This window comes from Gilliamella sp. W8145, assembly GCF_016101145.1.
Classification (GTDB): Bacteria; Pseudomonadota; Gammaproteobacteria; order Enterobacterales; family Orbaceae; genus Gilliamella; species Gilliamella apis_A.
Genome location: NZ_JACFRC010000001.1, coordinates 173,015 through 634,387, shown reverse-complemented (window position 1 = coordinate 634,387; position 461,373 = coordinate 173,015). Strand labels below are relative to the sequence as shown.

412 protein-coding genes, 6 tRNA genes, 7 pseudogenes, 3 CRISPR repeat arrays and 3 riboswitches (2 of these 431 only partly in view) are annotated in these 461,373 nt (G+C 33.6%); of the genes and pseudogenes, 164 read left to right on the top strand and 261 right to left on the bottom strand.

What is annotated here, in order from left to right; genetic code table 11:
- From H3T80_RS02875 to H3T80_RS02855, 5 genes are all read right to left on the bottom strand, one after another.
- On the bottom strand, positions 1–730 hold the 5' portion of the coding sequence (locus tag H3T80_RS02875; RefSeq protein WP_198199881.1) for a carbohydrate kinase. It extends 158 nt beyond the left edge of the window; only the first 730 of its 888 coding nucleotides appear in the window; its start codon is at positions 728–730; its stop codon lies off the left edge, out of view.
- The gene (locus H3T80_RS02870) at positions 723–2,129 is read right to left on the bottom strand and encodes a hypothetical protein (RefSeq protein ID WP_198199879.1); all 1,407 of its coding nucleotides are present in this window, start codon (positions 2,127–2,129) and stop codon (positions 723–725) included. The genes H3T80_RS02875 and H3T80_RS02870 overlap by 8 nt, the downstream gene beginning before the upstream one ends.
- A gap of 61 nt (positions 2,130–2,190) precedes the next feature.
- The gene (locus H3T80_RS02865; protein WP_370548254.1) at positions 2,191–3,174 is read right to left on the bottom strand and encodes an ABC transporter permease; all 984 of its coding nucleotides are present in this window, start codon (positions 3,172–3,174) and stop codon (positions 2,191–2,193) included.
- Positions 3,175–3,208: 34 nt separating this feature from the next.
- Complete coding sequence (locus H3T80_RS02860) at positions 3,209–4,699, bottom strand: sugar ABC transporter ATP-binding protein (protein ID WP_198199875.1); 1,491 nt, start codon at positions 4,697–4,699, stop codon at positions 3,209–3,211.
- A 52-nt stretch (positions 4,700–4,751) separates the two neighbouring features.
- Positions 4,752–5,696, bottom strand: coding sequence for a sugar ABC transporter substrate-binding protein (locus H3T80_RS02855; protein WP_198199869.1), 945 nt, complete (start codon positions 5,694–5,696; stop codon positions 4,752–4,754).
- A gap of 252 nt (positions 5,697–5,948) precedes the next feature.
- Here H3T80_RS02855 and H3T80_RS02850 point away from each other — a divergent pair, with 252 nt between their 5' ends.
- On the top strand, positions 5,949–7,043 hold the full coding sequence (locus H3T80_RS02850; RefSeq protein ID WP_181414663.1) for a GntR family transcriptional regulator: 1,095 nt from the start codon (positions 5,949–5,951) through the stop codon (positions 7,041–7,043).
- 119 nt (positions 7,044–7,162) lie between these two features.
- Positions 7,163–7,888 (top strand): hypothetical protein, encoded by a 726-nt coding sequence (locus H3T80_RS02845; RefSeq protein WP_198199868.1) that lies wholly within the window; start codon positions 7,163–7,165, stop codon positions 7,886–7,888.
- A gap of 72 nt (positions 7,889–7,960) precedes the next feature.
- On the opposite strand, the gene recO is transcribed toward H3T80_RS02845, so the two are convergent.
- Positions 7,961–8,653 carry a DNA repair protein RecO gene (recO, locus tag H3T80_RS02840; RefSeq protein ID WP_198199867.1) on the bottom strand — a complete coding sequence of 231 codons (693 nt, stop codon included), beginning with the start codon at positions 8,651–8,653 and terminating at the stop codon, positions 7,961–7,963.
- Positions 8,654–8,803: 150 nt separating this feature from the next.
- Here recO and H3T80_RS02835 point away from each other — a divergent pair, with 150 nt between their 5' ends.
- From H3T80_RS02835 to H3T80_RS02825, 3 genes are all read left to right on the top strand, one after another.
- A complete protein-coding gene (locus tag H3T80_RS02835; RefSeq protein WP_198192049.1) occupies positions 8,804–10,432 on the top strand; it encodes a Na+/H+ antiporter in 1,629 nt (542 codons plus the stop codon).
- On the top strand, positions 10,433–10,939 hold the full coding sequence (locus H3T80_RS02830; protein WP_110447872.1) for an SCP2 domain-containing protein: 507 nt from the start codon (positions 10,433–10,435) through the stop codon (positions 10,937–10,939).
- Between the two features lie 229 nt (positions 10,940–11,168).
- The gene (locus H3T80_RS02825; RefSeq protein ID WP_198199865.1) at positions 11,169–12,230 is read left to right on the top strand and encodes an alpha/beta fold hydrolase; all 1,062 of its coding nucleotides are present in this window, start codon (positions 11,169–11,171) and stop codon (positions 12,228–12,230) included.
- Between the two features lie 308 nt (positions 12,231–12,538).
- Here the strand turns inward: H3T80_RS02825 and H3T80_RS02820 are convergent, their stop codons facing one another.
- From H3T80_RS02820 to H3T80_RS02810, 3 genes are all read right to left on the bottom strand, one after another.
- A complete protein-coding gene (locus H3T80_RS02820; protein ID WP_198199863.1) occupies positions 12,539–12,925 on the bottom strand; it encodes a hypothetical protein in 387 nt (128 codons plus the stop codon).
- Positions 12,925–13,785: an endonuclease gene (locus H3T80_RS02815; RefSeq protein WP_198199861.1), complete on the bottom strand. Its 861-nt coding sequence runs from the start codon at positions 13,783–13,785 to the stop codon at positions 12,925–12,927. The genes H3T80_RS02820 and H3T80_RS02815 overlap by 1 nt, the downstream gene beginning before the upstream one ends.
- Before the next feature lie 548 nt (positions 13,786–14,333).
- On the bottom strand, positions 14,334–14,726 hold the full coding sequence (locus H3T80_RS02810) for a hypothetical protein (protein ID WP_110447876.1): 393 nt from the start codon (positions 14,724–14,726) through the stop codon (positions 14,334–14,336).
- Between the two features lie 420 nt (positions 14,727–15,146).
- Between H3T80_RS02810 and sbcB the strand changes: the two genes are divergently transcribed.
- From sbcB to H3T80_RS02750, 12 genes are all read left to right on the top strand, one after another.
- Positions 15,147–16,580: an exodeoxyribonuclease I gene (sbcB, locus tag H3T80_RS02805; protein ID WP_198199859.1), complete on the top strand. Its 1,434-nt coding sequence runs from the start codon at positions 15,147–15,149 to the stop codon at positions 16,578–16,580.
- Positions 16,581–16,686: 106 nt separating this feature from the next.
- Positions 16,687–17,130 (top strand): CidA/LrgA family protein, encoded by a 444-nt coding sequence (locus H3T80_RS02800; protein WP_110447878.1) that lies wholly within the window; start codon positions 16,687–16,689, stop codon positions 17,128–17,130.
- Positions 17,127–17,816, top strand: coding sequence for a CidB/LrgB family autolysis modulator (locus H3T80_RS02795; protein ID WP_110447879.1), 690 nt, complete (start codon positions 17,127–17,129; stop codon positions 17,814–17,816). Before H3T80_RS02800 ends, H3T80_RS02795 begins: the two co-directional genes overlap by 4 nt.
- Before the next feature lies 1 nt (position 17,817).
- Positions 17,818–18,465, top strand: a complete 648-nt coding sequence (locus H3T80_RS02790; RefSeq protein ID WP_110447880.1) for a vancomycin high temperature exclusion protein — start codon at positions 17,818–17,820, stop codon at positions 18,463–18,465.
- 296 nt (positions 18,466–18,761) lie between these two features.
- Complete coding sequence (gene artP / locus H3T80_RS02785) at positions 18,762–19,490, top strand: arginine ABC transporter ATP-binding protein ArtP (protein ID WP_086360008.1); 729 nt, start codon at positions 18,762–18,764, stop codon at positions 19,488–19,490.
- Positions 19,491–19,519: 29 nt separating this feature from the next.
- Positions 19,520–20,254, top strand: coding sequence for a transporter substrate-binding domain-containing protein (locus H3T80_RS02780; protein ID WP_086360009.1), 735 nt, complete (start codon positions 19,520–19,522; stop codon positions 20,252–20,254).
- 83 nt (positions 20,255–20,337) lie between these two features.
- Complete coding sequence (gene artQ, locus H3T80_RS02775) at positions 20,338–21,114, top strand: arginine ABC transporter permease ArtQ (protein ID WP_232350081.1); 777 nt, start codon at positions 20,338–20,340, stop codon at positions 21,112–21,114.
- 9 nt (positions 21,115–21,123) lie between these two features.
- Positions 21,124–21,801, top strand: coding sequence for an arginine ABC transporter permease ArtM (artM, locus tag H3T80_RS02770; RefSeq protein ID WP_086354161.1), 678 nt, complete (start codon positions 21,124–21,126; stop codon positions 21,799–21,801).
- Between the two features lies 1 nt (position 21,802).
- Positions 21,803–23,638 (top strand): excinuclease ABC subunit UvrC, encoded by a 1,836-nt coding sequence (gene uvrC / locus H3T80_RS02765; protein WP_198199858.1) that lies wholly within the window; start codon positions 21,803–21,805, stop codon positions 23,636–23,638.
- A 107-nt stretch (positions 23,639–23,745) separates the two neighbouring features.
- On the top strand, positions 23,746–24,300 hold the full coding sequence (pgsA, locus tag H3T80_RS02760) for a CDP-diacylglycerol--glycerol-3-phosphate 3-phosphatidyltransferase (protein WP_110447883.1): 555 nt from the start codon (positions 23,746–23,748) through the stop codon (positions 24,298–24,300).
- Between the two features lie 213 nt (positions 24,301–24,513).
- Positions 24,514–24,601: transfer RNA gene (locus H3T80_RS02755), tRNA-Leu, on the top strand.
- Between the two features lie 17 nt (positions 24,602–24,618).
- Positions 24,619–24,694 (top strand) — tRNA-Gly (locus H3T80_RS02750).
- Positions 24,695–24,930: 236 nt separating this feature from the next.
- On the opposite strand, the gene H3T80_RS02745 is transcribed toward H3T80_RS02750, so the two are convergent.
- The 3 genes and pseudogenes from H3T80_RS02745 to H3T80_RS12325 all read right to left on the bottom strand — a co-directional run.
- Positions 24,931–25,161, bottom strand: coding sequence for a LysR substrate-binding domain-containing protein (locus H3T80_RS02745; protein WP_110447884.1), 231 nt, complete (start codon positions 25,159–25,161; stop codon positions 24,931–24,933).
- Between the two features lie 207 nt (positions 25,162–25,368).
- Positions 25,369–26,460, bottom strand: a complete 1,092-nt coding sequence (locus H3T80_RS02740) for a hypothetical protein (protein ID WP_198199857.1) — start codon at positions 26,458–26,460, stop codon at positions 25,369–25,371.
- Between the two features lie 269 nt (positions 26,461–26,729).
- Positions 26,730–27,051, bottom strand: a pseudogene (locus tag H3T80_RS12325) (carboxymuconolactone decarboxylase family protein); the annotation flags it as partial.
- A gap of 824 nt (positions 27,052–27,875) precedes the next feature.
- Between H3T80_RS12325 and H3T80_RS02730 the strand changes: the two are divergent.
- Positions 27,876–30,092: a TonB-dependent receptor gene (locus H3T80_RS02730; RefSeq protein ID WP_198199856.1), complete on the top strand. Its 2,217-nt coding sequence runs from the start codon at positions 27,876–27,878 to the stop codon at positions 30,090–30,092.
- Between the two features lie 63 nt (positions 30,093–30,155).
- Here H3T80_RS02730 and H3T80_RS02725 read toward each other — a convergent pair whose 3' ends face one another.
- On the bottom strand, positions 30,156–31,067 hold the full coding sequence (locus H3T80_RS02725; RefSeq protein ID WP_110447887.1) for a helix-turn-helix transcriptional regulator: 912 nt from the start codon (positions 31,065–31,067) through the stop codon (positions 30,156–30,158).
- Between the two features lie 138 nt (positions 31,068–31,205).
- Here H3T80_RS02725 and H3T80_RS02720 point away from each other — a divergent pair, with 138 nt between their 5' ends.
- Positions 31,206–32,414: an MFS transporter gene (locus H3T80_RS02720; RefSeq protein WP_198199855.1), complete on the top strand. Its 1,209-nt coding sequence runs from the start codon at positions 31,206–31,208 to the stop codon at positions 32,412–32,414.
- Between the two features lie 212 nt (positions 32,415–32,626).
- Here the strand turns inward: H3T80_RS02720 and H3T80_RS02715 are convergent, their stop codons facing one another.
- Positions 32,627–33,052, bottom strand: a complete 426-nt coding sequence (locus H3T80_RS02715) for a hypothetical protein (protein ID WP_198199854.1) — start codon at positions 33,050–33,052, stop codon at positions 32,627–32,629.
- 309 nt (positions 33,053–33,361) lie between these two features.
- Between H3T80_RS02715 and H3T80_RS02710 the strand changes: the two genes are divergently transcribed.
- On the top strand, positions 33,362–34,183 hold the full coding sequence (locus tag H3T80_RS02710; protein ID WP_110447890.1) for a DeoR/GlpR family DNA-binding transcription regulator: 822 nt from the start codon (positions 33,362–33,364) through the stop codon (positions 34,181–34,183).
- Between the two features lie 354 nt (positions 34,184–34,537).
- Here H3T80_RS02710 and H3T80_RS02705 read toward each other — a convergent pair whose 3' ends face one another.
- From H3T80_RS02705 to H3T80_RS02690, 4 genes are read right to left on the bottom strand one after another with little or no spacing between them, the layout of a single operon-like run.
- Positions 34,538–35,470, bottom strand: coding sequence for a sugar kinase (locus H3T80_RS02705; protein ID WP_198199853.1), 933 nt, complete (start codon positions 35,468–35,470; stop codon positions 34,538–34,540).
- 16 nt (positions 35,471–35,486) lie between these two features.
- Positions 35,487–36,470, bottom strand: coding sequence for an ABC transporter permease (locus H3T80_RS02700; protein ID WP_198199851.1), 984 nt, complete (start codon positions 36,468–36,470; stop codon positions 35,487–35,489).
- Positions 36,467–37,960, bottom strand: coding sequence for a sugar ABC transporter ATP-binding protein (locus H3T80_RS02695; protein WP_198199849.1), 1,494 nt, complete (start codon positions 37,958–37,960; stop codon positions 36,467–36,469). The genes H3T80_RS02700 and H3T80_RS02695 overlap by 4 nt, the downstream gene beginning before the upstream one ends.
- Before the next feature lie 51 nt (positions 37,961–38,011).
- Positions 38,012–38,899: a substrate-binding domain-containing protein gene (locus H3T80_RS02690; protein ID WP_198199847.1), complete on the bottom strand. Its 888-nt coding sequence runs from the start codon at positions 38,897–38,899 to the stop codon at positions 38,012–38,014.
- Between the two features lie 504 nt (positions 38,900–39,403).
- Here H3T80_RS02690 and H3T80_RS02685 point away from each other — a divergent pair.
- Together H3T80_RS02685 and H3T80_RS02680 are read left to right on the top strand one after the other, a co-directional pair.
- Entirely contained in the window at positions 39,404–40,144 is a 741-nt protein-coding gene (locus tag H3T80_RS02685; protein WP_198199845.1) for an Imm52 family immunity protein, read from the top strand.
- A gap of 34 nt (positions 40,145–40,178) precedes the next feature.
- Entirely contained in the window at positions 40,179–40,757 is a 579-nt protein-coding gene (locus tag H3T80_RS02680; RefSeq protein ID WP_198199843.1) for a hypothetical protein, read from the top strand.
- Positions 40,758–40,853: 96 nt separating this feature from the next.
- On the opposite strand, the gene H3T80_RS02675 is transcribed toward H3T80_RS02680, so the two are convergent.
- The 6 genes from H3T80_RS02675 to H3T80_RS02650 all read right to left on the bottom strand — a co-directional run bounded on the left by H3T80_RS02675 (position 40,854) and on the right by H3T80_RS02650 (position 47,988).
- Complete coding sequence (locus tag H3T80_RS02675; protein WP_198199841.1) at positions 40,854–43,187, bottom strand: TonB-dependent hemoglobin/transferrin/lactoferrin family receptor; 2,334 nt, start codon at positions 43,185–43,187, stop codon at positions 40,854–40,856.
- 210 nt (positions 43,188–43,397) lie between these two features.
- Positions 43,398–44,258: a class II fructose-1,6-bisphosphate aldolase gene (gene fba, locus H3T80_RS02670; RefSeq protein WP_232350080.1), complete on the bottom strand. Its 861-nt coding sequence runs from the start codon at positions 44,256–44,258 to the stop codon at positions 43,398–43,400.
- Positions 44,259–44,291: 33 nt separating this feature from the next.
- Entirely contained in the window at positions 44,292–45,251 is a 960-nt protein-coding gene (locus H3T80_RS02665) for a carbohydrate kinase family protein (protein WP_086358911.1), read from the bottom strand.
- A 116-nt stretch (positions 45,252–45,367) separates the two neighbouring features.
- Positions 45,368–46,738, bottom strand: coding sequence for a PTS ascorbate transporter subunit IIC (locus H3T80_RS02660; protein WP_198199839.1), 1,371 nt, complete (start codon positions 46,736–46,738; stop codon positions 45,368–45,370).
- Between the two features lie 24 nt (positions 46,739–46,762).
- Positions 46,763–47,044: a PTS sugar transporter subunit IIB gene (locus H3T80_RS02655; RefSeq protein WP_086358909.1), complete on the bottom strand. Its 282-nt coding sequence runs from the start codon at positions 47,042–47,044 to the stop codon at positions 46,763–46,765.
- Positions 47,045–47,556: 512 nt separating this feature from the next.
- Complete coding sequence (locus H3T80_RS02650) at positions 47,557–47,988, bottom strand: ester cyclase (RefSeq protein ID WP_198199836.1); 432 nt, start codon at positions 47,986–47,988, stop codon at positions 47,557–47,559.
- A gap of 223 nt (positions 47,989–48,211) precedes the next feature.
- Between H3T80_RS02650 and H3T80_RS02645 the strand changes: the two genes are divergently transcribed.
- Positions 48,212–48,577, top strand: a complete 366-nt coding sequence (locus H3T80_RS02645) for a helix-turn-helix domain-containing protein (protein ID WP_086364509.1) — start codon at positions 48,212–48,214, stop codon at positions 48,575–48,577.
- Between the two features lie 71 nt (positions 48,578–48,648).
- Here the strand turns inward: H3T80_RS02645 and H3T80_RS02640 are convergent, their stop codons facing one another.
- From H3T80_RS02640 to H3T80_RS02630, 3 genes are all read right to left on the bottom strand, one after another.
- Positions 48,649–50,178, bottom strand: a complete 1,530-nt coding sequence (locus tag H3T80_RS02640; RefSeq protein ID WP_198199832.1) for a tannase/feruloyl esterase family alpha/beta hydrolase — start codon at positions 50,176–50,178, stop codon at positions 48,649–48,651.
- A gap of 222 nt (positions 50,179–50,400) precedes the next feature.
- On the bottom strand, positions 50,401–51,021 hold the full coding sequence (prfH, locus tag H3T80_RS02635) for a peptide chain release factor H (protein ID WP_198199830.1): 621 nt from the start codon (positions 51,019–51,021) through the stop codon (positions 50,401–50,403).
- Positions 51,021–52,109: an RNA ligase RtcB family protein gene (locus tag H3T80_RS02630; RefSeq protein ID WP_144187716.1), complete on the bottom strand. Its 1,089-nt coding sequence runs from the start codon at positions 52,107–52,109 to the stop codon at positions 51,021–51,023. The genes prfH and H3T80_RS02630 overlap by 1 nt, the downstream gene beginning before the upstream one ends.
- A 541-nt stretch (positions 52,110–52,650) precedes the next feature.
- Here H3T80_RS02630 and H3T80_RS02625 point away from each other — a divergent pair.
- Complete coding sequence (locus H3T80_RS02625; protein WP_198199827.1) at positions 52,651–53,097, top strand: LexA family transcriptional regulator; 447 nt, start codon at positions 52,651–52,653, stop codon at positions 53,095–53,097.
- On the top strand, positions 53,094–54,359 hold the full coding sequence (locus H3T80_RS02620; protein ID WP_198199825.1) for a Y-family DNA polymerase: 1,266 nt from the start codon (positions 53,094–53,096) through the stop codon (positions 54,357–54,359). The genes H3T80_RS02625 and H3T80_RS02620 overlap by 4 nt, the downstream gene beginning before the upstream one ends.
- Positions 54,360–54,387: 28 nt before the next feature.
- On the opposite strand, the gene H3T80_RS02615 is transcribed toward H3T80_RS02620, so the two are convergent.
- The 5 genes from H3T80_RS02615 to H3T80_RS02595 all read right to left on the bottom strand — a co-directional run bounded on the left by H3T80_RS02615 (position 54,388) and on the right by H3T80_RS02595 (position 60,902).
- Positions 54,388–54,813 carry a hypothetical protein gene (locus H3T80_RS02615; RefSeq protein WP_110447902.1) on the bottom strand — a complete coding sequence of 142 codons (426 nt, stop codon included), beginning with the start codon at positions 54,811–54,813 and terminating at the stop codon, positions 54,388–54,390.
- A 70-nt stretch (positions 54,814–54,883) separates the two neighbouring features.
- Entirely contained in the window at positions 54,884–56,014 is a 1,131-nt protein-coding gene (locus tag H3T80_RS02610) for an ABC transporter permease (protein ID WP_110447903.1), read from the bottom strand.
- 5 nt (positions 56,015–56,019) lie between these two features.
- Positions 56,020–58,821, bottom strand: coding sequence for a ribosome-associated ATPase/putative transporter RbbA (gene rbbA, locus H3T80_RS02605; RefSeq protein ID WP_198199823.1), 2,802 nt, complete (start codon positions 58,819–58,821; stop codon positions 56,020–56,022).
- A 13-nt stretch (positions 58,822–58,834) separates the two neighbouring features.
- Positions 58,835–59,908: an HlyD family secretion protein gene (locus H3T80_RS02600; protein ID WP_198199821.1), complete on the bottom strand. Its 1,074-nt coding sequence runs from the start codon at positions 59,906–59,908 to the stop codon at positions 58,835–58,837.
- A gap of 370 nt (positions 59,909–60,278) precedes the next feature.
- On the bottom strand, positions 60,279–60,902 hold the full coding sequence (locus H3T80_RS02595) for a hypothetical protein (protein WP_198199819.1): 624 nt from the start codon (positions 60,900–60,902) through the stop codon (positions 60,279–60,281).
- 258 nt (positions 60,903–61,160) lie between these two features.
- Here H3T80_RS02595 and argE point away from each other — a divergent pair, with 258 nt between their 5' ends.
- Positions 61,161–62,318 (top strand): acetylornithine deacetylase, encoded by a 1,158-nt coding sequence (gene argE, locus H3T80_RS02590; protein ID WP_198199817.1) that lies wholly within the window; start codon positions 61,161–61,163, stop codon positions 62,316–62,318.
- Positions 62,319–62,605: 287 nt separating this feature from the next.
- On the opposite strand, the gene H3T80_RS02585 is transcribed toward argE, so the two are convergent.
- Positions 62,606–62,953: a helix-turn-helix domain-containing protein gene (locus H3T80_RS02585; protein ID WP_110447908.1), complete on the bottom strand. Its 348-nt coding sequence runs from the start codon at positions 62,951–62,953 to the stop codon at positions 62,606–62,608.
- A 112-nt stretch (positions 62,954–63,065) separates the two neighbouring features.
- On the opposite strand from H3T80_RS02585, the gene H3T80_RS02580 reads away from it, so the two are divergent.
- Positions 63,066–63,626 (top strand): NAD(P)H-dependent oxidoreductase, encoded by a 561-nt coding sequence (locus H3T80_RS02580; protein WP_198199816.1) that lies wholly within the window; start codon positions 63,066–63,068, stop codon positions 63,624–63,626.
- Positions 63,627–63,873: 247 nt separating this feature from the next.
- On the opposite strand, the gene rnz is transcribed toward H3T80_RS02580, so the two are convergent.
- The 3 genes from rnz to H3T80_RS02565 form a co-directional block, all read right to left on the bottom strand.
- Positions 63,874–64,791 carry a ribonuclease Z gene (gene rnz, locus H3T80_RS02575; protein ID WP_198199813.1) on the bottom strand — a complete coding sequence of 306 codons (918 nt, stop codon included), beginning with the start codon at positions 64,789–64,791 and terminating at the stop codon, positions 63,874–63,876.
- Between the two features lie 198 nt (positions 64,792–64,989).
- Positions 64,990–65,418, bottom strand: a complete 429-nt coding sequence (locus H3T80_RS02570; RefSeq protein WP_198199811.1) for a lysozyme inhibitor LprI family protein — start codon at positions 65,416–65,418, stop codon at positions 64,990–64,992.
- A gap of 61 nt (positions 65,419–65,479) precedes the next feature.
- Positions 65,480–65,707 carry a YccJ family protein gene (locus H3T80_RS02565; RefSeq protein WP_086364319.1) on the bottom strand — a complete coding sequence of 76 codons (228 nt, stop codon included), beginning with the start codon at positions 65,705–65,707 and terminating at the stop codon, positions 65,480–65,482.
- 76 nt (positions 65,708–65,783) lie between these two features.
- Between H3T80_RS02565 and yaaA the strand changes: the two genes are divergently transcribed.
- Both yaaA and H3T80_RS02555 read left to right on the top strand, forming a co-directional pair.
- On the top strand, positions 65,784–66,557 hold the full coding sequence (gene yaaA / locus H3T80_RS02560; protein WP_198199809.1) for a peroxide stress protein YaaA: 774 nt from the start codon (positions 65,784–65,786) through the stop codon (positions 66,555–66,557).
- A 14-nt stretch (positions 66,558–66,571) separates the two neighbouring features.
- Positions 66,572–67,531 (top strand): AEC family transporter, encoded by a 960-nt coding sequence (locus H3T80_RS02555; protein ID WP_198199807.1) that lies wholly within the window; start codon positions 66,572–66,574, stop codon positions 67,529–67,531.
- A 7-nt stretch (positions 67,532–67,538) separates the two neighbouring features.
- On the opposite strand, the gene H3T80_RS02550 is transcribed toward H3T80_RS02555, so the two are convergent.
- Positions 67,539–68,396, bottom strand: coding sequence for a carboxylate/amino acid/amine transporter (locus H3T80_RS02550; RefSeq protein ID WP_198199804.1), 858 nt, complete (start codon positions 68,394–68,396; stop codon positions 67,539–67,541).
- A gap of 115 nt (positions 68,397–68,511) precedes the next feature.
- Positions 68,512–69,198, bottom strand: coding sequence for a hypothetical protein (locus H3T80_RS02545; RefSeq protein WP_198199802.1), 687 nt, complete (start codon positions 69,196–69,198; stop codon positions 68,512–68,514).
- A gap of 799 nt (positions 69,199–69,997) precedes the next feature.
- Between H3T80_RS02545 and H3T80_RS02540 the strand changes: the two genes are divergently transcribed.
- Positions 69,998–71,590 carry an ABC-F family ATPase gene (locus tag H3T80_RS02540; RefSeq protein ID WP_065651174.1) on the top strand — a complete coding sequence of 531 codons (1,593 nt, stop codon included), beginning with the start codon at positions 69,998–70,000 and terminating at the stop codon, positions 71,588–71,590.
- Between the two features lie 66 nt (positions 71,591–71,656).
- Here the strand turns inward: H3T80_RS02540 and H3T80_RS02535 are convergent, their stop codons facing one another.
- Both H3T80_RS02535 and H3T80_RS02530 read right to left on the bottom strand, forming a co-directional pair.
- On the bottom strand, positions 71,657–71,998 hold the full coding sequence (locus H3T80_RS02535; RefSeq protein WP_065651175.1) for a YggL family protein: 342 nt from the start codon (positions 71,996–71,998) through the stop codon (positions 71,657–71,659).
- 26 nt (positions 71,999–72,024) lie between these two features.
- Positions 72,025–73,329, bottom strand: a complete 1,305-nt coding sequence (locus H3T80_RS02530; protein WP_198199800.1) for a DEAD/DEAH box helicase — start codon at positions 73,327–73,329, stop codon at positions 72,025–72,027.
- Between the two features lie 278 nt (positions 73,330–73,607).
- Here H3T80_RS02530 and nikA point away from each other — a divergent pair, with 278 nt between their 5' ends.
- The 7 genes from nikA to clcA all read left to right on the top strand — a co-directional run bounded on the left by nikA (position 73,608) and on the right by clcA (position 81,464).
- Positions 73,608–75,173: a nickel ABC transporter substrate-binding protein gene (gene nikA / locus H3T80_RS02525; protein ID WP_198199797.1), complete on the top strand. Its 1,566-nt coding sequence runs from the start codon at positions 73,608–73,610 to the stop codon at positions 75,171–75,173.
- 23 nt (positions 75,174–75,196) lie between these two features.
- Entirely contained in the window at positions 75,197–76,141 is a 945-nt protein-coding gene (gene opp1B, locus H3T80_RS02520; protein WP_110447919.1) for a nickel/cobalt ABC transporter permease, read from the top strand.
- Positions 76,138–76,971: a nickel/cobalt ABC transporter permease gene (gene opp1C / locus H3T80_RS02515; RefSeq protein ID WP_198199795.1), complete on the top strand. Its 834-nt coding sequence runs from the start codon at positions 76,138–76,140 to the stop codon at positions 76,969–76,971. The genes opp1B and opp1C overlap by 4 nt, the downstream gene beginning before the upstream one ends.
- Complete coding sequence (locus tag H3T80_RS02510) at positions 76,964–77,830, top strand: ABC transporter ATP-binding protein (RefSeq protein ID WP_198199793.1); 867 nt, start codon at positions 76,964–76,966, stop codon at positions 77,828–77,830. Before opp1C ends, H3T80_RS02510 begins: the two co-directional genes overlap by 8 nt.
- A complete protein-coding gene (locus tag H3T80_RS02505; RefSeq protein ID WP_198199791.1) occupies positions 77,830–78,609 on the top strand; it encodes an ABC transporter ATP-binding protein in 780 nt (259 codons plus the stop codon). The genes H3T80_RS02510 and H3T80_RS02505 overlap by 1 nt, the downstream gene beginning before the upstream one ends.
- 3 nt (positions 78,610–78,612) lie before the next feature.
- Positions 78,613–79,938 carry an MATE family efflux transporter gene (locus H3T80_RS02500; protein ID WP_110447922.1) on the top strand — a complete coding sequence of 442 codons (1,326 nt, stop codon included), beginning with the start codon at positions 78,613–78,615 and terminating at the stop codon, positions 79,936–79,938.
- 149 nt (positions 79,939–80,087) lie between these two features.
- On the top strand, positions 80,088–81,464 hold the full coding sequence (gene clcA, locus H3T80_RS02495; RefSeq protein WP_370548251.1) for a H(+)/Cl(-) exchange transporter ClcA: 1,377 nt from the start codon (positions 80,088–80,090) through the stop codon (positions 81,462–81,464).
- Between the two features lie 156 nt (positions 81,465–81,620).
- Here the strand turns inward: clcA and H3T80_RS02490 are convergent, their stop codons facing one another.
- The 6 genes from H3T80_RS02490 to H3T80_RS02465 form a co-directional block, all read right to left on the bottom strand.
- Positions 81,621–82,055, bottom strand: a complete 435-nt coding sequence (locus H3T80_RS02490) for a hypothetical protein (protein WP_110447924.1) — start codon at positions 82,053–82,055, stop codon at positions 81,621–81,623.
- A gap of 498 nt (positions 82,056–82,553) precedes the next feature.
- Positions 82,554–84,467 (bottom strand): hypothetical protein, encoded by a 1,914-nt coding sequence (locus H3T80_RS02485; protein ID WP_198199786.1) that lies wholly within the window; start codon positions 84,465–84,467, stop codon positions 82,554–82,556.
- A 418-nt stretch (positions 84,468–84,885) separates the two neighbouring features.
- Complete coding sequence (locus tag H3T80_RS02480) at positions 84,886–85,092, bottom strand: hypothetical protein (protein ID WP_065578823.1); 207 nt, start codon at positions 85,090–85,092, stop codon at positions 84,886–84,888.
- Positions 85,093–85,428: 336 nt separating this feature from the next.
- The gene (locus tag H3T80_RS02475) at positions 85,429–85,899 is read right to left on the bottom strand and encodes a hypothetical protein (protein WP_198199784.1); all 471 of its coding nucleotides are present in this window, start codon (positions 85,897–85,899) and stop codon (positions 85,429–85,431) included.
- A 184-nt stretch (positions 85,900–86,083) separates the two neighbouring features.
- Complete coding sequence (locus tag H3T80_RS02470) at positions 86,084–86,533, bottom strand: hypothetical protein (RefSeq protein WP_086365413.1); 450 nt, start codon at positions 86,531–86,533, stop codon at positions 86,084–86,086.
- A 277-nt stretch (positions 86,534–86,810) separates the two neighbouring features.
- Positions 86,811–87,854: a type II asparaginase gene (locus H3T80_RS02465; RefSeq protein WP_198199783.1), complete on the bottom strand. Its 1,044-nt coding sequence runs from the start codon at positions 87,852–87,854 to the stop codon at positions 86,811–86,813.
- A 1,091-nt stretch (positions 87,855–88,945) separates the two neighbouring features.
- Between H3T80_RS02465 and H3T80_RS02460 the strand changes: the two genes are divergently transcribed.
- The 3 genes from H3T80_RS02460 to H3T80_RS02450 all read left to right on the top strand — a co-directional run bounded on the left by H3T80_RS02460 (position 88,946) and on the right by H3T80_RS02450 (position 95,700).
- Positions 88,946–92,095 carry a glycoside hydrolase family 38 C-terminal domain-containing protein gene (locus H3T80_RS02460; RefSeq protein WP_198199782.1) on the top strand — a complete coding sequence of 1,050 codons (3,150 nt, stop codon included), beginning with the start codon at positions 88,946–88,948 and terminating at the stop codon, positions 92,093–92,095.
- Positions 92,096–92,124: 29 nt separating this feature from the next.
- Positions 92,125–93,618, top strand: a complete 1,494-nt coding sequence (locus H3T80_RS02455; protein WP_198199781.1) for an MFS transporter — start codon at positions 92,125–92,127, stop codon at positions 93,616–93,618.
- 927 nt (positions 93,619–94,545) lie between these two features.
- Positions 94,546–95,700: an MFS transporter gene (locus H3T80_RS02450; RefSeq protein ID WP_198199780.1), complete on the top strand. Its 1,155-nt coding sequence runs from the start codon at positions 94,546–94,548 to the stop codon at positions 95,698–95,700.
- 511 nt (positions 95,701–96,211) lie between these two features.
- On the opposite strand, the gene H3T80_RS02445 is transcribed toward H3T80_RS02450, so the two are convergent.
- Positions 96,212–96,754 carry a hypothetical protein gene (locus tag H3T80_RS02445; protein ID WP_198199779.1) on the bottom strand — a complete coding sequence of 181 codons (543 nt, stop codon included), beginning with the start codon at positions 96,752–96,754 and terminating at the stop codon, positions 96,212–96,214.
- Positions 96,755–96,909: 155 nt separating this feature from the next.
- Between H3T80_RS02445 and H3T80_RS02440 the strand changes: the two genes are divergently transcribed.
- Positions 96,910–97,134: a hypothetical protein gene (locus H3T80_RS02440; RefSeq protein WP_198199778.1), complete on the top strand. Its 225-nt coding sequence runs from the start codon at positions 96,910–96,912 to the stop codon at positions 97,132–97,134.
- Positions 97,135–97,163: 29 nt separating this feature from the next.
- Positions 97,164–98,045 (top strand): tyrosine-type recombinase/integrase, encoded by an 882-nt coding sequence (locus H3T80_RS02435; protein WP_198199777.1) that lies wholly within the window; start codon positions 97,164–97,166, stop codon positions 98,043–98,045.
- Between the two features lie 23 nt (positions 98,046–98,068).
- Here the strand turns inward: H3T80_RS02435 and H3T80_RS02430 are convergent, their stop codons facing one another.
- Complete coding sequence (locus H3T80_RS02430) at positions 98,069–98,599, bottom strand: tail fiber assembly protein (RefSeq protein ID WP_198199775.1); 531 nt, start codon at positions 98,597–98,599, stop codon at positions 98,069–98,071.
- A 57-nt stretch (positions 98,600–98,656) separates the two neighbouring features.
- Here H3T80_RS02430 and H3T80_RS02425 point away from each other — a divergent pair, with 57 nt between their 5' ends.
- Positions 98,657–98,887, top strand: a complete 231-nt coding sequence (locus H3T80_RS02425; RefSeq protein ID WP_198199773.1) for a hypothetical protein — start codon at positions 98,657–98,659, stop codon at positions 98,885–98,887.
- On the opposite strand, the gene H3T80_RS02420 is transcribed toward H3T80_RS02425, so the two are convergent.
- The 20 genes and pseudogenes from H3T80_RS02420 to H3T80_RS02325 form a co-directional block, all read right to left on the bottom strand.
- Positions 98,884–100,791, bottom strand: coding sequence for a prophage tail fiber N-terminal domain-containing protein (locus H3T80_RS02420; RefSeq protein WP_198199772.1), 1,908 nt, complete (start codon positions 100,789–100,791; stop codon positions 98,884–98,886). The genes H3T80_RS02425 and H3T80_RS02420 overlap by 4 nt on opposite strands.
- Positions 100,792–100,814: 23 nt before the next feature.
- Positions 100,815–104,060, bottom strand: a complete 3,246-nt coding sequence (locus H3T80_RS02415; RefSeq protein ID WP_198199771.1) for a phage tail protein — start codon at positions 104,058–104,060, stop codon at positions 100,815–100,817.
- Positions 104,053–104,556, bottom strand: coding sequence for a hypothetical protein (locus H3T80_RS02410; protein WP_232350079.1), 504 nt, complete (start codon positions 104,554–104,556; stop codon positions 104,053–104,055). The genes H3T80_RS02415 and H3T80_RS02410 overlap by 8 nt, the downstream gene beginning before the upstream one ends.
- Positions 104,553–105,272 carry a C40 family peptidase gene (locus H3T80_RS02405; protein WP_232350078.1) on the bottom strand — a complete coding sequence of 240 codons (720 nt, stop codon included), beginning with the start codon at positions 105,270–105,272 and terminating at the stop codon, positions 104,553–104,555. Before H3T80_RS02405 ends, H3T80_RS02410 begins: the two co-directional genes overlap by 4 nt.
- A gap of 6 nt (positions 105,273–105,278) precedes the next feature.
- Positions 105,279–105,983: a phage minor tail protein L gene (locus H3T80_RS02400; RefSeq protein WP_198199769.1), complete on the bottom strand. Its 705-nt coding sequence runs from the start codon at positions 105,981–105,983 to the stop codon at positions 105,279–105,281.
- Positions 105,980–106,324, bottom strand: coding sequence for a phage tail protein (locus tag H3T80_RS02395; protein WP_198199768.1), 345 nt, complete (start codon positions 106,322–106,324; stop codon positions 105,980–105,982). The genes H3T80_RS02400 and H3T80_RS02395 overlap by 4 nt, the downstream gene beginning before the upstream one ends.
- A 193-nt stretch (positions 106,325–106,517) precedes the next feature.
- On the bottom strand, positions 106,518–106,763 hold the full coding sequence (locus H3T80_RS02390) for a hypothetical protein (RefSeq protein WP_198199766.1): 246 nt from the start codon (positions 106,761–106,763) through the stop codon (positions 106,518–106,520).
- A gap of 137 nt (positions 106,764–106,900) precedes the next feature.
- Positions 106,901–110,212 carry a tape measure protein gene (locus H3T80_RS02385; RefSeq protein ID WP_198199764.1) on the bottom strand — a complete coding sequence of 1,104 codons (3,312 nt, stop codon included), beginning with the start codon at positions 110,210–110,212 and terminating at the stop codon, positions 106,901–106,903.
- 1 nt (position 110,213) lies between these two features.
- Positions 110,214–110,387, bottom strand: a pseudogene (locus H3T80_RS12320) (DUF4035 domain-containing protein); the annotation flags it as partial.
- 119 nt (positions 110,388–110,506) lie between these two features.
- On the bottom strand, positions 110,507–110,890 hold the full coding sequence (locus H3T80_RS02375) for a phage tail assembly chaperone (RefSeq protein WP_198199762.1): 384 nt from the start codon (positions 110,888–110,890) through the stop codon (positions 110,507–110,509).
- A 17-nt stretch (positions 110,891–110,907) separates the two neighbouring features.
- Positions 110,908–111,378, bottom strand: coding sequence for a phage tail tube protein (locus H3T80_RS02370; protein ID WP_198199761.1), 471 nt, complete (start codon positions 111,376–111,378; stop codon positions 110,908–110,910).
- 421 nt (positions 111,379–111,799) lie between these two features.
- On the bottom strand, positions 111,800–112,168 hold the full coding sequence (locus H3T80_RS02365) for a hypothetical protein (protein WP_198199758.1): 369 nt from the start codon (positions 112,166–112,168) through the stop codon (positions 111,800–111,802).
- Positions 112,168–112,608: a D-Ala-D-Ala carboxypeptidase family metallohydrolase gene (locus tag H3T80_RS02360; RefSeq protein WP_198199756.1), complete on the bottom strand. Its 441-nt coding sequence runs from the start codon at positions 112,606–112,608 to the stop codon at positions 112,168–112,170. Before H3T80_RS02360 ends, H3T80_RS02365 begins: the two co-directional genes overlap by 1 nt.
- Complete coding sequence (locus H3T80_RS02355) at positions 112,605–112,919, bottom strand: phage holin family protein (RefSeq protein WP_086364658.1); 315 nt, start codon at positions 112,917–112,919, stop codon at positions 112,605–112,607. Before H3T80_RS02355 ends, H3T80_RS02360 begins: the two co-directional genes overlap by 4 nt.
- A gap of 700 nt (positions 112,920–113,619) precedes the next feature.
- Entirely contained in the window at positions 113,620–113,973 is a 354-nt protein-coding gene (locus H3T80_RS02350; RefSeq protein ID WP_086364630.1) for an antiterminator Q family protein, read from the bottom strand.
- Between the two features lie 294 nt (positions 113,974–114,267).
- Complete coding sequence (locus H3T80_RS02345; RefSeq protein WP_181414666.1) at positions 114,268–114,420, bottom strand: hypothetical protein; 153 nt, start codon at positions 114,418–114,420, stop codon at positions 114,268–114,270.
- Between the two features lie 279 nt (positions 114,421–114,699).
- Positions 114,700–115,347 (bottom strand): hypothetical protein, encoded by a 648-nt coding sequence (locus H3T80_RS02340; protein WP_110447940.1) that lies wholly within the window; start codon positions 115,345–115,347, stop codon positions 114,700–114,702.
- Between the two features lie 2 nt (positions 115,348–115,349).
- Positions 115,350–116,108, bottom strand: coding sequence for a hypothetical protein (locus tag H3T80_RS02335; RefSeq protein ID WP_198199754.1), 759 nt, complete (start codon positions 116,106–116,108; stop codon positions 115,350–115,352).
- On the bottom strand, positions 116,105–116,326 hold the full coding sequence (locus tag H3T80_RS02330; protein ID WP_198199752.1) for a helix-turn-helix domain-containing protein: 222 nt from the start codon (positions 116,324–116,326) through the stop codon (positions 116,105–116,107). Before H3T80_RS02330 ends, H3T80_RS02335 begins: the two co-directional genes overlap by 4 nt.
- Before the next feature lie 13 nt (positions 116,327–116,339).
- On the bottom strand, positions 116,340–116,543 hold the full coding sequence (locus H3T80_RS02325) for a helix-turn-helix domain-containing protein (protein ID WP_086364626.1): 204 nt from the start codon (positions 116,541–116,543) through the stop codon (positions 116,340–116,342).
- Positions 116,544–116,655: 112 nt separating this feature from the next.
- On the opposite strand from H3T80_RS02325, the gene H3T80_RS02320 reads away from it, so the two are divergent.
- The 4 genes from H3T80_RS02320 (at position 116,656) to H3T80_RS02305 (ending at position 119,385) form a co-directional block, all read left to right on the top strand.
- Positions 116,656–117,300, top strand: a complete 645-nt coding sequence (locus tag H3T80_RS02320; protein ID WP_198199750.1) for a LexA family transcriptional regulator — start codon at positions 116,656–116,658, stop codon at positions 117,298–117,300.
- Positions 117,301–117,543: 243 nt separating this feature from the next.
- Entirely contained in the window at positions 117,544–118,353 is an 810-nt protein-coding gene (locus H3T80_RS02315) for an NYN domain-containing protein (protein WP_198199748.1), read from the top strand.
- Positions 118,354–118,713: 360 nt separating this feature from the next.
- On the top strand, positions 118,714–118,917 hold the full coding sequence (locus H3T80_RS02310) for a hypothetical protein (RefSeq protein WP_198199746.1): 204 nt from the start codon (positions 118,714–118,716) through the stop codon (positions 118,915–118,917).
- Between the two features lie 195 nt (positions 118,918–119,112).
- Entirely contained in the window at positions 119,113–119,385 is a 273-nt protein-coding gene (locus H3T80_RS02305; protein ID WP_110447945.1) for a hypothetical protein, read from the top strand.
- A gap of 200 nt (positions 119,386–119,585) precedes the next feature.
- Here H3T80_RS02305 and H3T80_RS02300 read toward each other — a convergent pair.
- Positions 119,586–119,662: transfer RNA gene (locus H3T80_RS02300), tRNA-Ile, on the bottom strand.
- A gap of 220 nt (positions 119,663–119,882) precedes the next feature.
- Here H3T80_RS02300 and H3T80_RS02295 point away from each other — a divergent pair.
- Entirely contained in the window at positions 119,883–120,242 is a 360-nt protein-coding gene (locus H3T80_RS02295; RefSeq protein ID WP_110447946.1) for a DUF4156 domain-containing protein, read from the top strand.
- Between the two features lie 63 nt (positions 120,243–120,305).
- On the opposite strand, the gene serC is transcribed toward H3T80_RS02295, so the two are convergent.
- The 6 genes and pseudogenes from serC to H3T80_RS02265 form a co-directional block, all read right to left on the bottom strand.
- Positions 120,306–121,391 (bottom strand): 3-phosphoserine/phosphohydroxythreonine transaminase, encoded by a 1,086-nt coding sequence (gene serC, locus H3T80_RS02290; protein ID WP_198199744.1) that lies wholly within the window; start codon positions 121,389–121,391, stop codon positions 120,306–120,308.
- A 157-nt stretch (positions 121,392–121,548) separates the two neighbouring features.
- Positions 121,549–122,925 carry an argininosuccinate lyase gene (gene argH / locus H3T80_RS02285; RefSeq protein WP_198199742.1) on the bottom strand — a complete coding sequence of 459 codons (1,377 nt, stop codon included), beginning with the start codon at positions 122,923–122,925 and terminating at the stop codon, positions 121,549–121,551.
- 251 nt (positions 122,926–123,176) lie between these two features.
- Positions 123,177–124,388, bottom strand: a pseudogene (locus H3T80_RS02280) (argininosuccinate synthase); the annotation flags it as partial.
- 107 nt (positions 124,389–124,495) lie between these two features.
- A complete protein-coding gene (gene argB, locus H3T80_RS02275; RefSeq protein ID WP_198199740.1) occupies positions 124,496–125,275 on the bottom strand; it encodes an acetylglutamate kinase in 780 nt (259 codons plus the stop codon).
- 73 nt (positions 125,276–125,348) lie between these two features.
- Positions 125,349–126,359: an N-acetyl-gamma-glutamyl-phosphate reductase gene (gene argC / locus H3T80_RS02270; RefSeq protein WP_198199738.1), complete on the bottom strand. Its 1,011-nt coding sequence runs from the start codon at positions 126,357–126,359 to the stop codon at positions 125,349–125,351.
- 201 nt (positions 126,360–126,560) lie between these two features.
- Complete coding sequence (locus tag H3T80_RS02265; protein WP_198199736.1) at positions 126,561–128,024, bottom strand: aminoacyl-histidine dipeptidase; 1,464 nt, start codon at positions 128,022–128,024, stop codon at positions 126,561–126,563.
- A 150-nt stretch (positions 128,025–128,174) separates the two neighbouring features.
- On the opposite strand from H3T80_RS02265, the gene gpt reads away from it, so the two are divergent.
- The 5 genes from gpt (at position 128,175) to proA (ending at position 132,896) form a co-directional block, all read left to right on the top strand.
- Entirely contained in the window at positions 128,175–128,708 is a 534-nt protein-coding gene (gene gpt, locus H3T80_RS02260) for a xanthine phosphoribosyltransferase (protein WP_086364273.1), read from the top strand.
- Between the two features lie 27 nt (positions 128,709–128,735).
- A complete protein-coding gene (locus H3T80_RS02255; RefSeq protein WP_198199734.1) occupies positions 128,736–129,992 on the top strand; it encodes an alpha/beta hydrolase in 1,257 nt (418 codons plus the stop codon).
- A 26-nt stretch (positions 129,993–130,018) separates the two neighbouring features.
- Positions 130,019–131,128 carry a glutamate 5-kinase gene (proB, locus tag H3T80_RS02250; RefSeq protein WP_198199732.1) on the top strand — a complete coding sequence of 370 codons (1,110 nt, stop codon included), beginning with the start codon at positions 130,019–130,021 and terminating at the stop codon, positions 131,126–131,128.
- 25 nt (positions 131,129–131,153) lie between these two features.
- A complete protein-coding gene (locus tag H3T80_RS02245) occupies positions 131,154–131,567 on the top strand; it encodes a hypothetical protein (RefSeq protein ID WP_086364275.1) in 414 nt (137 codons plus the stop codon).
- Positions 131,568–131,642: 75 nt separating this feature from the next.
- Positions 131,643–132,896 (top strand): glutamate-5-semialdehyde dehydrogenase, encoded by a 1,254-nt coding sequence (proA, locus tag H3T80_RS02240; RefSeq protein ID WP_198201099.1) that lies wholly within the window; start codon positions 131,643–131,645, stop codon positions 132,894–132,896.
- 78 nt (positions 132,897–132,974) lie between these two features.
- Here proA and yegQ read toward each other — a convergent pair whose 3' ends face one another.
- A complete protein-coding gene (yegQ, locus tag H3T80_RS02235) occupies positions 132,975–134,312 on the bottom strand; it encodes a tRNA 5-hydroxyuridine modification protein YegQ (RefSeq protein ID WP_198201096.1) in 1,338 nt (445 codons plus the stop codon).
- Between the two features lie 430 nt (positions 134,313–134,742).
- Between yegQ and H3T80_RS02230 the strand changes: the two genes are divergently transcribed.
- From H3T80_RS02230 to H3T80_RS02220, 3 genes are all read left to right on the top strand, one after another.
- Complete coding sequence (locus tag H3T80_RS02230) at positions 134,743–136,047, top strand: GntP family permease (protein WP_110447956.1); 1,305 nt, start codon at positions 134,743–134,745, stop codon at positions 136,045–136,047.
- A gap of 17 nt (positions 136,048–136,064) precedes the next feature.
- Complete coding sequence (locus tag H3T80_RS02225) at positions 136,065–137,210, top strand: glycerate kinase (protein WP_198199730.1); 1,146 nt, start codon at positions 136,065–136,067, stop codon at positions 137,208–137,210.
- A 199-nt stretch (positions 137,211–137,409) separates the two neighbouring features.
- Positions 137,410–138,558: a sugar diacid recognition domain-containing protein gene (locus H3T80_RS02220; RefSeq protein WP_110447958.1), complete on the top strand. Its 1,149-nt coding sequence runs from the start codon at positions 137,410–137,412 to the stop codon at positions 138,556–138,558.
- A 23-nt stretch (positions 138,559–138,581) separates the two neighbouring features.
- Here the strand turns inward: H3T80_RS02220 and H3T80_RS02215 are convergent, their stop codons facing one another.
- From H3T80_RS02215 to H3T80_RS02205, 3 genes are all read right to left on the bottom strand, one after another.
- A complete protein-coding gene (locus tag H3T80_RS02215; protein WP_110447959.1) occupies positions 138,582–138,782 on the bottom strand; it encodes a thermostable hemolysin delta-VPH in 201 nt (66 codons plus the stop codon).
- Between the two features lie 375 nt (positions 138,783–139,157).
- Positions 139,158–139,436 carry a hypothetical protein gene (locus tag H3T80_RS02210; RefSeq protein WP_198199729.1) on the bottom strand — a complete coding sequence of 93 codons (279 nt, stop codon included), beginning with the start codon at positions 139,434–139,436 and terminating at the stop codon, positions 139,158–139,160.
- A 113-nt stretch (positions 139,437–139,549) separates the two neighbouring features.
- Positions 139,550–139,623 (bottom strand) — tRNA-Cys (locus tag H3T80_RS02205).
- Positions 139,624–140,019: 396 nt separating this feature from the next.
- Here H3T80_RS02205 and H3T80_RS02200 point away from each other — a divergent pair.
- From H3T80_RS02200 to H3T80_RS02170, 7 genes are all read left to right on the top strand, one after another.
- Positions 140,020–140,316, top strand: a complete 297-nt coding sequence (locus H3T80_RS02200) for a DUF6694 family lipoprotein (protein ID WP_110447961.1) — start codon at positions 140,020–140,022, stop codon at positions 140,314–140,316.
- Positions 140,317–140,560: 244 nt separating this feature from the next.
- Complete coding sequence (locus H3T80_RS02195; protein ID WP_198199728.1) at positions 140,561–141,412, top strand: MurR/RpiR family transcriptional regulator; 852 nt, start codon at positions 140,561–140,563, stop codon at positions 141,410–141,412.
- Positions 141,413–141,610: 198 nt separating this feature from the next.
- On the top strand, positions 141,611–142,042 hold the full coding sequence (locus H3T80_RS02190; RefSeq protein WP_198199727.1) for a PTS sugar transporter subunit IIA: 432 nt from the start codon (positions 141,611–141,613) through the stop codon (positions 142,040–142,042).
- 11 nt (positions 142,043–142,053) lie between these two features.
- Positions 142,054–142,527 (top strand): PTS sugar transporter subunit IIB, encoded by a 474-nt coding sequence (locus tag H3T80_RS02185; protein ID WP_198199726.1) that lies wholly within the window; start codon positions 142,054–142,056, stop codon positions 142,525–142,527.
- A gap of 42 nt (positions 142,528–142,569) precedes the next feature.
- Complete coding sequence (locus H3T80_RS02180; RefSeq protein ID WP_198199725.1) at positions 142,570–143,367, top strand: PTS sugar transporter subunit IIC; 798 nt, start codon at positions 142,570–142,572, stop codon at positions 143,365–143,367.
- A complete protein-coding gene (locus tag H3T80_RS02175; RefSeq protein WP_198199724.1) occupies positions 143,364–144,179 on the top strand; it encodes a PTS system mannose/fructose/sorbose family transporter subunit IID in 816 nt (271 codons plus the stop codon). Before H3T80_RS02180 ends, H3T80_RS02175 begins: the two co-directional genes overlap by 4 nt.
- A gap of 9 nt (positions 144,180–144,188) precedes the next feature.
- Positions 144,189–145,253: a tyrosine-protein phosphatase gene (locus tag H3T80_RS02170; protein WP_198199723.1), complete on the top strand. Its 1,065-nt coding sequence runs from the start codon at positions 144,189–144,191 to the stop codon at positions 145,251–145,253.
- A gap of 155 nt (positions 145,254–145,408) precedes the next feature.
- On the opposite strand, the gene H3T80_RS02165 is transcribed toward H3T80_RS02170, so the two are convergent.
- From H3T80_RS02165 to uvrA, 8 genes are all read right to left on the bottom strand, one after another.
- Positions 145,409–146,017 carry a YiiX/YebB-like N1pC/P60 family cysteine hydrolase gene (locus H3T80_RS02165; RefSeq protein WP_198199721.1) on the bottom strand — a complete coding sequence of 203 codons (609 nt, stop codon included), beginning with the start codon at positions 146,015–146,017 and terminating at the stop codon, positions 145,409–145,411.
- Positions 146,018–146,098: 81 nt separating this feature from the next.
- Positions 146,099–146,545: a DUF4878 domain-containing protein gene (locus tag H3T80_RS02160; RefSeq protein ID WP_198199719.1), complete on the bottom strand. Its 447-nt coding sequence runs from the start codon at positions 146,543–146,545 to the stop codon at positions 146,099–146,101.
- 119 nt (positions 146,546–146,664) lie between these two features.
- Positions 146,665–147,078 (bottom strand): DUF4878 domain-containing protein, encoded by a 414-nt coding sequence (locus H3T80_RS02155; RefSeq protein WP_110447970.1) that lies wholly within the window; start codon positions 147,076–147,078, stop codon positions 146,665–146,667.
- Positions 147,079–147,304: 226 nt separating this feature from the next.
- A complete protein-coding gene (gene truC, locus H3T80_RS02150; RefSeq protein ID WP_198199718.1) occupies positions 147,305–148,015 on the bottom strand; it encodes a tRNA pseudouridine(65) synthase TruC in 711 nt (236 codons plus the stop codon).
- Between the two features lie 19 nt (positions 148,016–148,034).
- Entirely contained in the window at positions 148,035–148,853 is an 819-nt protein-coding gene (locus tag H3T80_RS02145; protein WP_110447972.1) for a pyridoxal phosphatase, read from the bottom strand.
- Between the two features lie 86 nt (positions 148,854–148,939).
- Positions 148,940–149,545 (bottom strand): recombination mediator RecR, encoded by a 606-nt coding sequence (gene recR, locus H3T80_RS02140; RefSeq protein WP_110447973.1) that lies wholly within the window; start codon positions 149,543–149,545, stop codon positions 148,940–148,942.
- Between the two features lie 200 nt (positions 149,546–149,745).
- Positions 149,746–150,345 (bottom strand): glycerol-3-phosphate 1-O-acyltransferase PlsY, encoded by a 600-nt coding sequence (gene plsY, locus H3T80_RS02135; protein WP_146208327.1) that lies wholly within the window; start codon positions 150,343–150,345, stop codon positions 149,746–149,748.
- 37 nt (positions 150,346–150,382) lie between these two features.
- Positions 150,383–153,223, bottom strand: coding sequence for an excinuclease ABC subunit UvrA (gene uvrA / locus H3T80_RS02130; RefSeq protein WP_198201095.1), 2,841 nt, complete (start codon positions 153,221–153,223; stop codon positions 150,383–150,385).
- A gap of 322 nt (positions 153,224–153,545) precedes the next feature.
- Between uvrA and H3T80_RS02125 the strand changes: the two genes are divergently transcribed.
- Positions 153,546–154,283 carry a cyclase family protein gene (locus H3T80_RS02125; RefSeq protein WP_232350074.1) on the top strand — a complete coding sequence of 246 codons (738 nt, stop codon included), beginning with the start codon at positions 153,546–153,548 and terminating at the stop codon, positions 154,281–154,283.
- A 105-nt stretch (positions 154,284–154,388) separates the two neighbouring features.
- On the opposite strand, the gene H3T80_RS02120 is transcribed toward H3T80_RS02125, so the two are convergent.
- The 4 genes from H3T80_RS02120 to H3T80_RS02105 all read right to left on the bottom strand — a co-directional run bounded on the left by H3T80_RS02120 (position 154,389) and on the right by H3T80_RS02105 (position 157,291).
- A complete protein-coding gene (locus tag H3T80_RS02120; RefSeq protein WP_086356949.1) occupies positions 154,389–155,327 on the bottom strand; it encodes a sugar kinase in 939 nt (312 codons plus the stop codon).
- 26 nt (positions 155,328–155,353) lie between these two features.
- Complete coding sequence (locus H3T80_RS02115; protein ID WP_198199717.1) at positions 155,354–155,824, bottom strand: YhcH/YjgK/YiaL family protein; 471 nt, start codon at positions 155,822–155,824, stop codon at positions 155,354–155,356.
- Between the two features lie 237 nt (positions 155,825–156,061).
- Positions 156,062–156,586 carry a low molecular weight protein arginine phosphatase gene (locus H3T80_RS02110; protein WP_110447976.1) on the bottom strand — a complete coding sequence of 175 codons (525 nt, stop codon included), beginning with the start codon at positions 156,584–156,586 and terminating at the stop codon, positions 156,062–156,064.
- Positions 156,587–156,934: 348 nt separating this feature from the next.
- Positions 156,935–157,291: a MerR family transcriptional regulator gene (locus H3T80_RS02105; protein ID WP_198199716.1), complete on the bottom strand. Its 357-nt coding sequence runs from the start codon at positions 157,289–157,291 to the stop codon at positions 156,935–156,937.
- A 72-nt stretch (positions 157,292–157,363) separates the two neighbouring features.
- Here H3T80_RS02105 and H3T80_RS02100 point away from each other — a divergent pair, with 72 nt between their 5' ends.
- Positions 157,364–157,735 carry an EthD domain-containing protein gene (locus tag H3T80_RS02100; protein ID WP_198199715.1) on the top strand — a complete coding sequence of 124 codons (372 nt, stop codon included), beginning with the start codon at positions 157,364–157,366 and terminating at the stop codon, positions 157,733–157,735.
- A gap of 127 nt (positions 157,736–157,862) precedes the next feature.
- Here H3T80_RS02100 and guaA read toward each other — a convergent pair whose 3' ends face one another.
- The 3 genes from guaA to H3T80_RS02085 form a co-directional block, all read right to left on the bottom strand.
- The gene (gene guaA, locus H3T80_RS02095) at positions 157,863–159,446 is read right to left on the bottom strand and encodes a glutamine-hydrolyzing GMP synthase (RefSeq protein WP_198199714.1); all 1,584 of its coding nucleotides are present in this window, start codon (positions 159,444–159,446) and stop codon (positions 157,863–157,865) included.
- A gap of 540 nt (positions 159,447–159,986) precedes the next feature.
- A complete protein-coding gene (gene pta / locus H3T80_RS02090) occupies positions 159,987–162,137 on the bottom strand; it encodes a phosphate acetyltransferase (RefSeq protein ID WP_198199713.1) in 2,151 nt (716 codons plus the stop codon).
- A gap of 69 nt (positions 162,138–162,206) precedes the next feature.
- Positions 162,207–163,412, bottom strand: coding sequence for an acetate kinase (locus H3T80_RS02085; RefSeq protein WP_110447983.1), 1,206 nt, complete (start codon positions 163,410–163,412; stop codon positions 162,207–162,209).
- Between the two features lie 193 nt (positions 163,413–163,605).
- Here H3T80_RS02085 and yfbV point away from each other — a divergent pair, with 193 nt between their 5' ends.
- On the top strand, positions 163,606–164,061 hold the full coding sequence (gene yfbV, locus H3T80_RS02080) for a terminus macrodomain insulation protein YfbV (RefSeq protein ID WP_198199711.1): 456 nt from the start codon (positions 163,606–163,608) through the stop codon (positions 164,059–164,061).
- A 10-nt stretch (positions 164,062–164,071) separates the two neighbouring features.
- Positions 164,072–164,578: a primosomal replication protein PriC gene (gene priC, locus H3T80_RS02075; protein WP_198199708.1), complete on the top strand. Its 507-nt coding sequence runs from the start codon at positions 164,072–164,074 to the stop codon at positions 164,576–164,578.
- A 532-nt stretch (positions 164,579–165,110) separates the two neighbouring features.
- Here the strand turns inward: priC and H3T80_RS02070 are convergent.
- The 15 genes and pseudogenes from H3T80_RS02070 to H3T80_RS02000 all read right to left on the bottom strand — a co-directional run bounded on the left by H3T80_RS02070 (position 165,111) and on the right by H3T80_RS02000 (position 174,676).
- Positions 165,111–165,461 (bottom strand): hypothetical protein, encoded by a 351-nt coding sequence (locus H3T80_RS02070; protein WP_198199706.1) that lies wholly within the window; start codon positions 165,459–165,461, stop codon positions 165,111–165,113.
- Positions 165,462–165,573: 112 nt separating this feature from the next.
- Positions 165,574–166,209 carry a hypothetical protein gene (locus H3T80_RS02065; protein WP_198199703.1) on the bottom strand — a complete coding sequence of 212 codons (636 nt, stop codon included), beginning with the start codon at positions 166,207–166,209 and terminating at the stop codon, positions 165,574–165,576.
- Positions 166,210–166,680: 471 nt separating this feature from the next.
- A complete protein-coding gene (locus H3T80_RS02060) occupies positions 166,681–167,040 on the bottom strand; it encodes a hypothetical protein (protein WP_198199701.1) in 360 nt (119 codons plus the stop codon).
- 506 nt (positions 167,041–167,546) lie between these two features.
- Positions 167,547–168,083, bottom strand: coding sequence for a hypothetical protein (locus H3T80_RS02055; RefSeq protein ID WP_198199699.1), 537 nt, complete (start codon positions 168,081–168,083; stop codon positions 167,547–167,549).
- A 66-nt stretch (positions 168,084–168,149) separates the two neighbouring features.
- Positions 168,150–168,287 carry a DUF2750 domain-containing protein gene (locus H3T80_RS12315; protein ID WP_198199696.1) on the bottom strand — a complete coding sequence of 46 codons (138 nt, stop codon included), beginning with the start codon at positions 168,285–168,287 and terminating at the stop codon, positions 168,150–168,152.
- A gap of 12 nt (positions 168,288–168,299) precedes the next feature.
- Positions 168,300–168,548 carry a DUF2750 domain-containing protein gene (locus tag H3T80_RS12310; RefSeq protein ID WP_198199695.1) on the bottom strand — a complete coding sequence of 83 codons (249 nt, stop codon included), beginning with the start codon at positions 168,546–168,548 and terminating at the stop codon, positions 168,300–168,302.
- A gap of 275 nt (positions 168,549–168,823) precedes the next feature.
- Positions 168,824–169,663 (bottom strand): immunity 22 family protein, encoded by an 840-nt coding sequence (locus H3T80_RS02040; RefSeq protein ID WP_198199693.1) that lies wholly within the window; start codon positions 169,661–169,663, stop codon positions 168,824–168,826.
- A gap of 199 nt (positions 169,664–169,862) precedes the next feature.
- The gene (locus tag H3T80_RS02035; protein WP_198199690.1) at positions 169,863–170,183 is read right to left on the bottom strand and encodes a hypothetical protein; all 321 of its coding nucleotides are present in this window, start codon (positions 170,181–170,183) and stop codon (positions 169,863–169,865) included.
- A gap of 83 nt (positions 170,184–170,266) precedes the next feature.
- Positions 170,267–170,395 (bottom strand): annotated as a pseudogene (locus H3T80_RS12305) (hypothetical protein); the annotation flags it as partial.
- A 446-nt stretch (positions 170,396–170,841) separates the two neighbouring features.
- Positions 170,842–171,030 (bottom strand): hypothetical protein, encoded by a 189-nt coding sequence (locus H3T80_RS02025; protein WP_198199689.1) that lies wholly within the window; start codon positions 171,028–171,030, stop codon positions 170,842–170,844.
- Between the two features lie 4 nt (positions 171,031–171,034).
- Positions 171,035–171,304, bottom strand: coding sequence for a hypothetical protein (locus tag H3T80_RS02020; RefSeq protein ID WP_110447991.1), 270 nt, complete (start codon positions 171,302–171,304; stop codon positions 171,035–171,037).
- 434 nt (positions 171,305–171,738) lie between these two features.
- Positions 171,739–172,221 (bottom strand): competence protein ComJ, encoded by a 483-nt coding sequence (comJ, locus tag H3T80_RS02015; protein WP_086364676.1) that lies wholly within the window; start codon positions 172,219–172,221, stop codon positions 171,739–171,741.
- Between the two features lie 668 nt (positions 172,222–172,889).
- Positions 172,890–173,483, bottom strand: a complete 594-nt coding sequence (locus H3T80_RS02010; RefSeq protein ID WP_110447993.1) for a hypothetical protein — start codon at positions 173,481–173,483, stop codon at positions 172,890–172,892.
- Between the two features lie 207 nt (positions 173,484–173,690).
- Entirely contained in the window at positions 173,691–173,996 is a 306-nt protein-coding gene (locus tag H3T80_RS02005) for a hypothetical protein (RefSeq protein WP_110447995.1), read from the bottom strand.
- Positions 173,997–174,025: 29 nt separating this feature from the next.
- The gene (locus H3T80_RS02000) at positions 174,026–174,676 is read right to left on the bottom strand and encodes an RHS repeat domain-containing protein (RefSeq protein WP_198199686.1); all 651 of its coding nucleotides are present in this window, start codon (positions 174,674–174,676) and stop codon (positions 174,026–174,028) included.
- 650 nt (positions 174,677–175,326) lie between these two features.
- On the opposite strand from H3T80_RS02000, the gene H3T80_RS01990 reads away from it, so the two are divergent.
- Entirely contained in the window at positions 175,327–175,488 is a 162-nt protein-coding gene (locus H3T80_RS01990; protein ID WP_181414670.1) for a hypothetical protein, read from the top strand.
- 7 nt (positions 175,489–175,495) lie between these two features.
- Here the strand turns inward: H3T80_RS01990 and H3T80_RS01985 are convergent, their stop codons facing one another.
- Positions 175,496–175,918, bottom strand: coding sequence for a hypothetical protein (locus tag H3T80_RS01985; protein WP_110447999.1), 423 nt, complete (start codon positions 175,916–175,918; stop codon positions 175,496–175,498).
- A gap of 135 nt (positions 175,919–176,053) precedes the next feature.
- Complete coding sequence (locus H3T80_RS01980) at positions 176,054–176,698, bottom strand: SMI1/KNR4 family protein (protein WP_181414671.1); 645 nt, start codon at positions 176,696–176,698, stop codon at positions 176,054–176,056.
- Positions 176,699–177,030: 332 nt separating this feature from the next.
- Here H3T80_RS01980 and cysK point away from each other — a divergent pair, with 332 nt between their 5' ends.
- Positions 177,031–177,996 carry a cysteine synthase A gene (cysK, locus tag H3T80_RS01975; RefSeq protein ID WP_086364358.1) on the top strand — a complete coding sequence of 322 codons (966 nt, stop codon included), beginning with the start codon at positions 177,031–177,033 and terminating at the stop codon, positions 177,994–177,996.
- A 94-nt stretch (positions 177,997–178,090) separates the two neighbouring features.
- Here cysK and ruvB read toward each other — a convergent pair whose 3' ends face one another.
- The 7 genes from ruvB to recQ form a co-directional block, all read right to left on the bottom strand.
- Positions 178,091–179,095 (bottom strand): Holliday junction branch migration DNA helicase RuvB, encoded by a 1,005-nt coding sequence (gene ruvB, locus H3T80_RS01970; RefSeq protein WP_065578930.1) that lies wholly within the window; start codon positions 179,093–179,095, stop codon positions 178,091–178,093.
- 14 nt (positions 179,096–179,109) lie between these two features.
- Complete coding sequence (gene ruvA / locus H3T80_RS01965) at positions 179,110–179,718, bottom strand: Holliday junction branch migration protein RuvA (protein ID WP_110448001.1); 609 nt, start codon at positions 179,716–179,718, stop codon at positions 179,110–179,112.
- 255 nt (positions 179,719–179,973) lie between these two features.
- On the bottom strand, positions 179,974–180,312 hold the full coding sequence (locus H3T80_RS01960; protein ID WP_086364356.1) for a YbaB/EbfC family nucleoid-associated protein: 339 nt from the start codon (positions 180,310–180,312) through the stop codon (positions 179,974–179,976).
- Positions 180,313–180,345: 33 nt separating this feature from the next.
- The gene (gene dnaX, locus H3T80_RS01955) at positions 180,346–182,406 is read right to left on the bottom strand and encodes a DNA polymerase III subunit gamma/tau (RefSeq protein WP_198199682.1); all 2,061 of its coding nucleotides are present in this window, start codon (positions 182,404–182,406) and stop codon (positions 180,346–180,348) included.
- Between the two features lie 251 nt (positions 182,407–182,657).
- Complete coding sequence (locus H3T80_RS01950) at positions 182,658–183,836, bottom strand: M20 family metallopeptidase (protein ID WP_198201086.1); 1,179 nt, start codon at positions 183,834–183,836, stop codon at positions 182,658–182,660.
- Positions 183,837–183,928: 92 nt separating this feature from the next.
- A complete protein-coding gene (locus H3T80_RS01945) occupies positions 183,929–185,155 on the bottom strand; it encodes a hypothetical protein (RefSeq protein WP_367274801.1) in 1,227 nt (408 codons plus the stop codon).
- Between the two features lie 104 nt (positions 185,156–185,259).
- Positions 185,260–187,089 carry a DNA helicase RecQ gene (recQ, locus tag H3T80_RS01940; protein WP_198199679.1) on the bottom strand — a complete coding sequence of 610 codons (1,830 nt, stop codon included), beginning with the start codon at positions 187,087–187,089 and terminating at the stop codon, positions 185,260–185,262.
- 291 nt (positions 187,090–187,380) lie between these two features.
- Here recQ and H3T80_RS01935 point away from each other — a divergent pair.
- Positions 187,381–187,457, top strand: a tRNA-Val gene (locus H3T80_RS01935).
- Between the two features lie 768 nt (positions 187,458–188,225).
- Here the strand turns inward: H3T80_RS01935 and H3T80_RS01930 are convergent.
- Positions 188,226–189,047, bottom strand: coding sequence for a hypothetical protein (locus H3T80_RS01930; protein ID WP_198199678.1), 822 nt, complete (start codon positions 189,045–189,047; stop codon positions 188,226–188,228).
- A 183-nt stretch (positions 189,048–189,230) separates the two neighbouring features.
- Positions 189,231–189,302: transfer RNA gene (locus H3T80_RS01925), tRNA-Arg, on the bottom strand.
- 127 nt (positions 189,303–189,429) lie between these two features.
- On the opposite strand from H3T80_RS01925, the gene H3T80_RS01920 reads away from it, so the two are divergent.
- Entirely contained in the window at positions 189,430–190,188 is a 759-nt protein-coding gene (locus tag H3T80_RS01920) for an MlaA family lipoprotein (protein WP_198199677.1), read from the top strand.
- Positions 190,189–190,233: 45 nt separating this feature from the next.
- Here the strand turns inward: H3T80_RS01920 and H3T80_RS01915 are convergent, their stop codons facing one another.
- Positions 190,234–191,031 (bottom strand): TIGR03915 family putative DNA repair protein, encoded by a 798-nt coding sequence (locus H3T80_RS01915; RefSeq protein WP_110448007.1) that lies wholly within the window; start codon positions 191,029–191,031, stop codon positions 190,234–190,236.
- Positions 191,032–191,034: 3 nt separating this feature from the next.
- Positions 191,035–192,300, bottom strand: a complete 1,266-nt coding sequence (locus H3T80_RS01910; RefSeq protein ID WP_367274802.1) for a putative DNA modification/repair radical SAM protein — start codon at positions 192,298–192,300, stop codon at positions 191,035–191,037.
- A gap of 310 nt (positions 192,301–192,610) precedes the next feature.
- Here H3T80_RS01910 and fabB point away from each other — a divergent pair, with 310 nt between their 5' ends.
- Positions 192,611–193,822, top strand: coding sequence for a beta-ketoacyl-ACP synthase I (fabB, locus tag H3T80_RS01905; protein WP_110448008.1), 1,212 nt, complete (start codon positions 192,611–192,613; stop codon positions 193,820–193,822).
- Between the two features lie 131 nt (positions 193,823–193,953).
- Positions 193,954–194,461: a CRISPR direct-repeat array (repeat unit 28 nt; unit sequence TTTCTAAACTACCTATACGGCAGTGAAC).
- A gap of 1,504 nt (positions 194,462–195,965) precedes the next feature.
- On the opposite strand, the gene H3T80_RS01900 is transcribed toward fabB, so the two are convergent.
- The 10 genes from H3T80_RS01900 to fdrA all read right to left on the bottom strand — a co-directional run bounded on the left by H3T80_RS01900 (position 195,966) and on the right by fdrA (position 207,300).
- Complete coding sequence (locus tag H3T80_RS01900; RefSeq protein ID WP_198199675.1) at positions 195,966–197,792, bottom strand: hypothetical protein; 1,827 nt, start codon at positions 197,790–197,792, stop codon at positions 195,966–195,968.
- 342 nt (positions 197,793–198,134) lie between these two features.
- On the bottom strand, positions 198,135–198,263 hold the full coding sequence (locus H3T80_RS12205; RefSeq protein WP_255547753.1) for a hypothetical protein: 129 nt from the start codon (positions 198,261–198,263) through the stop codon (positions 198,135–198,137).
- A 659-nt stretch (positions 198,264–198,922) separates the two neighbouring features.
- On the bottom strand, positions 198,923–199,048 hold the full coding sequence (locus H3T80_RS12200) for a hypothetical protein (RefSeq protein ID WP_255547754.1): 126 nt from the start codon (positions 199,046–199,048) through the stop codon (positions 198,923–198,925).
- Between the two features lie 264 nt (positions 199,049–199,312).
- On the bottom strand, positions 199,313–199,441 hold the full coding sequence (locus H3T80_RS12195; RefSeq protein ID WP_255547753.1) for a hypothetical protein: 129 nt from the start codon (positions 199,439–199,441) through the stop codon (positions 199,313–199,315).
- A gap of 264 nt (positions 199,442–199,705) precedes the next feature.
- Positions 199,706–200,989, bottom strand: a complete 1,284-nt coding sequence (locus tag H3T80_RS01895; RefSeq protein ID WP_198199673.1) for an MFS transporter — start codon at positions 200,987–200,989, stop codon at positions 199,706–199,708.
- A 201-nt stretch (positions 200,990–201,190) separates the two neighbouring features.
- Positions 201,191–202,423, bottom strand: coding sequence for an alanine--glyoxylate aminotransferase family protein (locus H3T80_RS01890; protein WP_086363307.1), 1,233 nt, complete (start codon positions 202,421–202,423; stop codon positions 201,191–201,193).
- Between the two features lie 57 nt (positions 202,424–202,480).
- The gene (gene allS, locus H3T80_RS01885) at positions 202,481–203,404 is read right to left on the bottom strand and encodes an HTH-type transcriptional activator AllS (protein WP_110448073.1); all 924 of its coding nucleotides are present in this window, start codon (positions 203,402–203,404) and stop codon (positions 202,481–202,483) included.
- Between the two features lie 3 nt (positions 203,405–203,407).
- Positions 203,408–204,358 carry a DUF2877 domain-containing protein gene (locus H3T80_RS01880; RefSeq protein WP_198199671.1) on the bottom strand — a complete coding sequence of 317 codons (951 nt, stop codon included), beginning with the start codon at positions 204,356–204,358 and terminating at the stop codon, positions 203,408–203,410.
- A 3-nt stretch (positions 204,359–204,361) separates the two neighbouring features.
- Positions 204,362–205,621 (bottom strand): DUF1116 domain-containing protein, encoded by a 1,260-nt coding sequence (locus tag H3T80_RS01875; protein WP_198199669.1) that lies wholly within the window; start codon positions 205,619–205,621, stop codon positions 204,362–204,364.
- Between the two features lie 11 nt (positions 205,622–205,632).
- Positions 205,633–207,300: an acyl-CoA synthetase FdrA gene (gene fdrA / locus H3T80_RS01870; RefSeq protein WP_198199668.1), complete on the bottom strand. Its 1,668-nt coding sequence runs from the start codon at positions 207,298–207,300 to the stop codon at positions 205,633–205,635.
- Between the two features lie 413 nt (positions 207,301–207,713).
- Here fdrA and allC point away from each other — a divergent pair, with 413 nt between their 5' ends.
- The 6 genes from allC to asnA all read left to right on the top strand — a co-directional run bounded on the left by allC (position 207,714) and on the right by asnA (position 214,735).
- Positions 207,714–208,940, top strand: coding sequence for an allantoate deiminase (allC, locus tag H3T80_RS01865; protein ID WP_198199667.1), 1,227 nt, complete (start codon positions 207,714–207,716; stop codon positions 208,938–208,940).
- 12 nt (positions 208,941–208,952) lie between these two features.
- A complete protein-coding gene (locus tag H3T80_RS01860; protein ID WP_198199666.1) occupies positions 208,953–210,197 on the top strand; it encodes an MFS transporter in 1,245 nt (414 codons plus the stop codon).
- A 151-nt stretch (positions 210,198–210,348) separates the two neighbouring features.
- Entirely contained in the window at positions 210,349–211,128 is a 780-nt protein-coding gene (gene allE, locus H3T80_RS01855) for a (S)-ureidoglycine aminohydrolase (RefSeq protein ID WP_198199665.1), read from the top strand.
- Positions 211,129–211,168: 40 nt separating this feature from the next.
- Positions 211,169–212,071: a carbamate kinase gene (locus H3T80_RS01850; RefSeq protein WP_198199664.1), complete on the top strand. Its 903-nt coding sequence runs from the start codon at positions 211,169–211,171 to the stop codon at positions 212,069–212,071.
- A 52-nt stretch (positions 212,072–212,123) separates the two neighbouring features.
- Positions 212,124–213,173 (top strand): ureidoglycolate dehydrogenase, encoded by a 1,050-nt coding sequence (gene allD, locus H3T80_RS01845; protein ID WP_198199663.1) that lies wholly within the window; start codon positions 212,124–212,126, stop codon positions 213,171–213,173.
- Between the two features lie 569 nt (positions 213,174–213,742).
- Positions 213,743–214,735 carry an aspartate--ammonia ligase gene (gene asnA / locus H3T80_RS01840; protein ID WP_198199662.1) on the top strand — a complete coding sequence of 331 codons (993 nt, stop codon included), beginning with the start codon at positions 213,743–213,745 and terminating at the stop codon, positions 214,733–214,735.
- A 69-nt stretch (positions 214,736–214,804) separates the two neighbouring features.
- Here the strand turns inward: asnA and H3T80_RS01835 are convergent.
- The 8 genes and pseudogenes from H3T80_RS01835 to H3T80_RS01795 all read right to left on the bottom strand — a co-directional run bounded on the left by H3T80_RS01835 (position 214,805) and on the right by H3T80_RS01795 (position 221,030).
- Positions 214,805–215,398 (bottom strand): annotated as a pseudogene (locus H3T80_RS01835) (TenA family protein).
- Positions 215,399–215,518: 120 nt separating this feature from the next.
- Positions 215,519–215,608: riboswitch (TPP riboswitch) on the bottom strand.
- Positions 215,609–215,739: 131 nt separating this feature from the next.
- Entirely contained in the window at positions 215,740–216,120 is a 381-nt protein-coding gene (locus tag H3T80_RS01825; protein ID WP_198199658.1) for a DUF1161 domain-containing protein, read from the bottom strand.
- A gap of 137 nt (positions 216,121–216,257) precedes the next feature.
- Positions 216,258–216,488 (bottom strand): hypothetical protein, encoded by a 231-nt coding sequence (locus tag H3T80_RS01820; protein WP_110448084.1) that lies wholly within the window; start codon positions 216,486–216,488, stop codon positions 216,258–216,260.
- Between the two features lie 460 nt (positions 216,489–216,948).
- The gene (locus H3T80_RS01815; RefSeq protein WP_034903376.1) at positions 216,949–217,212 is read right to left on the bottom strand and encodes a SemiSWEET family transporter; all 264 of its coding nucleotides are present in this window, start codon (positions 217,210–217,212) and stop codon (positions 216,949–216,951) included.
- 495 nt (positions 217,213–217,707) lie between these two features.
- On the bottom strand, positions 217,708–218,190 hold the full coding sequence (locus tag H3T80_RS01810) for a GNAT family N-acetyltransferase (RefSeq protein WP_198199656.1): 483 nt from the start codon (positions 218,188–218,190) through the stop codon (positions 217,708–217,710).
- Positions 218,183–218,326 (bottom strand): hypothetical protein, encoded by a 144-nt coding sequence (locus tag H3T80_RS01805; protein ID WP_181414678.1) that lies wholly within the window; start codon positions 218,324–218,326, stop codon positions 218,183–218,185. The genes H3T80_RS01810 and H3T80_RS01805 overlap by 8 nt, the downstream gene beginning before the upstream one ends.
- Before the next feature lie 47 nt (positions 218,327–218,373).
- The gene (locus H3T80_RS01800; RefSeq protein ID WP_198199654.1) at positions 218,374–219,594 is read right to left on the bottom strand and encodes an MFS transporter; all 1,221 of its coding nucleotides are present in this window, start codon (positions 219,592–219,594) and stop codon (positions 218,374–218,376) included.
- A gap of 35 nt (positions 219,595–219,629) precedes the next feature.
- Positions 219,630–221,030 (bottom strand): PLP-dependent aminotransferase family protein, encoded by a 1,401-nt coding sequence (locus H3T80_RS01795; RefSeq protein ID WP_198199652.1) that lies wholly within the window; start codon positions 221,028–221,030, stop codon positions 219,630–219,632.
- A 150-nt stretch (positions 221,031–221,180) separates the two neighbouring features.
- On the opposite strand from H3T80_RS01795, the gene pdxS reads away from it, so the two are divergent.
- From pdxS to H3T80_RS01780, 3 genes are all read left to right on the top strand, one after another.
- Positions 221,181–222,068: a pyridoxal 5'-phosphate synthase lyase subunit PdxS gene (gene pdxS, locus H3T80_RS01790; RefSeq protein ID WP_086363324.1), complete on the top strand. Its 888-nt coding sequence runs from the start codon at positions 221,181–221,183 to the stop codon at positions 222,066–222,068.
- Complete coding sequence (pdxT, locus tag H3T80_RS01785; protein WP_198199650.1) at positions 222,068–222,661, top strand: pyridoxal 5'-phosphate synthase glutaminase subunit PdxT; 594 nt, start codon at positions 222,068–222,070, stop codon at positions 222,659–222,661. The genes pdxS and pdxT overlap by 1 nt, the downstream gene beginning before the upstream one ends.
- 1,395 nt (positions 222,662–224,056) lie before the next feature.
- Positions 224,057–224,461, top strand: coding sequence for a GFA family protein (locus tag H3T80_RS01780; RefSeq protein WP_198199647.1), 405 nt, complete (start codon positions 224,057–224,059; stop codon positions 224,459–224,461).
- Between the two features lie 87 nt (positions 224,462–224,548).
- On the opposite strand, the gene H3T80_RS01775 is transcribed toward H3T80_RS01780, so the two are convergent.
- From H3T80_RS01775 to nlpD, 6 genes are all read right to left on the bottom strand, one after another.
- Positions 224,549–224,998, bottom strand: a complete 450-nt coding sequence (locus tag H3T80_RS01775; RefSeq protein WP_198199645.1) for a pyridoxamine 5'-phosphate oxidase family protein — start codon at positions 224,996–224,998, stop codon at positions 224,549–224,551.
- Positions 224,999–225,009: 11 nt separating this feature from the next.
- Positions 225,010–225,603 (bottom strand): UbiX family flavin prenyltransferase, encoded by a 594-nt coding sequence (locus H3T80_RS01770; protein WP_198199643.1) that lies wholly within the window; start codon positions 225,601–225,603, stop codon positions 225,010–225,012.
- A 162-nt stretch (positions 225,604–225,765) separates the two neighbouring features.
- Positions 225,766–226,974: an aldose 1-epimerase family protein gene (locus tag H3T80_RS01765; RefSeq protein ID WP_198199641.1), complete on the bottom strand. Its 1,209-nt coding sequence runs from the start codon at positions 226,972–226,974 to the stop codon at positions 225,766–225,768.
- Between the two features lie 96 nt (positions 226,975–227,070).
- Positions 227,071–227,649, bottom strand: coding sequence for a thymidine kinase (locus H3T80_RS01760; protein ID WP_198199639.1), 579 nt, complete (start codon positions 227,647–227,649; stop codon positions 227,071–227,073).
- A gap of 88 nt (positions 227,650–227,737) precedes the next feature.
- Complete coding sequence (gene gpmA / locus H3T80_RS01755) at positions 227,738–228,490, bottom strand: 2,3-diphosphoglycerate-dependent phosphoglycerate mutase (RefSeq protein WP_034902210.1); 753 nt, start codon at positions 228,488–228,490, stop codon at positions 227,738–227,740.
- Positions 228,491–228,596: 106 nt separating this feature from the next.
- Positions 228,597–229,685 carry a murein hydrolase activator NlpD gene (gene nlpD / locus H3T80_RS01750; protein WP_255547751.1) on the bottom strand — a complete coding sequence of 363 codons (1,089 nt, stop codon included), beginning with the start codon at positions 229,683–229,685 and terminating at the stop codon, positions 228,597–228,599.
- 328 nt (positions 229,686–230,013) lie between these two features.
- Here nlpD and rsmI point away from each other — a divergent pair, with 328 nt between their 5' ends.
- The 3 genes from rsmI to moeA all read left to right on the top strand — a co-directional run bounded on the left by rsmI (position 230,014) and on the right by moeA (position 233,494).
- Positions 230,014–230,877: a 16S rRNA (cytidine(1402)-2'-O)-methyltransferase gene (rsmI, locus tag H3T80_RS01745; RefSeq protein WP_198199635.1), complete on the top strand. Its 864-nt coding sequence runs from the start codon at positions 230,014–230,016 to the stop codon at positions 230,875–230,877.
- A gap of 179 nt (positions 230,878–231,056) precedes the next feature.
- Positions 231,057–232,148, top strand: coding sequence for a redox-regulated ATPase YchF (gene ychF / locus H3T80_RS01740; protein WP_034902214.1), 1,092 nt, complete (start codon positions 231,057–231,059; stop codon positions 232,146–232,148).
- Positions 232,149–232,270: 122 nt separating this feature from the next.
- Positions 232,271–233,494 carry a molybdopterin molybdotransferase MoeA gene (gene moeA, locus H3T80_RS01735; protein WP_198199632.1) on the top strand — a complete coding sequence of 408 codons (1,224 nt, stop codon included), beginning with the start codon at positions 232,271–232,273 and terminating at the stop codon, positions 233,492–233,494.
- On the opposite strand, the gene H3T80_RS01730 is transcribed toward moeA, so the two are convergent.
- Genes H3T80_RS01730 through folB form a run of 4 tightly spaced genes read right to left on the bottom strand, consistent with a single transcriptional unit; the run spans position 233,486 to position 235,562 of the window.
- Positions 233,486–233,914 carry an EamA family transporter gene (locus tag H3T80_RS01730; RefSeq protein WP_086359021.1) on the bottom strand — a complete coding sequence of 143 codons (429 nt, stop codon included), beginning with the start codon at positions 233,912–233,914 and terminating at the stop codon, positions 233,486–233,488. The two genes, moeA and H3T80_RS01730, sit on opposite strands and share 9 nt — an antisense overlap.
- A gap of 4 nt (positions 233,915–233,918) precedes the next feature.
- The gene (locus H3T80_RS01725) at positions 233,919–234,125 is read right to left on the bottom strand and encodes a hypothetical protein (RefSeq protein WP_110448097.1); all 207 of its coding nucleotides are present in this window, start codon (positions 234,123–234,125) and stop codon (positions 233,919–233,921) included.
- A 49-nt stretch (positions 234,126–234,174) separates the two neighbouring features.
- On the bottom strand, positions 234,175–235,173 hold the full coding sequence (locus H3T80_RS01720; protein ID WP_198199630.1) for an MBL fold metallo-hydrolase: 999 nt from the start codon (positions 235,171–235,173) through the stop codon (positions 234,175–234,177).
- 20 nt (positions 235,174–235,193) lie between these two features.
- Positions 235,194–235,562: a dihydroneopterin aldolase gene (gene folB / locus H3T80_RS01715; RefSeq protein ID WP_198199628.1), complete on the bottom strand. Its 369-nt coding sequence runs from the start codon at positions 235,560–235,562 to the stop codon at positions 235,194–235,196.
- Positions 235,563–235,660: 98 nt separating this feature from the next.
- Between folB and rsmE the strand changes: the two genes are divergently transcribed.
- From rsmE to H3T80_RS01675, 8 genes are all read left to right on the top strand, one after another.
- Entirely contained in the window at positions 235,661–236,386 is a 726-nt protein-coding gene (rsmE, locus tag H3T80_RS01710) for a 16S rRNA (uracil(1498)-N(3))-methyltransferase (protein WP_198199626.1), read from the top strand.
- Between the two features lie 196 nt (positions 236,387–236,582).
- Complete coding sequence (gshB, locus tag H3T80_RS01705; RefSeq protein ID WP_198199624.1) at positions 236,583–237,539, top strand: glutathione synthase; 957 nt, start codon at positions 236,583–236,585, stop codon at positions 237,537–237,539.
- A gap of 2 nt (positions 237,540–237,541) precedes the next feature.
- Positions 237,542–237,997 (top strand): GNAT family N-acetyltransferase, encoded by a 456-nt coding sequence (locus H3T80_RS01700; protein ID WP_198199622.1) that lies wholly within the window; start codon positions 237,542–237,544, stop codon positions 237,995–237,997.
- Between the two features lie 21 nt (positions 237,998–238,018).
- Complete coding sequence (locus tag H3T80_RS01695; protein ID WP_198199615.1) at positions 238,019–238,576, top strand: YqgE/AlgH family protein; 558 nt, start codon at positions 238,019–238,021, stop codon at positions 238,574–238,576.
- 3 nt (positions 238,577–238,579) lie between these two features.
- Positions 238,580–238,996: a Holliday junction resolvase RuvX gene (gene ruvX / locus H3T80_RS01690; protein ID WP_232350072.1), complete on the top strand. Its 417-nt coding sequence runs from the start codon at positions 238,580–238,582 to the stop codon at positions 238,994–238,996.
- A gap of 95 nt (positions 238,997–239,091) precedes the next feature.
- Positions 239,092–240,129, top strand: a complete 1,038-nt coding sequence (purM, locus tag H3T80_RS01685) for a phosphoribosylformylglycinamidine cyclo-ligase (RefSeq protein ID WP_198199613.1) — start codon at positions 239,092–239,094, stop codon at positions 240,127–240,129.
- A gap of 289 nt (positions 240,130–240,418) precedes the next feature.
- Positions 240,419–243,961 (top strand): pyruvate:ferredoxin (flavodoxin) oxidoreductase, encoded by a 3,543-nt coding sequence (gene nifJ, locus H3T80_RS01680; protein ID WP_198199611.1) that lies wholly within the window; start codon positions 240,419–240,421, stop codon positions 243,959–243,961.
- A gap of 286 nt (positions 243,962–244,247) precedes the next feature.
- Complete coding sequence (locus H3T80_RS01675; RefSeq protein WP_198199609.1) at positions 244,248–245,435, top strand: histidinol-phosphate transaminase; 1,188 nt, start codon at positions 244,248–244,250, stop codon at positions 245,433–245,435.
- A gap of 67 nt (positions 245,436–245,502) precedes the next feature.
- On the opposite strand, the gene H3T80_RS01670 is transcribed toward H3T80_RS01675, so the two are convergent.
- The 4 genes from H3T80_RS01670 to zapB form a co-directional block, all read right to left on the bottom strand.
- The gene (locus H3T80_RS01670; RefSeq protein WP_110448108.1) at positions 245,503–246,039 is read right to left on the bottom strand and encodes a C40 family peptidase; all 537 of its coding nucleotides are present in this window, start codon (positions 246,037–246,039) and stop codon (positions 245,503–245,505) included.
- On the bottom strand, positions 245,981–247,345 hold the full coding sequence (locus tag H3T80_RS01665) for a DUF3482 domain-containing protein (protein WP_198199607.1): 1,365 nt from the start codon (positions 247,343–247,345) through the stop codon (positions 245,981–245,983). The genes H3T80_RS01670 and H3T80_RS01665 overlap by 59 nt, the downstream gene beginning before the upstream one ends.
- A 1-nt stretch (position 247,346) precedes the next feature.
- Entirely contained in the window at positions 247,347–248,651 is a 1,305-nt protein-coding gene (locus tag H3T80_RS01660) for a DUF2868 domain-containing protein (RefSeq protein ID WP_198199605.1), read from the bottom strand.
- Between the two features lie 76 nt (positions 248,652–248,727).
- Positions 248,728–248,973 (bottom strand): cell division protein ZapB, encoded by a 246-nt coding sequence (gene zapB, locus H3T80_RS01655; RefSeq protein WP_110448111.1) that lies wholly within the window; start codon positions 248,971–248,973, stop codon positions 248,728–248,730.
- Between the two features lie 100 nt (positions 248,974–249,073).
- On the opposite strand from zapB, the gene tpiA reads away from it, so the two are divergent.
- Positions 249,074–249,838, top strand: coding sequence for a triose-phosphate isomerase (gene tpiA, locus H3T80_RS01650; protein WP_110448112.1), 765 nt, complete (start codon positions 249,074–249,076; stop codon positions 249,836–249,838).
- Positions 249,839–249,892: 54 nt separating this feature from the next.
- Here the strand turns inward: tpiA and H3T80_RS01645 are convergent, their stop codons facing one another.
- Positions 249,893–250,120: a helix-turn-helix domain-containing protein gene (locus H3T80_RS01645; protein WP_110448113.1), complete on the bottom strand. Its 228-nt coding sequence runs from the start codon at positions 250,118–250,120 to the stop codon at positions 249,893–249,895.
- A gap of 155 nt (positions 250,121–250,275) precedes the next feature.
- Here H3T80_RS01645 and H3T80_RS01640 point away from each other — a divergent pair, with 155 nt between their 5' ends.
- The 8 genes from H3T80_RS01640 (at position 250,276) to H3T80_RS01605 (ending at position 258,468) form a co-directional block, all read left to right on the top strand.
- Entirely contained in the window at positions 250,276–250,962 is a 687-nt protein-coding gene (locus H3T80_RS01640) for a LexA family transcriptional regulator (RefSeq protein ID WP_198199603.1), read from the top strand.
- A gap of 216 nt (positions 250,963–251,178) precedes the next feature.
- Positions 251,179–252,297 (top strand): tRNA 2-thiouridine(34) synthase MnmA, encoded by a 1,119-nt coding sequence (gene mnmA / locus H3T80_RS01635; RefSeq protein ID WP_198199601.1) that lies wholly within the window; start codon positions 251,179–251,181, stop codon positions 252,295–252,297.
- Between the two features lies 1 nt (position 252,298).
- Positions 252,299–252,949, top strand: a complete 651-nt coding sequence (gene hflD, locus H3T80_RS01630) for a high frequency lysogenization protein HflD (protein ID WP_198199599.1) — start codon at positions 252,299–252,301, stop codon at positions 252,947–252,949.
- A 30-nt stretch (positions 252,950–252,979) separates the two neighbouring features.
- The gene (gene purB, locus H3T80_RS01625; RefSeq protein WP_198199597.1) at positions 252,980–254,347 is read left to right on the top strand and encodes an adenylosuccinate lyase; all 1,368 of its coding nucleotides are present in this window, start codon (positions 252,980–252,982) and stop codon (positions 254,345–254,347) included.
- A gap of 118 nt (positions 254,348–254,465) precedes the next feature.
- Positions 254,466–255,383 carry a hydroxymethylbilane synthase gene (gene hemC, locus H3T80_RS01620; protein WP_198199595.1) on the top strand — a complete coding sequence of 306 codons (918 nt, stop codon included), beginning with the start codon at positions 254,466–254,468 and terminating at the stop codon, positions 255,381–255,383.
- On the top strand, positions 255,383–256,117 hold the full coding sequence (locus H3T80_RS01615) for a uroporphyrinogen-III synthase (RefSeq protein ID WP_198199593.1): 735 nt from the start codon (positions 255,383–255,385) through the stop codon (positions 256,115–256,117). Before hemC ends, H3T80_RS01615 begins: the two co-directional genes overlap by 1 nt.
- Before the next feature lie 22 nt (positions 256,118–256,139).
- Positions 256,140–257,558 (top strand): uroporphyrinogen-III C-methyltransferase, encoded by a 1,419-nt coding sequence (locus H3T80_RS01610; RefSeq protein ID WP_198199591.1) that lies wholly within the window; start codon positions 256,140–256,142, stop codon positions 257,556–257,558.
- A 10-nt stretch (positions 257,559–257,568) separates the two neighbouring features.
- Positions 257,569–258,468, top strand: coding sequence for a heme biosynthesis HemY N-terminal domain-containing protein (locus H3T80_RS01605; RefSeq protein ID WP_110448121.1), 900 nt, complete (start codon positions 257,569–257,571; stop codon positions 258,466–258,468).
- A gap of 59 nt (positions 258,469–258,527) precedes the next feature.
- Here H3T80_RS01605 and H3T80_RS01600 read toward each other — a convergent pair whose 3' ends face one another.
- Together H3T80_RS01600 and H3T80_RS01595 are read right to left on the bottom strand one after the other, a co-directional pair.
- On the bottom strand, positions 258,528–258,851 hold the full coding sequence (locus tag H3T80_RS01600) for an AzlD domain-containing protein (protein ID WP_198199589.1): 324 nt from the start codon (positions 258,849–258,851) through the stop codon (positions 258,528–258,530).
- Positions 258,848–259,543 carry an AzlC family ABC transporter permease gene (locus H3T80_RS01595; protein ID WP_198199587.1) on the bottom strand — a complete coding sequence of 232 codons (696 nt, stop codon included), beginning with the start codon at positions 259,541–259,543 and terminating at the stop codon, positions 258,848–258,850. The genes H3T80_RS01600 and H3T80_RS01595 overlap by 4 nt, the downstream gene beginning before the upstream one ends.
- A gap of 229 nt (positions 259,544–259,772) precedes the next feature.
- Here H3T80_RS01595 and gmk point away from each other — a divergent pair, with 229 nt between their 5' ends.
- Entirely contained in the window at positions 259,773–260,402 is a 630-nt protein-coding gene (gene gmk, locus H3T80_RS01590; RefSeq protein WP_198199585.1) for a guanylate kinase, read from the top strand.
- A gap of 61 nt (positions 260,403–260,463) precedes the next feature.
- Here the strand turns inward: gmk and gloA are convergent, their stop codons facing one another.
- A complete protein-coding gene (gene gloA / locus H3T80_RS01585) occupies positions 260,464–260,871 on the bottom strand; it encodes a lactoylglutathione lyase (RefSeq protein ID WP_086320316.1) in 408 nt (135 codons plus the stop codon).
- Between the two features lie 228 nt (positions 260,872–261,099).
- Entirely contained in the window at positions 261,100–261,591 is a 492-nt protein-coding gene (locus H3T80_RS01580; RefSeq protein WP_110448126.1) for a glycine zipper 2TM domain-containing protein, read from the bottom strand.
- Positions 261,592–261,756: 165 nt separating this feature from the next.
- Here H3T80_RS01580 and H3T80_RS01575 point away from each other — a divergent pair, with 165 nt between their 5' ends.
- The 3 genes from H3T80_RS01575 to pgm all read left to right on the top strand — a co-directional run bounded on the left by H3T80_RS01575 (position 261,757) and on the right by pgm (position 264,179).
- A complete protein-coding gene (locus tag H3T80_RS01575; protein WP_146208331.1) occupies positions 261,757–261,942 on the top strand; it encodes a hypothetical protein in 186 nt (61 codons plus the stop codon).
- A 21-nt stretch (positions 261,943–261,963) separates the two neighbouring features.
- Positions 261,964–262,467: a replication initiation regulator SeqA gene (locus tag H3T80_RS01570; RefSeq protein ID WP_198201080.1), complete on the top strand. Its 504-nt coding sequence runs from the start codon at positions 261,964–261,966 to the stop codon at positions 262,465–262,467.
- A gap of 74 nt (positions 262,468–262,541) precedes the next feature.
- Positions 262,542–264,179, top strand: coding sequence for a phosphoglucomutase (alpha-D-glucose-1,6-bisphosphate-dependent) (gene pgm / locus H3T80_RS01565; protein ID WP_198199582.1), 1,638 nt, complete (start codon positions 262,542–262,544; stop codon positions 264,177–264,179).
- A gap of 61 nt (positions 264,180–264,240) precedes the next feature.
- Here pgm and H3T80_RS01560 read toward each other — a convergent pair whose 3' ends face one another.
- Positions 264,241–266,127, bottom strand: coding sequence for a hypothetical protein (locus tag H3T80_RS01560; protein ID WP_198199580.1), 1,887 nt, complete (start codon positions 266,125–266,127; stop codon positions 264,241–264,243).
- A 114-nt stretch (positions 266,128–266,241) separates the two neighbouring features.
- A CRISPR array of direct repeats spans positions 266,242–268,072; the repeat unit is 28 nt; unit sequence TTTCTAAACTACCTACACGGTAGTGAAC.
- Between the two features lie 271 nt (positions 268,073–268,343).
- Complete coding sequence (locus H3T80_RS12190; protein ID WP_255547744.1) at positions 268,344–268,472, bottom strand: hypothetical protein; 129 nt, start codon at positions 268,470–268,472, stop codon at positions 268,344–268,346.
- 1,200 nt (positions 268,473–269,672) lie between these two features.
- Between H3T80_RS12190 and H3T80_RS01555 the strand changes: the two genes are divergently transcribed.
- Positions 269,673–270,602, top strand: a complete 930-nt coding sequence (locus H3T80_RS01555; protein WP_198199578.1) for a hypothetical protein — start codon at positions 269,673–269,675, stop codon at positions 270,600–270,602.
- Positions 270,603–270,862: 260 nt separating this feature from the next.
- On the opposite strand, the gene H3T80_RS01550 is transcribed toward H3T80_RS01555, so the two are convergent.
- The 3 genes from H3T80_RS01550 to ubiG all read right to left on the bottom strand — a co-directional run bounded on the left by H3T80_RS01550 (position 270,863) and on the right by ubiG (position 274,876).
- Positions 270,863–272,197: a hypothetical protein gene (locus H3T80_RS01550; protein ID WP_198199576.1), complete on the bottom strand. Its 1,335-nt coding sequence runs from the start codon at positions 272,195–272,197 to the stop codon at positions 270,863–270,865.
- A 373-nt stretch (positions 272,198–272,570) separates the two neighbouring features.
- Positions 272,571–274,034, bottom strand: coding sequence for an IMP dehydrogenase (guaB, locus tag H3T80_RS01545; protein ID WP_110448132.1), 1,464 nt, complete (start codon positions 274,032–274,034; stop codon positions 272,571–272,573).
- Positions 274,035–274,165: 131 nt separating this feature from the next.
- Positions 274,166–274,876 (bottom strand): bifunctional 2-polyprenyl-6-hydroxyphenol methylase/3-demethylubiquinol 3-O-methyltransferase UbiG, encoded by a 711-nt coding sequence (gene ubiG, locus H3T80_RS01540; protein ID WP_198199574.1) that lies wholly within the window; start codon positions 274,874–274,876, stop codon positions 274,166–274,168.
- Positions 274,877–275,247: 371 nt separating this feature from the next.
- A CRISPR array of direct repeats spans positions 275,248–275,455; the repeat unit is 28 nt; unit sequence TTTCTAAACTACCTACACGGCAGTGAAC.
- 396 nt (positions 275,456–275,851) lie between these two features.
- On the opposite strand from ubiG, the gene H3T80_RS01535 reads away from it, so the two are divergent.
- The 9 genes from H3T80_RS01535 to H3T80_RS01495 all read left to right on the top strand — a co-directional run bounded on the left by H3T80_RS01535 (position 275,852) and on the right by H3T80_RS01495 (position 287,953).
- On the top strand, positions 275,852–277,225 hold the full coding sequence (locus tag H3T80_RS01535) for a sodium-dependent transporter (RefSeq protein ID WP_198199572.1): 1,374 nt from the start codon (positions 275,852–275,854) through the stop codon (positions 277,223–277,225).
- 274 nt (positions 277,226–277,499) lie between these two features.
- On the top strand, positions 277,500–279,374 hold the full coding sequence (gene htpG / locus H3T80_RS01530) for a molecular chaperone HtpG (RefSeq protein ID WP_198199570.1): 1,875 nt from the start codon (positions 277,500–277,502) through the stop codon (positions 279,372–279,374).
- Between the two features lie 186 nt (positions 279,375–279,560).
- On the top strand, positions 279,561–280,424 hold the full coding sequence (gene licT / locus H3T80_RS01525; protein ID WP_198199568.1) for a BglG family transcription antiterminator LicT: 864 nt from the start codon (positions 279,561–279,563) through the stop codon (positions 280,422–280,424).
- Between the two features lie 157 nt (positions 280,425–280,581).
- Positions 280,582–282,483 carry a beta-glucoside-specific PTS transporter subunit IIABC gene (locus tag H3T80_RS01520; protein WP_198199558.1) on the top strand — a complete coding sequence of 634 codons (1,902 nt, stop codon included), beginning with the start codon at positions 280,582–280,584 and terminating at the stop codon, positions 282,481–282,483.
- 3 nt (positions 282,484–282,486) lie between these two features.
- Positions 282,487–283,878 carry a glycoside hydrolase family 1 protein gene (locus H3T80_RS01515; protein ID WP_198199557.1) on the top strand — a complete coding sequence of 464 codons (1,392 nt, stop codon included), beginning with the start codon at positions 282,487–282,489 and terminating at the stop codon, positions 283,876–283,878.
- Between the two features lie 80 nt (positions 283,879–283,958).
- Positions 283,959–284,777, top strand: a complete 819-nt coding sequence (locus tag H3T80_RS01510) for a histidine phosphatase family protein (protein WP_198199555.1) — start codon at positions 283,959–283,961, stop codon at positions 284,775–284,777.
- Between the two features lie 175 nt (positions 284,778–284,952).
- Complete coding sequence (locus H3T80_RS01505) at positions 284,953–286,281, top strand: OprD family outer membrane porin (RefSeq protein WP_198199553.1); 1,329 nt, start codon at positions 284,953–284,955, stop codon at positions 286,279–286,281.
- A gap of 12 nt (positions 286,282–286,293) precedes the next feature.
- Positions 286,294–287,058, top strand: a complete 765-nt coding sequence (locus H3T80_RS01500) for a histidine phosphatase family protein (protein WP_198199551.1) — start codon at positions 286,294–286,296, stop codon at positions 287,056–287,058.
- A 355-nt stretch (positions 287,059–287,413) separates the two neighbouring features.
- Positions 287,414–287,953, top strand: coding sequence for a methylated-DNA--[protein]-cysteine S-methyltransferase (locus H3T80_RS01495; RefSeq protein ID WP_198199549.1), 540 nt, complete (start codon positions 287,414–287,416; stop codon positions 287,951–287,953).
- A gap of 103 nt (positions 287,954–288,056) precedes the next feature.
- Here the strand turns inward: H3T80_RS01495 and H3T80_RS01490 are convergent, their stop codons facing one another.
- The 14 genes from H3T80_RS01490 to ilvI all read right to left on the bottom strand — a co-directional run bounded on the left by H3T80_RS01490 (position 288,057) and on the right by ilvI (position 310,293).
- On the bottom strand, positions 288,057–288,623 hold the full coding sequence (locus tag H3T80_RS01490) for a hypothetical protein (RefSeq protein ID WP_198199547.1): 567 nt from the start codon (positions 288,621–288,623) through the stop codon (positions 288,057–288,059).
- Between the two features lie 122 nt (positions 288,624–288,745).
- On the bottom strand, positions 288,746–289,870 hold the full coding sequence (locus H3T80_RS01485; protein ID WP_198199545.1) for a hypothetical protein: 1,125 nt from the start codon (positions 289,868–289,870) through the stop codon (positions 288,746–288,748).
- 754 nt (positions 289,871–290,624) lie between these two features.
- The gene (locus tag H3T80_RS01480) at positions 290,625–290,930 is read right to left on the bottom strand and encodes a hypothetical protein (protein ID WP_198199543.1); all 306 of its coding nucleotides are present in this window, start codon (positions 290,928–290,930) and stop codon (positions 290,625–290,627) included.
- Between the two features lie 247 nt (positions 290,931–291,177).
- Entirely contained in the window at positions 291,178–292,989 is a 1,812-nt protein-coding gene (locus tag H3T80_RS01475) for a hypothetical protein (RefSeq protein WP_198199541.1), read from the bottom strand.
- Between the two features lie 370 nt (positions 292,990–293,359).
- Positions 293,360–294,907: a hypothetical protein gene (locus tag H3T80_RS01470; protein ID WP_198199539.1), complete on the bottom strand. Its 1,548-nt coding sequence runs from the start codon at positions 294,905–294,907 to the stop codon at positions 293,360–293,362.
- Between the two features lie 781 nt (positions 294,908–295,688).
- Complete coding sequence (locus H3T80_RS01465) at positions 295,689–296,597, bottom strand: lysine exporter LysO family protein (RefSeq protein ID WP_198199537.1); 909 nt, start codon at positions 296,595–296,597, stop codon at positions 295,689–295,691.
- A 100-nt stretch (positions 296,598–296,697) separates the two neighbouring features.
- Positions 296,698–297,642 carry a VirK/YbjX family protein gene (locus H3T80_RS01460; protein WP_198199535.1) on the bottom strand — a complete coding sequence of 315 codons (945 nt, stop codon included), beginning with the start codon at positions 297,640–297,642 and terminating at the stop codon, positions 296,698–296,700.
- A 239-nt stretch (positions 297,643–297,881) separates the two neighbouring features.
- Positions 297,882–299,183: a phosphopyruvate hydratase gene (gene eno / locus H3T80_RS01455; RefSeq protein ID WP_110448150.1), complete on the bottom strand. Its 1,302-nt coding sequence runs from the start codon at positions 299,181–299,183 to the stop codon at positions 297,882–297,884.
- A gap of 48 nt (positions 299,184–299,231) precedes the next feature.
- A complete protein-coding gene (pyrG, locus tag H3T80_RS01450; protein ID WP_086364110.1) occupies positions 299,232–300,869 on the bottom strand; it encodes a glutamine hydrolyzing CTP synthase in 1,638 nt (545 codons plus the stop codon).
- Between the two features lie 202 nt (positions 300,870–301,071).
- Complete coding sequence (locus H3T80_RS01445) at positions 301,072–303,351, bottom strand: hypothetical protein (RefSeq protein ID WP_198199533.1); 2,280 nt, start codon at positions 303,349–303,351, stop codon at positions 301,072–301,074.
- A 47-nt stretch (positions 303,352–303,398) separates the two neighbouring features.
- Complete coding sequence (locus H3T80_RS01440) at positions 303,399–305,678, bottom strand: IgaA/UmoB family intracellular growth attenuator (protein WP_198199531.1); 2,280 nt, start codon at positions 305,676–305,678, stop codon at positions 303,399–303,401.
- 76 nt (positions 305,679–305,754) lie between these two features.
- The gene (locus H3T80_RS01435) at positions 305,755–307,926 is read right to left on the bottom strand and encodes an IgaA/UmoB family intracellular growth attenuator (RefSeq protein ID WP_198199515.1); all 2,172 of its coding nucleotides are present in this window, start codon (positions 307,924–307,926) and stop codon (positions 305,755–305,757) included.
- Positions 307,927–308,080: 154 nt separating this feature from the next.
- Positions 308,081–308,575, bottom strand: coding sequence for an acetolactate synthase small subunit (gene ilvN, locus H3T80_RS01430; protein WP_110448155.1), 495 nt, complete (start codon positions 308,573–308,575; stop codon positions 308,081–308,083).
- Positions 308,575–310,293, bottom strand: coding sequence for an acetolactate synthase 3 large subunit (gene ilvI / locus H3T80_RS01425; protein ID WP_198199512.1), 1,719 nt, complete (start codon positions 310,291–310,293; stop codon positions 308,575–308,577). The genes ilvN and ilvI overlap by 1 nt, the downstream gene beginning before the upstream one ends.
- A 316-nt stretch (positions 310,294–310,609) precedes the next feature.
- Between ilvI and ygfZ the strand changes: the two genes are divergently transcribed.
- Complete coding sequence (gene ygfZ, locus H3T80_RS01420) at positions 310,610–311,485, top strand: tRNA-modifying protein YgfZ (protein WP_198199510.1); 876 nt, start codon at positions 310,610–310,612, stop codon at positions 311,483–311,485.
- A gap of 59 nt (positions 311,486–311,544) precedes the next feature.
- Here ygfZ and H3T80_RS01415 read toward each other — a convergent pair whose 3' ends face one another.
- The 5 genes from H3T80_RS01415 to ppdD form a co-directional block, all read right to left on the bottom strand.
- Positions 311,545–312,711, bottom strand: a complete 1,167-nt coding sequence (locus tag H3T80_RS01415) for a M20 aminoacylase family protein (protein WP_110448158.1) — start codon at positions 312,709–312,711, stop codon at positions 311,545–311,547.
- A gap of 197 nt (positions 312,712–312,908) precedes the next feature.
- The gene (locus tag H3T80_RS01410) at positions 312,909–313,652 is read right to left on the bottom strand and encodes an A24 family peptidase (protein WP_198199508.1); all 744 of its coding nucleotides are present in this window, start codon (positions 313,650–313,652) and stop codon (positions 312,909–312,911) included.
- Positions 313,652–314,827 carry a type II secretion system F family protein gene (locus H3T80_RS01405; protein ID WP_198199506.1) on the bottom strand — a complete coding sequence of 392 codons (1,176 nt, stop codon included), beginning with the start codon at positions 314,825–314,827 and terminating at the stop codon, positions 313,652–313,654. Before H3T80_RS01405 ends, H3T80_RS01410 begins: the two co-directional genes overlap by 1 nt.
- 21 nt (positions 314,828–314,848) lie before the next feature.
- Positions 314,849–315,955 carry an ATPase, T2SS/T4P/T4SS family gene (locus H3T80_RS01400; protein WP_198199497.1) on the bottom strand — a complete coding sequence of 369 codons (1,107 nt, stop codon included), beginning with the start codon at positions 315,953–315,955 and terminating at the stop codon, positions 314,849–314,851.
- A gap of 32 nt (positions 315,956–315,987) precedes the next feature.
- Positions 315,988–316,419 (bottom strand): prepilin peptidase-dependent pilin, encoded by a 432-nt coding sequence (ppdD, locus tag H3T80_RS01395; RefSeq protein WP_198199490.1) that lies wholly within the window; start codon positions 316,417–316,419, stop codon positions 315,988–315,990.
- Positions 316,420–316,605: 186 nt separating this feature from the next.
- Between ppdD and ampD the strand changes: the two are divergent.
- Both ampD and H3T80_RS12295 read left to right on the top strand, forming a co-directional pair.
- Positions 316,606–317,151 (top strand): annotated as a pseudogene (ampD, locus tag H3T80_RS12300) (1,6-anhydro-N-acetylmuramyl-L-alanine amidase AmpD); the annotation flags it as partial.
- Between the two features lie 12 nt (positions 317,152–317,163).
- On the top strand, positions 317,164–317,478 hold the full coding sequence (locus H3T80_RS12295) for a YqcC family protein (protein ID WP_367274805.1): 315 nt from the start codon (positions 317,164–317,166) through the stop codon (positions 317,476–317,478).
- Between the two features lie 54 nt (positions 317,479–317,532).
- On the opposite strand, the gene mltG is transcribed toward H3T80_RS12295, so the two are convergent.
- From mltG to H3T80_RS01370, 4 genes are all read right to left on the bottom strand, one after another.
- A complete protein-coding gene (gene mltG, locus H3T80_RS01385) occupies positions 317,533–318,552 on the bottom strand; it encodes an endolytic transglycosylase MltG (RefSeq protein WP_198199486.1) in 1,020 nt (339 codons plus the stop codon).
- Positions 318,553–318,555: 3 nt separating this feature from the next.
- Positions 318,556–319,641, bottom strand: a complete 1,086-nt coding sequence (gene alr / locus H3T80_RS01380) for an alanine racemase (protein ID WP_198199484.1) — start codon at positions 319,639–319,641, stop codon at positions 318,556–318,558.
- Positions 319,642–319,854: 213 nt separating this feature from the next.
- Complete coding sequence (locus H3T80_RS01375) at positions 319,855–320,424, bottom strand: hypothetical protein (RefSeq protein WP_198199482.1); 570 nt, start codon at positions 320,422–320,424, stop codon at positions 319,855–319,857.
- 361 nt (positions 320,425–320,785) lie between these two features.
- On the bottom strand, positions 320,786–321,997 hold the full coding sequence (locus H3T80_RS01370; protein ID WP_198199480.1) for a hypothetical protein: 1,212 nt from the start codon (positions 321,995–321,997) through the stop codon (positions 320,786–320,788).
- 240 nt (positions 321,998–322,237) lie between these two features.
- Here H3T80_RS01370 and H3T80_RS01365 point away from each other — a divergent pair, with 240 nt between their 5' ends.
- The 4 genes from H3T80_RS01365 (at position 322,238) to H3T80_RS01350 (ending at position 324,523) form a co-directional block, all read left to right on the top strand.
- Positions 322,238–322,429, top strand: coding sequence for a hypothetical protein (locus H3T80_RS01365; protein ID WP_198199478.1), 192 nt, complete (start codon positions 322,238–322,240; stop codon positions 322,427–322,429).
- A 295-nt stretch (positions 322,430–322,724) separates the two neighbouring features.
- On the top strand, positions 322,725–323,081 hold the full coding sequence (locus H3T80_RS01360) for an ArsC family reductase (RefSeq protein ID WP_198199476.1): 357 nt from the start codon (positions 322,725–322,727) through the stop codon (positions 323,079–323,081).
- A gap of 13 nt (positions 323,082–323,094) precedes the next feature.
- Positions 323,095–324,234, top strand: a complete 1,140-nt coding sequence (dapE, locus tag H3T80_RS01355; protein ID WP_198199474.1) for a succinyl-diaminopimelate desuccinylase — start codon at positions 323,095–323,097, stop codon at positions 324,232–324,234.
- A 103-nt stretch (positions 324,235–324,337) separates the two neighbouring features.
- Positions 324,338–324,523, top strand: a complete 186-nt coding sequence (locus tag H3T80_RS01350) for a YpfN family protein (protein WP_198199464.1) — start codon at positions 324,338–324,340, stop codon at positions 324,521–324,523.
- 5 nt (positions 324,524–324,528) lie between these two features.
- Here H3T80_RS01350 and cysZ read toward each other — a convergent pair whose 3' ends face one another.
- The 7 genes from cysZ to H3T80_RS01315 all read right to left on the bottom strand — a co-directional run bounded on the left by cysZ (position 324,529) and on the right by H3T80_RS01315 (position 331,294).
- A complete protein-coding gene (cysZ, locus tag H3T80_RS01345) occupies positions 324,529–325,341 on the bottom strand; it encodes a sulfate transporter CysZ (protein ID WP_198201078.1) in 813 nt (270 codons plus the stop codon).
- 107 nt (positions 325,342–325,448) lie between these two features.
- Positions 325,449–327,383: a tRNA(Met) cytidine acetyltransferase TmcA gene (locus tag H3T80_RS01340; protein ID WP_198199462.1), complete on the bottom strand. Its 1,935-nt coding sequence runs from the start codon at positions 327,381–327,383 to the stop codon at positions 325,449–325,451.
- A gap of 3 nt (positions 327,384–327,386) precedes the next feature.
- Positions 327,387–327,842, bottom strand: coding sequence for a DUF441 domain-containing protein (locus H3T80_RS01335; protein WP_198199460.1), 456 nt, complete (start codon positions 327,840–327,842; stop codon positions 327,387–327,389).
- Positions 327,842–328,552 carry a phosphoribosylaminoimidazolesuccinocarboxamide synthase gene (gene purC / locus H3T80_RS01330; RefSeq protein WP_198199458.1) on the bottom strand — a complete coding sequence of 237 codons (711 nt, stop codon included), beginning with the start codon at positions 328,550–328,552 and terminating at the stop codon, positions 327,842–327,844. The genes H3T80_RS01335 and purC overlap by 1 nt, the downstream gene beginning before the upstream one ends.
- A 200-nt stretch (positions 328,553–328,752) precedes the next feature.
- Positions 328,753–329,523: an outer membrane protein assembly factor BamC gene (gene bamC / locus H3T80_RS01325; RefSeq protein WP_198199456.1), complete on the bottom strand. Its 771-nt coding sequence runs from the start codon at positions 329,521–329,523 to the stop codon at positions 328,753–328,755.
- A gap of 36 nt (positions 329,524–329,559) precedes the next feature.
- Positions 329,560–330,438 carry a 4-hydroxy-tetrahydrodipicolinate synthase gene (gene dapA, locus H3T80_RS01320; RefSeq protein ID WP_198199455.1) on the bottom strand — a complete coding sequence of 293 codons (879 nt, stop codon included), beginning with the start codon at positions 330,436–330,438 and terminating at the stop codon, positions 329,560–329,562.
- Between the two features lie 97 nt (positions 330,439–330,535).
- Complete coding sequence (locus H3T80_RS01315; protein ID WP_198199453.1) at positions 330,536–331,294, bottom strand: Nif3-like dinuclear metal center hexameric protein; 759 nt, start codon at positions 331,292–331,294, stop codon at positions 330,536–330,538.
- A gap of 224 nt (positions 331,295–331,518) precedes the next feature.
- On the opposite strand from H3T80_RS01315, the gene fbp reads away from it, so the two are divergent.
- Positions 331,519–332,520 (top strand): class 1 fructose-bisphosphatase, encoded by a 1,002-nt coding sequence (gene fbp, locus H3T80_RS01310; protein ID WP_198199446.1) that lies wholly within the window; start codon positions 331,519–331,521, stop codon positions 332,518–332,520.
- A 510-nt stretch (positions 332,521–333,030) separates the two neighbouring features.
- Positions 333,031–333,696, top strand: coding sequence for a ribonuclease T (gene rnt, locus H3T80_RS01305; RefSeq protein ID WP_294912969.1), 666 nt, complete (start codon positions 333,031–333,033; stop codon positions 333,694–333,696).
- An 82-nt stretch (positions 333,697–333,778) separates the two neighbouring features.
- Here the strand turns inward: rnt and H3T80_RS01300 are convergent, their stop codons facing one another.
- Entirely contained in the window at positions 333,779–334,117 is a 339-nt protein-coding gene (locus H3T80_RS01300) for a Grx4 family monothiol glutaredoxin (RefSeq protein WP_198199444.1), read from the bottom strand.
- Positions 334,118–334,545: 428 nt separating this feature from the next.
- Positions 334,546–336,387, bottom strand: coding sequence for a hypothetical protein (locus H3T80_RS01295; RefSeq protein ID WP_198199442.1), 1,842 nt, complete (start codon positions 336,385–336,387; stop codon positions 334,546–334,548).
- Positions 336,388–336,776: 389 nt separating this feature from the next.
- Here H3T80_RS01295 and H3T80_RS01290 point away from each other — a divergent pair, with 389 nt between their 5' ends.
- The 5 genes from H3T80_RS01290 to H3T80_RS01270 are packed head-to-tail and all read left to right on the top strand — an operon-like array spanning position 336,777 to position 341,820.
- Positions 336,777–337,952, top strand: coding sequence for a pyridoxal phosphate-dependent aminotransferase (locus H3T80_RS01290; protein WP_198199440.1), 1,176 nt, complete (start codon positions 336,777–336,779; stop codon positions 337,950–337,952).
- A complete protein-coding gene (locus tag H3T80_RS01285) occupies positions 337,937–338,755 on the top strand; it encodes a MetQ/NlpA family ABC transporter substrate-binding protein (RefSeq protein ID WP_198198955.1) in 819 nt (272 codons plus the stop codon). Before H3T80_RS01290 ends, H3T80_RS01285 begins: the two co-directional genes overlap by 16 nt.
- Before the next feature lie 2 nt (positions 338,756–338,757).
- Positions 338,758–339,777: a methionine ABC transporter ATP-binding protein gene (locus H3T80_RS01280; RefSeq protein WP_198199438.1), complete on the top strand. Its 1,020-nt coding sequence runs from the start codon at positions 338,758–338,760 to the stop codon at positions 339,775–339,777.
- Positions 339,777–340,448, top strand: coding sequence for a methionine ABC transporter permease (locus H3T80_RS01275; RefSeq protein WP_367274791.1), 672 nt, complete (start codon positions 339,777–339,779; stop codon positions 340,446–340,448). The genes H3T80_RS01280 and H3T80_RS01275 overlap by 1 nt, the downstream gene beginning before the upstream one ends.
- Before the next feature lie 13 nt (positions 340,449–340,461).
- Positions 340,462–341,820, top strand: coding sequence for an FAD-binding oxidoreductase (locus H3T80_RS01270; RefSeq protein WP_198199421.1), 1,359 nt, complete (start codon positions 340,462–340,464; stop codon positions 341,818–341,820).
- Between the two features lie 478 nt (positions 341,821–342,298).
- Here the strand turns inward: H3T80_RS01270 and H3T80_RS01265 are convergent, their stop codons facing one another.
- A complete protein-coding gene (locus H3T80_RS01265) occupies positions 342,299–343,933 on the bottom strand; it encodes a hypothetical protein (protein WP_198199419.1) in 1,635 nt (544 codons plus the stop codon).
- A gap of 1,276 nt (positions 343,934–345,209) precedes the next feature.
- A complete protein-coding gene (locus H3T80_RS01260; protein ID WP_198199417.1) occupies positions 345,210–346,997 on the bottom strand; it encodes a hypothetical protein in 1,788 nt (595 codons plus the stop codon).
- 387 nt (positions 346,998–347,384) lie between these two features.
- Here H3T80_RS01260 and H3T80_RS01255 point away from each other — a divergent pair, with 387 nt between their 5' ends.
- Positions 347,385–348,473: a hypothetical protein gene (locus tag H3T80_RS01255; protein ID WP_198199415.1), complete on the top strand. Its 1,089-nt coding sequence runs from the start codon at positions 347,385–347,387 to the stop codon at positions 348,471–348,473.
- A gap of 289 nt (positions 348,474–348,762) precedes the next feature.
- Here H3T80_RS01255 and clpB read toward each other — a convergent pair whose 3' ends face one another.
- Entirely contained in the window at positions 348,763–351,333 is a 2,571-nt protein-coding gene (gene clpB, locus H3T80_RS01250) for an ATP-dependent chaperone ClpB (protein ID WP_086363919.1), read from the bottom strand.
- 274 nt (positions 351,334–351,607) lie between these two features.
- A riboswitch (PreQ1 riboswitch) is annotated at positions 351,608–351,653 on the top strand.
- A 3-nt stretch (positions 351,654–351,656) separates the two neighbouring features.
- On the opposite strand from clpB, the gene queD reads away from it, so the two are divergent.
- Both queD and H3T80_RS01240 read left to right on the top strand, forming a co-directional pair.
- Complete coding sequence (gene queD / locus H3T80_RS01245; RefSeq protein WP_198199413.1) at positions 351,657–352,085, top strand: 6-carboxytetrahydropterin synthase QueD; 429 nt, start codon at positions 351,657–351,659, stop codon at positions 352,083–352,085.
- Entirely contained in the window at positions 352,082–352,696 is a 615-nt protein-coding gene (locus tag H3T80_RS01240; protein WP_110448185.1) for a 7-carboxy-7-deazaguanine synthase QueE, read from the top strand. Before queD ends, H3T80_RS01240 begins: the two co-directional genes overlap by 4 nt.
- 320 nt (positions 352,697–353,016) lie before the next feature.
- Here the strand turns inward: H3T80_RS01240 and pgeF are convergent, their stop codons facing one another.
- Complete coding sequence (gene pgeF, locus H3T80_RS01235) at positions 353,017–353,790, bottom strand: peptidoglycan editing factor PgeF (protein ID WP_370548246.1); 774 nt, start codon at positions 353,788–353,790, stop codon at positions 353,017–353,019.
- 8 nt (positions 353,791–353,798) lie between these two features.
- Positions 353,799–354,773, bottom strand: a complete 975-nt coding sequence (rluD, locus tag H3T80_RS01230) for a 23S rRNA pseudouridine(1911/1915/1917) synthase RluD (RefSeq protein WP_198199402.1) — start codon at positions 354,771–354,773, stop codon at positions 353,799–353,801.
- Between the two features lie 93 nt (positions 354,774–354,866).
- On the opposite strand from rluD, the pseudogene bamD reads away from it, so the two are divergent.
- The 6 genes and pseudogenes from bamD to infA all read left to right on the top strand — a co-directional run.
- Positions 354,867–355,589: pseudogene (bamD, locus tag H3T80_RS01225) on the top strand (outer membrane protein assembly factor BamD); the annotation flags it as partial.
- A 259-nt stretch (positions 355,590–355,848) separates the two neighbouring features.
- Positions 355,849–358,431, top strand: a complete 2,583-nt coding sequence (gene leuS, locus H3T80_RS01220; protein WP_198199388.1) for a leucine--tRNA ligase — start codon at positions 355,849–355,851, stop codon at positions 358,429–358,431.
- Between the two features lie 36 nt (positions 358,432–358,467).
- Positions 358,468–358,959 (top strand): LPS assembly lipoprotein LptE, encoded by a 492-nt coding sequence (gene lptE, locus H3T80_RS01215; RefSeq protein WP_198199379.1) that lies wholly within the window; start codon positions 358,468–358,470, stop codon positions 358,957–358,959.
- Positions 358,960–358,968: 9 nt separating this feature from the next.
- Entirely contained in the window at positions 358,969–359,973 is a 1,005-nt protein-coding gene (gene holA, locus H3T80_RS01210; RefSeq protein ID WP_198199377.1) for a DNA polymerase III subunit delta, read from the top strand.
- Entirely contained in the window at positions 359,967–360,623 is a 657-nt protein-coding gene (nadD, locus tag H3T80_RS01205; RefSeq protein WP_198199370.1) for a nicotinate-nucleotide adenylyltransferase, read from the top strand. Before holA ends, nadD begins: the two co-directional genes overlap by 7 nt.
- 235 nt (positions 360,624–360,858) lie before the next feature.
- The gene (gene infA / locus H3T80_RS01200) at positions 360,859–361,077 is read left to right on the top strand and encodes a translation initiation factor IF-1 (protein WP_025315083.1); all 219 of its coding nucleotides are present in this window, start codon (positions 360,859–360,861) and stop codon (positions 361,075–361,077) included.
- A 127-nt stretch (positions 361,078–361,204) separates the two neighbouring features.
- On the opposite strand, the gene H3T80_RS01195 is transcribed toward infA, so the two are convergent.
- Together H3T80_RS01195 and H3T80_RS01190 are read right to left on the bottom strand one after the other, a co-directional pair.
- A complete protein-coding gene (locus H3T80_RS01195; protein WP_255520635.1) occupies positions 361,205–362,671 on the bottom strand; it encodes an amino acid permease in 1,467 nt (488 codons plus the stop codon).
- A 177-nt stretch (positions 362,672–362,848) separates the two neighbouring features.
- Complete coding sequence (locus tag H3T80_RS01190; protein WP_198199366.1) at positions 362,849–363,115, bottom strand: YkgJ family cysteine cluster protein; 267 nt, start codon at positions 363,113–363,115, stop codon at positions 362,849–362,851.
- Positions 363,116–363,225: 110 nt separating this feature from the next.
- Between H3T80_RS01190 and yeiP the strand changes: the two genes are divergently transcribed.
- The 4 genes from yeiP to H3T80_RS01170 all read left to right on the top strand — a co-directional run bounded on the left by yeiP (position 363,226) and on the right by H3T80_RS01170 (position 367,020).
- A complete protein-coding gene (gene yeiP / locus H3T80_RS01185; RefSeq protein WP_086359766.1) occupies positions 363,226–363,798 on the top strand; it encodes an elongation factor P-like protein YeiP in 573 nt (190 codons plus the stop codon).
- Positions 363,799–363,812: 14 nt separating this feature from the next.
- Positions 363,813–364,709: a tRNA 2-thiocytidine(32) synthetase TtcA gene (gene ttcA / locus H3T80_RS01180; RefSeq protein ID WP_086359765.1), complete on the top strand. Its 897-nt coding sequence runs from the start codon at positions 363,813–363,815 to the stop codon at positions 364,707–364,709.
- A 243-nt stretch (positions 364,710–364,952) separates the two neighbouring features.
- Entirely contained in the window at positions 364,953–365,780 is an 828-nt protein-coding gene (locus H3T80_RS01175) for an MBL fold metallo-hydrolase (RefSeq protein WP_198199358.1), read from the top strand.
- Between the two features lie 13 nt (positions 365,781–365,793).
- Complete coding sequence (locus tag H3T80_RS01170) at positions 365,794–367,020, top strand: MFS transporter (protein ID WP_086359763.1); 1,227 nt, start codon at positions 365,794–365,796, stop codon at positions 367,018–367,020.
- 47 nt (positions 367,021–367,067) lie between these two features.
- Here H3T80_RS01170 and H3T80_RS01165 read toward each other — a convergent pair whose 3' ends face one another.
- The 11 genes from H3T80_RS01165 to rplM all read right to left on the bottom strand — a co-directional run bounded on the left by H3T80_RS01165 (position 367,068) and on the right by rplM (position 383,288).
- A complete protein-coding gene (locus H3T80_RS01165) occupies positions 367,068–369,236 on the bottom strand; it encodes an extracellular solute-binding protein (protein WP_198199356.1) in 2,169 nt (722 codons plus the stop codon).
- Between the two features lie 86 nt (positions 369,237–369,322).
- Positions 369,323–372,166, bottom strand: coding sequence for a bifunctional [glutamate--ammonia ligase]-adenylyl-L-tyrosine phosphorylase/[glutamate--ammonia-ligase] adenylyltransferase (gene glnE / locus H3T80_RS01160; RefSeq protein WP_198199349.1), 2,844 nt, complete (start codon positions 372,164–372,166; stop codon positions 369,323–369,325).
- Between the two features lie 309 nt (positions 372,167–372,475).
- The gene (locus H3T80_RS12290) at positions 372,476–374,962 is read right to left on the bottom strand and encodes an autotransporter outer membrane beta-barrel domain-containing protein (RefSeq protein ID WP_198199347.1); all 2,487 of its coding nucleotides are present in this window, start codon (positions 374,960–374,962) and stop codon (positions 372,476–372,478) included.
- A gap of 299 nt (positions 374,963–375,261) precedes the next feature.
- The gene (locus tag H3T80_RS01150) at positions 375,262–376,239 is read right to left on the bottom strand and encodes a hypothetical protein (RefSeq protein ID WP_198199345.1); all 978 of its coding nucleotides are present in this window, start codon (positions 376,237–376,239) and stop codon (positions 375,262–375,264) included.
- A gap of 8 nt (positions 376,240–376,247) precedes the next feature.
- Positions 376,248–377,198: an inorganic triphosphatase gene (locus H3T80_RS01145; RefSeq protein WP_198199343.1), complete on the bottom strand. Its 951-nt coding sequence runs from the start codon at positions 377,196–377,198 to the stop codon at positions 376,248–376,250.
- A 67-nt stretch (positions 377,199–377,265) separates the two neighbouring features.
- The gene (locus tag H3T80_RS01140) at positions 377,266–378,996 is read right to left on the bottom strand and encodes an ABC transporter ATP-binding protein (RefSeq protein ID WP_198199341.1); all 1,731 of its coding nucleotides are present in this window, start codon (positions 378,994–378,996) and stop codon (positions 377,266–377,268) included.
- On the bottom strand, positions 378,989–380,854 hold the full coding sequence (locus H3T80_RS01135) for an ABC transporter ATP-binding protein (protein ID WP_198199339.1): 1,866 nt from the start codon (positions 380,852–380,854) through the stop codon (positions 378,989–378,991). Before H3T80_RS01135 ends, H3T80_RS01140 begins: the two co-directional genes overlap by 8 nt.
- Before the next feature lie 203 nt (positions 380,855–381,057).
- On the bottom strand, positions 381,058–381,468 hold the full coding sequence (locus H3T80_RS01130) for a ClpXP protease specificity-enhancing factor (RefSeq protein ID WP_086364480.1): 411 nt from the start codon (positions 381,466–381,468) through the stop codon (positions 381,058–381,060).
- Between the two features lie 51 nt (positions 381,469–381,519).
- Positions 381,520–382,152, bottom strand: coding sequence for a stringent starvation protein SspA (gene sspA, locus H3T80_RS01125; protein ID WP_086359756.1), 633 nt, complete (start codon positions 382,150–382,152; stop codon positions 381,520–381,522).
- A 303-nt stretch (positions 382,153–382,455) separates the two neighbouring features.
- Entirely contained in the window at positions 382,456–382,848 is a 393-nt protein-coding gene (gene rpsI, locus H3T80_RS01120; protein WP_034901366.1) for a 30S ribosomal protein S9, read from the bottom strand.
- Positions 382,849–382,859: 11 nt separating this feature from the next.
- The gene (rplM, locus tag H3T80_RS01115; protein WP_034901369.1) at positions 382,860–383,288 is read right to left on the bottom strand and encodes a 50S ribosomal protein L13; all 429 of its coding nucleotides are present in this window, start codon (positions 383,286–383,288) and stop codon (positions 382,860–382,862) included.
- 274 nt (positions 383,289–383,562) lie between these two features.
- On the opposite strand from rplM, the gene H3T80_RS01110 reads away from it, so the two are divergent.
- Positions 383,563–384,183 (top strand): YrbL family protein, encoded by a 621-nt coding sequence (locus tag H3T80_RS01110; RefSeq protein ID WP_198199337.1) that lies wholly within the window; start codon positions 383,563–383,565, stop codon positions 384,181–384,183.
- On the opposite strand, the gene pmrB is transcribed toward H3T80_RS01110, so the two are convergent.
- From pmrB to H3T80_RS01055, 11 genes are all read right to left on the bottom strand, one after another.
- On the bottom strand, positions 384,155–385,252 hold the full coding sequence (pmrB, locus tag H3T80_RS01105) for a two-component system sensor histidine kinase PmrB (protein ID WP_198199335.1): 1,098 nt from the start codon (positions 385,250–385,252) through the stop codon (positions 384,155–384,157). The two genes, H3T80_RS01110 and pmrB, sit on opposite strands and share 29 nt — an antisense overlap.
- 32 nt (positions 385,253–385,284) lie before the next feature.
- The gene (gene pmrA / locus H3T80_RS01100; RefSeq protein WP_110448208.1) at positions 385,285–385,947 is read right to left on the bottom strand and encodes a two-component system response regulator PmrA; all 663 of its coding nucleotides are present in this window, start codon (positions 385,945–385,947) and stop codon (positions 385,285–385,287) included.
- Between the two features lie 89 nt (positions 385,948–386,036).
- A complete protein-coding gene (locus H3T80_RS01095) occupies positions 386,037–386,561 on the bottom strand; it encodes a phosphatase PAP2 family protein (RefSeq protein ID WP_198199333.1) in 525 nt (174 codons plus the stop codon).
- A gap of 133 nt (positions 386,562–386,694) precedes the next feature.
- Positions 386,695–387,381 carry an amino acid ABC transporter permease gene (locus tag H3T80_RS01090; protein WP_198199324.1) on the bottom strand — a complete coding sequence of 229 codons (687 nt, stop codon included), beginning with the start codon at positions 387,379–387,381 and terminating at the stop codon, positions 386,695–386,697.
- Between the two features lie 6 nt (positions 387,382–387,387).
- Positions 387,388–388,113: an amino acid ABC transporter permease gene (locus H3T80_RS01085; protein ID WP_110448210.1), complete on the bottom strand. Its 726-nt coding sequence runs from the start codon at positions 388,111–388,113 to the stop codon at positions 387,388–387,390.
- 5 nt (positions 388,114–388,118) lie between these two features.
- Positions 388,119–388,946: an ABC transporter substrate-binding protein gene (locus H3T80_RS01080; RefSeq protein ID WP_198199322.1), complete on the bottom strand. Its 828-nt coding sequence runs from the start codon at positions 388,944–388,946 to the stop codon at positions 388,119–388,121.
- 255 nt (positions 388,947–389,201) lie between these two features.
- The gene (locus H3T80_RS01075) at positions 389,202–389,666 is read right to left on the bottom strand and encodes a YhcH/YjgK/YiaL family protein (protein WP_110448212.1); all 465 of its coding nucleotides are present in this window, start codon (positions 389,664–389,666) and stop codon (positions 389,202–389,204) included.
- A 75-nt stretch (positions 389,667–389,741) separates the two neighbouring features.
- Entirely contained in the window at positions 389,742–390,926 is a 1,185-nt protein-coding gene (locus H3T80_RS01070) for an exo-alpha-sialidase (protein WP_110448213.1), read from the bottom strand.
- Positions 390,927–390,938: 12 nt separating this feature from the next.
- Complete coding sequence (locus H3T80_RS01065; protein ID WP_198199318.1) at positions 390,939–392,342, bottom strand: sodium:solute symporter family protein; 1,404 nt, start codon at positions 392,340–392,342, stop codon at positions 390,939–390,941.
- A 40-nt stretch (positions 392,343–392,382) separates the two neighbouring features.
- Complete coding sequence (locus H3T80_RS01060; RefSeq protein ID WP_110448215.1) at positions 392,383–393,261, bottom strand: dihydrodipicolinate synthase family protein; 879 nt, start codon at positions 393,259–393,261, stop codon at positions 392,383–392,385.
- 26 nt (positions 393,262–393,287) lie between these two features.
- A complete protein-coding gene (locus H3T80_RS01055) occupies positions 393,288–394,424 on the bottom strand; it encodes an iron-containing alcohol dehydrogenase (RefSeq protein WP_110448216.1) in 1,137 nt (378 codons plus the stop codon).
- 227 nt (positions 394,425–394,651) lie between these two features.
- Here H3T80_RS01055 and H3T80_RS01050 point away from each other — a divergent pair, with 227 nt between their 5' ends.
- From H3T80_RS01050 to H3T80_RS01040, 3 genes are read left to right on the top strand one after another with little or no spacing between them, the layout of a single operon-like run.
- Entirely contained in the window at positions 394,652–395,914 is a 1,263-nt protein-coding gene (locus H3T80_RS01050; RefSeq protein ID WP_198199316.1) for a four-carbon acid sugar kinase family protein, read from the top strand.
- 12 nt (positions 395,915–395,926) lie between these two features.
- Positions 395,927–396,907 (top strand): 4-hydroxythreonine-4-phosphate dehydrogenase PdxA, encoded by a 981-nt coding sequence (pdxA, locus tag H3T80_RS01045; RefSeq protein WP_198199314.1) that lies wholly within the window; start codon positions 395,927–395,929, stop codon positions 396,905–396,907.
- Positions 396,908–396,952: 45 nt separating this feature from the next.
- Complete coding sequence (locus H3T80_RS01040) at positions 396,953–397,714, top strand: DeoR/GlpR family DNA-binding transcription regulator (RefSeq protein ID WP_110448219.1); 762 nt, start codon at positions 396,953–396,955, stop codon at positions 397,712–397,714.
- 68 nt (positions 397,715–397,782) lie between these two features.
- On the opposite strand, the gene ndk is transcribed toward H3T80_RS01040, so the two are convergent.
- The 8 genes from ndk to coaA form a co-directional block, all read right to left on the bottom strand.
- On the bottom strand, positions 397,783–398,205 hold the full coding sequence (ndk, locus tag H3T80_RS01035) for a nucleoside-diphosphate kinase (protein WP_198199312.1): 423 nt from the start codon (positions 398,203–398,205) through the stop codon (positions 397,783–397,785).
- Between the two features lie 15 nt (positions 398,206–398,220).
- Entirely contained in the window at positions 398,221–400,518 is a 2,298-nt protein-coding gene (gene pbpC, locus H3T80_RS01030; RefSeq protein WP_198199311.1) for a penicillin-binding protein 1C, read from the bottom strand.
- Between the two features lie 98 nt (positions 400,519–400,616).
- Complete coding sequence (locus H3T80_RS01025; RefSeq protein ID WP_198199309.1) at positions 400,617–405,749, bottom strand: alpha-2-macroglobulin; 5,133 nt, start codon at positions 405,747–405,749, stop codon at positions 400,617–400,619.
- Positions 405,750–406,006: 257 nt separating this feature from the next.
- Positions 406,007–406,678: a 7-cyano-7-deazaguanine/7-aminomethyl-7-deazaguanine transporter gene (locus H3T80_RS01020; RefSeq protein WP_110448223.1), complete on the bottom strand. Its 672-nt coding sequence runs from the start codon at positions 406,676–406,678 to the stop codon at positions 406,007–406,009.
- A 43-nt stretch (positions 406,679–406,721) separates the two neighbouring features.
- On the bottom strand, positions 406,722–407,378 hold the full coding sequence (gene queC / locus H3T80_RS01015; protein WP_110448224.1) for a 7-cyano-7-deazaguanine synthase QueC: 657 nt from the start codon (positions 407,376–407,378) through the stop codon (positions 406,722–406,724).
- 23 nt (positions 407,379–407,401) lie between these two features.
- The gene (queF, locus tag H3T80_RS01010; RefSeq protein ID WP_086363504.1) at positions 407,402–407,875 is read right to left on the bottom strand and encodes a preQ(1) synthase; all 474 of its coding nucleotides are present in this window, start codon (positions 407,873–407,875) and stop codon (positions 407,402–407,404) included.
- Positions 407,876–407,877: 2 nt separating this feature from the next.
- A riboswitch (PreQ1 riboswitch) is annotated at positions 407,878–407,922 on the bottom strand.
- A gap of 155 nt (positions 407,923–408,077) precedes the next feature.
- Positions 408,078–408,533 carry a DUF1090 domain-containing protein gene (locus H3T80_RS01005; RefSeq protein WP_110448225.1) on the bottom strand — a complete coding sequence of 152 codons (456 nt, stop codon included), beginning with the start codon at positions 408,531–408,533 and terminating at the stop codon, positions 408,078–408,080.
- Between the two features lie 17 nt (positions 408,534–408,550).
- Positions 408,551–409,486, bottom strand: coding sequence for a type I pantothenate kinase (gene coaA, locus H3T80_RS01000; protein WP_086357041.1), 936 nt, complete (start codon positions 409,484–409,486; stop codon positions 408,551–408,553).
- 166 nt (positions 409,487–409,652) lie between these two features.
- On the opposite strand from coaA, the gene yihI reads away from it, so the two are divergent.
- Positions 409,653–410,153, top strand: a complete 501-nt coding sequence (gene yihI / locus H3T80_RS00995; RefSeq protein ID WP_198199307.1) for a Der GTPase-activating protein YihI — start codon at positions 409,653–409,655, stop codon at positions 410,151–410,153.
- 219 nt (positions 410,154–410,372) lie between these two features.
- Positions 410,373–411,770, top strand: coding sequence for an oxygen-independent coproporphyrinogen III oxidase (gene hemN, locus H3T80_RS00990; protein WP_198199305.1), 1,398 nt, complete (start codon positions 410,373–410,375; stop codon positions 411,768–411,770).
- 47 nt (positions 411,771–411,817) lie between these two features.
- On the opposite strand, the gene rsmC is transcribed toward hemN, so the two are convergent.
- Positions 411,818–412,858, bottom strand: coding sequence for a 16S rRNA (guanine(1207)-N(2))-methyltransferase RsmC (rsmC, locus tag H3T80_RS00985; protein WP_198199298.1), 1,041 nt, complete (start codon positions 412,856–412,858; stop codon positions 411,818–411,820).
- A gap of 86 nt (positions 412,859–412,944) precedes the next feature.
- Here rsmC and H3T80_RS00980 point away from each other — a divergent pair, with 86 nt between their 5' ends.
- The 6 genes from H3T80_RS00980 to cyaY all read left to right on the top strand — a co-directional run bounded on the left by H3T80_RS00980 (position 412,945) and on the right by cyaY (position 416,237).
- Entirely contained in the window at positions 412,945–413,346 is a 402-nt protein-coding gene (locus H3T80_RS00980) for a DNA polymerase III subunit psi (protein ID WP_110448229.1), read from the top strand.
- Positions 413,321–413,782, top strand: a complete 462-nt coding sequence (gene rimI / locus H3T80_RS00975; protein ID WP_198199289.1) for a ribosomal protein S18-alanine N-acetyltransferase — start codon at positions 413,321–413,323, stop codon at positions 413,780–413,782. Before H3T80_RS00980 ends, rimI begins: the two co-directional genes overlap by 26 nt.
- A gap of 21 nt (positions 413,783–413,803) precedes the next feature.
- Positions 413,804–414,433, top strand: coding sequence for a thiamine diphosphokinase (locus tag H3T80_RS00970; RefSeq protein ID WP_198199281.1), 630 nt, complete (start codon positions 413,804–413,806; stop codon positions 414,431–414,433).
- Between the two features lie 76 nt (positions 414,434–414,509).
- The gene (locus H3T80_RS00965) at positions 414,510–415,307 is read left to right on the top strand and encodes a hypothetical protein (protein WP_198199273.1); all 798 of its coding nucleotides are present in this window, start codon (positions 414,510–414,512) and stop codon (positions 415,305–415,307) included.
- Positions 415,308–415,823 carry a surface-adhesin E family protein gene (locus H3T80_RS00960; protein WP_110448233.1) on the top strand — a complete coding sequence of 172 codons (516 nt, stop codon included), beginning with the start codon at positions 415,308–415,310 and terminating at the stop codon, positions 415,821–415,823.
- A 102-nt stretch (positions 415,824–415,925) separates the two neighbouring features.
- Complete coding sequence (gene cyaY, locus H3T80_RS00955; RefSeq protein ID WP_198199271.1) at positions 415,926–416,237, top strand: iron donor protein CyaY; 312 nt, start codon at positions 415,926–415,928, stop codon at positions 416,235–416,237.
- Positions 416,238–416,304: 67 nt separating this feature from the next.
- Here cyaY and uvrD read toward each other — a convergent pair whose 3' ends face one another.
- From uvrD to H3T80_RS00895, 12 genes are all read right to left on the bottom strand, one after another.
- Positions 416,305–418,536, bottom strand: a complete 2,232-nt coding sequence (gene uvrD, locus H3T80_RS00950; RefSeq protein WP_110448234.1) for a DNA helicase II — start codon at positions 418,534–418,536, stop codon at positions 416,305–416,307.
- Between the two features lie 176 nt (positions 418,537–418,712).
- On the bottom strand, positions 418,713–419,426 hold the full coding sequence (yigB, locus tag H3T80_RS00945) for a 5-amino-6-(5-phospho-D-ribitylamino)uracil phosphatase YigB (RefSeq protein ID WP_110448235.1): 714 nt from the start codon (positions 419,424–419,426) through the stop codon (positions 418,713–418,715).
- On the bottom strand, positions 419,426–420,340 hold the full coding sequence (gene xerC, locus H3T80_RS00940) for a tyrosine recombinase XerC (RefSeq protein WP_198201072.1): 915 nt from the start codon (positions 420,338–420,340) through the stop codon (positions 419,426–419,428). The genes yigB and xerC overlap by 1 nt, the downstream gene beginning before the upstream one ends.
- A gap of 18 nt (positions 420,341–420,358) precedes the next feature.
- Positions 420,359–421,069 (bottom strand): DUF484 family protein, encoded by a 711-nt coding sequence (locus H3T80_RS00935; protein WP_370527365.1) that lies wholly within the window; start codon positions 421,067–421,069, stop codon positions 420,359–420,361.
- 81 nt (positions 421,070–421,150) lie between these two features.
- Positions 421,151–421,975, bottom strand: coding sequence for a diaminopimelate epimerase (gene dapF, locus H3T80_RS00930; RefSeq protein WP_198199268.1), 825 nt, complete (start codon positions 421,973–421,975; stop codon positions 421,151–421,153).
- A 116-nt stretch (positions 421,976–422,091) separates the two neighbouring features.
- Positions 422,092–423,345, bottom strand: coding sequence for a diaminopimelate decarboxylase (lysA, locus tag H3T80_RS00925; RefSeq protein ID WP_198201070.1), 1,254 nt, complete (start codon positions 423,343–423,345; stop codon positions 422,092–422,094).
- 12 nt (positions 423,346–423,357) lie between these two features.
- On the bottom strand, positions 423,358–423,498 hold the full coding sequence (locus H3T80_RS00920; RefSeq protein WP_110448238.1) for a lipoprotein: 141 nt from the start codon (positions 423,496–423,498) through the stop codon (positions 423,358–423,360).
- A 390-nt stretch (positions 423,499–423,888) separates the two neighbouring features.
- Positions 423,889–424,779: an L-ribulose-5-phosphate 3-epimerase gene (locus H3T80_RS00915; RefSeq protein ID WP_110448239.1), complete on the bottom strand. Its 891-nt coding sequence runs from the start codon at positions 424,777–424,779 to the stop codon at positions 423,889–423,891.
- 67 nt (positions 424,780–424,846) lie between these two features.
- Positions 424,847–425,491: a 3-keto-L-gulonate-6-phosphate decarboxylase UlaD gene (locus H3T80_RS00910; RefSeq protein ID WP_086363488.1), complete on the bottom strand. Its 645-nt coding sequence runs from the start codon at positions 425,489–425,491 to the stop codon at positions 424,847–424,849.
- A gap of 9 nt (positions 425,492–425,500) precedes the next feature.
- Complete coding sequence (locus H3T80_RS00905; RefSeq protein WP_198199266.1) at positions 425,501–426,202, bottom strand: L-ribulose-5-phosphate 4-epimerase; 702 nt, start codon at positions 426,200–426,202, stop codon at positions 425,501–425,503.
- A gap of 2 nt (positions 426,203–426,204) precedes the next feature.
- Positions 426,205–426,678, bottom strand: a complete 474-nt coding sequence (locus tag H3T80_RS00900) for a PTS sugar transporter subunit IIA (protein ID WP_110448241.1) — start codon at positions 426,676–426,678, stop codon at positions 426,205–426,207.
- 27 nt (positions 426,679–426,705) lie between these two features.
- Positions 426,706–428,427 (bottom strand): PTS ascorbate-specific subunit IIBC, encoded by a 1,722-nt coding sequence (locus H3T80_RS00895; RefSeq protein WP_232350069.1) that lies wholly within the window; start codon positions 428,425–428,427, stop codon positions 426,706–426,708.
- 469 nt (positions 428,428–428,896) lie between these two features.
- Here H3T80_RS00895 and ulaR point away from each other — a divergent pair, with 469 nt between their 5' ends.
- Together ulaR and ulaG are read left to right on the top strand one after the other, a co-directional pair.
- Entirely contained in the window at positions 428,897–429,658 is a 762-nt protein-coding gene (gene ulaR, locus H3T80_RS00890; protein ID WP_086363484.1) for an HTH-type transcriptional regulator UlaR, read from the top strand.
- A 26-nt stretch (positions 429,659–429,684) separates the two neighbouring features.
- Positions 429,685–430,752, top strand: coding sequence for an L-ascorbate 6-phosphate lactonase (ulaG, locus tag H3T80_RS00885; protein ID WP_198199264.1), 1,068 nt, complete (start codon positions 429,685–429,687; stop codon positions 430,750–430,752).
- Positions 430,753–430,907: 155 nt separating this feature from the next.
- On the opposite strand, the gene recG is transcribed toward ulaG, so the two are convergent.
- From recG to pmbA, 6 genes are all read right to left on the bottom strand, one after another.
- Positions 430,908–433,001 carry an ATP-dependent DNA helicase RecG gene (gene recG / locus H3T80_RS00880; protein WP_198199262.1) on the bottom strand — a complete coding sequence of 698 codons (2,094 nt, stop codon included), beginning with the start codon at positions 432,999–433,001 and terminating at the stop codon, positions 430,908–430,910.
- A 5-nt stretch (positions 433,002–433,006) separates the two neighbouring features.
- A complete protein-coding gene (gene spoT, locus H3T80_RS00875) occupies positions 433,007–435,115 on the bottom strand; it encodes a bifunctional GTP diphosphokinase/guanosine-3',5'-bis pyrophosphate 3'-pyrophosphohydrolase (protein ID WP_198199259.1) in 2,109 nt (702 codons plus the stop codon).
- Positions 435,116–435,134: 19 nt separating this feature from the next.
- A complete protein-coding gene (rpoZ, locus tag H3T80_RS00870) occupies positions 435,135–435,425 on the bottom strand; it encodes a DNA-directed RNA polymerase subunit omega (RefSeq protein ID WP_034903119.1) in 291 nt (96 codons plus the stop codon).
- Positions 435,426–435,564: 139 nt separating this feature from the next.
- Complete coding sequence (locus H3T80_RS00865; RefSeq protein WP_198199257.1) at positions 435,565–436,785, bottom strand: CinA family nicotinamide mononucleotide deamidase-related protein; 1,221 nt, start codon at positions 436,783–436,785, stop codon at positions 435,565–435,567.
- Between the two features lie 37 nt (positions 436,786–436,822).
- Complete coding sequence (locus H3T80_RS00860) at positions 436,823–438,559, bottom strand: SulP family inorganic anion transporter (RefSeq protein WP_198199255.1); 1,737 nt, start codon at positions 438,557–438,559, stop codon at positions 436,823–436,825.
- A 6-nt stretch (positions 438,560–438,565) separates the two neighbouring features.
- Positions 438,566–439,918 (bottom strand): metalloprotease PmbA, encoded by a 1,353-nt coding sequence (pmbA, locus tag H3T80_RS00855; RefSeq protein WP_198199253.1) that lies wholly within the window; start codon positions 439,916–439,918, stop codon positions 438,566–438,568.
- 77 nt (positions 439,919–439,995) lie between these two features.
- Between pmbA and yjgA the strand changes: the two genes are divergently transcribed.
- The 3 genes from yjgA (at position 439,996) to H3T80_RS00840 (ending at position 441,739) form a co-directional block, all read left to right on the top strand.
- A complete protein-coding gene (gene yjgA, locus H3T80_RS00850) occupies positions 439,996–440,532 on the top strand; it encodes a ribosome biogenesis factor YjgA (RefSeq protein ID WP_198199251.1) in 537 nt (178 codons plus the stop codon).
- A 69-nt stretch (positions 440,533–440,601) separates the two neighbouring features.
- Entirely contained in the window at positions 440,602–441,132 is a 531-nt protein-coding gene (gene ppa / locus H3T80_RS00845; RefSeq protein WP_065578025.1) for an inorganic diphosphatase, read from the top strand.
- 397 nt (positions 441,133–441,529) lie between these two features.
- A complete protein-coding gene (locus tag H3T80_RS00840; RefSeq protein WP_025315032.1) occupies positions 441,530–441,739 on the top strand; it encodes a cold shock domain-containing protein in 210 nt (69 codons plus the stop codon).
- Positions 441,740–441,880: 141 nt separating this feature from the next.
- Here the strand turns inward: H3T80_RS00840 and gapA are convergent, their stop codons facing one another.
- On the bottom strand, positions 441,881–442,876 hold the full coding sequence (gene gapA / locus H3T80_RS00835; protein ID WP_086363477.1) for a glyceraldehyde-3-phosphate dehydrogenase: 996 nt from the start codon (positions 442,874–442,876) through the stop codon (positions 441,881–441,883).
- Between the two features lie 469 nt (positions 442,877–443,345).
- On the opposite strand from gapA, the gene mutS reads away from it, so the two are divergent.
- Positions 443,346–445,904: a DNA mismatch repair protein MutS gene (gene mutS / locus H3T80_RS00830; RefSeq protein WP_198199249.1), complete on the top strand. Its 2,559-nt coding sequence runs from the start codon at positions 443,346–443,348 to the stop codon at positions 445,902–445,904.
- A gap of 84 nt (positions 445,905–445,988) precedes the next feature.
- On the opposite strand, the gene dld is transcribed toward mutS, so the two are convergent.
- Positions 445,989–447,704, bottom strand: a complete 1,716-nt coding sequence (gene dld, locus H3T80_RS00825; RefSeq protein WP_198199242.1) for a D-lactate dehydrogenase — start codon at positions 447,702–447,704, stop codon at positions 445,989–445,991.
- 244 nt (positions 447,705–447,948) lie between these two features.
- Positions 447,949–448,320, bottom strand: coding sequence for a hypothetical protein (locus tag H3T80_RS00820; protein WP_198199234.1), 372 nt, complete (start codon positions 448,318–448,320; stop codon positions 447,949–447,951).
- Positions 448,321–448,964: 644 nt separating this feature from the next.
- Between H3T80_RS00820 and H3T80_RS00815 the strand changes: the two genes are divergently transcribed.
- Positions 448,965–449,396: a hypothetical protein gene (locus H3T80_RS00815; protein ID WP_198199226.1), complete on the top strand. Its 432-nt coding sequence runs from the start codon at positions 448,965–448,967 to the stop codon at positions 449,394–449,396.
- A 214-nt stretch (positions 449,397–449,610) separates the two neighbouring features.
- Here H3T80_RS00815 and H3T80_RS00810 read toward each other — a convergent pair whose 3' ends face one another.
- Both H3T80_RS00810 and proP read right to left on the bottom strand, forming a co-directional pair.
- A complete protein-coding gene (locus tag H3T80_RS00810; protein ID WP_086363472.1) occupies positions 449,611–450,021 on the bottom strand; it encodes a hypothetical protein in 411 nt (136 codons plus the stop codon).
- Between the two features lie 249 nt (positions 450,022–450,270).
- On the bottom strand, positions 450,271–451,770 hold the full coding sequence (gene proP / locus H3T80_RS00805) for a glycine betaine/L-proline transporter ProP (RefSeq protein WP_198199224.1): 1,500 nt from the start codon (positions 451,768–451,770) through the stop codon (positions 450,271–450,273).
- A 482-nt stretch (positions 451,771–452,252) separates the two neighbouring features.
- Between proP and H3T80_RS00800 the strand changes: the two genes are divergently transcribed.
- Positions 452,253–453,122 (top strand): neutral zinc metallopeptidase, encoded by an 870-nt coding sequence (locus H3T80_RS00800; RefSeq protein WP_198199222.1) that lies wholly within the window; start codon positions 452,253–452,255, stop codon positions 453,120–453,122.
- A 22-nt stretch (positions 453,123–453,144) separates the two neighbouring features.
- Entirely contained in the window at positions 453,145–453,924 is a 780-nt protein-coding gene (surE, locus tag H3T80_RS00795; RefSeq protein WP_181414685.1) for a 5'/3'-nucleotidase SurE, read from the top strand.
- An 85-nt stretch (positions 453,925–454,009) separates the two neighbouring features.
- On the opposite strand, the gene H3T80_RS00790 is transcribed toward surE, so the two are convergent.
- Complete coding sequence (locus tag H3T80_RS00790; RefSeq protein ID WP_110448257.1) at positions 454,010–455,191, bottom strand: sugar efflux transporter; 1,182 nt, start codon at positions 455,189–455,191, stop codon at positions 454,010–454,012.
- A gap of 1,271 nt (positions 455,192–456,462) precedes the next feature.
- On the opposite strand from H3T80_RS00790, the gene H3T80_RS00785 reads away from it, so the two are divergent.
- Positions 456,463–458,790, top strand: coding sequence for a zinc/cadmium/mercury/lead-transporting ATPase (locus H3T80_RS00785; RefSeq protein WP_198199221.1), 2,328 nt, complete (start codon positions 456,463–456,465; stop codon positions 458,788–458,790).
- Between the two features lie 53 nt (positions 458,791–458,843).
- Here the strand turns inward: H3T80_RS00785 and birA are convergent, their stop codons facing one another.
- The 3 genes in view from birA to murB are tightly spaced (at most 49 nt apart) and all read right to left on the bottom strand, a layout consistent with a single transcriptional unit that may run on beyond the window.
- On the bottom strand, positions 458,844–459,797 hold the full coding sequence (gene birA, locus H3T80_RS00780) for a bifunctional biotin--[acetyl-CoA-carboxylase] ligase/biotin operon repressor BirA (RefSeq protein WP_198199219.1): 954 nt from the start codon (positions 459,795–459,797) through the stop codon (positions 458,844–458,846).
- An 8-nt stretch (positions 459,798–459,805) separates the two neighbouring features.
- Positions 459,806–460,918 (bottom strand): MFS transporter, encoded by a 1,113-nt coding sequence (locus tag H3T80_RS00775; RefSeq protein ID WP_198199217.1) that lies wholly within the window; start codon positions 460,916–460,918, stop codon positions 459,806–459,808.
- Positions 460,919–460,967: 49 nt separating this feature from the next.
- Positions 460,968–461,373: the end of a UDP-N-acetylmuramate dehydrogenase gene (gene murB / locus H3T80_RS00770; protein ID WP_198199215.1), read on the bottom strand. The gene runs 605 nt beyond the window's last position; only the last 406 of its 1,011 coding nucleotides appear in the window; its start codon lies off the right edge, out of view; the stop codon is at positions 460,968–460,970.

The window sequence follows — 461,373 nt, the reverse complement described above, 5'->3', positions numbered from 1 at the left end:
CAACAGTATCAATTGGGGTGATTTTTTCAGCAGGACAATGATTCTGTTCATTTTGGGTAATAAGATGACTACCTTCACTACCACAGGTATAAATTAATAATTCAAGTTGATAATGTTGATTTAGATAATTGAAAAGTGCTTGTGGTTCAGCCTTTATCTTCAATAAATCAGCAACAATTGGTAATTCTTCATCATTTAACTTCAAAATATTGGCATGTTCCATGCAAAGAAGTAAAGTTGCGTGGTTATAATGATTTTGACGTAAATTAATATCAACAATAATTTTGCTTTTTTGAGACCTATGGTTAATAATCTTTTGCAATAATTCATGATTATGTATATTACGTTGAATTAAACTGCCGAAATAGATTGCATCTAAATCATCTTGCTGGATAAGTTCTAATAGTTGATCTGTTAATTGAATATCATCCCAAGCTACAGGATTAACAATATCATAAGTGGGTTTACCAGCTGAATCTAATTTAACTAATACTGTTCCAGTTGGATAATTTGCTGATATTTGAATTTGTTGTGGGATTTGCAGTTTTTCAATCTGTTCACGTAATTCTCTACCATTGTCGTCATCGCCAATTGCAGAAACTAATATTGCATTTGCACCAGCTGATTTAGCATGATAACAAAAGTTGGCGGCAGCTCCGCCAATCTTTTTCCCATTAGGTAAACAATCCCATAAAAACTCACCTATTGCAACAATCTTTATGTCATTCATCTTCGATTAACCCTTGTTTGACATCAATATTTTTTTCCATACTATCGGCTTGCTTCTGCCAATCATCAAATTGACCATATGCAGTATAAATCGTTGAACCGGTAGGTAATTCTGGATACTCATTTTCACCATTAGTACCCCAATTAACCCAACCTGAATCTTTACGTTGAACAATTTGATAACGTCCGACAATATTACTCGTATACCAAACCATAGCATAACCTGATTCGGGATTTATTTCAGCCGTTTTATTTGCAGCAAGTGGAAAAATCGTTTGTTCTGGGACACTATTAACATCCACATCTTTAGCAAATAATACTTCTTTGTTTCGAGAGCTATTATGCACAACATGATGAGCTTTACGCAGAATGGTTTTGACATGTGATTTTATTTCTTCATCACTTAAAATACCTTCTTTAACACAAAATAGTCTCCAGAAAAAATCCCAAGAAACTGCATTAATATTATCACCAATAGACTCTCGATAAAGTCTTGCATTCAGAGGAAGTTGATCTAGAGGTTGCGATAAAATTCGATTAACTTCATCAGCTAGAATATTGGCATAAAGATCGCCTTGTCGATAATAAGTACCACCATAACTAGCAAAACGTGAAAATACCACATTATTTTGACCACTTTCATACTCATCACCAACGGTGATCTTATTTATGACCGGCATACCATCAACAGAAGTTTCAAAATCATCAACATAATAAGTACGTCTAAACCATGGTGATTGATAGAAAAATTCCCACACAATTGAGAATGATTTATCATGCAAAGCTGGATCTAAGCCATTGGGAATTTTTCCATTGAAACGATATCGACAATAGATTGGCCCTTCGACCTCTGTTTGGCAATCTACGATGGTATGCTCAGGTGGATTAATTAAACCATTAGCAGGAGTAAAAAAGGGGCCATAAAAACCACCTATAGCATTAGAGCAATCCTTAATCAAATTCCGACCTTCAGCTTTAGCAGAAAAGTAACGAATACCCCATTTCCCATATGATGTTCCGTCAGCAGTACCACGACATAATTCTAAAATATAGTGACCTGTATCAAGTCGTTTCACGCCATCATTTAAAGTAGGTGCTAGTTGCTTTATGCCATTTACATTATCTATTGGCGTCTTCTCATTAAGATACAAAGTATAATTTTCAACTAACTGATCTAAATTAGTTACTATAAAGGCGATTGAACAAGCAGAAATTAATGTATTGGTATCATCATAAACGATATCAAACAATTGATGTGGTATAACTTTTCCTTGCTCATTAACTAGTTTTAATTTAGACGGATCTATTGGCTGTTCTTTGAAAAAAAGACGCGCGATTACCGGTTCATTATATCGAGTAATACCATCTGGGTTATTTAACATCAAAGTACATTTTTTCATTCTATTATCCTATTAATTAAATTGGTTATTATTCATATATTAAAAAACAAATTAGTCTAAATTAGTTTGCTTTCTTGCGTTTCAGCATATCGACATAGACGGCTAAAAAGATGATTACGCCTTTTGCAACTAATTGCCAAAATGAATTAACACCTAATAAATTCAAACCATTATTAATAATGCCGATAACAATCACGCCTAAAATAGTGCCACTAATGCGACCTATTCCACCTGACATCGAAATACCTCCAAGCACACAAGCAGCTATGGCATCCATTTCATAACCTTGTGCAACTGATGGTTGTCCTGAATACATTCTTGCTGCAAGCACTATTCCTGCGAAAGCAGCTAAAAAACCAGCAATGGTATATACAATGATTTCAACACGTTTAATGGCTATACCTGATAACCTTGCAGCCTCACGGTTACCTCCGAGAGCATAAATATAGGTACCTAAACGAGTTCGATTAACAACTACCAACATAACAACAATAAATACCAACATATAGATAACTGGATATGGAATCATGCCTAAGTAACCAGTACCTATGCTGGTAAAACTCTCATCAAAAATACGAATTGATTGGCCGCCACTATAAATATAACCTACGCCACGGGCAATCATCATCATAGCTAATGTAACGATGAATGGTGGAATACCGGTATAAGCAATAGCAACACCATTTGCCGCACCGCATAAAGTACCGATAAACAAACCTAACAGAATAGCTGGAACAATACCCATTTCACCAATTGAAATAAATCCAACTGTGAGTGTACCCGCCATAGCGACTATCGATCCAACAGATAGATCAATTCCTCCCAATATGATAATTAATGTCATACCTAAGGCTAAACACATATTAGTGGATACTTGTCTTAACACTGAGAGCATATTTTCTTGGGAAAGAAATACCGGACTGGCAAAACTTAAAATGATACTAATTAATAGAAGCGCAATTAAAATCCCTATATTATTAGTAATAAAATTTTTGAAACTTCTAATAATGATATTATTGGTTATTGTAGAGTGATGATAGCTCATATCATCTGATTGTTTCATAGATTGGCTAGCCATTTTAAGCTCTCCCTGTTGCTAATTTCATAATTTTTTCCTGTGTTAATTCTGATTGCGATAATTCACCTTGAATTTGTCCATTCGCAACAACACAAACACGATCACACATATTGATAATTTCTGGTAATTCTGAGGAAATCATAATAATAGCCATGCCACTTGCGCAAAGTTCATCAATAATTTGATAAATTTCGGCTTTAGCACCAATATCAATTCCTCGAGTAGGTTCGTCTAAAATGATGATTTTCGGTTTAGTTGCTAGCCACTTAGCTATTACAACTTTTTGTTGATTTCCACCACTAAGCTGACCAACAATTTTGTCAGCATCTGGCGTTTTTATATTGAGCTTATTAATATAGTATTGAATGATATCTTTTTGTTTTTGTTGATTAACCAAACAACCATGCATAAATTGTTTCAATACTGTTAATGTTAAATTGAACGCAATACTATTACCTAAAATAAGACCTTGTTTTTTCCTATCTTCTGGAACTAAGGCTATTCCTATATCAATAGCATCTTGTGGCGATTTGAGCTTAACAAGCTGATTGTCAAAATAAATTTCACCACTATCATATTGGTCTGCTCCAAAAACTGCTTGCATGATTTCACTCCTACCTGCCCCCATAAGACCGGCAAAACCTAAAATCTCTCCTTTCTTTAAATGAAAATTAACGTTATTAAATACTCCTTTTTTCGAAAGATTTTTAACTTCTAATAAACGTTCTCCATTTTCTTGATAGTGACGTTGATAATAATTATTTAAGTTACGCCCAACCATCAATTTGACTAATTCATCAATATTGGTTTGTTTAGTATTGACGGTATCTATATAACTACCATCTCTAATTACAGTTATTCTGTCAGTGATAGTAAATAACTCATCCATGCGATGAGAAATATAAATAATACTAACGTTATGTTCGGTTAGTTTTTTAATCATAATAAAAAGCTGTTCAACTTCTTTATCAGTTAAAGAAGATGTTGGCTCATCCATGATCAAGATTCGAACGTTAAATGAAATAGCTTTGACGATTTCGATAAGTTGTTGTTGTGCAATGGTTAACTCATGTACGGGCCGTAACACATCGATCGTTAACCCCATACTTTCCATCATTATTTTGGCTTTGGCGATCATTTGACGATGATCTTTAAAGCCTAAGCGTGTTCTCGGTTCACGACCTAAGAAAATATTTTCATATACACTAATATAAGGAACTAAGACAATTTCCTGATGAATAACATTAATTCCTCTTGCTTGAGCATCTTTAATACCATTAATTATCTCAGTTTTACCATTAATCTTAATTTCACCGGCATCTGGTTTATAGATGCCGCCAATAATTTTGATTAAGGTTGATTTGCCAGCGCCATTTTCGCCCAACAATCCATGAACTTCACATTGTTTAAGATTAAAGTGCATATCTTTTAACGCATGGACACCTGCAAATTTTTTTTCTATATGAGATAGTTGTAATGCAACTTGTTCCATATAAATATCACCTTATTGATTTCAATAGATATAACTTGACTAAAGTCAATGATTACTGCCAGACTTTTACTCCATATTGATCAATCATTTCTTTGGTAATTGGAAAAGTTGGTACTAATATTTCTTTAGCAACGCTTTCTCCAGCTAGAACCTGTTTACCGACTTTATAGGTTTCTTTAGCTAATTGAATTGGAGCTTGAGCTACAGTTAACGTTATATCACCATCGCTAAATGCTTTTTTACCATCAGGTGAACCATCAACAGTATAGACCTTAACATTTTTAAGTTTATTTGATGCTTTCAAAGCAACAACAACACCTAAAGCAGAGGGATCATTTACAGCAAAAAATGCTTGTAAATCAGGATGAGCTTGAATAATATCTTCGGCAATTGGCATTGTGACTTCTAAAGCACATTTGCCATTTTGTTGAGATACTACATCAAACTTGCTTCTGTTTTCACCTAATCCGGCATAAAAACCATCAGCTCTTAGAACACTAGCACGATTAAAAGGACAATCAATAACAGCAATTTTGGCACCATTAGGATAATCTTTAGCCATTTGTTCGCCATTAATTTTACCGGCTAAGAAATTATCTGAAGCCACAGTGCTAACCACTAAATCATCATCACTAATAGGATTATCAATCACTACCACTGGAATCTGTTTTTGTTTTGCTGCCAATAATCCTTGGCGAATACCTTCTGAATCAACAGCGATTAAGTAAATAATGTCAACTTTTTGATTAATGACATCTTCCATCATTGAAATTTGTTTAGCTTGATCATATTGAGGATCGACAAGAATGTATTGATCACCATTTTGTTTGGCAATTTCAGAAAATGTATCGGATATTGCAGTAAAAAATGAATTGTTTAAAGTTGAAGTAATAAAAGCAAATTTAATAGGCTTTTTTTCATCAGCATTTACAAGTTGAAAGCAACTTGTAAAGATAATAAATGTAATTGTTAAAAACGATGTTATGAATTTTTTCATAAACCCACCTCAGATAATCAAATGATTTGTAATAATAATTTTCTTAAAAACTAAAACCCAAAAATATTTTGTAATATATTTTGAGTAAATTCAGTCTAATTATCTGCACCAAACTTAACAATATTAATCTATTTCTTTTTATTATTTATGATATCAAAGTCACTTTTTTTGAAAACTTGTAAAATTTAATTTATCAAGTTTGATGGTTATGTCATACTAGGAATATTCAATTAATGTTCTATAGGTAATATGATGGCAAATAAATGTGAGCAGATTTATCAGGAAATATTATTGCAGATCAAAAGTGGAATTTTAGATTGTAATAGTGCCCTTCCCTCTTCATCTAATTTAAGCACAATATATAAGACTTCCCGACCAACAATAAGTAAAGTATTTTCAAGATTAAAAACGGAAGGTTACATTGAAGGTAAACAAGGTGGTAAGTTTTATGTTAGACAACCTAAAGATCAACAAGTAAGCAAATATATTTTTGGAATATTGGCTCCTCGTTTAGAACAAGATGAAAGTAGAATGATTCTTGATAGTTTATATTCTGAGATAGCAAGTTTAGCCAATAATTATCAGTTTTCTCTTTTATGGGCTGGGATGCTGACCAAAAGTCAGGATATACAATCTATTTTAAATGACGTAGAAAGAGTCATCATTAATTATACAAAAAATAATATTAACGGAATATTTTTCACGCCTTTAGAGTTTCACCCTTACGCGAATATCATAAATAAAAGAATAATGGATTATCTGACACTCTACAATATTCCTTGTATATTGTTAGAGAGAGACTATTGTGTTTTCCCTTCACGAGGTAAAGCTGACTTAGTCAGTATTGATAACATTGCCGCAGGTTACGTTGTCACAAATCATTTCATTGAACAGAAAAATACTCGAATAGCATTTGTATCAAAAAGTGATTCAGCTAATACCGTTGCCCTAAGAACAATTGGTTATAAACAAGCATTATATGATGCAGGAATTACAAAAATTAACGATTGGATAATTCAAGTACCACAAATTGATGAGAAAGTAATTAATCAATTAGCAAAATTGAACATTAAACATGTAGTTTGTGGTAATGACTTTACAGCAATGCAATTAATCTCATTGAATCAAAGAATAAATCCAAAACAAAAATTATTTACCATTAGCTTTGATGATGCTGATTATGCCGGTCATCTATCTACCCCACTGTCTACTTATAAACAACCGTTAGCAAGTATAGCTTTGACTGCAGTAGAAACTTTAATCCAAAGGATAAATAATTCAACCTTACCAATTCGTACTATATACGTAAATGGCGAATTAGTTATCCGTGCATCAAGTGGAGCATAATAAAGAACTCAATAATCAATCGATAAAATACAGCCTACAAAATTATTATATATTTATATAATATTCAAATATATAATAATATATATAATTACTGAACATAATTAGAAAAGGAAATCTTAATGAATAAATTTTATAACATATATAATGTATTAGTGATTGGCTTAATCAGTTTATTTTTAAATGGATGTCAACAGGCAATCAATACAAATAATACTTCAAATGATAGAGGTATTGGAACGCAATGGGGCGATGGGGTCGAATCTCATGTTCGAGAAGTTAAATTAGCACGTATTAATAACACACCAATAGACGTTGCAGTAATTCATTATTCTAAGAAAGCATTTGTGCATGGAAAAAAAGTTCAAGAACTTATGCTTAATGGCGATGTTGGTATGTCAATAATTGATGATAACAATAATAAATGGTCGCTTTTTAAACAGGATGATGAAATCAATATGTCTGGTGAAGCGGGCAAAAATTATCAACTTTATTATGTCAATTATTCAAGAAATACTTATGAAATTGTAGCAACTGTTGATGGACTAGATGTTATCAACGGAAAAGCAGGTTCATTGAACAATAATGGTTATATTTTAAGACCGTATAGTACGCTATCAATTAAAGGTTTTCGAAAAAATGACCGTGAAGTTGCCTCATTTACATTTTCGCAAGCATCTAAAGCTTATGCGAATCATACTGATGAAGGTTCAGCGAACAATATTGGGGTGATTGGTACAGCCATTTTCCAATTGGAAAATGGTAATCAATATAAGAAATCACCGAATTCTAACGCTTTCCCTGCCGATAGTTATAATAGCAAATATGCTAAACCACCAAGATACTAAGTTTAATCGAGTAAATTAAAATTAATAAACTATTCCACCAATAATCATTGGTGGAATAGTTAAATAAAAAATCTAAATTTTCAAGAATAACTCTCTACTCTTAAAAGGTTTTGTACCTACATAAGGTTTTAAAGCCATTCGAGTAAAACGTTTAGCAGCTTTAAGTGTATCAATAGTTAGAAACTCTCTTTTACCCAAAGCTAAGACTTGTTCGCCTGTGAAACTGGTACTATTTTGTAGCAAACTACTAATAAAACCTTTTTCTGATTGATATTGATAATACATGGTTTCAACAATATCATCGCCCGTTGCACTGCAATGAAAAAAGTCAACGTGATAGCCTAAATTCTCAAGTAATGCCAATTCAAAAGCACGCAACACATTTTCAGCCGGTACTTGTTGTGCTAATTGTTGTAGGCTTATCAAATAATCATCAAATAGCGTATTAGTTTCGGTTTCAGCCAATAAGACTCTATGTAAAAGCTCATTTAAATAAAAAGCGCTGTATAGAAAAACTGATACAAGTGGTAATGTCAGAGATATTGCTTCAACCTGACGTAAATTCTTAATTTCCCCTTGACCTGAATACTGAACAATCAATGGTGTAAAAGGTTGTAAAATTCCCTTCAATACTGATTTTTTACGTCTAGCCCCTTTAGCTAGGATAGTTACTTTTCCTACATTCTCAACAAATAAGTCAACTAATAAGCTACTTTCGCTATAGGTACGTGTATGAAGAACAAATGCTCTTTGCCAGTTTTCCATCAATAATTTCCGTCAATTAAAACGCTTGTTTTTTATTCAAAAAACGAGAGTGATTAAAAATTGTTTGATTTAAGCAATTTTAATCTGAAATTTTGTTAAAAATCCGATATAATCAATAGTTAATTATAGGATAATAACAAAAGAGTAACTATGGAACTATTTTCAACAATATTACTTCTGGTCTTAATTGTATCACTTTCTGGTGTTGTTATAAAAATGTTGCCGATCCAAATTCCTTTGCCGTTAATGCAAATACTATTGGGTTGTCTTTTAGCTGCTTTGGGTGTGTATTTGAAATTCGATCCAGAACTCTTTCTCGTATTATTCATACCTCCCTTACTATTTGCTGATGGTCGAAAAACTTCGGTGAAAGATTTTGTCTACAATTTTAGAGAAATTGTCGGACTAGCGCTGGTGTTAGTCGTAATTTCTATTATTGCATTAGGATATCTGCTTTATTGGATGCTTCCAAATGTTGAATTACCAGCAGCTTTAGCATTAGCAGCAGTACTATCTCCTACTGATGCCGTTGCTCTTAGTGGAATTGTTGGTAAAGGAAGAATTGAAAAAGAAAAAATGGAAATCATTGAAGGAGAAGCATTAATGAACGATGCTTCTGGCCTTGTTTCATTAAAATTTGCCATCGCAATAGCAGCAGGCGCTTTGCAATTTAACCTATTACAAATCAGTATTTCTTTTTTCGTTGTTGCAATTGGTGGACTTGCGGTTGGGGTTTTATTTACCTGGTTATATGCACGTATCTTACGTAAAATAAACCAATTAACTCATAATGATCCCGCTATTCAAATAGTATTACTATTCTTACTACCATTTGCGGCTTATATCATAGCAGAAGAATGTCATTGTTCTGGAATTTTAGCTGCTGTTAGTGCTGGTATGACAGTAAACCAATCAGGCATGATGCGCAATGCACCATTAACTGCTCGCCTACAATCTGATAGCACATGGTCAATGTTAACCTTCGTATTTAATGGTTTTGTATTCCTTTTATTAGGTATTCAATTACCAAGTATCTTATCAACTACCTTTACTGAAAATCAGACCGATGCTTCAATTGAACTATGGCAATTATGTTTGATTGTTTTATTTGTTTTCGTAGTCTTAATGGGTACTCGATTCGCATGGTTATGGGCAATGAAACATATGCCAACAATGCCTTTCGGCACAAAACGCCCATTAGCATTCAGAGCCTATACTAATCGTGATCTTTGGATTTCCACCTTTGCTGGTGTCCGTGGGGCAATTACTTTAGCTGGTGTGTTATCAATTCCAATGACTATCGGTGGTCGTTACCAATTAGTATTTATTGCTGCAGGGATTATATTAGTATCATTAATTTCAGCTGTAATCATATTACCTATCCTATTACGTGGTAGTGTTATTTTGGACAATTCCGAGCAAGATAATGAGATTTTAACTGTTAAAGGACAAATGGCAGAAGAAGCTATCGTTAGCCTAGAAAAAATGCAAACTAGTCTTTTACAAGAAACCTCAGAAGAAGGTTTAGATCAAGAGATTATTCATGAAGTCGGATCGCGGGTAATTGGTTCATTAAGACGTAGAACAGGACTTAAAGATTTAGAACAAAAAGCACTTGAGGCTGAAAATCTAGAAAGACGTATGCGTTTGGTGGCGATTGGAGCTGAACGTACAGCATTACTTCAAATGAAAATTCGCAATGAAGTAAGTGAAGAAACATATGAACATCTGAACACTGATTTAGATATTTATGAGAAGATGATTTCTGGAGATGCATAAATGATTGGCAATAAACACCAATTACTTGGCAAAATTCATTCTCAATTTGTCGATAAAGCACCACAAGTGTTAGGTTTAACTTTACGCTGTATACCTTTCGATTTGAAAAAACGAACGATTGAACAATTGTTGCAATTACAGTTCAAAAATTCGCTTGATGATGGTGATCTCGACTTTTTAGAAAATCGTTGGCTTAAAATACAAGTAACAGATCTGCAATTAGTTTGGTTTGTGAGTTTAATTGATAACAAACTAGTTGTGAGTCGTGAAGAAATTCCTGATGTTAGTTTCATTGGTAATGCTAACGATTTGATTATGATTGCGACTAGAAGACAAGATCCTGACACACTATTTTTCCAACGTCGACTAATTGTTGAAGGTGATACAGAATTAGGTCTTTATGTAAAAAACCTAATGGATTCAATTGAAATAGAAGCTATGCCAAAGTTTTTGAGAATAACACTGGAAAAATTAGCAGATATTATTGAAAGTGCACCTAAAAACTGAATCACACTAAAAAGGGAATAATAAATTCCCTTTTTTATTAACTGATATTATTTAGATATTAATTATTTTGAGTAAATAGTAATCATTTTTTTATTGAAAAATTAGTATTGATTAAATTAATATGCATATTAACGATGGATCAATACTTCGTTAATTATTATCTACCTGCCCCATCTCTTACCGTTAAAACAATGTTAGCTTTGCATAAGTATAATGGAGAGAACCAATTATGAATAATATCACAAAAGCACTATTATTTTTTATTTCCTTTATCATTGTTCCGCAAGGGTTTTGTACTGATTTTTACAATAGAAATGAAGGTGATTATATTATTAAAAACTTTCGATTTAATGATGGTAATACGGTCAAAAATTTAAAAATTCATTATGTCACACTTGGAAATCCTAAGGGCAAACCAGTTTTAATTTTACATGGTACAACTGGTGATGGTAATTCTATGCTTAATGATAATTTCGGGCATGCATTATTTGATAAAGGAAAACCGTTAGACGCTGAAAAATATTTTATTATATTACCTGATGCAATTGGTACGGGAAAATCATCAAAACCTTCTGATGAACTAAAAGGAAATTTTCCTCATTATGATTATGGTGACATGGTTAATGCTCAATACCAACTATTGAAAAATGGATTAGGCATAAATCACCTTGAACTTATTATTGGTAACTCAATGGGAGGCATGAACACCTGGTTATGGATAACTAAATATCCTGACTATATGACAGCTGCAATTCCAATGGCAGCAACCCCTGTCCCAATGTCTAGTCGAAATTGGATTATGAGAAAAATGCTTATCAATTCAATTAAAGAAGATCCTGATTGGAACAATGGTTTTTATACTAAACAACCAGAAAAATTTCAAACTGTTTATCATTATTATGACATAGCAACTAATGGTGGCGATATTGCTTGGCAAAATAAAGCCTATAATACGGCAAAAACAGAAGAAATATTATCAGACAAGTTAAAAGAACGTGTTAGCATGGATGCTAATGACTTTTTATATCAATGGGATGCGGCAAGAAACTTTGATCCAACTCAAGATTTAACTAAGATAAAAGCTTTTATTTTAGTCATTAATTCAGAAGATGATGAAAGAAATCCTCCAAATACAGGAGTGATGCAGAAAGCGTTAAAAGATATTGTAGCAGCAAAATATTATCTCATTCCTGCCAGTAACAAAACAAGTGGCCATAGTACAACGATGAATGCAAACTTTTGGATTGAGGAATTAAAAATATTTTTAAAAGAAATTGAAACCTATTACTAAATTAAAACAACGATTAAAGGTGAATATATCCCTATATTCACTTTTAATATTCTGATTAGTAATGCAAAGATAATATAACTTTTCAAAAACAAACATAATAAAGTAACAATATAAATTTCATCATGTTTTAACTACATCAAATAAGTCTTATTGAAAGATCAAACAATACCTTTTGCTACAGATAATTTAAAATAAAATATAAAGTGATTTTATTCAAGTAACAGTTATCAGACATAATGTCGAATAAAAGCATATAGCGATTTATTAGCTAATAATGACCTTAAAACATCAATAGTAATCAAGACATTTTATCTTTTTTTTCTATATTTCTTAAGTTTATACACTTCGACTTTAGGAGCCATCGCTTTTTTAATTGCTCTAGCTTCCTCTAATTTTATTCGCTCAAGTTCATTACGCTTTTCTTTCTCTTCTGCTAATAATTTATCTTTAGCTTCTTTACACTCTTGAATTACCGATATTGCTGATAGTAAAAATATACCAAGAAAGAAAATGATAAAAATACTTAAAAAAATATTATCTAACGGTGTTTCGTTGCCCGTTCCTCTACTAGAATGGAAAGTATGAAAAGAATAGGTACGAACCCGAGGAACATATGTTCTATAATGAGCAGCACCATAAGCATTTTGTATAACTGTAATAAAAAAGACCAAAACTAAGATAATTTTTGTTTTCATTATTTACACTGTTCACTAATAAACTTGTTGTCATTACCCTGAATTTTTTCTATTTGTCGATTTCTATCACATTCCCATTGTTTAGGTGGATACATCTCATTCCACGCTAGCATCAACTTATTATCAGAATCAGATAAATTTATATTGTATTTATTCTGCATGTAGAAATATGTTCGTGCTATTACGCCTCGAATTTGTTGTCTAGGTTGAAAAACTCGTGCTTTAAAATCAACTGCAGATTGACATTGGCCATATTGATTAAATTCTTTGGTAAATTGTGAATATCTATAATTAGATCGGTCACCATTCACCTCACCAATAGCTGGTTGTAAATTATGCAAATCACCTTCCATTGCATTAAATATAGTATCCTGCTTACACCCTTTACGCCCCCCTTCTTGCCAACATTGCAAATGACGACCAAAATTTTCAGCAGGCATAACATGCTCCCATTCGATACGAGATGCTCTTTGTTCATTTTTTCTTGGTTTATAACCACATTGACTAAAATCTATAGAACCTTTTTTACCGTCAAATGAAAAGTTACATCCGCAATAAAATGTTGTTTGCTCAGGGTTTTCTTTATAGATTTTAACTAAATGAGTTTTGGCGGTGTTAAAATTTTGCTTACTAATTGCAACTATTGAAGATTCAACTTCAGCAGAAGTTGAAGTTGAATCTGAAGCAAATTTTGGTTGCGATTTACCAGAAACAGGATAAGAATCAATCCTACATGTTTTGTTGGCTGATATACATGAGTTACCACAAGGTATACCCTTTTTACAGTTTTTAGCATAACAATTTGCGGTCAAAACGAAACAAATAGCTAAAGCTAGACTAATTTTTTTTGCGAAATCCATTTCAAAATACCAATGTTAAAATAATAAATTATTTACATTCCATGTAAGCTAGCTCAAAAGCATAATCATCAACAAGATGGCTGATAACATCACACTATTTTTTAGATAACGACTTAAGAAGAATTACAGTGAAATAGTTATTTTAATTCTGCTACTACTGCTACTAATAGTAAGCTTGATAGCTTACAATATAGCCAAAAGGTTGTTTTTTTATAAATTTAATTTAATTATAACAATAATTTAACTAAAAAATCAAGATAGTTTAATTGGTTTTAATTAGAGCTGAAATAAATCTACATAGTAGCGAAAATTGTAGTATAAAAATAAAAGATTTAAATTAAGTATCGATAAAATAGCGGTGATCAAACAAACTGCTATTGATATTAATATGTCAGGAGCCGACCAAGTCGGTAGAAGCGAATAATTTCTTTAAAGACAATAAAAAACCTTATAAAAGGCTTTCCTGATAATTCAATATCGAACGTTGTTCTTGCTGTCGTCCTTAGCTTTTAGTTTTCATACAATTTTTATATAAAATAATGATAAATCTATTTTTTGATATGTGTTATTTTTATATTAAATCCATCTTCAGCTAAATCAACAAGATTAACATCATTTCCTTTATAGTGCTCAATCATAAACGGTCTTAAACGTATAAATATATCATAAAAACTTCTATCAACATGTGCTTCTATAGCTGAATCAAAATAAGTATGTATTAATTCCTTATCATCATCTTCTTCGAAATAAAAACCAAAGTAGTGAGCTATACCTTTATTTCGCTTATCAATATCTGAAGTTTGTTCATTTTTTTCAATAAGATCAGGAACAAACTCGATACTAACAACATCATCTGATACTTTAATTTCGGTAAAAATAAAATGAAATAATTTTATATTTCCATCAATCACTACATCATCTCGAAGATAAACTAATAACATAATTATTCATCCAAATTAACTGTTTTTACGATTCTAAACTCTTTGTTCAATACTAATACAAATAAAATAAATTTAGATGATTAGTTAATAACAACAAATATTATATAAAATAAGATAAAAAGCACATTAGCTATTTATTAACCTATCAATCTTTCGATTAGTAATGATTAAAACATTATATTTGTGACAGGGTAACAAATTAATTATTCTAATAAAATTATCACAAAACCTTTGTTTTGAATATTATTATAAATAAAGTTAATTAAAATAAATTTTTATCGTTCACACTAAAGTCAGTTTAAAGATTAACTATTGGAATTTATCTATTCTTACATCATTGTAATGTTCATAAATAAGATTAGCTAAATAATGATATAATCAATTGAAATTAAAATGAAAACTTAAGAGCAAAATAACGGAATGAAAAACGATCAAATACAGCCTACTTTTTACTTCCATGATTACGAAACTTTTGGTATCAACCCCGCTTTAGATCGTCCAGCACAATTTGCCGGCATTCGAACAGATAGCGATTTTAATATTATTGAAAAACCATTAGTCATTTATAGCCAAATTGCGCAAGATTATTTACCCAATCCTGAAGCTGTACTTATTACCGGCATCACACCACAAAAAGCAAATCAAAATGGGTTATGTGAAGCTGAATTCAGCAAACTAATTCATCAAGAATTTAGTCGACCGAATACTTGCATCTTAGGTTATAACAACATTCGTTTTGATGATGAAGTGACTCGCAATATTTTATATCGTAATTTTTATGATCCTTACTCTTATAGTTGGCGTAATGGTAATTCACGGTGGGATCTGCTTGATGTCGTTAGAGCATGTTATGCATTAAGACCCGAAGGTATTAACTGGCCAACTAATGATGCTGGTTTACCGAGTTTTCGTTTAGAAGATTTAACTAAAGCAAATAATATAGCCCACGAGCATGCCCATGATGCAATGTCAGATGTTTATGCAACTATAGCTATGGCAAAACTTATCAAACAAGCCCAACCAAAGTTATTCAATTATTTCTATACATTACGTAACAAAAACAGAGTTGCCGAGCTTATTGACGTTGTAAATATGACACCTATTGTTCATATATCTGGAATGTTAGGTAGTCATAGAGGCAATATGTCATTAGTCTGCCCTATTGCATGGCATCCAACGCAAAATAATGCAGTTATAGTCTGTGATCTAACTGGAGATATTGATTCAATTATTGATTTACCAGTCGAGACTATTCAGGAAAAACTTTACACCAAAACAGCCGATCTTGAGTTAGACGAACAGCGTATTCCATTAAAACTGATTCATATAAATAAATGTCCAATTATTGCGCCATTAAGCACATTATTAGCTGATAACGCAAAGCGTTTTAATTTAGATAAACAACAATGTTTAATTAATCAACAAAAACTACTACAAAACCAAAATAAATTACAGGATAAAATGCGTGAGCTATTTAGTATCAATAATGATTATCCAGTTAACAGTGATGTTGATGCACAAATTTATAGTGGATTTTTAAATGGTCAAGATCTATTACGTTGTGAAACTATAAGAACCACGCCAGTTCATTTATTAGAAACTTTATCAATCACTTTCGATGATCCACGATTAACCACATTATTCTTTCGCTACAAAGCGAGAAATTATCCGCAAGCATTAACCGAACAAGAACAACGCATTTGGCAAGATCACTGTCGAGATAAACTCAATACCATTGAGATACAAAATTATTTACAATCACTTGAACAACTAGCCGAAATTTATATACAGAAACCGGAAAAGCTCACTTTATTAAAGCAACTTTACCAATATTGTCATTATTTAGTTGGATAATTGAATTACAGGGGCGTATTATATGTTTCTGATTTTAGTTCTCCGCCCTTTCTAAACGACGGACATACCGTCAATATTTAATTTTAAGACAATTAGTATATAAACTATGAAACATTTTTTAGCCAAACATGCAACAATTAAGCATCGACTTTATTCTTTATATTACACACTATTTAGTTATGGTCGGGGCTTAATTATTTTAACCCTCTGTTTATGGGCTGGTAATATTGTTTCGGCAATCTTACCAATCATGATCCCTGGTAGTATTATTGGTCTATTAATCTTGTTTTTTTTATTAGCATTTCAACTTATACCAACGCGTTGGATCAAAAACAGTTGCAATCTTTTTATGCGCTATATGACTGTGCTATTTATTCCTGCTGCAATGGGGATCATGGATAATTATTCACTACTTTTAGCTAATTGGGTACCGATTATTTTTGCCAGTGTTGGCGGTTCAATTATTGTCTTATTTTTAACCGGATATCTTACAGAGCATTTGCATAAACCCGCGGTAAAATCGTCTGATAATAAGGGGAAACAATCATGATATGGATGTTACCATTAACTGTTTTAGTTTTTCTTGTGATTCGTAAAATTTCCTTTAAAATCAAAAATCCACTATTTAATCCATTAGTGATTTCGGTTATTGTTTTAATTCCTATTTTATTAATTACACAGACTAGTTATATTGAATATGTAAAAAACGTCAAAATTATTAATGACTTACTCCCTTATTCAGTTGTTGCTTTGGCTTACCCTTTGTATGAATTAATCCCACAAATAAAAGCCCGTTGGAAATCCATCATGATAATCACCTTTACCGCTTCAATTGCTTCTATGGTGACAGGTGTTTGTATTGCATTTTGGTTAGGAGGTAGTAATGAAATTGCAGCCTCGGTACTGCCTAAATCAGTTACCACTGCCATAGCGGTAACTATCGCAGAAAATCAAGGTGGTGTTCCATCTATTGCCGCATTATGTGTAATACTTGTTGGCACTTTAGGAGGAATTTTTGCTCATCAATTGCTAAATTGGGCTAAAATCAAAACAGCCTCTGCCAGAGGTTTATCAATCGGTGCTGTATCACACGCTGTTGGTACAGCTCGCTGTATTGAAGTAGATTATAATGAAGGAGCTTATAGCTCTTTATCACTGGTACTATGTGGTATTATGACTTCATTGACAGCACCATTTTTATTTCCAATAATGGTATTTATTTTAAATTGGTTTTAGCATGATATTAAAAAAGTTAATAACTTATTTAATTACCTTCCTATTGTTTTTAATAACGGTAATACTCAGTCTTGACTATTGGATAAGCTATAAAACGGCCCCCTACATTTATCATGATGAAAATAAACTTCCCTATCGAACAATTGGTGTAGTATTAGGTACATCTAAATATGTAAAAGGTGGTGGTATAAACGGCTTTTATCGCAATCGCATCGATGGCGCTATTGATCTATATTGGCAAGGAAAAGTCGATTATTTATTAGTCAGTGGTGATAATGCGCATTTAAATTATAATGAACCAATCACAATGCAAAAAGATTTGATTAAAGCAGGTATTCCTAGAGAATCAATTGTATTAGATTATGCTGGTTTTAGAACCTTCGATTCAGTTGTTCGGGCTAATAAAGTTTTTAATGCTGATGATTTTACTATAATTACGCAAGAGTTCCATTGCGAACGTGCTATTTTTATTGCTCTTGCGCAAGATATTCAAGCACAGTGTTTTGCCGTTCCAGCCCCAAAGAGTATGAAGTTAGTTCGTATCCGCGAGATGTTCGCTCGTGTTAGTGCTTTTATTGATTTGTATATAATGAATAAAAAACCTAAATATCTTGGACCTATTATCCCTATCATAAGTAATAATGATTAAGTTTGATTAAAACCTATAAAATTTTGAGGAAAGGGGTTTTTTAAGTTATTAATTGATGCGAATTGGTTAAGCTATTACTGAATGTCGCCTTTTCCTACCATAATATATCAGCCTAGTAGATATTTTTAATTATAACGCTGTGATTGAATATGAAACTAAGCAGTAAAAATTTAAAACTAATATTTTTTGGCTAACAATCTATCATAAAATTGATTGTCTAATAATTTAGATTGCATTTTTATGCAAAAAAAAGTAATATTTAGTCAATTAAAATTTAAATAATTTATCTAATACTAATGAATATTGAATTAAGCCATATTAACTGTTTTTATGGTACTCATCAGGCATTGAATGACGTCTCGTTATGTTACCCTTTGGGTGAAACAATTGTTTTACTTGGTCAAAGTGGTGCAGGCAAAAGTTCTTTGTTGAAAGTATTTAATTTACTTGAAATTCCCACATCAGGTGAAATGACGATTGCCGATTCACATTTCGATTTTTCGCAAAAGATAAGTGAATCCACTATTCGAACATTACGCAAAAATGTTGGCATGGTTTTTCAAAATTACAACCTATGGCCACATTTAACTGTTTTGGAAAATTTAATTGAAGCACCATGCCAAGTATTAAAATTATCGAAAAAAGAAGCTAGTGATAAAGCAATGTCAATTTTAGCTCGTCTACAAATTGATGAAATGGCGCATCGATACCCTCTCCATCTTTCTGGTGGTCAACAGCAACGTGTTGCTATTGCCAGAGCATTAATGATGGAACCGAAAATTTTGTTATTTGATGAACCAACAGCGGCATTAGATCCAGCAATTACATCACAAATTGCTGAGATTATTAATGAACTGTCACAAACCGGAATTACACAAATTATTGTTACTCATGAAGTCGATTTTGCGCGTAAAGTTGCTTCACAAGTGATTTACATGGAACAAGGTAAGATTATTGAGCAGGGACAACTTGAGTGTTTTGCTCATCCAAAAACCGAAGAGTTTAAAGCTTATCTATCACACTAACATTAATTAAAACCAGATTGGGTGGAAATATGAAAAAAACATTATTAGCGATTTTATTTGCTGGATCTGCTTTTGCAGCTCAAGCAGCAGAAACATTAACTATTGGTACCGAAGCAACTTATGCGCCATTCGAATTTACTAACGATAAAAATGAAATTGTTGGTTTCGATATAGATGTTATGAATAAACTTTGTGAAGAAATGAAAGTATCTTGCAAAATTGTTAACCAATCATTCGATGGTTTAATTCCTAGCCTTAAAACTCGCCGAATTGATGCAGCAATTGCAGGTATTGATGTTACTCCAGAGCGTCAAAAACAAGTTGCATTTACTAAAATCTACTACGACGACAGCTCAATCCAATTCATTACTTTAAAAGACTCTTTAACCAGTCTTGATCAATTGAAAGGTAAAAAAGTTGGCATCCAGAAAGGTACGACTTATTCAAAATACTTAAATGAAAAGTACCCTGATGTTAAAGCAGTCAGTTATGACAGCTATCAATTTGCGTTTCTAGATTTAAAAGCAAAACGTATTGATGCCATTGTCTCAAGCTCATTTGTTGCTGGAGAATGGTTAGGTAAGGATGCTGACATTGTTGCTTTAGGTGATAAAATTACCGATCATGAATTCTTTGGTGAAGGATTAGGTATCGCTTTACGTCAAGGAAATGATCAATTACTTGAACAATTCAACCAAGCAATTGATAAATTAAAAGCAAATGGTGAATTAGATATTATCTATAAAAAATGGTTTAGTAAATAATATTATTTACTAAAATCTGTATTTTGAGATCTCGCCGCATACTCTGCGGCGAGTTTATTTTTTAAATTAATTACGGTTTTTTTATGTCAGACTTTTTTGCATACGGTATCGACTGGTTACTCTCTTCTATGGATGGGTATATTTTGCCGCTAACTAAAGCAACCACAATAACGTTATCACTAGCTTTTGTATCGTTAATTGTCGGCATGTTTTTTGCGTTCATTTTTACTATTTTAGAATCAGTTCCTTTCAAACCTGTTGCATGGTTAATGTCACTATTTAATTTAACTATTCGAGCTTTACCCGAATTATTAATTGTGGTGGCAATCTATACAGGTTTACCGCTGTTATTGATGGCATTAGATGATGGTTTTACCATTCCACTTGGTTTTACATCATTTACCGTAAAAATGAATATTGAAAATACTCAGCCAGATCCATTTTTATGCGGTGTTTTTGCTTTATCCTTACTTTATGCTGTTTATGCATCTCAAACTTTACGTGGAGCATTTAAAGCGATACCAAGTGGGCAAAAACAAGCAGCTCAAGTATTAGGCCTTAGTAAATCTCGTACTTTTTTCCGCATAATAATGCCGCAAATGTGGCGCCATGCATTACCTGGTTTGAGTAATCAATGGTTAATTTTATTAAAAGATACCGCCCTTGTATCTGCGATAGCGATTGATGATTTAATGATGCAAACCAAAACAATTGTTGCAAGAACCAACCAACCTTTCTTATGGTATTTTATTGCTATGCTTGTTTATTTAGTGATATCAGTTTTAAGTCAACGAGTTATTTCTCGTATTGAAAAACGCTCTACCAAATTTGAACAACCGTCATCAGCTAATAGTCAGTAAGGTCATTTTATGTCTGATAATTTTATTTACTATCTAAAAATCATTCTTCAAGGTCTACCTGATACTTTAAGCTTAAGTATTGCAGGCATATTATCAGCTGGTTTTTTAGCTATCGTTTTTTCTTGCCTTTTATCTTTAAATTCGAAGTTTTTAACTAAAACGATACGTGGTTATATTGTTATTTTTACTGGTTCACCTTTATTGGTACAACTTTTTTTAATCTATTATGGACCTTCACAATTTGGCGAAATTTTAAGTAAAGTACCGGCTTTTTATGAATTTATTTCATCGCCATGGTTTTGCGCTTATTTAGCATTAACGCTTAATAGTGCAGCTTACACTACTCAAATTTTCTATGGTGCTTTAAAAGCTGTTCCACAAGGACAATGGCAAGCATGTAGTGCATTAGGCATGAATAAAAGACAAACACTTAAAATTGTAATGCCATATGCATTAAAACGAGCACTGTCTACTTACTCTAATGAAGTTGTCTTCGTGGTTAAAGGAACTGCACTAGCATCAATGATTCCTGTTATGGATCTTATGGGATATAGTAATACACTAAATGGTGAATACTATGACTTCTCAATTTTTGTTGTTGCAGGGCTTATCTACCTCTTGATAAATGGTATTTTAAGCACCATTATGAGGATAATAGAGAAAAAAGCCCTCACCTTTGAAAACTAATATGAGCCAATTTGATTCTGTATCTTTCTTAAAAACTGTCCCACATAAACCAGGTATCTATCAAATGTTTAATGATAAAGATACCATCATTTATGTGGGAAAAGCGAAAGACCTCAATAATCGTTTAAAAAGTTACTTTAATAGTAGTAAAAAAACCATCAAAACCGATCGATTGGTGAGTCATATTCATCGCGTAGAATTTACCATCACCAATACCGAAACAGAAGCACTTTTACTTGAACAGACTTATATCAAAAAATATCAACCACGATATAATGTTTTACTTAAAGATGACAAAAGCTATCCGTTTATTAAATTAAGTAAAGAACGCCATCCACAATTATCTTTATACCGCGGAGCAGTTAATCGTAAAAAAGATGAGTTTTTTGGCCCTTACCCTAGTGGCTATGCAGTTAAACAAATTCTTGCATTATTACAAAAAACCTTTCCGATAAGGCAATGTCTTAATAGTACTTATCGTAATCGAACACGTCCTTGTTTGCAGTACCAAATTAAACGTTGTTTAGGCCCTTGTGTACCGGGTTTAGTCAGCGATGAAGATTACAATGAACAAGTGAATTATGTTAGATTATTTTTATCTGGACAGTCAGATGAAATCTTAAAAAAAATCACTGCTGATATGTTGAAAGCTAGTAGTGAGCTTAATTTTGAAAAAGCAGCAGCGCTACGTGATCAGTTACAAGCAATCAAACACATTAATGAAAAACAAGCTATCTACAATAATAATGATAATTTAGATGTAATTGGTTTTCATTATGAACTCGGCCTAGCTTGTATTTATGTACTTTTTATCCGTAATGGACAAACATTTGGCCATCGTTCTTATTTTCCTAAAGTTCCCTCTAACACTGAACTTGAAGAAGTTATTGAGACATTTTTAGGACAATTTTATCTACAAGGTAATCAAAACAGGAATATTCCAAAGAAAATTCTTCTGAATTTTTCGTTGTCAGATAAACAAGCGATGGAAGAAACTTTATCCATCGTCGCCGAACATCAAGTTAAATTAGTTGATGAACCAAAAGGTGATAATCTTAAATTATTAAATATTGCAACAGTTAACGCTCAAACGGAAGTTAAAAATAAACTATTAGAAAACTCAACCATTAAACAAAGATATGATGCTTTAAAAGCCTTTTTGGGTATTGAGAAAATCAATAGAATGGAATGTTTTGATATCAGCCATTTTATGGGCAAAAACACTATCGCTTCTTGTGTTGTGTTTGATGATAAAGGACCGGTTAAATCTGAATTCCGTCGCTATAATATTAGCGGTATCACCCCAGGTGATGACTATGCAGCAATGGAACAGGTATTAACTCGCCGTTATAGTAAAAAAGATCTCCCTGAAGATAAAATCCCTGATATTATCTTTATTGATGGTGGTAAAGGACAACTTAATCAAGCTTTACAAGTATTTGAGAAGTTACAAGTAAACTGGGATAAACATCATCCTATTTTAATCGGGGTGGCTAAAGGTGCTGAGCGTAAAGAAGGTTTAGAAACACTCTTTTTTGAAGCGCATGGTAAAGGTTATTATCTAGATGATCATTCCCCTGCTCTATTATTAATTCAACAAATCCGTAACGCTTCACATGACCATGCTATTGTAGGTCAGCGTAAAAAAGGTGTTAAACAATTAACTGATAGTGCATTAGAACATATAGAAGGCGTTGGCGGAAAAAGACGCCAAGCATTATTAAAACATTTTGGCGGACTTAGAGAGCTAAAAAATGCTAGTATAGATGAAATAGCCCAAGTACAAGGCATATCCAAATCGCTAGCTGAAAAAATTTATCTAAATTTACAGCAATAACACATTGAAAAATTAACATTTTTCAGGCAACATAATCAGTAAGAAAACACTGTTTTTTTAATTATCACTAACCAATTGATTAATAAGACAAAATGAGCTAATGTCACATGAAAATCAACTTACCTACATTTTTAACATTATTTCGAGTAATACTTATTCCTTTTTTTGTGTTGGCATTTTATCTATTTCCTCATGAATGGTCTGGCTTTTTTTCATCATTAATATTCTTAATAGCTGCAGTAACAGATGTTTTTGATGGTTACCTCGCTCGTCGATTAGGCCAAACTACTAAATTTGGTGCCTTTTTAGATCCTGTTGCCGATAAAATTATGGTCACTATCGCTTTAGTTTTAATAACCCAATATTATCAAACATGGTGGATTTCTATTCCAGCAATCATCATCGTCTCTCGAGAGATCATCATTTCAGCATTAAGAGAGTGGATGGCTGAAATTGGTAAACGAAATAATGTTGCCGTCTCATCAATTGGTAAAATAAAAACTATTGCTCAAATGACTGCATTAACATGGTTACTTTGGAGACCTTGCGATCTAGTTATTTATGCCGGACTTGCAGCCTTGTTTATTGCTACAGTATTAACCCTATTATCGATGATTCAATATTTATGGGTTGCTCAAGTCGATTTATTAGATAACGATTAACATAATAAATTTGATGTGTAATGTCTAAATATTCAAATTGAAAAAATAGCATTACACTTTAGCTAAAAACGAAAAAATAGAGCAATTTAACCTCGAATCAGTCAAACATTGAGCAATCAAACGATTAATTTAAAATTTTTATTGACTGAAATGATAAGATAGGTAAAATGCACAGCATCCAAAGCGCAGTTACCCTTCGGTACTAAGTTTTGAGCCCGGGTGGTGAAATCGGTAGACACAAGGGATTTAAAATCCCTCGGCCTTTTTGGCCGTGCGAGTTCAAGTCTCGCCCCGGGCACCATTTAAAACACTTCTCATGCGGGAATAGCTCAGTTGGTAGAGCGCAACCTTGCCAAGGTTGAGGTCGCGAGTTCGAACCTCGTTTCCCGCTCCAATTTAAATTCAATCGATGTTCATAATATACTATTATCTATGATAAGCTATATGTTTCACTTAGTAGTATAAAATCATATAGAGCCACAAAAAAATACAGTTATATCTATTGCTTTATAGACATTGTATTTATAAATATCTTTATACTATGAAAGCATACAATGTCCACCTAGATAATAAATAACATACTGCAATTAACCTTTATAATTAAAGTGTCAGATGGATATATTTAAGATGTTAAATTTGATAATTAACATTTTCATCTTTAATGTATTGCTCTATATATTGTTTAAATATTTTTACTCTATTAGGGATATAGCATCTATCTCTAACCATCACATAAACTGGACGAGGGATACCAACCCACTCGGTTAAAATTGGAATTAACTCTCCATTCTGAATCTCATCATGAACAAATTGCTCAGAAACAAAACAAATACCTAAATCCTGCTTAGAAGCATTTATCATCAACTGTGTTTTATGTAATCAAAGAACCACATTAGTATTTATTCTTATAATTCACTGTTTTCAAGAATTATTTTGCCCATATACAGCGTTTTACAGATGTGACTATAACCTTAGCATACATGAAGTATATAATTTTTGAATAATGGTAGACCATGCCGAAAATTATAGATTAATTCATCTTAACTATATTGGCTTAGTTGTTGTTATTCAGAGCTCTTTCGGCCAATGTCCTGTGGTTTGATATAACCATTTTAAAACTCGTTTGGCATAGGAACGATCATTAAGATATGAAAATAGTGTATAAAATAGTAACAGGAGTAAAGGAATAATTTGTGCTCCCGATGTTATCCATAAAAAACCATTCATTATAAAATCAAACTCTTTAATTGGATATATAATTATCTGTAATAATAAAAATGCAATTGGGGCAAAAATAGTATAAAAATACCAATTACGTAATAACGTTTTCGCTTTTTGTTTACTTATCCAAATACAATGAGGAATTAAATAGCTTGAACCATCGGTATGATTAATAATCCCATGTATTTTATTATTTTCAAATATTAAACTGAGTTTATCTCCTGATGCAATAAACGTCGGATGGCAAAAAGAATAAACAACCGGTATATGATCATTATCTAAAGCAAGTTCATCGAAAAATAGTCTAACACCGCTAAAATCAAATAATATTTTCCTTCGTTCCGATCGATAAATTAATTGTCTATCTATATTAGTTGCAATTCCTTCATATACAGGTAAGTCTGTTGATGAACAATTAACGGTTTTACGATGTTCTAAAAACGAGGTTTTCATAAAACTAAGATCGCCTTTTTTTAATTTATGATATCGCTGACGTAAAAAAAATTGTTTAGGTAAAACCAAATTTATTAAACGAAATAGCGTTGAACAAATACACCATATCAAAATTAGAAACAACCCAGTGGCTAAAAATAGTGTTATAAATTGAAGATCCAGCCAAAATCCTATCAAGATCAAAAATGGTAAAATTAATGTAGAAGGATGAGGGAAAGCACAATGTAATTTATTACGAATAGCCAAGTCTCCTTTCCATGAAACTAACCAGTGGAGCCAAAAAGTGCCATCATTAAGTGCGTGAGAAGCAATATGGATAACATCGCCTTCATTTAATTTATCTAAGACACTTACATCGATAAATTGGTTTTTATAAAAAAAATAAACTCCCTCATTGGTAATAATACGATAACAATCAGTATGTCCATAGGGAATGTAGTCATATCGATAAAATTTATTAGTAATAAATTGGCAATTATCTTTCATTTTGTGTTCTTAGTCTTTTAGAACGCAATCCACTTATTCGTTGGTATATCAATGTATCAGCATTGTTTAAATTGTGGCATTACATAATTTCATAGTAAATATTATTTGCTATTTTAACCTTTTATTTCAAATTTAACAGGTCAGTAATGATATAAATACGAATAGTATTCAATACATATTAATTCAACACTATCTTTTCTAAAAAATGGATTTAATTATCTTATTCAAGTTTATTTTACAATTTCTTTGTAATTCTGTAGTAAAAACTAATCTTTCCAAATCTCTTTTGCTATACGAAACGCAGCCCATGCTTTAGGCCAACCAACGTAAAATGCTACATGAGTTAAAATTTCTGCTATTTTTTGCTTAGTGATACCGTTATTTTTTTGCAATCTGCAAATGAAATTGTAAAGAACTATCTAAGATACTACTGGCAAGTAATGCCGTAACTGTGACTAAACTTCTATCTCTTGCTGAGAGCTCTTTTTCTCTAGACCAAACTTCGCCAAATAATATAACATCATTAAGCTCAGCAAACTTAGGAACGAATTCGCCTAGTACATCTCTTCCCGCTGTTACTTTGTTCTTAATTTTTTCTTTTATTTTGTATTATGAAAAAATCAAATTAAAAAATCTAACAAATTTGGAGATTTCAATAAGATATTGTTCTCTTTTAATCATAATGAATAATTATCTTAATGAAGAAATAACTGAGGAAAACAATTATTATCAATAAATCTTTTCAGTTAATTACAGTTTGTTCATTTTCTCTCTTCGGTCTTTAATCGCCTAATTTCGTATTCTGCCTAACTATCAATATCTAATTTCTTAAAAAAATTATGGATTAATTAAGTTATATTCTCGCTATCCATAGTTAGGATTTTCATCTTTTTATTAACACAAAAATATTAAAACATTATCTTCAATTATAAGTAAATTGAAAATAACGGGTAGCCATATTCCACTCTCTATAAAAATAGACTAATAGAACACTAGAACTCAAACTAACTTATTCCCCAACCAATTTCATTGCAAATTAATTAGCAAAATTATCCACTATCCGCCATTTATAGTGAATACAAATCACTTACTTTACAATATTACCTAATACGAATTAGTTAAATAATATTCTTAATATCGTTAAATATTTAAAGAGTATCAAATATATTTTTCCTTAAAAATTAATTTATTAATTAAAAAAAAATTAAATTTAAAAGAATTTAGAACTGATTCGGTTATTTTTGCCCAATATGGGGAGTCCTTTGCTAGCAAAACATTTACATTATAAATGATAATCATTCTTAATTAAATATGTTAATGATGCTACTAGCTAGCACATTTAATAATCATTTATTAATTTACCAAAAGTATTCCCTATTGATTATGTAGGTTATGGTTGAATTTAGGAAAATAATATGAGATACAAATTAGTTTTTACCAATAAAATAACTAATAAAGCATTAGTTTGTTCTAACAAAAGCATTATTGGTTCACCGTGGTTAATGGCCGGTATTTTATGTTTATCGTTTAACACAATGGCAGATACAGCTGAAAAAAAAGACGATAGTGATCAAGTAGAACAATTGATAGTTACTGCTAGACATGTAAAAGAGTCAGCCAAGGATATTCCATTTACGGTCAATATTGTTGACGACAAAAAACTGGTTGACCGGCGGGAGACCACTTTAGAAAAAGCTTTAAATGATACTGTCGGTGTACAAGTAATTAGTAATATGGGGGCAGCGAAATCTATTCGAATGCGTGGTGTCGGTTCTGTATTACCTATGAGTGGCGATGACAGCTCGGTTAGTATTAACGTGGATGGGATGCCACAATCAAAAAGTAATACGACCTTAAATTTACTTGATGTTCAACGTGTCGAAGTATTAAAAGGCCCGCAAGGGACATTATTTGGCCGAAATAGCGAGGCTGGTGCTATCAACGTTATTTCGAAAAAACCAACTCGCTATTTTGAATCAGCTTTTAGAACCGAATTCGGACAAAATAATCAAATATTAACCGAAGGCGTCATCAGTGGCCCTTTATCCGATCAATTAAGTGCTCGATTTGCTGTCCGTTATGATGAAGCAGATAGCATTCTAGAAAATGTTAATGACCATAAACCGGTGAGTATTCTTAGAAATAAAATCGCTAGAGGCACATTATTATGGGAAGCTTCAGAACTCACTTCTATCTCATTTATTACCGAAATAGAAGAAGCTATGGGTATGGACGATATGTATATGATGCGCCCATATGGACATCACCCTAAGATTGACATTCCAAATAGCAGTGACAAGAATGACAAAAATATTTATCGTTTCAATTTAAAAGTGGAACATGAGTTGGATAATAGCTTATTGAGTTCTATTACCGGTTATTCTTATAGCAAAAGTGACAGAAGATCACCAATTTATGAAGGTAGGTTATACCACCATTTGAGCGGTATGTCACCACCATCTAATTGGTCTTATTTAACCAAAGAAGATCTTTTCACTCAAGAATTTAGAATTTCATCTAAACCTGAAGCACCAATATTTTGGGTAGCAGGTATAAACTACTATACCAATGATCGTCATAGAAATACTTATGATGTTATGGATGTGTTTTATCCAAGTAATGCATTGAATGCTAACATTAGAAGACAGTTCGAAACAGATAATGTCGGAGTGTTTGGTGAAGTCACCTACCCTGTTACCGAAAAACTCAAATTAACAGCAGGTCTTCGTCAATCTTACGAAAAGAAGAATTATCATGCAAAATGGCTAGCTAACTCAATTTATGCTGAAAATAATAAAGATAAACCAACCTTGGCTTTTGATAAGCAAAAGATAACCGATAACTTTACTACTGGCCGATTAGGTTTGAATTTTTTACTTAATGATTATGCTACCCTGTATGGTCTTTACTCAAGAGGATATAAAACTGGTGGTTTCAATGATGAAGGTACGGATTTTGCTACTATTGGTCGTTCAGATCAAGCCTATAAATCAGCGTATGTAAACGCTTATGAAATAGGGTTAAAAACTGAAAATAATACGGTAGGATTAAACACGGCATTCTTTTATAATGATACTAAACGTGAACATCTAATGGCTTATAATCCAGCGACGTTTGTTTCTGTGGTTGAAAATTATGATATCCGAAGTTATGGTGTAGAGCTAGATGGTTTTTGGAAGGCACCAGGAAATTTAGACTTTTCAGGTGGCATAGGTTACACCAATGCTAAAATAGTCGGTACGCCTAACAAAAGTTTAGCTCATGTAAAAAAACATAACGAAGTGCCGGATACATCTCATTGGAATGCTAACTTAACCATTCTACACTCTATACCACTAAATTTAGCTTCAGGAATATCATTAGAAACGCAAATAACTGATCGTTATATTGGTTCTCGCCAAGCTGATGTGCAAAATAAATTTGGCTTAAAAGCTTATAACAAACTTGATGCTCGAATTGCTGTCAAAACAGAAAATGCTGAGTTTTATGTGTGGGGTGACAATCTACTAAATAAATCCTACGATTTATGGGGATATCATATTCCAGCACTGTCTCATGATGGCCCTGATGCAACAATTGGTTCGCCTGGTAGAGGCCGAACTTTAGGAGTTGGTTTTATTTATAACTATTAACAATACTTAATTTTAAAGGGATACACTTTAAATCAGTTAAATAATAGCTTAACCATGCCGTCATTATTCGAGAAACTTAGACGAATACTGGCGGCGTATCTCTTTAGGTAATACCCCAAACTGTTTTCTAAATGCTGAACTAAAATGACTAATATTGCTATAACCCATCATAATTGCCGTTTCTGTAACACTATATTCGGCTAATAACTGTTTAGCTTTATGCATCCTTTCTGCCAAAAAATAAGCATAAATACTTTTACCAAAAATCTGCTTGAAACCTTTTTTTAACTTACTCTGATTGAGACCTGTTTGTTTAGCTAAACAATTGATAGTAGGAGGACAGGTTAAATCACTTATTAAACAATTACGAGCATGGTTAAGTTGTTGATATTCCCATTGCGTAAATTCATGTTTAGTAGATTGTTGTTCAAAAGACTTAAAATACCAATTTAAGTACTTTAAAACATGGGCATATAACAATAGACGGTTGGTGATTTTACAATCAGTGTTTTGCATTAAATAAAATAGTTGTCGAGCACAAGATAATACATTTTTGTTTTGCTGTATCTGATAATGCTGCAAAAAGAAATTGATCTTTTCATCTAAACAAGAAAATTGAAAATCCATATCACCAATTAAAACATCCAATAATTTTGGCATTATCATAACCTCAATATTGCAAAAATCCTTGGAATGTTGTAAATGAAAAATCTCACCATCAGCGAAACCAAAGGTTAAATCGCCTTCTTTACTTACAAATTTCTTATCTTTAATCTGTACACTCAATTTACCTTGTAACTGGCAATTAAAGCATAAGCAATTTTCACTACTCGAAAACGTTTTACTAACATCCACAGCATTTAGATCTGCAGCACTGTTAATACATATAGCTAAGCCTGGTTGTAACTCAATATATGATAGACCTTTACCGCTATAATTTAGATTTTTATTGGTTAATTGATTATCAAAACACATACATCCTCCAAACAATGCAAACGATAACAAATATCATTTGCATTTACAACATAATAAAGCTACTATTTATAAGTTGTAATGCTTAGGAGTATAGAATATGTAATAAGATAATTATTATATATTCATATAGAAATTTTCATGGATAATAAAACCATTCCTTATTATAAGCAGAAAAGTTATTTTTTATTTATTATTGCGCAACTCTATATCATACAAGGTATTCCCGTTGGATTAGCTTTTGACGCCTACCCTATCTTATTACGTGATTCAGGTGTTTCGTTAGCCGTGATAGCAATGATTCCACTAGCGGGTTTGCCTTGGGTTATCAAATTTATATGGGCTCCGTTAGTCGAAAATCACTGGATAACTAAAATAGGTTATCGAAAAAGTTGGTTACTACCAATGCAATGTCTATTAGCAATTTTGATAACCATTATTGCTTTCACCCCTTTCACATCAGAAACCACTACTTATCTTCTACTAGTTATTATTTTATCCTGTATCGTTTCTGCAACACTCGATATTGCAACTGACGGGCTTGCAGCAGATTTATCGCAAAACAACACTATTAGCCAGATAAATAGTATTCAAGTAATGGGCAATATTACTGGTATGCTTATTGGCGGGGCTGGAGTAACCGTTTGTTATGATTATTTAGGAAAAACCTATAGTATTTTACTGTTAGTTGTAATTATTTTTGTATCGATTATACAACTCACTATATGGACAGAGCCTAATTTAGGCCACAATTCGCGATCCAATTCCAGAGCAAGAATCCACAATTTTTTTAAACGAAAAAATGCTTACCATATGCTATTTCTTGCAATCATGATACCTTTTGCTGGTTCGGTAATTTTAACCACAACTAAATTTATTTTACTGGATCATGGGTTCTCTGTGAGTGATGTTGGTATTTATACAGGTATTGGTGGTTATTTAACCATGCTTTTAGGTTGTGCCATTGCAGCCTATTTATTAAAAACTAAACAACCTTATCAAACACTAAAAATTGGTTTTGCTCTACTCTTTTTTCTAATTCTGTTTTGGTGTTTACTTTACAATATGCCTGACTATATTAATCCTATTACGACTACCATTATGATGACTATTTTAGGTATTGGTATTGGTACGATTAATGTTAGTATTTATACCATTACAATGATTTTTGCCAAACAAGGAAAGCAAACCGCTACAGATTATGCTATTTTTCAAAGTAGCTTATTATTCTCTGAAATAATCGGTTCCTCAATTTCAATGACAATCGCTGAATACTTTAATTATCTCATTGCCTTTTTATTGGCGCTAATAAGTATAATTGTTATTAACTTAATGATTAGAAATAAATAATAAGTTGTAATTTTTTGATATCTTTGTACAGTCTCTTGAGTATAACAGTACGTTTTAATCTATTGATACATAACTTTAAATTATTGTTTGATTAACTATAAAAATGTATTACAACTTACTCTACTAATTTTTACACCAAAATAATTAATAAATTGATTTAATTAAAATATTAGTTAAATGACGATATCAATCATATAAAGTTTTGAATCGTATTAAACATTATTTTTTATACTAAAGTATCTCGTTAATGAAAATGGTCGCTTCACCAATAATGTTGGAAATAAATACGTTAGCGATCTTTTCGGTTTATCAAATAACTCTAATGTCCAACCACCTTCGATCAGAAAATCAAAAGAAATCCTATTTTCTGAAAGAATCACTAAATCACTGAAAAAATCTGTATAATACATTCGATATATTTTCGCTTTATCAATTATTCTATTTTGTTGTAAATCTAATAAATAAATAGCTAAAATTTCTTCAAATGGACAATCAAAAGTAACAAATAACAAAATATAATTGTCATCCACTAATAGAGCAGCCTCTAAGCAAGTTCCATCAACACGAACTTTACTTTCATGGCCATCTATGATGATTGTATTGTTATGAATTTGTATATTGGTTAATTTTTTAAACATAACGCATTCACTTTTATTAGCTTCTAACTAATGTTAGCTCACCATTTATACAAAATAAAGCAGATAATAAAGCTAAATATATATTTAATCTTTCAATTTAGTAATAATATAAGTGAAATAATCTGCTTTATATTATTTTTATGTATGCATCATTATAATCAACAAATTCATTATACTGATATTAATAAGGATTATTTCTGATTTAGTAACGTGCAATATATCTCAACTTTAAGTTTTATTTGCACAAGTATTTAATCATCTGTTTTTGTATAGTTCATTAACACATAATTTTTAAAGAGGTAAATAAAATTGGCTAAAGGAAATACTTCACTGCTAAAAAGACGATTAGATATTGCCGAAATAGTTAGAAAGCAAGGTGAAGTTAAAGTTGATGAATTATCTGAATTATTAAATGTATCTGGTGTCACTATACGACAAGATTTAAATTATTTAGAACAACAAGGTTATCTTAAACGATCCTTTGGTGGAGCCATATATTTACAACCTAAAGATAGTTTTGATAAATCTCATCAAGAATCAAACAATGAAGCCAAAAACGCTTACTCTGATATTAGTTTGATTATGCGATGTTTATCATTCATCAATGATGGAGATACGCTATGTTTGTTAAATGGTAAAATAACTAGAAAACTCATACCATATTTATATAATAAAAAAAATCTCACTCTGATCGTTAATGATTTAAGCTTTGCTATGTTAGCAAAAGATTATATTCAGGGTGAAATCGTGTTAATTGGTGGAGTATTTAATCAAAAATATACTAATTTTGATAAAAATGATGTGCAAACTCTATTAGCAAAATATGAATTATCTACCGTTATATTTGAAATAGAGGCAATCAATACCGATGATGAAATTGCCATATCGAATAGTCAATTGATGGAAGGTTATCAATTATTATTAAACAACGCTAATTGTCGCATCGCGCTTCTACCCAGTCGAATTGAAGAAAATGATACTTTTGGATTTGCTTCACTTCAGCAAATTGATGTTATCATTCTTTCTAACTCAACAATGGCAGAATATCATCAGCAGATAACTAATTGTTCATTTAAACAATCTAGTGTTAATAAAGATAGCGTTATTTATCAAAACTCAATGAAAAAATAAAATTAATTCACAATTTATGTTTATAAATATTTACCAAATAAATAGTTAGAATAAAACTATGCTATTGATTTTTCTATAATTAACAACACTTTGAATAGTATAATATCAACTATTATTTAACTAGATTTTTTATTTAATATTGTAAGCTAATTCTAGTTAAGATTTGCCTTAAAATTAGTGACAACGTCACACAAATAAGCAAAAATTTAAATCGCTATTTTCAATATTATTGATTTCTGAAGGCATAAAACAATATATAAAAAATTATTGAAAATTTTAAATAATGTAATGTTTTTTATGGCAAATTTAATAAAAAAAGCCCCTAATTAGGGGCTTAATCATGATTGAAATCAACTATTTTTGTAGGAATTTTTCAATCTGCTCTAATGTTGACGTACCTTGCATTGGTCCTTGTTTTGTCACCGCCAACGCACCGCAAGCATTAGCATAAGTTAAGGCTTTTTTGGCTGAAAACCCTTTATGAATTAAAGCGACATATGCACCACCAAAACAATCCCCTGCACCAGTCGGATCTATTTCGGTAACTAAATGAGGTTGCACATCAAAAGATTCATTTGCCGAATAATAACTCGCGCCCTTGTTACCTTTTTTTATAACAATAGAAGATATACCATTATTTAAAAAACAATCGATTGCTTGCGTCTCATTATCCGTATTGGCTAACAGTGTGACTTCACTTTCACTTGGTAAGTAAATGTCGGTTTGTTGTAATATCGCTAACAGCGCCTCTTTAACACCAGGCAGATACAACATTTCCTTACGGATATTAGGATCAAAGGAAATGATACCTTTATTTTGTTTAACTATTGCTATAGCTTTCTTAGCGGTATCAAGAATTTGTTTAGAAAACAGCGAAGATCCCATTATATGTAGATGATCGCAATCTTCTAAAATCTTTTGACTAACCATGTCTTCATTAATCAGAGCACAAGCAGCATTTTTTATATTAAAAATAAAATCCCGACTACCATCCTCATGATAAGTTACAAATGCGCTTCCCGTAGTTTGGTCATCCATAACTTTAATATGAGAGATATCAACACCATCATCAGCTAATTTTTTTATATTTAACTCACCAAAGCCATCATTACCAACACAACTTATCATCGCCGCTGGTTCATCTAATTTCGCCACTTGATCGATAAAAATTGCTGGAGCACCACTGGCAAATGGGCCCTTCCATAGTCCATCATGTGTAAATAATTGCCCTTTTTGGTTAGCCATAATTTCGACAACAATTTCACCTAGTGTAAATATTTTTTTCATATTAATTCAACTCCATTTAAACTCTGTTTTTCTTATTACGAACATCAATATATACAGCTAATAGAATGACTAATCCTTTAACAACTAGTTGATAAAAATAAGGAATGTTCATCAAGTTCATGCCGTTATTAATAACACCGATGATTAGAGCGCCTATCATTGTTCCAATAATTGTGCCGTGACCACCATTTAAGCTTGTTCCACCCAAAACAGCTGAAGCAATAGCATCTAATTCATAACCTTGCGCAGTACTTGGTTGACCTGAATAAAGTCTTGATGCTAACAATAATCCACTGATCCCTGCCATTAATGCAGTTATCATGAAAACTTGTATTTTTAATTTTTTAACATTAATTCCAGAATAAACAGCGGCTTCTTTGTTGCCACCAGTAATATAAATTTTTCGACCAAATGTCGTTTTAGATAAGATGAAATGATTGACTAATAACAATATTAATAGCACCCATATTGGATTCGGTATTGAAAAAATATCACCATTACCTAATTCAAGAAATACATCATCCATAATCATTTCTGGTTTACCATCAGTAATGATATAAGCAATTCCACGAAAAATTCCCATAGTTGCTACAGTCACAATAAACGATGGAATACCAGCAAGTGCCGTTAAACTACCATTGATAAAACCAACAGCAATTGAAAGTAACAAAGCTATAACTATGGCAAGATAAAATGGCAATCCCCAAAGTAAAGCAAGTGCCGCTAATGTGCCAGTTAACGCTATAGTTGAACCGACGGATAAATCGATATCGCCAAGCAACAATACATATGTCATACCAAATGCCGTAATCGCAATAATCGATACTTGCAAGACGATATTCATAATATTGGTACTAGTTAAAAAGTTTCTATTCATAAATGAAAACAGAATGAATAAAGCAATTAGCCCGATAACAATTCCACCATATTGACGGAATACTTTAAAAAAAGATTCTTTAAAATTACTATTATTCATCGAGGTATTTTCTTTTGTATTCATGCACATGCTCCTGTTGCTATATTCATTACTTCTGGTTGAGTTAACCCTTCAGTATTAAATTCCTTTACAATTTTTTTATTACGCATAACAAATAAACGATCACTAATAGACATCACCTCGGGTAGTTCTGATGAGATCATAATGATTGCAGTACCTTTTGATGATAGTTCTCTTATTAATTTATAAATTTCCAATTTGGCACCGATATCAATTCCCCGAGTGGGTTCGTCTAAAATCAAAATTTTAGGTGGCTTCACTAACCATTTGGCAATAACGATTTTTTGTTGGTTACCACCACTTAAACTACCGGTTACTTGGAATGGATTATTGGTTTTGATAGCCATCTTCTTTATATATTTAGTCGAATTTAATAATTCTTTTCTATTATTGATGATAAATGATGGCTCATATTGAAAGGCAATATGATTAATATTTGAATGAACATCATGCATCAAAACCAAGCCTTCTTCTTTACGATTTTCGGTAACAAAAGCAAGGCCATGTTCAATGGCTTGAGTTGGTGAATTAATATTGACTTTTTTACCTGAAATAAAAATTTCACCTTGGTATTTAGTTACCCCAAACAACGCTTTCATCACTTCTGAACGACCAGCACCAACTAAACCAAAAAAGCCAACTACTTCACCAGAATGCACCTTAAAACTGATATTTTTGAATTCTCTAAAATGATCTAAGTTTCTAACTTCTAATAAAGGCGGATCTTCCTGAATTTGGTGTGGTAATTTTGGTGGATAAATATTTTGTACTTCACGGCCAACCATTTCAGCAATCAGCTGATCTATGGTGGTTTCGTTTTTTTGGTGGGTGGCAATATACTCGCCATCACGCATAACTGAAATATCATCAGATATGCGCATGATCTCATCCATTCGATGCGAAATATATATAATTGCAACATCTTTTTGTTTAAGTTTTTCTATTATATTGAAGAGTAGTTCTGCTTCATTATCACTTAATGACGAAGTTGGTTCATCCATAATTAATACTTTCGCGTCATAACTAAGTGCTTTTGCAATTTCAACCAATTGCCGTTGCGCCATAGACATGGTTCCAACAATTTGTGTTGGATTTAATTTGATTCCATACTCCGCAAATAATGCATTACAATTTTTAATCATTTGATTATCAGAAATAATGCCATATTTATTTGGTTCATTATTTGCATAAATATTCTGAGCAATCGTTAGGTTATTACTTAAACTCAATTCTTGGAAAACTATAGCAATCCCTATCTTTCTTGATTCTGTTGGATTCTTTATAGTGATAACATTGCCTTGATAGGTAATTGTTCCACTACTTGGCGGATAAATTCCGGCTAGGATTTTCATTAATGTAGATTTTCCTGCGCCATTTTCGCCCAATAGCGTATGAACTCTACCTTGGTAGATGTCTAAACTAACATTTTTCAAAGCTTGAATCGGACCAAAATTTTTGGCAATAGAATCCACAGATAATATGATATTATTCATTAGTTGATTCCTTGTGGAAGGGATAGATATTACCCTATCCCTTATTGTGAATTATTTTTTTCCTGTATATACGCCAGGAGTGACTGGGATTACTTCATCGACTTTTTTACCATTTAAGTAGTCAATTGCAGTAGCTACAGCGATTTCACCTAACTTATTTGGATATTGTTGGATTACAGCTACGAATGTTTTTTCTTTATCTACAGCTTTTCTTGCTTCATCCATGCCATCAAAACCAATGATTTTTATATCATTATTTTTAACAGATTTCGCCGCGATAACCGCTGATAATGCAGCGTCATCACCAAAACCAAAAATTCCATTTAAGTCTGGGTATGCTTGTAACATATTTTGTGCAACAACAAGCGCTTCTGCACGGGTAATTCCGGTTTGAATAGACACTATTTTCACGTCTGGAGTTTTAGACAATCCTTCTTTAAATCCATCAACACGATCAACAACTGATTGCACCATAGGATAATCAATAACACCAACCGTTCCTTTACCGTTTAATAATTGCCCCATTAACTCACCGGCAGTAACACCACCAGCATAATTGTTGGTCGCAATATGACTAACGACTTTGACGCCAACGGCAGGAACATCAACAGTAATAACTGGAATATTCGCCTTTTCAGCTTTCATAATCGCAGCTTGTACACCTTTTGAATCAACTGGTGATAAAATAATTAAATCCACTTTTTTAATAATAAAATCTTCAATGTCTGAAATTTGTTTATTAAGATCTTGGCTAGCGATAGATAGTGATAAATCAACATTTTCCTGTTGAGCTTTTTGTTTTATAGCATCTGCTAATGAGATATAAAAAGGATGTTGTTGGGTTAATAATGAAACACCTATATGATATTGCTTAGCATGTGCGCCGAAAGTGAAAAAAAATAGAAAACACACAAAAAAGAGTTTAGATATTTTTTTCATAGAAAGAGCTCCTTAATTTTAAGCATGATAATTAACCTTATAGGAAAGAATAAATCATCCAATTTTTTATTCTTTATCATCATGCAACTATCAAAATACAATACAAAGAAAAATATTTTTAAAAAGATTTGAAACCATAATTTTTCTCTATTTACTGCAATATTCGTAACTTTACGCTACGTATTATTAGTATAGTTTTTGAAACAAATTTTATTGTGACGAAGCTCTCAAATTTTCAAAATAAAAGCAAAAATATAAAAATATATTTTCATTTTAAAAGTTAAATATTATTTATAGAGGATTTAAAAGTAAGCTAGCAACATCAATATTGACTACGACAAACTCAATTCGAAACAGACAAATTAACCTAGTTAGACCGATTTAATCGTCAAATCTTAGTTTATTTAAATAAAAAAATAATAAGTAAAACTACTTTCATTTTTAATGATAAATAATGTTATGATTAATTTGTAAAAATGAAAGATAAAAAATAAGGATGTTTACATGGAAATAAACAAGACGCAATTTGATATTAAAATTCATCTTCCCAGAATGCAGCAAATTGTATTTACCGATCTTAATCAACAACTACATGACATATTAAATATTTATCAATACTGTATAGATGACAATGCCCATTGGTACCCAGATCGAAGTACAGCCAAAGGTAAGCCCAAAGCTTTAATTTATAGTCCTGAAGGATTTACCGAATATGGATTAAAAAAACTATCGCGTGCTTGTAAACAAATCGACACAAGAGGCAGTGTTTTATTTTTTTTTGCCGATAGTCAAAAATTATCTAATTGTAATCTGATGTCCTATTCCGGATACAAAGCTATCGAAGGTTTTCAGGCGGGTGAATCTTCCGTTAGTTTCTATTTTAATTTACCTGAAAGTAAACAAATTATTGATAAAATGGCATCGTTTATAACTGGATTAGCGCAAAAATTTAGCCATAACTTTATTACTATGAATAGTAGAGAAATTCCTAGTTCAATTTATATCTTTCCTCCACGCATAAACTTATCTTTAATGGCTTACATACCTAGTCCACTACAACATAAGGATTATCCAGAAGTTTATCAATTAATACCAATTATAAAAGAGAATACCCATGTTGGTACTGTCATTGTTTTATTCGATCATTTTCCTAATAGACAAAATATTAATGATATTAAAACTATGTATAGTGTGGAATTGAAATTGCGAGAAGCAGATCTTTTACCAATGAAACACGATTTATAATCTATGACATTAATATAAAAATTTGAGAATTAAAATGGTTAAAATTATAAACAATAAATCTACTTTGTTAGATGCAACTAAAATTCTAGTTAATACTGCGGCAATTATTGCTGTAATAAAATATGATCCTGATCTCAACCCTTCACGCAGTGATATTGAAGCGATGAAAGCGATCGAAAACGGACAGAAAACAATTAATAGCAACTCAAGATTAACGGTAGAACAAAAAGCTAAAATAACTCAAGACTTTGCTGAAAAATTAGCCGAAGAAATACTTTTAAACAGAACAATTTATCATGTTGATGAAAATAGTTATATCAATGAATTAATTACCAATATGCAACGTGAACATATTTCATTACCTAATGAAAAATCAGCGCAATTATTTCAGCGATTATTGGCTGCTTATCATTATTTAGTCGATTTAAAATTTACTGAAATTAAAATCATTGAAACTTATTTATACGCCTATGCTTCTGATCCAACTTTTAAAGATAACCCTATTATTAAAGCGTGGATTGAAAAAACGGATCAATCAGCCCAACAACAATTTCAAGATATAATTTATGTAGCTCGTAAATTCAATTTTATTAAAAATTATCTTAACCAATAATAAAATATATAAAACAAAGCCCTTCTTTATAAGGGCTTTTATGAGTCTTGAATAAAAAACAATTAATCAATATCGCAAAAAACGATATCTTAATTATCAGAATCGATAAGAAAAACTGGCTTTAAAGTTACGTGCCATACCATAAGTATTTTCACCAAGATAGAGTCTATAATCCTTGTTAAATAAATTATCTACAGATAGTTTAACTTCTGCTTTTGGTAAAAAGGTTGGTTGCCAACTAGCAAATAAGTTATGTAATGAATACCCTGATGAAGGTCCTAATGAATAAGCACCAAGATCAGGTAAACCATCATGATTTCTATCTTCATGCCCGGTTCGATCCTGTTTTCTGACAAATTGAGCATTCCATCCGGCTCTTATATTCCATTCTGGTATTTTAAATCCGGCAGTTAACGTGGCTGTACGAGGAGCAATAGTCGCTACATAGGTTTTGTTATGCATCCAAGGTGCTTGAGGTGCGGTATCTCGTTCCCCTTTCTGTATAGAATATGTCGCACTTGAAAACCAATATTTACTATCATAATATGCTTCAAGTTCAAAGCCTTTTACAATTAATTTACCCGGAAGATTTCGATAATTAGATTGGCCTAAAGGACATGATTTATTGGGCCCACAAATCGATCCATTAAAGCCACGAGTAACAAATATTTCATTAGTGACACGTTGCCTAAATAGCGTACTACGAACCTGTATTTTATCGTTTTCCAATATTAAATTATTAAAATCTAAAATATTACCAATTCGAATTGATAAATCGCGTTCTTTATCTAAATTACGGCTCGTTGCACTAATCTTACCACTTCCGCCATTTTTAGGTGTAAATTGCACTTCATAAGTTTGATCTATGGTTGGCGCTTGCCATGCGTAACTGATGTCACCAAAAAAGCCAATATTATTGGTTGCTTGCCAATAAGTACCAAATCGTGGCGTCCAACCACTATATGTCACCGGAGAATAATCATGTCCAAAACGTGGATCAGGATCATTATAAGCGGAGGCATAATTTTTTGTGCCATGATTTCTTACATAATCATATCGTAGGCTAGGCGTTAAAACAAAATTGCTAATCGAGATTTCATCTTGTACATAAAAACTATAAGTTTGCTGTTTACCCGATGGCATATATGCTGGTTGAAAATAACCATGATGATAGTTTGGTTTTTTTTCATAATTCTTATAATACATTAATGTATCACGATCATGTAAATGAGCTTGTGTGCCAATCTTTAATGCGTTCTTCACATCACCAATATTAATTAAACTTACATTTTCCAATTCAATCGTTTTATCAGTATAACTGACCCAACTTTCATTACCCATGGTTCCTAACGAAGAAACTGGATTATATTTAGCTGGGCGCTTATCATGTTGTTTAGTTTTAGAGTATGTAGTATGTAGTGTTAAATCAATGAGCGGATTATAAGTTGGTTGGTAATTCCATTTAAATTGGGCTGAATCATCTGTTTGGTATCTTTTTACCAATTTCCTTAACCATGCAGCTTTATAACCATATTTTTTTATCTGTGCTGCTGTAGGAGGCGTCATTTTTTCGACATATTTTGCCGCCCACGGTTGCCAAGAATCACGTTTAGAGTGAATACCTGATAACGTAAAAGTGTGCTCTTCATTAGGTCTAATATTCAACTTACCCATGTAGCTATCCATATCATCCTCAGAAAAAACAAACCTTGATCCATCTGGCCGTTTAAAATTACCGCTATTTCGCTTGGTATAGTAAACTAAACCATCAAAGAAATTATTCTTAGTACGACCATAAACTGCGCCTGTTTCCATATTTTGATGATTATTGGAATGAAAACTATATTTAAGCAATCCTCCCACATATTTATCTGGGTCAAGTAAATCAATGGCATCTTTAGTTTCCATTTTAACCACACCACCAAATCCACCATTACCAAATTTGACATCATGTGGACCTTTATTAACTTCAACTTGTTTCAATAATTCTGGTTCCACAAAAACCGAACCTTGTTGATATTTTTGGAAACCTTTTTGAGCACCATCAACGATTATTTTGACATCTTCAACTTTACCAAATCCCCAAATATTTAATGTTTGTCCACCCGGCCTTACCGAACCAGCAGAACTTACACCTGGTAAGGTATTAAGTAATTCGGCGACATTATCTGCTTGCTTTTGTTCAATTAAACCAGAAGAAAGTGTAGAACGACCAGCAATCACACTATTGATTTTTTTTAATTCATCTTGCGATGACGAACGAGCAATAACTGTCATGACATCATCAATATCTTCATTAACTGTTTTGCTTTTATTATTTTTTTGTTGTTCTGTTATATTGTTAGACAATTTATTCTCTTCAGGCTGTGGTGCAGCTTGAAGAGAAAAACTCATAAAGAGCATTATGGTACTCACCTTCTTATAATTCATATTTCATTCCTTCATAAAATGCATTTTTAAATTAAATTAACCACACAAATAATAATGATTATCATTACCATATGAGAGGGATGGCAAGTATATTGGGTTTAACAAAAAATAAACAGCAAAATATAAAATTTATTTAATTTCCAATATTATTTTTAATAAAAAAAGCCATCATGATAGATGGCTTTATTTTTCGTTAAATAAAAGGAACGATTAATATCGATTAACTGATCCAAATAATTTCATTCGTTCTGTTATTTTTTCTGCTACCGGACTTAATCCATGATTAATCACTTTACGAGGGTCATTAATGTCATGATCTTTTTGTTCAGCAAATAATTTTCCAACAGCAACACACCACGTATACATATTTTCAGTATTAACATTAATTTTTGCTGTCCCTAAAGAAATCGCATGTAACATATCTTCATCACAAATTCCTGTTCCACCATGAAGCACTAATGGTATTTTTATTAAATTAGAAATATGCTGCATTTCATTAAATCCTAATTTAGCTTTTCCTTTATATAGACCGTGAGTAGAGCCCAATGCTGCTGCTAAACAATCAACATTAGTTTCTTTTACCATGGTTAAACATTGATGTGGATCTGCATAGATTACTTGAGAATTAACTATTCCATCTTCACTTCCTGCAATAGTTCCTAATTCAGCTTCTACCGAAACCCCTCTTTTGTGCGCATAATCCACTATACGTTTGGTAATTTCGAGATTTTCTGCAAATGGTAAATGCGAACCATCAAACATTACTGAACTGAATCCTGCATTAATTGCGGCAAAACAAGATTCATAACTTTGGCCATGATCCAAATGTAAAGCAATCGGTACATCAATATCTAAATAATCCATTGCATTTTTGACAATAGCATGGATAGTATTAAAGCCCAACATATGCTTTATTGTACCGCCTGATACACCAAGAATTGCTGGCGATCGATTCTCTTTTGCTGTTTTTAAAACTGTAGCTACCCATTCCAAATTATTGATATTAAATTGTCCTACAGCATAATGTTCATGATAAGCATTATTTAACATATCTTTCATTGAAACTAACATAATCTACCTCTTAATCCTTTATTTATTAATTAGTTATTTAAAATATTCAGTCAAATTTCTTTCAAATCTACGTTGCGCTTTATTGACTTCAGATAAATTAGGCATTGCTTTACGAACACCTTTACGTTCAATCGAAATTGCTGCGGTTAAACTTGCAAATGAAATAATCTCTTCAATGTTCCAACCATAACTTACCCCATAGGAAAATGCCCCATGAAATATGTCTCCAGCACCTGTCGTATCAATTGATTGACAAAGAAAGCTTGGGCTAACTTTAACTTTTTTATCTTCCATATAAGCACATCCCTTTTCGCCTAATGTTATAAAAGCCGAACCTCTAGCTATTGATGTTAGTTTTTTCAATGCACTCTCTAATGACTTTTTATTTGTAAATTCATCTAAATGGGCATAAGCAAGTGCAAAATTTTCACTTGCAACTAGATAATCCGTATATTTGGCTAAATAGAGATTACTATCTCGTAACGATCCAGCATCCATGACAACTTTGACATTAGGTAATTGTTTAATGACATATTCACTTAATTCTGGTTCATGACCATCGATGAGAATAACTAAATCACGCTTATTTTCTTGTAAATATCGAATAAACTGATTCAATTTATTTTTTTCGGTAGTCGTTATTGATGGTGGAGTATTTAATTTTCGCGTAATAATAGTTCGCGAGCCATTTTCTTTATTGACGGTAATAGCAGCAAGTGGCGTAATCATCTCATCTGAAAAAATAATTTGGTCAGTTTTCACGCCAATTTGTTTAAATTCAGAGACAATTTTGTTACCGTATATATCATCATGCAAATGTCCTAAGTGGTAAATATCTTCTCCCCATAGCCCCAATAAATAAGCCGCATTTGCACAAGGGCCACCACCGCTTTCAATAAAATCATAAGCAAATGATTTACTGTTCTCTTTTGGATAACTAGTTGTAAAATAGAACTGATCATAACAAGCTAGTCCAATTGTCAGTATTGCCATAATTAATCCTTAATTATTCATTTAACTATAAAAATTGTTTTTACTAAGATTCATTAATTGCAAATAATGAGTAACTCATGGTTGAGAATAAAATTACTCGACCATGAAGTCGCAAATTATGATTGGTCTATATTTCTTGAATCACCAACAACTTTGATAGATTTAAAGAAGAATGGCACACAAAGAACAATGATTAAAATTAAACAGATAAAATAGATAGCAGTTTGACCGAAAATATTAAATAGTTTACCAATGATGATCCCCCAAACTGCAAAATCAAAATCAGCAAAAGTTGAGTTTTGGAAACCTAAATCGCCTAATGTAGGTAATAATAATGCTGGCAAGAACGCTAATAATATTCCACCAATAAAAGATGCGATAATACAACCGCGTTTGCCACCTAATTTATCCGCAAATACACCTGAGGTACCGCCACAGAAGAAATGAGGCACCATACCTGGAATAATTAATGCCATCCCCATTCCACCTAAAATAAACATACCAATTAATCCACCGATAAATGAACAAATAAAACCAACGACAACAGCGGTAGGACTAAAGGTAAAAAATACAGCACAATCGACTGCCGGTATTGAATTAGGAATAAGTTTTTGACTTATACCTTGGAAGGCTGGAACAAGATCACCTAGAATTAATCTAACACCGTTATAAACAATAGCCACACCAACCGCAAATTGTAAACCACTCAGAATGGAAAAGATGATTGGGCTTTGTTCGGTAATAGTAGCCATATATTCACTTCCGGCAACTAAGCTACAAAACATATATATGATTACCATTACGATACCAGTTGTTACAGTTGTATCTCGTAAAAATCCCCATTTTTCAGATATTTCGGTATCGGCAAAGGAATTATTTTTATCTCCGACTCTTTTAGCAATAAACGCAGATAAATAATAACCAATCGAACCAAAATGCCCCATGGCAATCCCGCCATCATCTGTAACTTGCTTTGTGTAATTTTGACCAATTGCAGGTGAAATCGCTGACCATGAACCTAATAAAAAACCACCAATAATAATGAGTTCCCAACCATCAAATTTAGCCGCGCGTAGAACCGCTGAAAATAAGCAGGCGAGAAAGAATGAATGGTGACCAGTTAAAAATATATATTTATATTTAGTAAACCGAGCAATAATTAAATTTATAATAAAGCCCAGCAACAAAATACTCATGGTTTCAACACCTAAAACTTTTTGTGCTACCGATACTATTGCTTCATTATTAGGAATAACACCACGAATACCAAATCCAGCTTCAATAATGCTACCCAATGGATTTAAGTTGCTAATAATTACACCAGCACCAGCACTTAACATTAAGTAACCTAAAATTGGTTTTAAAGTTCCTGTCAAAAGTTTATTTAATGGAGAGCGCAAACAAACTAATCCTACAAAAGCAATAATTCCCATTAAAAAAGCTGGTTGACTAAAAATCTCCGTTAAAAATGAAAGTAACAATTGCATAAGAATATCTCCTTTGAAAAAACATCAAATTTCAGCTAATTGCTGTAATTTTTCACTAATGTCTTCCTCAATTTGCTTTTTATTGACATAACTACGAATAATGACAACTTTTGATTGATCAGAAAATTGTTTAGCTAAATCTTTAATGGTCACATATAGATCTGCTTTTTCACCTTCGGCATTAGCAAAATCTATTGACGCCACATCAGCCTTGATATTCAAAGTAGCACAGATATTCTTTACGTGATTAGCCGCCATTAATGAACTACCAATACCATTTCCACATACTGTCCGAATTTTTAACATTGCTAATCTCCTTTTTTCGATTTTTGCCTAACATTGAGTTTTTACTAAAAAAGTAAAATATAAATTTCTTACAAATTTCTTATTTATTAAGTTATTTGCTGATTTTTATATTAAATAATGAAAATTTACTGATTCGTGATACATATCACACTGTTTGATACGGCGAGTGATTCAAGTCACAAAATAATAATAAAATCGAAGCTAAAATAAATTTCTGAAAGGACAATACAAAATATTAACATTATGATTATTTTGAATAAATTAAAAATTCATTTAAACTAATAGAAAAGTGATAATTTGAATTATTCAATGTTAAAACGCTTATTTTTGTGATCTAGTTCAAAAAAGACACCATCAAAAGCACAAAAAAACAGCGATTTTTATATAAAATACAAATAGCTGGATCGTAAATAGAAATGACAAATAAATTTTTACTTAATATTTAAAGTTAAAAAAAATAAAAAGAACGAAAAAAGCGCCATTAAGGCGCTTATAAGTTATCGAATCAATCATTAAAACATCGTATTATTATTTTCTGCCTGCTCTGGTACATTTTGGATCACATCCCAATGTTCCACTATTTTTCCATCTTTAACTCGGAATATATCAACTACCGCTTTACCAAGATCATCATTATTGATTTTAGAATGGACATGTAACCACACAATATCGTCTTCTACTGATGAACGAACTATAGTAGCACTTGACTGCGGATTTTGCTTAAAGAAGCCTTCGAAATACGTAATCGCAGGTGTTCTACCATTAGCGACATAGGGATTATGTTGTTTATAATCTTCAGCCAGCGTTTTAGTTGCCTCAGTCACTTGATGCTTATTAAAGAAGTTATTATAAAAATTGATAACCAGTGTACGATTTTCTTCCTCTTGAGCGAGATTTCTTTGCTTTAGATCTTTTGCAACGGCAATACCAGTAAAACTCAACAAACAAATACCAATAACAAAGCTTTTTTTAATTATATTCATACCAACTCCAATTTCTATTTTAATTTAGATAAACTCTATCTATAATGCGTTATTAGTCTATAATGTAGACCGCTTGAATGGTAACAATAAAAACCAAATAAAACAATAAGTAACATAAACATGACTAGGTCAGCTCAATGTGACTTAATCTGTTTAGGGAAACTAGATAACGAAAATTATGACAATGACTAAAACGACAAGAAGTGAACTATTTGAATTTGACCATCCATGTCCTATTCGTGATGTTCTCGATAGAATTGGCGATCAATGGAGTCTGTTAATTCTAAAATCATTAGAACATAATGCGATGCGATTCAATTCTTTACATAGAGAAATTGGCGATATATCACGACAAATGCTGTCACGGACATTAAAAAGACTTGAAAAAGATGGTTATATCACTCGAACTGTTTATGCACAAGTCCCTGCTCGTGTAGAGTACGCTCTAGCTGAGCTTGGTATATCATTTCTTGAACCAATGAATACATTAATACAGTGGGCCGATGAAAATCATCAAGCGATTTGTCGAGCGAGAAAACGACAAAATTAGTCATTATTTGAACAGTTATTTTTGAAAGGATAAAAAAGCTAACCAAATATATTGGTTAGCTAATGATTTAATTACTGACAAACAAAGTTTTCAGGATTATTCGTATCCCCTTTACCTTGATAAATCGTTTTTTGTGGATATTGGCATAAAGGACGTTGTAGGGTAACCTGACCATTTTCAATTTTTTGGGCAATTAATCTGTTTGGCGCTTGTTTTTTCTCAACCCAATTAACGAGCGACTCAAAACCATTAATGTTATCTGGGCCATCGCCTCCATTACAATGGTCAACACCAGGAGCGAGGTAGAATTTTGCAAAATCATCTACTGAATCTTTACCGCCCATAATCTTCAATACATTATTATAATATTGAATTGTTCCTTTTGGTGCGATCAGGCGATCATTCAAGCCATGCCAAATAATCATTTTACCACCCAATTTTTTAAATTGACTCAAATCGGCATTATCAGTTCCCATTATTGGACGGAATAACTCTACTGATTCATTAAAATAGTTATCAAAACCGCTGTAACCTAAGGTTTTCCAGTCAAAATTAGGATCTTGTTTAATCCAATACTTTAAATAATCCTCTGGAATAGGAAAAGGTCCTTTATTACTAGCTAAAACATCAAGTGGTGCAGTCGGTTCAATGCTAAACCATAAAGATTTGCCATTTTGATCTGTTGGTCCTTGCCAAATTTTTCTTAATGTGCGAACTTCGTCCTTATCAAGTCCTGCTTTATATAGCAATTCATCACTGATATCTACTGCTGCTGGATCACTAACTAGACCATCTTTAATACCATCTTTTTCATCAGCCAGTTCAATAATCGCTTTTCTAACTTTTTCCAGTTTATCACTATCGATCGGTTTACCTAGCTCTTGTTGCATAACAATTTGAGGCCATATTTCTGCTGGTATAAATTTATCCCAATGGATCGCTGGTGCTGCAATATACAAACCATCATAATCCGCCGGATACCTTTGTGCTTCCATTAGCCCTTGTCTTCCACCCGTTGAACAACCATTCCAATATGCATAATTAGCAGCTTGACCATAATATGACACTATGACTTGTTTGGTTTTTACTGTCATCTCATGTACACTGCGATAAGCAAAATCAGTTACCGAATCGGCCTGTAATTTGCCATCTTTAAAGACAAATTTACCTTCAACTAAATTACCGGTATGTCCAGTATCTGTAGCAGCTGCAACATAACCATTTTTAGCAGCTACGGCTAATTTATCAAATGGTATAAATCCTGCATATCCACCGCCACCTATTGCTTGTAATCGTTGATTCCAATTAGTCGGCAACCAAACTTCGACATTAATAGCCGGTTTTATGGATAATTCGACGCGACAAATCTGCGGTAAATCAACAATTTCTTTAGCTTTAGCGCCTCTTAAAGTATCAGCTAATTTAGAACTTGGTGAAAAACGATCGGCAATTAATTCGCTACTTACTACTTTAGCATTCTCTAATTTCAAATTTGCCAATGCGTGACAACGCTCTTCGACATTAGCTTTCGTGGAAGTCGCATAAGCAGAAGATGCTAAACAACTTAACACCGATAAAAACAATAAACTGTATTTCATCATATCCTCATTCCTATCCTCAAAAAATATAATTTATAAAACTAGTTATCATTAATATTAGTCATTAGCCGTATAAATAACAACATTAATCATGATTATTTCTATCAGTGAATATCTCTTATCGATAGTAATTTAATACCTAAGATTATTTATAGAGATTAACTTAAATTAAAACAATAATTAAACAAAATTATCCGCCGTTATAGAAACGACGGATTTATTTTTTCAGTCTTTTCTCTGCTGAAACTTTTCACCGTAAAAGACCAATTGGCTGTTGCCTCTCAATATAGAATAGTGAAATTGTTGACGGATATTTTTTTGCTGCTGGGTTTGTTCAGCTGCATATTCAGCTAATTTATGTGCCAATAACAATTTAGCTAACCGTTTATTTGCATGTTGACTACGTTCGGTTTGTACTTTAACACTAATTCCTGTTGCTAAATGTGTTGCTCGTACCGCTGATTCAGTTTTATTCACATGTTGACCACCTGCTCCAGATGATTTCATAGTGGTAAATTCAATGGTATTGTCATTTAACTCCATAGGGTTTGCTAAACAAGTTACGCCAAAAAACCAATTTTTTCGCTTATGGTGTGGGCGATAAGGACTTTGACAGATCCATTGTATTGTCCCTAACCAACGTTGAATTAATTGGTCACATTCAACACCTTCGATCGATAATAATACTGATCGAAAAGTATTGGGTTTATCACCCAATACGCTTTCGATAATTTCAGTGGTTAGTGACCGTTGCTCAGCCTCTTTTAAAAATTGCGTTACCGCTTTAGCAACTGCTAAAGTACACTCATCGGGCCCTCTAGCAGAAGAAAAAAACAACAAAGCCATCAGTGACCTCCTTGTGTTTTATAGTTCAATATTGGTGTCAATTGTGCAATGACAGTAACAATATTAGCTTGCTGCATTGATTCAATTACACTATCAATTGATTTATAAGCTTGCGGCGCTTCTTCAAAAATAAGGCTACTATCTTCACAAATAACACGACTACCTAGTTTAGTCCGTTTGAGTTCTTGCATTGAATAGCGATTATCCAACTTACCTTTACAGTCAGCTCGACGCCATTTACGCCCAGCACCATGTGCTAATGACATAAGTAGATCATCTCGTTGAATCGGTTTGACAAGATAGCTGTAATCACCTCGTGAACCTGGCACAATCACCAGTTCATCCATTGCCGACGATGCACCTTTTCGATGTAACCAATAGCTCTGTTTATCTATGGTGACTTTTTGTAAAAAATTGTGACAAACATTAAGTACTTCATGGCCTTGAGTATTCAAATTGGTCATTAATCTTTCCGCCACAACTTGACGATTTAATCTTGCAAAAGCAACTGCATTATCATGTTTTTCAATATAACTTAATGCATCATCACTATCATCTGCTAAGCCTTGATAACCAAAGCGTGATAATTGATTTTGCAAAATAGCATGTCCTAAACCTCTTGAACCACTATGCACTAATAAAAACAGTTTTTTGGCATTAAGTTGGTATTGATTAAATAATGTTGCATCAAAAATCTTACTGACTTTTTGAATTTCAGCAAAATGATTACCACCACCAATAGTGCCTAAGTTATATTTGTGACGAGTATCAGGTAAATCAATATTCCCTATTTGCTTTTCTAACTTATCAATACTCAATTTGGCAAGGTTAATGTCAGTTTGCCAAAATCCCATGCCACAGCCGATATCGCTACCAATTAATGCCGGATAAATTATTTCACGACTTAAATATGCTGCGCCTATTGGATAGCCTTTGCCGGGATGAAGATCGGGCATCCCCATTACTTTAACCATATTAGGTAAATTAGCTGTTGTCAGTAATTGTTGTATTGCTAAACCTTCGATCCAGGTATTTTTAGATGCTATTAACCACGTTTTATCTGATAGCACCTGTATAGAATTGTCCATATATCAATCCATTTAAATAAATATTATTGTTATTTTTTTCAATACTGTTTAAAGACAAATTTTTAAATGAACCCATCAAATAAAACGCATACGCAACTTAACATTAATCGTTAAGAAATGTTTAATTTTATCCAGTGACAATACGATCACTCTCAATACGATTTATCAATAATTGGTTTTACTTGAACGATATCAAGTTATCTTTAAACAATGGGTATAAATTAATTGGCAGGCTAAAATCAGCTAAGTGAATTGAAGTAAGAATAGAAAAAGTTACTTAATTATTGACGGATCAGCCTGCAAAGGTTTGTTAAATAAATCATAATAAAAATCTCCTTTGCTATTTATAATGGCGCGTATGCTAATTAAATTTTAGTCAGTTGTAAAGTAACAAATTATCTTTTTTTAATCATCTATTTTTATTTTTTTACACTCATTTTTATTGAATTAAGTATTTTATACTGTATATTTATACATATATTATTTTTTAATACGAATCATCCGCTATTATTCGTTTTTATTAATTTTTCGGAGTCTTTTCTTGAATAAATATTGTGTTGTCCTTGGGCAAGCTAATAGTTCGCTCACTGCTTATTTACCTTTAGTTGATACACCAGTAAGAGCTGGATTTCCATCTCCTGCTGATGATTATTTAGAAACAAAACTAGATCTAACAAGTCATTTAGTGAAGCATCCTAGTGCAACTTACTATATTAAAGCGATTGGTGACTCAATGATTGATTATGGCATTTATAGTGGTGATCTCCTTGTTGTCGACCGATCTTTACAACCAAAAATAGATGATATTGTTGTTGCTGCTGTGGATGGTGAATTAACCTGTAAATGTTTAAGTTTTATCAATGGCGAACATCATTTATTGTCTGGCAATAAACTTTACCCACCTATTTCATTAGCTGGCAAAGACGTGCACATTTGGGGAGTGGTAATACATACCATTCATTCCCTACGTAAACGAGGACACTCATGATTGGCTTAATTGATTGTAATAATTTTTACGCATCTTGTGAGCGAGTATTTAATCCCAAATTAGAAGGAAAACCAATTGGTATTCTTTCTAATAATGATGGTTGTGTAATAGCTCGCTCTAATGAACTCAAACCGTTAGTCGCGATGGGCATGCCGGCCTATCAAATCCCCTCCCATATTCAAAAAAAAATTACCTTTTTAAGCTCTAATTATGAACTTTATGGTGATATGAGTCAGCGAGTATTTGATACCGTTCGCCATTATACTGCGGATATCGAGCTCTATTCGATCGATGAGGCTTTCATTCATCTAAACGGGTTTAGCCATGTTTTAAGTCATTGTCAAAATTTAAAAGCAATAGTAAAACGAGATACGGGTATCCCTGTCAGTATCGGGATTGCTACAACTCGCACGCTAGCAAAATTAGCTAATCATATCGCCAAAAAACACCCTATTCATCAAGGTGTTTATTGTTTTCCGACGGATCAGGAAGAAAAAATAACTATCTTAAAGCAATTCTCAGTTGCAGATATATGGGGCGTTGGTTGGCGAATTACGCAAAGATTAAAAGAACTAGGTATTCATACCGCTTGGGATTTACATCAAGCAAATTTAAAACAAATTAGACAGTCATTTTCTGTTGTCCTTGAGCGTACCATACTTGAGTTACGTGGTATGAATTGTATTGAATTAGATGATCTGCATACAGCTAAAAAAAATATTATGACATCACGTAGTTTTGGTCATTTAACCAATGACCTATTTGATATACAAGAAGCAATTCGTGTGCATGCAAGCCGTGGCGCAGAAAAATTGAGAAAGCAAAAATCAGTTGCTAATGCCGTACTGGTATTTTTAAAAACTAATCGATTTCGACCTGAATTAGTACAATATAATCCGTCAATTGTGGTGCCATTGCTATCGGCGAGCGATGATTCAAGATTAATTATTCATGCGGCCCAAAAAGGATTACAATCCATTTATAAACCAGGTTTTTTATTTATGAAATCAGGTGTGATGTTACTTGATCTAAAAACTAAAGATAATTATTGCCAATCGGATTTATTTACCGCTGAAACATCAGCAACTGAAAAACACAAAAGTGAACAATTAATGAAAACCATGGATGACATTAATCAGAAAATGGGAAAAAACACTATTCACTTAGGTGGTATCAGACAAACTGCAGCGTGGCAAATCAAGCGAGAGCGACTTAGCCAACGGTATACGACTCGTTGGGACGAGTTACCTTTTGTAAAATAGATAACGGATTAACCGCTAAGATAATAATTTAATCAATTGATTGAATTGAATTACCTTGTTCATTGCGAACATGCACATCAATATCCCATTTTTTTCTATATCTATCATCCTTCGATTTTTCACAAGAAATAGAAATAACATATCGAAAAGGAATTTTACCGCCATGAACTTCTGCTTTCTTCCAACCAGCTTTTAATGGTACAAGACAACGAGGTAAATAATCTTTTCCATTTACTTCGACAATATGTAAATTAGTATGATGCGCTTTATTATAAGCGGTAATAAATTCAGTTGCCTTGTTATTGATATCTAAAAATTCAGTTCTTGAATCATAGACGGGAATAGCTTCAGTTGTATTACTATCAACATTATCTGAAGACTCGGCCATTGCAAAAGGAATAGTAATAACAGTTAAAATTGCAATAATATATTTTTGTAAATGAATCTTTTTCATAAAAAAACTTCAATAATTTAAATTGTTAATTACAAATAAAGTTAATTTTTGCACATTATTATTAATAAAGTTAAGAGCCCATATTAACAATTGAACTACGAAAACGTTTAAGCGCAATAAGGAAAAACACACTACCGATTCCTAATAGCCACGCATACGAGGTCCAAACCACACTTAAACCAGCCCCTCGATATAAAATTGCCTGCCCTAATTCGACAAAATGGGTTGTTGGTGCAAATAACATAATATTTTGCACCACTTCCGGCATACTTTCTCTTGGCGTGCTACCACCTGAAAGCATCTGTAACGGTAGAAGAATCAAAATAAATAGCATCGCAAATTGTGCGGTTGATTTAGCCACCGTCGCCATAAAGATACCGAGTGACGTTGTCACGAATAAATGCAAAGCAGCACCAATTAAAAATAAAGTAATCGAGCCCTCAATTGGCACATTTAACCAACCATGAACAACGACTAACAGTGCTCCCCACGTTGAAACAAGCACCACCAGCCCCATAGACCAAACTTTAGAAATCATGATTTGAAATGGTGTCACAGGCATTGACAGCAAGTGATCGATAGTACCATGCTCACGCTCTTTCATTAATGCCGCACCGGTTAAAATAATCGACAATGTGGTAACAATATTGATAATCTCCATGACGGAGCCAAACCAGGAACGAGTTAAATTAGGATTAAAGGCCGCATGAACCTCAATATTAACCGGCAAACTGGTTGGTTTATCAATTTGATTAAAGTATTTAGTTATTTCGCTGGTGACAATTTGCGTAATATAACCATTACCAACAAAAGCCTGCCCCATTCGGGTTGCATCAATATTAAGTTGAATTTCTGGATTTTGGTTATTTAACACATCGCGTTGAAAATTAGGTGGTATATTTAATGCAAAAGTATAACTATCGGTATCCATTCCACGATCAACTTCATCCATTGAATTTAATTTAACTGGCTTATTAAACATTGGTGGATAAAGCGCTGCGATAATTTGCCTTGATAAAGGCGAATCGTCTTCATCAACCACCGCAATTGAAGCATGATGAAGTGAATCTGAAGTTGCGGTGGCTGCGGTATAAATATCCAGCGTAAAGCAGTAGGCGATTAACAATAACATGATTGGATCACGAATCAATCCCCATAACTCTTTAATACCTAAGCGATAAATATTAATAAAACTTTGCATAATATCTATCCTTCTTGTTTCTTGAGGAGGAATATACTTGCACCAAGTATAATCGGAATAGTAATCAGTAAGGTAAATATCGAGTTATGTAAATCAAAAAATCCTAATGCCTTATTGAAAACACCCCGAGCAATAATAAGCATATGGGTAGTTGGATAGACTTCACCAATATATCGCCCACTCCCTTCTAGTGATGCTACTGGATTGAGTAACCCCGAAAATTGTATCGCCGGTAACATAGTACCAACACATGTCAAAAATATAACCGCAATTTGACTACGTGTTACGGTTGAGGCAAGTAAGCCAAAGCCTGTCGCAATAATACAATAAGCCAATCCAGCTAAACATAAAGTTAGCAAACTTCCTTTTATCGGTACACCAAATATCGTAACCGCCATAAGTAGCAGTAATAAGAAGCTAAGCATCGAAATAACAATATAAGGAACTTGTTTACCTAATAAAAACTCAGTTCGAGTAACAGGCGTTACATATAAGTTAATTATTGATCCCATCTCTTTTTCACGCACTACGGATAATGCCGCTAACATTGACGGAATCATTAAGAGTAAAATAGGAATGACCGCAGGCACCATCGCTTGCAAACTTTTAATATCTGGATTATAACGATAACGGGTCTCAATATTTGCCAATGAGCTAGATGCGGTGCCGGTGGTGGTTTTTATTTTGTCACTTAACCACGCAAGGTGCATACCTTGTACATATCCTTTAATTGTGTCGGCACGTAATGGCATGGCCCCATCAATCCAGATACCGATATTAACTGGATCACCGCGTTGAATATCATGGCCAAAATTAGGTGGCATTTCAATCGCCAACGCTATCTCATTACTTCTCATCCTATGGTCCATATCATCATAATCAGTAATTGGCGGTTTCTCGATAAAATAACGCTTAGAGCCAGATAAATTAGTAATATAGTTTTGGCTGGTAATCGTTTGATCACGATCTAATACTGCAAAATTTAAGTCCTCAACATCCATCGTGATACCATAACCCATTACCAACATTAATATCGCTGAACCTAACAGTGCCAATAAAGCGCGCAATGGATCACGAGATAACTCAAGTGTTTCACGCCATAGACAACCAATCAAACGAGTTAGACTAAATCCTTGTAGATGATGCGCATTGATTTTAACTTGCTCATTATCATTAGCTACAGCTTTAGGCATTTCACTAACTTTTTCATCATTACTCGTATCATCAGCGCCTGCATCAACTAAATATCGAATAAAGGCCTCTTCAAGGGTTTTCGCATCTTTAGAATGAATGATATTATCTGGCGTATCACTGGCTAAAACTTTACCAGCATGCATTAACGAAATCCTATCACAACGTGCCGCTTCATTCATAAAATGAGTAGTGATAAATACGGTGACTTTATCTTTTCGGGAAAGCTCAATAATTAAACGCCAAAAGTCATCACGAGCAATCGGATCGACACCGGAAGTAGGTTCATCAAGAATAAGTATTTCAGGATTGTGAACCACAGCGACCGATAAAGAAAGTCTTTGCTTAACGCCTAATGGTAGGCTATCTGGCAAACTTTTTAATTCATTTTCCAGACCAAAACGCTTAACTAACTCCTCGACTCGTGCTGGTATTTTACTTTCTTCAATACCAAATAGACGAGCATGTAACACGAGGTTTTGTTCAACCGTCAATTCACTATAAAGTGAGAACGCCTGCGACATATAACCTAAATGGCGTCTTACATTAATATCACTGGCATCAACCGGTTTACCAAATAACCACGCTTCACCTGACGAAATTGGTAATAGACCAGTTAACATCTTCATGGTGGTTGATTTACCACAACCATTTGATCCTAAAAAACCAAAAATCTCACCTTGTTTTATGGAGAAATTAACATGATCAACCGCAATAAAATCGCCAAATTGCTTAGTTAATCCTTTTGCTTCGATTGCTACTTTTAAATCTTGATTTAAATCTAATGGAGGGATTTCAACGGCCTGATAACCTTCTCTAGCATCTTCAGGCATTAATTGAATAAAAGCATCATCTAAATTATCTTTTGCTGTTTTGGCTAACAACGCTTGTGGTGTACCTGTTTCGAGGATCTTACCGCCATACATTGCCACTAACCAATCAAAGTTTTGTGCCTCATCCATATACGCGGTAGCAACAATGACACTCATTTGTGGACGTTGCTCACGGATTTTATTAATGAGTTGCCAAAATTGTGCACGAGAAAGCGGATCAACGCCGGTTGTTGGTTCATCAAGAATCAGTAAATCGGGGTCATGAATTAAAGCCGAACATAAACTTACCTTTTGTTTCATCCCACCAGAAAGACGACCTGCAGGCCGAGATAAGAAAGGATATAAACCGGTACTTTTGGTTAACTCATCGATACGTCGCCGTCTTTCGGCTGCATCATTACCAAATAAACGGGCAAAAAATTGTAAATTTTCTTCGACTGACAGTGTTGGATAAAGATTTTTACCTAATCCTTGTGGCATATAAGCAATACGGGTACATACGTTTTGACGATGGGTTTTATCTTTCATATCCCCATCTAATACGTAAACTAATCCCTCTTGGATGACATGCGCGCCAGCTATCAAAGACAATAGACTCGATTTACCCACCCCATCGGGACCAATCAATCCCACCATGCATCTTGGTGGGATGGCAATACTGACATCATTGAGTGCACAAGTTTTTTTATAATGTAATGTTACATTACTGACATTAACAACTGCATCTTCAATGGTTTTACCTTCTGCAAGTAACGTCAAATTCTTTTTATCCGATTCTGACATATGCTATCTCCAATTATTTTGTTTGGCATTTTGCAACATCAGATAAACCAGCAGGCCATTCCGTATTAGGATCAAGTCTAACCCATGCAACGCCTGGAAGACCGGTTTTAACATGAGTAATATAACACCTTAACAATTCTGGGCTTAATTGTGCTTTAACTCTAAACATCAATTTTTGACGTTCATCTTTGGTTTCAACAGTTTTAGGCGTGAATTGCGCAACACTAGATACAAATGAAATTTTGGCTGAAATAGCTTTACCAGGTAAAGCATCCAACACTAATCTTACTTCATCACCAATTCCTACTTTTCCAGCAATCATTTCAGGTAAAAAGAAAGTCAAATAAACATCTGACAGATTGACTAGATTTAATACTTTTCCGCCTGAAGGTAAAACTTCACCAGGTTGGGCTATACGATATTGAATACGTCCATCAACAGGAGCGATTAAGGTACTATCATTAATATCAGCTTGAATTTTATTGATATTCGCTAACGCTACATTTATCGCTGATTTAGCACTTTCTACACCAGCTTGAGCAGCTTCAATTGCAGCATCGGCAGCGGTAACTTGTGATTTAGCTGAATCTAATGCCGCTTTAGCACTATTTACCTTAGCAGTATCATCATCAAATTGTTGTACTGAAATCGCTCCTTTTTGATAAAGCGCTGTCGTACGTTGTAAATGTTTATTAGCTATATCTAAGTCACTTTCTCTTTGCGTAACACCCGCTAAAGCTGCAACTTTATCACTCATTTTTAAAGCTACTTGTGCTTTTGATGTCGCTTCATTACTTATAGCTTGTCGATGTTGAGCTTGAGCTTCATTTAATTGCGCTTGTAACGTATCAGTTTGCATAATGACTAGCGGTTGACCTGCAGTGACAAAATCACCTTCTTCAACATTAATCTTTTCAATTCTACCGGCTAGCTTAGTAGAAATGTTGATTTCAGTAGCTTCAATACGTCCGTTGCCACTAGTAAAATCGGCACCATAGTCATCAGGTTTAAATTGCTGCCACAAAATAAAACCAATAACAACAACCACAACTGCAATAACAATCCATTTTTTGTTTATTTGTTTCATGAATAACACCTTATTCTAAAGTGACAAATCTATAATAAACCTTAACGAAAAATTTAATCGTTAGAAGCGATTTATTTTCAATATGATCATCATAGCAAATGTATTTTATAAATAATATCAACTCTCAAAACAAACGCAGTAAAAGCTAAAAAAGGTCATTTATAATTTTAAATATAGATTACAATAAACGTAGACGACGATTTATAAAGAAAAGCAAAAAAATGAATATCTAATTAATTTAATTGAGAATATTTTAATATATTATTGATTTAGTCAATGGAATGAAGGTAATAAAAAAATTAAACTCCAAATCAATATAAAATTAATTTGGAGTTATCTTATAAATGTTAAACGATTATTTTGAAAAAGATCATAAATCCGGTCTAAATCGTCTTAATTCTTTTAATGGAATATCACCTTGAACTGTGCATTGAATCATGATTTTGCCACTAAACCTATCATATTCAAGAAACAATAAATTTTCAGCAGTGCCTCTTACTGGAGAGTCATTGGTTAATACATGTTTATTCTCAGACCAAACTCCATTTTTATAAAATAACGCATTGGCAACATCAAGCGTGCCATCAGCCGATATCTGCCAATCAACCCATGGTAACGCACTTTTAATCTCTTCAAAGGTATTATCGGTGTTAAATCCCCAATAATAGTACTTTAGATGATCATCGTTAATATATTGAGACTGATCAAAACTTTCGATTTTTAAACCATTAAAGATAATCGGTGGATCAAATGTAAGTCTATTTTTTTGGGGATGATTAATAGATTTAGTGGCAAATTTGCTATAACCATTTGGTAAATTTACGATTGGAAAATAATTACGATATTTTTTTTGATTTAAATCCGAAAAAAAAGTCTTATCACATTGGGTAAAGCTTTTTAATAAATGACTAAAATCTTCATCAAATGATGGATTTTGCGCATTTGCGAAAAATGGCATGAGTAAACCAATAAAACATAATGATTTAATCTTCACTGTCTATTTCCTTATTAGTGATTGATAATAAATTTTTACTTTGAGTAGCTTTAAAATAAGTTATTATATCAATAATAACAAATAATATTTAGCCTATCTTTAACTATAATAGTAGCGAAATATTCAATGATTAAACAATTAGTTGCTAATCAATAACCGTCTAACAAAATAGCAACAAACTATTGCTAGCAGTGCTGTAAGGAAATATAGTAATTAAATATATTTTTCCCAGCGGACTTATTTAATAAAGGTGATTTTATGGCTCTTCCTTCTTTTTTGACAATTTATAATGAATTAATATCCACGCCAACTATCAGTAATGTAACCAATGAAAAATTAGATTATTCCAATAAGCCACTAATTGACAAATTAGCGCAATGGTTTGCTGATTTAGGTTTTACAATTGACATTCAACCTGTACCAAATACTCGTAATAAATTTAATATGTTAGCCACCTATTCCAATAGTGACAATAAAACTCAAGGCGGCCTATTATTGAGTGGTCATAGTGATACTGTGCCATTTGATGATGGGCAATGGAGCAAAGATCCATTCAAGTTAACCGAAGAAAATAATAAGCTCTATGGGCTAGGCACGGCAGATATGAAAGGATTTTTTGCATTTATATTAGATGCATTACGTGATATCGATCTTAAAACATTAACTAAACCAATTTATGTATTAGCAACCGCAGACGAAGAGACATCAATGGCTGGCGCTTCATTTTTTGCCCAACAAACGCAACTACAACCAGACTGCACGATTATCGGCGAACCTACCTCATTAATTCCTATTCGTGCTCATAAAGGATTTATATCTAATTCAATTAGAGTTATTGGTAAGTCAGGCCATTCAAGTGATCCAGACAAAGGTATTAATGCTATCGAAATCATGCATTTAGTGATTGGGAGATTACTTATTTTGAAACAAAAATTCAAAGAACAATATCACAATGATGGCTTTAGCGTACCTTATCCAACCATGAATCTTGGCGTTATTCATGGTGGTGATGCAGCTAATCGTATCTGTGGCTGTTGTGAATTGATTATTGATATTCGGGTATTACCAGATAACGATATTGACTCACTTTATAGTGCCCTTTGTGAAGCATTACAACCCGTTATGGACCAATATCCTAATCGAGTTTCCATCGAATATGAGGTATCACCAATACCGGGCTATGAATGTAAAAAAGATCATCCAGCATTAAATCATATCGAAAAACTGGTTGGTCACACCGCGCAAACTGTTAACTACAGTACTGAAGCGCCATATTTAAATCAAATCGCCCCAACTATTGTGTTAGGGCCAGGCTCAATTGAGCAAGCTCATCAACCAGATGAATTTATCTCTATGGATTTCTTAAAACCGACCAAATTAACCATTGAAAATTTAATTAAAGATTTTTGCTTATAAATCAATATATTCGCCGGCAAAATCGGCGAATCAGCTTAATGCTATTAGAGTAAATAGTTCATTACTTTTAAATTAAGACGGTATACACTCCTCAATATTTTTTACAAAAACTTACTTTTTCATCCTACATTTATCACTTAATAAAATTTATTTATAAAGTTATCTAACCACTACAATCATCAATAAAATTTTTCTGTAAATAGTGATACTAAATGATATTAATGAATCATTTTCATTTTAAGACGGTATACACTTCTCAATATTTTTTACAAAAATTAGCTTCTAAATTAATCCAAGCTATCATCTTTATGTATATTTCCCCATTGGCAAAGCATATCTAATACAGGCACTAGTGTTTTACCCCGTTCTAATAGTCCATATTCAACTTTTGGTGGAATTTGAGGGTGTTCTTTTCTAAAAATTAATTTATCTCTCTCCATTTCTTTTAAAGTATTACTCAATGTTTTAAAGGAAATTTCTTTAATGCTACGTTTTAGTTCATTAAAGCGCATAGATGGTTGATTTTCATTTAACCAATAAAGAATAATAATCTTATATTTTCCTCTGATCATCGAGAGCGTGTAATTAAATCCACTATTCTCGAAATTATCTTCTGCACAATGATGCTTTTCCATATTTACACTCTCCTTAAAGATAGTACATAACAACAATTACCGTACTTCAAAAATAATTGTATCAATATTACTATGACAAGATGATTTATCACAACAAAAAGGAATATTGAGAATGAAACGAACTTTAGTGATTGTAGCCCATCCAAATTTATCATCATCAAGTGTTAATCGATGCTGGCTTAATAAATTAAATCAATACTATGAACAACTAACCATACATGATATATATTCATGCTATCCAACCCAACAAATAGACGTTAAATTTGAACAAAATTTAATTGAAAACCATCAGAATTTAGTCATTCAGTTCCCAATATATTGGTTTAATTGTCCACCACTGTTAAAACAATGGTTTGACGACGTTTTTACTTATGGTTGGGCTTTCGGTTCTTTAGGCGATAAATTAAATAACAAAAAAGTGGCTTTAGCGGTTTCAGCTGGTATTAAGAAAACAGATTATTCCTGCACAGGACAATATCAATATACGCTTGAGGAAATATTAAAACCTTTCGAATTAACAATGAATTACGTTCATGCTGATTATCAGCCTATGTTTGCACTTTATGGCGCAAACAATGAACCAGATTACCCAGATAAAATTACTTTGAATGAGGTAAATAAAAGTGCAGATGATTATGTTAATTGGATGAAAAAATTAGGAATATTAATCTAAATGACATAATTATTATCAAAATCACAAATAAAATAATTTTATTAAGGCCGTTTAATAACCAAATTAGTCCTAAGGAATTAAGTTCAGATAAGCAAAAATAAGATGGTATAGACTTCTCAATATTTTTTACAAATATGGTCATCTCGATATAGTAAAAATATATAAGAAAAGTCATGTTTTAATTATTGTTATAGTTTTAATTTTGATTAGTTTGATTAGTAATAGCCGACAATGTCGGCGTAATTGATTAAACTTGAAAAGAGGCAAAATCAGTGGCAATTTCAGTATTAGCAAAGACGCTCCTTGCTTCATTAACCAGTTTTTGATTATCTTGTATACTATATCTAGGGCTAATATGCGTTATGATTAACCTTTTAGCCTTAGCTTGCTTAGCAATGTTGGCTGCATGTATTGTCGTTGAGTGCCCACGTTCAATGGCTTTTGCCTCAAAAGCTTGCTCCTGAGTGGCCTCATGCACTAATAAATCGACGTTTTCGGCTAAATCAATGGATGCTTGACAAGGAATGGTATCACCCAATATAGCTACTTTTTTGCCTCGTTTAATATCGCCCTGATAATCCTTACCATCAATCGTTCTACCATCTTCTAAAGTAACAGTTAACCCTTCTTTTAAAACGGCGTAGTGTACACCAGGATTAATATTATCTTGCTGCAATTTGTCAATATCTAAGCTTGGAGGCAAATCCTTTTCAACAATACGATAACCAAAACAAGGCACTCGATGTTGTAATAATTTGGCTTCGACGCGAAATTTATTATCTTCAAACACTAAGCTATCTTGTTCAAGTTCAATAATATTTAAAGGGTAAGTAAGCCATGAAGAACTAATTTCAATCACTGTTTGAATAAATTGTTTAATACCTTTAGGTCCAACTAACGTTAATGCCGATTGCTTTTGCATTAATGAACGAGTGGTTAACACACCAGGTAAACCAAATAGATGATCACCATGCAAATGAGTCAAAAATATCATCTCCAATTTAGCTAAACTAAAATTGGCCTTTTGCATTTGCATCTGCGTTGCTTCACCACTATCAAACAGCCATAATCGCCCTCGTTCTTGTCGAAGATCAAGCATAACACTACTTACATTACGTTCTGCGGTTGGTGAACCGGCACTTGTCCCTAAAAAAGTTAATTTCATATCAAGATCAAATTGTCATTTAAAATTTTATTATATACTGAGAATAACTATTGATAATTTTATTTTGCTATAAGAAATAGAAAAATTATTATAATAGTAACTATAATAATTAATTCATTTATAACAGAACGTTAAAACCAAAATGGTTATATCACACAAATCAGTACAATAATTTAAATAAAGATTTCATCTTGTACTTTATTTAAGATAAAGATCTAGTTGTTTTGCTCGTTGAAAATTTAGTTCAGCAAGGCAAGAAAATTTCATCATATCTAGCGCATTATCAATTGCTCCACCACCTAACGAACGAGCAAAATCACACTGCAGATTGCGATATTTAATAAATTCTTGGTTAGATTTTTCCAATCTAGTTTTAGCAATTACGATGTATTCTTTATCTTCCCACCAATTATCAAGTTTATTGAAAAATTTCTTTTGCGATTTATCTAACTCAGCTTGACTAATATAAAAAATTTTTTCTAAACATTCAGTCAGGGCTGCTTCTGAAGGCTCGCGACCACAGTAGATGCGCAATTCGTACTGATTTAAATCAGCATATTTTGAATTAGCAAAAACCACTAGTGGCATAAAAATAATAAATATAGTCATTAATTTCATTATTTTCATAAAATTTTAAAATCCTTTTGATCACTTAAAATAAATCTAACCAATTGATTTATAATATATATTATACGTTTTTACGTTCAATGGTCTGTTCGCCCCAAAAGAGCTTATCAGCTTTAGTTTTAGCGAAAGCGCGTTGTAACACTTCATCGCTACCTTCTTCCCAAATTTGTTCTGCTAATTTTTCATCATCATTAGCGAGTTCAAAAATAGCCTCGGCAATTTCAATAGAAGTTTCACGAATATTTGCCCAAGATCGAATATCATGTATTTCTTTTTTGGTACTATTCATATTTATTCTCCTTATTTGCTAAGATTACAGGTAAAATAAACCCAATTCGCACAAAACACAATAGGTAACACTTTTTATGCTAACTATTATCTCTCCAGCCAAAACCCTTGACTATCAAAGTCCATTAATCACTACAACCCATACCCTACCTGACTGTTTAGAGGCAACAAAACAACTTATTACTGTTTGTAAAAAGCTAACTAGCGATGATTTAGCTAAATTAATGTCTATCAGCCCCAAACTTGCGGCAGTTAATTATGAAAGATTTCAGAATTGGCATCCTGATTTTAATTTACAAAATGCCAGACAAGCGATCCTAGCGTTTAAAGGCGATGTATACGAAGGTCTACATGTTGAAGATTTTACTCCTAGTGACCTGCAATTTGCGCAATCGCATTTACGTATTCTGTCTGGATTATATGGTTTATTAAAACCACTTGATTTAATTCAACCTTACCGTTTAGAAATGGGTATCCGGTTAAAAAATGGTAACAATACTAATCTTTATCAATTTTGGGGAGAAAGCTTAACCGATAAACTCAACGAAGAGTTAGCAAAATCATCTCAACCAACTTTAATTAATTTAGCCTCTAATGAATACTTTAAAGCGATACAAGTTAAACACCTAAATGGCAAAATTATTCAACCGATATTTTTAGATAAAAGCAAAGATGATTATAAAGTGATCAGCTTTTACGCCAAAAAAGCACGCGGATTAATGAGTCGATTTATTATAAAAAATAACATTAATAATTATAATGATATTAAAAGTTTTAATTTAGATGGCTATCAATTTGATTCTCATCGCTCAACTGAATTAGAATGGTACTTCACCAGAAAACATGCATAGAAAGATATATTAAGATGGAATTTTTAATCACATTATGGCAGCAGTTTTTAACGACCTTACCTTTATTTATCTTAATTTTGTTAGGTTATATTGCTGTAAAAATGGGCCGTTGGCAAAAAACGGTAACCGATAGTGTCACTAAATTCACTTTCTATATTGCTTTCCCAATTATGCTCTTTCAAATTATGAGCCACTTTTCTGAACATTCAGAAATCGATATTAATCTTTTATTAGTATTTTTTGGTGGCTCATTTATTGTTTTTGCCTTGAGTTGCTTTATTGCGGTTAAATTTTTTAAACTTAATGGTTCTGAAAGTACCATGTTTGCTATGGGTGGAATTTACACAAATACGGTATTTGTTGGTATTCCAATTATTAATATGTTATTGGGTGAAAAAGCGATTCCTATAGTCGCCATTATCGTAATATTTAATGCTTTAATTTTATGGACTTTAGCAACAGTATCCATTGAATTTGTGCAAATGGGTAAACTATCAAGCAAAGGGTTTATCAAAGCCTTTAAAAATGTATCGAAAAATCCAATCATCATCGGCATATTTGTCGGTATAGCCGTTAATTACTCTGGTATACCTTTACCTATATTTATCGAAAAATCGACCAAAATGGTTAGTGACATGACCGCACCGCTATCATTAATCGTATTAGGTATGGGGCTGGCTGAATATAAAATTCGTAATGATTTACATATCACTATAGTAATCTGTATTATCAAACTATTTGTTTTACCAATTGCGACTTATATTTTAGGTAAATTGTTAGGATTACCTCTTTTAGAGCTACAAGTTATTGTATTATTAAGTTCCGTATCAATAGCCATAAATTGCTATATGATGGCAAGACAGTTTGAGGTTTTACAAGGACCTATCGCATCTAGCTTATTGATATCAACGGCATTGTCATCGATAACAACACCGTTAATTCTATCAATAATGTTACAGTTACCTTTTGCTTAAGATTAACTTATTTCACCGCAAAATTTATGAATTTGTGGTGTAAAATCAAAGCAAAAACAATAACTGCACTACCAACAGTGAATCGCCCCCAATCTATTGATTGGTGCCAAATAACAACATTAACTAAAATACCAGCCGGAATAACCAAATTATTCATAATCGCCAATGTACCAGAATCGACTTTAGTCGCACCTAAATCCCATAAAAAATAACATAATCCCGAAGCCACAACACCTAACCAAATAATAATCCCCCACTGTAATTGAGTGGTAGGCTGTTTGTCAGCATTACCAAATAATAACCAACCAATAGTTGCTACAACTATTGCCCCAAAATAGACCCAAGCAAAAGCTTGATGTTGCGGTAATGGATAGAGTTCCATAATACGTTTATAGCCGACTTGCCCTAAAGCAAAGACGATATTGGCCCCCTGAATTAATAAAAAGCCAATGATAAAATCACGACTGATGTGATCATAACGGATAATTGCCGCACCAATTACCGCTATAATGGCCGTTAATAAATAATTAAGTCTTAGTCGATGCCCTTGCAGTAAATCATAGATGATGGTGACATAAATTGGCGTTGAAATGGTAAATAATAGAACCTCTGGCACCGAAATATATTGAAATGAGTTGTAATAAAAGAAGTACATAATTCCTAATTGGCATGCACCTACTCCCATCAAAAGCAACATCTGCTTTACAGAGACATTTTTAAAACGTAAAAAAGGAATAAAGGTAATAAAAGCCAGCAAAACGCGCATGACTACCGCAAACCAAGTATCAACTTGACCACTTAAATAAACCGCAATAAAACTAAATGAAAACGACCAAACAATAGTGACAAAAATAAGGTAATACATAGCAAATTTGTACCGAAAATAAAAAGTCAGGCATGGTAACAATTCATATATCGGTTGTAAACATTTTGATGCACTAATTGATTACAACCATGACAATAATTATTTCTTACTCCAATTATTCATTGATTGTTTTTTCAATATAGATATATTTATTTTCATCCGTTATTGGAATATCGTCAGGATTCCACATATAATTTCTAGCAATCTTAAATAAAAACTTATTATTTTTTCTATAAATTGAAATAAAATATTTTGGATTGATATAAATTTCATCAAAATTTTCAGCATTATCGATATTCAATTCTGGTAACTCTTTATTATCTGTAGCATTATCTTGTAATAATTGTTTAGCTTGGTCAAACGAATAGATACCGGCTCTGCCATAATCAAGGTAGAAATGATTAACCAATTTAGTTTTATCAAAGATTAAAACATAGTAACCAACTGTACCACGTTCAGACTCGCCCTCAATAAGAAACACGTTAAATAAATTATTTGTAGAACTTTTGTACAAATATCCATTAAATGAAGTACTGTCAATGAAACTACCGAGTGGTATAGAAAAATCAAATTTTTTATTTGATTTTAAAAAAAGTAAATTACAATTAAATTCTTCTATATCAGGGAACCAATCACATTTAATTCGATTATCATCAAATACCCACAACTCTCCCTCAGTAGATTGTATCGGAATTTCCTGATCGTAATACTGCCAAGATGTTAAATCTTTGAAATTTGTTGCTTTACAACAACTAATCCAGCTTAGATAAAAAAACATCATCGCTAACCAAAAATATTTCATATATTGTCCCTATTATTCGAAATCCTTTTTATTCATATTGATATCATACAAGGCTTGATTTATGAGCGATAACAAATCAAGCCTTTTATTGCAATTCCGCCAATTCTACAATTAAAACGTTTTAATGATACTATTATTCTAATTGAAACAACAAGATAGGATTTTATTATAATTTACCAATGTTTAAGTTTTGATTAGAAAATGATAGCAGCATTTTTGTTTTTATCGATGGCTTGCTCATTTACTATGACAAATATAGTTACCCAATTAAATAATAATCGAATAATGATTACTTCGACGCTGAAATACAACAGCGAGCATCAATTGATATGATATGAATTACTCTATAAAACATGAAGTTAATTGCACATTTTCAATTAAATTTAGATTAAGTATTAACAATACTTATGACTTAATTTTTAAATATTTTTGCTAATAAAATCAAAAAATCTTATTGTGATGATGATTTCTAAGTTATAGAAGTATATTGGGAATATTTTCAATATTCTTTGAGTTGGAGATACAGCTATTGTTATCTCTCACTTTCACTGCTTAAGACTAATATAATATTTTCTAAACCACTTTTTCTCATTAAAGTTTTTATATATTTCTTTTAACAAAATTTTTGTTTGTTAAAAAATAACAAAAATGAAAATCAATAGTAAATTCATAGAGATAAAACTGAATTATTCAAAAAGTGTTAAATATGCCATAATATAAAGAAATTTATTTTAATGGTGTTATATGTATTTTTGTTATATATAACTGCCTCCTTTTGTCAATTCGAGAGTAATTATCAGTGTTAACAACAAGCAATATCACAATGCAATTCGGCAGTAAGCCTCTATTTGAAAATATTTCCGTCAAATTTGGTAATGGTAATCGTTATGGATTAATTGGTGCTAATGGGAGTGGTAAATCCACCTTTATGAAAATTATTGGTGGCGATTTAGTGCCAACTTCAGGCAATGTATCGCTTGATCCACATGAAAGATTGGGTAAATTACGCCAAGATCAATTTGCTTTCGAGGAGTTTACTGTTCTCGATACCGTAATTATGGGACATACAGAATTATGGCAAATCAAGCAAGAACGTGATCGCATTTACTCGTTAGCAGAAATGAGTGAGGAAGACGGTTTTAAAGTCGCTGATTTAGAGACCCAATATGCCGAAATGGATGGTTATAGTGCGGAGGCGAGAGCTGGTGAATTATTGCTTGGAGTTGGTATTCCTATCGAACAACATTATGGTCTAATGAGCGAAATTGCTCCAGGTTGGAAACTACGGGTATTATTAGCCCAAGCGCTATTTTCAAATCCAGATATTTTATTACTCGACGAACCAACCAATAACTTAGATATTGATACTATCCGTTGGTTAGAAGATACCTTAAATGAACGTGAAAGCACAATGATCATCATATCCCATGATCGCCATTTTCTTAACATGGTCTGTACCCATATGGCCGATATGGATTATGGTGAACTTCGTATTTACCCTGGCAATTATGATGATTATATGACTGCCGCTACTCAAGCAAGAGAACGTTTATTAGCTGATAATGCGAAAAAGAAAGCACAAATAAGTGAATTACAATCCTTCGTCAGTCGCTTTAGTGCTAATGCCGCTAAATCAAAACAAGCAACATCTCGAGCTAGACAAATTGAAAAAATAAAATTGGAAGAAGTCAAGGCATCCAGCCGACAAAACCCATTTATTCGTTTTGAGCAAGATAAAAAACTATTTCGTAATGCACTAGTGGTAGAAAACCTCACTAAAGGTTTCGACAATGGTCCTTTATTTAAAAATCTTAATCTCATGGTCGAAGTTGGCGAAAAAGTAGCAATTTTAGGGACTAACGGTATCGGTAAAACTACCCTACTTAAAACCTTGATGAATGAATTAACACCAGAACAAGGTGATATTAAATGGTCAGAAAATGCCAATATTGGTTATTATGCGCAAGATCATGAATATGAGTTTGAACAGGACTTAACTGTATTTGAATGGATGAGTCAATGGAAACAACCTAATGATGATGAACAAGCGGTACGTAGTATTTTAGGTCGATTATTGTTCTCCCAAGATGATATTAAAAAGCAAGTTAAAGTTCTATCTGGTGGTGAAAAAGGCCGTATGCTGTTTGGCAAATTGATGATGCAACGACCAAATATCATTGTCATGGATGAACCGACTAATCACCTTGATATGGAATCGATCGAATCATTAAATATGGCATTAGAGCTTTATCAAGGAACGTTATTTTTTGTATCGCATGATCGCGAATTTGTCAGCTCACTGGCTAGCCGTATTATTGAAATCACGCCAGAAAAAGTGATTGATTATACAGGTAATTATGAAGATTACTTGCGAAGTCAAGGCATCGAATAAAGCAACATAGAACATCCATAAAAATAGCCACATAAGTGGCTATTTTTATTGGCTGGTTATAAAGAATTAAAAATCTAATTCATCCCACCAAATATCGATTAAAGCGCTGGTTTTAACATTTTTTAAACCATGACTCTCAAGCCATTTAGTGACATTGTCACGATCTTCTTCAGTACAGTTACCTAATTTCTGGGTACAAATAATCCCCTTCCAAGTCAAATAACCACTTCCTTCGTAAGCCAAACCATTAGCTTGTATTGCTTCAACGATAAATTGATCGACAACGTTATCGATGGTTTCTTCATTAGTACCTTCGTCAAATGACCAGCTTACAGTAAAACCTAACTCTTTAAATTCTTCAATATGTAATTTTTTTCTTAAACGACGACTGCGATTAACCTTAGCCATAATAATATCCTTCTGCTTTAAATAATTTAGTTAGTTTTAGAATATGTATGATGGCTTGATTGCTTCATACTATTCTGATGATTTTTAGAAGTTCGAGATTTATCAGCACTTCTTCTTTTTGTTGGAGCTCGTTTTGCTGGCGCTTTTTTGGCTGGCTCCGCTTTAATTCTAGGATCGACTTCAAATCCTTGAGTAAAAATTTCTGGAATCGGCTTTCTAAGCAATTTCTCAATTGATTTTAATTGAGGAAGTTCATCAATACAAACTAGCGATATAGCTTGACCTTGATTTTGCGCTCGCCCTGTTCGACCAATTCGATGAACATAATCTTCTGCTACTTGTGGCAGCTCATAATTAATAACATAAGGTAATAACTCAATATCCAATCCTCTGGCGGCAATATCTGTAGCGACTAATGCTCGTATTTGTCCCGACTTAAAATCAGCTAACGCTTTCGTTCTGGCGCCCTGACTCTTATTACCATGAATTGCAGATGCTTTAATGCCATCTTTGGTTAACTGTTCCGCTAGATGATTAGCACCATACTTGGTTCGAGTAAAAATTAACACTTGTTGCCATTGATTTTTGCCAATTAAATAAGAGAGCAATTCACGCTTACGACGCTTATCCACCCGATGCACATATTGCGTAATTTGCTCAGATGCACTATTGGTTTTCGCCACAGCAATCGATTCAGGCGAATTTAAGATGGTATTCGCTAATCCTTTTATCTCGTCAGAAAAGGTAGCAGAAAAAAGTAAATTTTGGCGTTTTTTCGGTAATTTAGCGATCACACGTCGGATATCATAGATAAAGCCCATATCTAACATACGATCAGCCTCATCCAGAACTAAAACTTTTACAGGCGAAAGATCGACAGCATTTTGCTGCACTAAATCTAATAATCGTCCTGGTGTGGCAATTAAAATATCCACCCCACCGCGAAGTTTCATCATTTGTGGATTGATACTAACACCACCAAATACCACTAATGAACAAATAGATAAATATCGACTATAATCACGAATATTTTCACCGATTTGCGCTGCTAGCTCACGTGTTGGAGCTAAAATTAATGCATATAAAGGACGTTTACCTTTTTTCGGTTCTGAGTTAGGTGAATTTTTTAATTGCATTTGATGCAATTTTTGCAATATGGGTAAACCAAAACCAGCAGTTTTACCGGTACCGGTTTGGGCACTAGCCATTAAATCTTTACCTGACAGTATTACGGGAATAGCTTGTTGTTGGATAGGAGTGGGATCGGTATAGTGTTGCTCTTCAATAGCTTTTAATATCTTGGCATCTAAGCCAAGAGAGTCAAATGACATGTAATGATTCCTAAATAATCGAAAAAAATAAATAATCAAAAACATTATAAAGCAATTTAATAATAATTGTCTGATTATTTTATCTTTTCATTGCTAGTTATGTAATATATGTTACTATTTTAGGGAATAACCTTATAAAGTATAGAGTTATTAATCGCTTAAAATATGTTCATAATATATTGCTCATTTTTTAGGTAGATTGGAAAAATGATATTGATTATCATTATCATTTATTGTATTGTTGCAAGCCCAAAACATAATTATTTCATGGAATAGATATGTCTTTTAACTTCCCTCATTTAAAAAAATTATTTATCTTGTTAATGTTAAGTTGCTTTAGTTTAAATTGTTTAGCCAAAGATGATATTACTTTCGCAAACTTTCGTGATATTCGTGATTTAAATCCACATTTATATTCAGGTGAAATGTGGGCGCAAAATATGTTGTATGAATCATTAGTTCACTATAATGAAGATGGCACTTTTTCACCATGGTTGGCAGAAAGCTGGACTATTACTAACGAAGGTAAAACTTACACCTTTAAATTAAGAAAAGACGTCACATTTAGTGATGGAGCAAAATTTGATGCGCACAGTGCCAAACTGAATTGGGATGCCGTGTTATCCAACAAAGTTCGTCATACTTGGTTAGAAATGGTGCGTTTAATAACCGAAGTCAAAGCAGTCGATGATTATACTCTTGAGGTTAATCTTTCTGAGCCTTACTACCCTTTCATGATTGAAATTGCCGTCACTCGCCCTATGCGATTTATTTCCCCAAATTCTATGATTGATGGTGAAACTAAAAATGGCGTGAAATCTTATATTGGTACCGGCCCATATGTTTTAGGTGATCATAAGAAAGATCAGTATGCAGTGTTTAATGCCAATCCAACTTATTGGGGTACTAAGCCGTTATTGAAAAAAGTGACTATGAAAGTAATCGCAGATAATCAAAGTCGACTAATGGCCCTTGAAAAAGGTGAAATAGATCTGATTTATGGTAAAAATATGGTTGATGCGGATTCATTTGAGCGTTTTTCTAGCATGGATAAGTTTCAAACCTTAATGTCTAAACCGGTTTCCAGTCGAATTGTTTTAATGAATACGACAAGAAGCCAATTGAGTGATGTTAATGTCCGCCAAGCTATCGAACATATTATCAATAAGAAAGATATCTCAGAAGGTATTTTTAATAATAGCGAAGCACCAGCGGATACATTGATGGCAACCAATATTCCTTATGCCAACATTGGTTTAAAACCTTATGTCTACGATACAAAATTAGCTGAAACACTACTTGATAAAGCTGGTTGGCTAAAAGTTAAAGGTGAAGATTATCGCCAAAAAGAGGGTAAACCGTTTGAGATCACTCTTTATTATGATAGTAATACTGCCTCTCAAAAAACCATTGCACAATATATGCAAGACGAATTTGAGCAAGTGGGATTAAAGCTTAATATCCATGGTGAAGAAGAGCAAGGTTATCGTGATCGCCAAAAAGCGGGTGATTTTGATATGGTATTCGATATTTCATGGGGAACACCATATGATCCGCAATCATTTTTATCGGGAATGAAATTACCGGTTTATGGTGATTATATGGCGCAACAAGGCTTGAAAGAAAAGCCACAAATTGATGAGAGTATTAGTAAAGCATTAATTTCAACTGCTGAAAAAGAGCGGCAAGATCTATTCCGTTATGTACTAGAAACGCTGCACAATCAGGCCGTTTATATCCCATTAACTTATGAACGTAATCGTGCTATTGCAGTTAAATCATTAAAAGGAATTGAATTCGCTCCTTCTCAATTTGATATTCCATTTGAGAAAATGCATTTTTAATAAACTAATATTATTGACGAATAATGTTAAATTATATTATTAAACGTTTAACCATGATGATACCGATATTATTCGGTATCTCTTTTATCGCTTTTTTTCTTATTAATTTAGCCCCCTCCGATCCTGCTGAAGTTGCATTACGCTTAAACGAAATCATGCCAACACCAGATGCTATTGAAAGTATGCGTCAAGAATTGGGATTGAATAAACCTTTTTTAGAACGCTATTTTATTTGGCTATATGATGTTTTACATCTTGATTTTGGTCGTTCATTTATTCATCGAGATAGACTAGTTTGGGATGAGATGATTCGCAGTTTAATTCCGACATTAATTTTAGCGATGTCGGCATTTGCATTTACACTTATTATCAGTTTAATTTTAGGTGTTTTATGTGCCATCTTTGCCAATTCAGCATTCGATCATATTGTTCGTATCATTATCTTTCTCGGTACTGCAATGCCTAGTTATTGGTTAGGTTTGCTATTTATTTGGCTGTTTGCCAATTATTTAGATTTACTGCCAACCAACGGTTACGGAACATGGCAAAATCTCATTTTACCTACCTTAACCTTATCGTTTGTCTATATCTCAACTTATATTCGTTTTATCCGTAATAACATGTTGGAAAATATGCATAATTATTCGGTATTTTATGCTCGTAGCCGTGGTTTAAAAGAAACAACGATAATTGTTAAACATGTGTTAGTTAATTCTCTACATACTACTATCACGGCTTTAGGTATGACTATTCCGCAATTAATAGCTGGATCTTTTGTCGTCGAATATATCTTTTCGTGGCCAGGACTTGGTCGTTTATGTATCGCGGCTATCATGAACCGTGATTATCCGGTCATTCAAGCTTATATTCTTATCATGGCTATTCTATTTGTAGTTTGTAATTTTATTGTTGATATCATTCATCAATGGTTAGATCCACGATTACGAGATAATGGTGGTACCGTATGAATATAACTAAACAACTGATTAACAATAAAACAGTTTTAATCTGTTTAATCATCATCACCACAATCGTTATATTAGGTATTTTAGCACCTTATATCGCACCGTATGATCCCAATAAAGTTCGTATAGTGCGTAAATATGCCGCCATGTCTAGCCAACATTGGCTTGGTTGTGATCATCTTGGTCGCGATATTTTATCGCGTTTGCTTTATGGTATCCGCTCTACCCTGTTTTTATCCTTACTGACCATGATCATCACTATCGTAGTTGGTAGTCTAATCGGCCTTATCTCAGGTTATCAACGAGGCAAACTTGATGAATGCATTATGCGCCTTTGTGATATTATGCTGTCATTTCCTAGCCAGGTAATGATTTTAGCGATTGTTGGTGTATTAGGCGTAGGTATTGAAAACGTCATTATAGCCAATATTGTGGTTAAATGGGCATGGTATAGCCGCATGATTCGTAGTTCAGTCATTAAATATAGCCGAAAAAATTATATTCTTTTTTCACGCGCAATTGGCGCACCACATTCGTTTATTATTTGCCGTCATTTATTACCTAATGTTATGTCAGAGCTGGTGGTATTAGCAACCTTAGATACAGGTTGGGTAATTTTAAATATCTCAGCACTATCCTTTATTGGATTAGGTGTTCAAGCACCTACTGCCGAGTGGGGGTTAATGTTAAGCGAAGCGAAAAATGTCATGACTCAACATCCGATGCAGATGGTCTATCCTGGTATCGCAATTTTAATTGTCGTTGCAGCATTTAATATGTTAGGTGATTGTTTAAGAGATATTTTAGATCCAAAGGACAAAAAGCATGAGTAGCTCGCTATTAGAAGTGAATAAACTTACTGTTACCCTCGACAATGGTAACAAGCTATTAGATGATGTCTCATTTAAAATTAATCGTCATTCATGTTTAGGTATCGTTGGTGAAAGTGGCAGTGGCAAAAGTTTAACATGTAAAGCCATTATCGGATTATTAGAGCCCTATTTTAATGTGTCAGGTCAAATATTATTTAAGTCACACCAAGCTAAACTAACCTTAGCTAATAATGGTGATCTATTACAACAGAATAAACAGACCTTAAAGCAGATACGTGGTAAGGTAATTTCGATAATACTACAACATCCTATGAGTGCCTTCGATCCGTTATATTGTATTGGCAAGCAAGTGGTTGAAACACTACAAGCGCATCAAGTTATTAGCAAAAAGCAAGCCATGACAAAAGCGTTAGAAATGATTGAAAATATTGGCCTTAATAATCCACAAGAGATCTATAGAAAATATCCTCATCAATTAAGTGGTGGCATGTTACAGAGAATAATGATTGGTTTGGCATTGATGCTTGAACCTGAACTCATCATTGCTGATGAACCTACTACAGCACTCGATTCAATTAGCCAATTTCATATTTTAAAAATGTTTACCGAGATAAAACAGAACTCGAAAACAACCGTGATTTTTATTTCTCATGATTTAGGTGTGATTCATCATATTGCTGATGATATCATTGTGATGAATAAAGGAAAGATTGTGGAATCGGGTAGTCGTGAACAAATTTTTTACCATCCTCAACATGACTATACTCGTTACTTGATAGACACACGTAAACAGTTATTGAATAAGTTCAATGCTATTATTGGTTTCAATAATCCAAATTTGATTACGGAGACAACTTAATGCCACCGTTATTACACGTTGAAAATGTAAAAAAGTCTTTTTTACAGCCGAATCAGAATCTATTTAGCCAAAAAAAGAATACCGTTATCAATGGCGTTTCATTCGAGTTAAAACAAGGTGAATGTCTTGGTATTATTGGTGAAAGTGGTAGTGGCAAAAGTACCTTAGGTAAACTGATTTTAGGTTTAGAAAAACCTGATAGTGGTAATATCTATTTTAATGGCCAAGATATAGCTAAACGGGCGTGGAAAAAGTCAGCTATGCGTAAAGATATCAGTGCGGTATTTCAAGATTATAATGCTTCAGTCAATCCGTATTTTACTGCCGCCCAAATCATTGCTGAACCGATTGACATCTACGAAAAACTAGCCAAAGATGACCGTAAGCTGCGTATTAACGCTTTATTAGAACAAGTCGGTTTAGACAGCTCTTTTTATCATCGTTTTGCTCACCAAATGAGTGGTGGTCAATTACAGCGTGTTTGCATTGCCAGAGCAATTGCCTGCTCTCCGCAATTTATCTTATTTGATGAAGCTGTGAGTTCATTAGATATCTCAGTACAAACCCAAATATTGTCACTACTTGCCGATTTACAAAAGCAACTCAATCTTACCAGTATTTTTATCACCCATGACCTAACGACCATTACTTATCTTTGTAACAAAGTGGCATTTTTTTATAAAGGTGAGATCATTGAATATATTGATAGTATAGATAAACTTAATCAAGTCAAAAACCCTTACTCTATCCAACTTCTCGAATCAGTTTTAGGTTTTTAAAAAATGGCAAACTCATCAACATCAAATCAACAATATCAGTTTAGCGATTATCTTAAATTGGTGATCCCCTTTGTACTGTCTACTATTACCACCCCCCTACTTGGCGTCGTTGATACCGCTTTAGTTGGTCATTTACCTAATCCAGCTTTTATTGCTGGCATTGCCATAGGAACAGTAATATTCAATACCATTTACTGGTTATTTGGTTTTTTAAGAGTCAGTACCACAGGTTTCGCAGCCCAAGCCTTGGATAACATATTGTTACTAAAATCTTCGCTTATTCGCCCCCTGTTTATTGCGATTTTTTTAGGTTTGGTATTTATTATTTTTCAAAAGTTCATTTTTTCTGCTTCAATGCAGATCATCAAGCCTAATCAAGAAGTTCAACACTATGCTGATAGCTATTTTTCCGTGTTAATTTGGGGGGCACCTTTTGTACTTATCAATTATGTATTAGTTGGTTGGTTAATGGGTATCTCTAAAGTAAAAGCAGTATTATTTTTACAAGTTTTCATCAATGTACTTAATATTATAATGGCGATGCTTTTTGTCTGGTGGTTTCGTTGGGACATCAAAGGCGTCGCATTCGCAACCTTAATCGCCCAAATAAGTTGTTCTTTAATCGGGATTTTGTTCATCTATCGATATCTACCTAAAACCCATCAAAAAACCGACTTAAAAGCAATTTTGTCATGGAAATCCTTAAAAGGAGTCATTTTAGTCAATACCAATCTAATGATAAGGACTATCTGTTTATTAATCGTCACCAATCATTTTATTTCGATTGGCTCAACATTCGATACCGAAGTATTGGCCGCTAATGCCGTCTTATTCCAGATCCATTACATGATGGCGTATCTGTTTGATGGTTTTGCTAATGCATCAAGTGTATTTAGTGGTCGCGCGAAGGGTAATCAAAATATGGATCTCTATAACCAAACTCTACGCTGGTCATTGCAAGCCTGTTTTATTTGCCCAATTATAATAATTGCTATTTGGTTAGCGTTTGACGCCTCAATTATCAAGCTACTTACTAATCAACCGGAAATTATAAATCTTACTCTGCAATATCAATCATGGTTAATTATATTCCCTATCGTTGCTGCGGGTGGATTGATCTATTATGGTGTTTTTTCAGGTATTAGTTACACTTCATCAATCCGTGATTCAATGTTATTAGCGTTATTGCTTTGGTTGATAGCACAATATTTTGCAGTGCCAATTTGGGGAAATCATGGATTATGGCTGGCCTACAGTTTATTTAGTTTTGGCCGAACAATATTTTTAATTATTTGGATTAAAAAATCGCGCAGCTACATTACTGCTTAATGGCGAATTATCGCAGATTTTTGATTAAATAATCTTACTACTAGTGAGGATTTTAGCGCAAATTTGAAACTATCTTTTTCGATTAAACAGGCGTAGAATTTGCCTTCATTATTCTAATTACAGTCAATATTGTGCCTAGTTATTCTGCTATCAAAAAAAGAATTCAACTTTATCATAAAATACGTAGTTTTCAGGATAAAGCCCCACTAATTGTATTAATTGTTGCCGGTATTATTGGCACTATTACTGGTATTGTTGGCGTATTATTCCAATATGCGGTGAATTGGGTAATCTCACTGCGTAAAACATTATTATTTAATCTGGTCGACAATCTAGTAATTAATTATCTATTAATCTTTGCTATCACTGGGACAATGGGTGGGTTAGCTTACTATTTGGTCAAACGTTTTGCACCAGAATCTGGCGGTTCAGGTATACCAGAAATTGAAGGTGCATTACTTGATTTACGTCCAGTTCGTTGGCGATCTGTCCTACCAGTTAAATTTATTGGTGGCATCGGTGCTTTGGGCTCTGGTATGGTGTTAGGTCGTGAAGGCCCTACGGTTCAACTCGGTGGTAATATTGGTGCAATGGTCTCCGATCTGCTTAAAGTTAAAAATAAAGCTTATCGACATACTTTTTTAGCAACGGGAGCCGCCGCTGGGATTACTGCAGCTTTTAACGCGCCGTTAGCTGGCATACTGTTTATTATAGAAGAGATGCGCCCACAATTTCGCTATAATTTGACCTCAATAAAAGCGATTTTTGTTGGCGTTATTATGGCCAGCATTATGTATCAATTTTTATATAATCAGGAATCTGTCTTTCAGATCGGTCACTTTAATGCCGTTCCTATTGAATCTTTATGGTTATATCTCTTATTAGGGACTTTTTTTGGTGCTATGGGTGTTTTATCAAATAAATGTATATTAACCTTACAAGAGCGATTCAAACAGTTTTATCTATTGCATAAAGTTTATTTCGTTATCACTGGATTTTGCCTAGCAGGATTATTTGGTGTGGTAAGTTTTATCATTCCAGAAATAACTGGTAGCGGTTTTGATTTTATTCCTAATGCAGTTGCAGGTAATTATGCAATCAATAGTTTGATAATGATTTTATGTTTGCGCTTTATCACTACCGTTTTATGCTTTAGTTCCGGCGCTCCAGGTGGCATTTTTGCCCCAACTTTAGCCCTAGGGACAACGGTTGGGATCGCTTTTGGTGTGATAGCACAACAAATTTACCCCAATTATCATATTGAACTTGGTGCTTGCGCTATCATTGGAATGGGAGGATTATTTGCAGCAACCGTACGTGCGCCACTCACAGGGATTGTCTTGGTAATGGAAATGTCAGATAACTATCAGCTTATTTTACCGATGATTATTACTTGCTTAGGTGCAACACTCATAGCCCAAGCGCTAGGAGGAATGCCGCTATATACGTCTATTTTGGAAAAAATCTTATTAAGAAACAAACTTCAATCAGATAACACGACTCAGCTAACAGCAAGTAATTCTTGATAAATTGCAACATAAGCAAACTAGTTGTTGAGGATAATTGAAAAATAAGACCAAGATTTGAGTTAAGCCATTAACTTAGTAATGAATCAAAATTAATATCTCAATGTTTCGATTCATTACTAAAATTCGCTTAATTAAGAATAGTCTTATAGTTACCTATTCTAACTCACAGATTTCTTTGATTGATAAAGTGGTAGGAATATTACGCTCATCAGTGAATTGAAAACGGAAAATAAAACGAATGTCATAAGTTTTTAGGACATTCACAACATCAGATTTATCACAAAATTGACTATTAAGCCCTAATCTAACATTTTCCATAAAATCATCTAAAGGTGTGTTTTGGCTATCGGAAGGCATCTTATATTCAAAAACCACATTATTAAGGTTCGCGGTAATATTGGTGACTTCATAACCGGCCTCTACTTGAATAGGAAACTTACCTTTTTCTCCTAACAATGAACGTTTTGCGCTATCTGCTAACGCTTTAGTAACCTTTACTCCAGTAGTTTTATCAGCTTCAGCTGCATTTGCGGTCGTAAACATAAAAAGGCTTGAAAGCAACACGGCCAAATTAACAACTTTTTTCATCATTTTTCCTTACTTTATCCCTTATAACTCTATTTCCAATCAAATCTATTGATAAATAATTAGATTTTTATAGTTATCTTAAATATTTTAATTTATTTAATAGTCTAAATAATAGTGAATAATAAAATTATCTGCTATCTTACACAATATTTCTGATAAAAAAAGCCAACTTAACAATTTATTGTAAGAATTTATATTAAACTACACAAATATTGACCATTTCAACTTTAACTATTTTTATCATTGAATCTAATTGATCTTCATAAATTTTGCCTGAATTTAATAATCTTCCAATCGAAATAAGCAATAAATTTTAATTAGATTTGGGTATTATTAAGCTTTAATTCGGAGATACCCGAATATATAGGTTATACAGGATAAGTTGAATTTTTTTGGCAAAATTTATTTACTAAATCCATCTGTTAATAGTAAACATAATTGCAAATAAAATCGCAGAAAATCAAGTGCCTTACCTTTTCAGGTAAGACACTTTATAGGTTATTGTGGAGTTAATGACATGATAACTGTTTCAAAAGGCTCAAGCGTTAACATTGCTGTTTTCGAAATAGTTGTTGGTTTTTTTGCATGTAACTTACTAGCATAATCAATTTTAATTTGAAAACGGTCAGTTGCATTAGTTGGTAATTCTAAATCATTTTGCAAATCTAGATAATAAACTTGCTGTTTATCGGACGGATTACGTAAAGTGATGATTGCTTTATCTTTACTCCAACCGGCCCAACCATATACACCTAATTTTGTCGGGTCTTTACCTATCCAATGGCTATCAAATAAAACATCTTTATTATTTCTTGCCCATTTTGCGGCTGTAGCTAGCGTATCCCAATTTTGGGTCGTTAATAATTCAGGTGTAATATACATTTCTTGCAATTGAGTACCTGTTGCAAAGTAACTCCAGACCTGATCAGAAAAATCTGTTTCACTTTCTTGATCAAGATTTTTCGCTTGTTTTGCATAGACAATACCATGCAACATTAAGGAGTTAAGCGGGAATAACGGACCTTTTAAAACTATAGAACGATAAGTTTCAGCATCACGATAAGTTAACCACTGTTGCACTTTGCTACCAGGTCCATAGTAGTTAACATCATCCCCTCCTCGCCATATTGAATCGGCATAGAATAACCATGATGGCGTTGCTTGAGTACCGGTGGTTAAATTGATGTAGAGATTTGGATTAGCACTGCGCATATCTTCAATTAAATGGATTGCAGCATCAAAATCACTAGTAAATTGACTACCAGCAATAACCTTATCAGCATTACCCGTTCCATCAAGTTTAAACATGGTTATGTTTTGATTATTAATCAATTCGAGGATTCGTTTATGGAAGTTAGTATAATAATTTGGCCCTGACAAGGCTAATTTACCATCCATAGTTTCATAACCAAATTCAGGCGCATTAGCAACACGTTTATCACGTGGTTTATTATAACCGCCCCATGGTGATAACCAAATACCGAGTGCCGTTTGATATTTATCAGAAGCTGTTTTCAAATTATTAAATTCATTAGGGAAATTCGCACTAAATCCCCAGTTTCCTTTTAGATTATCCCAACCATCGTCAAATAAATATCCATCCAATTTTACCTGACGTTTTTTTACCAACTCCTCACCATATTGATCAATTCTTAATAAAGCCTCTTTTTCGGTATAAGGATTAAAGAATCCTATATCAAGCCATGAATTATAGTGTAAATATGGATTATATGGACGTTGACGAACACTATCAATAAACTGATTAATGTTACGTCTTAACTGTCCTTTTTCATAAGTACCAATATAAGTTTTATAACTTAAAGTGTGTTCAGCTTGCAGTGGAATAGCTTGTGGGATTTTTTGTGATACACCGCCTTCATAAGCAACTGTATTGGTTAGTGGATTTTCTGGAATGATAAAAAAAGTATCACTAATAATCGGTGAACTTACTACTGAACCATACACAAATGGTGCCTGTGAATGGAATGGCATTAATGAAACTGATGACATTAAAAGTGCTTTATTTTTAGGCGTGATTCTTAATTCATAACTCGCAAAATGTTTATCATCATTTAGATTAACGACAGTTTCAATCGACATATCATGACCAGTGTAATTTAATGTCATGCCTGTATCTTGTTGTTGCACTTTATCCAGTGAAAAATCTTTATCGGTTAACTTATCTCCGGATGCTAAAACAATTTCAAACAACGTTTCAATTTTCACCGAATCATTAGTAACTGGATTGATAATATTTAGTGCTGTAATACTATTTTGACTGTCATCCTTAGCTAATTTAACTTGTGCATTTTTTCCTGATAACTGATAATCTTTGGCCCAAGCTGCACCTGTTGGTAAACACAATGCTGATAATATGCCTAACACAACCAATTTTTTCATGTTTTTTTTCATTATTACCTCCTAAAGGATAAACAATTTTATTTCCATAAGTACATATTGGACTTAGTATAGGCATCAAATAGTAATGAAATTGTGATCTTCTTGGCAGTTTATTAGAATTGCAAAATTGCAAAAAAATGACTAAATTTACTTTGTAGTGAAAGAGATATATTTGATTGAAATTGATTACAACTAATTTTTTATTACCATAAATCAAGTCATTTCTCAATTAGCCATAGGTAATAATGAAAGGTAGGTTTAGCAATAGACGAGACATTGCTTTTATTTTTCAACGTGATAAAGATCACAATTTTAAAATAAAGTTATTAGCAAAAAACAAAAACTCAAAAATAAAATTTAATGATGATGACAAATAACCAAAAAGGTAACACTAAGTGTTACCTTTCAAAGTTACAATATAGAACGAGTGCTATTTTTTAGTATGATGAGGATCTTTTACTGAATCACCTTGACCACTCACCACATACCAACCATTCTTACTATGTGGTTTTTTATTATGATCAGGACAAGGGGGTAACGATTTTTTACTTTGGTTTGAATATACATAGCCACAATCAGCACATTTATAAGTGCCAGCTGAAACATCACTACCGTATGCAGCAAATTTTTGTACCATTATAAGCTCCTCCAGTAAAATGTTATAAATAATAAGCCGATTTGCTTATTACAATAATATATAAACGCTGATTGAACCAAAAATCAAGTCAAGATTGAATAAATCTCTCAATATCTTCGCTAAAATAGCTTTAAAATATAAAAAAATTTAGATTTCAAAGCTTGAATACTTGATAACAACAGCAATGTAATTCTATCTTATTTTAAATTGATAATAATGGAATATTAAAAGCAATTAACAAATAACAAAAGGTACATAATCATCTTAAAATAACTGGCAAATACTTAATAAAATTCAACTAATTTTTTAAAAGACTTTTTTTAAAAATATTCTATTTTACGGATAAGAGTTATTGACTTGTTTAACAGATAAATAACAATATAAACATCTTAATATTTTAATCAATACTAAAATAATGTAACCGAAAAAACAACCGAGTACAGGAATGAACATCGCAATGATGAATCCTATATCATCGTAACCATTACTAACATACTCAAAATAAAAATATAAAATACCCAACCAGCAAAAAGAAAAAACTAATCCACAAAATAATCCTAAAAAAGAAGTTAATACATGTGTCTGAGGGATAATAAATAATTTTATTAATTGTATTAGGAAAAAAACAATTTCAGAGATTATTATTATACAAAATATTATAAAAAGGATATGTGGAGCTGCATCACTAATGTAGAATTCGCTTCTTAATGAAAAAATATTAAAAGTAACTATAAATGTTAAATAAGCAACCCAAAAAAGACAGATCCATAATTTATCTTTAGATAAATATTTAATAATTTTTGGCATAATTAATCCTTAAAAAACTTAAGTTAACTTCACTATTAACCTAAAAAATCCTATCCAATTAGATATGGTTACACTCTAATAAAATTAATATTTAACTGCTTAATAATCAGTTATTCATTCTACTTTAGATGGTTAAATAATTCTCTTAAGCAATATCTAAAAATGACAGTTAATCAAAAAAATTTCATTTAGATCTTTCAACAAATAAAACACAATATAAAAAATATAACATTCTGATAAGTATTAAAACAATATAACTCATAAAACAGCCAATCGCAGGCAAAAACGCCCAACCAAGAAATCCAAAACCATTCCATCCCCAACTATGAAATCGGACGAAACAAATATATAAAATAAATAGCCAAATAAAAGAAAATGCTAGCCCTAAAATTAATCCTAAATAAGAGGTTAACAAATGTGTACTATTAGCAACAAATAGTTTTATCAACATTGAAAGAAAGAAAATAATTTCAACTACAACCGCTATAGCAAATAAAATATCAACAGTTGGCTTACCTATTTTGCTAATAAACGAATGAGGATTTTCTAAAACAACATAATAAGTTATGTCCATACTAAAGTAGAATATGAAAAAGAGACCGATCAATACAGAATCTTTAAATAAATATTTCATAATGCTTAACACCTCTAATCCTTGAAAATATCATTAAACCTCCCTATTAATCGGTTGGAGAATTGTTTAATAATAATTTTTTAAGGATTTAGATTAGTTTAATATTATTAAAAAAGCAAATTAGGTATGGTGAAATTGATATTTATATTTTAAAAAATTATTATCACTGATAATGTGTAAAAAAATTGCTTTTCGCACCTTTTTAATTGTTTTTTGTTTGGGATTGAGCTGCAAGTATCTATCTTGCAGCCCTTTAAATTATAACAAATCATGATAACTAATAAGTATGAAAATATTGCTGAATTAATTCAGGATCTTTAGTTTTAGTTAATGCTGTCATGAGTAAAATTCGAGCTTTTTCAGTATTAAGCGAATCTGAAACTAACCCTGGTAATGTTTTGTTTACAGGAACTATCCCACTACCTGTTCGAGATGAGCGTACAACAACAATACCCGCATTTTCTGCTTTTTTTATGCCTCTATCACTTCTAACAGAAGTAGAGCCAGCACCAGAACCAGCATAAACAATACCATCTACATGGTTTTCGATAGCAGCATCGAACAAATACTCTGGATCATCCTGATAGCCATATAAAATAATCACTTTAGGTAACGCTTTAACACCGCTAAGATCAAAAATAGAATTTGATGTATGAAGTTTGTCAATTTTGGTTTCAAAGTGTGGTTTTGCAGCTATAAAAACACCTAAATATCCCTGTTCTGCGGCTTTAAAGGTATCCGTGGTTGTGCCATTAGTCTTTGTTATAAATCGGGCTGAGCCTATTCTATCGTTAAGTACAACCATGACACCTCGCCCTTTAGCTTCTGAAGTAGATGCCAATGTCACAGCTTCTAATAGATTCATTGGTCCATCGGCACTGATAGCGGTCGCGGGACGCATGGCTGCGGTCAAGACAACGGGTTTATCACTTTTTACCGTTAAATGAAGAAAATAGGCTGTTTCTTCAAGTGTATCTGTACCATGGGTAATTACAACGCCATCAACATCATCTTTTGCTAATAGTTCATTCACACGGTTTGATAGTTTTAAAATAATATCACTGGTCATATCATTACTGCCGATATTAGCTACTTGCTCACCATCAATTTGAGCAATATTTTTTAATTCAGGAACCGCATCAATTAATGTTTGTACGCCCAATTCACCGGCTTTATAACTAACGGTATCGGTATTGCTTGCAGCCGAACCGGCTATTGTTCCTCCAGTTGCCAAAATAACAATATGAGGAAGTTTTGTCTCACCAAAACAGAATGTACTCATTAAGAATAGAGTGGTGAAAAGTATTATTTTATATTTCATCTCTTTTCCTTATAGATAGTAAATAAATATCCTTTTATTTACCATGCAAAATCTAGACCAAGTTAAATAAAATTAAATTGTCGCTAGAAATATCTCAATGAATTATTTAACTTATTAAAAATAGAGTAAAATTAATCAAGAAAGATTTTATCTATTATCAAAATCAATGCACCTAAATAGTGCAATTTGCTCTTAATGATTCAACCTTGATCCTCAAAATTGAGCAAATATGGATAGCTAACTCGTTTTATATAGTGAATTTACCATTTTTAACAATGATAAGGTATAAAAACACAACCTAATTCCGTTCTTTTTAATCATTCAGCAAACTTATTGATTAGTAATAAATAGTGATAAAACTTTTGATAGATTTTACAACTGGACTTGAACCAGTGATCAATCGATTATAGATTCTTAAATATGATTTTTAATACAGTAAATGACCATTTAAAGGTTTAAGAGTGAATATATTCACATTAAATTCTATGAAATCATTTTCAACCATCGCTTTATTGTCACTATTAAACGAAGAAATCGAGGTATCCTCAATATTTTAGATAAATTAGATGTATGATTTTCAACTTACATGAGTAATATAAATATTATAATTTCGACTGTGTTTTTGGTGAAAATATATCCTTTTGGGCAACCTCATCCTATCATTTTAGTAAAACTAATTTGTATTACCAATTCATCTATTATTGATGAACCAATTTACAAATCACCAGTTTACTTATCAATTGATAATATTAACATTAGACACTTCATCATCAACCAATTATGGCTTATTTTTCTTTATTTTCACAGTAAAATCAAAATCCTAATAAAAATTCATATAGATAAAGTTGTTCTATTAGACTTTATTATACTAATCAAAACTCCTCTTAAATTTATTATCAATAAATCAGTTGAAATTAAAAGTTATTATACCTTTTCAAAAACACTTAGAACCGATTATTAAATTAATTAAATTAAATTTTTGTGATCTCAGTCACCAAATTTGGTTTTTATATTTGTGAACTACAACTTTATTATTTAACTTATTATACCAATTGTTTGTTTTTGTATATTTATCTAAATTAGAGGGAATTATGTTTTTTACAGAAAGGAAATTAAAACAACGCGTTGAAGAACTATTGCGGTTTGAATTACATGATATTCAAACAATACAAAGTTTTGATTTTTGTTATGACCGTAAAGGAGTTAATGGTGCCCCGCCCCCTAATGAAAATGCCGATTGGCAAAATATTGAGCAAGGATTTGAGTGGAAAGAAAAGGATATCTATGTTTGGTTAAGGTTAAGCCATACTTTCCCTAAAACCGATCCGAATCATTCCACTCATATAGGTCTTTTTAATTTTTCATTATCTTTTCTACGTGATGAATATGAAGCGTTACTCTATGTTAATGGTAAACCATGGCATGGTTTAGATAAAAACCATAATGTTATTTCATTTCCGGACGACTTTTCTGGTAAAACAATTAGATTTGATATTCGTATATGGTCAGGCGTACTTGAAGGTAAAGTTAGACAACATTTTGATGAGTTTCATGTTGGTAACAGTATAAAACAAGTTGCCTTCGGTTTAAGAGATAAAGCCACTCATGATTTGTACGTGACTTCTACCGCTATATTACAAACATTAGATGTTATCTCTAACAATGATTTTTATTATTCGAGATTACTTAATCTATTAGATAGCTCTTTTCTACTCATTAATTGGCAAAACCCATCTAGTAAAGAATTTTACCAATCAATCAGTAATGCATCTAGGTATTTAGAAGAAAATTACAGCAAAGATGCGGTGAAATCGCCAGTTGTGATTAATTGTGTAGGCCATACTCATATCGATCTCGCCTTTTTATGGCAAATAAAACATACCAGAGAAAAATGTGCGCGCTCGTTTTCGACTGTTTTGAAGTTAATGAAACAATTTCCAAAATATAATTTTTTCCAGTCTCAACCACAACTCTATGAATATGTTAAAAATGATTATCCTGAAATTTATGATCAAATAAAACAACGTGTCAAAGATGGGCGCTGGCAAGTTGATGGTGCTATGTGGGTTGAAGCTGATTGTAATATACCCTCTGGTGAATCATTTGTCAGACAAATTATGTATGGCAAAAATTTCATGGAAACCGAGTTTGGCATAACACCTGAATGCTTATGGTTACCAGATGTGTTTGGATATTCTTGGGCATTACCACAAATTTTAAAAAAATCAGGCATTAAATATTTCATGACAACAAAAATTAGTTGGAATGAATTTAATCAACTGCCACACGATACTTTTAAATGGCGAGGCATTGATGGCAGTGATATTTTAGCGCATTTTGTTACAACACCTGAAGAAGGACATCCACGATATACCTATAATGGCATTGTTAATGCTAAATCTGTTCAGGGGTTATGGGATAACTATAAAGATAAAGGTTTAACAAAAACACTGTTGCTACCATTTGGTTATGGTGATGGTGGTGGTGGGCCAAATGAGCAGATGCTTGAATTATTAGAACGATTCGAAAAAATGCCAGTATTACCTAATATTCAATTTGGTACTGTTAAGCAATTCTTTCATGAACTAGAGGATAATATCAATCATAGCAATGATTGGTTCCATACTTGGGATGGCGAATTATACTTTGAAACTCATCGCGGAACATACACCAGCCAAGCGCAAATTAAAAAAGCGAATCGATTAGCCGAATTAGATATTCGTTTCATCGAATGGTTATCGGCGACTAACTCAATCTTAAATAATGACTGGTCTGTTTATGAAAAAAATAAACTAGATTATTGTTGGAAACTCATTCTTAGAAATCAATTTCATGACATTATTCCTGGTTCATCTATACATGAAGTCTATCAAGATGCCAAACTTGAATTTCAGGATTTAAATAATAGACATAACGAAATTCTTAGACCTCTGTTAAAAAATATTACAGATAGTGATGTTAATAGCAAAATTATCATCAATAGCTCTAACTTTATGAGAAAAAATGACGTTGTTTATTTTGATACTTATGCAGAAAATCTCACTATAAAAGATGATTCCAATCAATATTTCACTATACAAAAATCAAAACAAAATGATGGTTATTTTGTTGAAATACCATCAATAGCGCCACTAAGTTGTATAAATGTAAGTTATGAAAATAACGTTACATCTGAAAGTAATAAGGCAAAAGATGCTTTTATCTATAATGATGATGAAATAGATACACCTTTTTATCTCATTAAGTGGAATAAATTTGGCCACCTTACCCGTATTTTTGATAAAAAGAATAACCGAGAGGTATTGTCAGGTTGTGGCAATGTATTGACTGTATATGAAGATAAACCAATGAAATATGATGCTTGGGATATTGAAATATTTCATATTCAGAAAAAATCACCTGTTGTACAGTTACAATCTGTCGAACTGACTGAATTAGGGCCATTAATTTGTGAAATCACATTTAAATGGATTTTTAATAACAGTTCAATTTACCAGAAAATGCGAGTCTATAGTAATAATCCAAAAATTGATTTTATAACTGATATTGATTGGCATGACTGCAATCAACTACTTAAAACAGTATTTCCAGTCGATATTAGAGCAGTTGAAGCAACGTACGACATTCAATTTGGTAATGTTAAACGCTCAACTACTTGGAATACTAGTTGGGATTATGCAAAATTTGAAAGTGTAGCACATCAATGGGCCGATTTATCCGAATACGGTTATGGCGTCAGCCTATTAAATAATTGCAAATATGGTCATGCTATTAGAGACAATATAATGCAATTAACCCTCATCAAATCAGCTATAAGCCCTGATTTACAAGCTGACCAAGGACAACATCAATTTACATATTCTTTATTTCCTCATACGAAGAATTGGCAAGAAAGTCATGTTGCCCAAGAAGCTTGGTTCTTAAATGAACCGCTAAGAATTTATGATGGCAAATTAAAATCATTTATTAAGCCATCTAATCTATCAATTCTTACATTAGATAATCATTTAGTTCAGGTTGATGCTTTGAAAAAAGCAGAATCAGGTGATTGGTTAATTCTCAGAATTCATGATTTCTCCGGTGGAACACAAAATGTCAATATCAGCTCTCACTACAAAATCAACTGGTGGAGAGAGTGTGATTTGATGGAGAACTTTATTGATCAAAACATAAATAAAGGAAATTTAAAAATAAAATTAAGTCCTTTTGAAATTAAAACTTATGCAATTTCAATAAATTAATTGCTTAATTCTATTATGAGGTTTGGAAAATGAAAAATAAAAAAATAATCACTATTCCTAAAGCTATAGGTTTTGGAATGATTGATATCATTGGAGGGGGAGCATTCACCATTATAGGTGCATGGTTGTTATACTTTTTTACTACTTTTGTTGGATTGAGCCCAATTGAAGCGGCATCAATTGTGGCAATTGCTCGAATATTAGACGCCATATTATGCCTTTTCATGGGGAGTTTCACCGATCACTTTTATAAAAATAAATTAGGTAAAAAATTTGGACGCAGAAGATTCTTCTTAATAATTGGCGCACCATTAATGCTTTCTTATGCATTATTATGGATTAATGGCATGGGCTACCTATATTATCTTGCTATCTATTTAACTTTTGAGGTAGTTGTAGCCATGGTAATGATTCCTTGGGAAACTTTACCATCTGAAATGACCAGTGATTATGCAGGAAGAACCAAACTATCTACTTGTCGAATGTTTATTTCTGCAGTAGGTACTTTTATGGCAACATTTGTACCAGGCAGATTAATTGCAATCTATGGTGAAAATGATCCAAATGCTTATTTATTTAATGGTATATTTTTTGCTGTCTTATTCATGATTTGCGTGATTATATCCTACTTTTCAACTTGGGAAAGACCACTAACTCCGGAGATGTTAAAAGAATTAGAAAGATCTAAAGCTGAGAAAAAAGTAAATCCAGTTACCTTTGTTTTTGGTCTGTTTAAAGAATATTTCTCTACCCTGAAAGTTAGAGCCTTCAGAAAACATTTAGCTATCTATTTATTATCTTTTACTGGTAAAGATATTTATAACACTGTATTTGTATTTTTCTGTGTATATTGTTTAACGCTTGATGCTTCTGTAGCTGGAAGTCTTTTATCTTTAAGTATCATTGGATTACCAGTTACATTAGTAGCAGGATTCGCATTCGTTAAATATGGGCCGAAAAAACTACTTGTTGGTGCTTATTCGACTATGCTTTTATGTTTAGCTGCGACCTATTTAGTTTTTGTATTTAATCCATCATCAAAAATAGCCATACTGTTTGTTATTGGTACTGTATATCAAATAGGCCGATGCCTGATGGAGTTCACACCATGGAATATTTTCCCATTCATTCCAGATATTGATGAAATGATCACTAAAAAAAGAAGAGAAGGCTTATTTGCTGCTGTTATGACATTCTCTAGAAAAACGACAGTCGCCCTATCAACTCTTTGTGTTGGATTAATATTAGAATTTGGTGGTTTTGTTCAAAAACAAGCAGATCAAACTCCTGAAGCAATAACCACAATTGCATTAATTCTATTTTTAGGAACTGGATTACTTGTTTTCTTAGCTATGTTAGTGACACTCACCTTTAATCTAGATAAAGAAAAACATGGATTATTAGTTAATGCAATTGATGTCTTACAATCAAATGGCGATGTAAATGAGTTATCTGAAGAAACTAAATTCGTAGTAGAAGACTTAACAGGCTATCCGTGTGAAAAATTATTTGAGAAAAAATAAACCCTATTTATACGTTGTAATTACTAATAAAATGACTATAAATAGTCCTAACATAAATTAGTAACCGTAAAAATTAGATACTAGATGAAATTCAGCTAGTATCTAATACCTAATATTCTTAATATATTCTATATTAAAACCACCCTAAACTGTAAAATAAGACTAAAAATTTAATCGTGATTAGTCACATATAAAACTACAAAAGTTAACAGTACAAGTAGAAACTTTTATAATTAATATTATGATTTAGCTCTTCAATAACAGATAGCAAATCGTTCAAGTTCATTCATAAAATATCAACTTTAGATTTTCTGAACAAAAGAATTAAATATTTTGATAAGGTATTTTTGATAAAAACTGATATTTAAGTAAATTATTTAAAAAGCAAAGCCGAGATGACTGAGTTTGAGAAAAACATATTAATGTTAGAATAAACAACTGTATGAAAAATATTTATTGCTACATTTTTATTAAACTCATCAGCTATAGAATTTTTGAAATTCTATCCTCAACCTTTTTAGCTACACCATCTAACATGCAACCATCCTCAATAAACTCTTATATTAGAATTATTTTTTTAATATCTGACATATTAAACTGACGAGATTTTGCGTGCGGATCAACAGCTTTAATTATTCCATTGTCATCTCAATATTTTAACTTTATTACAAGAATATTTGTCATTTCTGAAACTTAACCAATACCAACGATCACAGTTAATAAAAAGTCATCATATTCACTTTTAAAAGATTTATTTTCAGTCATTGCTCCTTGCATTTTTATATTTCGAATTAAAAATAACTAGTATTTTATATATTCTAATTTGTTTTTAAAACAAATAGAAAATCAAAAGCGAAGCAATTGTTGTTAAACTACAATCATTAGATCTATAATTCAAAAATTATATTTATATAGCAGATAAAAATAGTGAAATATAAATTATTAACAGGAACTTTCTTTGTACCCATTATCGCCCTATCGGTAGTAACTCAGTTATATATACTTATTCCCGTTTATTCTGATTTAGTACTTTTCATAAAAGGGGCAACTTTAAATAACATTGGCTTACTGACATCTTTATTCGCTATTTTTTATGCAATTGGATTTATTATCTGGGGTGGCTTATCCGATCGAATAGGAAAAGAACGTACTTTATCCATAGGGTTATTGCTATTAGCAACAATTAGTTTCATTATGCCGTTTATTACTAACTATTATTGGTTACTTATTTGTCGAACACTCCAAGGATTTTGTGCTGCATCGTATCCGCCTGTGGCAATTGCTTGGATTACGTTAAATCTATCGGAACCATCGAAGTCTAAGGCTGTATCAATTATTAGTTGTGCTTTTCTGTTAGCTGGTATTATTGGGCAGTGGTTCGGCTCTTTGATGATCACAAATTCTCTTTATCCAGCTATGTGGATTTTAATGGCCATCTATATTTTTGGTTCGCTGTTATTTTTCTATCAAACTCCTAAAAAAACTCACCAAGAAAATTCTAGTAATATGAAAGCTTCACTATTTTCAATATTCAAGCAATTAGCGCGAGTTTTATTTAGCAGAAAATTATTTCCGATTTATTTATGTGCTTTAATTGTTTTATTAAGTTTTGTCACACTTTATTCCATTCTACCAAGTAATAATATTGCCGAATACATCCCGACACTAAGAAAGATTGGCCTTGTTGCGATGCTATTTAGTCTTACCGCAAGTTATCTATTCAGATATATTAAGCCAGTTTATGTCCTTACTTTAAGTCTTTTTTTAATGGCAAGTTCTCTTCTTATACATTATCTTTATTTAAATGATCAGTTAAAGAACATTTACTTACTTTTCATTAGTCATTTGATATTTATCATTGCACTTGCTTACGCTGTCCCATCGATGATTACCTGTGTAGCCACTCAATCAGCAATTGAGGACAGAGGCATTGCAACATCTCTGTATACTTGTATTCTCTTCATTGGTGCAAGTTTGGGGGCATTTTTGCCTATTATTTTTAAGTCTAACACCCTAATTCTATTCATCTCAATTTGTATCTTTATTGCTTTAGTACAACTTATATTACTTAATAAAAAATGATAGATAGTAAATGTTAGATTTAATGTAACAAAAGATTTCTTAGAAGATTATGAGCAGATAAAAAAATTATATTTTTTAAGCGAGATCTCGAATGAGATTTAATAAAAACTGGCCGTCAGAAATAGAATTGTTTACATTTCAGTTGGTTAAGTAAATTAAAATAGCAAAAATTTCTCCATAAAATAAGAAATAATCTTGAAAACAATTAATATCAATTCAAAAGATAATAATCCTACTGGACTTGAACCAGTGACCAATCGATTATGAGTCGCTTTTATAGCTTTATTGAATTAAATTTAAATTATTAAAAAACAAATAATTAAAGAGGTTAGCAGCCCTTATTGCTGTATATTTGTTCACTATTTTTTACAGATTTTTACAGATTTTACGGCACAAATACGGCACAATTTCTGCGATCCACTTTCCAACTTTTCACATCAAACGGCATCAATTAAGATGAAAAATATAAAAATTTACTATGAAATATATTTGTTGTTAATTTAAAAAATTATTACCACCTACTTTTCGGCCATGTAGCCACAGCAAAGTAATGAAAAGAACCATCACCCCATCGACCTTTGTTTTTCAGATCAATATCAATTGCACCAATTCTACTGAATAGGTTACATCTTTTCTTTGATAAACAAAAATTGCAAATTTTGTCAGATGTACCATTTTGGAACAAATTAAACCGTATTTCATTTACAAATGGAAGTTGTTTTTTTATTTCTTTAGCAAATTCTTTTAAAGAAAGAAAACCTCCGTCCCGCTTGTTTAGTTTAAATAAATAATCAGTATCAACTGCAAAGTGATTTAAAGTTATAATAGCCTCTTCTTCATCAATTAGTATATGCTCAAAATAACTAACGCAAATATCATTTTGGAAAAAACAGAAATCGTCAATGCGATATAATTTTTTTTCCTCAGAAAATGAAGCTGTTATTTTCCTAGGCTCTGAAAATATAACCTTATCGTAACCCTTTTCATAATAAAAACCATTTTTTTCATGTAGTTCATTAGTTTTCTTGGAAAAGTGATTTTTAAAAATAGACATAAAATTCTTCTTTAAAAGGTATTGGTGAGTATATTTTAATCAAATTATTAGGCATGTATATAAAAAAATAAACATTTCGACCCACTTCCCAATTCAAATCCACACTCCAAAAAATATTAGTTTATGATGAATAAAACTAACTAATCTTACATAACATGATAACAATAAAATACACAATACCGATTTATGTGCGAATGACGCCCGATGATTACGATGACGAAATCACGGGCGAATGCTATATAATCAACAGTCAAGACGATCATAACTACGTGTTCTATCAAGATGATAAAACTATGTATGATATCGCTGATTTTGTGATGCTTTATGAAGCGATTGAATACTGTGTGTTAAAAATTAATAGCGGATTAACTCTAATTTAATGCAAAATACCTACTTTTTGAGTGGTATTATGTTTTTATTATCTAAATTATTTAAATCAAACAATATTAAATCGAAAACAGTTAATCAATGGTTAGACGAATATGTCAAAATTTTAGCTGAGCGTGAGTTAAAACCAAAAACCAGAGAAATAAAAGCTTATCTTATTAAGGTTATTCGTCGAGAAATCGGCAACCAATTAGTAAAAAAAATAACACCTCCAGACATAGCGAAAATTATTAAAATCTATACAGATCAGGACAAGGCTCCTTCAGCTAAGAATATGTACCACCTTTTAACGGATGTGTTTAGGGAAGCCTGTGCTCAAGGATGGAATGATAAAAATCCTGTCGATCCAATTAAATGCCCAAAAGTCGTAGTTAAACGCTCCCGTATGACATTAAAAGAGTTTAAAAAAATATTAAATGAGGCTGATAAAACAGGTAATAATCTTATGTATAGAGCTATGATGCTAGCGCTAGTGACTGGTCAACGCCGTTCAGATATAGCTGTTATGAAAAAATCTAATGTGAAACGAAATCACTTACTAATTGATCAATATAAAACTGGATCAAAAATAGCATTACCAGTGAAATTAGAATGTAAGAAAGTTAAAACATCATTACGTGACATTATTGACTCATCAAAAAACGATTATTTAGTTAGCATTAATAATGAACCAGTAAAACTGGATAACATAACTAATCAATTTTCACGGTTACGTGATAGAGTTTTTAACAGAGATTATTGGACAGGAAATCCTACAACTTTCCACGAAATAAGATCACTATCAGAACGTTTATATCGAGAGCAAAAAATTGACACCATGACACTACTTGGCCATAAATCTCAAGCAATGACAGATAGATACAATGATAGTCGTGGGCGTGAGTGGCGATATCTCAAAGTTTGATCTATGATTGAGATCTAAGCCCATCAATAAGGCTTATCAGGAAAAATAACGTTAATATCTGATGCATCAATCCGATTTAATAGAACTCGGTACTTTTTCCACGCCTTCAATTTGTCTTCATCACCATTTTCAGATATGTCAAGATCAATTGCGTCTTGTAGTATCGATATATTTTCATTAGCTTCATTCAATAATGAGCTTTTTAACATTTTGTTTTGTTTTATTTTAAATGCGTTTTGTTCCTCTTCATCTAAAACCCATTTTTCGCCGTTCCATCGACTAAACTTGAATGGCTCTAATAATGTAAATTTTTCTTTTATTGAACCGAGATATGCAACTCTGGATGATTCCTGAGTTTCTATGTTATAGACTGTTTTATCACGATGATCTTCAACTTGTACCCATTCACCATTTAATTCGCATGGGTGGAAGCCTTTTTTAAACTCTGGAGCAATTCTCAATGCATTATCTGGTGGTAATGTATCATCATTAGCATCCAATTGATGTGTATATGGTTTTAGTTCATTTGTATTGTCAAAATAATAATTTATCATAGTTTTTCCTATTAATTTTTACCTATTCGACAGGTAGGTACGGTTGAAGGGGATTCAATGCGTCAGTTAAGTGGTTGTTTTTTAGGATTTAACGAAACGGGCAATAATATCGATAATATGTTTTATGCTGACGAACGCTATATTTTTGATGCAAGCGGTTCGCAGCAGAATAGAGCGTTAAACCTCGCATGGAATGTATTTGATAACAATAGAGTTAACAATCCCGTTTCAAACGAAAATAAACCACTTAATATCGGATTAACGCCAGTGATATATCTTGGAGTTTAAACTCCAAGATAAATAACAGGAGTCATACCCACGTTGAGCGGTCTATTTTCGCTGGCAGTAGGTACAACACGAGATGCATCAAATAGAATATCAGTATGCCAACCGTGAGCATTCCCCTCGTAAGCTGGCGCGGCATTTGCATTAATTTTAAATGCTCCTGTGGCATCTAATGCCGATACTATAAAATTGCCATATCTGGCCCAAATGTTTCTGATTGCATCATCTTCAACGCTACCTACCTGTCGAGTAGTTCCATCGACTGCTCGTTCAAAAAAACCCCGTCCATCAGACGCAAAAGCAGATGGCACATTAATATATTGCTGACCATTAATATTTTTGATAGTTATCTGATGATCACGTTTATAATTATCGGATAACCCATTCAAAGCTTTTCCCTGTGGTGAATTTAGCAAATAGTTATCCCCGTTTCTGAAATACCATCCAAATGGTAGTTTGTTAGCACGGAACGGCATTAGTCTAAAATCACCAACAGTGCTTAATTTAGCTGTAATCAATTCAATTTTATTATTAATACCTGTTAAATCTGTTATTACTGATTTCCCATTTACTGTTGGTGTTTTTTTAAATTGGATATTATCACCTACTGAGTAGGTAGGTGCCCCATTTACTACACTTTTGATAGCTGGTAAAGCACCAACTACATCAGCAGATGCATTAGCTGTCGTAAGAGCCTCATACCAAGATTGTTTCCCTTCTGGTGTTGCACAACGATAGTAAATTCGAGGCGTTTTACTCTGAACAACAGCTAATTTTTCAACATACCATTTTGGGGTCCACGCTGGATAAACAATTAAGCTAGCGGAATCATTCCGATTTTTATATTCTGTTAGCTCTGGAAATGATGTTGTTCGAGTTGCATAACATCCGCCCAACAATGTCTCATCTGGATTATCTAGTTGTGCACCAGTTAATGAGCCTATTCCATAGTCACCAGTTTTCAATACTGATTTATTGTTAATTTTAACATCGTCAATAGATGGAAAATTCCACGAATTTGTTGACGAGCTATATACAAGCTTACTCTGCCACTGTTTTTTTTCTGCATCATAGAACATGCAAGAGTAATTATCGCCGATCGTTCTCAAAACCATTAGATTTTCACTATCAGTATATCTGTATTTTATTCCGAATTCTGATAGAATTAGCTGCCCCGTCATTGTGTCGCCACTTTTTTTAACTAACGTCGTTGTATCAATTGTAGACGCCCATTTTTTTGCGTTATCTTCTGATGTTTTAGCATTTTTTGCTGCATTATTTGCATTAATTTCCGATGTTTTAGCTGCTGTTGCGCTATTTGTTGCCTGTATTGCTGATTGGCTGGCTGTTGTTTCGGATTTGCTGGCATTATCGGCACATGCTTTTGAGCTAGTTGCAGCAGTATTTGCTTTAGTTGATGCTTCTGTAGCTGTTGCTGCTGATTTACTAGCTGAAGATGCAGATACACTAGCATTAGTAGCATTTAATTTCGCCGTATCTGCTGACGATTGGGCATTAATTTCCGATGTTTTAGCTGCTGTTGCGCTATTTTCTGCCTGTGTTGCTGATTTTTTTGCAGCATCACGAGCATCGAAAACTTGTTTTAAGAATTCAGGTGTTAAGTCGCTTTCTTCTGGATTAATTAAATAATCATTTAATGAGCCATCCGCTGAATCCGAAGAAACATTGATGCTACCGAGCCGTTTTTTTGGAAAACCGTTAATAATTAAATTAACATCGTACTCGCAAGGCAATACGTTCATCGTGTAACTACCATTATTTGCGACTTGAAATGCTTGAGTTTGCGTTAGCACATTGCTTGTCGTTTTTTTTGCATATAGTTCAATAGCGCAGTCATTAATGATTTGTCCTGCACCATCAGTTAAAATTCCTGATATTTTTGCCATAATTTTCTCCAGATAATTCGGGTTTAAGCTCTGTTTGTAATAATAAAAAGTTGGCTGGGGGTATTTGCATCACCCGTTGTAAAAGAACTGTATTTTATAGTCGTTCTAACACCTTTCGGGATATATTTCACAAAAGATTCTTGTCTAACTTGCGAATTAAAATTAGAATTCAAATTAATTTCGATAACTTTAACGCCATCTATTTCAACGCTAGCATAAGCTCTTGCGTACCTACCTTTACCTGTACTTACAATAATCGTGCCACCCAATTCAACTGCACTAAACGTAGGAAACGTGCTTATTGCGCAAACTACTGGAATAACGTTTAAATAGCGACCATACGAAGATGCTTCAATCTCTATATATCCTCCAGACGGAACTATATAGCACTTCGAAATATCACCGTCGATTTGTTCTACATTTAATTTTTTTATGTAACAATTCTCATTAATCAAAACATTGCTTAATTGACCCGAACTTGCATTAATATTACCCGATATATTAGCTCGTCTTGCGTTTAGTGTTCCATCTTCTAGTAATTCAAAAGCAGGTGGATTACCAGCACTTATAACGCTACCAGCAACCATTTTACCGCCGGTTATTAACGGTGCTTTGATTTCAGTACCAGCAATTAATCTATCACCACGCATTGTTCCTGTTGCGATTAAATCCCCATCTATAAACATTTTTGGCTCTATCCATTGTGCGCCATTGTATAGCCGAGCTTCTGAGTGCGAGACCTTTCCGTCACCACCTAATGAGTAGATAATCAATGTCGTATCACGGGCAGGATAAAAGCCGAACTCACGATAAAACATTTGTGTTGCAGTGTTGTTATCAGGGAATCTACCATCGCCTGTTTGAATTCTAAATAACCCACCTGCCCCATTTTCAGCAATTAATGTCCGAGTGTTAGCAATGAACATCTCTGAGCGACCAACTACGTTAACTGCATTCACACCGTACCAGTATTCGGTATCGGGCGTACAATCGACATCAGTTAATGACATTGCGCGACCTAAGTAGTTGGTTTGCTCCTCGACCTCTGCCCGTGTTGCCCCTTTATAAAATTCGAATTGAGTACCAAGACTTGATGTTGCTGTCATAACAGGTCGAATTGCAATATTAAATGCACTTGGCGTTAATACTAATCCCGATGGTTTAGCTGGCGGTGATATTGAAAATGCAATAGTCGTTTCATCGCCCAATCGTCCGTCTTCTGCTACTCCTCGCACGGTCGCATTGAATTTACCTTGTTGTAGGTCCGATAGATAATACTCAGTATCATTAACCGTTTCTCTGCTAAATAATTTATCATCACGATAGATTTTTACCTCAAATTTCAAGTTTTGAATTGTGCGAGGTGTTGACCATGACAAGCGAGCTTGATATAAGTCTGATTCGGGGATTATTTCAGCTTGTAGTTGTTCAACAGGTGGAATCGACCAGCCAAAAATTGTATTACTCTCAGCTTCGAATTTAGCACCGTTATCAACAATTTCTTCTTTCTTTGGCTCATGTTGTAACGCTGTGATTGAGTAAGTGCCTTCACTGTTTTCGGCTATTGCTATTGCTTTATATAATCGAGGTTTGATTTTATTGTCATATAAGCCCCAGACAGAATACTCATCAACACTAACACTATTCTCCAAAACAATTTGATTGGGTTTAACTTGCGCTTGAATTTTGACTTTTTGTAGCTGCATATTTGTATCAGTCACACTTAAATACGCACTTTTCATGTTCTTAATGTCAATATCACGGTCTAACGTAATCGTGCTACTATTTGCTTCTAAAATTCGTCCACCGATAGTTGTACCAGAAAAATCATTGTCAGCAATACCAATAATATCGCCAGGTAAATGACGAATACCCTCACGACCTATCGAAAAGGTGACGGTTTGTGTTTCCAATTTTTCGGTTTGAATTAGCCATTTACCCACTCTGTGAGCTTGACCTCTCGACGTACAACCAAACGCATCAATTTGCGCTACATTCAGTCCAAAACGTTTGATTAGTTCATCATCAGCAACGTACTCAGTTGTTGTTTCCCAATTGTTATTAGGGTCAATATAACGAACATGCACCGCTGTGTGTCGTGACTTTTGTGCTGCTGAGGTGTAGTTGAACTGCCCCTCTACAACATTGGCATTTGCATAAATTGCTACAGGGTCACTTGGTCTATCCATCACTGCTGTATACTGTGTGCCATCCCAGATTGGCATGGCTCGGAAGATTGAGCACAGGTCATGAATAACATCATACGCTTGGCGTTGCTCGGTAATGTAACAGTTGCATGTAAACCGTGGTTCTTTACCGCCAAAACCATCATCCACTAACTGGTCACAATATTGAGCGATAGTGTATAACGCAAATTTATCAACACCGAATTGACCAATTCGATTACCCATACCGTAACGTGTGTTAGTCAAAATATCGTAAAATATCCAAGCTGGGTTATTTGTCCAAGCAAGCTTGAAATTTCCTGACCAAAAACCTTTATATTCTCTCGTCTCAGGGTCGTAATTGTCAGGCACCTTAAGTATCATGCCTTTGATTAAATAGTTTCGGCGAGGTACACCACTAAATTGCGATGAATCGAATTTTAGTCCAACTACGGCAGTATTTGGATATGAAAATTTAGTATCGTAGATTTCCGTGTACGAACTCCACAGCGTATTATTAACTAATAATGATGATGTGCTATCTTGCGTTCTGCGCACAACTCGAATGTTAAACGGTTTCGGTGGTAAATCATCTAAAATAACCGATGTTAAATACTGTGAGCGTGTTTTTTTATCGATTAAATCAACAGTTTTTACCGTTTCCCACATGTTCCCTGTACCGATTTGAATTGCCATTGATACCGATGTTCGGTTGATGTTGCCTTTATTGTCCGTTGAACTTAATGACTGCACACCAACCGTAACTCGAACTCTATCAATATTTGGATCGGTAATTGTCCGCACAATAGGAGTTGATGCTTTTACCTCAAGGTTAACTGGAACTTCGTTTTCAGTTGCAGGGAAACTCTCAAGCGGTGCTTGTGACTGCGTGCCAGAAGTCCATTCGATTTCAACCCCCTTGAAGTTATATGAACCGTCTGGCGCTTGAATTGGCGTGTCGTTTAAAAAAACGTTTTGTAGTCCGTTCGCTGGTCCCTCTATCTGTCCCTCACACAGCAAATCAATAATACTCAGTTGCTGATTTGATTTTAAATTATCTTGTGCCTCTCTTGGCGTTTTCGCTTTTTTTTTACCTTTACCCATCTATTGTTTCCAACCCTTGTGATAAAACTTTAGAGCCTATTTTTGTTAATCCATAACAAAGTGGTACGGGGGCACCTTGTGCTATCGTATTGTCCAGATTAGAAAAATAGGTGTTTTTATTGGTACCGCCGTCTGCTAATTTTTCGGTTTTAGGTAGTTTAGTTAGCATCATAGCAACACCCCCAATCATGAGACCAATCCCTGCAGCCATCAATGGATAACCCATTGGCGTCCAGTAAAAAATAGCCCCAACAACAAACATCACAGCACCAGCGATAAAGCTGAAAGCCCCACCTTTTGCCCCTTCTGTTTTGGGTACAATATGAATAACGGCATTTTGAGGAATTCGGCTATGTAGCCCAAACTGTAAATTGTCCTCATTCATATCTACACCGTTAATTCTTACGCGAAAAAAGCCGTCCATGATTTGCTTTTTCAAGCCTTTAATTTGGTAATATAAACCGTTCAATGCTTCCGATGCAGTTTCAACGTTCATATTGAACTTATCACCATATTGTTTAAGATTGCCGTAAAACCTGACAATTGCCATTTTTTATATCTCCAAATTGAATGTGTATAATCTAGCCAAAAACCACCATATAAATCTCGTTTAGATAGTCGGTTTGGACAGTGATGTAAGATTTGTTGATTTCCGACATAGATAGCTGCATGATTTGGTGTCGATGAACCGAGACAAATAATGATCACATCACCTTCTTGCAGGTTCTCTGCCTCTACTAGCTCAAATCCATTTTTAGGCAGTAGATCTAAGTAGAGATTTTGCCCGTTATGCCACCAATCATCTTCTCGATCAAAATCGGGTAATTCGATACCGCAAAGATGGTAAACATCTCTAAACAAGGTATAACAATCAGTTTTGGCATGTTTAAACTCACGACCAATCAATGGTTGCATATATCTGAATTTATGAATTTGGTTATCACAAACGAGCCACCAATCGACGGCTGTTTTTTGCTGAAAAAGTTGATCTGCCGTGCTGAGTATGCGTTCACCGTAAGGGTGAGAGTGTACAACTGCTGTAATCTCTCCCTTTTCTTCGGCTTTTATCCAATCCTCAGGTGAAATTTCGAACGTTTCGGTTGGTGTAGGTGAAATGTTATTGCATGGCATGTAGATTTTGTTATCAATAACAAAACCGCAACACTCAGCCTCACCGCATTGTTTAGCATGATTAAATATTTGTGTTTTCATAATTAATTAAGAGAGTTTAGCTGCAGTTGGGAAACCACCAAAAGGAAGGACAGCGTGTTGACCAAAGCGAAGTTTACATCCAGTCAAGCATCGACTACATTTATCTTTAGTGATGTCATTTGTTGGTTTGTCGAATTCATCAGCTACTGCACCGCCAGTATAACTACATTCCGACGAGCGATATATCCAACTACAAGTGTTAGCAATAATTACACGGGCAGGAATTAATGCACCGTCAGACTCGCATGGCAATGCTAATTCAAATGTAACAACCATTGAGTTTTGTTGTTTTACCTGCTCAATCACATAATTTGAAATAATTTCACAAAACGGATCGGCATATTGATTACCGCTCTCAAAATTCACCGCATCTAGATATTTGATAGGCACTTCATGACGAGTAACAACTGCGCCTAGTAAACCGTCAAAATCAACAATTAGACCAGTGATAAAGCCCATCGCATTACTAACACTCATGGTTGGACGGTTGCTTACGCCTTGTCCATTCTTTTCAAAACCCTCAACTTTTATTGGGTATGGCTCATACACGTTACCCTGCCACGTGATAGGTCGGCGTAGTTCATTTAAACCATTATGAAATCGAAATATTGTTTTGTTACCTATGATTTTAGTTAGATCAACTTCATACAAATCAACAATAGCATCTTGCTCTATTTTTGCGATATCCAGCAACATTTTTTGCGGTATCATACGATAACCTCCTCAAATGTTGTGGTAATTGATACTGAAGTGTTTTTAACGTTTGTTGACCAACTAGGACATTTAACTGTGATTAATCGATTGGTGTTTGGTTCTCTCCATTTAAACGCATGTACACCACCTTGACGAGTTAGGAATGCATCTATTACTGGTGCATCATCTCGATGCACATTTAACGTTACACTGTATGTGCGCAAATCATTATTGATTCCATCTTTTATACGTTGCTCATAACCATCGCCAAATTTGATTATTTTAACTTTTGGCTCTGCTATTACGCTCATACTCGGTGCAACTTCCCAATTAAATGTTTCCATATTTTCTCCAGACATAAAAAAACCGCCACTAGGGCGGTTTGTGCGAATTTTAGTTACCAATGTGGCAGTAAACGATAGTTCATGCCTATTTTAAGTGGGGCGATCAGGAGCTCAAAACGGCAACGAGACAGCGGACGCACTCCCTCACGAAAGCATTTTATTAGTCGCACTCAAGATCAAAATCAATAAAATAAATAATCTTTTAATCTTATTTTATTTCTAAATTTTCGTAACCCCATCTTTCAGTAGATATATTGTACATAAGGTTCATTGAATAATGATTTCTAACAATCCCACCAAAGCTATTTTGAGCATCAACGTCTCCACCAATATAATAATGGCATACCCCTTCCAGCTCGCCGACGCCAATTAAATCTCTATCTGCTGGATATGGAAAATTTGCTGTAGAAGGTGATTTTAATCTTGATTTGACTATATATTGAGCTTGATTCAAAGCTTCTACTACACGTGGACAAGTTTTTTACCACAACCAGTCAAAAATAACCCAATCAACCCAATATAAATTATCTTTTTCATTCCATTTCCTTATTTAATAAATTTAATAAATGGTATGAAATTTTAGTTCTTAAATCAACGACGATTTAATTTACCGCCTGGTCGAGTTTGCTCATCTAGTATTGATAACACAGATTGTTTTATCAGTATACCGATTTCTTTGCCGTCCTCCTCGCTAATATCACCTCCGCCAACATTGACTGGTACATTTACAGTAATACTGCCGCCAGATGATTTAGATGTATCAAGGAAATTTTTTAAATCAGCATTTGTGCGCGCATCAACTACTCTCTCTCCTTTGTCTAATAACCAAGTACCTTCACTTGGAATATTATCAATACCACTATGCGCCATACCTGAAATAGTTTGAGCAGCAATTAGCCCAACAGATGCATAACCTAATCCTCTAACAAGAGAAACTGCTGGAATACCAAAAATAGGGCCAAGTTCAAGCGCTTTTGCTGCAGCAACTTCTGTACTAATAATTGCTTGAGCAATAGCAGAAGCCTTACTAGCTAAAAACATCACTTTATATGCTGCTGATGATTCGCCAGCTGTTTGTTTAAACATTTCAGCAATTGACCCAGTTAATGATGAAAATGTACCTAACGCTGCCATTGTATATGCCGATTGCAACTCTTGTTGCTTATTCTGCATAGTTTCCTCGATACTCACAACAGCATCTGCATATTCTTGGTGATTTATTAATTTTGCATTTAACAAATCAGTTTGAATTGCAATCTGCTGTTCCTTCCAATCTTTTAAATTTTTTTCATCTTCAGCAACTTTGATTAGTTCACTACCAGGTCCATTATAAGAATTTTGAATACTTAACGTAGGCGCTGATTGGATCATTTTTTGATTCATTTTTTTAAGCAACTCTTCACGTTCTTTCAAGGAAACGTTACTTTTTTCAAGAACTGACAGATTTTGTTTGTAACTATCAAATTGTTGTTCGGTAGGACTACGCATTGAATCAAGAATAGATTTGTATTCTTTTTGGGCATTAAGTTGATCAAGTTCAACAGCTTTAGTTTCAAGCGTCTTTTTCTGAATTTCAGATAATTTACTTAATTCGCCCTCTGCTAACTGGCGTCTGAGTTTTTGCAGTTCTGTGATATCAGTGTAGGCATTGATTTGACCGTTAAGTTTATCTAGTTGGGATTGATAAAGATTGGTTGGATTTTCACCAACACTATTGTAGTTTAATTTTCCCTGTTTTTTATAACTTTCGCGTAACTTCTCCATATACGCGTTCAACTTTCCGGCTAATTCAGTTGACATTTCTGCTGATAGTTTCTGATTGGTCACTAAAGCAATAAGGTCTTCTGAATGTGCCAGTGCTGCATTACCTGCTGCTTTTTGTAAACCCGCTAATATATAAGCCTGTTCCGCAGATAATTTTGTTTTCTTTTGGTTTTCATTAAGTTCCTGGTTTAATATAGCTAGTTGGCTATCAAGGTTAGGAAAATCAACTAGGTCAAGCTGTTTTACACCATTATTAGCAGCTTCTGACGCTTTATTCATAGCGTCTAGCTTTTCTTTTTCCTGAGCTAATACATTTACATTGTTTAGTAATTTACTTGTCAATTGGACTAATGATGATCCAAACTGTTCATTATTAAGTGTCGCTACATTTAATTGATTGTTAGCTTCATATAACTCTTCACCAAAACCATGATCTAGCAATGTTCCATTTTTAACTTGGTCATACAAAGTTGTTATTTTTTCTATATATGCATCAATTGCTTCTGCGTTTTCAGAAGGTAATACACTTTGAACCTTAGGGTAATCATGTCCAGTTGGCTCAAATTTAGATAATGCTTTTGTCAAATCTTCTTTAAGAACAGAGATATTTTCATCAACTTCTTTTTCTTTATCTTTAACGTTTGAATTGGTGTCATTTTTATACACGGCTTGACGTGCTTTATCAAGTTCCTTGTATTTTGCAATCAATTGATCAACAGGTAATTGCAGATCTTCGATTGGTTTTTTAGCACTATCCGCGCCATCTCTCATTGAGAAAAAAGCCGTCCCAACAGCTATGGCTGTCATCGCTAGTCCTAATGGACCACCAAGTACTCCTAACAAGGTACTACCAGCACGAGTTAAAATAGTCATTGCGCTACTTGATAACTTAAGTCTCTCATTTGCTGCCCTAAGTCCATTTTTAGCCTGTGTTTCCCTTTCAGTTAGAGCAATTTCTTGAGCTTCAAGTGCTAAAACAGCTCTACGTACATGCATGCTAGAACTAATACCGGAAATGTTTTGCAATCTAGCGATTGTCGCCTGTTTTGTGCTTGCAATAGATTGTTTTTCAACTGCTATTTTTTGCAGTTCGGACTCAGCAAGATGTTTTTGAGCTAATGCAAGATTTCTAGTTTTATTAATGTGATCTACTATTTCAACTGAAAGAGTTTTTACTGACGAGTATACGCCATTTAGATAATTGCTAAATTTGGCCGATACAACTGCCGCTCCAGCTACCGAAACTAATCCAATATTATCAGCTAAAATTTTTAAAGCTTTCGATATATTATTAGTTAATCCAAGACTATTATTTAATTCGTTAACTAATTCTCCAAAATCATTAGATATTGCATTAAAGCCACCTTGAAGAGTATCACCCATGGCATCTGCCATTTTACCCGTTTCATCCTTGGCCTTAATCATCGCATCAGAAAATTGACGCATTGAAATTTCACCAGACATACCGAGTTGGATAATGGTAGCTTCAGATTCGCCCATGGAGTCAGATAATGCAGTAACAACATTTGATGTTGATGACAATATTTTTTTAAAATCACCACTGCTTACTTTACCCGTAAGCAGTGATTCATTGATTGCATTTATACTTGTCGATACCTCAGTTGCTGATGTCGCATTTATTTTATAACTGTTTGACATCGCCTCGATAAAATCGACCGTTTCATTAGTACTGTAACCTAAATCAGACATTGATGAAGCAGTCGCAATATATAACTTTTGGGAATCTGAAATCGCTTTACCATTTCTGTTACTTATTGCAAGTAACCTATCTTGAACTAATTGATAATCATCAGCAGATCCGCCAACTGAACTTATTGCCATTTTGACGCGATTGGCCATTTTCCCATAGTCATCGGCCATTTTCAAAATACCGGTAATTGAAAAATTAACCCCAAATGTTTTGGTCATATCGGACGCTGAAATCTTTAACTTACTTAAATGCTCATTGATTGCTTGAATTGATTTCTTATTGTTAGCAATGTATTGATCAAAACGCCGTGAATATTTCTCCATTGTTTTGTAATAATCATTACCAAGACGGGTTGCTCTTTTAATTTCTCGTTGATACGATGCTGAATTTGCACTGAGTTGTATCACCAATTCTCGCGGTATAACCATATTATTTTCCAATTAAGTTAGATAATGCGTCGAATAAAGTGACTGGTTGCTTTTTCTCTTCTCTAAATTTAATTAAACAGTCGTCGAAAGAAACTTTTCCACCTTGTGAGCGGTATATAGATGAAGAAATTTGAGCTGCATGCCAGTCATTTCGCTCGTCACTGATAGGATTTAATTTATCAAATGCGACCCAGTAGTAAAATTCACTAGCTGAAAGTGATTGCTCAAGTTCAGCTAGCGTTTTACCAAGCCTTAATGCTAGCTTTAATTTAAAGAAAAGCTCTGGTTCATTTTCTACTTTTTTTCAGCCTCTTTGAGAGGATCGTTATTTAACTCTATCAATTCGAGGGCTTTATTCAGTACTCGAGTATGAACAGGACCATAACTTTCTACTAACGCCTCCATTTCTTTACTGTCATTATTATTGAAAATAAGATTACCGTTTTTATCAATTACGGTTGCAGCAAATAATAAAGTTTCAGCTTTGATATTTAGTAAATCTTTTTCTTGCTCTGTTAATGAGTCATCTTTTGACGTTTTTTCAATGGTTTTTACATAACGATAAAAATCAATATGTAACGGTTCTCGAACACAAATTGTCGTATTCCATTCTGCTACCTGAAACTCTTTAATGCGAAAGCCTGAATTTTTAGCTGTGATAATTTTTTTTAGATTCATTATTATTTCTCCACAAATTAATTAGTTGGAGTCGGTTCGTTAAACACAAATGAGCCTTTTACTTTGAATGCAAATGAACCAGTTAAAATACCATTCTTTTCGCCTTTAAACTCAAAATTGGTAACGCGCGCAATCCAGTCAACTGAACTACCATCCTCATGTTGGATTTTAAATGCGTAATTATTACCTGACTCATATGATTCTCTTAAAGCTTTTTGACCATCATTTGCTATAACAAAATTAACGTTCATTGATACCGTTGGTTCAGCCGGTAATCCACTAATGGTTTCTTTGGTACGAGAAGAAAGTGTTGAGACATCAATCTCTTCACCTTCTGGTGATGTCATGGAATAGTCGGTTACCGTACACTCCAAACTTAATTTTGGGGTGGTATCAGTGATGAATTTTGTTGAAGGATCTTTACTAATAAATACACCGATATCTCTAGTTTTGGTATATTCGCTTTGTGATTTTTGTACTTCAGTCATGTTAGTTTCTCCAAAAATAAAAAAACCGCAATTAAGCGGCAAATAGGTTAATTTTTACTTACTGATTATTAAAGGTATAGCTCTAATTATGATCTATAGGCTATATATTTAATTCGTAGTTAGGGTGACTTTTAACATTGAAAGGTTTCAATTGTTATTAGTATATTATTAGATCTGTCTTTCCTATAGATTAAAAATCTATAAATATCATTATGAAAATCAAACAGTTAAATTATATAAACATGGTTTATTTGTATAGAGTGAAAGTTAAAAACTAAGCTCTATTTAATTGATTACGCTAATTATTTTTTTTATTGCTCTTTTATCTTGATTGCATCTTTCAATAACATTCAAGAGATGTTCGTTATATTTCACACTGTCACCGAATGTCATTTTTTCAGGCGGTAGTTTGGGCAAGCAATCACTGAGTAGATTTGCTGGGATTGGCTGACTCACGTAAACTTTTCGCTCTGTTGTACATGCTGCCAGAGATAGGCATAGGAATAAGCCGATTAGCACAATCATTATCTTTGAGTTGTTCATTGATTTGCTCCTGACGTGAAATAGATTGATTTTCTAGTTCATGTTTTGATAACTCGTTGTCAGTAATAATCTGATTATTTTTAATAATTTTTTGTTGCAATTGTTGCATCTGAGATGATAATTCAGTCATTTGCTGTTTTGCAGTTTGTTCATCTTCAAAACATTGATAAGCAAAATAAATGCTAAATATGACGATAATCAATAATGCTATCAGAGATAGCTTATAAATTTTTTTTAATTTATCCATTAGACTATCCCATTCACGTAAACCGTTTTACCGCTATTTTTGATTGCTGTTAAAACAATTTGTCGATTATAGTTTGGGCTAAAACCGATATGCACCCATTGGTTATGTTCCTGGATTAACTTATCAAACTGAACACCGGTATCAATTAAACGCTGGCAAATTTCTTTAGGTGTGCCATAAGCACAATGGAAATCAACAGCCAAGCCTTTGGTATGAGCGCTAGTTGATACGCCACCCACCCGGGCATTTAATAACGGGCAACGATAACCAGAAGTAATCCTTATTGGAAAACCTAGCACTTTTCTAACTAACTCTAATTTGTTAGCTGTCAGTTGAATATTTGCCATTAACTCATCTGGCACTCGATTATCTATTCTTAATCTGCTTGCAATGTTTGAACGGGTAAATTCTTCAAGTGTAAAATGTTCTGTTAGTTTCATTGTTCTCCAGCACTCCTTTTCATTCGTTCGGCAATGACTTTGATCATCTCTGCACCCAACCACCCCGCAGAGCCTGCCATACATCCTGTGAATTCAGCACTAAACTGTAGTGCTATTGATAATAAAATAGTCAGTGCGCCGGCAAACATAGAAACAATTAATTGGCATATAGCTATCTTTATCCCTACTGCTTTACCGTTAATGATATCAAATGCAGTTTTCGCAATAGAGCCTAGAGCAGCCATACCTAATGTCATTAGCCAATATAGCCAATTCGTAGGATCACTGTTTTGCATATGTTTAATCTTCATAGAAAGCCTCCATTTTGAGGCAATTAATTGAAATGACAGCGTAAAAGTAATCTTTTGTTGTAATTGTGATTAACTTTGTTGTCGATACTGTGAAACCGCAGAATTGAGGATTTGATAAAAAAGCAATTAAACGGCTGATTTATTGAAAAGGTTCATCAAAAAATTATCTTTTCAGATAGTTTATAAAGTAATAAATTACATTTTAAAGAATTAAAATATAAATTAATTTTATCTTTTAAAAGGTTTCTTTTCCCAGCGTTTCGCAAGCATTCAAATTTTTGGTCTAGATTATCTCGCTTTTCAATACGCGGAATGTATTCTACTAGCGATTTCGGTATTTTTCATATTTGCATTATTTATGAATACTGCATGTGTTTGTATATAGTTTACTCAAAAGCTTTATTACGAACTTTTCAAGCAATAAACTCATAACGATTTAATATCATTAATTAGATATTCAGGTGGGAAAAAACAGACATTTTGATGTAATTTAACTAATATATAGAATAACTCTTTGAGAACAATTACCTGTCAATCAATATAAAAGTTGAATGATATAGTATAAAAAAGCCCAAATATTAATTTGGGCTTTTTGTTTAATGCACATTAAACTGCATTGTTTACATATTATGCATTTAAACGTTTAAATAGTCAAGTCTTAGATGTTTAAAAATTAAAATATTTTTCTCTACGTTAAACATTATGCTGTTTTTGAAAATAATTGGATAATATGACCACGTATAAAACATTCTGCAGCAAGTAATATTTTTGTAATTTCAGTTGTTTGCTTACCTAAAAGTTTTGCTTGTTTGCTGCATGATATTCCGCGAAGGTAAAAAGACGTCAATATTGCCCAATATTCTATATTATCAGCTCTAAGTGTTAAAACCGCATTATCAACAACTTCTACTTCTTCTTCAGTTAAATACTGACGATAATCGAAATCGTTGGACGCACCAGCAAAACCTGATGATTTTGACGGATATTCAGTACCTATTCGCTTTAAAATACGTGTATTTTTCCATGCAATTAAAATATCTTTAGTTTCTCTCACTGCGCACCTCTGATTCTCTTATATAAATGTCAATACTACTGTTTTTAATTAAAATATAACTAGCTCTCATAATATTTTTAGTATTTGTTAACCTCATAAATTCAGTTACATAATTAACTTAACGTGTTTTTTTATTAATTTAATTAGTTTGCTCATGATTTATATTTTTCTCTGTTCAGGTAAAATTTACCGCAAGAAGCATCCATATCACCATTTACTGTTGTTAACTTCCTTGCACAAACAAATAAATTTATATCCATGTTATATAAACAATCCCCTTTACACTCTGGGCATCTAAATCCTGTCGGAATTAATTTGTTTCTTGTCGGCATCTTTCACCTTATTTAAATCAAATCTGTTTATTTTTTCTCTACGTTGTTCATATAATTGTGCTAATTGATTCTCAATTTCAGCTATAAGATGATCTATTTTTTCCAATTGTTTCATTTTTATTTTTCCTCTTCTCTTGATAATTCATTTACTATTTTTTTGTTAAAAATTAATGATCACTGCTCCATCATTAACAAACTTAATACTCTTTTCTCTCTGAATGGTTGAGCTGATCAAATCAGTTTTGAGATAATTTTTTTATTCCTTGATTTATCTTTAATAAATAACAATGTCGATATAAGCAAACAGCTAACACCTACTTTTGATCGGCCAATAATACTATTCACAATAATTAATAATTTGATTAACATTTGTCTTGCCAACTGTGAATCTTGATTAAATACTGACATAACCTGTTTTTAACATTTGTTTAATGTTGGCGATGTGTGACATGCTCTTATCAGATACGCTTTGTTCGTATTTATACTCGATCATGGAAATAGTATTTTCTGGTTTCGGCAGATAATAATTAGCCCTTTCTTTAGTTAATAAACCGGTAAATACAGCGTGATTAATAGCGTCAACTCGCCTTGATTTATCATTACCAAGAGATACAAAGAACTCTATAGGACGGCAATACATCATTGATTCATTTACTAATCGCTCGTAAGCCTCAATAAATGTTCGTCTAGCACCGATTTTGTCACCATTACAATAAACAATTTCCGCCTGAGACCATGCTTTGGCTATTTCGTTTGTCCATACAACAGTGTTAGTTTCATCGCTTGCAAGTATCGCTATTGACCAGGCTTCATCTGGAGATAAATGATTACCAGCTCCACCCATTAATTTAATCAAATCAGCCGGTTTTGGCATAAATTCACTTTTACGAACCCAAACATTAGCGGCTTTACGCAATGATTCAATCGGATATTGCCCTACTGTTGACCAGTAAATATTAACTTTGGTAGTGCTTGCTTGTTGACCATAAAGCTCAAGCAATCCACCAATAACAGCTAAAAACTCATCTGTAATTTTTGCCATGATTACCCCCTCATACTCTCTAGAACCGCCCGGTTACGTTCGGCAAGGGTCATAAAATTAGCTTTGTTGTTTGGACTAGCCCGTTGATATTTACCAGCATTACGTAACCAGTTATTAAATGCAGCGTTCCAATCAATGTATTTTTTCCCGTTAGCCAAGCAATAGTCTTTAAATTTTATAAATTCGTTATCTAAATTGATATTTTCGTTAACTGCTATATCTTGATGATTAGTTGTTGGTTCAAAATCGTCAGGAATTTGACATGCTCGTTTTTGCTTTTGCGACTTAGCCACAATAATATCTGTAGTAATCTTTGTAGTAGTCTTTGTCGTAATCTCTTGATCTAACGAACTTGATTTTGTAGCCATCTCGGCATCTACAATGTCGAGTTCGAGATGAGTACTGTTTATATCTCGTGGTAACTCAATCATAAATTTGGCGAAATTCCTTAAAACTTTATTCACTTTTTCATTATTAATTTTGTAATAAGTTTTATGTTGTAGGCGCTTTTCAGTAACAATTAAAACACCTCTTTCACATAACTTTTTAATTGCCGTTCTTTGTTCGTTATGGCTTAGACCTGTTTCATCTTCTAATTCATCACGCGTCTTATATACACCTAAATCAGAAGTCGCTTTGTCCTGCCAATAAAATAGTTGTGAAAAAAGAATGGCTGAACTAATCCCACCCAAAGGTTTAGCCAACTTTGGATAGTAGGCAATGGGGTTACCCATTGTTAGAAGATAATCGGTTGCTTTCAATTTACACCTCTAATCGAATACTCAGCGTACTGAACACCATTCTCATGAACTAAACGACTATCAATGTCAAATTCAGGTTTCTTTAGATCATAAATACGAGCACTTAATCTAAAACAACCATATAAATTTAATGCTTGGACTGGACTAATTGATTTTCCAGTTTGTAAATGGATCAATATTTTTTCGCATTGGCTTAGTGTTTTTTTATTGTTTAGCATCTTTATCATTACCTTAAATATTTGAAGTGCCGTAATACAACCATTCAACAGAACAATTCAAAGCATTTGCTATCTCGACAATATTTCTTGGTTTTTCAATATTACCAGCCTCTAAATCACTTATTGATTGTTGTTTCATTCCAACTAATTCAGCCAATGACGCTTGGCTAATATTAAGTTCGATTCTTTTCTTCTTAACTCTTTCTCCGATTGTCATTTAAACCTCAACATAAAATACAGTTATAACTGTATTAAATAACAGTTTATTCTGTTTGTCAATTACAGATTTATCTGTATTATTTTATTAATCATAAAGGGAGACTTTTAAAATGAATAATCTCGGTCAAAGAATTAGGGCTAGACGCGAAGAATTGGGATTAACCCAAGAACAAGTTGCTGCGCAAATAGGAATTAAACAGCAATCTTATCAAGCAATAGAAAGTGGTAATGTAAAAAAACCTCGCCATTTATATGAAATATCTATCGCTTTAAAATGCGATATGGCATGGTTATTAAGTGGAAAAGATAAAGATGTAATAAACGTAGAAAAAATAGAAGTTCACGCCCATCAAGTCCCATTAATAAGCTATGTACAAGCTGGAGTATGGACTGAGTCGTGTGAGCTTAGCGATTCAACAGGGTTTGAGTATATTATGACATCATTAGAATTATCAAATAAAGCATTTGCACTAAAAATAAAAGGCGATTCAATGGAACCAGAATTTAAAGAAGGTGATGTTGTTGTTATCGATCCAGCTATAAAACCATTTCCAGGTGAATTTGTAGTAGCTGTAAATGGAGATGAAGAGGCAACTTTTAAAAAGTATCGTGAATTAGGATATGACGAGCATGAAAGAATGCAGTTTGAACTCATACCACTCAATCCAGACTACACAACTATGAGCACTTTAAAACAACAGATAAGAATAATTGGTACCATGGTGGAGCATAGAATATTTAGACGTAAAAGATAATAGTTCCAAATTGAACACAACTAACCGCTTCGGCGGTTTTTGAATAAAATAGATAAGTGGAATAATTTAATAATATTTCATTATAAAACAATTAACTATATTGTTGGTGCTAAATTAATTAAAACTAATTATTGACAAAAATATCACATATAGTAATATTTCTCTTGTCAAGCCTAGCGCCGTCCGAAGATCATTTTTAAAGTCTTCATGAGGGTTCTAGGTTTTTTTTATAGGTAAATAAAAATGAAAAAAGTAGCTATACTTATAGATGCAGGTTTTTTTATTCACAAGTTGCAACACATCAAAAAACATTACTTCAAAGAAAAGGCATTAACTCCCGATATAATTATTGATGTCATTTATAGTTTAGTACACTATCATGAAAAGGTTAACAATGATTCAGGTAAAGAAAGAAAACTAGAATTGTATAGAATATATTTTTATGATTGCCCACCAATAGACAAACAAATAAAATTTCCATTACCTGAGCAAGGTCAAAAAACACCTAAGGATAAAAATTTTAAGCTTGATGAATCCTATATACTAAGAGAGTCTTTACATAAAAAGCTCAAGCAATGTAGAAAAATAGCACTGAGAATGGGTGAGCAATCTGGTCATGGCGCGTGGCAACTCAATGAGTTAACGTTGAAAAATCTTTTAAGAGGTAATAAAAAATGGGATCAGTTAACTAATTCTGACTTTCATTATCAGTGCACACAGAAACAGGTCGATATAAAACTTGGTATGGATATAACTACTTTAGCTTATGAAAAACTGGTAGAGGTTATTGTATTAGTTGCAGGAGATTCCGATTTTGTACCTGCAGCAAAATTAGCAAGAACAAAAGGAATTGATTTTATTTTAGACCCATTAAGGCATGACATAAACCCTGATTTATCTGAACATATAGACGGAATACAATCTTATAACCTTACTTCTGCATTATCGCATTTTTTCGGTGTTGCTCCCAATCCAAAACCGATTTGGTGGGATGAAATGATGGAAAAAAGAAAAAAGAAACAAACTAAAAAAAGAAATAAGAAGAATAGATAATAATAATAATCTTTATACAAAAAATTTAAATATATTTTTTACCAACTCACCTTGCGTGTTTTTTCACGCATTAACCCCCTACAACTTTAAAACACTTCATTGATTAAAAAACAACCAATCAAATAAAATACAGTTTTTAAACAGTTTTAACTGTTTACTTTAAACAGCTAAAACTGTACAATCAATTTTATCGAAACAAATCAATCTGTAAAAATTTAAAATAGATTACTAATTACTATATCTAAAGTAATTAAAGCTTTTCTAGTTATTAGACTTGATTTTGAAAAATTTCTGATACAGGAAAGAGAACATTTAACATTGTCTTTCTCACTTTTAATAGTTTTTATAGGATTAAAAAAAATGAATTATAAAGAATGGAAACGGGAATATTTAGAGCTTTTAACTGAAGTTATAAAAAATCATAAATATTCAGAATATTATAATAATGAGTTCATTGAAGATCTTGCTAACGAATTATTAATGCGTGGCTATTTTGACGAGGATTATGGACATTGGCAAGTCACCCCCGCTGAACAGGCAATTAAAGAAAGTTTTGAACTGTAGTTAAATGATAATTCTGAGACATACACAATGACTAATAAAGATTTTGTCAAAGTGAAAACCAAAGATCGGTTTCATAATGATTATCAACTATCAGATAGCGAAATTAAGTTTGCCCTATTTTGCACTTTTATTGTTGCATTAAGTAGCATGTTTGGTTTGTTTTATTGGATTTTGCAAATAGCAACGAGGTGATTTATGTCGTTACAAAGAGTGGTAGAAAATTGGCATGAAAATGCATATTGCAGAATGATGAACAACTTCGAGAAGCAAGATGCCCGTGATGATTGGATAGAGAGTCGCGCTGAAGAGCTAATCAGAAATTTTGCTAATGACAATGACTGGCAAATTATAGAGTTATTAAAAATAAAATTAGAAAGCAAAAACATTGATGCAGAGATATATAATCAATTTATTGTTGATATTTGCTATTCTCAAGCTGAATTTGATTTTAATAAAAATTTTATATAGACAAAATATACTTTAAAAAAGTACTTAAATCCTCTTATTTAAGTGATGTTGAGACAATTGAACTGATCAATATAACTATAGATTAGTTGCTAGATCTACCTTGCGTATCATAATAGTGATAACTTTTACATTTTTAGCAGGATATTAGTCTTTAAAATAAAGGAATAATTTTATAAATTGTTTAATATCAATTTGTAAAATGGTGGCCCCTACTGGACTTGAACCAGTGACCAATCGATTATGAGTCGACTGCTCTGACCAACTGAGCTAAGGGGCCATGTTTTGATGTACTACTGACTTAGTAGGGTTGCGATTATAATAGAGTTAAAATTAATTTGCTACAATTAATTAACTAAATAGGTTGATTTGGTTAATTATTAAGCTGACATTTGTCATAATAGCATCATTTATAATAAGCGATATTTTTTAATCAATTATCCTGATACAATGTTTTATATTATCATTACTCATGTTCGTTTATTGGTTGAGGAAATATTATGTCTATCAAAAAAACTCTTTTTATTAGTGCTGCGCTGTCAATGACATTATTTTTAAATGGTTGTAGTAGTTCAGATTATCAAGCTACCTCGGCTGGTCGCCAAGTTCAATTTATTGATACTAAACCAGCAGAAACCTGTCAATTTATTGGTAAAGCTGAAGGTCGTCGCAGTACTTTCTTTTCTGGCTTAAAAACGCATAGTGAATTAATCCGTGATGCAGCAACTGATTTAATGAATAAGGCTGCAGCTATGGGTGGTAACGTAATTTATAATGCACAAGATGCATCTTTACAATATGTTTCTGATATTGCCCCAACAGATGCTGTTATGGTTGGTGAAGTTTTCAGCTGTAAATAGCTAATCAGCAAATAAAAAAAGGGATATATTGATATCCCTTTTTAGTAAAATTTACCAAAATAATTAGCCATTTTGCTTTTCAAACTGTTGCATAAATTCAATAAGGTATTTGACACCTTCTATTTCCATTGCATTGTAAATTGATGCGCGCATTCCGCCTGCAATTCGGTGACCTTTAATACCAATAATATTCGCTTGAGTTGCCTCACTAACAAACTTTTTATCTAGTTCTTCATTTGGCGATAAAAAGGTTACATTCATAATGGAACGATTGTTTACCGCTACAGTATTGCGGTAAAAATCAGACTGATCAATAAATTGATAAAGTAATTGTGCTTTTGCTTGATTTCGTTGTTGCATCGCACTTAAGCCACCTAAACTCTTAATCCATTTGAAGACTAAACCTGACATATACCAAGCAAAAGTTGGTGGAGTATTAAACATTGAATCATGATCTAATAATATTTTGTAATCAAGTACCGAAGGTAAGACTTTTTGCGCATAACCAATCAGATCTTCACGAACAATGACAATAGTAATTCCTGATGGGCCGATATTTTTCTGTGCACCGGCATAAATAATACCGTAACGCTTAACATCGATAGGTTGTGATAAAATACAAGAAGATAAATCTGCTACGACAGTTTTATCGGCAAAGTCAGGTTGTTCAAATATTTCAACGCCATCAATGGTTTCATTGGGACAATAATGAACATAAGCACTGTTATCGCTTAATTGCCATTCAGACATTGGTTTGATCGAGGTTATTCCTGCATTTTTGATAACGACATTTTTCTCAATTACATTACAATATTTTGCCGCTTCTTTCGCTGCACACTGACTCCAATAGCCACTATTGATGTAATCAGCGTGAGTATTATTAGCTAAAATATTTAATGGTACAGCAGCAAACTGAGCTCTAGCTCCACCTTGGCAAAATAAGATTTTATAATTTTCTGGTACATTTAAAAGATCACGAAGATCGTTAGTTGCTTCAATCGCACATGCATCAAATTCTTTACCTCGATGACTTAGTTCCATCACCGATGCACCAGTGTTTTGCCAATTTAATAATTCAGCTTGTACTTGCTTTAAAACATCTGCCGGTAGTTTGGCTGGGCCTGCACTAAAATTATAACTTTTACTCATTGCGATTCACTTTCATCCATCAAAAAATAGAAAATCTATTTTTACACTCTATGAACCAATATACAATCAGATTTTTAGCAAAAAATTTTGAGGAACGGGGTTTTTGAAGCATAAAAATACCGACAATAGTCGGCATTTGTCGCAAAGAAAATGAAATTTAAAGAGCTAGTTGCTGTTTAGCGTTTTCGATGGCGAATTTTACTTGTTGCGGTGATACACCACCTTTTGCAGATCGTTTCGCTAAGCAAGATTCTAAAGATAATATAGAATAAACATCATCCTCAATGACTTGGCTGTATTGTTTTAATTCATCTATAGTTAGCTCTTCTAATGCTTTTTGTTTCGCAATCGCTCCTACTACCGCCTCACCAACAATATGGTGCGCTTGTCTAAATGGAATGCCTTTAGCCACAAGATAATCAGCAAGTTCTGTCGCATTAGAATAACCTTGTTTAGCAGCACTTTGACAATTTTGGTAATTGATTTTTATATCTTCAAGTACTAATACCGCCATATCTAAACACGCTTGCCAACTGTCAAGTGCATCAAATAAGTGCTCTTTATCTTCTTGTAGATCTTTATTATATGCCAGAGGTAATCCTTTAAATGTGATTAATGCTCCTGTTAATGCGCCAACCACTCGCCCTGCTTTACCGCGAATTAATTCCAATGCATCTGGATTTTTTTTCTGCGGCATTAATGAAGATCCTGAAGTAACGCGGTCAGATAATTCAACAAAGTCCGCTTCACCACTATTAAAAATAATTAAATCTTCAGCAAAACGTGATAAATGCACCATACCGATTGATGCATTATTGAGTAGTTCAAGCACATGATCCCTATCAGACACCGTATCCAAGCTATTATTGGTTGCAGTTGCGAAACCTAACCAGTTGGCTAACATATCACGATCCATAGGATAAGCTGTACCAGCTAAAGCACCACAGCCTAAAGGACTAACATCCAAGCGTTTTAGAGTATCTTGTAAACGACTTTCATCACGCGTTAACATTTCATAATACGCTAAACACCAATGCGCAAAAGTTATTGGTTGAGCACGTTGTAAGTGAGTATAACCAGGCATAACCGCATCTTGATGTTGTTCTGCAGTTAACACCAGTGTTTTACGTAATTGATTGATAGCAGAGATAAGATGAGCAATTTCATCTTTACACCATAATTTTAGATCGGTAGTTGACTGATCATTACGACTGCGACCTGTATGAAGTTTTTTACCTAAATCACCGACTTTTTCTATTAGTTTTTGTTCTACCCAACTATGAATATCTTCAGCGTCACTTTGTAAGATCTGCTGCGGATCTTGTCGTACCGAACTCAATAATTCATTTAACGCTTGTTCTAACTGTTGTTGTTCATCATGAGATAAAACGTTCACAGTGACCAATGCTTTCGACCATGCAATTGATCCAATGATATCTTGCTCTGCAAGCCGATAGTCAAAGCGCAGAGAATCATTAAAGTGTTTAAATCGTTGATCTGCTGCTTGGCTAAAACGCCCACCCCATAACGCCATAATCACCTCAAATGTTTTATTTCAAATCAATCTTAAACGATTAAAAATTTATCGTTTTTTTAATAATTTTAATGATAAGTTTATCTATAACTAACGATACTACCGAAAAATATATACAGACCTAAGTCTGTATATATTAGGTTTTATATCTAGCTAAAAAGTCTTAAAAATTACTTTTTAGTTTTAGTATTACTTTTTGATTTTGTGGTTTCTTTCGCTGCCGATTTAGCTTTTTTAGTCGGCTGATTTTTCTTACCTTCATTTAAAGCACGGATGCGTGAAGATAGAGAGAATAGACGAATAAAGCCACCGGCATGACTGTGATCGTAAACCTCATCTTCACCAAACGTTGCAAACTCTTCGCTATATAAGCTATTTGGTGATTTCTTCTGTACTGCGGTTGCATTACCTTTATAAAGTTTAACTACAACTTCACCAGTCATATCTTCTGCTAACACTTCTGCAGCGGCTTGAAGAGAACGACGATATGGTGCAAACCAGCGACCATCATAAACAACATAAGCCATTTCTAAACCAAGTTGTTCACGCCATTTGAAGCTATCACGATCTAAGATCAGTTGTTCTAAACCACGTAACGCTGTCATCATGATAGTTCCACCAGGGGTTTCGTAACAACCACGCGATTTGATGCCGACTAAACGGTTTTCAATAATATCTACTCGACCTACACCATGTTTTGAACCAATTTTATTCAGCGTGGCTACACAGTTATATGGTGATAATTTTTTACCATTAACGGCAACAACTTCGCCTTTTTCAATACCAATAGTGACAAATTCAGCTTTATCTGGTGCATCTTCTGGCGATACAGTCCATGCCCAACAATCAGCATTTGCTTGATTCCAAGTGCTTTCTAACACTCCACCTTCGGTTGAAATATGCCATGCGTTTTCATCACGGCTGTAAATTTTTTCAACTGTTGCTGTAGTAGGAATTTTTCTCACTTTTAGATAGTCAATTAACGCTTCACGTGAACGTAAATCCCATTCACGCCATGGTGCAATAACTTTTAGTTGTGGTGCTAAAGCGGTATAAGTTGTTTCAAAACGGACTTGGTCATTACCTTTACCGGTCGCACCATGACAAAGGGTATCAGCACCAACTTCTAATGCATATTCAACTTGAGCTTTAGCGATGATTGGGCGAGCCATTGAAGTACCAAGATAATACGTTCCTTCATATAATGCGCCAGTTTTTAAAACAGGGTAAACATAGTCTTTAACAAACTCTTCGCGTAAATCAACAACTTTACATGCTACTGCGCCAGATGCTTTGGCCTTTTTTTCCACATCTTTTAGTTCTTTAGGATCTTGTCCAACGTTGGCGACTAAAGCATAAACTTCACAATCGCCATAATTCTCTTTTAACCAAGGAATAATAGCTGATGTATCTAAGCCACCCGAATAGGCTAAAACTACTTTTTTTGTTGCACTTTTTTTCATGTTATACCCTTTCATAATTTACTGACGAAAAAAATAAATGTTTTAAACACTAAGCCAAGTATATCTAACAATAAATATACTTGTTTAATATACTGACTGATTTATGTTTAAGCAATAATTCTTGTACCCGTTATACCTGATTTTCCATTAAATAATTCAATGAGTTTATCTGATTCTTTCCAGCTAGCGATATCTATTGGTCGACCTAATGTTTTAGCCGCTTCAAATGCAGAATTCACTTTCACGATCATTCCATCGGTAATAATTCCTTGAGCAATTAGATGATCTGCCTCAGCTTGTGTTAACGATTCGATTAATTGTTTGTTTTCATCTAAAACACCAGATACATCAGATAGTAAAATTAAATCTGCATCTAAAGTTTTTGCCAAGGCAACAGCTGCGTGATCGGCATTGACATTCATCATCTTGCCTTCATCGGTAATCCCAATTGAACTAACAATAGGTAAATAACCATTAGTAAGGAGTAAATTGATTAAGGCAGGATCGCCTTGTTCGGCTTCACCTACATAACCTAACTCTTCAGAAATTTGCTTAACTTTAACGCTATCACCATCGGCTAAGCAGAGTCCAATACTGGCTATTTGTAATTTTTTAGCTTCTGACAAAATTGTGGTATTCGCACTACCGGCAAGACTACCAACAATCACATCTATTTGATCTGCCGGTGTAACACGTAAACCATTACGTCGAACAACCGGTAAGGAGAGTCGATCCATTAATGAATCAACCACACTACCACCACCATGAACAATAATTAAAGGACGTTTAAAATTTTTTTTGTATTCGCTAATAACAATAAATAATTTACTTAATGCATCTTTATTATCGAGTAATACGCCGCCAAACTTAATAATCAATGGTTTCATTTTTATTTCCTATTCACGCTAATAAATGTTCACTGATATAAACTTGTCATCATTAACAAATTATTATCTATCTTTATAATAAGGCTGTTGTTTCATCAAAACCAAATCGAATATTCATACATTGAACTGCTTGCGCAGCTGCACCTTTTAATAAATTGTCTTCCACAGAGATTAAAATCAGATGTTGGCCTTTAAGCACAAAACCAATATCACAATAAGGTAAGCCAATTACCGATTTTAGGGCTGGCCATTGTTTTTGGTAAACTCTTACTAATGGCTTATCATCATAATATTTATTTAATGCGGTAAGAATATCTTCCTCACTCACCCCTTCTTTCACCTGACAGGTGATAGTGGCATGGATACCATCTTTAAAACAACCTAAATGAGGAGTAAAAATAACTTCCTGCCCTAAATGTGTCTCAATTTCAGGTTGATGACGATGAGTAAATATGCCATAAGCATGTAAGCTGACCTCACAAAATAGATTATTTGTAGAAGGTTTACGGCCTGCACCACTAACGCCACTCACAGCATTAATGACAGGCCATTGCCTTTTGTCTAGTAAATCTTCTTCAATTAATGGTTTTAGTGGCAGTTGCGATGCGGTTGGATAACAACCAGGTACAGCGATTAATTGCGCATTTTTTATCGCATCAAAATTCCATTCAGCTAGACCATAAACAGCTTTATCTAACCACTGTTGGTGCTGATGTTCAAAACCATAAAATTGGGTATAAAACGAGGGAGAGTTGACTCGAAACGCACCCGATAAATCAAATACTGTACAACCATTTTCAAGAAAGAATGGTGCGATATCGTGACTAACAGAATGTTCAGTAGCTAAAAATACAATATCAATATCTTTGATAAGAGAAGAATAATCAGCCGTAGCAATTAAAGGTAAATCAACAACACCTTTCAATTGCGGGTATAAAAATCTATCAGAAATAAGTTTTCCTGCATCAAGGCTATTTTCTGATACCGTTAAAGCGACTAATTCAATATTTGGATGTTTTGTTAAATAGTAAGCTAATTTTGCACCTGCATAACCACTCGCCCCAACAATTATTGCTTTTAACATATCTTTCCTTATCTATCATTCAGATTTTTATGCAGTATAGTAGGCGATTTAAACCAACAAAACAAGAGAAAATTGAATTTTTATTCACTTTTTGTGAATTTATTTTCAAAAAAGACAATTACTGCCACGATTTTAAACTTTAGCAGTGAGGTGAAAATGTCATCCTCCTACACATTAGATCTGTAGGAGGAGGATTAATGATTATTTTAGATAGCTGGCAGATTTTAAGATTGCTATGAGTAGTTCCCAATAACGATAAACACTTTGAATATTAACTTTTTCATCAGGTGAATGAGGTGAAACAATTGTCGGGCCAATGGATATCATATCCATATCCGGATAAGACTGTTTAAATAGACCACATTCTAATCCAGCATGAATCACCATAATTTTTGCTTGTTTAGAGAAAATCTCTTGATATTTATCTTTAGCTAATTGTAAAAGACTGGAATTTAAATTAGGCTCCCAGCCCGAATAGCCACCACTAATTTCGTAATTGGCATTCACTAATTGGCTTAACGAGATTAATGTTGCAACGACTGCATCTTTCGCACTATCAACTTGAGAACGAATTAAGAAATTAACATTCAGTTGATTATCGCTAATACTTACAATACCCAGATTTAAAGATGTTTCAACAACACCATGAATTTGGCTACTCATACTCACCACACCATTTGGCGCAACATTTAATAAATTGATAATTTTACTTTGCTGTTCAACGGCGATGACTCGTTTAATATGATCACTATTAACCTCTTTTAAGGTTAATTCTATATTGGGTTCTACCTGTCCAAACTCATTTTGTAAAATAGATTTATATTGGTTAACAATCTGTTCTAGTTTTGGTAAATCTTGTTTATTTAAGGTTAATTCAGCAAATGCTTCTCGAGGTATTGCATTACGTAAAGAACCACCTCTTATGTCTGCTAATCGATATGAGAGATCTTGTCCATATTCCGCTAAAAATCTTGCCAGTAATTTTATTGCATTACCGCGGCCAAGATGAATATCACAACCAGAATGACCACCTTTCAAACCTTTTAGCGAGAGTTGAATATAGCAATCATGTGTTTCTGGCATTACCGCATATGTGATGGCAAAACTGGTCGTAAAATCAACACCTCCAGCACAGCCAGTAAATATTTCGCCTTCATCTTCAGAATCAGTATTAATCAAATAATGACTTTTCAACCAATTAGGTTGTAGACCGAAAGCGCCATGCATCCCCGTCTCTTCCGAAGTAGTAACTAATACTTCAAGAGGGCCATGTTCAACTGAAGGATCAATTAATACCGCCAAGGCTGATGCCAAACCTACGCCATTATCTGCACCTAATGTGGTTCCTTTAGCTTTGACCCAATCACCATCAACATAAGCTTGAATTGGATCAACAAGAAAATCATGTTGAGTACCTTCATTTTTTTGCGGAACCATATCCATATGAGCTTGCAAAGCAATTGATGGACAATCTTCCATACCTTTAGACGCAGCTTTTCGCAGTAAAACATTACCGGCTTTATCTAGCTGACAGTCAATATGATGAGTGGTTGCAAAATCGACTATATATTTAGTTATCATTTGTTCATGATGTGAAGGATGGGGAATTTTACAAATATCATTAAAAATCTGCCAAACAAATTTTGGATTTAAGGTCGATAGCATATTTTATCCTCAATATTAGGTGGGTAACGAATTAATAAGTGGTTTTTTTTATCTAACCACTCTATAATAAGGTGCAATTTTACATCTATTTTTAGCCCATTAATATTAATTTATTAAATTCGTATATTCGATTAAAATTGCAGGTTACACATGTCAATAGAACAAACTTTAACAGAAGAAGAAATCAAAGCAAAAAAACAGCATAAAGCAGAACTTATCGCTGAGAAGAAAAAATTCAATGTCACTTGGGAAATGCTACAAGCTTATGGTCGTCAGCTTTCTGAGAGATTATTACCCGCCAATCAATGGAAAGGCATCATCGCTGTTAGTCGTGGTGGCTTAGTACCAGCAGCTATTCTAGCTCGTGAACTTAGTATTCGTTATGTCGATACAGTTTGTATTTCTAGCTATGATCATGATCATCAACGTGAAAAATTAATTTTAAAACAAGCAAACGGTGATGGCGAAGGCTTTATTGTTGTTGACGATTTAGTTGACACTGGTAGCACTGCACATACCATTCGTGAAATGTATCCTAAGGCTCACTTCGTCACTATTTTTGCTAAACCAGCAGGTAAACCATTAGTTGATGATTATGTTGTTGACATCGCACAAGATACATGGATTGAACAACCATGGGATACTGGTGTCATGTTTGTTAAACCAATCTGTGATAATAAATAATGATTCAATAATTAGGTTGCTATGGTTATGACGGAAAACCTTTCTGAAAAGATATTCAAACCACAATATGACTACCCTGAAACATCGTCGCTAATCAATCGTCTTGATAGCAGCAATGGCAGCAGTATTAGTCCTCTTGATGGTGAAATTGATTCAAAATGGTATCGAATCATTAACCCTCTTTTATGGTATTGGCGCGGTCTTCCTAAGTTAGAAATCGAAGCGGTTTTATCAAGAATCGCTATTTCAACTAAGCGCCATACTAATGATAAATGGTTGGATTCAGTTATTGGTTATCAATCTGGCAACTGGATATATGAGTTTTTAAATCAAGCTGCAATGTGGCAAGCTAAAGCTGATAATGTTGCTCAATCTAATTTAACTGAAGAATCGAAAAATAGTTTATATCAGGATTATCTCATTGCCAGCGAATACGCCAGTATTGCCAGTTATCCTCATTTTAAGAATGATGAGCTAGCGATGTATGCTCAAACCTGTGCCTATCAATCGTATATGAAGGCACTTGAATATTCACCTTATTCAACCAAGCAGTTAGAGTTTAAAGTTGAAAATCGGGTTATTAAATCCATTTTGCATTTACCAAACAATAGTAATAGTGGAGTTTGTCCTGTTGTTTTAGTCTGCAATGGTTTAGGTAATTTACAAATTGATTATTATCGTTACTTTAGTGAATATCTTGCTCCACAAGGTTTTGCTATGTTAACTGTCGATTTACCAACCGTTGGATATAGTCGTAATTTTGTATTGAGCCAAAATAGTAGCCAAATTCATCAAGCAGTGATCGAACAACTATCATCGGTTCCATGGGTAGATAGCAATCGAGTGATTGTTGCTGGGTTCCGCTTTGGTTCACATATTGCAACACGGCTTGCTTATCTAATGCCTAATAAAATTAAAGGATTATTTAATTTTACTCCATTTGTACACCAACTTTTTGTTGATAAGGCATTACAACAAAATCTACCTAATAGCTATAAAGATATGCTAGCCAGTCGTTTTGGTTTAACTTCTGTATCAAATCAAAAATTAGCAGCCGAATTGAATTATTTTTCTCTTAAGAATCAAGGATTATTAACCCATTCTTGCCCTATACCAGTTATGAATATTATCTTTGAAGATGATAAATTAAGTAATTTGAGTGAAGCGAAATTAATTCAATCAGCAAAACAAAGCAAAATTGTCACAATCCCCAAAACACCATTGCAAAAAGGTTTACAAAACGCCTTTGCTCAATCAGTTAAATGGATGGAGTCTATTTTGTAATAGCTAATTTAAATAAGAGTATTGTTATGAATAATAAAAAACAACAAACTGTCGTTGTTAAACTCGGTACCAGTGTTTTAACTGGAGGAACTAAACAGTTAGACCGTGCGAGAATAGTAGAACTGATTCGACAATGTTCTTATTTACATCAAACTGGTCATAAAGTTATTATCGTGACTTCGGGCGCTATTGCTGCCGGTCGAGAATACCTCAACTATCCTAACCTACCCAATACTGTTGCCACAAAACAATTACTTGCTTCAGTTGGTCAAAGTAAATTAATCCAACTTTGGGAACAGCTGTTTTCGATATATAAAATTTATATTGGACAAATGCTATTAACTCGCGCAGATCTTGAAGATCGCGAACGCTTTTTAAATGCTCAAGATGTATTAAAAGCGATGCTAGAAAATAATATTGTCCCAGTGATTAATGAAAATGATGCTGTCGCTACGGCTGAAATTAAAGTTGGTGATAACGATAATTTATCAGCACTTGCCGCAATTTTAGCTGAAGCAGATAAATTGATATTACTTACCGATATCGAAGGTTTATATACCGCCGATCCAAGAAGCGATAGCAATGCACAATTGATAAAAGAAGTGACTCAGATTAATGATGATCTGCGCAGTATCGCAGGTGATAGTGTTTCAGGTTTAGGGACCGGTGGCATGAGTACCAAAATTCAAGCTGCCGAAGTAGCCGGGAGTGCTGGCATAGAAGTAATTATAGCTGCAGGAAATAAAGCCAATGTGATTGTTGATGCAGTCAATAATCAATCGGTTGGTACCCGTTTTTTACCGCAAAAAACCCCATTAGAACATCGTAAACATTGGCTATATGGCGCACCAAACGTAGGCAAAGTGATACTTGATGATGGTGCGATTAATGCTATTTTAAATAATGGTAGTTCGCTATTACCAAAAGGCATTATCGCAGTCGAAAAAGATTTTTCACGTGGTGAAGTCATTAATATTTGTGATAAATCTGGTAAGCAAATAGCTCGAGGAGTCAGCCGTTATAATAGTGATGCATTACGACAAATAGCTGGACATCATTCACAAGAAATTAGCCAAATAATTGGCTATGAATATGGTCCTGTTGCCGTACACCGAAATGATATGATTATTAAATAACAAATATAAGGATAAAAGAAAAAAAATGAAATTACAAACACCAAAAATAATTTATGCTCGTCGTTTAGTAATATTTCGTATCATTGTTTTGATTGTTGCAGCAATATTTCTTTATCACATTGCTCCTGATTTGTGGTTTAATTTTGTTATTTTTTTATTTGCAATAATCGTATTAATTGTTAGATATTTTATGGTATATGTCACAATAGGTGAAAACTTCATTACATGCAGACCAATTATGATACAAAGCCAAATAAATGTACCATTTGATTTAATAAAATCGATAAAATATGAACCGAAAAAAATTTTTATAAACTACACCGACGAGATGGATGGAAAAGAATCAATTTTAAAAATATCTTTAGAAGTGTTAGAAGCTAATTCTAAGACAGAACTTTTAGATATTTTAAAAATAGTATTGAAAGATAAAACTCTATAGATTAATAATTTTTAATTTAATGAAGAATATATTTATTAATTAAAACTTTCAAAATACAATTTAGAGATAACGATGATGTTACAACAATTGGGAAAAGCAGCCAAACTTGCTTCATATCAATTAGCACAATGCTCAACAAAAATTAAAAATCAGGCTTTAATTCATATCGCCGATTTATTAGAACTAAATGCTAATAAGATTCTTAATGCTAATCAGAAAGATATGGCTATGGCAAAAGAACAAGGATTGAGCGAGGCAATACTTGATCGTCTGTTATTAACTTCCGAACGATTATCATCCATCGCTAATGATGTTCGAAATGTTGTTTCTTTAACCGATCCAATTGGCCAAGTTATTGATGGTTCGACATTAGCAAGCGGATTAAAGTTACAACGTCACAGGGTCCCGTTAGGTGTGATTGGTGTTATCTATGAAGCTCGTCCTAATGTGACTGTTGATATTGCGGCTCTCTGCTTAAAAACCGGCAATGCAGCTATACTGCGTGGAGGTAAAGAGACGGTTAATACCAATGCCGCTATTATAGCTATCATTCAGCAAGCTTTAAAACAAGTCGGTTTACCTGAAACAGCAATTCAATCTATCGATAATCCTGATCGCAAATATATCACTGAATTACTCAAGCTCGATAAATATGTTGATATGATTATTCCTCGCGGTGGCGCAGCATTACACAAACTTTGTCGAGAACATTCAACCATACCAGTTATTACTGGTGGTATTGGTGTTTGCCATATTTTTGTCGACGAAAGTGCTGATTTTGATAAAGCGCTATCAATAATACTTAATGCCAAAACTCAGCGACCAAGTACCTGTAATACCGTTGAAACATTACTTGTTCATACTGAAATTGCCAATACTTTTTTACCAAAACTTAGCCAAATCATGGCCGATAATCGAGTGATATTGCATGCCGATCCCGATGCTTATAAAATTTTAAATGCTGGGGTGGCAAATGTTTTTGCCGTTGAGGATGATGAACTAAGACAAGAGTGGCTTTCCAAAGATCTGAATATTGTCATTGTTGATTCATTGGAATTGGCGGTGGAACATATTCGAGAATATGGTAGTGGTCATTCAGAAGCCATTTTAACGCGTAGTCTTGTAAATGCTGAACAATTCGTTAACTTAGTCGATGCTGCTGCAGTTTATGTTAATGCATCAACCCGATTCACCGATGGCGCACAATTCGGTTTAGGTGCTGAAGTTGCAGTTAGTACACAAAAATTACATGCCAGAGGACCAATGGGCCTTGAAGCGTTAACGACGTATAAATGGATTGGTTATGGCGAAGATTTAATTCGTCAGTAGTGATAATAACTAACTATTCATAAACCTGAACAGTTAGTTATATAGTTATATAGTTATTAGTTATATAAGTTAAATAGATTAATCAAAATTACGCATTAAAAGCGCATAATTTAAATCAATATCTTCGGCGATTGGAATATAAACAATGTGACCATCACCAAGTCCTGCTGGAACTGGTTGACCTTTTTTATTTTCCATTCGTTCAATAATAAAGGTCATATTACCTTTAGGGGTCATCATTTCAACACTATCCCCTACTGAAAATTTATTTTTAACAATAATTTCAGCTAAGCCATTTAAACGTTGACCACTAAACTCACCAACAAATTGTTGTCGATCAGATACAGAATGACTATGCACATAGTTTTGCATATCTTCATGTTTATGGCGACGTAAAAAGCCTTCGGTATATCCTCGATGAGCTAAAGAATCAAGTTCCGCCAATAAGCGTGGATCAAATGGTTTACCTTCACTGGCGGCATCAATAGCTTGACGATAGACTTGCGCAGTTCGAGCACAGTAATAAAACGATTTGGTTCGACCTTCAATTTTTAATGAATGTACGCCAATCTTTGTCAGATCTTCGACTAATTCAACTGCTCTTAAATCTTTTGAATTCATGATATAAGTACCATGTTCATCTTCAAAAGCTTGCATATATTCGCCAGGACGACCAGATTCTTCTAACATAAAGACCTGATTGGTTGTTGTACCAACACCTAATGTTGGTTCAACTTGTTGTACAGGAATCGGCTCGCATTTATGGACTATTTGCCCTACTTCGTCCTCTTTTCCCTCAGATACTTTATATTCCCAACGACAAGCATTAGTACAAGTACCTTGATTTGAGTCACGTTTATTAATATAACCAGATAATAAGCAGCGTCCTGAATAGGCCATACATAGCGCACCATGAATAAAAACCTCAAGTTCCATTTCTGGTACTTTTTCTCGAATTTCTTTGATTTCATCGATGGATAACTCTCGTGACAACACAACACGCGTTAATCCCATCTTATGCCAAAATTTTACCGTTGCCCAGTTAACCGCATTTGATTGTACGGATAAATGAATTTCCATTTCCGGAAAATGTTCACGAACCAACATGATTAAACCAGGATCAGACATGATAAACGCATCCGGTTTCATGTTAACAATTGGTTCTAAATCACGAATAAAGGTTTTTAATTTTGAATTATGAGGGGCAATATTAACTACCACATAAAACTTTTTACCTTGAGCATGAGCTTCGTTGATCCCAATAGCGAGATTTTCATGATTAAATTCATTATTGCGCACTCGCAAACTGTAGCGTGGTTGCCCTGCATAAACTGCATCAGCACCATAAGCAAATGCGTAACGCATATTTTTAAGAGAACCAGCTGGTGAAAGTAATTCTGGTTTTGGATATAACATTGTCATTAAAAAATGCCTCTGATTTCAAGTCAGTATTACCTTATAAGGCAATAGGTTAAGCAAAATAGGATGGGCATTTTACGCTTTAGCTATCAGATTGGCAAATTTATTGTAACCATAATAAGGAACAACAATATCTCAATTATAAATAAGGAATAATAAATTGTTGAATAAGGCGTTATTTCGCAAGTTTAATTAAAACTTGTGGAATATTTCTTTTTTAAAAATCAAATGAAAACATAAACAAGATTATACAGACAAAATCCGCTAAATTTGTGATTAATATCACATAAAACTATTATAACGCCCAATATTTTTTAGCTTTTATTGCTCACATTTGTGCAAAACCACATAGCCTAGCAAACAAATTCAATAATAAAATTAGAACAATATTTTTTGATAGTCATAAAAAGCAATGAGGAAAATTTAAATGACTGAATTCATAAGTTGGTATGGAGCGATAATAGGACTTTTTCTTGCTATTTTTTTAATTCTACGCGGAATAAATCCAGTTTATTCGTTATTTTTTGGTGCGATAATAGGTGCATTTATTGGAGGTGCAAATCTAGTACAAACTATTTCGATTTTAACTACCGGTACACAAAGTATAATGGGAACCGTAATCAGAGTATTAGCCGCAGGGATTTTAGCTGGCGTGATGATGGAATCAGGCGCAGCTGAAACAATCGCACAAGCTGTTGTAAAAAAATTAGGTGAAAAAAAGGCATTACTCGCTTTAGCACTAGCCACCGGTATTATTACTGCATCAGGCGTATTTATTCCGGTTGCTGTATTAATTGTTGCGCCAATTGCTTTATCTGTTGGTAATAAAATGGGGATTTCTCGATTAGCATTATTATTAGCGCTTTCTGGTGGTGGTAAAGCTGGCAATATTATTTCCCCTAACCCTAATACTATTGCGGTTGCCAATGGTTTCAATTTAAGTCTAAGTGATGTAATGATAGCTGGTTTTATCCCTGCACTATTTGGTTTAATTGCAACTGTTGTAATTGCTTCATTAATCAAAAATAAAGGCGATAAAGTAACTATTGAAGAAGTCGTTGCTTTGCAAAAAAATGATGCAGAACAAAAAAATAACAATCCTTCTCTGAGTAAAGCAATCGTTGCACCTGTAACTGCTATTTTGCTATTAATGATCAACCCTATAGGTAATATTTTTCATATTGAAGCATTAGCTAATTTAAAGATAGATGCGCTATATGTACTTCCCGTTGCAGGAATCATCGGTATGTTAGCCATGGGGCAACATCGTAACATTGCTATGTATACTAAATCCGGGATTGAAAAAATGACACCAACCGTACTCATCCTTGTCGGTGCAGGTGCTATTGCTGGTTTAATTGGTTCATCAAACTTAGCTACTCAAGTTATCAATATTATTGATTATATGGGCATCTCAGGTTATTACTTATCACCAATTTCCGGTGTATTAATGGCAGCGGCCACCGCGTCAACCTCTACTGGCGTTATTTTAGCAACTGGGACTTTTGGTTCAACCATTACAGACATAGGAATACCGGCTATTAGTGCAGCTGTAATGATGCATACAGGTGCAACTGTTATTGATTCATTACCACAAGGGAACTACTTCCATGTCACTGGTGGTAGTATGAATATGACAATTAAACAACGTATGAAATTGATCCCATATGAAGCTATGGTTGGTGGCACCATGACACTCGTTGCCACAATTTTCTATCAATTTATTATGTAATATTAAGAGTAATTTTTATGAAACAAAAAACATTTGTACTTGCTCCTGACTCGTTTAAGGAAAGCTTAACCGCAAAAGAGGTATGTCAGGCAATCGAATCTGGATTAAAAAAAGTTTTTCCTGATGCTAAATATATTCATGTACCGATGGCTGATGGTGGTGAAGGCACAACACAATCATTAGTCGACGCAACTAATGGAACATTACATACATGTGAAGTCACAGGTCCTCTTGGTAACAAAGTCACTGCCTATTATGGCATTCTAGGTGATAACACGACTGCGGTCATTGAAATGGCCTCAGCAAGTGGTATCCATCTTGTACCCAAAGAACAACGCAATCCATTGATTACCACAACATTTGGTACGGGCGAATTAATCCTTGCCAGCTTAAAACATGGTATTAAAAAAATCATTTTAGGTATTGGTGGTAGCGCCACAAATGATGGTGGCGCAGGAATGGCACAAGCCTTAGGAGTGAAGTTTTATGATAAAAATAATCAAATAATTGCTAAAGGTGGCGGCGCATTAGAGCATTTAGCTAAAATTGATATGTCTGAAGTGAATCCTCAATTAGATAAAGTTGAATTTATCGTTGCTAGTGACGTCACTAACCCTCTATGTGGAGAAAAAGGAGCTTCAAAAGTATTTGGGCCTCAAAAAGGGGCTACATCTGAAATGATTAAACAATTGGATGATAACTTACAGCATTATGCATCCATTATAAAATCTCAGCTAAATAAAGATGTCGCAACTATTCCAGGTGCTGGTGCCGCTGGTGGATTAGGTGCCGGATTAATGGCGTTTACCAATAGTAAAATGGAAAAAGGCATCGATATTGTTATCAAGTATAGTAATTTAGAAAATCAATTAATCGGCGCAGATTTTTGTTTTACTGGTGAAGGTGGGATTGATTTTCAAACCAAATTCGGTAAAACACCTTATGGTGTTGCCCAAACGGCCAAAAAACACAATATTCCAGTTATTGCATTAGCCGGAATGATTGGCGAAAACATCGAGGAACTTTATCCAGAAGGTATTAACGCCATTTTCGGTATTATCCCTTCGATATCTAAAATTGAGGATCTATTGGCTGATGGGTTTAAAAATATTGAACGAACCAGTGAAAATATTGGTCGCTTAATTAATATAGCTCAAATTTAACATTTCTAGACAACTAAAAATATGGGGAAATAAAAGATTATTCTTTATTCCCCAATCATGAAATCTTACGAATAAAGTATAAGCTCTGTAGTTTGCTATAATTAAAAAATTTTAACAGGTTTCAAAAAAATCATAGTAATAAAATTATTATCAATGCGATATAAATTATTACTTGATTATAATAAAAAGGTTTATTGCTATGAAAGTTCAAAGTATCTCTCCAATACTTGCTCAATCGATTGTTGATAAAACCATGCGCATTATCAATTGTAATGTCAATATAATGAATAATCGGGGAGAAATTATCGGTAGTGGTGATTTAGAACGAATTGGCGAATTACATGAAGGTGCTGTATTAGCCATATCACAAGGCAGAGTAGTGACAATTGACAGTCCAACTGCAAAAAAACTTAAAGGAGTTAAACCGGGTGTTAATTTTCCATTAAAACTTAAAGAAGAAATTGTTGGTGTGATTGGAGTAACGGGTGAACCAACTAAAATTATCCAATTTGCTGAATTAGTGAGTATGACGGCAGAGATGATGATGGAACAAGCATTATTACTCAATCAACTCTCTCAAGATAATCGTTTAAAAGAAGAGTTTATATTATCGATAATTCAATCAGACAAAACTGTCTCCAATATAACTGAATGGAGTCGAAAATTAAACATTGATTTATCTTTATCCTATGTAACTGTCATTATTGAAATCGAAAGTGGCCAACTTGGAATTCAAACCGCAATGAGTGAATTACAACAAATTCAAAATGAACTCGAAACATTAACAAAACTAGTAGCGATAAAATCACTAACCGAAATTGTTATATTACTTCCTGCTTTAAATAAATTTAATCGATGGGATTTAACAGAACATAAAACAAAATTAGAAAAATTAGTTAGTCAGGCAAAACTGCTCAGTCAATTTAAAATAAAAATATCTTTAGGAAATTATTTTCATCAAGGTAACGATACCATAGCAAGATCTTATCAAACAGCCAAAACCGCCTTAGAAATCGGCAAAAAAAGATTTCCACATTGTCGTAATTATTATTATCAAGATCTCATATTACCTGTTTTGTTGGATGGTTTAAATAAAGATTGGCAAGCAGAAGAGTTACTTTCACCGTTAAATAAATTAAAAGCGTCTGATTCAAACGGCTTATTGCAAAATACTCTCGAAACTTGGTTTATCCATAACTTACAGAACAATAATACGGCAAAAGCCCTCTTCATACATCGCAATACATTAGAATATCGATTAAACAATATAACCAAACTAACTGGATTAGATTTGTCAAAATTTGACGATCGAGTACTGCTTTATATTGCATTACAACTCGATAAATAACCTTATATACCACTCCCAAAAAATCACTTCGATTGATCATCAGAACTAATCAATGGGAGATATTCTTGCCAACGATATTCCCTTATCGGCATTGGATTAGCATTGTCAAAATATAAAACTAATGCAGGTTTGATACCGTTCCAATTATCGACAAATTCATAGCGGACCAGATAGCCTTGTGAGATCAGTTTTTTGGCTTTAGCGTGATAATTAAAATAAGCCATATTTTATCTTATCCTATTTTTTGATAAACACTATAAATGGACATAATTCAATAAATAACAATACTAAATGATGAGTTATTATTTGATTGTTTAATTAAATAACGATTTAATAAATAACACTAAAAATTGAAAACATTTTTACAATTACAAAAAATGCCTGAACTACAAATGGATTTTAATGATGATATTCAGATTTAAGGTTACTAAAGAATGGTTATTTTGATTCATCTTTTAACATCTCTAAACAGTCTTTACTATCTATAGTAAAAGAAAATAAATGTTTACCATTTTCTTCACTATACATGTATTTAAAAATCGCTCCTTTAGATATTGTTTCTTTTGTACATTCTTCAGAACAAATAGAGTTTCTTGCAGTTAAAAAATTTTATTTTCAACAAAACCCATTTCTGAATCTTTAATATTAACATTAAAAATTGTCATTTTATAAACTATTGTATTTTTATATGCGGTAGTTGAATCTAAAATGGTGAACTGATCTAACTGATATGGGGTATTTTTATTTATTTCTTTTGACATGGTAAATAACAGCTTTTCAATATTTTTATCAAATAGGTCAAATTGATTCATAAAAAAGAAAACTGCTACTGATGCAATAATAAATGATAACCAATATCTAAGTTTTCCTACCGTCATAATAATACTCAATTCGCTATAATTATCATTAACTATATCATATAAAAAATAATTTTCTCTATTGATTTGGTACTTTATTCGAGGAAATACTGTAGGTAACTTATCGATTTTAATGGAGGCGCGTCCCGGAGTCGAACCGAGGTAGACGGATTTGCAATCCGCAGCATGGCCACTCTGCCAACGCGCCGATGAGGTCTATCTGAATAGGTGGCAAATATTAGCATTGGCTTACCTTATCGTCAAGTTTTAATAGGTTATAAATACAGCAGTCGCATAGAATATTTAAAATGTCCTAAATATCGGACATAAATAAAAACAATAAACTTAATTTATATAACTTTTTTACACTTAAAATCAAAAAATTTTAAAGAACAGGCTTTTCAAATGTAAAATCAGACACAATATTAAGAAGAAATTTTATTTTTGATAAAAAACAAAAATTTGACCTAACTCACAACTTTTAAATTTAAATAGATAAAGTAATAGATTATTTTCAATTAAAATGCATTTATTGCTTGAAAATTAACTTTTTTAGTATAAAAATAGCCCTGCTTTTAATAATATTTATTTTTAAGGAATGGAAATGTTTAAAAAACTATTAGCAGTATCATTATTAAGTTTTGCGTTAATTGGTTGTGGTGATGATGCAGCTAAAATTGATTTTACCACACAAGATACTTTTACTAGTTCTGTTAAAAAAGCTAGTGAAAAATTAAGTGATGCAGATAAAATTGCTTTCGCTCGTGCTATTGTTAAAGCAACAGCTGCAGCGGCAACTAATCCAGACAATGCTGGTGATGAAGCGAAAGTAAAAGAAGATCTCAAAAACAAACTTAATGGTAAAACAGCTAAAGAAATTATTAGCGAATTTGATAAATAATCTTATCTAATTAGTTCTAAAGCCCGCATTAGCGGGTTTTTTTATAAATAGACTTAACCTCATTGAGTAAATTTTTCTTAAAATAGTTATCGAGATAAAGAAAAATTACCAATATTTTAATTTAATTACTTTTGATAATGGTAATTTAATTTATATATAATTTAGACTTTAAATATTAATTTTTTAATTTCCTGACCAAATTTTATATACTTACAGCAATATAACAGTACATTTGAGGTGTCTAGTGATTGAGTTAAAGCTTAGAGAAGTAAAAAAAGACTTATCAACTAAAGAACTTAAAGTTGCTTATTTTATTATTGAAAATACCCAAGCGCTCAAGAATATGAGTATCCAAACGTTAGCAAAACTCAATCACGTAAGCACCACAACTATATTACGTCTATGTAATAAATTAGGATACAAAGGATTTAGTGATTTTAAGGTCGATCTTATTGGCTCAATCCCTAAAAAACTTAATAATGAAATATTACAAGATGATATCAATTTGAATGATCCTCTTGCTAATGTTAATAGTAAAGTCCAAGCAATGGAAAAATCCTCAATCGATGAAACTCACTCCATTGTTAATATTCATGCACTCAATAATGCAATTGATTTAATTATTAATAGTCAAAAAATAGTTATATTTGGTGTAGGCAGTAGTGGTTTAGTTGGTAAAGAACTTGAATATCAACTAATTAAAATAAAGAAAGATGTCAATTGTCACTTCGATGCTCACGTTACACGTAGTCTTATCAGCACATTAGATAAGAATGATCTTGTCATTATTATTTCACATTCAGGAGAAACACCTGATTGTGTTGAATTACTAAAACTAGCCGATCAATCTTTGGTTCCATCTATTGCTATTACCAAAATGGGACAAAGCCAAATTTCATCCTTAGCTACCTTTGTTTTACATACTACTTCTATGGAGCATGCTTCAAGATTAATACCGATACGTTCTAAAATATCACAAATATCTGTTGTAAATATGCTATTGACTAATTTATTTATTCGTCAATATGACGAACGATTACTATTACAAACCCAAAACAGAGAAAAGCGTAAATATCCGGCAAAAACAACAAAATAATCTCCAAAAATAAAATACTAGTCATGAGAACAAACTTGTTGGTTATCTCTTCCCTCTTTCTTTGCATAAATTTGATCTTGTTCACAAAATCATAAAAATTTCTTAAAAAATGGATGACTATTTCCCTCTGTAGATGTAACTTTGTTACTAAATAAATAACAATATTTAGTAATAAAATTACATGATAAGGAAATTTTTATGCCACATCCTTTACCCATCATTTTAGCTAGTCATGGTCCATTTTCTCAAGGCGCTTTAGAGTGTGCTCAAATGCTTATGGGCGAACAAGACAATATTCATGTTATATCAGTTTTAATTGATAGTAATATCGATAATTTACGTCAGGAAATGCAAAGTAGTTATAAAAAACTTAACCAAGGTAATGGCGTAATTATATTGGTAGATATTATGGGGGGAACGCCCTGCAATCTAGCCACTGAACTGCTCATATCGCATGATGATGTATTGCTATTTTGTGGTTTTAATATTCCAGTATTACTTGAAGTTTTAAATAATCGTGAAGGAACATTAAATGATGCCAAATTAGCTATTGAGGAAACTTTTCCTGAAAGCTGTAAAGATGTTCGGCAGATTCTAAATGTTCAACAAGAACAATCTAATGAGTTGTAAGGAGAAGACCAATGCCAATAAATGTAGCCAGAATTGATGACCGTTTGATTCATGGACAAGTTATTACTACTTGGGTAAAAAACTATGACATAGAACAAGTATTAGTTATTAATGATAAAGTCGCTGGTGATAAAGTTCAGCAATCGGTACTCACTATGTCGGCACCTCCTGGACTAAAAGTTTTAGTGTTTGGAGTACAACAATTTATCGAAATTTTAAAAAAGACCCCGATCAAAAAAAGAACCATGTTGCTTTTCACAAATAGTATTGATGTTAATGCGTTAGTTGAAGGTGGATTAGCGCTGGAAAAAGTGAATGTGGGTGGTATGCGAATGCAAGATGGTCGACATCAATTATCAAGAGCGGTTTCAGTAACACCAGAAGAGGAGCAAGCATTCAAAAACCTTATTGCTAAAAATATTCCAGTTGAGGTACAGATGGTGCCTAAAGATCCAATAGTCGATCTGCAATCACTACTTAACTAAATAATGTTTGAAAGTATTTATTTATAATTTGGAGGTTAACATATGTTAACGCAAGCTATTCTTGTCGCCATTTGGGCGGGAATTTGTTCATTGGATGATGTTGGTCCGCAGATGTTACGTCGCCCATTATTAACAGGTACCGTTGCAGGTATTATTATGGGTGATATGGTTCAAGGGTTAGCAATTAGCGCCACGCTAGAGTTAATGTGGATGGGTATTGGTAACGTAGGTGCATATTCCGCACCAGACATTGTTGCCGGTGCCATTATCGGGGTTTCACTAGGTATTACTACTGGCGGAGGCATTGCTACCGGTATTGCATTAGGCGTACCTGTATCATTGTTATGCCAACAATTGCTTATTATATGGCGCTCATTTGCCTGTTTTTTAAATCCTTGGGCTGAACGTTCTGTTTTAAATGGTGATTATAAAGCGCTGGCTAAAGTTCACTTTTTCTCAACACCACTTTGGTTTTTAATTCGAGCTGTTCCATGTTTTATTGCAATTTATTTTGGTAGTGATTTAGTTAAAACTATTTTAGATGCAATTCCAAAAAGTATCATTGATGGTATGGGCGTTGCTTCCAAATTAATTCCAGCAGTAGGTATTTGTATTTTATTACTGATGTTACTCAAAGGCAGAATGTGGTTCTTTTTCCTATTAGGTTTCATGCTAACAACCTATTTAAAATTACCAATTATTCCAGTGACATTTATTGCTCTAGCTTTCGCAGTCTTATATGACATGGCGTCAACTAATGGCAGAATCAGTAATAATAATGAATCATCCGATAACCAAACATCAATGAATAGCAACACTGAAGAGGAATATGATCTATGAGTACTCTACATAAAATTACTAAAAAAGATCTAAATCGTATATTTTGGAACCTACAAACTATGTCATTTTCATATAACTATGAAAAAATGCAAATGATAGGATTTGCCCATTGTATGGCCCCAGTATTAGATCGCCTTTATAAGGATGCTGATAAAGAAACGCGTATCCGTGCAATGAAGCGCCATTTAGAATTTTTTAATACTCAAATTAATGCTGGTGCGTTAATTTTGGGGGTCACCGCTGCAATGGAAGAGAAAACCAGTGAAGAAGAAAAAGATGCGGTAGTCTCTGTTAAAGCTGGTTTAATGGGCCCTTTTGCAGGTTTAGGTGATAGTTTACTTAAATTTACTTGGATGCCAATTTGCGGCAGTATTGGCGCTGCTTTCGCGTTGCAAGGCAATATCATTGGTCCTATATTAATGTTTTTAATTTATAACCTTGTTAATGTATTAAGCAAATATTTCTTTATTCATTATGGCTATAACAAGGGTGTAGATTTAATTGAACAATCAAAAAATTCAAATATTATTCAAAGAATAAGTAACTTGGCTAATGTTGTTGGTGTCATGGTCTTGGGTTCGCTCATTGCATCAACGGTCAACGTTGCTACCCCCCTAACAATTAGTGTTGGCGAACAATCGATTAAAGTCCAAGAGATGTTCGATAAAGTCATGCCAAATTTTTTAACCTTACTTTTTGCGTTAGCCACATTCTTCATCGTTAGGAAATTTCAAGGGAAATACACAGTTAGTTTAATACTGGCAGTAATGGTGATTGGGGTAATATTTTCAATGTTTGGTATTTTAAAGTAAGGAATAAATATGGTAGTTAAAATTAAAACAGCTTTATTAAACCGCAATAAGCAAGGTCAATTAACTGTCTCATTTGAAAACAATTCAGATCATCGTGTAGATTTATACTGGACTGAAGAAGCAAATGTTAATACAACAAATAAAACATTAATCAGTGAAGATATAAAATCGCCGTTTAGTTTTGAAGATCCTTTACAAGCAAAACGTCGTATTTATCTGATTTTACAAATTGGTAATGATTTCTCATATTTAGTTGCTGAACGAACTTTACCAATTACAGGTCTAAATAATTTCCGTGATTTTGGTGGTTATATTGGTGCAAATGGGAAACGGGTAAAATGGGGATTATTATACCGTTCTAATCATCTTCATGGTTTAAAACCAGATGCGCAACAGTATATTAAAACATTAAACATTCAAACAATTATAGATTATCGTTGTGAAAATGAAATTAAAACTAGTCCGAATTCTTCAATTGGTGAAAAGCAAACCTTTAATTTTGATGCTTCAGCACAAACAGCAGAACTTGCAGCTCAATTTGCAGCCGATCCCAGCAATGAAGATCGAGCTCTAATTGAGAGTGTGTTGAGAGATATTCCGAAAGAATTAGTCAATGGCGAAGGAATTCAAGTTCTGGAGCAATATCGTAACTTTGTATTGAGTGAAAAGTCGAAGAATGCTTATCGACAAATGCTAAGAGTAGTATTAGATGGCAACAATAGTCCAAGTATTCAACACTGTCGTGGAGGTAAAGATAGGACTGGCTATGGCGTGTTACTTATCCAGATAATGTTAGGTGTATCTGAATCAGATATTATTTATGATTATATGTTAACTCACGATAACCGATTAGAACGTAATAAAATCAAAATGGAAGCTTATCGAAAAATAACCGATAATGAGGATGTTTTAGGATATTTGCTAAGTCTAATTGATACTCGTGAAAGTTTCGTATTAGAAATACTTAATACGATGAAAAAAGTTGCTGGAACACCAAGCAATTATATTAAACAAGAACTTGGTTTCACCGATCAAGATTTTGAAAAAATGCAGGCTATTTATCTAGAATCTTAACTTAATAACCTTTATCAAAAGCGTAATTATTCCATTACGCTTTTTTTAAATCTACTCTCTTATCTGTTTTGTCAGAGGCAATTTTTCAATAATAAACGAACTGAACCGTGACTAATTAAACGTGATTTTATTATAAACCTTCCAGTATTAATTATTTAGTTGTCCGGATAACTATATATCCAAGTGATATCAGAATAATTGGCAAAAGCGCTCGGAAATAGATAATGACCACGCAATAAAGGGAAATTAGCATATTTCCATTCTGGGTTAAAATCAGATTTATATTTGATAATAACGTCATACAATAACGTAGTACAATATAAATGGTCTTCCTCACGAGAAGCCAGTTTAAACAGCTCTCCTTGTTTAGTTAACAGCTCGGCAATAATTTGAGACTTTTGCTCGTCTGTTAAAAAGTTTGGCCGCGCTATGGCATATTTCTCAGCTAATTCTGGAGCGGTAAAATCAGCCAAACTTGAAATAATAACTTGATTTGGAGTATTTTCATCATCAGTAGTCGTGGCATGAATAACTTTTATTTCCGGTTCAATCGCGACAACCATGCCTATATGAGAAAATATACCGCCATCAAGTTTTTTTACAATAAGACTATCTGTCTGAACACCACTACGAAAAATCCAATCCCCAACATGAATTAATGAACTCTTTTCTTTATAGGAATTATCGGAATTTGCTGATTCTTGAGCATAAACTGGATTTTTTATAAAAAGAAAAAGAATAAAAATATAATAGGAAAATTTCATAAAGTTTGAATTTTTTCATTATTAATTTAAAAAGTTCAACGATGAGACTCGCCTTTTTAAATTATCAAATAATTATAAGAGCTATTCCATATTAATTAACCATTTACCATCAACTTTTATTAATGAAAAATCTGACTTATTATCAGTTCCATTTTTAAAGATAATGGTTGTTTTGATATTAGCTCTAGTGTGATCATTATTATATTCGGTAGAAGATAATTCTACTCGATCAATACCACCATTTTCTTTTGTAGTAGCAACTGCTTTGTCGATAGCAATTTTCAATTTACTTTTTATTAAATCGTTAACATCTACACCTTTGGTTTTTAATTCATTAGGAATATATACAGCACCAGGAATATGGAAATAAGGAACATATAAAGCATCAAAAGTACCTTCAATATCGCCACTATAAGCATCTTTAATAAATTTCTCAGCTACCACTTCAGGCGTATTGTCATCTGAAAAACAGGCGGTAAGCATTAAAGCTAACAAAAATACACTTAAAAATTTAACTAACAATTTCATATTGTATTTCCCTATTTGATATTGTATTCAATATGTTCCTATATTTATTTAACTACAAAAAAGTAAAATAACCTTTATTTTCCTGTATATTTAAACAACCAAAATTGTGATGTTAAAAACTAAAAACCGACTTCAATAAACCAATTACCATCAACTTTGGTTAATTTAAGGTCTTCATTTTTATTAGCATTATCTTTGAAGATTACATTTATTCCAATGATAGCACGGCTTTTATCATCATTTAGATATTTAGTTGGTTGATATTCAACTTTATCAATGCCGCCATGTTCCTCAGCATAAGCTTTAGCTCTTTTTGCTCCGTCTTGCAATTTACCGGTAATCATTGTGCTAGCACCTGAAGATTTGTCTTCCTCTGGAATATAAATCATTTTTATTACAGCATCTGCATCGCCACTATAAATAGCTGATACATATTTTTCTGCGACTTTTTCTGGTGAGCTTTCACCTGATGAACACGCAATAGCGAATAAAGTTAAAAAGAAGATACTTACATACTGAGTTAATCGTTTCATTGTTTTTCCTAAATAATTTACTAAATTTAATTATTATTAATGCCTGAAAATGTTAACAATACTTTGAAAACATGAAGATAAGTGCTTTGCAAATCTTGTTAACGATTTAGATATGCGGTTTAAGGTTATAGTAACTCAGTTGATAATGCAATAAAATTTGTTTTGCAAATAAAAAAATTAAATACCACTAATAAATTGAAATTAATTATCAATAAAGCCATTAACTTTATCTAAATTTTTTTAATATTGTTAACCACTCTTCACTTAAATTTGCATGGATAGTTAATGGTTCATGGGTGACGGGATGCATCATTTTGATAGTGCTAGCATGTAACATAAGACGTTTAACACCGAAATAATAACCAAAAGCACGATTTTGATGGAGATCTCCATGTTTACTATCACCAATAATTGGATGGAAAATATGTTTTAAATGGCGACGTAATTGATGTTTTCGACCGGTCTGCGGTTTTAACTCAACAAAACTGTACCTAGCTGTTGAATATTTGCCTACTGCGATAGGTAATTCTATTTTACTAAGGCCTTTATAAAAGGTTATTGCTTCTTGTGCTGGCTTATCTTTGCTGGCAAATTTATCAGCAATTTTATCTAACTCTTCAGCTAATGGATAGTCAATAGTATCTTCACCATCAACATAACCTCGTACAATAGCATGATAAGTTTTTTCAATCTGTTTTTCAGCAAACTGTTGTGATAATAAACGAGCGATATCGCTAGATAGCGCAAAAATTAATACTCCAGAGGTTGGTCGATCTAAACGATGAATAGGATAAACATGTTGCCCTATTTGATCTCGTAATGTTTGCATTACAAACACTGTTTCATTTTTATCAAGCCAGCTACGATGTACCAACCACCCTTCTGGCTTGTTTATTGCTATTAAATCATTGTCCTGATAAAGAACCTCAAAAACCATGCTTAATTAACCTATTTGACTATAAAAATAATTTTTCAAGTTCATTAGCAATACTAGGGCTATTGTTATCGCCAATCGTATAACTAGCTTTGGCTTTAACTTCATCATCGGCATTACCCATAGCAATACCTAGTCCTGCAATAGCAAACATACTAATATCATTATAACTATCACCAAAAGCAACGATTTCACTTAGTTTAATATTTTCATGTTCAGCCCAATGTTTTAATCCATTGCCTTTTGTATTACCTTTAACTGCAATATCGGCACGATTCGACCATGACCATTCACAAGAAAACTCTTCAAGTGCATCAACTGCATCTGAAAATTGTTTTAAGGCAGATAAATTATGGCTACTGGTAGCAAATTTGAAAATCATATTGGCCTGTTCAATGACTTGTTCAAAATTATCAACTTTTTTAACTTCTGGTTGTAAAAATTCTGGTAATGAGTTCAACCATCCAAAGAATCCTTCTAAATGATCATCAAGAATTTCATAATTCATAACTTGATCTGTGTAAATCATGGTATGAATACCAAACTGATTGACTAAGTTCAATAAAGTTTTTGCTTGCTGTTTAGTCATCGGTTTTGCAGCAAAATTTTGTTGTTGTTTGAAATCATATAAGTAAGATCCATTACAACAAATTGCTGGTGTTGATAATTTGAGTTGATAATAATAAGGATGTATTACCGTATGATGACGACCAGAGACTAAAATAACTTTAATGCCTTTATCCATAATTTTTTGGATCATCTCTACTGTTTCAGGAAGGATTAAACGATTACTCGCCAGTAAAGTACCATCCATATCAAAAGCAACTGCTTTATATTTCATAACATCTCTCTTTCTAATTTTTGCTCAAATCCACGAATATTTACTAAATAATCTATTTATCTATTGATATTAACCATAAAATAACACTAAAAGTCTATCTTTTGTCGACCAACAAATGAATGCGATAAGGTAGTTCCGTCCACCATTTCAAGTTCACCACCTACAGGAACGCCATGGGCAATACGAGTCGCAACGATATTAAACTCATTACACATCTGAGCAATGTAATTAGCTGTTGCATCACCTTCAACTGTTGGATTGGTTGCTAAAATAACCTCATGAATCGATTCTGACGCTAATCGGCTTTTTAGTAAATCAAGACCAATATCGCTTGGTCCAATGCCATCTAGTGGCGATAAATGGCCAAGTAAAACAAAATAACGACCACTATACTGTCCAGTTTGCTCAATGGCAAAAATATCTGCTGGAGATTCAACCACACAGAGCTGATCACTACTTTGACGGCGAACATTAGCACAAATAGTGCAGATCTCTTGCTCAGTAAAAGTTCTACATGCTTTACAATGGCCAATGTTATTCATTGCCTCATTTAACTCATGAGCTAAATGAAGTCCTGCTTGACGGTTTCGTTGTAATAGATGATAAGCCATTCGTTGTGCTGATTTTGGACCAACACCAGGTAAACAGCGCAGTGCACTAATAAGTGATTCGAGTAAAGGACTGATTTGCATGAATTATTTTGTTACCATATAGTTATAATAATTAATCAATAATACCTTGTTTCAATTATGTATAAAACAAGAAATATTCTATTATTTCAATTCCAAATTAATTAAATTTTGAAAAACCTAACGTTAAATTACTTGTTTTATACTTTTCAAATTTTCATCATTAATAATGATTAGCAGTTAAAAATAAATATCCCATTAAGCTATTTTTTGTTATGCCTAGCATAGCTTTTTGGCTCTTCACCTTTAAATAGCCGCATAATATTACTACTATGACGAATAATGATTAAGCAAGAGAGCATTGTCACAGGTAACGTCAACTCGGGCTTGAAAAACCAGACAAATAGAGGTGCAAAAAGAAAGCCAACAATTGCAGCCACAGATGAATAGCCAGTAATAATTAGCGCCAAAAACCACGTTAAAAGAAAACAGCCAGTAAAATCAAGTCCAATAGGCGCCATCATGCCTAAAGCAGTTGCAACGCCTTTACCACCACGAAAATGAAAGAAGCAAGGGAAAATATGACCAAGACAAGCTGAAATACCAATTATGCCTAAAAAGAAAGGTGATATCCCTAGTCGATAAGCAATATAAACAGGAATCGCTCCTTTTAACATATCAAATATTAATACGATAACGGCAGGTAAACGGCCATTAATTCTTAATACATTGGTTGCGCCCGGATTATGAGAGCCATGCAAGGAAGGATCATGTAACTTCATCACATGGCAAATAATCATGGCGCCAGACAGTGAACCACAGAGATAAGCAATGATGATCATTAATATAATTTGTAATGTCAAAATACCTCTCCTATGGTTACCGTAGTTTTAGTCTAGATTATTTATCTTTTTGTCGTTGCAATAATGGTTTTAAATATTGACCTGTATAGGATTTTTTCGATTTAGCAACATCTTCAGGGGTACCTTCAGCAATGATCTCACCACCACCACTTCCTCCTTCAGGACCTAGATCGACAATCCAATCAGCAGTTTTGACAACATCTAAATTATGTTCAATCACGACTATAGTATTGCCTTTATCTCTTAAAGAATGTAATTGAGCGAGCAATTGTTTTACATCGGCAAAATGTAAACCTGTAGTTGGCTCATCAAGTATGTAAAGTGTGCTACCAGTATCTCGCTTAGATAATTCTTTTGCAAGTTTCACCCGTTGTGCTTCACCACCAGATAAAGTAGTTGCTGATTGACCTATGGTAATGTAAGCAAGACCAACATCAATTAAAGTCTGTAATTTACGTGAAATCATAGGTACTGCATCAAAGAACTCACGCCCTTCTTCAACCGTCATATTTAGGATTTCATTAATCGATTTACCTTTGTATTTAATCTCTAATGTTTCTCGATTATATCTTGCACCATGACACTGATCACAAGGTACATAGATATCTGGTAAAAAGTGCATTTCGACCTTTATTAGACCATCACCTTGACAAGCTTCACAGCGCCCGCCTTTGACATTAAAACTAAACCTTCCTGGATTATAACCTCGAGCTCTAGCTTCTGGCACACCAGCATAAAGTTCCCGAATTGACGTAAAAAATCCAGTATATGTAGCAGGGTTTGAACGTGGTGTTCGACCTATAGGACTCTGATCAATTGCGATGACTTTATCAAAATAATTTAATCCGTTGATAGCCTCATAAGGTGCAATGTCACTTTTTTCCGCGCCATTAAGCTCATTTTGGGCTAAAGGATACAAAGTGTCATTAATCAAAGTTGATTTACCGGAACCAGATACACCAGTAATACACGTAAATAAGCCAACTGGAATATTCAAGGTAACATTTTTAAGATTATTTCCCGTCGCACCAATGAGTGATAACATTTTTTTCTTATCGATTTTGGTTCGCTCAGCAGGAATTTCAATTTTTTCCTCACCAGAAAGGTATTTACCCGTTAATGAATTTTTACATTCCATTATCTGTTTTGGCGTACCTTGTGCAACAACCTCACCACCATGAACACCTGCACCAGGGCCAATATCAATAACATAATCAGCAGCCATAATCGCTTCTTCATCATGTTCAACGACTATAACGGTATTACCTAAATCACGTAAATGAGTCAATGTATCAATCAAGCGACTATTATCACGTTGATGTAAACCAATCGACGGTTCATCAAGAACATACATCACACCAACTAATCCGGCACCAATTTGGCTAGCCAGTCGAATACGTTGCGCTTCACCACCCGATAAGGTTTCAGCAGAACGAGATAAAGTTAAATAATTTAAACCAACATTAATCAAAAATTGCAGCCGATCATTTATTTCTTTTAAAATCTTTTCAGCTATTTGCGCCCGTTGTCCGGTCAATGTTAACTTATCAAAAAAGTCCTTCGCTTGTTGGGTACTTAAATTACTAATAGTTGGTAAATTAGTATCGTTAATAAATACATGTCGAGCTGTTTTACATAACCTTGAACCTTCACAACATGGGCAAGGTCGATGGCTAATATATTTAGCTAACTCTTCACGAATTGTTTGCGAATCGGTTTCTTTATAGCGACGAGAAAGATTATTGATAATACCTTCAAAAGCATGTTTACGCTTCACAACGTCACCACGATCATTAGTGTAAACAAACTGTATTTCGTCTCCACCAGAACCATTTAGTAAAATATCTTTCACTTTTGCAGATAATTTTTGATATGGTTGATCGATATCAAATTTATAGTGTTCAGCTAACGATTTTAACATCTGAAAGTAATAAAAATTACGTCTATCCCAACCTTTAATCGCCCCTGCGGCTAAGGAAACTTCCGGCATTTGAACAATTCGATTGGGATCAAAATATTGTTGTACCCCCAACCCATCACATTCAGGGCAAGCACCAGCTGGATTGTTAAATGAAAACAATCTTGGTTCAAGTTCCGAAATACTATAGCCACATATTGGGCAAGCAAAATTGGCTGAGAATAGATGTTCTTCAGCTTTTGGATCATCCAAATTCGCGACTTTAACAATACCATTGGTAATTGAAAGTACTGTTTCAATTGACTCAGCTAAACGTAGTTTCAAATCATCACGAATACGAAAACGATCGACAACCACTTCAATAGTATGTTTTTTCTGTAGCTCAAGTGTCGGAGGATCGGAGAGATCATAAACATCACCATCAACCCGAACTCGAATATAACCGCTAGCAGCAAGTTGTTCGAATAATTTCACAAACTCACCCTTACGCTCAGTAACCACTGGCGCAAGTAACATATAACGATTTTCTGCAGGTAATGCCATAATACTGTCAACCATTTGCGAAACTGTTTGCGCAGCTAATGGTAAATTATGATTTGGACAACGTGGCTCACCAATTCGAGCAAATAACAGACGTAAATAATCATAAATTTCGGTGATTGTACCGACCGTTGATCGCGGATTATGTGATGTTGATTTTTGCTCAATCGAAATAGCTGGCGACAAACCTTCAATATGATCAACATCAGGTTTTTCCATTAGTGATAAAAATTGACGAGCATAAGCTGATAACGACTCAACATATCGTCTTTGTCCTTCAGCATATAAGGTATCAAACGCTAGTGATGATTTACCAGACCCAGACAGACCAGTAATTACAACCAATTTATCTCTTGGAATAACTACATTGATATTTTTTAAGTTGTGTGTTCTTGCACCACGAATATCGATATCTTTAATTGACATAGATCTCTTCTTATATGTGTGTTTAGATAAATAGACAAAAGATTAACTGTATATTATACCAGTATGGAATGATTAAATATACAACTATATAGCTCAATAGGGTCGGTTAGTAAAATTTCAATAATATAAACCAAATTTGTTCATTAAATAATAAAAATAAAGCATTTTTTAATCATTCAAAAACCCCGTTCCTCAAAATTTTTCTTAATAGATTAGAACTAAAAATTATATTTCTATAACTTAAAATTATTTGTTTAACAAATATAACCATTTTACAATAAACAAGTAATTGTGTTTTATAGTGTGAGGAATAGTTTTGAATAACGATGTATTACAAGCTTTAAATTTATTAAAATCAAAAAAATGGATTGATTTGACCCATGCATTTGATCACAATTCACCACATTTTTTTATGTTTAATCCAGCCGAAATCAAAACGCTATTTGATCATAATGATGGTTTTTTAGCACAAAACTTTAGTTTTGCTGGACAATATGGCACTCACTTAGATGCGCCTATTCATTTTGTGCCTAACACTCGCTATTTGCATGAATTACAATTACAAGAACTAGTATTACCGTTAATTGTTATCGACCAATCGCAACGAGCACAACAAGATCCTAATTTCTCTTTTTCAGTAGCAGACGTATTAAGCTTTGAACAGCAGCATGGACAAATTGAAGCTGGTAGCTTTGTTGCATTACGAACTGATTGGAGTAAAAAATGGCCATCACAAACGGCAATGGAAAACAAAGATGCTAATGGGAATAACCAAATTCCGGGATGGGGACTTGATGCACTGAAATTTTTATTTGAAGAACGAAAAATTAAAGCTATTGGTCATGAAACTTTTGATACTGATTCAGCCAAAGCATTTAGGGAAAATAATGCTTTAAAAGGCGAATACTATGTTTTAGAGCAAGATACTTATCAAGTTGAATTAATGACCAATTTAGATCAACTGCCAGCTAAAGGAGCAGTTATCTTTAATATTGTAGCCAAACCTAATAATGCATCAGGTTTTCCGGTTCGTTCTTTTGCTATATTACCTTAATTTATTCATCATGCCCTACTATCTATTTTGGTTAGATATTAAGGGCTAATATTTCGGTAAATATTGATTTGCAATAAAAAACGGTCATTAAGACCGTTTTATTTATTAATTCTCAATTAATTTTGGTGTAGCGTCCAAAGGTATTATAGCACCACGATACTGAATCACAGTTCCTGCCACTAGATGACCTTGACTGGCTGATTGTGAAGGAGTTTTACCACTTAAACGAGCAGCTAAATAACCAGCACTAAATGAATCACCAGCAGCTGTAGTATCGATAACATCTTCTTTAGCAATTTTATTAGCTGGAACTTCAAAACGACCTTCCAAAGAATCAATGATGCAACTATCACTACCACGTTTTATCACTATTTCCGAAACACCAAAGTTTTTAGTACGCTCAATAACTTGTTCATAAGGTAATTTACCCCATAATAAATCTTCATCATCTAAAGTTAAAAAGGCAATATCAGTGTATGACAAAATATCTGAATAAACGCTACGAGCTAAATCAAAGCTACTCCATAAACGAGGACGGAAGTTATTATCAAAAATAACCTTACCACCATTCGCCTTAACTTGTTTTAATAACGCTAATAATTTAACGATACTTTCTGCATCTAAAATTGCGATACTAATACCACTTAAATAAACATAATCACATTTAGCAATTTGTTCAGTAACTTTGGCTGTTTCGGCTGTTTTTAACCAAAATTTAGCTGCTGCATCATTACGCCAATAATAAAAAGAACGTTCACCTTGCTCGTCAGTCACAATGGAGTAAAGTCCTGGCATTTTATCAGCCATTCTTTGAACTAGATCAGTTGAGATATGCTCTTTTTGCCAACTATCAAGCATTTCTTGACTAAAAGGATCGGTTCCTAAGCCTGTCACATAGTGAATCGAAAAATCTTTATTGGTCAACAAACGCGATAAATAAACCGAGGTATTAAGAGTGTCACCACCAAAATTACGGGTTGTTGAATCTTGTTTTATTGAAAGCTCAATCATACATTCGCCAATAACAGCGATATTTGTAGTCATAGTGTTACCTAAAATCCTTACTCTATCTATAAATAATTCAATGCAATTTTTACCACAACTTTACGAACCGTAGCAATCTTATTATCAACAGCACAAAGTGGTTTATGAACTTCATTGGGTAAAAAAACAATAAAATCGTCAGGCTGTAATACTAACATAGTTTCTTCGTTAGGCGTTTTGATAAAAGCGATATCATTTTCCGCTATTTTATCATCTAAAACTTGAGTGTGTGGAGGCAAAGTACAAATAGCCATACCTTCCTGCCCTTCTAAAACAATTTGTACATCAATATACTTTTTATGATATTCAGGATTAGCGTCATGAATATATCTTAATGAATTATCTGACACCATAAAAAACATATTGTCACCATCGATATCATAACGACCAGCTGGTGTATTGCCATTAACATTGTCCTTTACGTATTCAATCGATTGTTTAATTTTGGCCGGCAAGTATGGAACTAAATCCAAATGATTAACATTACCTAAAATCATACTCAATGCTCCTTCACTTATAAATTGATGCAATAACTATTCACTATACTCTTCTACATACAACTATATGGAAGAATAAAATCTTTAGGCAAGAGTATATACTCAAGCAATAATTTTTTATAGTTCATTTATTAAAAATTAGGAAAAACAATCTATTATCGAAATCACGTAAATATTAAAAAACCGCAATTATGCGGTTTTAAAAAAGAAAATTTATAAGAATATATTTAGATCAAATTATTTCTCTTTGGCAATTTTATCCAATGCCAATGGTAAAAATTTATCTAATTGTTTTTCTACTTTGATATAAGCAGATAATGGTAATTTGTATGGGTCAGAAAGATCTTCATTTTTACCTGTGGCAAATTCAGATAATGTAAATACTTTATCTTTCGATTCTGGGAATTTATCCAAAATTTTATCTTTATGTTTTTGCGTCATTGTCAGTAAATATTCTGATTTATCGATATCCTCTTTCACTAATTGCGTTGCTTTATGTGAAGATATATCAATATTTCTATCTTTTAATACCTTAACTGTACCTTCTTCTGGTGTTAATTCACTTGGATCAACATTAACACCCCGTGATCGAACCTCAATATTGAGATTATGTTTGTCAACATAATCCTTAGCCAATGCTTCGGCCATAGGGCTACGGCCTGTGTTACCTGTACAAACAAAAGTAACAACATGATCGAATGCATAGCAAGAAACACTAAACAATGCCAATAAACCAACTAAATATTTTTTTAAATTAAACATGTTTTACCTTAATAATTAACTAAAAATTCGATTTTATAATAACAAAAATAACATAAAATTCTAATTTAGCTTTATTTCAATGTTTAGGTCTATAACATCCTATTTATTTCATTATTTAGATCATATTTAATCTGCAAAAATAAACAAGAATAACCACTGTCTAGCGATATAATAGGATTATTAAAAGAAAACTATTCATAATTTTTATCAATAACGTTGTAATTAAAATGATAAACAATAACCCTACTCTGCGGAGGATTAGCTTCTCCAATATCTTTTAATTTTAGGTAATATCCCATTTTAATTTTAGCATTTGACGATTGAAAGCCTATTTAAACAATCTTAATTTTACTTATTTTCATTATTTTCCTTTAACAAGGTTATTAAATGACTACGACTTTGTTGTAAAAGTTCAATTTGTTTATCAAGTTTTAAAAGTGTTTCACTCAAGCCATTTTTAAACTCCTTACAAGGAGAAAATTTGTTACTTTGATATTGCCAACAAGGAAGGATCTTACGTATAACTTTTAATGTTAATCCGGCACTACTTAATTTATGAATGAGTTTAACTCGGTCAATGTCCTCTATTTCAAACTGACGATAACCTGAAACTGTGCGTTTTGGTGAAAGAAGTCCTTCTTCTTCATAGTATCTAAGCATCCTTATACTAATTTGACTAAGTTTGGATAATTCACCAATTTTCATAACACCTCCTATTGACTCTAACAGCCCTGTCATACTTTACCATATGGTTTTATTTATTAAAGGAGATATTAAATGATCAAATTAATTACGTTAGTTAAACGCAAAAAGACATTAAGTTATCAAGAATTTGATAACTATTGGCATAACCATCATGCAAATTTGGTTAATTCACAAAAAGAAGCGCTAGGAATTCTTCATTACGTCCAAAGTGTTCCATTACAGGATAAAAAACCGGGAAATGCTATGCGCAATAGCAGAGATGCACCTATTTTTGATTTTGATGGAATGGCTGAAATTTACTGGCAAAGTAAAGAAAAAATGTTAAGTATCAGAACTTCACCTGAAGCCAAAAGAGCCATCCAATTATTATTAGATGATGAAAATCAATTTGTCGATCACTCACAATCGCTAATCTGGTATGCAACAGAGCGAATAATCATCTAAATGTAAAATGAATGATTATTGTTAGCTGTACGTTTAGTTTAATAATTTTTTAAAATCTTACAATAAAAAAGCCATTCGATATGGAATGGCTTTTAGATATTAATTGAAGATAACAACTGAGAAAGTGCTACTCCCACTCAATAGTCGCTGGCGGTTTGCCGCTGATATCATAGACCACTCGTGATATACCATTAACTTCGTTAATGATACGGTTTGATACTCTTCCTAAAAAGTCGTATGGAAGATGCGCCCAATGGGCAGTCATAAAGTCGATGGTTTCTACGGCACGTAGCGAAACAACCCAATCATAGCGACGACCATCGCCCATAACACCAACTGAACGTACCGGTAGGAATACGGTAAACGCTTGACTAACTTTGTGGTATAGTTCAGCTTTGTAAAGTTCTTCGATAAAAATAGCATCCGCTTGTCGTAGTAAATCACAGTACTCTTTTTTCACTTCACCTAATACGCGTACGCCTAAACCTGGTCCAGGGAATGGATGACGATATAGCATATCGTATGGTAAACCGAGTTCTAAACCAACTTTACGTACTTCATCTTTGAATAATTCACGTAATGGTTCAACTAAGCCCATTTTCATATCTTCTGGTAGACCACCGACATTGTGGTGAGATTTGATAACATGCGCTTTACCTGTGTCAGCGGCGGCTGATTCAATAACATCGGGATAAATAGTCCCTTGAGCTAGCCATTTTACATCTTTAAGTTTTGCTGCTTCTTCATCAAAAACTGCAACAAACTCTCGGCCAATGATTTTACGTTTAGCTTCAGGATCTGCTTCACCTTTTAATGCCGCCATAAAGCGATCTTCAGCATTAACCGCGATAATATTTAAACCAAATTTATCACCAAACATGTCCATTACTTGTTGTGCTTCATTTAAACGTAATAAACCATGATCAACAAAAACACAGGTTAATTGATCGCCAATTGCTTGATGTAATAATAGTGCAGTAACCGAAGAATCAACACCACCAGATAGACCTAATAATACTTTATCTTGGCCAACTTTCTCTTTAATACGTGCCACGGCATCAGTAATAATTGAAGAAGGTGTCCACAATTTTTCACAATGACAAATATCGATAACAAAGCGTTGTAATAGTTCAAATCCTTTAACAGTATGAGTAACTTCAGGATGAAACTGTACACCATAAAATTGTTTTTCATCATTTGCCATAATAGCAAATGGACAGGTTTCTGTTTGACCGATTAAATTAAATGTGTCTGGTAATGAGGTTACTTTATCACCATGGCTCATCCAAACATCAAGCTGATTAATACCTTGATCATTAATGCTATCTAAAATTCCGTCTGTTAATTTTGATTTTGCAACAATATCTACTTTAGCATAACCAAATTCACGTTGATTAGATGCAGTAACGACTCCGCCCTTACCTAACTGGATCGCCATTGTTTGCATACCATAGCAAATACCTAATACCGGCACTCCTGCATTAAATACATATTCAGGTGCACGAGGGCTACTTTGCTCGGTAGTACTTTCGGGACCACCCGATAAAATGATACCTTTAGGATTAAATTGTTTAATTTTTTCTTCCGAAACATCCCATGGCCAAAGTTCACAATAAACACCGATTTCACGAACTCGTCGAGCAATTAATTGCGTTACTTGTGAGCCAAAATCCAAAATTAATATACGCTGCTGGTGGATGTCTTTATTCATCAATCTTAATTCCTAAAATATGGGCTAATATAAAAGTTGGTGGCTATTGTATCATCTAATTATTAAGCTTAAATAGCGTATAAACATTTTTTTTGTATATTCATCCTACGACATAAAGGTTTATAATCTTATTTTGTACATGACTATCTTAATCAATATGAGAAAATAGCTGTTTGCAAAGAGAGATATAAATTATTTAGCGTATTAAGAAAATTAATTGCGTCTTAACTTCAATAAAGGTCATTAAAAATCGAACTATATCGCAAAACTCAATGTTGTTACTTTAAAATTCGTTATTATTAATGCAAAAATAACTCGAATTTATCTATAGATAATAGTTTAAACAGATAGTAAATTCACATTTATATAATTTATATCACATAAATATAAACCCTAAAGAGCTAAAAACCAGTCCGAAAAGTATTATGTCATGTATAAAATTGCAATCAAAAAACTGTATTTAAGAATGAGAGAAGTGATGGGAGAGATATAAATGAGAGGCTATAAATAACCTCTCATAAATTACAATATAAATACTAACTATTTAGTAGCATTTTGTTCTTGTGCTGATTGAATAGCTGTTAATGCGATTGTATAAACAATATCATCGACTAATGCACCACGTGATAAGTCGTTCACAGGTTTACGCATACCTTGTAACATAGGACCAATTGAGACAAGATCCGCTGAACGTTGTACCGCTTTGTAAGTGGTGTTACCAGTATTTAAATCAGGGAAGATAAATACGGTTGCTTTACCCGCTACTTGTGAATTTGGTGCTTTAGATTTTGCCACATCAGGCATAACGGCAGCATCATATTGTAATGGACCATCGATCATTAGATCAGGGCGTTTTTCTTGTGCTATACGAGTTGCTTCTTTTACTTTCTCAACATCGGCACCTTGACCAGAACTTCCGGTTGAATAAGAGATCATTGCAACGCGTGGTTCAATACCAAAGGCAATTGCAGTATCAGCAGATTGGATAGCAATTTCCGCAAGCTCTTGCGCATTTGGATCTGGATTGATTGCACAGTCACCATAAATATAAACTTGATCAGGCATTAACATAAAGAACACTGATGATACAAGTGAGCTTCCTGGTGCAGTTTTGATTAATTGTAATGGTGGGCGAATTGTATTAGCCGTAGTGTGTACCGCACCTGAAACTAAACCATCAACTTCGTTTGCTTCAAGCATCATTGTACCAAGTACCACATTATCCGCTAATTGCTCACGAGCAATGACTTCTGTCATACCTTTGTTTTTACGCAATTCGACTAAACGTGGTACATATTTTTCACGAATACTATCTGGATCAACGATTTCAACACCGGCGCCTAACGTAACACCTTGCGATGCAGCCACTTTACGAACTTCATCTGGATTACCAATCAGCACACATTTTGCAATGTTGCGCTCTGCACAAATTGCAGCAGCTTTGATAGTTCTTGGTTCGTCACCTTCTGGTAATACCACCACTTTTTTCGCATTACGAGCAAGTTCAGTTAATTGATAGCGGAATGCTGGTGGAGATAAACGTCGAGTAGAACTTACAACTTCGTTTAATGATTTAATCCAATTTGTATCGATATGGTCAGCAACAAAGTTTTGAGTATTATCCATACGCTCTTTGTCATCAACTGGAATTTCTAAATTAAATTGTTGTAAATTAATTGAAGTTTGGAATGTATTGGTTTTAACCGTAAATACTGGTAAACCAGTATCAAATGCTGGTTGACATAACTTATACACTTTTTCATCAATATCGTAACCACCAGTTAGTAATACCCCACCAATGGCAACACCGTTCATCGCAGCTAAACTAATAGTAACCAATACATCAGCGCGGTCGGCTGAAGTCACTAAAAGCGCATTAGGTTGCAGGTGATTGATGATATTTTGAACGCTGCGAGAACAGAAAGAAACATGTTTAATTCGGCGATTTTTAATTGCACCTTCATTAATAATTTTTGCGTCAAAATGTTTAGCAATATCGATTGCTCGGCAAGCACTTAAATCAATATTCCAAGGAATACAGCCAAGAACTGGTAACGGACTATGTTCGCTTAAATCCTTAATAGTGATTTTTTTATTATCAAATTTTGGCGTATGATAAATTTCGGCTACATCAGGACGAGCAAGGTTTTGCTCTTCAACTGGAGCATTGACTTTATTAACAATGACACCAATAATCTTATCATTTTTAATGCCACCAAAATTAGAACGTGCAATCTCAATACGATCTTTTAACTGTTCTGGATTATCTTTACCCATATTTACAACAAAAATAATTTCAGCGCCAAGTGTTTTAGCGATGTTATTATTTAATTCATTAGCAAAAGGATAATCAGTTGTCGGTACAATACCTTCAACTAAGACAACATCAGCACCTTTGGTATTTTCAGCATACAGCGCAACAATTTCTTCCATTAATACATCTTGTTGATTTAAACCTAATAGGTTTTCAACATGACTCATTTTTAACGGTTTTAACGTAGGAATTGATGTGTTAGTGCTAACTAAAGTAGTTGTATTATCAGGGGCATCGCCACCTGCTCTTGGTTGCGCAACTGGTTTAAATACATTTAAATTAATACTTTGACGCTCCATCGCTCGAATAACACCTAGACTTACACCTGTTAAACCAACATTGGTACCTGTTGGAATCAGCATAATGGTACGAGACATAATTTGTTTCCTCTTAATTCTTTATTAAATCCAAAAAACAAACCGCCTTATAGGCGGTTTTAAAAACTTTTAAGCTGTTAAACGTGCAGCATCTTGGGCAATGACGAGTTCTTCATTGGTTGGAATTACCATCGCGATTACTGAACCATCTTTAGTAATTGTACCGCCTTTACCAAAACGAGCCGCTAAGTTGCGTTCTTGATCAAGTTCAATACCAAGTAAGCTTAATTTTTGTAAAGCCATACGACGAACTTCTTCAGAATTTTCACCGATACCACCAGTAAATACGATTGCATCTAAACGACCGTCTAATAACATTGCATAACCACCAATGTATTTTACTAAACGATGAACAAAAACATCTAAGGCATTTTTTGCATTTTCATCTTTATCGTAATTATCGGTTACATAACGACAATCACTGCTAACACCCGTTAAACCTAGTAAACCAGATTTTTTATTTAATAAGTTGTTAATATCAGCAACAGACATTTTTAAGTTGTCATGTAAGAAGAACATAATAGCAGGATCAATATCACCACTACGTGTACCCATAACTAGGCCTTCAAGTGGCGTTAACCCCATTGAAGTTTCAACACATTTACCATTTTTAACCGCAGTAATAGAGGCACCATTACCTAAGTGACAAGTGATCACGTTAGTTTCTTCAACTGGTTTATTTAATAATTTAGCTGCTTCACGGCTAACATAATAATGGCTTGTACCATGAGCACCATAACGACGAATACCATGTTTAGTATATAATTCATTAGGGATTGCATATAAATATGCTTCTTTAGGCATTGTAGTATGGAATGCGGTATCAAATACTGCGACGTTTTTATCTTTTAAATGAGGAAAAGCGGCATAAGCTTCACGAATACCAATTAAATGCGCAGGATTATGTAAAGGTGCGAAAGCCGCTGCTTCTTCAATTCCTTTTAATACTGAATCATCAATTACAACTGATTGGGTATATTTCTCACCGCCATGAACAATACGGTGTCCAATTGATTTAATACTATCCAATAATTCTGGTTTTTGTGGAAAAATACTGTTAACAATAAAACGGATTGCTTCGCTATGCGCTGCACCAGCACCTAAAGAAGCTTCTTTCTTTTCACCATCTAATTTCCATTTAATACGAGCATCAGGAAGGTGAAAACATTCAGCTAAGCCAGATAAAAATTCATCACCATTTTCAGGGTTTATGATTGCAAATTTTAAAGATGAACTTCCACAATTCAGAACAAGAGCGTTATTACTTGATGACATAGTAATTCCTATAAATTGAATAAAAAGATATATACCAATCAAAATTGGTAACTCTACACATGATTAAATAATCAATGTGATATACAAGGCGACTTCTGATATCTTGGTTTTTAAGATAAAATAAAGAGAGCCCCCAATTTGAATGACACTATTTTAAGACATTAAAATGTGAATGTCGAGGAATCCAAATCAGATGAATTTAGTTAAAAAATTTAAGGCAGGTCAAACATATATGGATCTTTGCCCCAAAGATAAGGCGCTTTCATATTCATTTCCGGAATTAAAAATTATTAACCACATAAAAACCGCAAAAAAAATATTACCACCAATCATTATTGGCTTAATTGTTTGGCAATATTATCTGCCAGCACAATTAGCAGTAACGATTGTTACTATTCTATTTGCTTTAAGCTTACCTATTCAAGGAATATTATGGTTAGGCTATCGATCTCAATCGCCACTACCATTATATTTGGTTGATGGTTATAACCGAATTAAATCACAACTAATTGAAAAAAAAATAATCAGTCCAAACCGAAATCCTAATGAAAAATTAACGTTTGAAGCACTAATGAAATTGATGAATCTATCTAAGATTCATCTAGGTAACTATTTTGGACAAGATGATGATACATCTAACCAACCATGAAAATATATCTATGCAGAATTTTTTGGAAAAATTAAAAGATCAGATAAATCAACTTGAGCAACAGATCAACCTATCTGATCAACCCACTTATCAAGAACACTATTTTGATGAACATCTGTTTAATAGCAGTAAGATTGAGGTCGATTTTCAATTTTATATCGATAAGATAAAGCTTACTTATCATTCTCTCTGTGATGCAGCTTTAACCGAAAAACTAAGTCAAATTGAATTTTTATCAGAAAAACTTATTGACCAAATTACTGCACTAAGTCGTGAGCTTGCTACTGTACATTTACGCAAGCAATCAACAAGTTATGTAATTCAAGAAACCGTTGCAGAAAAACATTCCAGACATTTAGATTATCTGCGACGATTGCAAGAGATGAAATATGAATTAGAACTATCGCCTGAGGCTATTGATTATACAAAAATAGCAGCATTAGATAATCGAATATATCGTTGTGAACAAGCGATAAAAAAAATTGAGTTAGATATGGAAAATGAGGTCTTCGATTAAGTTGAATTATTTTTATCAATGCAAATTTGAGATATTAACAGTGACCATCACTGCATGTTGGTTGCATATTGATTATTTATCTAAATCATCATGGTTAAATGGTACACTTTAGCCTATCTAAAGCTAAATAATGCTCGTTTATAACAAATATAACAATATATACAAACTAAAACTTTTTAAATTAAAATTATGAATACATCATTTTGGTAAAAATTTAAACATGATAGCTATTATTTTACTATTTTAATAAAAATAAAAATCTATTTATTAAACAAATAATTCCCTAACAGATAAAATAACCGCTATTAATTGATAATTTAAAGAAAAGTGAGTAGATATTATTAAATACCCCCCTCATAGCTAGTTATCATAAATGATTACGAATCAAATAGATAAAAAGATGTTATTTCCTCAAATTAAATAAATGATAAAATACGAAAAATCCTTCATATTTACTAAGTTAATTTTATACTTTAAGTACACTAATAAATAATTCGTGTAGCTTACGACTAAATTCCGAATTTTCCAATTCCTATGGTAGAACTAGAACATAGTAGTATAAGTCTTTAAGATGTAGATTAATATTGTAAGGTTCGAAATTCGTTTCCCTTTCAAATTCAATCAAAGTTGCAACCGCGTTCAATGAAACTTTTTTAGCTTCTATCGTTACACAGCCTTCACCTTGCATATCAATGTTATAACCATTCTCATAGTGATATTCAAGCATTTCATTATTCTTATAACTAAATAACCACTCGTCTCCCATCCAAGGGTTATAATAACTTTTGTAGTTAATAGCTATCATTTTTTTTCTCCATTCGGAGAAAACAACATTTATAGGTTTAGTTGAATAAAAAGAGTTCCAAGAACCAGTCCACTCCATAAATAACCCCAAAAATATTTCTTTTATTCAAAAAATGTGAGTAAACATTATAAATCAGAAGATAAAAACACCCAAATTAATGTACAAACATCAAAGAAATAGTATCGATTTTTTATAGATATATCTCTAAGAGTTTTTTATCAAATAATTTGTTGCCTAATATTCTTTTTCTTTTACTAAATATCAATTCCATCTCTTTATCTGTTAAAGACCTATTATGTTTTTTGCTTAGGTATAAAATTGTCAAAAAAGGATAAGCATAATAGTTTGGGAATAATATGATATCTTTTATCGTTTCAGGCTTTAACTCAATAAGATTGATAGCTCTTGGCAAATAAATATCTCTCACCTTAGTAAAAATCCATTCACAAGTTTTTTTTCTTTCTTCTTCATTTCTGGGTAAATCTACAGTACCACCCAAATTAGGAGCGAATGATTTAAAACCAATCTCCATTGAAGTATTCATTGCATAAACGACGCCTTCGGGGTTATTTGATCTATATGGTGGATTTATTTTATTAAAAAAAACAATTAATTCTGGAGAATCAACACTTGTACTGAGACAGTATCCCTGAGCATTATTTAAAAACCTGAAACCTATACGGCCACTTGCTTGATTATCTTTTGTTTTTTTTATGGATATTTCCGTTTTTAAACATTTGATATTTGGGCTATATATGATGTTTTCCTTTAAATAATTATACAATTCAAATTCAAACAATTTTCTTAATTCAGCTGTCACCGACATTTTTGCTCCTTAAAACATCATACATGAATACCTATATTATAGAAGCTTACTCATATATCTTTATCTCACATAATATATTGATTTTTTAGCAACCTATTTTCATTAATCTCATTAACAATAATTTTATAATTATATTGATTTATAAATTGAAAATTTTATCTGTTTAATTTATACGTTATTAATCTTCTAAAATATTTAAAGCCATTTCAGTAGCGCCCTTAATATCAATATCATTCGATTTTAGTGATATATTAAGGTCTTTTCTTAATCTTTCGTCGCGAAAAGCAACTGCTACTTGAGTAGTCCAGTACCTAACACTATCAACAATAGTTTCATCCTCCAATCAAACATACAGAGTAAGGAATAAACATAATTGATTATCAATACGATGATTTAATTGAATTAGAATCTAGATGGAACTAATTAAATAGTCATTAGAATGACTAAGGTGAGTAGCTAAGTATGATCTAATTATAAAATAATTTTTTGAGTTATTTCCCTAATTTGCGAATAATATGCTGATACATCTCTGGCTTTGAAATCTTTACCGTAATTACTAATTGTAAAGAAATCATGTTCAACAAAATGAGTAAATAATAAAAAAAGTGTATGTTCGAAAATAACGAATAGACCTTTAATCACCTCATTATAGTTATCAGTTTTACCAAATTCACCATACGCTTTTGCCAAACTATGACAAATATTTAACAATATTGAAAATTTTTCTTTATCAAAATAAGAATTTTCATGCAGTTGATATAAAAATGTCTGACTATCTTTCGCTTGAAATTCATTCAAAATATATTTTTCAAGCTTTATCCGTTTATCCATATTGCTTTTCTTACTGACATTACATGATAAAAATTATCAAAAATTTAATTTTATTTTCCGACATTTAAATTATCTAAATTTATAATACATAATATTTATAACTAACTGCATCATATATTATTTCACATTCCAAATCGTTTATTATATTCATTTGAATATTCAGTATCGACTATGAGTTTGCAGTAGCATTTATATAATTTAAATAACTATGAATTAGTAATAATATATCTTTATGAGCTAAATCAACAAGATATAAATCTACAATTCGCTTATTATCAATAATATACCATTGCCTATTTGTCGGTATTTGACATGGAAAATTATTGTTCTGTAAATAGAATTATTTGATAGCTTCGATTATTATACACTTCAATGTGTTCAAAACTCATAGATGATAGTTTAATTACGTTTGCTTACAATGCGGTCAAATAAGGTTAGTGACCATATTAAATTTACCTGATTAAAATCACGTTTTAATAAAATATAAATTTTACTTAACTTTTTATTTAATATAGGTTTGAATAGGAGCGTGGTTCAATATTGCGCTTGCCGAGTTTGTCTACCTTTTCTAAAATTAGATCATAGCAATAGGAAATATCATCGTTTTGTTTTAAATGTACGCCTTCTAAACAAACTCTATATATCCCTTTAGGAATATTTGAATTATGCCAACCAGTATATTCTTCCCATTGCCAAAAAACTGCCATATCGGCAATATATAAACTACCTGTTACATTAAGAAAAAAATATTTATCACTGAATATAACATTCCGATTGTCATTACTAGGAATTTCATTTAAAAACAATCTAACTATATACCCACCATCATCAATACCCATAATAGGTAATGCAATACCCTGATCTAAAACAGAATCTCCTTTATCGGTTGTTGTAAATTGTTGAAGTATATTCTCTCCATCATTTATTTTTCCATCAAAAGGGCCCAGTATCCTAGGATAATCAAAAATAATTATGCCATTAAAATCAACATCAACATCTATAGTTTTAATCACACTTACTTCCTGCTTTTCTATTATTTTCACTATTTGTTCATTTTACTCAATGCATTATAAATTTATAAAATCACACTAATAGATTTTATACACAAATTACTCATATTGTTCTAATTCGTTTTCTATTAGCGCTTTTAATTGCAAAGGAGAAATGATAATACTCTCTTTTTCCTTTACCGGAAAAAGGACTATATCAATTTTATCTTTTGCTAATCCATTTATCCATTTATCCATTTATCCATTTATCTAAAAATAATATAAATCGATTTTTTTAGCAAAATAGTCATATTTATGAGTTATATTGTATTCATTAACAAATTCTTTTTCAGGCCAAAAAGGTGTTATTCTTCTACCATTTTCATCAGATAATAGTAACCAGCCATTATCTCCATAACTGCTCCAAATTAATTCAAAATCTGCTACTTTTCTAATTAAGTATTCAAGTCTTTTATGCGAATCGAGTGATTGTACATTTAATAATTTTATATTATCCATATTCTCTGACCCTAATAAAGAGTCAGTCACCTCTGATTTAGTTAAATCGAGATGCATTCTATTTTCAATATTGGTTATCTCACAACAAGCATGGACATGCTATTTACATTTTACCCATCTTATATAATTCTTTAGATATGAACATTTAATTTGACCGGCGCTGATAAATGAAATCAAAGCAAAAAGTTTTACTTGTGTCAAAAAAAGCCTGAATAATGAAATTCAGGCTTATATGGCAGATTATTACAAAGTTTATTACTATCTTTATATTGATCTCAAAATTTAAATATTCCTATATACTTAAGACCATTATAATTTTCTTTATAAGGTTTTTTAAGTACCGCTTCACTTGCTTTATACCAAACTAAAGCATTTGCTTTGGTTATGCCCATTTTATAACATTGATCTATAATTTTCTGTCTACAATCTATTCCTGGTGAAATTAATTTATCAATCAGTTCTCCAACATCAATCTCTTTTTTCAATGGTTCAGGATATCCGATAAAATCTTCATCATACCAATTAGTGCCTATATCTTTACAAAAACCACAAATCTTATACTCAGGGCTATCTAATTCCTCAGTAGTATAATCCAGTTCAAAATATTCCTCATATTTTTCAACTGGCATAAAATTTGACCCTATCCATAAATATTGATCCGATGATAGATCTTTATTAAATTGAGATTGGTATTTAGTCTCAGCACTAAATTCACCTATATACTTAAGTCCGTTATAATTTTCTTTATAGGGTTTCTTGACCTCTAGATTTAACATTGGATCATTATTTATATACCAAAATACAGAATTAGCCGTTGTGATACCTAATTTAATACATTGTTCATAAATCTTTTTCTTTTCACCTTCATTTACTTCTATTTTATCAATAATCGAATTGATATCTTGAGGTGTAGAAAACCTGTCAGGCATAATAAGCTGCTCTGACATATACACTACATCACCTATATCAGCACAGAATATGCATGATGGTGTAAGGAAATCATTAATTGGTATATTTTCATTCTGTTCAAAATATTGTTTGTATTTTTTCTCTGAAGAAAAATTATTACCTATCCATAGCAGAATAGTCACTTTATCTACATCAATTTTACTCATGATAATCCTTTCTTAATTAACATTTAGATTTATATCTCATTTAGTCGAATTCTAAATACTTTTAAATTGATTAACTTCGCATAGTTTCGATATATCATATTGAAAAATATTAATTTACCATTCAACTACAGATGGTTTTCTGTGGAATAATATGCTATTAATGAGATACATCGAAAGATCGCGTACTTTCAGTAATATATTATTGGAATTCTAAAAAAGCATCGTTTTCATAATAAAAAATAAATGCTTCAAATAATTCATCTAATGACGGAACACCTAATTGTTGTTTTGCGTTTGCTACAATTTCCTCAATCGTTCCTCCATCTAAAACTTCAATCCAACCATCATTTTTAACTTGTTCTGGTAAATATTCATCAGAATTAGGAGGAAAATCCCTAGCATCTAAAGTAAAAACTCCTTTTGTAGACAATGTCCAGTTGTTTTTATTTGGAGGTAAATAAAAAAACTCTGTATTATTTTCTGGAGAAGATAAAACATCGCCAATGGAAATAAGATCCATAAACCACCTCGTTAAATATTTTCAATAATTACTGACCTGAAACTTGATACAGCTATCAGCTCGACCGGTTACATATTCACAAATTAAAATTCCACGGCCCACCTAAGTTTTCGTCCATTGAGCACATACTGATACAAATTAAATTCGCCAGCTAACCATATCTGGGCCAGCAGAATAAAGCGCCCTATATCTGGATCATAATACCTGAAATTATTGTAGTGAAGTTAGATTTTTGTCTAATTATTGGCCTTAACCCTTTAAATCTTATTGGATTAAGATATGTGAGGCTTTCTGTATTGCTTTATACCATAATCGGGAAAAGCATTCCCTGAGAATTTCACCAGCTTCATCCGTCAACTATTCCTGATTGCTGATAAAGACAAAAAATAATTTATTATTTTTATATGAATTCTTTATTTATGAATATAATACAGATGAATATCATATTCATTATCGCTTAAAGCAATTACTCTATCTGGGGACGTGAATACCAATGAAAAATCATATGTCCTATTGATTGAAAACAAGCTTAATATGAAGTCTGAAAAACTTTCAACATAAAAAGATATACTCACATTTCCGGAATAGAACATATTACACATAATATCCTTTTTTATATTCAATATACTTTCAACTTCCCTAGCTAGGATATTTCTATTTATAGGTAAATTAAAAAAATTTTTTTAATATCATTATCAATTTTATTTATTTCTTTTAACATTTTTCTATGCCATATAAATTCATTATCATGTAAAAATGATACATTAAATGAACTAACACCATTTAATTTGGTTGCATAATCTCTTGCTCTAAATAAATTTAATTTATCTTTTAAAATCGTTTTCATATTTTTATGCAGGCATAACTATATCAGTTGCAATTATATTTATAACATCACCTGATTGCATTTCTATCTCTATATATTTGTATTTCGTATCATCTTTAAGATTAAATTGATTTACGCTTACACTTTCGCCCCATTTATCCCATTTTGGTATATTAATGCCTTTAATACCTTTGCATATAATATCCATAGGAATAGAAGAATTATTAAGGAACTTAATTATAAGAGTACTTTCTTGCCAATCAAGAATCAAAGATACTAATGTCCAATCATGCATATTTAAAATTCTTTATTATTTAGTGTTTAATGGCATATGTGCCTCAAATGTTTTCTTTGATAGAACTTTATCATCAATACTATGACCTTTTCCTACAACAATTATTTACCAGATAATGTGTATCTTAGTTGAATATAAACTAAGACACTCTTTTTGCCAGTAATAGGATCTAAATTTGCATCTTTCCTATCACTGCTTTTGGCTTGTTTGAAATTTAACTTTGATTTCTATCGTCCCTATCAATTTTAAAAAACTTCTGACCGCAAATATTTTTAAGATTAATATGTAGTGATTTTTATAACATCTATAAGATATAAAAATCTATATATACATACTTACTTTTTAATTTCGCTAATTAACAAGGTAAGGCCTCACATATATAAACTAAATTAAATGTTTTATTAAAAATTACATTGATTATATAAATTAGTTAATCATAAGAAACCAAGTTTAAGTGCTTTATCTTTTTCGCCGCCCCAAGGATCATCAATCAGGTATCTGGCAACTATTGGGCTTTCTGCTGGAACAAAAGTAAATTTGTAAAAAACCTCATCATTTTCGCAAATTTCATAATAAAGATCATATAAAGATCTATCAAATGCTATGTTTATTTTGAATTTTTCTGCAGCTGATGCAACTTCTACATTATCACTATTATTAATATAAAAAGGAGTCACAATACACCGTTGTGTATTTTCATCCATAACAAAATTATCTGTTAGATTTAAAACAACATTAGCTCCAAAAGCTTCGTCAGGTAAAGGATCAAATATAACATAATCTTTATGAATGACGGCACCTTGTTCAATATTCTCTTTACCCCATTGAGATAATTTTTCAGAATAAGCTCTAGATCGAACTAAAATTTGATTATGGGAAATCAATAAATCAACTACTTGATTGTTAGGGTTTTCCATGCACTACCTCCATTTGAATTTTACTTTTTGTCAGACAACCCCCAACATAACTATTCGATTGCTTTACTATGAGCCTGATTATTATGCAGATCAATGTGCCTAACATGCGCTATTAGACCTTTTTAAATAAATCCATTAATCATTTCAATCAGGTCTGATTTCGTTTTAACTTTTTTTTATTTTTAATAACTATTTAATAAAAAATCTATTTATCTTCTTTCATCGCACTTACTAATCGAATCGTTTTTCCAGAATCAACAAGCATCATCCCCATACATGGCTCTGCTCCACTATATAACCTGAATAATAGATAGCTAGAATTATTTGCTTTCGTTATACAATAAAGCAAGGAGCCCTACCCATCAGATCAATTAGGTGCAGATATTAGCTGATCATTATTAACACATGGATAATAAAAAACACCTACAATAGGAAAATTACCTCCTTTGCGAAGGTCCAAATGTATCTCTTCGACCCTATTTCGGCTTGCTATTGGTTCGAGGGAGCAATTTAATTCTTTTTTAAGTATTGTTTCTATCTCAGTGAGATTGCTATTATTCACTATGCTAAACGCTATCATTTTATTTTCCAATTGATAGGTCACTTAAATATTATCTGTTCTTTTATTAGATTATATTGAACATCTTGTCTATTTTATTTGCATTTTATTACACGTCTTTGGCCACAAAATAGGCAAAGGCATGGTTAGTTAAATAATGCCCATTTTCCCCATTAAATTTCTTCGCAGCGTTCGGCCAGGCAAAAAAACGTGTCTCAGGTTTATCCGCAATCTGCCCCGTTTCCCGATTAATTAAATAAACCTTCTTGGCGCCTTTTTTAAATATTTTCCATACCGCTTTTACAAATTTATCGGTTTCGGGTTGTTTTACTACATCATAAGAAGCAGTTAACCGACCGTTCATTAAAGATCCAGGAGCATAACCAGCCATTGTTGAACATGAAAAACGGACAAGACCTTCTCCAACCATAGCACCATCATAATTTGACCCTGGATAATGTATAACGTATTTTTTTTTATAATCTTCAATACTTAAAATATCGGTATTTATAATACTAAAATCTATATTTTTAGCTATTTCCATATCCAGTACATCTGAAATTGGTATATTCAGATCAGGCCAAATATATTGTGTAATAAATTTAACCGACTCAATCTGATCTTTTAAAACTTTGGAGAACTCTACTGCATCCACTGCAGTCATGAAGATTTCTAAAGCAGGCAGTTTAATTTTACCAGTCATATAATTTCACTTTAATAGTTAAAATAATTAGATAACATGTTAATCTATTCTATTTTATATATTTCCAGATTCCATTTTCAATACATCAAGCACTCCCGGAGAAAATATGCTGATGGAAAACTATTATTTAATATATAAGCTGCGCCAAAACTTTATTAATCTAAATACTTGAGCTATTAAGGATTAAAGATATGCGTTTTTAAAGAATTAAACATCAGGTAAAATTATATCATCAACGCATTCTAAAATTTCTTCCGTTGTATTATTTTTGTTATGTTTTTCTCTCCATTTTTCTAAATCTTTTAAGCATAATTTAATATTTTGACGTCTAGAGTATAAGTAAATATCATCCATTGCGAATATTGCAAAAAATTTATTATCGTAAATATCACTATGGATAAATATTTTAGTTAATAAAATCCATAATTCCTTAACTAAATTAGGGCTAACAATCGGCGTTGATATATAAGGTGATGAAAACACATCTCTGATAGAACCAATTAGTTCATACATATCAGAATCTTTAGTATCTATTGCGTATTTTAATTCCTGTATTTGTTAGAGCAGGAAGGTGCTGTAATATCAATATCATGAATTCGAACGACTATTAAAGTTCCATTTGCATTCTGCCATTTATACTCATAGCCATAGTTTCCAGTATAGCCTTTTGGAGAAAATAATTTACGAATCTGAGCATTATTTGGAATAGTGATGAGATTTGAACCATCAGCGCGATTGATTGTATTACCAGATAATGTACAAGGATTAAAACCTAGTGGATCAAACCAAGTTAACGGATTCGGCGCATACTGATACAGATTCAAATCGCCCAGCAACCCAATCGGGTCTAGCTGAGTAAATCTACCTATATCCGGATCATAATACCTGAAAGTATTGTAATGTAAGCCGGTTTCTCTGTCTAAATATTGTCCCTGATATCTGAGGTTTTGCTCTATGGGTTCGTGTTCGATTTCATGAATCCGCTTTCCCCATAACTGAAAGCTACATTCCCACAGTATTTTACCGTTTGCATCGATAAGTTCTTCCGGACAGCCATTCAGGTCGGTGTGGAAGTAGCGGATATGTTGTTCTTGGTTGCCGTCTGTGTCTATCCGCGCCAGTGGTTCGTAGCTGTTCTGGTCGGTATAGATATACAGGCTGGTGGGGTGATTCGAGCCGGTTTCCTGAATCATTCTTAAGCCGTCCCACAGGAAGCGGGTACGGTTGTAGGGTTGGCCTTCGCGGTCTATCTGATGTTTTTCGATACGCCGGCCAAGGGCGTCGTAGACGTAGCCGTAACGCTGACTGCGGCCTGTTTGTTCGATGCGTACTTCGCTCAGGCGGTGTTCAGCATCGTAGTGGTAGTGCAGGGTTGTGCCGATGGTCTGTTTGCTGGCAGTTCTGCCGTGCTCGTCGTAGCGGTAGTGGTGTCCTCTGAAATGCAGGAGCTGGTTACAGCGAATCAGGTTGTGATTACTGTAGTCTTCTCTGTATTTGCTGTCCAGCAGGTTGGCAGCGGCATCGTATTGCAGGTTTTCCCAGTATCTCTGATTACGGCAGCCTTCGATTCTGCCAGTGTGATCATAGCGGTAATCGGTCTGGCGTGTTTGCTGTGTTTTTTGCTTACCAATCGGTCGAGGTTGTCGTACTGGTAGCTGCGTTCGAGCAGGATATCAGGCAGGATGGGATTCTGATTGCGCTGTATCTGTTTGCATTGCAGCCGGCTGTTGCGGTCGTATTTGAACTGGGTGTTCAGGCGTCCCTGAGTGCGTAATATTTCGCGGTGCAGGTGGTCGCGTTCGATATCGCTGATGATGTTGCCGTCGATATTTATCTGGTGCAAGTGTCCGGAATCATAATACAGTTTGTCGATGGCTCGCCTATCCGGCAGGGTAGTGGCGATATGGTTGCCCAATGGTTTGGTCGTAGCTTAGTTGTTATTTACGCCCGTCCAGATAGGTTTGTTCAATTAATCAGCCAGCAATCTTATATTGGAAACAGTTAAAAGTTATTCAAGAAAGAGAAATCATTCCTACTTTTCCATCCGGTGATAAACAAATAACTATTCCTTTTCCTTCCAGTCGAACTACATCACAAATTTTATTTACATTCCAATTTTTTATTTTAGCTAGCTCTAGCCAATTATTAAGTTTCCAGCTATTTATTCTACCAAGAATTACCATCTTTTTTCTAAAACCATGCATGTCAATATCTATACTTATTACAGTGTTATTTTTAGATAAAATATTGACATTGCCATATAGATGGCTAAATATTTTTGATTTTCTGTTCAGTCTTGCTACAGGTAATTCTGGTTCTCCCATCGTTTCATAAATAAGAGAATCAGATGATCCGACATGCAATTTTTTGATGTGTAGACTGTTAATAATATCCATTAACTCTATTTGAAATATGGGGTTCCATTCTTCATTCATTATGAGTAACCTATTTTAACATTATAGCTTTGTTCATTACGTCCAATCTCAATATTACCCAAAGATTTGTAGCTTATGATATCTGCATTAAAATCTATCATTTAGATGATCCTTTTTAATAAAATTATCCCTTTTTTACCTTATAAGCCCTTCTCTTTTAAATTTCGCTATCAACTCACGTCCTTTTTCAGAAAGTTCTAATTTTTTTAAACGCACCTGAATTATTTTTTTCGAAGACATAAAAAAGTATTTAGAATCGTTCATCAAAAAATCTATATAATCATCAGAATAAGGAACATTAGGATCAAAACCTTCGATTTCGGTTTTAATAATTTTTGTTAAAAATTCATCAAAGGAATTAGCGACAAGTTTTAAATCTAGATTCTGCTCTAAATAACCATTTCTGACTGTCATATCAAAATATAGGTCATTAACTTCATGATCCCAATGATAAACTTTGCCATTTGGATACAAACAAAGTAAATCTCCGAAATTTAGAGATGCTATAGCAATGGACCGTTTAGGGATTCTATTTAAATACATCCAGTTATTAGCAATTACATCTTCCCGATCTAGTTTCCTAGAGAATCCGAACATTACTTCAAGCGGAAGTAATTCACCTTGACAGTCAATGGAGTAATCAAACAGATCCTCATCAAAAGCAATGACATTATATTTCTTTAAAAATTTAATATAAGAATTATGAGAATCTGTTGTAATTTTTAATTTAGAAATAAGCTTATCAATATTTCTTGGCACAGCATATTTTGATTCAAACATTCGATTTCCTTTAATACCATTCATAATTAAGAACTAATTTACTAGCAACTTAATAGTCCTTGTTTTATAGTTTTGCTTCATTAAAAGTTACCAATCTATCAGATAATTATGAATTTTTATACTATGATGATATCTAATTAAATTAACTTGAATTAAGTACTATTTTATGATCACATTTTTAGTTATCAATGATAATTAAACCTTCTCTTATATCAAAAACGAATATTGTTATAATTATTAATTAGTTTTATCTTTTATAGTTATATTTATAATGATATTAATATTAACAAAGTGATACTATTTATCATTAGGCAATAAAAAAGGATTCAAACATGAGTAAAATATTTGATGATAATTCACAGACCATTGGCCATACACCTTTAGTTCGTTTAAAACATTTCGGACAAGGAAATATATTAGCCAAGGTAGAATCTCGTAATCCTAGCTTCAGTATCAAGTGTCGCATTGCATCAAATATGATTTGGGATGCTGAGAAACGTGGTTTATTAAACCCTGATGTTGAACTTATCGAGCCAACCAGTGGTAATACTGGTATCGCACTTGCCGCGGTTGCAGCTGCTCGTGGATATAAATTAACCTTAACCATGCCTGAAAGCATGAGCATTGAACGCCGTAAACTTTTAAAAGCTTTAGGTGCTAATCTCGTGTTAACCGACGCAGCTAAAGGAATGAAAGGCGCAATCGAAAAAGCGGAAGAGATTGTTGCTAGTAATCCTAAACACAATATTATGCTTCAACAATTCAGTAATGCCGCTAATCCAGAAATTCATGAAAAAACTACTGGGCCAGAAATCTGGCTTGATACTGACGGACAAGTCGATATTTTTGTTGCTGGGGTCGGTACTGGTGGGACTTTTACTGGTGTAACTAAATACATTAAAAAAACTCAAGGTAAAAACATCACTGCAGTAGCAGTTGAACCAAGTACTTCACCTGTTATTAGCCAAGCACTTGCTGGTGAGCCAATCAAACCAGGACCACATAAAATACAAGGTATTGGTGCAGGATTCATTCCTGATAATTTAGATTTAAGTTTGATTGATTTGGTCGAAAAAGTAAGCAATGAAGATGCTATCGATACTGCGCGGCTATTAATGGAAAAAGAAGGTATTTTAGCAGGAATTTCTTCTGGTGCCGCCGTATTTGCCGCCGACCGCTTAGCTCGTTTGCCTGAAAATGCCGATAAAACTATTGTGGTGATACTACCATCATCAGGCGAACGTTATCTTAGTACTGATCTATTTAGTGGGATTTTCACCGAGAAAGAACTCGGTTAATTCAGTTAGATTATTCAATAGAAACAAAACACCGCTCTTGAGCGGTGTTTTATTAAATGATAAAGAGTTAAGCTATTATCTTATTCGATCAAATTTAAACGTCTTGAATAATACCAAAATGTCGATAAGCATGAGGCGTAGCAATTCGGCCTCTCGGTGTTCTTTGGATATAACCTTGTTGAATCAAAAATGGTTCTAACACATCTTCAATGGTTTCACGTTCTTCACCTATTGCAGCTGCAATATTATCTAATCCTACCGGCCCACCCATAAATTTTTCGATAATAGCCAGAAGTAACTTACGATCCATATAATCAAAGCCTTCATTATCTACATCTAACATATCTAATGCTTGAGTGGCAATTCGTTCATCAATAACGCCTTTAGATTTGACATCTGCATAATCCCTAACTCGCCGTAATAAACGGTTAGCAATCCGTGGCGTACCTCGCGAACGCTTGGCTATTAGGTAAGCACCTTCTTTAGAAAGATCCATACCTAAAAATTTTGCACTACGACTAACAATATATTCCAAATCTTCTACACGATAAAACTCAAGTCGCTGCACAATACCAAAGCGATCACGTAATGGCGATGTTAATGAGCCAGCTCGAGTCGTTGCGCCAATAAGGGTAAAAGGTGGCAGATCAATTTTAATTGAACGTGCTGCAGGCCCTTCACCAATCATAATATCAAGTTGATAATCTTCCATTGCTGGATATAAGATTTCTTCAACAACTGGCGATAATCGATGAATTTCATCAATAAATAACACATCATTAGGTTCTAAATTGGTTAGCATAGCAGCTAAATCACCCGCTTTTTCCAACACTGGGCCTGATGTGGTACGTAAATTAACATTCATTTCATTAGCAACAATATTTGCCAATGTCGTTTTACCTAGACCTGGAGGGCCAAATATTAAAACATGATCAAGTGCGTCACTACGCTGTTTAGCAGCTTGAATAAAAATTTTCATCTGCTCACGAACTTGAGGTTGGCCAATATACTCATCCAAATACTTAGGACGAATGGCTCGATCTAAAGACTCTTCTTCTTTTTGTGCCTGTGGAGCAATTAAACGATCCGCTTCAATCATTATCAATACCTACTTTACAATACTGACTTTAATGCTTCACGTATTAGCATTTCACAATCCATTTCTGGTCTAATGACTTTACTAATAATACGGCTGGCTTCTTGTGGTTTATAACCCAAAGCAATAAGTGCTGAAACAGCTTCACTTTCAATTTGATTTGATGATTTTTTAATATCACCAATATCAATAGCTGGGTTAACATTTGATAGTTCTTCACCAAAGCGTTTAACACGATCTTTCATTTCAACAATTAATCGTTCAGCGGTTTTAGTCCCCACACCTGGTAATTTGACCAATGTTTTAATTTCACCTTGTTCAACAGCATTAATAAATTGTGCTGCTGACATTCCAGATAAAATCGCCAGCGCTAATTTTGGGCCAACGCCATTAACTTTAATTAATTCGCGAAATAACTCTCGCTCTTGTTCATGATTAAAACCATAAAGTACTTGAGCATCTTCTCGAACAGCAAAATGCGTTAACACAATCACTTCTTTGCCATTGTCGGGTAACGCATAAAAACAGGTCATTGGCATAAAAACTTCATAGCCAACACCACCAACTTCAATTAATACTTTGGGTGGTTGTTTCTCAATAATGATTCCACGTAAACGACCTATCACAATATATCCTTAATAAGTTAATATTGATTACATAAGTTTGATTAAAATAACCCTAAATTAAATAATATTTAAGATTCTAGATTAATCAAATTGATATGATCAACATTGAAAGTGAATTGAATGTAATTGTCAGTTAGTTTACCTGATAGGAAAAAATTAATAAAGAAAAACTGTATAAATAGACAGGAGATAAAAAGAAATTTTGCCGACCATGTCGGCAAAATGGATAAGACGATATCGGATTAGTTTTTCAACTTAAAATGGCATTTTAAAGCCTGGTGGTAATTGCATGCCGCCAGTTACTTGAGCCATTCTTTCTTTTTGCGCTTCTTCTAAACGACGAGTTGCATCATTGTAAGCAGCCGCAATCAAATCTTCTAGCATTTCTTTATCATCTTCAGTTAATAAAGATGGATCAATTTCCACACGTTTACAACTGTGTGCACCATTTACAGTCACTTTAACGATACCTGCACCAGACTCACCGGTAACTTCTAATTTAGCAATTTCTTCCTGAGCTTGCTGCATTTTGGCTTGCATCTGTTGGGCTTGCTTCATCAAATTACCCAAGCCACCTTTTCCACCTGAAAACATAATTATTCCTCGTTAATAATATTTAGCCCGTAATTATACAGGACGAATACTCGCTTCATCAATCTTCGCATCAAAATATTGACAAATCATTTCGACTTTAGCGTCTTGATTAATAGTCTGTTTAGCTTGTTCAAGCTTTTGTTGATATAAATCTTCACGCATTTCTAACGGCGTTTTATTTTCTTGATTATCATCAATAACAATTTTTAAGTTTAATGGTTTTTGACGATATGCAGATAAAGCAGATTCAAGTTTTGTGCAATTTGCCGGTGATTTTATCAAGTGTTTTACTGACGAACGCATATGCAAAACAATATTATTGTCATCAATTTGTTCAAAATAAGAGTTAATTGCGATTTGTTTAATTAATGGCGCAAGTTCTAATTGTTCAATTTCAGCACACCACGCGTCTTTTTCAGCCATTTCAACAATTAGTTTTTTAGTCATTTCTGGCGTTTTATCAACTTTTAAAGAATCGCATAATGTTTTTGCATCAAGTGCAGGTTCATTTTTCGTTTCAACTAAGCCACAAGCTTGCCATTGATAATTTTCGGCAGTTATCTCTTCTTGTTTTGCTTCCTCATCATTTTTTTCAATATTATTGCCTAACTTGTTGGCAAGCTGCTGAGCGTCATCCCGTTTACTGTTAATTAAAGAATTAGATGGTTGATGGTGATCAACCAATTCAGGCTTTTTTGGTTTTTGTTCCTCTTTAATTAACTGCATTCGCATCTCTAAAATATTTTTAGTGATTGATGATGCATCATCGGGAAGTGATATTTCTGGTTGTGAAACAGTATTTTCATCACTAGTAACTGGTCTTACTATTGTATTGTCATTCAATTGCTGATTTTCAATAGCTGGCTTAACAGTTTGCCTAAGAGACGCGGCTTCATTTACGCTTTGTGATGAAGGTGTCACAACCTGATCTGATTGTGTTCTAATAGGCGATTCAGCTTTTTTTGTCGGTATAGTAGCTGTTGCAGCTGGTGGCTTAATTGCATCGACATTTTTAGGCATAAATGCTAAAGCGCGTAAAAAACTCATTTCAACACCCATTTTTTTATCTGGTGCAAAAGCAAGTTCTTTTCGGCCCATTAATAAAATTTGATAAAACAGTTGCACATCATTAGGAGCCATATATTGAGCTAAGAAGCGTAACTGTTCTTCATTGTCTGTATAATCACCCAATGCTGTCGGCACAACTTGTAATAAGGCAATTTGATGTAACAAAGCAATAGATTCGGCTAATAAATTATCCCAATCCGCACCTTGTAAAGCAGCTGCTTCAATCTGTTGCATCAAAGTATTACCATCATTTTGATAAAGAGCATTGATTAATGAAAAAGGAATTGATTTATCTAAAGTACCAAGCATAGAGGCTGCTGACACAGCATCGATTTTACCATTACCAAGCGCTATTGCTTGATCGGTTAAACTTAATGCATCGCGCATACTACCATTTGCTGCTTTAGCTAACAGCTGTATTGCTCGCGGTTCACTTTCAATTTGTTCTAATTGCAAAATATGTTTTAGTTGCTCAGCAATTAATGATGTATCAAGCACATTTAAATGCAGATGCAGACAGCGAGATAAAATAGTGATAGGTAATTTTTGCGGATCAGTTGTTGCTAATAAAAACTTAACGTGTTCTGGTGGCTCTTCCAATGTTTTTAATAAAGCATTGAAGCTACTACGAGAGAGCATATGGACTTCATCGATTAAGTAAACTTTAAAACGTCCTTTGCTTGGCAAATATTGAATATTATCTAAAATTTCCCGAGTATCTTCGACTTTAGTACGTGATGCGGCATCAATTTCGAGTAAGTCAACAAATCGACCCTGTTCAATCTCACGACAATTATCACAAACACCACAAGGGGTTGCCGTTATACCACTTTCACAATTTAAACCTTTGGCTAATAATCGAGCAATCGAAGTTTTACCTACACCTCGAGTACCAGAGAACAGATAAGCGTGATGAACTCGACCAAGAGAAAGAGCATTAGATAAAATTTTTAAAACATGCTGCTGTCCTACTACTTCAGAAAATGATTTTGGTCGCCACTTACGTGCTAAGACTTGATAACTCATAATCACCGTTACTTATTACTAATAAATTTTGCTAATCATACCATAAAGTGTCAATGTAGTCTTTAAGATGCCGATAACCGATTCGATATTAGGTGAGATTTTTAAGCAATAAAATACCCTTTGCACAAATTTTGAAACTATTAGGCTGTTTTGAAGGATTAATTATTGAAAAATGATTTATCAACCTTCAAACAGTCAATCGAAGGTTGATAAGTAAAGGAAATAATCAATTGATGATTAATCATGAATGGTTAATCTTGATTTAAAAAAGCCCATGCATATTGTGCATAAAATTCTGCACCTAATGCCATGCCATCTTCGTCGACATTAAAACAGCCATGGTGATGTGGCCATTGAGTATCTTTTTCAGGATTACCTGATCCGACTAGAGCAAATGCACCAGGAATGTTTTGCGTATAATAACTAAAATCTTCACCGCCGGTAGTTGGTGCTTCAAAATACAATGCATCTTCGCCAAATGATTCAACAATGACTTTTTGTGCTAATAGAGCGCTTTCTTTATCGTTAATAACCGGTAAAGTACCATAGATATACTCAACTTCAGCTGTCGCTCTATACATGGCTGCAACTTGGTTAGCATAACGTCTAATTGCAGCTTCAATTTTCTCACGCACTGCAACATTAAAGCATCTCACCGTTCCTTCTAAAACCGCATTTTCAGCAATTACGTTAAAGCGCGTACCCACATCCATTCGACCTATAGTAACAACCGCAGGATCGAGAGGCGATATTTCACGAGAAACAATTGATTGAACATTCATAACAAATGCAGATGCAACCATAACCGCATCCACTGTGTCATGAGGCATTGAACCATGACCTCCACGCCCTTTAAATCTAACTGTTAATAGATCTGCTGAAGCAAAGCTTGAACCAACAACACAAGATACTTTACCTACCGGCATTTGTGACCATATATGCATACCAAAAGCGCTATCAACACCTTCAAGTACACCTTGTTCGATCATCCCTTTTGCCCCTTGAGCAATTTCTTCAGCCGGCTGAAATACTAACCGTACATTACCTTTTAACTGTTCACGGATAGAATATAACGTTTTAGCAGCCGTTAGCAACATAGCTGTATGAGTATCATGTCCACAAGCATGCATTTTGCCATCAATAGTGGATTGATAATCAATATTGGTACTTAATTCCTTAACCGGTAAAGCATCAATATCTGCCCTAAGTAAGATTGTTTTACCTGGTTTACCGCCTTGAATATCAGCAATAATTCCAGTCGGCTTAGTGCGTCGATAAGTAATACCAATTTTATCAAGTTCTTCAGCAATTCTATCGGTGGTTCTAAATTCTTCCCACGGTAGTTCTGGATGACGATGTAAATCACGACGAAACGCGATCATGTCGTTAATATTCTGTTTTATTGAATCTTTAATAGTTTGATTAATCATGTTACTACCTTTTATATATTTCATATGTATTCATTTAATAGTGCACATATTTGCACAAATCTACAAGTTGAATCTGATAATTAAATTTCCAACTATTTTATTGGTGTTAACGGGCCAACAATCATATTAACCATGATGCCAGCTAATACAACTGATACCATCGTTACTGAAATAAATCCGCCAATTAACATTGGTGGTAACATATGGCTGGTTAATACCTCTTTTTCTTTTGGATCTTTGGTTAAGTTATTAATGACCTCGTTAGTGATAATATAATCGGCCGGAAATCCATATAATGCAGTTAAGGCGATCGAAAAAGCCATTTCTTTACTTACTTTTAAAACTTTACCGACAATAACCGAGAAAATAAACATCCCAATAACGGCAGAAAGAATAAAAACAATTAAAGGTGTGATAAGCCTAATTAACATATCAGGCGTTGCTCGACTCAAAGTATCAAAAATAAATAACATCAATCCCATTACTGCCAGCCCGAAACCACCGGCTTTCTTTAAAGGATGACGCTCTAAAAAACCTAAAGAAGCAGCAACAACACCAAATAATAAACATAAGACAAATGGACTAATACTGACGACTGGTTTTAATACTTCCGACACTGAATAAGCTAAAAAACCGACTATTGCAATACGCAAAAAGATAAAGTACGAAGAATTATAACTCGCTGGAATTTTAGCAAACAGACTAGGCATTGGATTTTCATCAGTAGTTGCAGTTTGCTTATCCATAGTAGTAACATCTTTTTCAACTACCCAAGTCCCTTCATGATATTTTTTCAATACACGGCGGCCTTCTTTTTTCAGCATAATTGATGTTAATGGATAACCAATAAAACCTTGCATTACATAAATTATAATTGCAAATACAGCCAAATCTGGCAATCCAGCTTCGGTTGCCCCTTTAGCCATAATAATAGCTGAAACAATACCACCGACTAATGGTGGAATAGCGACAATAATGGTATTGAGATCAAAAAATAGATATCCAACAATAATAGCAATAACAATAATACCCACAATCCCAGAAAGCGATATGAGTATTGTCTTCCATTGTAGTATCAACTCATTTATTGATAACAAAGTTCCCATGTTCACAATCAATAAATACATAAACATAACAGCTACCACATTTGGAATACCTGCTCGAGCAACAATATCAGTTGGAAAAAATGTCCAATAACCTAATAAAAACAGTACCGCGCAAATAAAAACTGAAGGTACCCAAGCTTTAGTTCGTGTTGAAACAACATCACCTAGATATAAAATAATAAGCAATAAAACTAATGCCAACATCTGTGGCATATCATTCATAGTGGGCATAAAAACTCCATTTTTAATAAATTAAATTAAAAAAATTAATTAAAATGATATAAAAATGGCTATTATAGATAATATTTTAAACATTGTTATATGTTTTTTATCATAAAATCATTAATTTCGTCTAAGAAAAGATTACCATATTTTTCTAATTTGATTTTACCAACACCAGTAACATTAATCAGTTGTTTCTTACTTTCAGGTTTGATTTGCACCATCTCAAGCAAGGTTGCATCACTGAATACAACATAAGGGGCAATATCCTCCATATCAGCAATTTCTTTGCGTAACCGCTTAAGATTATTGAATAATATTCGTTCTTCATAAGATAATATCGTGGTTAAATTAATCGCTCGAGCATAACGATTTAAGCGACTTTTCTTCACAATTTCTAAACGTGGTTTTGCTAAAGATAAAGCGACTTGACCTTTAAGAATCGCACGTGCTTGTTCGGTCAATTGTAACGTAGTAAAGGTGGAAATATTTTGACTCACATATCCCAAATAAATTAATTGTCTAATTACACTAAGCCAATAATCAGAAGAATGCGCTTTTCCTATTCCATAAACCGATAATTTATCATGACCATTTTCTTTAATTTGTGAGCGAGAAGATCCTCGTAACACATCGACAACATATTGAGCACCATAACGTTGCTCAACTCGGTATATGCAAGAAAGTATTTTTTGTGCATCAATTAATCCATCATAATGCTCGGGAGGATAAAGACAGATATCACAGTTGTTGCAAGGTTCGATTCTATTCTCACCAAAATAGTTAAGTAATACGGTACGCCGACAAGTCATACTTTGGGCGAATGACTCCATGGATTGAATCTTATGTAACTCAACTTGCTTATGTTTATTCTCTGGTTTATCAGCAATTTGTCGATGATACCAGTTTAGATCTTTACTATTAAATAATAAAAGAGCCTCTGCCGGAACGCCATCACGTCCTGCTCGACCAGTTTCTTGATAATATGCCTCAATCGTTCTTGGGCAATCAGCATGTACCACAAAACGAACATTGGGTTTATTAATTCCCATCCCGAAAGCGACAGTAGCAACAATAATTTGCACATTATCTTTCAAAAAACTTTCTTGTGCTTGTTGACGCTCAGCAGTGGTTAAACCAGCATGATAAGCAACGACAGAGAATCCTCTCGCAGCCAGTCTGGTTGTCATATCCTCAACTTTGGAACGACTAGAACAGTAGACAATACCACTATTCCCTTTTTGGGTTTCAATAAAAGAGACAACTTGCTCAGTAAGATTAAATTTTTCAACTACCGTATAACGTATATTTGGCCGATCAAAACTACGCACCACCACTAACGGATCGATTAAATTAAGCTGATTAATCACATCTGCTTGAGTCAATTTATCGGCGGTTGCTGTTAACGCGATAATTGGAACTTCGGGAAAACGCAATGATAAATGGTTTAATTGACGATAGTCAGGCCTAAAGTCATGCCCCCATTGTGAAATGCAATGCGCTTCATCAATAGCGATTAATGATGGAGGATGAGCAGTAATTAATGAAGAAAAGGACGACACGGCCAGTCGCTCAGGTGAAATATATAATAATTTAATTGTGTGATTTAAATACTGTTCAATAATGTTTTGTTGCTCTTCTGGAGATTGAGTCGCATTTAAAAAAGCCGCCGAAATTCCATTAACGATTAATTGATCAACTTGATCCTTCATTAACGAAATAAGTGGCGAAATAACCAACGCAGTACCAGGCAATACTACTGCCGGAATCTGATAACAAAGTGATTTACCGCCACCTGTTGGAATAATGGTTAAAGTATCTCGTCCGGCAATAACTGATTCGATAATATCTCTTTGCTGATTTCTAAACGATTTGTACCCAAAAACATTATGTAAAACGTCCTCAATCTGATCTTTAAATGACATACTAACCTAAACCAGTAATACCTTATCTATTTTCAAGGAGTATAACGAATTTGAAATTAACAAACCACCGTGAATTTACATTTATTTACAATTCATAAAAAATTGCACTATCCCTAAACGATTATCATCGGGAAATAAAATTGGTAAAAATCGGATTTTGTATATTATTTGATTAATAACATTGACTGTTTTTCCAACAAACAAACTCAAAAGATTAAAAAAACAGCTATTTTTGATTTTTTTACTTGAAACAAAACAGTTTGCCAGCTAATATTTGCGTGTTTCAAATGTACGCCCGTAGCTCAGTTGGTTAGAGCATCACCTTGACATGGTGGGGGTCAGTGGTTCGAGTCCACCCGGGCGTACCAATTCAAAGCCTTATCCTACAAGACTTACAAGAAATTTAAATCGCCTTTTAAAAAACTGCTGGGGTAAAATAGGGGTAAAACCTCTACCAGTAAGTTTGTATTTTTAATATTAAAATTTCTAAATTTTCGATCTGCTTGCCAATATTTAATGTCACAAATTCACATAAAAATATTTTTTATTTATGATAAATAAACCCAATTGTACAAAAATTTGTATTTAAAACGTTAAACATTAAATTCCCGCAAAATTTTGTTTTATTTTTTTAATTAGTCAACTGAGGTAAATTAGTTTAATGATTCTAAATATCGTGTGATAGTAGCTAAATGAAATACGTATAAATACCACAATGCTTTTTTTTTCTAGTTTGTGTGCATTTAGTTTGGCGATAACGAATCAAATATAGATAAAATGGAATTGATAAACAAAATGAACTAAACCCTACAGCTTCTAAATTAATAACATTTACTGATAGCAAAAAAACCAAAATTACCTACTAGTTGATTTAACATTGCTATTTTTACTACCAGTTATTAAATTATTTACGCGATAAATTGCATAAAGCGAAACACAATAGTTGTGCAAATATAAACAAATTAAATGCTGTCATATATTAAATTATAGGAAAAGCATTAGCTAAATTTTCTTAAATGATAATAACAATATTGCAACATGCAAAAAACAGTTTAATGATAAAAAAAGATGCGCAAAAAACCCCTTTCCTCACTTTTTTATTAATTAAATTCTACTAATCCAAACCCTATTCCAATTTAGCTTTCGTCAATAATTTCTACTTCTTGGGGTAATTGGGGCGTCCGTCCATAATAGGTATAAGACTTATTTGGTTTTATTCTTTTTTTGAATTCAGGACTTTGTGGATCATCAAACAACAATGGATCTCTTTTACGATTCATTTCTCTAAAAGCATAGTCCTCATCAGCATGCATATGTCGCCATGAATTTCGATAACCTAAGGTTGCATAGATACGATTGTTTATAAATGAAGAGCGCATACCCAATAAAATAAAACAAGTAATAACAAAACAGATATAAATAACCAAAAATAACAGAGTAATAAAAATAAAATCACTACCATCATCAAAAATAGCTATTATCATAAAAATAATATAAGGAAATATCAGTAGGCAACAAATCAATAGACAACCCTTAAATAATTCTAAGGTTGATGAACAATTCCCTTTAGGAAAAAACAAAGCATGGTATTTGGGCATTCGCACAGCATAAACAAAATACTTATTTTTTTCGGTCTGTTCGACAACCATTTCAACATAGTCGCCATTCTTAAAAATAATATCTTCTAATTTTCCTTCAACTTTAATATTACCAACATAACAACAAAAGTATGTACCTTTAATTAGTTTTCTTTGTAGAGCTTTAGATGGTATAAAAATAACAACCATGTCTCTTATAATTGTATAAAATAATAAAAGAATGGCCATAATGAACCCACCGTATTCATCAATAAATGCTTTTGTAAGATTACCTGAATGCTGTTCAACTTTAGTTTTAGTTTTTTCGAATACCGTTAAATAATTAACTCTTCCTTTTAATAAACAATAATATTTAGCCATTAACTTCCCTAAATCCATCTAGTTAATTGTTCCATACTCCATACAGTGTATGATTATTTATATGAGTTATATTACTATATTATTTGCTATCTTATCACTTAAAGCGAAATAAAATAATTTTATAAATTATACAATTAGGTAGTTTATTGAGGAAGAAAAGAGATAAGTAAGTTAATACAACTTTGACCCCAGTAGGAATCGAACCTACAACTAGCCCTTAGGAGGGGCTTGTTATATCCATTTAACTATGAGGTCATCAAGGCTATTTATTCTAATAAATTTATCAAGGCAATATCAATCAAATAATGAAAAATTTTCTATTTCAAGCAAACATGATACAATCGCTGCATCCAACACTTTATCATTTGTATTCGGTAGCATTATGAGAAAAAAAATTATAGGTATGATGTTCTCGGTTTTAGCGTTGACAGGTTGTGCGACCTATCAGGCTGAAACAAATAGTTATAGTGACCCATTATCGGGTTTTAATAAAACAATGTTTAATGTTAACTACTATGCGCTTGATCCTTATATTTTGCGCCCAGCTGCCGTAGCGTGGAAAGATTATGTTCCAACACCAGTACGTAAAGGAGTAGTTAATTTTTCCTCTAACCTTTCTGAACCTGCATCGATGGTAAATAGTGCTTTACAAGGTGAAGGACATGAAGCAGGTAAACATTTAGCAAGGTTCTTTATTAACACTGTTTTTGGTGTTGCCGGTTTATTTGATGTTGCAAGTGTGGCAGACCCTCAATTGCAAAAAGGTTCTAAACGTGGTTTTGGTGACACATTAGGCCATTACGATGTCCCTTATGGCCCTTATGTTGTATTACCTTTCTATGGTTCAGCAACACTTCGTCAAGAAGGTGGTAATCTGGTTGATACTTTATATCCACCACTTGTTTGGATAGATTGGCAATGGGCACTGGTTCGCGGTGTATTTGATGGCATTGAAGCTCGAGCTGTGGCCATTGAGTATGAAGATTTAATTAAAAATAGTGATGATCCATACAACTTTATGCGTAATGCTTACTTCCAGCGCAATGATTTTAATGCTTCAGGCGGTAAAGTTGATGAACAAAAAGAACAACAACGTCAACAAAGCATTAATGGCATTCTTGATGAAATTGATGCCCAATAAATAGTAAGATTTATTAATAATTAACGCCGATTTATTCGGCGTTTTTTATTTGCCTTGCATTTCGGGTAAATGGTGCCAGAACCGTCTAGGCATATTTTGCCTTTGTAATCTTGGATTAATTCGTTCTTTTATGGTTAAGGCCTGACAATAACGATTCCACATGGTTTGAAACAATTTTTCATCATCAGTTAGATAATCTTGGTTAATTTGCTTATTAACGATCAGAGGATCGTTATCGTTTAACCAGATTTGCTCAATCTTATCTAAATCATAAAAATAACCATATTGGCGTTTTTCATCATAAATTGCCCATTTTTGATCAGCATAACGATCTTTAAAAAATCGTGTGGTTAACGGTAAAGCGTTATATATAGGCTCTATAACCGCAAAGTAAATTTTGTCATTATTATCACAACTGTTTGCTGGATTTTGGATACTATTGAAGCGAACAAATTGCTGAATATGATGTTTTTCTTTATTTACCTTTTTAGCTATATCATAAACAGCTAACACATCCGCATCAGCAAAATCAGTTTCAATCGAATTGGTTGACTTGAATACTTTACAAATATAGCGAAAGATAATTAAATCACTTTCAGGTAATTCTGATAGCCAAGTAAACAAGAGTTGATTTAGCGCAATCTGTGATAATTTTTTTTGCAGTGCAGTATAAACACGCTCATATTTACTGTTGCGATACTCAACTTGATGAAAATCAGTAACCAAAAGTGGCACATCTTCTCCCTCAGCTAATAAACATTCAGGCATTTTTTTTAGTTTAAATGCATCAAACACCGCACACATTAGTCCTTCGAAAGACTTATCATAATAGAACGCCAGCATAAATTACCATCCCATAACTAGTTGCTGTGGAAGGGCTTGTTGTTTTACTTCAAGACGAGGCAAATCTTGTAAACTAAGACGGATATATTCGGCGGATGAATCAAGTACTTTAAATGTATTCATTTCATGGCAAATAATAAAAAACTGCGCTCGTTTTAGCACCACACCAATACGTTTGAGCGCCTCTTTATTTAGTTTTCGATGTCGCCTTGCCATAACAATTAATTTTGCTGATTTAACGCCAATTCCTGGCACCCGTAGAATTTTTTGATAACTATCCCGATTGATATCAACCGGAAAAAATTGCGGATTACGAATCGCCCAAGATAATTTGGGATCAACAGTCAAATCAAGATCTGGATGTTCATCATTTACAATTTCATCGACACTGAAATCATAAAAACGAAGTAACCAATCTGCCTGATATAAACGATTTTCTCGCACTCTTGGTACTTCTTGCAAAACAGGTAATCGCTTATCATAACCATTCACAGGAATAAATCCCGAATAGTAAACCCGCTTCATACTTGGTCGCTTATATAGTTTGGCGGTGAGCTGTAAAATTTGATTATCAGTTTCATCTGTCGCGCCAATAATCACCTGAGTACTTTGCCCAGCAGGAACAAATTTTGGTGTTGATTTGATTTTTTTACGATCTTCAATATTTTCTAGCAAATTTTGCTGAATATGTCGCATTGGTTGATAAATGGTTTGATGATCTTTATCTGGCGCCAATAATTTTAAATTTCGCTCGGTAGGGATCTCTAAATTGACACTCATTCGATCAACGAGTAAACCTGCTTCACGAATTAATTCATTACTTGCACCTGGAATCGCCTTCATATGAATATAACCATTAAAGTTATATTCTTGCCGTAATATTTTGACCACCCGAATCATTTTTTCCATCGTGTGATCAGCACTACGTACAATACCCGAGCTTAAAAACAGCCCTTCAATATAATTGCGACGATAAAATTCAATCGTCAGTTCCGCTAATTCTTTTGGTGTAAATCCTGCACGAGGAATATCATTACTCTGGCGATTGATACAATAAGCACAGTCAAACATGCAATAATTCGTTAACATGATTTTCAACAGTGAAACACAGCGACCATCAGCAGTAAATGAATGGCAAATACCACAGCGAGAAGCACTACCAATACCTTTATTTTTATTACTGCGTGAAGTACCACTTGAGGCACATGAAATGTCATATTTTGCAGATTCGGCTAAGATCTCAAGCTTTGAGATCATTTTTTCTTGAATCATAATTATCACCAATAACTGTATATATTTACAGTATTATAATTATTTTATTGCCGTTAGCAAGTTAATAATCAGATCGAATTTAAAAATTTTTATTCAATAAACTTGCGATTAAGACTGATTTAATCAAAATTTCATTAATAGAATGTAAATATATTCATATTGATTGATTTATTGACCGGTTATCCCAATTTTATTTATTAACTTAACAAATAAAATCAATCTGGGGGTATTGTTCAGCTTACAAGTGTACGCTATAATCAGACCAATTTTTCATATGAAGCCAGTTAACTTAGGAGTAGAGCATTAGATGAAACGTGTAGTAATTACAGGATTAGGTATTCTTTCAAGCATTGGGAATAATACCAAAGAAGTTTTAGAATCGTTAAGAGTAGGCCGAAGTGGTATTACTTTTTCGCAAGAAATGAAAGATAGCGGAATGCGTAGTCATGTTTGTGGTAATGTAAAATTAGATACAACTGGATTAATCGATCGAAAAGTCGTCCGTTTTATGAACGATGCTTCTATTTATGGATATCTTGCGCTACAACAAGCAATCGAAGATGCAAAATTAACCCCAGAGCAAGTATCTAATCCACGCACAGGTCTTATCGCTGGTTATGGTGGCTCAACCAAAACTCAATATAATGTTGTTGCCGGCATGAAAGAAAAAGGTTTAAGGGGTGTTGGGCCTTATGCAGTAACAAAATCTATGTCATCGGCAATTTCTGCATGTTTAGCGACACCATTTAAAATTAAAGGAGTTAGCTACTCAATGACTTCAGCTTGTGCAACATCAGTACACTGTATTGGCCATGCAGCTGAACTTATTCAACTTGGTAAACAAGATATCGTGTTTGCTGGTGGTGGTGAAGAACTATGTTGGGAAATGTCATGCGAATTTGATGCTATGGGGGCATTATCAACTAAATATAACGACACACCAGAAAAAGCATCACGTGCTTATGATAAAAACCGTGATGGTTTTGTAATCGCAGGCGGTGCCGGAATGGTAGTAGTTGAAGAACTTGAGCATGCTCTTGCCCGTGGTGCACATATCTATGGTGAACTCGTTGGTTATGGGGCAACATCTGATGGTTATGACATGGTTGCGCCATCTGGTGAAGGGGCAATGCGTTGTATGCAGCTTGCTATTCAAGATCTTGATGGACCAGTTGATTATATCAATACTCATGGTACCTCAACTCCAGTTGGTGATGTCAAAGAATTATGGGCAATCAAACAAGTATTTGGTGATAACATCCCTGCTATCTCTTCAACTAAATCCATGACTGGTCACTCATTAAGTGCTACCGGAGCACAAGAATTGATTTATTCATTACTTATGCTTGAACACGGCTTTATTACACCAAGTATCAATATTGACGAACTTGCAGATGAAGCAGTAGGCATGAACATTATTACAGAACCAACCGAACGTGAATTAACCACAGTAATGTCTAATAGTTTTGGTTTCGGCGGTACTAATGCGTCAATTGTCATGAAAAAATACCAAGCATAATTGTAAAATTATCTAACCAATAATAAAAAACCGTTCATAACTAGAACGGTTTTTTATTTGACAACGCTATAACTAATTTAGATTTTTAGCTTTTTGAAATGCTTTTGCTTATCTTTTTAGAAATAATTAATATTTTAATCTAGCTATACGGCAGTGAACAAGATTGTAAAGTATTTTGAATTTCTTCAATCTTTCTAAACTACCTATACGGCAGTGAACCATCCAATTTCTACAACGCACTTTCGGATCTGTTTCTAAACTACCTATACGGCAGTGAACCAACTTGAGGAAGAAAGGAAAAAACGCGAACATTTCTAAACTACCTATACGGCAGTGAACAGCTGGATTTTGTTCGTTATAAAACGTGCCTATTTCTAAACTACCTATACGGCAGTGAACCGTACCCAACCGTTGGTTGTGTTTCCGTCTGTTTTCTAAACTACCTATACGGCAGTGAACTTTCGTAGGGGGGCTTTTTTACCCCATATCAATTTCTAAACTACCTATACGGCAGTGAACAAATCTAATCGCAAAATACGGTCGTTGGGTCATTTCTAAACTACCTATACGGCAGTGAACTGGGTTCTGGGACGTGGATTGATGGCGCACCTTTTCTAAACTACCTATACGGCAGTGAACTAGAATCCCATATACTATAAATGTTGTTGGCAAAAAGGCAAAGTCTATTTTTGCCAGTAAAACCCCTTTTTTTAAGCCATTTTTTAATGTATTGATTTTTTTAGAAATTTTATTTTAAGTAAAAAAAAGGGTTAATGATGGGATGTCTTTAGATTTCAAAAAACCCGTTCCTCAAATTTTTTATAATCGACCTTTATTATTTACTCTATGGTCAATCATTTCTTCATAATGAGATATATTATTAAATTAATTTACCTAGAAATCTCAATTAATTAATGGTATGCATTTTTAGAATAATTGAATACTTTGCTCTTTTATCCAATAAGCAAAAAACAACTATCTTTTTGAATAAAAAATCTTTATAAAATATCGACTAAATATTAAAGAAAACAACAAATTTATCCCAGAAAAACTGTACAAAAAGTAAGAAGAATAAAATTGGATTTTATTTTTCAAATTCAGATGTGCAGGCATATAAAGCATTAATATTATAAAAACAATAATAGTGCTTATCAAAGCACTTAAAAAAATTGTTCCAAGAAGAGTTAATATTAATTTTTTAAATTTAACTTGTGAATCAAATTCTCCAAAACAATTTATAAGAATTATATTGAAAAGCTTATATAAAATTCCCCATCCTAAAAAGGTTAACAATACAAATAGTAGCATTACGGTAATACTTGAATCAAATAATTCGTTGATTGCATAAACATTTAGCAAAATAGTTTTAAGTGAAATATAAGACAAGAAAAAGCTATATATTTGAATGTGAATTCTTTTTATTACTATAGAATTAAACTCGATTACTGAAGAATAAAAAGGTATTATTTTAAATAATATAATTAAAATAATTAATATTGATATAATATCAAACCATTCTAGAAATCTAAGACATAAGGGAATATAATCATGATCGAAAAAACGAAAAATTATATTGCTTAAAATATAGTGTTCTAATATATAAAAAACATATCTAATTAAGGTATAAACGGTAATTAACAAACATATTCTTACCAAATTTTTTGACAAGTCATATATACGATATTTTTGAAAAAAATACAAAGCAATCATATAAACTAACAAATAATAAGTTAGACTTCCCAATGTTATATGATAGACAAAAATATTATCATATCTATAACGTATAGTAATGTTGGCAAAATCGAAAAAATTAATCATTGGAACTATCAACCAAATGAAATAACAAGCAAAAGTAAAAAATAAAGGCAGTTTAAAGTAAGACTGATTTTGATTATCCATTATATCCCTATATTATATCCTAATTATGATCTGACAAAATCATAACTACGTTTAACAATAGTTGCAAAGAACCATTTAAAAAAAATTTCAATTAGTTAAATACTAGATATTATATTGGTTTTTTATCTTTTTTATGCAATATATTAATAAAAAACCAATACTCTAATAACTGTTAAAATACATCAAAAACTAACAGTGACTATAACTTGCGTTTATTATATTTTAGGATTAACACAATTAACACTTAAGGTGTAACACATGCGGCACGAATTGGCCACAAAATAGATTGAAGTATCTCGATGACTCCATCGGGATCAAATAAAAATGGTTTTCCTTCATCCTTAGGTCGCGCAGTATTTGTTGCTACATTATTCGTCCAATAATCATATGCCTTCCAGTCTGTGCTTCTATAAGATGGGCAACTAGCGTCACTATCATCCTCACTCATAGGCATACATCCCCATTCATTGGCAATTCCACCAATCCATTTTCCATTCTCCTGATAACTTAATTGTCGACGAGCATACATTCCATACCCATTAATATTGGTAAAATCATTCACATCTGGCAATCGATAACCACTACCTAAACTTTTACAATAATCCCTTGCCTTAGATTGATAACTTAACATTTCTTTATTTACATCAGATGATGGAAATCCATGTTCCTTATTAAAAAAAATCTCAGGATTAGCAATAAACCAACGCATTAATTTAAATTCGTAAATTAGCGTACTTTTATTACTATCAGCATATAATCTGAAAGTCATAGGTCTAAAACTCTTATCCGCTGAATTATAGCGTGGACCAACTAATGTTACTTTTATAGCTGGTTCAGCCAATCCATATGGACTGGGTCCATGCTCATTATGCTCCCATTCAGTGGTTTTACTCACACTTAACGATAGATTGACATTACCCCCCTCTATAGATTGTATAGTACTGCCATTGGCAGCTAATACCGCTTCAGGTGTTATACCGCCAAATAGTAAATAAAAATACAATCCATGTGACCCGGTCGTTGGAAAGTTATTTTTAGTTATTGAAGTTTCACCTTGATAATTACCACTATTGGTTGCTCGTAATACCTTAATACCTTTACTTGGATACCCTCGATAAACACCATAATCATGGTCACTCTCGATTTGTGCGGCATCCCATAAAATGCCATCTATCTCATAATCACGACCGGCTAAACTAGCGTTATCAGGATACAAATTTGGCTGGGCATAACACACTTTTGGATCTAATTTTGGCGTTAAATAATAACTATGTGAACCTTCTTGAAAATGATTTGTATTGGGATCACCATAAGGGGTAGTTAACTCACTATCACTAGCGCTAATGGTTATTTTATGTATCCCATCACATAAATCTGGAATGGCATCAGGATGACTTTTCACCTTCGATGTAATATCTATAAATGCGTTTTTAGCATTAATATCTGCTACGGCAGGATTACGGGCTTCCCATTTTATCTTAATGTCACCTGTTGCGGTTGCGGTAATAAGGTCACTATCATCAAATCCATCACCATCATCATCAGCAAAATAATTATACGGTGCAGCAAGTAAATCAGTCATATTTATTACAGGAAACTGATTATTGCCTGATATAGGTAATGGAACAATCGTTTGTACACTGGCATATGTATTTTTTTTATCAGGTAACTCGATCGGATTGGTTATACTTGATACATCATTTTGCGGGGTTATCACAGTACCATTAGGTAATTTAATTGCCAGTAGCTCTTCTGTACTAGTTATTTTACTAACACCATCATCTAGCGTTAAATAAGGCGCTGAACCTTTAATAATATTGGTCGTTTTAGTGGTTAATGCATAATTAGAAAAAGAGATAGACTGTAAAACAAACACCATTAACACGAAAACTATCTGCCGAGATAAAAAGGCTAAACCAATAAATTTTGAGAAATTTTGCCGAATTTGCTGGAGAAATGAATTGTAGTGAGATAATAAACCATGCATGCTTAACTTTACTAACGTTAAATTATAGGTTGGGCATGTTTGGTGTTTGGTGTTTGGTGTTTGGTGTTGTAAATTATAATACATATCCGACATCCTGTCAACTAAATTAATGATTTATTTGCAATTTTATACCTATTGGCACAAAATTCATCCTGTTATATAAATAAGTTATAAAAGTATAGTGATTGAAAAAAACCATGCAACTTATTTCGACTGTTAAATTGTTAATTTTTGTAAAGTTTAATGTAATATTACACTTTAATTATTCCTTTAAAACCAATTTCGAAGAGGTTATTGGAGGATTTTTGACCTTATACCCCCGTTCCTCAACTTTTTTAGTTCTTTTAGTTTCGGACGTTTTGTTGTTTGGTGATTAGTTCTATATGGCGTTTACGTCCGAGTAAAGAGGGTTTGCGCGAACCCTCTTTACCAACTCCCGCGGCGACCACGCAAGTGGTCACGATGTGACTGCCTTCCGTCTTCGTTCGCTTTTAACGCACCGGCTGTATTTGTTCCTGACAAAACACAGCCTTGCCAAACATCCCTGTTTGCCATGCTAACCTCTCTCAGTTGTCAGCACATTGCTCATGTCGCTAAATGAAGCACTCCAATCTGATTTTCTAGAAATAAACTTTTATATTTAGAGCGAACTGATTTTAGTTTTAAAGCCAATTTCAGTAAAATTGTGGCTAAATTTAGGTTTTAAAAACCCCTCTCCTCAAATTTTTTGGTTCTTTGAGTTTCGGACGTTTTGTTGTTTGGTAGCTAGTTCTATATGCCGATTACGTCCGAGTAATGAGGGTTTGTGTGAACCCTCTTTACCAACTCCCGCGGCGACCATGCAAGTGGTCACTACGTTACTACCTTCCACCTGCGTTCGCTCTTAACACACCGGTTGTGATTTGTTCCTGACAAAACACAGCCTTGCCAAACATCCCTGTTTGCAATGCTAATCTCTCTCAGTTGTCAGCACATTGCTAATGTCGCTAAATGAAGCACAGCAAACTGATTTTTCAGAAATAAACTTTTATGTTTATAGCAAGCTAATTTTAGTTTTATAACCAATTTCAGTGAAATTGTGGTTAGATTTAGGTTTTAAAAAACCCCTCTCCTCAACTTTTTTGTTCTTTCAATTTCGGACGTTTTGTTGTTTGGTAGCTAGTTCTATATGCCGATTACGTCCGAGTAAAGAGGGTTTGCGCGAACCCTCTTTATCAACTCCCACGGCGACCACGCAAGTGGTCACGATGTGACTGCCTTTCCGCCTTCGATCGCTTTAATGCATCGGCTGTATTTGTTCCTGACAAACAACAGCCTTTCCAAACATCCCTGTTTGCCATGCTAAACTCACTCAGTTGTCAGCACATTGCTCATGTCGCTAAATGAAGCACTCCAATCTGATTGTCTAGAAATAAACTTTTATATTTAGAGCGAACTGATTTTAGTTTTAAAGCCAATTTCAGTGAAATTGTGGCTAGATTTAGGCTTTAAAAAACCCCGTTCCTCAACTTTTTTAGTTCTTTTAGTTTCGGACGTTTTGTTGTTTGGTGATTAGTTCTATATGGCGTTTACGTCCGAGTAAAGAGGGTTTGCGCGAACCCTCTTTACCAACTCCCGCGGCGACCACGCAAGTGGTCACGATGTGACTGCCTTCCGTCTTCGTTCGCTTTTAACGCACCGGCTGTATTTGTTCCTGACAAAACACAGCCTTGCCAAACATCCCTGTTTGCCATGCTAACCTCTCTCAGTTGTCAGCACATTGCTCATGTCGCTAAATGAAGCACTCCAATCTGATTTTCTAGAAATAAACTTTTATATTTAGAGCGAACTGATTTTAGTTTTAAAGCCAATTTCAGTGAAATTGTGGCTAGATTTAGGGTTTAAAAACCCCGTTCCTCAAATTTTTTTAGAATAAACTATTTTCTCAATGTAAAAAAATACTCAAACTTAGTTTGAGTATTTTTATGATTTGTTAGATCGAAAATCTATTTCTATGCTTAAATATTCATTTTTTTGATGAAAAAAGTCAAAATTGCCGAGCTAATTAGCGCTATTACCATAAATATAAAAGCATGATTATAACCACCGTTAGCGTTATCGATTAAGAATCCAATGATAAATGGAGATAATACCCCTGCAACTTGACCACCAAAATTAACAATGCTTGAAGCTTTACCCATAATCACCGGAGGGATCATATGCATTAACATTCCCCAGAAGATCGCAAAAGCAATAAACATAAATAGTGCTGATAGACATTGGAAAATAATAGCCGCTTGTAGATTATCAACCTGAAACATAAAGAAGAGAAATATGCCAGATATAAAAGCAGTTAAACCATAAACATATTTTAATTTATGTTCAAATTTATCAGCAAAATATCCACCTACTAATGTGCCTAATGCACCAAATAGGAAAGGAATTGCCGCTAAAATCCCGGTTTTTGAAAGGGATAATCCTCTTGCTTCGAGTAAATAACTTGGTAACCAAGTTGTGAAGCCCCAAAATGTGATATCAAACAAAAACCAGATAAGCGATAACTTCCATAGTATTGGCATCTTCAATACGTTTATTAACGAAGATGAGCTGTTATCTACTACTGAATTATTGTTATCTTGGCTATTGCTAACTTCCAACTCTTGCAATTCGTTAGCATCAAGCAAACTATTTTCTGTCGGATTGTTGCGAATAAATTTATAAATAAGTACACCTAATATGAATCCAGGAATACTTAATATAATAAATACATCACGCCAACCCAACCATTCAATTATAGCGACAGCAACAATAACTGAAATTGCTGGCCCTAAAGTATTAACTGATGATTGAATTGCTGTTGCTCTGCCTCGTTCTTTAGCAGGAAAATAAGTTGCAATTGTTTTCCAAGATGATGCAGGGAAACATCCTTCACCGGCACCAAATAAAAATCGAGTCAATAACATCAGAGGTAATACATAAATTAATCCAGTAAACAGAGTAAATATTGACCACCATACAATAGCAAAAGCCATCACTTTACGAGGACCAAATTTATCTGATAAATATCCCCCTGGAATTTGAAATAACGCATAACCAACAAAGAAAGCACTGATAATCGAACCTTGTACTGTTTTGTCGATACCGAGATCTTGACCTATAAAGGGTAGCGATACATTCATTACCATTCGGTCAAGAAATGAGAGTAACCAACCTGACCATAAAAGTAATAGTATTGTATATCGCCCTTTCCATTTTTTTTGTTTATATCCAGAGTTAGGAATTTTATTGTGTAACTGATTCATTAAATTTCCTTTTGTTTAAATAGTGTTATCTTGATTAACTTGAAACAAAAGTTAATATTTGTAGCAATAGTAATCTATTGTTGATTTTTATCATTTAATCAATAGATTACTATTTATTAATTTAAATCAAACGCTCAATATCCAAAGGATATAATTTATTTCACTTAAGTGAATTTTTTATAATTATCAAATATCTACTACTTATTTATTGTAGACATTCCAAGCGGCTTCTAGACCAGCTCCTTGGGTTGTTTTAAAGCCAACACGATTTAATACTGCTTCAAACGCAGTAAGGGTTTGCATTACACAAGATTTTCTTGCATTGTATCCCATAGTACCGATACGCCATACATTACCTTTAAGTGGACCAAAAGAGGCGCCAATTTCAATACCAAAATCATTGAGCATTAAATTGCGAACTTCAAGATCATTAATATGATCAGGTCGTACAACACCAACAACATTATTCATCTTATGAGATAAATCACCGAATAAGTTCAGACCCATTGCTTGTAAACCAGCAACCATCGCTGCACCATTGATACGGTGACGCTCAATAACATTATCTAAACCTTCTTGTAACACGATTCGAGCACATTCTCGTGCAGCATAAAGCATTGATGTGGCTTCGGTGTGATGATTAATACGCTCAGATCCCCAATAACGAATAATCATATCGATATCGAAATAGTTAGAATAGATCATCTCATCATTGCCACTGGTGTCATTATCAGATCTTATACCTAATTCAACACATTTACGTGCTTGGATGATTTCGACCATTTTCGGACTTAATGTGAGAGGAGCAACACCTGGAGGCCCACTTAAACATTTTTGTAAACTGACTGAAACACCATCAAGTTGCCATTTATCAACTTCAAGTGGGTTACCAACAATTGAAGCTGTAGCATCAACGTAAGATAATACGCCATGTCGACGGCAAATTTCACCAATATTATCTAATGGTTGTAACAATGTTGTTGAAGTATCACCCTGAACACAAAGCAATAATTTTGGTTTAACTTTTTTAATCGCATCTTCGATAACATTAGGATCAAAAACTTCACCCCATGGCACTTCAATAGTATGAACATCAGCACGACAACGATGAGCAATTTCACATAGTAATAAGCCAAAGCGACCAAACACGGGTATTAAGACTTTATCACCTGGTTTAATCGTTGATACTAATACTGCTTCAATACCTGCCCTTGCTGTTCCATCGATAACAAAAGTTTGTTCATTTTTGGTTTTGAAAATATCCCGATAAAGTGACATGGTTTGATTCATATAATCAGTCATAATCGGGTCAAATTGACCAATTAAAGGGGCTGCCATCGCTCTAGTTACACGAGGATCTGCATTAATTGGACCGGGACCCATTAATAGCCGTGAAGGCGGATTAATTTGATCATATTTATTTAGATCTAACATTATTTTTTCCTTTATTAATATCGAGTTAATTAGTTAATGATCACACTAATTGGTAATTCATCTTCTTTTATCTATATTTTTTAAAAAATTATTGGCAATGGGATGATGAAATCTAAATAGATTTACAATTTCATTCATCACTTTACCCATATGCGTTTTTTTCCATGCTAAGGACAATGGCGATGGTTTACGTTCATTAATAACTCGGCAAGCAATCAATTCACCTGAATCCAAATAAGATTGACAGATTGATTTTGGCAAGAAACCGATCCCAAGTCCCCTTAAGTGGCAAGCCAACTTAGTTGAAATATTGGGAACAATAATCTCTGATTGACTCGGTAATAACCATGCCACTCGTTTATTCATATGAACAGATGTATCTTCAACATTAATTGCTGGGTATTTGCGTAATGTTTCATTCGATAACGCCCCCTCAATTTGAGAAATAGGATGATGTTTTGCCGCAACGAATACCCAACTAACTTCACCAAGCGGAAGTATATTTATCATAGTATCAAGCGATTCAGTACCTGTTGCACCGATGGCTAAATGGCATTCACCATGCAATAACGAGTCCCATACCCCCATATACACTTGTCGATTCACATTAAAATGGGTGAAAGGGAATTTTTCTTTCAGAAAAGCCAATAAATCGGCAACAGCTTCAACATCATACAATAAATTATTGATAGTAATGTTAATTTTACGTTCAACACCATCACGGATTTGTTGAAGCTCATCGGGCATAGTCGATAACCAAAGCAACCATTGGCTACACTGTTCATAAAGGTGTTGCCCTGCTAATGTAAGTGTCACGGTTCGAGTGGTTCGTTCAAAAAGTTGGGTATTGAGATCGGCTTCCAATGATTTAATGCGATAACTAATTGCGGCAGGTGTTTTGTAAAGTAGTTTTGCGGCTTTTGAAAAGCTATTACTTTCTACTACTTTGATAAAGGTTCGCATGGTTTCTGTATCTAACATGATTTAATCCCTTAAAACAAAACGATCAATACCTAACCATATACCAAGTAAAAGATCTGATCCAGAGGTGTGGCCATAATTCATTAAGTTTTTTATCGATGAATGGTGATAGTGACCTTTTACAAATGAGTTAATGACTTGTAATACCAGTAACGAAAATTTGCCTTGTAATGCATAATTTAAGAAGGCAACACTAACTGTTGTAGTTAATAAATCTAATGATAACTTTGCAAAGGCTGTTTTAAATCGTTGCATTCGATCTACAAAACAAGGATCACTTGAGGTGACAGCTAAAATACCAACAATAATGTCATCAAAGCTTGGTGTTAAACCGGGACCTAAACCAATAAATGGCGAGATATCATCAACATTGCCTTCCATTAAATTCATCATAATATTGCATAACTGCTCTAATTGCTGTGGATAATGACCATTTACATTATTGCTTAATTGGCTAAATAATCCAGTAGGATTGTGAATTTGCTTTAACTGATTAGCAACTTGCAATTTACTCATGTTATTTAGTGAATACTTTTTTGAATTAAGTTGGCAAACATGTGTATCAAATGAAATGAGAAACGTGCCGATTTGTAAATCACCTGTCGACAATTGATAAAGCGATATCTTATTATCCAATAAAAGCGACATAAGGAAATCAAAATCAGACGATTTAAACACTACACCCATTGGTGATAAACCACTGTTAAAGCGATGTAATGTGATTAATTGCTGATTTGCTGTGATTAAATTAATGGTATGTTGATAACAACTAAATAGCGATAATTCGCCCTCTTTTATTGGAATATCGGCACTAATTAGTAGTGGTTTGATGATATGCGATGATTGAGCTATAAATAGACCATACTGTTGACAATAATCAATAGCATGGGTACTTAACTTAGATCGGTTAATCGGTTTATTTAAGCATTCATCATCTGCATATATCAATTTCATAATCTACACTTCTAATTTTTTAGCTAATGCTTCGAGTGCTTTTTCAAAACATGCTAATGGAGCTCTTACCGTTCCTGCACCGATTTGGCCGACACCTGCTTGTTTATGAGCTATACCAGTATTAATTAATGGTGTAATACCAGTTTCGACCACTAAGCGAAGATCTAAACCTAAACAACAGCCTTGGAAATTCCAAGTTGGAATTTGGAATAGCATATTATGTTCTAAATAAATTTCACTCATCTCTTCCGATACTTCATAAGCAGCATCTGTGCCACCCGCACCAACAAAACGAGTTACACCTGGTGCGGCAACCATGGCGGCGCCACCAATACCAAAGGTTTCAGTGATAGCACTATCACCAATATCTGGGTTAGCATCTTGTTGGGAATACCCAGTAAAGAAAAGACCTTGAGGGGTATTAACTGGTGCAGTAAACCACTGATCACCAAGTCCACTGACTTTAATTCCAAATTCTTTGCCATTACGAGTCATTGCAGTAACAATGGTACCTTCTTTGATTTGCGCTGCACTATCCATAATGGATTTACAAAATGCCATAGCAACATTTAAAAAGAACTGATCTGTCACACTTAAAAAGCTGAAGATTTTTTCCATTTCTGCTTTACTACGGTCAAGTAAAATTAATTTTGGTGAAAGCGTTCGTAACAACAATGCTGAAGCAGCAATATTACGTTGATGGAATTCATCACCCATGGTTATGGCTTGCGCCATAAGAGCCGTTAAATCGATACCATTATCAAATAGTTTTAATGCTTCATTTAATGCAGGCCCTAATGACTCTTTCATCCAACGATGACGATCTAAAACTTCTTGTCCATAAGCACCAAAACGCATTACTTTACCAATGCCCTCATTTAAATTGCAGTAAGCTCGATTACCATGAGTAACATTTTCAACAACGATCATTGGCATATTGGCTGAGGTTATCCCCCCCATTGGACCAACGGCATTGACTGAATGACATGGAATAAATTCTACTTGTCCAGATTCTAACAGATGCAAAGCTTGCTTTTCATCGTGTGCCCAACCTTCAAACAAGCATGCACCAATACAGGCACCTTGCATTGGTCCAGTCATATCATGCCAAACAATTGGAGGACCAGCATGTAATAATTTTTTACCTTGCGCCAATGTTGGTACGGCTTCTTTAGCAGCAATAACACCTACCCAATGTGGTCTAGCCGCTTTAATTCGTTCAATAATTTTTTGGTTTGCTTCATTTATTGCGGTACTTAACATATCAAAACCTCTTAATTTAATTTTTGCAAAATAGCCGCTAATCTTTTATTGCCGCCGGCTATTGGCGCCCATTGATAATGCACAACAGGAATATTCGATGCCTGAAGATCTTCAGCAAAACTTCTTAAACCAGCATTAATAACACTAATATGACTTAATAAAGGATAAGGTTTAACTAAATTGGCAGATTTATTTGTTGTAATGAGTTTTTTAGCAAGCAAGATAGCTTCGGGTAAATTATTCATCACAACAATATTTGCTGATTTTAATGCTTCAATTTGCTTACTACGGCGCTGAGGATCTTGTTCAGAGCCGGTCACAGTTGCGATAGCAATTAATGGATGATTATCGTCACGTTTAGCGCAAGCTTTTTGATAACCAGAAATTACTGATTCGGCAGGATCAGCATTTGCACCATAACCGATTACTAAATCAATAAGTAATACACCAACATCAGGTTTATTGCCGAGTTGAGCGATTTCATCTTCGCGGATTGAAGGATCGATCATCGGATGAGGTTTACCTACTGTATAGAAATCATCACCTAAATCGATAATTTTATGGCCATTTTGCTCTAACATAACCCCTTTATCATGATGATGACTTGTTGTTAGATTCAGTTCCTCTGCCAACAGCATTGCCGCTTCTGAGGCTAACGTTCCGCCAGTATACAATCCTGTAATAGTTTTGTTAGCTAAATTAGGTAAATTACTTGCTATTGCTTCGACTGGGCTTAATAAACAGGCTAATCGAGCAGCTTCATCTAATGTTCTGGCAAAATAGATATTATCATCTTTAGGTTTATCAATTTTAGAGCCCAAAAATAATGCTACTACAGGTTTATCAATTAACTTCATAGCCGAAATAACTTTTTCCCTGACACTTTCCGCAGGAGGTTTCGAGATAAAGGTAATAACTTGAGTTTCGGAATCAGCCGCTAACATTTTTAAGGCTGTGAGTGCACTAATTCCCCCAACTTCTAAAGATAAATCACGTCCTCCAAGACCAATAGCTTGGGTAATTCCCTGATTTAATAAAGCGATTTGCGAAACCACCTCTTGAATACCGGTGCCAGATGCACCGATTACCCCAATGTTTCCTTTTGGAACAACATTGGAAAACGCCAATGGAGCACCAGCAATAAATGCAGTCCCACAATCTGGGCCCATGACAATTAAATCTTTTTCAGCTGCTTTTGTTTTCAAACGGATTTCATCTTCAATTGATACATTATCAGAAAAGATCATAACGTTTTTATTATCATCTAAAGCGCGATCGGCTAACTCAGCAGCATATTCACCCGCTATCGAAATTAAAACCAAATTGGCATCAGATAATTTTTTGGTCGCACTGGCTAGGCGTCTGGCTTTGAGCAGCTTTGCGCCACCTTGCTGAGCTTGAGCAATATTTTTTAAAGCATCTTCAAGTTGTTGACTGATTAACTCGACAACATCTGTAGAATCATCGTTGGTTTTAATCGCCACACAAATATCATTTGGTGTAGCATCATTAAAATTATCACTCCAAAAACCAGTTGCGGTTAATAAAGACTTATTGGCAGGAGTACCCATCATGACAGATACTTCATCAACCTCATCAAGATTACTGAGTTTTTTTGATATCAACATCAAACTGACGGAATCTTGAAAGCTTCCCTTTTTTATAAAAGATTGAATCATGAGAACAGGCCTCTCAAATATGATAAATGCTGTTAATTTTGAACCTCATTAAGCTCATTATAAAAATTTAACAATTAGATTGTATTTATATATTACGGAAAAAATCAGTAATAAGCAGTTTATACATCACAAAACAATTACAATAACAAAAATATAATATTATTTAAAATCAGTATTATAAAAGATTGTTAAAAAATTTTTTATAATAGTAACTAATTAATTTAATTAAATTTCACAAACATAAAAAAGCTAGTTTGATCACATTATTATTTGCTATTAATAGTATGGTAAACAAATATAAAAAAACGTTTAAAATGATCCTGAATATCGAAACAATACGATATGTGTAGTTAATATTAATCATGATTGATGTTAATAATGGATGGCGAGTTTTAAAAAATAGGTAAATATTAATGAATATTTTATATGATGATGTTGCTGATGCAGTTAAATGGATATCCAGTTTTGGTGGTTTAGAACAAGGTGGCACAACACGATTACTTTATACTACTGAGTGGCTGGCTGCCCAAAATGCGCTTAAAGAAAAACTTACGCAAATCGGCATGGATACCTATTTTGATGATGTAGGAAACTTATATGGCCGATTTGAAGGTAGCAAATATAAAGAACAGGTGATTATGTCTGGTTCCCATGTTGATACGGTCGTAAATGGCGGAAAACTTGACGGACAATTAGGCATTATTGCAGCTATGCTTGCCATGAAATATTTAAAAGAAAACTATGGCCAACCATTACGCAGTTTAGAACTTATCTCAATGGCCGAAGAAGAAGGTAGCCGTTTTCCTTATGTCTTTTGGGGAAGTAAAAACGTCTTTGCCATAGCGAACAATGACGATGTAGCCACAATTCAAGATAATAATGGAATCAAGTTTGTTGATGCTATGAGCAGCTGTGGTTTTAAATTTAACAGCCAAAAAGCACGAACTGATATCAAAGCCTTTTTAGAACTTCATATCGAACAAGGTGGTGTGCTTGAAAGAGAACAAAAAAGCATTGGTGTTGTTACCAGCATCGTAGGCCAACGCCGTTATAATGTTCGCCTAGTTGGTGAAGCCAATCATGCAGGCACCACACCAATGAGTTACCGTAAAGATGCTATCTATGCCTTTAGCCGAATTTGCCACGAATCTATCAATAAAGCGATCAAGATAGGCGATCCATTAGTATTAACCTTTGGTCATGTTGATCCAAAACCCAATGTAGTTAATGTGGTGCCTGGTGAAGTGATGTTTACGATAGACTGTCGTCATACTGATCAAGCTGAACTTAAAAAATTCACTGAAGAATTGGAAGCCGATATGCTCGGTATCGCTAAACAACTCGGTCTTGAGATCGAAATAAATCGTTGGATGGATGAAGTGCCAATCCCAATGGATGATCAATTAATCAAAATGTTGAAAGATATCTGTCAACAAGAAAACCTTAGCTATCGTGTTATGCACAGCGGTGCTGGTCACGACTCACAGATTTTTGCACCACGAGTACCTACCGCCATGTTATTTGTTCCAAGTATCAAAGGTATAAGCCACAATCCAGCAGAAGATACTAAAACTGAAGACTTAGTCGAAGGCATAAAAGCATTAACCTATGCGCTTTACCAATTGGCTTATCAGGAATAATAAGGAAGTAAAATGACAACAATAGAAACAAAAGGTGGCATTCAGTACTGGCATAAAATCGTTGCTTTATTATTCCTTGGTTGGTTAGTAATGTGGATATATCGCCCTGTTTTAGCGGCGCTTTTTCCGGAAATTCAACAAACTGTAGGCCCACAATCAAACACTGAACTAGGATTAATTGCTAGTTGCTACTTTTTTTCTTATACCTTGATGCAAATTCCAGCAGGGATCTTAGTCGATAAATATGGTAAAAAAGCCGTGGTTATTCCAGGCTTTATTTTGTTCACTATTGCAGCGGTAATAATTGGTAATGCTCATTCGATGATGATGATTTATATCGGTAGCTTACTTGCTGGTTTAGGTTGTGGTTCTTATTATGGTTCTGCATGGTCACTATCAGCAGAAAATATTCCTGCTGAACATCGTAGCTTTGCCTCGGCAATTATCAATACTGGTGCAGCATTAGGTATGGGGATTTGTTTACTATCCACCAGCTTTTTAGTTAAATCATTAGATATGCCATGGCAATATATGCTCTTCATTATTGCAGCATTAACTCTCGCTTTAATAGCTGGATTTGCCATAATTATTAAAGAGCCATCGATTAAAACTGTTATCGCACACAACAAACAGCAAAAACATAAAACCGTAACCGAAACAGCAACAAAACAGAAACACAGCTTTTTTACAAGCCCAATGGTTGCTTGTTATATCATGTATTTTGCCACTTGTTATGGCTATTACATGGTAGTAAGTTGGTTACCCAACTTTCTTGAAACTGAACGGGGTTTTTCTGGCGGTAGTGTTGGTTCAGCATCCTCATTGGTTGCCTTTGCTGCTATTCCTGGTGCATTAGTTATCAGCAAAATTTCTGATAAATTTAGATCTAAACGACTGATGTTTATTATCGTATTAGAGCTGCTTTCAGCGGTAACACTGTTAATGGCGGTCGAATCAGCTACCATCACATTGTTGCTAATCGGCTTAATCTTATATGGATTGTTTGGCAAATTTGTAGTTGAACCGATTTTAATTTCTCACGTTGCTGACATTGCCCCAAAAAACAGTTATGGCACTGCATTTGGTGTATTTAACTTTTTTGGTATGAGTTCATCCGTTATTGCACCACCGTTGACAGGCTTACTAGCGGATATAACCGGTACCAAAATTACTGGTTTTTACGTTGCTATAGCAATATTAATCATTGCAACGGCGTTATTCTTTTTAATTAATTTGCGTAAACATATAACTTACTGATTGCGCAAAATGTCGACTATTTATCGATCTATAGCCCGAGTAAATGGTCGACCAATTAAAAATTAGTACACCAAGTTATGCTTTTAGGTTCACGCTCGTTGCACCTAAAAACCATAGCAGACCGAACATTATATGTTCCAAGGAGATCATTATGGGATATATCAATAATAATACCGGTTACCCAAAAGACCTATTAGCATCACGCGCAGTTATCAAACGTCAAAACTTCGCTTTAATTCCTCCAGATGGTTTAGTTAAAAATATTATTCCTGGTTTTGAAAATTGTGACATAACTATCTTAGCTACCCCTAAATTAGGCGCTTCGTTTGTTGATTATCTGGTTACCATGTATCAAGGTGGTCATAACTTACAAGGATTTGGTGATGATGGTATTGAGGTATTTGCTTATGTGATTGAAGGTGAAGTCAAGGTTAAAGCAAATGAACAATCATATGATCTCCATGCTGGCGGATATATCTATTGCCCTGCTGGCGTTAAACTTTACTTACAAAATTTAGTTTCTTCATCACGTTTATTTTTATATAAGCGTCGCTACAATCCTATTTTAGGTTACCAAACACGAATTATTGTCAATCATGTTGAGCAATTAGAACGTGTTAATTATGAAAATATGAATAACGTATTTATTCAAGACCTACTGCCTAAAGAGCTCGGATTTGATATGAACTTTCACATTCTCACCTTTTTACCCGGTGCCAGCCATGGCTATATTGAGACTCATGTACAAGAGCATGGCGCCTACCTACTCAGCGGTGAAGGAATGTACCTACTTGATAATCAATGGATTCCAGTAAAAAAGGATGATTATATCTTTATGGGTGCTTATGCATTGCAAGCTTGTTATGCGGTAGGCCAACAGCCTTTGAGTTATATCTATTCCAAAGATTGTCATCGCGATGTAAATATCTAAACAAAAAACTATATTAGCTAAATATCTCAAAGGATACCATATGGAACTGATAGTTATTGCACTAGGTGGTAATGCAATTTCAAAACGAAACGAATTACTTTCTATTGATAACCAATATCAAAATATCAACAGCACCACCAAATTTATTGCAAAATTAGCCAATAAATATCGACTGGTAATTGTCCATGGCAATGGGCCTCAAGTAGGATTACTTGCCTTACAAAATGCCAGTTATCCAAGCGTGCCAGCCTATCCTCTCGATGTCCTAGTTGCACAAACCCAAGGCATGTTAGGTTATATGATACAACGCAGCTTACAACAATATGAAAATATCAACCAAGTCGCCTGCGTATTAACCCAAGTTGAGGTCGACAATAACGATCCGTCATTTAAAGATCCAACCAAATATATTGGTCCTGTATATAAACCAGAAGAACAACAGAATCTACAAAATCAATATGGTTGGCAATTCAAGCAAGATGGTAAATATGTTCGTCGAGTTGTGGCATCGCCAAAACCGAAAAAAATAATCGAGCTTGATACTATTAAAGAATTGCTAAGCCAGAATACTATCGTTATCTGTAACGGTGGTGGTGGTATACCTGTAATAAAAGATAATACTGGTTATAAAGGTGTTGAAGCTGTCATTGACAAAGATCATAGTGCAGCACAACTCGCTATTGAATTAAAAGCTGACCATCTAATGATATTAACCGATACAGATGCAGTGTATGAAAATTGGGGTACGCCACAACAAAAAGCTTTAGGAAAAGTCGATACCAAACGTATACAACCAATGGCTATTGATGATGGCGCAATGGGACCAAAAATAAAATCAGTGATTGAATTTGTTGAGCAAACAGGTAACACCGCTTATATCGGTAACTTAACTGATATTGAATCGCTATTAGCAAAAACCAAAGGTACCATTATCAGCCAATAGCACCTATAAAACTCAGCAGTAACGGATAGATACATTGGACAGGAGTTTAAATATGAGATTAGACAGACAAACACTACATAACTTGATTGCCAAAAAGTTACATAAAGCTGGATTAACTCAAGAGCATGCCGATATCGCCGCAGATGCACTGGCATTTGCCGATGCCAGAGGTATTCACTCACACGGCGCCGTACGAGTTGAATATTACGCTGAACGGATTGCCAAAGGCGGCATGACTCCTTATCCTAATGTCACCTATAAGGAGACGGGCCCTTCGTCAGCAATCTTAGATTTTGATAATGGTTGTGGATTAGTTGCTGCTAAGTTCGGTATGGACAAAGCGATAGCATTAGCGAAGAAAAATGGTGTTGCAGTAGTAGGGATTCGTCGAATGTCACACAGTGGTTCACTGTGCTATTTTACCGAGATGGCTGCCAAACAAAACTTAGTCGCCATATCCATGTGCCAATCTGATCCAATGGCAGTCCCATATGGCGGCGCTGAAGAATTTTTTGGTACCAATCCTATTGCATTTGCTGCTCCCACCAATGACGAGCGAATTGTCTCATTCGATATGGCAACCACTGTTCAAGCTTGGGGAAAAGTATTATATGCTAGATCCAAAGGTGCCCAAATTCCAGCTACATGGGCGGTTGATGAATTAGGTGAGCCAACTACTGATCCTTATAAAGTAAATGCTCTATTACCGATTGCCGATGCTAAAGGTTATGGATTAATGATGATGGTTGACGTACTTTCTGGCATATTACTTGGCTTACCATTTGGTAAAAATGTTTCATCCATGTATGCTGATTTATCCAAAGGCCGTGACCTTGGCCATCTGCATATTGTTATCAATCCTGAATATTTTATTGGCCTTGATATATTTAAACAAAGTATGTCTACTATGCTAGACCAACTAAAACAAACTAAACCAGCCAAAGGTAATAGTGAAGTCTTCTTCCCAGGAGAACGAAGCAGAAAACGTGAAGCCGATTATCAAAAAAATGGTATAGAAATTGTTGATGATATTTATAACTATTTAATTAGCGATGATATTCACTATAATCGATATGATCATAAAAATAAATTTGCGGAATAGTATCGAGGTTTAAAAACCCCTCTCCTCAAATTTTTTATATTCGCTGAGTTTCGGACGTTTTGTTATTTGGTGGCTATTTTTAAATGGCGATTACGTCCGAGTAAAGAGGGTTTACGCAACTATTCTTTACCAACTCTTGCAGCGACCACGCAAGTGGTCACTAGGTGACTGCATTCCGCCTGCGTTCGCTATTAACGCACCGGGGGTGATTTGTTCCTGACAAAACACAGCCTTGCCAAACATCCTTGTTTGCCATGCTAATTTCACTCAGTTATCAGCACGTTGCTAAGGTCGTTAAATAAAACACACCAAACTGATTGGCTAACAATAAACTTTTATGTTTAGTGTAAGCTGATTTAATAACTAAGTGGTCCTGACACTAATTATTAGCAATAGATAAAAGATAATTAGTTTGTAAAAACATCATAAATAGTTATTAGTAAAAATATATTTTAGAAGTAATTGAGATAGTTTTTGATCTTTAGTTTAAGCCAGTTAACTAAACTTGCATATTTCTGCTTTCTAGTTTAATTTAACAACACAAATTTTTTTATATTTCGAGACTAAACATGACAATATCATTTAAAGAGCAGCAACAACGAATCAATTTTGTTAAACAATTTTTTGCCGAGCAATTAGCAAATAATCTATCATTAATTGAAGTTCAAGCACCAATATTGAGTCAAATTGGTGATGGCGTTCAAGATAATTTGTCAGGTACCGAAAAAGCCGTTCAAGTTAATATTAAAAGTATTCCTAATGCACAATTCGAAGTTGTTCATTCACTAGCTAAATGGAAACGTAAAACGTTAAGTCAGCACAATTTTCCTGTTGGTGAAGGCATTTATACTAATATGAAGGCTCTGCGCCCGGATGAAGATAAACTTTCGCCTATTCACTCTGTTTATGTTGATCAATGGGATTGGGAAAAAGTGATTCGTCCCGAAGATCGCAATTTAGCTTATTTAAAACAAACGGTTGAAAAAATTTATAGTGCGATTAAAGCGACTGAAAAAGCAGTCTCTGAAAAATATCATTTATCACGTTTTTTACCCGAAACAATTACCTTTATGGATAGTGAACAGCTGTTAAAACGTTATCCAAATTTATCACCGAAAGAGCGTGAAAATGCAATTACCAAAGAGTTAGGCGCCGTATTTTTAATTGGTATTGGTGGTGAATTATCAAATAATGAAAAACATGATGTACGTGCTCCTGATTATGATGATTGGAGTAGTGATAATGAAATGGGTTCAAAAGGCTTAAATGGTGACATTTTAGTTTGGAATCCTGTGCTAAATAGTGGTTTTGAAATCTCATCAATGGGAGTCCGTGTCGATCCAGAAACCTTAAAACGACAATTAAAACTGACTAATAATGAAGATCGCCTTCAATATGCATGGCATAAAGCATTAGCTAATGGTGATTTTTTACAAACAATTGGTGGTGGAATTGGCCAATCACGATTAACCATGTTACTTTTACAGCAACAACATATTGGCCAAGTACAAGCAAGTGTTTGGGACGATGCCACCAAACAAGATTATTCAAAACTACTTTAGTTTAAACATTGTTTAAATATAGTTCAAATTCAGCATACTTTACCCAGAGTGGTAAAGTATGCTTATTATTTAAATACTTTTATCTAATCCCATTTGCCAGAAACCAATTTCAAGTTTAGTTGCTTGCCTGAATAATTTTGTTAAATGTTCAATGCGACTAGCATCTAAATTTACTAAGCGCTGATCAATCCACGCAATTTCATTTTGCATTGTTTGTTGGAATTCCTTACTAGCATACATGTTAACCCAACTGTTATATCTATTGTTGTTAGCATCATACCAATGTTGTTTGGTTAGCCAATCAGCAATCATACCGTAACCAATTAAACAAGGCGCTAATACAATATGCAAATCTAATATATCCCCATGTAATCCGACATCCAATACATAACCCGTATATTCACTATTTGCTTTGGCTTCAGTTAATAGGTTAAGTTCGTTCTCAGTTATTTGCCACTTTTTACAATATTCAATATGTAAGTCTAGTTCAACTTCAACAATTGCTTTCAAGTTATTTAAAGATTGTTTGATTTCAGCCAGATCATGACTTTTATACACTGCTAATCCCCATGCTCAGGAAAAATTGATAAGGAAAAGATAAGCTTGTTTTAAATAGTGTTGAAAGTAGGCAACATCTATTGTACCTTTACCTAATTTTTGAATAAACTCATGTTAAATATAGTTATTCCAATCATTTTGGCATGATTGAATAAGTGAATAAAATGACGACATGACGACTCCTTTTTATAAAAATTAGTAATTAAGGAGTACAACAGACTTGCAGAAAAGCGTGTTTTATACTCCCTTCGTCGGTACTAACCGAATCAGGTTCAACGGGTATAATCTCAGCCTAAGGCACCCCGGATAAATACAGATGAATAATAGCTCAGAAAATAACTAACAATTTTTGTAAAAATAATAGTTTATTAGCCGTTACTATTTATTCAAATGTTCTTCATTAACTAACCGATAGATCTTCTATAACTGTAGCTAATAATCAGTAATTATTCTGTCTTCGAGTCAATTTGCTGATTATCTTCTGAAGATGGCGCTACTATTTCTTGTTGAGAAGATTTCTCTAATTCAGCTTTTTCGGCTTGCTGATTAGAAATTGAAGACTCTTGTTGTTTTGCTTCAGTTGTTACCGAATTATCTTGTGAACGAATATATACAATCTTTTGTTGACCTCGGTCACACGATCCGACAATTTTACCTGCAACGCCTTGCTCAGCTTGTTCTGATGGAACTAAATTTAATTGAAAACTGTTTTCATCAACACCATTGTTTTTGATTTTCTCAGCGATACTGGCACTAATTTCTTCACAATTAGAAGCAGCGGCAACCATTGGAAGACCTAACAATAAAACCACGACTAACTTTTTCATACCCTTTCCTATAAATTATAAATAATAAGTCTTGTTGCATTGTAAAACGATTGATAAAACTGTCCATATCGTTATAAGCAATATGATAAATAAATTTTATCAATTTATTAATGAAGTTAGCACAAGATTCTAACCGATTAATCTTGCTTATGCTGGCTTTCAAGTACTTTCAATTTATCTAAAACCCAACAGCGAATATCGGCTAATTCAGTTTCAGACAATCGATTAACAAAATCTCTTTTTTCATGAAGTTGTTTACGATCTTCATCAGTCAAAACAACCCCTTTTAAATTTAATAATACTTCTTTACGGTACATAGAATAGATAAAATCTTTTATTAAATCGTCAGAAAGATTAATGTTAGTCATTTTGATTTCCTTATTTTATATCTTTAACGCTCATACGATTAAGTCGACATCTAAATTAATAACATCACCACTCAATATAAAAGAGTATTAAAAAATAAACTCTGTTTAATAAACAGCCGGATCTCCAATATAATCGAATCGCAAATAGATGACAATGATTGAATCAAATAACACAAACAAAACTTTTTCATTTATTCAAAACTAACTTGTGAATTATTCACTTAATTATTTGATAAGTATTTAACAAACCTGTTGATAACTCTATAACTGATTGATATTTATTAATTTAACTTCAAGGTTAAAATTTAATCTGCAATATAAAAACCTATTTTTGAAAATAAATACTCTATATTTGTCAACAGAAATCATCTAACAATTTGATAAAATTTTGATAAAAAAATACAGCATAAGGTTTAAATTATGCTGTATTGAAATAATACAAAGAAGTATAACAATATATTTACAATGCCGTAAAAAACGCAATTAAACCAAACAAAACACCAGGGGAATTAGCTATAGCAATCGGCCAATCTTTTTTAGGTTGTAATAATCCATAACAAACCCATAATGAACAGTTAATTGCTGCTGCTAATGGTTGAGTTGGATTGGTTTTAAAACCATGAAGATTGTCGATAATTTGTGGGATATATGACACATACATGCCTAATGATGCAATCGTTGCAACGACGCCTAAATAATGGAAAGCTTTAGGGGAAAGATTCAAGATCAACCTGCCTGCTTAAATGTGAATGGAGAAATTAATCTATCATAGATAATCAGCGAATTAAACCTTGTCCTACCTAGCTTTTAGACAATTTTATGTAAATAAAATGATAAAAAATAACTGGCAAAATTAGTAATATTTTGAAAATAAAAAATAAAAAAATTTACTTTGGTTTGCCAAATTGCTTTGCTGAATTTTTTTGCTTTTATATTATCGTTAAGCTTAACAAGCAATGTACAAAAACTGATTACGACAGTAGCAGTATTAACAACTGAGTAAGGTTAGCATGACAAACATGGATGTTTGACAAGGCTGTGTTTTGTCAGGAATAAATAACAGTACAGCAGGAAATTTGCGCCTAAAACAGGGAAATGACGATAAATAGTCACTTATCTAGAGGTATTTAGGTCTAAATATAACCCCTAATGCCTCAAAAAAGCGCGGTTAGGAATTTAGTTTAAGTGAAGATTTATCGTACAAAGGCCACAATAAAAATCAAAGTGTTTTATACATATGGTAATTTATCAGTACCTGATTTTTTCTGTATATTTTGTTAGCTCGCTTTATTATAAAACCCCATTTTTGGAAAATTGGCATGGCCACTTTTGATGCATCTACACTTAATTGTGAAAAATTTTTCTGGTGGGCCAAATCGAGCACATGGTTATAGAGTTTTCTAGCTACGCCTCGTTTTTGAAAGTCAGGATGCACGTAAAAACAGTCTATGTAACCATCATCTTTAAGTTCAATAAATCCCGCAAGGCGTGAGCCAAAGATAGCTATCCAAGGCTGAGTGTTATCTAAACGTTTTAGCCACATCTGATAATCTGGTGGTGTTGGGCACCATGCTTCTTGCTCTGCTTTGCTATAAATATCGGTATCAATAGCATGAATAGTCGAATGAAACAAATCGCATATTTCAATGGCATAGAGTGAAGAGTATGCTTTTATTTCAATTTTAGATGTAGAATTATCCAATGTGTTTCCTATTTTCATTATGATTTACTTCAACAACTTCATTATCGCCAACATTGACAAGACTGGCTGTAGTTGGTAAAGAGGGTTTGCGCAAACCCTCTTTGCTCGGACGTAATCGCCATACAGAACTAGTCATAATATAATAAAACGTCCACAACTAAAACAACTAAGGTGGTTAATTAGTTATAAAAGACGAGTTTGTTTGGTCTCTTTGCCAAGCAATAATATTGCTAAAATAGCAACCAGAATTGATAAACTAAATAGCGCAAATATCATGCTTACACCAACTTGGTTAGCCATTAAGAATCCAACCATTAATGGACCTAATATGCCACCAATTCGACCAATAGATGCAGCCATACCAGCACCGGTAGCACGAATATTGGTGCTATATTGTTCTGGTGTATAAGCATACATTGCTCCCCATGCTCCTAAATTGAAAAATGATAATAATGCTCCACTGATAAGCAATTGGTTAATTGAGTCAGCAATACCAAATAAATAAGCACTGATTAAAGTACCCAATAAATATGCTATTAATACCCATTTACGCCCTACTCGTTCAATCAACCACGCAACTGTAAAATAGCCGGGTAATTGGGCTAAGGTCATCATGAGAATATAACCAAAGCTTTTTACCATATCAAAGCCTTTAAGCATCATTACGCTTGGTAACCATAAGAACATGCCATAGTATGAAAATACTACACAAAACCATACTATCCATAACATTATCGTTTGACGTCGGAATGAGTTTGATAATAGTGATTGTATTTTTTTGATAACTGGCTCTGTTTGAGCATGGCTATTTTGATGTTGATACGATTGTGAGTCCGGTAAATTAAAGCGTAAGTAAAGCGCGTAAAAAGCTGGTATTGCACATAATATCATTGCGCCACGCCAACCAACGGCAGGCAGAGGAATTAGAAAATAAGCAATTAGCGCAGCTAAAATCCAACCTACAGCCCAAAAGCTTTCAAGTAATACCACAATGCGCCCGCGTACTTCAGGCTCAACACTTTCACTAACTAGCGTCGATGCAACGGGTAATTCACCGCCTAGCCCCATACCAATGAAGAATCGTAAAACGAATAAACTACCTAACCCCCAAGCAAAAGCACTTAAGCCACTGGCAATACTAAACATTAATAAAGTGAATAGAAAAGCTGATTTGCGACCTTTTTTATCAGCATAAATACCAAATAAAAAGGCACCAACAGCCATACCAATTGAATTAACACTGCCAATCCAACCAAGTTGTGATGGTGTTAATCCCCAATCTTGCTTTAAAGCAGCTAATATAAAAGATAATAATCCAACATCCATTGCATCAAAAAGCCAGCCAGTGCCGGCAATAAGCAATAATTTATTGGTAGATAATAATGCGGTTTTAGAACTTTCCATAATCAATAATTTAACGCAGATTTTAGTATGTGTGATCAAAGCAATTTTTTTTCAAAATGTCCATAACTTAATCGGATAGAACCCACATTATCGCCAAAGTCAGTACCTTGCGAAACAATAATATGTTTTGACAACAATTGATTTAATATTGTCAGTTCTTGTGCAGCATTATTAACTGGTAAATGAGCATATAAATGAAAACCTCCGGTTGGGACTCGGTAAATAACATCACCATTAAAATAATCATCAAGCCAATCCATTAATTGATTAGCTTTATTCTGCAATTGTTGGCGGAGCCATTTTTGATGTGTTTGATAATGGTGACTTAAATATTCCTCAGCTAATAGTTGCGGTAAAATACTTAAGCCAGAGTCAATATGATGCCGGATATTGGCTAATTTTTCGATAATTTCACTTGGTGCTATCATCCAACCAATACGTATATTACGGCCGATATATTTGGATAAAGATCCTAAATAGACCACTTGATTACTTACATCAAATTTTTTAATCGGTAAAATATTGGTCTTTTCATCAAAAGCTAATCCACTATAGGCATCATCTTCAACAATACCAATACATTGTTTTCGACAAAATGCCAGTACCTGCTTCTTGCGCTGATTACTCATCACACAACCAATTGGATTTTGAAAGATAGGATTTAGAAATAACCATTTTATTTGTCGCTCTAAGGTAACTTTTTGTAAACTCTCTAAAGTAATACCCTCTTCATCACATTCAATACCGTATAAACGCAATCCTGCAGCTTGAAATAATGGTAATGAATAAAAATATGATGGTGATTCAATACCTATCGCATCGCCAGGTTTTAATAATCCTTGGGTAATCAAAAAAAGAGATTGTTGAGTGCCTGAGGTAATAAGAATTTGTTCGGTATCAACCACCATAGCAAATTGTTTCTTCATATAATGCGCAATTTGCTGCTTAAGCGAAGGAAGCCCTAATTGCAACATGTCGCTTTTCTTTTCGTAAGCAACCATTTCATGGGAAGTAATATTTGGTAATATTAATTTAGGGATCATATTAGTGGGCAAGTCACCATTAGCTAAATCACAAATATGATCCATTTGATGCCGAACCTGTGCCACTTTTTGGTGATATACATTTTGACGATGATGATAAAAATTGGCTGGCAATCGCCAATTAATAGTCGAATAAGCTTGCAGCCCCCACTTTTGTTCATTAACAAAAGTCCCACAGCCCTGCTTTCGCACTAATATACCTCGTTCAGTCAAACTATCTAGCGCATGCACAATAGTTGAACGGTTAACTTGTAGATCTTTGGCTAAATTACGCTCAGATGGTAATCGTTCACCGGCTATTAATACTCCTTGTTCGATATAGTTCTCAATCAATTGCGTGACTTTTTTAAATAATGCGCCATTAAAAAGGCTCAATTTTTGTTTATTCCACATCTTTTATTTTTTAAGTTTCCTAGAACTTATTACCTTAAAAGCAAAATTGGATGAGTTAATTATAGTCCAATTGGCTGTTTATTGCAGTGATTTAATTTTGAATAATAGTCCTGATATTAGACAACTAACATTAATTAATCAGGAGTAGCAATGAAACAACATACCGGTACACAAACTGTAAAACGTGGAATGGCACAAATGCAAAAAGGCGGCGTGATAATGGATGTCGTCAATGCCGAACAAGCAAAAATCGCTGAACAAGCTGGTGCCGTAGCTGTTATGGCTTTAGAACGTGTTCCTTCCGATATTCGTGCTGCTGGTGGCGTCGCAAGAATGGCCGATCCGACCATTGTTGAAGAAGTAATGAAAGCAGTAACAATTCCTGTTATGGCTAAAGCAAGAATTGGCCATATTGTTGAAGCACGTATTTTAGAATCAATGGGTGTGGATTATATTGATGAAAGTGAAGTGTTGACTCCTGCTGATGAACAATATCACTTATTGAAAGATGAATTCACTGTGCCTTTTGTCTGTGGCTGTCGAGATTTGGGAGAAGCATTACGCCGAATTGGTGAAGGTGCATCTATGTTACGAACCAAAGGTGAGCCAGGAACAGGCAATATTGTTGAAGCGGTTAGACATATGCGCCGTGTCAATGAACAAATTCGTTTAGTCGTTGGCAAATCAAAGGATGAACTCATGACATTTGCCAAAGAAATTGGCGCGCCATATGAATTAGTATTACAAATTAAACAACTTGGTAAATTACCAGTCGTAAACTTTGCTGCCGGTGGTGTAGCCACACCAGCTGATGCTGCATTAATGATGCAACTTGGTGCTGATGGTGTATTTGTCGGTTCAGGTATTTTTAAATCACAAAATCCAGAAAAATTTGCCAAAGCGATTGTTCAAGCAACAACTTATTTTGATGATTATCCAAGATTAGCTGAATTATCCAAAGGATTGGGTGAAGCAATGAAAGGGATTGAAATCAGTAAATTAACTGAATCAGAAAGAATGCAAGATCGAGGCTGGTAATGACAACAATTGCCAACGTAAAAGCCAATAAAATCATTGGGGTGCTTAATTTACAAGGTGCCGTAACCGAACATTTAAACATGCTTGCTAGCATTGATTTTGTGAGTCCTATTGCAGTTAAAAAAAACGAACAATTGCGTCAACTTGATGGCTTAATTATTCCGGGAGGAGAATCAACAGCAATAAGTCGTTTAATTAGACAAAATGATTTATTTGAACCAATCCAAGCGTTTGCTAAACAAGGTAAAGGTATTTTTGGAACCTGTGCTGGATTAGTACTTTGTGGCACTGAAACGAGTCATAATGAGGTTGAACAACTAGGACTAATAGATATTCTTGTTGAAAGAAATGGCTTTGGGCGACAAATAAATAGCTTCGAAACACTGTTAGATATTGCACCTATCGGTCAGCAAATTCCAGCGGTGTTTATTCGTGCCCCCTATATTGCCAAAGCAGGTAAACAAGTAAAACAACTCGCTTCTGTTGATAATCATTGTGTAATGGCGGAACAAGATAATATTTTGGTATGTTCATTCCACCCAGAACTAACTACTGATAACCGCATAATGCGCTATTTTGTTGAAAAATGTTAATGCTTAAAATATAGTCCATTTTTAAACTATAAAAATGGCAAATTTTAGTAATATTTGATTATTGACACTAATTATTAGTGCCATTTTTTGTCTTAAAAACCCCGTTCCTCATATTTTTTGCTTTTTTAGTTTCGGACGTTTTGTTGTTTTGCAGTTATTTCTATTCGGCGATTACGTCCGAGTAAAGAGCATTTGAGCAAACTCTCTTTACCAACTCCCGCGGTGACTTCGCAAATGGTTACGATGTGACTGTCTTCCGCCTTCGTTCGCTCTTAACGCACCGGCTGTGATTTGTTCCTGACAAACAACAGCCTTGTCAAACATCCCTGTTTGCCATGCTACTAATCTCTCTCAGTTGTCAGCACATTGCTAATGTCGCGAAATGAAGCACTCCAATCTGATTGTCTAGAAATAAACTTTTATATTTAGAGCGAACTGATTTTAGTTTTAAAGCCAATTTCGGTTAATTGTGGCTAGATTTAGGTTTTAAAAAACCCCTTTCCTCAACTTTTTTGTTCTTTTAATTTCGGACGTTTTACTGTTTTGTGGCTAGTTTTATACGGTGATTACGTCCGAGTAAAGAGGGTTTGCGCGAACCCTCTTTACCAACTCTCGCGGCGACCACGCAAGTGGTCACGATGTGACTTCCTTCCACCTTCGTTCGCTGTTAACGCACCGGCTGTGATTTATTCCTGACAAACAACAGCCTTGCCAAACATCCCTGTTTGCCATGCTAAACTCACTCAGTTGTCAGCACATTGCTAATGTCGCTAAATGAAGTATTCCAGTTTGATTTGCCAGAAATAAACTTTTATGTTCAGAGCTAGCTGATTTTAGTTTTAAAGCCAATTTCGGTGAATTGTGGCTAGATTTAGGTTTTAAAAAACCCCTTTCCTCAACTTTTTTGTTCTTTTAATTTCGGACGTTTTACTGTTTTGTGGCTAGTTTTATACGGTGATTACGTTCGAGTAAAGAGGGTTTACGCGAACCCTCTTTACCAACTCCCGCGGCGACCACGCAAGTGGTCACGATGTGACTGCCTTCCACCTTCGTTCGCTCTTAACGCACCGGCTGTGATTTGTTCCTGACAAAACACAGCCTTGCCAAACATCACTGTTTGCCATGCTAAGCTTACACAGTTGTCAGCACATTGCTAATGTCGCTAAACAAGATTCAACAGACTTATTTGTAAAAATAAGCTTTATTGGTAATAAATGATTTTATAATTAACTTTAGCAATTTATTGGTTATATTTAGGCTTTAAAAAAAACCTTTCCTTAAATTTTTTGTGCTTTTGTTGAATTATGCTCATCATTTAGCTATCTATAGCTTATTTTAAATTTGCATGTAAAATGCGGTAATAATACGACTATAAATAATACAAGGAAATTAATCATGATGACAGGTAACTGCTTATGTGGTGAAATTGTCTATCAACTAAATAGTGATATCAAAGCGATTGTTTTTTGTCACTGTTCACGTTGTCGCAAACAAACCGGTTCAGCCTTTAATTCTGCCACACTAATTAACAAGGAAGATTTAACTTTTATCAAAGGGGAAGAAAATATAAAAGTTTTTTCTAACTTAGGTGTCAACCGTCATTTTTGTGGTAATTGTGGTTCACATCTATTTTCTAGTCGTGATAATGATAATAGTACTTACCGATTACGTATTGGATTGATTAATGGGCCAATTAATCCTGAAAAGCGTATACACATTTATACGGGTTCAAAAGCCAATTGGGATACTATTTGTGATGGTGATACTGAATATGAGGAAAATATCCCATCCAAGTTGTGATAACTCATTTTTGATTTTAGTTATTAGTGGGTTTTAGTTTTTGATTAGATAATGATTATGCTAAAACCTAGCATACCATTTATCAAATTAATGATTTTTCAGATCCTCGCCTCGTTGCCAATAGCTTTTGTGCGCAAAACCAATTAGATTATTGGTCATCTTAATTTCTTGCAATCGAAGTGACCAAATCGGCGCTTTCATAACTCTTGCAAAAGGAAAGGCGGAATAATAAAGCTTATAAGCATTGCTAGCTTCATTATCAATGAGTTGTTCAGCTATAGCTCTAAATTGAATACCTTGAATTTTAGTTATCGATTTTGGATTAATACTTATAGTACCAGCAACATTTGGATTCTGTAGCATTGCTTGTGCATGCTTAGTTTTCAATTCCGATAAGAAATATAAACACCAATTCTCTTTGTCAAATACATAGAAGACATTACATGCCCATGGCTGGCTTTTAGCCAATATCACACATAAATTTAGTACATGTTGTTGCTGGATAAATTGCGCTATTTTAAACTCGTTTGTCTTCATGATATTACTTTTTATTCAGGCTTTTGATTAAGATTCCTATCTTCACCCCAGCGAGGTAAACAAGGTACATCAATATCAAACAGATCGAGCGCTCTAGCAACACTATGAGTAATAATATCATCAACACTTTCAATGTGTTGATATAGGGCAGGAACGGGTGGAAAAATAATCCCCCCCATTAAAGTCACCGCCTCCATGTTTTTAATATGACCTAAATGTAATGGCGCTTCTCGCGTCATTAACACTAATCGACGACGCTCTTTCAATACCACATCTGCTGCTCGAGTAAGTAAATTATCTGACAAACTATTCGCTATAGCTGAAAGTGTTCGCATTGAACATGGTGCAATTAACATTCCCATTGTTTTAAATGAGCCACTCGCTATCGCTGCACCAATATTATCAATCGCATATACAACATCAGCTAACCCTTGCAATTGCGTTAATTGTGATTTCGAATGCTCATAATGACCGGTAATTTTTGCCGCTTTTGAGATCACTAAATGTGTCTGAATATCCATTGGTTTTAATAGTTCTAAAGCTTTGATACCATAAGCAAAGCCTGAAGCACCACTTATTCCAATTACTATCCTTTTCGCAGCCATATTTATTCCTGTTATTTAATTGAATCCGAAAATTTGTTGATTAGTGTAGCTTAGAATAACATATTATAGATAATAATATTTTGAATCGACAGGATGATTAAAACTTTCTTTGAACAGGAAAAGATACCGCCAACAAAATTGTTAGCGGTATTTGCGAATGACTTATTCTTTTGCCATAGGTTCTTCAACTACTTTGGTCTGTTTGTTTCCTTGAATAGCCTTTATTTTAGCCTCATAGTTTGCTACTTCTTCTTTATTTGACAATAGGCTATAAGTTAAAATAAATTCCGTACTTTTGCCTGCACCCAATTGAGGTACACGTTTTTGCTCACGCTCAATTGTAACTGGATAAGCAAAACTTGTTCCTGGTTCAATACCAGTTACATAGCCTTGTTTAAGCGTATCAGTATTTTTCCATAATGTCAGTACAGGTAATTGTTGAGTATTAAAAGCAATCCCAACCCCTTTATCACTTGCATTACTCTTCAACATAACTTGAGTTTGATTATTTGCATCTGAATAAGGGAAAATGTTATAAACCATTTCATCAAAGCCTTTTGTTGGCCCTTGATAAGTTTGCCAATTTTTCAAACCAGTTGCTGCATATTCATTGAAAGGTGAAATTTCTTTAACTGGTGCAACAAATTTAGCCCCTTGTTCTAAAATTGGTGTACCGAAATTGCTGTGATAAATAATTTGATAATCACGATCATAATCACTTAAATTAGTCAGGATATCATGTACAGTAAATTCTTTGCTGCCAGGAACATGTCTGATAGTAACCCAAGTTTCAAAATTGCTCTTTTTGAAAGCATTTTCTTTAATTAACCCTCTGATAGTAATCGTATAAGGAGCTTGCTCTTCAACCTCAACAAATAATTTTGACACAGGAGTATTTTGTGCACGACCATGAAGTGTATACATCATACCATCAGCTTGCACTGCATGCCCTGTCCATTCAAAACCACAACGAACCATCATTTCGTTAAAGCCATCTAGCCAACCTGCACCACCACGGCTTTCTAAATTCATATATTTAGGATTAACAATCTCTTTAACCGGAGAGTCCCAACCTAAGCGAATCCCATTACCTTCAACGTTTACAATACCCAAACCACGAGTTGGGCTTAAATTAATTGTTAAGCCTTCACTTTTGATCGTTAATAGTTCAGATCCCTCTTGCTTACCACCTTTGAGGATTACATTTCCAATGGTAAAAGGAGGTGCATCTGGACTAATATTTTTGTTTGATATTTGCCAATCACCTTTTTGAATTACTCTATCTCCATCAGTAATTACATAATCTTTTGCACTGGCGGAAGATGAAACTAAACCTAGTAAAATAGCTAATGATGTATTTTTAATTTTCATGCGATTAATTCCTTATAATAATTTAATATTTTTGCACATCAAAATATGAGCATTATTTTCTGATGGTAAAATATTTATCCAACTGCACAAGTAAATTTAATGATTTGGTCTTACCTGTCCAGCTTTCCAGTGTTTTCGACAAACTGAATGATACTCGCTATCACCAAGATGTATCGAATTTCCAAATTTAACTATTTGCCCATTTTCTCCCTCTAAAAGGATCATGGTGGCTTTTTTACCACACCAGCAAACCGTTTTAAGTTCCCTATAATTATCCGCAATTTCTAATAGGGTTTTCGAACCTTCGAATAAATGCCCCATATAATCTGTTTTTAAACCAAAAAACATCATAGGAACACTGTATTCATCACAAACATCAGATAATTTCCAGATGGTGCTAGATGATAAGAACTGACTTTCATCAATTAAAATACAAGCGTAATTATTTTGTTTTATGTGCTCAATTATGCCATCCACTGTACTATCATCAAGTTGTAATGCTTTTTTACGTAAGCCTAGCCGAGATACAATTTCAACAGCAGAATCTCGAGTATCAACCGAAGATTTAAGCAATAATGTTTGCATATTATTACTTAAGTAGTTATGGTCGATTTGCAGTAATTCGGTAGATTTTCCAGCGTTCATTACGCCATAAATATAATAAATTTTCGACAAAATTAGCGTCTCAAAAAGTTAAATATTTATTCCCTGTGTTAGGAAATAAAAGGTAAGTTATTCAACTTACCCTTTAGATTAATTAATACTATTTTGCTTTACCTTGGTTCGCTACCGCAGCTTGTTTAGCGGCGATTTCATCAGCATTACCTAAGTAGTAGTGTTTAACAACTTTCATGTTGTCATCAAATTCATAAACTAGTGGTACACCAGTTGGGATATTTAGATCGATAATATCATCATCACTGATGTTATCTAAATGCTTAACTAGTGCACGAAGTGAGTTACCGTGAGCAGCAATAATTACACGTTCACCTTTAGCAACACGTGGAGCAATAGTTGATTCCCAATAAGGAAGAACACGTTTAATCGTTAAAGCTAAACTTTCAGTTAAAGGTAATTCAGATTCTGGTAATTTGCTATAACGTGAGTCATGCCCAGGGAAACGCTCATCAGATTTTTCAAGTGCTGGAGGAGTAATCGCAAAACCACGACGCCATAATTTAACTTGCTCATCACCATATTTAGCAGCAGTTTCAGCTTTATTTAGACCTTGTAGTGCACCATAATGACGTTCATTTAATTTCCAGCTTTTTTCAACCGGTAACCATGCTTGATCAACTGCATCTAAAACGTGCCATAATGTGTGAATTGCACGTTTTAAAACAGAAGTATAAGCATAATCAAATTCGAAACCTTCTTGTTTTAATAATTGACCAGCTTCAGCTGCTTCTTTATTACCTTTGTCAGATAAATCAACATCAGTCCAACCACAAAAACGGTTTTCTTGATTCCAAACGCTTTCTCCGTGACGAATAAGAACTAATTTTTTTACTGCCATGAATATAACTCCTTAAGTTACGTAAAATAAAATGGTTAAATCAAATTGGTTTGCACAAAAACACCTGATAAATTTGTCAAACCTCTATATTAATTTAAAATACCGATTATTTTGTCGGTAAGTATTTTAACGGATCGACTGATTGTGCTTTATAACGAATTTCAAAATGTAATCTTACTGATGAAGTTCCTGTTGCCCCCATGGTAGCAATTTGTTCACCAGCACGAACATTTTGTTGTTCTTTAACTAAAATGGTTTGGTTATGTGCATACGCTGTTAAATAGTCATCGTTATGTTTTATAATAATTAAATTACCATAGCCAGGTAATGCATTACCTGAATAAACCACTCGGCCATTAGCCGCAGCAACAACTTTAGCACCTAAATTACCTGAAATATCAATCCCTTTGCTAGCATTAGAAAATTTTTCAATGATTTTACCTTGTGCAGGCCATTGCCATACAATATTAGCTACGTTAGATGTTGTTGGTAGTTTAGTTGGCACTGCAGTATCAACCGGTTCAGTTACCGTTTCCGTAGTTTGAATCGTATTGGTTGGTTTATTTTTACCAGAGGTTGTAGTTGTAGTTGTTGTAACTGTCGTTACAACCGGTTTAGTTTTAGTCGTGGTATTGGTTACTGAACCATTATCGTTATTATTTGTTGTGACAACTGGCATAGTAGAGGTAGTTTTTTTAGTTTCAACTACTGTTGTACCACCACTAACATCCAATACTTGACCCACATTTACAGCAAATGGTTCTTTAATGTTATTTTTGGCAGCCAATGCTCGGTAATCATTACCCGTTACCCAAGCGATATAAAAAAGCGTATCACCTCGTTTAACAGTATAAGTATCACCTTGATAACCACCTTTAGGTATATCATTGTAGTCACGATTATAAACAATACGTTCATTGGAGGTAACCACACTTTGGCTATCTCTAGTGCTATTGTTATTGGATGTAACCGGCGCGCGAGATGTTGTTGTTGGTGTTGATGATGAATAAATTGGTGACGAAGAACGAGTACCAGTAGAAATATTTGCCGGTGGTTTTGAATATACCGACGAAGTAGAACAACTGGAAGAGTCAGAAATATCTTCAATTTGAGCTGGATTAGTTTGTGTACATGCGGCGATCATCAAACTTAAACAACTTAATGTGAGAATTTTTTTCACAATAACACCTTTCATTAATTTATATTATATTATTTTGTTATGCACATTTTAACTTTTTTACAACAAAAAGCTATTATATTAATTACTTGTAAAATAAATCAATAAAATCACTGGCAAAAATGTACAATTCTTGATTTAGAAGTTATTAATACATCTCATTTGATGGCTAATTGTTCACAGAATATATAAATAATTCCCGCATTCTAAATAACCTACTATATGGACGAATAAATATCATCAATAAAAAAAAGCATTCAAGCAATATTTTTATCCAATAGTCATTAAAACTAATTTCACAGTAATGAGTATATACAATAAAACAAGGTTTGGTATAGTATATTTAATGTCTTACCATAAAATTTACAGTGATCAAAATAGAATGACTTTATATATTGTTGCAACACCCATTGGTAATTTAGATGATATTACACTAAGAGCCATTAATACACTTAAAAGTGTTGATCTTATTGCGGCTGAAGATACTAGACATAGTGGACTACTATTACAACATCTAGGTATTAAAGCTAAACTTTTTGCTTTACACGATCACAATGAACAAGAAAAAGCACAAGTTTTGATCGAAAAACTAAAATCAGGTTTATCAATTGCATTAATTTCAGATGCAGGCACACCGCTAATTAATGATCCTGGTTATCACCTAGTGAAAGCCTGTCGAGAAAATAATATTAATGTGGTACCAATTCCGGGCGCTTGTGCGGCTATTGCCGCATTATCGGTTGCTGGATTACCTTCTGACAAATTCAGTTATGAAGGTTTTTTACCGGCAAAAACCAAAGCTCGTCAAGATTATCTAACTACTTTATGCGAAGAGAGTCGAACAATGATTTTTTATGAATCAACTCATCGACTGTTAGAAACCCTAAATGATATGCAAACAATTTGGGGGTGCGATAAACATATTGTTTTAGCAAAAGAACTCACTAAAACATGGGAAACGATTGTCAACTATTCAGTAAATGAGTTAATTGACTGGTTACAAGAAGATAGTAATCGCCAAAAAGGCGAATTTGTTCTAATTGTTGAAGGACATAGCAAAACTGATAATGCTATTGATGCCAAAGTCATGACTACCTTAAAGTTATTAGTTAAAGAGTTACCATTGAAAAAAGCAGCGGCAATTACCGCAGAGATGTATGGGCTGAAGAAAAATCAATTATATCAGATCGGTTTATCACTGGAAAATTAATCAAAAAGGTAATTAATAGTTAATTATGATGATAGGAACAACAATTTTTAGTTCCTAAACTTAATACACTTGTTTTGCTGAATATTTTATATCAGTATCAACATTAGCATAATTAGCCTAATTTAGTATATAATTGCTGCCTATTTTTAAGATTTTTATAATACAAGGTAATAAACAGTATGGGATTTAAATGTGGAATTGTCGGACTACCTAATGTAGGTAAATCAACGCTTTTTAATGCACTAACCAAAGCAGGAATCGAAGCTGCTAACTTTCCGTTTTGTACGATTGAACCGAATACAGGTGTAGTGCCAATGCCAGATCCGCGTTTAGATCAACTTGCGGAAATTGTTAAACCACAGCGAACCTTACCTACTACAATGGAATTTGTTGATATTGCAGGATTAGTTAAAGGTGCATCGAAAGGTGAAGGCCTCGGTAATCAATTTTTAGCCAATATTCGTGAAACAGAAGCGATTGGCCACGTTGTTCGTTGTTTCGAAAATGAAAATATCGTTCATGTTGCAGGGAAAATCGATCCGGCTGAAGATATTGAAATCATTAATACTGAACTTGCGTTAGCTGATCTTGAGGCTTGCGAAAGAGCCATTACCCGTTTACAAAAACGTGCTAAAGGTGGTGATAAAGACGCAAAGTACGAACTGGAAATCTTAGATAAATGTTTACCTCATCTTGAACAAGGCAAAAAACTATTATTACTCGATTTTAGTAAAGAAGAATTAGATGCAATTAAATATTTAAGCTTTTTAACCCTAAAACCAACAATGTATATTGCTAATGTTAATGAAGATGGTTTTGAAAACAATCCATATTTAGAAAAAGTCAAAGCTATTGCGGAGCAAGAAAAAGCCGTCGTTGTACCTGTCTGTGCTGCTATTGAAGCTGAATTAGCTGAACTTGATGACGCTGATCGCGATGAATTTATGCAAGACCTTGGTTTAACTGAACCTGGTTTAAATAGAGTAATTCGCGCAGGTTATAGTTTACTTAATCTGCAAACTTACTTTACTGCTGGTGTTAAAGAAGTTCGGGCATGGACAATTTCTGTTGGAGATACTGCGCCACAAGCTGCCGGTAAAATTCATACCGATTTTGAAAAAGGCTTTATTCGAGCACAAACCATTGCTTTTGATGACTTCATTAAATATGGTGGTGAACAAGGCGCTAAAGAAGCAGGCAAAATGCGCTCTGAAGGGAAAGATTATATCGTACAAGATGGTGATATTATGAATTTCTTATTTAATGTTTAATCTTTGTTGATGCCGTATATTGCGGCATCATTATCATATATTTATATAACTCAATAGATTATCTGCTCTCAATTAACTACTTGTCTAACACCACGGAAAATCGATTATAAGGAGCTTCATTTATGTTATTAACCTTTGAACAAACCAAAAAAAATATACTTGAAGCAACATATAATCATAAACCGACTGGAGAAAAAGTAGCATTATTTGATGCCTTAGATCGAATCACTGCTGAACCGGTTATTTCTCCCATTAATGTACCTAGCTTTAATAATTCGGCTATGGATGGTTATGCTGTAAGATTATCTGATATCAATCAATCAACGTTATTACCGTTAGCAGGAGTAATTTACGCAGGTGACGATATTTCATCACTAAATTGGCCTAAAGGTAGTTGCTTACGAATTATGACTGGTGCACCAGTTCCTAACGAAGCTAGTGCAGTTGTAATGCAAGAAGAGACAGAACAAACTGAATCAGGAATTAAATTTTTACAAGAAATAAAACCAGCTAGTAATATTCGTTATATAGGTGAAGATGCTAAACAAGGTGCGGTTATTGTCGAAAAAGGTACTCGATTAACTATTCCGACTTTATCCAGTTTAGCAACACTTGGGATTGCTGAGTTAACAGTATATCGAAGGTTAAAAGTTGCAATATTTTCCACCGGTAATGAATTAACTGAGATTGGCAGCCCATTAGCAAATAATAGTGCAATTTATGATAGTAACCGATTTACCCTCAAATTATTATTAAATAAATTAAATTGTGAAATTATTGATTTAGGGATTATTGTCGATGATCCGAGCAAAATTAAGCAAACACTCGAAACCGCATCTAAACAAGCTGATTTAGTGATTAGTAGTGGCGGTGTTTCAGTCGGGGATGCTGATTATACTAAAATGGCACTAGAGGAACTGGGTAAAGTTAACTTCTGGAAAATTGCCATAAAACCAGGAAAACCGTTTGCCTTTGGCAATATAGGTAATGCGTTATTTTGCGGATTGCCGGGTAATCCTGTTTCAACTCTCGTCACTTTTTATCAATTGGTTCAGCCATTAATTTTAGCGCTTGCTGGACAAAATTTAACAGAAGTTGAGTTATCACTTAAAGCAAAAACAGCAACAAATCTGAAAAAAAGTATCGGTAGATTGGATTTTCAACGAGGTGTATTGCAAATTTCAGCTAATGGCGAGTTAGAGGTTGTCTCAACTGGTCAACAAGGCTCCCATCTCACGCAATCGTTTAATCATGCTAATTGCTTTATCTTACTTGAAAAAGATAGAGGCAATGTAACCAAAGGTGAGATAGTAACTGTTGAGCTGTTTAATACACTATTAAAATAGTGCAACTAATATCGCCCCAGCAGCTATCATGGCAACGCCTATAGCCGAAAGAAATGAAATTTTTTCGCCAAATATGATGGCTGCAAAAATAACCGCAAAAACGACACTAAGTTTATCAATGGGGGCGACTTGCGATACTTTCCCTTCTTTTATTGCCATAAAGTAAAATAACCACGATAACGCCCCAGCAACGCCACTCAATGCAATAATAAGCAGTGCTTTTTTATCATTAAAAAAAGTATTAATTAAATTCAGTTTTCCCTGTACAACAACAACACCAACTAAAAATACTGCCATCACTATAGATCTAATTGCTGTCGCAGTATTAGCATCAAGATGTTGTAAACCAATTTTACCGAGAATTGCTACGCAAGCCGCAGTAATCGCCGATAATAATGCATAAATAAGCCAAGCACTCATTAAATTAATACCTATCAATTTGGAATAAATATTGTTGATTATTAGAATTTCTTTGACATTGCTCTGATTTATTCATTACACCACGGCAATCTTCGAGAACGCCATGAGCTTTTGACCAATGATATTGTTTACCTTCATCATTTTTGCCACCGCAAGCAGTTAAACCTAAACTAAGCGTTAAACAAGTCAATGCAATAATTACTGATTTCATCATATTTCCCTCTCAGATATCAAAATGTAGTTTAAATTATTATTGCTAATTATTTTAGTTCATTATTGCGCTGATTGATAGCTAAGCTATCACCTATTTTTAATATATAAAAAGCTCTATCTTTTTTTAATGAATTTAATAATGTTGGTGGCTCGTCTAATGGCTCATCAGCCAATTCAAAAGCACCCCAGTGGATCGCAATGGCTGACTGGCAATTTAATTCATCATAAAGTTGTACAGCTTGTTGTGGATCTATATGCTGCGATTGCATAAACCAACGTGGTGCATAAGCACCAATTGGTATCAATGCAAGGTCTATTTGCTTAAATCTATCAGCTATTTTCTTTAAGCTTGCGCAATAACCTGTATCCCCCATAAAGTAGACCGTTTTAGTTGATAATGGTTTATCAATACTTGTCTGCATAACCCATCCACACCATAATGCTTTATTTACATCAAATACACCTCGATTACTCCAATGTTTTGCTGGCGTAGCAGTAAACGTAATTCCATTAACATTGGTCGATTGCCACCAATCTAACTCAATAACTTGCTTGGCCCCCCATTTTAATAGTTTTCTTTTAAGTCCCAAAGGCACCAGAATAGTAAGTTGTGGAAACTGAGTTATAAGTTGGCGGATACTATTAAAATCAAGATGATCATAATGACTATGAGATATTACCACCACATTAATTGACGGTAATTTATCAATGGTAATTGCTGGTTTTGTTCGTCGTTTCGGCCCAATAAATTGCACCGGCGAAACTCGATTAGAAAAAACTGGGTCGGTTAATATCCATTGTTCATTAAGCTTTATCAAGGTAGTAGAATGTCCGATCCACCAAACTCTATCACCGCTTAAGCTAATATCAATTGAGCTAACCCAATTTTGGATGAATGCTTGATATCCGCCTTTCGGCGGTAACACTTTACGTTGCTGTCGCCAACGCAAAGCATCAGTTAATTTAATTGAAAAAGGTTCAGTATTATCAAAACCTTTCTTTTTATGATGTGACTGATCACATATTATTTTGTTCGCTTTACTCATTAAGGGATATCTAGTTGTAGTTATTTAGCGCTGCGTTCTATTAATACCGCAACGTTACCAGCATTAGCAATGGCATCAGGTTTTGACACTTTTATTTTCAACCATTGTACCGAGAATTGCTCAATGACTAACATTGCGACACGTTCAGCTACAGTTTCAATCAACTCAAATTTATTTCTTTCAATAAACGACGTTATTGATTGTGACACAACAAAATAGTCTAAACAAAACTTCACATCATCACTTTGCCCAGCAGGTTGATTATCCCATGCCATTTCAAGATCAAGAACTAACTTTTGTTTAATCTTTTTTTCCCAATCATAAACACCAATTGTGGTATAAGCCGTTAGTGATTCAATGAATACTCTATCTTTAATTGTTAATGTCATATTCTATTCCAAATATAGATATTGTTTAAAATAGAGATTACCGAATCTTAATAAATTACGCTATAATTTATTTTAAATAATAGTAAATAATAGTTTATATGACGCGAATTTTTCAGCCTTACACAATCAATCAAAATAGTTTGATCACTTTAGATGGTAATGCTTTTAATCACCTTATTCGAGTATTAAGAATGAAAACGGGGGAATCAATTACTCTTTTTGATGGTTCCAACCAAATTACGCCTGCCGTAATACATGAAGTTAATAAAAAAACGGTTATTGTTAAAACAGCAAACAGTGTGTTAGATAATCGAGAATCACCATTAAACATTCATTTAGGACAAGTGATTTCTCGTGGTGATAAAATGGAGTTTACTATTCAAAAATCGGTAGAATTAGGTGTTAATACCATTACCCCCCTACTTTCAGAACGTTGTGGCGTCAAACTCGATCAAGAAAGACTTGAAAAGAAAGTTCAGCAATGGCAAAAAATTGTTATTTCGGCTTGTGAACAATGTGGACGAAATATCATCCCAAGCATCAATCCAGTAATGAAATTAGAAAATTGGTGTGCAAATTTAACCGATAGTTTAAAACTTAACTTACACCCTAAAGCCGAACAAGGAATAAATCAATTACCGAATGATAACAAAAATATTAGTTTATTAATTGGGCCGGAAGGCGGCCTATCTAATGAAGAAATTAGCATGACTCATCAATATCAATTTACTGATATTTTGCTTGGACCGAGAGTATTACGTACTGAAACAGCGGCGTTAACTGCAATAACAGCCCTTCAAGTTCGTTTTGGTGATTTAGGTTAGTAGCAGGAAATAAATAAGTTAACAAATGATTGCTTTGCTTATTAATCGGTAACGGGTATGATAGTTGAAAACTTGATTATTATTGCTAATACCTCTTTCTACCTTGATTTTATATAAATTATTAAATAGGTAGAGCAGCATGCAAATCATCAACACCGAATTCAGTAAAATCAAATATAATCAGTAAGGAGTTACCATGATCAAACTTGGTATTGTTATGGACCCCATTAGCCATATCAAATTAAAAAAAGATACCAGTTTTGCGATGCTACTTGAAGCACAAAAACGCGGCTATCAACTTTATTATATGGAAATGAATGATCTGTTTTTACGCAATGGAGAAGCTAGTGCAACAACACGTACAGTAACAGTTCATAACAATAGTGAGCATTGGTTTGATTTTGGAGACGAACAGACTATAGCATTAAGTGAACTTGATGTAATATTAATGCGCAAAGATCCGCCTTTTGATACTGAATTTATCTATGCAACCTATATATTAGAGCGTGCAGAAGAGAAAGGAGTATTGGTAGTAAACAAACCCCAAAGTCTGCGTGATTGTAACGAAAAATTATTTACGTCTTGGTTTGCTGATTTTACACCTGAAACCTTAGTTACTCGCCAGACATCACAAATTAAGGCTTTTCATCAACAATATAATGATATCATTTTAAAACCACTAGATGGCATGGGTGGTTCGTCAATTTTTCGAGTAAAACAAGATGATCCTAATGTTTCGGTAATTATTGAAACGCTTACTCAACATAATACCCGTTATTGCATGGTGCAAACATTTATTCCTGCAATCAAAGATGGAGATAAACGGGTTTTAGTTGTCAACGGTGTACCCGTGCCTTACTGCTTAGCAAGAATCCCACAAAAAGGGGAAACACGAGGAAACTTAGCAGCTGGTGGACATGGTGAAGTCAGACCATTAAGTGATAGTGATTGGCAAATCGCTAACAGTATCGGTCCAGTTTTAAAACAAAAAGGACTACTATTTGTGGGACTTGATATTATTGGTGACAAACTAACCGAAATTAACGTTACTAGCCCGACTTGTGTTCGAGAAATTGAAGCTGCTAACCCAGATTTATCAATCACAGGTTTATTAATGGATGCGATTGAATCAAGATTAAATATAAAGAGTTAAAAATGATTAGAGAATATCAAACAAAAGATTTAGATGCCATAATGACAATTTGGCTTCAAGGTAATGAACAAGCACATAATTTTATCGATCCTGAGTTTTTTAAACAAAACTTTGAATTAGTGAAGATGTTGATCCCAATGTCAACAATATATGTTCAAGATATCAATGGCGTTATGGTTGGTTTTATTGGCCTAACTGAAAATTATATCTCAGGTTTATATGTTGAAAAAAATTCTCGTCATCAAGGTACGGGGTCAGCATTAGTTGAAAAGGCCAAACAACGTCATAACGAATTAATGGTACATGTTTACAAACAAAATAGTGATGCAATTAACTTTTATTTATCACAAAATTTTGAAATCGTTGGTGAATCAATTAATGAAGAAACCAATCATCCTGAAATATTAATGCGCTGTAATGTTGAACATAAAGTAAAAATAGGTAAATGTGCATTATAAATTTAACGACAATGTGAGCATATGAATTTAAAAAATCATTTTATTATAGCCATGCCTACTGTTAATGACTCAATTTTTAGTCGTTCAGTAGTATATATTTGTGAACATAATCGTGATGGTGCAATGGGGATTATTATTAATAAACCCATTGTTGATCTCAACGTAGAAACAGTATTATCCCGTTTAGAAATAACCGCATCAAAAAGTTGTGCTGAACTTGAACACCCAGTGTTTTGTGGCGGCCCGCTTGCTGAAGAGCAAGGATTTATTCTTCATACTCCTCATCAAGGGTTTGCTTCAAGTATAAAAATTTCTGATGATATCATGATTACCACATCTCTTGATGCATTAAAGTCTATTGGCTCACCAGAACAACCAAAAGATCTTTTCTTAGCATTAGGTTATTCAAGTTGGCAATCATTACAACTTGAAAGTGAAGTAGCAAAAAATGATTGGTTAGTTACCGATGTAGATCCTGCAATTATCTTCGAGGTAGCTATTGAAGATCGTTGGCAGAAAGCAGCTGAATCATTGGGCATCAATATTAAAATGATTTCACCTCAAATGGGTAACGCATAAATTATGGCTACCATCATTGCATTTGATTTTGGTACAGCGAGCATCGGCGCAGCTATCGGTCAAGATATAACCAAGACTGCGAATCCACTTTGTTCATTTAAAGCTCGAGATGGCATCCCTAATTGGCAGGCAATAGAGAAAGTACTTAATGAATGGAAACCTGATTATTTAGTGGTAGGATTGCCACTAAATATGGATGGCACAGAGCAACCGTTAACCGCAAGAGCACGCAAATTTGCTAACCGTCTGCATGGAATGTTTGGCTATCAAGTTCATTTACAAGATGAACGATTATCAACCGTTGAAGCAAAATCACATATTTTTGCTTCACGTGGCTACCGAGCCCTTGAAAAAGGCCATGTCGATGCGACTTCGGCAATTATTATTTTAGAAAGTTGGTTCGAAAATAGCGAATCTTGATAATCAAGAAATTATTTTAACAATAATTAGTCGCCAATAAATTTCATCCTTGCTAAAATAACAAGCAATTTTTTCTATTGAAAGGACTGCTCCCCGTGTCAAATAATAAATCTCTTAGCTATAAAGATGCTGGTGTCGATATCGATGCTGGCAATGAATTGGTTAATCGTATTAAATCTGTCGTAAAAGAGACCAAACGTCCTGAAGTTATGGGTGGACTTGGTGGTTTTGGTGCATTATGTGCAATTCCGGAAAAATATAAACAACCTATTTTAGTTTCAGGTACTGATGGTGTTGGCACTAAATTACGCCTTGCAATGGATTTAAATCGCCATGAATCAATTGGTATTGATTTGGTTGCTATGTGCGTTAATGATTTAATTGTTCAAGGAGCTGAGCCTTTATTTTTCCTCGACTATTATGCTACTGGCAAATTAAATGTTGATGTTGCAGCGACAGTTGTTACAGGTATTGCGGAAGGCTGTAAACAATCCGGATGTGCATTAGTTGGCGGTGAAACTGCAGAAATGCCTGGTATGTATCATGGCGATGATTATGACTTAGCGGGCTTTTGTGTCGGTGTAGTTGAAAAATCAGAAATGATTGATGGTAGTAAAGTTCAAGATGGCGATGCACTAATTGCCCTTGCCTCAAGTGGTGCGCATTCAAATGGTTATTCATTAGTACGTAAAATTATCGAAGTTAGTGGTGTTAATCCAGCAACAGAACAATTAGACGGAAAACCATTAGCAGATCACTTACTTGCTCCAACGAAGATTTATGTAAAATCAGTACTTGATTTGATTTCGAAAATCGATGTTCATGCTATTGCACACATTACTGGCGGTGGTTTTTGGGAAAACATTCCACGAGTTTTACCTGATAACACTCAAGCTGTTATTGATGAATCTAGTTGGCAATGGCCGGCCATCTTTAATTGGTTACAACAAACAGGTAATGTAAGCCGTCATGAAATGTACCGTACTTTCAATTGTGGAGTAGGTTTAATCATCGCTTTACCAAAACAGTTAGCCGAGCAAGCAATTAATTTACTTAATCAGCATGGTGAAAAAGCTTGGTTACTTGGCGAAATAAAACACTCTTCATCAACTGAACGCGTTGTTATTCGGTAATATATACAATATCAATTTTTGTCTAGTAATTGTGACTAACCAGCTAATATTACTGGACAAAAATCATCGATATAAGAATCTTCAAAAAAATTCCTTGTAGTATCAACCTAATATTTACATTTTATGTTTTTCAATACCAAAACCCTTCCTTATTTATTTTTACTAAAAACGTATAGTTAGCCAAAAATTTAACTTAAAAATAACTAAAAGCTATCTTAGTTTCTGGTACAATAAGCAAAATTATTATAACTAAGTAATGTCATAATACTCTAAGATACAAGGTTTTTTAATGATCATATCAGATGCTAATAGTGCGGTGTCATCTGTCGCATATCGTGCAAACGAAGTCATTGCTATTTATCCAATAACGCCAAGTTCATCTATGGCTGAACAAGCCAGCACGTGGGCGGAATTCAATAAACCTAATGTTTTTGGTGATACGCCGAAAGTCGTTGAAATGCAATCCGAAGCAGGAGCAATATCAACCGTACATGGCGCATTAATGACTGGGGCATTAGCAACATCATTTACTTCATCGCAAGGTCTGTTATTAATGATTCCTTCGCTATATAAAATAGCTGGGGAATTAACACCATTTGTATTACATGTTGCTGCCCGTACTGTTGCAACTCATGCCTTGTCTATTTTTGGTGATCATTCTGATGTTATGTCTGTCAGGCAAACTGGTTTTGCCATGTTGTGTTCTAGCTCGGTACAAGAAGCACAAGATTTAGCCTTAATCTCGCAAATTGCAACACTCAATAGTAGAGTACCATTTATTCATTTTTTTGATGGTTTTAGAACTTCACACGAGGTAAATAAAATTTATCCAATCAGTGATGAACAGATTCGTAATTTGCTTCCCCATCAAGCTATTGATGCTTTTCGCCACCGCGCCTTAACGCCTGATAATCCAGTTATTCGTGGTACATCAGCTAATCCTGATACCTATTTCCAGTGCCGTGAAGCAGTTAATCCATATTATGAGAATACTTTCAATCATGTTGCTGATGCTATGCAAGCCTTTGAAAAAGAGACAGGTAGGAAGTATCAACCTTTCGAATATTATGGCGCAAAAGATGCTGAACGTATCATTGTCATTATGGGCTCCGGCGTCAGCACCACGAAGGAAGTTGTCGATCATCTGATTAAAAATGACGAAAAAGTTGGTGTCGTTATCGTAAGATTATTCCGACCATTTTCAGCAACTCATCTACTTGACGTTATTCCGCAAACTGTGAAAAAAATCGCAGTACTAGATCGTACTAAAGAACCTGGAGCACAAGCTGAACCTCTTTATCTAGATGTAATGACAGCCTTTGCTGAGAGTTTTTCACGTGGCGAACGAAACCATTTACCGCAAATTATTGGTGGTCGTTATGGTTTATCATCGAAAGAGTTCGATCCTCGCTGTGTATTAGCCATTTTTAATGAACTGACAACAGAGAAACCTAAACCTCGTTTTACCGTTGGGATTTATGACGATATAACCGGTTTGTCACTACCATTACCAGAAAAATCCATCCCACAAAAATCAGCACTTGAAGCACTATTTTATGGTTTAGGCAGTGATGGTACGGTTTCAGCGACCAAAAATAATATCAAAATCATTGGTGATAGTTCACCATTTTATGTACAAGGTTATTTTGTTTACGATTCGAAAAAAGCAGGTGGTTTAACCACGTCTCATCTTCGAGTTAACCTTGAACCAATAGATTCACCATATTTGATAACCAGCGCCCATTTTATCGGTTGTCATCAAGATCAGTTTATCGACAAATATCAAATTGTTGAAAGATTAAAAGATGATGGTATTTTCTTACTAAATACACCTTATAGTAAGGATGAAGTTTGGCATAGATTACCTAAAGAAGTGCAAATTCAATTAATTAAGAAAAAAGCACATTTTTATATTATTAATGCAGCTAAAATTGCTCGAGAATGTAATTTAGGTGCAAGAATTAATACGGTCATGCAAGCTGCATTCTTCCATTTATCAGAAATATTTAAAAATGACTTTAGCATTTCACAGCTAAAAGAAGTTATTGCCAAAAGTTACAGCAGTAAAGGACAAGATATTGTTGAAAATAACTGGAAAGCACTCGATTTAGCCATTGCATCTCTTGAGCAAATTCCATTAAGTTGCGTGGATGAAAGTAGTTCATCACGTCCGCCAGTTGTGCCAAGCAACGCCCCTGATTTTGTTAAAATGGTCACTGCAACTATGTTAGCTGGCTTAGGTGATAGTTTACCTGTTTCAGCCTTTCCACCCGATGGAACATGGCCAGTTGGCACCACCAAATGGGAAAAACGTAATATTGCTGAAGAAATACCAATCTGGCAACCTGAACTTTGTACTCAATGTAACCATTGTGCAGTTGCTTGTCCGCATGCAGCCATTCGAGCAAAAGTTGTTGAACCAGAAGATATGATCAATGCACCAGAATCACTAAGCTCACTTGAAGTAAAAGCTCGAGATATGAAAGGTCAACGTTATGTTTTACAAGTTGCGCCTGAAGATTGTACCGGATGTAATTTATGTGTTGAAGTTTGTCCTTCACGTGACCGTAATAACTTTGATGTTAAAGCCATTAACATGCGTTCACGAATTGACAATTTAGAAACTCAGCGTGCTAATTATAATTATTTCACCGACCTTCCTGATCGGGAAATCAAAACGCTAGAACGAATTGATGTACGTACATCACAACTATTAACACCATTATTTGAATATTCTGGTGCATGTGCTGGTTGTGGTGAAACACCATACATCAAACTACTAACCCAATTGTACGGTGATCATCTCGCTATTGCTAATGCAACGGGTTGCTCGTCAATTTATGGTGGTAATTTACCATCTTCACCATATACAACCGATCGCAATGGCCGTGGACCGGCTTGGGCAAATTCACTATTTGAAGATAATGCCGAATTTGCACTTGGTTATCGTATTACTTATGATCAACATAAAAAACGAGCATTACGTTTGCTTGAACATGTTGCCGGTGAGATTTCGCCAGAGATTGTTATTAATTTACAATCACCAGATTTATCAATTGATGAAAAACGAACTCAAGTTAATTTATTACGTCAACAATTAGCGCATTTAACTTCAGCTGAAGCTAAGGAGTTAATGCAAGATGCTAATTATCTGATTGATAAATCAGTATGGGCTATTGGTGGTGATGGTTGGGCTTATGATATTGGCTTCGGTGGACTCGATCATGTAATGAGTTTAACCGAAAACGTTAACATCTTAGTGCTCGATACCCAATGCTACTCGAATACAGGAGGACAGCAATCTAAAGCAACACCGATGGGAGCTGTATCCAAATTTGCAGATTTAGGTAAACATAAAGCTCGTAAAGATCTTGGGGTCAGTGTAATGATGTATGGCCACGTTTATGTCGCTCAAGTTGCTTTAGGTTCGCAATTGAACCAAACACTTAAAGCATTACAAGAAGCCGAAGCTTATGATGGCCCTTCTCTGGTTATTGCTTATAGCCCTTGTGAAGAACATGGTTACGACTTATCTAAATCTCATGAACAGATGAAAGATTTAGTTAAATCTGGTTTCTGGCCGCTATATCGTTATGATCCACGCCGCATGCAAGAAGGGAAACCAGGTTTAGTGTTAGACTCTAAAGCACCAAACAGTCAATCATTAACGGATATTTTACTTAAAGAGCAACGTTTCCGTCGTTTAGAAACACTTGAACCAGTTATTGCCAATACTTTACATGAGCAATCAACTAAAATGGTAAATTCTAAATATAAATTCTTGCAAATGCTGGCAACCTATTCTGATATTGAAACACCAGCAGATAGTTAATAACAAAGTAACTATCAGGCAAAAATAGTCTTAGTTATGAGGTCTTAAGATCATTGTTCGTATATTCATTAATAGTAGCAATGATCTTAAACATTGACATAATGCAGTGCAAATCCGAACTAAATTAGTGCGCTTTTCAATCTAGCTAATTAGTATTCAAACATCATAAATTCACCAATCTTTAATTTTATCAATTTGATATCAGTTATTTCTATTTGTTTATTAAATTGGTATGAATCTTGCTGTATTTTATATTTGTAAAAGCGGACTGAACGTGAGGTGAATTATGGTAACAAATTTAAACATTAGTCGTAGAACATTATTGGGTTTTTCTACTGCAGCTATTGCTGGGTTATCTGTAAATCAATTATTATCTAAAGCCTATGCTAGCGAGTTACAAAAAACGATTTCATTCTCACTTCCGGTAATGGATACAGCTGTTACACCTAGTCTAGATAATCCAGTTAGACTCAACTTTAATGAAAATGCCATAGGTATGTCGGGAACAGCCAAACAAGCAGCTATAGATGCAGTTCCGAAAGCTAATCGATATGCTAAAGCTGAAATACTGCTATTGAGTAAAAGATTAGCACAGTATCATAATCTTAGCGAGGAACATATTTTATTAACAGCAGGATCATCTGAGGGTATTCGTAGTGCCATTGCTGCTCATATAAATCCTAACACTCAACTAGTTATTCCAGAATTGACTTATGGTGATGGGGAGCATTTCGCTAAAACTTTTAATTTGAAAATAACTAAAGTTCCTTCATTAAAAGATTGGCAAATTGATATTAACGGTTTGCGCAAAGCGGTTGAAAATCATCAAGGATTTTCGATTGTTTATCTAGTAAATCCGAACAATCCTACATCTACGGTAATTGGTTACAAAGAAGTTGAATCGTGGATAACAAGTAAGCCTAAAAATACATTATTTATTATTGATGAAGCTTATGCCGAGTTTGTCAATGATCCGGTATTCCGTTCTGTTGATAGTTTAATTTTTCAAGGTTATAGCAATATTATTTTACTGAAAACTTTTTCAAAAATTCATGCTATGGCAGGTTTGCGAGTCGGTTATGTTGTCAGTTCGCCAGATAATATCAAAAATATTGGTCAGTATGTAGCAGGTGAAAAACTGAATTACTGTGGAGTTTGTGCAGCTCTTGCATCAATCGATGATAATCAATTTTTGACCTACTCAAAGAAAGCAACTGATGTATCACGTAATATTATGGAAAAAGTATTGTCAGAATTAGGATTACACTATCTTAAATCAGAAACAAACTTTATCTTTCATAAGAGCCCTATTGAGTTGGGACAATATCGTGAATTAATGAAGAAAAATTTTATATTAATAGGACGTGATTTTAATCCAGCTACCAACTGGTGCCGAATATCATTGGGAACACCTGGCGAAATGTTGTATGTTGCCAATGTGTTATATGGTTTAAGAGAAAAATCACTGATATAAAATTGGAAAAACTAAGGAAAGGAAACAAAGACTCACTGAATATATTTCATATCAGTGAGTCAAAATTTTATTTAACTTTAGTATCAATTACCCGACGAGTCATCCAATAATGTTTTTTCCAATAATCTTCTTTTAAATTAGAGAAAATAACACCTTTTGATGTCGAAGCATGTAGGAATTTACCATCAGCATAATAGATGCCAACATGCAAACCACTTCGACTACGGCCAGTTTTAAAAAATACTAAATCACCAGCTTTAGGGGTGGTAACTTTATAACCTAATTTAGCTTGTTCAGCAGCACTTCTTGGTAGCGTTTTTGCCAATCTATTTTTGTAGAAATTCATGACTAAAGCAGAACAATCACTACCGGCTAAAGTCGTCCCACCATAACGATATGGGGTTTTTTTCCATTTTTTATAATGTTGATCGATTTTTGCCAAAATAACTGGATCTGATTTATTTACAGCTACTTGCCCCTGACTACTACTACAACCAAACAATACAAACAGAGAAAAAATAAGTGAAATTACTAAACATCGTTTTCTAACACTGCTGCAATTGTTGCGCAACTTGATTAATAACCGACTGTCTTTTTTTATCATTTCTTTTTGATCCTTTATTTAAAGTCGACCACTGCGAATAACGTCTCGCTACCTTTAGACTTTTAGGTAACACACCTTTTTGCCACTCGTTTTTATCTAATCTAGATAACCTAATCGGGCTGGTGTTCGCGTGGCTGCGATAATTTAGACTCTCTTTTAGTTGAACTAATCGTAAAGAAAGAAAACAAATAATCACATCATCAACACTTAATTTACTATATCCAGAAAACTGATAGCGCATTCTAGATCCATAATGCTTTGCAGTTTGCATCAAACTACCCACCGCAGCGCCAATTAACGCAGCTGAACCAAAGGATAATCCACCGGTAGCTAAATCAATACTAGCTCCGATAGTTGCGCCAGAGACAAATCCTTTGGTCAAATGCATACCCATCAATTTCAACGCATCTAAGTTAAACAAATCAGCATTATATCTACCTTTAATTAAAGGTAGATTCTCTTCACTCTCTTGAGTTGAATCAAATTGATATAGTTGCAATAAATCGTTAATTACTTTTTGTTCACGTAACCTGACTTTATTTTGCATATCAGTTACAGCTTGATTATCATCCGATTTTGCCATTTTATAAAAAGCAGTCACATCAACCAATGCTTCGGCAATAAGCTTATTTGCTGTATGATTACGCGATTCACGAATCCTCGTAATATTATCTAACCAATTATCCAATATTTTTTTAGCTGGTTCAATTAATAAAGCTAAACTTTTGTATAAATTTTCCTCACCATCTATGGGAGGAAACATAGCGTTGAACCCAATGATAGCATGGATCCCCATTCTTGAAAGCAATCTTTTCCATTCCTTTTCGTTTTGTTCTTTAGTTGAAGTGAAGTTAAGGACAGCAAGAATGGGTTTATCACTATTCGCTAAGATGGCTAATTCATCGTGATATTTAGGTAGCACAGGCTCTCTCACATCGATGACATAAATAGCTGCATCACAATTTAACACTTGTCTAATGACTTTTGCTTCTTGATTAAAAAGGTTTTCAGCCTCTGGACTTTGTAAAAAATTCGTTAATTTATCGATACCATCAAGCTTAGTATTTGCTGGTAAAAGTTGTGTTATATAATCATAAAGTGCCAAACTATCTTCAAAACCAGGAGTATCATAAAAAGTGATGTCACTATCATTAGCCAACGGCAACTTAATCGACTCGACGTGTCTTGTGGTGCCTGGTTTATCTGAAACATCACCAAAATGACTATTGTACGATAATGCTCGTAAAAGCGAAGTTTTACCAAAATTTGCATGGCCAACTATCGCTAATTTCAATGAAGTTATCATATTAATTATCCTGCTCTAACCAATTAGGATTAGCTAATGGTAAAGATAACGATTGCCAATTATGAAATTGCTTTCCTTGATTAATAAACCATATCCGAGATTGCTGTGATTTATTAATTAACTGTCGAATAAAGTTCAATAATCCTCGATCTGGTGCTCGATCAGTATCGATGGCAATTAATAATTTTTTCGCCGGTTTTAGTTGCAAATAATCTAATATAGCAATCCGTTGTTCACGGGTATTGAGAAATCCATAGAACGGAACAATAGTTGCCGGTTTCCAACTGTCAACGATGTCCATTGCAACCAAATAGATACCATGTCCTTCTTCAATTTGCGAAATCGGCAATTGCCATCTAATTTCACCTAATTTATCTTCATCTTCTACATTAGTGACTAATGGCTGCAATTGTCGTGCTAGTATTTGATAATCTGGATCATCTAAATTTAATTTAAGCTTACGACTGCTTAGCATCCAGATGACACCACAAAAAATCATTAGAAATAAACGAACAATTAAGCCATAAAAAATAAAAACGCCAAGTAACCATATCGCCCATGAAGAACGAATATCACCAGCACTTAATGCATGTTCACTAAGTTTAATCACTTCATCTTTTGGAATAGAAAATCCAAACCAAGAAGGTAAATAACCTAAATAATGAGTCAATTGGGTAATTGAATCCGCACTTAATAAAGTTGTTTTCCATTCAAAACTATAATGTTGTGTAGAAAAAAGTACTAGCAAAACGATTAAAGCGCTAGTCAAAATAACTGCCCAAAACAGATTAAGAACAAAACCTAATAACCAACGAATTCGATGATAACCAAATAATGAAGCAAAAGCGGGAACAAGTTGTTTTACGGTCTTTTTTTGGTAAAGTTTTTCTGCTATCCATAACCAACAGTGAATTAATAGGCTACCACCAAACCGAGAAAAAAATAACAATGAGCAAAGCCAGATAATTAGCGTAATAAAATGAACACCCAATAAACTGAATAACGCCCAATATAAATTGATTGGATTTTGACTTAATGCGCCAAATGTCAACGAGCTACCGATAAAAAGCGAAAAAAACAATAATAGCAAAAATGAGAGCTTAATTGAGCGCAACATGACTTTTTGTGCCAAATATAAACCATTTTGTTTAGATAATAAGGTAGCTCGCATAACAATACGATTAACCAAAGATGTTGACATAGCTTTAACTTGCCGATTAATATCTTGATCAGCAAAGCGTCCAGATTGTGACTCAATTAAATGAATAGTTTCAGTAAGCCATAAAGATTTTAGCTTTTCACGCATTTTAATTTAATTTTCACATATTGGTTCGTCATAAAAGAAACGCGACATAAGTCGCGTTTAAAATCGATTGAATCGTTTATTGGGTAATTTCACCAATTTTATTTAAAAGAGTTTGAATCCGTTGCTGCCAAATTTGTTGGTCTTGTTTTAATTTTTCATTTTCATCACGTAATGCTTTCATTTCATCAGAACTATCATTAATTAATTGTTCAAGTTCTTGATTGCCTTGTTTTAATCTAGCGATCTCTTGTTGCAATGTATTAATGGTGTTAACAGTGTTTTGAATTCTAGTTTCTAATTGATTCAATATTTCTAATGACATATTTTTCCTCAAGCTCAATTTATTTGGTGTATAATAAGTAGTATTATAACCAATTCATTCTGAAATCAACACCTTTTTAAATTTTAAGTTGGAGAAAAATATGCGAAAACCTCTCGTTATGGGTAACTGGAAACTCAATGGTAGTATCGGTATGGCAAAAGACTTAGTCACAGGATTAAGAAATGAGCTATCAACAGATGCCAACTGTGGCATTGCAATTGCACCGCCTAGCGTTTATTTAGATTTTGTAGCACACCAATTAGGTGGCTCAAACATTCTTTTAGGCGCTCAAGATGTCGGTATTCATCTTTCTGGTGCTTATACTGGTGAAGTATCAGCAACTATGTTAAAAGAAATCGGCGTAACTCACGTTATTATTGGACATTCTGAACGTCGTACTTATCACAAAGAATCTGATGAATTTATTGCGCAAAAATTTGGTGTATTAAAAGAAGCAGGTTTAGTACCAGTACTTTGTATTGGTGAAACTGAAGCTGAGAACGAAGCTGGCCAAACTCAAGCAGTATGTGCTCGTCAAATCGATGCTGTCATTAATGCATTAGGTGTACAAGCATTTAACGGTGCGGTAATTGCTTATGAACCAGTTTGGGCAATCGGTACAGGAAAATCTGCAACTCCTGCTCAAGCACAAGCTGTTCACAAATTTATCCGTGATCATATTGCTAAACAAGATGCAGCTGTAGCTGAACAAGTAATCATTCAATATGGTGGTTCAGTTAATGATAAAAATGCAGCTGAACTATTTACACAACCGGATATTGATGGTGCTTTGGTTGGTGGTGCTTCATTAAAAGTTGATGCATTTGCAGCAATCGTTAAAGCAGCAGAACAAGCTAAGAAATAAAACGTAAGACGCCTATCTTAGGCGTCTTTTTCTACTCAGTAATACAATTGTAACTTATTTTTTAACCTTCTTTTCGTATCTAGATGGCCAAATTTGCTCAACAGGTACTTGTAAATATTCAGAGATAATACGTTCATATTTAGGACAATGTCGATATAATGCATTACGTAAAGTATCAGCCTGTAAACCACTTGAACGTGAAAGAGCTCTTAAATTTCCACCTCGAATTTTAATCTCACCTACTACTCTTGATGGTGTCCAGTCTTGATCTTGTTCTCTCATTATGAGATCCTCTATTGGTTAAATTTTTTGCTATTGTAAAGATTATCGGTATTACGCGACTAAAGCGATAACAAGTTACCAACAAAGAATAACATATAAAAAAACGAATTAAAATAATAAAAACAAAAAAATATCTAGAAATGGAATAAAAAACAATGGAAAATAAAGTAAAAAAACAGTCAGATCAAGAAAAAACACGAGCACTAACCAGTACGGGAGTAATAAACTTTAAAAATCGATTAACTATTGTTTTAGAAGGTCTCTCAGGAAACGCTTTTGCAAAAAAAGTAGGAATGTCTGAAGCAGTAATACGAGATTATTTATGTGGTAAAACCTATCCATCGCTAAATAGATTGGCAACAATAGCTCTGAAATGCGATGTACCAATCGAGTGGCTTGTGACAGGAAAGGGAGAATGTCGTTTACTTCCAGAAAGCCAAGGTAAAGGTTCTATTGATATTCCATTTCATCATCTCAATGAAACAAATAGTGCATTTTCAGTTTTGGAAACAATTCCATTTGATATCACCTTAATCAAACATCATGGTTGTGAAGTTGATAATCTAGTCGCTGTTTGGGCTAAGGGTGATAGTATGGAACCAACTATATCAAATCATGATATCCTTATTATCAATAAAGCTTATGCTAAACCTATTGATGGTTTTCTTTATGCGGTACAGTACGATGAGCATATAAGTATCAAGCGTATTCAAAATCAAGGTGCTAACTTAGTTTTAATTTCAGATAACCCTAAATATCCAGCTATGGTGGTTGACAGAAAAGAACAGGACGATTTTAAAATAATCGGTCATGTAGTCTATTTATTAAAAGATCTTAATTAATATCACCATAATAAAACTATTTCTAATTTTAACTCCATTGATATTATCAATGGAGTTTTGAACCATAATTATTTTTTTCTGCGAATAGATATCAGCAGACAACTATTAATCAAAATTTGTTAATCTAATCCATATCCCTCTTTTGCATAGCCTTATACATTTCATCATAATTATGCTAAAATTATCACAAAATTTTTGCCCATTGATTTAGTTATTATGCCAAATATAAACACTCGAAAAAAAGTCGTTGTCGGCATGTCTGGCGGCGTAGACTCTTCCGTTTCTGCTTATTTATTACAACAACAAGGTTACGATGTTGTTGGTTTATTTATGAAAAATTGGGAAGAAGATGACACTGAAGAATATTGTTCAGCGGCGATCGATTTAGCCGATGCGCAAGCAGTTTGTGATAAATTAAACATCAAATTACACACAATCAATTTTGCTGCCGAATACTGGGATAACGTATTTGAACATTTTTTATCCGAATATAAAGCGGGTAGAACGCCTAATCCTGATATCCTGTGCAATAAAGAGATCAAATTTAAAGCTTTTCTTGAATATGCAGCCGAAGATCTTGGCGCTGATTATATCGCTACCGGTCATTATGTTCGCAAGCGAGAAAATGGAAATAAAGTCGAATTACTGCGCGGTATAGATAACAATAAAGACCAAAGTTATTTTTTATATACGCTGAGTGAAAATCAAATTAGACAAAGCTTATTTCCTGTTGGTGAACTGGAAAAACCACAAGTACGAAAAATAGCCGAAAAACTGGGCCTAGCAACAGCAGCAAAAAAAGACTCAACAGGGATCTGTTTTATTGGTGAAAGAAAATTCAGTGACTTTTTAGCTCGTTATTTACCCGCACAATCAGGAGTGATTCGTACTGTAGACGGTGAAGTTATTGGTCAACATCAAGGTCTAATGTATCACACATTAGGACAACGTAAAGGACTTGGTATAGGTGGTCTAAAACAAGCCGATGATACACCATGGTATGTTGTTGACAAAGACATAAAAAATAATGAATTAATTGTAGCCCAAGGTCATGATCATCCTGCTTTGTTTTCGGATGGATTAATTGCTCAACAACTACACTGGGTTGATCGTAAAGTTGTAACTAAACCTTTTCAATGCACAGTAAAAACCCGTTATCGTCAACAAGATATTGTTTGTAATGTCACACCATTAGAACAAGATAAAATTCAAGTAATGTTTGAACAACCTGTTGCAGCAGTAACACCAGGGCAATCAGCGGTATTCTATCAAGATGAAGTCTGCTTTGGTGGCGGTATTATTGAGGAACGAATTGTAAGCAGTAAGGATCATTAAAGTGAATAGTAAATACCATCATATTGCAATAGCCCTTGCCGGCGTAACACAAAGTGCGTCACTTATTCCCCAACTTGCTAATACAGGGGTTTGTAACAATACGCTTTATCAAATAGCAATTAAAAGCATATTTAATACATCACCAAAAACCACTGATGATGTTTATGATGGTATTATCAATATTAAAACTGGTCTTGAAACACTTATCTCACTACTATCATCCAATCAAAAGCAACAAGTTGAAATCATCCGTTATTTGTTTGGTGCATTAAGTGTCACTAGCAAACTTTTAAAAAATAATGATGCACTAGGTAAAATAGATCAACGTTTACAACGGATATCTGGACTTTATTCAGATATGAATCAGGAGACAATTGGTAATCATGTTGATGATCTCTCTTATTCATTAGCGGGAATCTATTCGGATATTATCAGTCCTCTATCAACCAAAATCAAAGTAGTAGGTAAAGCTGAGTATTTACAAAATTCATTAGTGCAAGCCAAAGTTAGAGCTTCACTACTAGGTTGTGTTCGTTCCGCCATTTTATGGTACCAAGTTGGTGGTAGTCGCTGGCAAATTTTGCTGGGTCGTAAACGAATATGTAATGCAGCACAAGAATTATTAAAAGATGTTAATCAACAAAGTTATTAAATTTAAAAAAATAGCAACGGAGTAAAACCGATGGAATTATCTGCTCTTACCGCCCTATCACCAATTGATGGTCGTTATGGTGACAAAACAACAGAATTACGCACCATTTTTAGTGAATATGGTTTGTTAAAATATCGTGTGCAAGTTGAAGTTCGATGGCTACAAAAACTCGCTAAACAAGCAGATATTCTTGAAGTACCAACGCTAAGTGAGCAAGCTACTAAGCACCTTAATGAAATTGTTGAAAACTTTAATGAACAAGATGCAATACGCATCAAAACAATCGAAAAGACAACAAATCATGATGTTAAAGCTGTTGAGTATTTCTTAAAAGAAAAAGTTAACACTAACGAAGAACTGCAAGCTATTAATGAATTTATCCACTTTGCCTGTACATCAGAAGATATCAACAATCTATCTTATGCTTTAATGTTAAAAACAGCCAGAGACACAGTTCTTATCCCTTACTGGAAAAAATTAATAGCTATCATCACTACGCAAGCTAAAACTTATCGTGACTTACCATTATTATCAAGAACACACGGACAACCAGCTACACCTTCCACTATCGGTAAAGAATTTGCCAATGTTGCTTATCGATTAAAAAGACAGTTAAAACAATTAGAGTCAATTGAAATCCTAGGTAAAATCAATGGCGCTACAGGTAATTATAATGCGCATATGGTTGCTTATCCACAAATCAATTGGCATAAATTTAGTGAGGAATTTGTAACTTCATTAGGATTACAGTGGAATCCATATACTACCCAAATTGAACCACATGATTATATTGCTGAATATTTTGATTGTATTGCCCGTTTTAATACAATTATGATTGATTTTGATCGTGATGTTTGGGGGTATATCGCTTTAAATCATTTTAAACAGAAAACCGTTGCTGGTGAAATTGGTTCTTCAACTATGCCACATAAAGTTAACCCAATTGATTTTGAGAATTCAGAAGGCAATTTAGGCCTTGCTAATGCAATCATGAGTCATCTTGGTAGTAAATTACCTATTTCTCGTTGGCAACGAGATTTAACCGACTCAACGGTATTACGTAATCTCGGAGTAGGTATTGGTTATGCGATTATTGCTTATCAGTCAACACTTAAAGGTCTAAATAAACTTGAAGTAAATCAAGAGCATCTACTTGATGAACTTAATCGAAATTGGGAAGTATTAGCTGAACCAATTCAAACCGTGATGCGTCGTTATGGTATCGAAAAACCATACGAAAAATTAAAAGAATTAACGCGAGGTAAACGTGTCGATGCACAAGGAATGCAACAATTTATCGATTCGTTAGCGTTACCTGAACATGAAAAAGCTCGTTTAAAACAGTTAACCCCAGCAAATTACATTGGTTTTGCCATTAATTTTGTTGATGAATTATAACTGACATTATGAGTGTCGTAGCCTAAAACTCAAGCATAATGAGTTTTAGGCTAACCAATTTATGTTGAATGACATATAACAACAAAAATATTTAAAATTCGGTAGATAGGGAGCATCATTGAAAATCCGCATCGCAACAAGAAAAAGTCCCTTAGCCCTTTGGCAAGCTAACTTTGTTAAACAACAATTAATGACTATCCACCGAGATTTAACCGTTGAACTAATCCCAATGGTAACTAAAGGTGATGTACTATTGGATAGTCCGCTATCGAAAATCGGTGGTAAAGGGTTATTTGTCAAACAATTAGAACAAGCCATAATAGATAATAAAGCTGATATTGCCGTTCATTCTATTAAAGACATTCCAGCTCAATTTCCTACAGGATTAACACTTGCTACAATCTGTCAACGAGATGATGTTCGTGATGCATTTATATCAAATCAATATCAATGTTTAGATGATTTACCTAATGGCGCTATCATTGGCACCTCAAGTTTAAGACGTCAATGTCAATTACGGGCTAAATATCCACATCTCATAATCAAGGATTTACGTGGTAATGTTGGTTCGCGCTTATCAAAATTGGATAATCAAGAATATGATGGCATAATTCTAGCTGCGGTTGGTTTAAAACGACTAGGATTACAAGAACGAATCAAGCAATACATTGATACTGACTTAATTTTACCCGCGGTAGGCCAAGGTGCAGTTGGTATCGAAACTCGAATCAATGATGAAACAATCTTGCAATTACTTGCGCCACTTGATGATAAACATAGCCGAATTTGTATTCAAGCCGAAAGAGCAATGAATCAGGCATTGCAAGGTGGCTGTCAAGTGCCTATTGCCTGTCAAAGTCTTTTAAATAACAATTTATTAACCTTAAATGGTTTAGTTGGCAGTCTAGATGGTTCAACAATTATTAAAGTTAGTATAACAGGAGCTGCCACAGAAGCCGAGAGCTTAGGTGAAAAATTGGCTGCAAAATTATTAGCTAAAGGCGCTGATAAAATATTAGCGGAACTAATTAACTAATGATTTATATTACTCGCCCTTCCCCCGAAGGGGATAATTTAACCCGATTATTAAATCAAGCCAATGTATCAGCAATACATCTACCTTTTTTTAATATCTTAGCTGGTCAAGATCTGAGGCATTTACAGCAACAATTGGATAATCTCAATCTAGGTGATATGGTTATTATTGTTTCACCACAAGTTACTTATATGATTGAACAACATCTGCCCGATCTCAGGTTACCTAATCACCTTCGTTATTTTGCTATTGGCAAAAAATCTGCCGAATTATTTAGTCAGCAAAATAACGTTCATGTTGATTACCCTAACGAAGAAAATAGTGCCGGATTATTATCATTATTAAATCAACAAGCAATAAGTGGTCATAATGCATTAATTCTTTGTGGGGATAATGGTGGTCAACAATTATCTCAGCAGTTAAAATTGCAAACAGTTAATGTGAAAACAATTGCATGCTATACTCGTCAAACTATTACTTATAAACCAAACATATTAGCCGAAAATATTGCCCAACAAATCATATTAATTACAAGTGTTGATCACCTATTACAACTAGATATTTACTGCCAAAATAAACATAAGAATGAAGCGCAACTAATCGTTACCAGTGAGAGAATTTTTACAAAAGCTAAACAGTTAAATTGGCAAAAAGTTTTAAAAATTGTTAGCGCAAATAATCAATTTTTATTTAAAACAATGATAACTCTATGTCATAATGCCAAAAATATTTAAAAAATCTAAATGAGGTTAATTTATGCCAGCAAAATACTATGGTGCCAATGCAACACTTTCAAACATCAGCACCACTTCATTTAGTCAACCGCCTATACCTAATGCAAACAAAGAAGCGAAAAAGACGATGAACGTAGATAAAAAAGAACCAATCAAAAAAACTTCTAGTCCAAAAATCGAACAACCAACCAATTCATCGGTTAATAGCAGTAAATCCCACATACCTGTATCAAAACTGTCTATACTTGCCATAGCATTAACAGTTTGTCTAAGTGGATTTGTTTATTTCCAAGGATATAAACAAATTGAGAATCAAAAGCGAAAGATTGCCACCTTACAAACAGAAGTTGCAAACTTAAAGCAAAATACTAAAGCTAGCATAATTAATGACTTGCAAAGTAATATTAATGATGCCGTCAATCAACAAAACCAACAGTTTACATCTTTATCACAACGTGTTGATCGCCAATTAAATGAAAACCAAAAGATTCAACAACAATTAATCATACAAATTAACGATGCAACTAAGTTAAACGAACAAAACTTAAATACTATTAATGAACGTTTATCAGCCCTATCCACACTTGATAATAATGTTTGGTTAATCTCACAGGCTAACTACTTAGTCCATCTTGCTGGTAGAAAAATTTGGAATGATCAAGATTATAACAGTGCCCGTCTATTATTAAAAAGTGCTGACGAAAGTTTGGCCAAAACCAATGATCCAAGTCTATTAGCCGCAAGACAAGCCATTAGCAAAGATATTAATGCCTTATCACAAATAAGTTTTATTGATGAGGATGGAATTATTATTAAGCTATTAGGTTTATCTGAATCATTAACAGACCTACCTTTAGTCGGTAATTATAAAGAAACTGCGCAGGCAATTAACCAAAATGAAATAAAAATCGCAGATGAGGTTTCAACAAATAATAAACCGTCATCGAACTTAGCTGAAAATGATCAAGTTAGCTCATCAATAGATGATTGGTCAGATAATTTACTTGTCAATGCCGAAAAATTTATGGACAAATTTATCAAAATTGAAAAACTAGACGCAAAAGATAACCATTTTGCCACTTGTCTAGATAAGGCTGGTAATGATGAAAAGCAAATTGTCAGATGTCAAATTTTAAAAACACCTTTAAGTTTAGAACAGACTCTGTATCTTCGTGAAAATATTCGTTTCCGGTTATTAATTGCGGCACAGGCAGTACCAAGACATCAAGAACTCATATATCAACGTGCTTTACATGATGCTTCGACTTGGATTAATGCTTATTTCGATGGTAATGCATCAGCAGTTAAATTGTTTTTAAATGATCTTAATAATTTACAAAAACAATCGATTAGTAATCAAAACATCCCCGATAAACTCGACAGCATTATTGAGCTTGAAAAATTAATGCAAACCCGAGTCAAATCAGCATTAGGTAAATAGGAGAATAATAATGTTAAAAATACTCATTATTTTCTTAGTATTAGTCGGTGGATTTTTCCTTGGCCCTATTTTTGAAGGCCATCAAGGGTCAGCGGTATTTGAAGTTGCTAAATATAGAATAAGTATGTCTTTTAACTCATTTGTAATATTACAATTGTTAGGATTACTTGTACTGTATTTAGTTTATGAAATATGTAAAAAAATCTTCAACTCAAAAACTGCTCTAGGTGAATGGTTAAGATTAAAATCACCGAAGAAATCGGTTAAACGTGTTGAACAAGCACAATTTTACCTTTTACAAGGTGATTATCAACAAGCCGCTAAACTATTTATGAAAAGTGCCAAAGGTGCAAAAAGCTCTACTTTATCTTATTTACTTGCAGCTCAAGCACAAATTGATGCAGACCAATTAATCGCCGCCAATCAATCTTTAGTCGAGGCGGCAAAATGTTGTCAACCAAAAGAGTTATTTGCTTTTCAACTAGTACAAATTCGTCTACAACTAAAAAATCATGAATATAGTGCAGCTAAAATCACAATTGAAAAATTATTAAACGAAAAACCGCGTAATGTTGAAATATTGAGATTAGCAGATCAACTCTACTATGAAACGGAAGATTATCAATCGGTTATTGATTTATTACCGATCATGTATAAAACTAAAGCTTATCCAGACTCTCAACTTGATCAATTTAGACAAGCAGCCTATATTGGCCGTATCAAACAATTATCAACCAATAGTGATCCACTTGCTTTAATAAAATGGTGGAAACAACAACCAAAAGTTATCGTCAATAACTTAGCTAATCAGAAAGCAATGGCCAATTATTTAAATCAATTAGGCCAAACAGCCGAAGCGGAAAAGCTGACTAAAAGCATTATAAGATTGGAACAAAAAGAAAGAACCTAAAAAAATTAAATAGTAAAACAGGGCAATAGCCCTGTTTTTGTTTGAATAAAAAAATCAGCTTAGATAATAAAATAGCGAATTAATGCCATACTACTCATTCCAACAATAACGACCCACATTAAGTTACGAGTCAAAACAGCAATACCAATAGTTGGCACCGCAGCTAAGCAATATTCAAAATTAAAACTAGGAAATTCGCCTTGTTTAACTATAAAAAGATATTCAACAAATAGTGCAGTTAAAATACAAATAGGTACATAGGATAAAAAACGAATGACTACTTCAGGCAATTGCAATTTTCTGACTAATAAGAAAGGGATAACCCGAGGTAACCAAGTCACCAAACCACTACCCAAAATGATTAATATACTATAAATACTCATGCTTTACGCTCCACAATAATCCCCATAAAGCAACCGGCAAAAGTACTAAATAATATCGCCATTTCTGATGAGACAAAACGTAATAAAAAGATCAATATCACACTGACCGTCAACATTGCTATAACACGATTTAGAACTGTTTTAGATTTATCACCTGTTAACTGTAAATAAAGTAAACCAATAAACATCGCCACTAATGCATAATCTAATCCAAATTGTGCTGGATTGGGTAACCATTCACCAATCAATGCCCCAACTAAGCATGATAATATCCACGCAGAATAAGCGGTTATATTTAGTCCATGCATCCAGGCTGGATTTACGGGTTGTTTATTAGCAATAGCATTCATGGCTACTGCAAAACTTTCATCAGTTAATAGACTGCCAATACCAATATTATTCAATAATGAGAAACGACGAAATGCCGGTGCGGTAGCCATACTCATCAAAAAATGCCGTGAATTAACTAAAAACACCGTAAAAATAATCGCTGTTATTGGTGTTGCTACCATCATTAAACCGGTGATGATAAATTGTGATGCACCAGCATAAATAATAATTGCCATGAGAGTCACTTCTAATACCGATAAGTTAGATGCTTTACCCACAACACCTGCGGCAATACCTATTCCAATATAACCCAATAAAGTTGGAATACACGCTTGTACACCATCTTTAAATGTTAAAGACATTTTCCTTTCCTTAATGAAATAAATTGCTATCTAATATATTTAGTAATTGTAATAATATTGATTCAATTTCTATACTACATTATTCGTTATATAATTGATTGCTAATAATAAAATCTAGATGTAACAATAAGCCACATACAATAAGCAAATTTTGTTATAATAGCGCCTATCGGCTCTTTGTGACAATAAAAATCACTCATTATCTTATTAAAAAACGGTAATATTATTTATGTATACGGGTACTTTATTCATTATCTCGGCACCAAGTGGTGCTGGTAAATCAAGTCTTATTCGTGCCTATTTAGCACAAGAAAATCACCATCCAGCAAAAGTTTCTATTTCTCATACGACAAGAAAACCAAGACCTGGAGAACAACCTGGTGAACATTACTATTTTGTTGATAATCAAGAATTTGAATCATTAATTGAACAGAATGCTTTCGTGGAATATGCGCATGTATTCGATCACTATTATGGAACATCTAGAGCCGAAATTGAGCAATCTTTAATGCAAGGTATAAATGTTTTTTTAGATATCGACTGGCAAGGGGCGAAACAAGTTAGGCAGCAAATGCCCGAATCAAAAAGTATTTTTATCTTACCACCATCATTGAAAGAACTTGAAAATCGACTCATCAAACGAGGTCAAGACGATGCTCAAGTGATCAGCAAAAGAATGAATAAAGCTCAATCTGAAATTTCACATTACAATGAATATGATTATGTGATTATCAATGATGATTTTGATGAATCACTAAGGTCATTAAATGCCATTATGACAAGTGCTAGTCTTGAACAAAGCAAACAAGCTATAGCACATCAACAGCTATTAGCCGCTCTATTAGCTGCAAAATATTAACTAAATTTAACAAACCAATATCGCCGATAATTCGGCGATAGTTAAAATGAGCATAGCTAAATTAATTGCCTAATGCTTTAGTCGCTTGGCTATTTTGAATTAACTCTATTTTATAACCATCGGGATCTTCTACAAAAGCAATAATCGTTTTTCCCCCTTTTACTGGACCTGCTTCACGAGTAACTCGACCACCAGCTTGACGAACATCCTCACACATTTTAGCAACATCATCTACACCAATAGCAATATGACCGAAAGCTGTACCGTGATCATATTTTTCTGTTCCCCAATTATAAGTTAATTCAATTACTGAACTGGTTGATTCATCACCATAACCGACAAAAGCGAGTGAATATTGATATTCCGGATTTTCACTGGTTCTTAGCAGTGTCATTCCCATAACTCGAGTATAGAAATCAATTGAACGTTTTAAATCTCCGACTCGGATCATTGTATGTAATACACGCATTGCTATATAGTTCCTTATTACTATTAAAACATTTAGTTTGAGTTTAGCGATTTGTGATTAGACAGGCAAATTTTTATGTCGACAAAATAATCAATTAGCTGATGGGGATTAAATAGCAAATAAGATAATTAAAACAAAAAGAAGCTTTCACTTATAACAAGTATAAGCGAAAGCAAATTCGGATAAAACTAGCTGGATTTAAATGATAAATTTGAAATAAATCAGATATTATTTACCACTATATCTTGGTGCTGCATTGATACGTTGACCATTAGTAATTAATTTAACATTTTGTCCAGCATAAAACTGTTTAGCATCACCTTTTTGTACGATAACAAAATTAGAACCATTTTCAGGTTTAATTTCTAATTCAACTGCATCAGCTTGACTAGATTTATTTTCAATCGCATCACCTAATATTGCACCACCAATAGCGCCCGTTGCTGTAGCTAAAATTCTACCGGTACCATCACCAATCGTATTACCTAAAACACCACCAATTACAGCCCCACCTACAGTACCAGCTAAATTACCATTATTTTTACCATCAGAATTCGCTTGAATCTTAACTGCTCTTACCGACACAACTGTACCATAACTTACTTGTTGGACTTGTTTTGCTTGGTCGGCTGTATAAACATCGCCAGAGTAAATATCACTATTACTACATCCAGATAAAATAGCTGCTAGAATAGTTAATGTGACGATTTTTTTCATAATTTATTCCTCATATAATTTGAGTATATTTTTTTATACCATGTTTAGCATAATATTCTTTTTGAAAAACAACAATATCATTTTCATTTTTTTATCATTAGATAATATAATTTTTGGCTAACTTGAGTTATACTCAGCTCAATTGTTAATCTACCATACAATAAGTACATGAAACGGTTATTTTTTCCTTTACTATTATCAGTTATGATAACGGCCTGTCATGATGAAAATCAACAACCGACGACAAAAAACGAAACCGTCTCTCATCAATCTAAACTAGATTGTTTACAAGACAAACCAACTAAAAGTTTAAATTTTGACGCCATTCCCGTTGATGGTTGTCCGGTAAAATAATTTAATAGGCAAAGTAACAGAATGAAAACTATCGAAATCGACGAAGAACTTTATCAATTTATTGCAGGTCAAACTAAACATATTGGTGAAGATGCATCAAGTATTTTGCGACGTTTATTAAACTTTAATCAACCTGTATTAACTAAAGCTGATCCTATATTAGCCAAAGAAAATCACTACCCTATTTTTAATGATCTACTTACTAGCGATACATTTACAAATGAAAAATCGATCATTAGCCGTTTCTTATTACTACTTGGCGCCCTCTATAACTACAACCCGGCACTATTTTCAATTGCTGCAACATCACTACATGGTAGTAAACGACAATACTTAGCTAAAGATAAACAATCTTTAGAAACCTCAGGAAAAAACACTAAACCACGAGAAATTGTTGGTACCCCATATTGGGTAATTAGTAATACAAATACAGCTAGAAAACTTCATATTATTGAATCAATTATGAGTGACATGGGTATCTCAGAAAGCATGATTAATCAAGTTATCCATGCTTTTTTACCGTAAACTATATAATAATTCACTAACATAATGATTATAAAAGTGAATATTAAAATAAAGTTATGAAAGAGGAGTAAAAAATGGCTAAGTCAAGCCGTGCAGGATTATTAGCTCAACCATCTGATCTAATTAATATCCAAGCATTACAAAATAACTATTATCAAATTCAACCAGATGTTGATAATGTTAGCCAATTAGTTATTTTTGGTACATCAGGTCATCGTGGTAGCTCAAATAAAGCAACCTTCAATGAAACACACATACTAGCAATTGCCCAAGCGGTAGTCGAATATCGCAAAGCAAACAATATCACTGGACCATGTTTTATTGGTCAAGATACCCACGCTTTATCTGAACTTGCTTTAAAATCAGTGCTTGAAGTCTTTGTGGCGAATGAACAAACTGTAGTTATAGCGCAAAATTGGGGCTATACTCCCACACCAGTGATCTCTCATGCAATATTGACTTATAATCAGGATAAACAATCTCAATTAGCTGATGGCATAGTTATTACTCCATCACATAATCCACCTGAAGATGGTGGTATCAAATATAATCCGACTAATGGTGGTCCCGCTGATACCGATATAACTAAACAAATCGAAAACCGTGCTAATGAATTATTAAAAAATAACCTTAATGGTGTTAAACGTGTTAGCTTAGAGAAAGCAATAAAATCAGACTACGTTCATACTAAAGAATATGAAACTGATTATGTTAACGATCTTGAAAATATTTTAGATCTGTCATTAATTAAAGCATCATCCCTAAAAATTGGTGTTGATCCACTTGGCGGTGCATGTATTACCTATTGGCCCCGCATTGCTGAAAAATACGGCATAAACCTTGAAATCGTCAACAATAAAATTGACCCAACATTTAGCTTTATGCACCTTGATCATGATGAAGTGATCCGTATGGATTGTTCAAGTCGCTGGGCAATGGCCGGTTTATTAAACCTCAAAGATAAATTTGATTTAGCTTTTGGTAACGATACTGATGCTGACCGTCACGGCATTGTTACACCAAAAGGGTTAATGAATCCGAATGCCTACCTTTCAACTTGCGTAAACTATTTATTTCAAAATCGTCCACAGTGGCATCAAAATATCGCTATTGGTAAAACGCTGGTCACTAGCTCAATGATCGATCGTGTTGCTAATAGCTTAAACAAAAAATACCTTGAATATCCAGTTGGCTTTAAATGGTATGCTGATGGACTTTATCATGGTAAACTCGGTTTTGCCGGTGAAGAAAGTGCAGGTGGTTCATTCTTAAGAACTAATGGCAAAGTTTGGACAACGGATAAAGATGGCATCATTTTATGCTTATTAGCAGCGGAAATGACGGCTAAAACAGGCAAAAATCCACAGGAGCAATACCAAGAACTTGAAGCTAAATTTGGTGTTTCTTATTATGGTCGAATTCAAGCACCTGCATCATTTACTGAAAAACAAAAATTAGCCAAACTCGATGCCAGCCAATTAACCACAGATAAACTAGCTGGTGAGGAAATTACTCAATGCTTAACCATTGCTCCGGCGAATAATGCGCCAATCGGCGGCTTAAAAGTGATCACACAAAACGGGTGGTTTGCTGCTCGTCCTTCTGGTACAGAAGATGCTTATAAGATTTATGCAGAAAGTTTTATCGGTAATGAGCATCTATTAACTCTTCAACAAGAAGCACAGCAAATAGTCGCTAAAGCAATTCAATAAACTAAACTTAGGTAGGTTAATCAAAATTAACCTACTTTTTATTTATAATCGTAATTAACACTTAAGGTGTAACACAAGCAGCACGAATTTCAAATGCATTTAAATGAAGTACCCGGGTTCTTCCTTCAACCCAATATAAAAATGGTTTTCCTTCATTTTCAGGTAGCTCAGTATTTGTTGCTACATTATTCGTCCAATAATAATATGCATTCCAATCTGTATCTATATAAGATTGGCAAAACGAGTTACGACTATTCTCATACATAGACATACACCCCCATTCATTCGCAATTCCACCAATCCACTTTCCATTATCCTGATAACTTAATTGTCGACGAGCATACATTCCATATCTATTAACATAACCGCCAATCCAACCATCGTCAGGATTGGTATTGGAAAACTCATTCACATCTGGCAATCGATAACCACTACCTAAACTTTTACAATAATCCCTTGCCTTAGATTGATAACTTAAAGCTTCATCATTTGAACCAATAGGTGGTTCAAATCGAGTTTCATTATTAAAAGCAATCTCAGGATTAGCAATAAACCAACGCATTAATTTAAATTCATAAATTAGCGTACTTTTATTACTATCTGCATATAATCTAAATGTCATAGGTCTAAAGCTCTTATCCGTAGAATTAAAACGTGGGCCGGCTAAGGTTATTTTTATAGCAGGTTGAGCCAATCCATATGGATCCGGTCCATGACCACTATGATCCTCCCATTCAGTAGTTTTACTCACACTTAACGATAAACTGACATTACCCCCCTCTATAGATTGTACAGTACTACCATTGGCAGCTAATACCGCTTCAGGTGTTATACCGCCAAATAGTAAATAAAAATACAATCCATGTGATCCGGTCGTTGGAAAGTTATTTTTAGTTATTGAAGTTTCACCTTGATAATTACCACTATTGGTTGCTCGTAATACCTTAATACCTTTACTTGGATACCCTCGATAAACACCATAATCATTGACACTTTCGACTTGTGCGGCATCCCATAAAATGCCATCTATCTCATAATCACGACCGCCTAAACTAGCGTTATCAGGATACAAATTTGGCTGGGCATAACACACTTTTGGTTCTAATTTTGGCGTTAAATAATAACTATGTGAACCTTCTTGAAAATGATTTGTATTGGGATCACCATAAGATGTAGTTAACTCACTATCACTAGCACTAATGGTTATTTTATGTACCCCATCACATAAATCTGGAATAGCATCAGGATGACTTTTCACCTTCGATGTAATATCTATAAATGCGTTTTTAGCATTAATATCTGCTACGGCAGGATTACGGGCTTCCCATTTTATCTTAATGTCACCTGTTGCGGTTGCGGTAATAAGGTCACTATCATCAAATCCATCACCATCATCATCTGCAAAATAATTATACGGTGCAGCAAGTAAATCAGTCATATTTATTACAGGAAACTGATTATTGCCTGATATAGGTAATGGAACAATCGTTTGTACACTGGCATAAGTATTGTTCTTATCAGGTAACTCGATCGGATTGGTTATACTTGATACATCATTTTGCGGGGTTATCACAGTACCATTAGGTAATTTAATTGCCAGTAGCTCTTCTGTACTCGTTATTTTACTAACACCATCATCTAGCGTTAAATATGGTGCACTACCTTTTATACTTTCTGTGGTAAATGCACTTAACGCGTATACAGGGCTAAATATAGTTGAAAAAGTCATAGAACATAAACAAATCTTTTTCAAGAATTTCACTATTGTTTGGCAAAATGAGGATAAATATTTAAGTAGTGTTTTATTAAACGTTGAATTTCGCTTTATTGGCTGATTAATGAATAATTGCTGTATTGAAGGGGCGTGACTCAATATATTTTTTTTACTGGTCAATGTTGTATTAACAATTAAATTAGAAATAGCGCCTAAATAAGGGTATCTCAACATGCTCTTAATCCTTTAATTTATAATTTTTATCTAAAAATATGCAATCCTTGCAGAAAAAAGTATAGATATATTAGGTGATTATAGCAAATTCAGATTGGTAAATAATTGTTAAGACTTTTGTCATACCTACAAGGTAGTGAACATTCATAGACATCATGTGCTTAGTAAAGGTGATTTCTAAACTACCTACACGGTAGTGAACTCATCGAATTATTCCCGGCACTGTCCACATTATTTCTAAACTACCTACACGGTAGTGAACAATCTGTTTTGTAATCTGTTTTGCTTCAGTGATTTCTAAACTACCTACACGGTAGTGAACGGTTTGATACGACAATTCAATTAGGCGGGTCATTTCTAAACTACCTACACGGTAGTGAACCAGCCATTCAATCGGGCAGATTTCATCACGACTTTCTAAACTACCTACACGGTAGTGAACACAACATTGAATACATCAGCGGCGAAACAGTTTTTCTAAACTACCTACACGGTAGTGAACATTAAATATCTGCGCACGTTTGGAAACGATCTTTTCTAAACTACCTACACGGTAGTGAACGTTTTGATAAATGGTACCCGTCCGCTAGTTCCTTTCTAAACTACCTACACGGTAGTGAACTAAAACTGGGATAATTGATATTTTTACGGGTTTTTCTAAACTACCTACACGGTAGTGAACTTAATAAACTGATTGATATTGCCCGCCGTAGCTTTCTAAACTACCTACACGGTAGTGAACAATAGCAAATCGATGTTGGTCGCCAAGTTTTCTTTCTAAACTACCTACACGGTAGTGAACTAACGACCAATGCCGAATTTACCCGTATATTTTTTCTAAACTACCTACACGGTAGTGAACATAAACCCAATTTCTACCTCAGATCCCGGCTCTTTCTAAACTACCTACACGGTAGTGAACTTTTTACACGCAACCTACCAATATTTGCCAGTTTTCTAAACTACCTACACGGTAGTGAACGTCAACATGTGCGTGGTAATGCCGCTGATATCTTTCTAAACTACCTACACGGTAGTGAACTCTAGCGATAACACCTGCGGCTAACGTTGATATTTCTAAACTACCTACACGGTAGTGAACTCCAAGCAAAAAGCCCCCTATGGTTTTTCGTATTTCTAAACTACCTACACGGTAGTGAACTTCGAGCTGATACAGCGGGCGTTTTCCGTTTATTTCTAAACTACCTACACGGTAGTGAACAGATAGTGCCGGTAATCTGAAAACGGCAGATCATTTCTAAACTACCTACACGGTAGTGAACCCTAAACCCGACACTATTCAGGCGGGCAGTATTTTCTAAACTACCTACACGGTAGTGAACCAAAATCTGTCCAAATCTCAGTGCCAGCTTCTTTTCTAAACTACCTACACGGTAGTGAACAAATTGACCGACCAGAACCAACAGACGAGAGATTTCTAAACTACCTACACGGTAGTGAACAATAAATTACTACATCAGAGAGTTTTTAAGTGATTTCTAAACTACCTACACGGTAGTGAACGCAGCGCAATCATTTCAGCATTACATGTTGTTTTTCTAAACTACCTACACGGTAGTGAACAAATATTCGCCCGTTTTTGTATGGTTTTGGTTTTTCTAAACTACCTACACGGTAGTGAACATTGTCTAATCCTTTTCCGCGAAATTTTCGGCGTTTCTAAACTACCTACACGGTAGTGAACTGGACGAGAGGACATGGCAACGCTGGGAATCATTTCTAAACTACCTACACGGTAGTGAACAACTATATACATAAACGCGACGTTGCGAGGGCTTTCTAAACTACCTACACGGTAGTGAACTGAACGGGAATCTCGACAGAACCACCGATCCCTTTCTAAACTACCTACACGGTAGTGAACATTACGGGGGACGGTCAATCGATATTTTCCACTTTCTAAACTACCTACACGGTAGTGAACTAGAACACAACATACTATAAATGCAGTTGGCAAAAAGACAAAGCGTAATTTTACTATTAAAAACCCTTTTTTTGAGTAACTTTTTAATCTTTTGATTTTTAATCATTTTATTTTAAGTCAAAAAAAAGGGTTAGAAATGGGTACGAATTTAAATTTCAAAAAACCCCTTTCCTCAACTTTTTTGTTCTTTTAATTTCGGACGTTTTGTTGTTTAGTTGCTAGTTTTATATGGTGATTATGTCGGAGTAAAGAGCATTTGAGCGAACTCTCTTTACCAACTTCCGCGGTGACTTCGCAAATGGTTACGATGTGACTGCCTTTCCGCCTTCGATCGCTTTAATGCATCGGCTGTATTTGTTCCTGACAAACTACTGCCTTGCCAAACATCCCTGTTTGCCATACTAATCTCTCTCTGTTGTCAGCACATTGCTCATGTCGCGAAATGAAATACTCCAATCTGATTTGCTAGAAATAAACTTTTATATTTAGAGCTAACTGATTTTAGTTTTAAAGCCAATTTCGGTGAATTGTGGCTAGATTTAGGTTTTAAAAAACCCCTTTCCTCAACTTTTTTGTTCTTTTAATTTCGGACGTTTTACTGTTTTGTGGCTAGTTTTATACGGTGATTACGTCCGAGTAAAGAGGGTTTGCGCGAACCCTCTTTACCAACTCTCGCGGCGACTACGCAAATGGTCACTGCGTGACTGCCTTCCGCCTTCGTTCGCTCTCAACGCACCGGCTGTGATTTGTTCCTGACAAAACACAGCCTTGCCAAACATCCCTGTTTGCCATACTAATCTCTCTCTGTTGTCAGCACATTGCTCATGTCGCGAAATGAAATACTCCAATCTGATTTGCTAGAAATAAACTTTTATATTTAGAGCTAACTGATTTTAGTTTTAAAGCCAATTTCGGTGAATTGTGGCTAGATTTAGGTTTTAAAAAACCCCTTTCCTCAACTTTTTTGTTCTTTTAATTTCGGACGTTTTACTGTTTTGTGGCTAGTTTTATACGGTGATTACGTCCGAGTAAAGAGGGTTTGCGCGAACCCTCTTTACCAACTCTCGCGGCGACCACGCAAGTGGTCACGATGTGACTGCCTTCCACCTTCGTTCGCTGTTAACGCACCGGCTGTGATTTGTTCCTGACAAACAACAGCCTTGCCAAACATCCCTGTTTGTCATGCTAACCTCGCTCAGTTGTCAGCACATTGCTCATGTCGCGAAATGAAGTACTCCAATCTGATTTGTTAGGAATAAACTTTTATATTTGGTGCTAGCTAATTTTATAACCAATTTCAGAAAGATTATGGGATGTTTTTGGTTTTAAAAACCCCGTTCCTCAAATTTTTCTATAACTTAAGTTCAGTATATTTCTATTGATATAGCATATACATAAACAAAAATCACTTTTCAAACCTATCGTTATTGTGTATCTTGCGTGCTAAAGATAAATGCCAAAATAAATATTTTTTATATTAAAGATGATAAAAACAATACCGCATTATCTTTATTTAATAACAACAATTATTGCCCCAACTATATAAATAATTATTATTACTTAATTTTATTGATTAAGTTAAATTAAAATAGGAAAGATGATGAAAAACTTAAAAGTGATAGGACTTGTATTAATAGCTGGATTAGGATTGGCTGGATGTGAAGAAAAGAATCAAGAGTATTATTTAAAACATATTGATTCTGCTAAAGAGAAATTAGAAGAATGCCGTAATGATTTAAATAAAGCTTTTAGACAAAATGATGAGAAATTATTCGAAAAAATAAAAAATGATACTGAATGTCAAGCTGCAGAGAATGCTATCAAAGAAGATCAAATCCAACAAGCTAAATTAGAACAAGAACGTAAAGCAGCAGAGGAAAAACTAGCTTTAGAAACAGAAATGACAGCAATTAGAAACCAAATAGCGGACAAATCATGGCAAAATTCCATCAATGAATATATGAAAGTTGAAGGGTGCAATGTATTATTCTCAGCACCTTCCCCTAAATGTAAAGCTTGGGAAATTGTTTATAATGAAAAAGTTGATGAAGGTAAAAAAGAATTAAAACAGCTAACATTCGAAGATATTAAAAAGCAAATGATTTCTTTATGTAAATTAGATCAACGTCGAGGTTCAAATTGTGCCGTTGCCCAATCAGCCTTAGAGGAAAAAGCCACTGAAGATCTGGCTAACGCCGATATTCAAACTATTGAATCCCAAAAACCACTTTATTGTGCTGAAGATATCTACTCTTTAAATGCCTGTAGAAAAAGTTGGGAAAAAGCTTTTGATAGAGAAAATGAGAAACATGTAAAATTCTTTACCGATAATGATGATGAATTTATTAGAACATTTAACTCATGTGCTGATAAAATCGCAGACATTGAGGCTCAAAATTTAAAATGGAACGAAAAAAATACTTTAGAACGTAAAATAGCAGAAACCTATCCTTGTCATCAAGCGAAGGAAGCCTACCGCAAAAGAGGAATGGGCTATTCTGTCAATTTTGAAAAGAAAATTGAAAAATAATGAAAATTAGATGCACTTCAAGATGTAGTGCTTGTCAGTTAAGCTCATAATAAGTAAATCTGATTACAAGACCGAGACAGATAAAAACTCGGTCTTTTTTATAACTTGAAAATAATACTTGTCACACCGATTAGTTAAAATAAAGCTCTCTGACATATAAACAATTCGATATCAGTAAAAGAGTCAAAGACCTCAACTTAAGTCAAGCGGATTCAGTCAAGCATTGGTATCAATAATCCATAATATAGTTTAATAAAATATTATTTTCTACAAGCTATAAACGCAAAATCATTTCCTGCGAAATCACCCGGCGTACGAGGAGAAGGCAATAGCCCACCATCATGTAGGTAAATAACGAAGTATTGTGTATCAGAATTAGGATCTTTAGTAAAATAAGTCGTTTCATCCCATTCCCATTTTGAATTTGGATAAGTACGACGAGTTGTATATCCCCATTCAGGATAAAGTCCTTGGTTGATAGCTCGAGTAGAAAAATTCCATTTACCATTGCGTTGCCAATTAGGGCCAACATTAACTACAGGCGAGTTAGAATAATCTTTACGAGATGGGAATCCATCAATTCCTCCACAAAATTGGTTAAATGCAGTACGCCAATCATAACTACCCACACTTTGAGGTTCTATCCAAACGGAAGTTGGATTAAATTTATAATCAAAATGTTTGTTAGGAGATGATTTTAATGTAGCTCGAATAATGATATCACTATTACCTTCCGGTGGTTTCGCTTTTAAAAGAACATTACCTGTTTGATCTACTGTCGCCACATTACCAGGATTGACTATTACATTATAAATATAACTATCTTGAGAATAATTCATTATTAATTGAAATTCTGCACCAGGGAAGCCTGTAGTTGGAAAGGGTTTATCTGAAACAATTGGTCTGGCTCTAAACCCTTTATCAACAATAAAATCCTGAGTATAACCTCCACCACTTTCGGGATTTGGTTTTATTGGACCTGTATTCCATGGGTACATAGTCCCTTGAGCATCACTACCACGCCATTGATTTAAAGGTAAAACTTTAGTTGAATTTGGTTTCAGGTAACATACATCGCCTGTAGGTGCAATTTTATATATTTTAGTTATCGCTACTGTCTCACTTTCATTTGGGTTACCATATTCAGAATAGGTTTTTACTGAAGTTTTTAATGTCAATGACAAAGGCATTGCATAATTACTTCCACAACCTATTAGATTATCTATATTACTGTCGGGAATTTTTTCACCATTATTATCAAACCAATCGTAAACCGTTTGTTCAACGATAAATGGCTTATTATTACGAATATTATCACCATCTAAATCGTCATAATTAGATGAATTATCTAAATCATTTTCAGTATAGTTCTTAATAATAAAATCACTAAATTTTGTTAAACCATCAAATTCGTTAATATCCGTATCGCTCAAATTATGAGAGCTTGAACTATAAAAAACACCATTTAAGATAAAACCATGTTTGTTGGAAGCTGCTTCTATATTAACAACTTTTGGTTTACTACCAATAATGGTATTTACGGTATTAGCTACGATTGCTTGGCTTTTTTGACTAATGGTAAAAAAACATAACATTAACAAAAAACAAACAGTTTAGTTTATTACTAAAATTAGCCAAATTTAAATGATTACTTAGGCAGGTTTCAAATTTAAATTTATTATACATCGCGACTACGATGTCAATTAACTTGGTGTTTTATATGATTTTTTACCCATAAAAGGATAAATACTAACCTGATTTTGTATTAGGAAACGTCAGCAAGTATAGTGACAGAAGAAAATCTATGCAATAAATTTTAATATTTAACTATTAACTTTCATTAATATTATTAAATTAAGCATTTAAAATAACGCTTTGGATTTTTACAAAAACTTGTCTAAACTTTTTGGGTAGCAAATGATACAAATAAAAAAGGGATTGTATTCAATCCCTTTTAAATCATACTTATTAGCCAGCTCGATAGTTAGGTGGCTCTTTGGTGATAAGAACATCATGAACATGACTTTCTTTCATACCCGCACCAGTTATACGATAAAACTTCGATTTTGTGCGAAGTTCATCGATAGTTCCACAGCCAGTTAATCCCATACATGAACGTAAACCACCCATTTGTTGGTGGATAATTTCTTTTAATAAGCCTTTATATGCAATTCGACCTTCAATACCTTCTGGTACTAACTTATCAGCAGCATTGTCAGATTGGAAATAACGATCAGATGACCCTTTTGCCATTGCCCCTAACGATCCCATACCACGATAAGATTTATAAGCACGACCTTGGAATAATTCAATCTCGCCGGGTGCTTCTTCTGTACCGGCAAACATCGAACCAACCATAACACAAGATGCACCAGCAGCAATTGCTTTAGCGATATCACCTGAAAAACGAATACCGCCATCAGCAATAACAGGAATATTATGTTGTTTAGCTACCTCAACAGCATCCATAATCGCACTAATTTGTGGTACCCCTACCCCAGTAACAATACGTGTAGTACAAATTGAACCTGGTCCAATACCGACTTTGACTGCGCTTACTCCGGCATCAATAAGAGCTTTAGCGCCTTCACCGGTTGCCACATTACCACCAACAATTTGCAAGTTTGGATAAGCTTGTCTTGTTTGGCGAATACGTTCAAGTACACCTTCTGAATGGCCATGTGATGAATCGATAAGTAACACATCAACACCCGCTTCTACCAATGCAGCAATACGTTCTTCATTACCTGCTCCTGCGCCAACAGCAGCGCCCACTCGTAAACGACCTTTTTCATCTTTACAAGCATTTGGTTTTTGCTCGGCTTTATTGTAGTCTTTGACTGTTATCATGCCTTTTAAGTGAAAACGATCATCAACAACTAATACTTTTTCAACACGGTGTTCATGCATTTTTTTCAAAACACTTTCCCGAGATTCTCCTTCTTTAACAGTAACTAAGCGTTCTTTAGGCGTCATTACGGCTGTAACAGATAGTGATAAATCAGTAGCAAATCGAACATCACGAGCAGTAATAATGCCAACTAATTCTTGCGATTCTGTTATAACAGGGAAACCAGCAAAACCATATTCTTTGGCTAGTTCAATCACTTCTTTAATCGTTGCTGTAGGTAATACTGATACGGGATCTTGTACAATTCCGCTTTCATGTTTTTTTACCCGTTTGACATGTTCTGCCTGAACTTCAATTGGCATATTTTTATGAATAAAACCAATGCCACCTTCTTGAGCAAGTGCAATAGCAAGTTCGGCTTCGGTAACAGTATCCATTGCCGCAGATAACATTGGAATATTTAATTTGATGGTTTGCGTCAGTTGAGTTGTAATATCAGCAGTGTTAGGTAAAACAGTTGAATGGGCTGGAACTAATAAAACATCATCGAACGTGAGGGCTTCTTTAACTATACGAGACATGACAATATTCACCATTGAGTTGAATTGTTGATAAAATATTGCCGATGTATTCTACTCACTTTCAATATAAAAGACCAGTAAAATTTTATATTTATATTTCAGCAGATAAATATAGCGCAAACTAATCTCTGTTACTCGCCATCGCTTTTTTGTGCCATTAAGATGTAATTGACATCAACATTTTTACCTAAGCGAAATTGATTACTTAGCAAATGATACTCCATACCAATTATTCCTTTGACAGTTAAATTAGCCTGTTCAACCCAAGTCATTAATTCAGAAGGACGAATAAAGCGATTAAAATCATGAGTACCTTTCGGCACTAAGCGAGCAATATATTCCGCACCATAAATTAACATTAATTTTGCTTTATGATTGCGGTTAATGGTCGATAAATAGAGTTGTCCATTAGGCTTAAGCAATTTTGCACAAGCATGAATAATTGAAAACGGATCGGGAACATGTTCTAACATTTCCATACAAGTAATAACATCATAGTGCGCAGGGAATTGTTCAGCATGCTGCTCTACTGTTTGATTCTGGTAGTTTATTTCTAAACTATTTTGCTCGGCATGTAATTTTGCCACGGCTAATGACTCTTCAGCAAGATCAATTGCAGTTACATTAGCCGCGAGTTTTGCAAGACTCTCTGACAAAATCCCACCACCACAGCCAACATCTAATACATGTTTTCCATTTAGATCACCAGACAATTGTTTTATATAATCTACTCGTAATGGATTAATAATATGTAATGGTTTGCATTGGCCGTTGGGATCCCACCATTGCGAAGCAAGTTTTGCAAACTTATCTATTTCGTTCAAATCGATATTTTGTGTCATAACTATTCTTTTTAGAGAAGTAAATATTCTATGTAATATATGCGATGGGCTGATGATTAGCAATATCAAAGATTTCATGCTCCCTTTTTCTCAACTTTTTGTCATATTGAATTGTTTTAGCTCACTAACGTTTAGAGGTTTAAATAATTTCTGAGGGGATTTTAGTACAAAGGATATTTTGAATAAGGGGTTACACACACTAATTTTTACCATCGACAGCGAAACTAGTTAGTCATTACATGAATAGTTCATTCACGTTAAGTATTTATACATTATCTATTATATGTATTAGAACAATACATAGCCTTGTCAAAAAGGCATATTTGACATGATTTTTAATCTCTTTCGTCAAAATAATGTAATGACTTAAAATTTAAATCTACCTACACGGCAGTGAACTGGCGGTTGCCGTTAGCAGCAACTGAACGGGATTTCTAAACTACCTACACGGCAGTGAACCCTCGCGGTATTTAAACGCTGCCTGCAGTTGTTTTCTAAACTACCTACACGGCAGTGAACAAATTGGGGACTACGGAATTGGTTCGTTTGTTTTTCTAAACTACCTACACGGCAGTGAACTAGAGCCAGATATACTATAAATGTTGTTGGCAAAAAGGCAAAGTCTATTTTTACTAATAAAACCCTTTTTTTGAGCCATTTTTCAACATATTGATTTTTAAATTATTTTATTTTAAGTAAAAAAAAGGGTTGCAATAGTCTAAATGTAATCGCCAAAAACGGCATTCCTCAACTTTTTATTGCTCGTTTTTTACTCTGACCACTTCAAAACACGATTAAACTTAAGGTTAACGATTTAATTTTTTATTGGTTATCGTTATAAATGATAATGTTTTCTTGTTTATAAATTTATTTCATGGCATGATTTAGCATTTTATTTATCTAATAAAAAAATAGTTAGGCTTTTGCTAAAACTAAAATTAAATATTTAATCAAAACTCTAGGGAAAATAGATTCATGAGTACAGGTACTATGAAGAAAAGTCATTCACAGTGGAGCTCTCGCATGGGATTTATGCTTGCAGCTGCCGGTTCTGCTGTGGGTTTAGGTAATATATGGAAATTTCCATATATGGCTGGTGAAATGGGTGGTTCAGCATTTGTTCTGACCTATTTACTATTTATGTTTGTCATTGGCTTGCCAATTTTAGTTTTAGAATGGTTAATCGGCCGTCGCGGACAAAAAAACCCAATACATACCATGGAAGATGTTGCCGCATCAGAAGGACGCTCAAAATTATGGCGCTGGGTTGGTATTATTGGAGTACTTGGCTCGTTTTTAATTCTTTCTTTTTATAGTGTAATTGGTGGCTGGGCGACTGATTACATCTTTTTAGCTATCAATGGCACCTTCAATGGTGTTGATGGTGCTGCTACTGGGCAAATTTTTAGCGGTTTCCTTAGCGATGTCGGTAGCCTTTTAACTTGGCATACCGTGTTTATGGCTGCGAATACTATTATTGTGGCTATGGGCGTTGGTGGTGGTTTAGAGCGTGCTTGTAAAGTGATGATGCCTGGTTTAGGGCTACTGCTTTTAATTCTAGTTGGTTATGCAGCTATTGTTAGTGGCCCATCATTTGGCGTAGCGTTTAACTTTTTATTCACCCCTAATTGGTCAGCATTGAGTGGTACCGCTATTTTAGCTGCTTTAGGCCATGCGTTCTTCAGCTTATCATTAGGTATGGGGATTATGATGGCTTATGGTTCATATCTTGGTAAAGATGTGAATTTACTATCTACTGCCCGCACCGTGGTTATTTTAGACGTTATTGTGGCCATGCTATCTGGTATGGCAATCTTTCCGTTAGTATTTGCTAATGGTTTAGAAGCTGGAGCGGGTCCAGGTCTTATTTTTGTTACCTTACCAATTGCCTTTGGTAATATGGCTGCTGGCTCAATTTTAGGTTGTTTATTCTTTATCTTCCTAACTTTTGCTGCCTTAACTTCATCAATTTCATTACTTGAACCAACTGTAGAGCTTTTAGAAGAGAAAACGCCTATGGGTCGTAAAACTGCGACAGTGGTTAGTAGTGTATTAATTTGGGCATTAGGTATTGCTTGTATTTTATCCTTTAATGAATGGTCAGATGTCACGTTATTTGGTAAAAATATTTTCGATTTACTCGACTATCTAACGAGTAAGATTATGTTACCTGTGACTGGCTTAGGAACTGTAATCTTCGGTGCTTGGATGATGAACCAAAAAATCATTCGTAAAGAATTGAACTTAGGCAATTTCTGGTTTGGTGTATGGTCAATTTTGACTCGCGTCATCATTCCTGTGGCCGTAGTAGTTATTTTAGTTTGTGGATTCTTACCAGAAACTCGATAATTAACTGGTTAGTAAATTTAAAAGCCTTGATTAATATCAGGGCTTTTTTATTGCCCAAATAACTAAAAAATCAGCAATTAATTAGTTATCTTAATACTCTCTCTTGAAATTGTCTTTTTTATTCCCATATAACGATACAACAATTAATCAAATCATTATGTCAATGTTAATCAATTAATATTAACGAGATAACATCTTATTCATCGCATTAGTAAGATGAACATTTTGTGGTTAATATTAATTGAATTTGCAAATATAGCTGAGGTATTAGTCAATGAGTAAGCAAGGAACTGAAACACGTGGATTTCAATCCGAAGTTAAACAAATTCTTCATTTAATGATTCACTCTTTATATTCTAATAAAGAAATATTTTTAAGAGAATTAATTTCAAATGCTTCAGATGCAGCTGATAAGCTTCGTTTTAAAGCACTTGAAAATCCTGATTTATACGCTGGTGATGCCGAGCTTGGGGTTCGTATTTCAACCAACAAGGAAGCTGGCACCTTAACCATTTCCGACAATGGTATTGGTATGACTCGTGATGAAGTCATTGAGAATTTAGGAACAATTGCGAAATCAGGCACCAAAGCATTTTTAGAGTCAATTGGTAGTGATCAAGCTAAAGATAGCCAACTTATTGGCCAATTTGGTGTCGGTTTTTACTCAGCATTTATTGTTGCTGATAATGTTACCGTGACAACTCGTGCGGCAACAGCCAAAGCAGATGAAGCAGTGATGTGGCAATCTGCTGGTGAAGGTGAATACACCATTTCTGATACTAACAAAGAAACACGTGGTACTGAAATCGTCTTACATTTAAAAGATGATGAAAAAGAGTTTTTAGATGATTGGCGCTTACGTTCAATTATTAGCAAATATTCAGATCACATCTCATTACCAGTTGAAGTACAAACTACTGATGAAGAAAGTAAAGAAGTTAAATGGGAAAAAGTTAATAAGGCGCAAGCACTTTGGACGCGTAGCAAATCAGAAGTAACTGATGAAGAATATAAAGAGTTCTATAAACATATTTCACACGATTTTGCCGATCCGCTAAGCTGGAGCCACAACCGTGTCGAAGGTAAACAAGAATATACTAGTTTGCTCTATATTCCATCTAAAGCGCCATGGGATATGTGGAATCGTGACAATAAACACGGTTTAAAATTGTATGTGCAACGTGTTTTTATTATGGATGATGCAGAACAATTTATGCCAAACTACTTACGCTTTGTAAAAGGCTTAATTGATTCTAATGATTTACCATTAAATGTTTCGCGCGAAATCCTGCAAGATAACAAAGTAACCCAGAATTTACGCAATGCATGTACTAAACGTGTTTTACAAATGCTTGATAAACTTGCTAAAGATGACAAAGAACAATATCAACAATTCTGGAGTGAATTTGGTCTAGTTTTAAAAGAAGGGACTGGTGAAGATTTTAGCAATCGTGAGTCGATTGCTAAGTTATTACGCTTTACTACCACTAACAGTGATAGCGAGGTACAGAGCGTATCATTAGATGATTACATCAGCCGTATGCAAGAAGGTCAAGAGAAGATCTACTTTATTACTGCCGATAGTTATGGCGCAGCCAAAAATAGTCCTCACCTTGAATTATTCCGTAAAAAAGGTATTGAGGTATTATTACTTTCTGATCGTATTGACGAATGGATGATGAGCAATTTAACTGAATTTGCTGGTAAACAGTTCCAATCTATCAGTAAATCTGACGAATCAATCGAAAAGTTAGCCGATCAAAATAGCGATGAACAAAAACAAGTTGAAAAAGAACTTGAGCCATTTATTGAACGAGTGAAAAAAGTTTTAGCAGACAAAGTTAAAGAGGTTAAATTAACCCATCGTTTAACTGATACACCAGCAATTGTAACAACAGCTGCTGACGAAATGTCTACCCAAATGGCTAAATTATTTGCTGCAGCAGGACAAAAAGCACCAGAGATCAAATACACATTTGAGATTAATCCTGATCATCAATTAGTTAAACGCATCGCTAATACTCAAGACGAAACAACATTTAGTGACTGGGTTGAGTTATTGTTAGATCAAGCACTTCTTGCTGAAAAAGGATCATTGAGTGATCCGAGTAAATTTATTCAAACCATGAATAAATTACTTGCTCAATAATTAATTAACTATTTTGAATATTCAACCCGACAAGGCTTGCCTGTCGGGTTTATTGCTATTTTTTACCGCAAAAAATCAACAATTTTTAAGCCAAATTTTGATACTTATCACACTTTTTCATTTTATCACTTTCTATTTTTGTTAAGCTAGACATAATAACTTAACCTTTAATTTAGACTGTAACAGATGAAAGTTCATAAAATATTAAATAATAATGTTGTCGTAACGTTAGATGCAAAGGGAAATGAATTAATTGTTACTGGACGTGGGGTAGGATTCAAAAAAAAGGAAGGAGATGAAATTGACCCCAAACTTATTGAAAAGCAGTTTTCATTGAATAATCAAGAAATACTGCCAAAGTTTGCTGAGTTGCTTTCGGAAATACCTATCGAAATTCATACAACTTCAGATATTATAATCAATTATGCAAAAAAACAGTTAGGTGGCAAATTACAAGATAGTATCTATATTTCATTAACCGATCATATCTATTTTGCTATTGAAAGACATAAGCAGGGATTTGATATTCCCAATAACTTTATTTGGGAAATAAAAAAATTCTATCCAAATGAATATCAAATTGGTTTGCATGCTTTATCGGTGATTAAACAGCGCTTAGGTGTAGAACTGCACGAAGACGAAGCTGGTTTTATTACCTTCCATATAATCAATGCACAACTAAATGATACCATGCCGAATATCGTTAATATGACGAAGATCATGCGTGAAATTTTGAATATTGTTAAATACCATTTTAAATTTGAATATGATGAAAATAGCCTTTCCTATCAACGATTCGTCACGCACTTAAAGTTTTTTGCGCATCGTATCTTAAGTCAAGGCAAACAAGCTCAACAAGACACATCATTGTATGAAATTATTCGGCAAAAATATGAACAAGCCTATTTGTGTACTAAACAGATAGACTTACATTTAATCCAACAATATCAGCATCCATTATCCGATGATGAAAGTTTGTATTTGACTATTCATATTGAACGACTAAGAGCCGAGCTAAAAAATAATAGTGTGATCGAAATCACAAAATAATTAACTATTAGCAACAATATTATTAAATTTATGTTAATTTAATTAACACTGAAATTTTGGATTGTTATTGCATCAACCATTTTTGATGCAAGCAAAACCTAAACTCCCAATGGAATGGGAGTTTAGGTTTTTTTTTGCGCTTAAATAAGGATAAGCTATGAAAAACAAACAACTTGCCGAAGTAATTATTGAGCATGTAGGTGGTAAAGATAATATTATCAGTCTAGTGCATTGTGCAACTAGACTTAGATTTGCGTTGAAAGATGAATCAAAAGCAAATGCTGAATTTTTAAAAAAACAAGCCGGTATCATTACAGTTGTACAAAGTGGTGGACAGTTCCAAGTGGTAATCGGTAACAGTGTTGCAGATGTATTTAATGTCATCATGCAATTAACCAATCTCAATGAAAAACCAACCAACGATGCACCACCGGCTGCCCCTAAAGGTATTGTATCAAAACTGATTGATTTAGTTTCTAGTATCTTTATCCCTGCACTAGTCGTACTTGTTGCTGGTGGTATTTTTAAAGGAATAGTAGCAATATTACAAGTCATGGAACTTGTTCAAGCTGACTCACCAACCCTTAACTTCTTAAATGCGATTGCTGACGCCCCATTCTATTATTTACCAATCATTCTAGGATTTTCAGCGGTTAAAAAATTCGGTGGTAACCCTTATGTAGGTATGGCATTAGGTGGTGCATTGGTTCATCCTAGTGTGGTTGGCATGTTAGGTAATAAGTTTGAATTACAAACAGAATTTTTTAGCATTCCTATTAAATTAATCCCTTATCCTTCATCGGTTTTCCCAATAATCTTAGCTGCATGGTTCTATTCATTATTAGAACGCAACTTAAACAAAATCATGCATGACTCATTCAAAAAGTTTATTGCTCCGTTATTTGGTTTGATAATTACCGTACCACTAACCTTTGCTGTTATTGGTCCAGTTGTGTCATTCTTAAGTGATACAGTTGCTAGTGGTATCATCTATGTTTATCAACTTAACTCTGTCATTGCTTCTATGATTTTAGCTGCTCTTTGGCAAGTGATGGTGGTGTTTGGTATCCATTGGGGATTAGTACCATTTGCGATGAATAATATCTCGGTTTATCAAGAAGATTTTATGATTCCAATCTTATTCCCTGCGGTATTCGCTCAAGTTGGCGCAGTATTAGCGGTTATGTTACGCAGCAAAGATCCACAAGTTAAAACATTAGCAAGTTCATCGGTATTATCTGGAATTTTTGGGGTAACCGAACCGGCCATTTATGGCATTAACTTACCATTAAAACGTCCATTTATTATCGGCTGTATTTCGGCAATGATTGGTGGAGGTATTGTTGGTTATTATCATTCGGTTATCTATTCATTCAGCTTTATTAGTATCTTCTCATTTTTACAATTAATTCCACCTACAGGCATTAATGAAAAATTTTATGCGGTAGTATTTGGTTCACTTATTTCATTTGCAGTAGCAACATTAGTCACTTATCTATTTGGTATCCCAAAAGATAAAAAACAAAATAATGAAAATGAAACAGAAAATTCTGATTCAAACAACAATAAAACTGATAGTGATAAACAAGTAAAAACAATCACTATTGCCAGCCCATTAACTGGTCAACTTATTGACTTAAAGGAAGTTAATGATGTTACTTTTGCGAGTGGTTTAATGGGTAAAGGTGCTGCAATTATTCCAACTATTGGTGAAGTTGTTGCACCAGAAGATGGTGAAGTAGTGTCACTATTTAGAACGAAACATGCTATCGGTTTCCAAACTAAATCAGGTGCAGAAATACTTATCCACATTGGTATTGATACAGTGAAGTTAGATGGCCAACATTTTGAAGCTCATGTAGAAAGTGGTCAAAAAGTGAAAAAAGGTGATCGACTAGTAAGCTTTGATATTGAAGCAATAAAACAAGCCGGTTTTGAAGTAACTACACCAATCATAATCACTAACAGTGATGACTATATCGATGTGCAGTGCATATTTAATCAAGATAATATTCAACATGGTGACGCACTATTAGCGTTAAGTGCAAACAAGGAGTAAAACATGGCTAATACTTTTCCTAATGATTTTTTATGGGGCGGCGCAATTGCCGCTAACCAAGTCGAAGGTGCTTATAATGAAGATGGTAAAGGTCTTTCAACATCAGACTGTACTCCTAATGGTCTATTTGGCGATATAGTTGATCGTAATAATGTTGAAATTAACAGTATCAAAGATCGGGCTATCGACTTTTATCATCGCTATCCAGAAGATGTAGCCCTGTTTGCGGAAATGGGATTTACTTGTTTAAGAACATCTATCGCATGGACACGTATTTTTCCTAATGGCGATGAAGAACAACCAAATGAAAAAGGTTTAGCATTTTACGATAAACTGTTTGATGAAATGTTAAAACACAACATTACGCCTTTAGTCACCTTATCACACTACGAAATGCCCTATTACCTCGTTACTCAATATGGTGGTTGGGGAAACCGTAAAGTGATTGAGTTTTTTACTCGCTATGCCAAAACTGTATTTGAACGCTATAAAGATAAAGTGAAATATTGGTTAACATTTAATGAAATTAATATGTCACTACATGAACCATTCACCGGTGTTGGTTTAGCTAGAAATAGCAGTAAAGCAGAAATCTATCAAGCTATTCACCACCAATTAGTAGCCAGTGGACGGGCTGTTAAACTTTGTCATCAAATTATACCTGATGCAAAAATTGGTAATATGTTACTTGGCGCTATCGCTTACCCTCTTAGTCCAAAACCAGAAGATGTTTGGGCAACGCATTTAGAAAATCATGGTTGGTTGTTCTTTGGTGATGTGCAAGCACGTGGCTATTACCCAACCTATATGAATCGTTATTTTAAAGAAAACAATATTGAATTAACGATTACCGATCAAGACCGTGAAGATTTAAAAGAAACTATCGATTTTATCTCGTTTAGTTATTACATGAGTTGTTGTGGAACAGCTGACGACTCACTTCGTCAAAAAGGTAACATTCTTGATATGGTACCTAATCCACATCTCAAAGCGTCTGAATGGGGCTGGCAGATCGACCCAATCGGTATCCGTTACTTATTAAACTTGCTTTATGAACGTTTCCAAAAACCACTATTTATTGTTGAAAATGGTTTAGGCGCTAAAGACAAACTCGAAGCTGATGGCACCATTAATGACGACTATCGAATTAATTATATGAACGATCATTTAGTGCAAATTCGTGAAGCGATTAATGATGGTGTTGAAGTGATGGGATATACCAGTTGGGGACCAATTGATCTAATTAGTGCATCTAAAGCAGAAGTGACCAAACGATATGGTTTTATCTACGTGGATTTAAATCAAGACGGTTCTGGTACCCTACAACGTTATAAGAAGAAAAGCTTTTATTGGTATCAATCAGTCATTTCATCGAAAGGTGCTAATTTAAAATAATGATGATTCCAGTAGGTCTTCATTTGCCCTACCGGTAATTTCACGCATCATAATAATGACTATGCCATATGAGGCTAAAGATGAAAAATAAAAAAATTAAAGCAGTATTTGTTACTAGTGCGCTGTTATTAACAACGCTTGCTACTGGTTGTAGCAATCAAGCAAATAATGCAACAAACAATAATAGTGATGATGCCATAAATATTTATTTTGCTCGACACGGTAAAACTTTATTTAATACCTATGATCTTGTACAAGGTTGGGCTGATTCACCATTGACTGACAAAGGTATTGAAGTTGCTCGTTATTTAGGTGAAGGTTTTAAAGAGCAACACATTCAATTTGATGCTTATTACACCAGTGATGCTGGACGTCAGCGTGAAACAATGCAAGTATTGTTACAACAAAAAGGAGTTAAAGATTACCAGATCCAAGAATTAAAAGGTTTACGAGAAGTCTTTTATGGTGGATTTGAAGGTGGAAGCAATGCCAAGATGGTATCTGCATCCATGAAATCTCTTGGTTTTAAATCTGTTGATAACTTTTATAAAAGTTATGTGCAAGGACAAATTCCCGTGGCAATTCTAACTGATGCCATCGCTAAAAGTGATCCTAAACAGCAAGCGGAAAATTTTGACCAGGTTAAAGAGCGTACCCAAAATGCTTTGCATAGCATTGTAAAAACAGCTCAGGATAAACATCAAAAAAATATTTTGGCCATCTCATCTGGTATGTCAATGCAAGCTATGATTTCTGATTTAACCGATAACCCAAATAAAAACAAACCATTGTCAAATGCTACCGTGGTTAAAATTGTGTATCAAAATGGTAAATATAGTGTAGTTGAAATTGGCAATATGAAGTATGTCAATCAAGGTAAATTATCACTAAATAAATAAACGACTGGAGGCAAACAATTAACGATAATCCGAATAAAATTAGATAATTAGCAATTAAATTAGCAAAATAGGATTGTTACTGCTTAGGCAGGCAAAACCTAAATATCAGCTCAACCGATAGGTTTGTGGGCGATATTTAGGTTTTTTTTTGGAAAAATAAAGATAGGATATAACAATGAAAATAAAGTACCTTTCGCTAGCGCTACTTAATATTATGTGTTTTTCAGCAGTTGCGGCTGAATCAAATTCGCTGAATACTGATAACAGTTTTTTCAAAGATAGCAAATTTGAATTTTCAACACGTAATCATTGGAAGTATTTAAAAGAAAACGCATCGCAACCCAAAGAAGTTCATAGTGCATGGGGTCAAGCATTCACATTTAATTACAAATCTGGTTATTTGTTAGATATCCTCGGATTCGATTTCACTTACGACAACGTTATTAAACTTGGAGCCAGTGACTACTTTGCCACTCGTAACTTACTTTATAACACAGGTAAAAAACCAAATAAACATAATGCCCATGGATTTAACAAATTTACGCAACGTTATGCCAAAGTCAAACTCGGCAATTCTACAGACCTCAACTTTAATGGTAAAGTCGGTTGGCATAGTTTAAAAGATATGGGTGTAGTGAGTTCGTCACAACATTTAACTCGCTATAGTTATTTAGGATATAGTGGCGTATTAAAATACGCAAACTTTGCGTTATCATTAGCCTATATCGACAGTGCCTTACCGCGAGAATCATCGCAAAAAGTACATTTTTACAGCATAGATAGAAAGCACGAAATCGATAATATCAAAACTGCAGGTATTGCTTATAACGATAAAGCACTAAAACTCGATTACTCTTACGGCGTGGCTAAGGACTACATCAAACGTCATGCTATCGAATTCGCTTATAAACCGATGGATAAACTCACCTTCGGCTCACAAATTTACGGTAGCACTGCACTTAAAAATCATGACAAAATGAAAGCAAACGTGCGTGATTTTGATGATTCCGCGTGGCATTATGCAGCCGATGTTGAATGGAAAGAAGCTGACTGGAGTGCCAAATTCGGTATTGCTTATACCAACGCTAACCGTAAAGGGGCTATCGGTTTTTATGGGCGTCATTTAGGTAAAAATAATCGTGGTCGCTACAACGGTATGGCCGCAGCCGGTGGTGACTATATGCGCGATGGTGAAATCGTATTATCTAGTATATTAGGTTACGACTTTTTTAAAGATAACACCACAGGTTTGTATCTAAACTATGGAGAATTTAACTATAAACACGAAACCCTAAAAAATGGTGAAATCAACGTGTTTAATATCTGGAAACCAACCAGTGGAACATTTAAAAATCTATCTATTTTATCAAAATTTGGTTATGGTTGGTCTTATAAAACCATGAGCAGTAAAGACATTACCCCTAAATTGAGAGACGGCCATGCGCAACGTTCACCATCATTATCAGCAGAAACCGTTATTGATTATCGATTCAACTTGTTATAAAAGGACGAAACTATGAAAAAACTTATTAAACTTATTGGCTTAACCGCTATTCTTACAGCGTCAATCGCGCAATCATTTGCTGCCGATGTAAATATCTATTTTACTCGTCACGGTAAAACTATGTTCAATAATGTACATCGTGCTCAAGGATGGTCAGACACGCCTCTTACTAAACCTGGTATTGAAGTTGCAGAGCAACTTGGCCGAGGTTTAAAAGATGTTGATTTTATTTCGGTATATTCAAGTGACTCTGGTCGTGCTAGACAAACAGCAAGAATCGTACTTGAATCTAAAGGTGAAACTAAATTAAACATTAATGAAATGGAAGGCCTGCGTGAAACTTGCTTTGGTGATTTTGAAGGTGATCTTGATCCAAACATGTGGAACCCAGCTGCACAACATCTAGGTTATGAGTCTGACAAAGCCCTAATGGCTGATTTAGCTAAAGGTAAAGTTAACCTTAAAAAGGTGATGGATGCGATCAAAGCTGTTGAGAAATCAGGTCAAGCTGAAGATTACAATGCTGTTAAAACTCGTATGCAAGCCTCATTAAAGGCTATTGCTAAATCTGCTCAAGAACAAGGTGGTGGTAATGTATTGGTGGTCTCTCACGGTATGGCTATTATGGCAATGGTTGAAGAGATGTTAGACAAACCAATCACGAGTGGACTTGGTAACGCGAGCGTAACTAAAATCCGTTATACTGATGATGGTAAATTTATCGTTGAATCATTAGGCGATATGAGCTATGTAGAAAAAGGCAAAGCTAGCAAATAATCTTTACAAAAAGACTCACTAACGTGAGTCTTTTTGTATTATTGTTGAGTCATATTCTATTCACTCGACTCTACTTAATCACTTTACTTTCGATATTAATAAATAAAAATAATAAGCTAGTTTACTCATACTCATCATTCATAATAGTCTTATAATATTTTATTAATCAATTTGTTAAAGATAATAATTTTAATAAATTTTATTTTAAATTATTCATTGCAGATAATATAAAAAAAGAAAAAATTTTTATAACTACTGAATTGAACAATCTAAAATAAACAACTATTTTTACTACTTAAATTACATTAACTGGTTATAATAAAGTATCGCTTAATCGGTAATATTAGGATTTTTCATGTTTTATATTAGCCACTATTCGTCACCAATGGGATTAATAACTTTAGCTAGTCAACACAATAAATTAATTGGTGCCTGGATTGAAGGACAAAAATATTTTGGCCAAATTGTTAATGCTGTCAAACAAGAAAAATCTGATTTGGTAATATTTAATCAGACTAAAAAATGGTTAGATAACTATTTTCTAGGCAAAAAACCATCTATAAAACAATTATCACTTGCTCCTCAAGGTAGCGCATTTAGGCATATGGTATGGAACATATTAGCACAAATTCCTTACGGTGAAGTCATTACCTATGGCTATATCGCAAAACAAGTGGCATTGCAATGTAATAAGCCACATATGTCCAGTCAAGCCGTTGGTGGAGCGGTTGGTCACAATCCTTTATCAATTATTATTCCTTGCCATCGGGTTATTGGAGCCAATGGTAACTTAACTGGTTATGCTGGTGGAATTGACAAAAAAATTTGGCTTTTGCAACATGAACAAGTTGATATACAAAATTTTTTCATCCCTAAAAAAGGTACAGCGATTTAACAAAAGTTTACTTGTTAACTTTTTATTGCATTAAAAAAGCGTTTTTCGTAATTTTTTTAGTGATTTTAATGTTCACTTTTTGAGCAAAAAATTACGCCAATCGCTAAGCGCGACTGGATGCAATTTTTTGGGACAGTTTTTCGATAAAGCTTAAGTCAATTGATAACGGATATTTCCCTTTTTTCCAATCTTTCAAATAATTATATTCTCTTTCGCTTAGCATTAGATGCCAAGCATCCTGTGAATGCTTGCCGGCTAATGCTAATCGGGCTTTATCCTTTCTATTTGAGAGGTGGCTTGAATTAGGTTCTGCAATATTAGGGGGCGCTGACATCATTCTTAATTGCTCTATTGCAGTAAATTGCAATTTCTGCCATTCAATAACTTGTGTTAAATCAATCTGCCAATTTCCTCTTAATTGATAACCATAAGATTGAACAATAAGTTGGTCTGAGAAAAGTCCAATTAACTTTGGTATTGATATTCCAGCTTTTAATACTTTTTTATTATTCAATTTTTTATATTGTTGACAATAAACTTTCAAATCTAAATTTAATTTCGTAGCGGCTAAATAGAGTGATACTCCATAAACTTGTGCAAACATCCGTTCTCGAAAAAAATAGATACAATCAGACTGCTGACTTAATTTAAGTTTTTCTTCTATATTCATTAAATATCATTCATTTTAAATAAAAAATCCTAATCGTATCAATTTTGAAATTAACACAATTAGGTTTACAAAAAAGTACTTTATGTTTGTATATTTTTGTTCAATAACTTACTTACCAATCATTATGGTGTTATACAAGCAGTTAAATACATATGTTCAAAATCAGCTCGAGTGCCAACAATACCCTGTCGAGAATCTACTACATATAATGTTTTAGCATCACCTCTAAAGATATTACTTGACCAATAAATCGAAGTACCAAAATAAGGATCATTATAATCATCCCAATCACTACTCTTATAATAAAAATTAGTAGTATTACCCCATTCAGCAAATAGACCTCCCATCCATGTACCACGATCATTCTTATAACTAATCATTCTTCGATATTCTGGGCCAACACCAGGTATACCATAAGTCCAACCTATATAAATATTATTCTCATTGTATTCACGATTAGAATTAGTTAATTCCAATACATTAGGTATCCGATATCCACCATTTAAGCTGTTACATTTATTTTTTGAGTTAGCATAACTGCCAGAAGGCCCTATAAAGGCAATATACCATCGCTGTAACGTAAAGGTATAAAAAACATTTGTCTTACTATAATCCGCATAAAGTCTAAATGTAGAAGGTTGAAATTGACCGCCATTAGTTGAGGCTGATGGGCCTTTTAAAGTTACTCGCAAAAAGCCTTGATGGTCACTTAAAGCTAAACTTACGCCACTACCTGATATTTGAGAAACACTTTCGCCATTAATTTTAATTAGTTCTTTTGCTGATAAACCAGCTATTTTTAAATCAAAAAATAAATTATTTGATCCCGTAGTTGGAAAATTCTTATGAACATTATTAGGATCATAAAAGATAAAACCTTTGCCCTTTTTCCACTCACCATTTATATCATTTTCATATTCTACATTAGGTTTTGCATAACAAAATTTGGCGGTAGACATGACTTTTGGATAAATATAGTAGCTATGTTGAATAGCAGAAAATGATCTTGTTTTAGGAATCCCATAAGTAGTAGAAATAGTGCCTTGTGTTGCTGATACAGTTAATTTATATGGTGCCAAGCAACCATCTAGTAATGTATCAACTTGATTCGTCACTAAATTAGTTATATCGTTTCCCTCATCATCCTGCCATGTCACTTTTAAATTTCCGGTCACTGTCGGTGATTTATCGCTACCATCACCATCCATATCCCACCAATAATTTGAACCAACAATAATATCACTCAAAGGTTTTGTAGGATAATTTATATTGTCAACCGGAAAAGGAACAAAAGTTTGAATGTCGGCAAACTTTGTATTATTAGTATTAAGCCTAATAGGTTGTGTCTCACTTGATGTATCAGTTAATGGGCTTATTTTTTCACCATTGGGTAAAGCAATTGATAATAAGGGTGAAAGATCCGATTGTGTTTTGTATTCATCAAAAGTTATATATGGTGCGCTACCATGAATAACATTGACAGTTGACGCAGATAATGCACTTACATTGTGAGTTATAATTGAGAAAACAAAAAAAACTAGAAAGGACTTTTTTTTATCAAAAAAACGTTTTTGATTTAATAAATTATGGCTGGCTGGCTGGCTGGCTGGCTGGCTGGCTGGCTGGCTGGCTGGCCTCTAAACAACTGTATTTTAACATTTTTTCAATCCTTTGTCACGACATCCGGCTATTTTAATTGAATAAAAATATAATTTATTGTTGGTAAAAAGTATAATTAAATTGAGTGATTTTGACAATTCCTGCCTGTTTAAAAATTGTAAAGATAAGTAAGTAAAATCAGGTCACTACTGTTATCAGTTGATCTTGATATCTTTCGGTCGTTCACAAAGATCATGATTATTTAATCATCATCCCAACAATCTTAAAATTCAATAAAATCATGGTAACAAGCAGCCTCGTTATGCAAATAACTTTATTAAAATAAATTAATAACTCAATCTTCAATCTTTAATAATGGTGTTTTGAGATTTTTGATAAAGGCTAAATCAACTTCAACAAGATAGCTAATTGATTAACAACTACTAAAATAAAATTAAAACTAAAACACTGCATATTTTGTTTTAATATTGTATATTTTTTAGTCGATAGCTCCGACACCTGCCTTTCGCGCGTCTTCAAACGCGCTCGGCTGGCTTTTGCCGTTACTTTCGCTACGCTCTCTTCACGGCAACGTCGCTGATAGACCCTAAATAAATCCTTATGATAATCGCACTCTAACTCTGCACAAAATGACGTTAATAACCCATTTGGCTGGCGCTTAATCAACTTATTGTAATAGGAATCCACAATTTGCTATCCAATCATTAACATACTTTTGGTTGTAAAAATCTTACTTTTAATTTATGGCCTATAATGCAGTTACAATAAAGCTACCCTCATTGTAAACGTGTAAAAATACAATTTATTTATTATTACAATATTTCCTTATATTGAGATTGTAAGACTAATATTTTACTAATAGCTATTTAAAATCTCACATATAAATCCCAATACATTGGATAATATTTTAATTTAATTGTTAAACTTCTTATTATTAAGGTGAAACACAAGCTAAATAAGAAAATGTAGGGTCTGTGTTGTCAACACCACCTGAATACATACTAACCGACGGAATTCGTATATATTTACCATCATTTTTCGATATTGGTTCTGCAATCCCATAAGCTTCATGTAACCAATCACTATCAGGATAATTACGAGTGTGCGAGAAACTATTGTTATATAAAGATCCCCACTCATTGATTATTCCTCTGACCCATTCACCATCTTTACGGTAACTTAACTGACGAAGAGCATTATTGTTTGTTGGAGGTATAGCATGCCATTTTTCTTTAAAAACATCATAGGTCAAATCATACATTCCCGTTAACCGATAACCTTTACCTAATCGACGACACGCTTCTTCAGCTTTCGCTTGAGTGGTCGATAAATCTCCATCTATAAGAATATTTTGATAGACAATATCGGTAGGAATATACCAACGCATCAATTTAAATTCATAAAGTATTTTACTTTTTCCACTATCTACATATAACCTAAATGTAGAAGGACTAAAACTCTTATCATTAGACGTTGCTCGAGGACCATTTAAGGTTATCTTTAATCCTTTTTGTGGGACACCATATAATGGGGCTTGATAAGGGTACATTATTGCATTATTAAATAGAAAAGGGCTATCATGCTCCCATAGAGTTATACCTGTACTTAAGCTTAATCTGACATTGCCACCTTCTACAGCGCTTATGCTACTGCCATTGGCCGCGATCACCGCTTCTGGACTTATTCCTGCCAATAACAAATAAAAATATAATCCATTAGACCCTGTACTTGGAAAATTATTTTTATAAACCGAACTTTCACCATCATAATTACCACTATTACGTGCGCTATTAATCTTAAATCCTTTACTTGGATAACCTCTATAATTCCAATCAATAAGGGCCGAATCCCAGCCAGATCCATCATAAAACATACCCACTCCAGTAGTGCCATCATCATATAATGGGCTAGGTTGAGCATAACAGACATGAGGTTCAACTTTAGGATTTATATAATAACTATGGCTACTTCCCATAAAACTACTTTTATTTGGCTCTCCATATACGGTATTTAATTCAACGTTACTTGCTGTTAAGGTTAATTTATAAGGACTATCACATTCAATAAATTTACTATAGGCATTGTTTTTAACTGTGTCGGTCACATCAATACCATTAATATTTTCCCATTTAACGCCTATATCACCACTCGCTGTTGCGATAACTTCACCGGTTACATCATCATAACCATCGCCATCATCATCACCAAAATAGTTATACGGTGCTTTCAGTAAATCAATAATATTTACTCTAGGATAACTACTATTACCTGCTGCCGGTAACGGAACGATAGTTTGGATACTCGCATAAGTATCGCCTTCGCTCGGTAACTCAATTGGAGTTACTAAACTGGATTCATCATTTGAAGCATTGATGACTGTTCCATCGGATAAAGTTATACCCAATAAACTTTCCGTACTATCTGCTTTTGTAATACCTCCATCATTGGTAAGATAAGGAGCACTACCATTAATTACATTAACCGTACTGGTATTTAATGCATATGTCGAATTAATTGAAAGGGTTAATAAACTATTTATAACCAATACATTTATTAGCATCGGTTTTAAACAAAAAAAAGGTTTTATAAAATTAACTCTAAAAAACAAGAGGTTAACAGTAAATAAATCTTTAAAAGAAAAAAATGAATGTTGATGCTGAGGCAAATATATTGCTAACATTGCAGCAATTAATCGGTTAAATAATCCCAATTTATGGTTAGTTACTAAACAACTACTTGATAACATATATCAATCCTTTGTAAAAGTATTGTGTTTTTATTGCAAAAAATCAATTTTATAAAAAAAGTATAAATAATATCATTAACCATACCAAATTTTGTAATATTAAATTTTGTCAAATAATGTAAAGAAAAGTTGAACTAAAACGCTTTGATTTTATGTTACAAATTTGAAAAAATTTTTATCATAGTTAATTAATAAGTTAATATTAAACTATAAAAAATACTTTTTTAGGCTGTTAATACAGCACAAATCGATGCTAATTCTGAAAATTAACCATTTAGTAGCTAATCAGATAATTAATTGGCTGATAAAAATGTTCAAATGGAAATTTGAGCCAAATACAGTTAACAAACCTTATTTGGCAATTACTCGCTTAATTTTTTGGTGACAACCTTGTAGCACAAATCATACGTAATCTTTCGCCTACAAAACTGCCTCGTATAACGCCCTCTTGAATAACCTCACCACCAGAAGTCATCACTCGATCAGTAATTTTCCAACTACCAACATGTTGTCCCCATTCAGAATATAGTCGACCTAATTCTCTAAATGTTTGTGATGACGTTGGTCGATTTGAATAAAAATTACTAAATAGTGCAGTCGATGGCAAATTATAACCTTCATAATTACAATAACCAGGTCGTATAGGAGTTTGAGTTTGTTTGGCTTCAAAACGATTTGTATTAACAAACCAAGTATTTATTATAAATTTATACAGAACTGTTTTACGTTCTTTATCGGCATAAAGTACAAACCTTGAAACTCCAAATTTCTTATCTACTTTATCCGAACCAATTATCGCTACACCTTTTGTTGACCTTCCTCCATTAGTTATTTTAGGGCCATTTAGTCTTATCCCTACTTCATTAATTGAATCTCTCCACAAAGATAAATTTACACCTTCGCCTGATTCGGGATATATAATACTACCATTAATAGCTATCACTTCTTCTGGGCTGATCTTATCAAGCACTAATGTATAATTAAGTCCATCACCTCCAGTAGTTGGAAAATTATTCCATTGATTACGATTTACAGGATATTCCCATGAATCAGAACGTGTCTTTATGGCTCGCCCATTAGCTTCAGGGGAAAAATAATAAGTATGACTTGCCCCTTGAAAATTGCTTATATCACTTGATTGTGGAAGTCCATATCGCGTTGATAAACGTCCACTTGTAGACGAAATGGTAACTTTATAAGGCGAACCGGTAATTGATAAAAATGCATCTTGATTATTTTTAACCCAATTAGTGATGTCATTATTATTAACATCTCGCCACGTAACATTTAAGGTACCTGATGAACTAATTCCACTATCTCCATCAATATCATTAAAATAATTATTGCTTGCGATAACGCTACTTAAACTAATACTAGGATAATTATTAAACGGTATAATTGTTTGGATATCCTTTACTTTAGTAACTGATTCAGGTAATTTTATTGGATTGTTGTAACTTGAACTATCTTGATATGGCTGATAAACCGCACCGTTTGATAATCTAAGCCAAAGCAGTGGCTCTGTAGTAGAGGCTCGATTTATTCCATCAAAAGAGAGATATGGGCCATTTCCATGAATTGCATTGGCCGTACTCGCATTTAATGCATATGCCGAATTAATTGAAAGGATTAATAAACTAGATATAGCTAATATGGTTAAAAATGTTGGTTTTAAACACAAAAAGTTAAGACTTAACTGTAAGTTAAGTGAATAAGTTTTAGCGGTAATGATTTCTTTAACGGAAGTAAAGAATCGTTGACTTGCAATTGGATAATTTATGTAGGCTCGACTTATTAATCCCTTTAATAACCCTAATTTATGACTGACTGACTGACTGACTGACTGACTGACTGACTGACTGACTGACTGACTGACTGACTGACTGACTGACTGACTGACTGACTGACCACTAAACAACTGTATTTTAACATTTTTTCAATCCTTTGTCACGATATCCGATTATTTTATTTCAATAAAAATCTAATTTTTTGACTTTTAAAGTATAATTAAATCGAGTAATTTCCGCAATTGCTACTTGTTTAAAAATTGTAAAGATTAGTAAGGAAAATCAGGTCATTATTGTTATCAATTGATCTTGATACCTTTCGGTCGTTCATAAAGATTATGATTATTAAATGATGATCTTATAAAATCTTAAAATTCAATAAAATCGTGGTAACAAGCAGCCCCGTTATGCAAACATTTTCATTAAAATGGATTAATAATTCAATGTGCAATCTTTAATAATGTCGTTTTTAGACTTTTAGTAAAGGCTAAATAAACTTCAACAGGTTCGCTATCCAGTTGCTAAATACTTGAATAATTGATTTGTTGATGATTTAAGGTAAGATTAAAACACTGCATATCTTGTTCTAACATTGTATGTTTTTTTGTTGTGAAAATCTTACTTTTAATTCAGGACCTATTTTGTCAACATATGTAAAGTAAAATTAACAATTGTTAGTTTATTGATGGAAGATTGAGTAAAAGTTTTTGCTAATTTAGAAAAAAACAAATGGCAAATTTTAACCACTGATTCGCATAGATTTTTTTGAAATTAATAAGTTAATGTTCAATCTTTGATAATGCAGTTTTAGTACTATTGCAAATTTACATAATCATATAGTTACAATAGTAATCACCAATAAACTATTTATTATTATTTATTAACCTAGCCAGTTAAATTTAGATAGAAAATTTAAAATAAGCCATAATTAAATAGAGTCATAAATATTGGCATGATTAACGTTAATAAAAAACCTTGAACGATTGCTGGTGGTACAATACTAACCCCTGCTCCTTTTTGTAGCATAGGTAAGGTAAAATCCATTGAGGTTGCACCACATAAACCTAGTGCTGTAAGTTTATATCGTTTGATTAAGGTAGGAATTAAGATAATGGCACATAATTCTCGTAGAATGTCATTTAAGAAAGTAGCACTACCAATGATTGGACCATGAGCTTCTGTCATTAATATTCCCGATAACGAATACCAACCAAATCCTGATGACATTGCCAACCCTACTCTCACTGGTTGTGCCAATATGAAGGCGGCAATAATACCACCTAAAAAGGTACTTAGAATGACAATAATGGTAGTAGCAATACCCACTTTATTCAATAAAATCTGTTTTAACGAAATATTATTACTACGCAACTGAATACCAATAAGTAACAACAAAAATACTAAAACCACTTTGGTAATATCTTCACTATATTGCCAAATAAACAGTGGAAAAAGTCCTGCAACAAATCCTGCTATCAATGCAATACAGACCCGCAGAGATTCCAAGATCATTTTAAATCGTGATTGATAAGTTGCATTACTATGTGAAGTACGCCATGGTAAAAAAAGATCAACAATAGCTAAAAAAATAAAATTACCGCCAAAAGTACAGATAAAAATAATACCAGTATAAAATAAGATAATTTTTAAATTAGCAGCGAGATTATCTAAATGAGCTAGTTCGGTTCCCATTATAAATAATATAAAATAGACCATCCAACTTAAGATCTGATTAATCTTGGTTATCCACTTTTGCTCTTTGAATTTAATCAAATAACCTAAACATAACGGTACTAAAGCAATAAGAATACCAAAATACATATTTCATTCCTTAATTATCATTTTTATATTAAAAGTATCAGATAGATTTGGGTCTTGTTTAAGATCGCTTGCAATATAATGCAAGCGATAGATTAAAAGATTATTTTAATGATGCTAATTGTGTTTCAATATTGTTCTTGAGCTCATCTAATAATGCATAACGATTGCGATACTCAGAACGCTTTTTACTGGCAACCTCTTCCAGTGATTTGCGGTTAATCTGGTTTGGCAATATAAATAACGATCTTGAATCTTGCTTACCATCAATAGTTAACCAAAAATCATCATAATCAGATAAGATCCTTTCTTGTCGGCTATTATAACGCCAGTTGTTGTAGACATGAGTTTTATTGCCCACCGCAATAATTTGTTCAAGTTGATAATAACCAGCAATAATTAACGCTGCCTCAACCGCAACACGTTTAGGAAAAAGCCCATAGCACTGTTTTGTTGCCTGTTGTACTCGAGTTCGAGCTTCATGATGCCCTGTTCCTTGTAAGCCGGAAATAAAAAGTGTCGACTTTTGTTGATATTGCGCGATAGTAAAAGTTAACGTCGCTAAATCAATGCCATCATTATCATAAAAATAGAGGCTGAGTTCCCCTTCCCGAGCATATTTATTACGTGCTTGAATTGCAATTTTTATATTGGCGTCATTTTTTGCCCTAATACTGGCTAATTCAAAGGGGATATCTAAGTTATAGAAGGCTTTTGTCATGCTATCAGGACGATTAGCTAAAAAATCATAATGATAAGCTAATGCCTCGTACCGTTCTTGTTGGCTCAAACATGAAGCTAAATAAGGTCGTTGTAGTTTACAAGGTAAATTAGTTTGGCATGATAAATAGTAACCAAGTAACTTGTATTGTCTTAATTTGTCTAATAGTTTAAGCGTAATAGGACTTAAAAATAGAGTTCGAAAAAAAAATTTATAACGATAAGTCGGTTTAAGCCATAATTCGTTAAGCGGTAATTTACCTGAACAAAGCCAGTTAAAAAGTTGCCATTTACTTTTAGGCTGGGACATATTCGTAATATTATTCATAAGCAGAAAAAGTATTCGTATTGGTTAATATAAAAGAGTTATATGTGGTTAAATTATAAATTATCAATTAGATATTTATGATTATTTTCAAATTTAAGGCACCATTTCAACGTAAGTGCCTAAGAGTACAACACAACCCAAAGCAACGCAACCCTTATGGTGTTATGTCATCGCTTAAGCAATAAAAAACGGTGAACTAAGTCACCGTTTTATTAAATAACATCGTTTATAAAAACGAATTATTGACCTTTAACTTCCTTTAAACCGTTAAATGGTGCTTTTGAACCTAAAGCTTCTTCAATACGGATTAATTGGTTGTATTTAGCAACACGGTCAGAACGGCTCATTGAACCAGTTTTGATTTGACCAGCAGCTAAACCAACAGCTAAATCAGCAATAGTTGAATCTTCAGTTTCACCTGAACGGTGAGAGATAACCGCAGTATAACCCGCATCTTTCGCCATTTTAACAGCTGCGATAGATTCAGTTAAAGTACCAATTTGGTTAACTTTAACTAGGATTGAGTTAGCGATACCTTTCTCAATACCTTGTTTGAAGATTTTAGTGTTAGTTACAAATAGATCATCACCAACTAATTGAATTTTGTCACCTAATGCTTTAGTTTGGTATGCCCAACCTTCCCAATCGCTTTCGTCTAAACCATCTTCGATAGATACGATTGGATATTGTTCAGTTAAACCTTCTAGGTAGTGAGTAAATTCTTGAGCAGTGAACTCTTTATTACCTTCACCTTTTAATACGTATTTACCCGTTTCTTTGTTATAGAATTCAGAAGCTGCACAGTCCATCGCTAAAGTAATGTCTTTACCTAATACATAACCAGCTTTTTCAACTGCTTCTTTGATGCAAGCTAATGCTTCAGCATTTGAACCTAAGTTAGGAGCAAAACCACCTTCATCACCAACAGCAGTGTTCATACCTTTATCATGAAGAACTTTTGCTAAGTTGTGGAATACTTCAGAACCCATACGGATTGCTTCACGAACAGTTTTAGCACCAACTGGTTGAATCATAAATTCTTGTAAGTCGATGTTATTATCAGCGTGTTCACCACCATTGATGATGTTCATCATTGGTAATGGCATAGAGTATTGACCTGGAGTACCATTAAGATCAGCGATATGTTGATAAAGTGGTACGCCTTTAGCTGCAGCTGCAGCTTTAGCTGTAGCTAAAGATACAGCTAGAATTGAGTTAGCACCTAAGTTTGATTTGAAATCAGTACCGTCTAAGTCAAGCATGACTTGGTCGATAGCTGCTTGATCTAACGCATCTTTACCAACAACTGCTTTAGCAATTGGGCCATTTACGTTTTCAACAGCTTTAAGTACGCCTTTACCTAAAAAGCGAGATTTGTCACCATCACGAAGTTCTAATGCTTCACGTGAACCTGTTGATGCTCCTGATGGAACGATTGCAAGACCAACGAAACCACCTTCTAAATGAACTTCAGCTTCAACAGTTGGGTTACCACGAGAGTCGATGACTTCACGACCATGTACTTTAACGATTTTTGCCATGTTATTTTCCTCTATATGACAGATATGTAACTATAATGTAAATATAAACTATTTTTGCTGCTGATCTTGATGATCTTTGGCAGCTTTAATAAAACTACTAAATAATGGATGTCCATCACGTGGTGTTGAAGTGAATTCCGGATGGAATTGACACGCAACAAACCATGGATGATCAGGAATTTCAATGATTTCTACTAGTTTTTTATCAGTTGATAATCCTGTTACTTTTAATCCAGCTTTAACCACTTCTGGTAATAAATTGTTGTTAACTTCATAACGATGGCGATGACGTTCGGTAATCGATTCTTTTTTGTACATACCTGCAACTAATGAATTAGGCTCTAAATGACAAATTTGTGAACCTAAACGCATAGTACCACCTAGATCACTATCTTCACTGCGCTGAACCACTTTTCCTGATTCATCGCTCCATTCAGTAATTAATGCGATTACTGGGTTTGCGCAATCTTTAACAAACTCTGTTGAATTAGCATCTTTGATGCCGGCAACATTACGAGCATATTCAATTAATGCTACTTGTAAACCAAGACAAATACCTAAGTAAGGGATCTTGTTTTCACGAGCATAACGTGCAGCCATAATTTTACCTTCAACTCCACGATAGCCAAAGCCACCAGGAATTAATATTGCATCTAAATCTTGTAATAATTCAGTGCCTCGTGATTCAAGATCTTCTGAATCAATATAACGAATATGTACAGTTAAACGATTCTTTAAACCACCATGTTTTAATGCTTCATTAACTGATTTATAAGCATCAGGTAACGCAATATATTTACCAACCATACCAATGGTCACTTCACCAACTGGGTTGGCTTCTTCATAAATCACTTGTTCCCATTCAGATAGATCCGCTTCTTTACATTCAAGATGGAAGCGATTGCAAACAAAAGTATCTAAATTTTGTGATTTTAATAATGCAGGGATCTTATAAATAGAATCAACATCTTTAAGTGAAATCACCGCACGCTCAGGCACATTACAAAATAGCGCAATTTTAGCTCTTTCATTGGCTGGAATAATGCGATCTGAACGACAAATTAAGACATCCGGTTGAATACCAATTGATAATAACTCTTTCACTGAGTGTTGCGTTGGTTTAGTTTTAACTTCACCAGATGATGCAAGGTAAGGAACTAAAGTTAAATGCATAAACAAAGTATGTTCACGACCAACATCTACCGCTAATTGGCGAATAGCTTCCAAAAATGGTAATGATTCAATATCACCAACAGTACCACCAACTTCAACGATAGCGACATCGTAACCTTTTGCACCATCAATAACACGATCTTTAATCGCATTAGTAATATGAGGGATAACTTGAACTGTTGCGCCTAAATAATCACCACGACGTTCTTTTCGCAAAACATCAGAATAAATACGTCCAGTGGTAAAATTGTTTTTTCGGCTCATTTTGGTGCGAATAAAACGCTCATAATGCCCCAAATCAAGATCGGTTTCGGCACCGTCTTCAGTCACAAAAACTTCACCATGTTGAATTGGACTCATTGTTCCCGGATCGACATTGATGTAGGGATCAAGTTTTAGCATGGTGACTTTTAAATTGCGGGCTTCTAAAATTGCAGCTAAAGATGCTGCGGCAATGCCTTTACCTAAAGAAGAAACGACACCGCCTGTTACAAAAATATAATTCGTGACCATTAATACCAGACCATTATTAATTTAGTTGAACAATATAACATAAGTTTAAACCATAAAAACTAATGCAATATATGATGAATCAGACGGGAAAATAGTATAACAGAATATGGCTTAGCTCACAATTGAATAATTATGTTTAATCGATAAGTTACTCTCTTCGCCTACTAATTTGGTATCTATTATTTCAGTAACCTATCTAATATTAATCCCCAACCATTGAATGGTTTTTTAAAATTTTATCACTATAATTAGAAATAATTTTTTCAAGTCGTAATTGATTGGCAGCTTTTTTCCAAATAAACAAAGTACAATTAATTAAGGTGATTAAGATAACAAATAGAAACACAAAATTGTTGATCAAAATCGGTGATAAAAATGAAAACAACTGATTTTTATCAATACTATAGATAGGATCTGTTGAAATAGTTAGTTTTGAAACTGTTCCATTATGGTAACTCACATTAGTGACTACACCTGTAATTTTTAAGTTAGCATTATTTCCCATTAAAATACCATTATAATAATCAAGTTGTTCTTTGAAAATTTCATTATTATATTTGTAATTATAATTTTTATCATAGAGTGGGATCAATTTAGTAAATTGTAAACTAAGGTTATTTTCATCATTTTGCAGCATTGCTACTTTTTCTTTAGCATCAAAGATAAAATGTTTAAGAATATTTTTTCGATATTGAGTAATTAGTTGGACAATATTTTGCGCCGAGTTTAAATTTACTATTTTTTGAATGTTGTAATGCGATTTCGCATAAGCCACCACGTCAGACCAATTGTTTAAATCAACACCACTTATATCTGACAGTAAATTGGCTAGACTGTTTTTAATTTGGTTACAAGGTTCAAGGTTTAGATGTTTACAACTGTCATCAAAGGTTGGAATAGCTATCTCAATATTATAGATTTTTATCAATTCAACTATATTTTTGTTTTTCGTGTATTGTTTGTATTTTGGATTATTCGTATATTTGGAGTCATTCTCTAAACGCTGATTTAAATATTTGTTGGCTAACGCAGTCATTACAATAACTTCTGAATCTTTTGTCATTCTTAAAATATTGCTATCATAAATCGCTTGTGTTGATTGAGGCCATGAAGAAAAAAGATTAAGTTTTGTACTGCCTATTGGATTAGTATTAACAAATATTTTATTACATTGAGAATGATCTTCATTTTCATTTTGAATATCACACGAGACACTTGATAAATCGAGATTAACCCGATCCATAAATTGAATGGCTATTTTCTTTAAGTTAGTTTTATCATCAATGTTCCAAATAGTGGCTTGTGAGGTTAATTGCTGATAGCTAAAATCAAATTTTTCACCGGCATTGGTAAAATAGTAAATTAATACAACCAATATTAATCCTGTAATAGCCAATTTAACATTATGCTTGATAAATTTTGGTGCACCATAATTTTCCACTTCTTCACTTATTGATAAATAGCCGCCATAACTGAGTAATTTTCGAGAATTAATGTCAACCTCCATATCAATTGGAGTTTCACTTTTATTTGATATGAACATTCTCCAGTGTTCGGGAGTGTTAACATAAAAGTATGATTCAATACCCAATTTTTGCGCTTTGATATGGTTGACATATTCAGTAGGTATTTCTCGTTTTATATGCGATACTATCATAGCTAATATAAAGCATATGATTGAGAAAAATGCCAACAATAGCGATTGAAAATGCTCTAAAACCAATAACCCCATCACACCTAATACAAACAAAAAAATCATTAATTTTCCGGAGTTACTTTGGTCTTCCATTGCAATTTCAAATTGATTTTTTTCTCTTTTGTTAACAATCTCAAAAGGCGGTGTCTTTTCTGATTCTTCTGTTAGAAGTTGGGTAATGGTTTCATTTGACTTTTCAGCGCTACTCAAACCAATAGGTTTCAAATTGCCGGTCTGCCAATAATCTTCAATTTGCCCCTCTTTTCGACCAGATAGATTTAGACCTGCTTCCAATAACTCACAAGTGTTTATTTTAACGACAATGGCATAACTTTTAGTAAACACAACTTCAGCGGTATTGATATAGTCAGACTTATTTTTAGGTAGTTCGCTATCAAAACTATCACGAAGACCTAAAATACGGTAAGACATATTGTAAGGAAAGAATAACCGTATATAACCCATCTTGTAATAGTAATTATTATTTTGTTTATCTGGATAATCTTTTTCAATATACGCTTTAATTCTCATGACATCATAATTGATTAATGAACTTTGCCATTGATAAGGAGGAGGAATATGATCTTCATTATCAAGATAAGGTTGAAGAAGAAGAATTTCTTCTTCAGTTAACTGTCGAATAGCATTTTCACGAATAAAAGGATCAATTTCGGCTTGCTTTTTTTGGGAAAGTTTATCTAGTTCTTTTTGGGTCAAGATACCTATGCGTAGCACCAAGAAAGCAAGAGCTGGAATAACGATAAAACAGATAATATTTGCTAACATACTATTGATATCTTCTTAATTTAAGACCTTTTAATAAAGATTAATACCTAAATTAACCTATCTTGATAATATTTAATAATTTCTTTAGAACGATTTCGATTAATTCTCGTTTTCTGAACTAGTTTTACAGCATTAATCGTAGCGATTAAAGTCATCATGACAAACATAATAACATTAATAATAATCAATAAATTTGATGATAACTGTTGATTTTCGTCCAAATTATAATGATGATTTGCGTTCACTTTCAGACCAGAAATACTCTGTGTTTCAAGATTATGTCTATCAGAATTTTCAACCTTGTGATAAAGAATATCACTTACCGAACCAACGATATTAATATTCGCAGGGATATTATTGTTTAAAATAGCAAAATAATAATTAATATAACCATTTTCATCGAATCTCATCGATTTACTCATTACTAATGGAGCCATGTCAACATAGCTTTGATTGGTTAATGTAATTTTTACACCGTTGTCAGATTGATATTTAGAAATGACATTCACCAATTCACTTTGAAGTTCTGATTTAAATGGTTCAAGCGCCTGTTTGAGGCTATGCATTCTGCGGGTTTCGACTATTTCACTAAAATCAGGATTTTTTGTAGACTCAGTCAATAAATCATCCCATGTAATATTTGCCTTGCTCCTACTAGTATCAAACAAATGAGTCAGATTGTATTTGACATTGTCACATTCTTTAACCGGTAAAATCTTACAAACCTTATCAATATCAATTACCATTTGACCAATACTTTCTATTTTAGAAAATGAATTTTTAACATAACGTCCATCATTTGAACTGCGGTTAAGCATATCAACATATAGGCTTTGTACATTTTGAAAACGCAACATTTCCGTATCGACCACGTCATCAACAAATTTTGTATCAAAAATATGTTTTAATGAACCTTCGATGGCCATGACATTATTTTCCTTCAAAGCCATTGGTTCATTATTGATAAAGAAGTTATGACATTGATAGTCTTCGTTTAAATCATTGATATCACATGACGTATTATTGATGGTGATATTCACCATGTCACCCAGCTTGATATCACTATTTTTTAAAGTGGTGAAATCTTTAATTTGCAGATTTTCAGATTGTTGACTGTAATATTGATAAGCAAAATAACCATTATTAACTGGATCAGTATAATAATAGAGAATAGCAGATAGAATTCCGCCAATCACGAATAAAATCTTATTTCTTGTAACTAGCTTTGGTGGTCCAAATTGCTCTACTTCATTATTAATGGATAAAGTCAGACCATAGCGAAGTAATTTTTTATTATCATTACTGATAACCATTTCAGTCGCGGAAGCTGAAGTCTCAGGGATAAAATTTAACCAATACTTAGGGTATTGTAAAACCATAAGATTACCTACCTCTATGGAACAAGTGTTAGGATCTTTATCATAAATTTTTGCTTTAACGACGGATACTTGCTGTGGGTTTAAATAATCTTTAGGTTTATACCAAGCAAAAAAGGCAGCTGCGCCGAGACAAATTAATATTAAAATAGATATCTGATCATTTTCTCCCAACCATGAGCGTATCAAGAGAACCGTAGCTAAAATTAAGCAAAGCGATGTCAACCAACCAAGGCTATGTTTACGACGTATAGCAGCTTCAAATTGAGTTTCTTCTCGTTGATAGAGGAGTTTATAGTAATTTTTTGATGCTTCTAAATAAGCCTGATTATTATCTAGATTTTTACTATCATTATAAATGCTGAGTGATTCAACATCAGAAGAATTAATACCATCTTGACGATGGGTAGTATTGTGTTCTTCAAAGAATTCATTGTCAAAAATCTTTTCTTTAGATTTAGTTTGCTTTACATCTCTAAATAAATATTCCTCATTTGGATCATAATTTTCAAATGCTGTTTTGATATCATAATCATTTACTTTAATAACGATCCCATAATATTTGGTAAATACAACTTCAAAAATATTTGATTCATCAATATACATATCCATATTATATGGAAAGAATATTTCAATATTATCGACATCATAATAATAGGCGATTTCTTCTGTGTTGCTATAAAGACTTTTACGAGTACAAGTACCAAGTAAATACGATACTTTGTTATCAATCAAGGATGATTGAAAATTATAAGGATAAACTGCTAATTTACTAGTTAGAAAGGGTTGTAACAGTTCTAGTTCTTCATCGGTTAAATCTCTTATTTGTTCACGTTGTCTTATATGATCATTTAAAATATTCTTATTGATACTACGATCACTTTTATAAAGAAACCAACTAATTAATCCAAAAATTAAAATACCTATTTTAAAAACTAAATACAAATCCATTGTTATTCCACAAGCTGAAATTATTGATTATTTTTATAACAAAATAATGAAAATTTAATCCTGTCGTTATTAATGTCTAGCCATAGTAATGTACTACTCTATCCGAATAATATTTGGTGATTAGTTTAATACGACGTTGATTGAATATAATTTTATAAAGTAGTGTGACCCCATTAATTAATGCTACTGCTGCCATAATAATGAACATAATAATATCAATAATAACTGGCGACGTTAATGAAAATAGTTTTTCTGAATCAACCTTATAATAATCTTTAACATTAAGCTTAAGTTGTGAAATGCTACCATCTTCGCGATAGCTAATATCGCCTACTAGTCCAATCAAATTAATTGCATCATTTGCATTAGCTTCATTAGTTAAAATTTTATAGTAATAATCTAATGATAATTTCAAATCTTCCTTAGAAGATGCATTTTCAATACTATCTGATTGAACTATTTGAATATAACTATTTTCTATTAATACAATTTCAACTCCTAAGCCATTAAATTGATAATTATAAACAACATTTTTCAATTCATATAAAATATCTTTTTTAATCTTATCAATATAAGGGATAAATTCTTTAATTTTTGATATTTCTATTGATTTTGAAAAATTTGGATTAAGTTCAGCTTCAGTAACTAATTTAGTCCATTCTGTTTCATCATAATTTCCTTTATTAGTATATAATTGAATTAATTTATATTTAACCGATTCACATTCAATTTCAAGGATGTTACAAATTTTATCAATATCAATAACCATCTGTCCCATATTTTTCAAACTTAAATAAGATTCACCTTTATAAACTAGCATTCGGAGCGTATTTGGATCTATCACTGCATCAATGAATTTTTCATCAAATACTTTGTTTATAGTATTAAACAAAAGCATAAATTGATTATCCTCATTTCCAAGTGGCTTATCCTTGATAGCCAAGTGATGACATTTAGTGTCAATATTTTTATTTCTCTCTTTAATATCACATGAAGTACCGTTGATAGAGATGTTAATAAGATCCCCTCGCTTAATATCACTATTATTTAAGCTGGTTAAATCATTGATTTGCCAATTTTGTAATTGATGGCTGTAATATCGATAAGCTAAAAAACTATTGTTAATTGGATTAGAAAAAATATAGAAGACGATTGCCAATATTAACCCTAGAAAAAATAAAGCGTTATTGCGAAAAACAAATTTTGGTGGTCCGAATTGTTGTACTTCCCGATGAATTGATAAAATATTCCCACAACGCAGTAATGTATTAATATTACCTCTGATGTCCATTTCGGTGGTTGTTTTTGATACTTCAGGTAGAAAACGTGACCAATACTTTGGATAACCTATATTCGTTTTATGATCGACAATTAAGGTGTGAGATTTAGAATTTTTATTGAAAGTATTAACCTTAATGGTTTTCACTTGTTGTGGTTTTGATTTTAGCTTAGATTTATGCAAAGCAAAAAATACAGCTACAACAAAACATATTATAATTTTGATCAGAGTAGATAATATTTGATCATTTTCAGCTAACCATTCACGAATAAAAAGAATAGTTGCAAATAATAAACAAAATGAAGTTAATATGCCATAGTTGCTTAGATTGCGAGATTTTAATTCCAATGGTGTTTCTTCACGTGTAGACAAAGTTTTATAATCAACTTTTACGTCATTATTTACTGAAGCGAAATCAGCATTCTTAGGAGCTGTCTCTGATTTTGGAACATTAGTCGTTTTTATTCTATTAGGATCATAATTGTCAAAAGCAAACTGAATACCACAATTGTTGACATTAACTACATATGCATATGTGTTCGTAAAAACAACTTCAACAACATTATATTTTGAAAGATACATATCTAAATCATACGGAAAGAAAAGATTGATATTATTAATTTCATAGTAATAACGATTTTTGTTGTCTTCGGTGATTACCATATTACGAATACAAGCACCTTTTATTATCGATACTTTGCAATCAATTAACGGTTGGAGTTTATAAGGTCGAACAGATATTTTATGGCTTGTAAAAGGTTCTAATAGTTTTAATTCTTCATTAGTTAAATCTCTATATGACTCACGTTTTGCAATAAAATCTTTAATTTTTTTCTTATTTTTTTTAAGATTTTTGCGATCACGTCTTACAGCAAAGTAACCAAAAATGAAAATGAGTATAAATGCAAACACAATTACACCGGAGAAGATATTAAATATCATCACGATCCAAAATAATGCATCCAACATTCTTTATTTCCCTATAATATCGCGAATGTTAAAAAGTCGACAACTATATCATTTGTTTGATATTTATCCAATATTTTTTCAAAATTTATTTAATATTATTATATATTTAAAAAAAAGGCGCTTAATGCGCCTTTTATTTTATTTAGAAGATCATTTATTTAACCGTTTTTTCGCTGCGAGATAAACCAATGATCCCTGAACGAACAATTTCAACTATATTGCAGGTTTCACGAATTGAAGCTAAGAATGACTCTAATTTTTCACTAGTACCTGATAATTGGACAATATAATGAGTTGCTGTCACATCAACAATCGAACCTCTAAAGATATCAGCACAACGTTTAACTTCATCACGTGCATCAGAACTTTTAGCTACAACTTTAACTAGCATGATTTCTCGTTCAACGTGTGGACCTTCAGTGAGATCATTAACACGATAAACATTAACTAATTTATGTAGTTGCTTTTGGATCTGTTCGAGTACATGTTCATCACCAGATGTTTGAATTGTCATTCGACTCATTGTTGGATCTTCAGTTTGTGCTGTAGTAATGGATTCAATATTAAACCCACGCTGTGAAAATAAACCAATAATTCGTGACAATGCACCTGGTTCGTTTTCAGTTAAAATTGATAATATATAACGCATTAGGTTCTCTCCGTTTTACTAAGCCACATCTCATTCATTGCTCCACCGCGAATTTGCATTGGATAAACATGTTCTGTCGCATCAGTCATGACATCAATAAAAACTAAACGATCTTTTATCGAAAGCGCTTTTTTCAGTTTAGGTTCCAGATCTTCTCGTTTATTAATCACCATACCAACATGACCATAAGCTTCGGCAATTTTGGCAAAATCAGGTAATGATTCCATATAAGATGATGAATGACGGCCAGCATATATCATATCTTGCCATTGTTTGACCATGCCTAAAAAACGGTTGTTAAGATTTAAAACGATAACAGGTAAACCATATTGCAAAGCAGTTGAAAGCTCTTGAATATTCATCTGAATACTACCATCACCGGTTACGCAAACTACATGTTTTTTAGGAAATGCTAATTTAACTCCCAATGCAGCAGGTAAACCAAAGCCCATAGTGCCAAGACCGCCAGAAGTAATAAAGTGACGAGGTTTATCAAATGGGTAGTAAAGTGCAGTAAACATTTGATGTTGTCCGACATCGGTTGCAATATAAGCATCACCTTTAGTTAATTTATATAAAACCTCAATGGCTTCTTGTGGCTTAATACTTTCACCTTCATGACTATAAGCAAGGCATTTACGAGCTCGCCAATATTCAATCTGTTTCCACCAATCAACTAATGCATCTAGATCACGTTGAACACTAAGATCTTTAAGTTGTGTTAACATTGTTTCAACAACTTGTTTTGCATCACCAACCACTGGAATAGTTGCCGATACGGTTTTCGATATAGACGTTGGATCAATATCAATATGAATAATTTTGGCTTTTGGACAATATTTTTCAATATTGTTGGTCGTTCTATCGTCAAAACGAGCACCAATAGCAAAAATAACATCAGCATTATGCATTGCCATATTGGCTTCATAGACACCATGCATACCAATCATGCCTAAATATTTTTTATCGGTTCCGGGAAAAGCACTAATGCCCATTAATGTTGAAGTCACCGGTAGATTGAGTTTATCAGCTAGTGATTTAACCACATTACTAGCGTCAGCACTAATTACCCCACCACCAATATATAACACAGGTTTTTTAGCTGCTAATAAAGTAGTTAAGGCTTTTTTAATTTGCCCTTTATGCCCTTGTGTCGTTGGATTATAAGATCGCATTGTCACTGATTTTGGATAATTATAATTATATTTGTTAGCTGGATTAACAATATCCTTCGGCAAATCAATAACAACTGGTCCAGGGCGCCCAGTAGAGGCAATATAAAACGCTTTTTTGATTGTTTCTGGAATATCTTTACTATCTTTAATTAAAAAACTATGTTTGACAATTGGGCGCGAAATTCCAACCATATCACACTCTTGGAAGGCATCATTACCAATTAAATTACTCGCTACTTGGCCAGATAAAATTACCATTGGCACGGAATCCATATAGGCCGTTGCGATACCTGTAATAGTATTAGTTGCCCCTGGACCTGAAGTAACAAGTACCACACCAACATCACCAGTTGCTCTGGCATAACCATCAGCCATATGTACTGCAGCTTGCTCGTGACGAACTAAAATATGTTCAATACCACCTAAGGTATGAATTGCATCATAGATATCCAAAACACTACCACCTGGATAACCAAATATCTGCTTAACTCCCTGATCAATCAGTGACTGAATGACCATTTCTGCGCCTGACAGTTTTGCCATGGTTGTTGCCTCCATTTATAACTAATTTGTCATTTTTAATTTATTTTGCATGAACTAATACAGAAAATCAATAAAGTCAATAATATGTGCGGTATACTTATTATTTTTGGATACTAGGCCTCATTTTTGAAAGAAATAACTTGTAAATATTCTATTAATCGATTTTAATTGGATTAATGTCAATTTTTAATTGATGATAAATGATATCCTTATGATTATTAAGAGTTATTTATTATTATTTTTTGTTTGTTTTTTTATGCATGACTTATGCTAGTCATTTTGTACTAGAGTCCTTTATATTAAAAAGGTGTTTTTAATGAACAATTCTTATTGTAAACCAACTTCCCTATCTGATTGGCAATTAGTCAAAGTATCAGGTACTGACAATCGTACATTTTTACAAGGACAAGTGACTGCTGATATTAATCATCTTAATGAACATACAGCATTATTTGCAGCACATTGTGATGCAAAAGGACGGATGTGGAGTAATTTAATATTATTTCAACGAGGAGCAGATATTTTTTATATTGTGCGTAAAACGGTTGCTGAAAAACAAATTGCTGCTCTAAAAAAATATGCCGTTTTTTCAAAAGTGACAATTGAACCCGTTGTAGATCTTAATCTAATTGGCTTAGAAAATAATGCCATTGAACAATCAATTATTGCGGAGCTTGGTGACAATAGTTGCATTACCAAAGATGATATAACTTATATCAAAATCCCATTACCTGAAATGCGGCTGATAAAAGTCTCGAATGAACCATTACCAACCGACTCACAAACTGCAGATCATTGGTTAAAACTTGATTTAGAAGCTGGTTATGCGATTATTGATGAACCAAATATTGAAAGTCTTTTACCACAAGCTTGTAACTTACAGCATTATAATGCTATCAGTTTTGATAAAGGCTGTTATTGTGGACAAGAGATGGTAGCTAGAGCACAATTTCGAGGCGCAAATAATCGTGGACTTTATCTGTTAGTTGGAAAAAGCAAAGCTTTGCCAATAATTGGTGACAAACTTGAATATGAACTTGACGGTAATTGGCGAGAAGGAGGTCAAGTATTAGCTGCATTAAAACTTGACGAAGATGATGAAATCTATGTACAAGTAGTGTTAGCCAATGGCATTGATATTGAAACAAACTTCCGTGTTAAGGGCCAATCAGATAGTCTGTTAAATTTCTAATGGTTCTGAACCAATAATATTAATTAAGCTGGAATAAATCTATTCCAGCTGATTGAAATTCACTGTCCTAATTCTTGCTGAACAATTTCGATAAAATAGTGCGCACCGGTTGTTAGAATTTCATCATTAAAATTATATGAAGGATTATGAACATTTGTGCCTTCACCTGCACCAATTTTAATATAAGATCCAGGTATTTTTTGCAACATGAAGGCAAAATCTTCTGATCCCATTGTTGGAGGTGAATCCACAATAATCTTATCATCACCGACAATTTTTTGTGCAGCTTTAATGGCAATATCAGCTTGTTTAGCATGATTAATGGTTGCTGGATAACGTCGCTGATAATCAATCTCTGCTTTGGTATTGAAGGTTAAAGCAATACCTGTCGAAATATGTTTAATTCGCTCTTCTGCTAAATCTTGATCTGCAGCACTTAATGCTCTAACTGTACCACGAATTACTGCGTGTTGTGGCAGTACATTCCAAGTATCGCCGCTGTGAATCTGTGTCACACTGATAACCAATGAATCAATCGGATTGAGATTACGACTAACAATCGTCTGTAAACTATTCACAATTGTGGTGGCTGTTAAAATCGTTTCTTTGCCTAAATGTGGTGCGGCAGCATGAGCACCCACCCCTGTTATTTTGATTTCAAAAACATCATAAGATGCCATCACAGCACCATGATTAATTAAAAAATGGTTTAATGCTAGATTAGGTTGATTATGCATACCATAAACAGCTTCAATAGGAAATTTATTAAATAAACCATTTTCAACCATAACTCTGCCACCACCTTCGTTTTCTTCAGCCGGTTGGAAAATAACCACAACTGTACCAGAAAAATCTCGATGGATGCTTAAGTATTTTGCTACACCTAATAAAGTTGCCGTATGGCCATCATGACCGCAGGCATGCATTTTGCCTGGAATAGTTGAACAGTAATCAATATCATTTTCTTCAATAATATCTAATGCATCTATATCGGCACGTAATGCAATAGTTCGACCTTCATTTTTACCATGAATAATGCCTACTACTCCTGTTGGCGCAAAATCTGTATATAGTTCAGTAATACCAAATGATTTTAATTTTTCGATAATAAACTCGGTAGTTTGTTTTTCTTCAAAAGCAGTTTCTGGATGAGCATGAATATAATGACGCCATTCAGTCATTTCATCTTTTAATGCGTTAATTCTATTAGCAATAATATTCGTCATTGATCATTCCTTAATTAATCACTTAACTACAAATCTGAAAGAGTTAATTGCACTATAACGTTTATTGAAAGTGAATATAAATAACCATTTTTACTAACCTTATCGTTTTTAGTTATAAGTAAAGTTTGACAACAAAATCACAAACCAATAAGAAAATAACTATTTAAAATCATTTAAGATAGAAACAAAAAAATTGTTCAATTTAAGTAGAGAATAAAATACCCTGAGATTAATAAAAAGGGACCAAAAGCGATTAATTCATCACTTTTTTTAAATAGATATTTTGAGAAAGCGTAATAGATGATAGCCAGCGTCGATGCGATGATTAACATTAATGGCAATAACTGATAAGGCAACCACGCACCTAAAGCAGCAATTAACTTTATATCACCACCACCTAATCCTTGTTTACTTGTAATACAAAAAAAGATGATTGCCGGTAATTTAAGCATTAAATAACCAAACAAAATACCTACTAGAGCATCGTTGATATTAAGTGAAGATAGATTAAAGTAAGCTATTATCAATCCACTCCACATTAATGGTTGAGTTAAAAAATCTGGCAATAATAAGTAGTTAATATCAATTAGTGCTAACAACAAAAAAATAACGACAAGTAACATAAGTAAAGCACATCTAAAATTTAGCCCCTTATCCAAATAAATCAGCAAAAATAATATTGCTATAGTTAGCTCAAAAATAACATAACTATTGGCTATTTTATGGTAACAATAATAACAACGTCTTTTTAACATCAACCATGACAATACAGGAATTAGCTGCCAAGCACTAAGTTTGTGATGACAATTCGGGCATGAGGAGCGAGGAATAGTAATAGCGAACAGATATTCATATACAGACTGCATAGGTAAATAACGATAATAAGCGACTCGCAAAAAACTACCAATAGCAAGTCCGACGCAAAAAAAGAGTATTGCCATTAACTGATCACGTCCGCCATTTGAAATATTGGCAAATATATCGCAATAATCAAACTACCGATTATTGTAGCTAAAATTAGCATTAATGAAGGTTCAAATGCTTTGACTAGATTGTCAGTTAAAGTTTGATTTTGTTGTTGATAGTAAAGAGTAATATTATCCAACATAATATCTAATGAACCAGACTCTTCACCGGCATGAACTAGTTGCACACAAAGCTTCGGTAAAGCGGGATAGCTAGCTAACATTTGACTAAAGCTATTCCCCTGTTCAATCCCCGTCATAATTTGCTTGATGATATTACGGTAATAAAAATTACTTATAGTTTTAGACGAGGCGGTTAATCCTGTCAAAAGTGGGATACCTGCTTGCTGAGTTATTGCTAATGTATGAAAAATTTGCATTAGACATTGAGATTGGATTATTGGACCAATTAAAGGAAGCTTCAGTTTATACTTATCTATAATAAGCTGATAACGTACTATAACAACATAATAAAAAAAAAAATAACATAACGTAATAGCTAATAGTATAAATAATCCCTCTTGTTTAACATTATTGGTTATATCAATCACTAGTTGTGTAAAATAAGGTAACTCGGCATCAAAACTTTGATAAATATCGGCAAATTTTGGTAGTACAATAAATATCATAACCATAATCACTAGTACCGATACAAATAATAAAAACAATGGATAACGCAGCGCTTTCTTAATCTGATCTTGTATTGATAATGATCTTTCAAGATGACAGGTTAATTGTTCAAAACTCTCTTCTAATCTTCCGGTCAATTCACCAATGGCAATAATTTCACAATAAAGCTCCGAAAATACTGAATGATGCTGTTTTAAAGCAATCGATAATGATTCACCTTTGGTTATCTGTTGACTAATATCGTTTAACAGATATTGCCATTGCACTTTAGGTTGCTCATCAATCAGTAATCGTAAGCTCTCTACAATTGATAATCCAGCTTTTAACATTGTGGCTAACTGTTTAGTTATAATGAGCAGTTCGTTAAGTTTAAAACTTTGTGAGGTAATTAAGTTACCGGAACTAATTTTAATCGCAAGTTGGCCTTGTAATAACAATTTTCTTCGCACATCTTGCTTAGATATGGCAATAATCTTATTTTGATGAAAGTTAATATCATACCAATAATAGAGTCGCTTCATGCATTATCTCCAAACTATTATTCAATTATTACCTAAAACACGATTTAATTCCGCCAGTGTAGTAATGCCTTGTCGAACAAGCTTATTACCTACTTGCCTAAGTGTTACCATATTTTTTGAAACAATCGGTTGGTTGGTTAAAATCTGCTGTTGTACTTGTGGTGTGATAATTAACAGTTCATATAAGCCTATCCGCCCTAAATAACCACCCACACATTTTTCACAGCCCATGGCGATAAAATGTGGTGAAGGTTCGTTATTTATCAATGTAAGTTCACTAGCTACCACTTTACAATATTGGCACAATTTACGAACTAATCGTTGAGCAATGACTAGTTTTAAACTGGATGATAACAGGTAATTTTTAATACCCATTTGATTTAAACGGATGATAGCCTCAATACTAGAATTAGTGTGTAGGGTTGATAACACTAAATGCCCAGTTTGCGCTGCTTGAATTGCAATCTCAGCTGTTTCAGGATCACGAATTTCACCAATCATCATCACATCAGGATCTTGACGCAAAAAGGCTCGTAATATCACAGAAAAACTTAAACCAGCCTTAAGATTAACTGCAGTTTGATTAATACCATCTAATGGAATTTCGATCGGATCTTCAACACTACAAATATTACATTTAGGTTTATTTAACCGTTTTAAAGCACTATATAACGTCATAGTTTTGCCACTGCCTGTCGGCCCTGTTACCAAAATCAAGCCTTGCGGATAATCCAATATTTGTTTGAAGGTTAATAGATCTTCCCCTGTTAATCCTAAATCATCGATACTCAGTTCGGAGTCATGATTATCCATAACTCGTAATACAATCTTTTCACCATTGAGGACAGGCAAAGTAGCTATACGCATTGCATAATTATTGATCACTAGTTGACCATCTTGCGGAAGCCGTTGTTGAGCAATATTTAAATTGGCCATAATCTTTAGTCTAGCTGCAATCTGTTTAGCTAACATTAACGACGGTGATAGCATATTTTGCAAAACGCCATCAATTCTCATGCGAATTCGATAATAATGTTGATAAGGCTCAAAATGAATATCAGATGCCCGCTTATCCAATGCTGAAAGCAATAATTTGTCGAGGCTTTCGACGAGATTCTCTTCTTGCATAGCGGTTATCCTATTAGCAATATTAATCACAATTAAAATTTAAAAATATCTTCACAAGCTGTAGTTAAAGTTGGATCTGGTGGATTGGTTTGACATGTCCGTGACCAATCTAAATTACCTAATTTAGGATTTAAAATAGGTGTTAAAGTTACTGTTAAACTTGATAAAGCGCTTTTACCTACTAAAGTTATCACCCCATTAGAGACATTAATTGACGTCACATAATTGGTCGTTCTCGTCGTTGGTACACCGTTATTACCACTGCTACATTTGCTTAAAGCGCCTTGCTCTATAGCGCAAATTTCAATAGCTGTTTTATATGCGGTCATTGATTGCAGCATATCGGTTAAGGCTGCTTTTTTTATATAACCTTGATAAGCAGGTAAACCGATAGCAGTTAAAATTGCTATCACGACAATAGCGATCATTAATTCAAATAGAGTAAATCCAGATTGGCATTGCATAATAGCCTCACAAATCAAATAATTGTTTGATAGTGTGACTTTATAGCTAATTCAAAAAATGAAATAATATACAGAGAGAATTTTTAGAACTTGAAATACAAAATGATCACCACAATCATCATGGTGGTAATTAAAATTGTGAAACAGATCGAAATATAGAGCAAATCTAAATGTATCGGAGCTATTATGCCTTTAAAAATTGTTGATGGTTGGATTAAAAATATTAAGCAAATTAAATCGTCTTATTATAATGACCGTCCAGAAGATCAACCCATCTCATTACTGGTTATTCATAATATTAGCCTACCACCTAAGCAATATGGCGGTCCTTATGTTGAACAACTCTTTACAGGTAAATTAGACCCAAACGCGCACCCCTATTTTGCTGAAATTTATCAATTACAGGTATCAAGCCATTTGTTTATAAGACGTGATGGTGAAATTATTCAATTTGTCCCTTTTGATAAACGGGCCTGGCATGCAGGCAAATCTATTTTTGCAGGCAAGGAAAATTGTAATGATTTCTCAATTGGTATTGAAATGGAAGGTTGCGATACTGAAAACTTTACCGAAATACAATATCAACAACTAGCCATAGTAACCAAATTACTACAACAAACCTATCCAATTAAACATATTACTGGCCATAGTGATATTGCCCCAACAAGGAAAACAGATCCAGGACCTTATTTTGATTGGCAGTATTATCGATCACTAATTAATCATCATAAACAAATAGATTTAATGACTACTCAATTAAGATTGATTAGAGATGAATTACAAAGATTGACACTTTGGCAACCTTCGCCACCAGCAGCAGAGGCGTTCTTGAGTGAACAACCATTTGCGCTTGATACCATGCAACCTTATGAATGGTTACAGTGGATATTTATCCCTCGAATGCAAGCGTTGATTGATGCTAATGCTGAATTACCAAAATTTGCCCTTCATCCTTATTTTGAAGAAGCATTTAAACAGCAAGAAATAGATGTTAATAACTTATTAGCATTGATAAAACAACTTGATGAATTATCAACTAACCAAAGAGTGAGTGATTGAGGGTATTTTAGCTAAAAAAACAGCCACAAAAATGTGGCTGTAGTATAAAATAAATTAATTATTATTCATAAGTCGGCGATATTCATTCACTGCTTGTTGATGATTACTATAGGTGCTACTGAACGTATGCCCACCGGTTCCATTAGCAACAAAAAACAGATATTTGGTTTTTGCCGGATGAGCTGCCGCTTCAAGCGATGCCAAACTAGGCATAGCAATCGGTGTCGGTGGCAAGCCTTCAATTACATAGGTATTATAAGGATTATTAGTATCAGTCAAATCAATACGCCTAATCGTTCCTGTATAATTCTCACCCAAACCGTAAATAATAGTTGGATCCGTTTGTAACTTCATATTAGCTTTTAAGCGGTTAACAAAAACAGAGGCAACGTTTGCTCGTTCTGAACTGATTCCAGTCTCTTTTTCAATAATTGAAGCAATAATCAACAATTCATAAGGGGATTTATAAGGTAGATCACTATCACGATTGTCCCATACTTTTTGTAGATTCGTCTTCATAGTTAAATATGCACGTTTCAAAATATTGATATCAAGACTATCAGCTGTATATTGATAAGTATCAGGAGATAACCAACCTTCTAATGGGCCATCAATGCCTAACAACTTGGCAATTTCATCATGAGACTTACCCGTTAATGTTTGCTGAATATAAGGCGTGTTACTAAGCACATTTAACCAATCTTTTGCTCGCTTTCCTTCAACAAATTGCACATAAAAACTACTTTCTTTACCAGAGACAAGTAATTTTAAAAACTCTTCAACTGTCATATGAGGATGCAATTGATAAGTACCAGCTTTAATAGAGCTTAACGAAGGATCGAGTTTATATAAATACGGGAGCAAGTAAGCTTGTTGCATCAAATTACTACTCTTTACTTGCTCAACTAATTGATGTAATGAGGTTCCTTTTTTTAATACAAACATTTGATTATCCGTAGTGATATTCATATGTTGTTGAGAAAACTGCTGTAAAAAATAGTAACCAATACCTAGTGAACCACCACCAATTAAAACTAACGCCAGAAATGTGTATATAAATAATTTTTTAATCATAACTTAATCTTTATAACGAATTTTTGCGCGTGCAGTTAAGCGCGTTAATAACTCATAAGCACTAATTCCTGTGTGCTTGGCAATTTGTTCAATAGGTAACTCTTTGCCCCAAAAAATAACTTCATCTCCCGGTTTGTCTTGGCTATTTTGACCTAAATCTACCACAATCATATCCATTGAAACACGACCAACAATAGGTACAATTCGCCCGTTAACACTTACCGGTGTATTTGCTGGAATACCTCGAGGATACCCATCACCATATCCCATTGCCACAACACCTAAAATGGTGTCACTTTTACTAGTCCAAGTTTGTCCATAACCAACTGATTGCCCTTTCAGATGTTTACGAACCGTGATTAATTCCGATTTAAGTGTCATAGCTGGTTCAAGATCTATCACTTGCTCAGTAAAAGGTGAAACTCCATATAAAGCAATACCAAGTCGAATCATATTACGATGAGAATTAGGCCAGGCGAGTATACCACCTGATGCAGCTATTGATTGCTGGCTACCCACTAAATTCGCATCAAGAGAATGAATAAACTCATCAAACAAAGCCATTTGTTTATTGGTTTGTGTTGAACTTAATTCATCAGCACTACTAAAATGGCTAATTATATTGATTGGTTGACGAATAACATTACAGTTGGCTAATCGATTAAATTCTGCCACAGCCTCATCAAGATGAAAACCTAAGCGGTGCATACCTGTATCGATTTTGAACCAAGCTGTGATTTCATTTGCAAACGGAATGGTATTTAATGCATCAATTTGCCAACTAGAATGAATGACTGGTTGTAGATTGAAATCCAGTAAATCATTAATATCATCGTGAGGAAAAAAGCCTTCTAACAGTACAATGGAACTGCGAATACCGGATTGACGTAACGCAATCGCTTCAGAAATACGTGCAACGCCAAAACAGTCAACCCTATCCTCAACTAACTTAGCTACACCTTCCATACCGTGACCATAAGCATTTGCTTTAACCACAGCCATTAATGTGCTATCGGGAGATTTTTCCCTAAAAAATTCAATATTATGTAGAATCGATTTACAATTCACTTCTACAACAGCAATAGACATTTTATATAACCTAACATATAAATGAAGCTTCTATTGTAAAATTTGTTACCAATAATCACAATTAAAAAATCGGTAATTTACAAGATTTTGTTTGAATAAATTAAATGATAATAAAAAATTTATTTCGTGATAATAATAAGTAATATTTTGTTAAATATTGATAATTTTCAACAAAAAAGTCTTTATTCCACAAATTTTGATAAAAGTTATAAACTAATTTTTTTGTAATTGTTGTTTGATACTTTCTATAAAATTTTCCATGATAATAGGCAAACAATTCCCTCTTTGCCATTTGTGTAAAAATTTCAATTGTTGTTGGGTTAGTTGAATATTATAAAATATAGGGCTTGCCAAACTATCATTCATCGCGCTAGTTAACTGTCGTGGTAATATTTTTTCTTGTTTTTTTAAAGAATTTGCATCGTGATTAACATTTTTCTTGTTAATATTTTTTATATATGTTGAATCTGAATTTAAACTTAATATATACTCAAACCAATCTTGATAATTAGATAATTCAAAATTTCCCTTTAGTTCATAACCCCATTCTGTTTTAACTGCTCGCGGTAATCGTTGCTTTATTTGCATTTTAGGAAAAGCACAAAAAACTATCTGTTGATTATTAAGCTTTTTAACCATATTGCTTATAACTTTTAATTCTTGATGATAATATTGACTTAAAATATACGCTGATTGATTATAAGCTCTAAAAAAAATACCTTCTTCAATTAAACTTAAATAATTATGTCGTTGGGAAATAATTAGTTTTTCTTCTATAAACATGTCTGTTTTTTACTCAAATTTTTCGGCGGTGTATCGCTATGCGCTACTTCGCCGATATTAAAAATTACTGTTCGCGGGCGCTTTGCGCTTGCGAACAGAATTCATAAAATATATCTTTTTTAATAAATAAATTCTTTTTATGTTTATTAATGGTTAATTTTTCATACATAACATTTTTTAATTTATATTTTTATTACCAATATTTATCGTAATACTTTGATCCTTAGAATAAAAAACCATTTAACACAACCTAACATATTTGAATTTTATCAATCATTTAAACAACAATTCCATTTACACTCTTGTGTTATTTTAATATCCAATTTCATCAAATTAATAAACTCTAAGATCTTTCAGCAAATCATCCTTTACAAACAACATAATGTGCATTTGTATCAACTCCAACTCCAATGTCGCCAAGATATAAACCTATCCTAAAATGAGCTGAGTTATCTCCAGAAAGAGAGCCCCAATATTCTGAAGTCCAAAACAATTGATCGACCCAATTTGATTGAGGATAAGTTTTTTTGTTTAATGGACCCCATTCACCTAATATTGAACCATCAATTGCTCGAGTAAATGCATTATATTCATATAACCAATTTTGTGGGGCTTGATTTCTAGGAGAATTGGTAAATTCTTTTCGAGTTAGTAATCTACAATAGTTAGATGCATTGGCCCAATTATATGACCAATTATAAGGTATAACCCAATTACTTCTTGGATCAAAACTATAGTCAAGTTTGATTGAAGTGTTTTTCTTATATGTTGCTCTAACCGTAACTTTTCCCAATGGTTTATCTTTTAATGTAATAAAACCCATTGCATCAATTGAAACATTATTTCCAGGATTAGCCACTATACTATAACTATAATCACGCTGCGCTCCGCTCATAAGTAACTGAAATTTTGCTCCAGGAAATCCACTAGTTGGAAATAATTTTCCACTTAAAGTGTTAGTAACCTTATATCCATAATCAGGTACATAATCACTAGTATATCCTCCACCATTTCTTACATGAGGTTGGGAATATTTTTTTATGTTCCACCAATTCTTATTACTATCAAAACTAAAATCATTATCTTGGTTATTGGTTAACCATTGCATTTCTGGCGATATAATAGTTGAGTTAGGTTTGGCATAACAAATTTGCGGTTTTGCGGCAATTTGGTACACTTTTTTTATTGTTACAAAATCACTTTTTCTTGGTATTCCATATTGTGAAATGGTTTGTGCTTGATTACTTATCTCTAACCTTAATGGCATTGGATAACCACTTCCACAACCAATTATCTTATTTTTATCACCATCAGGAATTTTAACTCCATTCGCATCAAACCACTGCCAATCAGTTATCGTCATCAAAAATGGTTGAATAGGATCAATACTATCTCCATCTACATCTTGATAATTCTTCTTATTGTCTAGTGATTGATAACTAAATAGCTTTACAACAAAATGATTAAAGGTTAAATTGCCATCAAACTCTTTAATTTCCCCTTCTTTTATATTGCCTGTTGATTCACTATAAAATACACCATTTACTGTAAAACCATGTTTATCTGCAGCCATTTTAGCATTAACCAATTCCGGAGCATTCCCTCGGATAATATTAGTTGTCTGTGCCGACAAAGCATATGATTTACTAAAACTTAGTAAGATAAAACACATTGAAAAGACAAGCAATCGCTTAGCAATTTGCGATTGTGAACTGAATAAATTTAAAGAGAAATAATCAGTTAAGTTTAAAAATAATCGAGGATAGATAAAACTTAATAACTGTAATTTTTCTACTAAGCTAAGTAGAAAATTATGGCTGGCTGGCTGGCTGGCTGGCTGGCTGGCTGGCTGGCTGGCTGGCTGGCTGGCTGGCTGGCTGGCTGGCTGGCTGGCTGGCCTCTAAACAACTGTATTTTAACATATTTTCAATCCTTTGTAATGTATCTTTTTGTTTTATTTAAAAAACAAAATAATAACTCTAAAATTATAAAGAAGTTCCTTTAATTTAGCAAACACGGTCTAAGTACATTTTGTTAAGATATGTAAGTTGAAAATTGCAATATTACATCAAGTCGATTAAATAGAAAGCTATAAATAAAATGAAAACATTATATTTTTATAAAATATCTTCAAAAAGATAGAAAATTGACATTTATGCGTCCATAAAAACCCCTTTCCTCAACTTTTTTGATTAAAAAGTTAGCTTTTTTTAAATTAAACTCTCCCCCTCTCGTTTGCTGTCTTTTGTGATTAACTGCTATAATCAATTTTTTTCTATTTCTTATTTGGGAATATAGCTATGTATATTATTTATGGCATTAAAAATTGTAATACCATGAAAAAAGCGTTTACTTGGCTTGATGAACATCAAATTAATTATCAATTTCATAATTATAAAACAGATGGTTTATCGGCAGAATTATTAAACGATTTATTAAAACTAGTTGATTGGCAAAGTTTACTAAATACTCGAGGTACAACTTGGCGTAAATTGGATGAAGCACTGCGCAATCAAATTGATAATCAAGATGCTGCAATTAAAATTATGTTAGCTAACCCATCAATTTTAAAACGACCATTGCTTATTGATGATAAACGAGCATTATTAGGCTTTTCTGAAGACAGCTATTCACAATTTGTTAAACATCAACAATAAAATCGAGATCACCATGACTGAACCCGTTATTGCCCTAACCAAAGCATTGATTGCTGAAAAATCAATAAGCCCTAATGACAAAAATTGCCAACAGATAATTATCGATCGTTTAAAACCACTCGGTTTTGTTATTGAAGAAGTCAATATCGGCAATACCAAAAACCTCTGGGCCTATCATGGTGACTCAACAGGAAAAACCTTGATGTTTGCCGGTCATACTGATGTTGTACCGGCTGGAGATGAAAGTAAATGGAACTACCCTCCTTTTGAGCCAACTATTGATAAAAATGGCATATTGTATGGTCGTGGAGCTGCAGATATGAAAAGTGGTGTAGCTGCTATGGTTTGTGCTGCTGAATCATTTGTCAAAAAATACCCTGAACATGCTGGACGAGTCGCTTTCTTAATTACTTCAGACGAAGAAGCTGATGCCAGCGATGGTACTGTTAAAGTAGTTGATTTATTGATAAAACGCCAAGAACATATTGACTATTGTATTGTCGGTGAACCATCAAGTGATAGTGTGTTCGGCGATCAAATTAAAAATGGTCGACGAGGCTCTTTAACGGCAAATTTAGTCGTACATGGTATTCAAGGCCATGTTGCTTATCCTCATCTTGCAGATAATCCAGTGCATAAATTTGCACCAGCACTAAATGAGTTAGTCGCAACAATATGGGATAATGGTAATCAATATTTTCCTCAAACCACTATGCAAGTTGCTAACATTAATGGTGGAACTGGTGCTGAAAATGTCGTACCTGGTGAGTTATCCGTTCAATTCAACTTCCGTTATAGTAGTGAATTGACCGATGAAATGATTAAATCTAAAGTCGATGCTATTTTACAAAAACACAACTTAAATTATACCTTAAATTGGCGATTGTCTGGACAACCATTCTTAACTCCTCAAGGTGAACTGACCGACGCTACAGCTAGTGCCATCAAAGCATTTACACAGATTGATACCAAACTATCAACCAGTGGCGGCACATCTGACGGCCGTTTTATTGCTAAATTGGGATGTCAAGTCATTGAATTTGGAGTAATTAACAAAACCATTCATAAAGTAAATGAAAATGTTAATTGCCAAGATATCATTACATTACAAGCTATTTATATCGATATTTTAGAAAAATTGTTACTTGCTTAAATATTTGCTCAGTTAATTGATATTTGTGTGTTGTGTGAACCTGAATGACAATACACACATATTAGCTAAATAGTAGCAAACCTATAATGCTAAGGAGATAGTAATGGAGTGGCTTAAAGATTACTGGTGGCTAATTATTATCGTGTTGATTGGAATTTTTATTAATACCATTAAAGCGCTAAATAAACTGAGTTATAAGGACTATTTAGAAAAAAAGAAAGGGATAAAACCTATCCCTTATAGTGATAATGAAGATGACGACTGGCCATCTCAACCTAAGCAAAACTAGTTTATCTATTGTCGAAAATCATGACTTTGACTAGTAAAGATAGCTTGGTGACGATAACGATCTACCCACATTGCTGTCGCACCACAAACCGCAATGGGCATAATAATTAAATTTAATAATGGCACCATGGTAAAAAAACTAATTAAAATGCCAAATAACAAATTATCCCCTCGATGTTGTTTTAATAATTGCCGCATACGCACAAAAGATACCTTATGATTATCAAATGCATAATCAGCATATTGAATATTGATCTGCCAAGCAGTAAATAAAAACCAAACTATTGGGGTAACTGATTGGCCTATGACCGGAATAAAATAACTCAGTAAAATCGGAATCGCCCACAACAAATAATTAGCTAACTTTTGTAGTTCCCGTTTTAAAATTCGAGGCAAATCTTTAATCAAACTGATCCATGAAGTATCTGGTGCCGGAATTCCGGTTAATTGTGCTTCAACTTGCTCTGCAAGCAAGCCATTGAAAGGGGCTGCAATAATATTAGTGATAGTACTAAAAAAATAACAAAATAAGATCGCCAAGGTTAAAATCACAATAAAACTAATAATATAACCTAACCAATGTAACCAACTAGGTAAAAACGATAAGCCCCAGTCGACCATGCCGGTAATTGAGACAAAGAACCAGTAAAAAAGTGCCGACATAATAATGATATTAGCAAGTAATGGTAAGAAAACAAACCTTTTTAGGCCGGGGCTAAATGCTAATGCCCATCCTTCAAGAAAATATTCAATACCGCTTTTCGGTTTTCGATTTTGGTTAGGATTCGAATATTGATGATGCGATGGTTGTTCTAACATAGGTGTTGTCAAAATTTATTCCTTTTACTTTAATTTGGCGACATTTTAAACGTAGATTAAATTAGACAGCAATATACTTTACGCTTTTTAGTATTAAATTATTTTGTTTACATACAGTCAGGTTGGTTATTTGTGAACCAAGATTTGACTTCATGTTTAATTGACTTAATTAATTGATTACGGCCGGTTAATTGATATTGTTTTATTAATTCTGATTCACTAGTCTTTTGTTGCACTAATGCTTTAAGTAGTGGCATTGGTGTTTTACTATGGTTAACATTTGTATTAGCCAAACGACACAATGAAGCATAACAAGCTTCAAACGGTCGATGATAATCACAAAATCCTTGTAAAACTTGATAATCATCTAAAGATAAGTTTTGTTGATCATTGATTGTTAACAATTGATTAAACGGCAAATCGATAATATTCGCAAGCCAATAGGCATTACGTTGTAAACGCTGTACTAAACGTTGTGTTAGCAGATGACCTTGCTGAGTAATTGGCTTTATTGCCATCATAGAATAACTACCTGAATTCGCTTGTTTATGGCTAGCAATGTGTACCAATGCAAATCCACAAGCAAGCCAAAACTGATAATTTGCTTCACTATAAGCAAAACTAACCGAAATAAAATCATTATTATTTATGGATGCATGTTGATAAATATGTTGTACTAAATGTTTAGCTATCTTTTGACGTCGATAAGGTTCAATAACCGCAATACGGTTAATTCTAACCGACTTAAGTTTAGCAGCCAGTTTGTCACCAGCATGAGCTACCAGTGATTGTGCAACTAAATTACCTTTAGGTCGCCGAGTACCACGCCATACTTCATCAATTAGCTCATTTGGCAAATTACCTTCATTAATTGTTACTGCTGCTGCAATAAGTTGTTCGGTATGATTGACTTGCCACACCGATAAATTTTCTGCATCAAATAACCTTCTTAAATCAACCAATGTTGTTTGATAATGCGCCATTTTCAATAAATAAAAAATTGATTTTAGTGCGTTAATATCTTGCCTTTCAGTGATAAAATAGCTAATTGTATGTTCATCAATTTCCGATTTTATATCGCTAGTTGATACGCCATTGAGTAACAACTTGTCAGTTAACCGTTCTAAATCATCATTATCTTGCCAACGGATGGGTTTATCTAAATAAAATCGCCTAGCGGATTGTGTTTTTAATAACTTTAGTAAAAAACCTTGCCCAGTACCTTCATAACCTTCTACTGTGGTGGTCAGTAAAATTTTGCTTTGTTTAGACAATGCTAATTGCAATATTTTTTCTAGCATTGGTAATGGTATCATGGCAGCTTCATCAATAATTAACCAGTCAGGAAATTGATGTTCATTCATGACCATTAATTGATCAGGTGCGTAGAATGATATATCAGCCTCAGCAAACTGGAAAAAAGTCACTAATGCATTTTTATTAGGTGCTGTTACCCAACATCTCCGATGATGAGTAAACAGCCCTGCCAATGCTGATTTACCTCGGCCTCGTTTAGCTATTAATATATTTAGTGAGCTATCACTTTGCAATAATTGTGTTAGCACTATTTGCTGTTGAGTTACATCGCTATCTTGATTTTCCAAGGATTGGATAATTGGCATATCAACATGTGCAAATTCCAGCAATGTTTGCTGTAAATGACGAATAAAATTAGGTACCATAATTGGAGTAGTTGATTCATTCCAACGTAAACTATCTTGATCAAGCCAATTAGAATAACTTTCAGGTAGAAGTAAAATAAGAACACTATTTTTAATTAAGGTACCAGCTAACATAGCAAAAGCATCAAGATTAAAACCGTCAGTGGCATCAAAAATAGCATGCTTAAACTCTTGTCCAAGTAAAGATTTAGCATGTTTTGGATTAATATAATGGTGAATGGCATCTGGTAAATCAGTCTGCGTAGTAATCGTTATCCAATCACCAGAAAACTGATTAATTATAGCGTTAATTTGATTAAATAATTGGGTACGACAACCTTGTAACACCCATAGTTTTCTGGTGCTAGTAGGATTAATCATCAATTAACTTTTTCCAATTAATAGTGACAATATACCAGCTGCAATTAATGGTCCAACCGGCACACCTTTGAAAAAAGCGACCCCAATCAAGGTACCAATAATTAAACCATTAACAATAGTAGGATGAGCGCCAATTAATGATATCCCTCGAGTACCTAACCATGACACTAAAATACCAACTAAAATGGCTAAAAGTGATTGCCAAGTGGTAAATGATTTTAAAATTTCGTTGATTTTTAATGAACCATCAGCCAAAGGAACCATCATTGCTGCAGTTAAGATAACAATACCAATGGTTAAGCCATATTGATTTAAGAACGGAAAATAGCTTGCTAGTGGTGTTAATTTAAATAACAACAGCAACAATACCGCAAAGGTCACTGTGTTATTATGCGTAACATAACACAGTGCAGCTAAACCTAATAAAAGAAAAAAAGAGATATCAAATTGGGCAAACATTAAAGTGGAACACCAATACGTTTGGCAACCTCTTCATAAGCCTCAATGACACCGCCAAGTCCTTGACGGAAGCGATCTTTATCCATTTTTTTCAAGGTTTCTTTTTCCCATAAGCGACAACCATCTGGAGAGAACTCATCACCTAAAGTAATTTCATCCTTGAATAAACCAAACTCTAACTTGTAATCAACCAGAATCAAGCCGGCTTTATCGAACAACTCGGTTAAAACAGCGTTGATTTTAAAGCTAAGTTCCTTCATGGTAGCTAACTGTTCGTCAGTTGCCCAGCCAAATGATTTACAGTGTGACTCATTAACCATTGGGTCATGTAGTGCATCATTTTTTAAGAATAGTTCAAATGTTGGTGGATTAAGGATTTTGCCCTCTTCAACACCTAAACGCTTAACTAATGAACCAGCAGCACGGTTACGCACCACACATTCAACTGGCACCATATCAAGTTTTTTAACCAGTACTTCATTGTCTGATAATAGGGCTTCAACCTGAGTTGGTATACCTGCTTCACGTAACTTTGTCATAATAAAATAGTTAAATTTATTATTTACCATCCCTTTACGATCTAACTGCTCAATGCGCAGTCCATCAAAGGCCGACGTATCATTACGGAATTCAAGAATCAATAGATCAGGGTTGTCAGTGGTGTAAACAGTTTTTGCTTTACCACGATAAAGCTCAGCCAACTTCTTCATGTTTATAACCTTATATCAAATTGCCAATAAATAATTAAGGAGCTATTCGCCCCTTAATTTCAAATCAAGTATCGTTACCTTATTGTATAATCTTTCATTATTGTATCAATAAAGGTAACCAAAAGTTACTCCACTATTGGGTTAAAATAGCCTTTGTACCGTTTTAACTCGTGTAGATGATAGATTATCGGAACGTTAAATTAGCGATCATTTCTGATGCCATCGCGAATATCATCTTTAAGGTCTTCTTTCAGCGCTTTATTTGGATCTGATTCTTTATCATCTTTTTTATCTTCATCTGTTTTTTCTTTAACCGGTACAGTTCGTAGCGATTCAGGAGCGACATCATCCATTATTTGATTAAATAATCCAACAGTATAACGCTGAACTTCGATCGGTTGTGACATAAGATCTTCACTGCCACGCGTTAATGTGTGTAACACAATAGTAATTGTTTCTGTTTCACCTAATATTTGACGTTTAAAAATATATGATACATCGACCGGTTGTTGTTCGTCTCCTCGAGCAATAACAGCATTACCTGTTTTAATGGTATTATTGTCACTTGCAACGATTGAAATATTTTGCTTAGCCAATGTGTTTGGGATACTGTTCCAAACACCACTACTAATCGGTGCGTTAAATGTTACTGTAGCATTGTTATAAATAGCAAATGCCTCATCAACTGTTGTAATCGGCACCGTTGGTGGACGAATGTCAAGATGTTTACCTAATGCACCTTCAATATCACTATTATCAATATAGAAGTCACCGGCTTCAATTGGTACAGAAACCCCTTCTGGAATAACTAACGCTTTTAAGGATGGTGAATTAAGGTAGTCTTCATTACCATCAATCTCTCGTTTATAATTTTGATCACTACTACAGCCAACAAGAAATATAGAAGCAAATGCAGAGATAATAGCTATTCTTTTAAAGGCATTGCTTTTTAATACAGTTTTATTCAACATAAATTCCTGCTTATAAATTAAGGGTTATAGTCAATATTACAGTAAATTAGCATCTTTTAATGCTTGCTCAACTACCGGAATGGCTGCATCACTTAATGGTACTAATGGTAAACGAATTGTTCCATTTGCCATTAAACCTAATCTGGTGCAAGCCCATTTTGCTGGAGTTGGATTAGGTTCAATGAATAAATTTGTATGTAATGCCATTAAAGTATCATTTAAAGCTCGAGCCTGTTGAATTTGATTATTAATTGCCAACTCATAAACCGTCGCTACTTGTTTAGCTGCCACATTAGCAGTAACTGAAATAACACCATTACCCCCTAAAATAATGAAGTCTAAGAAAGTTGCATCATCGCCACTTAATAACTTAAATTCATCACCAACCAATTTACGAGTTTTGTATACACGTGAAAGATCGCCTGTTGCATCCTTCAACGCCACAATATTTTTAATTTCCGCTAATCGACCTACAGTTTCCGGCTTAATATCACTACAGGTTCGACCTGGTACATTATAAAGAATTTGTGGTAATTCGGTATTTTCTGCGATAGCTTTGAAATGTTGGTATAGGCCTTCTTGGGTTGGTTTATTATAATAAGGAGCTACTGTTAAACAGCCTACCACACCAATATTTTCAACTTGACGAGTTAATTCGATCGCTTCTTTAGTAGCATTTGAACCAGTTCCAGCAATAATATCAATACGCCCATCAGAATAATCAATTGTGCGTTTAATAACATCAATATGTTCATGATGATTGAGTGTAGCTGATTCGCCAGTAGTTCCTACTGATACAATAGCAGATGTGCCATTTTCAATATGATATTCGACCAATTTTTTTAAGCTTACATGGTCGACATTTCCTTTCGTATCCATTGGAGTAACAAGTGCGACCAGACTTCCTGTAAACATAAAGCGACCTCTCATATTTTTTGTTTGTCAAAACAACTTAAAGATTAAAAAAACTGCGAATAAGTATGCGATATTTCTTATTTAAATTCAACATTTGTTATGCAGGATTATCAATATCGACAAAAATAATTTCTAAGTCATAGTGATTAGATAACCATTCACCTAATTTTTTGATACCACAACGCTCAGTTGCATGATGACCAGCGGCATAAAAATTAATACCATATTCACGAGCGATATGAATAGTACGTTCCGATACTTCACCGGTAAAAAAGGCATCAATGCCTTGTTGAGCTGCCGATTCAATAAAATCTTGACCACCACCACTACACCATGCCACTCGATTAATTACAGTTGGCGCATTATCACCACAAAACAGCACTGAACGTTGACCATTATGTAATTTTTGTTCAAGTTTTTGTTTAAACTCTAGCGCTGTAAGTGGATTGTTTAAAGTGCCTGTGAATAATAGATCGGTTATGTCTTCACGCATATCAACTGTAATATCCAACATTTGCCCTAGCAATACATTATTACCTAAAACAGGATGACCATCTAATGGCAGATGATAACTATATAAATTAATATCATGTTTGAGTAATGTTCTCATACGATGATATTTAATCCCAGTAATAATCTGTGGTTCATTCTTCCAAAAATAACCATGATGAACCAACACAGCATCAGCATTAAATTCCACTGCTTTATCTAACAATAATTGACAAGCTGTAACCCCTGTCACAATTTTTTTAACTTCCGATCGTCCTTGAACCTGTAATCCATTTGGTGCATAGTCACGATATCTTGTCACTTGCAATTCATTATTAATGATTTGTTGAAGTTCAAATTGATGCAAAATAACCTCACTTTTTAAATTTAACCCGCTCTATGTATGAAAAACGCAGATGGAATCAAACAATTTGAATTAATTAAACTTTTTTCACACAAAAAACTAACTAACGACTTTCTAATTATAGTCGCTTTCTCAAAATATCTCACGTATATTATCGAAAAATAGATTTCGATTTAACTACTGAAATTTATATTATACAGACATTGATATAAAGGATTTATGAAACAATGAAAACTCTCGGTGAATTTATTATTGAAAAGCAATCGGAATTCCCTCATGCCACTGGGGAATTAACTGCACTTATTTCGGCGATTAAATTAGGTGCTAAGGTTATTAATCGAGATATTAACAAAGCAGGATTAATAGATATTTTAGGCGAAAATGGTTCAGCGAATATTCAAGGTGAAAAACAGATGAAACTTGATGTTTTTGCTAATGAAACGTTAAAAAATGCACTTGAAGCAAGAGGAGTCGTAGCCGGTATAGCATCGGAAGAAGAAAATAATTTGGTTATTTTTGGTAAAGATCGCGCAACGGAAGGAAAATATGTCGTATTAATGGATCCGCTTGATGGTTCATCAAATATTGATGTAAACGTATCAGTCGGGACAATTTTTTCAATTTATCATAGAATTACCAAAATAGGATCCCCTATTTCAGAACAAGATTTTTTGCAACCTGGTTATAAACAAGTAGCTGCTGGTTATATTATTTACGGCTCATCGACTATGTTAGTTTATACTACAGGTTGTGGTGTACATGCTTTTACTTATGACCCTTCATTGGGCGTTTTTTGCTTATCCCATGAAAATGTCCGTTTCCCAAAACAAGCAACTACTTATTCGATTAATGAAGGTTACTATTCTAAATTTCCTACCGGAGTCAAAAAATATATCAAGTATTGCCAAGAAGATGATGATAAAACACATCGCCCTTACACTTCACGTTATATCGGTTCATTAGTATCTGATTTTCATCGAAACTTATTAAAAGGTGGTATTTATATCTATCCTAATACAGCTCAGTATCCTAAAGGTAAAATCCGTTTGTTATATGAAGCAAATCCAATGGCATTTTTAGCAGAACAAGCTGGAGGAAAAGCAACTAACGGATACCAACGAATTTTAGATATAGAACCAGAGCAATTACATCAACGCACACCATTTTTTGTAGGTATGAAATCAATGGTGGATGACGCCGATCGTTTTATGGCCGAATATAAAGATTGATATATAGATGAATGATAAATTAACTTATTATTCATCATATTATTTAATTAATTTATCTAACATATTGAAATTTATGGTTAATTTATTATAGTTTTAATTATTTCACTGAATCATAATTATTATTTATGAAACAATGGGTTTAAAAAACTTGAACTTTACTCGATTTAATAAAAAATTAATAATTTTCACATGATGACTAATTATGATTTAAAGCTAAAAAACCTTACCAGCTATGTTGCAACATGTTTAATGGACATAAACTCAAAACAGATCTTCAATATCTAGCAATTATTATCCATTACTTAACCTACTAAGCGAGGTATTTTATTACCCCATAAATAAAAAATAACATAAGCAATCTAGGCAAAACTTTCTTCCTAAAACGTATTAAGTTTCTTACAATTCAATGTTTAATCTAAGTAAACAGTTAAAAATTACGATTAATCTAGTCGAAATAAGCAAAAACTGGCATAATAGCCAACAATTTTTGCCAAAGTAAGACAATGCATTGTGCCAAACGCCAAATTATGTGAACGCTTTCGTGGTTTCTATCCTGTTGTAATTGATATTGAAACATCAGGGTTTGATCCTAATCAAAATGCAATTTTAGAAATTGCAGCTATTACATTGAAAATGGATGAAGAGGGCTTTTTAGCACCAGATGAAACGCTACAATTCAATGTAAAACCTTTTGAAAATGCAATTTTGGAGCCGACAGCTTTAGCATTTAATGGAATTGATCCTGATAATCCGTTACGTGATGCAGTTGATGAAAAAATCGCATTAGAAGCGATATTTAAACTTGTGAGGAATGGTATTAAGGCCAATGACTGTACCCGAGCAGTTATTGTGGCTCATAATGCTCATTTCGACCATAGTTTTTTAATGGCTACATCTGAACGAGCAGGCATCAAACGCAATCCTTTTCATCCTTTTGCTACCTTTGACACAGCTTCGCTTAGTGGATTAGTGTTTGGTCAGACCGTCCTTGCTAAAGCGTGTGAAGCAGCTGAAATGCCATTCGATCATAAACAAGCCCATAGTGCCTTATATGATACCGAAAAAACAGCCATTTTATTTTGTGAAATTGTTAATCGCTTTAAACGACTTGGTGGTTGGCCATTATCAAATAACGATCATCATGCAAAAGAAGTAATTGAGCAGCAATTAGATTGAAAAAAACGAAGTCAAAACTTTAAATAAAAAAGAGAGTCGCAAGCTCTCTTTTTTACATCCTGCTTTTTTTAAATACTAAATATTATGATTTATGTTTCTCGGCTGTTTGTTTGATCAAAGTCTGTAATTCACCAGTTTGAAACATTTCTAACATAATGTCACAACCACCCACTAATTCACCTTCAACCCAAAGTTGCGGAAAGGTTGGCCAGTTAGCATATTTTGGTAATTCAGCTCGAATATCGGGATTTTGTAAAATGTCCACATAGGCAAAAGGTACACCACATTGTGATAATACTTGGACCGCTTGTGCCGAAAATCCACAACTTGGCAATTTTGGTGATCCTTTCATATAAAGAATAATCGGATTTTCAGCAATTTGCTTTTTAATCTTATCAAGTGTGGTTAATTCAGTTGTCATTAGGTTGATTCCTTAATATGTCATAACAATAAAGCTACTATTTTAACGTAGAAAAAGGTCAAGTTATACAGATTTATTTGTTTACTTGAAGAGAAAAATATATATCGAATAACATTCTTTTAAGTTATTAAGCCACTCTAAATTATTTGGATTGTGTATTTTAATTACTTATGCCAACAAAACGATTATGCTTATAAAGTATTTTGACATAAATTTTTATTAATAAACATTCATATTAATAAATTAACCTCATTTATACTATATTTATTATCTTGCTCAAAAGTAAGACTAAGATGCAATACAGTCTCCCTTCCGATTGTGGTAATCTCTAAAATAACCATGTATATGCTCATCAAGTGCATTTACATTAAACAAATATTATTCAAAATAACCATAGAAGATAGACTATTTTTCCATCATCTATTTTTTTATGGCGAAACGCAAACTGCTCGGTTATCTCCGCTGTAATGTCCATAGTAAAAAACTCGGCCATATGCAGAATTGGTTACTAAGGGACGTCCATTATACCTTGAGCTTCTATTCTCCATATTATTGGCTGTTAAATACCAATAACTATCCCAATCACTTTCTGAATAACCATGGCAAGCACCAATAAAGCTATCAATTACGTTACTTCCGTTCACCAAACAGCCCCATTCATTAAAGATTCCCCCCATCCAACGATCTCCATCTTGATAGCTTAATTGACGCTTATAAGAACGATAGTAAGACTCTAAACCACCATCTGAAATTCCTCCAGTCCAACCTTCCGCTCTATCATTGGCAGTGGTTAATTCGTTCACTTCAGGTAAATGATAATTACCTAAACTACGACAATAATTTTTTGCTTGCTCCTGATATGATAATATTACAGAGTTATCTCTTATTCTTTCGTTGCCATACGTTACTCCTGGTTGGACAATATACCAACGCATTAACTTAAACTCATATAATAAATTACGTTTACTTCTATCTGCATACAATCTAAATGTTACAGGTCTAAAACTTTTATCAGCTGAATTATAACGTGGTCCAACAAGTTGAACCTTCAAAGCGGGCTCTACCACACCATAAGGCCTTGTTGACGCTGGTCCTCTAAAAGTATGCTCCCATTTTTCAGTCGTGCCAGCACTCAGTAATAAACTAACATTTCCCCCTTCTACCGCACTTACCGTTCTACCATTAACCGCTAACGCTTCTTCTGGAGTAATACCTGAAAGTACCATATAAAAATACAATCCATGAGAACCTGTACTCGGGAAATTATTTCGCATCATTGAATCTTGACCTTGATAATCACCATCGTTATTTAACTTCATTACCTGATAACCTCTAGCGGCTCGAGGACCATTAAGTGGCCCTACTACCTCCCATAAATCACCAAACTCAAAGACAGCTGATGACGCTGATAGAGCGTCAGGGACTAAATTAGGTTGTACATTACATACTGATGCTGCGGAAGCACTAGGTTGGAAATAATAAGTATGACTATCACTACTAATAAAACTAGCTTTAGGTTCACCATAGGTTGTATTTAATTCATTATCACTGACACTGATTGTTAATCGATATGGTCCATGGCAAGCATTAATCACAGAATCTGGATCACTACGAACTGCTTCAGTAATATTGGTATAAGAATTAAAAGAATTCTCCCTCTCAACTGTTCTATTTCGAACAGCCCAAACAACACTAATTTCACCTGTTGCGGTTACAGTAATATCACCATTGCTATCATCAAAACCATCGCCATCATCATCATAAAAGTAATTAAAAGGTGGCCTTGCTAAATCATTAAAATCTATTTTGGGATAATAAACGTTTCCTTGCGAAGGTAGAGGAACATGGGTTTTAATATTAGAGTAACGCTCATCTAAATTTGGTAAAATTATTGGATTGGTGGAGCTTGAAGTATCTTGAGTCGGCTTAATTACCGTTCCATCTGATAAGGTTATGCTTAATAGATCTTCGGCTCCTTCAACTTTTGTTTGTCCTCCATCTATGCTTAAATAAGGAGCGGAGCCATGAATAACACTGTTAGTAACAACCGACAAAGCCTGACTAGATAAAGGAAATGAAAAAATAATTACAGGCGTTAAAGTCACAAAAGACTTCATCTGAAAAAACAGACTTGATAAATCCCTTAAAAAAGAAATGAAAGATAAACTACAACGAAATGATAAACTTTGCCTGCAATAAGTATAAGAATTAAAATTATAAGTTAGGCATGGTTTGGTGTTTGGTGTTTGGTGTTGTAAATTATAATGCATTTCGACAATCCTGTCAATTAAATTTATGATTAATTTAATTTTTATCTAAATTTATTTGTTTAAATAACTAATAAATGATCAATAATCCTACCTAAAATTATAGAGATAAAAAAAAACCATACAACAATTTTTTGTTATTTAATATGTTAATATTTTGTAAATATTATTAATAAGTTACACTAAAAAAAACATTCGATACTATAACCTTCTTTTCCTTAATTTTTTCACTTTAAAAATGGCTTTTCTCAAAAATATTAAAAGATCTAATATTTTCCCTCTATTTAGTTATAAGAAAAAAATATAACTATATATAAATATATTATTTAACAGTTAAATTAAGTTTTTATATTATAATCACTTGCTTCATAATTTTATTAAATAAAAAAACAATGCATAAATTAGCCAATCGACTCGATCACTTTTCTGATTCAGTTATCCGTCGGATGACTCGGATCGCTAATCAATATCAAGCAATCAATTTATCTCAGGGGTTTCCTGATTTTGACCCACCTAAACCTTTAATTGATGCATTAAAACAAGCTGCGGATGATGGTCCTCATCAATATGAAATTACGTGGGGTTCAGCTGAATTTCGACGTTTATTAGCTAAAAAACAACAAAAATTAATGAATATTGATATCAATCCTGATGAAAATGTGCTGGTAACATGTGGTAGTACCGAAGCAATGATGTGTGCGGTGATGACGGTCTGTAATCCGAAAGATAAAGTTATTATCTTTTCACCTTTTTACGAAAACTACGGGGCAGACGCGATTCTATCCGATGCTACCCCAATTTATGTACCGCTAATTCCACCAACATTCGAATTTGATAAGCAACAACTACGACAAGCTTTTGAACAAGGAGCTAAAGCTTTAATTTTATGTAATCCTAGCAATCCTTGTGGCAAGGTATTTACCAAAGCAGAACTTGACTATATTAGTCAACTAGCTATCGAGTTTGATGCTTACATTATTACCGATGAAGTTTATGAGCATATGGTTTACGCACCACATCAACATCTCTATTTGGCTAGTTTTCCTAATATGAAAGAGCGAACAATTTGCTGTAGCTCACTATCGAAAACCTATTCGATAACTGGTTGGCGACTTGGATATATTATTGCTGATAAGAAAATTATTGACGGTTGTAAGATGATTCATGATTTTCTTACCGTTGGTGCTGCAGCACCATTGCAAAAAGCAGCTTGTGCAGGATTAGCCTTAGGTGAAGATTATTACCAACAGTTAACCCAAACCTATACTGATAAACGGCGTTTATTTTTAAAGGGATTAGATGACATAGGACTTACTTATTATGAACCTCAAGGTGCTTATTATGTCTTAGTTGATATTTCAGAGATTAATCCTTTTAATACTGATTTTGAATTTTGTGAATGGTTAATCAGAGAGATTGGTGTAGCTGCCGTACCAGGCTCCGCCTTTTTTAAGCACCCTGAATATCGCTATATTCGCTTCCATTTCGCAAAACAAGAACCAACGCTAATTGCAGCTTTAGAAAGATTATCCAAACTCAAGGAAAAATTATCATGTTTAAAAAACTAATTGTGGCTAGTTTAGCTATTTTATCGTCTTTAATTGTCTTAACTGGTTGTGACAATGCTAAAAAAGAAAATCAAATTACGGTAGGTGTTGCCGCTGGGCCATATGGTGATATGTTTAAACAAGCTATCGCACCAGGTCTAGAAAAGAAAGGTTATCAAGTAGAAATTCGTGAATTTAGCGATTATGTCCAACCAAACTTAGCACTAGCCAATAAAGAGATTGATGTTAATTTGTTTCAACATTTAACTTACCTTAATAACTTTAAACAAGCGCGCAATTTAGATATCACTGCTGTTGGCTTTGTACCAACTGCTGGCGCTGGAATTTATTCAAATAAAATTACTGATTTTTCACAGTTAAAACAGGGTGATCAAGTCACTATAGCTAACGACGTGACGAATGAAGCTCGTGCATTACGTATTTTAGAAGCAGCAGGATTAATTAAACTCGACCCAAATGTGGATAAAAATAATCTCACCCCTAACAACGTAATCGAAAATCGTTATGGTTTAAATATTGTACCCATTGAAGCACCACAAACACCACGTTCTTTAGATAGTGCTGTATTATCAGTAGTTAATGGCAATTATGCGATTGGTGCTGGGTTAGATCTTTCAAAAGCGCTTTATCAAGAGGTATTAGATAAAGATCTCAAAAATGTTATTGCGATTCGCAATGAATCTAAAGATAAATTAGGCCAAGACATTATCGAAGTACTTAAATCACCTGAATTTGCTCAAGTGATTAATGATAAAAATGGTATTTTCTATACCTTCCAAAAACCAGATTATCAGTTATTTTAATTATGCAAACTAGCCCATTAATTCAGGTAAAAGATGTTTCGGTACAATTCGAAGCAAATCAGCAAGTGATTGAAGCCGTAAAAAAGGTCTCATTTGATGTTAATCAAGGCGAGATCTTCGGTATTATAGGATCGAGCGGCGCAGGCAAAAGTACATTAGTAAGAACGCTTAATCGGCTTGCAGATCCCTCTTCTGGACAAATCATTATCAATGGTGTTGACATAAAAACCTTGCGCGGTCGTCAACTGCAAGCATTTCGTTTTCAAGTTGGGATGATTTTTCAAAACTTTAATTTGGCGTCATCGAAAACTGTCTATGAAAATATTGCATTTGTGCTTAAAGCTGCCGGAAAAAAAGGAGATGCAGTAAAAAATAGAGTCACCGAATTACTTAATTTAGTTGGGTTAAGCGATAAGGCTAATGCCTACCCTGCCGAACTCAGTGGTGGGCAAAAGCAGCGAGTTGGCATTGCTAGAGCGCTTGCCAATGATGCTAAAATTCTATTATGTGACGAAGCGACGAGTGCATTAGATCCAACTACCACTAGCGCAATACTTGATTTATTAAAAGAGCTCAATCAAAAATTTGCATTGACCATAGTACTAATTACCCATGAAATTGATGTGGTTAAAAAGATCTGTCATCGAATTGCGGTAATGTCACAAGGCGAAATAGTGGAAATGAACACTACATTTAACCTTTTTGCTGGACCTAAACAGCCCTTCACGCAAAAATTTCTCAATATTGATGAAAACACTCATTTACCAGATATCATCAAACAAAATGCCAAAGGTAAATTAGTACGTTTACGTTATATTAACGAAAATACTACCCAACCAATACTATATCAATCAGCAATTGAAACGCAAGTGGCATTCAATATTTTGCATGGCTTTATAGAGTATTTTGATAACCAAGCGTTAGGTAATTTAGTAATCGAAATTATTGGGAAAACAGATAATATTCAAAATCTGATAACAAAATTAGAGCAGCAAGAAGTTATTATTGAGGAAATAAATTAATGATAAAGCTCACCATTGCCGAAATGGCGCAAATGTTATGGCAAGCAGCTTACGAAACATTTATCATGGTAAGTTGGTCATTATTAGCTGGTCTAATATTCGGTACACTCATAGGTTTATTGCTGTTTTTAATGTCAAATCAATTCTTTTTCAAAAATAGAATTATCAATAGTATCGCTAATTTTATCATCAATGCCACTCGTTCAATTCCTTTTTTGATTTTAATGGTTACCGTACTACCTTTGGGTGCATTACTCGTCGGCACAACTGTAGGCCCTAAAGCGGTAATTTTCCCGCTTTCACTTGCAGCTATCGCATTTTATGCTAGGTTAGCTGAAAATGCATTTAGTCAAATAGATAAAGGGGTGATAGAAGCAGCAGTAGCAAGTGGTGCATCGCATATCCGCATTATATTCGGTATATTATTTCCAGAAGCGATGGCACAATTGATTCGACACGCAACGGTTACCACCATTTCGCTTATTAGTTTTAGCTCAATGGCTGGGGTTGTTGGCGGTGGTGGTATTGGTGATTTAGCCATTCGTTATGGGTATCAACGCTATGTAACCGAAATCCTCATTTTATGTATTATTATTCTTATTTTTATTGTGATGGTGATCCAATACCTTGGTGACAAGTTAGCCTACCACTTCGATAAAAGTTATAAATAGTCGGAAATTCAGCATGAACAAACTCACAGACATTATTACAGATCCTAAACGTATCATTGCAAAAAATGCGATTCCACAATCACATCTAACTGATGGTTTAAAATTAAAATATGGCTATGCCGATATATTAGTCTACCCCAAAACCACAGCAGAAGTAGCTGCGATTGTTAAATACGCTAATACCAATAATCTTAATATTACCACTCGTGGTGCTGGTACTAACTTAGTCGGCTCGACTATTCCTAATGGCGGTATTATTCTTGATTTATCTTTAATGAATCATATTGTGGAACTGGACAAGCAAACATTCACCGTTACCGTACAATCGGGTATTTTACTGCAAGACCTACAACAGTTTGTTGAAAAACATGACCTTTTTTATCCGCCTGATCCGGGCGCTAAAAATGCCACCATTGGCGGAAATATTAGTACTAATGCAGGTGGTATGCGGGCAGTAAAATATGGTGTAACTCGAGATTATGTGCAAGCAATTGAAGTTGTAATGGCTGATGGTAGTGTGTTAAATATTGGTAGTAAAAATGTTAAAGACAACACTGGACTAGCCTTAAAACATCTCTTTATTGGCAGTGAAGGTACCTTAGGTATCATCACGCAATGTACTTTAAAACTGATAGCTAAACCAAAAGTATCACAAACCATTATTGTTGGTTTTAATACTATTGAACAAGCCATTAGTAGTATTACCACCGTACTACATACCCTTACGCCGACTGCATTGGAGTTTGTTGAACGTAAAGTCGCACAATGGGGCGAACGGTACTCTGGTTTTAAATTCCCGCTACCAAATAGCCAAGCTTATCTAATTATTATGCTTGATGGTTCCGATCTACAAACCATTGAACAACAACGCAAACTGCTATTAACTAATTTAGGCGATTGTGACTATTTTGTTGCCGAAGATAATAATCAAACTAATCAAATCTGGACGATTCGAGGTTCGTTAGTACGTGCAGTTGAAGCAATAACAGAACAAGATCCAATCGATATAGTGGTACCAATAAATCGCATTAGCGATTTCATTAATTTCACCAAACAACTTGAAACACAAACCCACATGCGTATGTTAGCCTTTGGTCACGCTGGCGATGGTAACATTCATCTATGCATTTTGCGTGATAATCGTGATGACAAACAATGGCAATCTGATCTGCAAAATGTTCACCAAGCGCTTTATCAAAAATGTCTTGAATTGGGAGGATTGCCTTCTGCAGAACATGGCATCGGAACGGCGAAAGTAAGTTATTACAATGCTGCAATTCCTGAAGCAAATCGCCAATTAATGCGTACAATTAAACAACAGTTTGATCCTAAAAATTTACTGAATAATCAGGTTTATATGACTGTAGTTTAAGTTTACTAATATTAATATTCTGACAATTTATATTAGATGTAATGATCTAAAGCAGAGTTAAAACGCTTTATAACCGTTTTAATTATTTCATAGACAAATTTGAGAACAGGTTTTTTTAAATTCTAAAAATCCCTTTTAATTAATGATTAAAAAGACTAAGTAACTATTCACTAATAAGTTACTTATCTTTTATATAAAAATTTGATATCTAACCTAATATCTGTTGCTGACAGAAATTTTTATATAATCATTAAAAACACATCTACTTCTTAGCAGTTAGGTAATTATCTATCCAACACGTTGACAACAATTAATTCTTTTTGTTCGTTGAACTGAGTGGAACTTATTAGTCTACACTATGTTTTAATCATAAAAATAATTAGAAATAATTCTATTTGATTGAATACTTAAGAGGATAAATTTGTTGCCAGTTTTTTCACTGGCAACAGTGGTGAGTAATTACTGATGGAAAGTAACTTTACGGGCTAACACAAGCTGCCCGATACTGATAGTCATAAGAATCATAAACCATAGGTTCGCCTACATTCATAGGATTGACTAATGGTTTTGCTTCATCCTCAGAGTCAGTAACATCTTTAGCCAAATTGTCAGTCCAATATGCATATGAATCCCAATCACTACCAGAATAACCACTGCAACGGTACTGATCACTACCTGCAGCATTCCAATCATTAACTAAACATCCCCATTCATTATTTATACCACCTACCCAGTTACCAGCTGAAAGGTAGCTTAACTGACGACGATACGCTTTAGAACCCCTACCAGCAATACCGCTATTCCAGCCATAGCGATATCGATTAGCATTAGTAAAGTCGCTAATATTTGCCAAACGATAATTAGCACCTAAACTTGAACAATAAGCACGAGCTTTTGCTTGATAAGACTGCGCATCGCTCTTTGACCATTTTCTCGCATCACCTTCACCATAAGTAACTTTAGGTTGCGGAATATACCAACGCATTATTTTAAATTCATATAATGTGTGTGTCTCAGCACTATCGGTATAGAGTTTAAAAGTAGCGGGATTAAATGTTTTAGTGTTAGAACCACTATGTGGTCCAGATAATGTAACTTTTAATGCTGGCTCATTATTCCAATAAGGAATGGGAGCAGGTAATCTGTCATCATGCCTCCATTTTGGTGTAGATTCAACAGATAGTGATAACTTCACCCTACCACCTTCTTTAGCGATTATCGTACTACCATTGGCGGCTAACATCTCTTCTGGTGTTGCTCCTTTAAGGAGTAAATAAAAATATAAGCCATTTGAGCCAGTACTTGGAAAGTTATTATTGTAGACTGAATTTTCGCCTTCATATTCACCACTAGTATGCGCATTTCTTACTTTAAAACCTTTACTTGGAAAACCTCTATATTCATTATCTGAAAGCTTGGCTGAATCCCAAAGAGGGCCATCATAATCTACATTGATCATATTGTTGCCATAAGAAGCGTTATCATAAAGTAAATTCGGCTGAGCATAACAGACTGTTGGCAACATTTTAGCACTTATATAGTAAGTATGACTTTTTTGAGTAAAAATATTGTTATTAGGTTTGCCGTATTCAGTTTTTAATTCACCATTACTAGTACTTATCGTTAAGCGATATGGACTATCACATAAACTAATCATTTCTCTAGGATTATTTTTTACTGTTGAAGTAATGTCAATATACGCATTTTGAGCATTAATATCGGGCACTTTCGGATTCCGAGCCTCCCATTTCAAACTGATATTACCGCTAGCTGTTGCAGTAACATTACCATTTTCATCAAAACCATCACCATCATCATCAGCATAAAAGTTAAACGGCGAGCCCAGTAAATCAGAAATTTTCACTTGCGGATAATTAGGATTTCCTTGTTCAGTGAATGGAATAATGGTTCTAATCCTTGTAAAAGACTGTTTTGAATGAGGTAAATATATTGGATTAGTTATACTTGAAACATCATCACTAGGAGTGATAACTTTGCCATTAGAAAGAGTAATGCTTAATAAAGAATCACTATTATCAGCTTTAATGCTGCCATTACCTAAAGTTAAATAAGGTTGAGAACCTTGTATACTTTCAGCTGTAGTGACATTCAAAGCATAAACAGAATTAACCGTGATAATTATGAAAAAAAAACTGATTTTTGCCAACGGATTAAATAAATTTGAATTAACCTTTTGTATTTTCTTAGTTAATTTTACTATACTATAAATTGAAGACAACAAAAAAAACCGCAAATAACGACTAGATAATAATTTATCTTTAGCGAAATTGCATGGTAGTAAATGTTTAAATACTGAAAATATAAAACGATTTTCAATTACAAATTTAGAATAAATTCCCAACAATAGTATTGAAAATAATTTCAAGTTATGACTATTTTTTAAATAATTGTATTTAAACATACTCCGAATCCCATTTATTCACACTTCATTGTTTTATTGTTATAAAATTACTTTTCTGACAAAAATATAATCAAAACAAATTTGGTTATCTGTTTTGCTTTATATTTAATTTGGTAATACATGCATAAATTAATTTATGCTTACTAATTTTGAAGAACAACTGTTATTGATTTTTATCTATAATGATACAAACTTTATAGTGCAAAGGTTGCTCGAAAACACACTTGTACTATTCAATTGAGAGAACTACAGTTTTGAAAATTAAATGTCTGCAATTCAATGAATTATCTAAATTAATATTGCTATGGGGGGGAAGTGGTTCACATTAAGAATAAAAACAATTTTCAATTAAATAATTTGGATATATTTTGCAATTAATATTGTAAATAATTTCAAGTAATACTTAACTTCCAACTGACTGCAGTTTGACTAACCCAAGCAAATTATGACTTATATTATTGTTTTATATTAAAATATAAACCAATTTTTGACTAAAGCAGTATAATAAAAATAGCACATTTTATCAAATAGTAATTAGAGTTAATTTGTCAAGATATGTAAAGAACACTGATACTAATGAGTATTGTTATATTTAACTGTTTTAATATTTATTAATTATCTAGATAATACGGTTAAAAAACCTTTTCCTCAAATTTCTAACATTATTTACTAATAGGAGTTTTCTTAATGAATATAATGAAATTTATTACATTATTATGGATATTTTAAATAAAAAACTAACTAAACATTAATTTCTAATTAACTATAATGCTATTTAGAAAATATTTTGATAGAGGATTAATAAGCTATTTATAATTGATAGCAGTACGGTTGATGCAATAATTAATAGATTATAATCTATACAAATTTTCAAATCTTGTAGCACTTCGTGCTACAAGATTCGTATTCTTTTTCACATTTACCTTTATATCAAAATTTATTTCTCTATAACAAAAAGAGTTTTAATCTATGGTGTTACACAAGTTACTCCCAATTTTAATTCTTCTAAAGGAAAAATACGGATCGCAAATCCTAACCCATTATCTACAGTAGCTATTAAAGGGTCACCATCAAACCAGCCGTCAGTACTATATTCAACAATGTTTGTAGTCCAATAAGTTTCAAAGTTCCAATCACTTTCAGAATAACCAGAACAGCTCAAACACCCCCATTCATTATTGATTCCCCCAGCCCATTTTCCTAAAAAATCTACATAACTTAGCTGACGAAGAGCTCCACTAAATTGATTAGGAACTCCACCCATCCAAAAATCACCAAATCCATCAGCATTAGTCAAGTCATTAATGTCAGGTAAGTAATAATTGCTACCCAAATTTTTGCAATGATTTTTTGCTAGCTCTTGCTCTCGATAATAAGCATCTTTAGCCGTTCCATAACTAACATATGGCTCAGTGATATACCAACGCATTAATTTAAATTCATATAATAACTTTCTCTTACCACTATCTGCATATAATCTAAATGTCGCAGGTTTAAAACTTTTATCTATGGAATTATAACGTGGGCCAACCAACTTTACTTTTAATGCCGTTTGAACTGCACCATATGGATTTACTCCTTTATACTTATGCTCCCAATTTTCTGTTTTACCCACACTTAACGATAAACTCACATTACCACCTTCTACAGCTTTTACCGTACTGCCATTAGCTGCTAATACTTCATCTGGTTTTATACCTGCGAGTAATACATAAAAATGTAAACCATGTGATCCAGTACTTGGAAAATTATTGCGAGTTACACTTTCAGGACCATAATAATTACCACTATTACTAGCATTTATTACTCTATAACCTTGACTTGGATAGCCTCTATAATTCCCATTAACAGATTTTGCCGAATCCCATAACGGACCATCTAATGATATCCATGTTTCATTATTCGAAGCATTATCAAGAGCCAGATTGGGTTGAACATAACAGACTGATGGCGAGGAATGATTTGCTTTAAAATAATAATAATGATTTGCACCAATAAAATAACTCTTATTTGGCTGACCATACATTGTCTTTAACTCGCCATCACTGGCATTTATAGTTAAGCGATAAAGGCTATTACACAAACTAACGACAGCATTAGGATTGTTTTTAACAGTTGAGGTAATATCCATAAAAGCGTCTTTGGCATTAACATCAGTAAATCCGGGTTTTAGCACCTCCCATTTTAAACTGATTTGACCTGTCGCCGTCGCTATGACATTACCGTTACTAGCATAACCATCACCATCATCATCACCAAAATAGTTATACGGTGCTTTCAGTAAATCTGTCATATTTACTATAGGATAATTACTATTACCCGCTGTTGGTAACGGAACGATGGTTTGAATACTTGCATAAGTATCTTCTTGATGCGGTAATTCAATTGGATTTGTTAGACTTGATTCATCATTTAACGCATTGATGACTTTTCCATCGGATAAAGTTATACCCAATAAACTTTCTGTACTATCCGCTTTAGTGATACCTCCATCATAGGTGAGATAAGGAGCACTACCATGAATTTCATTAGCGGTAGTTATATTTAAACCATGTGCTGAATTAACGAGTATCGTTAATAAACTTGTTATAGCTAATATGGAGAATAATATTGGTTTTAAACACAGAAAGTGAGAGGGTAAATGTAAATTAACTGAATATGTTTTAACGGTAAGATTTTCTTTAAAAGAAGGCAATAAGTGTTGAATTGCAAATAGACGTGGCTGGTTGGCTTTTAAATAATTGTATTTTAACATTTTTCAGTCCCTTGCTATGACATATCATTGTTTTAATTCAACAAAATCACTTTCATTTGATTAAAAAGTATAAAGAAAATCATCTGTTTATTCAAACTTTGACCCGCTAATTTTTGTCAAGATATGTAAAGTAAAATTCTGATTATGTACTTTTGTACTATTTAGAATGATCAATTTTGCTAAAATGACTATTGAATCTCTTTTAAAAATATTTTGTGTTATGTAGTGACTATTAAGTTGATAAAAGTAATAATAATTCAATGGATGTAAAATAAACTGATTGCTAATTATAATGGATACTAAAACTAAGAATTTTGATAATTAAAAAATTCTTTTCTCAAATGTTGCTAGATCATAAAAAAGCAATCATTTTGAATGATTATTAATATGAAAAATATATTGTTTTTAATTTGTCTTTGTCTTTCGTTCTCAGGTAGATGTGCAATTTATGCATTTACTGACAATAGTTCCAATAAAGATATTACTTTATATTTCAATAGTAGCATTACTTCGTTACATTTCTTAATTGATAAGCGTAATCCTCACCAACTTTGGCAGTCTTTGGTACTAGATCAAAGTTCATTTAATGTAGATAACAAAAGTGTCGTTTTTTATAATACAAATTCTTCAAATACTAATAATAACCAACGCTCTTATATTAAATTAGATAATATTAAATTTGATCAAACTGATGACTATGGCGGTGACTATATAATTTTAAATCATGAGTTAACTGGGGTTTGGTTTGATGAACATCAACAACGCTTAAAGCCGATCAAATTGCAAAGAGATTTTTTCATCAATGAAGAAGATATTAGCAGCGAATTTAATAATATTGAATTATTACAATATGATAGCTTAGAAAACATCTACTTTACCGCTGTATTACGAAAACAAAAAAATGAAAAGATTAAGTTATATGGAATTAATATTTATGAGCAAGCATCCAACAAATTATTACAAAAAATCGAAAATTTGAATTATAGCTACAATTCAATTTATAGCATTCATCTACAAGATATTAATTTTGATGGCGTTGCAGATTTAGCAATTGAACGTTACAAATTTAATGCTAGACGAGGTTCCAATTATGATTATTATATCAACCATCATAATAAATTTATCGCAACTCATCTTTGGGGCAGTGATATAATCTTTAATCCAAAAGATAGATCGGCTGAAGGCAGTAAAGACTGTTATGATTTTGATGATCAAAATCACAGAGTCTTAACCAAAATAACTGCGATTTACGATTATCATAATTATCGATATGTTAATAAAAGCAATAGCTGCCATTATTATAATTTCGATAGTAAGCAAAATCGTCAATGCACTGATTTAGAATATAATAATTGTTTACTTAATCGTAATAATATTTATACTGAAAATCCTAGTGTAATAGGTGAAGATAATATTCTTTATAATGATAAAGTATGGTACAAAGGTAAATTAATACCTGGTTATATATACGACTAAGTACGATCTTTGATATTAAATTATAGAAAAATAAGAAGTCCACCTAAAGTCTAGGTCTTCTTTGTTAAATTAAGTTATTTTCAATTTTATATTTAATCACAAAGATTACATAATTTAGTTTTGATAAACTAAAAACCCCTTTCCTCAATTTTTTATCTAATTAAATGAGTTTGATTTTTTCATAAATAGGAATACTAATGCTATAAATAAAAAAGCCTGAAAATTAATTTTCAGGCTTTTTGGCTTTATTAATATTGTTGTAATTTCGACAACCAATCAATAAGTAGCTTTACTGTTTGGCAACAATATTACCATCATCCAAATCTAGATGAATCGTTTTACCCGGAACTAATTTGCCAGATAGAATCTGTTGTGCTAATGGATTTTCAATCTCTTGTTGTATTGCACGTTTTAATGGTCTTGCACCATAAATTGGGTCAAAACCAACTTTAGCTAATTGTTCCAGTGCGGCATCAGAGATATCCATTTCATATCCACGCTCATCAAGACGTTTTTCAACATGAGCTAATTGAATTTTCGCAATTGCTTTGATGTTTTCTTGTCCTAATGGATGGAATACCACAGTTTCATCAATACGATTGATAAACTCCGGTCTAAAGTGTTTAGTTACCACAGTCATGACTAACGCTTTCATCTCGTCGTAACTCAGTTCGACTTGACCTTGAATCAGATCAGAACCTAAGTTAGATGTCATGATAATTACTGTATTACGAAAATCAACAGTACGACCTTGTCCATCAGTTAATCGTCCATCATCCAATACTTGTAATAAGATGTTAAAAACATCTGGATGTGCTTTTTCGACTTCATCGAGTAAGATAACAGAGTATGGTCGTCGTCTCACTGCTTCAGTGAGATAGCCTCCTTCTTCATAACCAACATAACCAGGAGGTGCACCGATTAATCGAGCTACAGAATGTTTTTCCATAAACTCAGACATGTCGATACGTACCATAGCATCTTCACTGTCAAACATAAAGTTAGCCAATGCTTTGCAAAGTTCTGTTTTACCAACACCTGTCGGTCCTAAGAATAAGAAGGAACCAATCGGTTTATTCGGATCAGAAAGCCCTGCTCGACTACGACGAATAGCATTGGCCACAGCAACAACCGCCTCATTTTGACCAATAACACGTTTATGTAGGGCGTCTTCCATATGTAACAGTTTTTCTTTTTCACTCTCTAGCATTCTCGATACAGGAATACCTGTTGCTTTCGATAAAACTTCAGCAATTTCGTTATCGGTGACTTTGTTACGCAATAACTTCATAGTTTTACCTTCTAGCTGTGTGGCTGCTGCTAGTTTCTTCTCTAATTCTGGGATTTTGCCATACTGTAGTTCGGACATCTTGTTTAAGTCGCCCATTCGGCGAGCCTGTTCTATTTCAGTACGTGCTTTTTCCAACTCGGCCTTGATATTTTGAGTACCCGAAAGCGCAGCCTTCTCTGATTTCCACTCTTCTTCAAGTGATGCATAAGCCTTCTCTTTTTCAGCAAGTTCATCATTTAACATCTCAAGTCGTTTTTTACTTGCATCATCAGACTCTTTCTTGAGCGCTTGTTGTTCAAGTTTGAGCTGAATAATACGTCGTTCAAGCCGATCCAATGACTCTGGTTTTGAGTCCATTTGCATACGGATACTTGATGCTGCTTCATCAATTAAGTCGATCGCTTTGTCTGGTAACATACGATCGGAGATATAACGATGCGATAAGGTTGCTGCTGCAACAATTGCCGGATCGGTAATTTGCACATGATGATGCAGTTCATAACGTTCTTTTAAACCACGCAATATTGCAATGGTATCTTCAACTGAGGGTTCTGCTACATATACTTTTTGAAAACGACGTTCTAATGCCGGATCTTTTTCGATATATTGACGATATTCATCAAGCGTGGTGGCACCAACACAGTGTAACTCACCTCGAGCTAATGCCGGTTTTAACATATTACCAGCATCCATTGCTCCATCACTTTTACCAGCACCGACCATAGTATGTATTTCATCAATAAAGAGAATAATACTACCTTCGGCTTTGGCGATATCTTTAAGTACCGCTTTTAAGCGTTCTTCAAATTCACCACGATATTTAGCACCGGCAATTAATGCCCCCATATCTAATGATAATACTCGTTTGTTACGTAAACCTTCTGGCACTTCACGATTAACAATACGTTGTGCTAAACCTTCTACGATAGCTGTTTTACCAACTCCTGGCTCACCAATTAATACTGGATTGTTTTTAGTTCGACGTTGCAATACTTGAATGGTTCGGCGAATCTCTTCATCACGACCAATGACTGGATCAAGCTTGCCTTGTTCGGCTCTTTCGGTTAAATCAATGGTATATTTTTTCAATGCACCACGTTGATCTTCAGCATTAGGATCGTTCACGTTATCACTCCCTCTTACTTGGTTAACTGCTTGGCTAAATTTGTCTTTGCTGACACCTGCTCTCTTTAAAATATCGGTTAAATTACCTTTTTCATCTAATGCAGCTAGTATGAATAATTCAGATGAAATATAGCTATCGCCATTTTTTTGCGCTAATTTGTCACATAGATTCAAAATTCTTACTAATTCTTGTGATGGAATAACTTCACCACCAATGCCTTGAACTTGGGGTAAACGTTCAATTGCTTGATTTAATTCTTGTTGTAATGTCGCAATATTTGCACCTGAAGCCACCAGTAATGGATTAATCCCACTGCCTTCTTGATTAAGCATGGCAGATAATACATGGATGGGCTCTATATATTGATTGTCTTTACCTAATGCGATTGATTGCGCATCAGCTAAAGCTTGTTGAAATTTGTTAGTGAGTTTATCTAACCTCATATTATTTATCTCCTAAGCAATAAATTTGGATTAAATGTGTTACACATTTAATCCATTTGCATAATCACTAAATGAGTGTGGAAGAATAAATTTCAAGAGCTGATTAACAATATTTTTGACGAATTTTTGCAATAAAATCGTTTATATTTTACTCGCGTCTTTATAAAAGATAAAGTAGTTTGAAAAACCAGCACTTAAGCAAAAATGTTTAGTAAATTTGGATGACACTCAAGCTTTTATCCTTTATATTAGCCACTTTATTTTGTTAGATTAGCTAACCGTGGTTCGTAATCCATCCCACGAAAAAAAACTAGGAAAGAAATATGTTTAAAATTGCTAAAGAGTTCCAGTTTGATGCTTGTCATATGTTGGATGGGCATAATGGAAAATGTCATAACCTACATGGTCATACCTACCGTTTGTTAGTCGAAATCAGCAATGAACTTATTACCAACGGTTCAAGTGCTGATATGGTGATGGATTATGCTGACATAAAATCAGTTGTAAAACAGCAAATTATCGACCAACTCGATCATGCTTATCTTTATAATCAAAATAATACTAATGAAAGGCAAATAGCTGAGCTTTTACAGCAAATGCAACGTAAAATTTTTGCTTTTCCTTGTCGCACTACTGCAGAAGGAATGAGTAAATTTATTTTTGACCACTTATCACAATTTCTACCCGTGTCGATGATTAAGCTTTGGGAAACCCCTACTTCTTACTGTGAGTATCATCGGAGCGAAAAATGATCGAATATCGTATTGTTGAAATCTTCGAATCTTTACAAGGCGAAGGTTATAACACTGGTATGCCAGCTATTTTTATTCGTTTTGCTGGCTGTAATTTAAATTGTAGTTGGTGTGATACTAATTTCCGCAAATTTCAACGTTTTACGTTAGAGCAAATAGTTGCAAAAGTTAAGCAATATAAAAGTAGCAATATTATCATTACCGGTGGTGAGCCCACAATGGTTAAAGAGTTATCTTCATTATTAACGCATTTAAAACAAGCTGGCTATTATATCGCTATTGAGAGTAATGGACTAGGTAAAGTAGATCCGCTGATTGATTATATTGCACTGAGTCCTAAATTTTGTTATCACCATCGTTATCAAAAAATTTTGCAACCAACAGCTAGTGAAATAAGAATTGTCGCAGAGAAACAGACGGGATTTATCGATTTTTGTTACTATATTGAGCAGCATATTCAAGCTAAGCGTTACTATTTGTCACCTTGCGAAGTCAATGGTGAGATGAATATGTTTGATACCATTGAGTTGTTAGGTAAGATTAATCATAAACGTATTGATAATAAATGGATGTTAAGCCTACAAACACATAAATTTGCCAATATTGAGTAATCTTTTACGATTAACAACTAAACATAAAAAATCAATCTTATCCATAAGTTAGGCTTTAATCTTTAATAAGATAGCGTTATTATTGACCAATATTTTTTTATTGATGATGGTGATGTTTTATCGTATTTTCGTCGGTTTATTATTCATATATGTTTATTCAGCGCATGGCAATGCTTGGGTTGAGTTTCATCATATTGATTGGGAAATGAGTTAACCGGCATATCAATTTTACCACTCTTCATTAGTCATTACGAAGAAGATAATGAATAGATATCTTAGTTAAATTTACAACAAGAGGCATGATAATTGTCACCGCTGGTTTAATTTTTCTCAAACCAGATCATTGTTGCCATTCTTCCGGTCTTGTTTTCTCGACGATATGAATAAAACAGATCTCGCTCACTATAGGTACAATAGTTACCACCATAAATTTGCTTAATTCCGATTGAGTTTAATCGCTGTTTGGCAATCATATAAAGATCTGCTAAATATTTTTGTTGTTTGGCATCAATTAGTTTAAATGCATGATGCGCATTTGCATCGTAAGCTTCAAACTGCTTTTTCACTTCACCACCTACTTCAAATTTTGTAGCGCTAATTGCTGGACCAAGCCAAACGATGATATCACTAGCCTTACAATAAAATTTCTTTGCCGTTTCTTCTAAAATACCATGACAAAGCCCACGCCAACCAGCATGAGCGGCGGCGACCTCATTGCCTTCAATTGAACAAAATAGTACAGGCATACAATCAGCCGTTAAGACAACACTAACTTGATTAACTTGCCGAGTATATGATCCATCAGCTTCAAATCGCTCACTACTACCAATTAATCCAGTTGCCGGCTGTAATTGAATTTCTGAAATATCAAGTACGGTTGTGCTATGGGTTTGATTTAGCCAATAAGGTTCGCTAGGAATTTTTTCAGCACTAATTATAAGACGACGATTTTCAACAATATCATTCAAATCATCACCAGTACGGCTACCTAAATTTAGGCTATCAAACGGCGTAGAACTCACACCACCGATGCGAGTTGTAGTAAAAGCACGAATATTTGTCGGTGCTGGCCAATAGGGATAAATTGATTTAATCATAACTATTACCAATCAAGTTCATCTTTATGAAGTTCTGTATCTGATTGTAACTCTTGTATTAATTTTTGCATATCCTCAGGTATTGGTGCATGCCATTCCATTAGTTCGCCAGTAATTGGATGATATAAACGTAACATAGTGGCATGTAAGGCTTGGCGATCAAAATCTCGCAGAGTTTGGATAAATGATTCGCTAGCGCCTTTCGGTGGCCGTGGTCGACCACCATAAAGAGGATCACCGACCAATGGATGCGCAATATGTGCCATATGTACACGAATTTGATGGGTACGCCCCGTTTCCAGTCTTAAACGTAATCGAGTATGTAGACGATATTTTTCCATTACTCGATAATGGGTTACTGCAGGCTTTCCAGTTGGAAAAACCGCCATATGGGTCCGTTTAGTTGGATGGCGAGTAATTGGTTGATCTACGGTTCCACCAGCAGTGATGATCCCCATAGCAACCGCTTCATACTCTCGAGTTATCTCACGAAGTTGTAATGATTCAACTAAATGAGTTTGTGCTTCAATGGTTTTAGCAACAACCATTAAACCTGTTGTATCTTTATCTAGACGGTGAACAATACCTGCTCTTGGCACCCTTGAGATATCTGGATAGTGATAAAGTAGTGCGTTCAATACAGTACCATTTGGATTCCCCGCTCCAGGATGAACAACTAAATCTCGTGGTTTATTAATGACCAAAATATGATCATCTTCATAAACAATATTAAGTTTTATATCTTCTGGTTGATGATAGGTTTCTTCTTCAATTTCAACTTCAATGGATATTTTTTCACCACCAAGTACTTTATCTTTAGGTTTATTTACAATATTACTGTTCACTAATACTTTATTATTTATAATCCATTCTTTAATTCTTGACCTAGAATAATCAGGAAAAAGCTCGGACAAAGCCTGATCCAATCGCATTCCAAGCTGAGTTTGTTCGATTTCAGATGTTAGTTTTAACTTGTGCATGTGTAATTTATCTATTTTAAGCTGTTATGTTTTAGAGTATTATATACCAATCATCGCCTTTAATGTTTAATTATATTTTGGATTGAAAACTGAATGAAATTGCGTCTACAAACTGTGTTAGCTATCGCTTTAAGTAGCATGCTAATTGGCTGTACAAGTACAAAGCATGATGTTGAAAATGTGCCAGAGATTGAGCTCCACAATAAAGCTAAAACAGAGCTTGAGAGTGGAAATATCAAATCCAGTATTAGTGTTTTAGAGGCTATCGATAAAAATTATCCATTTGGACCTTATTCACAACAAGTTCAATTAGATTTAATTTATGCCTACTATAAAACAGCGGATTATCCACTAGCCATTGCATCAATTGACCGCTTTTTGAAATTGAACCCAACGCACCCAAATATCGATTGGGTTATTTACATGCGCGGAATTTCTAATATGGCGCAGAATGATAATACAATTCAGGGGTGGTTTAATGTCGATCGTTCAGATCGTGATCCTGAGTTTGCCATGGCTGCATTTAAAGATTTTACTTATTTGGTAGCTAGTTTTCCAAATAGTAGTTATGCAGCTGATGCCAAAAAGCGTTTAGTATTTTTGAAAAACCGTATCGCTCGTCATGAGTTAAAAGTATCGCAATACTACACTAAACGTGGTGCATATGTTGCCGTGATTAATCGGGTTACCCAAATGTTAGCCTTATTCCCTGATACTGATTCTACTAAGAGCGCTCTATTATTAATGCGCGATGCTTACAATGAATTAGGTTTAGTTGATGAAAGTCAAAAAGTTGATCAACTTATTCAGGCCAATTTGGAAAACATACCAAAAGAAGAACAAAAATCATTCTTCTCCAAATTTACTAGTGTCTTCAATGGTGGCTAAATTATTTACTAAGCGGGCATAACCCGCTTTTTTTATGCTTTTTACTAATGCACAATATCCGAATTACATCTTTTAATTCCTAATAAATCAATCTTACAATTCACATAACGTTTGTAAAACACTTCAATAACCAATACAATTAGCAAATTATTTTTATTAGCAATAATAGATAGGACATTAATTCGTCATGCAAGAACAATATCGCCCAGATGAAATTGAAGCCAAAGTACAAAAACATTGGCAAGAAGACAAAACATTCCACGTTACTGAAGACCCATCTAAAGAGAAGTATTACTGTCTGTCGATGCTTCCATACCCTTCAGGTCGTTTACATCTTGGTCATGTCCGAAATTACACTATCGGTGACACTATTTCACGCTATCAACGTTTGAATGGTAAAAATGTATTACAACCAATCGGTTGGGATGCATTTGGTTTACCAGCCGAAGGCGCAGCAGTTAAAAATAATACAGCGCCAGCCAAATGGACTTATGAAAATATTGCTTACATGAAGAAGCAATTACAGCTACTTGGTTTTGGTTATGATTGGGATCGTGAAGTAACAACTTGCCGTCCTGAGTATTACAAATGGGAACAATGGTTCTTTACCAAACTATTTGAAAAAGGTTTAGTTTATAAAAAAACTTCAGCTGTTAACTGGTGTCCAAACGACCAGACTGTATTAGCTAACGAACAAGTGGTTGAGGGGTGTTGTTGGCGCTGTAATACACCGGTGGAGCGTAAAGAAATTCCACAATGGTTTATCAAAATCACTGAATATGCAGATGAGTTATTGAATGATTTAGATACCCTTGAAAGCTGGCCAGAACAAGTCAAAACAATGCAACGAAATTGGATTGGTCGTTCTGAAGGTGTAGAGTTTGATTTTGCCGTTGAAAACTATAGCGATAAGTTACGTGTTTATACTACTCGTCCTGATACTTTAATGGGTGTAAGTTTTGTTTCGGTAGCTGCGGAACATCCACTTGCTCAATTAGCTGCACAAAATAATCCAAAAATTGCTGACTTTATTGCTGAATGCAAAACGACTAAAACCGCTGAAGCCGACATGGCAACAATGGAAAAGAAAGGTATGGCAACAGGATTTTTTGCTATCCATCCATTAACTGGTGCAAAAGTTCCAGTTTGGATTGCTAACTTTGTATTAATTGAATACGGCACAGGAGCGGTGATGGCGGTGCCTGGTCATGATGAACGTGATTATGAGTTTGCATCAAAATATAATCTACCAATTAAACCTGTTATTTTAACACAAGATGATCAAGCACCTGATCTATCACAGCAAGCTTATACTGAACATGGTAAATTATTTAATTCTGGTGAGTTTGACGGCCTGAATATTGAACAAGCCTTCAATGCTATCGCAGATAAACTTATTGCATTAGGTATTGGTAATCGTAAAGTAAATTATCGTTTACGTGATTGGGGCGTCTCTCGTCAACGTTATTGGGGTGCACCAATTCCCATGGTGACACTTGAAGATGGCACAACAATCCCAACACCAGAAGATCAATTGCCAGTCATTTTACCAGAAAATGTTGAAATGAATGGCATTACTAGTCCGATTAAAGCAGATCCTAATTGGGCAAAAACGATGGTTAATGGTCAACCGGCACTGCGTGAAACAGATACTTTTGATACCTTTATGGAATCGTCTTGGTATTATGCACGCTACACCTGTCCTCATTACGACAAAGGTATGTTAGATGAAAATGCGGCAAACTATTGGTTGCCTGTTGATCAATACGTCGGTGGTATTGAACATGCAATCATGCATTTACTTTATTTTAGATTCTTCCATAAATTAATGCGTGATTTTGGTTTAGTAAAATCAGACGAACCAGCTAAACGCTTGTTGTGCCAAGGTATGGTTTTAGCTGATGCGTTCTATTACACCAGCCCTACCAACGAACGTATTTGGGTTTCACCAACTGAAGTCACTATTGAACGTGATGACAAAGGTCGTATTGCTAAAGCCACAGATAGTAAAGGTAATGAACTTGTTCATGCTGGTATGACTAAGATGTCTAAATCAAAAAACAATGGTATCGATCCACAAGAGATGGTTGAAAAATATGGTGCTGATACCGTTAGATTATTTATGATGTTTGCCTCTCCAGCTGATATGACGCTTGAATGGCAAGAATCTGGTGTGGAAGGTGCGAATCGATTTATTAAACGTGTATGGCGTTTAGTATATGAACATGCTCAACTAGGTAAAACAACAACTCTTGATCTATCTAAATTGACAGCCGATCAAAAAGCGTTACGTCGTGAACTACATAAAACGATTGCTAAAGTCAGTGATGATATTGGTCGCCGTCAAACCTTCAATACAGCAATTGCAGCAGTAATGGAATTTATGAACCGCTTACAAAAAGCGCCACAAGATACAGAGCAAGACCGTGCATTAATGAATGAATCATTAAATGCAGTTGTAAGATTACTTTATCCTATGATGCCTCACGCTTGTTTCGTTATGTGGCAGGCATTAGGTCATAGTGAAACCATTGATAATGCATCTTGGCCTACTGCTGATGAATCGGCAATGGTTGAGGATGAAAAATTAATTGTTGTACAAATCAATGGTAAAGTGCGTGGTAAATTTACCGTTCCTGCAGATGCCGAACAAGATTTTGTAGTCGAACAAGCTAAACAAGAGCCAAACATTCAAAAATATTTAACTGATACGACAATTCGTAAGGTTATTTATGTGCCTGGCAAATTATTGAATCTAGTTGTTGGTTAATAATGTTGAATAACTAAGAGATAGGTGATGATACCAATGAAAAAATATTTGGCTTTGATGTTATTGACAATATCGTTGTCTGGATGCGGTTTTCATTTGCAATATGAACCTGAGGTTCCTACTCGCTTTAAGACACTGTCTTATGAAAGTGGTGATCCATACGGTCGATTGTCAAGGGATGTGAAAGAGTTACTACGCGATAATAAAGTTACATTAGTTAATAGCAATAATAAAGCTAAATATCCGTCATTGCGTATAGTCACAGATTCATTGGATAAAAACACTATATCAATCTATCAAGATGGTAAAGCAGCAGAATATCAGTTAGTATTGACAGTTCAAGCGCAAGTTGTCATTGCTGGTGAACAAATTCATCCAATTAACGTTCGCATATTCCGTACCTTCTTTGATAATCCAGCAGCAGCATTAGCTAAGACAGTAGAACAAAATTTGATTGAGGATGAAATGTATAAGCAAGCAGCTAAAGAGCTCATTCGTAAATTAAAATCAGTTGATGCAGCAAACTAACGACTTGTTATGATTAAAATTAGTGCTGAAAAAATAACCCAGCAATTAGGATCGCCTTATTATTTGATTTTAGGTAGCGATCCTTATCTGCAACATTATGCACAAACTGAATTACGTAATGCTTTTAAACAAGCTCAATATGACGAACAACTTTCTTTCACAATCAATAGCCAAACAGACTGGTCGGCAATGTATGATAGTTGCCAAGCAATGAATCTATTTTCAAGCAAAACTTTACTCTGTATAGATATTGGTGAAGGTGTGTTAAATGTTTCAGTGGCAGCAAAATTAAACACATTATGTGAAATGTTGACCCCTGAGATTGGCTTGATAATTAGTCTAGTGAAGATTACTAAGACCCAAGAAAATGCATTATGGTACAAAGCGTTATCTGACAAGTTAGTGGTAGTGAATTGTTCAACACCTGAAGCAGCACAATTACCACAATGGATCAAAAGCTATTTACAACAAATGCAAATAGCTATTGAATCTCCAGCGATCGAGCTACTTAGTTATTACTATGAAGGTAATTTGTTGGCATTAACGCAAATTATTGAGCAATTAAATTTACTCTATCCAAATCAAACTATTTCTTATGAACAAGTTGAGTTGAATATTAATGATTCAGCGATATTTACGCCTTTCCATTGGATTGATGCAATGCTTTCCAATAAAGCAAAACGTGCAATACATGTTTTACAACAGCTTAAAATGAATGATTTTGAGCCGTTAATATTGATGCGGATCATTCAACGTGAATTGATTTTGTTGATCAATTTAAAATTAGCTTTAAGCGAGAAATCACCTCGTCAAGTTTTTGATGAATACAGAGTCTGGCAAAATAGAAGAAGCATGTATAGCTCTTATTTGAATCGTTTGGATATCAAAGCATTATTTGCACTACTGGCGACATTAACCGATATTGAAATTAGCCTAAAACATAATAATGATTTACCTATCTGGGATGCACTATTGAGTTTAACTATGCAGTTTATGGGGTTAAATAAGTGTTAACAGCGTTATTTGGTGGAACCTTTGATCCAATCCATTATGGGCATTTACGCCCAGCTTTAGCCTTAGCCAAAGAGTTGGGATTAACTAAAATTAATCTATTACCTAACCGTATTCCGCCTCATAAACCACAACCAGAGGCCAATACAGAGCAACGTTTAGCTATGTTGCAGTTGGCTATAGCGGATTATTCTCTATTTTCAGTTGATACTCGAGAATTAGAACCAAAGCTAATTAATCAGCCCTCTTTTACCATTGATACTCTCAAATCATGGCGTCAACAAAATGGTACTCAGCAAAGTTTAGCTTTTATAATGGGACAAGATTCTTTGCTTAGTTTACCAACATGGAAAGAGTGGCAAAAATTACTCGATTATTGTCATTTGCTAATATGTAAACGACCAGGTTATGCTCAAACACCCTGTGATAGCAAGCTACAACAATGGATTAATCAACACCAAACTCAAGATAGTCAAACATTACATCAATGTCCTAATGGCTATATTTACTTTGCTAATACACCACTTGAAGCAATTTCGGCAACAGAAATCCGGCAAAATATTAATAATCAACAAAGCTGTGAAAAGTTATTATCGCCTAAAGTTTGGCAATATATACATGAAAATAGGCTCTATAATGCAAAGAAATGTTAGAAATGACTTTACATCTGAGAGTTTTTTCGGCATTATTTCGCCGCTATATTTAGATAATTTGAATATAGCTGTTCTGTGTTTATACTCAAATCAATCACTTTGTCTAGACCCAAAAACATTTTGGTAATTTAGTTGAGTTGGATTAATTCGCTTTTCTAGTTAATCGTAAAGAAAATGAGAATGATATTTATTAATTTGAGTGTATTTAATTTGTATTTAATATTAAGAGGCCCCAATGGCAAAAGAAGATAACATTGAAATGCAAGGTACTATTCTTGATACTCTTCCAAACACGATGTTTCGTGTTGAACTTGAAAACGGTCATGTTGTTACTGCACACATTTCTGGAAAGATGAGAAAGAACTATATTCGAATTCTAACTGGCGATAAAGTAACGGTAGAAATGACACCTTACGATCTTTCAAAAGCACGTATCATATTCCGTAGTCGTTAATATCGTTATCACGCTTGTTGTTTTACATTATTAACTAATGAGTTGATTAGTTATTTTCTCTTTTTTAATACAATTCCGTCGACTAAAGTCGACGGATGTACAAGTCATAATTTAGGTTATTTCCTAATTAATCCATTTGAGAAAAATCCATTTGCTCATACTTTATCCATTTAGTCTTTTTAATGATTTTATAACCGAAGTAAATCGAAAGAAATAATGGAATACCGATGTAAGTGGCAATGACACCGTTCCAATCAATGGTTTCTTGTAAAAATGCTTCGTAATTTTGCCCTAATGTTATCGTCAAACAAAGTATAAAGGCAAAAATAGGACCAAATGGAAAACAACTTGAACGATATGGTAATTTATTGAGATCACGACCTTGCGCTATGTAGCCTTTTCTAAAACGATAATGACTGATAGCAATACCAAGCCAAGCAATAAATCCTGTCATACCTGACATATTAAGTAACCATAAATAAACTTCCTGATCTTTGTATAGTGAGGTCAAGAAGCAAAGCATAGCAACCAATGTTGTCGCAAATAATGCCATATCAGGTACACCTGATGAAGATAATCGTCCAAAGATCTTCGGCGCTTTACCTTCTTTAGCTAAAGCATATAGCATTCGGGTTGAAGCGTATAAACCTGAGTTACCTGCAGAAAGTACTGAAGTTAAAATAACTGCATTCATAATAGCTGCTGCAGATAATAATCCAGCATGCTGAAAAACTAAAGTAAATGGACTAACACTGATATCAGTTTCATCATTACGTAGTAAGTTAGGATCAGTATATGGAATGATTAAACTAATAACTAAAATTGCAAAAATATAAAATAATAGTATTCGCCAAAAGACTTGTTTCATTGCTTTTGGAATGTTTTTTTCTGGATCTCTTGATTCTCCTGCAGCGATACCAATTAGTTCAGTACCTTGGAATGAGAAACCAACGACCATCGCAACACCAATCATTGAAGCAAAACCTCCAACAAATGGAGCATCACCAACTTGCCAGTTTTGCCAACCAGCAGTTTCAGCGCCTTTTAAAATACCAATAATCATTAATAAACCAACTACTATAAATAAAATCACAGTGACGACTTTAATTAATGAAAACCAAAATTCTGCTTCACCAAACCCTTTCACAGAAACATAGTTTAAGCAAAAGATAATACTTAGGAATAACAGGCTCCATAACCAACTATAAGCCCCAGCATCGAACCAATAGGAGATCACCAATTGAGCAGCAACTAAGTCAACAGCAACCGTTATTGCCCAGTTATACCAATAGTTCCAGCCAATAGCGAAACCAAATGCTTCATCTACATAGCGTGCCCCATAGGTCGCAAAAGTGCCAGAAACCGGAAGATAAGCAGCAAGCTCCCCCAAACTAGTCATTAAAAAGTAAACCATTATGCCGATAATGGCATAAGAAAGCAGTGCACCACCAGGACCAGCTTGTGCAACAGTAGCGCCTGAAGCGACAAATAACCCAGTTCCGATGGAGCCACCAATGGCTATCATCGCTAAATGACGGGCTTTTAAATCACGCTTTAATTTATTATTCATATTAATTTTCTTCTTGTTAAACAGATTCTAAATATTTTAGTTACTACCTTATGCTTAATATCTAGGTTAGTAACTGATTTAAAATAATTTATTACGATATTTATCATTAGCTGATAAATTGTGGTGAAGTGTATCAAAAAAAATTATATGCGAGATAAATAATTCTAATAATCCGTCTGATATGTTAAATATTAGCAATACTTAGCAGCTAGTTAACTGTTCTAATTGAGTTAAATAATCCATCGCTTGATCACGATTTGTGCCACACATTTCAAAACAAGGTTTTAAACGACCACAGACTAAAGGTCTATTAGTATTACCAAATAATTTACACTGAAAATTCTCGTCTAAATGAAAACAGGCCATTCCGGCTGGTTTTCCATTCGGCATACTAGGTATAGCAGATGAAATTGATGGCGCAATACAACATGCACCACAGTTTTTACGGCATTTGAATGAATCAGTCATTAGTTTAGAGGAAATTGTCGTTGTTTTATAAAATTTATTGGTGACAATAGCAAGTTAAGGGTAAAATAGCGAGCTATATTTTTAACTCTATTAAATATGAAGAAAGTATTATGGCTAAAGCAAATGAAATAAAACGTGGTGATGCAGTCACATACAATGGCAAACTATTATTAGTGAAAGAGATTGATGTTCAAAGTCCTAGTGCACGTGGAGCAAGCACCCTTTATAAAATGCGTTTTACCGATGTAAAATCTGGTGGCAAAGTTGAAGAACGTTTTAAAGGAGATGATATTTTAGATACTATCGAACTATTTCGACGTCCGGTAAGTTTTTCTTATATTGATGGTGACGAATATGTATTTATGGATAATGAAGACTATACGCCATTTATTTTTAAGAAAGATCAAATTGAAGAAGAACTGTTATTTATTCCAGATGGTGGAATGGATGGTATTCAGGTGCTAATGGCTGAAAGTGAAGTTGTTGCTTTAGAACTACCACAAACAGTTGAACTAGAAATTATTGAAACTTCCCCAAGTATCAAAGGTGCTTCAGCAAGTGCACGAACAAAACCCGCAACACTATCAACGGGTCTAGTCATTCAAGTACCAGAATATATTGATAACCACGAAAGAGTTAAAATTCATATCGCAGAACGCCGATATATGAGTCGAGCGGAATAATCTATTAAATCGTGATGAATACATACAACCAAAATAAATTACATAAACGATTGCGACGTCTTACTGGTGAAGCTATCGCTGACTTTAACATGATCGAGGAAGGCGATCGTATAATGGTCTGCTTATCAGGCGGTAAAGACAGTTATACATTGCTGGACATTCTTATCAATTTAAAAATCAGCGCTCCAGTACAATTTGAATTAGTCGCAGTTAATTTAGACCAAAAACAACCTGGTTTTCCTGAGCATGTCTTACCTGAATATCTTGAGTCGTTAGGTATTGAATATAAAATTGTCCAAGAAAATACTTATGGCATTGTCAAAGAAAAAATTCCAGAAGGTAAAACAACCTGTTCTCTCTGTTCTAGACTTCGACGTGGTATTTTATATCGTACTGCAACTGAACTTGGTGCAACAAAAATAGCTCTAGGACATCACCGAGATGACATTTTAGAAACACTATTTTTAAACATGTTTTATGGAGGCAAACTTAAAGCCATGCCACCTAAATTGATGAATGATTCAGGTGAACACATTATTATTCGACCTCTTGCATATTGTAAAGAAAAAGACATTGCAAAATATGCTGAAATAAAACAATTTCCTATCATTCCATGTAATCTTTGTGGCTCACAACCTAATTTGCAACGGCAAGTAATCAAAGAAATGCTAAATGATTGGGATAAAAAATTTCCTGGTCGTATCGAAACCATGTTTCGCGCTACACAAAATATTACTCTTTCTCATTTATGCGATACTAATCTTTACGATTTTAAAGGGATTAAGAAAGGTGATATTGATATCAATGGTGGCGATTTAGCCTTTGACCGTGAAGAATTACCCCCTACAGTCGGATTTGATGCGTCAGAACTCGACGAACAGGATCTAATTCTATGGAAAGAGGCTAACTAAAATTACCCTCCAGCATCTAAACTCTTTTATTATCGGCGATAAACAATATCGTCGATAATTATTTAATATTAAAACAATAACCTATTTTATAGAAACTTTGATCCTGCTCACGAATTAACAAAAAAAAATACCATTTTTGTTGTGGTTATTATGACATTAAAATAAAATTGAAACGTTCCAATTTTTGCTAACTTAATGCTAAAACTAGCATAAAAACAATCTAATTATAGATAGGAGAACAATGTGAAACTACAGTTTTTGGGTACTGCCGCCTCTGAAGGTATCCCAAATCCTTTTTGTAAATGTGATATTTGTGAAAAATCTCGCCAACAAAAAGGTAAAAATATAAGAACTCGAAGTTCGATTCTTATTGATGATATTATGCAAATTGATTTTGCCCCTGAGTATAGCTATCAAGTAATGAGAGAAAACATTGACGTTACTAAAATAAAGGACTTATTGTTTACTCATACTCACCCTGACCATTTTAATGTTGGCGATCTGTTTAGTCGTATGGTGGACTATGGATTTAATATCGATCATCCGCTGTATATTTATGGCAATGATATTGCAATAAATGGTTGCTTAAATGTTTTACCTGGATATAGTCCTGAGCGTTTTGTATTTAATTTAGTGGTTCCATTTCAAACTGTTGTGACATCAGCTGGTTATACCGTTACTGCATTGTTGGCTAATCATGCTAAATGGGAATTTTGTTTTATTTATTTAATCGAGAAAGATGGTAAAACCTTACTCCACGGACATGATTCGGGTTATTTTCCTGAGCTAACTTGGCAATGGTTGAAAAATAGCGGTAAAAAAATTGATATGGCAATTTTCGAGTGTACTTACGGCTATAAACAAAATGATAAAACCAATAATCACATGAGTATTGAAACTGTTATTGCAGCTCAAAAACGCATGTTAGAAGAAGGTATTTTTGATTCCAATACTCAACTTATCACTTCTCATCACTCCCATAGTAGTGGCTTCATGCATGATGAATTAGTTGAAATATTTAAACCTTATAATATTCAAGTAGCCTATGATGGCTTAACGAAGATGATTTAATACGGAGCAATATATGTTTAAAATACCACGTTTACTGGTAATGATGTTTTTACAATATTTTGTGCAAGGCGCATGGAATATGGTTATCGGTGCAGTACTTGCTGCTTATGGATTAAAAGAAATTGTTGGTTCTACTTATTCAGTTTTAGGAATTGCAACCATCATTTCGCCACTTTTTATTGGTATGATTGCCGATAGATTCATCGCATCTCAAAAAGTGATGGGAATATTACACATTCTTAATGCTGGTGTTTTATTTATCATTCCTAACTTTGTTGAAAGTGGCAATATTGTCGGCTTTTTAATAATGATATTTATTGTTGGCTTATTATTCTATCCAACAACGGCTTTAGCAAATAGCGTAAGCTTTAGGCATATAGATGGTGTGCGTTGGTTCCCAATTATTCGTGTATTTGGTACTATCGGCTTTATGATAGTAGGATTAATTCTTGGCTACACTGGTTTTTCAAGTTCAATCAATTCATTTTTACTTGCTTCCGGTGCTTCTGTGGTTTACGGCATTTATTGTTTCACTTTACCAAATACACCACCAACCAGTCGAAATAAAAAATTCTCAATTCGAGATGCCATGTGTTTAGATGCCTTATCTCTTTTTAAAGATAAATATTTCACTATATTCATGCTTTCTACCTTTATCTTAATGATCACTAAAACTGCATATAGTGCTTATTTACCCGTTTATTTGCCTGTATTAGGATTAGAACCAGCGTCAATGATGCAAATTGCTATTGCTACAGAAGTGCTATTTATGTTCCTTTTATCTTTCCTATTAGGTCGCTTTGGGTTTAAAAAGATCATCTTATTCGGTGCAATTTGTTGGATAATTCGTAGTATGATGCTATCGTTAGCCGCAACGTCAGACGGTAATATGTTCTTCTATATTATTGGCACTTTATTGTTACAAGGTATTTGTTGGGATTTCTTCTTTACCGCTGGCGATATTTATGTTGATAAAAAAGCTGGCCCAGAAATCAAAGCTCAGGCTCAAGGCTTACGTTTTATTGTTTCTAATGGCTTTGGTGTATTCATGGCGGCATCGGTATGTGGATTTATCAATAATCGTGTTGTTACTGAAAAAACATTACCTAATGCTGGACCTCAATGGCAAGAGTTTTGGATCTATCCAGCTGTAGTTGCAGCAATTGTTGCGGTAGGTTTCTGGTACTTCTTTAGAGACAAAGATGTCATCATGACACCTAAAAAAGTAGAATCAGAATAATTCATTCACAGTTAACGATAAAAAGTTACGTAAACTATGGCTAATAATTATTTATTAGCCATAGTTTTTTCTATCTCAACATTAATCAACTCTATGATTTGCATTGAACTATATTGATTAGTTATCCACTGTGTTAAATATTTGCCAATAATGTTTTCAATCAATCTTAAATTAATCGCATTACCAGTCATACTATTTTCCCGAATACCATTAGTGTATTGTTGTTGTACCACAGGTAACCATGGATAACTCTTAATAATTCTATGATTTTGAAAAATAGATTTTTGTGCCGTGGCGCCACCAAGTAATGCTATTTGTTCACTGATTTCATTAGAATAAAGCCAATCAAAAAAGATTTTAACTTGTTTATCTTTTTGACTATATTTCGACATACCAAGTGATCCACCACCAAATAAAGATTTTCGACCAGGTACTTTTGCATATCCAACTAAAGGTAAAATATTACGATGATTGATATAACTAAATAAATTCATATAAACAATTAACATTGCAAGTTGGCCTTGTTCAAATAAATTTACTGATTCTTGCCACCAAGGTGATTGTATATTTCTTGCTACCTTTATAAATGATTGCAACTGATTTAAAGTATTAAGAGCAATAGTCTTGTTTAAGCCTAATTTATTGCCATTAATTAATTTACCACCTTGAGCATAATAACGAACTAAAAACTCTGATGCAATGAGTTCATAATTGCCTAAAGTAATGCAACTGCCAAATTCTACTTGTGATTCAGGATTGTGTTGTCGACTAAAAAATTGTGCAATTTGATCAAATTCAGTAAAATTTTTAGGAACATTTAGTTGTTGTCGATACCTTTCAAAATAAGCTCGTTTACTTAATGGGTCATTAAATAAATCTTTACGATAAAAAAGCATCTGTACACTTGGGTCAAAAGGAATCGCATAAGCAATATTATTTACATAACTAAAGCGTTCGATGAGTTCTAGTGGGTATTTTGCCAATAAATGATCGAAGTCGATTGCTAATTTTGATAAAGGTTTAAATACTGACGGTGCAAACCAAGGTAATCCAGCCATATCTATTCGAATAATATCGATCTCTTGATGCTGATTAAGTTGATTCAAAATATGATAAATTTCGTCGAAGGGCTTAATAATTAAATTAACATTAATACCATACATTTTCTTAAAATGAGGGAGTAATTTTTTGACCGCTTGTGTTGATGGACTTGGTAAGATTAGAAAATTAATGGTTTCATTATGTTTAGTTTTATTTGCTGAATTTGAATCAGGTAATAATGAAAAGCCTTTATTATCGATATTGGTTACAGTTTCTCCCTCTACCAATTTCATAATTTGTTCACTTAATATGCCATAGTTCATATGGTATTGATAGATATTGTCTTCATAATAAAAACTATTGTTCGTTAAAGTATAAATTGGTGGGCAGTCTTGTTGACTACCAAAATAATTCGCATTACGGACGAAATGAGCCCGCTCCATATCCATGGTAATAATGGCATCATACTTTGTCTGTTCATCGGCAAAAAAACTAAATGCTAAATTATAAGTACCGTTAGATGGCTTGGAAGCTATATTATTCAATAGGACTGAATAATTATGTTTTTTAAACTGGCTTTGTAAACCTTTTTTAAAGGATTGAGAATGAGTATGATGTTCTGAATTACTAAATAATCCAATTCGATGATACGATTCGTTGATCAACTCATTAGCAATGTCTTGCCCAGCTTTCTCATAATCTAGTGAAATAAATTGTAATGCAGATAAAGGCTTTCTATAAACAAAAATTATTTTCTCTTTTGGCAACTTAATTTTTTGATAATATTCACTAGCGTCAGATAATGAGCTAACAACTATAACAGCATAATCTCGTTTAACAGCCACCTTTTGAATTAATTGTAACTCAAGATCTTTTGAATCATAGGTTAGATAAAGTGACAACTCATAACCAAGCCGATTAGCTTGATTAAACAAACCATCATATAAATTACTATATTGTTCAGACGTAATATTGGGTAGTATCACCGAAATAGATTTAGTTGTACCTTCTTTTAAATTTTTAGCAGATAAATTAATTTGATAACCTAACCGTTGAATGGCTTGTTCAACCAATTTAATTTTTTTTACACTAACATTACCTCGATCATTAAGTACGTTTGAAACAGTTCCATGAGATACGCCGGCAAGTTTTGCAATATCTTTGATTGTCGCCATTAAGTTATAGACTCCATTAAATTTATTCAGCAATCAAATCGAAATTATTGATCAATAATAAAAATATTTTAGTGATTGGCTAAATACTATTTAAGCCAATTTAACCAACTTTGATTCACAATCTGTTTTTCTAATTTGAAGTATGAATCATCAACTGTACTCGGTAAAAGTTGTAATGATAATTGATGGATTTCATTGCGCATATCAATATAAGCTTTAGTTAACTGTTCAGCTTCTTGGCTATCCATGATTTGATAATTTGCCGCTAATTCTAAAATCCTTACGTTATCACTCCATGTTGTCATTTTAGGATATTGATGAGCATAGTTAAGTACCAGATATTGGGATAAGAATTCAATATCACCAATGCCACCTTCATCAATTTTCAAATTAAATCGATGTTGCTCAGTTGTACCTAAATGGGTCCGCATCTTTTCGCGCATCTCTCTAACTTCGGTTTTTAATACCTTTTCTTCACGAGGTTTACATAAAACATCATGCCTAATTTGGTTGAAGCGTTTAATCAGTTCTATCTCACCATATACAGCTCTAGCTCGGACTAATGCTTGGTGTTCCCATGTCCAAGCTTCATGCATTTGATAGTCATAAAAAGCATTTAAACTACAAGCTAATAAACCTGCATCACCTTGTGGACGTAAACGAACATCAACTTCATAAAGAATTCCAAAGCTGGTGCGAACATTGAAGAGATGAATAATCCTTTGTACTAATCGTAAATAAAATTGGCGACTATCAATTTGTTTATCACCATTAGTTATGCTATCTACAGGGCAATCATGAAGAAACACCAGATCTAAATCTGAACCATAACCCAATTCCCAACCACCTAATTTGCCATAAGCGATAATAACCAATCCTTTTTGATTGTCAGTTAAATGTGTAGGTTTACCATAACGTGCGACCATTTGATTCCATGCCATTTGTACAACAAAATCAATTAGTGATTCTGCAACATAGGTCAAATGATCGCTTACCTTCATAGTATTTAATACCTGCTCAACATCAGCAGCCGCTATATGCAATAATTGCATTTGCTTAAATTGTCTTAGTGCTTCAAGTTGTTGTTCTTCATCATCAACCTCAATACGAAGTAAGTATTGATACAGTTCACTCTTATATTCATTTGGTGAAACAGTTTGATAAAGGGAGTTAATATCTATTAGTTCATCTAACAAAATTGGATAATGAGCTAGTTGCTCACTTATCATTGGCGAGGCACTACATAAACGAATTAACTGCTTCAATGCTGTTGGATATTCAAGGAGTAATTCTAAATAAGTTGTTCGGCTAACAATATTAACTAATAAATGTAAGATTCGTGATAATAGTACTAATGTGTTTTTATCAGTACAAACCAACTCCAATAATCGTGGCATCAATTGGTCAAGTATTTCACGACCTCGTACTCCAATTGTTCGTTTACCAATATCATCACGAAACTGACAAAGCATTTGATATAATTTTTCAGCATCATCATGTGAGTAAGAAGTCAGTACTGAGGTAACATCACTTAATTGCAAATCTGGCACCCAAAGATCATCAAATTGTTCATTGTATTGCTTAGAATTAGATACTGATTCAGATGTATCTTCACCGATAAGTTGATTAAATACTTGTCGATTAAATTGCATTCTTTTAGCAAGATCAAATTCAAATTCATACCAATCATTAAAGTTCATACTAGTGGCAATACGAATTCGATCCAGCTCATCGTCTGGCAATGCTTGTGTTTGCTCGTCATGTATAGCTTGAAGTAAATTCTCACAACGACGTAAAAACAAATAATTTTCTCGCAAAGTGTCTACTTCATTCACGCTAAGTAACGATTCTTGTTCTATTACTTGTAAGGCGGTTAACAAAGAGCGAGTTTGTAGGCCCACAACGCGCCCACCACGTATAAGTTGAAAAACTTGTACAATAAATTCAATTTCACGAATACCACCAGCACCAAGTTTGATATTGTTAGTCAAGCCTCGACGCCGAACTTCACGCTCTATCATGCTTTTCATATTTCGTAATGACTGCAATACACTGAAATCAATATAACGGCGGTAAACAAATGGTTTTAACATTTGGTAAAGCTCTTTGGTGTAGGGTTCTTGCTGATCACCAAGTATTTTTGCTTTTACCATAGCATAACGTTCCCAGTCTCTTCCCTGCTCTTGATAATAATCTTCCATAGCAGAAAAACTTAAAACCAACGGACCGCCATCACCAAGCGGACGTAAACGCATATCAACGCGGTAGACAAAACCATCTTCAGTAATTTGGTCTAGTGTTTTAATTAATCGTTGCCCTAAACGAGTAAAAAACACAGCATTATCTAATTCTCGTCTCCCACCTTGAGTTTGTCCATGTTCAGGGTAGGTAAAGATAAGATCAATATCTGATGAAAAATTCAGTTCACCACCACCTAATTTTCCCATGCCTAAAATAAGTAAAGGTTGTGCTTGCCCTTGTAAATTACATGGAGTCCCCCATTCTTTACAACTAAGCTCATAAAGCCAATCACGTGCGGTGATAATAATCACTTCAGCTAGCTGCGTAAGTTGTAATAAAATTTGCTCATCATTACTTGTTTGGGTTAATTGTGACCATTCAAGCCTTACCAGAATATAGCGCCTAAATAATCTTAATACTTTCATTAGAGCTAATTCATCAAATACTGATGCTAGTCTTTCATTTAACCATTGTTGATAGAAACATCTTTCATCAGCTTGAGGGGGATGAGTAATAATATCTGTCAGCCACTCGGGAAATCGATAAAAAGCATCAATCAGAAAATCACTTTGTAGCAAAATATTAAGGTTATCAAGTACTTCTTTTGAATCACATTGTGACAATTGAGATATAATCTTTTCTTTTTGCTGAGCAATTAATGGTGAAACTAACGAGCTTGGCTGGGACATAATAAGCACTCACTTAAAATATTTTATATATTGATAAAATCACCTAATTAAATATTATAAATGACTTTTTACATACCGATATCTTTTTATTGAACTATATTGTAAAAAATCATCTCAATTGTTTTCATGCAATGAGTTAATTAGTTAATAAGCATGGTTAATATGAATAGGGTACAATCAATTTAGAGTAATAATATTTATTCTAAAAAAATAATTTAACCAATTAATTAAAATAAAAAAAGTGACTGTATTTGCAAGTCACTTTATATTAGTAAATAATTTTTGTGTTAACAAATAAACAACAATTCATTATGAGAAGCTATATCGGTACCCCATGTTAACTTGTTTTTGATCAAATTTATTGCCCAGAGAATAAACCACATCAGCATAAATATTATGATGATTATTAAATTGCATATTAACACCAATCCCGTTATCCCACCAATTGCCAGCAAAATCATATTTTTCTTTTGCTATATGGTTAAATACATAAGATGTTTGGCCAGCAAACTCTTTCACATAGCCTGTTTTTAGATATACATCAATAATGTTATTATCTTGTGAAAAGTTGTTACCTATGATAATGCTTGCTCGACTAAGTAATGAATTGTAACTGTTTAATTCGGTAATTAAACCATTAGTTGCTTTAATTACCGTGCTACCCTGACGGGAATAGGTTAGTTGTGTTTGTGGTTCAATATACCAACCTTGATTTGAATTCAATGCAGGGGAAAGGTAGAATCGTTGCCCAACTTCTATTCCTATTGAAAGACCATTAGTATTACCATTACCTTTTACTAAATATCCACCTCCAGTAGTTGTATTAAATTTATTCTTCATTATCATATATTTGGCTAAAGCATCGATATACAATCCAGATTGATCTAAAATGGTACCATAGATTGCTGCATAGTAGCCTGTTGTGTTTCCATCACCTACATGATGATCGATATTTCCTCGACTATAACCGCCCATAAATCCATAATATACATCCTGCCTGTTATCTTCTATTCTTCTATCTATACCGAGCTGTAAACCATAATAATTCATAGCAAAATCAGACAAACGATTATCATTAAACGAGCTTAATTTACCACTATAAATATGCCCCCAAGCATCTCCAGCAACTGTTTCATTTCTGCGAAGTTTTCCCATTCGTTGATGTAAAGTTTGCATTTCTATGTAACTAAGCAAATAATTTGAATTAAGAATATTAGCTGCATTTTGAGCAGTATTTGTTAAATGAGGCTTACTTGGTTTTATAGGATTAGCTGATTCCGAATTTTTTGCTGACAATACCCAATCTTCTGAGCCATTATTACGTTCGTTAGTAACTTTAGTTAATTTATTAAATTGATACGGACCAATATCAATTGATGGGGAAATTAAGTTAAAGTTAGCGCCACCACCTTCAGTTTCAACTAAAGTAATTTTTTCATTACCATTAACCATCGCGGAACCAGTATAATCATCTTTAATTGAAATATTATGCTCCCCTGTCGCTTGCAAAGATCCGGTAATTTTAATTAAATCATTAGCAAAATTATTGCCTAATGATGTCCGTAATTCAAATAATCCATTGCCAGATAATGAGTTTGCAGTTAAAAGCATGCTATTTATACCGTTAAGATTGTTGATCCTATTTGCTGTTTCATAATCGTAACCAAAACTAATTTTAGCATTATTATTTAATATTAAAGAATCAATATATGAACTATCTGTCATTCGCCATTGGCTTTGACTACCTGTCATTGTAACGTTGATATTACCTTTTTCTTCGAGAGTATTATTATGAGCATTATTGATTGCAGTTAATAAAAGCGAACCATCAGTTAAATCAAGATCGATTTGCCCTTTATCTTTAGCATAAATATCCCCTTTTATATATGATTTTCCTTGAACAGTTACTTGACCTGTATTCGCATATATGGCTTTATGGCTGTTATGATTAACCGAGACAATGTTATTAGTATTTGTACCACTATTGATAGATATTTTACCGGCACTTTGTTTCATTTCAATCGCGTTTCCATTGGCGGTTATTACATCTAATCCATTATTAAAATTAATAACACTGTCAGCATTAGGATTAGCACCAGCTTGTTGTAGTGCTGCAACTCCAACGGAGTAATCCCCATTCATATTAATCGTTACTTTATCATTAAAATTTAAATTTATACCAATAGCATTAGGATTATTGTTGAGTAGAGATAAAATACCATAACTACTATTTCCTATGGACTGAATAACTACTTCGCCATCAAAGTTCCCTTCAGTTTTAATTGTGTCTGAACCATTGTAGGCTCGAATTCCAATAAAACTGTGATTTGATACACCGGTACCATTTATTATTAATTTTTTTGCAAAATTGCCTTTACCGCCACTGGCCAAATATATTCCAGTTCCATCTTGAACTTTTAAGCGAATATCACTTAAAACATCAACTTTTCCACCAGAATGAGCATGAATATTAAATGCGCTATTATAGTTACCCGTTCCATTCGTTTGGATAACAAACTCATCCAATCCTGTATCAATAGTTATTGTTTTGCCAGCAACTTGCGACTTAATAGCCGATATTTTATTTTTTGCTAAATTGATATGTGGTAGTGAACTATTAGTTAAATTTTGAATAACAATATCATCAGTTGTAACTACAATACCTTTGTCAGTGTATTCCCCAATATTATCAGCATCAATGATGGTTAAGGCATTTGAAAAATGAGATGTGACTAGACAAGACCCAAAAGTTAATTTGACCAATAGGTTAATTTTATCTGAATTGCGTTTAAGCACAAAAACTCCATATTTATTATAATTTCTATTCATTAGATTATTAAACTCAATGTGCACAATAAAAAACTAATTAATTGTTATACTTGAATTTTAAGATAATGATAAAATAACAAAAATAGATCATGAATGTCTATGCTAATTGCTTGATTATATGAGTGAATAGCGTTTTTTTGTACTAAAACGAAAAAAATGGCGAATCTTAATGAAATATAACCTAAATTTTGGTTATTTATCATCAGATTGATATAGGTTTACTTTGAGAGGGAAAAAGCCAAACAAATTTATTCTATTATAGAATCTTAATTTTCCTTTTTTGAATCAAAAAAAAGTTTTGCCATAGTTCTAACCATTAGGCTACTTACAATAAATAACATCACTATTATTACCCAACAACAGGTAATCAATGTTGGAGTATTAGGTAAACTATAATATATTTGTAAAAATTCAAACATTCTGATACAAATAAAAATAATAAATACAAGCAATATACAGTTTAAGATAAAGGTACTTAGCGAACTAATAATTAGCCTTGTTAGGTTTAAACTTTCTGTTACCCCTTTAAAGCATCTTCTTAACAAAAAATAACCCAGCAAATTAGTAATTAATAAAAATATAATCAAAATACCTAATTCTATAATAATGCTATATGAACTGTAATCAATATATCTATCAAGCACAAAAAATGAAATAAATAAAGTGATAAAGTAACAATTATAAAGTGAAATAAATACGCCAAGATGTAACTTTTGACTTTCAATTTGCGTTAATCCACTATCATTATGTATATATTTGTAATTAAGAAATTTAACACTAAAAAAAGTTAAAATTGTTATGAAAAGATAACTTATCACTACTTTTGTACAGTTAAATATGTCGATTATAGAAATAAAATATATATCTATACCTGCATATTGCTGATCAATAAACATCCACTTATTAATATAAGTCCGATAAAACCATCTTCCTACTATTTCACTCAAGACAATTAATATGGCTATAATGAAAGTATTAATAATATTTTTTCGATTGATTATATTAATAGAATATTTATTCAATAAAACGATGGCAACAATAAAAAGTATAATTGAATTCGGTAATTGTAAATAGAAGTTAACTGAAAGTCGTTGAATAATTTCTTTACTTATCTGAAAAAATGTCAAATCAGATGCAGTAAAATAATTATTAATTACAATGAAATAGGCTGTAAACAAAACAATATTTACAAGCCAATAAAATAAAACAAATAATAAAGGTAATTTGAATAACGTTTTTTTCATTTTTATAACTATTTTTTATCCGCTTTATTTATTTCAGTAATTAACATGAGTTTTACTTTTGTATTGATTTCACTATAAGCAAAATTTTCGACCAAGTCGATATATGGAATGGCTGTTTGCCAATGATGAAATTCAGGTCCTATTGACAAGTTTTGGCTAATTAGCATTTCATTTATTTGAGTTACTAGCTGTTGATAATAGGTTAAATCATTATTTTCTAACGCATATTCTTCATGCTGTTGCCAAAAATCTAACACGCTTGATAAATCATGTAGCTTTGTCACAGAAATCATAGTTGGCGTAAAAGATAAGTTGTTTAATAAACGATAACCACGAGAAGCTTTACTTTGCGAAAATAAATGTAAATGGAATCGGCTTAATTCAATAGCAAAATTAATTAAATCCAATTTATTACCCTGTTTTATTTCGAGCTCAATCTCTTGAATAGGTATCAATTTTCCGTTTGAGGTAATTTGGCCTTGATCTAATGCCACTTCTATTTCACTATTCGCAAATGAAATTAACCAAGTTTGACGTTTAAAGTTAGTAGTAAACAGAGGGATTATTTCTTGTTGTAACAATTTTATATCACAATTAGCTGGTAATGCTCCTTTTGGTAACACACTCAAATCAAGCTTATCATCAGGAAGCGATTCATTAAACTCAATTCGTTCGTGTAATCCTCCGACAGATTTCCCTTTTGATTTTAATGTCATTTCAAAATGCTTACCGTTAGCATCTTCGCTTATTCTAACTCGTAAACCACAACCATTGTGACGTAGAAAATAATCTTCGCTATCATAATAAGTATTAATCAAATTTAATTGATTAACTAGTGTTCTTGATCCTTGCGAAGAAAATTCTGCTTCATCACAACATACCCATTGATTTAAATAAAGTTGCAGCTCTGCTATATCAGCTTGATTAATCTGAAACTTTAATTCAATTTCATTACTCATTCGTCTGTTTTTTATCAGTTATTTTGTTATATGATATACTGATTATTTTCAGAAATATAGCCAATCATTAATTAATAGACAATGTCTGTTTTTGTAGGCTATAAAGCTTAGTAAATAAGCCATTTTTATCCATTAATTGCTGATAATTGCCTTGTTCTACAATTGAACCTTGATCTAAGACAATAATATTATCAGCACCAACGATAGTTTTTAAGCGATGAGCAATAACAATGACAGTTCTATCTTTTACTAGATTAGCAATGGCTTCTTGAATATAAACTTCATTTTCAGGATCCAAAGAAGCGGTAGCTTCATCAAGCAAAATAATAGGTGCATTTTTTAATAATGCTCTCGCAATTGAGATACGTTGCCGTTCACCGCCAGAAAGTTTACTACCGTTTTCACCAATTAATGTATTCCAACCATCTGGTAATCGAGCTACTAGCTCATCACATCTAGCGATTTTAGCCACATGTTTTACCTCTTCATCAGTAGCATTATGCCTACCAATTCGAATATTATTCATAATAGTATCATCAAACAATACCACCTTCTGAAAAACAAAAGCCATTGAATGCATTAATGTTTCCGGATCTATTTGCTTAATATCTTGATTATCTATAGTGATTTTTCCTGAATTTACATCCCAGAAACGAGCAATCAACTGTAATAAGGTACTTTTACCACTACCAGATGGCCCAACTAGTGCTGTCATTTTTCCTTCAGGTATAGCGCAACTTACATTATTAATAACACTTGTCTGATTATAGGAAAAATTAATCTGATCAATATTGATATTATAGTTAGTAAAAGTCACATCATCTCTACCTTCCATAATAGGTTCATTTTGCAGACTCTTCATTCTATCGATTGAAACCAGCATATAGAACAGTTCAGGTAATAATGTTAAAACTGAAATTAATGGACTATAAATTCGCGAACTAATAATCACAAAAGCAATAAAAGTAATTGGATCCAAACTTCCAGAAACCATTAAGGTTACCCCGAGTAAAACAACAATACCTAAACCCACTTGTAATGTCATAGTAGACAAAGTAACAATAATTCCACCTATTCCTTCAAACTTAATCGATGCCCACATCATATTTTTCAGTGCTTTATCTAAACGATTGAATTTTTTACCACTTAATCCAAAACCTTTTATGATTTTTATACCATCAAGATATTCTTGAACCTCATCGGAAACAGCTAATTTAGCTTGAACATGTTTTTCCCCCAATTTTTGTTCGAGTCTTTTACCAGCAACAACTATAATAATAGCAATTGGCAAAGTACAAAAAATTGCCGCAGCCATTCGCCAATCATAAAATGCTAATAAGCAACAAGTTATTAGACTGCTAACTGAATATCCAATTAATTGCGGTATGACATGGCTAAGCATATTTTCAATAACCGCACAATCGCCCATAATATTTGCAGTAAGTTCAGAAAGATCTTTTCGATTAAAAAAGCTTAGTGGTAATTTGCGAAGTTTTTCAGCGACCGCAATTCGAGTATTGGCAGCTTGACTAAAAGCATTAGCGTAAGTCTTTTTATATTCTCTTTTATAACAGATTAAAAACAAAATCGCAGATAACACACCGAAGCCTGCCATTATCCAAAGATAATAAACATTCACTGGTATTTGGTTAGTTAAAGGCTCAATTAACAACATAATTACCTGTAATAAAATTATGAAAGGCAACATTAATGTTAAATTGGACAATGTACAAGCAATAATCGCTTGATTAAGATTTTTACTTTCTATATCGGACAACATTAATATTTTTTTAAACATGTGCTACCTCATCATTATGACAAGAGTGATCTGAATGACAATTATTAGCAGAATTTGGTTGATCCATTTGCCAATCTAATGTTTGCTTGTAATATTGCCACATTTTGTAATAGGTATTTTGTTTATCAATAAGTTGCTGGTGGGTTCCTTTTTCAACAATACTTCCTTTATCTAATACCACAATTTGATCGGCATCTTTTATTGTTGATAGGCGATGGGCAATCATAATAACGGTTTTACCTTCCATTAATACTTTTAAGGCAAGTTGAATTTTGTATTCATTTTCAGGATCAGCAAAAGATGTAGCTTCATCAAGAATCAGTATAGGTGAGTTTTTTAGTAATGCTCGAGCAATTGCTAATCGTTGCATTTCTCCGCCAGAAAGATGCACCCCCTTAGAGCCTATTACAGATTGATAGCCATCAGGTAATTTCTCAATAAAATCATGACACTGAGCGGCTTTAGATGCGGCAATAACTTCGTTTAGATCGGCATCTGGTTTACCGATTTTAATATTATCTAAAATTGTTTGTTTAAAAAGAAAAACATCTTGAAACACAAAACTCACTAATGATAATAAATATTCACTACTCATTTGCTTAATGTCTACATCACCAATGGTTATTGATCCTTCCCTAGGATCAAAAAAGCGCGGAATGAGTAATGAAATGGTACTTTTGCCACTACCAGAAAGCCCAACTAATGCGGTGGTTGTTCCCTGTTTGGCAGTAAAAGAGATATGATTGAGGGCATTACTTTCTAAAGAATCATTATCTTTATTCTCATTATAAGAGAATGTAACATCATTAAAACAAATATCATAATTATCAACTTCTAGGCCTGATTCCGGTTCAGCCAATGATTTTATATTGAGAACATTATCCATATTTTCAACACTTTTAACTGCTCTTTGAAAACTTTGTGATACATATAAAAGTTTGAAAAAAGGTGCCGGCAAAGCCAGTGAGAAAATTAAATAGAAAATAGATGACAAAATAAAATTGGCATAATTTTCTGTTGTACCTAATAATAAAATCATTACGGGAATAATAAAAAGATAGATATTATTTAATATGAGCAAAAACAGTGCCATATGATATTTAAAACAATCTATAAACTTAAGACAATATTGTTGATAAGCTTTGATAGATTCATAAAAGCGTTTAAAAGAAAAGAAAGTTTGATTAAAAGCTTTAACCACTGTTATACCACGAATATATTCAACTGAAGCATTACTCATATCAATTAATCGGGTTTGAAACTCTTGCATATTGTTTTTAATTTCTTTACGACGATAACCACTTTTTAAAACAATATAAGCTAAGATGATTGGTACTAATGTTGCCAAACCTAAACGCCAATCGAAAATAGCTAAAATAATAAAAATAATAATTGGAGTAGCAAATGAACCAATCATATCAGGCAACTGATGTGCAATAAAAATCTCTATTTTTTCAATATCATCATCAACAATTTTTCGTAATTCGCCACTTGAATGTTTAGTATAAAATCCTAGAGGCAAACATGATAAGTATCGAATAAAATTGTATTTTAAATGATAAAGAGTTTTAAACGCAGCAATATGCGAAAGACAAAGTGCTAAAAAATTTAAAAATATAGAAGATGCCGCAGCAATAAAAGCTAACCAACCATAATCGATAATTAATTCATTATTTAATGTAGTGTTGTTTACTAGACTAATAATTATTTCATAAACAATATAATATACTGAAATAAAAGGAATAAAGGCAGTAGCAACACTGAAGATTGAAAGTAAACAAGATAAAATAATGAGTACTTTATATCGAAAAGCAAGCTGCCAAAGACGAGAAGTAGGATTGTTATTACACGTTTTCATAGAATGAACACTCTGTTATGGTAATAATAATCATTATCAGTTATAAATTTTAAAATAACAATTATTTTTGCTCCTACTTTGATTTATATTGGCTATTACTATTATAGATATTACAGACAAAAGAGGACTATCCTATTTATGACTAAAACACAAAATTGTAAATAAGATAGTGAAATTTTTGATTATTCAAATAATAAAAAATATTATTTTACAACTCGGAAAGGATTAACTGGTTTTGGTTTAACATTTTCTGCTGGTTTGCTTGCCCCTTCTCTAAGAGCTTTATAATGAGGCTCATCCTCAAATCCCATACCAACACCATTTTCACGTGCATAAATAGCTTCAACAGCTGCCATTGGTACAACAATATGTTGAGGTACACCAGAAAACCTAGCATTAAATTCGATTTGTTCATTATTAGCTAAATACTGCCCGACCGATTGCGGGGCAATATTAAGTACTATTTGATTATCTTTTATAAACTCTTGCGGTACTAATACGCCATATACAGAAGTATCAACCACAATATACGGAGTTAATTCGTTATCTAAGATCCAGTCATAAAAAGCCCTAAAGATATAAGGACGACGAGGAGTCATGTTATCAAGTTCCATAACGGTACCTTATTTAATTGCTAATCTGTCGTTAGATAAAAAAACAAACTATTACGCTCTAATTTTCTTTTCATCTTCAGTTAAAGAGCTTATAAAAGCTGGTCGTTCAAAAATGCGAGCCATATAAGCAAGATAATTTTTCTCGGCAACTTTTGGCAACTCAATACCAATCATAGGTAAACGCCAAAGCAAAGGAGCAAAATAACAATCACATAATGTAAAATCATCACTCATAAAGTAATCTTTTTCTTTAAACATTATGGAGATCGATACTAAATCATCAAGTAAATTTTTACGCGCTTGTTTGGCAGCTTCGCTGTCCGGATTAGCTAAAATTGTTTCGTAAGCGCTATACCATTCTTTCTTAATGCGATACATGGTTAATCGAGAATTCGCTCTTACAATTGGGTAAACAGGCATTAGCGGTGGATGAGGAAAACGTTCATCTAAATATTCTAATGCAATATGTGGTTCATATAAGGTAAGGTCACGATCAATTAGTGTCGGAATTGAACCATATGGATTTAGATCCAATAATTCTTGAGGTAGATTATCTGCCGTAACAAACTCGATTTCAGCTGTTACCCCTTTTTCTGCCAACACAAAACGAATCTGATGGCCATAAATATCTGTTGTATCACAAAATAATGTCATTACAGAACGTTTATTAACAGCAACAACCATGGTCACTCCAAATATGCAAAAAGTTAAAATAAGTTTATATTAAAGACTATTCTAACAAATTGGATAACAAATTTGTTAAAAAAAATGAATTTTCTTTTTGTTTTTTCTCAGATTTGTATTCTTTTCATCTTATAAACAGATTATATTTTTTGAGGGAAATAAAAGATTTATAATATATTATATTGAATAATAATAAATTATTTTTAATTTAGGTGATTATTATCTAAATTTATATCGTAATAAATAAAACTGAAAAAAAACCCAGCTTGTGCTGGGTTTTGAAACAAATTTGTAACGTAGCAATTAACGTTTGCTGAATTGTGGACGACGACGAGCTTTGCGTAGCCCCACTTTTTTACGTTCAACTTGACGTGCATCACGAGTAACAAAGCCCGCTTGACGTAATGAAGAGCGTAAAGTTTCATCATATTCCATTAATGCACGAGTAATACCGTGACGAATCGCACCAGCTTGACCTGAAATACCACCACCTTTAACAGTGATGTAAAGATCAAGTTTGTCAGTCATTTCAACTAACTCAAGTGGTTGCATAACAACCATACGAGCTGTATCACGACCAAAATATTGCTCTAATGAACGTTTATTAATAACGATATTTCCACTACCTGGTTTGATAAACACTCGAGCAGCGGAACTTTTGCGGCGACCTGTACCGTAATATTGATTATCAGCCATCTTCTATCCCCTTAAATATCTAATACTTGCGGTTGTTGTGCCGCATGATTGTGCTCACTACCTGCATAAACTTTTAGTTTACGGTACATTGCACGACCAAGAGGACCTTTCGGTAACATGCCTTTTACAGCAATTTCGATGACTTGTTCAGGATGACGTTCAATCATTTCTTTAAAAGTCGCTTCTTTAAGTCCACCGATGTAACCAGTATGACGATAATAGATTTTATCAGTGCGTTTTTTGCCTGTTACAGCAACTTTTTCTGCATTGATAACGATAATATAGTCACCTGTATCAACATGTGGTGTATATTCTGCTTTGTGTTTACCACGCAAACGGCTTGCGATTTCAGTAGCTAAACGACCTAACGTTTTACCTGCTGCATCAACAACATACCAGTCGCGTTTAACTGTTTCTGGTTTAGCTGAAAAAGTACTCATTCGTATTTATCCAAATTTTAATTAATCTCACGTTAATAAATCATTTGATTTATTTACACTTTTTGATTGCTACTATTAACTAACTAACCCCTTCGAGTTGCTATACTAATTTTACAATCGAAAACAGCGTTGGGAAGAACACTGTTGTAACGTGGGTGGCAATATTATACAGAAATATTATAAAAGCGCTAGAACTTATAATAAAAAAACCATAGCGATAAAAAACACTAACTGCTACACTTTCAGTTAACCTTTAATTACACGATATCAATTGATGAAAAATTTAATTCAACTTACCGAAAAAGATTATATAAGCAAAGGACTACATAGAAAATGCTATCATCATCCAGATGATCCGAATAAATGTATCAAAGTAAATTATAATGATGGCGCCGAAGAAGAAACAAACCGTGAAATTGCTTATTATAAACATCTTATAAAACGCAAAATATCGTGGGATGTTTTGGCAAATTATTATGGCCCAGTAACAACAAATTTTGGACAAGGACATGTTTTTGAATTAATTCGGGACTATGATGGGAAAATTGCTACACCGTTAGAAAAATATCTCTATGACGAACAATTAACTCAACAATATTATAGTGCGTTAGTTGTATCACTTAAAGCACTAAAAACAGCGTTATTAAAAGATCGAATTATTACCATGACAATCAAAAGTAAAAATATTTTATTTCAGCATTTGTCATCTGAAAAAAATCGCTTAATCATTATTGATAATATAGGTAATTCGACCTTTATTCCGATTGCTAATTATGTCGGATTTTTTGCCAAAGCAAAAATAGAACGCACTTGGCAACGTTTTTTATCATCACTTATTAAAGAAAATCAACATAACAGTTTAATAACTAAGTTAATTGATGAAGTGAATCATTAAGTCTAACTTCGGCAATGGTACCTGTTTGAAGGTCCTGCCGATTTCTTAATGTAAATTGCCCATGATGCAATTTAGTGATGCGATTAACAATACTTAGGCCAAGCCCTATTCCATTATGTTTACGATCCATTCGGAAAAAGGCTTGCGTTAAATTTTCAGTCTTTGATTCATCAATACCACAGCCCTCATCTTTAACCGCAATAATAATATCTTGAATGTCTTGATAAAAACATATCGTAATTTTACTTTTATTTGGACTATATCGATAACTGTTTTCAACCAGATTGCGAATCAGTAAACGAATCAGAGTAGCATCGCCACTAAAAGTAATCTTATTAGTAATTTGCCATTCAATCGTTTGTTGTTTTTGTTCTGTTAGTTCGGTTAATTCATCAAAAAGTGGTATTTGAATATCATCATAAAAATTAATTTTTTGATACTGACCTAACGTAAATTTTTGACTAGCCCTAGCGAGCATCAAAAGTTGCTCTACCGTATTGACTAAACGATCTATACGTTCAATTAGTTCACGACAATCGATTTTATTTTTCGCTTCAAGTAATTCTAAATGCAGACGAATACCTGCCAATGGTGTTCGCATTTCATGTGCAACATCAGCAGTAAAAAGACGTTCTTGTGAAAGAGTATTATTGAGTCTTTCAAATAAATTATTTAATACCTGTGTAATCGATTTGATTTCGCGCATATTACTAATTGGTTTTATCGGCTTAAGATTATCGGCTGTTCTTTGATTCAGATCTTTTTCAAGAATCTCTAAAGGTTTAGTAATCCATTTAATAGCTTTATAAGCTAAAAATAAAGTTACAGCCATCATAGAAAAGGCAGAACAGAACAGAGCAAAAATAGCCTCTAACTCCTCGTGCTCAACTACTTCGTCAATTTTATTTTTACTTAATGTTAAATTAACTAGAACATCAATTTGCTCTTTACTTTCATGCCATAACCAAAATACCGTAATAATTTGGCAAATTAACATAATAGCGCCTAAAGTAAAAAAAAGATTCCAGCGAATACTATGACGTATCTTGGTCAAGGATTTTTCAATCATAAGTTTATCATTCACTAAATTTAGAATAATAGCTAATTATCAATATTGAGTTGATAACCATATCCACGTACAGTTTTGATTAAATGTTTACCTAATTTATTTCGTAGCGCATGAATATAAACTTCAAGCACATTTGAACTAGGATCACTTTGCCAATCATATAAATCATTTTGCAATAAATTACGATGTACTTTTTCTCCAGCTTTTAACATTAATCTAGACAATAAAATAAACTCTTTAGGTGTTAATATAACTTCTTGCTCATTTAATGTCGCTGTTTGTCTTTTAATATCAATGCTAATCGGGCCATAATTAATAATATTATCAGCTGTTCCTTGATTTCGACGAATCAATGCCCTCACTCTTGCTAGTAATTCAGTTAAAGCAAAAGGCTTAATTAAATAATCATCAGCACCAAGATCTAAACCTTCTACTCTATCTTCAATAGTATCGCGGGCAGTTAAAATAAGGACAGGAATATCAATTTGTTTTTTACGCCAACGAGTGAGTAATTCTAAACCATCACAATCTGGCAATCCCAAATCAAGAATAATTAAACTGAATTGCGAAAACTCTATATGTTCTTCCGCTTGCTTACCATTAGATGCCACTTCACAAACATAACCATCAGATGTTATACCATCGTATAACCCTTTTTGTAATAAACTATCGTCTTCGACTATAAGTATTTTCATTATAGTTCAACCTTAATTAGATTTGAAAAATACCCTAGCTAGCATAGTTAACTAGTATATGCCTAACCTTAAACAACTTAAATTTTTATTCATTTATAAATTTTGTAATATAGAAACCAAAATTTTTTAATTAGATAAACTGATAAAAAACTTAATAACATACCAACTAAAATATCTAGTGGCCAATGAACCCCTAAGTAGATACGACTCCAACAAACAAGCAAAGCAACTACAGTAGATAAATAAGCAAACGATTTAAATTGCTTTTTATAATTTAAATAAATAGAAAAACAGATAGTCCAAATAAAAACAGCATGCTGACTTGGTAACGAACTCGTTTTATCATGAGTTAAAAAATTAGTACCAACATTAAGTACAAATGGCCGTGGCGAATAAAATAGATGCCTTATAATAAAAGTAACAGTTAGCACTAATGCTAAACTTATTAAAATTTTTATCACCAATGTTCTATATAGTGGTTTGTATATACAGCATATTGCTAATAAGCCAATAGGTAGTAATATTAAGTAATTAGCACAAAACACAGCAAAAAGAATAAACAACTTCGAAGCATGTTCTTGCGCATTGATTAATAAAAAAAGATGAGAGTTCATATTAAGTAACATATCAAAACCAATACTGACAATATTTACTTATAATTTAGCAAACGAAGCTTAAAAGAACCTTAATAACCTTTTTGAATTTTTAGAGATGTTTTGCTCAATAATATTGAAATAAACAATCTAGCTATTTTTTGCGAGAAAATAAATGATATTTAGGTAATACTGATACTGTAAAATCAAGTGTGGCACAAATAATAAAATAAACCACAATAACAAACAAAAAAATCTCTGTAGGATAAACCATACTGCGATTATTAATTTGGGTAGCAATAAAGGTAAACTCTGCAACACCAACGATATAAGCTAAAGAGGTATCTTTAATTAATGATACCCACTGATTAACAAAGGAAGGTAACATCATTTTTAATGCTTGTGGCAAGATAATAAAAATAATGACTTGGCTTTTTGTAAAACCCAATGAAAAAGCTGCTTGCCATTGTTCTTTGCCAATAGCTACCATTCCTGCATGAACAGAATGACCAATGTATGCACCACCAATTAATGATAAAGCAAAAATCACAGTAGTGATAGCTGGCACATCAATATTTAATAAAACTGGCAATAAAAAATAAGTCCAAAATATGAGCATAATAACGGGAATCGCTCTTAAAAAACCTAATACAATAACTAAAAGTTTACGTAAAAATCCGTCACAAACCGTTAAACCGACACCCGCGAAAACACCCAAAATGGTGGAAAAAACAATAGCCACAAAGCTCATCAACAATGTTAATACTATGCCACCAGGGAAATTTCCAAAAATAAGATAATCGAGATTATGCCAAATAATTTCAAAACCCTTAAAATCCATAACGTATTAGACCTTTCCAATTTGTAAATATTTTGATTGATAAATATTGCCTAGGGTACCCACAATAACAATAGCGAAAATATATAAAAAAGTTGCTACTGCAAAATCCTGAAATGTTTTTAACGATTCGGTTTCTACTTGACGGGAAACATAAGATAGTTCTAATACACCTATTGCCATGGTTAGCGATGAGTTTTTGATAATATTCATATATTGACCGATCAAAGGAGGAAAAGCGATACGAAAGCTTTGCGGTAAAATAATAAATCGCATACTCTGCCAACGAGTGAGACCTAATGCTAATGAGGCTTGTTCTTGTCCACTACTCACACCCATAATTCCAGCCCGGAATTCTTCAGCAATAAAAGCACTGGAATAACATGTTAAACCAATTAAACCAATAATAAATTCAAAAGATGGCATTTTTAGAGTGAACAAAAACAGTTGAATTTCTGGTTCATCAAATAACCATAATTTAAACTCAATCGGTAACAAATTACCGATACCAAAATACCAGAAAAAAAGTTGTGGTAATAATGGCGAATAACGAAAAATGGCGTTATATCCAATAACAACGCCTTTGATAATTTTAATATGACTTTGCTGAGCAATAACTAACAAAAATCCTAATGTAGTAGAAAATATAATAGTTAAAAAAGAGATAGCCATAGTGACTAAAAAACCATCCCACAACCACCACAAATAACGTGGTTCTAGTAATTGCTCATACATATAATTTATTGACCTTTACCTATTTTGAAATCGCCTCGAGGCATCGCAGAATTTGTATCTGGACCAAACCAGCGGTTATAAATAGTTAATGCTTCACCATCATTTTCAAGTTTTAACAATATTTGATTAACTTTTTCTTTTAAACGAGTTTCACCTTTTGGAACACCAACAGCTTGATATTCTTCAGTAATACTAAATGGTGAAATTTCAAAAACAGCACGTTGTTCTTCTGGGACATTTGCGAGTAAACCAATTAACTTAGCATCATCTTGAGTAATAGCTTGTACCACTCCATTACGTAATGCTGCAAAAGCAAAAGGCGTATCATCATAAGAAATCACTTTAGCGGTTGGGAACTTTTCACGAAGAGTAATTTCCATTACGGTACCTTTATCAGCTCCTATACGAAGTTTCTTAAGATCATCAGCTGTTTTTAACAATCCTTTTTTAGCCACAAACTTCTGACCTGTGGCAAAATAAGGCAAACTAAAATCAACTGTTTTAGCTCGCTCATCAGTAACCGTAAAGTTGGCAACGATCAAATCCGCTTTTTGCGAGGTAAGTAATGGAATACGATTAGCTGGATTAGTTGGAACAAATTCCACTTTTACATTTAATGCTTTAGCTATTTCATTAGCATAATCAACATCTAGCCCTGTTATTTTATTGGTTTTTTCATCAATAAATCCAAACGGAGGATTGCTATCAAATACAGCAATTTTGATCTCGCCCCGTTTTTCAATATCGTCTAAACGATCTGCATAAGCAGAGTTCACGCCTAATAGTGTGCTAATCAAAGCTACAGCTGTTAATGATTTAGTTAGAAATTTCATGACAACATCCTTAATAAGATAGGTATTTACATAAAAAGTCTAACAATAAATAGTCTTTACGATAAATAACAAATATTTACATAGATATAACTATTAGTTATATGTTAATCACTAATTGGATTAAATTTATAACAAATTGATAATAATAAAATGGCAAAGTACGTGGAATCTAATACTTGATCTTTAAGCTTACAGGAAATCAAAAGAATAAATTTACTGTAAACTTAAATTGGATTGTAACCTCGAATTAAAAAATTAAATAATTTCAACAGGTACCTTGAATACTGCTTTACGAACTTTTTTAGGCACATCAACCATACAAAGTGCTTGATGCGGTTCGCCTGGATAGAAAGTGACAAAATCACCTTCTTTTAGGAGAATGGAGTTTGTTAATAAAGGATTCTCTAAAATAAAAAGGTCTGGTTTTTTTTCAAAAAATGACTCAGAACTACAATCATTTAAACTATAACGAATAATTTCTTCACCACTTAAAATTAATTGTATATCTAAATATTTTTTGTGAAATTCAGTGTGTCTTTCTTGAATTGGTGAAGTAATTGAATCATTTATATTATAAAACCATTTTTCACCTTCAAGCTGATAACGACCATCTGCTAAACTTTTCAAATAATTCAGACTTGTTTCTGGTTGAGATAGAACATCATATAACGACTTTGGTAACGTAGCTAGATTTAAAAAATTCATATTCCCTGCAATCATCATTACTCTCCATAACATTGTTTAAAATAATATTTAACCCAATATTGCCCATCAAAATTGATGGGCTAGATAAAATTATTTCTCTGCTTTTACCCAATTTTCATCGACAACAACATATTTAATTGCCATTCGGAAATAAGTATAAGCAATATGAAGCTTGCCATCGAAACCTTGCTTGATACTTGGATAAGAAAATTCTCTATTCAATTTATCTTTAGAATTATTTGACATGCAGTAACCATCACCTTCATCCAAATTTCGAATATAAGACCACGTTTTACCATTATCTGTTGAAATAGCTAAAGACATCGGTGCTCTTGGCGCTCCCCAGAAAGCATTTTTTTGGCCATCTATGATAGCGGCTTCTTTTTTATTGGTGCTGCTGGTATCTTCAATCTCATCATATAATGAGACACGCCTTTCTTTTGCATCCTTAGCACTTGAGTTATTAAACACTAAAGCGATATGTCCATTATTTAATACGGTTGCTTGAATAGACGAATTATTATTAGGTAATATGGTAGGAATAGGTTTTGACCAGGTATACCCACCATCATTAGACCGACTTTCATAAATATTATCAGCCCAACGACTACGGAAAAGAGCATATAAACTATTATCCTGTAACATCATAATATTCATATGAACACAACCTAAACTATCAGGTATATCAACATTAAACCATGTTTCTCCTTTATCTTTTGATATCATTACACCGCTAGTATCATAGCTACCAACCCATTTTTCACCAGGTTTAGCTATACAATAAAATACAGGTAATAACCAATCTCCATTTGGCATCACTGTTATAGGTTGTCTTATAAAAATTCCTTTATCAGGATCTTCAAGAAGAGTATTTATTGGCCCCCACGTTTCGCCAAAATCTTTTGATTTACGATAACGAACGATAGCCGTATCTTGATTACCTGAAACTTGAGCTGTATACAAAAGCCACAATACATTTTCAGGATCTAAAAAAAACAATGGATTTTGTTCAGATCTAGTTGCGTCATCTGACAATTTTGTGGCTTTTGTCCAAGTATTAGAGCCTTTCTTTAAACGCGAATAATAAGCTGAAATATCCGCAATACCTTCTTGTGTTCCCCCAAACCATGTACAAAGTAGATCTCCATTTGGTAATGGTAATAAATTTGCAGCATGGTTTTGCACACATTCTGTTGGTAAATAAGCATCAACACGCAATGGATCAGAATTATTTGTAGTCAATTTACCCGAACAGTCCAATTTAACTTGAGTCATTAATTTATCTCCTTATAAAGAATCCGCTTTTGTTTTTTCTTTTACAAAAGGACTGATGAATAATTTGTCTAACAACATAATGATGGCTGGAGAAAGTAACGCAACATACATATTGTTAATTCCTAATGGATCACCACAATAGAACCAAGTAGAGGTGATAACAGCGGCACCAATTAATGCCATATTAGCAGCTCGAGTACTGTTTAAGAATGGTAAATAGAACGCTATCATTGCAACTATAGTTATAGACAACCTAATTGCTCGAGTAAAGAAAGAAAGCTTTAAGACCTCAGGAAAGGCTAAAACTAACAAGAGCGGAGCAAATCCAACAATAACTGAGATGACTTTTGTCGCTTTAAATTCTTTTTCTTGCGTTGGTTTAAAGTATGGAACATAAAAATCTTTAACGATTAATGATGCAATCGCTAGAGCAACAGTACTCACACTGATAAAAATAGAAGCAACTAATGAGGTAGTAATAATCCCAGCCATAAAAGGATTCATATCTTGAATGAATACTGGTAACGCATACAAGCTTTTAATATCTGGATGAAGAAATTTCGCACATACCCCAATAACCGCAATCGCAATCGCAATAGGTAAGCAGAAAAAGAAGGCATACCAACAAGCACGTTTAGCCGATTTAGCATCTTTTGTTGATGAAATTGCTTGAATAACAAACTGCGTACAAAATATTGAACCAATTGTTCCGATTAGCCATGCAAAAATAGTACCTGCACCAATAGAGCCATCCCATGTCCAATAATGAGGCGGCATTTGTTCGATCATTGGAGCAAAACCACCGGTAAGGTATAAAGCCGTTCCTAAGATAAATAACACCCCAAAATATTTCACACCACTATGAACGATTGTTACATATGCAACACCTTTCAAACCGCCAAAGGCAAAATAAAAGGTACTGACTACTGCAGTAATAAATGCTGCCACAGGCAATGAAATTTGTAACACAGTTGAAATTGCAGCCGCTCCACTAATATAGTTACCAACATTAACAAGTATTAATGCATAAATCATGATAATCGATATCAAATTCTTAGTAGAATTACCATATTTTTGAGCAATTGCAGCTGAAATAGTAATTTCACCAGTATTATAGATTTTTTTTACTAACAATAATCCAAAAAGTGGGAAACCAATAGCAGCACCAATTACAGACCATGATGCAGCAATCCCATTATCAAACGCTGATTGTGCTGTGCCAATTGTTGATTTTGCACCAATATACTCAGTCATTAGTAATATCCCAACAACTATCGCCGGTACAGCTCGAGAACCTTCCATGAAATCACTATTATTTTTACTTCTTAAAAAATAAGTCATCCATGAGGTAGCTAATATATAAAGGACAACAATACTAACAATTATTATTGTGTCCATTGTTCCAAAGTAATGCATATATCACCTTTATTTCTTATAATTACATGTTAAATATTTGTTATAAATGATTCACAATGGTTTTAATGGTTGCAATGTGATCATCTGAAAACTGGATTGGATAACGACTTACACCAACTTCTTCTCCCATTAGTGTTAACGCTTTTTTCACTGCTGCCGGAGAGAATACAGTTGCATATAAATTTTTCCTTAAATCACCTACAGCATCCTGAGCTGCTTTAGATTTATCAAGGTCACCTGCTTTAAAGTTTTTCCAGATAGCATTGATATAACCCGGTGCAACATTAGCAAGCCCAGAAATCGAACCAACTGCACCACCAACAAATCCTTGATATATCAATGAATCAGGACCGGTTAATACATCAAAGTTATCTAAGCTTTTTGCTACATCAAGAAAGGCTTGCAAACTTTCGGCACTTCCTGCACTGTCCTTGATACCAGCAATATTAGGATGTTCGGCAAGTTTGGCGGCTGTTTCTGGTAAAATGGTGTTACCTGTTCTGGCTGGAATGTTATATAGATAAACAGGAACGGTTAGTGCATCTGCAATTGTTGAATAATGATAGATGAGTTCTTCTTGTTTTAATGGAATAAAATATGGCGCTATTACTGATACAGCATCTACGCCTAATTTTTCGATTTGCTTACCTAATTTTATGGTTTCTCGGGTTGAAATTTCACCGATGTGAGACATTACAGGAGAACGTCCAGATACTTCATCGACGCAAACCTCAGTAACTTTGATCTTTTCTTGCTGGGTTAAAACAAAAAATTCACCATTGGTACCATTACAAAAAACACTATTACCATGATTTAATTGGCGTTGAACCTGTTTACGCATTCTTTTTGGACAAAAATCCCCATTTTCATCAAACGTTGTGACAATGGCGGTTAAAATTCCTTCTATTTTTTTGCTCATAATTTTTACTCCAAGAGTAGGATTGTCTATAAAAGTGATTGATAAATAGCTAAAACATCTTGTTTGGTAACTTGTTTAGGAACGTTATTCATTAAACGTTTCACTTCTAAAGCTGAATCAACAAGATAGGGTAAATCTTGTGGCGAGATATTAAGTTCTTGTAACTTTGTAGGTAGTGCTAAACGACCGACTAAATCTTTAAAGTAACTGACTAATGCATGCGATTTTTCTTCATTAGTTAAATTTAGGTTTGCATCTGGCAATAAGTCATAAGCTTGTGCAAATTTTTCAACCACCGCGTCACGAACAAACTCCATACAAGGAACTAGTAGAATGGCATTTGCCACACCATGAGGAATATGGTATTTACCACCTAGAGGATATGACATAGCGTGAACTAGATGTGTACCTGAATGGGCAATCGCAGCACCACCATAATATGAAGCCCAAAGCATATTCAGTTTTGCTTCTAAATCAGTTTTATCATTTACTGATCTCTCAAGAAACTTAAATAATTTATCCATACCTATTAAGGCATAATTATCACCAACCGGATTGGCTATACTGGCTGTAAAGCATTCAATTAAATGACACAAAGCATCAATACCTGTAGAGGCCGCAATATGATTTGGCATAGAAATAGTTAATTCTGGAATCAAACACACATAATCAGGCAACATAACTGGTGAAATGATGCCTTGTTTGGTAGATTTTTCAGGAATAGCCAAAATAGCATTTGGAGTTGCTTCGGAACCTGTTCCCGCCGTAGTAGGGATAAGAATGGAAGTACATCGTTTAGAAGGTTTCACACCTGCCAATAATTGTTCAAGAGTCAATTGATTCTCTTTAGCACATAACACTGAAATTAATTTAGCAACATCAAGAACACTACCTCCACCGACACCAACAACTAGATCAGCATTAGCTATTTTCATTCGATTTAATAAATTTATGACATCATGATGACTAGGCTCTGGTGGAATATCATCAATGAGAGTGAAATGATGAACCGTATCTACAAGTGTTTTTATCAATTTAGTTACAACTGGTAAATTAATAATATTTTTATCAGTCATAAATATGACATGACGATGTTGTTTGAATAGAAAATTAAGATCATTTAATACACCTTGTCCACTTAAGACAGTACTGTTAATGTGCATAGTTAGCTCCAATCGTTCGCAATTTAAATGAGTATTAAAAATCATATTGATTTAATTTAATCATTTAATGTTATTTTAAGTTAGATAATTGATCAATTTTAATATTGCAAAACTATGATCCAGATCACATTATGATTAAAATGATTTATTTTAATCATTTTTATTGTTTTTTTGATTAAATAATCGGTATAATCCTAAAAATAGTTTTTTTTGAGTAAGATTAGTCAATGGTAAGGTTAATAATTGCAGACGATTTCACTGGTTCTAATGACGCTGGTGTACAATTTGTTAAGAAAGGATTCACTGTTGATGTTGTTTTTGATTGGCGATCTATACAGCCTTTAAAAACTCATATTAATGATAAAAAAGTTATGGTTGTTAATACTGAAAGTAGAGCAATCGAATATCATGAAGCACAAAATAGAATTAAGCAAGTTGTTTTAAATAACCGACATTTACAACCTATTTATAAAAAAATTGATTCAACTCTGCGTGGTAATATAGGTGGGGAAATAGAAACATTACTGGCAACAACTCAAATTAAATTTGCTTTAGTTATACCAGCTTTTCCTAATATGAATCGTATTACTAAAAATGGTAAATGCTATGTTAATGGTATTGAACTAATCAACACCGAATTTGCCACTGATCCTAAAACACCTATTTGCTCATCCCATATAAAAACAATTATAAAACAGCAAACAGATTATCCATGTGAAGAAATCAATATAGATAAAGTAAGAACTCATCAAATAGCAAAATGTATTGAAAACTTTGCAACTCAAGGAACTAAGATCATCATAATCGATGCTGAAACAAATCATGATTTAAAAACGATTATAGAACAAACTCAAGGATTACTAGATAAAGTTTTACTAGTAGGCTCGGCTGGATTAGTTGAATTCCTTTTGCCATCAATGACAGAAAAAAAACCAAAATCAGAAAGACTAAGTAAAAAACCAATGTTAGTCATGGCAGGATCAATGAGCGAAATTACTCAACAACAGATAAATTATACCATTCAACATGATAATAACTGGAATGTAATAGATCTAAAAATATCAGATTTATTACCAGAACTATCAGCAACTACGTTAATAACATATAAAAATAAAATTCAAGAAATACTTGATAATAATCAACATTGTATTGTCAGAACCAGTACCAATAAGCAAGAACGAGAAAAAATCGATTTGTATTGCCAACAATATCAATTATCAAGAACCGAACTAGGTGAAAAAATCTGTAGTGGTTTAGGATTATTAGTTAAAAACATAAAGTTTAATAATTTATTTTTAACAGGTGGGGATGTAGCTATTTCCATTGCTAAATCTTTAGGTGCGATAGGTTTTACAATCGAGGGACAAGTTTGTGAAGGAGTCCCTTACGGTAGATTATTAAGCCATGAAATTTTAGATTATAAAATATTTACTAAAGCCGGTGGATTTGGAACAAAAGATATTTTTTTAAAAGCATTAAGATTTATTTAAAGGAGATAAATTGTGTCAAAAATCATAGCGATAACTATGGGAGATCCGGCTGGAATCGGACCGGAAATTATTGTCAAAGCACTACAATCAGATATTGTAAAAAATATACATTCGATTGTAATTGGCTCGGCTGATTTATTAAAAAAACAATTAAAAATGGGATTATTTAGCGATGTTAATTTTAATGTTATTAATAGCGTGAACGAGGCTGATTTCTCAAAAAATGTGATTAATATAATTGATATAAAATTGGAAGATATCGATTCATTACAACCTGGAAAAATTCAACCACAAGCTGGTGATCTAGCTTATCGATGTGTAAAAAAAGCAACTGAATTAGCACTTGCAGGCGAAGTTACAGCTATTGCAACAGCACCGCTAAACAAAGAGGCACTACACTCAGCAGGACACATGTATCCAGGACATACTGAGTTGTTAGCGAAGCTCACTAATAGTAAAGATGTCGCTATGGTACTTTATACTGATTCACTAAAAGTGATTCATGTTACCACTCACGTTTCATTAAGAAACTTTTTGGATAAATTAAGTAGTGATAGAATTGAAAAAGTTATTAAAATTGCTGATGATTTTCTTAAAAAAGTAGGAATTTCTGCGCCAAAAATTGCTGTAGCTGGCGTTAACCCTCACGCAGGAGAACATGGGCTGTTTGGTGATGAAGAAATAAAATTTGTTACACCAGCTATTGAAAAAATGCAACTTTGTGGCATTGATGCCATTGGTCCATGTGCACCCGATACAGTATTTTTACAAGCCCATCAAGGTAAATTTGATATGGTTGTTGCAATGTACCACGATCAAGGTCATATTCCCCTTAAATTATTAGGCTTTTATGATGGGGTAAATATCGCAGCCGGACTACCATTTATTAGAACATCAGCCGATCATGGCACAGCATTTGATATTGCATGGCAAGGTATTGCAAAAGCCGATAGTATGATAGAATCAATCCGATTAGCGGAACTGTTATCTTAGTTAACAATATTAATAAACTTAGAAAAATAGAAAGGGGAATTTTCAGTGGGAAAATACAATCGACTAGATCAAATCATGGATTATCTTAAGATTCATAACTTAGTCACAGTCGAAGAGTTAGTTATAGCTACTGAAGCCTCTCCTGCTACTATTCGCCGCGATTTAATTAAATTAGATCAACAAGGCGTAATCAGTCGGACACATGGCGGCGTTACTTTAAATCGTTTTATTCCTAGCCAACCAACTACATCTGAAAAAATTCATAAAAATTTTAGTGAAAAACAGCTTATTGCAGATGTTGCAGCCGATCTTATTAAAGCTGGCGACTCAATAGCGCTTGATGCAGGGACAACAACTTTGGAAATAGCTAAAAGAATTACCCAAATGCCTGTCAGAGTCATTACATCAGATTTGCATATTGCACTTTTTTTATCTGAGTTTAAACAGATTGAAGTAACCATCATTGGCGGTAAAATTGATGATAGTAGCCAATCATGCATTGGTGAACATGGACGTTCATTACTTCTACAAATTAATCCCGATATTGCATTTGTAAGTTGTAATTCCTGGAGTTTAAGTAAAGGGGTAACCGCACCAACAGAAGACAAAGCATTAATTAAAGCAGGATTTGCTCAAAAGGCTGATAAAGTAGTGCTTGTTGCGGATAGCAGTAAATACAATTCTTATTCTTTATTTACTTCCATACCACTTAATCGTTTTACCGATATTATTACCGATAACCATTTAGATATCGAAACAGTACAACATCTTCAAAGCCAACCATTTAAGTTACATATTGCCAGTTAATATAAGTCACAGATAAATTTGAAAAATCATAAAATTTATTTATCTGTGATATTCGCCTTATTCAGCAATTATCCAACTATTTCACTATCTACAAAAAAGTAGGCAATCTCTCTTTCCGCTGATGAAATAGAGTCTGAACCATGTACGGTATTTTCAGTAGTGTTATCGGCAAAATCAGCTCTCAACGTTCCTTGTTCGGCTTTACTTAAATCCGTAACACCCATCAATTGGCGATATTGGTTAATAGCATCTTCACCTTCCAGCACTTGCACAACTATTGGCCCTGAAATCATAAAATTAACTAATTTATCAAAAAAAAGTTTATCTTGATGTTCAGCATAAAAGCCTTCAGCTTGAGACTTTGTCAACTTGATCATTTTCATAGCAATGATTTTGAGTTTTGCTTTTGATATTCGAGTTTCAATCTCACCTATAACTTGTTTTTTAACAGCATTGGGTTTAATGATTGATAAAGTGCGTTGTATAGCCATGCGAGAATTCCTTTATTAATCTGATATAAAAGTTAATCGAACAATTTGACCGCTTTCATCTAATAATAATAAACGATGTTTCCCTTTTTTGGTCACTGTTAAAGCTATTTTTTCATTATTTTGAGAATTAGCCACTAATTCGCCATCTAAAAACCACCATTTCTCTCCATAACCACCTTCCGGAGTGAGATCAACAGTCACTTGATTAATGCCCGGCAATGCTCTAATTAATTGTTTATCACGTAGCCCAACAATATTAAGTGAAGTAAAAATATCTTTACCCATTATAGGACACGTTTTATCGATAGGCGGTAATATCGATTGTCTTCGTTCTTTAGTTAATAACCAGTTTTCTAACGAAACAGGCCATAATGCTACCTGTTTTTTTTGCGCGCCTAAACAATCAGCTGCGACACGTTCCCCTCGCGCATTAACCCAAATATTTATCCAACCAGAACGGTAAATATTGTTTTTCAATTCGCTATAAGTACTTAATGTTGGTGGTACCATTTTATCCAATATCCATGCTGTTTTTTGTCGATGACAATTCGCATCTGATTCAGGAAGAGGTTGTCCTAATGGCCAACAAATTTTCATAGAAGAGACTGATTCTGGTTTTTTATTAGAAGTAATAAATCGATTTAAACGATTTTCTCTATTTAAAAGTATCGAATTAACTTGTTGCAAAATTGGCATTGCAGATATTGAACCATATTGTCCAGCAACAGGTGTACCGTCCGGTCGCCCAACCCAGACACCAATTAAGTATCTTGAATTAACTCCAACCGCCCAAGCATCCCGATAGCCATAACTGGTACCCGTTTTATAAGCTAACAGATTACTATTAATTAGCATTTGCCTTGTTATCCAAGCACTACCATCAGAAATAAGTGGTTTATTTATTAATGGTTCCTTTTTAGTGAAACGTAACGGACTCACCTCACCATGCCTAGCAAATGCACTATAAGCACTAACAAGATTATCCATTCTTAATGAAGCGCCGCCTAATATATAAGAAATGTTCGGTTCATTAGCTATAGAAGATAAAGGCAAACCAATACCTGCCAGTTTGGCGCTGAAGCGCTTTGGACCATATAATTCGATTAATTGAACTGCGGGTAAGTTCAGTGATTTACTTAGTGCCTCTGATGCACTAACTGGACCATAAAAACCTTCATCGAAATTAGTGGGTCGATAATCTGAGGTAATACGAGGAACATCTTGTAGTAAAGATTCAGAATGAATCATACCATCATCAATAGCAAAGGCATAAATAAACGGTTTTAATGTAGAACCTGGAGAACGTAATGCCCTAATCATATCAATCTGGCCAAAACGTTCTTTATCATTAAAATCAGCCGAGCCTACATAGCCTTTTACAGTCATATCAGTATGATCAACAACTAAAATAGCCAATGATGATTTAGGAGGTAATTGATTTTTACGATTAACAGCTAAATCTTCTAAATTATATTGGAGAGACACATCAATGGTTGAATGAATAATATCCTCATTAGGATATTGTTGTTTTAAGCGATAAGCTAATAATGGAGCCAACTGAGGGGCCTTTCGGGGATAAACCCAAACCTCATCACGGCGTACTTGTTCAATCAAGTCATTTGACCACACTTGATATTCAGCTAATCTATCTAGAACTTTGTCACGAGCTTGCTTAGCTCTTTCAGGAAACCTATCTGGTCGTAACCTACTAGGCGCTTGCGGTAACACAGCTAATAAAACTGCCTCACTACGGGTTAATGCTTTGGGCTGTTTACCAAAATAAGACCAGCTTGCAGCACCTATACCTTCAATTGTGCCACCATAAGGTGCGTGATTAATATATAAAGTGAGTATTTCTTTTTTGCTATAATGCAATTCTAGTTGAAAAGTGCGAAAGATCTGTTTTAACTTGCCAAACAATGTTCGATCATGAGGATATAATAACCGAGCCACTTGCATTGAAATGGTACTACCTCCAGAAACAATTCTATCATTAGATATATTTTGCCAAGCAGCACGCAGTAAAGAAATGGGATTAATACCGATATGATCGTAAAAATAACGATCTTCATAATTTAATAAAACGTCAAGATAATAATCTGGGACTTCATCAAGGCTCACCGAATAACGCCAAATACCATTTTTATCGGCAAATCGCCATAATGGAGTTTCATCGTCGGCAACGACAGTTTGCGTAGTTTTATTTTGTGAAACAGATAATGGAAAAAGATAATCAGCAACAAAAAAGCCACCAACAAATAAAACTAGTAATACCAACAAAAATTTAAATAGTTTACAAAAGAACTTTTTCATTATCGTTATTATATTACCCAGCTAAATTTATTCGAAAATAAAAAATTCCGCCAACTATATTGGCGGAATAATCATTTTTATAAAATGTTACAGTGAAATTACTTATCACCTTCTTCACTATTATCTTTTTTGCTAGGACTAGATATTTTCATCAAATCAAGTGATTGTCCTATAGCAAATCGCTCTGGTCGATACATTGACTCAACATAAGGATAAGGAATCATGTAATCACCAGTAGTCACTGCTCTTACTAAATAAGCAACGCGTTTACGATATTTATTTTCATTGATATAGGTATTGATATTCACCGCAGCAACATATCTATCATCTCTAAATTCCTGATATTTAATCTCATTAATATCATCACTTTTTAATAAATCAGCAACCCATGGAATTGTTGATAAATGTACACTGCTATTGGTAAGATTTTGATTTTCAAGCTCCAAACCTGCAGGTAAGAAATCAACAATCAAAGCATCATGAACAGCTTTTTTGGCTGTTACATCCAAAACGACAACCATCATGGAACCTACTTCTATATCCGATGGTATTATTTCTTTACCATGTAAATCATAATAGGTTCGATTAATAGTTAAGAAACCATCTTGCGATGTTGGTGCAGGAGGCGTTTTTGCATAACCTGTAACTGAAAATTTAATATAAAGTGGCTGATCATGAGCGGAGTTATTAATAGACAATCCTTGTGCTAATCCCTCAAAATCATAGGAGTGTGAAACAATTGAATCAACATCATCAATTTTGCCATTTATTGACACTTTGAATTTATTACCATTTTTATGTTGATCTAATGTCCAACCAGCAATAAATAACGCATTTAATTCCTGAGTTGAGAAATAACGTTGATCATTTAATAATTCTGACAAACTATATAGATAACTTGCCTGATTATTCTTAGCCATATTATTTTCTATCAATAAAGAAAGAATTAATGACTGATCACGAACTGTACTACCATAATTGCCTAACCACCTATCATTATATGCATATGGAGTAGTAAAAACTAACGGCAGTAATTTGTCATAGGTCGACTGATAACCATTCAATTTTGCTGTTACCGCTAAATGAGCTAATGGTAACGGTGAATAGATAAATGATGTATCACTGCTCATTATTTTATCGGTTAAATAATTAATTTCATTACGCATTGCAGCAGTGATTTTCTCTTGTTTAGAAAGTATCATCAAAGCATAAGCTTTAATAGATAATTTATTAAACTCAAGCACGTTTAAATCACCGTAATAACTAAGATTATTAAATGCAGAGGCATCATAAATATATTGACCAATACGCGTCATTGCAGCATCAAGCGCTTTATCATTAACCTGATATCCACGTTCTTTAGCTTGCAATAAAAAGTCTGTCGCATAGACTGTTAGCCAATGTTCTTCTTCACTATAGTTACTCCATAAACCAAAGCTTCCATTACTACGTTGCATTGATAAGATGCGTGAAATACCTGTTTGAACTTTTTCTCGACGCTTTTCATCAGAATCAGTTTTAATGCCTAACTGCGCCAGTTGATCACTGTTAGCATATAAAGATGGGAATAACCCACTCGTAGTTTGTTCTAAACAGCCATACGGGTAAGCAAATAAACTTTTGATATATTGTGCAATATTTAAAGGAGGTTGATTAGAGACCACTAACTGCCCTTCAACAGTATTTTCGATTAAACCAGTTAAAGCTTGGTCTGATAATTGCCAACTTTCATTTGCATCTAATGCTGCGACATAAGATCTTGAAGTTGCGGCATATGCGGGTCTTATGCCAATTGTCCAAGAACGACTTATATTGAAATCAGAATTATCTTCAAGCAAAATGCCTTTTACATCTATCTTTATTGTTCCTTTACCATAACCATAGTCGGCAGCAACAGGAATCTTAATAATATCTTTCTGTTTACTATCTAGTTTTACAGCAACCGATTTTGTTTCATTTTGATGAAGCAAACCACTAGTTGATACCTCAACTTGCATGTTTTGCGTACTACCAGTCAAATTATGCAAATCTAACGCTAAAATCGCCTGATCACCACCAGATAAGAATCGAGGTGTTGTTAATTCAGCAATAACAGGAGCAGCAACTTTCATCGTTTTTTCAGCTCTACCAAAACGATTGTTATCCCAAGCTTGCGCCATTATTCGTAGTTCACCATTAAAATCAGGCAATGGTAAGTTAATGATCCCTTCGCCTTCATCATTTAACTGAATAGTTTCAAGTTGTTGTGCTACAATTAGGACTTCATTTGATGGTTTTTTACCACCAGCACCCATCGCATCACCACCAAAGCTCATACTAACATTACGCCCTGAAGCTTCAATCAATTTACCATAAACATCGTAAATATTGACATCATAGCGTTTACGCCCTAAAAATCCTGTATAAGGATCAGGAGTAACAAAATCAGTAATGTTTAATACACCGGAATCAACTGCAGAAACTAAAACAGTGACTTTTTTATCCTGTTGGATAAATTGTTTATCCATTTTGATTTTTATCGGTACAGTAGTTTCAGGTTCAACTTGTACTGGAGCATTAATTGCAACATTTAATTGTCGGTCTGCTGTATCAATTGGTAAATATAATAATCCAATCGCTCGTTTAACTGTTTGTACAGTAGCATCTGTCGATGGACGAATTATCATGGTGCTAATATAGATATCATGTCGTCCCCAATTTTCAATTGGTATATCAACATCTAAACCATTTTCATCAATAGTGATTGATTTTTTCCAAATGGTACCTTCATTGCTTTCTAAAGAGATATAACCGGAGCCAGCAACTGGTGCTTGCACATTCACTCTAGCTATATCGCCAACTTTATAAGATGGTTTATCAATAGTTAACTTAACTTGATCTGGCCGTACAGATTTTGTGCCACGAGTATTATCTTCCCAATCATAACCAGCCCAAAAACGGAAACTTGTCATAACGTTAGTTTGAGGATCAACAACTTCAACTCGATAAGAGCCATAATCTGTTGGTTGAAAACTTATTTTGGTTGTACTATTTGCATCAATAGATAGTTGATTTTCTGAAACCACATATTCACTAGAATTATAGTTTAATCGCCAACCATCCTCATCTGACCAAGTCCAATAATAACTACGACGTTCGCGAATCAACCGAGCTTTTAATGAATTTGTAGCTAACTTTTCACCTTCAATATTGACATAAGCAATTTCAAATTCGGCATTATGGTCAATGTCAACGGTAGGTCGATCATAATATTGATCCTTATTCCAATCATAATATGGTGAATCTTCAAATAATGCTCGAATTGCAGGTAATTTATCTGCCGGCCATATGGTTTGTGTCGCATAACGTGTAACCGGTCGACCTCCTGAATCAAGTAGACTTGCTTGTAAAACCAATTTAGCAGGAGACTGTAATCCAGACCAATTATCTTTGCTAACCTCAATTTGAGTTAAACCATCATCATCCAACTCAACTTCAAGAGGATCAAGCTCACGATATAGGCTTTCGTCTGTCACTTTTCCAATTTTGAAGTCAGCTAGGCCAGTAACTGAATCAACGCTCTTTAAATAGAGATTAGCTTCTAAACTGTTACCTGTTGCTGGTTCACCATATAAATACCAACCTTTAACATTAAAGTTAATATCTTCGTCATTAAGAATCGCACTGTTTGCTGAGCTTTTGATTTCCATTGCCATACGCTCAGGCAAAAACTCTTCAACTTTAAAGTTCCAAAAACGATAATTATCATCGCCTAAATTAAAACGAATTGACCACTTACCAGTTGCTGCATCATCAGGAATATCAAAAGTTTGCTGATATAAACCATTTAAATCAGCATTACTTTTTAATTGGTAATTCTTAATCACTCGACCATCAGGAGAAATAATATCAGCAATGATTGGTTGATCCGGTAATGATTGCCCATCAGCATTACGTAATAATGCATTAAAATAGACAGTTTCTTCTGGACGATAAAGATCACGAGGTCCAAAAACAAACAATTGTTTTTGATAAAAAGGACTGCCTGACAAATTGAAATCAGTCAGATTAAGCGCATTACTATCAATATTTACAAATGAAGTTTGCTGGCCATCACTGGCTGTTAATACCGAATAGTCATAATCTTTATCTAGGTTAAATTCAGCATAACCATTCTGATCGGTCACTACTGAAATTGTATGGCAGTTTTTATTATTTTCATTTTTACGGCACATTAATGACAAGTTAATATTTGCTAATGGTTTACCATTATCTAAACCATGAGCCATTACGACTAGCTTAGCATTTTTATAACGATGAACTGACACACCAATATTACTAATTGAAAATAAAGTTGCTGGATTCGATTCGTTATAAATACCTGCCTCATTCATCACAGCAATATAAACACCTTCTTGATTAACTTCAGATATATTAGAAAGGTTTACTAAAATGGTTTCTTGCGCATTAGGTTTTGGATGAAGATCAAACCTTGATGAGTAAACTAAATCAGCATATCTAGTAAACTCTTTTTTGTTCCAAATTGAGAGTAAATCAATAAAACCAAAATAAGAAATAAATTCAGGTAATTTTTCTGGTTTAATTTTAAAAAAGTTAATATCAATTTTATTTACATTCAATGTTGTGACAGGTAATCCGCTCATAGATTTGCTTGGTAGTAATATACCCGAACTTGCAAAACCTACTGTAGGTTGGCGGTCTTGAGTAGTAATTTCTTTTTGATAAACAGATTCTAAATGGCTATCATTGATGGCTGATAATAATTTATCAATGGTTAAAACCAGTTGCCGATCTGGTTGAAGATAACGATGTCTTAGCTCTAAACCATTATCCGATAACTCCCATGCACCATCAACATTACCTGTTTTTCTATCAACTAATCTGAGTAAATTAGAAAAATTCAATTTAGGATTTAGTGGTACAGAAAAAGTCACCACTAAAGTACTTGAACCATCGAGAATAACCTCTGAGCTATCAATGACAGTTAATTGTTTACCTTTATACTTTTCAATTAACTCTGGCGTTGGATTAAAGGCATTATGAGATTGAGATACAGCTTCACTTTCAGTTAAAGTTTCTGTTGCAACAGCATCGGTTTTGTTGTCAATGACATCTGTTGTAAACTCAGTTTTATCAACTTTCTGCGACTCTACAGTTTTATCTTCTTGATTATCACAAGCACATAGCATAAAAAATAAACTTAACACCGCTAAGTGTTTACTCAATCTCATTATTTCACCTAATCCCTTACTGTTACAATGAATGTATTGGTTGTTTTTTTAGCTATATTATGCACTTTCAGGCAAGGTTTGGCAAAACTTCTTTAATCAAATTTTTAAATTTTTTTATAATTAAATTATGAATTTTGTTGAAATTTTGAGGAACGGCCTTTTTTGAGAGATAAAAATTGGCAGTTGGAATTTATTACATTGCCAATAAACCTTAACTGCCGGATAAATAATGAACCATAGGTAAACTTAAAGTCAAGTTACTGGGATTTGATAACTAATTTGTTTAAGATAAAATTTAAAATAATTCCGTATAATGGTAAAAAGAATAAACCACAGATGATTATTTTAAAGCTATAATCAATAGTGGCAATTTCACCCCAATGCGCTGCCATAAATTCGTCATTAGTTTTATAAAAAGCTATAGCAAAAAAGACAATAGTATCAATACCATTCCCTAATATTGCCGAAGCAGAAGGTGCCACCCACCATGCTCTGTTTTTTCTTAAATAATTAAATACGGTAATATCCATTAACTGCCCAACTAAATAAGCTGCAAAGCTAGCTAACGCAATCCGGAAAACAAAGCTATTAAATTCAGATAAAGCAGCCAATCCCATCCAATGAGTATCAAAAAATAACACTGAAACCCCGTAAGAAAGTAGCAAAGCAGGTATCATTACTACAAAAATTATTTTTCTGGCTAGACTAGCGCCAAAGACCCGAATAGTTAAATCCGTAGAAAGAAAGATAAATGGGAAAGTAAAAGCGCCCCAGGTAGTATGAAAACCAAAAATATCAAATGGGATTTGTACTAAATAATTGCTTGAAGCAATAACTAAAATATGAAAGAACGAAAGCCATCCAAGTGCTTTCATCTGTTCTACATGAGTAAATGGTTTAGTTTGTTCTGAATTAGTGTTCAGATACATAAGTTTTTCCTTTTTAATGGGGTAAGCGAACCCAGTATTACAATTAATTTGAATGACTAAGGTAATCGGTTAAACCATTATCTCGAAGAATACAGCTAGGACATTTACCACAACCACCATCAACGCCATAATAACAAGTATGGGTATATTTTCGGACATAATCCAAATAACCAAGCTTATCGGCCATTTCCCACGTTTGAGCTTTAGTAAGATACATCAATGGTGTAATGAGATTAAAGTTATAGTCCATAGCCAAATTCATCGATACATTCATTGATTTAATAAAGATATCTCGACAATCAGGATAACCACTAAAATCAGTTTCACAAACTCCGATAATAATATCGCAAATATCTTGTTGTTTGGCATAACATCCAGCTAGAAGTAAAAACAGCATATTACGACCATCAACAAATGTATTAGGATAATCAGTTTCCTTAGTGGCAGTAATTTCTTGAGAGTCATCAATTAAAGCATTATTGGTTGTCTGTTTAATCACCGACGTATCAATAACGGTTTGTTTGACACCAAGATCTTCAGCAATCCATTTAGCTTTTTCCAGTTCAATTGCATGACGTTGGCCATATTGAAAACTAATGGTTTCGACATTTTCACGACCATAATCAGCAATAGCTTGCAATAAACATGTGGTAGAATCTTGGCCACCAGAAAAGATAACAAGTGCTTTACGATTTTGCATTTTTAACTATTCCTGTAAAAAGATTAACGATTATCGATTTTTTCAGGATAAAGGTCATGATTAGCTAAGCGATTCACGGCTATTTGTTGCCAATCAGTACCTGCTTTACCATAATTAGCATAAGGATCAATAGATATTCCACCTCGGGGGGTAAATTTTCCCCACACTTCTATATATTTTGGATCCATCAATTTAATCAGATCTTTCATGATGATATTAATACAATCTTCATGATAATCACCATGATTGCGGAAGCTGAATAAGTAAAGTTTGAGTGATTTACTTTCTACCATTTTAATATTTGGCACGTACGAAATATAAATAGTAGCAAAATCAGGTTGCCCAGTTATTGGACAAAGACTGGTAAATTCGGGACAATTAAATTTTACAAAATAATCGTTGCCTGGATGTTTATTATCGAATGTTTCTAAGATTTCTGGACAATAGTCAGTAGGATAGCGAACGGATTGATCGCCTAGTAGTGTTATATTACTCATTTTTTTCCTTAGTTTTTTAGCGTGGGAGGTTCACGAACCACGTAATCAGGCGCACACCATACTCTTTTTAAATAAAAAAGTCCAGTTTAAGCAAAGTTGAGTGTATTAATAAAAAGCACCATTAATACTAGATCAATGGTGCTTATTTAGTTATAACTTAGTAAAAAAATGTGAGGAAAGCACTTTTTAAGCCGAATATAATTTATTTGCTGGTCAATTGTTTGTAATAATCAGCAAGCTTCTCTTTAGCATCAGCTAATTCTTTTTCGGCATCATTTAATTTCGCTTTTAATGCATCGATTGTATCTTGATGGGCATTAACCTTGTCTTTTGCATACTCTTTAGTTTTTTCAGCTAATTCTTTGGTTTTATCTGTAACATCTTTAGTTTTTTCAACTATTAATCTTTTATATTTTTGTTCTAAAGTTTCATCAGTACAATTGGTATTAACTTCTTGCAACGCTTTTTCAAGACCAGTCACTTCATTACTATTATTTGCTTTTTTAGCTTGTTCAATTTTTGTTTCAATTGCTTGCTTTTTAGCATCGCAATTTAATCCTTGGTTTTCGTCATTACTTGATGCATAACTATTTACCGAAAATGCAGTAACTAAAGTGATAATGCTTAACTTACTTAATAACCTTATTGCTGATTTCATATTGACTCCCCTTAAGTTTATTTTCTTAATTGAACACAATCTACTTTATGATCTTTACCTTTGGTTAAAATTAAACTTGCTCGTTCCCGTGTTGGTAGGATATTTTCAATCAAATTTAATTCATTGATATCTCGCCAAAGGCGGTTAGCAATATTCACGGCCTCTTCCTCTGGAAGCTTTGAATAATGGTTAAAGTAAGAGTTAGGATCGCTAAATGCCCCAGCTCTAAATTTTAAAAAACGATTAACATACCAATCGTGTAATAGCGGTAATTGTGCGTCGACATAGATCGAAAAATCGACATAATCAGAAACAAATACACGATTATTAGCTTGAGTATAGTTTATGCTGCCTTGTAAAACATTTAATCCTTCAAGAATTAAAATATCAGGACTATCAACAATAATATGTTCATCTTCAACAATATCGTAGACTAAATGAGAATAAACGGGCGCCTTAACTTCTGCTTGTCCTGACTTTACATCAGCAACAAAATTAAGTAATTTCTTGATATCATAGGATTGTGGAAACCCCTTTTTATTCATGATACCACGTTCTTCAAGATAACGATTAGGATATAAAAAACCATCAGTTGTCACCAATGCAACTTTCCGATGCTCTGGCCAACGAGTCAACAATGCCTGTAGGACACGGGCGGTAGTGCTTTTACCAACAGCTACACTACCTGCAATACCAATAATATAAGGTATTTTTTGACTTTTTCCTAAAAATTTTGATAACACTGCCTGACGGCTAAAACTGTTGCTTATATAATAATTGAGTAATCGAGATAAAGGCAAGTAAATTTCACTTACCTCATCCATGGATAAATCTTCATTAATACCTTGTAATGAAGTCAATTCTTCTGGCGTTAAAGTCATTGGTACCGCATTACGCAAGCTCGCCCATTCTTGTCGGGTAAATTGCATGTAAGGGCTCAAATGATTTGTCATATTTTATTCTCTATTGCTAGCTGATATAAATAATTTGGCTCAGATTATACTAAATCTATTTTTTTACAATCATAAATTGGTATTATCTCATGCTCATAGCTATATTGATGACTTACTGGTAAAATACATTTAGTCAGTTAATAATCAGATATTAAATTGAGATTGTATGTTAAAAAATAAATCAAAACAAAAACCTAAAAAAACCCGCCAAGAGATTAATGAAGAATCTCGTGAGTTAAAGCGCAAACGTAAGCATAAAGGTTTACCTAGTGGTTCACGTTTCAATGGTCAAGATAACAATCAAAGTAACAAAACAACTAAAGCAATAAAAGATCCTCGTATTGGCAGTAAAAAACCAATTTCATTGGTAGTAGATGATAATTCATCTATTAGAAAGGTAGATAAAATTAATCAGTCCAAAATAACTAAAGCTAAATTAACACCACAACAAGAATTAGAACAACTTGAAAATGATACTAAATTGGATCAATTACTAGATTTGGTTGAACAAGGCAAAATCTTAACTGACGAACAACAGACTTATCTTGATAATAAACTAAATCGTATAGACAAACTTATGCAACTATTAGGTTATGAAGATGAAGATTTCGAAGATGAACAAGAAGAAATAAAAGAAGATATCGTCAGTCTATTGAAACGTAATTAATTTAGTTTTAATTAAATATGTGTTAAAAACATCAATAATCTTATATACAAAATAATCACGATAAAGAGTCGTATACCATGCCACTATTGATTATGCTATGTTTATATTTAGGATTATCTATTTGCACTTTATTATATTTAAAAAAAACAAATTACATTAAATTAAAAACACAAATAAGAGCAAAACAACGTAATACAGCAAAACGTTATGGAAATGACAATGTCAAACGCAGGACTAAATAAAAATGTGATTCAACCCCTATTATGGGATCAAGCGTTAATTGAAAAATATAATTATTCAGGTCCAAGATATACCTCTTATCCAACAGCACTTGAATTTAACGAACAGTTTACTGAACAAGATTTCATTTTTGCGACCAACCTTTATCCTGAACGACCATTATCGCTTTATATACATATTCCGTTTTGCCATAAACTTTGTTATTTTTGTGGTTGTAACAAACTGATTACACGACAAACCCATAAAGTCACTAAATATCTTGATGTATTAGATATCGAGATTGCTAAACAGTCCGAATTATTTAAAAACCGGACTGTGACACAAATGCATTGGGGAGGAGGAACTCCTACTTTTTTAACTGATGCTGAAATTAGCCGCTTGCTCTCTTCAATAAAAAAACACTTTAACTTTGCTCAAAATGCCGAACTATCCATTGAAATAGATCCAAGAGAAATAAGTCCACAAACGATTGATCATCTAGCTAATGTTGGCTTTAATCGGTTAAGTATGGGGATCCAAGATTTCAATCATGAAATTCAAAATTTAATTAATCGTGAGCAAGATGAAAACTTGATCCGTTCACTAATTATCCAAGCAAGAAAAAATAACTTTCGTTCTATTAGTCTAGATTTAATTTATGGATTACCTAAGCAAACTGTTGAAAGTTTCACGGAAACATTAAATAAAGTGATTGATATTTCGCCAGATAGATTAAGTGTTTTTAATTATGCACATTTACCTAGCCGATTTGCTGCACAGCGTAAGATCAAAGATAATGATTTACCTAATGCAAGTCAAAAATTGAAAATCTTACAAACCAGTATTGAAAAATTGACTCTTGCTGGTTACCAATTTATAGGTATGGATCATTTTGCAAAACCAACTGATGAGTTAGCTATCGCACAACAACAGAATAAGTTACATCGCAACTTTCAAGGTTATACCACTAAAGGGGATGCTGACTTACTTGGCCTCGGTGTATCAGCAATAAGTATGTTGGGAGACAGCTATGCCCAAAACCAAAAAGACTTAAAAAATTATCAAAATCAAGTTGAACAAAAAGGACATGGTTTATGGAAAGGATTTACCTTAAATCGTGATGATAAAATACGTCGAGATGTTATTAAACAACTTATTTGCCATTTCCAGCTTGATAAAAAGCAGATTGAACAATATTACCATATCCAATTTGATGACTATTTTGCTGAAGATTTAAAACTGCTTGCACCACTAGAACAAGATGGATTGGTTGTCGTTAATCAAGATAGCATTAATGTTCGACCTAAAGGCCAGCTTCTAATTCGCAATATTTGCATGTGCTTTGATATTTATATGCGTCGATTGGTGCGACAACAACAGTTTTCACGCGTGATTTAATTAAATAAATTCACGCATGACTATTTATAATGATACTGGTTTAAGTGTTAATGACTGGCTAAATAAACCTTAAATTTAGTCGTTTGAGCAATAATTTCAACACTTTTAAATGTTTCATCCAAGATCGATTGATATGGCAAAAATGAATTTGCCACAATACAAAGATAGCCATTTAGTTTTAAGTGTTTTTTTGCTTCCTTAATCAACTTGTTAACTGCGGTATAACTTGTTTCTTTGCCATCGTGAAAAGGTGGATTAGAGATGATTAAATGATATTTATCGCTTATATCTGAAAATACATCACTAGCAACAACTCTTGCAATAATGTTATTAGCAGCTAAAGTCGCTTTACTTGATTCTAATGCAGTACTACTTACATCAGTTAATGTTAAGCTTATATCTTGATTTAGTTTACCTATTACTGTTGATAATATGCCCGAGCCGCAACCAACATCAAGGATATTTCCTTTGATAATATCACTATGATCCATAAGTGCATTTAATAACAGCTCACTTCCTGCATCTAAGGCTTTTTGGCTGAAGACACCTGGTAAGCTTTTAATTTCGATATCCTGATCTTCAATCGTTAAGTGATAACTCAACCACCAGTCTTTTACTTCAAAAGCCAAACGACTATCAGCTCGAAAATGATATAAACCACATCGTCTTGCACTATCTATTTTTTGGATAGAACCAAAGTCACCTAACAGCCCTTCCACACTTTTCACCCCAGAACGATTTTCACCAATGATAAAAATATCACTATCTTTAGGCATATTGTTCAATAAATAGGATAACTGAAATTGGGCTTCACTCTTGGTTTTAGGCCAATAATAAATGAGGGTATTTATATCAGTATAAAAAGATGTATCAGGATAGAGCGAAAATATAGCGCTATTGGCTCGTTTACTATTTTTAAAGCTTAAAAAAGTATGATATTGGGAACAATGAATCTTAACTATATTTGCTGAAATAACCGCAGGATAATTATCTTGAATATCACCAGCAATAAGGATATTTTTATCATCCAAAAATGACTGATGACGTTCAAGTACTTGGCTAGCTGGAGTAAAAACAGATGTTGCCATAATGCCTCAATGAAAAACCTTTATAAATTGAAGCGAAGATTATACAATTAATTTCCTTTAATCCCTAGTTAAACCGTAATCTGATAATGACTCAAACTGATTGGTATCTTAAACAGTGTAATATTACTCAATATGTTTTACGCAATTCAACCGTTTTTCAGGGTGAACTTGCGACTCATATAGACGATAAAATTCGTTTAATTGTTGTTGCTAAACAAAAACCAACACAAAAAATATATTACGATATTTTAAAAGCCATCCGTTTAACAGAAGAACAAGTGTTATTTCTTACCCCTTCGCAATTAATTATTTCGGCGGATGAAGTAAAAATAGTGACATGGTTTATAGATGTGCTTAGCAATGAACCATGGCAAAATAGTTTAACCATTAATACCTGTGATTTAGATTCGCTAGCTAAAGATCCACACCAAAAACGTAAACTTTGGCAGCAGTTATGTGAATATGAAAACAATTTCCATCCTGAATGAACATGATTTAACGGAAGCATATGAGTTAGAACTCATATGCCACCCTATCCCTTGGTCCAAAGAAACTTTTTTTTCAAATCAAGGGGAACGTTATATCAATCTTAAAATAACTGTTGGTAATAAGCTAGTCGGCTTTTGTATTTGCCAACAAGTTGCCGACGAAGCAACTTTATTTAATATTGCTATACATCCTGCATACAGACAACAGGGATTAGCTAAAGCATTATTAAATCATTTAATTAATAACTTAATAGCCATTAGCTCACCGCAGGCCATTTCAACTTTATGGTTGGAAGTTAGAAAATCTAACACGCCAGCAATTGAGTTATATCATTCAATTGGCTTTAACCAAATAACAGTGAGAAAAAATTATTATCCAACAGTTAATGGTCATCAAGAAGATGCAATTATTATGGCTTACACATTAACGCTATAAATTAATTTAATGGGAATAATCATGCAAAAAAAAACAGCACTACTATTTGTCAATGGTGAACCACCAAAAGATATTCCCAGTAATATAAAAGATTATACTTATATTGCCTGTACTGATGGAGCCTATCATAGCTATTTATTTACATCAGCCATTGAACCTGATTTTATTATCGGTGATTTAGATAGCATAGACTCAACTAGGGCAATTCCGTCAAAAACACAAATTATTCATACGCCAGATCAATCTAAACCTGATTTTGAAAAAGCATTATTATTTTTGAATAGTAAAGGTGTTACATCATTTACAATATATGGTGCATCAGGAGGAGCCAGTGATCATTTCTTAGGTAACTTATCTATAGCAATGCAATACTATCGTCAGTTCAAAATGATGTTTTATGACAATTATTGCCATTTTTTCTTCGCTGATCATCATCAGATTATCCACCACGTGAAAAATCATATTGTTTCGTTAATGCCATTGTCTACAGTAACTAATTTGACTATAACAGGCTTTGAATATCCCTTAACTGACCAAAAATTAGTTCTTGGTGGCCACATTAGTTTGCGTAACAAAGCTATCGATGATAAAGTAGAAATCTCTTTTAAAAACGGTGATTTACTAATTTTTATCCAAAACGATTTCAATTAGATTGACATAAATATTTACATTACTTTACAATACTATTACAAACAATTAGCGTGATTTTGGTGAAAGGAACCGCTCTATGATAATAAAAAAACTTACTGTGCTTGCTTGTTCTTCTCTCGTTTCTTGCATGGCTTTTGCGCAGAACGATAGTGTAAGCATTACAGATAAGATAGTAGATAGTTTTCTCGCTTGTGATAACCAATTTTTTAAGCAATTGGCTGAAAATAAAAAATTATTCAGCGAATATGTTGATTTAACAACAACAGATAATGTTACTTATATTCCTGTAGAATCAATTTATCAACAAAACAAAGATAAAGTTAATTTCAAAAAACCTCTTAAATACCACGGATTAACAATAACTGGGTATCAAAACATCTATATTCCAACCAATTTATCTGGACAATATTACTATTGGGGCTTTATTTTTGATAATAGCCAAGAAGAAATTACTAATACACTTAATAATTTAAAATGGTTAAAATATAATAACGCTGTTTATATTGCCAATGCCAAAATCTATGATCGCAATGCAAAATCACCGGTATGGCAAGATAATCCCTACTCAATTGATGGTGTTGTACCAAAACTTGGTACCATTGAAAAATCACTTTATCTAGAAGCCTTTACTGATAATCAAAACCGTGTGCTTTGTTCTATCCAAGGTGATATAAAGAAAGACATTCTTTATAAAGATCGTCCAGATATGAAACCACTTGACGACAAAATGGATAAAGAGCGCCAAGAAAAGATCAAAGCTTATAAATTGAAAAAACAACAAGAAAAAGAACAAAAAGAAGCTCAAGAAAAGCAATCTCAACCCCAACAAGATAAACCAGTTGAAAATAGCTCAAAAGAGGGAGATAAAATTTAAATGAAAAAATTATGTTTATTTTTAATGCTCTTTTCTTTTACAGCTATCACTCATGCAGAAGAAAAGAAACCACTTACTCAAGATGAATTAGCAGCTCAAGCTAAAGAAGTAGAAGTAATGCTAAGTAATCCTAAAATAGGTGAACAATTTACGCCTCTATCTAAAACTGATGAGGATAACACCATTGGTTATGCCTATCTTGATAAAAAATCCATAAAATTACATCCTTATAACGATAAAATTCGAATTTTTAAGGAAGTTACCAATTACATTCCAGCATTAGTTCAAGATATTGATAATGTAAAAACACCATATCATACAGTAGTTGTTAATCATTATGCTAATTGTGATAAAAAAGAAATTGCTAAAGGTAAAATTGAACTTATCGAGAACTATTTTGCCGAAGGTAAACTAGTAAATACTATTGATATTCCAAATCGTTGGACGAGAGCAGATAAAGGCGATGAAAAGCATAAATTACTCGTTATTGCCTGTTCATTACCATTAAACAATTAATTCGATTTTCATTCGTTTTTACTCTTGCCGCCTAGCGGTGGCGGAGTATTTTTTTTTATGTTAATATCAATTTATTAACTGTATAATTTTAATTACATCAATATGAATATCACGCAATTCCATGCCTTAACCGATCAACTTTTTTACCAAATCGAATTATATCTAGATAAATACGCTGACGAACACGATATAGACTTAGATTATGAAACTAATGGCAACGTTATTACCATTAGTTTTCCAAACAATAGTAAAATTATTGTTAATACTCAAGAACCACTTTTTCAAGTTTGGTTAGCAACACAAAAACAAGGTTATCATTTTGATTTAATTAATGAACAATGGATATGTAATCGAACTGATCAACCATTTGAAGAGATATTTGCTTCGTCAGTGCAAGAGCAATCTGAGCAATAATTATAATGATCAAAAAAGGATACTAAGTTAAAAGTTAGTATCCTTTGATTGTTTAGTATTTTATTATTTACATTAAGGTAAGATTTGCCAATTTCACAACTAGCCATTTAACCCCTTCGTTAACAAAAGCAATTTGCACTCGTCTATGTTCACCTTCGCCATCTAAATTAACAATGGTACCTTCACCAAAACGATTATGCTTAACTTTCCTACCTAATGTGTATCCATCACTTTCTTTTTTCTTCTTAATATATGACTTTTTACGATCTTGATAGAATTGCTCATCTTTAGTGAAAGTATCATCATCATTATTATTAAATGATGTTAAATTAGCTCGGTAACTGATTTCTTGTAAATTATCAACTGGTAATTCTGCTAAAAAACGTGATGGCAAATTACGCTCTTCACGCCCATAAAGTCGCCTTAGTTCAGACAAAGAGAGCGTTAAAAACTTACGTGCTCGGGTAATTCCGACATAAGCTAAGCGTCTTTCTTCTTCCATTTTGTCTCGTTCTTGAGAGGAACGTTGTGCCGGAAAAATACCCTCTTCCAATCCAACAATAAAAACATTGTCAAATTCTAATCCTTTTGCTGAATGTAAAGTCATTAATTGCACCGAATCTTGTTGATTTACTACATCACGGCTTTCAAGAGAGGTAAATGCTAAAAATGATTCTAAAACAGTTAAGGTTTTGCCTGTTTCATTGTCCTGAATTACATTATCTTGGTTAACTCTAAAAAATTGCTCTGCAGATGAAACAAGCTCCTCTAGATTATCCAATCGTGCTTGTCCTTTGATGCCTGGTTCTTGTTCATACATTTGCAATACGCCAGATAATTTAATAATTGCATCTAGTTGTTTATAAAATGGTAATTCATTAACTTCGACATGAATAGATTCCATTAATTCTAAAAAACGACTAATACCTGAACGTTGCCTTTCAGTTAAAGCATTTTTTTGGATCAGCATTAAACATGCATTCCATAACGAAATATTATTTTGCTTAGCACATAATCTAACTTTGTCTAAAGTGACATTACCTATTCCACGAGTTGGAGTATTTACCGTAGTTTCAAATGCCATATCATTATCATGGTCATGCAATAATCGGAGATAGGCTAAAGCTAATTTAACCTCTTGCCTTTCATAGAATCTTATCGAACCATAAATTTGGTAAGGTACGCCAGCTTGTAATAAAGTATCTTCAAAAATACGTGATTGCACATTATTACGATATAAAATGGCACAGCTAGCATAATTATGACCATCGTCATGATATTTTTTTATTTGTCCTACAACAAACCTTGCTTCATCAATATCGTTGAAACCGACATATAGTGAAATTTTTTCTCCGTCACCACTGTCGGTCCATAAATTTTTACCTAACCGATTTTGGTTGTTAGCAATCAATTTATTTGCAGTATCTAAAATAATGCCTGTCGATCGATAGTTTTGCTCTAGGCGAATAATTTCAGTTTCTGGATAATCATTGATAAACATTTGTAAATTATCAGCATTAGCTCCACGCCAACTATAAATTGACTGATCATCATCACCAACAATCATTACATTCGCGGTGTCTCCAGCTAATTTTTTCACCAGCCAATATTGGATTTTATTAGTATCTTGAAATTCATCTATTAATATATTTGAAAAACGATGGCGACAATAATTTAAAACATTTTCATTACGACAAAGCAACTCATATGCTCTCAAAATTAATTCTGAGAAATCAACATACCCAACTCTGTCGCAAATTGCTTGATAATCACGATAAATTGTTTGCCACATTACTTGTTTCGGATCTTCTGGTTTTAGATTATCTGCCCTAAGACCTTTTTCTTTTTGTGTGGAAATAAAATTAGCACACTCTTTTGGTGACCATTGCTTTTCATCAATTTTCAGTTCACGAAAAATTCGTTTAATAAGACGAATCTGATCTTCACTATCAATAAGTTGAAAATTTTCGGGTAATTTAGCTTGTTGAGAAAACATACGCAATAAACGGTGGGTTAAACCATGAAAAGTTCCTACCCACATACCATTTAGGTATCCTTCACCGACTAAAGCTTGTATTCGCTCTTGCATTTCAGCAGCTGCTTTATTGGTAAAGGTGACTGCAAAAATAGAGTTAGGAGAATAATTTTTTTCAACACACAACCAAGCAATTCTATGAACTAATACACGTGTTTTACCACTTCCCGCACCAGCAAGAACAATAGTATATTGACTATCAGTTGTAACAGCATTTTTTTGTTCTGTGTTTAAGTCGGTTAATAACGACTGTTTATTTTCCATTATGTGTTAACCCATCGCAATTATAGCAACCATTAATTAGTATTAATGTTGTAAATGTTTTTAAATTTTTCATTATATTTATAATTATTATAAGTAGGGGTATAAAAGAATAAAGACAGGTATTAAATGCAAAATACATTTAACTTCACTGTCTTTTTATACATATATGAACTGAATTATAACAGATTATCTAATTCTGGCAATTGCGTTATTTCAATATGCGGTAAACATCTAGCATCGGAGAGATGATAAATATCCTGTCCAAAAATATTAATCCAACAAGCTAAAAAACCATTATTAATCGCACCATTGACATCTGTCTCCAAATTATCACCAACGTGCAGAATATAATTATTAGGAATAGCCAATTTTTGCGCGGCTAAAGCAAAAATTTCGGGAAATGGTTTTGAACGACCGTCAGGACCACCTCTTAGCGAAAATTGAAAATAATCGCCTAAACCTATTCTATTTATATCAACATTACCATTAGTAATTACCCCTAATGGATACTTATTGGCTAATTTAGTTAATAACATATGCGTTGATTTAGGAACAACCATTTTATGACGCCAAAAATTAAAACAATCAATAGCTTCATCAATAATCTTGCTATATTGAGATGAAGGGATATTGGTTTTATTTAATAACGATTTAATTGTCTCAACTCGCCAATCAATAACATCATGATATATTTCTGGATTTATAGCGAGCACTAATTTTTTTTCTTGATAGTACAAATCCAATGTCAAATAATGTAATGGCTCATATTGTTGTAAATTTTTTATCACTTCCTCTTCAGCTTTATCAACAATCATACTATTGTCATATAAAGTGTCGTCGAGATCGAATGTGATTGCTTTAATGCAGTTAATTGAACGATAAAAATGCATTATTTTCTTCCTCTTTTAGCTCTCGGATGAGCCGAATCATAAACTTCTGATAAATGTGAAAAATCTAAATGGGTATAAACTTGAGTAGTAGATAAATCGGCATGACCTAATAATTCTTGTACTGCCCGTAAATCACCGCTCGATTCAAGCATATGAGTAGCAAATGAATGACGCAGTTTATGCGGATGAATATGTGAACTTAATCCTTGTTTTATTCCCCATTTTGCAAAGCGTTTTTCAACATTTCGTGGTGAAATTCGCTTACCCAGTTTAGAGATAAAAACAGCATCATCTTGCGGTTTTAAATCATTTCGCATAGTTAACCATTGCTCAATCCATCTAATTGACTCTCGGCCTAAAGGCAATTTCCGCTCTTTATTACCCTTTCCTGTTACCCGGACTTCACCTTCAGTTAAATTTAATTCCCGACAATTGAGACTTACTAATTCAGAAAGGCGTAATCCTGAACCATACATCACCTCCAACATTGCCCTATCACGTACAGAAAGCGGATCACTATACTCAATATCAAGCAGCTGATTGATCTCATCGATATCAATATTTTTTGGAAGATGTTGACCCAATTTAGGGTTTAATACACCACGGGCTGGATTGGCTGAGATCAGATCGTTTTTAACCATCCAATCAAAAAAACTGCGTAATGCAGATAATCTTAATGATAAACTACGAGCTTGTAAGCCGGTTTGTCGACTGCGACTAATAAGTAACCTCACAGCAGATGAATCAATGTCCTGCCATTTAGTAATATCTAAGCCGTCAGTTAAATCAATAAGCGCATAAAGTTGACGACGATAGTTAATTTGAGTATTAAGACTAAGTTGTTTTTCAGATTTTAAATAATTTAAAAAATGATCTACAGGCTCGGTTAAAAAAGAAGAAAGATTAGAATTCATTTTAACCATCATATTTCCTTACTTTTTGCGCATGATCCATTTTTCAACAAGAATTGGCAATATTTCACCGATTTTTTCTAACAATAAGGTACCTTGTCCTGTCTGATAATGCTGTGGATCTGCACTCGTAAACATTAACAAACCAAGATCGCCAAATTGCCCTAACAATGATAAAGCCACAGAGCCAACGTAACCATGTTTAGGTAATAGAAAATCTAATTCAGTTGTATTTAATGAACCTAAATAAAATTGGCTATACTGTAAATGTCTTACACGAATAAAATCAAACTGCGATGAATTTAAAGCTAAGTAATGATAGTTGGATGGTGCACTAAGTAACCATTTGTCATCAAATAAATATAAATAGGCGCCATTAAGTCCTAAATCTTTAGCCCAAACTTTTAAAGAATCTAATAATTCGTTTATATCTTTTGCTTTAATTAATTGAAACTGCAATTTTATTAGCTGATTAAAAAGCAATTCATTAGCACTTGCGTGCTCCATCAGCATCGTGATTTCTGACTCAAGTTGACTGATTTTATTACGTTGCCTTGCCATATGCCATTCAGGTAGTGATATCATACCTCTCACTGGGTGTGGTACGCGCATACGCTCAATATGAGTCGCATTTCGAATAAAAAAATCTGGGTTATCAATAATATATTGGCTAACCATTTCATCATTTAATTTAACAAATGATTTTTTTCGTTGCGACGGTTTTGACTTCAATGTTTGTGTTTTTTTTACGACCATAATTTATTTCATTGTCTTTATGTAATCTATTAATAAAATTCATAAAGTCTAGCGTAATTAAATTGCAATATAACCATCATACACATGCGTAGCTGGTCCTGTCATATAAAGCGGCGACTGATTACCTTTCCAATCTATTATTAATTTTCCTCCGGGTAGATTAACATTCACCCGCTGGTTTAATAATCCTTGATTAATGCCAACAGCAACAGCGGCACAAGCTCCTGTTCCACAAGCTTGAGTTTCACCAACGCCTCTCTCATAAACACGTAAATTAATATTATCTCTATCAATAATATGCATAAAACCAATATTCGCTTTTTCAGGAAAGCGTTCATGTTGCACTAATAACGGACCTAAAGTTAATACTTGAGCGGTTAACACATCTTCAACTTGAATTACACAATGCGGGTTCCCCATAGAAGCGACACCACATAAAACTGTTTGTTCTTGTGCTCGAATAATATAAGTTTTTTCTTCTTTAATGGCTTTGAAAGGAATTTTATTAGGCTCAAAAATTGGTGTTCCCATATTAACCCGAACGGTTTCATCATCATTTACCGTCAAAACAATATTACCTTTCATAGTACTGACTTTTAATACTCTTTTTTTAGTCAATCCTTTCAATCGTACAAAACGAGCAAAGCAACGAGCACCGTTACCACATTGCTCAACCTCTGAACCATCAGCATTAAATATACGGTAATGAAAATCACTTTCAGGAGAATAAGGTGGCTCAACAATAAGTAACTGATCAAACCCAATTCCTGTATATCGATCTGACATACGTTTGATCATTTCACTTGAAAGATGAACATTTTGCGTTACTGCATCAATAACCATAAAATCATTACCCAGTCCATGCATTTTTGAAAAGTTCATCTCTAGTTACCTTTTATTGTAAATCGTCAGTATTTATTACTTTTTCATCATATTGTTTGATTAGATGTATTAATCAAGCAAAAATTAGAAAACATATTTATCAACTTCATAATGAATTATAATACTAATTCACCACGCCATAAATCATCAAAAGTTTCACGCTCTCGAATCAATTTATGCTGATTACTATCTTCAAGCATGACTTCGGCCGGTCGAGGATGACTATTATAATTAGACGCCATACTAAAGCCATAAGCACCTGCACTACAAATAACTAACAGATCATCTTGTTCAACTGAAAGTTCACGTTGATAAGCTAATACATCACTAGATTCGCAAATTGGCCCTACAACATTATAAATCTTTTTGGTATTTGAATCTGTTGATTCTTTAACAGGTAGGACTTGCATCCACGCTTGATAAAGCGCTGGTCGAATCAGATCATTCATTCCGGCATCAACAATCGCAAAATGATTGCCATCTTGATGCTTAGTATATTCAACTTTAGTAATTAATAATCCAGCATTGGCAACGATTGATCTACCTGGTTCGAAAACAATTTCAAGTTCAGGATAATTTTTTAACTTTTCAATTAGTTTTGATACCAGTAATGTCGCTGATGGTGGCTGTTCATCATCATAACAAACACCTAAACCTCCGCCTAAATCAATATGCTTAAGATGAATATTTTCTGCTGCTAGTTGGTCAACTAATGCCAATATACGATCAGCTGCATCAAGAAAAGGCGACAGCTCAGTTAATTGAGAGCCAATATGACAATCAATACCGACTATTTTAATATTATTTAATGATGCTGCTTTACGATAAGTATCTAAAGCTAATTGATAACTTATACCAAATTTGTTTTCACGTAATCCTGTTGAAATATACGGATGTGTTTTTGCATCTACATCCGGATTAATCCGTAAAGAAATGTTCGCTGTTTTCCCTAATTGATGAGCAATATCATTGATACGATATAATTCAGGTTCTGATTCAACATTAAAACATTTAATTCCTACTTCAAGTGCACGTCTAATCTCAATAACAGATTTTGCAACTCCTGAAAATACAATTTTTTTAGGATCAGCACCAGCTTTTAATGCTCTCTCTAATTCACCTTGTGAAACAATATCAAAACCAGCACCAAGTTTAGCTAATAAGTTTAAAACAGATAAATTGCTATTCGCTTTTGCTGCATAACAAATCAAATGCTTCTTATTTTTTAAAGAATCTTGATAAGAAAGAAATTGCTTAGTTATGTGATCAGCAGAATAAACATATAAAGGAGTACCATATTGATTAGCTAAATCGCAAATAGAAACGTTATCCGCCAATAAATAGCCATTTTGGTAATGTAAAAAATCCATCATATTATTCCTTTAAGCTAATTTATTTGTATCATTAGATTCAATAATTGCATTTGACTGATCTGCTGGATGATAAAGAGGTCCTTTTAAACCACAACCTAATAAGGTGAAAATAACTAAAAAAAGAGAAAAGAGTTTTAGAGCGGATTTCATAAAATATTCGCAATTTAATCAGATTTATAATGCAGACTATATTACACGATAGCCATATTCGTGCAAAGATCAAATCTTTAAGTTTTCTAAGCATGATACAAAAAAATTTGCATAATTTTATGCTATTGATAATAAAAAGTTATATAAAAATTTAATATAAATTACAACACTTACATCATAGTATCGCTAAAATTTAGTTCAATTAATCATAATTATTTTATTATTGATAATCAGAGAGTCTAAAAATAAAATTATAATTGCAATTAATAAATCTAAAGCTGCCATAATTGGATTAACTATATATCTTCAAATGATATATAAAGAATATCAATGCTCCATTTCTAAAATTCAAGAAACATAGAACATTGATAATTTATGATTAGATAAAAATTAACTAAACAGGACAAATTCGGCATTTTCAGCTATGGTTTTGAGCCGTTTTTGAGCTGTTATAATGTTTTCTCTCCATTTATGATCTTTTGCCCACATTTCAATAACAAGCGGAGCAGTATAATTTATCTGTTTTAGTATTTTAAATATAGCAAGAAAATCAACCTCCCCCTCACCAATAGTTAAATCTCTAAACTGACCAGAATAATTAGCTTTAACCTTATAAGTATCTTTTAGATGTATTTGAACAATGTGCTCTCGACTTAACATAAGCTCTGTACAGACATCATAATTCCAACCAGAAATGTTCCCTACATCTGGGTAAGCCATAAAATAAGGAGAATTGACTTCTTTTTTTAGAATTTCAAACTTACAGAGTGAATTGAGATAACTAGTATCCATGATTTCAACGGCAAGCATTATCCCCATTTTTTCAGCCTGTTTCGCTGACCACTGCATTCCCGCAATAAATCGCTGGTGAGTCTGTAAATTGGCTGGTTCATAATAAACATCATATCCAGCTAATTGAATTACCCTTATTCCTAGTTTATAGGCGAGCATCAGTGCTTTATTCATAATAACTTTGGCTTGCTGACGTACGCTTTTATCGGCAGATCCAAATGGAAATTTACGATGAGCACTTAAACACATAGAATGCAATGGTAGTCCATATTGTTCACATAATCGCTTTAATCGATAAATTTCATCATCTGACCAATCAAGTCTTGCTCTTCGCTGTTCTGATTCATCAATTGATATCTCGATAAAATTAAATCCTAATGTTTTCGCTTCGTGCAGTTTTTCTTGCCAAGTAAGTTCATTAGGTAATGCCTTTTCATAAATACCAATATAATTAGATTGATTGGTCGGATTGATTGCATATTTTGCCATAATAAAACCTAATAATATTTATTTGAACATCAAATATGCAGTCATTTTACTGACTGCATCGCATCTATTACCAATATTTAGCAATTTGCTCTCTTAAAGCTTGAGCAGTTTGCTTACCATTTTCACTAGCAAGAGCTCGACCAGCAATAAAGGCTTTGGTTTTAATTCCTGCAAATAGGTGAATATCTTCAGGAATAATTCCGCCCGTTATGGAAAGTTCAAGACCTAAATCTGACAATTGTCGCATTTTAACCAAATCATCCTTTCCCCAGCCAATACCAGCTAATTCAGCATCACGAGAACGGTGATAAATAGCCTGTTTAATACCTAATTTTCGCCACGCTTTGGCATCATCAAAAGTCCAATGTCCATATAGTTCAATTTGAATTTCACCTTTGAAATCATCTGCCACTTTTTTACATGCTTCAATAGTGGCAATATGTGCTGCTGCTGATACAGTTAACCAATTAGCACCTGCATTAAAAGCCATTTTTGCTAAAATAGCTCCGCCATCAGTGGTTTTCAAATCACACACTAAGATATGATTAGGATACAGTTGCCTTAAACATCTAACACTTTCCATTCCACCACCAAAAGCAAGAATAGTTCCTACTTCTATGATATCTACAAATCCTGATACGTTTTTAGCAACATCAAGAGCTGATTTTAAGTCTGTTTGATCTAAAGCAATTTGTAATTTTGGTAAAGTCATTTTATTTCCTTAATTTATTTTATTTTGGCCATAATAAGCATTAGCACCGTGTTTACGGAAATAGTGCTTATCGGATAATGTTTGTTGAATTTTAACTGTTTGGTTAAGTTGTCGAGTTGAAATGGCCATCATTGCCACTTCTTCAAGAACTACCGCGTTATGAACAGCATTCGAAGCATTTTTACCCCAACAAAAAGGCGCATGACCTGAAACAATCACACCAGGCATAGCACCAGGATCAATAGCTTTACGCCTAAATTCTTCAATAATGACTAAACCGGTATTTTTTTCATAATCTGTAGCAATTTCACTATCAGTTAGTCGACGAGTACAAGGTACATCACCATAAAAATAATCAGCATGTGTAGTGCCTAGTGCTGGTATATCCAATTCAGCTTGCGCCCAAACGGTTGCATATCGCGAATGAGTATGGACAATCCCACCAATATTTGGGAATGCTTTATAAAGTTCAATATGTGTAGCTGTATCACTAGAAGGGTTTAAATGACCCTCTATTATTTCACCCGTTAATGACACAATGACAATATCATCAATAGCCATATCACTATACTCAACACCAGAGGGTTTAATAGCTATCACCCCATTTTTACGATCAATTTCTGAAACATTACCCCAGGTAAAAGTGACAAGATGATATTTGGGTAATAATAAGTTAGCTTGTAATACTCGGTCTTTTAAAGCTAGAAACATATTTAACCTCCATTCAATGCCTGATCGATGACAGCATAGACATCTTCTTTCGTGTTACAGCATCTTAATTTATCTAAATCAATACCTGTTTCACTATTTTCATCCTCTACGATTTTTATCACTTCCATCAAACCTTCCATATGCTGATCAGATGTACTGCCAGCAAGCGTGACAAGTACATCAACAGGTGCAACTTCACCGTCAAAATATATTGGATTTTTCAAGGTAACTAACGCAAAAGCAGTGCGATTTACACCATCTTCAGGTCTGGCATGTGGCATAGCGAGATTTGGAGCAATAATAATGTAAGGTCCCATTGTGTTAACACAATGAATGATTGCTTCATGGTAAGATGATTCAATTGCATTAGAAGCAATAAGCATATCAGTACCTAACTTCACCGCCTCTTGCCAATTATTAGCGTCTGCTTTTAGTAAAATAGAGTTATTTTCAATTAATGATTCTTTGAAAGCCATGTTAGCCTCCTTTTTAGTATATTTTGTCTATTTAGCATTAACTTTATTGATAATCTCGATGAGTTCATCGCCAAATGTTTGTGGATTTAACATATTTTGTACACCTAATGCATGTTGTCCTTCATTAACTTCAATTTCATGAATTAAATGCTTTGAAGCAACAATAATGTCAACGTTAGGCAATCGTGATTTGTAATCCGTAACTGCACATGAATCCATAATATTTGGAATACCTTTTTTATCTAAATAGTTAGCTATTTTCATTTTCATCATCATTGACGAGCCTTGACCACTACCACAGACAGCAAGAATACGTATCGGTTGACCTTCACTGATTGCTACTTCATCCATTTTTTCAACAACAGCTTCATTAATATCTTGGCTAACATCGTTGTCTTCTAGTCGATTTTTTTGTAATGCTTCTTCTGCTCGTAATCTTTTTGCAGCAAAAAACATATACACCAGTGCTAGTCCGATTAGTAAATAAATGAATAAATGAGAGAAAGATAAGCCTTGTAAAATTGGAGGAAATAAAATTGCCCAATCAGCCATTCCCATCCATGAATCAATTGGTGTGCCATGTTGAGCAAAAATATTAATTACCCACGCCGAACCCAATACTTCTATCATTCCCATCACAAAACAGATTTTCATTACTGCTTTCCATCCACCAAAATGGTTAGCGAATACCCCTATTGTTGCATTTGAAAAAAACATCGGGATAAATCCAGGAATAATCATGATTGGAGATTTAAAAATCAGTAATAGTGCAATAGCTAAAAATTGACCCAATGCGCCCCATATAAAACCGAATACCATTGCATTAGGAGAAAATGCATAAATAGCAGCACAATCGATAGCAAGAACCGCATTCGGAATTAATTTTTCAGAAATGCCTTTAAATGCTTCGGATAACTCTGCTACAAACATTCTTACACCACCAACAATAACCTGAATTGCGACAGCAAATTTAAGTCCTGTTTCAAAAATATAAATAGTCCAATGGGTTGATCCAGCCATTGTTTGTAAGTTATCTAAGCCAAATGAAAGTAAAATAATTCCGAAAAATATCGTCATAACTATTGTAGTTGCAGCAATACTATCGTGAAAAATATGTAACCATTTAGGTAGTTTTAAATTATCAACAGAATCATTTTTGTCCCCTAATTTTGGCGCTAACTTAACCGCTATCCATGAACCAAACTGTTGTTGATGGCCTATTGAAAAACCTGCTCCTCCAGTGACTGCTTCGGTAGGTTTAAACATCATATTCGAGAATATCCCCCAATATAACGCAGTGATAATTGATGAATAGATAATGGTTTCCCACATGCTATAGCCAAATAAGAAATAAAACAGTGTAATTAAACCAACTTGTTGAAACATAATATGGCCAGTTAACATAATCGTTCTAATACCAGTTAAACGACGAAAAATAACAAGTAGGATATTAATAGCTAATGCCAGTAAAACAGCATAGCCAACCCATGAATAGTGTTCACCCATGCCATTTTCCACCGCAACCATAGAAGCATATGTATCAATGATTGATCCTGTAATACCATGATATTCTGAAAGTTTGGCAATAACAGGTTTAAAAGTTGAAACTAAAACACCTGAACCAACTTGTAATAACATAAAACCAACAATGGTTTTAATCGTACCTTTTAAAATAGTCGTGATATCTTTACGTAAAAGGCAATAACCTAACATGGTGACCAACCCTAATAATAAAGGTGCCTTTGTCATAACCTGACTATAAAAAATATAAAATATGTTATAAATTACTTCCATATGTCCCTCTCATTGGTTATCGACATTTCTAACGTTAACGTTATTGTTTAGGTATCTATAACCTTCAAATGTCTTTTATATAATTACCTATCGCAAAACTCATAGATGGAACTTCAACCTATTTAATATTATTCAGTTCGCTGAATAACACTTGTTATATTCCACAATCAAAAATAATCATTCAATGATTGTTTATGATTATTTTGATATTGATCACTTTTCTAAACTTATTGACTTAGCAATTGTGACATTCATCACATTATCTTCAAAAAACAGAAGCAAAACCTAAAAATATAACTATTATTATCAATATATTGAACTTATGATTATTAATATTGATATTTAAATAATTGACAAAATACAAAATGATAAATAACATCATTTTCAATCAAATTTAATCATATTAAATTAATAAGAGGGAACAATGAACGAAATATCACGCCACAACGAAATAGTGGCAATGGTTAATGAAAAAGGGATGGTAAGAGTTACTGAATTGGTTTCTTATTTTGCAATATCACCAGCGACAGCCCGTCGAGATATTACAAAACTCGATCAGGACGGAAAAGTAAAAAAAGTTCGTAATGGCATTATGCGAATAGAAGTACAAAAACCAATTTGGGCACCGATAGGAAATAATAATACCGATCATTATCATGAAAAAGCACGTATTGCCATAAGAGCGGCAAAATTGTGTGGAAGTGATGAAAATATAGTTATTAATTGTGGTTCAACAGCATTTTTATTAGGTCGTGAATTATGTGGTAAAAATGTTTCGATCATTACCAACTACTTTCCTTTAGCTTGTTACTTGATTGAACATGATCACGAAAACGTCATCATTATGGGAGGATTATATAACAAAACACAAAACATTATTCTAAATCCTATAGCAAATATAACTGATTCTTATGCAGGAAAATGGATGTTTACAAGTGGTAAAACATTAACACCCAATGGGCTGTATAAGAATGAAATACTAGGAGCGGTGGCTGAACAACAAATACTTGAAAAAATTGAAAAATTAGTAGTCGTTGTTGATAGTTCTAAAATAAATACTAAAGCTAATTCTGGTATGCTTTTTTGCCCAGTAACTAAAATTGATATTTTAATTACTGGTAAACAAGCAAATAAGGAAGTAATTGAAAAGATAAAGGAACAAGGTACTGAAGTGATTTTAGTTTAAAAACGCAAATATAGAAGGAATAAAGTATGAGTAAAGTGAACGAAATTACCAGAGAATCATGGATTTTAAATACATTTCCTGAATGGGGAACATGGCTTAATGAAGAAATAGAAACAACCGAGGTTAAACCAAATACATTTACCATGTGGTGGCTTGCTTGTACTGGAATTTGGTTAAAATCTGCAGGTAATACAAATATTTCTGTCGATTTTTGGTGTGGTACAGGTAAAAAAACTCACGCAAATCCATTCATGAATAAACAACATCAAATGATGCGAATGGGAGGAGTAAGAGAATTGCAACCTAATTTAAGGACTAGCCCATTTGTCCTCGATCCTTTTGCAATAAAAGAGATTGATGCAGTTATGGCAACCCATGACCATGCCGATCATATTGATGTTAATGTTGCAGCGGCAGTCATTCAAAATTGTTCACCGAAAGTAAAATTCATCGGCCCTAAAGCCTGTGTTAAGCTATGGAAAAGCTGGGGAGTTCCAGAGGAACGTTGTATTGTTGCTAAGGTAGGAGAAACCATTGAAGTTGGTGATATCACAATTCACGTATTAGACTCTTTTGATAGAACGTCATTAGTAACCTTACCTAAAGGTGTATCATCCACTGACAAATCAATATTAGATAGTATGGATGATCGCGCTGTAAATTACCTATTCGAGACTTCTGGTGGTTCACTTTATCATTCTGGGGATTCACACTATTCTAATTATTATGCGAAACATGGTAATGATCACAAAATTGATGTTGCACTGCTATCTTATGGAGAAAACCCTAGAGGGGTGACGGATAAAATGACATCTTCTGACATTTTACGAGCAGCAGAATCATTAAAAACGGAAGTCGTGATACCTTTCCATCATGATATTTGGGCTAATTTCCAAAGTGACCCTCGTGAAATAGAAGTACTTTGGCGAATGAAAAAAGATCGTCTTGAATATGAATTTACACCATTCTTTTGGCAAGTTGGTGGTAAATATACATATCCAACTGATAAGCATAAAATGAACTATCAACATTATCGCGGATTCAGAGATATTTTTACAGATGAACCAGAGCTGCCATACCGTTCATTTTTATAATTAAAAAGCTAACTGATGTGGACTAGAACAACTTTCTAAGTCCACTTTTTTATTGTTCTTTTCTATTTTGATATATCCTAGTAAGAAAAGAGATTTCAACAAAACAATAATTACTAATATTCTAAACTATAAGCAATTTATCAATAAGAACAAGATTAAGCATTGATATATTTTTGCCGTTCCGGAAGCCAACAATCAACAAGTTGTTTAGCGCACTCTGGAGACTCGCTTAAGATAAGATATGATGCTTTTTGCACCTCGCTAATTAAATGCTGATCACGGATTAAATCAACGATTTTAAAATTCGCTTCCCCCATTTGCCTAGTCCCTAAAATTTCACCACTACCTCTAATTTCAAGATCTTTTTGGGCAATCACAAAACCATCATTACTTTCACGCATTACTCTCATGCGAGCCTGAGCAATTCTACTTAATGGAGCTTGATACATTAACACACAATGTGAAATTGCACTGCCTCGTCCTACTCTACCTCGTAATTGATGTAGTTGAGCAAGTCCTAAACGTTCAGCATTTTCAATGATCATTAAGCTCGCATTGGGCACATCGACCCCAACTTCAATAACCGTTGTCGCAACTAAAAGTTGAACCTCTCCCGCTTTAAAATCCTGCATAACAGATTGCTTTTCATCAGATTTCATTTTGCCATGGACAAGTGCTATATTTAAGTGTGGTAACCTTTCTTTCAATTCCTCAACTAACATTTCAGCGGCTTGAGCATCCAAAGTTTCTGATTCTTCTACTAAAGTACAAACCCAATAAACCTGACGATGACTTAAACAAGCTTGATTAACCTTGTCGATAATTTCTTCTCGACGGGAATTAGGAATAACAACAGTGGTAACAGGGGTTCGTCCCGGAGGTAATTCATCAATTATTGAGACATCCAAATCTGCATAAACTGTCATTGCCAACGTTCTTGGTATTGGTGTTGCTGTCATGATTAATTGATGTGGATGTATGGCATTTTTAATACCCTTTTCCCACAAACTTAACCGTTGATTCACGCCAAATCGATGTTGTTCATCAATAATAACCAGCCCCAAATTGGAAAATTCAACTTTATCAACAAACACCGCATGGGTACCAACTAACATCGTTATTTCACCTTGCTTTAAAGCCTCATATCGCTGCTGCTTATTTTTAGCTGTTAATCGACCAGATAGCCAATCTACAGTAATACCTAATGGTTCAAACCATTGTTTAAAATTATTAAAATGTTGCTCTGCCAATATTTCGGTTGGCGCCATTAAAACAACTTGATGACCATTCTCTATCGCATTTAAGGCTGCCATAGCTGCCACTAAAGTTTTACCTGAGCCTACATCTCCTTGCACTAGTCGCATCATTGGAATATGTTTTGTCATATCTTGATAGATATCTTGTACAACTCTTTGTTGAGCGTGAGTTGGATTAAATGGTAATGAAGCTAGAAAAGGCAGAGTCAATCGCTGATTACTGTGCATTGAATAAGCATGTTGCTTTTGATTATCTCTTTTAATCATTAACATGCTTAAATGATACGCAAGTAACTCTTCAAATACAAAACGTTTTATAGCTGGATGTTCACCGACTAATAACTGGTCAATATCAGTCGTAATAGAAGGATTATGAATGATATTCAATGCATCTAAAATAGGTAAATAATTTTGACTTAATGGATCCGGTAATATTTCATTTGGTAAATTGTTTTTCAGTAAAATTAATGCCGATTTTATCATTTTACGGATTACATTTTGTGTCAATCCATATGTAGAAGGATAAATAGGTGTAAATCGCTCTTCATTTAAATCGCTTAGCGAAGCTTGTTCAGCTTTATTCGCTTTGATCTTAAATTGCGGATGAATAATTTCTAAATTAGTTCTACCGCTTTTTATTTCACCATATGCACTTATCCATTTTCCTACTATCATCGACGCTTTCATACCTGCATTAAAATGCATAAAACGTAAAATAGCGATTCCAGAATCATCTTGAATATAACATAACAGCATTTGACGACGCTTAAAAATAATCTCTGTTTTAATTATGCAACCTTCAATAGTGGTATATTCGCCAACTGTAGCATCACCGATAGCGCAAGAAGAACTTCGATCTTCATAACGGAGAGGAAAATGTAATAGCAGATCTTGAATGGTTTTAATGCCTAGTGCATGGAATTTACTTTCTAAACTAGCACCAATACCAGCTAATTTGATTAGTGGTATATGGTTTAGTAAACGATCAGACATGATAATTAATTAATATTACGTATCACACTCACTACATCTTGTTGTAGTGATAACTTTCTAATTAAATCATTTAATTGTTGTGAGTTTTTAACTTCAAGCTGCAAAATAATTGTATAAATTTGCCTATCTTTTTCTTCGGTATTCAACCACTGAATATGAGCTTTTTCGTCATTAATAATCGAAAGAATATGACCTAAAGTGCCTTGGCTATTAATAATATCTATCCAAATCTCAGCAACAAATAGTTGTTCGATATTTGGTGCCCACTTAAGTGCAATATATTTTTCTGGGTTATTTTGATAACCACTAATATTGCGACATGATTCATGATGAACGGTTAAACCTTTTTCAGGGCTAACATGGCCAACAATCGGATCGTTAGGAATAGGATGACAACATTTTGAAAAGGTCACTAAAACGCCTTCACTACCGGTAATAACTAGGGTTTTATTGGTATCAGATTGATTAGATAAAAGCGCTTTATGTTCTAAACCTTTAACAATAAAATGGGACATGATGTTACCAAGACCAATTTCGGCTAATACATCATCGAAGCATGTTAACTTGGTTAACTCAACAATACGATCTTTCTGTTTGAGTGTTAACGATTCAATACCACCTGATTTAATTAACGCTAAATTAAGTAGACGACGCCCTAACTCAATTGCATCTTCTCTTTTTAATGTTTTTAGTGCTTGGCGAATACGAGATCGTGCTTTAGCACTAACGACAAAATTTAGCCAGCTAGCATTAGGACGACTTTCTGGCGAAGTTATAATTTCGACAGTTTGGCCATTACTTAAAGGTTGAGAAAGCGGATAAGGTTTACGATCAACTAACGCACCAATACATTGGAAACCAATATCAGAATGCACTGCATAAGCTAAATCAACTGCTGTTGAGCCTTCAGGTAATTGGACGATACGACCTTTTGGAGTAAAAACATAAATCTCTTTTGGAAAAAGGTCTGATTTAACATTTTCAATAAATTCAAATGAATTACCAACACTTTGCTGAAGTTCTAGCAAACTTTGCATCCAGCGTTGGGCTTTAATCTGAGTGGTGGTATTGTTTAACTCATCATTTTCATTATAAATCCAATGCGCAGCAACGCCCATTTCCGCCATTTGTTCCATGTCTTCAGTTCGTATTTGAACCTCTACCGGGGTACCATGCGGACCAATTAATGATGAATGCAATGATTGGTAACCATTAGCTTTAGGAATAGCAATATAATCTTTAAAACGATTCAGACGTGGCTTATATAAATTATGCACTAAACCAAGTGCACGATAACAAGCATCAACATCTTCCACTACAATTCGGAAAATATAAATATCCATAATTGAATGAAAATGTTGTTCACGCAGTTGCATCTTCTGATAAATCGCATAGATATTCTTTTCAAGCGCTTCTACTTGAGCATCAATACCTGCATCTGCTAGACGACTTCGTATTTCGGAGAGAATTTGTTGGATCAGTTCTTTTCTGGTACCTCGAGCAATTTTAACCACTTTTTTAAGAACCTTAGCTCGATTAGGATGCATAGCAGTAAAACCAAGTATTTCAAGCTCAGTTTTAATATGATGAATGCCTAAACGATGAGCCAATGGCGCATAAATCTCTAAAGTTTCTTTAGCAATACGGCGACGTTTATCTGGTCTTAAAGCACCAAGAGTACGCATGTTATGCGTTCTATCAGCTAATTTAATTAAAATTACTCGCACATCTTCGGTCATGGCTAAAACCATTTTCCGAAAATTTTCAGCTTGAGCTTCTTGTCGATTTCTAAATTTTAACTTATCAAGTTTTGAAACCCCTTCCACTAAAACTGCAACATGCTTACCAAATTTCTGCGTAATATCTTGGAAGGTTACCGGTGTATCTTCGATAGTATCATGCAAAAGTGCAGCGATGATGGTTTCATAATCTAGCCGCATATCAGCTAAAATGGTTGCAACAGCAACTGGATGGGTTACATATGGTTCACCGCTACATCGGAATTGCCCTTCATGTGCTTGCTTAGCAAAGAGATATGCAGCTTGGATCAATTCAACTTGCTTGACAGGAAGATAAGATGCAACTACCTCTTTTAAGCTTTCAAAATATTGCATGGGCAATTCTCAGCAATGTTTATTCGTATGAAGGAGTATTTTCTAAAAGTACCGTTTCATGAAGGGCTGTACGCACTTCTGATTCTTCATCTTGACGAGCTTGGAATTCAGCAGTATCAAGAATTTGTTTATTGACAAGTCCATCTTCAATTTCGCGTAAAGCAACCACAGTTTCTTTATCGTTTTCTTCTGGAATTAGTGGCGATTTATTTTCGACTTGTAATTGACGAGCACGTCTTGCGGCAACTAAAACGAGATCAAAGCGATTACCAATTTTTTCTACTGCATCTTGGACAGTTACACGAGCCATTTTTACCTCTAATATTTTAACTTATATGCTTCAATTGAAAGATCCGCTATTCTACTTAATTTTGTAGCGAATTGTCCATAACTAATATTACTATGTTATGCAAAATTCACTATTTTAGATAAATTAAAATAATAAATATCTATTCCATTACCTCTAGCCAAACATTAGCACCTATTATAGGCATATCTAAAAGGTAACGTCGTAAGCCATCCAATGCAATTGCTGCCAAAACTTGTTGCTGCGTTCTTTTGCTTTGACTTCGACCAATATACTTTAAGTTGAAATGCAATACTTTTTTTAATGTTGCAATAATTAGAGTAAATTGACTATTCTTTTCTTGAAAATTGATAATACCGATCGCAATATTAGCACCTTGTTCTTTTAATAATTTTGTGAAATAACTGCTCGGATCATCCAATAATAAAGGTACAATCTCTGATTTTATGACAGGCGCATCAGCTTCGAGCAATTGATAACTAATCATCCCCGCTGATTGCTGTTCAATAATAACGACAGATTGATTTGTATCGTGCAATAATTTTGATACCACATGAGCCAATCCTGACTCATCTGATTGATTTAATACACCTTCATAAAGCAAATTAGCATTAACAATCGATTTAATTTGTTGCCATAGCTTATCCATTTCACTTCTTTGGCTTTCAGGACCCATTGCTTTTAATTCAATAATAGGCATTGCAGCACGATAACCAATCGTGATATTTTCTGGAATCTCGAGTACGGCGTCAATTTCTTGTGCTAAATCGCTTTCAGTTCGGCCCATTGTTGTTAATCGATAACAAAGTTTGCTATCAGTCAGCGGGTAGTTTAACTTGATCTCGGGGAGAATCTCATTTTGAATCATTTGTTTAAATTCAGAAGGTACACCAGGAGTAAAGAATAATAGACAATTATTCAGCTTCATTTTAAAACCGCATGCGGTACCAATAGGATTATCAATTAACGTCGCACTTTGAGGTAACATGGCTTGTTTAATATTACTTGCAGGCATCGCCCTACCACGATTAAGAAAATAACGCTCAAGTGACTTAAGCCATTCTTCGTGTAAAACTAACGATTCATTATTAGCCAGTGCGGCTGCTTGAGCACTAAGATCATCACTAGTCGGCCCTAATCCACCATTGACAATTAAAATGTCATTTTGCAAACTACGCTCTTGCAAAGTATCAATCAGCGTTGATAAATTATCCCCTACTGTATGACGAGAAGTAATGATAATACCTTCTTGAAACAGAAAATCAGATAACCATGCAGCATTAGTATCAATAATTTGACCATATAAAACTTCATCACCGGTACTAAGCATTTCAATTTTAATACGATCTTTGATGTTAGCCATAATTACCCTTAGTTAATTAAAAATGATTATTCAATGTTTAGTTAATAACTTCTTCATCCTCTTTACTATCCATATGCTCCTTACTTTGCACTAATCGCACAGCAAAATAGAGGTCATAAGCAAATTCGATATAATCACTATCTAATTTAAGATTCATCTGTTTAAACCAATTTTTTAATGTTTTGCGTCGACCAGCCAAAATTAGCACAACATTTCTAACTTTTAATGAATTTACCAATTCATCAATACCCGTCAACACACTAACATCTTTATAAGTAAAACAAGGTATCGCATCGACAATGACATAATTGATCGGATCAGCAGAATCATCAATATAATTGATGATTCTACGCTTAAAATAGGCAATATTAAAATAAGTAAGTGGCGAATTAAATCGATAAATCATAGTATTACTCAATGGTTTGACATCTGAACCAATTGAATGAATTCGACCACCATCATCAACACCTAATAGTTGATCATTCGGTCTAAAAACACGACGTAAAAATAAAAATAATCCTAATAAAACCGCCAGCGCCATCCCCGGAATAATACCAATAACTAAAACTGAAATAAGTGTAGTTAAACTTAAATAGAATGCATCGCGATCAAATTTAAAAAACCGAATAATGGTTTGAAAATTAATAAGTGACAACGAAGAATAGATGAGAATCACGCCTAATACGCAGGTAGGAATGTATTGTAATGGAGATAAAAAGAACAACACTACAAAACCAATTAAAACAGCTGCTATGATTGACACTAATTGGGTTTTACCGCCATTAGCATCATTAACAGCTGTTCGAGATGAAGTACCACTAACAACAAATCCTTGGGATAACCCAGCAACTATGTTGGCCATACCCAATGCTTTAAATTCCACATCGGCATTGGTTTCATAATTATTTTTAGAAGCAAAACTACGTACCGTTATCATCATACTAACAAAACAGATAACGGCAATATTAAGAGAAGGAACGACTAGATTTCGCATTAAGCCTTTATCAAAATCTAACCATGATTCTGCTGGAATGAAATCACTGGTCACGCTACCAATAATCCGAACGTTATATTGTTCAAAATTAAACAGCCATGAAAAAAAAGTCATAATAATGACCGCAAACAGTGGTGCTGGATAACGTGGTTTAAATTTTTTTAAAGCTACCAATATTACTAAAGTAAAAAATGATACTAACGCAGTTAATATATGAATTTGTGATATCTTTAAAGGAAAATAAACAATCCGCTCAATCAAATAAGAGTAGTCATACTGAAATCCCAATGTTTTGGCGAGCTGATCAACCATAATCGTAATTGATATACCATTTAAAAGACCAATTAAAATCGGTTGGCTTAATAAATCAGCTAAAGCCCCTAGGTGAAGTTTACCGGCAATTAGACACCAAATACCAATCATAATGGTTAATAATACAACTAATTGCCAACGTAAAACGGGATCATTAGCAGCTAAAGGGAAAACTACAGCGGCTACAACTGCACAAGTTGCTGTATCTGGCCCAACGATTAATTGTTTAGAAGAACCAAATAGTGCATACACAATCAGTGGCAAGATGGTCGAATATAAGCCAGCAATTGCTCCCACGCCAGTCAGTTCAGCATATGCTATTGAAACTGGTAACGAAACCGCAGCTACTGACAATCCAGCTTTAATATCAAAATTGAGATATTCTCGCTTATAATGCAATAAACTCATCAGCCCAGGCATCCAAAAAATGATTTTTTGGAATAATGCACTATTAGTAAACTTTCCCATGTTTAATTACTTTCCTGCTATACTCATTTTCTCAATCAATATTGAACCACATTGTATATTACTTCTTGTTTCAATATCATTACCTATCGCTACAATATTCTGATATATTTCTTTAAGATTACCGGCAACGGTAATTTCATTAATTGGATATTGGATTTTACCATTTTCAACCCAAAAACCTGTAGCTCCACGCGAATAATCACCGGTCACATTGTTAACACCTTGTCCCATTAATGACGTAATAACAACGCCTTTATCTAGTTTTCTTAACATTGCAGTGAAATCAGCATCAGTTTGGCTTGGTGAGACTAACCAATTATGTATACCACCTGCATGTCCGGTAGATTTTAAACCTAATTTTTTGGCGGAATAATTACTTAACAGATAAGTTTGCAAAATACCTTGTTCAATAATATTGCGCTTAACAGTTCTCGTCCCTTCACTGTCAAATGGTGAAGAACCTACTCCTCTTAAAATATATGGGTCTTCCAAAATTGTCAGCCAAGCGGGAAAAATTGCTTTTCCTACACTATCCAACAAAAAAGAAGACTTTCGGTAAATCGAACCACCACTAATTGCAGCAACTAAATGCCTTATTAAACCCACGGCTACTTCAGAACAAAAAAGGACAGGTACTTGCATGGTTGGAATTTGTTTAGCACCTAAATGGGCAACAGCTTTCTCAGCGGCGAGTTTTCCGACCCATGCTGGTGATTGCATCTCATTAACGTCTCGAGATGAAGTATAGGCATAATTACGCTCCATTTGCCCATTTTGCTCAGCAATAACCGAGCAAGAAAGCGAATGTGAACTGGCGCAATAGCCTTGTAACATTCCTAAACTATTACCATAAACATATACACCATAACGGCTATTAAAATAACCACCATCACAACTTATTAATGAAGATTTTGCAAGCGCTGTTAGTTCCGTCTGTTTTGCTTGTTCTATTGCATTATCAACATTTAAATCACTTGGATGAAAAAGATCTAAATCAGGAATATCAAATGCCATTAACTCACGATCGCCTAAACCAGAACATGGGTCAGGTGAAGTATATTGCATAATATTGATAGCCATATCCACTGTTTGGTTGATCGCCTGTGGTGACAAGTCACTAGTAGATGCGCTACCCTTACGTTGATTTTGATAAACGGTTATACCTAATGCACCATCACTATTAAATTCAACATTTTCAGTATCACCTTCTCTAGTACTGACACTAATACCAGTAGATTGATTAATCGACACCTCTACTGAATCGACCCGAGCTTGTGCTTGTTTGATAGCATCGGCAACAATAGCGGATAGATGTTGTTGTTGGCTTATCGCATCTTTTTTAATTTGTTCAATACTCATTTTATTATTTTCTACAATTCTGCTAGTGATACGTTATAATATGCCAGAATTTAATTTTAGTTAACAAAAGAAATAGCATGAATAACAATCAAGAGCCAAATCTAGAACCCGACTTCAATATAAATCAAGAAGATGATGAAATTATTTACGTTAGTAAAAGTGAAATCAAAAGAGATGCCGAGGTGCTTAAAAAATTAGGTGTCGAACTTGTCAATTTAAGCAAAAATGAAATAAGTAAAATCCCACTTGATGAAGACTTATTATATTCTATTGAATTAGCTCAAAAAATAAAAAAAGAAGGCTATCGTCGACAAATTCAATACATAGGTAAATTACTTAGAAATCGTGATATTGAACCGATTACACAGGCATTGGATAAACTCAAAAATCGCCATAATCAGCAAGTTGCCATGTTTCACCGATTAGAGAAACTACGTGATGAATTGATAGAAACTGGCGATGCTGAATCAATTATGGAGTTATTTCCTACCGCAGATAGACAGCAATTACGCACACTTGCGCGTTCAGCTAAAAAAGAGCTAGATGCAAATAAACCACCAAAAACAGCCAGACAAATTTTTCAATATTTAAAAGAATTGTGCGAAACAGAGTAAGTTTTTATAATGTTCGCTTTATATTTATGATTAAATACTACTAACTAATAAAAGATAGAGGATACAAAAATGGGACTATTAAACGTACCAGCCGGTAAAGAATTACCAGATGACATCTATGTTGTGATTGAAATCCCAGCGAATGCTGACCCGATTAAATATGAGGTCGATAAAGATACAGGCGCAGTATTTGTTGATAGATTTATGGCAACTGCAATGTTTTATCCATGTAATTACGGTTATATTAATCACACTTTATCACTTGATGGAGATCCAGTTGACGTATTAGTTCCAACTCCATACCCATTACAACCAGGTTCTGTAATTCGTTGTCGTCCAGTTGGTGTTTTGAAAATGACTGATGAAGCAGGTTCTGATGCTAAATTAGTTGCAGTACCGCATACTAAACTATCAAAAGAATATGACCATATTAAAGATGTAGACGATTTACCTGAATTATTAAAATCACAAATCAAACACTTCTTTGAACAATACAAAGCACTTGAAAAAGGTAAATGGGTAAAAGTTGATGGTTGGGATAATGCAGAAGCAGCTCGTAAAGAAATAATTGAATCTTTTGAAAGAGCCAAACAGAAGTAATCCTACCTAAATTATTCAAAAAAGTAATCATTTCTACTGAGTCATAAGAAAAATTTTTTATGATTCAGTTTTTAAACTTTTTTTTACTTTCGAAATAACTTCAATAACTTAGCACCACTACAATTTGTCATTTATCAAATTACACTATTTAATATAAAAATTTTATATAAAACCGCGCACTAAGATGAAAAAATTGTCATTAACATCTTGCTTTCGATTTTAAATTGTGAGGTAATAGTAACGGGCTAACAACAAGAAGCATTTTTATGAAAACGATTAACTTTCTAATTTAGTTCCAGACTAGTTAGATTAGTTTATGAGTGGGTATATTAATGTTTAGTTAATGCCTAAACTGCCAATAAGGCAAATTATTAATTATTGTTAGGATGTCTAGTAAATGAATAAAAAAACAGGCCAAGTAAAATGGTTCAACGAAAGTAAAGGTTTCGGTTTTATCACTCCAGCCGATGGCAGCAAAGATGTATTCGTACATTTTTCTGCAATCTCTGGTGATGGCTTTAAAACCTTAGCTGAAGGACAACAAGTCGAATTTGCTATCCAAGATAGCCCTCGTGGACCAGCAGCGGCTGAAGTAGTTGTTATCTAATTAAACTTTAATTAAATAATAAAAACAAAACGCCTATTTCTCGAAATAGGCGTTTTTTTATTAAGGCAGAATATAATTTCCCTTTCTAGAATTAAAAAAAGCGACACAAGGTCGCTTTTTTGCAATTACAACTACTTCTAATTATTTAGCAACAACTGCAATTAAGTCTAATACTTTGTTTGAGTAACCAACTTCGTTATCATACCAAGAAACTAATTTAACAAAGTTGTCACTTAATTGGATGCCAGCTTTAGCATCAAATACAGAAGTACAAACTTCACCTAAGAAATCTGTAGACACAACGTCATCTTCAGTATAACCAAGAACACCTTTCATTGGACCTTCTGCTGCAGCTTTGATAGCTTTACAGATGTCTTCGTATTTAGCTGGTTTTTCTAAACGTGCAGTTAAGTCAACAACAGAAACGTCTGGAGTTGGAACACGGAAAGCCATACCAGTTAATTTACCATTTAATTCAGGGATAACTTTACCTACAGCTTTAGCTGCACCAGTTGATGATGGGATGATGTTTTGAGCAGCACCACGACCACCACGCCAATCTTTGTGAGATGGACCGTCAACAGTTTTTTGAGTTGCTGTAGTTGCGTGAACAGTAGTCATTAACGCTTCAACGATACCGAAGTTATCATTAACTACTTTAGCTAAAGGCGCTAAACAGTTAGTAGTACAAGAAGCATTAGAAACGATATCTTGACCTGCATATTCTTTATCATTAACCCCCATAACAAACATTGGAGTATTGTCTTTAGATGGGCCAGTTAAAACAACTTTTTTAGCACCAGCTTGGATGTGTTTACGAGCAGTTTCATCAGTTAAGAATAAACCAGTTGCTTCAGCTACAACATCAACACCTACTTCATTCCATTTTAAGTTCGCAGGATCTCTTTCAGCAGTAACGCGGATTGTTTTACCGTTAACGATTAATTTACCGTCTTTAACTTCAACAGTACCGTCAAAACGACCGTGAGTTGAATCATATTTAAGCATATAAGCCATATAATCAACGTCTAATAAATCATTGATAGCAACGATTTCGATGTCAGAGCGTTTTTGAGCAGCACGGAAAACAATACGACCGATACGGCCAAAACCATTAATACCTACTTTGATTGTCATAACAATTACCTTCTTTTTGTTTTAAATGATAAAAATAACTTGCAGTAAACTACCAAATTTTGGGGTCTTATTCAAGACCATTACACATAATTAGGCACGAATTAATCAAATAGTTTTTAACCATAAAAGAAATTATGGACAATATTAAATAAAATCAAATAATTAATGTAATGAAAAATTTTACTCTCAGCATAAAAATAACCACTGCATTAAGTAAAAATAATTCGTTATAATAAGTTGGATTATAAGAATGATACCGCTTCAAATTCAGTAACAATTTCATAGCGAAGATTTTATCGACCATAAACCTAATATATATTATTCTAGCAATAATTTATGCTAGCTTAGCTTAGTTACAAAATTTTACTATCATAAGCCATTTGGCTGTCTGACTATGAGATTCTGCGATAGAAGTTGAAATTGCAATAGATTTGATAAATTGAATTTTAAACATTAAAGAAATAACACTATGACTGATAACCAAGATTTTACCGACCACACACCAATGATGCGCCAGTATCTAAAGTTGAAAGCTGAAAATCCTGATATTTTGCTATTTTATCGTATGGGGGATTTTTATGAGATGTTTTATGAAGATGCTAAACGTGGTTCACAGCTCTTGGATATTTCACTAACCAAACGAGGCTCATCAAATGGTCAACCTATTCCGATGGCAGGAGTACCTTACCATGCGGTTGAAAGTTATTTAGCCAAACTCATTTCACTTGGTGAATCAGTCGCAATTTGCGAACAAATTGGTGATCCAGCAACAAGTAAAGGACCGGTTGAACGTAAAATTGTCCGTATTGTTACTCCCGGTACTGTAAGTGATGAATTATTGTTAGAAGATCGCAAAGACAATTTGCTTGCTTGTATTTGGCAACAAAAAGAGCACTTTGGTTATGCAACTTTAGACATGAGTTCTGGACGTTTCTTTGTATTTGAATGTGATAATCCCGAAGCAATACAAGCAGAATTACAACGGACCGCCCCTGTCGAATTACTCTATCCAGAAAATTTCGAATCGATGTCTTTGATTGAACATCGCCATGGTTTAAGACGAAGACCAATATGGGATTTCGATCTTGAAACGGCAAAACAACAACTTAATTTACAATTTGGTACTAATGATTTAGTTGGTTACGGAGTTGAGAATTGTCATTATGCATTATGTGCAGCGGGATGCTTATTGCAATATGTCAAAGATACCCAACGTACGGCTATGCCTCATATTCGGTCAATAATTAAAGAATCGCCTGTTGACTTTGTAGTCTTAGATGCAGCTACCAGAAAAAACCTAGAAATTACTGAAAATTTATCGGGTGGTACTGAACATACCGTTGCCGACATTTTAGATAAAACCCAAACCGCTATGGGTAGTCGAATGCTTAAAAGATGGTTGCATTCACCGATACGCAATCTATCTATTTTACACAATCGTCAACAAGCAATAAGTGAATTACAGAATAATATTATCGATTTACAACCATTATTAAAACAAATCGGTGATCTTGAACGAATTTTGGCAAGATTAGCATTAAGAAGTGCTCGTCCGCGCGATTTTGCTCGATTACGTGATGCCTACAACCTTTTACCACAACTTCAGCAATCATTGTCTGAACTTAAGGCACCGGCACTCATTGCATTACGAGCTAAAATCAATCAATTTGATCAAATAGCCGATCTATTAAATCGAGCAATTATTGAATCACCACCAGTAATTATTCGTGATGGAGGTGTCATTGCTAGCGGTTATAATCAAGAGCTGGACGAACTGCGTGATTTAGCAGATGGTGCAACCAACTATTTAGAACAGCTCGAAATTCGCGAGCGTGAAACTTTAGGCATTGATACATTGAAAGTTGGTTTTAATGCGGTTCATGGTTATTACATCCAAATTAGCCGTGGGCAAAGTCATTTAGCACCAATCCATTATACGCGAAGACAAACACTAAAAAATGTCGAACGCTATATTATTCCTGAGTTAAAAGAGTACGAAGATAAAGTTTTAACATCTAAAGGGCGAGCTTTAGCTCTAGAAAAACAACTTTATGAACAACTATTCGATCAACTGATGCCATCATTAGCTGATATGCAAATCAGTGCTGATGCAATTGCGGAACTTGATGTACTAACCAACCTTGCTGAAAGAGCCTTGACGCTTAATTATTATTGTCCAACCTTAACCAATCAAGCAGGTATTGAAATCAAAGATGGCCGACACATTGTAATAGAACAGGTATTACAAAAGCCATTTATTGCCAACTCATTATCATTATCACCAAATAGAAGAATGCTAATTATAACTGGTCCAAACATGGGTGGTAAAAGTACCTATATGCGTCAAGCAGCGTTAATAGTTCTACTTGCATATATTGGTAGTTTTGTTCCAGCCTCTAAAGCAATCATCGGCCCTGTTGATCGCATTTTTACACGGATTGGGGCATCAGATGACTTAGCTTCGGGACGGTCTACCTTCATGGTCGAAATGACTGAAACAGCTAATATTATGCATAACGCAACACCAAATAGTTTGGTTTTAATGGACGAAATTGGACGTGGAACGTCAACTTATGATGGTCTTTCATTAGCATGGGCATGTGCGGAAAATTTGGCTAACCAAATCAAAGCGATGACTCTATTTGCTACCCACTATTTTGAATTAACTCAATTACCAGAACAGATGCAAGGTGTTTATAACATCCATTTTGATGCAATAGAACATGACAATACCGTCGCCTTTATTCATGAAGTCTCAGAAGGTGCAGCAAGCAAGAGTTTCGGTATAGCGGTAGCAGGACTTGCAGGAGTACCTAAAACCATCTTAAAACGCGCCAAACAAAAACTAAAAGAGCTAGAAGTCATTTCTAAACAATCAGCTAATAGCCATGTTGAAAGCTCACAACTTACCTTTATTGGCGATGTAGAACCATCAGAAGTCGAACTAGCTCTACAACAGATCGATCCTGATGCATTAACGCCAAAACAAGCGTTAGAAACCATTTACCAATTAAAAAAATTACTTTAACCAATCGTCGATAAAAGTAAATTAATAAAAAAAACCGCCATTAAATCAATAATGGCGGTGTTAATTTTAAAATTTTGCTTTGAATTATTTCCAAAATTTCTTCTTAGAGGTTTTACCAATACCAGGATTAAAGCTATTAGTTGGATCTAACTCATAATAGAAGTTTTTTAAATCTGAATTAGCATGATACAAATGACCAACATTATGTTCAGCTGGATATTGCGCTCCACGCTGATCGAGTATCACCAACATCTCCTCTTCCACTTTAGCACAGTCAGTACCTTTTTTTGCCAAATAGTCTTGATGGAACACTGAACAGAAAAAATGACCATAATATAACTTATGAATAAAATGCTGACTAATACTTTCAGGCAAGGTTTCAAACCAATCTTTATCATTACGGCGCAGAGCGATATCTAACGCGACTAAATCCTCAACCGTTTTAGTATGCACATTACGATAAACTGTCGCCGCACCAGCAACGGCAAAACGGTGCAACATTGCGGCTTCTGCCTCTTTATCATTACAACGAAAATAACTGCCATTACGTTTTTCCGTTGAACTGGTAGCAAAATAGTCCTGCAAAAATGCCTCAGCTTCAGCTATGCCACCATCAGACATTTTTAAAATTAAATGATGTTCATAACGATCACGATAATCACGCATCGATTTTGGCAAATGATTTGGCCACAATTTACAAACAGTCACGGCAAATTTATCGGAAAAACTGCCCGAAATGAAGGGAATTTTACTCATTATTCGATCAACAAAATTCTTCAAAGCATACATGCGAGGTATGTTATCGGTGCCCAATTTTTGGATCGCTAAAAATAGATGTTTACCATATACTGCAGCTATATCAAACGCATCTCGATGAATATACTCACCAGATACTGGTAAATTTTTAAATTGTCCTAAAATATGACGACGAATATCATCCAGTTCATTGGTATTATTCGTGCCAATATAAAACACTGCAGTATTTTCTTCTAATGGAAACGTATCTAATCGCACCGCAAATACCATTAACCGCCCTGCACTTCCTGACGCTTCGTAGTGACGAGCTGGATCTGCATTATATCGAGCCGGCGTATCAGCATCGATTTGTCGCACATGATCACAATAATGGTGATCATGCCCTAAACCTGCGTTCGGGTTAACATCTTTATCGGTATAAACACGATTTTGTAGATTTTGTAAAATATCTTCAGGCGTATCGCCTAACTCAATACCTAAATGATTAACCAAATGTAACTGCCCTTGCTCGTCCAATTGAGCAAATACTGCCATTTGAGTATAAGCTGGCCCCCGTTGAATTAACGCACCACCCGAATTATTACAAACGCCACCTAATACTGAAGCACCAATACAAGACGAGCCAATCACTGAATGTGGTCCACGATGATATTTTTTTAATTCTTTTTCTAAATGAAATAACGTACTACCCGGCAAACAGACAACCTGATCGCCATTTTCAATTACTTGAATACCATCTAATCGACGGGTACTTACAATAACTATCGGTCTATCATAATCATTACCATCTGGCGTTGAACCACCTGTTAAACCAGTGTTAGCTGATTGAGTTATTACAATAACATCAGCTTCAACACAAGCTTTTAAAACTTGCCACTGCTCTAATAGTGTGCCAGGTATAACCACCGCTAATGCATCCCCTAGGCCAAAACGCGCACCTTGGCGATAAGGTAAAGTACGACTTGGATCAGTTAAGGTATATTTATCGCCAACAATACTTTTTAACTTTTCAACAAGGCCTGATGTACTATTATTCACTGTCATTTTGGTTCCCTTATTTAAATTAGAATTAGACAAATATTCAACTCTTCCTGATCATATTATAACCAATTAAATTTATTGAAAAGAGCACATTACACTTTACAGAGAGAAAGAACAAAACTGACACAAAAAGCTAAAAGGAATAAAAATAAAAGATAATTATTAGTGTATAGAGGTGGTATAAAGAATGAAGATTAAAGTTTTATTGAACAATGCATACATTTTTGAGTTTTAAAAATAGCGTTCCTCAACTTTTTTTGCTAAAAAATTCTTTTAGTCGATAAAAATACTTTCCTAAACAAATAAATATACGGTGTTGGTTACTATTCTTTTTTAGTTTTTTAAATTCTTGAACTGATTTTATTAATGGTACATCTGTTTTGAATATTTTTTTCGGTTTCTTTGGCTTTCTAATATTTTTATTTTGTATTCGATTTTCAATAACGCCAACAATACTAATCATAATAACAAATAATATGATTAAAAATTCAGAAAAAATAAAGAAAAATACCTGTTCACTATTGCCCCTAATAGTATAAAATCTTGTTGATACTACAGCTGCATAGCTATCTGTGATCGTCAGCAAAAATAGCATGAGAAATAAAAAAACACTTTTCAAATTTAACATTCCTTTGTCACTATATTCTTAAGTGATGACTGAAAATAAGCATACAACAAAGTATAAAATTTGCATATAAATTAGATAATTTTAGATTGTATTTCATTAGAAAAATCATTTAATTTTTCCAATTATATTATATAGGTTATGCAGATAATTTAAACATTGTTGTATTATAGATTTAATAACTTCATAATCAAAAAATATAGTTTAATCGCTTCAATATCTCGTTCGTTTCGTATCGGTGCTTTAATGACCTTATATATCGGTGGACAAGTAGGATTTAAACTCCGAATAATTGAAGAAACACCTGAAGAAGAAAAAATTGAATCGACATTATCGTTATTAGACGGTCAATAACGAATTACTTCAATGTATCAAATAACTCTTCGCAAACAAATTGTTGAAACAAGCACACCTAAAAGTAAAAAGTTAAACGCAGATTTATATTGATAGAAAAAAGCCTTAGATTCTAATATAGATAGAGAAGAAGCAATTATAAATATTGCTGAGGATAAAAATTTGAAAAGAACAAGAAGATTAACTCAGATTTAATTCTTTGTACATTAACTATTTAATATATTAAAATTTATAATAGATATTAAACGGTTGGGAATATAATAACTAAATTTTATATTAATATGATGAAAAAACTTTATTTATTGATTATTTTCTTTTTTCTATTTTATGGTAGTAAGTCTGCAATTGCCGAACAAAAAGCTATTGATGTAAATCCTATTAAAGAAACATCAGTAGTAAAAGAAAAAAATACTCAATCTCAATATATTTCTTATGAAATGGTGAAAAATTTATCCTTAGATGATGCACTAGAGAAATTTCCTTCCTATAAAAAAGAAACATATATTTTAGGAACTACTCAAGGTCTATTAACAGAATTTAGGATAGGGCTGCTTAATATTTTCAAACAAGACGAAATTAAACAGGGGAAAATTAAAATAACCGAAATAACTTGGCAAATTAATGCTGTAGAAAATTTAACAGTTTGGTATCACCTACAAAAGGAACAATGGCTACCTATAGATCATTATATTTGGCATAAAGATTCGCTGTTTTAATCTGTTAAAAAATAGTTTGCCACCAATGACGACCACTATCTACAATTTAATAAGAGATCCATTTTATTAGTAAATGGATCTTAACGCTAAATTATAGAATTAAAAATCAAGTATAAAAAATACTAGAATAACTTAGTTTCTCTTATAATCCGAAATGCTTTACAAAGCGAATAGAACACGTCATCACTTTCAATTTCATCTTAATAAAATTCAATTATTCATTTTCAATCACGAGTTTGTAATCTTTTGCAATAATATCAAAAATATAATCATAAGTTTGTAATACATAATGTTTATGATCTTCGCTTATCTTAGAGGATATGCTGCCGTTTTTTAATTCTTGAATTAAACTAGAATTACAAACTAAATCAAAAGATGAATCTAATTTTTTTTCATTTATATAAAGATCTAATTCGCAACACTGATAATAAATAACACCAGAAAAAGAAAAAATATATGGAATAAAATGTTTGTCAGAATTTATACCCGTCAATGAGGAGCTAAATTCACCTTTAAAAATACAACAATATTCTGTACCAAATATCTGTCTAAATTCATCCAAATAAATAGCATCTCTGCCATAAATAATACCTATCTCTTTGGTCTTAATAGCTCTATATTCCATAATATTAAATCATCCAGTTTTTAATTTTTTATATTAACTTAATATTAACAAGCACAAAAGAGCAAAAGTCAGTAGATAAATTTTGCACTAACAGAACTCATTAGCTGTAGCCGATTGCATTATAGAAAATATAAAATTGTACATTTATAGGATTAAAGCATTTTATTCCTGCAAATTTCTAATCAACCAGAATAATTAAGTAAATACAAAAATTTTGCATATCTTTATATTTTTTGGGAATAAAACTTTCTAATCCAATTTTGGATGCTGATCAACCAGTTCTTGTCTTTTATTTTGTAGTTCTTCGATCTGTTGATCAATATCTTCTACTTCATCTTCAATAGAATCAAAATGTTCAGATAAGAGAGCTTTGGCTTCATAGCGATTAGCCGCAGTTGGAGTCGTACCGTGCAATGGTTTTTTAGCTGTTTCGTGCATTGCAAGACCAGTAATAACACCAATAAAACCTATCATCATTAAGTAATAAGCTGGCATAAATAAATTGCCGGTTGATTCAACTAACCATGCCACTAGTGTTGGTGTTAACCCTGCAACAATAATCGCAATATTAAAAATACTGGCAATGGAACTATAGCGAATATTGGTTGGAAACATTGCCGGCAATATTGAAGTGATAATTCCAGTAAAACAGTTTATGAATAACGCTAAAACAAATACTCCTAAAAAGACGAGTGGAATATGTTGGCTATTAATTAACACAAATGCTGGATAAGATAAAAGAAGTAAGCCAATACTACCAATCAATATAAAGGGCTTGCGACCTATTTTGTCACTTAATAAGCCAATTATGGGTTGAATAATTAACATCCCAACCATAATAGCGATAATAATTAGCAAGCCGTGCTCAGTATCATAATTTAGGTTATGTGCTAAATAGCTTGGCATATAAGTTAATAATAAGTAAAAAGACACATTAGTCACAATGATCAATCCAGCACAAATTAAGATATGTCGCCAATATTGGCTAATAATTTGTTTTAGCGCAGTAGTTGATGATGTTTCAGCTATGTCAGCTGATTGCCTAGCCTCAAGGTGCTGTTGAAAAGTTGGGGTTTCTTCTGAGATATGATGCAATATAAAGCTAATTATACCTAAAGGTAAAGCGATTAAAAATGGGATACGCCAGCCCCAACTGTACAAAGCCGACTGACTAAGTAGCATAGACAAAAATACTACTAGACCTGCCCCTAAAATAAATCCAACCATTGAACCAAAATCAAGCCAGCCACCAATAAAACCTCGTTTACGATCTGGTGAATATTCAGCAACAACCGTTGCTGAACCTGAATATTCGCCACCTATTGAGAAACCTTGAGCTAATTTAACAATTAATAACAGAACTGGTGAGGTAACACCAATAGTTTCATAAGTGGGAATAAGCCCAATACCAAACGTACTTAATGACATTATCACTAAACTAATCGATAACACTTTTTGACGGCCAATATTATCACCAATTAAACCAAAAATAATGCCACCTAATGGGCGAATGAAAAAGGGAATCGAAAAAGTCGATAATGCAGCAATAATTTGCACACTAGGAGATACATGAGGAAAAAATATCTGTCCGATAATATAAGCCAAAAAACTGTAAACCCCAAAATCATACCATTCAATAGCATTACTAAAAGCCGATGCCCAAGTCGCTTTTTTTAATTGATTATCATCAATAATGGGAATATCAGTAATGTCTAACGGTTTATTATTCGTTTTATTCACTTTTGCCATAAAATACCGCCTTTTAAATTAATCAATATCAAGATTTAAATCCAAATAATTAACTTTAATTAGCTACTATGCCAAACAGCAGTAGTTATCATTACCCGACTTGACTTACTTTTTGTTGAAAGTGTACGATTCTTATTAATAGAAGACCATATCACAATGATTGATACAGTAAAAAAGATAAAATCGTAAAGTTGTAAAAATGTATAATAAGTAACACTAACAAATAATTAGCGTTATCTAAGTGACTAGATAAAGAATTAAGACAAAACTTTAATCACATATAATTGCAAATTTAGTTTTGTTTATACGAATAATACTCCAAAGAGTATAACCAAAATTATATACCTAAAATCAGCAAAAATAACGCTCTTATCATACTATTTTATCATTTACTTTTTTAATCAAGTAATGGATGTCTATTGCTAGTAACCTTATCTATAATCCTTTAAAATAATATAACTTAAACTGATGAGGTATTCCCTATGCGTTGGAGAAACCAAAGAGAGAGTGATAACATTGAAGATCGCCGCTCACAATCAGGAAGTGATATTGGAACAAGGATTCCAATTGGTGGTAAAGGTAAAATTATTTTATTTATTGTCGTGTTAGTTGCTGGTTATTACGGCGTTGATTTAACTGGCTTACTGAATAGCAATCTGATTGATTTAGACGATACCACATCCATATCATCAACATTGCCTGTTGATAATAGTTCTATAAATAATAATGCAACTAAATTTACCTCAATTATCTTGGCCAGTACTGAAGATTATTGGAGTCAAGAGTTTCAACAATTAGGTAAAACCTATATTGCACCTAAATTAGTACTTTATAGTGGTGCAACTCGAACTGCTTGTGGCACAGGTCAAGCAATGATGGGGCCATTTTATTGTAATCTCGATCAAACGATTTACCTTGATCTATCATTTTATCAAGAGATGAAACAACGCCTTGGAGGCGGTGGTGATTTTGCTCAAGGCTACGTGATTGCTCACGAAGTAGGACATCATGTACAAAACTTACTTGGGATTTTTGCTAAGGTTGAACAATTAAGGCAAAATCAATCTAACGAGACCAATAACCAGTTATCAGTCAAACTTGAATTACAAGCCGATTGTTATGCTGGATTATGGGGAAATGCCATGCAAAAACAGAATATTTTAGAAATGGGTGATATCGAACAAGCCCTAAATACCGTACAAGCAATTGGCGATGATCGCTTACAACAGCAAAATAATGGTTATATAATTCCTGATAGTTTTACTCATGGTTCATCAAAACAACGTTATAGTTGGTTTAAACGTGGTTTTGATAGTGGAGCAATTGATCAGTGCAATACATTTATTCAATAAGGAAATTAAAAAGGAAATAAGTATGTCGAAAAAATTAGTCAATCGAGTTTTATTAGTTAATGATGATGGAATTGATGCACCAGGGATCCGAATTTTAAAAAGTATTGCTGAAAATATTGCCAACGAAGTTTGGATAGTTGCACCAGTTGTCGATCAAAGTGGTGTTTCTTGTTCAGTTAGTTTGAAATCACCATTTCGCGTACAAAAACGTAACCAAACAGAATATGCAGTTTATGGCACACCGGCTGACTGTTCGTTATTTGCCATCAAATCATTAATGGCAGCACAATTACCAGATTTGGTTCTATCTGGGATTAACAATGGTTCAAACTTAGGCTTTGAAACTGTATTATCTGGAACAGTTGGCGCAGCAATGATGGCTATGACACTCGGTGTGCCAGCAATAGCATTGAGTCAAGTGAGTAGTGAGGACAATATACCAACAGATTGGCATTGCTCAACTCATCTTGCTGAGTCAGTAATAAGGCAATTGCTATCCCTAACGACACCAAAGAATACTTGTTTTAATATTAATTTTCCTAATTGCCGAGCAGAGCAAATAAAAGGAATTAAAATCACCAAGCAAGGGACTGCTGATGTTAGCAAATTTGTAGTTGCTGAAACACAAGATCCTGAAGGTCATGAATATTTTTGGTTTAGAGCACAACGCAATCAAAATGTGCTTGATGATGATAAGGAGCTTGATGCAGCCAATAATGGCTATATCGCGATTACGCCATTACATTATGAACGTACTGATTACGACTTTTATCAACAAATAAAAGCTACATTTAACGTTTAACTTTTTGTTTGATGGAATTATTGCGTCTTCCTTGATTAGCTAAATAATCAGGAAGACGTAAAATATAAATATAAAGCTTTTGAAATTATTTCTTAACCAATGCACAAAAGACAAAAGAAATAGTAACCATCACTAAACCAATCCAATAAATTATTTCATGACCATACGCTTGTGATGCAAAACCTTGAATAATCCCAGCCAAAATAACACTACAAATAATGCCATTATTAAATAAAGTTGAAGCAACCCCCATTCGAGTTGGTAACAAATCTTGGAAATAGATAATACCAATATTGGCAACGATGCCAATAAATAATGCGTTAAAAATCTGCAATACATATAACATGGTTGGGTCAGTGAATAAAATCATACCAACATAAAATAAAATTCCGCAAATGATAGCGATAAAAAACAGATTGCGCTTACCTAATGCTGGTACCATATACCCTGCAATTATCATTACTGGAATCTCAATCCCTGCAGCCAGCCCCATTAACGCACCAGGTAATGAATCAGAAAGATGCAATACCTTTTCAACATAAATTGGCATATCGATAATATACATCATATTAGCAGTCCACATAAAAATAGTAGAAAGTAGCAAACACATCACATTACGATTCGTAAAAATTGATTGATTAGCGGTAGCTAACTGACCAGGACTAAGTGAGCTGATTGACTTCTTTTCTACTGGTGGTAAAAAAACTGCTACTACAAACATGGATATGATAAACATCGACATCGCACATAAATACATTGAGGTAAAACCATAATGGATAGCTAAACCAAATGATAATGGCGGACCAATAACCCATGCCAAAGATAATTGCGCTCTAATCAATGAATTAAATGCAACGGCATTACGGCCACTTTTTTCAGCATATTCTCGCGCCATAGCAAAAACTTGTGGCATGGCAGCCGAAGCTAACGCTGCAAAAAATACGCCTAATGTAATTAATACATAATAGTTACGTGAATAAGCAAAAATCAGACTATTTGCTAATCCCATCAAGCAACAAAAAATAACAATCTTACGTCTGTCTCCTTTGTTGTCTGAATATTTGGCTAACAAATAACTACCGATAATACTAGCTAATGCATTAATTGAGAAAAAGATACCTACCAAACGAGGATCAGCACCCACTTCAAATGATAAGAAACGACTTAAGGTGGGTGATTGCAATGCACCAGCCACACCAATAATAAATGTAGTCACTAAAAAAGCGCCAAAAATTACGCCCGATTTTCGAAGAGATGAAGAAGTCATAATAGGAACTTAACAATTTGATAATGTGTGATAATTATATCCCTAAAAGTAGTGTGAATATAGGCTTAAGTTAGATCATTAGCTAATTATTCAAGCAATAGTTAATATTAATAATAAAATAAATTTGTGCTAATGATTTTTTCACCACTAAATAAACCATCCTAGTTTGAAACCAAAACCTAATTACACCGTTATCCTTTCAATCGATTTTCTCCAATTCATTAATTAACCAAATTTCTATGGCATTTCTATAATATTATTAGGTGATAACTTAATTCAGCAATAAATTAGCTATCTTAAGTTAAACCTTGCTTGGGTAATTGCCAAGTTAATAAAAATGCAAATTGCTCGTAAGTAAGATTAAATTTATTAACTAAATCAAATTGCAAAATTAAACGATCAATGCCATTAAGTTTGCCATCAAACGCAGAGAAAACAATTGTTACTGAACAGCCATATAACCACTTAAGTCAAAATCACCAGCAGGTTTAAATCCTCATGACTTAGGTTTAGATTTCTTTACTACTATAGGAATGGCTTTTTCTTTGATGATTAAATAATTGTAGTAATTAAGGATAACAAACGAGTTTTTTGAAAAGAGTTCCTAATTTTTAATTCGAGAAAAGACAAAAGATGAATATTTTTAATCCTCTTAAAAACCCTTTCCTCAAAAATTTCTAAACATTATTTCTATAAAAAAATTTGAACCAAAAAAGTTTCGGTATCTTAATCATCATTGAATAAATAGGTAAGCGACATGGTTTAGTAAAACTAAAATAATATATAAACTGGGTAAATTACAGAAAATATATTATTAATTGAATTATTTTTTATTATTCAATTAATCTAGTATTTACTAAACCATGTATGATACCAATAGATTGATAGTAATCTCTTTATCAACAATAAGTTAGCAAATTTTTACTTTAATCGAATTGATTTAAATCAATTTTATTGACAAATCCTGAATGAATTCATAATCAATTTCAACAGAAAATATCTCGACAACAACAAAAATTCATGATTATTCCAATCTTTGGTTAGAAAACATCCATGTTAATTAACAAAAATACCTTTTTTTGTACTAATTAGTATAAATAATTTATTTTTTTTTTACAATTTTAGTTTTAAAAAAATTGTTAAGATATGTAAATAAAATTCAAAATTACTATTCTATTTTCTTTATTATGTTTTACAAATTTAGTTAAAAAAGATTTCTTTTTGTATTTTTGAGTGTACAATCAAAATCATCCACAAAAAGAGGTAACGTTATGTTATATAATAACAAATCCACCAAAATTCAGCATAATAATCACGATCATTGTCATGGAGATTGTCATAATATTGCTCATAATCATACACATAATTCCCAACATACTCATGAAACAAATCATGAACTGGCTATAGGACATTGTTGTGATGGGCATGATCATAATTCATCACAACAGTGTGAAATTGAAGATCCTCCCGAAGATCCTGAACGGAGCAGTCAAGATGTTAAGCTTACCTGGAAAATTCAGGGTATGGATTGCGCACATTGCGCAAGTAAAATCGAAAACGGTGTAAAAATACTACCTAATATAAATCAGACCAAAATTATTTTTTCTACTGAAAAGTTAATTGTTTTTGTTCCTAAGCATGATGATGCAGTAATAAAAATGATTGAAGACAAAGTCACGGAATTGGGATATACCCCAATTTTTGAATCAACCCCTAACCATGTTCATCACCACGAGCATTCACATAGTTTTGATAAAAAAGCATTTATTCCGTTAGGTATTTTAGGCATATTAATTGTTATTAGTTATCTTATTTTGTTGATGAACCATACAGTTGGAGAGTATGCGTTTATAGTGACAGCTGTTATTGGGATAATCCCAATTTTGAAACAGGCTATGGTGTTAACCCGTAGTGGTACACCGTTTGCTATTGAGTCTTTAATGAGCATTTCGGCGATTGGTGCGCTGTTTATTGGTGCCGCCGAAGAAGCCACCATGGTCATCTTTTTATTTATGATAGGTGAAATGCTTGAAGGCTTCGCCACTAGTAAGGCCAAAAAAGGAATTTCGTCACTGGCAGAATTAATGCCTGATGAAACAGTGGTTATCATTGATGGTAAAAGAAAAACCGTTGCCAGTCATACATTAAAACCTGATGATATAATCGAAATTTCCTCTGGTGGACGATTACCTGCTGATGTTGTTTTGATTAGTGAACAAGCCAGTATTGATGAGAGCGCTTTAACTGGTGAATCAATTCCAGTTAATTACTTAAGTGGTGACAAAATTTTAGCTGGCTCGTTAGTGGTAGATAATACCATTCAACTTAAGGTAGTTTCGGAATCAGGACAAAATGCGGTCGATCGCATTTTGCAATTAATTGAAGATGCAGAGGATCGTAAAGCGCCAATTGAGCGGTTTATTGATAAATTTAGTCGTTATTATACTCCAGGCATTACACTATTTGCTTTATTAGTGGTAATAATTCCACCATTATTGATGGGTGCAGACTGGTATACATGGATCTATCGAGGATTAACATTATTATTAATTGGTTGTCCTTGTGCATTAGTCATCTCCACACCAGCAGTTATTACTTCTGCCTTATCTAGCGCGGCTAAATATGGGGTATTGATAAAAGGTGGTGCCGCACTTGAACATATTGGTTCAATCAAAATGCTGGCATTCGATAAGACGGGTACCTTAACCGAAGGTAAACCACAAGTAACAGATGTAATTAACCATCAATGTTCCATAGAACAGTTATTATCTATTGTTGCGGCTATTGAAAGCGGATCACATCATCCGCTTGCGAAAGCTTTAATTGATTATGTGAGGCAAAAACAGATCCCTTTTTACGAAGCAAATAATCGTAAGGCAATTGCTGGCATTGGCATTCAGGGAGAGCTTGATCAACAAACTTATTTTGTCGTGTCACCAAATAAGATTGAAACAGTAGCAAACGCACTAAGTATTGAAGATCTGCAAACGATCAATCAACTTGAAGATAATGGTAAGACTGTAGTAGTCGTCACAACTGACCAACGATTATTGGGAATGATTGCTTTACAAGATGTACTACGAAATGATGCTTTGCCAGCTATCGGTGAACTTAAACAACTTGGTTTACAAACCTTAATGTTAACCGGTGATAATCAACGAGCAGCAAAAGCAATTGCAGGTCAATTGGGCATCGATTATCGTGCTGAGTTGTTACCAGCTGATAAGTTAGCAAAAATTGAGGAGATTGGGCGCCATACGTCAATTGCGATGATTGGTGATGGAATTAATGACTCCCCAGCAATGAAAGCTGCAACTGTCGGAATAGCTATGGGCAGTGGTACTGATGTTGCACTTGAAACTGCTGATGCAGCACTAACTAAAAACAGTTTATCAAGTTTGCCAATATTAATACGCCTAGCCCGTTTTGCTAATCGTAATATTAAACAAAATATCACTATTGCATTAGGTATTAAGCTGATATTTTTAATCACCAGCTTATTTGGCGTAACTGGACTTTGGTTAGCTGTGTTAGCCGATTCGGGTACCACCGCGATTGTTACCGCTAATGCCTTGAGATTATTAAGAGTTAAAAAATAACAAACAATTAAATGGTGCCCCATTACAATTAAATGGGGCTATTTTATACAGTGCTAGTCATCACTTCTTAATGAAATTTCCCCACCAATAAAAGTATTAGTTTTACCATTTTGTTCTAAGATTAATGCACCTTGTTCATTTATTCCTTTAGCAACACCACGAATGACATTATCACCAATTAATAATTTAACTGGACGATCAACAAAATTGTCGAGTCGTAGCCAATCATCAAGAAATGGTGCTAAACCATGTTGTTCAAAGTCAGTAAGTTTTGATGTTAAGTTCTTGACCACTTTGGCCACTAATAAATTGCGGTCAACTTTACCTAAGTTAGCCCATTTCTGATTAACAATATTAGGATCGGGATTAGTCATCATTAAATTGACACCAATACCAATAACAACATGAGCACAGTCACCTGTTTTACCAGCAAGTTCAACTAATATACCCGCAAGTTTTTGATCATCTAGATACAAATCATTAGGCCATTTAACTTTGATATCTTGACCAGAAATAGCCCTTAACGTATCAGCCATTACAATACCAACCACTAAACTCAGTCCCATAGCAGCAGCAATGCCCTGATCGAGTCGCCAATACATCGAAAAATAAAGATTACTGCCAAATGGTGCGAACCATTGACGCCCTCGCCTGCCTCGGGCTTTGGATTGAAACTCGGCAACACAACTGTCACCCGTTGTTAATCTTTCTATATTATTTAATAAATATTGGTTAGTCGAATCAATGATAGGCAACACTTCGACGTGACTATCTGCGCCATAATAGTTATCGATTTTAGTTTTATCGAGTAAGTCTATAGGTGATGCTAAGCAGTAACCTTTACCTTGTACAGAAGATAAGGTAATCCCCCACTCTCTTAGTACTTTGATATATTTGTTGATACCCGCACGAGTAATACCAAATAGATTAGCTAACTCTTCACCAGAATGAAACTCTCCATCAGCTAATATATTAATCAGCTTCAATGGATTTTGGTTACTGCGCATTAAATCCCTCACTTTTTGACTAACAATAAAACAACAAAATATAGTGAAATTATAGCAAAACTGATGAATAAATAAGTATTGCTTAACTTATCCATTATAAAGGCTATAACCGCTGGTGCAACTAAACTACCAAGAGTATTAGTTAATAACATCGCTTGATTCATTGATACAATTTCTTGTTTGCGTACACACGAACAAGCCCACGCCATAGATATTGGATAAATGGTATAAATGGTTGAACCTAATAAAATAATGGCTAATACGCCACAAACATTAAATATCAGCAAGCTACAAGCAAACATCATTAAGATTGATTCGACCAGTAGCACTATACGCCTTCCAAACTTGTCAGCACACCAGTTGGCAGGCATTTGAGCAATAACACCTGAAAGTATCAGCAATACCATCCAATTTGCTACTTGATTATCAGTATAACCTAAGTGAGAGTAGTAAGCAGGCATTAGTGAATAAAGTGATCCAATTAACATACCAGCAATAGCACAACCAATTAAACCAACTCGAGAAGGTTTGTATAATATCATTGGCATAATATTGAAACTGCTTTTTTTCTTTTTTGGCAATTTATAGTGGGTTAGCAATACAAATAAGATAGCTAATCCCATTAGTACGGCAATCACTAAGCCAAAATAGAGTACGTCTTGCGGAAAATATTGTAGCAATGCTTGTCCTAATACAGTACCTAAGTAATAGGTAGTCAAATATACAGCAAGCATTTTCCCTCGTGTGCGTACTGTACCTGTGACTAAAATACAACTTTCGATCACAACCCATGTGACAGCACAGGCAATACCAATAAAAAATCGCCATATTGCCCAACTGTAAAAATCCATAGAGAAACTTAAACCAATTGTCGCAATCGCAAAAATGATGCAACTGTAGGTATAAGTAAATCTGGCGTTAAATCGGCTAATAAACCAATTTGCCATAATCGTACCAAGCAAGTTACCTGTGAAATAACTTGAACCAACTAAACCTATTTGTCCAAGCGAAAAATCTTCACGGACTAGCCAAAGCGGCACTTGCGTATTGAGTGCCGATAAGGCAATGGTAACAAATAATAAACTTGTTAATAAAATAGGAAATGAATACGAATGTTTCATAGTTTTATTGTTTATAAGTAGTTTTATTATCTATAAAGCGTTTGCCACTTTATAAAAAGTTATCCACGTCAATTTCACCTGTCGAGCCCATAAATCGAATTTCTGGCGATAGGTGCACCGAGAACTTTTGTAATACTGCATCTTTGATATAACGCGCTAACGCAACTACATCTTGCGCTGTAGCATTATCTTTATTGACTAATACCAGAGCTTGTTGTTGATGAACTGCTGCACCACCAATTTGATAACCTTTTAGACCACACTGATCAATTAACCAACCAGCAGCTAATTTTATTTGATTATCTATTTGAAGATATATAGGCATTGATGGGTATTTTTCAAGTAGTTTATCAGCAAGTTTTTTATCTACCACGGGATTTTTAAAAAAGCTACCACCGTTACCGAGTACTTTTGGGTCTGGCAATTTACTACGACGAATCTCACATACTTTGTCG

Coding starts and splice junctions, on each gene's coding strand:
- H3T80_RS02645 (WP_086364509.1), top strand. CDS start 48,212: ATGACTAAAACGACAAGAAGTGAACTATTTGAATTTGACCATCCATGT.
- gshB (WP_198199624.1), top strand. CDS start 236,583: ATGATCAAACTTGGTATTGTTATGGACCCCATTAGCCATATCAAATTA.
- pgm (WP_198199582.1), top strand. CDS start 262,542: ATGGCTAAGTCAAGCCGTGCAGGATTATTAGCTCAACCATCTGATCTA.
- pdxT (WP_198199650.1), top strand. CDS start 222,068: ATGACAACAATTGCCAACGTAAAAGCCAATAAAATCATTGGGGTGCTT.
- H3T80_RS00810 (WP_086363472.1), bottom strand. CDS start 450,021: ATGGAATATAGAGCTATTAAGACCAAAGAGATAGGTATTATTTATGGC.
- H3T80_RS01150 (WP_198199345.1), bottom strand. CDS start 376,239: ATGAAAAAAACGTTATTCAAATTACCTTTATTATTTGTTTTATTTTAT.
- allS (WP_110448073.1), bottom strand. CDS start 203,404: ATGTTAGATACAGAAACCATGCGAACCTTTATCAAAGTAGTAGAAAGT.
- H3T80_RS01675 (WP_198199609.1), top strand. CDS start 244,248: ATGGTAACAAATTTAAACATTAGTCGTAGAACATTATTGGGTTTTTCT.
- H3T80_RS02505 (WP_198199791.1), top strand. CDS start 77,830: ATGCCACCGTTATTACACGTTGAAAATGTAAAAAAGTCTTTTTTACAG.
- H3T80_RS02665 (WP_086358911.1), bottom strand. CDS start 45,251: ATGGCAATACTGACAATTGGACTAGCTTGTTATGATCAGTTCTATTTT.
- pta (WP_198199713.1), bottom strand. CDS start 162,137: ATGTCTCGTACCATTATGCTGATTCCAACAGGTACCAATGTTGGTTTA.
- ubiG (WP_198199574.1), bottom strand. CDS start 274,876: ATGACACAAAATATCGATTTGAACGAAATAGATAAGTTTGCAAAACTT.
- uvrD (WP_110448234.1), bottom strand. CDS start 418,536: ATGGAAAATAAACAGTCGTTATTAACCGACTTAAACACAGAACAAAAA.
- H3T80_RS01400 (WP_198199497.1), bottom strand. CDS start 315,955: ATGCAAGAAGAGAATCTCGTCGAAAGCCTCGACAAATTATTGCTTTCA.
- H3T80_RS01765 (WP_198199641.1), bottom strand. CDS start 226,974: ATGAAAATTAAAAATACATCATTAGCTATTTTACTAGGTTTAGTTTCA.
- H3T80_RS02470 (WP_086365413.1), bottom strand. CDS start 86,533: ATGAAATATTTATTTAAAGATTCTGTATTGATCGGTCTCTTTTTCATA.
- H3T80_RS02360 (WP_198199756.1), bottom strand. CDS start 112,608: ATGAAACTAACAGAACATTTTACACTTGAAGAATTTACCCGTTCAAAC.
- pmrB (WP_198199335.1), bottom strand. CDS start 385,252: ATGATTGAAAAATCCTTGACCAAGATACGTCATAGTATTCGCTGGAAT.
- H3T80_RS02385 (WP_198199764.1), bottom strand. CDS start 110,212: ATGGTTATACCGCGAGAATTGGTGATACAACTCAGTGCAAATTCAGCA.
- H3T80_RS01060 (WP_110448215.1), bottom strand. CDS start 393,261: ATGAGCAAAAAAATAGAAGGAATTTTAACCGCCATTGTCACAACGTTT.
- H3T80_RS00865 (WP_198199257.1), bottom strand. CDS start 436,785: ATGGCTAACATCAAAGATCGTATTAAAATTGAAATGCTTAGTACCGGT.
- H3T80_RS02420 (WP_198199772.1), bottom strand. CDS start 100,791: ATGGCAAAAATATCAGGAATTTTAACTGATGGTGCAGGACAAATCATT.
- H3T80_RS01555 (WP_198199578.1), top strand. CDS start 269,673: ATGAAAAACTTAAAAGTGATAGGACTTGTATTAATAGCTGGATTAGGA.
- H3T80_RS01055 (WP_110448216.1), bottom strand. CDS start 394,424: ATGCACATTAACAGTACTGTCTTAAGTGGACAAGGTGTATTAAATGAT.
- H3T80_RS02715 (WP_198199854.1), bottom strand. CDS start 33,052: ATGTTTAAAAAATTAACCAATATACAAATTCATAACAATACAATCATC.
- H3T80_RS01600 (WP_198199589.1), bottom strand. CDS start 258,851: ATGAGTATTTATAGTATATTAATCATTTTGGGTAGTGGTTTGGTGACT.
- H3T80_RS02330 (WP_198199752.1), bottom strand. CDS start 116,326: ATGCTAAACAATAAAAAAACACTAAGCCAATGCGAAAAAATATTGATC.
- H3T80_RS02230 (WP_110447956.1), top strand. CDS start 134,743: ATGACTGAATTCATAAGTTGGTATGGAGCGATAATAGGACTTTTTCTT.
- pbpC (WP_198199311.1), bottom strand. CDS start 400,518: ATGAAAAAGTTCTTTTGTAAACTATTTAAATTTTTGTTGGTATTACTA.
- nikA (WP_198199797.1), top strand. CDS start 73,608: ATGTCTTTTAACTTCCCTCATTTAAAAAAATTATTTATCTTGTTAATG.
- priC (WP_198199708.1), top strand. CDS start 164,072: ATGCAGAATTTTTTGGAAAAATTAAAAGATCAGATAAATCAACTTGAG.
- H3T80_RS01165 (WP_198199356.1), bottom strand. CDS start 369,236: ATGGCGACAATCAAAGATATTGCAAAACTTGCCGGCGTATCTCATGGA.
- yihI (WP_198199307.1), top strand. CDS start 409,653: ATGTTAAAAAATAAATCAAAACAAAAACCTAAAAAAACCCGCCAAGAG.
- infA (WP_025315083.1), top strand. CDS start 360,859: ATGGCAAAAGAAGATAACATTGAAATGCAAGGTACTATTCTTGATACT.
- H3T80_RS02790 (WP_110447880.1), top strand. CDS start 17,818: ATGATATTAAAAAAGTTAATAACTTATTTAATTACCTTCCTATTGTTT.
- H3T80_RS02415 (WP_198199771.1), bottom strand. CDS start 104,060: ATGGGTAAAGGTAAAAAAAAAGCGAAAACGCCAAGAGAGGCACAAGAT.
- cyaY (WP_198199271.1), top strand. CDS start 415,926: ATGAATATCACGCAATTCCATGCCTTAACCGATCAACTTTTTTACCAA.
- ruvB (WP_065578930.1), bottom strand. CDS start 179,095: ATGATTGAAGCGGATCGTTTAATTGCTCCACAGGCACAAAAAGAAGAA.
- bamC (WP_198199456.1), bottom strand. CDS start 329,523: ATGTTGAATAAAACTGTATTAAAAAGCAATGCCTTTAAAAGAATAGCT.
- proB (WP_198199732.1), top strand. CDS start 130,019: ATGAATAATAAAAAACAACAAACTGTCGTTGTTAAACTCGGTACCAGT.
- H3T80_RS02355 (WP_086364658.1), bottom strand. CDS start 112,919: ATGAAGATTAAACATATGCAAAACAGTGATCCTACGAATTGGCTATAT.
- H3T80_RS02085 (WP_110447983.1), bottom strand. CDS start 163,412: ATGTCATCAAGTAATAACGCTCTTGTTCTGAATTGTGGAAGTTCATCT.
- allE (WP_198199665.1), top strand. CDS start 210,349: ATGGGATATATCAATAATAATACCGGTTACCCAAAAGACCTATTAGCA.
- H3T80_RS02010 (WP_110447993.1), bottom strand. CDS start 173,483: ATGACTGGTAAAATTAAACTGCCTGCTTTAGAAATCTTCATGACTGCA.
- H3T80_RS02295 (WP_110447946.1), top strand. CDS start 119,883: ATGTCTATCAAAAAAACTCTTTTTATTAGTGCTGCGCTGTCAATGACA.
- rbbA (WP_198199823.1), bottom strand. CDS start 58,821: ATGTCAGAATCGGATAAAAAGAATTTGACGTTACTTGCAGAAGGTAAA.
- prfH (WP_198199830.1), bottom strand. CDS start 51,021: ATGGCTTTGTTGTTTTTTTCTTCTGCTAGAGGGCCCGATGAGTGTACT.
- H3T80_RS00895 (WP_232350069.1), bottom strand. CDS start 428,427: ATGACAAAGGCACCTTTATTATTAGGGTTGGTCACCATGTTAGGTTAT.
- licT (WP_198199568.1), top strand. CDS start 279,561: ATGAAAGTTCATAAAATATTAAATAATAATGTTGTCGTAACGTTAGAT.
- H3T80_RS02305 (WP_110447945.1), top strand. CDS start 119,113: ATGTCGTTACAAAGAGTGGTAGAAAATTGGCATGAAAATGCATATTGC.
- H3T80_RS01775 (WP_198199645.1), bottom strand. CDS start 224,998: ATGAAGACAAACGAGTTTAAAATAGCGCAATTTATCCAGCAACAACAT.
- H3T80_RS02430 (WP_198199775.1), bottom strand. CDS start 98,599: ATGATAAATTATTATTTTGACAATACAAATGAACTAAAACCATATACA.
- H3T80_RS02680 (WP_198199843.1), top strand. CDS start 40,179: ATGGTTAAAATTATAAACAATAAATCTACTTTGTTAGATGCAACTAAA.
- H3T80_RS01890 (WP_086363307.1), bottom strand. CDS start 202,423: ATGTTAGATCTAAATAAATATGATCAAATTAATCCGCCTTCACGGCTA.
- gloA (WP_086320316.1), bottom strand. CDS start 260,871: ATGCGTGTATTACATACAATGATCCGAGTCGGAGATTTAAAACGTTCA.
- H3T80_RS02175 (WP_198199724.1), top strand. CDS start 143,364: ATGAGTACTCTACATAAAATTACTAAAAAAGATCTAAATCGTATATTT.
- H3T80_RS00905 (WP_198199266.1), bottom strand. CDS start 426,202: ATGTTTCTAGCTTTAAAAGACCGAGTATTACAAGCTAACTTATTATTA.
- H3T80_RS12195 (WP_255547753.1), bottom strand. CDS start 199,441: ATGGCAAACAGGGATGTTTGGCAAGGCTGTGTTTTGTCAGGAACAAAT.
- H3T80_RS02565 (WP_086364319.1), bottom strand. CDS start 65,707: ATGAATAGTACCAAAAAAGAAATACATGATATTCGATCTTGGGCAAAT.
- H3T80_RS01085 (WP_110448210.1), bottom strand. CDS start 388,113: ATGTATGAGCAATTACTAGAACCACGTTATTTGTGGTGGTTGTGGGAT.
- H3T80_RS02555 (WP_198199807.1), top strand. CDS start 66,572: ATGGAATTTTTAATCACATTATGGCAGCAGTTTTTAACGACCTTACCT.
- H3T80_RS01370 (WP_198199480.1), bottom strand. CDS start 321,997: ATGGCTGCAGATAAACATGGTTTTACAGTAAATGGTGTATTTTATAGT.
- H3T80_RS01285 (WP_198198955.1), top strand. CDS start 337,937: ATGTTTAAAAAACTAATTGTGGCTAGTTTAGCTATTTTATCGTCTTTA.
- H3T80_RS02815 (WP_198199861.1), bottom strand. CDS start 13,785: ATGGATTTCGCAAAAAAAATTAGTCTAGCTTTAGCTATTTGTTTCGTT.
- H3T80_RS02475 (WP_198199784.1), bottom strand. CDS start 85,899: ATGCCAAAAATTATTAAATATTTATCTAAAGATAAATTATGGATCTGT.
- H3T80_RS01645 (WP_110448113.1), bottom strand. CDS start 250,120: ATGAGAGAACAAGATCAAGACTGGACACCATCAAGAGTAGTAGGTGAG.
- H3T80_RS01270 (WP_198199421.1), top strand. CDS start 340,462: ATGAACAAACTCACAGACATTATTACAGATCCTAAACGTATCATTGCA.
- H3T80_RS02265 (WP_198199736.1), bottom strand. CDS start 128,024: ATGCTATCGACCTTAAATCCAAAATTTGTTTGGCAGATTTTTAATGAT.
- rsmI (WP_198199635.1), top strand. CDS start 230,014: ATGTCTTACCATAAAATTTACAGTGATCAAAATAGAATGACTTTATAT.
- H3T80_RS01240 (WP_110448185.1), top strand. CDS start 352,082: ATGATCGAATATCGTATTGTTGAAATCTTCGAATCTTTACAAGGCGAA.
- H3T80_RS02600 (WP_198199821.1), bottom strand. CDS start 59,908: ATGAAACAAATAAACAAAAAATGGATTGTTATTGCAGTTGTGGTTGTT.
- H3T80_RS02025 (WP_198199689.1), bottom strand. CDS start 171,030: ATGAAAACGATTTTAAAAGATAAATTAAATTTATTTAGAGCAAGAGAT.
- yigB (WP_110448235.1), bottom strand. CDS start 419,426: ATGCATTTTTATCGTTCAATTAACTGCATTAAAGCAATCACATTCGAT.
- H3T80_RS02485 (WP_198199786.1), bottom strand. CDS start 84,467: ATGAAAAAAAACATGAAAAAATTGGTTGTGTTAGGCATATTATCAGCA.
- ulaR (WP_086363484.1), top strand. CDS start 428,897: ATGAACGAAATATCACGCCACAACGAAATAGTGGCAATGGTTAATGAA.
- H3T80_RS01880 (WP_198199671.1), bottom strand. CDS start 204,358: ATGAAATTGATATATGCAGATGATGAATGCTTAAATAAACCGATTAAC.
- H3T80_RS02655 (WP_086358909.1), bottom strand. CDS start 47,044: ATGTTAAAAATTCGGACAGTATGTGGAAATGGTATTGGTAGTTCATTA.
- H3T80_RS02490 (WP_110447924.1), bottom strand. CDS start 82,055: ATGAAAAAAGTTGTTAATTTGGCCGTGTTGCTTTCAAGCCTTTTTATG.
- H3T80_RS02060 (WP_198199701.1), bottom strand. CDS start 167,040: ATGGATAAACGGATAAAGCTTGAAAAATATATTTTGAATGAATTTCAA.
- H3T80_RS01375 (WP_198199482.1), bottom strand. CDS start 320,424: ATGTTTATAGAAGAAAAACTAATTATTTCCCAACGACATAATTATTTA.
- H3T80_RS02745 (WP_110447884.1), bottom strand. CDS start 25,161: ATGATAAATGCTTCTAAGCAGGATTTAGGTATTTGTTTTGTTTCTGAG.
- H3T80_RS02800 (WP_110447878.1), top strand. CDS start 16,687: ATGAAACATTTTTTAGCCAAACATGCAACAATTAAGCATCGACTTTAT.
- H3T80_RS01920 (WP_198199677.1), top strand. CDS start 189,430: ATGAGAAAAAAAATTATAGGTATGATGTTCTCGGTTTTAGCGTTGACA.
- cysK (WP_086364358.1), top strand. CDS start 177,031: ATGAGTAAAATATTTGATGATAATTCACAGACCATTGGCCATACACCT.
- H3T80_RS01140 (WP_198199341.1), bottom strand. CDS start 378,996: ATGTTTAAAAAAATATTAATGTTGTCCGATATAGAAAGTAAAAATCTT.
- htpG (WP_198199570.1), top strand. CDS start 277,500: ATGAGTAAGCAAGGAACTGAAACACGTGGATTTCAATCCGAAGTTAAA.
- H3T80_RS01260 (WP_198199417.1), bottom strand. CDS start 346,997: ATGTTAAAATACAATTATTTAAAAGCCAACCAGCCACGTCTATTTGCA.
- H3T80_RS12205 (WP_255547753.1), bottom strand. CDS start 198,263: ATGGCAAACAGGGATGTTTGGCAAGGCTGTGTTTTGTCAGGAACAAAT.
- H3T80_RS01730 (WP_086359021.1), bottom strand. CDS start 233,914: ATGAGTGCTTGGCTTATTTATGCATTATTATCGGCGATTACTGCGGCT.
- sspA (WP_086359756.1), bottom strand. CDS start 382,152: ATGGTTGTTGCTGTTAATAAACGTTCTGTAATGACATTATTTTGTGAT.
- H3T80_RS02690 (WP_198199847.1), bottom strand. CDS start 38,899: ATGAAAAAAATATCTAAACTCTTTTTTGTGTGTTTTCTATTTTTTTTC.
- H3T80_RS01945 (WP_367274801.1), bottom strand. CDS start 185,155: ATGCCACAGATGTTGGCATTAGTTTTATTGCTTATTATTTTATATCTA.
- holA (WP_198199377.1), top strand. CDS start 358,969: ATGATTAAAATTAGTGCTGAAAAAATAACCCAGCAATTAGGATCGCCT.
- H3T80_RS01875 (WP_198199669.1), bottom strand. CDS start 205,621: ATGTTAAGTACCGCAATAAATGAAGCAAACCAAAAAATTATTGAACGA.
- ilvN (WP_110448155.1), bottom strand. CDS start 308,575: ATGCGTTATATATTATCAATTTTAACTGAAAACGAACCAGGTGCATTG.
- H3T80_RS00920 (WP_110448238.1), bottom strand. CDS start 423,498: ATGAAATCCGCTCTAAAACTCTTTTCTCTTTTTTTAGTTATTTTCACC.
- H3T80_RS02825 (WP_198199865.1), top strand. CDS start 11,169: ATGAATAATATCACAAAAGCACTATTATTTTTTATTTCCTTTATCATT.
- H3T80_RS02325 (WP_086364626.1), bottom strand. CDS start 116,543: ATGACAATCGGAGAAAGAGTTAAGAAGAAAAGAATCGAACTTAATATT.
- H3T80_RS01805 (WP_181414678.1), bottom strand. CDS start 218,326: ATGACTAGTTCTGTATGGCGATTACGTCCGAGCAAAGAGGGTTTGCGC.
- ttcA (WP_086359765.1), top strand. CDS start 363,813: ATGAATACATACAACCAAAATAAATTACATAAACGATTGCGACGTCTT.
- ychF (WP_034902214.1), top strand. CDS start 231,057: ATGGGATTTAAATGTGGAATTGTCGGACTACCTAATGTAGGTAAATCA.
- recR (WP_110447973.1), bottom strand. CDS start 149,545: ATGCAAATCAGTCCTTTACTCGAATCACTTATTAGTGCACTGCGCTGT.
- H3T80_RS02370 (WP_198199761.1), bottom strand. CDS start 111,378: ATGACTGAAGTACAAAAATCACAAAGCGAATATACCAAAACTAGAGAT.
- H3T80_RS01895 (WP_198199673.1), bottom strand. CDS start 200,989: ATGAATCAGTTACACAATAAAATTCCTAACTCTGGATATAAACAAAAA.
- artM (WP_086354161.1), top strand. CDS start 21,124: ATGTCTGATAATTTTATTTACTATCTAAAAATCATTCTTCAAGGTCTA.
- H3T80_RS00980 (WP_110448229.1), top strand. CDS start 412,945: ATGACTCAAACTGATTGGTATCTTAAACAGTGTAATATTACTCAATAT.
- ulaG (WP_198199264.1), top strand. CDS start 429,685: ATGAGTAAAGTGAACGAAATTACCAGAGAATCATGGATTTTAAATACA.
- H3T80_RS02700 (WP_198199851.1), bottom strand. CDS start 36,470: ATGAATACAAAAGAAAATACCTCGATGAATAATAGTAATTTTAAAGAA.
- proP (WP_198199224.1), bottom strand. CDS start 451,770: ATGGCAAAAGTGAATAAAACGAATAATAAACCGTTAGACATTACTGAT.
- H3T80_RS01255 (WP_198199415.1), top strand. CDS start 347,385: ATGAAAAATATATTGTTTTTAATTTGTCTTTGTCTTTCGTTCTCAGGT.
- H3T80_RS02870 (WP_198199879.1), bottom strand. CDS start 2,129: ATGAAAAAATGTACTTTGATGTTAAATAACCCAGATGGTATTACTCGA.
- H3T80_RS01570 (WP_198201080.1), top strand. CDS start 261,964: ATGAAAACTATCGAAATCGACGAAGAACTTTATCAATTTATTGCAGGT.
- H3T80_RS02795 (WP_110447879.1), top strand. CDS start 17,127: ATGATATGGATGTTACCATTAACTGTTTTAGTTTTTCTTGTGATTCGT.
- H3T80_RS01465 (WP_198199537.1), bottom strand. CDS start 296,597: ATGTATTTTGGTATTCTTATTGCTTTAGTACCGTTATGTTTAGGTTAT.
- H3T80_RS01300 (WP_198199444.1), bottom strand. CDS start 334,117: ATGACAACTGAATTAACCACACTTGATAAGATTAAAAAGCAAATTGCT.
- H3T80_RS02630 (WP_144187716.1), bottom strand. CDS start 52,109: ATGGACAATTCTATACAGGTGCTATCAGATAAAACGTGGTTAATAGCA.
- H3T80_RS02070 (WP_198199706.1), bottom strand. CDS start 165,461: ATGGAGTGGACTGGTTCTTGGAACTCTTTTTATTCAACTAAACCTATA.
- leuS (WP_198199388.1), top strand. CDS start 355,849: ATGCAAGAACAATATCGCCCAGATGAAATTGAAGCCAAAGTACAAAAA.
- artP (WP_086360008.1), top strand. CDS start 18,762: ATGAATATTGAATTAAGCCATATTAACTGTTTTTATGGTACTCATCAG.
- H3T80_RS01505 (WP_198199553.1), top strand. CDS start 284,953: ATGAAAATAAAGTACCTTTCGCTAGCGCTACTTAATATTATGTGTTTT.
- H3T80_RS01610 (WP_198199591.1), top strand. CDS start 256,140: ATGCCAGCAAAATACTATGGTGCCAATGCAACACTTTCAAACATCAGC.
- nlpD (WP_255547751.1), bottom strand. CDS start 229,685: ATGAAAGGTGTTATTGTGAAAAAAATTCTCACATTAAGTTGTTTAAGT.
- H3T80_RS01075 (WP_110448212.1), bottom strand. CDS start 389,666: ATGATTGCAGGGAATATGAATTTTTTAAATCTAGCTACGTTACCAAAG.
- rpoZ (WP_034903119.1), bottom strand. CDS start 435,425: ATGGCTCGTGTAACTGTCCAAGATGCAGTAGAAAAAATTGGTAATCGC.
- H3T80_RS02640 (WP_198199832.1), bottom strand. CDS start 50,178: ATGATGAAATACAGTTTATTGTTTTTATCGGTGTTAAGTTGTTTAGCA.
- H3T80_RS01090 (WP_198199324.1), bottom strand. CDS start 387,381: ATGGATTTTAAGGGTTTTGAAATTATTTGGCATAATCTCGATTATCTT.
- H3T80_RS02780 (WP_086360009.1), top strand. CDS start 19,520: ATGAAAAAAACATTATTAGCGATTTTATTTGCTGGATCTGCTTTTGCA.
- H3T80_RS01605 (WP_110448121.1), top strand. CDS start 257,569: ATGTTAAAAATACTCATTATTTTCTTAGTATTAGTCGGTGGATTTTTC.
- H3T80_RS01490 (WP_198199547.1), bottom strand. CDS start 288,623: ATGAATATAGAAGAAAAACTTAAATTAAGTCAGCAGTCTGATTGTATC.
- H3T80_RS02210 (WP_198199729.1), bottom strand. CDS start 139,436: ATGACGGTAGGAAAACTTAGATATTGGTTATCATTTATTATTGCATCA.
- H3T80_RS01915 (WP_110448007.1), bottom strand. CDS start 191,031: ATGCTGGCGTTCTATTATGATAAGTCTTTCGAAGGACTAATGTGTGCG.
- H3T80_RS01930 (WP_198199678.1), bottom strand. CDS start 189,047: ATGGCTAAATATTATTGTTTATTAAAAGGAAGAGTTAATTATTTAACG.
- sbcB (WP_198199859.1), top strand. CDS start 15,147: ATGAAAAACGATCAAATACAGCCTACTTTTTACTTCCATGATTACGAA.
- H3T80_RS01980 (WP_181414671.1), bottom strand. CDS start 176,698: ATGTTTGAATCAAAATATGCTGTGCCAAGAAATATTGATAAGCTTATT.
- H3T80_RS02535 (WP_065651175.1), bottom strand. CDS start 71,998: ATGGCTAAGGTTAATCGCAGTCGTCGTTTAAGAAAAAAATTACATATT.
- H3T80_RS00860 (WP_198199255.1), bottom strand. CDS start 438,559: ATGGGAAAGTTTACTAATAGTGCATTATTCCAAAAAATCATTTTTTGG.
- pgsA (WP_110447883.1), top strand. CDS start 23,746: ATGAAAATCAACTTACCTACATTTTTAACATTATTTCGAGTAATACTT.
- guaB (WP_110448132.1), bottom strand. CDS start 274,034: ATGTCTCGTATAGTTAAAGAAGCCCTCACGTTCGATGATGTTTTATTA.
- H3T80_RS01860 (WP_198199666.1), top strand. CDS start 208,953: ATGACAACAATAGAAACAAAAGGTGGCATTCAGTACTGGCATAAAATC.
- H3T80_RS02180 (WP_198199725.1), top strand. CDS start 142,570: ATGTTAACGCAAGCTATTCTTGTCGCCATTTGGGCGGGAATTTGTTCA.
- H3T80_RS01145 (WP_198199343.1), bottom strand. CDS start 377,198: ATGAGTAATGAAATTGAATTAAAGTTTCAGATTAATCAAGCTGATATA.
- mutS (WP_198199249.1), top strand. CDS start 443,346: ATGACTGATAACCAAGATTTTACCGACCACACACCAATGATGCGCCAG.
- H3T80_RS02185 (WP_198199726.1), top strand. CDS start 142,054: ATGCCAATAAATGTAGCCAGAATTGATGACCGTTTGATTCATGGACAA.
- H3T80_RS02855 (WP_198199869.1), bottom strand. CDS start 5,696: ATGAAAAAATTCATAACATCGTTTTTAACAATTACATTTATTATCTTT.
- fba (WP_232350080.1), bottom strand. CDS start 44,258: ATGTTAGTTTCAATGAAAGATATGTTAAATAATGCTTATCATGAACAT.
- H3T80_RS02310 (WP_198199746.1), top strand. CDS start 118,714: ATGAATTATAAAGAATGGAAACGGGAATATTTAGAGCTTTTAACTGAA.
- queF (WP_086363504.1), bottom strand. CDS start 407,875: ATGAGTAATATAACACTACTAGGCGATCAATCCGTTCGCTATCCTACT.
- pmbA (WP_198199253.1), bottom strand. CDS start 439,918: ATGAGTATTGAACAAATTAAAAAAGATGCGATAAGCCAACAACAACAT.
- H3T80_RS01665 (WP_198199607.1), bottom strand. CDS start 247,345: ATGATAACTTCATTGAAATTAGCGATAGTTGGCCATGCAAATTTTGGT.
- H3T80_RS01415 (WP_110448158.1), bottom strand. CDS start 312,711: ATGACGAATATTATTGCTAATAGAATTAACGCATTAAAAGATGAAATG.
- H3T80_RS01670 (WP_110448108.1), bottom strand. CDS start 246,039: ATGATAAAAAAAGACAGTCGGTTATTAATCAAGTTGCGCAACAATTGC.
- H3T80_RS02035 (WP_198199690.1), bottom strand. CDS start 170,183: ATGGATCTTATTTCCATTGGCGATGTTTTATCTTCTCCAGAAAATAAT.
- H3T80_RS02345 (WP_181414666.1), bottom strand. CDS start 114,420: ATGAAACAATTGGAAAAAATAGATCATCTTATAGCTGAAATTGAGAAT.
- H3T80_RS01435 (WP_198199515.1), bottom strand. CDS start 307,926: ATGTTGGATGCATTATTTTGGATCGTGATGATATTTAATATCTTCTCC.
- H3T80_RS01725 (WP_110448097.1), bottom strand. CDS start 234,125: ATGAAATCAGTAATTATTGCATTGACTTGTTTAACGCTTAGTTTAGGT.
- moeA (WP_198199632.1), top strand. CDS start 232,271: ATGTTATTAACCTTTGAACAAACCAAAAAAAATATACTTGAAGCAACA.
- xerC (WP_198201072.1), bottom strand. CDS start 420,340: ATGAATTCTAATCTTTCTTCTTTTTTAACCGAGCCTGTAGATCATTTT.
- dapF (WP_198199268.1), bottom strand. CDS start 421,975: ATGAACTTTTCAAAAATGCATGGACTGGGTAATGATTTTATGGTTATT.
- H3T80_RS01700 (WP_198199622.1), top strand. CDS start 237,542: ATGATTAGAGAATATCAAACAAAAGATTTAGATGCCATAATGACAATT.
- eno (WP_110448150.1), bottom strand. CDS start 299,183: ATGGCAAAAATCGTTAAAGTACATGGTCGTGAAGTCATCGACTCTCGT.
- H3T80_RS02200 (WP_110447961.1), top strand. CDS start 140,020: ATGTTTAAAAAACTATTAGCAGTATCATTATTAAGTTTTGCGTTAATT.
- gpt (WP_086364273.1), top strand. CDS start 128,175: ATGTCAATAGAACAAACTTTAACAGAAGAAGAAATCAAAGCAAAAAAA.
- H3T80_RS02480 (WP_065578823.1), bottom strand. CDS start 85,092: ATGGTACAAAAATTTGCTGCATACGGTAGTGATGTTTCAGCTGGCACT.
- allD (WP_198199663.1), top strand. CDS start 212,124: ATGAGATTAGACAGACAAACACTACATAACTTGATTGCCAAAAAGTTA.
- pmrA (WP_110448208.1), bottom strand. CDS start 385,947: ATGAAAATACTTATAGTCGAAGACGATAGTTTATTACAAAAAGGGTTA.
- H3T80_RS02000 (WP_198199686.1), bottom strand. CDS start 174,676: ATGATTCAGGAAACCGGCTCGAATCACCCCACCAGCCTGTATATCTAT.
- H3T80_RS01800 (WP_198199654.1), bottom strand. CDS start 219,594: ATGGAAAGTTCTAAAACCGCATTATTATCTACCAATAAATTATTGCTT.
- mltG (WP_198199486.1), bottom strand. CDS start 318,552: ATGATTAAAAAATTATTTATATACACATTTCTGGCGTTAGTTTTAATT.
- spoT (WP_198199259.1), bottom strand. CDS start 435,115: ATGCAATATTTTGAAAGCTTAAAAGAGGTAGTTGCATCTTATCTTCCT.
- H3T80_RS02845 (WP_198199868.1), top strand. CDS start 7,163: ATGAATAAATTTTATAACATATATAATGTATTAGTGATTGGCTTAATC.
- allC (WP_198199667.1), top strand. CDS start 207,714: ATGAATATTTTATATGATGATGTTGCTGATGCAGTTAAATGGATATCC.
- uvrC (WP_198199858.1), top strand. CDS start 21,803: ATGAGCCAATTTGATTCTGTATCTTTCTTAAAAACTGTCCCACATAAA.
- H3T80_RS02865 (WP_370548254.1), bottom strand. CDS start 3,174: ATGAGCTATCATCACTCTACAATAACCAATAATATCATTATTAGAAGT.
- glnE (WP_198199349.1), bottom strand. CDS start 372,166: ATGTCCCAGCCAAGCTCGTTAGTTTCACCATTAATTGCTCAGCAAAAA.
- H3T80_RS01365 (WP_198199478.1), top strand. CDS start 322,238: ATGGCTGGCTGGCTGGCTGGCTGGCTGGCTGGCTGGCTGGCTGGCTGG.
- rpsI (WP_034901366.1), bottom strand. CDS start 382,848: ATGGCTGATAATCAATATTACGGTACAGGTCGCCGCAAAAGTTCCGCT.
- H3T80_RS01500 (WP_198199551.1), top strand. CDS start 286,294: ATGAAAAAACTTATTAAACTTATTGGCTTAACCGCTATTCTTACAGCG.
- mnmA (WP_198199601.1), top strand. CDS start 251,179: ATGCCAAATATAAACACTCGAAAAAAAGTCGTTGTCGGCATGTCTGGC.
- ndk (WP_198199312.1), bottom strand. CDS start 398,205: ATGGCTATACAACGCACTTTATCAATCATTAAACCCAATGCTGTTAAA.
- H3T80_RS01780 (WP_198199647.1), top strand. CDS start 224,057: ATGATGACAGGTAACTGCTTATGTGGTGAAATTGTCTATCAACTAAAT.
- alr (WP_198199484.1), bottom strand. CDS start 319,641: ATGTCTATTGCTGTTGTAGAAGTGAATTGTAAATCGATTCTACATAAT.
- H3T80_RS02810 (WP_110447876.1), bottom strand. CDS start 14,726: ATGTTATTAGTTTATCTTCGAGATGATGTAGTGATTGATGGAAATATA.
- serC (WP_198199744.1), bottom strand. CDS start 121,391: ATGAGTAAAAGTTATAATTTTAGTGCAGGCCCAGCCAAACTACCGGCA.
- H3T80_RS01065 (WP_198199318.1), bottom strand. CDS start 392,342: ATGCATTACTTTGGAACAATGGACACAATAATAATTGTTAGTATTGTT.
- H3T80_RS02580 (WP_198199816.1), top strand. CDS start 63,066: ATGAAACGAACTTTAGTGATTGTAGCCCATCCAAATTTATCATCATCA.
- ilvI (WP_198199512.1), bottom strand. CDS start 310,293: ATGGCAAAACTGTCAGGCGCAGAAATGGTCATTCAGTCACTGATTGAT.
- H3T80_RS02340 (WP_110447940.1), bottom strand. CDS start 115,347: ATGGCAAAAATTACAGATGAGTTTTTAGCTGTTATTGGTGGATTGCTT.
- H3T80_RS02720 (WP_198199855.1), top strand. CDS start 31,206: ATGGATAATAAAACCATTCCTTATTATAAGCAGAAAAGTTATTTTTTA.
- H3T80_RS00960 (WP_110448233.1), top strand. CDS start 415,308: ATGAAAAAATTATGTTTATTTTTAATGCTCTTTTCTTTTACAGCTATC.
- H3T80_RS02500 (WP_110447922.1), top strand. CDS start 78,613: ATGGCAAACTCATCAACATCAAATCAACAATATCAGTTTAGCGATTAT.
- H3T80_RS00785 (WP_198199221.1), top strand. CDS start 456,463: ATGTTATATAATAACAAATCCACCAAAATTCAGCATAATAATCACGAT.
- H3T80_RS02570 (WP_198199811.1), bottom strand. CDS start 65,418: ATGAAAATAATGAAATTAATGACTATATTTATTATTTTTATGCCACTA.
- queC (WP_110448224.1), bottom strand. CDS start 407,378: ATGCAAAATCGTAAAGCACTTGTTATCTTTTCTGGTGGCCAAGATTCT.
- H3T80_RS00910 (WP_086363488.1), bottom strand. CDS start 425,491: ATGACTTTACCAAAATTACAAATTGCTTTAGATCAAACAGACTTAAAA.
- H3T80_RS01190 (WP_198199366.1), bottom strand. CDS start 363,115: ATGACTGATTCATTCAAATGCCGTAAAAACTGTGGTGCATGTTGTATT.
- H3T80_RS01020 (WP_110448223.1), bottom strand. CDS start 406,678: ATGTATCTGAACACTAATTCAGAACAAACTAAACCATTTACTCATGTA.
- H3T80_RS01130 (WP_086364480.1), bottom strand. CDS start 381,468: ATGGAACTTGATAACATGACTCCTCGTCGTCCTTATATCTTTAGGGCT.
- H3T80_RS01825 (WP_198199658.1), bottom strand. CDS start 216,120: ATGAAAAAGTTAGTCGTGGTTTTATTGTTAGGTCTTCCAATGGTTGCC.
- H3T80_RS01340 (WP_198199462.1), bottom strand. CDS start 327,383: ATGATTAATCCTACTAGCACCAGAAAACTATGGGTGTTACAAGGTTGT.
- argH (WP_198199742.1), bottom strand. CDS start 122,925: ATGGCGTTATGGGGTGGGCGTTTTAGCCAAGCAGCAGATCAACGATTT.
- lysA (WP_198201070.1), bottom strand. CDS start 423,345: ATGGATTTTTTACATTACCAAAATGGCTATTTATTGGCGGATAACGTT.
- H3T80_RS02850 (WP_181414663.1), top strand. CDS start 5,949: ATGGCAAATAAATGTGAGCAGATTTATCAGGAAATATTATTGCAGATC.
- lptE (WP_198199379.1), top strand. CDS start 358,468: ATGAAAAAATATTTGGCTTTGATGTTATTGACAATATCGTTGTCTGGA.
- H3T80_RS02155 (WP_110447970.1), bottom strand. CDS start 147,078: ATGAAACGATTAACTCAGTATGTAAGTATCTTCTTTTTAACTTTATTC.
- H3T80_RS01440 (WP_198199531.1), bottom strand. CDS start 305,678: ATGGATTTGTATTTAGTTTTTAAAATAGGTATTTTAATTTTTGGATTA.
- H3T80_RS02405 (WP_232350078.1), bottom strand. CDS start 105,272: ATGAAAACACAAATATTTAATCATGCTAAACAATGCGGTGAGGCTGAG.
- rplM (WP_034901369.1), bottom strand. CDS start 383,288: ATGAGTACTTTTTCAGCTAAACCAGAAACAGTTAAACGCGACTGGTAT.
- H3T80_RS00815 (WP_198199226.1), top strand. CDS start 448,965: ATGAAAAAACTTTATTTATTGATTATTTTCTTTTTTCTATTTTATGGT.
- birA (WP_198199219.1), bottom strand. CDS start 459,797: ATGCGCAGTAACCAAAATCCATTGAAGCTGATTAATATATTAGCTGAT.
- H3T80_RS02440 (WP_198199778.1), top strand. CDS start 96,910: ATGATAACAATAAAATACACAATACCGATTTATGTGCGAATGACGCCC.
- H3T80_RS01795 (WP_198199652.1), bottom strand. CDS start 221,030: ATGTGGAATAAACAAAAATTGAGCCTTTTTAATGGCGCATTATTTAAA.
- H3T80_RS02245 (WP_086364275.1), top strand. CDS start 131,154: ATGAAATTACAAACACCAAAAATAATTTATGCTCGTCGTTTAGTAATA.
- H3T80_RS02820 (WP_198199863.1), bottom strand. CDS start 12,925: ATGAAAACAAAAATTATCTTAGTTTTGGTCTTTTTTATTACAGTTATA.
- H3T80_RS02455 (WP_198199781.1), top strand. CDS start 92,125: ATGAAAAATAAAAAAATAATCACTATTCCTAAAGCTATAGGTTTTGGA.
- H3T80_RS01070 (WP_110448213.1), bottom strand. CDS start 390,926: ATGACTCAAGTTAAATTGGACTGTTCGGGTAAATTGACTACAAATAAT.
- proA (WP_198201099.1), top strand. CDS start 131,643: ATGTTACAACAATTGGGAAAAGCAGCCAAACTTGCTTCATATCAATTA.
- H3T80_RS02120 (WP_086356949.1), bottom strand. CDS start 155,327: ATGACTACAAATATCGCTGTTATTGGCGAATGTATGATTGAGCTTTCA.
- H3T80_RS01110 (WP_198199337.1), top strand. CDS start 383,563: ATGAAAAATTTAATTCAACTTACCGAAAAAGATTATATAAGCAAAGGA.
- H3T80_RS00790 (WP_110448257.1), bottom strand. CDS start 455,191: ATGACTTCTTCATCTCTTCGAAAATCGGGCGTAATTTTTGGCGCTTTT.
- H3T80_RS12190 (WP_255547744.1), bottom strand. CDS start 268,472: ATGGCAAACAGGGATGTTTGGCAAGGCAGTAGTTTGTCAGGAACAAAT.
- artQ (WP_232350081.1), top strand. CDS start 20,338: ATGTCAGACTTTTTTGCATACGGTATCGACTGGTTACTCTCTTCTATG.
- H3T80_RS01360 (WP_198199476.1), top strand. CDS start 322,725: ATGTATATTATTTATGGCATTAAAAATTGTAATACCATGAAAAAAGCG.
- yfbV (WP_198199711.1), top strand. CDS start 163,606: ATGAATTTAGTTAAAAAATTTAAGGCAGGTCAAACATATATGGATCTT.
- rimI (WP_198199289.1), top strand. CDS start 413,321: ATGAAAACAATTTCCATCCTGAATGAACATGATTTAACGGAAGCATAT.
- truC (WP_198199718.1), bottom strand. CDS start 148,015: ATGGTTTTTGAGGTTCTTTATCAGGACAATGATTTAATAGCAATAAAC.
- H3T80_RS01080 (WP_198199322.1), bottom strand. CDS start 388,946: ATGAAATTTCTAACTAAATCATTAACAGCTGTAGCTTTGATTAGCACA.
- opp1B (WP_110447919.1), top strand. CDS start 75,197: ATGTTAAATTATATTATTAAACGTTTAACCATGATGATACCGATATTA.
- H3T80_RS02705 (WP_198199853.1), bottom strand. CDS start 35,470: ATGAAAAAAATATTTACACTAGGTGAAATTGTTGTCGAAATTATGGCT.
- H3T80_RS02320 (WP_198199750.1), top strand. CDS start 116,656: ATGAATAATCTCGGTCAAAGAATTAGGGCTAGACGCGAAGAATTGGGA.
- H3T80_RS02400 (WP_198199769.1), bottom strand. CDS start 105,983: ATGATACCGCAAAAAATGTTGCTGGATATCGCAAAAATAGAGCAAGAT.
- H3T80_RS02225 (WP_198199730.1), top strand. CDS start 136,065: ATGAAACAAAAAACATTTGTACTTGCTCCTGACTCGTTTAAGGAAAGC.
- H3T80_RS01550 (WP_198199576.1), bottom strand. CDS start 272,197: ATGTTATGTTTTTTTACCATTAGTCAAAAAAGCCAAGCAATCGTAGCT.
- H3T80_RS02115 (WP_198199717.1), bottom strand. CDS start 155,824: ATGATTTTAGGTAATGTTAATCATTTGGATTTAGTTCCATACTTGCCG.
- H3T80_RS01520 (WP_198199558.1), top strand. CDS start 280,582: ATGAAAAACAAACAACTTGCCGAAGTAATTATTGAGCATGTAGGTGGT.
- H3T80_RS01640 (WP_198199603.1), top strand. CDS start 250,276: ATGGAAAATAAAGTAAAAAAACAGTCAGATCAAGAAAAAACACGAGCA.
- H3T80_RS01510 (WP_198199555.1), top strand. CDS start 283,959: ATGAAAAATAAAAAAATTAAAGCAGTATTTGTTACTAGTGCGCTGTTA.
- H3T80_RS02105 (WP_198199716.1), bottom strand. CDS start 157,291: ATGAAAATTGGTGAATTATCCAAACTTAGTCAAATTAGTATAAGGATG.
- H3T80_RS01050 (WP_198199316.1), top strand. CDS start 394,652: ATGGTAAGGTTAATAATTGCAGACGATTTCACTGGTTCTAATGACGCT.
- yeiP (WP_086359766.1), top strand. CDS start 363,226: ATGGCTAAAGCAAATGAAATAAAACGTGGTGATGCAGTCACATACAAT.
- purC (WP_198199458.1), bottom strand. CDS start 328,552: ATGAAGAAGTTGGCTGAGCTTTATCGTGGTAAAGCAAAAACTGTTTAC.
- H3T80_RS01475 (WP_198199541.1), bottom strand. CDS start 292,989: ATGTTATCAAGTAGTTGTTTAGTAACTAACCATAAATTGGGATTATTT.
- H3T80_RS01170 (WP_086359763.1), top strand. CDS start 365,794: ATGTTTAAAATACCACGTTTACTGGTAATGATGTTTTTACAATATTTT.
- queD (WP_198199413.1), top strand. CDS start 351,657: ATGTTTAAAATTGCTAAAGAGTTCCAGTTTGATGCTTGTCATATGTTG.
- recQ (WP_198199679.1), bottom strand. CDS start 187,089: ATGTCATTTAAAGATCAGATTGAGGACGTTTTACATAATGTTTTTGGG.
- H3T80_RS02530 (WP_198199800.1), bottom strand. CDS start 73,329: ATGTCATTTGACTCTCTTGGCTTAGATGCCAAGATATTAAAAGCTATT.
- H3T80_RS02365 (WP_198199758.1), bottom strand. CDS start 112,168: ATGGATAAATTAAAAAAAATTTATAAGCTATCTCTGATAGCATTATTG.
- surE (WP_181414685.1), top strand. CDS start 453,145: ATGTCGAAAAAATTAGTCAATCGAGTTTTATTAGTTAATGATGATGGA.
- H3T80_RS01445 (WP_198199533.1), bottom strand. CDS start 303,351: ATGTTAGCAAATATTATCTGTTTTATCGTTATTCCAGCTCTTGCTTTC.
- H3T80_RS02100 (WP_198199715.1), top strand. CDS start 157,364: ATGATCAAATTAATTACGTTAGTTAAACGCAAAAAGACATTAAGTTAT.
- H3T80_RS01960 (WP_086364356.1), bottom strand. CDS start 180,312: ATGTTTTCAGGTGGAAAAGGTGGCTTGGGTAATTTGATGAAGCAAGCC.
- H3T80_RS02860 (WP_198199875.1), bottom strand. CDS start 4,699: ATGGAACAAGTTGCATTACAACTATCTCATATAGAAAAAAAATTTGCA.
- H3T80_RS02660 (WP_198199839.1), bottom strand. CDS start 46,738: ATGCAATTGTTACTTTCATTTTTAACGGAGATTTTTAGTCAACCAGCT.
- asnA (WP_198199662.1), top strand. CDS start 213,743: ATGACAATATCATTTAAAGAGCAGCAACAACGAATCAATTTTGTTAAA.
- recO (WP_198199867.1), bottom strand. CDS start 8,653: ATGGAAAACTGGCAAAGAGCATTTGTTCTTCATACACGTACCTATAGC.
- H3T80_RS02395 (WP_198199768.1), bottom strand. CDS start 106,324: ATGTCTGGAGAAAATATGGAAACATTTAATTGGGAAGTTGCACCGAGT.
- H3T80_RS02545 (WP_198199802.1), bottom strand. CDS start 69,198: ATGAAATATTTTTGGTTAGCGATGATGTTTTTTTATCTAAGCTGGATT.
- dld (WP_198199242.1), bottom strand. CDS start 447,704: ATGACAGTGAATAATAGTACATCAGGCCTTGTTGAAAAGTTAAAAAGT.
- recG (WP_198199262.1), bottom strand. CDS start 433,001: ATGTCTGATCGTTTACTAAACCATATACCACTAATCAAATTAGCTGGT.
- coaA (WP_086357041.1), bottom strand. CDS start 409,486: ATGACAAATCATTTGAGCCCTTACATGCAATTTACCCGACAAGAATGG.
- H3T80_RS01950 (WP_198201086.1), bottom strand. CDS start 183,836: ATGATTAATCAAACTATTAAAGATTCAATAAAACAGAATATTAACGAC.
- zapB (WP_110448111.1), bottom strand. CDS start 248,973: ATGTCATTAGAAATATTGAATCAATTAGAAACTAGAATTCAAAACACT.
- H3T80_RS02190 (WP_198199727.1), top strand. CDS start 141,611: ATGCCACATCCTTTACCCATCATTTTAGCTAGTCATGGTCCATTTTCT.
- H3T80_RS02740 (WP_198199857.1), bottom strand. CDS start 26,460: ATGAAAGATAATTGCCAATTTATTACTAATAAATTTTATCGATATGAC.
- H3T80_RS02550 (WP_198199804.1), bottom strand. CDS start 68,396: ATGTATTACCTTATTTTTGTCACTATTGTTTGGTCGTTTTCATTTAGT.
- H3T80_RS01005 (WP_110448225.1), bottom strand. CDS start 408,533: ATGAAATCAGCAATAAGGTTATTAAGTAAGTTAAGCATTATCACTTTA.
- dapE (WP_198199474.1), top strand. CDS start 323,095: ATGACTGAACCCGTTATTGCCCTAACCAAAGCATTGATTGCTGAAAAA.
- H3T80_RS01820 (WP_110448084.1), bottom strand. CDS start 216,488: ATGACTAACATTAATCTTTCTGACGATTTAATAAAAGATTTTATCTAT.
- H3T80_RS01515 (WP_198199557.1), top strand. CDS start 282,487: ATGGCTAATACTTTTCCTAATGATTTTTTATGGGGCGGCGCAATTGCC.
- H3T80_RS01025 (WP_198199309.1), bottom strand. CDS start 405,749: ATGAGATTGAGTAAACACTTAGCGGTGTTAAGTTTATTTTTTATGCTA.
- H3T80_RS02685 (WP_198199845.1), top strand. CDS start 39,404: ATGGAAATAAACAAGACGCAATTTGATATTAAAATTCATCTTCCCAGA.
- dapA (WP_198199455.1), bottom strand. CDS start 330,438: ATGTTTACAGGAAGTCTGGTCGCACTTGTTACTCCAATGGATACGAAA.
- H3T80_RS02695 (WP_198199849.1), bottom strand. CDS start 37,960: ATGAATAATATCATATTATCTGTGGATTCTATTGCCAAAAATTTTGGT.
- H3T80_RS02410 (WP_232350079.1), bottom strand. CDS start 104,556: ATGAACGTTGAAACTGCATCGGAAGCATTGAACGGTTTATATTACCAA.
- H3T80_RS12310 (WP_198199695.1), bottom strand. CDS start 168,548: ATGGATAATATAAAATTATTAAATGTACAATCACTCGATTCGCATAAA.
- H3T80_RS02460 (WP_198199782.1), top strand. CDS start 88,946: ATGTTTTTTACAGAAAGGAAATTAAAACAACGCGTTGAAGAACTATTG.
- H3T80_RS02510 (WP_198199793.1), top strand. CDS start 76,964: ATGAGTAGCTCGCTATTAGAAGTGAATAAACTTACTGTTACCCTCGAC.
- H3T80_RS01695 (WP_198199615.1), top strand. CDS start 238,019: ATGAATTTAAAAAATCATTTTATTATAGCCATGCCTACTGTTAATGAC.
- guaA (WP_198199714.1), bottom strand. CDS start 159,446: ATGAATAAAGACATCCACCAGCAGCGTATATTAATTTTGGATTTTGGC.
- H3T80_RS01275 (WP_367274791.1), top strand. CDS start 339,777: ATGATAAAGCTCACCATTGCCGAAATGGCGCAAATGTTATGGCAAGCA.
- H3T80_RS01850 (WP_198199664.1), top strand. CDS start 211,169: ATGGAACTGATAGTTATTGCACTAGGTGGTAATGCAATTTCAAAACGA.
- gmk (WP_198199585.1), top strand. CDS start 259,773: ATGTATACGGGTACTTTATTCATTATCTCGGCACCAAGTGGTGCTGGT.
- H3T80_RS02145 (WP_110447972.1), bottom strand. CDS start 148,853: ATGAAATATAAAGCAGTTGCTTTTGATATGGATGGTACTTTACTGGCG.
- H3T80_RS12200 (WP_255547754.1), bottom strand. CDS start 199,048: ATGGCAAACAGGGATGTTTGGAAAGGCTGTTGTTTGTCAGGAACAAAT.
- H3T80_RS01295 (WP_198199442.1), bottom strand. CDS start 336,387: ATGCATTATAATTTACAACACCAAACACCAAACACCAAACCATGCCTA.
- yaaA (WP_198199809.1), top strand. CDS start 65,784: ATGCTAACTATTATCTCTCCAGCCAAAACCCTTGACTATCAAAGTCCA.
- ppdD (WP_198199490.1), bottom strand. CDS start 316,419: ATGCAATGCCAATCTGGATTTACTCTATTTGAATTAATGATCGCTATT.
- H3T80_RS01095 (WP_198199333.1), bottom strand. CDS start 386,561: ATGAACTCTCATCTTTTTTTATTAATCAATGCGCAAGAACATGCTTCG.
- H3T80_RS02215 (WP_110447959.1), bottom strand. CDS start 138,782: ATGGCTTATTTTAATTATCACGCTAAAGCCAAAAAACTGATCTCACAA.
- H3T80_RS01770 (WP_198199643.1), bottom strand. CDS start 225,603: ATGGCTGCGAAAAGGATAGTAATTGGAATAAGTGGTGCTTCAGGCTTT.
- gpmA (WP_034902210.1), bottom strand. CDS start 228,490: ATGGCAGTAAAAAAATTAGTTCTTATTCGTCACGGAGAAAGCGTTTGG.
- H3T80_RS01900 (WP_198199675.1), bottom strand. CDS start 197,792: ATGTATTATAATTTACAACACCAAACACCAAACACCAAACACCAAACA.
- H3T80_RS02435 (WP_198199777.1), top strand. CDS start 97,164: ATGTTTTTATTATCTAAATTATTTAAATCAAACAATATTAAATCGAAA.
- H3T80_RS01615 (WP_198199593.1), top strand. CDS start 255,383: ATGATTTATATTACTCGCCCTTCCCCCGAAGGGGATAATTTAACCCGA.
- argE (WP_198199817.1), top strand. CDS start 61,161: ATGGCTCTTCCTTCTTTTTTGACAATTTATAATGAATTAATATCCACG.
- H3T80_RS01495 (WP_198199549.1), top strand. CDS start 287,414: ATGTTTTATATTAGCCACTATTCGTCACCAATGGGATTAATAACTTTA.
- H3T80_RS01575 (WP_146208331.1), top strand. CDS start 261,757: ATGAAACGGTTATTTTTTCCTTTACTATTATCAGTTATGATAACGGCC.
- H3T80_RS01985 (WP_110447999.1), bottom strand. CDS start 175,918: ATGAATGAAGAATGGAACCCCATATTTCAAATAGAGTTAATGGATATT.
- H3T80_RS01560 (WP_198199580.1), bottom strand. CDS start 266,127: ATGTTGAGATACCCTTATTTAGGCGCTATTTCTAATTTAATTGTTAAT.
- H3T80_RS02675 (WP_198199841.1), bottom strand. CDS start 43,187: ATGAATTATAAGAAGGTGAGTACCATAATGCTCTTTATGAGTTTTTCT.
- H3T80_RS02830 (WP_110447872.1), top strand. CDS start 10,433: ATGATTGGCAATAAACACCAATTACTTGGCAAAATTCATTCTCAATTT.
- H3T80_RS02160 (WP_198199719.1), bottom strand. CDS start 146,545: ATGAAATTGTTAGTTAAATTTTTAAGTGTATTTTTGTTAGCTTTAATG.
- H3T80_RS02425 (WP_198199773.1), top strand. CDS start 98,657: ATGCGTCAGTTAAGTGGTTGTTTTTTAGGATTTAACGAAACGGGCAAT.
- tpiA (WP_110448112.1), top strand. CDS start 249,074: ATGCGAAAACCTCTCGTTATGGGTAACTGGAAACTCAATGGTAGTATC.
- pdxS (WP_086363324.1), top strand. CDS start 221,181: ATGAAACAACATACCGGTACACAAACTGTAAAACGTGGAATGGCACAA.
- H3T80_RS01410 (WP_198199508.1), bottom strand. CDS start 313,652: ATGGCAATACTCTTTTTTTGCGTCGGACTTGCTATTGGTAGTTTTTTG.
- pyrG (WP_086364110.1), bottom strand. CDS start 300,869: ATGGTCACGAATTATATTTTTGTAACAGGCGGTGTCGTTTCTTCTTTA.
- rluD (WP_198199402.1), bottom strand. CDS start 354,773: ATGCACAAGTTAAAACTAACATCTGAAATCGAACAAACTCAGCTTGGA.
- fabB (WP_110448008.1), top strand. CDS start 192,611: ATGAAACGTGTAGTAATTACAGGATTAGGTATTCTTTCAAGCATTGGG.
- H3T80_RS02255 (WP_198199734.1), top strand. CDS start 128,736: ATGACGGAAAACCTTTCTGAAAAGATATTCAAACCACAATATGACTAC.
- hemN (WP_198199305.1), top strand. CDS start 410,373: ATGTCAAACGCAGGACTAAATAAAAATGTGATTCAACCCCTATTATGG.
- H3T80_RS02065 (WP_198199703.1), bottom strand. CDS start 166,209: ATGTCGGTGACAGCTGAATTAAGAAAATTGTTTGAATTTGAATTGTAT.
- H3T80_RS02165 (WP_198199721.1), bottom strand. CDS start 146,017: ATGAAATTTTCCTATTATATTTTTATTCTTTTTCTTTTTATAAAAAAT.
- H3T80_RS02615 (WP_110447902.1), bottom strand. CDS start 54,813: ATGAAAAAGATTCATTTACAAAAATATATTATTGCAATTTTAACTGTT.
- H3T80_RS02585 (WP_110447908.1), bottom strand. CDS start 62,953: ATGGAAAAGCATCATTGTGCAGAAGATAATTTCGAGAATAGTGGATTT.
- yjgA (WP_198199251.1), top strand. CDS start 439,996: ATGAATAACAATCAAGAGCCAAATCTAGAACCCGACTTCAATATAAAT.
- H3T80_RS02445 (WP_198199779.1), bottom strand. CDS start 96,754: ATGTCTATTTTTAAAAATCACTTTTCCAAGAAAACTAATGAACTACAT.
- H3T80_RS02170 (WP_198199723.1), top strand. CDS start 144,189: ATGGTAGTTAAAATTAAAACAGCTTTATTAAACCGCAATAAGCAAGGT.
- folB (WP_198199628.1), bottom strand. CDS start 235,562: ATGACATTAACAATTAAAGATAGAGTATTCATTGAATCACTAACGGCT.
- H3T80_RS01535 (WP_198199572.1), top strand. CDS start 275,852: ATGAGTACAGGTACTATGAAGAAAAGTCATTCACAGTGGAGCTCTCGC.
- H3T80_RS02220 (WP_110447958.1), top strand. CDS start 137,410: ATGAAAGTTCAAAGTATCTCTCCAATACTTGCTCAATCGATTGTTGAT.
- fdrA (WP_198199668.1), bottom strand. CDS start 207,300: ATGATTCAATCTTTTATAAAAAAGGGAAGCTTTCAAGATTCCGTCAGT.
- H3T80_RS02040 (WP_198199693.1), bottom strand. CDS start 169,663: ATGAGTAAAATTGATGTAGATAAAGTGACTATTCTGCTATGGATAGGT.
- ygfZ (WP_198199510.1), top strand. CDS start 310,610: ATGAACAATTCTTATTGTAAACCAACTTCCCTATCTGATTGGCAATTA.
- H3T80_RS01335 (WP_198199460.1), bottom strand. CDS start 327,842: ATGTTTGCCCAATTTGATATCTCTTTTTTTCTTTTATTAGGTTTAGCT.
- gapA (WP_086363477.1), bottom strand. CDS start 442,876: ATGACAATCAAAGTAGGTATTAATGGTTTTGGCCGTATCGGTCGTATT.
- rnz (WP_198199813.1), bottom strand. CDS start 64,791: ATGAAATTAACTTTTTTAGGGACAAGTGCCGGTTCACCAACCGCAGAA.
- H3T80_RS01460 (WP_198199535.1), bottom strand. CDS start 297,642: ATGAATAATATTACGAATATGTCCCAGCCTAAAAGTAAATGGCAACTT.
- H3T80_RS01290 (WP_198199440.1), top strand. CDS start 336,777: ATGCATAAATTAGCCAATCGACTCGATCACTTTTCTGATTCAGTTATC.
- H3T80_RS01720 (WP_198199630.1), bottom strand. CDS start 235,173: ATGAGTAAAGCGAACAAAATAATATGTGATCAGTCACATCATAAAAAG.
- H3T80_RS01405 (WP_198199506.1), bottom strand. CDS start 314,827: ATGAAGCGACTCTATTATTGGTATGATATTAACTTTCATCAAAATAAG.
- H3T80_RS01135 (WP_198199339.1), bottom strand. CDS start 380,854: ATGAAAACGTGTAATAACAATCCTACTTCTCGTCTTTGGCAGCTTGCT.
- argB (WP_198199740.1), bottom strand. CDS start 125,275: ATGAAACCATTGATTATTAAGTTTGGCGGCGTATTACTCGATAATAAA.
- H3T80_RS01595 (WP_198199587.1), bottom strand. CDS start 259,543: ATGTCTTTAACATTTAAAGATGGTGTACAAGCGTGTATTCCAACTTTA.
- H3T80_RS00965 (WP_198199273.1), top strand. CDS start 414,510: ATGATAATAAAAAAACTTACTGTGCTTGCTTGTTCTTCTCTCGTTTCT.
- opp1C (WP_198199795.1), top strand. CDS start 76,138: ATGAATATAACTAAACAACTGATTAACAATAAAACAGTTTTAATCTGT.
- H3T80_RS12295 (WP_367274805.1), top strand. CDS start 317,164: ATGACTACTCAATTAAGATTGATTAGAGATGAATTACAAAGATTGACA.
- nifJ (WP_198199611.1), top strand. CDS start 240,419: ATGATCATATCAGATGCTAATAGTGCGGTGTCATCTGTCGCATATCGT.
- clpB (WP_086363919.1), bottom strand. CDS start 351,333: ATGAGGTTAGATAAACTCACTAACAAATTTCAACAAGCTTTAGCTGAT.
- H3T80_RS02610 (WP_110447903.1), bottom strand. CDS start 56,014: ATGCAAAGTTTTATTAATATTTATCGCTTAGGTATTAAAGAGTTATGG.
- H3T80_RS00775 (WP_198199217.1), bottom strand. CDS start 460,918: ATGAAACATTCGTATTCATTTCCTATTTTATTAACAAGTTTATTATTT.
- H3T80_RS02005 (WP_110447995.1), bottom strand. CDS start 173,996: ATGTATGAACTAATTGGTTCTATCAGAGATGTGTTTTCATCACCTTAT.
- H3T80_RS02725 (WP_110447887.1), bottom strand. CDS start 31,067: ATGTGTTTTGATAATCAATTAACCAATAAAAATCTAAATTATAGCGGT.
- H3T80_RS02835 (WP_198192049.1), top strand. CDS start 8,804: ATGGAACTATTTTCAACAATATTACTTCTGGTCTTAATTGTATCACTT.
- H3T80_RS00800 (WP_198199222.1), top strand. CDS start 452,253: ATGCGTTGGAGAAACCAAAGAGAGAGTGATAACATTGAAGATCGCCGC.
- H3T80_RS01350 (WP_198199464.1), top strand. CDS start 324,338: ATGGAGTGGCTTAAAGATTACTGGTGGCTAATTATTATCGTGTTGATT.
- fbp (WP_198199446.1), top strand. CDS start 331,519: ATGAAAACTCTCGGTGAATTTATTATTGAAAAGCAATCGGAATTCCCT.
- H3T80_RS02375 (WP_198199762.1), bottom strand. CDS start 110,890: ATGAATCTAAAAAAAATTATCACAGCTAAAAATTCAGGCTTTCGCATT.
- comJ (WP_086364676.1), bottom strand. CDS start 172,221: ATGGAAAACCCTAACAATCAAGTAGTTGATTTATTGATTTCCCATAAT.
- ppa (WP_065578025.1), top strand. CDS start 440,602: ATGGGACTATTAAACGTACCAGCCGGTAAAGAATTACCAGATGACATC.
- H3T80_RS02730 (WP_198199856.1), top strand. CDS start 27,876: ATGAGATACAAATTAGTTTTTACCAATAAAATAACTAATAAAGCATTA.
- rsmC (WP_198199298.1), bottom strand. CDS start 412,858: ATGGCAACATCTGTTTTTACTCCAGCTAGCCAAGTACTTGAACGTCAT.
- H3T80_RS02465 (WP_198199783.1), bottom strand. CDS start 87,854: ATGAAATATAAAATAATACTTTTCACCACTCTATTCTTAATGAGTACA.
- yegQ (WP_198201096.1), bottom strand. CDS start 134,312: ATGTTATATCCAAAACCAGAATTACTTTCACCAGCTGGTTCTCTTAAA.
- H3T80_RS00915 (WP_110448239.1), bottom strand. CDS start 424,779: ATGGCAAAATATGCAATCAATCCGACCAATCAATCTAATTATATTGGT.
- H3T80_RS02315 (WP_198199748.1), top strand. CDS start 117,544: ATGAAAAAAGTAGCTATACTTATAGATGCAGGTTTTTTTATTCACAAG.
- H3T80_RS02620 (WP_198199825.1), top strand. CDS start 53,094: ATGATTGGCTTAATTGATTGTAATAATTTTTACGCATCTTGTGAGCGA.
- H3T80_RS01280 (WP_198199438.1), top strand. CDS start 338,758: ATGCAAACTAGCCCATTAATTCAGGTAAAAGATGTTTCGGTACAATTC.
- H3T80_RS12315 (WP_198199696.1), bottom strand. CDS start 168,287: ATGGATAAATGGATAAATGGATTAGCAAAAGATAAAATTGATATAGTC.
- H3T80_RS01660 (WP_198199605.1), bottom strand. CDS start 248,651: ATGCGTGAAAAGCTAAAATCTTTATGGCTTACTGAAACTATTCATTTA.
- cysZ (WP_198201078.1), bottom strand. CDS start 325,341: ATGTTAGAACAACCATCGCATCATCAATATTCGAATCCTAACCAAAAT.
- H3T80_RS00970 (WP_198199281.1), top strand. CDS start 413,804: ATGCAAAAAAAAACAGCACTACTATTTGTCAATGGTGAACCACCAAAA.
- rsmE (WP_198199626.1), top strand. CDS start 235,661: ATGACGCGAATTTTTCAGCCTTACACAATCAATCAAAATAGTTTGATC.
- H3T80_RS00840 (WP_025315032.1), top strand. CDS start 441,530: ATGAATAAAAAAACAGGCCAAGTAAAATGGTTCAACGAAAGTAAAGGT.
- dnaX (WP_198199682.1), bottom strand. CDS start 182,406: ATGAGTTATCAAGTCTTAGCACGTAAGTGGCGACCAAAATCATTTTCT.
- H3T80_RS02020 (WP_110447991.1), bottom strand. CDS start 171,304: ATGCATGATTGGACATTAGTATCTTTGATTCTTGATTGGCAAGAAAGT.
- ruvX (WP_232350072.1), top strand. CDS start 238,580: ATGGCTACCATCATTGCATTTGATTTTGGTACAGCGAGCATCGGCGCA.
- argC (WP_198199738.1), bottom strand. CDS start 126,359: ATGTTAAAAGCAATAATTGTTGGGGCGAGTGGTTATGCAGGTGCAAAA.
- H3T80_RS00900 (WP_110448241.1), bottom strand. CDS start 426,678: ATGGCTTTCAAAGAATCATTAATTGAAAATAACTCTATTTTACTAAAA.
- H3T80_RS02110 (WP_110447976.1), bottom strand. CDS start 156,586: ATGTTTAATTTAAAAAAATATTTAGTTGGTTTATTGGCATTGTTTAGT.
- purB (WP_198199597.1), top strand. CDS start 252,980: ATGGAATTATCTGCTCTTACCGCCCTATCACCAATTGATGGTCGTTAT.